The sequence below is a fragment of the Rhizobium sp. ZPR4 genome, from assembly GCF_040215725.1.
GTDB classification, from domain to species: Bacteria; Pseudomonadota; Alphaproteobacteria; order Rhizobiales; family Rhizobiaceae; genus Rhizobium; species Rhizobium rhizogenes_D.
The window spans coordinates 57,672-510,524 of sequence record NZ_CP157968.1 but is presented as its reverse complement, the minus strand read 5'-3'; the positions used below and the strand labels follow the sequence as shown (position 1 = coordinate 510,524).

Below are 452,853 nucleotides of genomic sequence, written 5' to 3'. Positions count from 1 at the left end.
AGATAGACGCCGCGCGTGATGCTGATCGCATATTTCAGCGGATTGATCATCGTCGCATATTGCAGGATCTCAGGCATGTTGTCGGTCGGCGACATAAGGCCGGAGAGCAGCATGAACGGCATCAGGAAGACGAAGCAGAGGATCATCGCCTGCTGCATGTTGGCGGCGATGGATGACAGGAACAGTCCGAAACCGATCGCCGCGGCAAGGAAGAGGCTGAGCCCGAGATAGAGCGTCAGGAACGAGCCGGCAAACGGAATGCGAAACCAGAACAAGGACACCAGCAGGATCGTCGATGCCTGAGTGATGCCGACAATCATCGAGGGAACGGCCTTGCCGATCATGATCTCTGTCGGCGTGAATGGCGCGACGAGCAGCTGATCGAAGGTTCCTTCCTCGCGTTCGCGCGCAACGGACATGGCAGTCAGCATCATCGTCATCAGCATGGTGATCGTCCCGATGAGCGAGGGCACCATGCTCCACCGCGTTTCCAGCTGCGGATTGTACCAGGCGCGGGTCGTGACCTGCACGGCATTGCCCGAGCTGCCCTTCTGTGCAAGCCAATCGGCGGTGAAGTCGCCGACGATCGTATTGGCATAGCCTTGCGCGATACCGCTCGTGTTGGAATTTCGGCCATCCGCGATGACCTGTACGGTGCCGGGGCTACCCGCTTCCAGCTGCCTCTCGAAATCGCGATCTACGACGATGATCAGCACAGCCCGCTTGGTATCGAGCAGCCTGACCGCCTGGCCCGTCTGCGTCAGTGTCGCTACCCTTTCGAAAATGCCCGATCCTTCAAGCTTCGCGACAAGGTTTCTGGACGTCGTCGTCCTGTCCTGATCGACGAGCGCATAGGGAACCGTATTGAGGTCATAGGTGGCGGCGTAGCCGAAGATCAGGCATTGGAGAATGGGCGGGACGACGAGGCTTGCCCGGCTTCGGGGATCCTTCAGGATGACGAGGAGTTCCTTGCGGATCAGCGTCAGGATGCGCAGAAGCGATGCGAACGACATGGTCATGCGATCCTCTTGCGGGTCATGCGCACGGCGAGTGCCAGAAGTGCTGCCGCCATGCCGGCGAGCACGACGGCATTGGGCAGGATGACGCTCCAGATATTGCCGGCGAGAAACAAGGTCTGCAGCAGGGTGACGAAATATCGGCCGGGGAAGATGTAGGTGATGACCTGCACCGCCAAGGGCATGCTTCTCGGGTCGAACATGAAGCCCGAGAGCATCATGGCCGGCAGGAAGGTCACGAGCACGGTGACCTGGCTGGCGATGAACTGGCTCTTCGTGATCGAGGATATGGCGAGCCCGAGGCCGAGCGCGACCAGAAGGTAGAGCATGGAGACGACGGTGAGGATTAGCAGCGACCCTCGAAGCGGCACGCCGAAGAGCAGCCGGCTGCCGACGACGCAAAGGGCAAGGCCCGCGAGCCCCAATAGAAAATAAGGCACCGTTTTGCCGAGCAGGATTTCGCTCGAGCGCACCGGCGTCACGAACAGCGCCTCGAAGGTGCCGCGCTCCCATTCCCTGGCCATGACGAGAGCGGTCAGAAGCGCGCCGATCAGCGTCATGACGAGAACGACAAGACCTGGGACGAGGAAATAGCTGCTGTCATTGGCTTCGTTGAACCACAGCCGGGATTCGATCGTCACGCCGCTGCCGCTGATCGCTCCTTTGCGCGCCGCTTCCTTGGCGGCCCAGACGCCGACTGCCGCTTCGGCATAGCTCAGCGATATTCGCGCCGTGTTTGCATCGCTGCCATTGACGACGACCTGGACTTCGCCATTCCCCTGAGCGACCTTGCGCGCGAAATCCGAGGGGATGCGCAGGATGGCCCTTGCCTGCGATGACAGCATCATGCTTTCGGCTTCCACCATCGTCTTGACAGGCTTTGGAGAAAAATAGCTGGAGAGTTCGAAGGCCGAGGCGAGCCCGCGCGCCTCGGCCGAATTCTCTTCCATGACGATCGCAACGGGAACGTTCTTGACGTCGAGATTGATGCCGTATCCAAACAGGATCAGCAGCGCCACCGGCATGACGATGCCGATCGCGATGCTGCTCGGATCGCGCAGGAGCTGCCAGGTCTCCTTGCGGATGAGCGCGCGGATGCGGCGCAGGGCTGCGCGAAATCCCTGGCCGGATCTGTCGACGGGCTGGTTCATGCCGCCATCTCCGCTTTTTTGTGCCGTTCTTTCTCGACGATGGCGATGAAGGCCTCCTCCATCGTCGCGGCCGCCTCGCCATGCGCGCCGGCATGGGCGCGGATCTCGACCGGTGTTCCCTCCGCCAGGTTTTTGCCGGCATCGAGGATGATGATCCGATCGCAATATTCGGCCTCTTCCATGAAATGCGTCGTCACGATGATTGTCACGCCCTGCTCGGACAGGGCGGTGATCCGGCCCCAGAACTGCCTCCTTGCCAATGGATCGGCGCCGCTCGTGGCTTCATCGAGGAAGAGAATGTCCGGCTCGTGCAGGAGAGCGGCGGCGAGCGCCAGGCGCTGCTTGAACCCGCCCGGAAGCTGCCCGCTCGGCAGTCTTGAAAACTGGTCGAGCTCGAACTGGCTTTTCAGGGCGGCGATCCTGTCCTTCCTGCGCCTGCCGCGCAGCCCGTAGGCGCTTGCGAAGAATTCCAGATTCTCGTCGACGCTGAGCTGGCCGTAGAGCGAAAATTTCTGCGCGACATAGCCGAGCCGTTCTCGCGCCTTGGCCCCTGCCGTCAGCAGATCGGCGCCCGCGACCATTAAGGTGCCGCCGCTGGCGGGAAGCAGGCCGCAGAGCATGCGGAAGGTCGTGCTTTTTCCAGCTCCGTTCGGACCGAGCAGCCCGTAGACCTCACCCTTGCGGACACTGAAGCTGACATGATCGACGGCGGTAAAATCCCCGAACTTGCGGACAAGGTTGCGAACCTCAACGACTGTTCCATCGCCATTACGATTGGCCGATGAAGCGCCGTCATGACCCTTGCGTTCGGCATCATCAACAACGGCAGCAAACAGCATCATGAAAGCATCTTCGAAGCGAGGCGCCACGCTTTCCGTCTCAAGCTTCGTGCCGTCCAGCTGCAGCGGCTCGTCCTTCTGGCCCGGCTTGCGGACGATCCGGACGCGCCCGGCCTCCGGCACGGCATCGACGATACCGGGCTGTGCGAAGAGGCGGGCCTGCAGGGACCGGGCTGGCATACCACCGGGAGTGCTGACCATGAAGCAGCAGCCGTCTGCCTTCGCCGTGATTTCGGCTGGTAGACCCTGATCGAGGATCTTTCCCGCATGCATGAGGACAGCATGTTCACAGCGTTCGGCCTCGTCGAGATAGGAGGTTGCGACGATCACCGAGAGCCCGTCCTCCTTGACGAGCTTGAAGACGATTTCCCAAAGCTCGCGACGCGACAGCGGATCGACACCGACGGTAGGCTCGTCGAGGAGCAGTAGCTCCGGCGCCCGCACCAGCGTGCAGGCAAGGCCAAGCTTCTGCTTCATGCCTCCCGATAACTTCCCTGCCGGACGTCCCTTGAAGCGGCCGAGCTGCGTCATTTCGAAGAGGCGCGGATAGGTTTCGTCGCGCTGGGATTGCGTGACACCGTGCAGATCGGCGTAGAGATCGAGGTTCTCCTGAACGCTCAGATCTTCGTAGAGGCCGAACTTTTGCGGCATATAGCCGATCCGGTCCTGAACATGCTGCGGCTCTTTGGCGATGTCGACGCCGATCACCTGCAGATTGCCGCCATCCGGCGCGATGAGGCCGCATGCCAGCCGCAGCAATGTCGTCTTGCCGGCGCCATCCGGGCCGACCAGCGCTGTCAATGCCCCTTTGCGGACGTCGAGCGAGACATCGGCAAGCGCCTCCACCATCTCGCCAGTGTCGCGCCGAAACGTCTTGCGGACATTCTTTGCTATGACCGAGAGATCGCCGGCGCTCATGGCATCCCCGTTCTATTGCTGTTGCGTGGTTGCGACGTTCGCCTGCTCGTCCGAAAGCGGGCGAACAGTTGCCGGCATGCCAAGCCGGAGCGCATCGTCCGGATCATCGACGAAAACGCGGACTTCATAGACGAGGCTGGTACGCAATTCCTCCGTCTGCACCGACTTCGGCGTGAACTCCGCGACCGAAGAGATGAAGCCGATCCACCCGGGGATCGTACGCCCAGGCAGCGAATCCACCGCGACATTCGCCTTCATGCCGGGGCGGAGCATTCCAAGCTGGGTTTCCGAGACATAGGCACGCACCCATTTCGGGCTGATGGTAGCAAGCGAAAAGGCTGCACGGGTGGGCGAAGCCATCTCGCCGGGCTCGATCAATCTCGATTGCACGATGGCGTCGACCGGCGCTTTCAGCTCGGCATCGGCAAGCTGCTGGTGCAGGAGCGCGACATTGGCCTCCGACGCATGCAGCTGCGCTTCCGCCTCTTGAATGTCCTCGATGCGGGAACCGACGACGAGCAGATCGAGCGCCTTCTGGTTCGCAACGACCTTGGCGTCGGCAACGGCGGCGGCGGAGCGCGCCTCATCCAGTGCCTGCTGGCTGACTGCGGCCTTGGGAGCAAGTGCATTCTGGCGTTCGAACTGCGCCCGGGCATTGACTGCTTCCGCCTTGGCGGATTCAAGATTGGCGCGGGATTGCGCAATCTCTTCGGGACGGTTGCCGTTCCTGAGGCGCTCAAGATTGGCACGTTGACTTGCAGCCTGAGCCTCTGCCTGGGCCACCTGAGGCTGAAGGCGACTGGTATCCAGCCTGGCGACGACCTGGCCTTTCTTGACTTGCGCACCCTCTTCGACAAGGACTTCGGAGACACGTTCGCTGCCGTTGAAGGCGAGGGTGAGCTGCCTGAAGTCGATATTTCCATAAAGGACGAGCTCGTTCGAGCCGTCGTTCCGATGAAAATACCACCAGGCGCCGCCCGCTACGGCAATCAACAGGACCAGAATAATGATGACGCGTTGCATGCTTTATTCGAACTCCAGGCAAGGGGGCGGCTCTAGTGAAACGGATGGTGGCCGAGAACGATCCGGGTTCATTATAGCACTTGTCAAATTCAAATTTCAAATTAATATTTGAGTTAATGAAAGGCAGAGACCATGGCCAGAGGCAATAGACGAACGGCACGATCACGGGATCGGCAGGACGGCGCTGCCACGCGGATGAGCCTGCTCGAGGCGGGCGGTGCCGTTTTCGCCGAATTTGGCTTCGATCGCGCGACCGCAAAGGAAATCGCTCTGCGCGCTGAAACCAACGCTGCGGCAGTCAATTACCACTTCGGCGGCATCGAGGCGTTGTACGAAGATGTCCTTGCCGAGGCGCATCACCGCCTGATGAGCTACGATGTGCTTGCCAGCACCGTCACGGCGGACATCGATCCGAAGGAGAAGCTGCGTCGGCTCATCGGCCTGTTGGTCAAGGTCGTGCGAACCGGGAATGAGAATTCATGGCCGGCCAAGGTAATTGTCCGCGAATTGATCGCGCCGACACCGCATATCGACAAGCTTCGTCGCGAAGAGATCGAGCCCAAGAAAGCGTTGCTGTTTGGCGTTATCGCCCAGATCATCGGCGTGACACCGGACCATCCGTTCGTCGCGCAGGCCGCGCTTTCGACGATGGCGCCGTGCTTCATGCTGCTGGTGGCCGAAAAACGTGTGTCCGAGATCATTCCGGCGCTCGGGCGGGAAACGACCACCGACGAGGAACTGGCAGACCGACTTGCTCGCTTCACGCTTGGCGGACTTGCCCAACTTTCTCTGTCGGTACAGGCGGCAGGATCAGAGGATCAGCCGAACTGACCCTTCGTAAATCACCCATTGGGAGATTGCTTCAGCCTTCGAAGCCGAACCGCTCGACATCGAAGTCGTCGCCATCGTAAGCCCCGGCCTGGGCCTCCGCCATGTCGTCATGCATCGGAATGGGTGCGCTGACGAGGCTCGGAAGCGTCATGTCGACGGCCATGCCCGGCGGCTGCAAGGCCCAGGCGACGATTGCCCCGGTCGACATGGCGCCAACGCCGCCCGATACTTCCTGCGCGGTGGAACTCGGCAGCTGTGCCATTGGCTGCATCTTTGCCATGGCGCTATCGGCCGTATTCTTCGCGTTGTCAGACACGACGAGCTTTCCGGCATCGTTGCGTCCGACCACCAGGCTTGCGAGCACAGCGGGGGGGACGGGTCTTTCGGGAGCAGCCGTCGGGATGACGACGATACTGCTGGTCGGCCGCCATGCCGGCAAGGGGACGGCATAGGCAGCCAGATCGGCAAAGGGCTGAACCCTGTTTTCCTCAGCCACGCGCTTGCCAAGCTGAGCCTCGAGCCCATTCACGGCCCGGCTCCTCGGCGTCGGCAGCATGCTGGTCATGAGGCTGCTGTCGGGTGCACCGCTGCGAGATGCAGCCGATGATCCGGCATCGTCATTGTCGTCATCGACGGCCGCGATCTTGCTTGCCATCTGTGAAGGACGCTTCTTGGATTGCGCGATTGCCACCTGATAGCCGGGCAGCGGTCTGCCATCAGCCGGCACATGCAGCGTCCGCCCGTTCGGGAAAAGCCGTGAAAGTTCCTGGCGCGACATTCTCGGCCATGCGCGCACGTTGCCGACATCGAGATGCACGAAGGGCGAGCCGGAGTTGGGATAGAAGCCCACGCCGCCGATCTGCATCTGCATGGCGATCGCGCGCAGGCTCGCAAGCTTTACGCCCGGAATGTAGAAATCCATCGCCTTGCCGAGCGTGTGCTGGCTGTGTTTGGCAACGCCGGAGCTGCGCGAGCGGTTGCGCAGCATGCTGTTGGTCGAAGGAGAGCGGTAGGCCGAGACGACGTGAATGGCTTCTTTGGCGCCACTGCGGCTATAGACTTCCCAGACGAGATCGAGCAATTCCGGATCGATCTTCGTCGGCTCGTTCTTGCGCCAGTCGCGTAGGAAGCGGTTGATCTGGGCAAGGCCTCTCGGATCGTATCTGCCGCAGCGTTTGAAGACGATAGTCGCCCTTTCCCCAGTATGGGTGAAGAAGAGCTTGAGCGCCCGATCCTCTGCGGCCGCGGTGCCGGCAAAGGCGCCGAACATCACCATTGCGATCAGCGCCACCCGGCAAGCGACGAATGAGAAAGTCGTGGCGAAAACCGTCGCCGGAATGGAAAAGATCACGTGATGCACGGATACGACTTTCGCCCTTGCTAAGAGAAACAGAAATCAGAGGCGCCGCGCCTGCGGCATCGCTATACCCTCCAATTATGGTCAACAAATCCCTAACGGACCGTTTATAGGCGGAAACGGCAAAAATTTGTCCGTTCGAGCGCATTCATGGGCGGCTGAAGCAGCTTCCGCGCCCTGGCGAGCCTTATCTAGGAAAGCTTCAGTCGCGCCGTTGCAATTTTTTGAGGCGTCAACCAGTGCCTGTAAGACGCTTTCTTCCGAAAGACGGGGGAAAACTGGCTTTGCAAACGTTTTCGCGTGGGTTGCAAACTGCCTGCCAAGACATCATCATCCCGTCCCATGAGTGGACAGAATCGATTTGCTCCCCCGTCGAGCGGGCAGCAAACAATCAAACGTAGCGACCTGTTGCGGCAGCTCCGGCGGGCCGGATTGCGCCGTTTGACGACCATTGTCGCACCTGCCGGTTACGGCAAGACCTCCCTTGCCGTCCAATGGTACCAGCTGCTGAAGGAGGATGGTGTCAAGCTTTGCTGGGTGTCGCTCGATGCCGAACATACCAACCAGGAAGCCTTTCTGCTTGCGCTGATCGATGCCTTGCAGACGCTGCTTCATGAGGATGGCGCGGATGCCGGCAACCTGCCTGCGGCAGCACTGCTTTCCGTGCTGGCGACGCGTCTGCGCAAGATCGAAGGGCCACTCGTCGTCTTTCTCGATGACTATCATTTCGCCCAGACGGATGCGACCGAGGCGCTGATGGCGAAGATCATCGCGGATCTTTCGCTCGAACACGTCAAGCTGGTGTTGGTCAGCCGCAGCCCGCCGCGCTTTCCGCTCTCGGCACTGCGGTTGCGTGGCGAGTTCAAGCAGTTCGGCGTTGCCGAGCTCGGCTTTACCGATGCCGAAGCGGGAGAGCTTTTCTCGGGCAAGGGCACCCATCTGACGGAAGAACAGGTCGGCTCTTTCAATCGCCGGACCGAAGGCTGGGCTGTCGCGCTGCAGATGGTGAGCCTGCTCCTATCGGAATCGGAGGAGAGCGACAGTATTCTGGCCTCTTTCGACGGCGGCGGCGCTGATATGGGCTCTTATCTGTCGGAGCAGGTGTTCGAGCATCTGCCCGAAGACATACGCCAGTTTCTCATTGGCACGGCAGCGCTTCCGGCCTTCAATCGTTCGTTGCTCGAGGCCGTGCTGGAAAGCAAAGAGCAGGCGGATCTCAGCGAAAGGCTGGCCGACTACGCGCTTCCGGTCACATTGCTGGCAGGCCCCGGCAACTGGATGCGGTTTCATCCGGTCTTCAACGAGTTTCTCAAGAAGACAGCCAGTCGCAGGGGTGTCGATGCCAATCTTGCGCTCAATCGTGCGGCCCACTGGTTCGAAGCTCACGGCGACATAGATCGGGCTGTACATCATGCACTTTCGGCAGGCGACGCCAATCTTGCGGCGCGCATCGTCGAGACCGCCGGCGGCTGGCGGCGCGTCTATGCCACGACCCGCGGCGGCGCGACGCTCTTTCAGGCCTTGAGCGGACGTGCCTCGGAAATCGATCTTGTCCGCTTTCCGCTTGCCACACTTGGGCTCTCGATCTTCAACGCAAAGGCGGCGCATCTGGCTGCTGCCAACCATTATATTGTCATCGCTGAGCGGGCCACGGCTGCAGATCCGACCTTGGCAAAGGATCTGCGCGTCGTGCGCATCCTTCTGGCGCTTTATACGGATCACTGGGCGACGGCGGCCGATCTTTCCGCGCTTGAAGACGATTTGCGCCAGCCGGATGGAATGGAACTCATTCATCGGGCGCTGGCGCTCAATATGCTTTCCTACAATTTCCTGATCCGCAGCGAGCTTGACCGGGCACTGCACTACGGGCATCTGGCCATTCGCGCTTTTCGCGACGGTGGTGCCGATTTTGGTGCCATGCACCTCTATACCCATATCGGCCAGGCCTTCTTTCTCTCCGGCGATTGTGCGAGCGCGCTGTCGGCCTATGAAGAGCTGATCTGCGAAGCGCAGACGAATATCGGTCCGGGCAGCGATCTCGATGCCGTCGGCCAGGTGTTGAAGGCCGAGGTTCTATCGATGCGCGGCGACGCGGAGACAGCGGCAGAGATGCTCGGATGGGCGCTGCCTCATCTTGAGCTTCACGATACCTGGTTCGACCTTCTGGCCGCTGGCTTCATGGCCGAGCAACGGGTCCTGCGGATGCGTGAGGATTTGCTTGCCGCCCACGCGGCCATGGATCGCATTCGCGCCGTGGCGCGGCGGCGTGGCTTCGATCGGCTCACACGGTTGATCGACGGCGAGCGTGCCATGCTGCTCATGGCATCGGGCGATCTCGATCAGGCAATCCGCCATGCCGAGGCCAATGGTTTCGGCATGCAGGCAATCGTTTCAGATCGCGCCAATACGTTGGCCATCCATCTGCGCGGAACGACGCCGGCGATCTTCTGGACTCGCGCCTACCTGGCCCTTGGCGAGCAGGCCAAGGCGCGCGAGGTCTTTGATCAGTTCAAGATGCGTCAGGCGCAACGCCCGCATGTCCCGCGCGCAATCGAGCTTGCTCTCATCGAAATTGGGATTCTTCTGGCGGAAGGCCGCGCGGATCTCGCTGCCGCCAGCCTTTCCGATCTCGTGTTGACGACGCCCCTCGACGACTACCGGGCGCTGCTTCATCTCGATCACTCCGCAGGACTCGGGGAACTTCGCGCACTCGCCAATCATCCAACGGTTGCAAACGTTCCTCGAAAGCGTCTCCAGTCTCTGCTCATGAGCGGGGAGACGGTGCAGGAACCAGCCGTCGATGATGGTGGCTATGCCTTTACCGGCCGGGAACGCATGGTGCTGGAGTTGCTGAGTTCGGGGCTTTCCAACAAGGAAATCGGCCGGATGCTGGCCTTGTCCGACAATACGATCAAGTTTCACCTGCGCAATATCTTTGCGAAGCTCAACGTCTCGACGCGGACCGCGGCCGTGACGGCAGCACGCCAAAAGGGCATGCTTGATCGGTAACCCACCCGTTCGGGTAGGTTTTGGCGCCGCCGCCCACCCATCGGGAAGGCTATCGATGGACGAAAAAACACCTAATCTGCACTCGTGCGAATATAATAATGAGGGGTAGATTCGTGATCGTCGTCGATCCGGTGACGCAGGAGATTATCGAGGGCAAGCTGGCAGCCACCGTCGATGAGATGGGCGTGGTCATGGCCAGGACCTCGATGAGCCCTGTGATCTATGAGGTGCTTGATTTCGCCTGTGGTCTCCTCACCCGTGAAGGTGAGCTGGTGGCGCAGATGAACGGCATCACCCTGTTTACCGGCACCTTCGGCACTCAGGTCAAGTCGTTGATCGCACTCTACGGTGATGACCTGGAAGATGGTGACATCCTGCTCACCAATGATCCCTATTCCGGCGGCACACATGCCTGCGACTTCGCCATCGTCAAGCCGATCTTCTTCGACGGTCGGATTCTGGCCTATGCCATCAATGTCGCCCATTATCTCGATGTCGGGGGTTCGGTTCCGGGCTCGCTTGCGCCCAATGCCACCTCGGTCTTCCAGGAAGGCCTGAGGCTGCCCGGCGTGAAGGTGGTGCGCAGCGATCGCTTCTCGGGTGAGGTCTTGCGCATCATCCGCGAGAATGTCCGTCTGCCCGAAGTCGCGATCGGCGATCTCACGGCGCAGGTGGCGACCGTCCGTGTCGCTGCTCGCCGCATGGGCGAACTTGCGCGCAAATACGGCATCGATGTCGTCGAAGCCGCATTCTATCACCTCCTGTCGGTCAGCGAGAAGCAGGCCCGCGCCGCCATCGCCGCATTGCCCGACGGCACCTATGAAGCGGAAGATATTATCGATGGGGATGGCGTCACCACCGATCCTATCTCCGTCAAAGTGGCTGTTACGATTGATGGAGATCGCCTGACGGCGGATTTCACCGGTTGTCCACCGGCCGTCGCGGGCCCGATCAATTGTGCGGCGGGTGCTTTGCAGTCGGCTGTGCGCACCATCTTCAAGGCATTGGTCGCGCCGCAGGCACCATCCAACGAGGGTTGGTTCCGGCCGCTCTCCGTCATTGCGCCGAAAGGTTCGGTCTTCACCGCCGAGAAGCCGTCGCCGACAGGCTGGTATTATGAGGGCTCGGTGCATGCTTCCGAACTCGTCTGGAAGGCGCTTGCCAAGCTTATGCCTGAGCGCTTTTCCGCCGGTTCCTATACGAGCCTCTGCGTCGTCTATGTCGCTGGCAAGGATGAGGCGGGACAGCCATTCATCCACATCGAGCCGCAGCACGGCGGCTGGGGTGCGAGCAGGGACGGCGATGGCGCCAATGCGCTGATCGCACTTACCGATGGCGATACCTACAATTACTCGGTCGAAGTGATCGAGGCGCGCTTTCCGTTGCTCGTGCGCCGCTATGCGCTGAACGTCGAAGGAGGATCGGGCGCCGGCCGCCGCCGTGGCGGTTTTGGTGTCATCCGTGACTACGAAGTTCTGGGCGACGGCGCGTCGGCCTATTGCAGCTTCGGACGAACGGACACGCCTCCCTGGGGTATAGAAGGCGGCAAATCCGGCAGTATCAATCTTCTGCAGGTGGAAGAGAACGGCGGAAAAGTCAGTGATTTTGGCCGCGAGCCGCATATCGGGCTGAAGCGCGGCGATCTCGTGCGGATCATCACCGGCGGCGGTGGCGGCTGGGGCGATCCGCGTGCTCGCGAGCCGGAACAGGTCCGCCGCGATGTCGAAGACGGCTACATCACCAGCGAGGTGGCGCGCAGCCTCTATGGATATGAAGAGGGTATGGCGTCATGATCAGACTGGCGACGGATGTAGGCGGTACCTTTACCGACCTCGTCGGTTATGATGAGCGCACGGGCGAGATCTTTACCGCCAAGAGCCTGACGACCGTTCACGATCAGTCCGAGGGCGTGCTGACGGCGATCGAACTTGCCGAGAAGAAGGACGGGCTTTCGACCCGTGACGTGATCTTTTTCGCCCATGGTGGAACGACGGTCATCAATGCGATCACGGAACGAAAGGGCGTCCGCACGGCGCTCGTGACGACTGCAGGCTTTCGCGATGTGCTGGAAATCGGCCGCGGCAATCGCCCCGATCTCTACAATCTCCAGTTCAAGAGCCCGGAAGCCTTCGTGCCCCGAAGCCTGCGCTTCGAGGTACGCGAGCGTATGGACGCCAAGGGGCGGGTGCTGACGCCCATTGAGCTTGGCGACATCGAGCCGATTATCCGCGAATGCCGCGCTCGCAAGGTGGAGGCTGTCGCCGTCATCTTCCTTCACAGCTACGCCAATCCTGAGCATGAGATCGCCTGCGCCAAGGCGATCGCCGAAGCGTTGCCGGATGTCACGGTCTGCGCCAGCCATGAGGTCTCCCGTCAATGGCGGGAATATGAGCGTTCCAATACGGCGGTGCTCAACGCCTATGTCCAGCCGATCATCCGGCGCTACTTTGCGCGGCTTGAAAGCGCGCTGACCGAGCGCGATCTCACATGCCCTTATTACGCCATGCAGTCGAACGGTGGCATCTCCACCTTCGATCAGGCGCAGATGAGTCCGCTGACATTGGTCGAATCCGGTCCGGCCGGCGGCGTGGCGGGTGCGGCTCGCATCGGCACCGTGCTTGGCGAATCCGAAGTGCTGTCGCTCGATGTCGGCGGCACGACGGCGAAATGCTCACTGATCCATGACAGCCGCCCGACGCTCGACAGCGAATACAAGCTCGAGCACACCCGCATCGCTCCCGGCTATCCGGTGCAGGTGCCGGTGGTCGATATCGTTGAGATCGGCGCCGGTGGTGGTTCCATCGCCCGTATCGACGAGCGCGGCGCGCTCTGCGTCGGCCCGGAGAGCGCGGGCTCGACACCGGGACCGGCGTGCTACGGCCGCGGTGGGACCAAGCCGACGCTTTCCGACGCATTGCTGACACTCGGTATTTTCGATCCGGCAAGCTTTGCCGGCGGCCAGATGCAGCTCGACAAGTCCAAGGCGGCCGCGGCAATCGCGACGGTTGCCAAGCCCATGGGGCTATCGGTCGAGGATGCGGCGCTCGCGATCGTCGAGATCGCCCATGCGTCGATGATCAATGCGCTGAAGCTGGTAACCGTCCAGCGCGGGCACGATCCGCGCGACGCTGCCTTCGTCATTTCCGGGGGCGCGGGACCTGCGCTTGCTGCGCGCCTCGGGCGTGATCTCGGCGTGAAGATGACCGTGGTGCCGCCGCATCCCGGTATCTTTTCGGCCTGGGGAATGCTGGCGGCAGAGCCGCGAGCCGATTTTCGCAGCACGTGGTTCTCTCCCCTTGGTTCGGAAGCCATCAGCAATCTGAAGCGTCGTTTTGACGAACTGAAGCGTGAGGCGGTCAAATATTTCTCCAAGGGTGACGCGGCTGAGATCCGCTACGTCTGCCGCGTCGAAGCCCGCTATCGCGGACAGGAGCACGGCGTCTTCGCCCTCTTCGAAATGGAGGATGATGCCGGAAGCTTTGCGGAACGCTTCCATGCCGCCCATGAGCGCGCCTATACCTTCTGCCTGCCCAGTTCGCCGGTCGAAATCACGATGATCCATCTGGAGGCGGTGCTCCACGGTCCGGTCATCGCTATTCCGAAACTCGATCGCGGCGGGCGATCGTTGGATGCCGCCTTCAAGGGGCGGCGTGAAGTCTATTTCGGCAGGGTGACCGGTTGGGTGTCGTGCCCCGTCTATGAACGCACGCGGCTGCCGTCTTCCGAGAAAATTGTTGGCCCTCTCATCATCGAAGAAGCGACCGCAACGTCGCTGGTGGTTGCCGGGCAGGAGCTGGAAGTGAGCGACGAGGGCTTGCTGCTCATCCGCGAATGTGATGGGGGAAGCGTCTAGTATGGCGATAGCGATCGGTCTCGACCATATCGTCAGAAATTACGGGCCGACGCGCGCCGTCGATGACGTGACGCTCGACATTAGGGCAGGGGAGTTCTTTACGCTGCTCGGCTCATCCGGTTGCGGCAAGAGTTCTCTGCTGAAGCTGATCGGCGGCTTCGACAAGCCGACTTCGGGCCGTGTGCTTTTCGACGGGAAGGATATGGCTGATGTCCCGGCCAATCGCCGGCCGGTGAATACCGTCTTCCAGTCGCTCGGGCTCTTTCCGCATATGAATGTGGCCCAGAATGTCGGTTACGGCCTGAAATTGCGCGGGCTTTCGGGCGGCGCGTTGAAGAGCAAAGTCGATGGCGCATTGGACCTTGTCGAGCTGTCGGGCTTTGCGGATCGCGACGTCAATCTTCTCTCTGGTGGCCAGCGCCAGCGCGTTGCGCTGGCACGCGCGCTCGTCATGGAGCCGGGCATCCTTTTGCTCGACGAACCCCTGACCGGGCTTGATGAGCGGCTGCGCCAGCAGATGCGCGACGAATTCGGTCGCCTTCACAAGCGTACCGGAGCGACCTTCATTCTGGTCACCCACAATCAGGACGAGGCGCTCAGCCTTTCCGACCGTATGGCGGTCATGCACAAGGGGCGGATCGAACAGACCGACGTGCCGTCGCGCTTCTTCGAGGCGCCAGCCAATGCCTTCGTTGCCCGTTTCGTCGGCATCGATACGCTCCTGAAGCCCGAAAGCATTTCGATTGTGGGCGGCAAGACTCTCGTTACGATTGCTGGACAGCGCATCGGTGCGAGCTTCTCCGGAGCGGCGCCACCGTCCGATGCGCTCGTCGCAATCCGCCCAGACCGAATTGAACTGGTCCCGGCTGCCGAAGAGGCCACCGAAATAATTGAACTTAAGGTTGTCGAAAGCATCTATCGCGGACTCAGCCATGACGTTACGCTCGCTTTCGCCGACAGCCAGCGCGTGGTGTTAACAACTAGCGCGGACGCAACTCCGCCCTTGCCGGGCGAAAGCGTGCGCGTGTGTTTAAAGCCGGGCGCCGCGCTCCTGATCGATCGTTCCGGAATACCGGCTCTGGCTGGAGGCGATGAGTAAAACCCGAATAGCTGACACAAGCGAAAAATGAGGGAAGGGAATGACACGATGACCAAAAGCAATAATCTCGTCTCCTCCGCCTTGAGGAGTAACATGCAGCGCCGTGACATGCTTAAGCTGATGGGTGCGGGTGCAGCCGCACTCTCCGTCGGTGGGCTTTCCGCCACGCGCGCCATGGCTGATGACGCAACGGTTGCATTCTGGGGCACCGCCACGCTCGATATCGGCGACAAATGGCAGGAATTTACCCGCCAGAGTGGCGTTTCGCCTGAGTTCACCGACAACGGCAACGATGTCGGCCCGGTGGTCGCGCGCCTTGCCGCCGGCAATGCCAATGATCTCTTCGATGTCGGTGGCTTTCAGGGCGGCGCCGAACGCGAGCTCGCCAAGCAGGGGCTTATTGCCCCCTGGGACGTTTCCAAGATCTCGAATTTCGCCGGCATCTGGCAATGGGCCAAGGATATCCCGACCTTGACCTATGAGGGCAAGCAGTACGGCATTCCTACCGTCGTCAACGCAGACTCCATCATCTATCGTCCCGACAAGCTCGGTAAGGTCGACAGCTACGGCGTCATCTTCGATCCGAAGCTGAAAGGCCGGGTGGCGATGGAAGACGCGTGGATCAACAGCGCCATCTTCACCGCCATCTATCTCAAGGAAGCTGAGAACAAGCCGATCAAGGAGCCGGGCAATCTGACGGAGTCCGAGCTCGGCCTCGTCATGGAGTTCCTGATCAAGCACAAGAAGGACGGCCAGTTCCGAACCTTCTGGAATGGCTGGGAACAGGGCGTGCAGCTGGTAGCGAACGAAGAAGTCGACGCCATGACCGGCTGGGAGCCGATCGTCTATGAAGGCCGCAAGCGCGGTCTTCAGGTCGAATATGCGGCTCCCGTCGAAGGCTACGAAGGCTGGGGCAACAACACGGTGCTGCTCAAGGGTGCCACGGAGCGCGGCAAGGCTGATGTCGCCCACAAATTCGTCGATGCGCTGCTTGCCGGCCTCTATGGCTGCGAACTGGGTAAGGCGCGCGGCTATCTCGTGCCGACCGACAACAACCTCGCTTACGCCAAGGCTCATCCAGACGAGTACAAGGCCGACGACGTCGCCAAGCTCGCCGACCATGTGAAGGCCAAATTCTCCGGAAAGGTCTACTGGCAGAATTGCCGCCCGGACAACTTCCAACTCTACGAGGAGTGGTGGCAGAAGCTGCGCAACGCCTGATGTAACGCGATGGACCGGGGCTGGCGCATCTGTCGAAGGACAGGCCGGCCCCGAGCCGATGGGATCAACGCCAAGAGAGGGAGGATTAGACCATGAAGACACCAGTTCTATTGCTGACAGCTCCGCTTGCGGCGATCCTCGCGCTTGGCCTTGCGCCGCTCGTTCTCGTCGTTGTCTGGAGCTTCTGCGCCTGGGACTCTGCCACCTACTGGATCAAGCCGGAGTTCAGCCTCGCTGCCTATGGCGCCATTCTGGAGGCGGGGCGCTGGAGCGTGTTCCTGTCTACCCTCGGCAAGGCGTTTCTGGCATCGGCCATCTGCCTCGTCATCGCCTATCCCACCGCCTATGCGATGTATTTTCTGGCTGGGCGCACCCTGTCTGTCGTGCTCGCGGCCCTTCTTACGATTCCGTTTTTCACCTCCTATCTCATTCGCTCCTTCTCCTGGCGGTTGCTGCTTGGCCGCACGGGCGTCATCAACACGCTTCTCCAGCAGGCCGGCATCACCGATGCGCCGCTCGACTGGCTGCTGTTCAGCGATTTCGCCGTGATCGTCGGGCTGGTCGCTTCCTATCTGCCGTTTGCAACCTTCCCTATCCTGCTTTCCATGCGCCGCGTCGATCCGATCGCGCTGGCGGCATCGCGTGATCTTGGAGCGGGTTTCTGGACGATGGTGCGTACCGTCTTGCTGCCGCTGACCTATTCCGGCGTCTTTGCCGGTTTCCTGTTCGTCTTCGTCATGGTTGCGGGCTCCTCGACGGAGGTACAGATGCTTGGCGGTGCTGGTGCCTCGATCGTTTCAGTGATGATCAACGACGTCATGCGCGTCGCCAATTTTCCGCTCGCCTTTGCGATCTCGACGCTGATGCTCGTCATCGTCTTCGGGCTGGTGCTGATCGGAGATGCCCTGTTCGGCCTCTCTTCGCTGTTCGAGGAGCGTGGCCAATGATCGTCAGGGAAGGAACGACGCCGCGCATCGTCATCTGGACGCTGACCATATTCGGCCTCATCGTGATCTATGCGCCGCCGCTTTATCTACTGGGCGTCTCGTTCAACCCGGCGCTGCAGCCGGGGCTACCGCATTTTTCCGACATCACCCTGAAATGGTACCTCGCTCTCGGTTCGGAAAGCGCGCTCGTCGCCGCGCTCGGCCAGTCGATTGTCATTGCGCTTGCGACGGCTGTCATTGCGACGCTGCTGTCGCTCGGCGCGGCGTTGGCGCATCGCGAGCTTCACCGCGGACGCAGCCTGTGGTTTTTGACCGTCCTGCTGCCGATGTTCGTGCCGGGCGTCATCCAGGGGCTGGCGTTATCGACGGTCATCAGCCGCGCCGGCGTGAAGGCATCGGCTTTGACGGTCATTGCCGGCCATCTTCTATGGGCGATGCCCTTCGCCTTCATCGTCATCCTGACAAGCTTTGCCGCGGTCAAGCGGACCTATTTGATGGCGGCGGACGATCTCGGTGCCGGCCGCTTCCGGCAGTTCTGGGATATTACCCTGCCGTTGATCCGGCCAGGCCTCATCAGCGCTTTCATCTTTTCGTTCCTGCTATCGCTCAACGAGTTTACGCGCGCCTTCTATCTGGCCGGCCGCCAAAACACGTTGCCGGTGGTGCTGTTCGGCAAGATGAATTCCGGCGCCTCGCCGACGATCTATGCGATGTCGGGCGCAATCTTCCTTGTTTCCAGCGTTTGCGTGGTGGCCGTGGCCCTGCGTTCGCTGCTCATGCAACGCCGTGTGGGGTGATCGATATGCAAATTGGACTGACGAGTCGCAAGTTCTGCCCGCCCTTAGACCTCCATCAACGGGAGTATAGAGGATGAAACAGGAGTCGAAACTGATGGCCCTGATCCGCGCTGGAAAGAGGCAAGAGGCGCTTGACATGGTCGAGCGGCTGAAAGCGGCGACGCAATTGCCGCCGACGTCTATCAAGGTGGATCGGACAGGCGCCGTCACCTATTACAAAGGAAACCGCCGTTTCGTGAGAAACATCCAGGGCGGCTGGGATCAGGTGCCGAAGAAAAAGTAGATGTCTGCTGCCGATCTGGGCAGCGAGCAGGTCGGCACCTTCGAATGCGTGGCGCGGGCGAGAGGCAGCGGTTGGAAAGGAAGGATTTCCATCGACTGCAAATAGGAGGTCATGGTGCCAATATTCGGTTTGGCAAGCTTCTCATGCCCGGGATTTCGCCAAGAAAGATATTCCCCAGTGGAATGGTGATTTCGTCAAGTATTCGACATCTTTAAGATATAAATAATATTAGAAAGTATCTTATTTAGAAATATAAAATTAACGCCCGAAGCCTAAGGTCTCCTCGACCGTCATCGCGCAGATGAAGGTCGATTGAAGGAGACAGGACCATGTATCGTGTTTCTCATTTCAACAGGGAGAAAGAGGGCGCCGCCGCAGTCGAATTCGCTCTCATTGCGCCGCTTTTTTTCCTTCTGCTTCTCACACTCGTTGCCTTTGCCATCTATCTCACCGCCGCTCATTCGCTGCAGCAATTGACGGCCGATGCTGCCCGCACGGCAATCGCCGGCCTATCGGCGGACGAGCGAAGCCAGCTGGTTCAGAGCTTCGTCACCAATTCGACGATCAACGACGCTTTCATAGACAAGAGCAAATTGACGATAACCGTCGCCACCGACCCGACCAATGCCAACCAGTTCACGGTCAGCGCCAGCTATGACGCGTCGGCTCTGCCGATCTGGAATCTCTACACGTTCGCGATGCCGGATCAAACCATCCGCCGCTATTCGACCATTCGTCTGGGAGGTCTCTGATGCAGCGGTTTCTCGGTCGTTTCGCCTCTCTGCGAGACCGGCGGGGAAACGTCGCCGTCACGACTGCGCTCGTCTCGCCCCTGATCCTCTATTGTCTTGGCCTCGGCATCGATTACGGCATGATGACACTGCAACAGCGGCGCCTGCAGCAGTTGAGCGACATCGGCGCGATATCGGCTGCCTCCGATATCGCAAATGCACAGACCGCACTTTTGAACAATCTCCAAAGCAATGGCACCACCGCGGCGGTCGCCTCCGGCAGCAGCTATATGACGAGCAACGGGCTCGTCAGCGCAGCCATAGCCAACTCTAGTCAATATGAGACCATGGCCAATCTGGTGCTCGGCACTTACACGGCGGACACATCGGTCCCGCTTACAAACCGCTTCTCCTCGACGGGAACCTCGCCGTATGATTCCGTCAAGGTGACATTGACCCAAAAGGCGGTGATGCCTTTCGCTTCCGCCTTCGCCACACCGCCGACTCTGAGCGCGACGGGCACCGCATCCAGCGAGCGCCTGGCCGCCTTTTCAGTGGGATCGCGGCTTGCGAGCCTCAATGGCGGCATTCTGAACCAGCTCCTCGGCACGTTGCTGGGAACGCAGATCTCCCTGAAGGTCGCCGATTACCAGTCGCTCATCAGTGCGAACGTCAATCTTTTGAGTTACCTCAATCTGCTTGCGACGGATCTCAAGCTTACCGGCGTAAGCTACAACCAGCTTCTGGCGACCGATGTCACCTATGACAAGATTCTTGGTGCACTCGGCAAATCGACCGGTCTTTCGAGCGGCGTCGTCACTATCATCAACAATCTCGGCAAGACGCTCGGCACCACGCAACTGACCGTCAAGTTGCAGGATATCGTCAATCTCGGTCCTCTGGGGAGCAATATCGTCGGCACCTCCCCCAATCTGACGGCCAATATGAACGTGCTGGATCTAATCTCGGCCACCGCAATGGCTGCCAACCAGCAAAAGCAGATCGCGCTCGATCTCGGGGCCGCATTGCCCGGCGTCGCGACGGCAAAGCTGACGCTGGCGATCGGGGAGATGTCCCAGCAGACGCCGGCCCTTGCCGTGGGTGCTCCGGGTACGATCGTTCGCACGCCGCAGGTCCGTGCCGCACTCGAAGTCGCCGTCACCGGCCTGTCCCTGATTGCGGGGCTGAAGCTCAGGGTGCCGCTCTATATCGAGCTTGCTCCCGCGGAAGCCAAGCTTGCCTCGATCACCTGTGTCGGCGGCTCCATGCCGAACGCGGTCGTCGGGATAGACGCGGTGCCCGGTGTTGCCGAGGTGGATCTGGGCGACGTCAACACGTCCGCCTTCGTAAACTTCGGCTCCGAGCCGCGGGTAACGCCGGCTGCGATCATCGATTCCCTTCTTCTCAAGGTGATCGCGAGTGCGCAGGTCGATATCGCCAATATGAGCCCGACGCGATTGAACTTTCAGCCTTCGGAGATTTCGGCAGGCACGATCAAGACGGTTTCAACGAGTACCGTCCTGACATCCACGGTCTCGTCGCTCCTGAAAAACGCAACCATCACCATCCAATTGCTCATCTTGACCATTGGAACGCCGTCGGGGGTGCTGTCAGCCGTTGCCGATACGCTAACGGTCGTGACCGCGCCGCTCGATCAGGTTCTGTACGGCCTTCTCGGCCTCCTCGGTCTCGGAATCGGGCAAGCCGACGTGAGCGTTACCGACGCGAGGTGCACGCAGCCTGTGCTGGTTCAATAAGGTTGATACGGATGCTCCTATCGGATCAGGAATTCGTGCCCGGCAGGCTGTAGGCCTGCTGGAAATAGCGCCTGAAGGCGAGCATAGGCTGGCTGAATTCGACATTGGCGCGCCAGGCAAGCCCCACATCCATAGGCGGAACCGGGTCCTGGATGTTCACAGTCTCGATCCGCCGTCCCTCGAGCGACCAGGGACGGTGCACCATGTCCGACAAAATGGCGACGCCGAGACCGTTCGCCACCATTGATCTCACTGCTTCGATCGAGCTGGTCCGCAAAAGCACCTTCGGTTGATAGGGGCTTCTGCTCCAGTATCTCAGCGAAGAGTGGGCTGCTTCATCAACCGTCAGCATGATGTAGGGCTCCTCGGCGATTTCACGCAGGCCTATGCCGTCGCGCCGCTGCAGGTCGTGGCCGGCCGGAAGCCAGAGGCGTCTGACCGAGCTCAGAAGTGTCTCGGTCGTCAGCATCGGATTGAGAATGTTCGATGTCAGCAACACCGAGATATCATAGCGATTAGTCAGAAGCCCTTCTTCGATCGACTCGCGATTAACCTCGTAGAGCTGGATTTTCAGTTTCGGATAGAGGCGGCGGATGCGCTCGATATGCAGCGGCAGGAAATAGCCGATGACGGTATAAGTGGCGGCAACGACGAGCTCCCCCTCGATATCGCTGCTGACCAGATTGAGATGGGTCGCTTCATCGACCTTTGCCAGAATCTCATAGGCATGGGACAGGAATTGCCGGCCGGCCGTGGTCAGCTCCATGCCCTGTGGCGTGCGGTTGAACAGCGACACGCCGACCGTCAGTTCGAGATCCTTGATTGCCGCCGTGACGGCAGACTGCGAGATCGAAAGGCTGACCGCCGCATGCGAAATCTGTCCATATTCGGCTGTCGCAACGAAATAGCGAAGCTGCCGTAGACTGAGACTCATGAAGCTCTTCCCATCTATTTATCTGAAAACAGCTTCGATGTTTTAGATTTCGTGGATCTAAAACGAGCTGATTTCCGATAAATCTTGCGCAAATTTTGTATGCTATTGATATTAATTAATATTTTCTGGCGCAATTTTGAGCACTGATATCAATTTATCAGATATTGAGACTTTGAAAATTGTATTTTTCAAAGGCCATCTTTGCCTCTAGCGTTTTGACATCGGTCCTGAGCGGGACGCAAGTGCGAGGGAAGGCATTTGAAGGAAGCTGTCGATATCAATTGCGACATGGGGGAGGCCTTCGGCCGATGGCGGATCGGCGATGCGCATGACGAGGAACTTATCTCGCTCGTCAGCTCGGCGAATATCGCCACCGGCTTTCACGCGGGCGATCCCAATCTGATGGATGAAACCGTGCGGATGGCGGCCGCTCATGGCGTCGGCGTCGGTGCCCATCCTGGCTATAACGATCTCCAGGGTTTCGGACGGCGGAAGATTAATGGCACAAGCCGCGAGATCGTCAATGATCTCATCTATCAGGTCGGCGCGCTGCGGGAATTTGCCAGGCGCTACGGTGTGCCCGTGCAGCATGTAAAGCCGCATGGCGCCCTCTACATGGAACTGGCGGCAAACCCCGATCTTTCGCAGATCTTCATCCAATATATGCGCACCGTGGCGCCGAACATGTTTGTTTTCTGCATGGATGGCTCGGCAACCTGCCTTGCCGCGCAGGAAGCCGGCCAGCCTATCGTCCGCGAGTTCTATGCCGATCGCGACTACGGTGACACGGGCTGGATCGTTTTTACCCGGGATGCCGGTCGTCCCGATCCCAAGGCGATCGCCCGCAAGGTCGTAAGAGCCTGTACCGAGGGCGTTGTCCGCACCATCAACGGTGCGGATATACCGATCGCTTTCGATTCCATCTGTTTTCATTCCGATACTTTGGGTGCGCTCGATATCGTGCGTCATATGCGCGAGGCCCTCATTGCTGAGGGCATCAGAATTGCGCCCGTTTCGCAGATTTTGAACAACGACGCAGCGCGGAGGTCCCATGAGCAAGCTTGAGATCAGATCACCCCTTCCGGGAACTTTCTATAGGGCCTCCTCTCCAGACCTGCCGCCGTTCAAGGCTGATGGCGATGCCGTTGCCGCAGACGACACGATCGGCCTCATCGAGGTCATGAAGACCTTTCAGCAAATACCGGCCGGGCTCGATGGCAAGAACATCACCTTCCTCGTCGACAACGAAGAGCCTGTCATGGCCGGTCAGATCATCGCGGAGGTGGACCCATGACGATCCGCTCCGTTCTGGTCGCCAATCGCGGTGAAATCGCCGTCAGGATCATAAAGGCTGCCAAGGCGCTCGGCATTCGCACCGTGCAGGTCCATAGCGCCGCCGACGCCGATATGCTTGCCGTGAAGTTGGCGGACGAGGCGATCAATATCGGCTCGCCGGCTCCGAAGAAATCCTATCTGAACGTTGAAGCCATCGTTTCGGCGGCTCGGTCGGCAGGCGTCGATGCCGTGCATCCGGGATATGGGTTCCTGTCCGAAAACGGAGATTTTGCCGATGCCGTCGAGAAGGCCGGCATGATCTTCATCGGGCCGAGCGGCGAGGCGATCCGGCTGCTTGGCGACAAGGTGGCCGCGCGCGCGATTGCTGCACGCGCTGGCGTGCCGACGGTGCCTGGCAGCGACGGCCGTGTTGCCGATATCGGTGCCGCCGAGGCGATTGCTGAGAGCACTGGCTTTCCGGTCATGATCAAGGCCGCAGCCGGCGGCGGTGGGCGCGGCATCCGCATCGTCCAATCGCTTGCTGAACTCAGGGAACAGTTTCCGCTGGCCTCGGCGGAGGCGGCTGCTGCTTTCGGAGATGGCGGCCTCTACATGGAGAAGGTCATCACCCGCGCTCGCCACATCGAGGTGCAGATCTTTGGCGATGGGCAGAATTTTGTGCATTGCTTCGAGCGCGAATGCTCGTTGCAGCGTCGTCGCCAGAAGGTTTGGGAGGAAGCGCAGGCCTTCCTGCTGCCCGATGATATCAGGCAGCGCCTTTGCGCCAGCGCCGTGGCCCTTGCGGCGGAGGTTGGCTATCGCGGCGCAGGGACGGTCGAATATCTCTACGACGAGCATAGCAGGCAGTTCTATTTTATCGAGGTGAACACGCGCATCCAGGTCGAGCATCCGGTGACGGAGATGATTACCGGCATCGATCTGGTGCAGGAGATGTTCAAGGTCGCGGGCGGCGCTCCTTTGTCACTGTCGCAATCCGATATTCGGGCGCGTGGTCACGCCATCGAGTGCCGGATCAATGCTGAGGACCCGGCCAAAAGCTTTCTGCCGGCACCGGGCACTGTGACGCGGCTTTCGATTCCCGAGGGCGAGGGCATCCGTTTCGATACGATGCTTTATGCCGGCTATACCGTGCCGCCCTTCTACGACTCCCTGCTCGGCAAGCTGATCGTCTGGGCCGAGGATCGCAATACCTGCCTCGACAGGCTGGCGAGCGCCCTTTCCAATCTGACGATCGAAGGCTTGCCGACGACGATCCCTTTGCACCTGGCGCTCGCCCGCGATCCGTCGGTGCGCAAGGGTGCATTCCACACGCGTTTTCTCGAATCCTGGCTGGAGACCGATTTTTCCGCGGTTAACGGCATAGCCGCGGAGGTTGCCTGATGCCAGCTCGCTTTACGTTCGGAGGTGACGAGCATCTTTTCGTCGAATGCAGCGACGAGATGTCGCTCGAAGCCTTCTTCAAGAGCCTGTCGATGGCCAAAGGCGTGCGCGAGAGCGCGATTAGGGGTGTCACCGAAATCTGCCCCGCCAACGCGTCCTTCCAGATCAAGTTCGATCCGGATCTGATCAAGCCGGACGATCTCTTGCGCGAGGTCAAGGCAATCGAGGGCGCGGCCGAGAAGGCGGAGCCGGTCATCACAACCCGTATCGTCGAGATCCCGGTCTTCTACAATGATCCCTGGACGCATGAGACGCTGATGCGCTTCCGCGAGCGGCATCAGGAGCCGACCGGCACCGATCTCGACTATGCCGCCAGGATCAACGGCTATGACGCGGTGAAGGATTTCATCTCGGCGCATGCCGGATCGCCATGGTTCGTCTCCATGGTCGGCTTCGTCGCCGGATTGCCGTTCATGTATCAGATGGTGGAGCGGCAGCGGCAGATCGAGGTGCCGAAATATCTGCGCCCGCGCACCGATACGCCGCGGCTGACTGTGGGACATGGCGGCTGCTTCGGCTGCATCTATTCGGTGCGCGGGGCAGGCGGCTATCAGATGTTCGGCATCACGCCGATGCCGATATTCGACCCCTCGCAATCGACGAGCTACCTGCGCGATTTCATGGTGTTCTTTCGCCCCGGCGACATCGTGAAATTCCGGCCTATCGATCGTGACGGCTATGACCAGGCGGTCGAGGATGTCGACAAGGGTCGCTTCGCTCCGCCGATCCGTGAGGTCAGTTTCGATCTTAGGCAATACCAGGCCGATATCGACGGATACAACGCCAAGCTGGAGGGCGCGCTATATGGCCATTAAGGTTCTTCATCACGGCCTTTCCACCACCATTCAGGATCTCGGACGGCCGGGCTATTTCCATCTCGGCATTCCCGTCGGCGGTGCCATGGATCGCTATGCCATGCGGGCGGCAAATCTTCTTGTCGGCAATGACGAGGGCGCAGCCGGGCTCGAAGCTGTCTTCATGGGTCCGAAGCTCGAATTTCTGGACGATGCCCTGATTGCGGTCACCGGCGCCGACATGCCGGTCAGGATCGATGGCGAGCTGCAGCCGGGATGGACCGCGCTCAAGGTGAAGGCGGGGCAGACGGTAAGCTTCGACTTTCTGAAATCCGGGGCACGGATCTGCATTGCGGTGTCGGGCGGCATCGATGTTCCCGAAGCTTTGGGCAGTCGCTCGACTTATGCGATCGGTGCGCTGGGCGGCCTGAACGGCAGGGCCATTGCTGCCGGAGATGAGCTTCCCGTCGGTCCGGGCTCGATGGCAAGCGCGGGTCGGTCCGTTCCGGAAGAGTTGCGCCGCAAACCCGACACGCCGGCAGAGCTCAGGGTCTTGCCTGGGCTCTATTGGGATCGGCTGACTAAGGAGACAAAGAGCAACTTCTTTGCCGATCAGTGGAAGGTGGCGCCGGAGGCCGATCGCATGGGCTATCGCTTCCGCGGCGGCCGCAAGCTCGAATTCGTGGAGCGCAAGCAGCCATTCGGCGCGGGCTCGGACCCCTCCAATATCGTCGATAGCTGCTATCCCTATGGCTCAATCCAGGTGCCGGGCGGGACAGAGCCGATCATCCTGCATCGCGATGCCGTCTCCGGCGGCGGCTATTTCATGCTGGGAACGGTGATCTCAGCCGATATGGATCTCATCGCGCAATTGCAGCCGCATATGCCGACGCAGTTCGTGGAAGTTACCATGGATCAAGCATTGGCGGCGCGGGCGGACGGGCAGGCGTTGCTTGCGCGCCTTCGCGCCGCTCTGGCTTAGAGGGGTAACGAATGGCCGCCTTCCCGATCCCAGGCTTCCCGAACAGATGCAATGCGATCGGGGTCGACCGTGTCTCACTCGAGAACGCGGGTCAGATAGGCGGCCGTCACGCCGGGGCCGGGGATGATAGCGACGATCTTCATTTGCGCGATCGTCCGGTTAACGGAAGCCTCGAGATGGCTCTCCATCATCGCCGCCGCCGCCTTCACGGCGCCCCGCAGCAGCAGTTCCACGATCAGACGCAGCTCCGTGATGATGGCGGGGTCGCCGGGCAGGCCAAGCCGCCGCAGCAATCGTTCCGTTGCCGTGACAGGAAGCAGGTTGTTGCGTATGGATTCTTTCAGCCGTTCGTTCGGCGTCGCGAGGATGCAGATATCGATGAAGTCGGCATGGATGGTTTCCTGCGCTGCCAGATGATCGGCCGCCTCGCGCCGCTCGAGATCGCTAAGGCGCAGAAACAGGCCGTTCAGCCGTTCCCGGTCGACCCGACCGGCGCCGGCGACCAGGGCCTGCGGTTCCAGCATGCCGCGCAGACCGTAATGATCCTTGATCATCTGCGCCGTCAGCGGGCCGGCGATCCAGTGGGACGACTGGTTTTTGCGCACGAGACCGCGTTCACGCAGACGGGTCAGCACGTCCCGCACGACGGTGCGGCTGACATTGAAGTGGTCGGCAAGTTCGATCTCGATGATGCGATACTGGCCGAAGACGACACAGCCGGCGACGTCTGCCTCGACGGTATTATAGATGCGCTCCCAGGAGGAGCGGCTCTGCAAAGCCTCGTCGGCATGGCGCGGGATGGTCAGGCCGAGCGTCTTGATATCGGTGCGGTTCGGCTCGATGCCCCGGCCGGCGGGGCCGACGAGATAGCCGCGTCCGTCGAAGCGATGCACCAGGCCTTCGCTTTCCAGCGTCTGCAATGCCCGCTGCACGGGCGCGCGCGAGATCTGCAGAATATCGGCGATCGGACCTTCGAGCAGCACCACGCCTTGCGGCAGCGTATGGTCTTCGATGTTGCTGCGCAGAACATCCTCGGCGATCTCGTAGCGCTTTTGCGCATTGGGGCGCGCACGGTCTTCGGTCATCTGATGCAATGGACTCACGTCGTTCTGATGCCTCACTCTTACGCGTTTTGTTGCGCCAACATAGCGCAAAAATAAATGAATATTGAATACAAAATATGTTTTTAAATCGCGATTTTGATTGACTACGTTGCGACATCAGTCGGTGATCATGGTCGCGAGACGTGCTTTTTGCTGAATGACTATCGAGCGTGAGTGCCGCGATCGGTGCTTGCTATAGGCGTTTCTCTGTCGAGTTTACGCAATGGTTGCAGCCTTTATGTCTTTCGCTTTTCTTCAGGTGCAATTTATCAATTTTAAGATCCGGCTTTTAGAAAAAAGTCTATTGAATACAAAAATCATTTATGTAATGCTCTCAACATCAAGGCGCTCGTCAGAAGCGCCGCAGGTGGAACTCTTTGAAACGCCAAGGAACATCTCTTTGACGCGCATGTGATCATGCGCGAGTGCAGACCGACGTTTGGTGTCCGGATCGATGCGATTCCGGCGATGGCGGTGCTTTGCCTGAAGGATGGTCCTTGCCTGGAAACTGGTAGGAAATCGGTGTCGACCGTTCTTCAGCTCAGCCAAGTCACCAAGTCCTATGGCGCGTCAGCCGCGCTGGACAGGGTGGATTTCTCTTTGCCCGACAACGCCTATGTCTCGCTGCTCGGTCCGAGCGGCTCCGGCAAGACGACGCTGCTGCGCGTCATCGCCGGCTTCGAGGAGCCGGATGCCGGTTCGATCCTCTTTCACGGCAAGCGGCTTGATGGCGTGGAGCCGCATGACCGCGGTATCGGCTTCGTCTTTCAGAACTTCGCTCTGTTCCCGCATCTTTCCGTCGCCGAAAACGTCGCTTTCGGCTTGCGCAACCGCAAGGTCGATCCCGTGACCGATCCGCGCGCCTTGGCAAAGCGGGTTCAGGACATGCTGTCGCTGGTCGGTCTCAAGGGATTTGACGATCGTGCGGTCACGCAGATTTCCGGCGGCCAGCGCCAGCGCGTCGCCTTGGCACGCACGCTGGTGACCGAGCCGAAGATGGTGCTGCTGGACGAGCCGTTGGGCGCACTCGATGCCAATCTGCGCGGCCGCATGCGCAACGAACTCAAGACCATCCGCGAGCGCTGCGGTGTGGCCTTCCTCCATGTGACAGGCAGCGAATCCGAGGCCCTGGCGATGGGGGACTTGGTGCTTGTGCTTGATCGCGGCCGCATCGCCCAGGCCGCCGCTTCCGATGTGGTCTATAATCGTCCGGCCACCGCTTCGGTTGCCCGCTTTCTCAACTGCTACAACCTCTTTGCCGGCGATGTCGTCGAGGATGCTTTCGTCGGGCCGGCCGGCCGCTTTCCTTTGAATGGATCGCGCAGAAAAGCGCCGCAGCCGGCCTACGCGATCCGCTACGATCGCGTGTCGATCCGTCTTCGCGGCGCGGCTCTCTCGGATGACGAGGTGGGTATCGAGGCCGATTTCATCGCCAGCGAATATTCCGGGGCGGCGGTCAATTCCTTCTTTGCGCTCGATGGCGGCCACGTCTTCGAAGTCGAATCCCATCTGAGCCACGCCCGTCCGCCGGTCTTTGTCGAGAAGGACCGCTATGCGCTCGTCTGGAAGAAGGAGGATGCCCTTGTCTTCGGTTGATGTGGGGTTTTCGGCTGATGTGAGCCCTTCGAAACCTTCCGGACCCTCCAAGGAGAGCGAGATATGACCATGGTCGCGACAAGCGAGGAAGCCGTGCAGGAAAGCCCAACCGTGCGCCGGAAATCGAAGAAGACGCTCTGGCTCCTGGCCCCGGGCATGATCTGGATGGTCGCCTTCCTCGTGCTGCCCATCCTGATGATGGTCTATGTTTCCTTTTGGACGCAAACGACCTTCAAGATCGAGCCGACGCTGACCTTGCAGAGCTGGATCACCTTCCTGACGAGCGCCACCTATCTCGGCGCGCTTTGGACAACCATCCGCATCTGGCTGCTGGTGCTGGTATCGACACTCGTCGTCGGCTATCCGGCGGCGCTTTTCGTTGGCCTCCTAGTCAAGAACAAGACGTTGCAGACCGTGCTTCTTGTGCTCTGCGTCATCCCGTTCTGGACCTCCTTCCTGATCCGCGTGCTTGCCTGGCGGCCGATGCTCGGGACCGAGGGTGCGATCAACATGATCCTGATGAATCTGGGCGTCATTCGGCAACCGATCGAGGTGCTGTTGTTTTCGGAGCTATCCGTCATCATCGGCATGACGCAGATCTACTGCGTGTTCATGGTCGGGCCGATCGCCTTCATGATGGGCCGTATCGACGCGTCGGTTATCGAAGCGGCCCAGGATCTTGGCGCGGGCTTCTGGCGCATCTTCCGCACCATCATCCTGCCGCTTTCGATGCCCGGCGTGGTGGTCGGCGCGATTTTCGTCTCCGTCATGGTTCTCGGCGAATTCGCAACGTCCGCCGCCCTATCCGGCCGCAAGGTCAATCTGCTCGGCAATATCATCGTCACCCAGGTCGGCTCGTTGAAATGGGCCTTCGCCGCGGTCGCCGGCGTCGTTCTGACAATCATCATGGGTGCTGTCGTCGCAGCCCTGCTCAAGGTCGTCGACCTCAGAAAGGAGCTTTGATCATGAATGCTGGCGGCATCAAGCTCGGCCTGGGCGTCTATACGACCCTCTTTTTGATCTTCCTCTACGGACCCCTAGTGGTTCTGGCGATCCTGTCGTTTCAGACCGGTCCGGAGGGCGGTCCGCAATTTCCGATCATCGAATGGTCGACCTATTGGTATCGGCATCTGTTCGGTCTGACGCCGCCTTCGCGCATCGCGCCCCTGCCGATCGATCAGGCGCTGATCCGCTCGCTTTTACTGGCGCTGATGACCATGATCGTCTCGACCGTGCTCGGCGTCATGTCCGCCCAGGCCTTTCGCCGCAAGTTCCGCGGCTCGGGCGTCGCCTTCTACCTGATCGTTCTCGGCATGATGGTGCCGGGCGTGCTGGTCGGCCTCGGCATGGCGCTCGTCGCCAATGCTTTCGGCATCGACCGGCACTGGTGGAGCACCGCCTTCGTCCTGCATGTCGTCTACACCTTCCCCTTTGCCTTCCTGGTCATGCTCGCGATCTTCAACAGGTTCGATCCGAGCATGGAGGAAGCCTCGTGGTCGCTCGGCGTTACCCCGGTACGCACCTTCCGCAAGGTCACGTTCCCGCTGATCTTCCCGGGCGTGCTCTCGGCCATGCTGTTTGCCTTCACGCTCTCCTATGACGAGTTCTCGCGCACCCTGTTCGCCTCCGGCCGCGAGCTTACCTTGCCGCTTGCCATCTATGGCACCTTCTCCGTCGAGGTGCATCCGAACGTCTTTGCCTTCGGCGTCCTGACCACGCTGTTTTCCTTCGCGCTCCTTGGCACTTACGCGATCCTGATGGGCCTGTCGGTGCGACGCGCCAAGCGTGTCCGCATTCAGGAGGACGCATGATGACGCAGAAGGTTTCCGCGATTGTTACAGGTGCAGGCTCCGGTATCGGCCGCGCCATTGCGCTGCGCCTCGGTGCCGATGGTTATGCCGTTCTGGTCAATGACCTCTCAGTTGAGCGAGCCGAAGCAGTCGCCTCGGAGATCAACAAGGCGGGCGGTGCGGCGACCGCGATCGCCGGCGACGTTGCTAGTCCCGAGGATGTGGCGGCGATCCATGCCGCTGCAAAGGCTTCACATGGCGACGTCGCCCTTCTCGTCAACAATGCCGGCATCGCGCATCAGGCGGCATTCGAAAACCTCGAACTTGCGGATTTCGACCGGATGTTTGCGGTGCATGTGCGAGGCACCTTCCTGATGACCAAGGCCGTCCTACCGTCGATGCTGGCGCGCCGCGAGGGCGTCATCGTCAACATCGCCTCTCAGCTCGGGCAGATCGGCGGCATCGAGCTTGTTCATTATTCAGGCGCCAAGGCCGCGATCATCGGCATGACCAAGGCGCTCGCCCGCGAGGTCTCAAGCCGTGGTGTGCGCGTCAATGCTGTGGCGCCCGGACCGATCAACACGCCGCTGGTGCTCGGTCTTTCCGAAGAATGGCGCGAACGCAAGAAGCGCGAATTGCCGCTCGGCCGCTTTGGCGAGCCGGAAGAAGTGGCCGCGACCGTGGCGTTCCTGGCGTCGCCGGCAGCGAGCCTCTTCGTCGGCCAGACGCTCGGACCGAATTCCGGCGACGTGATGCTCTGAAGGAGAAAAGCAGATGGACTGTGTAGAGAAGCGGGTTGTCATCGTCACGGGCGCGGGCATCGGTATCGGCCAGGCGGCAGCCAAGGCTTTTGCTGCGCTCGGCGACCACGTCGTCGTCACCGACATCCTCGAGAAGGAAGGCGAGCAGACGGTTCGCGACATCCTTACCGCCGGCGGTTCGGCCGAATTCCATCTCTACGACGTCCGCTCGACGGATGCCGCGAACAAGCTCGTTGCCAGTATCGAGGCGCGCTTCGGCAAGATCGACGTCATCGTCGCGAACGCCGGCATCGCTCATCGAACGCCGCTCGGCGAACTTACCGACGACAAATGGGATCTGACCATGGATGTCGACCTGAAGGGTATTTTCAAGCTGGTGCGTGCCGTGGTGCCGGGCATGCGTGCCCGCAGATCCGGAAGCATCGTCGCGCTCTCCTCGATCATGGGCGTCGCCTACGGGTGGGACGAGCATGTCCATTATTCAGCGGCGAAATCCGGGGTCGTCGGGCTGGTTCGCGGGCTTGCCGTTGAACTGGCGAAGGATGGCATCAGGGTCAACGGCATTGCGCCGGGCTACATCCGCACCGCCCAGCTTCTTTCGGAAGAGAATTCGCTCGGCCCCGCAGGCGCGGAGAAGGCAGCCGAGTTCATTCCGATGGGCCGACTCGGCGAGCCGGAAGACATCGCCGACGTGATCGCATTCCTCGCATCGAACGGCGCGAGATACATGACCGGCCAGGTTCTGGTCGTGGATGGTGGCCTCCTCGTGGGGCGGTACTGATCGTCACCGTCCCGGCGATGGCCGGGCAGGGCGATACGGCAATGAAATAGGCCCACCAAGGGCTCAGGGAACAGCAATCAGCACTGGAGAACAAAATGTCCAAAATGGAAATGAACAGACGCTCTCTGTTGAAGCATTCCGCCGGCGTGATGGCGCTGGCGATCGGAGGCGGCACACCGTTCCTGTCGTCACGGGCCGCTTACGCACAGGCAAGCGGTCTTGCCAAGCAACAGCTGCGCACGATCGGGCTTTCCGTCACCGTCCAGGAACGTATCCTTGATGACTTCCGCAAAGCGAGCGGCGTTGGGCAGACCTCCGGTACGGCCGCGACCTTTCCGGACGCGCAGACCAAGATCCTTTCCGGCTCCAAGGATTACGATTGCTGGGAGATCATCGGCGAGCGTTTGCCGTCGATCGTCATGACCAACAATGTCGAGCCGGTTCCGGCAGCCTCCCTGAAGAACTGGGCCAATATCCGCGATACCTTCACCACGCCTTCCGACAAGTGGGGGCCGAAGCAGCAGATCGTCGGCCAGATCTGGGCCGATGACGCCAAGACCACGCTGAACATGGTGCCTGCGGTCTATAACTACGATTCCATCGGCTACAATCCGGACGTTCTCTCGGCCGAAGAAGCCAACACCTGGTCGGCGATCTTCGATCCGAAGTGGAAGGGCAAGTCTGGCCTCAACACCGATCCGCTGATCGCCTTCGGCCAGGCCATCATGGCGATGAACACGCTTGGCCTTCTGAACGTCAAGAACCCCGGCAACCCGAGCACGGCTGAAATCGATGAGGCGGCGAAGTTCCTCGTGTCCAAGAAGAAGGACGGGCAGTTCCGCGCCCTGTGGGGCGATTTCGGCGAGTTGGTCAACCTGATGGCATCCGGCGAAATGGTCGTCTGCGACGCCTGGCAGCCTGCCGTCATGGCGGTCAAGGCCCAAGGCAAGGCGTGCAAATATGCCGTGCCGAAGGAAGGCTATCGCGGCTGGGCGATCGGCCCGTCGATGATCGCAGGCACGCCGAACAAGGAAGCCGTGATCGCCTATGCCGATTACTGGCTCTCGGGCGAACCAGGCATCACCGTTTCCGAGCAGGGCTACTACTCGCCATCGACCAATATCGAGAAGGTCATGGCGCCGGACAAATATGCCTTCTGGTACGAGGGCAAGCCCTGGGTCGGCGCCGCCGAGCGCGGCATCAAGGAAGGCGACCTGCGCGATGGCGGCTCGCTGGCGGAGCGCGCCAAGAACGTCGCCTACTGGCACCAGTGGCCGGGCGAATACGACCATCTCGTTCAGAAGTGGGATGAATTCCTCAATGCGTGATGCGGTGGCGTCCGCCATCCATTCTCAGCTCTGCGAGGAGGCGATGTCCGCCTTCTCGTCCACGCCCGGAGATCGCTCGTGATGTATGATTTGGAACTCATCAATGTCGGCAAGGTCTATGACAATGGCACGCCAGCCGTCATCGACTTCAATCTTTCGATCAAGAAGGGTGAATTCATCGCCTTCCTCGGCCCGTCGGGCTGCGGCAAGACGACGACGCTTCGCATGATCGCCGGCTTCGAAAGCATTTCCTCCGGCAACATGATGATCAAGGGCGAGCGCATGAACGATGTCAGGCCGCAGAACCGGCCGACATCGATGATCTTCCAGAACTATGCGCTTTTTCCGCATATGACGGTTCGCCGGAACGTCGGATACGGCCTGGAGGTCAAGGGTATGGCGAAAGCCGAGCGGGATGCGCGGGTCGACCGTATCCTCGCCACCCTCGGGCTGGAGGATATTGCCGAGCGGAAGCCTGACAAGCTTTCCGGGGGCCAGCGTCAGCGCATCGCGCTTGCGCGCGGCCTCGTGGTCGAGCCGGACGTGCTGCTTCTCGACGAGCCGCTGGGCGCTCTTGATGCCAATCTGCGCAAGGCGATCCAGAACGAACTCAAATTGCTGCAGAAGAGGCTTGGGGTGACCTTCGTCTTCGTGACTCATGCCCAGTCGGAAGCGCTGGCGCTGTCCGACCGCATCGTCGTCATGAACCAGGGCAGGGTGGAGCAGATCAGCCCGCCGCATCAGCTCTATACACGCCCCGACACGCCATTCGTGGCGCAGTTCATCGGCCGCAACACCATCTTCGAAGGCGAGGTTGCCGGCGCCAGGGCCGACAGCACATTCGTCTCGACCTCGTTCGGCACGCTGTCGGGCTTAGCCAATGGCGGCCTCTCCAGCAAGGTCAACATCGTCATCCCTTCGGAGGCGATCGAGGTTCATGCGGCGGGCGGCTCGATGCGCGACGATCTCGCCCGGGCCTTCGGCGGCAATGTGGTCGGGGCGCGTGTCGAGCGTTTCGATGTGGTTGGCCACATCTCGCAGATCGGCATCAGCCTGTCCGATGGCCGCGGGCTCGCGCTCGAGGCGCATGTCGACAAATACCGGCCCGGCGCTTTTCCCGTCGGCGCCGAAGTTATGCTTACCTGGGATGCGGCCGATGCGACCGTCATCCCAGCTCATTGATAATTGAAAACCCGATCGAAGGAGGTACTCCCATGGCAAAGGAAATCTTGTGCAGTTTTGGCGTCGACGTCGATGCTGTGGCTGGCTGGCTCGGCTCTTATGGCGGCGAGGACTCGCCCGATGATATCTCAAGAGGGCTCTTTGCCGGCGAAGTCGGCAGTCTGCGGCTGGTGAAGCTCTTCGAGCGCTTCGGCATCAAGACGACCTGGTTCATTCCCGGCCATTCGATTGAGACCTTTCCGGAGCAGATGCAGGCGGTGGCCGATGCCGGCCATGAAATCGGCATCCATGGCTACAGCCACGAAAATCCGATCGCCATGACGCGCGAGCAGGAGACGGAAATTCTCGACAAGTGTATCGAGCTTGTCACCAAGCTTTCCGGCAAGCGTCCGAGCGGCTACGTCGCCCCCTGGTGGGAATTCTCCAATGTGACCAATGAGCTGCTTTTGGAGCGTGGCATCAAATACGATCACTCGCTGATGCACAATGACTTCACGCCCTATTATGTGCGCGTCGGCGACAGCTGGACGAAGATCGACTATTCGCGCAAGCCGTCGGACTGGATGGTGCCGCTGAAGCGCGGTCAGGAAACCGATCTGATCGAAATTCCGGCATCCTGGTATCTCGATGATCTGCCGCCGATGATGTTCATCAAGAAATCCCCGAACAGCCACGGCTTCGTCAATCCGCATCATATCGAGCAGATGTGGCGCGATCAGTTCGACTGGGTCTATCGCGAGATGGACTATGCCGTCTTCCCGATCACCATACATCCGGATGTCGCCGGGCGTCCGCAGGTGCTGATGATGCTGGAGCGGCTTTACGCGCATATGGTCAAGCACCCCGGCGTGAAGTTCGTGACGATGAATGAGATCGCCGACGATTTCGCAGCCCGCTTTCCGCGCAAGAAATAGCCGGCTATTCTAAAGCAGCGAGAGCATCAATTTTGAAGGAGGCGGATCGCCATGTGTTCACTCTGCGGCGTGCTCGGCGGCAATGAGCACTGGACGGACGCGGCGGCACGGCCGGGCGTCTTCACGCGCAATCACGCCAGCGTCGACCGGCGGCGCGAGCGTGCCGAGCGGGTGCGCGCCGCCAACGAGATGCTCTCGGGCTTCGGCCTTACCCTCACCGACTGGCAGGGCGCATCCTTCGTGCTGTCGACGCGAACGGGCAAGAGCGAGATCATCGAGGATCTCGGTCACCTCTGGCCGGCGGCCGAAAGGCTCGTCGGCCAGCCCTGCGATCCGCTCGACGATGCCTTCATCGTCCGGATGGAGGCACGGCATGTCGGTTGAAGCGAGCGGCTTTCTACCGATCAACCTGCTGACGGGTTTCCTCGGTTCCGGCAAGACGACGCTGCTGAAGCGCATCCTCGCTGATCCGGTTTTCGCCGATACGGCGGTGCTTATCAACGAATTCGGCGAGATCGGGCTTGACCACGATCTTGTCGAAAGCGTCGATGGCGAGATGGTACTGCTGCGTTCCGGATGCGTCTGCTGCACCGTGCGCGGCGAGCTAGCAGCCGCGCTCAAGGAGCTTTATTCCCGCCGCGAACGCGGGTTGCTGCCGCCGTTCCGGCGCGTCATCATCGAAAGCACGGGTCTTGCCGATCCATTCCCGGTTCTGTCGACCATCAAGGCCGACCCGGTGCTGCGGCATCATTTTTGCGCCGGCAACGTGATCACGACGGTCGATGCGGTGAATGGGCTGCGCCAGCTCGACACCTATATCGAATCCAACCGGCAGGCCGCGGTTGCGGATCGGCTGGTCCTCACCAAGACCGATCTTGATACTGACGACGATGGAGAGGCTCTCCATGCTCGTCTTCGCGGGCTCAATCCTGATGCCCGGGTTCTGATCGCGGCCGATCCGGATCTCGATCTCTCCTCGCTGGTCGCCGTCCAAAGCGACGTCTCGTCCAGTAGCAGTCTGTCGCAAAGCGGCTTTTATTGCGAGGAGCCGGTGCAGCTCGTCTCATCGGACGGCGTGGCGCATCAGGCGGCCATTTCCTCGATCTCGCTCAGCATCGACCGGCCCGTCGACTGGACGGCCTTCGGGCTCTGGCTGATCATGTTGCTCAATCGGCATGGGGAGCGTGTGCTGCGGGTGAAGGGTATCCTCAACCTTAGCGGCGAGGAGCGCCCCGTTGCCGTTCACGGCGTCCAGCATCTGGTTCATACACCGGTGCATATGGATGGATGGCCTTCGGAAGATCGCACCTCGCGGCTGGTCTTCATTCTGGACGGGCTTGACGGCGCTCTCTTGAAACGCTCTTTCGAAGCCTTCACACTGGCGCGCATGTCGCAGATGCCACTCGCTGCATCTGGCCCGATCGCCGCGGCGCGATGAGACAACCGGTATCCACATGAACAAGCATCAATCCGTCGCAAAAAACCTGGCTGCTCCCGCCTTGCATCTGGCCGGCCGGCCGCGCTTGCGCGTTCTCGGCACCGCGATCTCGCTGCTGGAGGAGTTGCGTCTGCACGCTGAGGACGATCTCGGCATCGACGTGACGTTCGACAACAATGACTTCCTGACGACGCAGTTCAAGGCCGCGCGAGAACCGGAAACCTACGACATCTACGATCAATGCTTCCACAATCTCGATATCGTCTGGCACTGGCGCGCGATCCAGCCCGTCGACACCCAGCGCATCGTGCTTTGGGACGAGGTCAACGACTTGACGAAAACAGGCCATATCGGCCCCAACCCCAGAATGGGGCTTGGCGATGTGCCGGCGCGCAAGCTCTTCGTTCAGCCCAATCTTGCGCTCGGTGACACACCGTCGCGCTTCATCTCCATGCTGCCGACCACGCATAATTTCGACAGTTTCGCCTATCGGACAGATCTGGCGCCGAACGGCGTCGGCATGCATTCCTGGGGCGCTCTTTTCGATGAGCGCTGGGCGGGCAGGGTGGCGCTGGTGGATGAGCCGGCCATCGGCATTTTCGATGCGGCGCTGGCGGCACAGGCAGCCGGCCTCATGTCGTTCGACGATATCGGCAACATGTCGGTTCAGGAGATCGATCAACTGATCGATCTCCTGGAGGAGCGCAAGAAGGCTGGCTTCTTCCGCGATTTCTGGAAAACCGCCGAGGATGCGGCGCGGCTGATGATTGCCGGCGAGACCAGCGTTCAGAGCATGTGGTCGCCCGGTATCGGCATCCTGAATTCCAAGGGCTCTCCGGTCGAGCAGGCCGTGCCCGCCGAAGGTTACCGCGCCTGGCACGGCGGGCTGTGTCTTTCGAAACAGTTGAGCGGTCGCCTCCTCGATGTCGCCTACGACTATCTGAATTGGTGGATCTCGGGCTGGCCGGGCGCCGTGGTCGCGCGGCAAGGTTATTATATTTCGACGCCGCAGCGCTCCCGCCAGTTCATGACGCAGGCTGAATGGGATTACTGGTACGAAGGTGCCGCTGCGAGCGAAGATCTGCCCGGCCCGGATGGGCAGATGCGGATCAGAAAGGGATCGGTGCGCAGCGGCGGGTCCTATTGGCAGCGCGCCAATTGCATTGCCGTCTGGAATACGACAATGGATGAGCACAATTATCTGGTTCGCCGCTGGATGCAGCTAGTCGGCTGAAGAGGAGAGCAGGGCCAATGACACAGACACATCTCGGCAAATCGATCGCACAGCTCTCGGTCTTGATCCAGTCCGGCAATCTCGATCCGGTCGCGTTGGCCGAAGAGACCCTCGATGCGATCCGGACTTATAAGGATCAGGCGATCTTCACGCGGCTCTTGGAGGCGCGCGCGATGGAAGAGGCGGCAGCTTCGTCCAGACGGCTGCGCGAGGGACGTTCGCGCGGGTTGTTGGACGGTGTTCCCGTCGCGTGGAAGGATCTTTTCGCGATCGCCGGCCTGCCGACGACCGCCGGGTCGATCGTGCTTGCCGATGCCGAGCCCGCACAGGATGATGCTGATGTCGTAAAAGCGCTGAAGGCTGCGGGCATGGTTGCCGTCGGCCAGGTCAATATGAGTGAATTTGCCTTTTCCGGCCTCGGCCTCAACCCGCATTACGGCACCCCACTCAATCCCTTGGCTACGGATGTGCCGCGAATTCCGGGCGGTTCGTCTTCCGGTTCCGCCGCCGCCGTCGCGGCTGGCCTGGTGCCGGCCTCGATCGGTACAGACACGGGCGGCTCCGTGCGCATACCGTCCGCCTTCAATGGCCTTGTGGGTTACAAGGCCAGCCGCGGCCGTTACGGCATGGCCGGCGTCTTTCCGTTGGCGAGCAGCCTCGACTCGCTTGGGCCTTTGTGCCGCAGCGTTCAGGACGCCATATGGGTCGATGCCGCGATGCGCGGCCATTTCAGACCCGAGGTCGAACGTGCCGATCCTGCTGGGGTTTCCATTGTGGTGCCGACGAATGTCGTCATGGACAATGCCGAGGATGGTGTCATTGCGGCCTTCGAGGTGGCACTTGCGCGCTTGAGCGCCGCCGGCGTCAAGATACGACGGGCCGCTTTTCCAGCCTTCGAAAAGCTGTTTGACGTGATGGCCAAGAATGGGCCGCTGGCAACCGCCGAAGCTTTCGCGCTGCATCACCGCCGGCTGGCGGGACCGGAGGCCGAAGCCATGGATCGGCGTGTCGTGGCACGCACGCGCCTGGGCGAGAAGATCACTTTGGTTGATTATCTGGACACACTCAAGGTGCGCGAACAGTTGATCAGGGAGGTTGATGCATCGCTTGGGCCGAACGAATTCATCGCCTATCCGACAGTCGTCCATGTCGCGCCCGCGCTTGCGCCGCTGGAAGCCGACGACGAACTGTTCGCGAAGGTCAATGGCCGGACGCTCCGCAATACTTTGATCGGCAATTTTCTCGATTGGTGCGGCGTATCGCTGCCTTGCGGCACGGGCGATGCAGGCATGCCTGTCGGCTTCCTGCTGTCGGCTCCGAAGGATCAGGATGAACGGCTGCTAGGTGTAGCGATATCGCTCGAGGAGATCGTTGCCGGTTAACGCAATTCCAGCAAAAGCGCATGGCGGCCTCCTGCCCGCGCTTGTATGGAGCGATGCACTTCGCCAGACTTTCTCCCCGCTCACCTCGTTTATGCGGCAAGGAGAGGCGGGGATCGAAAGCGGCTTGTCCGTTCAATGCGTGCGGCTCGCCGGTTCGGCATCGGCGATCCAGCGGCGATGCGAGCCGAGCGCGATCAGCAGCACCACCGACAGGAAGCAGCAGCCGGCGAGGATGTAGAAACCGATATCGCCATTGCCCGTGGCGGCATCGACATAGGCCTTGATCTGCGGTGAGGCGAAGCTGCCGAGATTGCCGAGTGAAACGATGAAGGCAATGCCGCTCGCCGCACCGACGCCGCCGAGATAACGGGTCGGCAGGCTCCAGAAGACCGGCTGGGATGAGGCGAGCCCTGGAACCGCGATGCAGGCGGCAATCACCATCACCCAGGGGTTCATCGTCAGGCCGATCGTTCCAAGCGCAATGGTGCCTGCCGTCAGCATGGCGATGCAGACGATGCGATGGTTGTCGTGTTTGTCGGCATAGACGGTGAAGAAGCGCGTCGCGAAAAGCGCGCAGAGCCAGGGCAGGCCGAGCAGGACGCCGACCCAGGTATTGACGCCGCCGCCGAGCGCCTGCGCAAGCCGCGCCGGCAGGTAGAAGGTGATCGGGCCGACGCCGATCTGGATGAAGAGATAGATGCCGATGAAGGCGAGAACGCGCCAGTCCTTCAAGACGCTGAAGACGGAGTGCTTCACCTCGGAAAGCTTGCTGCGCTCCTCCGCCTCGATCACGGCGTTCAGGGCATTTTTCTCCTCTGCTGTCAGCCATTTGGCTTCGTTGGGACGGCTGGTCAGGAAGAAGAGCGCCAGGATGCCGACGACAGTTGCCGCCAGGCCCTCAACCGCAAACATCCATTGCCAATTGGTAAGGCCGAGGACGTCGTGATGGGTGAGTAGCCAGCCGGAAAGTGGTGCTCCGATTACAAGCGATAGGGGGACGCCGAGATAAAAGAGGCCGGTAGCGCGCGCCCTCTGCTTGGCGGGGAACCAGTAGGTCAGGTAAAGCAAGACGCCCGGATAGAAGCCGGCTTCGCAGACGCCGAGCAGGAAACGAACGATGTAGTAGCTCGTTGGCGTGTGGGCAAAGACCATACAGGCCGAGACGATACCCCAGGTGATCATGATGCGGCTCAGCCACAGGCGGGCGCCGACGCGCTGCATGATCAGGTTGCTCGGCACTTCGAAGGTGGCATAGCCCAGATAAAGGATGCCGGCGCCGAAGGCATAGGCCGCGTCCGAAATGCCGGTATCAGCCTGATAGGCTGTCTTGGCGAAGCCGACATTGGATCGATCGAGAAAGTTCAGGATCAGCATCAAGCCCAGAAAGGGCAAAAGGCGAATGGTCGCCTTGCGCACGGCGCTTTGCAGCGCCGGATTGTCGTTTGTCATATTTCACTCCTCCCAAAGGCAGAATGCCTCGCAGCGAGACCATCGCGGGCAAGGCTGCCTTCATGCTCGAACCGGACCTCGATCCGGCCATTGTCGTCATGGGCACCAAAACAGCGGCCATATATGCATATACGCAGAATATATTTATGTATGAAAAGGTCAATAGGCGCGAAACCGCAGGCACTCGGTCCGCCTGCAGATCGAACGAGCGTTCAAGCGGCTGTGGGTAAGGGTGGTCTTGCCGAATTGGGCGCACAGCAAAAGCTTCGGCCGGCGAGCCGATTAGCGCTTTCCGATCAAACCCTTGCGCGAAACGCAGGGCTATCTTGGTGCATATTCAGGCCAGATAGGGACCGATGCGCTCCGCCACCGATGCGACATCTGTAACCCGCATCCCAGCCACGTTGATCCTGCCGGAATCCGGCATGTAGATGCCGTGTTCTGCTCGAAGCTGCCGGACATTTTCCGGAGAGATTGGCAGGAGGGAGAACATGCCTTCCTGGGAACCGATATGGGCAAGTTCGGGACGGAATTGTGCAAAGGCTTCGGCGGCGGCTTGGCGGATTTCGGCGATGCGGCTGCGCATTTCGCCGAGTTCGTCGACCCAGGCCTGGCGCCGCGACGGGTCCTGCAGGATCGCCGCGACGATCGCAGCCCCGTGCGCCGGCGGCATGGAGTAGCTGGTGCGGGCATGGCTTGCCAGATTGCCGACGCCCTTGTTCAACGGTGCCTGCTGATCCCCGAAAAGATAGACTGCGCCTGTGCGCTCCCGATAGAGCGAGAAGGACTTGGAGCAGGAGACGGCAACCATCGCTTCGCCGACTGTTTCGATGACATCAATCATGCCGGCTGCGTCTTCGACCCGGCCGTGCCCAAGGCCCTGATAGGCATTGTCGAAGAGCGGCAGCAACCCCTTGCTGGCGACGATCTCGGCAATGTCCAGCCAGTTCTGCGATGACAGTCCCGCGCCTGTCGGGTTATGGCAGCTCGTCTGCAGCAGCACTGCATCGCCGGGGGCTGCATTCCGCAAGGTCGTCAGCATCTCGTCGATGAGAACGGTCTGCTTGCCGATATCGAAGAAGCGATAGGTTCCGACCTGAAGGCCGACGGCGGCGAAGATTGCCTGATGGTTGACCCATGTCGGCGTGCCGATCCAGATCTTCCGTCGCTTGTCGAGGGCGAGCAGTTCCGCAGCCAGGCGCAAAGCGCCGGTGCCGCCGGGGGTCTGAATTCCGGCGAGCAGCCTGCCGCCATGGCGTTCACCGAAGGTTTCGAGCGCCAGCGCGCGCAGGAAGGCGGGATCACCCTCTGGGCCGATATAGGATTTGGACTCTTGGGTTTCCCAGAGATAGTGCTCGGCCGCCTTGACGGCTCTCATAACAGGGGTGCGGCCGGTCTCGTCGCGATAGACGCCGACGCCGAGGTCGATCTTTCCGGATCGCGGATCGGCTGCGAACTTGGCAATCAGTTCAAGCAGAGGGTCCGGCTTCTGTTCCGTCAGGCTATCGAAAAACGCTGTCTTGTTCATTTTTTCCTCCCGTCCGCTCCATTGATGCAAGCTGCTGCGCTTGCCTTGCTGACCGCTTTATTGTCCGTGCGGGCGCGCGGCAAGCATCAGGGATGTCTGCAGCTGCCCATTCAATGAGGCCAGTTCTGCAGAACCCGTACGAATTCGGTCAGCCAGGCATTCGTTTGATGCCCGTCCAGGGAGCGATGGTCAATCGTCAAGGACACGTAGGCCATCGGACGAATCTGGATCGTATCGACGCCATCGATCTCCCGCACCACGACACGCTTCTCCAGCTTGCCGATGCCGAGGATGGCGGATTGCGGCTGGTTGATGATGATGGGGGAGGCGAGCAGCGAGCCCGAAACCCCGTGGTTGGAAATCGTGAAGGTTCCGCCCTTCAGCTCGTCGCCCTTGAGGCTATTGGATCGGGCTCTGTTCGTCAGATCCTGGAGCCGGGCGGCAATCGTCTCAAGCGAGAGGCTTTGCGCCTGCCGGATGATCGGCGCGACCAGGCCTTTGTCGCCCAGGGCGATCCCAACGCCGATATTGACGTCTTCGAATATCTCCAGGCCGTCATCGTGCCACTGGCTGTTGACTTCAGGTACGAGTTTCATGGCCGCAACGGATGCCGCCACGAAATAGGCGGTGTAGGAGAGGTTTACGCCTTCGGCCTTCATGCGGTCCTTGTGGCTTTCGCGATGGCGCATGATGGCGGTGAAATCCGCCTCGAAGATTGCCGTGACCTGAGGTGCCGCCGCCAGCGATTGGGCCATATTCCTTGCGATCCAAAGCCGCATCGCCGAATGGGGGACGATCCGCGATTTGCCGTCAACCTGGGTGACTGGCGAGCGCTGCTTGGTTGCGGCCTGCCACGATACCGGCGCCGATGGATGCGTCTTGCCGGCTTCCAGCGCATGATCCATGTCGGCGCGCGTGATCCGTCCGTCCCTGCCGCTGCCCGTCAGGCTGGCCGGGTCGATCCCGTATTCTTCGGCAGCCTTGCGAACGGCCGGCGAATAGTAAGCGGCGGCGGAGGCCGCGACAGGCGAGGCCGGCTCTATCGGCAATGAAGCTTCGGCTGCCAGCGCTGCAATTCCGTTCGCATTCTCGATGCTCATTCGTCCGAGGATCGCGCCGGGCACGGCATCATCGCCATCCGACATGGCGATTTCGCTCAAGATGCCGTCGCATGGTGCCGCTATCTCCTGAGTGACTTTATCGGTTTCCAGTTCGACAAGCGCATCGCCTTCCCGAACATGATCGCCGATCTGTTTCAGCCAGTTGCGGACGACGGCTTTCGTGCCTTCCTGTTCGATCGGAGCTGTGATCTCGATGGTATCAGTCATCCTTAGAACTCCAGGATTTCGGCAATGCGCCTGGCGATCCGTTCGGTGGACGGTACGGCCCAATCGAGAAGAACGGGATTATGCGGGCTCGGAATATCCGGCATTGTCAGGCGAGAGACGGGAGCGTCGAGATCGGTGAATGCCTTGTCCGCGATGACAGCGGCAATCTCGGCGCCGAACCCCGCGGCTTCAAGGTCCTCGTGGACGATGAGGCAGCGATGCGTCTTGGTGACCGAAGCAAGCACGGCCTCCTGATCCCAGGGCATCAGCGTACGGAGATCGATGACGTCGGCGGAGATGCCTGCGGCTGCTTCCTCGCAGCGATGCACCATGGCGCCCCAGGTAACGATGGTGATGTCGCTGCCGGTCCGTGTCAGCTTTGCCTTGCCGAAGGGCAGCGCGAAATCGTCGCCGGGATAAGGGCGGCGCGCCCAAGCATGATCGAGCATCGCCCGGTGTTCGAAGAAGATGACGGGGTCGTTGCCGCGGATCGAGGTGCGCAGCAGGCCGACGGCATCCTCTGCATTCGAGGGAACGGCAACCTTCCAGCCCGGTTGATGGACGAAGGCCACCTCGTTGGTCTGGCTGTGCCAGGGATCGCCACACTTGAAGAAACCGCCAGGCATGCGCACCACGACCGGAGCCGCGAAGCGATTGTTGGTGCGCCAGCGAATGGTGCCGCAATCGTTCAGCTGTTCGGTCGCCGGCTCGGCATATTTCCGAAACTGGATTTCGGGGACGGGCACGAGCCCGGCCAGCGCCATGCCGACGGCGCGGCCGATAATGCCCTCTTCGGACAAAGAGGTGTCGAAAACGCGCTCGTTGCCGAATTTCTCCTGCAGGCCGAGGGTCACGGCATGCACGCCGCCCTTGGGGCCGATATCCTCGCCGAACATGACGACGCGCTCATTGATCGCCATCTCGTGTTCGAGCGTTCTGCGGATCGCTGTGACCATGTTGATGCGCGGGCCGGCGGTTTCGGGCTCGGCCGCTGTCACCGGCGCCACATATCCGGATGGATGCTGGCCGCCCATCGTCTGCATGTCGCCGTCGAAGAACACATGGCGGGTCACGGTGGAGGGATCGGCGACCGGCCGGTCTTCGGCTGCTACGCGGGCGCTTTCGGCCATCTCGTGCGCTTCACTTTCGCAGGCATCCCATTCCTGTATCGTCATCACGGCGGGAACGAGAAAATCCTTCAGGCGCGGCAAGGGATCGCGCTCCCATTCGCGCCTCACGGTTTCCTCGCTCTTGTACGTCTGTGTGTCTTGGAAGCTGTGACCCTCAAGGCGCGGCACCGTCAGCCGCAGGAGAGCGGGCTTGCGCTCCTCGCGAACGAAGGAGACGGCTTCCTGCACCAACCGCGCTGCCTCGGCGGGGTCGCAGCCGTCGCCATCGAAGATTGCGAGGTTTTTCCAGCTGGCGAGATTGGCGGCGATATTGCCACCCGGCGTCTGCGCCGTCGAAGGCACCGAAATACCAAAACCATTGTCCTCGATGTAGAACAGCATCGGCAGTGCCTGCGTCGTTGCGGCGCTCAGAGCCGCCCAGAAGCCATTCGAGGCGACGGACCCGTCGCCGCCAAGCACGACGCCGATATCCCGCGCATACTCCGCGCGTCCAAGCGTAGTGGCATAATATTTCATCGCCTGCGCCCAGCCGGCCGTCGGCGTGTATTGCGCGCCAACGCCGCCGCACATGGGCAAGGCGGAGGCACCCGAGCGGTTCGGATAGTTGAAGACGACGCCGATATCCCTGCCGTCCGAATAGCCGCCGGCGCGGCCCATGGCGGAGCCGAGCGCATCGGCTGGGTCGACGCCGAGCGAGAGCAGCAGAGGCCGCGAGCGATAGTAGCCGCAGGTAGCGTCATGCCGGCCCGTCAACTGCATTCCGAGGAGGATTTGCGCCATGTCGTGGCCGCGCGCCGAAAACTGATAGAGAACCTTCTTTTCCGGGACGAGACGCTTCTCTTCCATCTCGTCGAGGCTTCTGGAAAGGTGGACGAGGTAGGCCACTCGGCGCCAGTCGAGGCGATCGTCGGGCGAGTTTCGCTCATGATTCTTGAAGGCTAGTTGGGCCATGTGATTCTCCTCCATATGGCTCCATGATTCTAATTCGGAACACCCGCGCTATTCCTTTCAATTTGCTAGGTTTCGCTATAGTGTTTGAAACACGTGTTTCACAAATGGCAGATTTTTGAATGGAAAGTTTCGATCTTGATCACGTCGACCGAGCGATCCTTCGGGTGCTGCAGGAAGAGGGCGATATCAGCCAGGCGGCGCTCGCGGAAAAGGTCGGCGCGTCGCCGGCGTCCTGCTGGCGAAGGATCAAGGTACTGGAAAGCGCCGGCGTGCTGGGCAGGACGGTTCGCCTCGTCGATCCCGATAAGATCGGCAAGGGTCTCAACGTCTTCTGCCAGGTCAAGATGAAGACCCACGATCCCGCGACGCGCCGCGACTTCGAGCAGTTCATCGCTAGTTATCGCGAGGTGCTGGAATGCTACTCCATGTCCGGGGAATGGGATTATCTCATCCGCGCCGTCGTCGCCGATGTCAGGGAGTATGAAGGGCTTTTGATGCGCGGTATCCTGACACATGAGGCAGTGCTGAGTTCGTCGTCGCACTTCTCGCTGAAATGCGTGAAATACACGACGGCGTTGCCGACGAATGCCACGCGGTAAAAGCCTCTGGCTGTGCTTGCCTTGAACGGTGCAAGCATCTCACGGTAAGAAACCCTAACGATTGCGGATGCGGAGCAGAGTTGGATTGTCGGCTGATAACGTCAAACTCGGAGATGATTTGAACGAGGCGGTCACGGCGCTCCTTGTCGATTTACCGATCAAGGCGGCGAGCTTCATCGTGACGATCTATGGCGATGTCATCGAGCCGCGAGGCGGCGTCGTCTGGATCGGCAACCTCATCGAGACATGCAAGAGCGTTGGGATCACCGAGACGCTGGTGCGGACCGCAGTGTCGCGACTGGTCGCAGCAGGCCAGCTTGCGGGCGAGCGGGAAGGGCGCCGCAGCTTCTATCGACTGACGGACACGGCTCAAGCCGAATTCGTCGAGGCCGCCAGCCTGTTCTACGGGCCGCAACCCGTGGTCCGTTGGCAATTCGTCCTGATCAACGGACCTGCGCCGGAAGAGATCATGCAGGGCCTCGAGCGAGAGGGTTTTGCCAGGCTGAACCCACGCCTGGCGGTAGGCACGCATCCCGCGCCGCCATTGCCGGGACGTGTCGTCGTCTTCGATGCGCAGTTGGCGACCGAGAATGGTGCCTTGCGGGAGTTTGCCGAAGAGGCCTGGAACTTGCCGCGTTTCGCGGAGGCCTATGGCGAATTCACTGCCCGCTTCGGCGCATTTTCCCAAAAAGCTGGAGATTGTACCGCGCTATCGGCCTTCGATTGCCTGATCGCGCGGCTGTTGCTCGTTCATCAATATCGCCTGATCATGCTGCGCGAGCCGCATCTTCCCAGATCGGCGCTACCGGATAATTGGCCAGGTGAGGAGGCGCGTCGTCTGTTTGCCGACCTTTATCTGTTGTTGTCGGAAAAGGCCGACGGCTATGTCGGGCGCCGTTTCGTCAACGAGGCTGGCACGCTTCGGGAGACGACGCCGGCGAGCCAAAATCGGCTCGACCGCCTCAGGTCCCGCTGAAAACTCAATCCGCTCAATGATTTAGCAAGATGTTTGCCGTGTAGCGCTTCTGCGCATTCTTAAATGTCACAGAAAATTCAAAAAATTCGTTTGTGTTGTGACATATCGCATGCTAATACAGTGACCGATCGGTCGGTTAATGCGTTTGCCGTCGGATCGCTGTTTCGTGGAGGAGAACGAGAAACAGGCCTATACTGATGATGCCGTGAAGCGACGGCCTTGCCGATACGCTTCGAGGCGACCGCAGGCTTGCGATCTTCTCGGGCGCGTCGGACGCGCGTAGACGGAGGAAAGATCAATGTATGTGCAGATGGTGAAAACCGACGGCACCCGCATCCGTTCCCTTGACGAGATGGAGCCGCAGGAACGCGCCTTTCAGGAGCGCGTCGACGCCGGCCAGAAGATCGAGCCGAAGGAATGGATGCCGGAAGGCTATCGCAAGACATTGATCCGCCAGATCAGCCAGCATGCCCATTCCGAAATCGTCGGTCAGCTCCCGGAGGGCAACTGGATTACGCGCGCCCCGACGCTGGAACGCAAGGCGATCCTGCTTGCCAAAGTGCAGGACGAAGCCGGCCACGGCCTCTATCTCTACTGTGCCGCCGAGACGCTCGGCATCAGCCGCGACGAGATGTATGAACAGCTGCATTCCGGCAAGGCCAAATATTCCTCGATCTTCAACTACCCGACGCTGACCTGGGCCGATATCGGCGCCATCGGCTGGCTGGTCGATGGGGCTGCGATCATGAACCAGGTTCCCTTGCAGCGCTGTTCCTACGGCCCGTATTCGCGGGCGATGGTCCGTATCTGCAAGGAAGAGAGCTTCCATCAGCGCCAGGGTTTCGATGTCCTGATGAAGATGGTGAAGGGCATACCGGCGCAGAAGGCCATGGTGCAGGATGCGCTGAACCGCTGGTGGTGGCCGTCGCTGATGATGTTCGGCCCTTCGGACGACGCCTCCGTGCATTCGGCCCAATCGATGGCCTGGAAGATCAAGCAGAATTCCAACGACGAGCTGCGGCAGAAATTCGTCGACCAGACCGTGCCGCAGGCCGAATATCTCGGCCTGACCGTTCCCGATCCCGACCTGAAATGGAACGAGGAAAAGGGTGGCTATGATTTCGGCGAGCCAGACTGGGAAGAATTCTTCAACGTGATCGCTGGCAACGGCCCCTGCAATGCGGAGCGGCTCAATGCCCGCAAGCAGGCATGGGACGATGGCGCGTGGTTCCGCGACGGCCTGACCGCCCATGCCGAGAAAGCGGCCGAGCGCCGCGCTGCCGCAAAGATTGCCGCCGAATAAGACGGCCCGAATAGTCAGGGAGTGAGAAACATGTCCAGCGAATGGCCGCTTTGGGAAGTCTTCATCCGTGGTCAGCATGGCCTCAACCATCGCCATGTCGGCAGCCTGCACGCGCCAGATGCTGAGATGGCCATCAACAATGCGCGCGATGTGTATACCCGCCGCAATGAGGGTGTCAGCATCTGGGTGGTGCGGTCTTCCGAGATCACCGCCAGCGCCCCCTCGGAAAAAGGCCCGCTCTTCGATCCATCCAATTCAAAGGTCTATCGCCACCCGACCTTCTTCGACATTCCGGATGAAGTGGGGCACATGTGATGGCGGCCGCTACCCTTGAGCCGGCGGTCGACCGGGCCGCTCTCGTCGAATTCCTCCTGCGCATTGGTGACAACGCGTTGATCCTCGGCCATCGCGTTTCCGAATGGTGCGGCCGCGGGCCGGCGCTGGAGGAGGACATCGCGCTTGCCAACACGGCGCTCGACCTTATCGGCCAGACGCAGCTCTGGCTCGGTCTGGCGGGCGAGGTGGAAGGAAAGGGCCGCTCGGCCGATAATCTCACTTATCTGCGCGACGGTTACGAGTTCCGCAACATCCTGCTCGTGGAACGCCCGAACGGCGATTTCGGCAAGACGCTGATGCGGCAATTTCTCTTTGATGCATGGCATTATCTCTTGCTGAAGGCGTTGAAAGGCTCAACCGATCGGCGCATCGCCGAGATTTCTGAAAAGGCTTTCAAGGAAGTCTCCTATCACCTCGATCGCAGCCGCGACCTGATCATTCGCCTCGGCGACGGTACAGCCGAAAGCCATCGCCGCATGCAGGAGGCGCTCGACGATCTCTGGGCCTTCACGGGCGAAATGTTCGTCGCTGACTCCGCCGATGAGGCTTTGGCGCAGGCCGGAGTGATCCCGGAGCCACAGAGCCTTAAATCTGGTTGGGACGAAATCGTCTCCGAAACACTCGCGGAAGCGACGTTGAAGCAACCAGCAGACGGCTACATGCACAAGGGCGGCCGGCGTGGCGTTCACACCGAGCATCTCGGCTACATCCTTGCCGAACTGCAATTCCTGCAGCGCGCCTATCCGGGCGCGACCTGGTAGGAGGCTGACATGGCGACCGCCCTTCATCCTTCGGTCGATGAGGTCTGGCACTGGCTGTCCGAGGTGCCGGACCCGGAAATCCCCGTGATTTCGCTGACCGATCTCGGCATCATCCGCGATGTCGGCTGGCAGGAGGATACGCTTGTGGTGACGGTGACGCCGACCTATTCGGGCTGTCCCGCGACGACGGTGATCAATCTCGATATCGAGCGGGCGCTGGCCGAAAAAGGCCTCGACCGTGTGCGTCTCGAGCGCCGGCTGTCGCCGGCCTGGACGACGGATTGGATCAGTGCCGAGGGCCGCGAGAAGCTGCGTGCCTATGGCATTGCCCCGCCAATCGACGGCACGGCTGCCGACGGTATCTTGATGAAGCGTATCGACCGGCTTGCCGGCCGTTCCAATCTTGCCATCGCCTGTCCGCGTTGCGGATCGGCCAATACGGAAAAGATCAGTCAGTTCGGTTCGACGCCGTGCAAGGCGAGCTATCGCTGCACCGACTGTCTGGAACCCTTTGATTATTTCAAGTGCATTTGACCCCAACAGGACGAGACCCGCATCCATGGCACGTTTCCATCCCCTGACAGTCACCGATGTTCGCCGCGAGACGCGCGATGCGGTCGTCGTTACGCTTGCGCCATCTGAGGAGGATCGGGCCGTCTTCGATTTCACGCAGGGCCAGTACCTCACCTTCCGCCGCAAGTTCGATGACGAGGAATTGCGCCGCTCCTACTCGATCTGCGCGGGCAAGGATGAAGGCGTGCTGAAGGTTGGCATCAAGCGCGTCGATGGCGGCTGCTTCTCCACCTGGATCAATGAAAATCTGAAAGCCGGCGACACGCTGGAAGCCATGCCGCCGATGGGCGCCTTCTTCACCGCGATCGAGCCTGACGTCGCAAGGCATTATCTCGGCTTTGCCGGCGGCAGCGGCATTACGCCGGTTCTCTCGATCATCAAGACGGTGCTGGCGCGCGAGCCACGCTCCGCCTTCACCCTCGTCTACGCCAACAGGCAGATCAGCTCGATCATGTTCCGTGAGGAGCTGGAGGACCTGAAGAACCTCTATCTCGGTCGCCTCTCAGTGATCCACGTTCTGGAGAGCGAGGCGCAGGACATCGATCTTTTCACAGGGCGGATCGACGCGGAAAAATGCAAGGCTCTCTTCAAGAGCTGGATCGATCTGACATCGGTCGCGACAGCCTTCATCTGCGGTCCGGAGCCGATGATGCTGGCGATCGCCGCGGCTTTGCGCGAGCACGGCATGCGCGACGACCAGATCAAGTTCGAGCTGTTTGCCTCTTCACAACCGGGCCGCGCCCGCCGCAAGGTGGAGATGGTGGCCGGTGCCGATCATGCCGCGAGCTGCGAGGCGACCGTTACACTCGATGGTACGACACGCACCTTCACATTTTCCAAGCATGGCCAGTGCCTTCTCGATGCCGCTCTCCAGAATGCGATGGACGTGCCCTACGCCTGCAAGGCCGGGGTCTGCTCCACCTGCCGCGCCAAGCTTCTGGAAGGCGAGGTCGAGATGGACGTCAACCACGCGCTCGAGGATTACGAGGTGCGCCAGGGCTATGTGCTGACCTGCCAGTGCCACCCGCTCACAGACCGCATCGTCGTCAGCTACGACCAGTAGGTCGCATCGAAGGGAGGAACAATATGTCCGAGACGATGCCGATCGAGCAATATCTGGAGGAGGGCGGCGTGCTCTCCTCGCCCGACAATGTGCCTCCCCGCTATCGCGGCGAGCTGCTGCGGCTGATGGCGAGCTTCGTCGATAGCGAACTGGCTGGTTCTGCCGGCTTTGCCGATATCATCAACGATGCTCCCGGCATTCAGGAGCGTATTTCAGCGGCACGCATCGTGCTGGAAAAGACCGACCATGCCGGTCAAGTTCTGAAGATCATGGAGACTTTCGGCGTCGATGGCGGGCGCTATGCCGCGCATCACCCCTGGGCGGCGCGGCTTTCCCGCGATGCCGATATCGGCGCCGTCAGGCAGGGCGGCGACATGCGGCTTTCCGTTTTTCATTATCCGCTCGAAGGTTGGGTGGATGCGGTCGTCATGAACGTGCTGATGGGTGCCGCCAGCGTCGTACAGCTGAAGGAGCTCACGCGCGTCTCCTATCAGCCGCTTGCCGAAACCTTCCGCGCCATCCTGCTGCGCGAGAAGCGGCATGCTGAGCTTGGCGTGACCGGCCTTGCCTGCATCGTCGCCGATGACGAGAGGCGGGCGAGGGCGCGGGCATCGGTTGCTTATTGGTATCCCCGCGTCGCCGCGAGCTTCGGCCATGCAGGCTCGGCCCGCTTCGAAACATTGTCGCGTTTCGGCCTGCGCCATACGCCCAACGAGACCTTGCTTGCGGAATGGCAGGCTGATGTCGATGCGCAGCTGTCTGCGCTTGGATTGACTTAAGCGATCCCAGGAAATGTCTCCGGCAGGTTTCCGTTCGAGATCGCTGGGAAAAGATGAAGGAAGGAAATTCGGATGAACATCATGGCAAACCGGCCGCGCCGGCTTGAAAGCTATGTCGGAGGTACTTGGGCTGCCGGTACCAAGGAAGGCGTGCCGCTGCTCGACGCTTCGACCGGCGCGCCCGTCGCATCAATCGATTCCTCTGGCATCGATTTCCAGCAGACCTTGGCTTATGGCCGCGACAAGGGCGGCCCGGCGCTGCGACGCATGTCCTTCCACGAGCGCGCCGCGATGCTGAAGGCGCTCGGGCAGGCGCTGCTCGACAGGAAGGAAGAGTTCTACGCGCTTTCGACGGCAACAGGCGCCACGCGCGCGGACAGCTGGGTCGATATTGAAGGCGGGATCGGAACTCTGCTTTCCTATGCCTCGAAAGGCCGGCGCGAGCTGCCGAATGCGCGTGTGCTGCTCGATGGCGATGTGGAGCAGCTTTCCAAGGATCAAAGCTTTTCCGCGCAGCATATATTGAGCCCGCTGCAGGGCGTTGCCGTTCACATCAACGCCTTCAACTTTCCCTGCTGGGGCATGCTGGAAAAGGTCGCGCCGACCCTGCTGGCCGGTGTTCCGGCCATCGTCAAGCCGGCGAGCCAGACGGCTTATCTCACCGAACTCATGGTCCGCCGGATCATCGAAGCCGGCCTGTTGCCGGAGGGTGCGCTGCAGCTCGTCTGCGGCTCGGTCGGCGATCTCCTCGACCATGTCGAAGGTCAGGATGTGGTGACCTTTACCGGATCTGCCGCAACCGGCCAGCGTCTGAAGACACATAGGGCAATCATCGCGAATTCCGTGCGCTTCACCATGGAGGCCGACAGCCTCAATGCGGCCGTTCTCGGCCTCGATGCCGCCCCCGGCACGGAGGAGTTCGATCTCTTCGTCAAGGAGGTCGCGCGCGAGATGACGGTCAAGGCTGGGCAGAAATGCACGGCCATCCGCCGCGTCATTGCCCCCCGCTCCTATAGCGAAGCGCTCATTGCGGCCTTGAACGATCGTCTCGGCAAGACCGCAATTGGTAATGCGGCCGATGAGACGGTTCGTATGGGGCCGCTCGCGAGCCTCGACCAGCGCGAAGAAGTGCGCGCGCGCATTCGGGACCTTGCCACAGAGGCCGAGATCGTCGGTGGCGATCCCGATAATCCGCGCGTCATGTCCGGCGATGCAAGCGCCGGCGCCTTCCTCAATCCGGTTCTGCTTTATTGCGACAAGCCGGGCTCTGCCCGTGCCATTCACGATGTCGAGGCCTTTGGTCCGGTCAGCACCGTCATGCCCTATGACACGGCAGAGGAGGCCGTCGATCTGGCTCGCCGTGGCAAGGGCAGCCTTGTTGCCTCCGTCTTCACCAATGATCCCCATTTTGCCGAGGAGGTCGTTCTCGGTCTCGCACCGTTCCATGGCCGTGTGATGATCGGCAACCGCGTCAGCGCCAAAAGCTCCACCGGTCATGGGTCACCCTTGCCGGGGCTTGTTCACGGCGGTCCCGGTCGCGCGGGTGGTGGCGAGGAGCTCGGCGGCATTCGCGGCGTGAAGCACTATATGCAGCGGACTGCGGTGCAGGGTACGCCGCGTCTACTTTCCGCCGTGACGGGACGCTGGGTGAACGGTGCGGATGTCCAAACCGGCAGCGAGCATCCGTTCCGCAAATCGCTTGCCGAGCTAAGGGTCGGCGACCAGCTCGTCACCGCCACGCGCACGGTGACGCTCGACGATATCGAGCATTTCGCCCATTTCACCGGCGACACGTTCTACGCCCATATGGACGAGGAGGCCGCCAAGGCTAATCCATTCTTCGAAGGCCGCGTGGCGCACGGCTATCTCATCGTCTCTTTCGCCGCCGGCCTCTTCGTCGATCCGGCTCCAGGCCCTGTTCTTGCAAATTACGGTGTCGACAATCTGCGCTTCCTGACACCGGTCAATCCGGGTGATACGCTTAAGGTGCAGTTGACCTGCAAGGAGATCAATCCCCGCATCAATGCCGAGCATGGCGAGGTGCGCTGGGATTGCAAGGTAACCAACCAGCTGGATGCCGTCGTCGCACAATATGATGTTCTGACGATGGTGGCGAAAACGAGAGAGTGAGTGCATGACGACGATCGAGCAAGACCCGCATCGCCTGGAAATGACCGTGCTGATGACGCCCGATATGGCGAATTTCAGCGGCAAGGTGCATGGCGGCGCCCTTCTGAATCTGCTCGACCGCGTCGCCTTCTCCTGTGCGTCGCGTTATTCCAAGCAATATGCCGTGACGCTGTCGGTCGATCAGGTGCTGTTCAAGGAGCCGATCAATGTCGGCGAACTCGTTACCTTCCGCGCCTCGATCAACGATACCGGCCGCACCTCCATGGAAGTCGGCATCCGGGTCGAGGCGGAGAACATCCGGTCCGGTCAGCGCCGCCACACCAATTCCTGTTATTTTACCATGGTCGCGGTAGATGAAGCCGGCCGCCCGGTTCGCGTGCCGGAACTGGTGCCGGCAACGCCGGTCGATATCCGCCGCCACAAAGCCGCTCTGCTCCGCCGCACCTTGCGCCGCGAATTCGCGCAGCGGCTAGAATCCGTGGCGGAGACCGGGCGCGACGTGGAAGGTTTGGGGGGCGACTGAATGGCGCAGATCTATTCCTATGATGGCGTGGTACCGGTCATCGATGTGGCGGCCTTTGTGCATCCGGCCGCAACCGTCATCGGCGATGTCATCATCGGTCCCGCCTGCTATGTCGGGCCGGGTGCCGTGCTACGCGGCGATTTCGGGCGCATCGTACTGGAGCGCGGCTCGAACGTGCAGGAGACCTGCGTCGTACACAGCTTCCCGAATCTGGAAGTTGTGATTGGCGAGGCGGGGCATATCGGTCACGGCGCGGTGCTGCATGGCTGCAAGATCGGCGCCAATGCCATGGTCGGCATGAATGCCGTCATCATGGATGAGGCCGTCATCGGCGAAAATGCCATCGTGGCCGCCATGGCCTTCGTCAAGGCCGGCGCTGAAATCCCGGCTAACAGCCTTGCTGTTGGCGCGCCGGCGCGTGTCGTGCGCGAGCTTACGGCAGACGAGATTGCCTGGAAGCGCCAGGGCACCGCCATCTATCAACGGTTGGCGCTGGAGGCGAAGGAGAAGCTGGTGGCCGTCGAGCCGCTGACGGTGCTTGAGCCCGATCGCCGTCGTATTCGCGCACCGGAATATGATCCCCTCATTCTCGAAAGGATGAAGCTCGGCGATTGACTGGCTTCAACGGACGGCCTTGACCCCTTCAAGGATGAGGGTTGTGGCAATATCAGCATATTCGTCGCGGGTGATCGGGCCATTGGGCCTGAACCACATATAGACCCAGTTCATCATGCCGAAGAGCGACATGGTGACCGGCATCAGCAATGGCCTGTTCTTGTTGAGGTCCGGGTTAAGGTCTTCGATGACACCGGAGAAGCGCTTGACGATGCGCCGCTCGATCGTCCGCAATTCCGATAGCTGCTCCTGCGATAGAGCATGTGTGCCGTTGAGCTGAACCTTGTGCTCGTTGTCGGCGCCTTCATAGTTTTTCAACACGGCTTTCACGAGCAGGCGCAGCCGCTCCTGCGGTGTGATATCCAAACGGTCTGCTGCTTCGATTGCGCCTTCCAGCTCCGTCAGGTGTGTTTGCACGATGTCGAAGATCAGCGCGTCCTTGCCGGGATAGTAGTGATAGAGCAGGGCCTTCGAGACATTGCTGTGCGAGGCGATCATCGACATGGATGCCTTCTCCATGCCGACCTCGGCAAAGACCGCCGCAGCGCTAGCCAAGATGCCACGCTGCTTTTCCTCGAAATCAACTGCGCGCGTGCGTGCCATGTGATCCTGCTCTGCTTATTCCCTGCTGGTCATGGTCGCTTGGTGCGGCCGACCTTCCCTATATACAGTCAAATCCTTGTCAGGCTATCCCGCTGGATGCCTATCATTCCTTCGGACGATTATCGACGACGCGTTTCGCCTTGCCTTCGGAGCGGGCGACGCCACCCGGCGAATGCACGGTGATTTTCGTCGAGACACCCACCACGCTCTTGATGTGATGGGTAAGTTCCTTTGCCGAAACGCCGCGCGCGATTTCGTCCGCCGCGTCTAGCGTGCACTCCACATGAACGGTCATGTTGTCCATGCGGCCGGAGCGCGTCAGCTCGATCTGGAAGTGTGGCGCAAGCCCGCGACATTTGAGTATCTGTTCCTCGATCTGTGTCGGGAAGACATTGACCCCACGCAGGATCATCATGTCGTCGGAGCGCCCCGTCACCTTTTCCATACGGCGCATCGAGCGTGCTGTGCCGGGCAGCAGCCGCGTCAGGTCGCGCGTGCGGTAGCGAATGATCGGAAGCCCTTCCTTGGTGAGCGTGGTGAACACCAGTTCGCCGAGTTCGCCATCCGGCAAGACCGTGCCGGTGGCGGGATCGATGATCTCCGGATAGAAATGATCTTCCCATATGTGCAGCCCATCCTTGCTCTCGACGCATTCGCTGGCAACGCCTGGGCCTATGACTTCAGACAGGCCATAGATATCGACGGCGTGCATGTCGAAGGCGTGTTCGATTTCCTCGCGCATGGCATTGGTCCATGGCTCGGCGCCGAAGATGCCGACGGCAAGCGAGCTTTCTCGCGGGTCGAGACCCTGGCGGCGGAATTCGTCGAGGATCGACAGCATATAGGAGGGCGTCACCATGATGATGCGCGGCTTGAAATCCTGCATCAGCGTCACTTGCCGTTCCGTCATGCCGCCGGAGATCGGTACGACCGTACAGCCGAGCTTTTCCGCGCCATAATGCGCGCCGAGGCCGCCGGTGAACAAGCCATAGCCATAGGCGACATGCACCAGATCGCCGGCGCGGCCGCCGGCGGCGCGGATCGAACGGGCAACGACGGTCGCCCAGGTGTCGACGTCCCTGGCGGTATAACCGACGACGGTCGGCTTGCCTGTCGTGCCGGAGGACGCGTGGATGCGGGCAAGCTTCTCGCGCGGCACGGCAAACATGCCGAAGGGATAGGTGTCGCGGAGATCCTTCTTTGTGGTGAAGGGGAATTTGGCCAGATCCGATAGGGTCTTCAGATCGGAAGGATGTACGCCAGCTTCGTCAAAGCGCTGCCGGTAAAAGGGCGAATTCTCGTAGGCGTGGGTCAGCGACCATTTCATCCGCTCGAGCTGCAGCACGGAAATCTCGTCGCGCGAGGTTACCTCGATCGCTTCCAGCTCGCCGGCGCGCGGGGAAAGGTTTTCCATGAATGTCTCCTCCAGAAATGCTGGGCGTTGCCGGCGTGAACCCTATTCCGGCAGAAACGTGCCCTTGACCATTCGCGAGTGGCCGCGGAATTCCGCGATCTGCTCGCCCTCCTGATTGGTGATCGCAATGTCGTAGATGCCGCCACGTCCTCTGCGCGATACCTCCCGTGCCGTCGCCGTCAGCCGGTCGCCCTTGAATGCCGGCGCGATGTAGGTCACCGAACAGTGCTGGGCGACGGTGCGCTGGTTGTAGCTATTGCAGGCGAATGCGAATGCCGAGTCGGCAAGTGTGAAGATGTAGCCACCGTGACAGGTGCCATGACCATTCGTCATCGCCTCGGTGATCGCCATCGAGAGCGTAGCCTCCCCGGATGCTACGGAAAGCAACTCCATGCCGAGATGGCGGCTGGCATTGTCTTCGTCCCACATGGCTCTGGCGCAGGCTTCCGCGAGCGCCTGTGGGGAAAGGCTTTGAACTGTGCTCATCGGCCCTTGAACTCCGGCTTGTGCTTTTCGAGGAAGGCCGTGACACCTTCGGCGTAATCGGCGCTGCGGCCGGCCTCGCGCTGAAGGTCGCGCTCGAGATCGAGCTGCTCGTCGAGCGAATTTGTCGCTGCCGCCTGAATGGCGCGCTTCGTCAGGCCGAGGCCCTTGGTCGGACCGGCGGCGAGCCTGATGGCAAGCGCTTTTGCTTCATCCATCAGCTTGTCGTCGTCCACCGCGCGCCAGATCAGGCCCCAACTGGCTGCCGTTTCCGCGTCCAGAGGCTCGGCCGTCAGCGCCAGCGCCTTGGCGCGGGCTTCGCCGATCAACCGTGGCAGGTTCCACGTGCCGCCGGAGTCCGGCACGAGGCCGATTTTTGCAAAGGCTTGTATGAAACGGGCGGAACGGGCGGCAAGGGTGATGTCGCAGGCAAAGGCGATATTGGCGCCGGCGCCGGCCGCCACGCCATTGACTGCGCAGATAATGGGCTTTTCCAAGCTGCGGATGAGGCGGAGCAGGGGATTATAGAAGGTTTCGATCGTCTGACCGAGATCGGGCGTGCCCTTGCGCGGATCGCGATCGCCGAGATCCTGGCCAGCCGAGAAGCCACGACCCGCTCCCGTCAGGAGAACCGCGCGCACGTCAGCATCCTTGTGCGCACGCTCGAAGCCGGAGCGCAGCGCAAGATGCATTTCCTCGTTGAAGGAATTGAGTTTGTCGGGTCGGTTAAGCGTAAGGCTCAAGACGCCATCGGCAAGCGCCGACAGAATGGTGTCGGATTCGGGCATGTTTCCTCCCCGTCGCCCTTCCAGCGGCGACGACAAAACCCTTGCATAAACCGACCGGTCAGTCAATTATAAAAGCAACGATCGGGAGGAAGATCATGACCGTCACCATCACGCATGAAGGCGCAATCGCCGTCGTCACCGTCGACAATCCGCCCGTCAATGCGTTGTCGCACGGATTGCGCCTGGCACTGGTCGAAGCGGTTTCGACAATCCATGCGGATGCGACCGTAAGCGCCGCCGTTCTCGTCTGCGCCGGCCGCACCTTCATTGCCGGGGCCGACGTCAGCGAATTCGACAAGCCGCCGATCCCACCGCATCTTCCCGATGTCGTCGCGGCGATCGAGGATTCAAGAAAGCCCTGGGTGGCGGCGATCCATGGCAATGCGCTTGGCGGCGGCCTCGAAGTGGCACTCGGCTGCGCCTATCGCGTCGCCGTCGCCTCGGCAAGTCTCGGCCTGCCGGAGGTGAAGCTCGGTATCATCCCGGGTGCCGGCGGCACGGTCCGCCTGCCGAGGCTGATCGGTGCCGCAGCCGCCCTCGATCTGGTGACGAGCGGCAATCCCGTCGATGCACGAAAGGCGCTGGCACTCGGTCTCGTCGATATGATCGCCGAAGAGGAATTGTTGTCTGCCGCCGTTGCGTTCGCGCGCGAAGTGGCGGGCAGGCCCAAGCTACAACCAATCTCCGAGCGCAGCGTTTCCGCAGTCGAGGATGGTTTCTGGGAGCGCATAGAAAAGGCGGTTGCCGCCAAGGCGAAACGGGAGATTGCCCCGCTTCGTGCGCTTGCTTGTATCCGCAAGGCAAGCGAGGCAGATTTTGCGACGGCGACGGCCTTCGAGCGAGAGACGTTTCTGGAGCTTCGTGGCTCTGCGCAAGCGGCGGCCTTGCGTCATGTTTTCTTCGCCGAGCGGGCGGCGCCCCGCCCATCCGAGGTTGCTGGCGTGACGCCACGTGATATTCGCTCCGCGGCCGTCATTGGAGGCGGCACCATGGGAGCGGGCATCGCTGCCGCCCTCAGGGATGCTGGCCTGCCGGTCGTTCTGGTCGAGCGCGACCAAGCTGCGATCGACCGGGGCCTTGCCAATATCAAGCAGATGTTCGACGGTTCCGTAAGGCGGGGCCGCATGTCGCCCGAGACTGCGGCAGTGCGGGTGGCTGGCATCCTCGGCACAGACGATTATGGTCAACTCGCCGGTACCGATCTCGTCATCGAGGCGGTTTTCGAGGATCTCGCTGTGAAGCGCACCGTCTTCGGCCGATTGGCTAAGGTTTGTCGAGCCGATACGGTGCTTGCCACCAACACGTCCTATCTTGATCCGGAAGAGATCAGTGCAGGACTTGTGCAGCCGGAGCGTTTCCTGGGGCTGCATTTTTTCAGTCCCGCCCATGTCATGAAGCTTCTGGAGATCGTGCCGACCGGGAAGACGGCCACGGATGTCCTGGCGACCGGCTTTGCACTTGCCCGCCTGCTCGGAAAAATTCCGGTCCGTGCCGGCATTTGCGACGGATTCATCGGCAACCGCATCCTGAAAGTGGCGCGGATGCAGGCGGAGCGCCTGCTTCTTTCCGGCGCCACACCTCTTGCCGTCGATGCGGCCATGCGCGCATTCGGCTTGCCGATGGGGCTTTTCGAGGCGCAGGATTTTGGTGGGCTCGATATTGCAGCCTTCCAGCGTAAGGCCGCGCGCGAACGCGGCGAAGCGTCTTTCGCCCCGGTCGCCGACCGTCTCTGCGCTATGGGGCGCTTCGGCCAGAAATCGAGCGGAGGTTGGTACGATTACCAGCCCGGTGAGCGCGCATCGCGGCCATCGGATACCGTTAACGCCATCATAGCGGAAGAAGCCGCAGGACGGTCGCAAAAGGCCTGGGACGAGGCGGCGATGGCCGACGCCATCGTCCTGCCGATAGTGAACGAGGCGGCGCTGATCCTCGACGAGGGCATTGCGGCCCGCGCCGCCGATATCGATCTCGTCAAGATCCATGGTTATGGCTTCCCGCGCTGGCGCGGCGGGCCGATGCATTATGCGCAAACTCGCGGTCTTGCCGAAATCGTTGCGGCGCTGGATCGGCTTTCCGCCTCCGGTCTTGCCGAACCGCCACACAAGGCCCTGCGTCGTGCGGCGGAAGATGGCAGCTTCAGCTCGCTTGAAAGGCGTTAGCGCACCGAGTGTCCGCAAGTCCCTGCATGTCGACAAGAGAGGCCACGGGAGCGATTGAATCTTTGCTTTGCTCCGTACCCTTCGATTCTAAAGGGTACTCGCGGCCGCGCAATCTGGCGGAATCGATATATTGAAGCCTGGCTCCAAGGTGTTTTGTTAAGGCAAAATTTGGAGAAGCAAATGCTACAGATACTGACACGACGAGACCGCAATGCGGCGTCCTCGTATTTCACTCAGATGTTTCGCGCTCGCGCGCTCGTCTTCCGTGATCGAATGGGATGGGATGTCAACGTTGAGGGTGGTTTGGAGATCGACCGCTTCGACGACGAACATGATCCCATTTACCTGGCTGTGAAGGAAGAGGACGATGAGCTTACGGGCTCGCTGCGGCTGTTGCCGACAACGAGCGAGACGATGCTTTCGAGCGAGTTCCAGCATTTTTTCAACGAGGATCTCGATATCTGCAGCCCGTCTATCTGGGAGTGCACCCGGTTTTGCGTGCACCCTTCGGTCGAGGCTGGGCGCGCGTCGTCGCAAACAGCCGCTGTCGAGCTGCTTTCCGGTCTTTGCCGCCTGAGCTTGAAATCGGGCATCGAGCACATCATGGGTGTTTATGATGCATCGATGATCGGGGTTTACCGGAAGATCGGATGGTCGCCGACGCCGCTTGCCCGCTCTCGGCCGGAGATCGGCAACCTTTATGTTGGTCTTTGGGAGGTAAACGAGGAGTCCGATCAGCGGCTTGAGCAGCGGCTGAAGACGATGCGAGGCAAGGATGACAGGACCCCCACCTTGCAATTCGCATCCTCGTCGCCTGGCAATATTCAGTTCAGCTTTTGATGAGCTCGAGCGAGATTGCTTTCGCAATCGCCTGATTTGTGGTGCTGACATGAAGTTTGCGGCGGCCGGAGCTGAGATACAGGCGCACGGCGCTCTCGGAGATTCCAAGAATAGATGTGATCTGCTTCGGAAGCAGGCCGTGCGCCAGCAGTTCGAGGCACTCGGTCTCCCGCTTCGAAAGCCTGCGAGCGACGCTTTGTTCTCGCAGGCCGGACACGATCAATGACTGCTCATGCAGATAATAGGCGATCACCTGCAGATCGCCTATTATGCTGTTTCGCAATTGCTCCCAGTCGCCGCTTTTCTGATTTGAGGTAACCGTAAAAAGCGACCGTTCGCCGTGAGGCCCTCGAACGACCAGCGTCAAACCGTAGCGTCCGACGTCAAAGGCTTCAGCTTCGCGAAAAAAGGAGATGCTTTGCGGCGACTTCAGATCGAGAGTAGACCAGTCGAAGGGCAGAAATCCGTTGCGCCCAGCCTGAACGACGGGGTCGATCGAGAAATAATCGTGCGTGATATATGTCTCCACCCATTCTGGCGGGTAGGTCAGCAGGAGAAGTGGGTTTTGCTGCGACAGGGCGGCGATTTGCGTCACATGAAAGACTGCGTTTGCCAGGCCGTATAAAGAACAGAACTTGAATAAGAACTGGCGCAATTCATCGATGTCATTTGCCTGAGCTATCTCAGACAAGCAATGAGATTGGCGTGATCCTGTCAACATAGTCTCACCATAGAATCCGAAGTGAAAGTGGTGCTTGAGCCGTGAGCAGCGCGTTTTGGATGTCTTTCAAAGTTTGAAGACTATCCTGGCGCTCCGGCCGCACTCATAATTATTCATAAGCCAAGTTTTCGAGGGCGTGATTGGTTTTTTAAAATTGTCGAAAACATAGTCACTGCCAATCATTTAAGGGTTGTGTTGGTGCGTCTTGGAATACACGCGGAGGATATGGGTCGAAGACCCCTCGCTGTGTGTCTATACGCGCCATATAGCGTTCCGCTATGCGCCCGGTGCTCCTCTCAAGATCATGCCGACGCTGGCATGTTGTATGCGAAATCTGCATCCGGATAGATGGCTTAATCCAGCCAGGCGATCGAAATCTCCACCACATCTGCCAAATCCGCATGGGGCGCTCACGCCGGCTTTAAGGCGGCCGGGCAGGGTGCAAGCCCCACAATATCAGGCTCAAAGAACGGACTCCCTTTACAAATGACCGACGGTCAGTCATATATGTGGGCATTATTGTCAAGTTTTGAGAGGCATCCGGATGATCGTTCGTATTGAGAGGTTGGGAGCCTCAACGCAGAGCGACGCCTGCTTCCGTCTTGCCGCATCGGGGGATATCCAGTCATGATCCGTCACGATCTCAGCCATTGGCCGCTCGTGCTTTCCGCCGCGCGCGGCACGATGTCGCTCGACGAGCAGCTCGCCTTCTTCTCGGATTGGAACGCCTGGCTCGATCGCGGCGAATCCTTTTCGACATTGCGTGTCTTCACGGACGCCGAGGCGCTCAAACGGCCGGAGGGTGGTGCGAAAGATGCAAAGGTCTGGCTTCAGGCCAATGGCGAGCGCGTCAGGCAGTTCGTCATCGGCATGGCGACCGTCGTGCCGTCGGAGGCTCTTGAAGACATGAATCGCATGAATGCCGAAAAGTTGTTCGGAGTTCCCGCGCAGATGTTCGATGATGTCAATGAAGCCGCGATGTGGCTTGCTTCCCTTTCGGCAACGCAAGGAAGACCGCTGGATGTCGGAAGGGCGTTGCGAGGTTTGGCCGCTTTGCGCGGGCTGTCATGAGCGCGCATATGTCGAGGGTGCCCGAGGGTGATGAGACGCATTGGCCGCTCGCGATACTGGTCGCGGAAACGCCGCTTGATGCGGACGGCGTGCGTGCAGGCCTCGATATGGTCGAGTCCTGGCTGAGACGCGAACAACCTTTTGCTCTCCTCCTGGTCGCGGCTTGCGGATTCGCGTTTCAAAGCGATGTAGCTGTGCTACCCATGCTGGCGCGGCGACTGGATGTCGTTCGCGAGACATTTTGCCGATCCCTTCTCGGGGTCGCAGTCGTCGCTCCGGCATCGACGGTCAATGACGCTCGGCGAAGTCTTGCTCGTCTTCCGCTCGATATGCCGTTAGAAGTCTTTGAAAGGGGCTCGCTTGCGGTGGGGTGGTTGTGCGCATCCGCTCTTTCTCCAGCGGGTATCATCATCGACAGCCTATGAACAGCGAGGAGAACCCGTGACCGTTACAGATCGTCCGCGTCCGCGCACCAAGCCGCCGGAAATTCGGCGTGAGGAATTGATGGACGCCGCACAGCGACTGTTTCTGGAGAAGGGGTTTGCCGCGACCAGTGTTGCGGAGATCGTCGATGCCGCGGACGTCGCCAAGGGTACTTTCTACCTTTATTTTCAGACCAAGGACGATGTCCTTAAAGCCCTGCAAGCGCGTTTCATCGAGCTCTTTTGCGAAAGGATCGATGCCATCGCCAGAGCGTCTGCCTCTGACAGTTGGGTGCGGCGGCTCGACGTTTTGATGGAGGCCTGCGTGCTTGGCTATCTAGACGAGGTCGCGCTCCACGATCTGGTGTTTCATGAGTTTCAGCCGACGAAGCGGGACATGAAGCGGGCCAATCCCCTTGTCAGCCGCCTGACGTCCTTCCTCATCGAAGGTCATGCCGCCGGCGCGTTCGTCTTTGTCGATGCCCGGCTCACAGCCGTCATGCTGTTCAATTCCATGCACAGCGCGGTGGATGACTGTCTGGCCGATGGGCCTGATGTCGATCGGCGCAAACTCGTTGCGGCTGTGACCGATTTCTGTCGAAGATCCATAAGCGGTTAGGCCATCGTCGCCTGCGCTACTGGCCTTTATGTTCCCGTCAGCTCTCGTATTTTTGCGGAGCCGGGGCGCCGTGATCATTGGCCGGTTCACATCAATAAATCATCCAAAGCTGGTCTTGATCGCATCGATCAAGAAAGTTCTGTTCCCTTATCAAAATTATAGACAAAAACTATTGTCATATAAATGAAATAGTTTTTAACTATGAATTTGCTCGCGCCGTCTAACGTTAGCCCGTCTCCGAATGCTGGCTGGGGTCAAGTCATTGAGCAAAGGAAAGATCATGAAAACGAAATCCATTTTTGCGCTTGCAGGCCTGCTGGCCTCCGTCGCCCTGCCGGCCATGGCCGCCGACAATGTCGTCACCATCTACAGCGCCGACGGCCTGCATGACGGCACGCCGAGCTGGTACGGAAACGAATTCGACGCCTTCACCAAGGCGACCGGCATCAAGGTTCAGTATGTCGAGGCTGGTTCGAGCGGCGTCGTTGACCGTCTGTCGAAGGAAAAGTCCAACACCCAGGCCGACGTTCTCGTCACCCTGCCACCCTTCGTGCAGAAGGCTGCAAGCGAAGGTCTGCTCGAAACCTATGCGCCGAAGGGCGCCGACAAGATCGAAACACGCGACAAGGATCCGAAGGGGTTCTACGTCGCCATGATCAACAACTATCCGAACTTCATCTACAACGGCTCGGTTCTGAAGACGGCGCCTGCGACCTATCAGGATCTGCTCGATTCCAAGTTCAAGCAGAAGATCCAGTATTCCACGCCCGGCCAGGCCGGTGACGGCACCGCCCTGATGCTGCAGGCATTCCACGCCTTCGGCGGCAAGGTTGCCGGCCTCGATTACCTGAAGAAGCTGCAGGTCAACAATCTCGGCCCGTCCGCTTCCACCGGCAAGCTTACCGCGCTCGTCAACAAGGGCGAACTCTACGTCGCCAACGGCGACCTGCAAATGAACCTGGCGCAGCAGGCCGACAATCCGAACATCAAGATCTTCTTCCCGGCCGGTCCGGATGGCAAGAAGACCGCCTTCTCGCTGCCCTATTACGTCGCTCTCGTATCTGCTGCGCCGCATTCGGAAAACGGCAAGAAGCTGATCGACTTCCTGCTGAGCGAAGATGCGCAGAAGGATGTCAGCGCCGTTGCACAGGGTTTGCCTGTTCGCACCGACATCCATCCGACGGATGAAAACTTCAAGAAGCTGCATGCCATCATGGACGGCATCGAAATCTGGACGCCGGACTGGAACAAGGTGCTCGCTGACCTCAAGCAGGATGTCGACGCCTACGGCAAGGCGATCGCGAGCAACTGATGGCGATGGCGAACACCAAGCCATCCGAGAGCGGGCGGCCGACGGAAACGTCGGCCGCATCAGCCAAGCGGATCGCCTTCGAGAATGTGTCCGTTGCCTATAACGGCCTCACCGTTCTCGACTCGCTGAACCTGACCGTCAATCCGGGCGAGATCGTCGCCCTGATCGGCCCGTCCGGCTCGGGAAAGACGACGGCGCTGCGCGCCGTGGCGGGTTTCGTCCGTCCGTCGGGCGGCCGCATCATGATCGGCGACCGCGATGTCACCAATCTCGCGCCCTATGACCGCGATATCGGCATGGTGGTGCAGAACTACGCGCTCTTTCCGCATATGCGGGTGGAAGAAAATGTTGCCTTCGGGCTGCGGGCTCGCCACACACCGGAGGAGATCATTCGGGTGCGCGTCCCGGAAGCTCTGGCCATGGTCGGCATGGCGGCCTATGCCAAGCGCTATCCGCGCGAGCTTTCCGGCGGCCAGCAGCAACGCGTCGCCATTGCCCGCGCCATCGCCATCCGTCCGCAGGTGCTATTGCTCGACGAGCCGTTGTCGGCGCTCGATGCGCAGATCCGCCGCTCGATGGTCGATGAGCTCGCAAGGCTGCATCGCGAGCTGCCGTCGCTTACCGTGCTCTATGTCACGCACGACCAGTCGGAAGCGCTGACGCTTGCCAATCATATCGGCATCATGCGCGACGGAAAGCTTCGGGCTTTCGGTGATGCTCAGTCGCTGTTTCGCTATCCGCCGAACCGCTTCTCGGCGGAATTTCTCGGCCGGGCCAATCTTCTCGAAGTCAAGGGCGTGCAGCCGCTCGACGACCAACGGGCTCAGGTGAGGTTCGGCGATCAGGTATTGGTTGCCCGTAACCATCATCGTCTATCCGCGGGCAGCGATTGCCTGCTTTGCGCCAGGCCGCATGATTTCCGCCTCGATGCACCGCAGGGCGACAGCAACCGCCTGACCGGCGTCGTGCGCAGCGTGCAATGGCAGGGCGATACCCACAATGTCACCCTCGATATTGCCGGGCAGGAAGTCCGCATGTCCTCGGCGCCGATGAGCGTGCCGCCTGTTCCCGGCGCGATGCTGACGGTTCATTTCAATCCCGCCGACGTCACCCTCGTGCCGGAGGATGGCCGTCATGGCTGATATCGCTGCCGGATCGATTGCGCACCGTCCAGGCTGGGACCGCCTCTGGAGCGTGCCGCCGCTTCTCATCCTGGCGATCTTGTTCTTCTACCCGCTGGGGCTCATTATCAGGCAGTCGCTGGGTGATCCCGGCACTCTGTCGTTTGCAGCATTCGAGGAGGTGTTGTCGTCCCGCGAATTTCATGACGGGTTGCAGCACACGATCGTCATTGCGCTCGGTTCGACGGCGGGATGCATCGTGCTCGGCTTCATCTTCTCGCTTGTCATCGCTTTCGTGCCTTTTCCCGGCGCGAAGTTCTGCGGGCGGTTGATCGATACTTTCATCGCGCTGCCGACCTTTCTGGTGACGCTCGCCTTCACTTTCATTTACGGCTCGGCCGGCCTTCTCAATGAAGGCCTGATGCGGCTGATGCAGGTTGATTTGCCACCTGTCGACTTTCTCTATTCGCAGTGGGGTGTGATCCTGGCGGAAACGACCGTTTATACCCCTTTCGTCATGCGGCCGCTGCTTGCCACCTTCTCGCAGATCGACCAGGCGCAGATCGAGGTCGCGAGCAGCCTCGGTGCCAAGCCCTGGCGCATCGTGCGGCAGGTCATCCTTCCTGCGGCAATGCCGGCTTTGATCGCCGGCGGCAGCCTCTGCTTGCTCTTGACGGTCAACGAGTTCGGCATCGTACTCTTCATCGGCGCCAAGGGCGTCATTACGCTGCCTGTGCTCATCTACGCAAAGGCGATCCAGGAGTTCGATTACACCACGGCCTGCGTCATTGCCGTCGTCAACGTTGTGCTGTCGCTCGGTCTTTATAGCCTCTATCGGGCTGTCATCGCTCATTTCGGAGGCAATCGTGCTGATATGGTCTAAGTCCGGTCGGCTTCTGGTCTGGGCATTCGTCGTGCCACTCTTCGCCGTCGTCTATGGCCTGCCGATCACCGTCATTGCGCTTGCCAGCATCAGCGGGCAGTGGAATGACATACTGCCGAGCAAGCTGACGCTGGTGCATTATGCCAACGCCTTTCGCAGCGACTCCTTCGACAGCCTGAAGGCAAGCATCATCACCGGAGCGATCGCAAGCGTCGCGGCACTCGTCAGCGGCACCTGGGCGGCTCTGGCTCTTCGCAAGATGAAGCCATTGCGCAAGCGTGCGCTCGATCTGATCTTCTTCGTACCGAGCGCCGTCCCATCCGTCTCTATCGGCTTGGGCCTGCTGGTCGCCTTCAGTCAGCCGCCGCTGCTCCTGAATGGCACGCGAACGATCGTGCTGATCGCGCATTTCGTGCTGATCTCGGCCTTCACCTACGGCAATGTCTCGGCCGGCCTGGCGCGTCTGCCGGTCGAATGCGAGCAGATCGCCGAGAGCCTCGGTGCGCGTCCGTTCTATCGGCTGCGCCGCGTTACGTTGCCGCTGCTGATGCCCTATCTGGTCGCAGCCTTCAGCCTCAGCTTCGCAATGTCGATGGGTGAACTGGGGGCGACCGTCATGGTCTATCCGCCGGGCTGGGTTACCTTGCCGGTCAATATTTTCGCGCTCTCCGACCGCGGCGCCATCTTCGATGCCGCAACGCTGACGATGATCCTGGGTGTGGCGACCTTGATCGTGCTCTGGGGCCTGTCGCGGCTTTCCAACCGGTCCGTCCTGCGTTGATGTCATGTCTCGGGGCGCATCCGGCCGAAAGCCGGTTGCGTCACCGGGATACGCGACTTATTGAAACGGGTAGCTATGCGATTTCTGAAGGTGGGGCTGTCCGGAATGCCGTCTGTTACGCTTGCGCAAATGAAAGCCGTCGAAGCATTGGCGCGTACGGGAAAGTTCTCCCGCGCGGCCGAGGACCTTGGCATCAGCCAGCCCTCGGTTTCGACGCAGATCCAGTCGTTTGAGGAGCTTTGCCGCACCCGCGTCTTCATCCGCGATGGTCACAATGTCAGCATCGCGCCGTCGGCAGTCGATCTGATCGCCAAGATCCGGATCACGCTGAAATGCCTGGGCGAGGTCGATCGCGCAATCACCGACACGACGTCGCTGAATACCGGCACGATCTCGATCGGCTTTAGCGCGCACCGCCTGATCATGCCGATCCTGACGGCTTTCGTTCGCGAATATCCCTCCCTGCGTCTGACGACGCGCGGTGGGCCTTCGCTTGATCTGGCCGATGCCGTGCTGCGTGGCGAACTCGATGTCGCGGCCGTCTCGCAGGTCGCGCCGGACAATCGCTTCTCCTCGCTGCGGCTGCATGAATCCCGCGTGGCGATCTATGGCCGCAAGGGCGATCCGATGCTGGCGAAGGGTCGACTGACGCTTGCCGATCTCGACGGTCGCGACATGGTGCTCTGGAACAAGGCGTCCGGCACTCGCACGCTTCTCGAGGATGCTGCCTCAAAGCAGGGCGTGCGGCTGAAGCCGGTGCTCGAAGTCGCGACGCTCGACGTTGCCTATGCCGCCGCCGCCGCTGGCATAGGGCTCGCAATCTCCATCGAGGGTGAAGTGCCGCCCGACGATCATATCGAGGTGGTACCCTTGGTCGAACCGGAGCTGGCGATCGGTCACTACCTCGTCACTTTGCCGGAATGCCGCGACCACGCCGCCATCCAGGCCTTTTTCGACGTGGCGAAAGAGCATGCGCGCGAAGTCGATGGCGGGCTGCCTTCGACGTGAGTCCAAATTATATGTAAATCATATAATTTCTGATAATTTATAATTCTGTAATATCGTTTTGCTAGTCTTTGCCCTATAGACTGACGGCCATGGTTCGATGCTGGCCGAGGAAAGGGTGAAGTGATGGCGAATAGGTATGATCTTGCGGTTGTCGGTGCGGGCATTGTCGGCATCGGCGTTGCGCTGGCTGCTGTGCGCCAAGGCAAGAACGTCGTCGTCATCGAGCGCAATGCCAAGGCTGTCGGTGCATCCATCCGCAATTTCGGCTTCGTCACCATCACCGGACAAAAGGCGGGCGCCCATTGGGAACGGGCCATGCGCACCCGCGATATCTGGGCGGAAATCGCCGATGAGGCTGGTATTCCGCTCATCCATCGCGGTCTGGTCATGCCCGCGCGACGTTCCGAGGCAGCCGTCGTGGTGGATGCGTTCGTGAAGACGCCGATGGGCGAAAAGTGCCGCCTGATAACGAAAGCAGAGGCTGGCGATCTTGTGCCGAGCCTGCGTCTCGATGGCGTCGAGACGGTTCTTTACAGTCCGCACGAGCTGCGCGTGGAATCCTCCGAGGCACTGCCGAAGCTCGCCGCCTGGCTCGAGGCGGGACACAATGTCGACTTCCGTTGGAGCACGGCTGTTCACGCCATCGATGGCACGCGGGTTGAGACCAGCCATGGCACGATCGAGGCGGAAGCCGTCGTCGTCTGCCCCGGCGACGATTTCTCGACGCTCTTCCCCGAGGTCATCGCCAGGCATCCGCTCACGATCTGCACGCTGCAGATGCTGCGCGTCGCACCTGCCCAGCCGAGCCGGTTCGGAGCTGCGGTCATGTCTGATATGAGTCTTGCCCGTTACGAAGGCTTTGCCGACCTGCCGGAGGCGCAAGCGCTCAAAGGCCGGCTCGATTTGGAAGAGGCCGAAAGCCGCGCCGCCGGCGTTCATCTGATCGCCGTCCAATCGGCCGACGGTTCGCTCGTCGTTGGCGATAGCCACGTCTATGGTAACGCGCAGCAACCATTCGCCAGCGAGCGCTTCGACCGGCTGATCCTCGATGAATTCGATCGCGTGTTCGACCTTCCGGGCCGCACCGTCGTCAATCGCTGGATCGGCACCTATGCCTCCTCGAAGGAGCGGACGGTACTGGTCGAGCGTCCCGCCGATCATGTCCGCCTCGTCATGGTGACCGGCGGAACGGGTGCTTCGACCGGCTTTGCACTTGGCGAGCAGGTCATCGACGACCTCTATGCTTCAACGTCTCGTTCTTGGGAGTAAACCAGTGAGCCAGTTAAAAGCCGTTGTCTTCGATTGGGCCGGGACGGTCATCGATTTCGGGTCCTTCGCGCCCATGGGCGTTTTCGTCGAAGCCTTCAGCCGCTTCGGCATCGAGGTCACCATCGCGGAAGCGCGTGAGCCGATGGGTCGGCCGAAGTGGGATCATATCGACGCCATGTTGAAGCAGCCGCGCATCCGCAACCTGTGGTCCGCGCGTCACGGTAAGGCCCCGACCTCAGCCGATGTCGACGCCGTCTACGAGGTTTTCGTGCCGATGAACGAAGAGGTCGTACACAAGTTCGCCGATCTCGTGCCCGGCACGACCGACGTCGTTGGTGCGCTCCGCCAGCGTGGAATGAAGATCGGCTCAACGACGGGCTACACCCGCTCGATCATGGAGCGCGTCTTGCCGCTTGCGAAAGAGCAGGGCTATGAGGTCGACAACCTCGTCTGTGCCGGCGACCTACCGCATGGGCGCCCGACGCCGATGAACATGTACAAATGCTTTCTCGATCTCGATGTCTGGCCGGCACAGGCGGTGGTCAAGGTTGACGATACCGGCGTGGGCATCGACGAAGGTGTTGCGGCCGGCTGCTGGACTGTTGGCGTTGTGCTGAGCGGCAACGAGGCAGGGCTCACCCCACAGGAGATCGCGGCCATGGCGCCGGAGGCGCTTGCCAAGGTTCGCGAGCGTGCCGCCGGTGTGTTGAAGGCACAGGGCGCGCATTACATCATCGACACGGTTGCCGATCTTGTGCCTGTCATCGACGACATCGAGCGTCGCCTGGCGGCCGGTGAGCGGCCGTAATTTGGTCGAGGTTTGACGCTGCTATCAATTGCCTGCCCGGGAAGTTGTGGCTTCGCGCGGAGGTTGATGCTGGATATTCGCGTCTTCCCGCTTGCCCTGCTTTTGATTTCCAACGCAATTTGATAGGTATCGCTCCCGGTCGATGCCCGGAATGGTGGGAAGAGAACAGATGACTGACAGGCCTGAAAGCAATCCCGTCGATTTATCGGTTGATGATGCCTTTTTCGAACTTCTGACCGGCAGTTTTCAACGCATTGTCGGCGTTCCACTCGCCAATCCGCAAGCAGGGCCAGATTGGCTCTATAATGAGGCGCCTTTCGTGGTCCTTGCCCATAACAGGGATGCCGATCCGCGTTTCGTCTATGCCAACAAAGCGGCCCAGAATTGCTTCGAATATCCTTGGGACGAGTTCGTAACGCTGCCCTCGCGGCTTTCGGCGGAGCTTCCCAATCGCGCGGAGCGTCAGCAGCTGCTGGACGCGGTGACTCGCAACGGCTTCATCTCCGACTATCGCGGCCTGAGAATTGCGAAATCCGGACGACGGTTTTGGATCGAGGAGGGCATCGTCTGGCAGCTCGTGGACCGAGACGGCAATTTGCGCGGGCAGGCGGCGACATTTTCCAAATGGGAAGATGCATAGCCGCGGGATAGAGACAGGCAGTCCTTGCTGTCTTTCGGAGACTGACAAGGCGGATATCCGGCCGTCATGTGTGATGAGCTTGCCGAAACGGGCGCGCATTCTTACAGTGCCGGCAACGCTAATCTATTAAGGGCCAGGTCTCGCAGGGTGGTTTGCGGCCGAGCGGCGGCTTGACAATTGCAGCGCGCCGAGGGCTTCGGCATGTTCTTTCAGAACAGCGAGATAATGTGCGCGGTTGCGTATTCCGTCTTCCCTTGGTGCGACAAGGCAGATCGTCGCAGAATGGCGGCCAGTGTCATCCTTGATCGGCACGGCAAAACAGTGGGTGAAGCTGTCGACGATGCTATTGAAGGTGAATTCACCGGCTGCTTCGGCCTCTCGTACTTCGCGAATGAAAACCGCCGGTTCCAGCCACTGAGCATTCGGCAGCAGGAAGTCCTCTTTCGGAATAAAGTCGATGATTTCATTATCGCTCATGTGGGCGACGAGCAGGCGCCCGGACGCGGTCCAGGGTATCGGGACACGGTGACCGACATCAGAAGAAATACGAAACGGTCTGGCGCCCTCGCGCATCCGCACGACGGTATATTTGTTACCGTCTAGCATGCAGAATTGCGCCGTTTCGCGTGTTTCGGTCGCGATACGCTCAAGAACCTTGTCGCATTCGGCCATGAAATCGAACTGATCCTCGTAAGCCGCCCCCAGAAGATACAGCTTGCGTCCGAGATAGACGCGTTTTTCGCTGTCGGTATATTCCAGGATGCCGTTGCGCAGCAGCACATTGACCAACTCGTAGACCGATGATCGCGGTGCACCGATATGAGTAGCGATCTCGTTCGGTTTTAAGGGCGCGCGATGCATGCGAAGGAAGTCGAGGATCTCGAAGGCCCGATCAAGCCCCCGCGCGCGCCTGGCGATCGCATCGTCGTTTATGGCATCCATCCTTGTTTCTCCAGTTCTTTCCGCAGGCGGCTGCGGACGGGCGCATGCAATCCATTGTCGAGGCCGGCCAAGCATCGTCAACCGTAAGGCATGAACGCTCCGATGCCGTGCCGTTACCGTCCTGCAAAATGCTTGTCGTCGCTCTTGTCAACTCAACAAAATACCCTAAGCTGTGCCTTGTCCAGTATTATAGCTTAATGTCTGTTATTTTGGACAAAATATAAAGACCTTTAGTGCAAGACCGAACTGCCAAAAAAGGGGAACACAATGAATTTGAATGTCCTGGAAAATTCGAAACCGCATGTGTCGCTTCTCAGCGGTATCGCCGTTGCCGCGCTGCTGCTCGCAACGACTTCGAGCACAGCATTGGCTGCCTCGAACTGCATCAAGGGTGATCGCAAGGCGCCCTATACGATCGGCTGGGCCAACATCTACTCCGTCCCGACCTGGATGAAACAGACCGAGGGCACCATTACCGACGAAGTTGCCGCTCTGAAGAAAGACGGCCTGGTCAAGGATCTGAAAATTACGGATGCGCAAGGCAATGCGCAAACCCAGATCCAGCAGATCCAGTCGATGATCGATGCCAATGTCGATGCGATCATCGTTGAGGCGGGCTCTTCGACCGCGCTCGATCGTGTCATTTCCGATGCATGCTCGAAGGGGATCGCCGTCGTCAATTTCGACAGTCTGGTTGATACCGACAATCTAACGGCCAAGATCAACACTGATTCCAATGAATGGGGCCAGAAGGCTGCCCAATGGATGGTCGATCAGCTGCATGGCAAGGGCAAGATCATCATCATGAATGGGCCGGCCGGCGTTTCCGTCAGCGATGATCGCCGCAAAGGCGCACAGCCCGTGCTCGATGCCAACAAGGGCCTCCAGGTCATCACCGAGACGAATACCGAATATAACGTCGCGCCTGCCCAGGAGGCGATGACCAGCCTTCTATTCGCCAATCCGGAGATCGACGGCGTTCTTTCCCTGGGTGGCGCGCTTTCCGCCGGCGCCGTGCTTGCTTTCGATCGGCAAGGCCGCGATCCGGTGCCGACGACCGGCGAAAACGCCCGGCAATTCCTGGAGTTGTGGAAACAGAAGGGATTGAAGGGTTGGGCGACAATGCAGCCGAACTGGCTCGGTGCCCTTTCCGTGTACACGGCTGTCCAGGCGCTGCAGGGCAAGACGGTCCCGCACTTCGTCAAGGTACCGCTGCCTGTCATCGATGACAGCAATATCGGTAGTTATCTTGCCCGGGCAGACAAGTTTCCGGCCGACGGCTACATCTATTCCGACTATGATCGGGCTCTCTTCGACAAGCTGCTGGCGCAGTAACATCGCCGGCATACATCGAAGGTTCAAAACATGATCGATCGTCCGCCCCTGCTGCAGGCAAGGCAGGTCTTCAAGGGCTTTTTCGGCAATCCCGTGCTTAAGGGCGTGGATATCATGCTGCGGCCGGGACGCATCCACGCCTTGCTTGGTGAAAACGGGGCAGGCAAGTCGACCCTGATCAATCTTCTGTCCGGCACGCTGGTGCCGGACAGCGGCCAGATATTGCTTGATGGCCGGGAAGTATCCCGGTTCTCCCCGGCCGATGCGCGTGAAGCCGGAATTGCGGTTGTCCAGCAAGAGCTCAGCCTCATGCAGGAATTGTCGATCGCCGAGAATATTGGGCTGGGTGCCTATCCCAGGCGCTTCGGCTTTGTCGACTATCGTGCGCTCCACGAACAGGCGCGTGGTGTTTGTGAGCTCGTCGGGCTGGAGGACGATCTCGATACGCCGGTCGGCGATCTCTCGCTCGGGCGGCGTCAGCTGGTGGAGATCGCCAAGGCGCTGTTTCGCAAGCCGAAGGTGTTGATCCTCGATGAGCCGACATCGTCGCTTTCCGCTCACGAGGCCGGCATCCTATCGTCGCTGATGATGCGACTGCGCGATCAAGGTGTCGCTCTTCTGTTCATATCCCATCGCTTGAACGAAGTGCGTGCACTCTGCTCCCATGTGACGATCCTCAAGGATGGGGTCGTGACTGCGGACCAGCCGCTTGCGGATGTGGATGCGGAGGGCCTTGTGCGGTTGATGGTCGGGCGAGATGCCGGCGATCTTTTTCCGGCATGGGCGCCCACGACATCCGGGAGAGAGCTCATCAATGTCAGCGGCTTTTCAGCGGGAATGGTCCGCGGGGTGAATTTCTCGGCACGGGCCGGGGAAGTGGTCGGTATCGGCGGCCTCGTTGGCCAGGGTCAGGAAGATTTTCTGCTGGGATTATATGGCGCCCTGCCGGCCTCGGCATTGGACGCAAGCATTTGCGGGCACGACAGCCTGTTTGCGGATGTCGGATCTGCCAATGCGGCGGGGTTGGCCTATGTTCCGGCGGATCGAAAGCGGGAAGGACTGATCCTGCCGCATTCGATCGCGTCGAACTTGGTTTTGCCGAACATTGGTCATTTGGCCCGCAGGTTTTTGCGTGACCGTTCGGCCGAACGCAGTCTTGTTTCCGATCTTGCTGCGCGGTTGACCATTCGCGGCGATACGCAGCGACCGGTCCAGGCGTTGTCGGGGGGAAACCAGCAGAAGGTCGCCCTTGCCAAATGGCTGCCGCGATCGCCGTCCGTCCTGTTGCTGAACGACCCCACCCGCGGCGTCGATATCGAGACGAAGCGGGAAATCTATCTCATGCTGCGCGCCTTCGCGGCGGAGGGAAAGCTCGTCATTCTGCTCTCCTCGGACACGCCCGAGCTGGTCCATCTCTGTGACCGGGTCATCGTTTTCAATGAAGGCCGGAATGTCGCCTTGCTGGAGCGGGAGGCGATTTCCGAGGAGGCCATCGTCGGCGCAGCCATGGGCGTATCTGAAAGAGGAGTTGCCGCATGACGGCGGGATTCATATCTTCGCGGCTTTACTGGAGCATTCAGCGCCAGCGGAACCGCGGCATCGGCGGCCTCTACATCGTCGTCGCGGCCTTCCTACTCCTGTATGCCTGGCTGTTTCCCGGCATCTTCGGTGTTGGCGGATTTTCGAAATTCACCCAGAACTGGTTTCCGCTCGCCCTCGTCACGATGGCGCAGACGCTTCTGATGCTGAATGGCGGTATTACCCTGGCGATTGGTCCACTGGTCAGCCTGGGGGCTGTCATCGCGGCAACGATGATGGGCGGCGACGCTATTGGTGCGGTCGGCGGCATTGCGATCGTTGCGGCGGCAGGGCTGCTGATCGGTGCGTTGATCGGCATTATCGTCGCCTATCTTAGGCTTCCGGCAATCATCGTCACCCTGGCGGGCTCTTTCATCATCGGCGGCATCGCCCTGTTGATCCTGCCGCGTCCCGGCGGGTTCATTCCGGATTGGTTTTCGGATCTGCTGGCCGGCGACCGGCCCGTTGCATTCGGCTTGCTCGTCGCCACGCTGATCGGGTGGAAGCTTCTTTTGGCGACGCCGGTCGGGCTCGGCATTTATGCGGCCGGCGAAAATCCGGTCAGCGCCTTCCGATCCGGCGTGCCCGTCGAAGTGATGAAAGTGACGGCTTTTGCGATCTCCGGCCTGCTGGCCACGCTCGCCGGCCTGTTTGTCGCGGCTCAGACAGGTTCGGGAGATCCGGTCATCGGCAATCCCTTCACCCTCAATTCGATCGCCGGTGCCGTCCTGGGCGGTGTCGGCTTTCTCGGCGGCAAGGGCACGATGCGCGGAGCGATCTGCGGCAGCCTGTTATTGTCCGTCATGATCAACGTGATGTTCTTCCTCGGCTTCCCGCCGGTTGCGCAATATGTCGCGCAGGGGCTGATCATCGTCGGAGCGGTCGCCATCCCCGAACTGTCACAGCGCTGGAGGACGAAATGAGTGCTCTCTCCTCTCGTCTGAAGTCGCTGCTACACCATCCGCCGCTGCTGACTCTGATCCTGGTCGCTATCGTCTGGGTGATCGCGAGCCTTACGCTGCGCGGGTTTGGCGCTTATGGGCACCTGCGATATATTCTCGAACTTTCCGCCGTCATCGGCATTGTCGCCGCCGGCCAGACGCTGGTGATCGTCATGGGTGGCATCGACCTGTCGGTCGGTGCGGTCATTACCGTGACGGCGATCATGCTGCCGCTGATTTCGCCGGGCTGGGATCCGACCGGCCTTGTCGGCATCGTCCTGTCATTGATGCTTGCGGTGGCGATCGGCGTGCTCAACGGCGCCGGCGCTGCCTTCCTGCGCGTGCCGCCGATCATCATGACTCTGGCGATGGCGACCTTTCTGCAGGGGCTTCTGGTGATCGTCGCTGGCGGCAGTGCGGTTTCCGTAACGAACGCCGCCGTCATCTGGCTCGGCTCGGCACGCCCCTTCGGCATTCCGGCGGGCATCATCCTCTGGGTGCTCGTCTCTGCTGCCGTTCTGGTGCTTTTGCATCGAACGCCGATGGGCGCGCGCTTTCTGGCGCTTGGCGCCAATGTGGTTGCGGCACGATTGTCCGGTGTCAGCGTGATCCGCAATACCCTCATTCTCTACGGGCTGTCGGGCTTCTTCGCAGGTCTTGCCGGCATGCTGGTCCTGGGCATGAACAGACAGGGTTATGTCGGGATCGGTGACCCCTATCTCCTGACATCCATCGCGGCCGTCGTTCTTGGAGGCACCTCCATTCTCGGCGGACGCGGCACCTATGCCGGTACCGTTCCAGGCGCAATCTTGCTGGTGACGACGACGGCCCTCATCACGGTCGTCAATGCATCGGCCGGATGGCGTTCGATCATGTTCGGATCGCTCATTCTGGCGCTGCTGCTGATTTCCGGCCGGGAAGCGCGACGATGAGCCCGCGTTATGCGGGCCCGGTTATCGATCCTCATCATCACCTATGGGATCTGTCTCTCGATCGTCATCCCTGGCTCCGCCGAAAGAGCGGTGCAGACGATGAAATGGTCTTCGGTAGTATCGAACCCATCCGTCGCAATTATGGTGCTACGGATTACCTAGCCGATGCCAGGGGACAGAATATCGTTGCCACGGTTCATGTCGAGGCCGGCTGGTCGCAGGCACATCTGGCCGAGGAAACGGCCTGGCTCGATACGCTCGACAAGGCAGGTGAAGTTGCCCGCCGCTACATCGCCCGCGTTTCGCTGGATAGCCCCGACGCCGCATCCCGGATCGAGGCCGAGGCGGCAAATGCTCGCGTCGTCGGGTTGCGCGACATCGTCAGCTGGCATCCGGAGCCGGCCAAGAGCTTTGCCAGGACAAAGGGGCTCATGCAGGACGATCGCTGGCGCTTGGGACTGCGACATGCCGGGCGGCTTGGGCTCGTCTTCGATTTGATGTTGTTTCCCTGGCAGTTCGACGAGGCCGTCCGGCTGGTCGCGGATTTTCCCGACATGATGTTCGTCGTCAATCATTGCGGCAGCCCGGCCGATCGCAGTCTCGAGGGGATGGCGGCCTGGCGGGAAGGGTTGCGGGAGCTGTCGCGGGCGGACAATGTCCGGATCAAGATTTCCGATCTCGTCGCCTATGATCCGCAATGGACATTGGAAAGCCTGCAGCCGGTCATCGAGCACTGCCTCGAATGCTTCGGTACCAAGCGGGCGATGTTTGCCAGCGATTTTCCCGTTGCCGGGCTGCATGCCTCCTTTGGCGAGGTCTATGATGTTTTCCGAACCGTGGCGGCGGCGTTGAGCAGCGAGGAACAGGGCGACCTTTTCTTCACCACGGCAAATCTTACCTACCGTCTCGGGCTAGAGCCGGACGGCACAAGCGGAGATTAGAATGTCGGATATGACGCTCCAGCCCAGACATCTCTCCATGTGGACCTATCCCTGGGATGTTCAGGAACAAGGGATCACGGGTCTGTTTGCCGATCTGCGCGATCGCGCAGGTCTGAATACGATCAGTCTTGCGACCTCCTATCATGCCGGCCGTTTCCTGCAGCCGCGCAGCCCTATGAGGAAGGCCTATTTCCCGGAGGATGGCACGGTCTATTGTCAGATGAATGAGGCGCTGTGGCAGGACAAGGAAATCCGTCCTCTGGTGGCACAGCATGTCGTCGAGCATGGCGACATGCTGCAGGCCCTCATCGACGAGCGATCGAGGGGCGGCCTGCGGGTATCATGCTGGACCGTCTGCCTGCACAATACGCGGCTCGGCATGCTGCATCCCGCCCATGTCACCCGCAACGCTTTCGGCAATCCGAACTACTACAATCTCTGCCCTTCGAGCCCGGCGGCGCGCGACTATGCCGTCACCCTCGTCAAGGATGTCACGACGCACTACAAGCCGGATATGCTGGAACTGGAAAGCCCGAATTTCATGGGCTTTGCACATGAATTCCATCACGAAAAGGATGGGGTCGGCCTGAATGCCGAGGATGATTTCTTCCTGTCGCTTTGCTTCTGTGATCATTGCATGGCACGCGCGACAAAGGCGGGGGTGAGCGCCGATGCGGCGCGCCGGACGGTTTCCGGCTTTATCGCCGCGATGTGCGAGCGCGAGACGCCCGAAAAACAGTTCCCGGATTTCCCTTCCGCCGGCATCGATGTCTTCAAGGTCTGGCCCGATCTTCACGCCTATCTGCAATGGCGCACGGAGCCGGTTACCAGCCTCGTCAGGGAGATACGCGCGGAAGCCGATCCCGCAACCAAAATCGTGCTTATCGATCTGAAGGATGGCTGGCTTGGTGGCGTCGACCTCGAGGCCGTCGGCAAGATCTGCGATGGAGCCATCCTTTGCTGCTACGACATGCAGCCTGATGCCGTGGCCGCGGTCATCAAGAGCGGGCGCAAGGCGCTGGGGACGGAGAAATATCTTGGTCTCGGCGGCCGCCTTTTCTATCCTGAGATCACCTCGGGTGCCGATCTTGCCGTCCGTACCAGGGCGGCGATCGACGCAGGTGCCGATGGTATCAATTTCTACAATTATGGCCTCGTTCCAGCCAAGCGACTGGACTGGGTTCGAACGGCGGTAGACGGCCTCTAAACGGCTGCTGGCATTGCATTGACCCCGATCCAAATGCACGTGACCGGCAAGTTGGTCATGGCACAGCGACACCACGGCCATTGCATGTCGTCGTTCGCCACTTGGACGCTGCTTACACGACGCTCCAATATTATAAAGCCTCCCCCTTCGGACGACAACGCTGGCATTTTTGCGCCCAGGAAGACCTCATAGAAAAAACATCGATGCCCTGAAGATTCAAAATGACAACGTTACCATCGAGTGTTACACGGTAGCCAATGATAACGTTACCAAATGGGGATCGAGTTGAAATTCATGTCTCAACAAGTGTCGGGTTCAACGGCTATCGTCGAGGAAGAGGGGGCGCAGTACAAGGGCTTGCGTCCAGCCGGCGGCGAAGTTGCCTTGCCTGCGCTTACGGTCGACGAGGATACCTACCGTCACAATCGCGATACGTTTTTTGCTCTCCTCGGTGCCTATGGCGCGAGGATCGCGCCGCATGCCAAGACACCGATGTGTCCGGAGATCGCGCGTGATCTCATCTCAGCCGGCGCCTGGGGTGCGACGGTTGCCAATCTGCAGCAAGCCGAAATCATGCTGGCCGCCGGCGTCAAAACCATATTGATCGCCAACCAGATCGGCGGGATTGCGTCGGCGCGGCGGCTGCGCCGCTTGGCGGATGCCTATTCCGGTGCGAAGATTTGCTGCTTTGCCGACTCGACTGAAGCGGCCGGCGCATTCGTGGAAGCTTTCAGCGGACGGGATAAAGCGCCTCTCCCGGTTCTTGTGGAAGTCGGAGCAGGTCGAACCGGCGTACGCACCACCTCACAGGCAAAAGAGATCATCGATATCATCATGTCGGCTCCATCCCTCACGCTTGCCGGGGTCGGCACCTATGAGGGCGCCGTTACCGGTGAGACGCCCGAACGACTGGATGCCAATATGGCTGCCCTCTTCGCATTGACGGCGGAGACCTTTGTTCTCGCCCGGCAGGCCAGCCCTGATGAGGCTCTGTTGCTGTCTGCGGGCGGTTCTGCCCATTTCGATCGCGTCATCAATGCCCTGATGCCGATCGCGAAGGCTGATGGTAACGCGACCCTTCTGCTGCGCTCCGGCGCTATCTTCTTTTCCGATCACGGCATATACAGGCGCGGTTTCGAGGCGCTGGATCGCCGCGCCCTGCTGATGCTCGACGGTAAGCCCTTCATTGCCAATGAGCGGTTCAAGCCTGCTATGCGCCTTTGGGCCGAAGTTATTTCCGTACCGGAGCCGGGGCTTGCAATCGTCGGCATGGGAATGCGCGACGTTTCCTTCGACCAGGACCAGCCGCTACCGCTTGTACTTCACAGGGACGGTGCTGCTTTGGACGACGATCTGTCATCAAAGGCGAAAGTGACGAAACTTAACGACCAGCACGCCTTTCTGGCAATCACGGGTGGCTGCGCCATGAAGATCGGGGATATCGTCGAGTTCGGCATTTCGCATCCCTGCACCTGTTTCGACCGCTGGCGCTTCTTCTATGTCACCGATGCCGCCGGCCGGATCGCGCATCGCTACAGTACCTATTTTCACTAGAGCAATTCCAGGAAAAATGCGTAGCGGCTTTCCGTCCGGAATTACGTAGAAACAAAAGGATAGAGCGTTTTCGCGATTCGAAGAAAAGCGGAAAAGCTCTGGGAGCGGGACATGCCGCAACTGAATTTCAGACCCATCTGGCGCTATGAGGCGCAGCTATATGACGGGGTCATGACGACCTTGCTGCTGACCTTTGTTGCAGCTGCTGCCGGCATCGTCATCGGCATTGCCGGGGCAGTGCTTCTGCGCGGTGGACCGAAGCCTGTCCGATATGCGATCAGGACCTATATTGAGGTCATCCGCAATACACCTGTGCTGCTGCAGATCTTCATCATCTTTTTCGTTCTGCCCGGCCTTGGCCTGAAGTTTTCGCCAATCCAGGCGGCAATCGTCGCGCTCTCCGCCTATTTCGGCGCCTATGCGATCGAGATCATTCGATCGGGGCTGGACTCCATCCCCCGCAGCCAGGTTGAAGCCGGATTGTGCCTGGGCCTCACGCGCTGGCAGGTGTTGTCGCGGATCGTGCTGCCACCGGCCCTGCGCAATATCTATCCTTCGGTCACGGCGCAATTTGTGCTGCTGTTGCTCGGTACGTCGATCGCCTCGCAAGTATCCGCCGACGAACTCTTTCATGTCGCCGGCTTCATCGATAGCCGCACCTATCGAAGCTTCGAGGTCTACACGCTTATTTGCGCGATCTATTTCGCGCTCGTCATTCTCTTCAAGATCGCCTTTGCCGTCATCGGCCGGATGGTCTTCCGTTGGCCGACGCGCCGATAGGATCAGACGATGCGTTCGTTCACATTCTCCGATTTCCTCTTCTTTCTGACAGCGCTGGAATGGACCTTCCTGATGGCGGCCATGGCCTTGGCATTTGGCGCGCCGTTGGCCGTGCTGCTGGCCATTGCCCGCAGCGGCAAACCTATTCTGCCGCGTTACGCCGCGAGCGCCTTCATCGATCTTGTCCAGGGTATCCCGCTGCTCGGACTCCTGATGTTCTTTTATTTCGGCGTGCCGGTCCTGCTTGGGACCGACGTGCCGGCACTTGCGGCGGTCGGTGCCGCCTATACCATCTACACGGCCGCCTTTCTCGGCGACGTGTGGCGCGGCGGCATTCAGGCGGTCAAACAGGCTCAATGGGAAGCTGGCGCCTGTCTCGGCCTTTCCTGGCGGCAGCAATTCGTCCACATCATCGGCCCGCAGGCATTCCGCGTCGCGCTCCCGGCAACCGTCGGCTTTCTGGTGCAGCTCATCAAGAACACGTCGCTCGCTTCGGTCGTCGGCATTGTCGAGCTGGCACGAGCGGGGCAGGTGGTCAGTGCCGGAACTTTCCAGCCGCTTTTCGTCTACCTGCTGATCGCCGGCATTTATTTTGCCATTTGTTTTCCCCTGACCACCTGGTCCCGCAAGCTGGAGGCGCGGCTCAATGGCGCTCGTTGAAATCAAGAACGTCCACAAGAACTACGGCCACCTGGAGGTCCTCAAGGGCGTCTCGCTCGACATCGAGAAGGGTGAGATCGTCACCATCATCGGACGCAGCGGCTCCGGCAAAAGCACATTACTTCGTTGCATCAACGCGCTGGAAACCATCCAGGCAGGCGAGATCCTGCTCGAAGGCCAGTCTGTATCGGCGGACATGCGCGATCTGCGCACGATGCGCCAGAAGGTCGGCATCGTCTTTCAGGCCTTCAACCTTTTCCCGCACATGACCATCGAGCGCAATGTCACGCTGGCGCCTGTGCTGACGGGCAAGGTTGAAAAGCCGGCCGCTCGCGCGCTTGCGCTCTCTGTGCTGGAGCGCGTCGGCCTGGCCGACAAACTCCGTGCCTATCCCGAGCAACTTTCAGGCGGCCAACAGCAGCGTGTCGCCATTGCTCGCTGCCTCGCCATGTCGCCACACCTCATGCTGTTCGATGAGGTCACCTCTGCGCTGGACCCCGAACTGGTCGGGGAGGTGTTGAAAGTGATGGAGGAGATGGCGCGGCAGGGCATGACGATGGTGCTGGTCACCCATGAAATGAACTTTGCGCGCAACGTCGCGACCAAGCTCGTGTTCATGCATCAAGGCCGCGTTTGGGAACAGGGAGACCCGAAGAGCCTCTTTGCCAATCCACAAACGCCCGAGCTGAAAAGTTTCATCGGTCATCACAATCATTGACCGACGGAAGGAAGCCATTCGACAAAAGGGGAATGATATGAAGTTTCTGAGCAGCATCTTCGCGGCGGCGTTCACGCTTGCGAGCCTTACCTTGCCGGCCAGTGCCGATACACTGGCCGACGTCATCTCGAACGGCAAACTGCGCGTCGGCGTGCTCCTTGATGCGGCACCCTGGGGATACAAGGGCGCGGATGGCAAGGATACCGGTCTTGACGTCGAGCTCGCCCGCATGATGGCGAAGGATCTGAATGCCGAGCTCGAAATCGTGCCATTGACCGGCCCGAGCCGCGTTCCGAACCTGCTCGCCGACAAGATCGACGTGCTGATCGCCGCAGCCGGCGCCACGCCGGAACGGGCTCAGCAAGTGATGTTTTCCCAGCCCTATGCGGCGGTCAGCCTGGGCGTTTTCGGTGCCCCCGGTGCTCCGATTACGGATGTCGCCGGCCTTGCCGGCAAGCAGATTGCCGTCGCCAAGGGTTCGACTCTCGACACATGGCTGACGGACAATGCGCCGGATGCCAAGCTGATCCGGTTCGAGGATACACCTTCGGCAATCTCGGCATTCCTGGCGGGGCAGGCGCAGTATTTTGCTGAAAACAGCGCGATCGCGGCGAAGGTGACGGAAGACAATCCCGGCAAGCCGGTCTCGCTCGCCTTTCTCATCCGCCAATCGCCGGCTCATGTCGCGGTGAAGCAGGGGGAGCAGAATTTTCTCAACTGGATCAATACATTCCTGTTCTATCACAACATGAACGGTGACCTGGCGAAATTGCAGAAGACCTTCTTCAAGGAAGAGCAGACCCTTCCGCACATGTAAGATCATCGGCAATTCCAGGCCCGCCTTCCGGCGGGCCTTCAAGCCCTTAGACCAATACCGCTCATGCAAATGCCGGGCATCCGGCGCGGAAGGCACCTCATGCATACCGGACTATTCCATTCGATCGACTTTAGCGCAGACGGCAAGCATTCCGCCTGGCTTTCGGCTCCGTTTTCCGTCGACCGATCGCCTTATTTCCATGTTCGCACCCCGATATGCGTCATTCGCAACGGCGAAGGCCCTTCGGTCCTGCTGATGGCCGGCAATCACGGCGACGAATATGAGGGCGAGATCAATCTCGTGCGTCTTATCCGCGCTGTCACGGCGCAGGACATTCATGGCACGTTGACGATCCTGCCTTTCGCCAACATGCCGGCAGTGATGAATGCGCGCCGCTGCTCGCCGCTCGACGGCGGCAACCTGAACCGCGCCTTTCCGGGCAGCCTCGAGGGTACGCCGACAAGCCGCATGGCCCATTTCCTCGAGCATGATCTCTTCCCGCGTCATGATATCGTTTTCGACCTGCATTCCGGCGGAACGTCGATGGCTCACCTGCCGACTGGATTGATCGAAGAGAGCGACGATCCAGAACGTCACAAGCGGGCGACCGAGCTTTTGAAAGCGCTCGGCATGCCCTATGCGTTCATCGCCCGGAACGGCGTGGACGCTCCGACATCGATGGCCGCGGCCGCACGCGCGGGCGCGATCGGCATCAGCGGCGAATTCGGCGGCGGCGGCACGGTGACGCCTGAAACCATGTCGATTTCAGCGCTCGCCATCAACAGTCTTTTGATTGCAGCCGGCATCACCGACAAATCGCTGCTGCCGACTCGGTCGCAACCGCAGGCGACTCGTCTGCTGAAGCTCGACTCGCACGACCAGGCGATCTACGCCAGCCGCACGGGCTGGTTCGAGCCGGCCGTCGATATCGGCGCAGAGGTGAAAGAGGGCGATGTCGCAGGCTGGTACCATGATTTCGAGCGTCTTGGAGAGCCCGAAGAGGAGCTGCGCTTCGCCGCCGCCGGCATCGTCATTTCCCGCCGCCTGCACACGCAATGCCAAGCCGGTGATTGCCTCATTCAGGTCGGACGGATAATCAAGGACTGAGACGGTAGCGTGGGGCCGAACATTCATGGTTGATCATCAAAGGGATGCGCGTGATGATGCCGTCATCTATGACGATGTCGTCCGCATTCCGGCTTCTCCGGCCGAGGACGCGATGCGGATCGGCGGACAGGCATCGGATGGCAACGCCTCCGCCAGTATCGGAGATGTTGCGCGGCTGGCGGACGTTGCGCCGATTACCGTATCGCGCGCCCTGCGCAATCCCGAACAGGTGAGCGCAGAAAAACGTGAGCGCATTTTTCAGGCGGTGAGGCAGACCGGCTATCGCGTCAATCCCTTTGCCCGCGCGCTGAAAAGCGGGCGATCCAATGTCGTCCTCGCTTTTGCATCGAACATGTTCAGCGAACAGTTCGCGCTTGCCCTGCATGCTTGCGCGGAAGTTCTGGAGGCCGCAGGCTACCTGTTTCTCGTTGGCCAGACCTCCTATTCCTACGAACGCGAAACGACTGCCATCCGCTCGCTGCAAGCGCTGAAGCCCGCTGCCGTGATGTTCACAGGGGTTATCGAGCTCGAAGCAAACCGCGAGATCCTCCGGGGGCTCGACATTCCGATCATGGAGACATGGGCGCTGCCCCGGGATCCGATCGACATGTTGGTCGGCTTCTCGAATACCGAGGCCGGCAAGCTGGCAGCCTCAAGTCTTGCCAAGCAGGGACACAAGAAGGTCGCCTATATCGGCCGCAAGGGCGGCCGTGGCGCTTTGCGCCTGAAGGGCTTCCGCGAAGGTTGCTACGAGGCGGGACTCGATTTGGTCGGGGAGCTGCTCGTCGATGATGTGGTTGGCCCGTCCGACGGACGCCGATGCCTGTCGGAACTTCTGGAAAGGGAGACCGGTGCGCAAGCCCTGTTCTGCGGAAACGATCTGCTCGCGCTCGGCTGCATCATGGAAGCGCGCCGTCGCCGCATTTCGGTTCCTGAGGATCTAGCTGTCATCGGTTTCGGCGATAGCGATATCGCTGCCGAAATTCCACCTGGCTTGACCACCATCGGCGTTGATAGTGCCGCGCTTGGGCGTTCCGCCGGCGAGATGCTGCTGGCCCGGCTTTCAGGACGGGAAATAGGGGAGCGCATAAGGCGTCTCCCCCTGGCTTTGATCCTTCGTGGCAGCCTTTGATGCAGCCAGGTTTATTTGCGCTGCACGCCGCTGCCTCATCTACGCCCCTCAATTCGCCGCCGATGAGCCTTGGCCACGCCTGTCCTTACGCTCGCTCAGCGAACAGCGCAGGGGTAGGGGCACGCCATCGGGGCCGTAACGGTCGAGGAAGGAAGCGATCTGCCAGCGGTGACGGATTCAGGATCGATCGCACTCTCGAGTATGACGGTAAGAACAAGCATGTGCTCATCCCGCCAGTTTCGTTGTCATGAGCCCTGCAAAAGCGGCATGGCTATCTTGCAGGCATGTGCATTTTATTTAGGCGGATAAATGCCTATCTCCTCCGCGTCAGCAAAGGAGACCGAAAAATGAGAGTATTTGAAAAGATTAAGCGCTTTAGCGAACAGCGCAGAGCCATCCGCGAGCTTTCCGCCCTCGACGATCATGTTCTTCGTGATCTCGGCATTGCCCGCTCGCATATCCCCTACGCCGTCAGCGGCGCTCGCGGCAACTAAGCTTTGTTTTCGTGCGCATACCCTTAAGGTATGCGCCGCCGCAAGGGGCTTCCCGGGCGAACATCATCGCCGCCATTCTTTGACAAGCAATAGCCAATAAAAGCCGTATATCGTGCCTTGATGCGTCGTCGTAGCATTGAAGGCAATCGCCCGGCTTCCGGGTGGCTGGCACTCCCTCTTGATATGCCATTGGCAAATCATACCGGTCGCCAAGTCCGCAGGCGCTCGTCACCGGCAATCAGAAACTCACCTGGTGGCCAGGTTTTTTCGCTTTTATCATGGCGGATAATATGGCGAAGATTTCAGGCGGCTTGTTCACAGCTGCCTTTCATGTTCTGTTTCGCGCAATATTCAAGTTCGATCTCGAGCAGCCTTGTTGCCTTGGCAAGTTCATCTTCTGCCTCTGCGAATAGCTGTGGCTTATGCCCCATTCTGGCCTCGCCATAGTTTCCGGCACGCAGCAAAACGAGGTCAGCCAAATCGATACATTCCGGCGTTGGCCGTACGAGGTTCAGGCAATACCGCAAATTGATCGCGACCTCGAGAGCGAACTCGGCTGCCGAGAAATCCAATATTGCACCCGGCGGTGCGGAACGGGCTAGAAATATCCTCCAGTGTTGGGTCATCGCAGTCCCCCTTTGTCGGATCGATTGCGCGGGCATCGATATGCATCGATATATTGAGTGCCAACTTTTGCAGAGGCACTATCGGGTTCCCAACCATGGCATTTTGCATTGGCAAGGTGTCGGCGTGTCCGCAGTCATATCGACCAAGCGAAGTCGTTTTCAATAACGCCATCATGCAATTGGGCTTCGGTCCAGCTCCTTCTCGGACGTTAGTCTGACGATATGTCTGCGAAAGGTCTTGGCTGTGATTGCTGAAGTCCAAGTGGAGGTTTCTCCGTCTGATAAGACTTGACCCATCGCGGTGTTGCGGCGATTTGATATGGGATCGGAGATCCATGCCAATCGGCGAAAGATGGCGGCGCGTTCGGGTCGCGGAGCGACGATCACTCATCGCCGGAGCCAATCGGAGCCCTCAGGAGGCTGTACGTGTTATTGCGTCGAAAGCTCGTTGCTGCTTTGCCATGCCTGTTGCTGACCATGATCAGCACAGCACTTCCCTACACCATCAAAATTCACGGCGCTTCCGCGATATTTGCGCAGCAAATAGTCGAGGCCAAAGGGGGTAACGGCAATGGTGGCGGTAATGGTAACGGCGGCGGAAACGGCAATGGGGGAGGCAACGGGAACGGCGGTGGCAATAGCGGCAATGGAGGTGGGAACGGCAATAATGGCAACGGAAATGGCAATAACGGCAATGGGAACGGCAACGCCAATGGCCAATCGTCCGGCACCAAGAGCGCAACGCAAAGCCAGGTCGATTCCGATCAGTCTACCTCTACGGGTGACGGCAGCGGTTCGATCACCGTTCGACACAAGGATGGCATGAGCGAAAATATACAGAGCGGACGTTATGTGATGAAGGATTCAAGAGGCCGCACCATCGTCAACCGCAATGCGACGATTGCCGACGAGCAGCGGCTCAAATCATTCCTTCACTGACGGCGCCTTTCGAGTTCATCCCGGAACGCCATCGCTGCTTCCGTTCTATTGCTTACTTCCAGCTTGGTGAAGATCTGGGTCATGTGATGCTTGATGGTCTTTTCATGCAGATCGAGCTTCAGCCCGATATGCTTGTTGCTCAATCCGGCGGAAGCCAGCTCAAGGACCTCCCGCTCGCGATCCGTTAACGCGCTGAAGGGATTGATCTGGGTATCAGATCCGTTTTCTGAAATCAGACGCGCCGACAGCGTCGGTGCGACATAGCTGTCACCGGCAGCAATGCTGCGAATGATATCGGCGAGGGTCCGTGACCCAACGCCTTTGAGAACATAGCCTTTCGCGCCGCTCTTGAGTGCTGCCATCACATCGTCGCTTGCCTCGGAGACCGTCAGCATCACGATCTTCTGATCGGGTATCTGCTCGAGGATGAGAGAGATGGCATCCAGTCCTCCCCCCGGCATGGAAATGTCTAGCAACAGGATATCCGGACGGTGTTCCGCTGCTATGCGCAGCGCATCCTCCTTGCTGCTGCCCTCACCGACGATACTAAACCCGTCCATTTCGGTCAGGCTCCGGATAACGCCCTCCCTGAAGAGAGGGTGGTCGTCTACGACCGCCAAACTGATTGCAGCTCTCATGCCTGCTCCATTTCCTCGATGTTCAGGGACATGCGAACGATGGTTCCCCGGTTCGACGACAAAAGTTGAAAAGTACCGCCTAGGCTTTCGACCCGATCTCTGAGCCCGGCAAGGCCAAGCTTTTGCGGGCCGACGTCTTTCGGATCAAATCCCGGCCCCTCATCGGCAACCTCGATCACGATCTGGCCGTCTTCCAGGGCCTGCACGACCCTTTGCCCGATGCCGCCGGCATGACGATAGCCATTGTTCAAGGCTTCCTGGACAAAGCGATAGACGCATATCTTTGCGGAGGTCGAAAGATCCGCGGGCGTCGTCCCGACCAGAAGCGTAACGGTGACACCGGTGCGCAGTTCGTGGGCGCGGATTGCGCGCTTCAGGAGATCGGTCAGGTTGTCCGTCTCGATGTGGGGCAGCATCAGTCCGCTGCAAACACTCCTGATTTCGGTCATGGCGTCGTCAAGACTGGACTTGATAGCGTGCAGCGATGCCTCGCGCTCGCCCGGCGAGGCCGTGGGGCTGATGAGGGTCTGGCTGTCCAGCCGCAAAGAGGCATAAGCGACCAATTGAGCGGGGCCGTCATGCAGGTCGGCGCCGATACGGCGCAAATAGCTCTCGTTGAGCGCTGCTGCGCGCTGGGTCGCGCGTTGAACACGGGCTCGCAACGCTTCATTCTGTCGAAGAAGCGTCGACAGTTCACCGATGCGGCCGCTCAGCGCCTTGCGCTGATTGTCGATGGTGCGGCTGCCACGCAGGACGATGATCGACAGAAGAGTGAAGAATGTCAGTGTGAACAAGGCAACGACAAGCCAGCTCAGCAGGCGGGCCTGAGTAAGGCTCCATTCGAAATCGTTGGCAACCTCGTAAAATTCGGAAACGGCGACGACCTTGCCCGACCAGGGTTGGAGCACCGGATTGTAGATTTCCAGGAGCGGTTTGCCGCTATTGCGTTCGGCGACGCTTTCCACATCGTCGATCCGGTTGAATTTGGCGACCATTCGGCCGGAAAAGGCCGTCCTGAGACTGTCCGAGAGCGGAAATCGCTTTCCGGAAAGATCCTTGTTGTTGGAATAGAGGATCGTCCCATCGTTGCGCCACAATCGGAACGAAAACAGCCGAGTGCCAAGCGCGCCCTGACCGAGTGTCTCGTCAAGAGCGCGGGTCACCGTGTCATCGAGAGCCTGGGTGGTTTGCATATCCGGCAGAAGCGGGGCGATGACGCTGTCGACGTAGAGCGCAGTCGTTGCCGCGGAATTGCGCGTCACTGCATTTTCGATCAGGCCGGCAACGAAAGAGCCGACAACGAGCATCGCACAGAGCGCGACGAGGCCGCCGGCGAGCAGGAACTGTCTGGCCAAAGATTGAGAGTTCCAGCGTTCGACAAGACTTGCCAGAGATAGTTTGTATTTATGGTTTGCTCGCAGAACTGGCATAGTCGGCACTGATCTCCCAACCCTGTATAGCTATCCCAGTGGAATGGAGTGTCAACTGTTGCAATGTCGGCATTGGTCGCCTTGTCCCGTGAAGAGGGTATTGCCATCCGGCGCACACAATCTAAGGGACCATCGGGCGGGATCAATCAGACTATGGTCCTAATGCCCAAGGCATAGGTCGGACCGATATAGAAACCTGGGATTTCGGTAATATTCTAGTGCGCAATGATTTGCTGGATACGGCCGCTGCCGCAGGCGGTGGACGTTTTGTGAAGGAAGTGCGCATGAGAATCCATTCCATTATCGGTGCAACAAGCCTCGGCCTGGTGCTTGCCCTCGCTCCCATGGGAGGAGCAGCTGTCGGTTTCACGCAGGCGGCATTCGCCAAGGGCGGAAACGGCGGTGGCAATGGCAATGGCAATGGCGGCGGCCATGGCGAAGGAAATTCCGGTCATGAAAAGTCCGGGAGCGACGATACAAGCAGCACTTCGACGAATGCGGCGACAACGCAGAGTGCTTCATCGTCATTGCTGGAGCATCATGCGGACAAACACTCCAGAGCCCACAGCGCAAGCTCGAAGACGCATGTCTCAAAGCCCGGTGAAGGCAGGCTCAGCTCGCTCAGGAGAGACTACCACGCCTATCTGAACTCGAAAGATCCCAAGATGGCGGCGCTCTCGGCCTATGTGAAGGCATATGCGGAATTCGAAATACAATATGGAACAACGGCTGTGCCGACTGATCCGGCCCTCAGCGACAATGCCTTGCGTTCGGCGCTGGCGCAGCTGTCGAACAAGCCGGTGACGGATCAGACACTTGCTGAAGCAAAGAGCATACTTGGCGCCGGAACGAATAGCGGAAAAATCGCCGAAGTCCGTGATGCATTGGAAAAGAAATCTGAAACCGCGGCGCCGTCCGAGAGCACTACGGCGACGGTCAATTGAAGGCACTGCACTAGCCGCGCTTTGCGGTGAGCATGCCGATCGCGCGGTGCCTGTGATGGCAAGGTTTGTACAGTCACCGGTCGCGAGTTTGAGTTTATTAGTTTGGCGTCAACGCACGCCAACCCCTAGCCGGTCCGCCCACCGGCTCTATCGCCGGGTCGGGCCTTCCGCCCCAGACGCTGCTCGATCCGGCGATAGGCAATTTTCTGCGAGACGCAGGCGACCAACCATAGAATTTGGGGCGCAATAGGGGAAAGCGGTGCGATAGTTGTCCGCAGAAGTCATTGCGAGGAAGCTTTGGGTTTTAAGGCAAGTTGCAGACCGGCTGCCTTCTCGTTTCGATCTGAATGGACACAGCCATGTCCGGTCTGGGAGAGGAATGGAGAGCGGCTTCCCGCTCCCCATGGTGGTTAGTTAAGAATCTGGATAACCTTGCGCGAGGAAGGTTCGACGATCACGCGTTCGTGGTTGACGATCGCATAGGCATATCGCGGATTTTCCGGAACGGCTCGTACAACGATCGCATCCGGCAGCGACCGGCCGACGACGACTCTCTCGCGGACAACCGTTCCTTCTTCAGGCAAGGGCTGTTCGCGGACATAGGTGACCACCTTCTGAGGCGGCGGATCGATGGCCGTGCCGACGATGGCGCCGGCCACGCCGCCCACGGCAGCCCCGATCGGGCCACCGACAACGGCTCCGGTAACTGCGCCACCTGCGGCGCCGGTGACGGTCGACGATTGGGCAAAGGCACATCCGGCGGTCAGGCCAAGCGCGAGTGCCGCAACACTAAGTACTTTCGTTTTCATCAGAATCTCCTTTCACCTTCTATTCGTCCGTCATTGACGGAGCTGTAGGTAAAACAGAGCTTCGTCCCAGTCTGTTCCTTTCCCTGGGCTTCAGTCGGGTGAGTTTGGGCGTGGGTCGCACGATACGTTGGACCAAAGCCTCACGCGAATGGACTTTATCGGGAATTCATCACGCTCAGGCTGATTCCGGTGATGGAACACAGGGATTGCCTTGATGCAGCTCTCGCGTTCGCAACTGTCGGAACCGGCTAGCCGAGTTGGACGGATACAAAAGGCCAATCCGACAAAGGCCTCCGATCACCTCGCATTAGCAGCGGAGCGATCTCAATCCGTCAATGTCCGGCGCGGTTCGAAGAAGCCACCGATACGTTTCGCTCCGCGGTCCATGTGCTAGGCAGATTTGCGCATACGATCCCGACCAGCAGGATTACCGAGACCAAGCCAATCAATGTCTCCCATGACTGCCGACGAAACGGCAGCGGCCAGCGCGACCGTGACATGTTTGGATCATACAGCATTCATCAGCTCCATATCCAAGGGAGAGCCGTCAGTATCGACGTGGCCGTTCCGGTTGAGATCAAGACCGTGATCGCTTTCTTTTTCTGGCGCGCGTTCATCTATCAAGTCTACGTCCGTCGAATCCCGATTGTCTAGTACCTTGATCGACAATATCTGGTAACGGCGTTCGCGGCGATTGCTGGGTTTGCCAATTTAAATGAATTTTTGAGAAAATATTTCCGGAATTGGCCGAGATTGACGCAGCATTGGGCGACGATGCTTCAGTTGTGCGTCATTCTGAAATGGTGTTCCAGATCAAGGCGCCGTTGGCCATAGTGCATAGAAGGCAGGATAGGTGACTGCCGCGAAGAGACGACCTTCGAGGCACTGGTCGAGCTTACCGTGTCGAGGAATCGAGAGGGCTGACGATCGTTGAAAGCCTCAGGTCCTGGAAGAAGCCAATGAGCAGGCCAAGCCAGTGGGGATGACCTTCCTCATGGCCTGCGGAAACGCGTTTTAGGCCACATTTCCCCATGGTTCAGCGCGTGACTGAAGAGAACTACGCGATCGTCAGATCGGGGCTTCTCAATTCTGCGTTAAATTGTCGGGGGCGAAGGAGGGGACGCCGCCGGCTGCGTGGAATGCCCATGCAGTTCGGCCGAGGCCGTTTCGGGCTGGATAAGCCATGCTCCCAAGGCGGCCAGGGCGGTGCAAACAACGATAGTTAAAAGCGCCTTTCGAGCATAGCGCCGCCGTTCAAATTTCGCGTCTTCATCATGTTCCATCATCATCTCCTTCGTCAGAGCCGCGCCTGACGAATGAAAGGCTGATCTATCGTTGGTGTCGGCCTTTCGTACGGATCGCTGAGCTGTGTGTTGTCAGTCTATCCATTTCACATGAATGGAATCCGAACGAACCGCTCGGAGGAGTGCTGGATAATCGAGATTATGCCGGAGATATCCCAAGTGCAGTCTAAAACAGAAGATTCCACACTGCCGGCAACAGGCGCGCTTGAGCAAATTGATCGATGGCGCTCGGGATGCCGAAAGCCACAGGGAAAACTTTTCGCTAAAATCGCGAAAAGCTGGATCGTTTTTGCCTGCATGCTCCAGGGGAGATTGTTAAATGCTTGCCAGTAGTTGGACCCTGCGGGGCACGGCGAATAAATAGACGCTATATGACAAAAGCATTTAAGGGAGTTCACCCCATGTCAATTATTGCCTCTCGTACGCGGTTGTTCGGCACGGCCCTCGGTCTGGCACTCCTGCTGGGCACATCGATCGCCCAGGCCGAGACGCCGCCGAACGTGCTTGTCGTGGCGCAGTCGATCGACGATGCCGTCAGCTTCGATCCGGCCGAGGGCTTCGAGCTCACGACGGTCCAGTCCTTCAACAATCTCTACCAGCGTCTCGTCCAGTCGAACCGCGAAGACGGCACGAAGATCGAACCGGCTCTGGCGGCGGCGTGGACGGCCGGCAGCGATGGCCGCAGCCTGACGTTCGAGCTTGCCGACTCCAAGTTTTCCTCCGGTAATCAGGTTCGTCCCGAAGACGTGATCTTCTCGCTGACGCGTGCCGTCAAGCTGAACAAATCGCCGGCCTTCATTCTGAATGAACTCGGCTGGAAGGCCGACAATGTCGATGCCGCAGTCACCAAGGTGGACGACAAGCACGTCAAGCTCACCTGGTCCGCCGATGTCGGCTCGGGCTTTGCGCTTTCGCTGCTGACGGCACCCATCGCCTCGATCGTCGATGAAAAGACCGTCGAACCGCAGGCGAAGGACGGCGATTTCGGCAATGCGTGGCTGAAGACGAACTCGGCTGGAAGCGGCGTCTATACGATTGCGACCTATACGCCGCATGAGGCACTGGTATTGCAGGCCAATGCCAATTCCGCCGACAAACCGAAGCTCGACAGCGTCATCATCCGCAATGTTCCCGATGTCGGCGCACGCCGCCTGCTTGTCGAACAGGGCGATGCCGATATCGCACGCGGCCTTTCGGCCGATCAGATCGAAGCGCTGAAGAGCAAGAGTGGCCTTAAAGTACTCGCCGTGCCGTCCGCACGCACGGACTATATCCTCCTCAACACCAAGGCCAATCCGACGCTCGGCAATCCTGCTTTCTGGGAAGCCGCCCGCTACCTTGTCGACTATGATGGGATCGCCAAGAACCTGCTTCGCGGCCAGAGCACCGTGCATCAGGCTTTCCTGCCTATCGGCTTCCCCGGCGCGCTGACGGATATGCCCTTCAAGCTCAATGTCGAGAAGGCGAAGAAGATCCTCGCTGATGCCGGCATCAAGACGCCGTTCAAGGTCGAATTCATCGTCTTCAACGACCAGCCGTTCCTATCGATCGCGCAGTCGCTACAATCGACTTTCGCGCAGGCCGGCATTACGCTGGACATCCAGCCGGGTGTTGCGAGCGACATCTATGCCCGCGGCCGTTCCGGCAAGTTCGAGATGACGCTGCGTTACTGGATCCCGGATTATTTCGACCCGCATTCCAACGCCAGCGCCTTTGCCATCAACAAGGACAACTCCGCCAACACGGCAGCGAAATATGCCGGCTGGGTGATCCCCGAACTGACCGATGAGACGCTGTCCGCCGTCAAGGAGCAGGATGCGGCCAAGCGCGTGGCGCTCTATCAGGATCTGCAGAAGAAGATCCAGGCGAGCTCCCCCTTCATCTTTATGCTTCAGGGCAATGATCAGGTCGTGCTAAGCGACAAGGTGAAGAACTATGCTCAAGGCCTGAATGCTGACCAGGTCTATTACGACAAGGTGGAGAAGTAAGTGCCGCAAGCGGCCAGCCAATCCGATGCCGACATGACGAACTCCCGCCAGATGAAAGCCTGGCGGGAGTTGTCTTTCGTGCGGTCCTTTCTTTCGTGGGGATGGTCCTTTGCGCTGACGCTCTTCGGGCTGGCGCTGGTGACTTTTGCGTTGACGCGCCTGTCGCCGATCGACCCAGCGCTGCAGATGGTCGGTGATCACGCCAGCCAGTCGAGTTATGAGCAGGCGCGCGCCGAGCTTGGACTCGATCAGCCGCTGCCGCTGCAGTTCCTTCGTTATGTCGAAGCCGCCGCGTCGGGGAATTTCGGCCAATCGACCTCGACCGGCCAGCCGGTCGCCAAGGATATCGCGCGGACGTTTCCGGCGACGATCGAGCTTGCCACGACGGCGATCATTCTGGGCTCGGCGATCGGCCTGGCGCTTGGCATCACCGCCGCCATGCGGCAGGGAACATGGCTTGACGGCGTGGCGCGGATAATCTCGCTTTTCGGCTATTCGGTGCCGATCTTCTGGCTCGGTCTGCTGATGCTGCTCTTCTTTTATGCACGGCTGCACTGGGCGCCAGGGCCGGGACGCGCGGATGTCGTCTTTCAATACACGGTCAAATCCGTCACCGGGTTTGCTTTGATCGATACCTGGCTCTCTGGCAAGCAGGGCGCCTTCCGAGACGCACTGGCGCATCTGGCGTTACCTGCGACCGTGCTTGCCTTTCACGCGCTTGCCGCGATTTCCCGGCTGACGCGCGCTTCGATCCTGACCGAACTCGGCCAGGAATATGTAACGACCGCCCGCGCCAAGGGAGCAAGCCTTTCCCGCATCGTCTTCAAACATGTCATGCCGAACATCTCCGGGACGCTTCTGATCGTGATCGCCCTTTCCTATGCCAGCCTCTTGGAAGGCGCGGTGCTCACCGAAACCGTCTTTGCCTGGCCCGGCATAGGCCGTTATCTGACGACAGCGATGTTTGCCGGCGACATGCCGGCGATCCTCGGCGTGACCCTTGTGGTCGGCGCGTCCTTCGTGCTCCTGAACGCCCTGACCGATCTCGGCGTTGCGCGGCTTGAGGCGGGGAAGAAACGGTGAGTGCCATCATACAGCATCCGCTTGATGGGCCGTCTTTCCTCAAGCGCCTTCTGCGCTCGCCGTCGGCCGCCGCCGGTAGCATGGTCGTCGTGTTCATTCTGGCTGTGGCGCTGCTTGCGCCGCTGATTGCGCCATACGATCCCAATCTGCAGGAGACCGCCAACCGGCTGATGCCGCCGAGTGCAGCGCATTGGTTCGGCACGGACGGGTTCGGGCGCGATCTCCTGTCGCGCATGATCTATGGTGCGCGGCCGACTTTGCTGCTTCTGCTGTTTGTCGTGCTTCTCATGGCGCCTCTTGGCATTGTCGTCGGCATCCTCGCAGGCTTCTTCGGCGGCATCACGGAGCGCATCCTGATGCGCGTCACCGATGTCGTCATGTCCTTTCCGCGCTTGTTGCTCGCCTTCGCCTTTGTCGCGATCATGGGGCCGGGCCTGGTCAACGGCGCGCTGGCGCTGTCCCTGACGAGTTGGCCGGCCTATGCGCGACAGGCGCGCGTGGAAACGGCAGCCCTGCGCCGGAGCGACTATCTGGCCGCCGCCGAGATGGTCGGCATCAGGGGTATCAGGCTGCTTTACGGCCATGTTCTGCCCCTTGTGCTGCCCTCGGCGATCATTCGCCTGGCGCTGGATCTCTCCGGTATCATTCTCGCGGCAGCGGGCCTTGGCTTCCTGGGTCTCGGCGTTCGTCCGCCGACTGCCGAGTGGGGAGCGATGGTCTCCGAAGGCACGCAGGTCATCTTCGATCAATGGTGGGTGGCGGCCGTGCCCGGCTTCGCCATTCTCATTACCTCGCTCGCCTTCAACCTTCTGGCCGACGGCTTACGCGACATACTGGATCCGCGTCATGGCTGAGCCGCTGCTATCCATTCAAGACCTTTCGGTCTCCTTTCCCTCCGAAACCGGCCTGGTGCCCGTCGTCGATGGCATCAGCTTCGCGGTCGATCGGGAGATCGTCGCACTTGTCGGCGAATCCGGCTCCGGCAAGTCGATGACGGGGCGGGCGATCATGGGCTTGCTGCCGCGCCATGCACAGGTGCGGGCAACGCGCCTGTCGTTCGAAGGACAGAGCCTTCTCTCCCTGCCGTCCTCCGGCTGGAATGCGCTTCGCGGCAACGGCATCGGCCTTGTCCTTCAGGATCCGAAATATTCGCTCAATCCCGCCCATAAGGTCGGGCGGCAGGTCGAGGAGACGTTGCTCTTGCACACGCGCTTTTCGGCGGCAGAGCGGCGCGAACGGGCGCTCGACATGCTTCACACGGTCGGCCTTCCCGACCCGAAGCGGGTCTATTCGAGCTATCCCGCGGCACTGTCGGGCGGCATGGGCCAGCGTGTGATGATCGCGGCGATGCTGATCAACCGGCCGAAGCTCTTGATCGCCGACGAGCCGACCTCCGCGCTCGACCGTGAGCTGCGGGGCCAGATCCTGACGCTGCTGCGCTCCCTGACCGAAAAATTCGGCATGGGGCTGCTGCTCATCAGCCACGATCTGCAGCAGGTCTCGCAATTCGCCGATCGGGCGATCGTCATGCGCGGCGGCCGCATCGAGGAGGAATTGGCATCGGCCGATCTCTCCGGCGCCCGATCCGCCTATACGCGTGCCCTATGGGCGGCTCGGCCATCGGCCGAAACCTATGGCACCCGTCTGCCGGTTTACGGAGCGGGAGCATGAACGCGCTTTCGGTCTCCGATCTCTCCATCTCCTTTCCCGGCACAGGGAAGGCGTTCACGGCCGTGCGCGGGGTCAGCTTCGAGGTCGCAAGCGGCGAGACCTTCGGTCTCATCGGCCCGTCCGGCTGCGGCAAGACGACGGTCCTGCGCGCTATCGCCGGGCTGAATATCCATTGGCAGGGATCGATCTCCGTTTTTGACGAGGCGCTCAAGCCGGGGAGAAAGATTTCCGGCTCTTTGCGGGACAATATTCAGATGGTGTTCCAGGACCCCTATTCGTCACTGCACCCGCGTCACACGATTGCGCGTATTCTCGGCGAACCATTGTCTCTGCGGGGTGTTAGGGACGTCGAGGCACAGGTTTATAGGGCTCTCGATCAGGTGGGTCTACCGGCAATATCGAGCCAGCGCTATCCGCATCAACTGTCCGGTGGTCAGCGGCAGCGCGTAGCGATTGCGCGGGCGCTATTGCTGCGCCCGAAGCTGCTGCTGCTCGACGAGCCGACCTCGGCCCTCGATGTCTCGGTGCAGGCTGGAATTCTCAATCTTCTTAACGATCTGAAAGCGGCACATGGCATGATCTTCGTGCTCGTCAGCCATGATCCGGGTGTGGTTGGCCACATGTGCGATCGCGCCGCCGTCATGCGAGGCGGTGTTATCACTGAGATCATGGATCGCGCCGACCTATCCAAAGCCAGCTAGGTTTGGAATTCACGGCAATTGTCCGCTGAAGGAGGCCGCCTTCTTTGGCATCGGGAAAGCGATGCTATACAGCTACGCGGTCGCGGCCGAAAATGTCGAGTTGCGAAAGGCGGATGGCTTCGCTCGCCGCCGACGTGCTGCCGATGAATTCGTCGATCAGAAACGCCACGTAGCCGCTAGCCATCTTGATGATGGCGATTTCACAGCTCTTTGAGGGCTTGTTGCCCATCTTTGTCGCCAGATCGTAGACCGGCACCAATTCGCCACGATATGAGGTGTGACCGAGCGCCCGGCGCGTATCGTCGCTATTGCAGAGTGGGCGCCAATTGTCCGCCCGAGCGACAATCGTCCCGTCAATGAACGTGCATAGAGTGTCGTGTACGCGGACCGCGATCGCTGCGCGGCGGCGAAGAAATGCTGAAAGAGGCATTGAGCACTTTGTCCCTTCAGGGACTCCCCGTTCAAAAGTGCAACCGTCTGAAGCAGATCCGGCTTGAGGATGCCTTGGCACTGTCATAGTGCCGCCGAACCGTGTTCGGCCAGACACATCGATAATAGCGCCGGGGTCTTGATGACCGCTTTTAGGTTTGCCTAAAATTCTAACGAAGACCTGTTTTTCGACCGGCATGGGGCTGAAAGGCCGGTGAAAATCCGAAAGTTGAAACGACCGGCGTTCTAGCTATGTCTGCCGCGCCGAAAGGGCCGAACGAGAAACTCGGTCAAGTTCTGCGGCTCCCGGATATTGGGTAGGCCGACATCGGGCCACTCCGTGGCCTTCGGATAGTAGGCGGTCCCGAACAGAATGTCCCAGATCGCCGAACCGCTGCCGAAATTCCTGTTGAAGTGTTGTCGTTCGACCGAATGGTGAATGCGGTGAAAGCGGTTGTCGGGAAAGACGTAGCGGACCCAGCCCAAATTCAGACGCGTCGAGCTATGTTCGAAATAACCTTGCCAGCGCACGAAGAACACCCAGATCCAGGGAACATAGTCCTGCTTGAAATCGAAGAGCAGCGAGACGGGAATGATCAGGAACGGAATTCTGAAGATCTCCTCGCTGAAATGGTGGTTGCTGTTGAAGGCGCTCATTTCCTCGAGCGAATGATGCTCGGCATGGAAGCGCCAGAAGAAGCTATTGCTATGCTGTAACCTGTGGAACCAATAGTAGAAGAACTCGCTGACCTGCAGAACGAGAAAGGAAGCAGCTATGGCGCCCAGCAGATGCAGCGGCCATGCATTCGAAAGCTTCGAGAGGAACGTCAGGTCGATCTCGAACAGCGGCTTTATGCCGATGCCTGCCCAAAACCAGTAGAAGAGTGTGAGACTTGCTTTGGTTATGAGGATGTTCGTCACGCAGAAGACGGCACCACGAAGTTTCGATACATAGGTATAGCGAGATTTCGGAAAGACGATCTCTGCGGCGAGCAACAGGAACGCGACCGGAAGAATGCGATCGGTATACTCCTCCATGAAATCAAGCAATTGAAGCAAATTTTCCATTGTCAATTTGCTATCCACGGAACGACGGAGGGCGATACCCCTCCTTTATCCGAGGATGGCTGCTGCTTCAACTTGATGATTAAAAACTGGTTAAAGGCGTGCCGATCGGGTTGGAGAGGCGTTAAATATGTGCCGGATCATCCTCGATTCCGATTCAGTCAACCTTTGGCGCGGCTGTGGACTTGGGGGACCTGCGCGACTTGTCGCGCCATTCGAGCGGCGTCGTATCAGTGACACGCCGGAACTCACGATTGAAGTTCGACTTGGTCTGAAAGCCGACATCGAACATGATCTCCATCACCGGATTCTCGGTTTCGGCCAGCAGTGTGCAAGCCTCCGAGATCCGGTACTCGTTGACATATTGCGAGACGTTCTTGCCGGTGGCGCGGTTGATGGCCGAGGAAATCTGCCGGGCGGGAATCGCGAGCTTGCGCGCCAGCCGGTCGAGATTGAGATCGACATCGCGATAGGCGTGCCTGTCCTCCATCAATGCCTGCACCGCAGCAAGCGTCTGGCCGTCCTGAAGGATTTCCGGTGGCCGGACAGCCTCTACGCGATCGACGGGCGCGTGGCTGCGGCTGGCAGCGGCGGCAGCGGTGGCGAGGATGGCGAGCGCTGCGAGATTTCCGAAGGTGATGACCTTCAATGCATATTCACCGCCGGCCCAGGCAAAATCCAGCCAGATGAAAATATCCACCGCCGCCGACAGGAGAAGAGCGCTGGCGGTAAAGAGAATGGCTCGGTAGGTCGGACCAGCACCTTCGAAAGGTGCGAGGCGAAGCGCGTCCGTGCCCGACCGCATGAGAAGCAGGATTGCAGTGGCATAACCGACGTCGATAAGGACGATGGCGATATCGATCGCGTTGCGCCACAGCGCGATCAGCACGACAATAAGCCCAGCCGGCAGCCCATGCAGGCAGATCTGCTGAATTAAGGAGAAGGAGCTTTTGCGCGCCAGCCGGGAGACGCCGAGATAGGCAAGCGGCGGCACCATCGCGGCGGCGACCGGCATGACATACATGACAGGCTGAACGGCATAGCCCCATCGCAACCCGGACAGCGTTGACTGAAACGCGCTGAGAAGGATCAGCGCCTGGAATGGCAAATTGGGCGGCGCCTCGTCGTCGCGGGTTTTGACGACCGCAAGGAGAACGACGAGCAAAATGGCGATGATGAACGGAAATGGAATGAAGAGCATTGGTCAGGTCATAAGAGATTGGCGGCGATATCTGCCGCCGATCATGCCGGAAGACGTCTCGCGCTGCGACCTCAATCATGTTTGAGGTCGCCAAAATCCTGGGGAGGGATGCTGGCTAGAGCCGATCCGATCAATTTAGGCCGATCCCGCAGACCTAAGCTGTACGTCTCTAAGAGACTGATTCAAAATTATCTGACGTGAATTCATGATCTTGCGATCCTGCGAGTGAATAGCTGGATCGAGGCGATGAACAGCCATGTGGTTGCAGAGGCGATGGTTTGTTCGAAGTCCTTTGCGAGGCGTCGGTTTCGATTGAGCCAAGCCAGTGTGCGTTCGACAACCCAGCGGCGGGGAAGAACAACAAAGCCCTTGGCCGCATCGGAGCGCTTGACGATCTCGACGGCCCATGCGCCGATCCGGCGCAGGGCATCCTTGAGCTTCACGCCGGCATATCCGCCATCGGCAAAGATATGGCGCAACCACGGGAAGCGACCGATGATCTGCGCGAGCACAGTCGGCGCGCCATCGCGATCCTGAATGTCGGCGGTGTGGATGACGGCGTGAACCAGATTGCCCTCGGTGTCGGTCAGGATGTGGCGCTTTCGTCCGTTGACCTTCTTACCTGCGTCATAGCCGCAAGGCCCACCGCTTTCCGTGGTTTTGACGCTCTGGCTGTCGATTATGCCGGCACTAGGTGACGCTTCGCGGCCCGATCCCTCTCGGGCTATCAGCAGCAGGGTGTGGTTCAGCGATTGCCACAGATTGCTGTCCCGCCAAAGATAGAACCAGCGCCGGACCGTCGAGACCGGCGGAAAGCAGGGCGGCAGCATCCGCCACGGCAGGCCACCACGCAGCAGATAGAGGATTGCTTCAACTATCCGCCGCAAGGGCCACTTACGTGGTCGGCCGACATTGGACGGTGGCGGTAAAAACGGTTCCAGAACAGCCCATTCGGCATCGGTCAAGTCGCTTGGCAAATTCAGATCCGCGCGGGCATACTGCGCCCGAGTGGTGTCGGTCCACATCGTTGGTTTCCTGGTGATGTCTCAGTTTGAATTTTGACTTGTTGATTAGCGGCTTGCCCGCTTCTGGCGATTGGACAGGACAAGCCGCCGCCAGAGTTCGCTATTTCAGGGGCAGAAACAGCTCGGCAACCGCCTCATGCTCCGGCACTTCCGGGAAGAAGCTCAGCCGCTGGCAATAGATCGGGAAGTCGCGTGTTTCTTCGCCGCTGGCTGGAAGCCACTCGCGATACAAGTAAAGCGCGGCAGGCTCCAGATTGTCGGTGTTGCCGACGACACGCAGTACTGCGCATCGGCCTCCGGGGATTACGCCAGCCTTGATCGGCCCGTCGTCCGGTTCAATCGACCGGTTAGTGCCAACGCATAAATCCATCCGGTACTCGGACCGGGGCGTGGTATGCGGATCGGAATGGAAGATGTTGAAGGTCGGGCTTGTCTTTGGGGTCAGGCCAGTCGCTTTGCGCCACGCGATGAAACTCTGTATCGTCGCGCCAATCATCGCTGGATCGCCCCGATGCTCCATGATCGCCACAGGGGTCGAGACCACTTCGCGGATGGTCACGTCGTCAGGGGTAAAGGTCCTTTGCATAAGCTTGCTCCGTGCATTGTCGAGAGGGCCAAAAGCGGCAAGCCACGGCTCCCAATCGGGAGATTTCCGAAACGACGAAGGCGATTGCCCAAACCGTTGCCGAAAGGCGCGGGCGAAGGCATCGGGTGCGTCGTAACCGGCATCCATCGCTATGCCCGTGACGCTTTGGGCGCCGCGATAGGCCAACTGGTATGAAGCCCGCTTCATGCGGGCGAGTTGGAAATAGCGATGTACGGACAACCCGAAGGTTGCCACGAACTGCCGATGGAAGTGAAACTTCGAGAAGGCCGCGACACTACTCAGAACATCAAGATTGAGATCGTCATCGAGGTGCCGATCGATATACTCCAGAACTCGTTGCATTCGAGCATGATAGTTTTGAATTGCCGCCTTCATCGTTCTTTACTCCGTAGCGGCACCAGTTAGGCGCTTATATCTTAAGTGTACTCCACCGATCTTGCGTTTTGACGTAGAATAAACCGCTTTTGGATGGAGAAGAACTGAACGAAAAGCGGGAATTCACACTGAGCCGTTACCGATCTCCTCCGGCCTATCGCAAACCCACAAAATCAAGAAAATGGGCATCCGCCAAGGATAAAGTGCTGATACTACGCGCCATAATTTCGGATCAGGCTCTAAGACCTTGCTGGGTTCGGCAACATGCCCGGATTGACGACGTTGATCGGACGTCCGACCGCCGCTCCGCAAGGGCATCCCTGTCTTCTTCTCTTATTCGCCCCAAACCCTTATGACCTCCTTTCTCGGATGGAGTGAGCAGAAGGGTAAAGCAACTTTGGTGCGTTCAAAAATGGACGCAGACAGGAGGGTCGATTCTCCCTAGTGTCAGCTTCGATCGTATATTCGGGGCACTGGTCGGCATCGGCTGCTCCCCGCAGCACGATCCGGCAGGATCAGCTTTGCGCATACCCGGTTGCGGCGTGCGCAGTGGACCGCCCTTAAGGCCGCGCACAAGAAATCCTGAGCGGACCCTGGCGTCATCGCCAGCAGGATGATCTGAAACGTTGCGGCTGATGGGCTGACCAATGCGGCTATGTCGGCATTGAAGCCATAGCGACTGCGGCTCGATGCTCTCGGGCCGCGAATCCGCTATGCTGTTTGGTTTCATGGCGTTTGCATCCTTGCGGCAGTCTCGTGAGCAATACAGGATTCCTCTTCGAGATAGCATCGCCGCCCGGCCGGTCTCAGCTCACGCGGCCGTAGCAAGGCACTGAACGACCCTATCCCGTTATCATTCGACGAGAAGAAGCGGTCACTATGAGATTTTAATTTCTTCGTGCTTTGCGCCGAATGGAACGACTATGCATGTCGGGCCATCTTTGCGTGACAGCCAGTTGTTAAGATTGGAGCGCGAAGATGTATTTCGAATTGAAGGATACCACAGCGGATCTTCTGGCGAAGTGTCGCCGTCATGAGGAGCTTTGCGATCTTCCGCTCGATCTGATCGCCTCGCAACATGAGGCATATGACATCCAGGCCGCTGCACAGGACGCACTCGGCTTTGAGCGCAAGGGCTATGCGATTGTCGGCACGAGCGATCTGTCGTGCCGCACTCTCGGTCTGAAGGGGCCGATCTATTCCGAAATCCCGTCCGCCGCCCTGCAAAAGAAGGCGCAAAACTTCCGCCTGCCGCTGGGAACCATCGGAATACAATGCGAACTCGTTTTCACGATGCTGAGGCCATTTCCGGACGAAGGCGAGCAAATCTCCCTCGATAGCGTGGCTGATGCGGTCATGAGCTGTCGGCCTGCAATCGGGGTCATCGGCCGCCGGACGCGGCAGGCGTTTGCCGGCGCAAATGCCGCGATTGCGGATTTCGGCCTGCACGTTGCGACGCTTTGCGGCGACCATGCCGGAAACGTGGACATCGGCGATCTCGCCGGAATCGAGGTCACGGCTTTTCTGTTTCGGCAGACGATGGTTTCTGGCAACTCGTCGGCGATCATGGGCAATCCGCTAAACGCGGTTGCGTGGCTTGCCGCGGCACTTGCGGCAAACGGCAGGCGGCTCGAGCCGAGCGATATCGTGGCGACCGGTTCCTGCACTGCGGTCCTCCAGGTCTGTGCCGGCCAACATCTGGCCGTCGACTTCGGGCCGCTCGGCCAGGTCGAATGCGTCTTCAATTAAAATGGATCAAGAGTCGAAAGGACGAATAATGCGGCCGCAGCGAAAGCCATTCGTTGTCGAGATCAGGAAGAACAGGCGCCTCCGCTCAAAATCCTCTCCCTTGCGAGCGAGCTGCGAGAGCCCAGGCGCGCAGAAAGGTGCTCGGACGGGTGCGGGGTTGAGCTTGCCGCGTGGGGATCGTGGCTGATGGTAAGCCGGAGCATTCCTCACGAATATTTCCTGCTCTCCGCAACAAGGAAGGAGGGCCCTGTTGTCGGCTATGTTAACGGCAAACCGATTTCACATGCTGTCGTCGACAGAAACGGCAGCCGTTATCGTTTCGTCGGCATTGCCGTTTGGGATCGTCAGGGCAGGCTTGATGTTCTGTCGCTCAGACGCGGCGAATGGATCGTCGCGCCGAATCTGATCTATGAGGAAACGGCGTAGTGACGAGCTTCCAAGATATGCCTGCAAGCCCCGGATGCTCCATACCAAACAGCTCTTTTCGAATATCTTAGCTTCTTCGATGACTTACGTCTGGTGGTCAGGCTCGATCTCTATCAGGATGAGCCGGGAACAACGGAGAGCCAATACATGCCGTCTCGCTACGCTTACACGATAGGACTGCTTGCCGTTCTTGCTTTGGCACCCACCGGTACGGCCCTGGCCCGAGCCTCTCAGACACAGGTCGGCGTCGGCGCGCAATACGATACCTCCCATGTCTATATCGATGCCGACAAGGTGGATGCTTTCGCCAGCAGCTTCCTGGGGACGTTCGGTGGCACCAGCACGAAGCAGGTGGTCGCCACGGTGACGCCGACGCCGAGCAGCGCCACATCGCAACTGCTGCAAACTCCGGTCGGCACCGTCTCGCTTTTCGGCTTCAAGACGCCTATTCCCTATCCGTTCGGCGCGGAGCGAACCGGTTACCTCGTCACCGATATGGATAAGGCCGTTGCCGCGGCCCGAGCCGCAGGCGCAGCCGTCGTCGTCGACGTCTTCCCCGATCCGATCGGCCGTGACGCCGTCATTCAATGGCCAGGTGGCGTCAACATGCAGCTCTACTGGCATACGGCCAAGCCGAATTACACGGCCTTGGAAACCATCCCGGAGAACCGTGTCTACGTGTCCCCGGATACTGCGGACAAGTTCGTCAAGTCCTTCCTGGCTTTCTCGAAGGGCAAGGTCGCCTCCGACGACAAGAAGGCTTCCGGTGTCGAGATCGGCCGTCCCGACGACACGTTTCGACGGATCCGTATCGAGTCCGTCTATGGCAAGATGACCGTACTTGTCACGGACGGGCATCTGCCATTCCCATACGGCCATGAAACGACCGGGTATGAGGTCGTGGATCTCGCCGCGACGCTTGATAAGGCCAAAGCCAATGGCGCAAGCGTGCTTGCCGACCCCTACACTTCGGACAGACGCCGGGCGGCGATGGTGGAATTTCCCGGTGGCTATGTCGCGGAGATCCATGCAGCAGCGAAATAAGCGCTACTGCCATCCAGCATCGTCAACGGCGTGATCTCAGGCGATCATATAACCGCCATCGATCGGCATGGAGATGCCGTTCACCATGGCTGCCGCGTCGGAAAGCAGGAACAGGATCACCTCTGCGACCTCTGCCGGTTCGACAAAGCGGCCGACCGGAATGCGATCGCGCATGGGAGCTGCCTTTTCGGGATCGCTCCATGCCTTGACGGCCATCGGCGTCAGCGTCACCGTCGGATGCACGCCGTTGACGCGAATGCCCTTGGGGGCCAGTTCCCTGGCCATCACCCGCGTCAGGCCGTCCAAGCCACCCTTCGATGAGCAATAGGACGCATGATCCGGTATGCCGATGAAGGCGGCAATGGAGGAGACATTGACGATTGCGCCTGGAAGGCCCCTGTTGATCAATGAGCGTGCGAATTCCTGGGCCACAATCATCGGGGCGCGGGTGTTCACCGCATGCAGGTGATCGAAGGCTTCGACGGTGGTCTCTAGGAACGGCTGCAACTCGGTCGTGCCTGCGCAGTTGACAAGATAATCTGCCGGAAGCGCAGCGATTGCTGCCTCCCGGGTCTTATCGGCATCGGCAAGATCGACCTGAATGGCTTGGCAGCCCAGCTCATCACGCAAGGAAGCGACGTCCGCTGCGCTTCTGGTCAGTGCCACGACATGTGCACCGCGCTTTATCAGCATCTCCGCGGTCACTCGGCCTATGCCCTTGCCTGCGCCGGTGACGATTACTCTCTTGCCTTCGAAACTCATCGGAACTTCCTTTTTCGATCTCCTGCCGGTTCCCCGATCGAAAATGCGAATGCGGCAGGGGTCAACATGAAAATGCAACGTTCTATCCGAAGTGAACCGAATTTCCTTACGGATGAAGGCATCCGCAAGCAGCGCAATTTGCTGGATTTCGCGATGTCCGTGCTGGCGATCCATAATCGCCGCGTCGAAGGGTCGCGCTCGGAAGCCGCTGGAATCATGCTTGAATTCATTACGAATGCTGAAATCACGCGTGAAAAGAAGGGGGAGCCTGGTCGGAGGTTTAAGCCGGCATATATGTTCCACCAGCGCTTCTTTTTGCTGGAAAACAATCAGCCTTGCGATGAGGATGGAGTGTAACGACACGCTGCCGCGGGTTGAGAACAACAGGTATCGAAAGCAGGATTGCAATGAGCTCAGTACTGGCACCCGACCAGCTTGGCCCGACGGTTTGCGTCGGCGAAATCCTCGTGGAAATCGTCGCCACGACGGTCGGCAATGGTTTCATGGAGGCGCAGTCGCTCGTCGGCCCCTTTGCCAGCGGTGCGCCGGCGATCTTCATTTCCCAATGCGGGCGGCTTGGCGGCAGCGCGGCGATGATCGGCGCCGTCGGTTCGGACGATTTCGGCCGTGTGAATCTCGAAAGGCTCAAGGATGACGGCGTCGATATCTCGGCGATAGCCGTCGATCCCGACTATCCGACGGGCAGCGCCTTCGTTCGTTACCGCGAGGACGGCTCCCGTGACTTCGTTTATAATATCGCGACGTCTGCGGCCGCCCGCTTTGGCTGGAGCGAAAGTGTCAGCAATCTCATCGGCCGGGCCGGGCACCTGCATGTGATGGGCTCTGCGCTATCGGTTCGGAGCGCATGTGAGGTGATCGACAAGGCAGTCGATATCGTCAAGGCCCGCGGCGGTACGCTTTCCGTCGATCCGAATATTCGCAAGGAGCTCAAGCTCGACGAGGCCACCGAATGGCGGTTTGCCCAGCTTGTGGCTAAGGCCGATCTGCTGCTGCCCTCGGGAGAGGAGCTTGAGCGTGCGGCCGGCGTCGAGGGTGAAACCAATGCGATCGGCCGCCTGTTCGAAATCGGGGTCAAGGAAATCGTGCTGAAGCGCGGAGCCGATGGCGCGACTTATTACAGCAGGGAAGGCGAGCGCATCGATGCACCGGCCTTCGTCGTCAGAGAAATCGATCCGACCGGCGCCGGCGATTGCTTCGGCGGCGCCTATCTCACCTGCCGCCGTTTGGGCATGTCGGCGACAGACGCCCTGACCTATGCGGCCGCGGCCGGCGCGCGCAATGTCACCGTTGTCGGCCCGATGGAGGGCGCCGGCACCAGAGAACAACTCGACGCGTTCATTGCAGCCACGGAAAGATGTTCCTGATGCAGATCCATCTGGCCGCACCGGCGATGGCGCATGGAGGAAGGCTGTTCGATGCGTGTCGCATCGGTGTGATCTGCAGTGCCGGCAAATCAAAACTGTTTTAACACAAGGAGGAGAAGAGGATGGATGAATTGAAGGGGAAGATCGCCGCGGTGACCGGCGCGGCATCGGGGATCGGGCTGGCCTCGACGGAAGCCATGATTGCAGCTGGGGCGAAGGTCATTCTGGTCGATCGGGATGAGAGAGCGTTGGCATCGGTGTGCGAGCGCCTGGGCGACCGGGCCATCCCGCTTGTGGTCGATCTGCTTGATCCGGAACAATGCGCCTCGCTGTTGGATGGCATCCTCGCCAAGGTCGATCACCTCGATATCCTTCATGCAAATGCCGGCACCTATATCGGCGGCGACTTGGTGGAGGCCAATCTCGACGCCATAGACCGGATGCTCAACCTCAACGTCAATGTCGTCATCAAGAATGTTCGAACCGTCGCGCCGCACATGATCGAGCGCGGGACGGGTGACATCGTCGTCACGAGTTCGGTCGCGGGGCATTCCGCAATCCCTTGGGAGCCCGTCTATTCGCCCTCGAAATGGGCAATGACCTGCTTCGTTCAGACCATGCGGCGCCAGCTTCTGAAGAGTGGTGTCCGCGTCGGCTCTGTTTCCCCGGGTCCGGTCATCAGTGCCTTGCTTGCCGACTGGCCCGAAGAAAACCTGCGCAAGGCCAAGGAAGCTGGCGCCTTGATCGAACCCAAGGAAGTGGCTGATGCCATTATGTTCATGCTGACGCGCCCGCGCAACGTGACCATCCGTGACGTCGTGGTTTTGCCAAGCGCCTTCGATATCTGAGGAGCAAAGCCATGGGCTATCAGAAGAAATTTCAGCTCGTTGGCGAGCGCGCAGTGGTTACGGGCGGCGGCCGCGCCATCGGCCTTTGCTGCGTAGAGGCATTGGCTGAAGCGGGTGCTGCAGTCGTCGTCATCGAGCGTGGCGAGGCCGACGCGCGGGAGGCTCTGGCTTTGAGGGATAAGGGTTACGACATCGATCTGCGGATCGGTGATGTCACGGACTCCGCGCGCATGGAGGCGATCGCAACGGAGCTTGCTGATGGCGGCCGCGCCGCGACGATCCTGGTGAACAATGCCGGGATCGGCCAGAGCGGTATTCCTTCGCAGGACGTCACCGACGCCGATTGGCTTCGCATGATGGATGTCAACGTCAACGGCGTGTTCTGGTGCTCGCGCGCCTTCGGCCGCCACATGGTTGCGGCAAGGCGCGGCGCCATCGTCAATCTCGGCTCGATGTCCGGGATCATCTGCAACCGGCCGCAGCCGCAGACGCCATACAATGTTTCGAAGGCCGCGGTCCATCATCTCACGCGGTCGATGGCAGCCGAATGGGCTCCGCACGGCGTCCGGGTGAATGCCGTCGCCCCGACCTATATCGAGACGCCGATGGTGATGGCGGTCGAGGCCAATCGCGAACGCATTCCGGCCTGGCTTGCCGATACGCCGATGGGGAGGATGGGGACGCCGGAGGAGGTCGCCAGCGCCGTTCTCTTCCTTGTATCGGGCGCCGCGAGCCTGATGACGGGCGCGGTCGTCAACGTGGATGGCGGCTTTACCTGCTGGTAAGACCATCGCGTCCGGGGCGATGCATTCGTTGCACGCGTAGCTGCCCGGCAGAGCGGGTGCTCTCCGGCCCGCATTTGGCCGGGGCGCACTCTTTGCCGCCTGCGGATGTCTCACATTCCCGGAGCCGACCGACTATATAAAGCTTCAGCAGTGATCCTGCAGACGGGTCGCGCGTCTGCGCAATCGCGATTGAGTTTACTCAACCTTGATGTCGCAAATGATCTGGATATTTTACCAGATTAAGTAGTACGCTTTCGATACCAATACCGGTACGGGATTCTTCGCCGCCCTCGGGTCACGGATATTTCCGTAAGGAAACGATAAGCAGGTAGTTGTCATGTTCCTAGAAGCAGCCCTTTCTCGCTTGATCAAAATCGGAACGCTTACGGTCATTTTTCCGGACGGTTCCACGCGCAGTTTCGGTACGGGGTCGGAACCGCGCGCAACGATGAAAATCAATACCGCCCGTGCAAAACGCCGTCTGCTCCTCAATCCGGCCCTGGCGCTGGGTGAGGGCTATATGGATGGCGAAGTCGAGCCGGCATCCGGCGATCTCTTCGAGATGGTTGATTTGCTCGCCCTCAACCTGATGGAAGGCGGAAGCCATCCTTTCGAAAAGCTGATGGAAAAGGTGCGCTGGCTGCGCCGAAATCTCGATCAATTGAATTTCGCAGGCCGTTCGAAGCGCAATGTCGCGCATCATTACGATCTCGACGCGCGGCTCTATTCGCTGATGCTGGATGACGACAGGCAATATTCCTGTGCCTATTTCTCTGTCGGCGATGAGACGCTGGAGGAAGCGCAGCTCAAGAAGAAGCGGCATATCGCATCGAAGCTGATGCTTGATCGTCCGGGTCTCGAGGTTCTGGATATCGGCTGCGGATGGGGCGGCATGGCGCTATATCTGGCCCGAGAGTTCGGAGCGAGGGTGACCGGTCTCACCCTTTCGGAAGAGCAATTGCTGGCTGCGAGAGCTCGCGCGAAGGACGCCGGGCTGGAGCATATGGTCACGTTCGAGCTGCTGGATTATCGCTCCTGGACGCGTCCGGTCGACCGCGTCGTCTCGGTCGGCATGTTCGAGCATGTGGGTATCAACCACTACAAGACCTTCTTCGACAAGATCCGCTCCGTGCTCAAGGAAGATGGCGTCGCGCTGATCCATGCAATCGGCCGGACCGATGGTCCCGGCAGCACGAATCCGTGGATTGCAAAATATATCTTCCCCGGCGGCTATTCGCCGGCGGTCTCTGAAGTCCTGTCCGTGGTTGAGAAATCCGGTCTCTGGACGACCGACATCGAAATCCTGCGGCTGCACTATGCAAAGACGCTTGAGCAATGGCGGGAGCGCTTCACGAAGAACAGAAGCACCCTCGCCAAGCTCTATGACGAGCGGTTCTGTCGGATGTTTGAATTCTACCTCGTCGGGTCCGAACTTGCCTTCCGTCGCATGGGTCACATGAACTGGCAATTGCAGCTGACGAAGAACGTTTCCGCCCTACCGTTGGCACGCGACTATATGGTCGATATCGAGCGGGCACGGGCTGTTATTGCCGAGCAGGGAAAGGCAGGGCCAATCGAAGCCGCGAGCGTGCGGGCAAGGCGAGATCTGACCTTGCATGATGAACGTAAATCTCGTCAGCAAAATCAATCTGGAGCCGAGTCCTCGCGGAACCTCTAGAAACCGCTTGCCGCCTGGCATTAGGGCGTGGCTGGACATGGGGCGCAATGTCTGCCCGGCCACTCCTTCGGTAGTTGGCTAATACATATTGCAGCGCTGCGGCGAGCGGACGCCACTCATGCAGCCAGAGCGTTCGAGCCTCGGTGTGGCTGTAAGCATTTGATGTGCCCCGTGGAAATGCAAGATCCCTGTGGCTTCTGGCCCACACTCGTCGATTGAGTTTGTATGGTCATGGTATTGGTGAACTTGTCATCATAGGTCCCGAATGGCTATGAGGTCATCACCACTTAATGATTAGACATGTCGCCTCTTTTGGCCTCATCGGTCGAAGGTGCGATATCAATTTGCGAGGTTTGTTAGGATCGGAATGCGCTCAACCAAGAATGAAAAGACTCTCTCCCGGCGGGCTTTCATGCTCGGGTCGATCTCCGCGACCGCAGCGCTTGCGGGCTGTGCCACCACGGCCCCGGTTCCAACTCCCATTGCGGCTCCGGTTCGCGTGCCGCCCGTCGTTCCCGTTGCGTCGGAGCCTCAGAGCGTCATTGCGCCTGATCCCGAACTCGAAGCACGCTATGCCTCCGTGGTTGATGGCGGCCATGTCATTCCGGCCGTTCCCTATCGCAAGCTGGACTCCAAATTTTATCGGCAGCGCGTCCCCGATCCGACCGGCGAGGCGCCCGGCACGGTCGTCGTGGATACGGCGTCGAGATTTCTCTATGTCGTGGAGCGCGGCGGCACGGCGATGCGCTATGGCGTCGGCATTGGCCGCGACGGTTTTGCATGGCAGGGTGAAGGGATCATCCATTGGCGCCAGCATTGGCCGCGCTGGAAGCCGCCGGGCGACATGATCGCCCGCAAGCCCGAACTTGCGAAATATTCAGTTGCCAATGGCGGTATGGACCCGGGTATCAAGAACCCGCTGGGTGCCCGCGCGCTCTATATTTTCCAGAACGGCAAGGACACGCTCTACCGTCTTCACGGCTCGCCGGAATGGCGCTCGATCGGCAAGGCAGCGTCGTCTGGCTGCGTTCGCTTGGTCAATCAGGATGTCATCGACCTTTATGAACGCATCCCCTATCACGCGCGGATCGTGGTTCATCAGTCGCCGCTTCAAAGCAAAGCGATTTCTGCCTGAGCGAAATCGGCTCCCTTAGGAAGGGGAGCCGATGCTTCCGTGTGATGGAGTGCCGTATCGGGATAGATATCAGGGCAGGCGGCTGCGCTGCTGGCTCTGACGCTGGGCCTCCTGAGCGGCTTTGAGCTGCGCCTTCGTATACATCAGCGCATGTTCGGCAAGGTCGCGTCCGTCGTCCCAAAGGTTGCGCCAGATGCCGAGAATGCCTTCCAGTGGCTGACCGACGACGCGCGAGGAGAAGGATTCGAAGGTGATCGGTCCCGTGTAGCCCGAGCGAACGAGGGCCCTGAAGACGCCGGTAAGATCGATCGTGCCCGAGCCCATATAGCCGCGATGGGAATCGCCGGTGTGGAAATATCCAAGGTAGTCGCCGGTTTCGAGAATGGCGGCCTGAATATCGGATTCCTCGATATTCATGTGATAGACGTCGAGATGCACCTTCACATTCGGCATGCCGATGCGCTTGCACATTTCCACGGCCTGGGCTGCCGTGTTCAGCACGTTGGATTCATAGCGGTTGACCACTTCCAGGACGAGCGTGATGTTGCTCTTCGCCGCCGTTTCGGCCACCTGGCGCAGAATGTCGACCGATTGCGCAACGCCTGCTGCCGTCGTCGGCTCGGTATATTTACCGAAAGCCGAATGCAGGATACCGCCGATATATTCGCCGCCGCAATCGCGGCAGACGGCGATCGCCTGTTCCAGCTTTTCTTTGCCGCGGCGGCCCTTCTCCTTGTCGCCGCTTGAGATATCGGTTTCAAAATCGAGGCCGAGCGAAAAGTTGATGCCGATGCCGTTCTTTTCCAGCTGCCGGCGCGTGAATTCAGGATCGATCAGGCTGGGGTCGAGCGCCGGTGCCTCGATGAAATCATAGCCAACCTCGGCGCTGTTTGCGATTGCGCGGGCGCATTCGTCGCGACTCCAGCCGGCCTCCCATACCAGCGCGTGAACTCCCAGCTTGTTCATGATCGTCCTCCCGGTTTCGTGGATGCAAAAACATTTGCTGCAATGCGAAAGATATGAATCGTTTTATACTTTAAAACGGTCACGTTGACACCGCATATATGCTGGTATAGCTTACAATAAAACGTTTCACCAGAATTTTCGTAGCATCAATCTAAGATTGTTGAAGGGAGGGTAGAATGTCGAAATCGCGAACCCCTTCCATCAAGATGGTGGCCGACAGGGCTGGGGTTTCAGTGGCAACCGTCTCGAATGTCCTGAATGGCAAGCCTACGGTCTCTCCGGATTTCGCCAGGCGTGTGAACGACGCGGTGCGAGAGCTTGGCTATGTCGTCGATCTCGGCGCGTCGCGGCTGCGTTCGCGCAAGGCGCAGCTTGCTGGCGTCGTCGTGCCGGATCTCACCAATCCGATGTTCGCCTCCTTTGTTTCCACGCTGGAGCATCTGGCGCGTCTCGACGATTACGATCTGGTGGTCGTGTCCGCGCGTAATAATGCTGAGGAAGAGGCCGACCGGTTGCGCAAGATTCGCTCCTGGCGTCCCGCTGGTCTGATCGTCATTCCCTGCGACGGCGCCTTTGCCGAACGCTTGCCGAATGGCTTCTTCGCACCGGTCGTGCTGGCCGACCGCATACCGGATGCGGTCGGCTTCGATCTGATCGCCGTTGACAATGGTCCGGCCGCCGGCGCAATCGCCGCCCATCTCGACAGGCAGGGTTATGGTGATTGCCTGGTTCTTGGCAGCAGCCTGTCGATTACCAATGTTCGCGAACGCTGGGAAGGCGTGCAAGCTGCGGCCGGCCGCATGCATGTCGAGATGCTGGAAATCGGCATCGACGATGCCAATGGCGCGCAGCGCCTCGAGGAGCGGCTGCGCCGCCGCCCATTGCCAGGCGCGCTGTTTTCGCTCGACCATGGCACGACGCTTCTGACCTACCGCACCATGGCGGAGATCGGGCTATCCGTGCCCGGCGACCTCGCTTTTGCGAGCTTCGACGAGATGGAATGGATGCGGCTGGTCGCTCCCGGCATTACAGCCGTGCGTCAGCCCGTCGAGGAAATGGCCGAACAGGCCTGGGCGCTGCTGCTGCGGCGCATGACCGGCTCTGCCGGAAAACCGGTTACGCGGCGCTTGCGCTGCGTCGTCGAGATCCGCGGTTCGACGCCGCGGAGCCCGCTTGAGGAGGCGGGTAACACGAAACTGGGAGGAGAAAAATGGAAGTTACAAGACGAACCATACTCACCGGAATAGGCGGAGCTGTCGTCGCCGGCACTCTCGGCGGCACCATCGGCATCGCGCAGGCGGCCGAGCCGCAGGTCGGCGTCGTAGTCAAGATCGGCGGCATTCCGTGGTTCAACGCCATGGAAGTCGGCATCAAGAAGGCGGCGCCGGAATATAAGACGAATGCCTGGATGGTCGGGCCGACGCAGGCGGACGCCGCCCAGCAGGTACGCGCCATCGAAGACCTGATTGCCCGCAAGGTAGCCGTCATCGGCATCGTGCCGAATGATTCCGCTGCCCTCGATCCTGTCCTCGGCCGTGCGCGGGCCGCAGGCATCAAGGTGCTTGCCCACGAAGGCCCAAGCCAGAAGGAAGCCGATTGGGACTTCGAGCTGACGACCATCGAAGGCTATGGTCAGGCCCATATGGACCTGCTTGCCAAGCAAATGGGCGAGGAAGGCAAATATATCGTCTATGTCGGCTCGCTGACGGTTCCGTTGCACAATGCCTGGGCCGATGCGGCGATTGCCTATCAGAAGCAGAAATACCCGAAGATGCAGATGCTCGGCGACCGTTTCGGCGTGGCCGAGAGCCTGGATGAAAGCATCAAGACGACGCAGGATCAGCTGCGTGCCCATCCGGATCTGAAAGGTATTCTGACATTCGGCTCGCAAGGCCCGATCGGTGCGGCTCGTGTTCTCGACGATCGCGAAAAGGCCAAGTCGATCGTGCTGGTCGGCGGCTTCTCGCCGGGGCAGGGCGTCAAATACGTCAAGTCTGGCACGATCCGCGGCGGCTTCATCTGGAACCCGATGACGGCGGGCGAGATCTTCGTGCAGCTCGCCTCCATCCTGGCGGCCGGCAAGGAGCCGACCGACAATATGGAGCTAACCGGCGTCGGTAAGGTGCGCGTCTATCCGGACAAGAAGCTCATCCAGGCACAGAAGCTGGAGTCGCTCGATAAGGAAAACATCGACCGGCTCGTCGCGCTCGGCCTTTAGAGCATTTCCAGGAAAAGTGCGTAGCGGTTTTCCGTCCGGAATGCGGATGGAACCAAGAGGATAGAGCTTTTCCGCGATTCGGAGAAAAGCGGAAAAGTTCTGGTTGTTCCTCCCGAGGGCCGGCGGCAGGCTTGAATGCCGCCGCCGGCCGACCAAGACAATCGGAGTGGATCGATGGGAGACGACGTTCCGTTTCTGCGTTTGACCGGGCTGTCCAAACGGTTTGGCGGTGTGCGCGCATTGGAAGAGATCGATTGGGATGTGCGGTCCGGGGAGATCCATTGCCTCGTCGGCGAAAACGGCTGCGGCAAGTCGACCCTCATCAAGACCGTGGCCGGCGTGCATCCGCCTTCGGCCGGCATGATCGAGATCGAGGGCAAGCCGGTTCTTCCGCTTGATCCCGCCCGCGCCAAGGCGCTGGGAATTCAGGTGATTTTCCAGGACCTCTCCCTGTTTCCCAACCTATCCGTTGTTGAAAACATCGCTATCGAAAGTCATCTCGACCGACTCGTAAAACCGGTTAACCGGAAGCGGATGCGCGAGAAGGCACGCGCCGTTCTTGCAAGGCTCGGCTTTGTGCTCGACCTCGATCTCGTGGTGTCCGATCTTTCAGTCGCCGAGCGCCAGATTGTCGCCATCGCGCGCGGCCTGGCAGCCGAAGCGCGGCTGATCTTCATGGACGAGCCGACCGCGTCGCTGACGCGAGCGGAGGTCGATCGTCTATTGGGCATCGTCGGACGATTGAAGGCCGATGGTATCGCCGTTGTCTTTGTCTCCCATCGGCTCGATGAAGTGGTCGAGATCGCCGAGCGCGTTACTGTCATGCGCGACGGCCGCAAGGTCGGCACCTGGCCTGCCGATCAAATGAATGAAAAGAAGATCGCTCATCTGATGACGGGACTCGATATCGATCACACCATCGTTGCGCGCGACATGAGTGGAGCCGTGCCTGTTCTGGAAGTTCGAGGTCTGTCGCGCCGAGGCGAGTTTGCCGATATCGATTTTATTCTCCGCCGTGGCGAGGTGCTTGGCATCTCCGGATTGCTGGGATCGGGCCGCACCGAACTCGCGCTGACGCTGTTCGGTATGCATCGCGTCGAGAGCGGCAGCATTGGCCTCGAGGGTAGGGAGCTTGTGCTCCGCTCCAATCGCGATGCCGTGCGCGCCGGCATCGCTTACGTTTCCGAGGATCGCTTGAGCCTCGGCGTGATCCTGCAGCAGTCGATTGGCGACAATATCATGCTCGCCGTCATGAGAGGCATGGCAAACCGGCTGGGGCTCATTCCCGGCAAGACGCGCGGGCAGCTTGCCGATGACTGGATAAAGCGGCTTGCCATCAAGGTTCCCTCGGCCGATCGCGCGGTGCAGACGCTTTCGGGCGGCAATCAGCAGCGTGTCGTGCTCGCGAAATGGCTGGCGACACGGCCGAAGGTGCTGATCCTCGATTCCCCGACGGTCGGCGTCGACATCAAGAACAAACAGGGCATCTACGACGTGGTGGCCGAGCTGGCGCGGCAAGGCGTCGCCATCATTCTCATCTCCGACGAAGTCTCGGAACTGTTTGCGACCTGCGACCGCATCCTGCACATGCGCGCCGGCCGCATCGTCGGCGAAGCGGTGCCGGGCGACGTCAGCGAGGCCAATATGAAGGAGCGCATCTATGCGTGAACACAGCCAAACGGCCGGGCCGTTATTTGTCGCGCGATTGAAACGGCGTCCCGAAGCATGGCTTCTGGCCGTCATTGCTGCGGTCGTGATCGTCTTTTCCCTGACGGCACGAGACTTCCTGACGCTTGGCAACATCATCGACCTGTTTGAAACCTATTCTGTGCAGGCGATCATGGCGATGGGCCTCTTCGTCGTGTTGGTTTCGGGCGGCATCGACATATCCTTCGCGGCAACCGCTTCCGTGGCGCAATATTGCGCGGCGCTGCTTGCAACGCAGTTCGGCTTTTCCGCGCCTGCCGTCATCGTCTCTGGCCTTGCGATCGGCGTCGGGCTTGGCTGCCTCAATGCGCTGCTGGTTCATTATGTGCGCATCACCTCGATCATCGCGACGATCGCCATGATGAGCGTCAGCTTCTCGCTGCTCATGTATTTCTCCGGCGGCAAGTCGATCTATACATTGCCGGACTGGTGGACCAACCGCATCGTCTTCTGGCGCATGGAAACGGCATCGGGCGATATCGTTCGTGTGACGCTGCCGATCGTCGCCATGGTGGTGGTGACGCTGTTCACCTGGGCATGGATGACGCGATCTTCCGTCGGGCGGCAGCTTTATGCGATGGGCGGCAATGCGGAAGCGGCACGGCGCATCGGCATGAACATCGGTCGGCTGCAATTCGTCGCCTACGGCTATCTCGGTCTGATGGCTGCAATCGCCGGCCTGCTGCAGGCGCACCGGGTCGGCGAGAGCGTGCCCAATGCCATGTATAATACGGAGCTTGCGGTGCTGTCAGCCGCTGTCCTCGGTGGCGCCAGCCTGACGGGCGGTATCGGCACCGTACCCGGCGTATTACTCGGCATCGTACTCTTGGCCGTGCTGCAGAATGGGTTAAACCTGCTCGGTGTCTCATCTTACTTCTTCCAGATCGTCATCGGTATCACCATTCTGGTCTCGACCTCGATCACCGTGATCAGCTCGCGGCCGGGCCGCCGGCATCGCATCATCGCGGGAGCGTCATCCAATGGCTGAGCCGCCAGTTCTCTATAACGTCAATAGCAGCCTTACCGATTTGATGGCGCGTATGCGGGCAGGCATTCCCGGCGCCCATACCGGTCTTGTCGTGCTGCTGATCCTTCTGATCGTCGGCTTCTCCCTGTTCATTCCGAATTTTGCCTCTCTCGGCACGTTGCAATCCTTCATGTACCAGCTGCCGTTGCTCGGCCTTCTGTCTCTAGCGATGATGGCGCCGCTGATAACAGGCGGTCTCAATCTGGCGATCATTGCCACGACGAACCAGTGCGCGCTGCTGATGGCCTTCATCATGCAGAGCCTGATCACGCCTGACAGCGGCACCGGGACGGCACTCGCCGTGATCATACTGGCGCTCGTCGCCGGCCTTGCGCTCTGCCTGCTCATCGGCCTTATCACCGGTATGCTCATCGCCTATACCGGCGTGCATCCGATCCTCATCACCCTCGGCACGAAATCGCTGATCGACGGCATCAGCATCTATCTCACCCGCGGCATGGCACTTTCGGGCATACCCGACGGCTTCAGCCGCATCGGCACGACGACCATCTTCGGGGTGCCGCTGATTTTCCTGCTGCTGATCGTCGTCGCCGTTGTCGTCAGCCTCATATTGCGGCGCACCGCCTTCGGCGTCGCCTGCGCCATGATCGGTTCCAATATCGAGGCGGCACGCTATTCGGCGATCGACACGCGCCGGGTGCTGGTCGGCGTCTATGTCATGTCGAGCCTGATCTGCTTCTTCGCAGCCCTGGTCATGCTGGCGACCTTCAACTCCGCAAGCGCGGATTATGCGCAATCCTATCTGCTGGTGACGATCCTCGCGGCCGTGCTTGGCGGTGTCGATCCCTTCGGCGGATTCGGCACGGCCGGCGGGTTGATGCTGGCGCTGGCGATCCTGCAGGTCATCTCCTCGGGCTTCAATCAATTCGGCCTCAGCAATTACCTGACGGTCGCGATTTGGGGCGGCATTCTCATCTTCGTCGCCGCGGTTCAGACGGCGCGACCCTACCTGATGTGGCTGCTGCCAACACGTTTCTTCGGTCCAAAATGAGCATCGTTGCGGTTTTCGACATCGGTAAGACCAACGTGAAGCTGTCGGCGGCAACCGATGACGGCCGCGTGCTGGAAACGCTGTCGACGCCGAATATCGTGAGGGATGGTCCGCCCTATCGTCATCACGATCTTGCCGAACTGGAGGCCTGGCTCATCGATAGTTTGACGGAGCTGGGACGCAGGCACGATATCGGCGCCATCGTCACCTGCGCGCATGGGTCCGGCGGCGTGCTGGTCGACGGACAGGGCGCGGCGATGCCGATGATCGACTATGAGCAGCCGATCCCCGCCGATGTCGATGCACGCTACAGGGTAATCGTCGGTTCCTATCGCGAGAGGGCAAGCGCCATCATGCTGGGTGCCGCGCATCTGGCGCGGCAAATGCTGTGGCAGGAAATGCATTGGCCGGAAACGTTTGCCGCGGCCAGCGCCTATCTCGCCACGCCGCAATATTGGGCTTTCCGCCTGTCCGGTGTGCTGGCCAGCGAGGTGACGAGCCTTGCGGCGCAATCGCATCTGTGGGCATCGGCAGACAGCCGGCCCGCCGCGCTCGTGGCAAGCCGCGGGTGGCAGCGTCTCATGCCGCCGATGCGGCGCGCATGGGAAACGCTTGGCCCGCTAAAACCCGAACTTGCGGGACGTAGCGGCCTGAAAGCTACGACGCGCGTCCTGTGCGGCGTGCATGACTCCTCGGCCAATCTATACCGCTATCAGGCCGCCGATCTCTCTGATTTCACCGTCGTCTCGACGGGCACATGGATTGTTGCGCTCACCGATCGCAACGGCGTCGATTTCAGCATCGAACAGCCCGGCCATTCCTGCAATGCCGATGTCTTCGGCAATCCGACGCCCGGCATGCTGACCATGGGAGGCCGGGAGTTTTCCACCGTCGCCGCAAAGGCTTCGGGGCCTGCCTCGTTGCAGGCACTTCGGATGATTGTCGCGTCCGGCACCTTTGCGCTGCCGTCATTCGGCTCGGATGACGGGCTCTTTCCTGGCACGGCCCATCACGGCCGTCTGGAAGGCCCGCTTGCAGAGGAGGGCAGTCTCCGGTTCACGCTTGCCGTGCTCTATGCGGCGCTGCTGACCGTCGCCTGCATCCGCGATCTTCCGCTAACGAAGACGGTTGTGCTTGACGGCAATTTCGTCGCCGATCCCCTCTATGGTGCCATCGTTGCGGCCTTGCTGCCCGACCGACGCGTGCTCGTCAGCCGCGGCACCACCGGAACGGCGACGGGCGCTGCCATGTTGGCCGCCCATGAAAGGCGCGGTTCACCCGCTCCGCTGGCAGCCGAAGCACCCGATATTTCCGATCTTCCCGATCTCTCATCCTATCAACAACGCTGGCACGACCTGATCAAGACAATGGAGTAATATCGTGACGACTTACGACGACAATGCCCTGCGCGAGGAAATGGTGGCGATCTGCCGCCGGATGAACGCATCCGGCATCAACCAGGGAACGGCCGGCAACATGTCGGTACGCAATCCCAAGGGGTTCCTGATCACGCCGACCTCCTTGCCTTACGACGTGATGCAGCCGCAGGATCTCGTGCAGATGTATTTCGATGGCAGCTACGAGGGCGAGCGCCGGCCGTCGTCCGAATGGCGGTTCCATCGCGATATCCTGGCATCCCGCAAGGATATCGAATGCGTGCTCCATTGCCATTCGGTCTATGCAACCACGCTTGCCGTGCATCACAAGACGATTCCGAGCTTTCACTACATGACCGGCGTCGCGGGCGGCACGACGATCCGCTGCGCGCGCTACGCCACCTTCGGCACGCAGGCCCTTTCGGATGCGGCGATCGAAGCCCTGCAGGACAGGCTTGCCTGCCTGCTCGGTCAGCATGGGCAGATCTCACTCGGCAAGACACCGGCCGCCGCCCTTGCCCTTGCCATCGAGGTCGAAACCCTGTCGCGTCTCTACGTGCAGGCGCTGACGCTCGGCGAGCCGCCTATTCTCGACGACGAGGAAATGGCGCGCGTCATCCAACAGATGAAAAACATGAGCTATGGACAGGCGCCGGATCTAAACGGCGTCAATGATGTCGCGAAGCGTCGGCAGTAATCCTTCTCTGAGTTCTGTTACTCCCGCGCGATGTCTTGACATCTGTGCGACTGAGTAGCATTTTAACGCCAGAAGGAGATCGCCCGGTGAGCGTCAAGTCGTCGATATCGTTGACCGATCAGCAGGATGCGTTTGCCCGCTCGCTTGTCGACACTGGGCGCTATTCCAGCCTGAGTTCGGTTCTCCAGCAGGGTCTGGAGCTGCTGCGGCAGAAAACGGAAACGGAAGCGGCCGAGACGGAAGGCTTACGCAGGCTCATCCAGCGCCGCGTCGATGGGCCGAAGATTTCAGGTCCGGACATGGAAGAGCGTATCGAGAGCGTGATCGAGCGCAAACGGCGAGCTCTTCGTGTGGAATCTTGAATATTCCAGCGATGCGGATCTCGATTTCGAACTGATTTTCGATCATCTGTTTGCGGCCTATCTTGATCTTGGAGACGCGCCGGAGGACGCTCTGGAGCGCGCGGCTAACCGTATTCGCGAACTCCGTCTGGAAATCGATCGGTTGGTCGAGACCCCATATATCGGAACATTGCGGCCGGATATCTATCCCGGCATCCGCTTCCTGCGGCGCGACAAGGCCGCCGTCTGGTTTCTGCCGGTCGAGGAGCGCCGGACGATCGTCGTCGCGGCGATTTTCTTTGGCGGCCAGGATCACATCAGGCGGATGCTGGCGCGCATGCTGCAAGGATCGCCCTGATCGCCGGCCTAAGCCGAGCGTCACTTCATTGGCCGTCACCCATTGGCGCCGCCCTGGTGCCACTTTGGCAATCCGTGTGTAATGTAGCCGCAATCTTTGGCTGTCAGTGGGGGCGAAGGATGGCAATCGCCGTCCTTTGGGGAAAAGTCATTGCGAATTCTGCTGCTTGAGGATGAGCCCGAAATGGCCCGCGCTTTGCTCGAGGCGCTGCGGCGCCGCGATGTGCTAGCCGACCATGTCCGTACGATTGCCGATGCCGATGCCATGGCTCGCGTCGGGACCTATGATGTCCTCGTGCTCGATCGCCGTCTGCCCGACGGCGAAGGGCTGGATCTCGTTGCCGCACTGCGCCAGCGCAAGCATCCCGCGCCGATCCTGGTGCTGACCGCGCTCGGCAGCGTCGACCATCGCGTCGACGGGCTCGACAGCGGTGCCGACGACTATCTGGCCAAGCCCTTTGCGATCGAGGAACTGCTCGCGCGGTTGAGGGCTCTGCAGAGACGAGGGCCGACGGTTTCTGATCGTTATCTGAATTTCGGCAATCTGAGCGTCGATCCCCGAACCAATGAGATCTTTGTCGGAGGCTCCCTTGTCGAGTTTCCCCGCCGTGAATATCTGGTGCTGGAGACGCTGATGCGCCGCCCGAACCGTATCGTGACGAGGCCAAGCCTGATCGAGGCGGTCTATGCCCTTGAGGACGAGATCGGCTCGAATGCCCTGGATGCTCACATCTCCCGCATTCGAAAGAAGCTGTTTCTGGCCGAGGCCACGGTCGAGATAAGGGCAGTGCGCAACATCGGCTACCTGATCCGGGCCAAGGCATGAGCCCGGAGCGCAGCCGATCGTTACGCTGGGGGCTGATAAAGCGCCTGATTGCCTTGCAAGCCTTCCTTCTCGTTCTCTTCTTCGTCCTTCTCGTCGGTTGGATCTGGATCATCAATCCCGAGCTGGAGGATGCCAATGAGGAGGCCGTGCGCGTCGTCGCGCAGCAGGTGACGAGGGATGATGACGGGCAGCTGCAAGTGGCGGAGACGCAGGAGGTGGTGGAGCTGAAGCGACGCTATCCGGAGCTCTGGTTCACGATCCGCGACCATAAGGGGATACTCCTTCAATACGGGCAGATACCGACGGCCGCTCTCACGGAGAGTTTTCCGTGGACGATCGACCGGGCGAGAGTGGAGGCCGGCAATGGGGCACATGCCACGGTCGAGAACCGGGAAACATCAGCCGGAAAGCTGCAGATCATGGCGGCCACCGAGCAAGGCTTTGACAATGACGGCTTGAACGTGTGGATCAATATGCGTGTCGAAGTTCCCAAGGGGCCGCGTGGCGAGATCCATTGGCTCAACGTATTGCCGGCCTTGGCATTCGTCATCTTCATCGGCGTCGCTCCGATACTGGCGCTGACCGGGATTGCGACGCTGCTCGTTACGCCGCGCGCCGTCGGCCGATCGCTGAGCGGGCTTGTGGAAACGGCAACGCAGGCGCAGGCGATCGACTTCGACACCCGCTCGGCCCGTCTCGAGCGTTCGAAGGTGCCGACCGAGATCATTCCTCTGGTGGACGCATTCAATCATGCGCTTTCGAAGCTGGACGAGGGGTATAATAGGCATAACCGCTTCCTTGCCGATGCTGCGCATGAGCTGCGGACGCCGATTGCGATCGCGCGGACGCGGGCGGACCTTCTGCCCGAAGCGGAAGTCAGTCACCAGCTTCGGGACGATATCGACCGATTGTCCCGCGTCGCCCATCAGCTCCTTGAGATGCAGGCGATCGGCGTGGTCGAATTGCGCGCGGAGAAGCAGGATCTGAATGGGCTGGTCGAAAACATCGCTGCCGATCTCGCGCCGATTGCGATGGACGCCGGTTACGATTTCGACTTCGAGCCGAACTCTGAGGAAGCAGTCTTCGTGATCCAGGCATCGACGATCGAAATGGCGGTCGTCAACCTGATCCGAAATGCGATCGATCACGCCGGAGGAAAGGGCGCGATCATCGTTCGCGTCGGCGCGGCCGGTACGATCGATGTCTGCGACGAAGGTCCCGGCATACCACTGGAGGAGCGCGACCGTGTCTTCGAGCCGTTTCGCCGCATCAATGCCAGCTCATCTGGCGCAGGCCTGGGACTGAATCTGGTCAAGAAGGCTGCCGAACTTCACGGCGGGCGGGTTTCGTTCCCGGATACCGGCCACGGTTTTTGCGTGCGGCTGCAGATCGGCTCCATACCGCCGTCGATCGTGGTGGCAGACATGGGCTGGCACCAAAAGCGGTAACTGCCGGTCCGAGATCGTGGATGCCGGCTATTGCAATGCAAAATCCTGAAACTGTTTTCGTTTTCTCAGCGGTCAGGGCTCGGATATTTGATTTTCCGAAGCGTGGTTCCCTGCTAGGTTTGGGCAAAGGCACCACCGGGACAAGGCATGTTGAAACTTCTGTTGTCGGCTTCGTTTTTCCTGGCGGCTGTCTGCACTTCTTCTATGGCCTCCGGCGACACAATGGATCTTCGACTACACAAGGCTGCCGCGACGGGTGATGTCGCCGCCATCCATCAATTGCTTGATAGTGGCGCCGCCATCGAGGTGCGAGATACAAACGGCGCGACGCCGCTTCTTGTCGCGACCCATGGCAACAAGGCGGAGGCCGCACGGGCGCTGATCGAGGCGGGCGCCGACGTCAATGCCAAGGACGATATTCAAGACAGCCCCTATCTTTATGCCGGCGCTCGTGGCCATCTTGATATTCTCAAGCTGACGCTCGCCCATGGGGCGGATCTCAAGAGCACTAACCGATATGGCGGCACGGCGCTTATTCCAGCCTCCGAGCGCGGTCACGTCGAAACCGTCGACACCTTGATCAAGGCGGGCGTCGATGTCGATCACATCAATCGGCTGGGGTGGACGGCCCTGATCGAGGCCGTCATTCTCGGCGACGGCGGTTCGCGTCATGTTCAAATCGTCAAGCTGTTGATAGATGCCGGCGCAAACGTCAATCTGGCCGACAATGACGGCATGACACCGCTGCAGCATGCCCGCAGTCGCGGTTATGCTGGGATCGTGAAATTACTGGAGGGGGCAGGGGCAACGTAACGCTGCATTCCGGCTTCCTATGCAATGACGGGAAGGCAGATGCCTTAACCCCGAAACGATGAGAATGAAGGGCTTAGACAATGGAAAGAAAGTACTACTCCTCTCTTGGCGGCCATCCGCCCCAGAGCGACTTGCTGACGGGGCGTGCCGTATTCACGGAGGCGTACGCGGTCATCCCCAAGGGAGTGATGCAGGACATCGTTACCAGCTATCTGCCCTTCTGGAACGATACGCGCTGCTGGGTGATCGCACGGCCGCTCTCGGGTTTTGCCGAGACCTTTTCGCAATATGTGATGGAAGTGGCGCCGGGCGGCGGCAGTGACAGGCCGGAACAGGATAGCGAGGCCGAGGGTGTGCTCTTCGTCGTCGATGGCGAAGTCGAACTCACCTTGCCCTCCGGCAAGCATGCTCTCCAGCCGGGCGGCTATGCCTTCCTGCCACCGGGCCTGAAATGGTCGCTGCACAACCGCTCGGGCGCTCATGCTCGCTTCCATTGGGTGCGCAAGGCATACGAGGCTGTCGAAGGGCTGGCTCATCCGGAGCCGCTCATCTTGAACGAGAAGGATATTGCGCCGTCCGTCATGCCGGGCACGGAGGGACGCTGGGCAACAACCCGCTTCGTCGATCCGTCCGACCTGCGGCACGACATGCACGTGACGATCGTCACTCTCCAGCCCGGCGCCGTCATTCCTTTCGCGGAAACCCATGTCATGGAGCATGGCCTCTATGTGCTGGAAGGCAAGGCCGTCTATCGCTTGAATCAGGATTGGGTCGAAGTCGAAGCCGGCGACTTCATGTGGTTGCGTGCCTTCTGCCCGCAGGCTTGCTATGCTGGCGGTCCAGGCCCGTTCCGCTACCTGCTTTATAAGGACGTCAATCGCCATATGGCGCTCCGTCCCTTCGGTTCGCGCCGTTAAGCCAACCGGCTTTGCGACAAGCTCGGCGCCAATGGCGCCGGGTTAGGATCAACGACGCAGCCGGTCGTCAGCTTGCCGTCGCATCAGTTCGTGAGGCGCACGGCATCGCCATCGGCCGACGAACATTGCGATGAGATCGTATAGAAAAAGTCCTGTCGATCCCAACCACCGCCATCTTCCCAGGCGTGTTTTTGGGTGGCCTGGCAGCCGAAATAATTCTCGATCGGCAAGGTGACGCCCTTGGGGAGTTGGCTCCCGTCGACGAAGAGATAGTTCGAGGTGTTTGGATCATCGGTCCGTAGCGTCAGATCGTATTTTGTGCCGGCCGAGTTTTTGCTGTTACAGCTCACGGCACTATTGTTGGAGATGGACGCCGTCTTGCCGAGCGGGCAGCCATCGTCCTTGACGTCCATCTGCAGCACGAGCTTGGTGTATTGGCCCAGCGTAATCGGGCCGGACGGGACGGCCGTCATGGTGCCCTGACCATCGTTGTTATGAGTCGTCGGCTGATAGGTCACGGTGCCGACCACGGTTTCAGCTGTCGCATTGGGCCTGACGACGCGGATCGTGATGACTTTATAGTACCATCCCTGCGCCTGTGTCGGCGTGATCGTCACGATGTCGGGCTTTGCCGGAGCCGTGGCTTGGGAGTTCACGCCGATGTTGACGCTGTTGATGTTGACGATGCGCATCAGGTTTGTGGGCACCGCCCCGGTCAAATTGACCGAAAGGATGCGTCCGTTTGCTGTGATGGTATAGCTGAGGTTGGCAGGCGTCGTGTCCGCGTAGGCGGTGATGAAGCGTGTGGCCTCCGCCTGCGCGGCAGCCAAGTTGGTGCCATCGAAAATCTTGCCGCCGGCAAGAGCGGCTCCATCGGCGATTTCCTGCAAATTCGTTCGTTGATGTACCGCGGATGCGTAATCAACTGCCAAGCCGGCAGCCGCGGCCAGCGGGACTGCGATCAGCGCCGTCAGTGTCGCGAAATTGCCAGCGCGATCCTTTGTCAGGCGGCTTAGTTGCCGCAAAAAGGGAGTGCTCATTATTCCTACCAGAAAAAATTTAATCTTTGGTCTGAGAATGGGCAAAACATATAAAGGCGTGGTTTAGACGGCGACTCAACTTCTAGCAATGAGTTGTATTTTTAATAGATGCTGGCCGACTGAATACTTTCCTTGTCAGTTCCCGCCGTCGGACTTTTGCGCCTCGTCCCCGGCCGGTAGCCCGAGCTCGATCAGCGTTTGGCTGATATCCTGGCGCGCTGCGAGGTAGATCGGACTGGTATTACGAGCGGGCAGGGCGATATTCGCGGCTGTCGAGCCTGGTCTCAGTTCCAGCCCCTTCGCCAGAGCTTGTTTGGCTTCGTCGGTTCGGCCCAACCGCTGATAGGCGGTCGCCAAAAGCATATGCGCGCGTCCTGTGCCGGGCGTGATTGCGATAGACCGCTGCAGCCATCCAATGGCATCTTCATTGCGATTGAGAAGTATATCAGCCCATCCCGCGCCCAGCAGCCAGGTCCAGCGAGACACCGCCGGCGTATCGAAGCGGTCGGCCAGCTCGAATGTCGCAAGCGCATCCTCGAAACGCCCGAGCTGAATCTGTGTCAGGCCAAGCTGGAACAGCGCCGCGCCATCCCAAGGATTGAGGCTCAGCGCTCTTGCACAAGCCACAAGGCTTTCGGAAAACTGGTTGGTTGCGGTCAGGAAACGGCAATAGATGTCGAGCACCGGGAGAGAATTCGGTCTTGTTCGCAACGCGCGCTCGATCAGGGATCTTGCCTCGTTCTCCGCTTCCCTGCTCTCGGCCGGATCATACCAGGCGAGCTGAATGCCGCGCAGATGCAGTGCAGCAAGTGCGATCTGCAGATCGGCATTGTCCGGTTGATCGCTCAGATATTTTTCAAGGATCGATCGCGCAGTCGCGAAGCGTTCCTTCGTCGTCTGATTGATGGATGCGGTTGCCTGTTGGATCGCGACATTGGCGGCGCCGGCTTCGGGTGCAAGACTGCCGGCCTCTTCGAGTTTGTTGAGGCGGTTGGCGAGTTCGTAGCCGGCTCCCGCAGCAAGCCGCGAGGCAAGGCGCTGCCTGTCGGGTTCGGTGGCATCCAGCGTCACCTCGGCGACCGATTCGATCTCGCGGCTGCTCACCTTGATGAGCCGCGTTTGAAGGATCCAGGCTTGCGGGCTTCTTTGCAGCTCACTCTGCAAGAGAAAATCGGCTTCGCCGCGAAGTCCGGAAATCGGTTTTGCGGCTGCCGACGGGTTTTGTTCTTTCGGTGCTATCAAGCGGATATTGTCGATCGCGGCGAGGCCGTTGATCATCTCCGCGCCGATGCCCTGCGCCAAAACGGAGCTCTGGGAATCGCCGACGGTATCGACAACAGGCAGAACTTCGATGACCGATTGACCCGAGCCCAGAACATCGCTGCCCCGAGAGGAAAAGACAGTGACGCCAATGATGACGGCGAGCGCGCAAAGCATTGCCAATGCGCCGAAAGCCAAAACCTTGCGCGATCCACGCCGACCGGGTGTCTCAGCACCGTTTGCCATGACACTTGCATCGGAGACCGGCATATCCCGCCCTGCGGGCTGCGGTACTAGGCTCTCCTGCCTTGCGATTACTTCAGCGGTGAATAGATAGCCACGGCCAGACACAAGCTTGATCATGTGCCGCTCAGTGTCAGCGAGCGCCGTGCGGATTTCGCGAATGCATTGAAACAGGCTGTCTTCCCCGACATAGATCCCGGGCCAAACAGCTTCCATCAGTTCCTGTTTACCGACAACACGGCCGCTGTTGGCAACGAGGAAGCTCAGCAGTTCAAAAGCCTTTGGGCGTAGCCGGATCGCGGAACCGTCAGGTCCGTGAAGCTCGGCACGATCTGGATCAAGAACGAATCCAGCAAAACAAAACACCTGCTCCCAATGATCCCCAACTGTACCATTTAAAATATAGTGCAATATAAGGAGAGCCTTGCTCGACAGTCAACGTGCCGACGCCGCTATCGAGAAAAAGATCACATCCCTTTATTGGTCGAGTGGCAAGCTCAAACGGAATTGGCAAGATGCCAATTTTCCCAGCAAAATCACCAATTTCAGAAAAGTATCAGAAAATATCAGAATCTTGCCGGGGCCTTATCAGGACCTCGCCGCGCTGCTCCGACTATTGTTTGAATGGATAATGAGAAATTACGGCGGTTGTTCATGAGCTGATGGGATGTGCTCAATATCGTCAAGAACGGGCGGGATATTCTTGGCCGCTGCCCGCGCTTCTTCGGATTGTGCATTCTTCACCAGCATGATTGTCCCGGAACGGCATAGCGATGACCCGGACGCCAGCCAGTCGACAATCTTGAGAGAGCTTTTCATGGGAAAGGTGCTTGATTTTCGTGTGCATCGGCCGGCAGGCGGCATGCGTGCGAGCGGGGCATTGCCCACCGGCAAGACAGACAGTCTGTTCGAGCCGGTGGCATTCTCCCGCGCAGTCCTCTTATTGGCGCGGAGCTTCGTTGCAGTCCATGAGACTTCGCCGCGAACCGCAGCACTTTTTGCGACCCAGCAACGCTGGCTCCTCTGCCATGCCGCACTAGGTGACTACTTTCGAACAATTCGCGTGTCGGGAGCAGGACTGACCCGGCGTGGCCTTGGAAATCTCGCTCTGCAATATGCGATTGCCAGCCGCAATACGGCCTATGCCTTCTTTGACGAAGCCCTGCAATATGATGTTGTTCGCCCGATCGCCGTCCCAAACGGTCTGCAATCGGAGCAGGTGGCGCCGGCGCCGTTCACACTGCAGATGCTGGCCCACTGGTATAGCGTACATTTTCAAGCTCTCGATCTCATCGGCGGCGGCAACAGGGCGGCGAGATTCCACGCCGAGCCGGAAAACCTGCTGGCACTGGTGCAGCCGATTGCGGCGCACGCACTTTTGACGAGTCCGGCAATTCGAAGCCCTGGCCCGCTCTATACGATCTTCACCTGGGCCGATGCCGGCGGGCTGCTGATGGACCGGCTGATCGCCGGAATAGAGCCCGAGGTGCTGGCGGGACAAGGCAGGCTCCTGACGGATGTGAGTTCGATTTCCTATCTGGCTCAATCATTCGGTCTGTCGCGAGCCCATACCAGTCGCAAGCTTGCCGCGGCGGAATCGATCGGAGGCGTCGGCTGGAGCGGCCGGCGCGGTCGCTCCCAACTGTGGATCTCGCGCGGCTTTTATGAGGAATATGCGCACGCGCATGCCCGCAAGCTGCTCATTCTCGATGAGGCTTTTACCAGTGTCTTGTCGGCTCTGGAGCCACTCTCGGAAAAATCGATGACCACCGCCGATAGAGGACTGGCGGAAGAGTGGGCCTGAAGAAGCCCTTCTGCCAGCCAGGGATAATTTTAAGGCGGCTTTGCCTCCGGCGTGTGGCTGCCGTCGTCAAAGTCCCCAGATCACCGATTCCTCGTGGCGTTTGATCAGATGCCGAAGGTCCTGGAAGCCGGCGCGGACGTATTCGGCAAATTGATCGACGGCGGGTGTGCGTGGGGCGTCGATGCGCTTGAGGATCGAAAGTGCGCGTTCCGGGTGGGGGATGGTGATTGGCAGGGCGGTGATCGTCTTTTCCTTACGTTGGGCGAAAACGACGCTATGCGGCATGACGGTCAGCGCATCGGCCGATTTCAGGTAATTGATCACGCTCATCAAAGAGCCGCCGGTGTAGCGGATCTTGATCTCCGTCGCGCCGAAGGACAACAGCAAAGCGCGTAAGTCTGCTAGCAGCGGGCTTCCTGGTGGCGGCGCAATCCAGGGATAGTCGAGAAGGTGGCTCGGCTGCGGCCGACGCTTCAAAAGTAGCGGATGCGTCACCCGGCAGGCGACAACGTTGCGTCCGGGAAGGATTTGCTGGAATTCGAGCCCGGAACCCTCGTCGAGTATGTCGATCGGGCATATGGCAAGATCGATCTGATCGGCCTTGAGGGCTGCGCGCAGGTCGGGGAAATAGCCGTAACTCTGGTCGATGCGCACATCCGGATGGCTGGCCTGAAACTCGGCGCAGAGCCGGGCAATCAGTGCGTCCATGAAAAAGGGTGTACCGCCGATCCGGACGACCCCGCTCTTGCCGACACGGAAGCTCTCCACAAGATCAGACGCCTTGCGCGAGGCCGCCAGCATGACAAGGCCATGTTCGGCAAGCGACAGGCCAAGCGGCGTTGGCTGCAGCGGCCGGCGCCCTTTGATGAAAAGCGGCTCTCCGACGCGCTTTTCCAGCATCGATAAGGTGCGCGAGACGGCAGGCTGTGCGAGGCCCAGCAGGGCCGCACCTTCGGTGACGCCGCCTGTCTTGACGACGGCGGCAAGCTGGATGAGGTGGCGTTCATCGAACTTCATAACGATCCGTTATATTATCTACGAACAAAATCATCAATCCATGCGCGATCGACTGCTATTCTCCTGGATATGCACGGCAGATCGCGGAGGATGAACATGGCGGAGCGTTCCAAGGCGCTCACATTTAGCGAGGCAACGTCGGCGGAAGCTTTTTCCGAGCGTTTCTCCGCTGGTAACGACGGTAATCTACCGCGTTTGATCGCCGCTGCCGTCACCCATGTTCACGATCTCATCAAGCAGTTTCGCCCGACCCAGGAGGAATGGCGGAAAATCATCGCGTTCCTGACCGAAGTGGGCCATGCCTCGGATGAGCGGCGGCAGGAATGGGTGCTGCTGTCCGATCTCATCGGCGCTTCCGCGCTCGTGGAGGACATTAATTCCCGTAGGCCGCAAGCGGCAACGCCGAACACCATTCGCGGGCCTTTCTATCGCAATGATGCGCCCGAGCGTTCCTCCGGATCCTCGATTTCCTTGGATGGCATCGGCGAACCGCTGATGGTGTCCGTCCGGGTACAGGATCTTGATGGTCTGCCGATTGCTGGCGCCGAGATCGTCACATGGCAGGCCAATGGCGAGGGCTTTTATGAAAACCAGCAACCGGATCTGCAGCCGGAACATAATCTGCGTGGCCTGTTCCGCACGGATACCGATGGACGCTTCCGGTATCGCTCCGTGATGCCATCCGGCTACGGCGTGCCGGATGATGGGCCGGTCGGACGGCTGCTTGCCGAGGCAGGCTATCCGCTGCGTCGCCCGGCGAACCTGCATTTCGTCATACGGGCGAGGGGGTTCGAGACGGTCACCACCCATATCTACGATGCGAGCGACCCGCATCTTGGCGAAGATGCTCTCTTCGGCGTTCGGCCGGAGCTCGTTGCCTGCTTCGAACCGATCGAGATCGAGGGACAGCGCGCCAAGGCGGTGAACCTCACCTTCGTCATGGTCCGGACAAAGCCAGGGAGAGCAGGATGACCCAGAATTTCTCCTATGCGGGCAGCGCTGCCCAGATCGTCTTCGGCGCTGGCAGCCGCAAGAAGGTGACGGAATGGATCGAGAAAGCCAGCCGCAAGCGGGCTTTGGTGCTCGCAACGCTGCAACAGAAGGCGGATGCGGAAGCACTGGCCTCCGAGATCGGCCAGCTCGCCTGCGGTGTCTTCTCAGGCGCCACGATGCATACGCCCGTTGATGTGACGGAGGCGGCGATGAGGGTGGTGGTGGAGACAGGGGCGGATTGCGTCATCTCCCTTGGTGGCGGATCGACCACCGGGCTTGGCAAGGCGATCGCCTACCGCACCGACCTTCTCCAGATTGTCATCCCGACGACCTATGCGGGCTCGGAAGTGACACCAATCCTTGGACAGACGGACGGCGGCCGCAAGACGACGGTGCGCGACGCCAAGATCTTGCCGGAGATCGTGATTTACGATCCCTCGCTGACACTCGGGCTGCCGGTCGCCATGAGCGTGACGAGCGGCCTCAACGCCATGGCCCACGCCATCGAGGGGCTTTATGCGCAAGACCGCAATCCGATTTCGAGCCTGATGGCGCTTGAAGGCCTTCGGGCCTTTGCGCGGAGCATGCCTGTCATCGTCAATGATCCGAAGAACACGCAAGCGCGCAGCGATGCGCTTTACGGTGCCTGGCTCTGCGGCTCGGTGCTCGGCACCGTCGGCATGGCCCTGCATCACAAGATTTGTCACACGCTGGGTGGCTCCTTCGACACACCACATGCTGAAACCCATGCGGTGATGCTGCCGCACACGGCCGCCTTCAACGCGGCTGCGGCAGCGCCGGAGCTGGCGGAAGCAGCCGGCATTTTCGGCGGCTCGATCGGCGGCGGGCTTTGGGATTTCGCCAAGGCGATCGGCTCGCCGCTGTCGCTTAAAGATTTCGGCCTGACGGAGGCTGATCTCGATCGTGCCGCGTCGATCGCCGTCGAGAACCCATACTGGAACCCACGACCGATCGATTGGGAATCGATCCGCGTGCTGCTGCAGGATGCCTGGGAGGGCCGGCGGCCGAGAGACTGAAATCCAAGCGCCGGCTGGCGCTCTCTTTGGGAGGAGAGACGATGAGGGGAGGAAACATGTTTACGAGACGCGATTTTCTGAAGACGACGGCTGCCGGCGGTGTGCTGATTGCGACCTCCGGCTTGGCCATGCCGGCGATTGCCAAGAATGCGGCGATCAAGCTCGGCTATGTCAGCCCGCAGACTGGGCCGCTCGCCGCTTTCGGCGAGGCCGACAAGTTCGTCATCGACGCCTTTCTGACGATCACGAAGGCAAAGGGCCTGAACTACGAGGTCGTGGTCAAGGACAGCCAGTCGAACCCGAACCGCGCCGCCGAAGTGGCAAAGGAACTGATCGTCGACAACCAGATCAACCTGATGCTGGTATCCTCGACGCCGGAGACGACCAACCCGGTCTCGACGACCTGCGAGAGCGAGGAAATGCCCTGCATTTCTACGGTCGCGCCCTGGCAGCCATGGTTCATCGGCCAGCAGGGCAATCCCGGTGATCCCGCCTCGTGGAAGCCGTTCAACTATGCCTATCATTTCTTCTGGGGCCTGGAGGATATCATCGCCGTCTATACCGGCATGTGGAGCCAGATCGAGACCAATAAGAAGGTTGGGGGCCTGTTCCCGAATGATGGAGATGGCAATGCCTGGGGCGACAAGGTGGTCGGCTTCCCGCCGGTTCTGGAAAAGCTCGGCTACGGGCTGACGGATACCGGTCGCTACCAGAACCTCACGGATGATTTTTCGGCTCAAATCAACGCCTTCAAGCAGGCGAATACCGATATTTTGACCGGGGTGATGATCCCGCCCGATCTCACCACCTTCTGGAATCAGGCCAAGCAGCAGGGTTTGAAGCCGAAGGTCGCCTCGATCGGCAAGGCGCTTCTCTTCCCGCAGACGGTCGAGGCGTTGGGCAATGCCGGCCACAATCTTTCGACCGAGGTCTGGTGGACTCCCAGCCATCCCTTCAAGTCGTCGCTGACGGGCGAGACTGCTTCCGCTGTTGCCGATGCCTTCACCAAGGCGACAGGACGTCCGTGGACGCAGCCGATCGGCTTTGCCCATGCGCTTTTCGAACTCGCCGTCGATGTCATGAAGCGGACCGAGGATGCAGGCGATGCCGACGCGGTCGCCAAGGCGATCGGCGAAACGAAGCTCGATACGCTTGTCGGGCCGATTGCCTGGGGCAACGAGAAGCTTCCGCCATTCGCCCAGAAGAATGTCGCCAAGACGCCACTGGTCGGCGGTCAATGGCGGCTGAGATCGGGCGGCGGCTACGATCTCGTCGTCGTCGAAAACGGCCTGGCGCCGAACGTGCCGCTTGGCGGCAAGCTCGAAGCCCTGGCGTGAGAGGAAGGCTGCCCGGCTTGCCGTCGGGCGGCCTCCAACGGAGAACGACAATGCCCATACTGGAATTGAACGGAGTTTCTAAATCCTTCGGCGCCCTCGTGGTTGCCGAGGATATCGGCTTCTCCGTGGAGCCAGGCGAGGCGCTCGGCGTCATCGGGCCGAACGGCGCCGGTAAGTCGACGCTGTTCAACCTCATCAACGGCAATCTCTCCGTTGCCAGAGGATCGATCGAGTTCGATGGTCGCGATGTGACGCATACACCGCCGATGCAGCGGTGCCTTGCCGGCATGGGTCGAACCTTCCAGATCCCGCAGCCGTTCGAACGCCTGACGACATATGAAAACCTGCTCGTTGCCGGTGCTTTCGGTGCCAAGGCGCGGGAAGGTGATGTTGCAGCTCTGTGCGCGGAGATTCTTGTCGAAACCGGCCTGATCGCGAAGGCCAATGTGCCGGCCGGATCGCTGACCCTGCTCGAACGCAAGCGGCTGGAGCTGGCCCGCGCGCTTGCGACCCAGCCGAAGCTGCTGCTTCTCGACGAAATCGCCGGCGGCCTGACGGAAGGCGAATGCCGCCAGCTGGTCGCGACGATCAAGCGGGTTCACCAGCGCGGCGTTGCCATCATCTGGATCGAGCATGTGCTGCACGCTTTGACTGCGGTGGCCGAGCGCATCCTCGTGCTCAATTTCGGCCGGGTGATCGGCATCGGCAAGCCCGACGCGATCATGGCGTCGAGCGAGGTGCGCGAAATCTATCTAGGGATGGACGTCTGATGGCGAGCCTTGTCGAAACCCGCGGCCTCATGGCCGCCTATGGCGATTTCCAGGCGGTGCTCGGTGTCGATCTGCATCTGGAGGCCGGCGAGACGATCGCCGTCATCGGTGCGAACGGCGCCGGCAAATCGACGCTGATGCGCTCGATTGCCGGTGTCATCGCCAACAAGCCCGAGATGGTCCTGCATCGCGGCGAGCCGATCGGTGCCCTGGCCGCCTCCGACGTGGTGCGTCGCGGCATCGCGCTCGTGCCCGAGGGCCGGAAGCTGTTTCCGTCGCTAACAGTCGAGGAAAATCTGCAGATCGGCCGTTATGGCCGGCGGGTCGCCGGGCCGTGGACGCTCAACAGCATCTATTCGCTATTCCCGGTCTTGAAGGAAAGGCGGCGCAATCCGGCGACGGCGCTTTCGGGCGGGCAGCAGCAGATGGTCGCGATCGGCCGGGCGTTGATGTCCAATCCTGAAGTCCTTCTTTGCGACGAGCTGAGCCTCGGCCTGGCCCCCGTGGTCATCAAGGATATCTATGCCGCCTTCTCCCATATCCGCGCCGCGGGTGCGGCCATCGTCATCGTCGAGCAGGATATCGCCCAGGCGCTGAAGGTCGCCGACCGCGTCTATTGCATGATGGAGGGCCGTATCACCCTGACCGGTCGCCCGGCGGAACTCGACCGAACCGACATCCATGCGGCCTATTTCGGAGCGGATACCCATGAACTGGCTTGATACGCTTCTGCAAGGTGTTCTGCTCGGCGGGCTCTATGCGCTGTTTGCAGCGGGGCTCAGCCTCGTCTTCGGCATCATGCGCCTCGTCAATCTCGCCCATGGCGATCTCATCGTGCTGGCGGCTTTCCTGATCCTGGTGCTTGTCTCATTGCTTGGGCTTGATCCTTTCCTGGCTGCGCTGATCGCGGCCCCCCTGATGTTCGCTGTCGGGTGGCTGCTGCAATATCATCTGCTGAACCGGACCCTCGGCAAGGATATCCTGCCGCCGCTGCTCGTCACCTTCGGCCTGTCGATCGTCATCCAGAACGGTCTTCTGGAAGGTTTTACTGCCGATAGCCGGCGGATCTCTGCCGGCGCTTTGGAGACGGCCTCTCTGCAATTGGGCAGCGTCAATGCCGGGCTGATGCCGTTGCTTACCTTTGCCTCGGCCGTTCTCGTCATCGTCGGTCTCAACCAGCTCATCTATCGAACCGAACTCGGCCGCGCCTTCCGCGCCACGTCGGATGATGTGGTGACGGCGAGCCTGATGGGCATTCGGCCGAATTCCATCTTCGCCATCGCGACCGGGCTTGCGATGATGATCGTGACCGTCGCCGCACTTTATCTCGGCATGCGCGCAAATTTCGATCCGACGGCCGGACCGGCACGACTGATCTACGCCTTTGAAGCCGTCATCATCGGCGGTCTCGGCTCGTTGTGGGGCACGCTTGCCGGCGGCGTCATCCTGGGGGTCGCTCAGACGTTCGGCGCGGCGATCAATCCCGAATGGCAGATCCTGGCCGGGCATATCGCCTTCCTACTCGTGCTGCTCTTCCGGCCGCGCGGCCTTTTCCCTCGGGCAGTGGATTGAGGCCGTCATGACCACAGGTTTCGAAACAATGTCGACCGAAATCGCAGTACCGCCGGGCTGGCGGGTGGAAACACGGACGCGGCTTTCCAGCATCTTCACCATCCTCTCGCTTGTCGCGGTGGTCGCGCTTGCCGCTGCACCCTTCATGGTGTCGCGCGGCGTCGTGCAGGATCTGTTCTTCATCCTGACCATGCTGGCGCTGGCGCAGAGCTGGAACCTGCTTGCCGGCTATGCAGGACTGATCTCGGTCGGGCAGCAGCTCTTTGTCGGCTGCGGCGCCTATACGCTGTTCGGCTTCGTCATTCTTGCCGGTGTCGACCCGATCCTTGCCATTCCGCTCGCCGGCCTCTTCGCAATGCTGACCGCCGCGCCGGCCGCCTTCTTTTCCTTCCGGCTTTACGGCCCCTATTTCGCGATCGGCACCTGGGTCATCGCCGAAGTCGGGCGGTTGCTGTTCGCCCAATGGAAGATGCTCGGCGGCGGCACGGGAACCTCGCTGCCGCGCGAAGCCACCAAGGATATGCTCGGTATTTCCTTGTTGCAGAACTGGTTCGGCATGCGCTCCGCGGCCGCGGCTGATGCGCTCACCTATTGGCTGGCGCTGGCGCTCGGCGCGCTGACGATCGGCTTCATCTACCGGCTGCTGCGCAGCAAGCAGGGCCTTGGCCTTGCCGCCGTACGCGACAATGAGACGGCGGCCCGTGCGCTCGGCGTCGATGCGCGCCGGCTGAAGATCGTTGTCTATCTGGCGACGGCCTTCGTGACCGGCATGGTCGGTGCGCTCATCTACCTGCAAAAGGAGCGCATATCGCCGGACGCCGCCTTCTCGCTCACTGACTGGACCGCCTATGTCGTGTTCATTGTCGTCATCGGCGGCATCGGCACCATCGAAGGGCCGCTGGTCGGTGTGCTCGTCTTCTTCCTGCTGCAGAATGCCTTTTCGAGCTACGGCTCCTGGTATCTCCTGGCGCTCGGCGCGCTCGCCATCGTCACGATGCTGTTCGCGCCACGAGGTCTCTGGGGTCTCATATCCAGCCGTACCGGTTGGGAACTCTTTCCGGTCCGTCGCCTGCTGAGAGGCGGATCAACGCTACATGATGAAAAGGGAGGGCCAAATGGCTGACATCACCACCGACGTTCTGATCATCGGTACAGGACCCGCAGGCTCTGCGACCGCTGCGCTACTTGCGACCTACGGCCTCGAGCCGATGGTGATCAACCGTTATCGCTGGCTGGCGAGCACGCCGCGCGCGCACATCACGAACCAGCGGACGATGGAGGTTCTGCGCGATCTCGGTCGTGATGTCGAAGAGGAGGCCTATCTCTTCGCGGTCGAACAGGATCTGATGGGGCAGAATGTCTTCTGCACGGCGGTTGCCGGCGAGGAGATTGGCCGCATGCAGAGCTGGGGCAACCATCCGCTGTCGCGTGCCGAGCACCTTCTTTCATCGCCCGCTCACATGAACGACTTACCGCAGACTTACATGGAGCCGCTGCTGTTCAAGACAGCCTGCTCGCGCGGCGCGCAGGCACGCATGTCGACGGAGTATGTGAGCCATGTTCAGGATGCAGATGGGGTCACGACGACCTGTCTCGACCGTCTGACCGGTAAAGAACTGACCATCCGCTCTAAGTTTCTGATCGGCGCCGACGGCGGCAATTCCAAGGTCGCGGAGCATGCCGGCCTGACCTTCGAAGGCAAGATGGGCGTCGCCGGCTCGATGAACATTCTCTTTGAGGCCGATCTCTCACGCTATGTCGCCCATCGGCCGTCGGTGCTCTATTGGGTGTTGCAGCCCGGCGCCGATGTCGGCGGCATCGGCATGGGCCTCGTGCGCATGGTGCGGCCATGGAACGAGTGGCTGATCGTCTGGGGCTATGACATCAACCAGCCTGCGCCGCAGGTCGACGATGCCTTCGCCACCAAGGTCGTGCGCGAACTGGTCGGCGTTGCCGATCTCAAGCCGAAGATCAAGTCGGTCTCGACCTGGACTGTGAACAACATGTATGCGACGAGCATGTCGAACGGCCGTGTCTTCTGCATGGGCGATGCCGTCCATCGCCATCCGCCTTCGAACGGCCTCGGTTCCAACACCTCGATCCAGGACGGCTTCAATCTTGCGTGGAAGCTTGCATTGGTCCTCAAGGGGCAGGCGGGCATGGGCCTGCTTGAGAGCTACCAAGCCGAACGCGCGCCGGTCGCCAAGCAGATCGTCACCCGCGCCAACAAGTCGATCGAGGAATTCGGCCCGATCTTCAAGTCGCTTGGCCTGCTCGATTCCGTCGATCCGGTGAAGATGCAGCAGAACATGGATGCGCGCTGCGATGACACCGCCGATGCCGAACGCCAGCGCACGGCCATTCGCGAGGCAATTGCCTATAAGGTCTATGAGTTCGACGCGCATGGCGTGGAGATGAACCATCGCTACACTTCGAATGCCGTCGTCAAGGACGGGCAGCCGGAGCCAGCCTACGAGAAGGATGCCGAGCTGCATTTCCAGCCGACGACGTGGCCGGGCGCGCGGCTGCCGCATGCCTGGCTGTTCAACGACAGCGGCAGGAAAGTATCGAGCCTCGATCTCACCGGTCATGGCGTCTTCACCATATTGACCGGTATCGGTGGTGACGGCTGGATTGCTGCGGCGAGGGCTTTGTCGAAGGAGTTGAGTTTGCCGATCGCCGTCCACAAGATCGGTCCGCGCCAGGAGTGGCAGGACCTGACGGGAGACTGGGCACGCGCCCGCGAAATCCACGACGCCGGCGTCTTGCTGGTACGTCCGGACCATCACGTCGCCTGGCGCTCGGATACGGCGGTTGACGAGCCGGAACGCGAGCTTCGCCGCGTGCTGAAGACAATTCTGGATCTGTGAGGCGATCATGAGTGTGGAAGAAAAAGGCTATTTCACCGAGGAAAATTCCGTCGAGGTGGTCACGAGCCGCAACGTCAATGCCAGGGATGCGCGGCTGAAGCAGGTGATGGAGGTCGTCACCCGCAAGCTGCACGAGGCAGTGAAGGAGCTGGAGCCGACGCAGGACGAATGGATGGAGGCGATCTTCTTCCTCACCCGCACCGGCCATACCTGCACCGACTGGCGGCAGGAGTTCATCCTGCTGTCGGATGTGCTCGGCGTGTCAATGCTGGTCGACGCGATCAACAACCGCAAGCCGTCGGGTGCTTCGGAAAGCACGGTCCTCGGGCCTTTCCATGTTGCGGACGCGCCGGAGCTGCCGATGGGCGCAAATATCTGCCTCGACCAGAAGGGCGAGGACATGGTGATCAGCGGCCGCATTCTCGATACTGACGGCAGGCCGATCGAAAACGCGGTACTTGATGTCTGGCAGGCCAATGACGAAGGCTTTTACGATGTCCAGCAGAAGGGCATCCAGCCGGATTTCAATCTGCGTGGCGTCTTCCGCACCGGCAAGGACGGGCACTACTGGTTCCGGGCGGTGAAACCGAAATATTATCCGATCCCGGACGATGGCCCAGTCGGACAATTGCTCGGTGCCCTCAGCCGCCATCCCTATCGGCCGGCCCATCTGCACTACATCATCAAGGCCGACGGCTTCGAGACGCTGACGACCCATATCTTCGATCCGGACGATCCCTATATCCGTTCCGATGCGGTGTTCGGCGTCAAGGAGAGTCTGCTTGCCGAGTTCAGGCTGACGAATGATCCAGCCCGCGCCAAGGATCTCGGTTTCCGCGGCCCGTTCTGGAAGGTCGAGCACGATTTCGTGCTGGCGCCAGAGCGCAAGCGAAATTAGGCGACAAGCGATCGCGGCGCTCCATCATGAACGCTGCGGACGCCCGAACTTGCTTATGGAAATTCTTCATTGCCGGTAGTGATATGCAATTCTTCAATACAACCTTAGAATAACGTGAAAGTAAGCTTTCCCGAATAAATGTAGTTCCCAGGTCTCAGAAGGCTCACCGATGCCGCTGCGGATGGGAAGCGCCATGTCATCGATCGATATCATCGTTCCAAAATCCGCTCCGCGCCGATGGCAGGAGATCGTCGTCGCGCGTCTGCAAGCCGACGGACACGACATCGCCGTCATACATGAATCCGTGTCGAACGCATGGCCGGCAACGGTCAACGCCGCTCTTTCTTTCGAGCGCAGGATCTTTCGCCGACGAGATCCGGCTCTTGCCGCGTCATTGTCGCAAATCCCCGCAAGCCGCCGCAGCAGGCCCGCAGCACTTCGGCTGGATCTTACAGGCAATATCGTGCCATCGGATGTTCCAACCATTGCGTTGAACTTCGACGGCTTCAATTCCGACCTGTCGGTTGCGATGGCGATCGCCGCCGGCACGTTGCCTGTCATCGAAGCTGTTCTGGATGGCAGGACCGTCATAGGCCGAGCCTGGCCGATGACCGACAAACGCGAGTCCGTGGCGCTCGGCATTGAAGATGTCCTGGCGCGCGCCATTACGCTTACCGTTTCCGTGGTTCACGCTTTTTTCGAAAACCGGCTTCTCTTGGATGAGCCAATCTCCGCGGCATCCAAGGGCCCGACAGGTGAAACGGCATCTTTTGCGTCGACTTATTTGACGGCAGCCCTGCCGCGCTTGGGTCAAGAGGCAATGCGGCGTGCGCGTTTTCGCCACGCGCATTGGCGCGTCGGTTATCGCTTTGTTGATGGGCCGGGCGTGGCGAGCACCCATGCGCTTGGATGCGGCTGGTCCGTTCTGCCGGATGCGGGAGATCGCTTCTATGCGGATCCCTTTCCGTTTCAGTGGCGGGATCGCTTCTTCCTGTTCGTCGAGGACTATCCGCACGCGACGGGCAAGGCGGTCATCTCGGTCGTGCCGTTCGACGCTGCCGGTGCTCCCCAAGAGCCGCGATGCGTGCTGGAGGAGCCCTATCATCTCTCCTATCCACAGGTCTTCGAGCGCGACGGTTCGATCTGGATGCTCCCCGAGGCCAGTTCGGGCGGAAAGTTGATCCTCTATCGGGCAACAGAGTTTCCGGATCGCTGGGTTCCTGAAGCCGTGCTCATCGACGGCGAGATTTCCGACGCGACGCTGCTCGATCATGATGGACAGCTATGGCTGTTTGCGACCAGTCGCGATGGCTACGGCAGCACCTCCGATACGCTCGTGGTCTTCCATGCGTCCCGGCTTGCCGGCCCCTGGAGGCCGCACATGTTGAACCCGGTTCTCATCGATCGCCGCATGGCGCGCCCGGGAGGCGCTTTTGTCCGCGAGGGCGGCGGCATCTATCTCCCGGTCCAGGACGGAACGCTCGGCTACGGTGGCGGCCTTGGTATCTCGCAACTGCTGCAGCTGGATGAGAGGACGGTTCGGCTATCGCCGCCCCGATTGATTGCGGCGCACGGCGACTGGCCTTATCCGAAGATCCACACGCTCAACCGGTCAGGCCGATTGGAGGTGATCGACGGGATTGCAGCCGTGCGGAAGTGAGCGGGACAGAAGCAGGGCTTCGTAGCCGGCGCACATGCGCGTCGGTGAATATTGCTCCTTCAGTTGCCGTCCGGCGGCGGCAAGCTTGGCTGCAAGCTCCGGCTTGGTGATGAGTTCGGCAATCCCATCGGCCATTCCCTTGGCATCGGCATCGACGAAGAGTGCTGCGGCTTGCCCCTCATCCGTCGTCAGCACTTCCTTGAGCACGTCAAGCTTGCTCGTGACCACCGGCAGCCCGGAAATGGCAGCCTCGACGACGGCGAGGCCGAAGGTTTCCGTCAATGATGAAAATGCATAGGCGTCTCCCGCCGCAAGGAATTCGAAGATGCGTGAGGGAGGCACTTCACCGACGAGATGCAGCCTGTCGCTGACACCGTTGGCCCTCGCAAAAGCGACGATCGCATCCTGCTCGGGGCCGGTGCCGGCGATGGCGATATGAATGTCGGGCAGATGAGCGAGGGCGCCGACGAGCGCGATCTGGTTTTTCGATGGCGCCATGCGGCCGGAAGAGACGGCCAGCCACGCCTCTCGGGGAAGGCCAAAGGCGGCGCGCGCCGATCCTTTGTCGAAGGCGATCGAGGGTGCAGGAACGCCGTGATCGATGCGTGCCGTCCGGCGCCGATAGGCTTTCGGGAAGATGTCGAACTGCGCTTCCGTCCAGCGCGAGTTGACGACATTGGCGTGATAGGCGCCGAAAGTGCCCATCAGCTTGTCGATCTGCGTCAGGATCCCCCTGACGCCGCTCGTCTGCGGCGCGCCGCTCTGGTTTGCGATGATGGAGTTTGCGCCGGCGAGCCGCGCGCCGATAGTGCCGAAAATATTGCCGTAGTGCTGGAAGGTGATCACCGCCTCCGGTCGAGCTTTGCGCAAGTAGCCCACAAGTCCGACGGCGGCGCGTATCTGGCCGAGCATGCTGCGCGGCGGCTCGGTGAGGATGAAATCCGCATGGGGATCGTGGTCGTAGACGTCGGTTTTCCGATACATGAAGACGGTACGCACGTCATGGCCACGCGCGCGCAGCCCTTCACCGACCATATCCGAAATCCTCTGTGCTCCGCCTGCCTCCGCCTGGGTCTGTACCTGCACGATTTTCATGAGCGGCCTTTCAGGAAGGAGCGGGCGGTGAGGGCGTCTTCGCCGGCAAAGAAGCCGAAGATCGACGGGTTGATGCCGATGGTGCGGCGCGCGATGAACACGGCGGTTACGCACCAAACGATGATCGTCCCGGCAATGGCGAGCGCTGCGCCGATCGGGCCGAGCCAATAGGTCAGCACGGCCGTCGCACAGAGCCCGAACGTGTTGACGATGACCAGCAGCTTGAAAAGCGCGTGCTGGAGGCCTGTCAACTGCATGAGGATTTCGGTAGGGCCGCAGGCGGTGCCGACGGTAGCGCCGATGCCGAAGATGATCAACGTCACCTGCATCGTCGGTGTGGCGTAGGCGTGATTGAAGATCGACAGGATCAGGCCGCCGAAGATCAGGAAGGATACCAGCACGCACAAGGCGATGATGAAGCCGCCGAGCGCTGCAAGGCTGGTGATACGCTGCACATGCACCTTGTCTCCGGTATAGAAGGCAGCCGAGATCTGCGGCGCAAGCGCCTGGTTGATGCCGTTGAGCGCGAGGACGACGAGCCGCATCGTTCGATCCGCGACGAAAATTGCGCCGGCGGCTTCGGGGCCGAGAATGGCCGCGACAAGCAAGGTGCTCGCCTGACTGAGCGCCGGCGGGAGTGCCGTGACGCCCCACAGGCCGAACGTCACAGTTTTGAATTCATCCTTCTGTTCTTTCGTAAGCGGGCCGCGCTGCGCGCGGATCGTGTCACGAAAAAGCACGAATGTTTGCGGAGCGATCATGAGGAGCAGCAACCCGGCAGTCAGGTAGGTTGCGGTCACCGCGCTCATCTTCATGTGCATGAAATGGGCAAGCACGAAGACCGGAATTGCCACTGCCCGCCACAGGACATCGCGCGGTAGCAGCGCAAATATCAGCGCATTCTTGGCACGAAGGGCGCAAGCGACGAATTCCGACCAGCCGAGAGCGAAGGCCAACACCATGGTCGCCACGCAGATCGCGAGCCATTCGGGCGTCTGCGTGCCGGCGAATGGCAAGAAGCCGATGATGAGAATGAGCAGACTGAAGCTTGCAAGCCCGGCAAGCGCAACAAGGATGGAGCGGGCCATCATGCCGTTTGCCGAATTCAGGTCGTTGTTGCCGGCATATTGCGGCCAGAATCTGAGCACCGCACTTTGCTGGCCGATTATTGCGAAGAAGGAGACCAGACTCGCTCCGGCATAGGCGGCGCTATAAAGACCGAACTGCCGCTCATCGGTCGTCATGGCAACCGCAACGAACATCAGGAACGACAGGCCTGCACTGGCGAGCTTGATGGCACCGGCAACGGCGCCGCTCCTGGCAAGCGCGCCGATCGACAAGCGCAGGTTGCTCGCGGGCGGCGACGTTTCGGCTGATAAAGTATCGCTGTTGCCGGCTTTCTCACCCAACGCCCTGATCCTGTATTGATTGCTATCGACCGAATGGCCTGCAGTGCCTGAAATAGAATGTATCTCTAATATCGTAAGTACTCATGCTTGCGCCAGAACGAAGTCGCAACATGGTTACTTGCGATGTCTCAAGTCGATCACACGCTCTGGTGTAAATTCAACGGATGATTAACATTATTCACTAATACTGAATTTAGTGATGTGCGATGAGCCGGAGACCCGCATTCGCGGAGAGGAACAGGATGAAGCCGTTTAACATTGACGAGCGCTCGCTTCCGCCGCTGTTCGATGTCGGTGCCGTGTGGACCATCCTGTGGCAGCGCTGGCTGACCGTATTGACGTGCACCGTTGCCGTGCTTCTCCTGACGCTGGCCTACCTTGCCGTGGCAAAGCCGAGCTATACCGCGACAGCTTCCGTCATGATCGATCCGCGCGATCCGCGCGCGACGAATCTCAACAATGTTCTGCCTGGCATCGGCAGCGACAGCGCGGCCATCGCAAGCCAGGTGTTCGTCATTGAATCGCGTGACCTGCTGATGAAGGTCTTTGAGAGCGAGAACATCGAGAACGATCCGGAATTTGGGGGTGGCGGTCTGCTGTCGCGTATTGGCCTGGCTTCGCATCCCACGAAGGATTCGATCTTCAAGAGCTTTCAGCGCGCCGTGACCGTGGAACGTGCTGGGCTTACCTATGTCATCGATGTCAGTTTCGCTTCTCGATATTCCGACAAGGCGGCGAGGATCGCCAATGCCATTGTCGATCGCTATAAGGCCGGTCTTTCGGGTGAGCGGGAGACTGCAAACAGCGACGTGAATTCGCTGCTTGCGAGCCGGATCGGCAATCTTCAGAAGAACGTCAGCGATGCCGAGCAGGAAGTCGGAGATTTCAAGGTCTCGCATCAGATCCTCGATGCTTCCGCCGGCGGCACGCTGCAGTCCCAGATTGACAAGCTTACGGATCAGTTGATAGGCGCGCGAAGCGATGCCGATCAGGCCAAGGATAAGTATGCTCAGGCGCTTGCCGCAGGCACCTCGCCGGCCGCACTTGCCAAGCTTTCGGAAATCCTTTCCTCCGAAGCCACGGTCAAACTCCGCGAGAACTACAATCAACGGGCCGCCGATCTCGCCAATTACGAGGCCATGTACCAGCCGCGCCATCCGATCATCAAAAGACTGCGATCCGAATTGGACAGGATGCAGGGTCTTATGGCCGTCGAGGCGCAGCGCATCACGCGGGAATTGAAAGCGAAGTCCGATCTGGCCGTGCAAAACGTTGTGGCGTTGCAGGCAAAGCTCGACGATCTCCGCCAAAGGCTGGAAAGCTCGGATACGGCGCAGGTGCAGTTGCGGCAGCTGGAGGCGAAGACGAAGGCGGCGCGCACGGTGCTTGACGATTTCCTGAAGCGCGCCGAGGAGACATCGCAGATGCAGGGCCTGCAGCTGCAGGAGGCGCGGGTGATCAGTGCCGCCGCTCCGCCGGTGCAGCCGACCTGGCCGAAGCCGCTGCTGTTGTTGCCGGTCAGCGCCGCTCTCGGTCTTATCATCGGCTGCGGTCTTGCTCTGGTGCGTGGACCCAGACAGCAGCCGGAACAGGATCCCACAAGCCCCATAAGACGTAGCCTCCTCGACGTCGAGCCTTACAAAGACGCTTCGTCGGAAATCGCAAAGCCGGAGCCGGCGCCCGTCAATCTTGGAGAGTACCGGCTTCCGGGCGTTGCCGGCGTCGGTGCCTATCTCAGCATTCGCGCGATGCGGCGGCGCTTTTTCCAGGCCGGAAACGAAGCCTTTTCGCGCGATGTGCTGCAGCTGATGCGGCGCATCATTCTGTATCTGACGGAGCATCCGAAACCTTATGTGCTGATGGTCTCCTCACTTCACACGCCGCTGGCGGCGAGGCTTGCAGGGGCGATGGTTGGCCTCGGTCTTCAACAGGCCGAACAGAATGTGCTCGTGGTCGAGTTCGGAGACCTGCCCGGCTTGGGAGCGCCAGCCCGCAGCGGTAACGGCGTCTTCATCAGCGGCGCGAGCGGTCTGCGAACGGTTGTGTACAATAGGCCTGTCGCCGAGAATGTAGAGTTGCCGATGCGTCTTAGCCTCGACGATATATTGGCCACGGCCGGCTCATTCGATTTCGTGCTTCTGATGGGGCCTTCCATCGTCGATGGTAACTGGGACCCGACGCTTTTTGCTGAAGCGGATCTCTTGCTTTTTGCGCTCAGCCCTGCGGAAGAGGCGGCGGAAATCGCCAACATGCTTCGCCAACGCCTTGATGCCGATCAGATCGCGCGCAGCGCCACGCTGACGATTGCGCCGGAACACGTCGATACGCGCCGCAGCCAGCCAGTGCGGCCGATCCGGTCGGCTGACGATGGAGGGCGGGGTGATCGAATCTCTGCAAGGGGATGATCGTGGGACGCGGCTTGCGATCGACGATGATATCGCGCCGAAGCGCTCTCAAGCTTGCAGGCGGCTCCATTCTGGCTGCTCTTCCTGCTGTCGGCGCGGCGCGCGCGGCGGGCAAACCCATCGTACCCTCGCGCGGCATCAATCTGCCTGGATGGTTCGATAGCAGCGATGGAGTGGCGCCAAGCGAGCCAGTGCTCGAAAAGCTTCGCCAATCGGGCTTTGAAACCATCCGCTTGCCGATTAATGGCGATCTCCTGTCGGCAGGCGATACGACCGCGCTCCATCGCATCGAGGCAGGCGTGACCGACCTCAATCGGCTGGGTTTTTCCGTCCTTGCGGACATGCATCCCTCTGCAAGTCTGCACACGGCTCTCCGTCAGGATTTCGAGGCCGGTTCGCAAAGGGCGGCCAAGGCATGGATGGCGCTAAGCAGCGTCGTCGCCAATCTCCCAGGTGAATCGGTCTACGCGGAATTGCTGAACGAGCCGCCCATGCGAAGTGACGCATGGCTTCAACTACGGGACCGGCTTGCCGAGGTCGTGCGATCCAAATGCCCGAGCCATACGCTGATTTGGGGGCCGTCGCCCTCTCAGGGCATCTGGGAAATCGGCGAAACGCCGCCTCTTGCCGATGACAACCAGATCGCCGCCATTCATTTCTACGCACCCACGGCCTTTACCCAGCAATGCGAGACCTGGGATGCGTCTCCGCTTGCGCGGATTTCGAGTTTGCCCTTTCCGGCTACTATCGAAACGCCTCTCGTGCAGGAGAGCATCGACAAGCTGCGTGCCGGCGGAGATGAGCAGGCCGCAAGTCTCATCGAAGAGCAATTGGCGACGCCCTGGACAGAAGCGGCGATCGCCACCGAGTTCGGGAGGCTGAGGCGCTGGTCCGAAACACATGACTGTCCGGTGATGATGAATGAGTTTGGCGTACTCAATTTCTGCGTCGATGCCGAAAGCCGCAGGTTCTGGGTTCGGGCCGTACGGCAAGCGGCAGAGGCCAATCAGATCGGTTGGGTCTATTGGGAACTCGATCAGGGCTTCGGCATCATCAAGAGCCGGCGCAGCACTGAGGGTTTCGACAGCGTCATGATCGCCGCACTCCTGGATGGCCGTGGCGGACGCTGAAATGCTGAGGAATATGGCAGTGAGTAACGACAACTGATGCGGACGGACGGAGTTTGACGATGAGCATCACGGAAGGTCGCGCCGGCTTCGGGGCGGGAGGCATGAGCGCGCTGCGCTCGGATGCCATCTTTCACCTTTGCATCGCCATTCTTGCGGTCATTGCCTCCGTTTCGGCGTTCGCCGTCTGGACACCTTTTGGGGTTGCCGCGACATTTGCCTTGACGCTCGTCCTGGCCATTGCTCAGCCCGGCTGCATCCCGATCGTCATTGCCTGTTCCTTTCTCTACCAGAATCTCGTGGTTGCCTGGTTCACACCTTTCGTGCCCGATCACGACACGTTCGATGCGTTGCGTGGCGCCAATTTCGTTATCCTGATGACTGCCTTCGTCGCCTTCGTCATGGCCTCCTTTCAATATCGTGTGCGGGCCCTGGCCGAATTGCGACCCTGGCTGATATTCAGTTTCGTGCTCTGCGGCATAGTTACTTTCTATCTTGCGCTCGGTGCTGTTCACGGCGGACCGAAGGATGCCGTCATCTATTTCCGCAATACGATCACCCCGCTTGCATGTTTCCACATCGCAATTCTGGCTGCCAGTCTCTATCCGGTTGACCTGCGCAAGGGCATCCTCTGGCTCTGCGCCGTTGCCATCATCTATGGCTATCTGGAACAGATCTTCCGGATGGATTTCCTCAGTCTGTTTCATGGCGATCTCTATATTCATCGTGGCCTGAAGGCTCAGATCGAGGCCGGTGTATGGGAAAAGAAGCTGAGAGAAACCGGCTTCGTGCTTCGCGGTATCGAAGATACGATGATGACGACCTTCTTCAACATCAAGCTGTTTAGCGATTTGTTTCCTCCGATCTTCCGCAATGGCGGTCCGAACTTTCATCCGATCAGCTATGCTTACGGCCTGAGCATCATGTCGGCCTGGCTCTTGTTTAGAGGGCGCTGGCTGCTGCCGATTGCCGCCCTGCCGCTGCTGCTCGTCATCGGCTCCAAGGGTGCGACGTTCATGCTGCTGGCGGCGATCGGTGCTCGGTTGATCTATCGTCCCTCCAGTGCGGAACTGACGCTGCTTGCAGTCGTCGTGCTAGCTGCCGTCTGGACGGCCGCCGCCATCCTTTTCGGTGCGACGCATGGAGATTACCATGTTCTCGGCCTGATCGCGGGTGTTCGCGAGTTCCTGCACAATCCGCTCGGGCAGGGCCTGGGGATCGGCGGCAATCTTTCGAGTACAAGTCTCAATCTGGATTGGGACCGGGCACAGGACGAGGGTGTTGCCTCCGTCCCCGTCGAAAGTGCTGTCGGCGTCATGCTCTATCAGATGGGTGTGGGCAGCTTCGTCTTCTTCGGTTTTCTTGCCGCACTGGCGCTATCGGCTCGCAGGCAGCTGATTGCCACTGGCGATCCGGACTTTCTTTTCGCTTTCGTCGCGGTCGTCACGATCGCGTCCAATGCCGTATTGCAGGAAGAGGCGTTCTTTTCACCTCTGGCGCTCGGCTTCTGCCTTCTGCTTGTCGGTGTTTCCTTTGGAGCGCGCTGGCGCTCACTCAGCATCTCGCGCGGCCTGCTCAGCCAGTCGGGAGAACATATGCCGTCGCGGCAACTATGACTCGGTCGATATTCAATCGTGCCCGCATGGAGCCGTTCGTTCAAGGGAACGAATAGCACGATTGGAAGGTGTCTAAGCCTTGCGGAAACTCCAAAAGCCCGGCGTCGGTTCTCTCTCAGGATCAGAAACCGAAGATGACGAGCTCGGTGAATGTCAGGTCTCCGAGTGAGGGCGGCTTCGGGCCTTTGAAATACTTGGTCCCGCTTCCGGCAAAGTAACGTCCGACGAGACCAGGCACCGGCCCGTTCGCGTCGACGACGCAGAGGAATATGCCTTTTCGCAGGAGATGGCGGCCGAGCGCGCCGGCGCACCGTCCGAGTTCCTCGGGCGTGCGACAGTAGATCACCTGGGCACTCGGAACGATGCCATGGAAGATGCGGCGCGTCTTGAACACGAAGGGAAATGCCCTGTCACCGTCGACACAAATCAACGACAGGCATTCGAGTGCCGCATGCTGGAGGAGGATCTCCCTGTCGCCCTGCGAGAGCATCGACATTTCGGGAAGATCGGAGCGGGCTTCGAGCACGTGGTACGGACCTCCCGCAGCACTCAACATCGGCAGGAAAGCAAGCTGCCCATCGGCATAACGGCGGAAGCCTAGCGCCTCATTGACCTTGATGGTTCCCGGGGCCGGCGAAACATTGATAAAGGTCACGTTCTTTCGTCTCAGCGCCGCGATCACCATCTTGCCGGCAAAAGCACGGTATTCCGGATCGACAGACCAGCTCGACAGATTGCAGCGGAGCTCTTCGCCCTCCAGCCCCTCATGCCGAAAATAGAGCGCCAGCAAGACGCCGACGATGCGCCCGGACATATCCAGGACGAAGCCGTATTTTGGCAGGTCGGGCACGAAAGGCCGCTTTTCCATACGCGTGACGGCACGTTCCCAATAGCCTCGGTCGCGTGTCGGAAAGTTTCTGCGGAGGCAATCGATGATGCCTTCCCAGTCACTCTCTTCGATCGGCCGGCAAGTAAGTCCAGGAGGAAATGCGCCTAAAACTGCCATCGTCAACCCCACAATATTACCGATACAGCTATGCATGCTTCACATTTTAGAAACATACTATATTTCCATTAACGAATATTTCCCGAAACATCATTTCCTGCTTGTCAGCTCGGCTATGCCACAGGTTTCGAGTTCAGCGCAGCGGATCGTAGCGCAGACCTGGTGCGTATCGTCTTGAGCTGATGAAGCTTTGCGGCAAGAGCAGGACTTATGTTTTTGATACTGTACAGCACGCGTCGACGCATGAAATGGAACTGACGGCGCAGGCGCCACCCGACATCGGTTTTCGTCGTCAGATGGAAGTGATGATCGGTCATTCGTACCGAGCTGATGTCCATATCAAGCTTTTCCGGGTCGTCGTAATAGGCAGCGATCTTGGTGTAATCGATGGAAGTTTCTGCCATCCATTGCGGGATATGCCCACAGCACAAACGCTCGACATCGGTCAGGAGCCGGCTGACCCCAAGGCCGCTTGCCGGACAGGAGGTCAGATAAGCATCTCCGATCAGCACGACGCCATCCTGCCGGCAATTTTCAGCGGCGGTTATATCGGTGAGCCAGCTATCGATCCGGCTACCGATTTCAAAATCACCAAAGGTGTCGACAAGTGATGGGAAGGCAGCTGTGAGCACCTGCTTCGGATCGTCATATAGCGATTTGACCCACGGATCGCGCGGATCCCGGAACAGAAAGAGGTTGGCTCGTGTCGTTCCCGGGACCGGAAATAGATTGAGATGGTCGATTCCATCGCCGTCACCGTGATAGGTCAGGGCGGTGTGGCGAAATCTATTGGATCGCAGCGGACGAATGTTGAAGCCGAATGCGAGCGGGCGCCGATCGCTGATCTGTCGGTGTAGAATACCAAGATCCCGGCGCAGAGTATCGCCCATACCGGTCGCGATCACCAGCAATCGCGCGGTGATTTCGTCCTGGCCAAGGACCGATATCCGCTGTTGTGCGGCTCCGATCCGCAAGCTGCGGACCTGGCCGACGACGAAATTCACCGTCTCGGGCAGCGCGCTCCGCATCGCCGTGACGAGCCTGTTGTAGAAAAATCCATAGTGCTGGCCGTGTGTCCGATCCACCACGTGTCCCTTGTGCATGTTGATGATCTCATCAAAGGGTACGGCGGCGGCCGATAGAGGTGCAAACAGCTGAAGTCGCTGCAGCTTTTCAACCTCTTCGCTACCGATCTTCTCGACACGGAACTCCTGGGGAAAGACGCGATGACGATCGATCAGCGTCACCCGATAACCAGCTCGCCCGAGCAGGCAGGCCGCAAGCGTGCCGGAAAGCCCGCCGCCGACGATGGCTATGTCGGTGTCCGTTTCGTTCGTCGGTGGCTCTATATGTCGCCCGTACATCATTTCGAATACCTCAGGATCGCGTAGATGGCGTAGGGATTGGTCGTCAGGTAGCGCCAGAACAGGCGGCGAGGCTCCATCAGCATCCGCCAGAACCACTCAAAGCCCACTCTCTGGACCCAGATGGGTGCCCTCTTCGTTCTCTCCGCCAGATGGTCGAAGAGCCCACCGGATGTCTTGATGATGCCGACATTGGCAAGCCGCGCGGCAAAATCATGCACGAAGATCTGCTCGCGCGGAACGCCGAGGCCGATCCACAATATGTCGGGCGCAAGGGCATTGATCTCGTCAAGTTTCTGTTCCAGTGCTTCTCCCGCAAGATAGCCATGGCAATGACCGGCGATATGCAAGCCGGGGTAGCGTGCCTGCACGGCGGCGACCGCTTTTTGATTTGCGGTTTCTGCCGCTCCCAGGAGATAGAAGCTTATGCCCTCCCTTTCGGCCAGTTCGGCAACATCGTGGAAGAGATCCGTTGTCGCCACGCGTTCGGGAAGCTGCACCCTGCAGAGCAAGCGCGAGGCCATGACGAGCGGCTGGCCGTCGGCCAGAATCTGATCCGCTTCCTGGAAGAGTTTGGCGATATTGGCATCCGCATGAACGCGTGCGACGACCTCGCCATTGGCCGACGTAAAGTAATAGGGCCGGCTGTCGCGGCGGCGTCTCCGCGCTACATCGACCATGAAAGAGGCGGCATTCCGTCGATTGACGACAGTGATGGGCAATCCGCCGATCAACACGCTTGGAAGCGTAAGCGGATAGTCTTGAGCAGGAATGGCGGTTCCGTGTTCGGGCGCGTCTGCCGGCTGCATTTGGCTCTCCTGATTTGAAATCTGCTCTTCGGAAACAGGATGCGCACTGGCGGCGTCCGACCCGCTGGAGCTGGATTTTTGGACGCCATTCTTGATTGAGTAAGCTCTTCCTGAATATCTTTGAGAGTCTGTACCAATATCTTGCACAACCATTACCTCCGCTTGCGTAATGGTTAGCTAATATGACTCGGAAAGTTAAGGTGTTTATTAGTATTCAGTTAATATGTAAAATTCTAAAGAAATAATATTCGTATGAGCTTAATTTCATGGAAGGTTGAATTGCCCGCAAGGCGATAAATATTCTGAAATTATTTCAGTAGTTTGAGTTCTTCTTGAGCAGTTCCGGTCGCGCGGAAAAATCGGAAACATCGTAGCGCTCGGCTCTTCTGCGGAGGAATAGATCAGTAGTGCTTCTGCTCGATGCGGCCCTGTCCGCGTTCCAGATTCAAACAGTATACGACCTTAGCGTTAGTTCGCCTTTGGATGGCAGCGATCGGCGAAAGCCGGGGCCGTTTGGCAAATGCAATCATTGAGATTGTATATTCGCATCCTCCAAACGAGCGACGGCGCTTGATCATAGTCGCATAACGTATTATATAACCACTTATATAATTTGAGAATGAGGGGTTCAATTTGACTGAGGATATTGTGAGGGCGATGGGTTTCCTCTGTCTCGGCAGCCGATTTCGCCGTATCGGCGAGCGTCTGCAGGCCGATACGCAGCAGATCATGGAGGAGTTGGACGTCTCTTTGCAGTCTGCCCAGTATCCGTTTCTCGCGGCCATCGATCGCGCTGGTCCGCTGACGATCGGCGAACTTGCCCAGGCTGTCGGTATCACCCAGCCGGGCGCGACGCGCACCGTCTCACAGCTTCTGGAGTTGGGCTATGTCGACATGCAGGCCTCGACCGAAGACCAGCGTCGCCGTCTGATCTCGCTGACTTCCAAGGGACAGGAACTTATTGATTATTCGAAAAAATCCGTCTGGCCGCGCATAGAGCAGGCGGTTCGCGAGCTCTGCGGCGACCTTTCCGGGCCGATATTGCAACAGCTGGCCGCAATCGAGGATGGGTTAGCCCAAGCTCCGCTCAAGCGACGCGGCAACCTCGGCAAGGAGCAGCAATGATGAGCCACATTCTCGACCGCCCGATCTGGAGTGCCCTTGAAACCGCCCACGCCTCACTGGCTGAGGGTGGCCCGCTTGCACGCCGCTATCCGCCTTCCATCGTGCCCTTTGCGGCGTCTGCGGACAATTCGGTCGAAAGTCTCGAAGCCCTGGCAAAGCTGCCTTCGGGAGATGAAGTCATGGCGATCGTCGAAGCCGAACCAATCATCGTTCCCAAGGGGTTGGTGACCCTTTCCGATGCCAGGCTCGTGCAAATGATGGCGGAGCGCCCTTCCGATCGTATCTCGGATCGCCGGATCGAGCCGCTGACGGAGGCCGATGCCGCCGATATGCTGGCGCTTGCCACACTCACCAAGCCTGGCCCCTTCACGCTGCGCGCGCAGAGCCTCGGCTCCTTCTGGGGTGTGAAAATCGAGGGGCGCCTCGTTGCCATGGCAGGCCAGCGCATGCGCCAGACGGGGTTTGCCGAGCTTAGCGGCCTCTGCACTCATCCTGATTTTCAGGGGCGCGGCCTCGGCGGCTTGCTCTTCCGTTTCGTGGCGGGTGAGATCGCGGCTCGGGGCGAAAGAGCTTATCTGCATGCCTACATCACGAACGCGCCGGCCGTTGCGCTCTATGAAGCGATGGGCTTTCGCATCCGCTCCGAGATGAATCTCTGCGTCGTCAAACGGCCGCCGGTTTGATTTTCCCTTTGTCGCCGTAAAGGCGGGTCACTGCTGCTGTAATGCAAGCCTCAGGCCCAATGCCATATAGATCGTGCCGATGACCTTTCCCTGCCATCGGCCGATTGTGCGATTGCGGCGCAGCCAGCCTCCGATCGAGCCTGCACCGACCGCCAGAAGCGAGGTCACGCCGATGCTGAGGGTCACGAAGATGGCTCCCAGAAGCGCGAATTGCGCAATGACGGATCCGCTTTCCGGATGGATGAACTGCGGCAGGAAGGCCAGGTAGAAAAGCGCCGTCTTCGGGTTGAGGATCTCGGTGAAGAAACCCTGTCGGAACGCCCGCATCGGGGTGATAGCCTGCGCAGTCGGCAGATCGATGCTGCCGCTTTTCTCGACAAAAGCTTTGAAACCCAGATAGATCAGATAGATGACGCCGGCATATTTGACGATCTCGAAGGCCAGCGCGGATGTGGCCAGCAATGCCGACAATCCGAAGGTCGCCATCATCGTATGGAAAAGATCGCCGGCGGCGATTCCGGCGCCGGTTGCCAGTCCTACGCGCTTGCCGCCGCTGACCGCTCTGGCGAGTGTGAGCAACGTCGCAGGCCCTGGAATGACCATCAGGCCAAGCACCACCAATATATAAGTCGTCAAAACACCGAGGCTGACCATCGATCTCTCTGAAGTTGGGTGCCGCTGCAAAGTTCCCGCAACATGGAAACTTTGTATCCGCCGTTGTTCACTGGCTTGAAGATTAATCGATTTAGAGATCGTTGCAATAATCATGTTGGGTTCCGGCCGGCAGCTTGCCGAGGTGCGACGAACGGTCACCGACGATCAATAATCCGCGATCCGGTCATCCGTCGGAGCTGAAGACTGCCCATGTCTCACTTGCGGAATTTCCAGGCGCGGCGTGATCGCAGCCGTGCCGTCGCCCATGTCCGCCTGTTCAGGCACTAGTTCGCCATCCCGAAGCGGGCGGCGAAGAGCGATTTCAGGCGCGTGAGATCCTCCGGGGAGATTTGCGCATCGGTCAGCGATACCCAGCAATCGATATAGTGCTGCGGCGCATAGATGTGCCCGTAGCCGATCGGCGATGTCGTTGCTATCATCATATCGAAGAGCAGCTGGAGCATGGTGACGACCGGTATCCAGGTGAATTCAGGCGAGACATCAGGCCCGCGAGGCGCTTTCATCCAATCCGGCTCGCGAAAGGCGGAAGCGGCATCGAAGAACACCACCGGGTCGCTCGCATATTGCAGATAGATCACCCGGAGCGGCCCCCAGGGAGCGGCGAACTGGTCCGGCGCGTGCTCCTGGTTTGCAAAGCGGATCACGGAACCATCGCGAAATCTCGGCAGCCATTCCGGCGTGCCGGGGCTTCGCGCCGCAGTTGCTGCTTTCCATCTGGTGCTGCGGAAGGGAGGGCCGCTCCAGAGTGCGCCGTTCACCGGATCGCCGATAATATTGTAGATATCCAAGGATAGCTGCGAGTTCATCGCGCCAAGACTCAAGCCATGCAGATAGAGTTTTGGCCGCTTGTCTCGCGGCAGTTTCGACCAGTAGTCGTAGACAGTGTCGAATAGGTCGACTGCGGCTTCCTCGCCCTGTTCTGGCTCGAACAGCAGCGACATCCAACTGGTCAGATAGGAATATTGCACAGCGACGCTGGCAACATCGCCATGCTGCAGATATTCGAGCGTGTCCATAGCGGCCGGGTCTATCCAGCCCGTTCCGGTCGGCACGATCACGACCAGCATGGAGCGATCGAAGGCGCCTTGCCGGATCATCTCCTTTAAAGCAAGGGCTGCGCGCTCCTTGCTGGTTTCGGCATTGTTCAAGCCGACATAGATGCGCAGCGGTTGCTTTGCCGGTGCATTCCAGAAGCCTGAGATGTTGCCGGCGCCGGGGCCGGACGTCACGAAATACCGGCCTTGGCGCCCCAGTCCTTGCCATGCGACCAGGGAGGCGGAGCTGCCGGTCTTCATGTCTGCCTGCGGCATGGGCTGGTCGTCTTCGATCAGCGCGTCCGCCTGCTTGAATGAAGCATCGGCGGCGTCGAGTGCGAGCCGCAGCAATATGCCCTGACCGATCGACCAGAACAATGCGACGGCAAGCAAAGCGCCGATCACCTTTGAAAGCCGGCTCGGCACCACGCGCGCCAGCCATTGCGAAAACAGCAGGCTCGCGATGCGAAAAAGGCGCCCGACAATGAGCGCGATGAGAAAGGTCACTGCTGCCACGGCCGCAAGCCAATAGGGGTCGGCGGTAGCGATCGGCGGCATCTTCCACAAAATGCGGATCGAATTCTGCCAGAACGTTGCATGCCAAAGCGCTGCCAGACAAAGAAGCAGGCAGGCAATGCCGATCAACCAGCGCGCCAGTCTTGGTGACCGCTTGGGAACCGGCAGCTGCAAATAGATCCAGAGCCAGGTCAGCGCCGTGCCTATCATGTAGCCGACCCCGGCGCTGATACCGGAAAGCATGCCCTGCACGAGATAGGAGCGGGGCATCAGGCTGGGAGTGAGCGAGGCCGCGAAAAAGATCAGGCCCAGAACCATGCCGAGGAGAGAGAGGGAGCGAAACATCTCCTGGTCCAGACGGCGCATGGCGACCCTTCATCGTAGCTTTGGCACGGGCCAGAATTGCCCGCAGGACGTGTTGCAGCTTCGTGCAATGCTACGCAATGGCGTTCGGAATGCCAAGAAGGCCTCGGGGAACATATTTGTGGGGTTGCGATGATCGGCCCCTTTGCATTTCTCCCGGCTTGTCATCTGGTCTATAGTGTACGGCTGATTGCCGATAGGAATGGAGTTTGAAATTGAGCACTGCGTTCATGAAGGAAGAAAGCGCTGAAACGGCCGCGGAAACCGTGCTGCCCGACCGGCCGATTTCTCCGCATCCGAACCGTGTGACCGAGGCGGGCCTGAAGGCCCTGGAACTGCAGCTTCAGGACGCACGCAAAGCCTACGAAGCAGCGAGCGCAATCGAGGACATCAACGAACGCCGGCGGCAGACGGCAATTCCATTGCGCGATGCACGCTATTTCGCGGAAAGGGTCCGCACCGCCGACGTCATGCCGGCGCCGGCCTCGTTTGAGGTCGTCGCTTTTGGAAGCACGGTGACTTACAGCCGCGAGGATGGCCGCGTGCAGAAATATCGTATCGTCGGAGAGGACGAGGCCGACCCCAAGGAGGGATCGATTTCCTACGTCTCACCCGTTGCAAGATTGCTGATGGGAAAGACGGTTGGCGATGTCTTGATCCTTGGCAAGGAAGAGCTGGAGATCACGGCGATCGAATAGCCGGTTTCCGGCGCGCCTTCTCTTTCTGGGCACGCCTGCAATTTTCGATCAATGCGGCAGTTCGAAAGGCGTTGCGATAGCAACCCGCGACGGCGCCACCTGAAAATCGGCCGGCAGCATCCGGTGATAGGCGAGCATGAGCTGACAGGCGCTGCGGGCGTCATGACGCAGATCGTGGTGAATGACGAAGGTGATGTCGCCGGCCGCGAGCAGCCTGATATTGTCCTGGTCAAGATCATGCGCCGCAAAGACTACGCACTCGCGCCGGGCTTCGGCAAAGGCTTTCAATATGGCGCGATTGCCACCGCCGGCCGAATAAACGGCGCGGATATCCGGCTCACGCTCAAGGGCATCGCGGACAAGCAGTTCCGTCGTGCGGTCGACACCGTAGCCCTCCGAAATTCGGACGGCCGAAAGATGGGGGAAGCGTTCCGCAAGAACATCGCGAAATCCGCGCTCACGTTCGTCTTCGCCGGCAAAGAGGCTGCTCGACAGCGTCACCAGCACCTTGCCAGCCCGCTCCCCGACCATGCGGCCGAGCAGATAGGCGGCCGTCGCTCCCGCCACGCGGTTATCCATCCCGACATAGCCGATGCGGGAACTTATCGGCAGATCGGTCACCAGCGTAACCACGGGGATTTTTGTCGCTATGAGCTGCGCGGCAAAATCAGCAATGGCCGGCGTGGAGGCGGCTTTGAGCACGACGCCATGGCTGCCGCGCCGGCGTATGGCGCGCAGGATGGATAAAAGCTCAGCCTCGCTCATTGTCTCGGCCACATGAAATCGTGCCGAGAATGACGCTGGTCGCATGCCGGGCAATTCGGCTTCAAAGGCTTCGCGGACGGCGGCGGAGAAGCGTTGCGGCGTATCCATGACGACATCGATCACAAGGCGTCGGCCGGCCAAGCCTGATTGCACATATTGCCGCTCCAGTTCGGCAATCGCGGCCGCGACGCGCGCGCGGGTCACAGCGCGAACGCCGTCGCGCTCATGCATCACCCGATCGACGGTCGCGAGACTGAGACCGGCTTGCAGGGCAATGTCCTTCAGCGGAAAGCGCGATTTCAAGACTGCTCTTTCTGAGGTGTTTTTGAGGGGTTTTATATCTTCCTCATAAATCCCACCGAGACTAGGATCAATCCCATAAGTCCAATATCACTTTGGGAGGAGATCACCATGGACACTCAGACTCTCGCCAGCCGGCGCAGCCAGAAGGTTTGGCTTTCGGCCGATTGCGGCAATTTCGACACCTTCAAGTCATTGATCGAAAAGACCGCCAATCCGGGTGATTGGCCCTTGGCGGCAGGCATCGAGAAAAACATCCTCATCTATGATGGCAACAAGGTTCGCGCCGCCGCCGAAAATGAAGAGGATCGCCGCGCGCTGATGGCGGAGTGGGTCGAGGCCTTTACGTCAGGTCCTGGTATTATCGTCATCAAGAACGCCATGCCGGATACGGCAGTTGTCGATCGCGCAACCAGCGTGTTTGAAGCCATCGTCTGCGAGGAAAAGGAAAAGGGCAAGGGTGCCGGCGATCACTTTGCCAAGCCCGGCGCCAATGACCGCATCTGGAATGCGCTCGAGAAACACTGCCTGGCGGATCCGGAGAATTTTGCTAGCTATTATGCCTCGACCGCCGTCGCCCTGGTGTCGGAAGCCTGGCTCGGTGTCGGCTATCAGATGACCGCGCAGATGAACCGGGTTAATCCAGGCGGCACCGCGCAGAAGCCGCATCGCGATTATCACCTCGGCTTCATGTCGCCGCAGCAGATGCAGGCCTATCCCGGCCATATCCATGCCGTGTCGCCGCTGCTGACGCTGCAGGGTGCGGTCGCGCATTGCGATATGCCGCTCGAAAGCGGGCCGACGCTGTTCCAGCCCTATTCGCAGACCTTCTTCGAAGGCTATATCGCCTTCGGTCGGCCGGAGTTCCAAGCCTATTTCGCCGAGCATCATGTGCAATTGGCGCTGAAGAAGGGCGACGCCGTCTTCTTCAATCCGGCGGTCATGCACGGCGCCGGCAACAATGTCTCGAAAGACATCTACCGCATGGCGAACCTCTTGCAGGTGTCGTCAGCCTTTGGGCGGGCGATGGAGAGCGTCAACCGCAGCCGCATGTCGATCACGGTCTATCCGGCTCTTGTCGCGGCCCTCGATACCGGCACGATAAGTCGCGCGGAGGCCGCCAATGTCATCGCGTCGTCGGCAGAGGGCTATGCCTTTCCGACCAATCTCGATAGCGATCCGCCGGTCGGGGGCCTTGCGCCCAAAACTCAAGCCCGGATCATGGCCGAGGCGATCGATGCTGGAATAGATGCGGCGCGGTTTGCCGAGCTCATTGCCGCCCATGCCGCACGCAGGGAGGCATGAGAATCCGATGAGCCGACTGGATGGAAAATTTGCCGTCGTCACCGGCGGCACGCAGGGGCTGGGCGCGGAAGTCGCCCGGCTCTTTGCCGAACGTGGCGCTGCCGGCCTGACGATCTGCGGCCGCAGCACCGCCAAGGGCGAGGCCAAGGCGCGGGAGATTGGTGATCGCTATGGAATCCCGGTCGCCTTCGTCAGCGCCGATCTCGGTGAGGTCGAGGACTGCCGCAAGGTCATCGCGACAGCGGCCGAAAAGTTCGGCCGCATCGATGCGCTCGTCAACGTCGCTGCCATCACCGATCGCGGCACCATTCTCGATACCGAGCCGGATCTGTTCGACCGGATGTTCGCCGTCAATGTACGTGCCCCGTTCTTCCTGATGCAGGACGCGATCAAGAACATGATCGCTAATGGCATCGAGGGCACCATCGTCAACATCTCCTCGATGTCGGCAATGGCCGGTCAGCCTTTCATCAGTGCCTATTGTTCTTCCAAGGGCGCTCTCGACACGCTGACCCGGAATACGGCCTTTTCACTGCTTAGAAACCGGATCAGGGTCAACGCTCTCAATATCGGCTGGATGTCGAGCGACGGCGAAGATCGTATTCAACGCGAATATCATGGAGCCGCGGAAGATTGGCTGGCAAAGGCAGCGGCAGAGCAGCCGTTCGGTCGGCTGGTCGATCCGGCCGAAGTCGCGCGGGCGGTCACGTTCCTGTCGTCCGAAGAGTCCGGCCTGATGACCGGCGCCACGATCAATTTCGATCAGTCGATCTGGGGCGCTTACGAGGGTTCGCCGCATCCGCAGAAGGCCATGTGAGCCATGGAGATTGGCGGGAGGGAAGTTCGTTCCCACCCGCCGGCCGAACAACTCTGCTGACCGGCGCGGTGCGCCAGCCGGCCCTGCGTCGGTGGCTTAAAAGCTCTTGATCGTGCCGTCGGACCAAACCATTTTGCCGCCGCGGATCGTGCTGCGCACGCGCGGCACCCGGCCGCGTTCTGCGATCACGAGATCGGCGCGTAGCCCCTCGGCGATGCGGCCGCGGTCGGTGAGGCCAAGTGCCTTTGCCGGGTTGGCGCTTGCCAATGCAGCCGAGGCGGGAAGGCCGCCCTTGCCGATTTCCGCAAGCGCAACTACTGCAGGCAGAATGGCCGATGGGTGATAGTCACTCGCGAGAATATCCAGCACACCCGCCTCATAGGCCTCGCGTGCGGAAAGATTGCCGGAATAGGAAAGGCCGCGCAGCGCATTCGGAGCGCCCATGGCCGTTGCCAATCCCAGCCGCCTCGCTTCGGTCGCCGTTGCGATGTTGATTGGAAACTCGCTGATCGCAGCGCCGAGGCTGTGCAGAAGCGCCGCCTTCTCGACGGTGTCGTCGTCATGGGAGGCCAGCACAACGCCGTGCTCGCGCGCCAATTCCGACAGGCCGTTGATGATGTCCATGCTGTCGCCGTGTTCACCGCGGGCAGCCATGCGCTGTTTGACCATCTCGGCCGCCTGGGTCTCGCTGATCTTCTTGGCCTTCGCCGTGTTGGCGATGTGCAATTCGATATCGCGATATTGCCCCTGGCCCGGCGTGTGATCCATAAGCGAAATCAGATGGAGCGCACCGGCGTCAATCAGGGTCTTCGCTTCTTTCAACGCAGGCAGAAAGGTCACTTCGAAGCGGCCGTGGACACGGTGGTCGATCAAAAGCTCTTCCCGCATCGACGCGAGCTTTTCGATCATCGCATGGGTATGCTCGATCGAGCGGACATGGCCATAGGTGGCGGGCGTGAAGGCAACCGCCGCATAGGCTGTCGTCACGCCATTGGCGGCAAGCATCTTGTCGAGGTCGTAGACGCCGAGTTCGAGCGGCATGCGAACATTGACGCGGGGCTCGACGCATTTCTCGATCATGTCGCCGTGCATGTCGACGAAACCGGGCAGCAGAAACCGGCCGTGGCCATCAACTTCCGCCCCTTCGACTGGTCGCTCGCTGATATCTGCGATCAACCCATTCTCAATTCTGATGGCTCCGCGCTCGATCACGCGGTCCTGCAATACAATTTCAAAATTACTCAGCCACATCGTCCTGCTCGTCCTCGATCTTGATGGCTTCCAGATGCAATTCCCGGTCGATCAATGCCTTTACATCGTCCGGATGATGAAAAACACCGATCATCGCAACGCCGGACGTCTTGAGCTGCGCCAGTCGCTCGACGAGTGCCCGGCGGGCCGAATAGTCGAGCGAAGCCGTCGGTTCATCAAGCAGCAAAAGGCGCTGCGGCAGGATGAGCGCGCGGGCCAGATTGACCTTCTGCTGCTCGCCGCCGGAGAAAGTCGAAGGGTAGGCCGACCAGAGCTGTTTCTTCACGCCGAAGGCATCGAGCCAGCGCCGCGCTTCGGCGAGAGCTTCGGCATGCGACGTCCCCGCAAGCCTCAGCGGTTCGGCCACGATCTCTTCGGCCGCGACGCGCGGACGGGCGTTGAGGAACTGGGTGACGAAGCCGATTTCCCGGCGGCGCAGTACGGCGATGTCGACGTCGGCTGCTGTCGCCAGATCGATGACACCTTCCTGCGTGTGATAATAGATGTGGCCCGCGCGTGGCAGGTAAGAGCGGTAGAGCGTGCGCAGCAGGGTGGACTTGCCCGCGCCGTTCTCGCCCTTGAGCAGGATGAATTCGCCTGCATTCAGGTCGAACTCGATATTCTCGAAGGCAAACAGCGTGCGCTTGAGGTGGTGCATCTCGAATTGCTTCGCAAGGCCCTGCACGCGCAAAACCGGAGCCGCGTTCGGCCGGGCGGAAACCTGAATATTCATCTCTCTTGTTTCCCTCAAAGCTTGGCGTGAACGAGCTGCTGCGTGTAGGCATGCTGCGGGTCCTGGAAGATCTGGTCGGCGAGACCCTGTTCCACGACCTTGCCGCGACGCATGACCATAACCCGGTCTGCCATCGTGCGGATGACGCCGAGATCGTGCGAAACCAGAACCATCGTGATGGAACGCTCGCGCTGCAGCCGCTTCAGCGTGTCGAGCACCAGCGCCTGAACGCTGACGTCGAGACCCGTGGTCGGCTCGTCGAGCAGCAGGACGGCGGGCTCGAGCGCGATTGCCTTGGCAAGCTGCACCCGCTGCTGCATGCCGCCGGAAAGCTCGTTCGGCCGGGCGTCCATGCGCTCGATCGGAAATTCCGAGGCATCGAGAGACTGGCGCGCGCGTTCGCGCAGCTCGGCGAAATTGCGATTGCCGGCAATCAGCAAGCGTTCGGCGACGTTGCCGCTGCTGGTGTGGTTCATCAGCAGGCCGAGATGCGGGTTCTGGTAGACGATGCCGATATGATGCGCGCGCAGCATGCGCCGCTCGAAGCGGTCGAGCGTGAAGAGGTTGCGGCCCTCGTGCCCGGGAAGCGCAAGACTATAAGTGCCGGTATCCGGCGTATCCTCGAGGTTCATCATGCGAAGGAGCGTCGACTTGCCCGAACCGGATTCGCCGACAATACCAAGGACTTCGCCCGGATAGACCGTCACATCGACGCCACCGAGAGCGGTGACGTCGCCGTAGTTGCGTGCAATGCCGCGCATGGTCAGGATCGGCTCTGCCATCATCAGCCGCGGTGGCTGGCGGGTCAGCTCTGCCGTTTGGGTGGGAGCACGCACGGCCATCAGTCCATCCTTCCGTTATTGTACCAGGTCTCGCCGATGTCGACTGCCTCTGCGTCCGCCTTGCGGATGTGCTTGACGCCGAAATGGCTGTCAGACAGTTCGTATCGTGAGGAGCCATCCTCCTGCGGCAGCTCATTCATGAAGAAACCGGTGACGTTGCTGCGGTAGCAGGTCTTGTCCTGATGATCCTCGACGCGGTAGGGCACATCGTCGAACACGAGCGGTTCGACGCGGGTATAAGGCGGTACGGCGAAGATGCGCTTCTCGCGGCCGGCCGACAGGATCGTCAGGTGATCGGCCTGATTGAGCTTTGGCACATCCCAGCGCGGAATGGGCGACGGTGTCATGACATGCCGCCCGTTGACCATGCTCGGATAGCTCGATCCCTGCATGATCCGTCCCGATTTGACGAGCTGTTCGTAGAGCACGAGCCACAGCTGCCCATAATCGGCATCGCCATGCATTTCACGCGCGACGGACATATCTGGCTGCACCGGGCGGAGCGGCTCGGGGTTCGGAACCTGCAGCACCAGGACCTGGTCCTCTCGCAGTTTTTCCTCCGGAATGCGGTGGCGCGATTGGATGATGGTTGCCGCCATCGTGTCTTCCGTCTCAACAGCACCGCCGACGCGAGCAACGAATTTGCGGATGCTGCTGGCATTGACGGAATCATCCGATCCCTGGTCGATGACTTTGACGACGGACGTGGGCTTGAGCAACGTCAGTGTCACTTGCAAACCGCCTGTTCCCCAGCCGCGCGCAATCGGCACTTCTCGGCTCGCATAGGGCACCTGATAGCCGGGAACGGCGATTGCCTTCAAAATGCGGCGGCGCATTTCGCGCTTGGCGGATTCATCGAGAAAGCCGTAGTTGAAGGCCATCCAGGGCTTGGTCAAATCCTGAAGTTTCATAGCGCGACTTCCTCCTGTTGCGGGACAAGCTGTTCGGCAACGGCCGGCTTTGCTGCGGCAGTGTCCTTGTCCGTCTTGACGCGGCGCAGCGCATCGAGGGTCGATTGGAACGTCACGTAATGCGGAAGCTTGAAGTGGATGCAGAAGCCGGAGCTTTCGACGGGCTCGGTGTGATAAAGAACGAACTCTTCATTGGCGGCGGGATGCGGATCGGGCTGGCTGGAGGCAAGATCGAGCGTTGCAGCCGCGATCACCTTCACCTCGTTCCAGCCGAAGGTCGCCGAAAAGCCCAATTGCAATTCTTTTGCCTTGGAAATGACCTCCGTCTGGCTGATGCGGACGCGACCCGCGCTGAAGATCGTTCCGGAGGGATGGCGCAGGCGAACCGGAGCATGGGCCAAACGCAGCTCGTTGACGGTCGGATGCACGGCGCTATAGCCGCGCATCGTTGCATAGCCGAGTGCCAGCGTGCCACCGGTATCGGCGCGGGCCAAGCTCTGGAGCTTGTGGGCGCGTGCCGCCGGAAAGAGCAGCGGTTCACGCGTGAGATCGGGGATTTCCTCAGGCGGCACCGCCTCAATCGGATGATCCGGAATGAGCCCCTGTGCTTTCTGCCAGCTGGTCAGCGATGGTTGCGTCGCCGGCGCCGGCTCGGCAGCCGGGATGACCGGTTCGGGCACATAATCTTCGCCCTGGAGCACCTCGACCTGGAGCAGGCGGTGGGAGTAATCCAGTGTCGGCCCCAGTATCTGGCCGCCGGGAATATCCTTGAAGGCGGCCGAAATGCGTCGAACCGTCAGAAGATCCGGTTGGTCAACAGATTCGGCAACGGCGATGCGCGGCTGCGTCGTGCGATAGGCGCGCAGCAGCAGGATTGCCTCGTAGAGATCGCCGCCGGCCTGGGCGAGCGCCAGGGCGGCGAGATCCGGCTCGTAAAGCGATGCTTCCCCCATCAGCCGGTCGATGAGATAGGGAAGGCCGGTGCGAACGGCTTCGACACGCTCGTGCGTGATCGGGCCGAGATCGGCACGGAAAAGCCGTTCGGCTTGGTCGATGGCGTATTCGCCACCACGGGTTGCTACATAGGCCATCAGAGCACCTCGATTTTCGTGGAACGGGGGATGCCAAGCAGGCGCTTGCCGTCAACCAGATAGAGATCCCAGCCGAGCGGATAGCGGATTGCCTTGGCACGCATCTGCCAGAAGGCGGGATCGATGCCTTCGACAGAGATCGCCACGCTGTCCTTGATGCCGGGGCCGGTGAGGCGCAGTTGCTGCCCGGAACCAAAGTGCGCGGGAGCAAACAGGGTCGCCGCGTCATCCGGATAAAGCAGGCTGCCGATGCGCAATCTCGACAGGGCTTCGACACTCTCGGCGGAGCCGATGGCCGCAAAGACATAATCCGCATCGGCAAGCGGCATCCGCCGTGCCCCGGTTGCGGCCATTTTCAGATCCAGGGATGGATCATCTGCCACATGGAAGCTGCATTCGCGGTCAAGCAGGCTTTCGGCGAGCGGCCAGAAGCCTTCGACAGGCAGTTCACGCAGCTCTCCGGGGCGGCTTAGCGCCCACATGAGTTCCTCGAACGTGGCGTTGGTGCGGGTGTCGTCCAGGGTAGGCAGGAGATTGTGTGCCATGGTCAGAATGTCTCCATCTGTACGCGGGTGGCTTCGACTTTTTGCAGCAACTGCCGGTCTTCTTCCTCCTGATGGCGCCGTTCGCTGTTCAGGAGCTCAAGGATTAGCTCGGCCTGATGGCGGGCGGCGATCGCTGCATCGATAACAGCCATTCCCATGGCATGTTCAAGATCCCGGCCGACGATTGCGCCATAGCCTTCAACGCTGCGGTCCGGCACGCGGATATGTGCTTCGGACACCAGAACTTCGCCGAGATGGAATGCGGTGCCGCGAACGGTATCGACGAGCGGCAGTATGGCAAGGCCGGTGCGGTTCACGAGCACGTCCACCTCGCCGAGCGTGTCGAGCACCTTCTCGGCCACCGCCTTGATGTTTGCCGGCCGGCCGGCGGCAAGAATTTCAAGCGCCTGCGCATGGGTATAGGATGCGCTGACCGGATTGCCAGTCTTCTCCTCAGTCATCATCTTTTCCTCGGGCATTTGGGGGTCGTCTAACAGCGGCGAGAGCTCGCCAGAAACATTCGAATAATTAATATAATCATCCGAATGAATTGTCTACGACGTTTTGTCTTCCAAAGTGAGATTCCTGAGGCGGTGCGAGACCTTTAGTCGCCGCGCCGGCGTAGCCAATCCGCTGTTATCCGGCTGGCGTCCTGCGCGGCTGCGGCTGGCGCCTTTCCTTCCAGCAAGGCAAAAAGGAAAGAGCCTGCAAAGCGATCGCCGGCGCCGATCGTGTTTGTCGTATCGATCCGGTCCGCCGGTGCGACCTCGACGGTCTGCGAGCCGTCAAACAGCGTGATCGGGCGCGTGCCGTCGGTGAGCACGAGCATCTTCAGGCGCGAACCAGCGATCTGGCCGGCGCGTTGCCAGGCAAGAGCGAGGTCGTCCGGAACATCGTCGCGCGAGGAAATGACGTAGTCCGACGGGCGAGGCGTTGCCGGCCGCAACGGAAATTGCGTGAGGACGAGCGGCTGTGCGCCGATTTGTTCGACGAGGCTTTCGTCGAGGGCGAGTGCATTGATGTAGACGCCGGCTCCTGACACCTTGCCAGCGGCCGTCAGCGGTTGCGATCGTCCGGCAGGCGCGATGATCGTCCGCTCTCCGTTCGGCTCCAGGAAGATTTCGAGCGGTGCCGTCTCCCCGGGCGCCATCGTGATGTGCGCGGTATCGAAGCCGTCCTTGGTGAGCGATTGGAGCGCCGCTTGCCCTTGTTCATCGCGCATCAGCCGCGAGACGATGGCGACATCGGCTCCCAGCTCCAGCAGCTGCCGGCCGGTGTAGAAAGCACCGCCGCCAAGCCGCGTCGTGCGGGACGAAAACTGTATCCGCCCGCCCGGAACCAGCGGGGCATCCAACTGCCAAATACGATCGTGATTGACCGATCCGATTACGATTATGCGGGGCATGCTTTGCCTATCTATCGTCAATACCTGGTGCAAGCGCGTCGACGATGAAACGCTGTGCCAGCAGGAAGATCAAGAGAACGGGGACGACAGACAACAGGCTTGTCGCCATCAGCGGCCCCCACGCCCGTTCGGCGCCTTCGAGATCGGCAAAGACGGCAATGCCTGTTGTCAGCGTCTTCTTGAAGGCGTCATCCAGCACGAGCTGGCCCCAGAGATAGATGTTCCAGGCGCCCATGAAGGAAATCACCGAAAGAGCCGCGATTGCAGGAATGACATTCGGAACTCCGATCTCGAAGAATTGCCGCCATAGGCCGCTTCCGTCCATGCGCGCTGCCTCGAATATCGAAGCGGGAAGCGAACGGAACGCCTGGCGCATATAGAAGACGTAGAAGCCGATGTACGGGATCGATGGGATGATCATCGCGCCATAGGTGTTGAACGCCTGCAGCTTCACGACCGCGATATAGGTCGGAATGATCGCCAGCACGTTCGGAAAGGACATGGTGGCGATGACGAACCAGAAGAGCGCCTGCTTTCCCTTGAACTCCAGCCGCCCAAAGGCAAAGCCCGCCGGGATCGCAAGAACAAGCTTCCCGACCGTGATGAGCGTTGCGGTCAGCATGGAATTCCACAGCCACATCCAGATCGGATGCCGGCTTGCGGCAATCGTGAAATTCGACAGCGTCGGGTTTTCGGGCCAAAGGCGCACGGCCTTGGCCATGATCATGTCATTGGGCGTGAAGGCGGCCGACACCATCCAGACGAGCGGAAATACGGTGACGATGCAGATTGTCATGAGCACGATGTGAAGCAGCAATCTGTGAAGTCTATGGCCAATGTCGCTCATCTGTAGTGCACCCGCTTCTCGCTGACGCGGAACTGCAGCCAGGTGATGGCGAGCACGAGAACGATGATGATGACGGCAACGGCGCTGGCCGGGCCGAACTGGAAGAACAGCAGGCCCTGCTGCCACAGGAAATAGAGGAGGCTCGAGCTTCTGCCGGCAGGTCCGCCATGGGTCAGCACGTCGATGACGCCGACGATGTCGTCAAGCACATGGAAGAAGGTCGTGACGCTGATGAAGAAGGCGGTCGGCGTCATCAGCGGCAGGCTGATGTCGAAGAAATGCCGCGTCGAGCCCGCACCGTCGAGCTGTGATGCCTCGCGCAATTGATGCGGCAGGTTCGCAAGTGCCGCCAGCCAAAGCAGCATATTGAGGCCGAAGGTCTTCCAGAAGGTGACGAGGCTGACGCAGAGCAGCGCAAGGTTCGGATCGGTATGCCAGCGAGAGGGCGGGAAGCCAAAATGGCCGAGCACCTCGTTGAAGAGGCCATTGACCGGATTAAAGAGCCAGGACCATGCGACGCCCGCCACCGAATAGGCGACGATCGTCGGCAGAAACAGGCTGCCGCGATAGAGCCCTTGTAGCGGATTCTTGCGCACCGAATGCAGCATGACGGCGAAGATGAGCGGAATGACGATCTCGGCCGGGATGAGCACGACGCAATAAAGCAGCGTATTCCACGCAGCCATGCGGAAATCGGGATTGTCGAAGATGGATGTGTAGTTATCGACGCCGACGAAGCGGATGTCTGCCGACAGCAGATTCCAATCGACCACCGATAGCAGCATCGAGGCGATTAACGGGCCATACAGGAATATCGCAACGGAAAGAACGGCTGGCCCCACGAAAAGGTAGGGGGCCAGCGATCGAAGACGAAATGGCATGATGCGCAGCCTATGCCGAAATCAGCCCGGCAAGCTCGTCATGAGCACCCTTTATACCGCCTGCAACCGTCGTTTCCTTGAGCAGCATCCGCGAAACCCACTTGCGCCATACGGCCTGACCTTCGAGGCCGCGCTTGCCGGGCCAGATCGTCTCTGCGGTCAGGCCATCGGAAAGCTGGGCCGCCGCCGGCTTCATGAACTCGTTGATCAGCGGAATATCGTGCTTGGAGTTGTTGAGGTAGCCGGTCTCGGACCAGAGCGCCTGGCCCTCCTTCGAAGCGCAGAATTCAAGGAAGGCAAGAGAGGCTTCGGCCTGTTCCTTGTTGCGCGTGTAGACGGCCAGGAAATTGCCGCCGCTGTTCATCTTGCGCGGATGTCCCGCAAGTCCGGGGAACTTGGTCGTGATGGCCTTTGCCGCGCCGAAGGGGAAAGTGACGGCGGAGGTCGAGCTGGTCGTGCAGATGGCAATAGCGCTGGACTGGAATGCGGCCGTCTGCTCCTTGTCGCTGACCGGCAGCCAGAGGCCTTCATGAGCCGGGGCGCAATATTCGCTCATGCCGGCGATAGCTTCGGGGCTGTTGAGCGCCAGCTTGCCATCGGGATCGATGATAAAGCCGCCGGCATTCTGAATGAAGGACTGGCTCGTCCATTCATTGTTGGAAAGCGAGAGCGGCGAGCGGTAGGTCGGGTGCTTGCCCTTGAGCGCTGCATCGAGCTTGCGCGCGGTCTCGTAGAGCCACTTCGTATCCGGCGTTTCCGGCAGCTTAGGATCGAGGCCGGCAGCCTTCCACATCTCGCTGTTGATGTAGGTGATCGGGGTCGACATCGCCCAAGGAAGGCCGATGACTGCGCCGTCGATGGTGACCAGCGGCAGGACCGATGGACGGAAATTGGCGAGGATTGCTTCGGCCTTTGCAGAATTGATTTCGCGCAGGTCGCGGGCGCCGAGCGTACGCTTGGCGAAATAGCCGAACTTCCAGCCGGTGATCATCATGGCCGGCGGACGACCGGCGGCAACGCTCGCGACGGCTTTGGCGGTCACGGCTTCATAGTCGCCGTCGAAACGGTTGGTGACGGTTATGCCGAGCTGCTTGGCGTTGAAAGCGTCGACAACCTTCTGGAAGGGCTTATCAGGTCCCCAGGTGCTTGAAATCTCGATAGCCGCATCGGCAGACCGGGCTTTGCCGGTCATCGCGATTGATGTGCCGATGACTGCGGTCGTACCCGCGATAAATTGACGACGATTAAGTCCTACCATTTTATCCTCAATATCCGAATGATTAATAAAACATTCGGATATTTACCTAACGATAGCGAGTGACACTCATATGAAGGGGAACGTGGCTAAACGCCAAAGCCCGATGGCGAAATTGACTTTGGCTGTTGTTTGTTGGATTTCCGATATCGGGCAGAGATTGAAAATCGATGCTGTAGCCGATATATGACATTCGAATGACATGGTTGAATTCGGAAGGCAGGCATGGAGAAGAAATTGCTGCACGGGCAATGGCAACAGGTCGAAAGCGATATTGCTGAAGATATCCTGACCGGTCGCCTCTCACCAAAGGCGCAGCTTCCGACGGAATCCGACCTGATGGAACGTTTCGGCGTCGGACGGCACACCATACGGCGCGCCATTTCCCGTCTCGAAAGCCGAGGGCTCGTGCTGGTAGAACAGGGGCGTGGAACCTTTGTGCGGGATAGCCGCCTTGATTATCGCTTGTCCGAACGTACGCGTTTCTCCCAGAACCTGCTCGATCAGGGCAGGGAACCCCTCGGCCAAGCCATTCATGAAGAGGTCGTTCCGGCTTCGGAATCGATTGCAGAGGCTTTGCGGCTTCCATATGGCGAGCCCGTCTATCACATCGTCCGCCGCGGTTTTGCCGACGAAGAGCCGATCAACTATTCGCATGCCTATTACCCCGTGCGCCGTTTCCCAGGCTTCGACGAGGCGCGGCGCGGCGGGCGAAGCGTGACCGTCATTCTGGCCGAGTACGGCATTCCCGACTATATCCGCCTGCGCACCGATATCATCGTCCGCCTGCCGACGAGCGAGGAGGCGAAGCAGCTCTGCCAGTCCATGTCTCAGCCGGTGGTTGCCTTGAGGAAGGTGGACGTCGATCTCAAGGGCACGCCGATTTCCTATTCGGAATCCGTCTGGCCGGGCGAGCGCGTGCAGTTCTCGATCGACAATACCAGCCAGCTTCTGGACGTGCTCGCACGCGGCGATGCGGGCTGAATGGATCGGCTTTGCGCGGCTTGCAGCTGTGCGATCTGAATGACGCCCCCGTTGCGATATGCTAATGTAGCGGCCTGTGAGGCGCGCAGGGGATCATGGCAATGTTGGAGACGGACAAGGTATTCGCCGGCTCGATTCCGGAAAATTACGACCGCCATATGGTGCCGTTGATTTTCGAGCCTTACGCAGCAGATATCGCGCAACGAGCCGCGTCCTTGCGGCCTGGCGCAGTGTTGGAAATTGCCGCAGGGACAGGCGTTGTCACTCGCGCATTGGCGCCGAAACTATCCCCCGATGCAAGCTATGTCGTCACCGACCTCAACCAGCCGATGCTCGATTACGCCGCTTCGCGGCAAGCCTCCGACAGCCGCATCACATGGCGGCAGGCTGATGCTCAGTCGCTGTCCTTCGAAAACGCGTCCTTCGATCTCGCCTTTTGCCAGTTTGGCGCCATGTTCTTTCCGGACCGCATCGCAGCCTATCGCGAGGCAAAGCGCGTTCTGAAGCCCGGCGGACATTTCCTGTTCAACGTCTGGGATCGTATCGAGGAGAACATATTCGCGGATGATGTGACGAACGCGCTTGCCAGGATTTTTCCGAACGATCCGCCGCGCTTTCTGGCGCGTACTCCGCATGGCTACCATGATGTGGATCGGATTCGCGGCGATCTCAAGAATGCGGGTTTCTCCGAAATTGTGATTGAAACGAGAGCCGAACAAAGCCAGGCATCCTCACCGCGCCTTCCGGCCGTCGCCTATTGTCAGGGAACTCTGCTTCGCAATGAAATCGAGGCCAGGGAAGCCGGAAAGCTGCAGGCTGCAACCGACTATGCAGCCGCCGCGATCGAAGCCAGGCACGGTAGCGGCGAAGTTGCTGCCAAAATTCAGGCGCATGTCATCCTAGCGACGGCTTATCCTGCCTAACGTCTGAAAGATTAACTGAAGAATAACTATAACCTAAAGCAGGGTTGCCGATTTATGCATGCGGCGACGAGTTGTTATATTGTCTTGGATACCAAATGGAGATCCTGGGCAATATTCGCTGAGCTTTCCGGTGAGGTTTTATAAGGAAATACTTGAGGGTCTGGATGCGGGTAGCGATGCCGGCAAATCAGCTCATATGCTCCTGAACCTTCAGGTACTGCGCGCGCTCGCAGCTTCCTCCGTGGTCATCGCCCACGCGTTGCATGAAACAGAGATGCTGGCTGCAGCGACAGGGCGTGCAGCGGTCGATGGTTCTGCCTGGAATCTCGGTTTCGGCGTCGACATATTCTTTGTTCTTTCCGGCTTCATCATGACCCATACGGCCGCGTCGGAGTTCGGCAAAAGCGGCGCCCCGCTGCGCTTCTTCCTGCGGCGCTGTGCACGCGTAATCCCGCTTTATTGGCTATTGACGAGCATCATGCTGCTTGGCGCGCTCGCAGCACCCTCGCTGCTCGCTGTTCCCATTGGCTCCGTATCCCATGTTCTCGCATCCTATTTCTTCATCCCATCCGGGCGTGGCGTGGGTGAGATCAGGCCGGTGCTCGCGCTTGGCTGGACGCTGAACTACGAGATGCTGTTCTATGTCTTCTTCGCACTGGCGCTCCTTTTGCCGATCAGACTGGGGATCGTCTGGCTGTCGGTGCTTATGGTGGGCATGGCGCTCGTCGGAAATCTCGTCGATCAGAGCCATGTTCAGATAGCCTTCTGGACGAGCCCGATCATTCTGGAATTCCTGTTCGGCGTCTACGTCGCCCTGATCTTCCGCAGCGGTGTAAGGATCAGCAAGGGAATTGCGTGCGGGTTCGCGATCATCGGCTTTCTCGGTTTCATACGCATCTCCACGCCCTGGAACGATGCAGCTTTACCGCAAGTCCTGCGGAGCGGTTTGCCTGCGGCGCTTCTCGTTCTTGCAGCCGCAATCGGTCCTGTCCTGCCCCAGAAGAGGACCGTCCTGTGGGGTGTCGCGCTGGGAGACGCCTCCTATAGCCTCTACCTCGCCCATCCTTTTATCCTGCGACCCATGCGAGCCATCTGGGCGAAAGTGATCGGCGGAGCTCTTCCGCTTGGCCTGTTCGTTGCCTTCTCGACGCTCGCTGCTGCCCTGCTCGCCCTGGCACTCTTCAGAGGTGTCGAGAAACCGCTTACGCGCCGCGTGCAGGGCGTCGTGTTCGGCTCGGCACGACGGAAGCGGATATCGGCGGGGGCACTCCCGACCGCCGATACCGAGAGTGCCTGACGTTTTCAGGCCGTTCGCTTCTCGCGGAGATAATCGGCATGGTTCAATGCGGCTGAGGCGATCGCGTCGAGCTGGGTCGCAGCGCGGATCAGTGTGTGGCGGGTCGAGATGTCGGGCTTGTTGATCCGGTAGGAAAGATGGCGGGCGGCTACGCGCGAGACTTCTGCGAGACGCGCGGGATCACTGCGGCCGAGTTGACGCAGCACGACATTCAGCGGTTTGGCGAGACGAGGATGTTCCCTTGCCAAATCGGACAGCGTGATCGCAGCCTCGCCGATCGTGAGCGCGGCAAGCATTCCCCTTAGGTCGTCTTCCGCCTGTTTCTCGGGAACGCCGGCGTTGGTTGCCGCCTGTCCATCCAGGCGATCGACGGCTTTGCTCAGCCAATGTTCTCTCGTCCAGCGGGCAGGCGTCTCACCGATATCCGCGAGATCGCGCCGTGTTGCGCGCTGCAGGCGCAACCTCTTTGCCTTGGGGTTGGAGGGAAAGAGCAGCGTGAAGACAAGGACGCCCGCGCCGACACCCAGCAGCAGCGCCAAGGCGCCGTTCAGGAAGGATGCGGCATCGACACGGCTAGTATTATCCGGGCTAATCAGATCGAGGAACAGGAAGGCAAAGCTTGTTGCCAGGGCGGCGGTGCGGAGATTGCGCATGGCAAGCCCCGTTGCAAACATGATGATGCCGATGACGGCGGCCAGTTCGGTAAAGTCCGACAGCATCGGCAGGATGGCGAAATTGCAGATTGCTGCTGCAATCACCGCGACGAGCCCGCCTTTGAGGAAACCCATTCCGCCGACCACCGGGTTGGGGCGGGTGGCAAACAGGGCGCAGATGACACCGAGGATGACAATGAAACTCGGACCGGACGGCCAGGCGGTTGCGATCCAGAACCACGATCCGATGACGATGGCGACGAAGGTGCGAATGCCGTTTTGAATGGCGCCGCGATGATCGACGTGGAAAGAGAGCTTGAGCCTTGAGGATGGAGCCTTCTCGTCCGAGAACAGAGCCTGGCGCGTGAGTGCGCCATGAGCGGCATCGAGCAGCCTGTCGAGATGGTCCAGGATCGGAAGCTGGGGCGGGAGCGCATGGCCGGAGCTGATGGTTGTTTCCGACAATGCGGCCCGCACATCTGCCCTCAATGCCGTCATGCGGTCCGGATCGACCAGGGATCCGGTGCCGATGGCGTCGAGCGCCAGAGCTGTTTTCTCAACGAGAGGTTCATCGAGATCCGGTCGTGCTGCGAGATGCTCGCGCAGAGACTGGGCGATCGCCATCTGGGTCAGCATTGCGACTGCGGCACCGCGTAAATGGCCAAAACGGCTGCGCACGGAATGGGAGCTTGCCGCCGCATATTCTGCGGCGACATCCAGTTCGAGCGCGCCCGTCAGCAGCCGCTGAAAACCCGAAGTGTTGGCCTGACCGCGCAATGCGCGCGCGCAGAGATCGGAAACCTGGCGGAGATATGTCGCCAAACGGTTCTGGGTCTCCTGCAGCGGCGCGCCGGGCGCGAAGACGGCGGTAAAAACTGCTTCCGTCATGATTCCGAGGCCGATGTAGATCACGCGTGCGACCGCAATATCGAAGACCTCCAGCGGCGAACTGATGGAATCGAAGGCGATGATTGCAGCCGTGTATCCGGCAAGCACGGCGCCGTAGGAGCGGAAATTGCGCAAGCCCGTGGCAAGCGCCGTGCACAATCCCAGCCATAGGGCGAGTGACAGAATGAACAGTTCCGGCGCTTGAGCGAATAGCGCAACCATCGTCACTGCGGCGACTGCTCCGATGATCGTGCCCAAAATTCGGTACTGGCCCTTCGAAAGGCTCATGCCGCGGCTCGATTGGGCGACGATCCAGACCGTCATCGGCGCCCATTTCGGATCGTCGAGATTGAGCAGGAAGGCGATATAGAGTGCGACCAGCGACGCAGCCGCCGTTCGTAGTGCAAAACCCACTGCCGACCACGTCAACCACGGCGGCAGCGCAAGCCTACGCGCCACCGGGCCGGATAGTCTTGCTGAGTTAAGAGATGCCAGGGTCATGCGCGTAGCGATAACGGTATGGACGAATAAAGATAATGGCGTAAATTCGAGACATATTATTGCTGAAAACGGTAGAATATGATCACGGACCTCGAGAGCATTCAGATTTTTCTGCGGGTCGTGGAACGCGGCAGTTTCACGGCTGCTGCGACCCAACTGCGGCTGCCTTTGACCAGCGTCAGCCGGCGCGTGAAGCAACTAGAAGACGATCTCGGTGTTCAGCTGCTGTACCGCACGACGCGGCGCGTACGGGTCACGGATGCCGGGCGCGATTATTACGAGCGCTGCATCAGGGCGGAAGAGATCCTGGAGGAGGCGGACCAGACTGCCCGGGCGGTTCGTATAGAGCCGCAGGGGATGCTGCGTGTTCTTATGCCTTATACGCTTGGCCTGAGCGTGGTGGAGCCAAGGCTGGGCGAGTTTCGGCAGCGTTATCAAAAGGTGCAACTTGCGCTGACCTACGACAACTATCCCCTCGACCTGATCGAGCATGGCTTCGATGTGGCGCTGCGGACTGGCCCGCTTTCCGATTCCGGCTATTCGGCGCACGCGCTCGGACGGTCTCGCGCCCATCTTGCCGCAAGCCCCGCCTATCTCGACAGGTTCGGTCGACCTGAACGTCCAGAGGATCTGAGAGACCATGCCATCATGATCATGGGCGCTGGGACATCTTTGGCGACGGTGCGTCTGCTTGATGAGGCCAGCAATGTGGCCGAGGTCGTCGTCAAGCCGATCCTGATGTCGAACGAGGTAACCACCATCATCCGCCAGGCCGTCGCCGGTGCAGGCATAGCGCTGATATCGCCCCAACTCGCTGCGCAGCACTTTGCGCACGGCGAGCTCGAGGCGGTTCTCCCGCAATGGCAGCGTGCCGATGATATCGAGCTCAATGCACTCTTTCCAAGACGAGCGACGTCGGATCGCAAGGTACGCAGCTTCGTCGATTTTCTCGCCGAGGTGTTCAAGGATTGGCGGGGGTAGGGGCTACTCAATCGGCCCATTCCGGATCGGTCGTAAAAGCGATCGTCAGCCAACGGTCGGGACCTTGGTCGCCGATCGCTTCGCCGATCTCGTCGCGGATATGGTCCCACTCCTCGAGCTTCTTCGCTGGCCCGTCCGGCGGAACGATGAAGTAAAGCTCGATCTGCTTGCCGCGGCCGACCCGCGCGACATACGAGCGGTAGGACAAGAAATCGTAGCGGCGAACTATGTCGGTCGCGACGCGATCGACATGTTCCCGAAGATCCGCAGGTGTCACGAGCAAGATATCGGCGAATGCCTGCTTGATCGTTCCGATCGGCATGGGAATGACGATGAGGCAGACCAGAGCCAGAGCGACCGGATCGACATAGGGCGATATCCATTGCAGGCTCGTTCCCTGAATGAAAAAGCCGAAGATGAAAGCGAGTAGCAGCGCGCCGCTCAGGCAGCCCGTCATGATCCAGGCCTTGGCGTCCAGTGCGATGAAATTGGATCTGAGCGTCTTGTTCGCGCGATTGCCATAGGCCGCCATCAGGAAGGCGATGATCATGGTCAGCACGGCGTAGGTGATGGCTTGATCGAACGAGAGATGACGGCCGCCGGCCATGATGCTGGCGATGGCGTTGATCAGGGCATAGATCGCGGCTCCCGTCAGGAGGATGCCGTTGAGGCCAAGCACCATGGGCTCGAGGTGCCAGAAGCCCATCGTGAAATGCTTGGCGAATTTGCCGGCGGGTGTCGTGTTCGTCGCCGACGATATGATCAGATTGGAAACGATCAATGCAACGATCGTCATGCTCGTATCGGTGAGCGCGTATACGCCGTCAAAGACGATCGCATAGGAGCCGGACAGAATACCGAAGACGATCCCGGCGACGGCCAGAACGAACGTCACGATGATGGAAATGCGCAGGACGCTTTGTTCGGTCGTCACTTCTTAATCCCCGGCTAGAGGCGCGGTATGCGCTTCGGATCGGCTCGCGTGATGTGCACAACTCTTAACGTGTCATGTACTCCGAGCCAATCGGGAAGGGCTATGTGGGGTGCTCTTCTCCCTTACGCGGAAGCCAAGACGTATTCGATCCGTCAAGCCCCCATTGGCCTTGCGCTCTGTCCCTGCCGCCGGAATTCACTTGGCGTGACACCAACCAGCTTCTTGAAGTCGCGGGCAAAGTGAAAGGGGTCGGGATAGCCGCATCTGGCGGCTATCCGGCCGATCTGCTCTTCCGTTACCACAAGCAATGGTTTAGCGGCATTTACGCGCTCGTGGCGCAGCCAATCGAGAGGCGTCGTTCCCATTCGCTGGCGGAAGCGGCGGAACAATTGCGCCTGGCTCAGATTAGCGGCAACGGCGAGTTCTCCTACCGTCCAGGGGTGTGTCAGGTCGGCTCGGGCCAATTGCATGACCCGCTGTAATCGTTGCACGGAGGCGCTGAGCTCGCCGTTTTCCGCGCGCTCGGATACCAGGGATGAAATCAGCTGTGCTAGCAGGGCAAAGCATCTGTTGTCTGCGAGGAAGCTGCCCGTTTCGACCTCCCGCAAGATGCCTTCGAACAACATCTCCATATCGCGCGGGCTTGCTGTGTCGAAGATCGGGTTTCCGATCACGCCGAGGCTGTCGAACAAGGTATCGAGCCCATATCCGACAAATCCCAGCCATAGATAGGACCAGTGCGAATGGCGCGGCTCGCAGCGATGCGAATAAAGCATTGAGGAATCCAGCCAAGCGATCGTCCCTTCGCGCAGGATGCTCGAAAGCCCGTTGACCTGTAACAGACCCTTTCCGCTGAGGGTCAGGATCAGGGTGTGCTGGTTGAAACGATGGGCGATGGGCGGTTCCGCGGGCGTGCAGACCCGGCGACCGACAGCGAGAAGCGAGTAGGGAAAGGCGCGGGACAACCGGCCGGGAGTCTGGAAGAAGACCTCGTCGAGAGGGCAGATCTCGTGGGGAGTCATGTCGTCGGTCATAGCGGACCGATCCTATTTAAGTATGAGAGTTTTATCCATATGGCTGCGGTTCGCATCCATGTCTTTTCGTCGTTCGGCGCTGTATTCTGCCACTGGTGAACCAGATTGGACGAGGTCCTCATCATGCCGACGGCAGCCCCAGCATTTGATCCGCTCTCGCAAGCGTTCACGGATGATCCCTATGCCTCTTACCGTGAGCTGCGCGCCAGCCCCGGTCCGGTCTATTACGAGCATTTCGACATATGGCTGCTGTCGCGCTATCAGGATGTGGCTGCTGCTGCCGCCGACAAGACGCTGGTGCGCTCGCTCGAATTCTTTCTTTCTCCGGAGGAGATCCAGGAACAGAAGGTTCGGCAGAATTGGCACGACATGCCGAACCATTCGCGTTTCGTGCAATTCAGCCTCCTGGATTCCGATGGCGAAACCCATGACCGGCTGCGCCGCAAGGTGTTCCGTGAGTTTACGCCCGCACTCGTCGCACGCCAGCGCGGCATGATACAGGATTTCGTCGACCGCCTGATCGACCGCCTCCTTCAAGCGGGTACGTTCGATTTTGTTGAAGATCTTGCCTCGCAGGTTCCCGGCCACATCATCGGCTCGGTTCTGGGCGTGCCGGAAGAATATGCCGGGCAGCTGCGCAAGTGGTCGGAAGAGGTCGTGCAATATTTCGATGTCGATCGCAGCGCCGAGCGCAAGGCGATCGCCGAGCGCGCGACGACGGAATTCTATGAACTCCTCAAGGAACTCATCGCCGAGCGCGTGCGCAATCCCCGCGACGATCTTCTCTGTCGGCTGACCGAAGCGCATGTTGCGGGCGAGCTTACCGAAGACGAACTCGTTTCCACCTGTATGCTGATCCTGATGGCCGGGCACGGCTCGACGATCGATGTGCTGGGCAGCGGAATGCATGCGTTGATGCAATATCCTGACGCTCTGAACAAATTGCGCGAAACCTCGGCTGTGATGCCTACGGCCATCCAGGAAATGTTCCGCTTCGAGTCGCCGCTGCCATTCTTCCATCGTTATCTGACGGAGGAAAAGACGATCGCCGGCAAGCCGCTGCCGAAGGGCACGAAGATCGGCCTGCTTTATGGCGCGGCCAATCGCGACCCCGAGCAGTTCGAGGCCCCGGATGATTTCAATGTCGAGCGCACCCCCAACCGCCATCTGGCCTTCGGCGGCGGCGCGCATTTCTGTCTCGGCAATCATCTTGCCCGGCTGGATATGGAGATCATTTTCTCGACGCTCCTGCGGCGCACCCGCGCGATCGAGCTGCTGGACGACAGTCCCGCCTATAAGCGCGGGCTCTCGGTGCGCGGTCCAAAACGTCTGGACATCCGTCTCATTGCCGCGTGAGCGGATTTGCCGAAAATATGGAGAATGCAATGTGTGAAGTCGTGTTCGTCGATTCCGCTGGTCGTGAGACGCGCGTTAAGGCGCAGGAGGGCGAGACTCTGATGGCTGTGGCCGTCAGAAGCGGCATCGACGGCATCGTGGCGCAATGCGGCGGCGCCTTGGCCTGCGGCACCTGTCATTGCTATATCGAGCAACCCCATCTCGACCTGCTCCCGCCGCCCTCCGAGGAGGAGGCGATGATGATCGAATTCGTGATGGAGCCGGCGCCGAACAGCCGTCTCAGCTGTCAGATCCTGGCAAGCAACGTCGTCGACGGCATGCGTGTCGTCGTGCCGGATAGCCAGCACTAGGGACCAGCCTCAAGACGGGGCGACCAATGTAGCGAGCTTGCCTAAATCTTGACGGTATCCGGCCTAAACCGACTGTTCTGATGCCAGGAGATCGGCATGGTGGGCGCGGGCGACATCCGGGTGGGAGCGCAATCGGCTCTTCAGCTGGTTCTGGCCGACTTCGCGGAAGATAGGGTTCAGGGGATCGACCGAGATGCCGCGTTCCGATCGCCTCAGCTCCTCCGGCAGGTCGATGACGGGGATCGTGGCGTCCGGTCGCGAGCCCAGGAAGAAAGCGACGGAGAAGCGCTCGACGCCGGCAGGCGGTGCGATGACGTCATGCACGTCGGCGCGCACGAAACCGTTCGTCGCAAGCTCGAGCAATTCCCCGGTATTGATGACGAAGGTACCTGGAACCGGCGGTGCGTCGATCCAGATGCCGTCTTCGGTGCGCACGCGCAGGCCGGGTGTGGTGTCCTGCAGCAGCACCGTGACGAAGCCGCCGTCCTTGTGGGCGCCGACCCCCTGATCCGTTTCGGCGACGTCGCGGCCGGGATAGCGGATGATCTTCAGAAGCTGCGAGGCCTGCGGTTCGTAAATGTCGGCAAAGACATTCTCCGGCTGGCCGAGGGCTGCGGCGATCGCCTTCAGCACATCGATGCCGATGCGCGTCACTTCTGCCTGATAGGCAAGCAGCAGGGGCTTGAGTTCCGGCAGCGCCTCCGGCCACTGGTTCGGTCCCTGCAGGCGCCGCCAGGCCGGCGTGTCCGGACCGATCTCGAAGGGTGCGCTTTCGGTATTGATGTCGAGTTGCTCGCGCCAATCCTGTTCGCCACGGGTGCGCTCCTGGCCGGCGCGATTGTAGCCGCGGAAATGCGGCGATTTCACCATCTCGATCTTGAGCTTTTCTTCCAGCGGCAGTGCGAAGAAACGCTTCGCCGTCGCCACGACATCGGCAATCAGCTTAGGATCGACGCCGTGTCCCGTGAGATAGAAGAAGCCGTGATCGTAAAGCACCGTGCGAAGCTCGGCGATAAAGGCCTGACGCTCTGCCGGCGAAGCATAGAGGCGCGACAGATCAAGCGTTGGAAGCGATGCGTCGGAGCCGGTCGGCGCGGTATGGGAGGTCAATGAGGTTTCCTCTTTCAAGCTCGTCTTTGTTCTCGGGCCTTGATGCTATCGCTTGGCTGTTCCGAGCCGAGGTGACGCAAATCACCGTTATGGATTGAGGCAAGGCTAGAAGCCCTTCATCACTAAGGCAAAGAAGATAATCTCAAAGATCACTGATCTTTTGGAATGGTTTTTACAGCCGTCGTTCTCGCGAGTGCCGCTTATATGAATAGTCATTGAGCCCGCAGTTCACCTCAATTTCTGCGTAAACGCATCCAGCTCATCGACGCTGCCTATCCGTGTTAGCGTCTTGCCGCCTGCCTGCGCTTCGATGCACAAGTAGCGGATGCCGGGCATCCACTCCTGTTCGATCTCCCATATGGTCCGGAACAGATCTCGCGTCGGCGGCATGGCTGAAAGTCCGCCGGGTGAATGTTCGAGCCTTCCCGACTGCCAGGCGATCTGCCGCTCTGCGGCAAGCCAGAAATGCATCCAGAGCGGCATATCGATGAGGATGATTTCGGTCGCGCGATCTATCCGAGCAGGGATCGAATTTTTGTGCCCCAGGCCATCGATGACCCAATTCTCACTGGATAGGATCCGTTCATGCTGCTCGATATAAGTCTCAAGCGGCGCCGGAACCCAGCCTTCCTGCCAGAGCAGCCTGTCGATCTCGAAATGGGGAATTGCGCGGCGCTCGCCCAATTTGCGGGCGAGGGTGGATTTTCCGCCTCCTGCATTTCCCAAGATGGCGATGCGCGACATTGGATGATGACCTGATAATTCGAGCCTGTCGGAAACCCGGCAAGGATGCCGGAGCGTTTATGAAGCTATTCCATTGCTGTTGCAATTGATGCAAACGGTCGGGGGTCAGGCCGCGTTGTGCTGCACGAAATGCTGAATGCCGGCGGGATTGGTGACGATGAGGTTGCGTATGGGAGTTGGCACCAGACCGAACCGGTCGAGCCCGACCAGCGTGGAAAGTGCCCAGCGAAATTCGAGTTCGGCGCTGCCGTCCTTCACTCGATGCACGATTTCCGTTTCGTGAAATGGAAATGGCTGCAGCAGCTCTGCCTCATAGTAGAAGCCGAGTTCGTGAACGCGTCGGCCGGCAAACTCGAAGAAATTCTCGATGATGAAGCGCAGGGGGCCAACCGTGGCCTTGCAGCCGATTTCCTCTTCGATCTCGCGGGCAAGCGTCTCGGCGCCTGCCTCATGAAACTCCACCCGGCCACCGGGCATAGACCAGAAGGTGTCTGCGAGCGCACGGTGGATGAGGATGTGATCGCCGTGGCGGATCAATGCGCCCGCGCGCAATTGAAAGCGGGAATTTTCAGAATCCATGACGATCATGGTTCGTACGGCTTCAGCCATGAATGGCCCTCCGATTGCGAGACGAGATGGAAATCATTTGCCAGATATCAGCATCCGGGTCTCAGATATAGTGAAGCAGTTTGAAGGTTGTTTTTCTTTTGCTTCGCTTTCCCTAAACAAGCAGGTCCTGGCAATGCGTTTCGTAAATCCAATCCCCTTCGTCAGCAATATCGAGCGCTCGAAGGCGTTTTACGGTGGTCTGTTGGGTCTCAAGATCTTGAATGACTTCGGCAGCTTCGTGCTGTTTGAAACCGGCTTTGCGATTCATGATGGAAAATCGCTGGAGCAAACGGTCTGGAGGAAAAGCAGCGAAGCGTCTGAGCCTTATGGGCGGCGAAACATCCTTCTCTATTTCGAACATGAGGACGTGGATGCGGCGTTCCAGGCGATAGCGCCGCATGTTAATCTCATTCATCCCGTTGAAAAGCAGGAATGGGGGCAGCGTGTATTCCGCTTCTATGACCCCGACGGCCATGCGGTGGAGATCGGCGAGCCGCAGCTGGATATGATGGCCGATTGATCCTTGCTGCTGCTAACTTGAAGCGATTTCATCCCTTAAGGCCGAAATAGACCAGTCCCCAGGTGCCTATAGCACCGTGGCAGCACCTGCGGCCTTGAGGATCAGCGCAACGCTATTGCGTGCGATGCGCTCGAGTTCCGGCCGGGCTGTACCGGCGCGAGCGCGCTGCGCGAGGCTATGCTGCAGAGCGGAAAGCATTTCGGCGACGGCATCGATGTCGGTCTCGGACGGCAACTGGGCGTCATCGCGTGCCGCCGCAATCCGATCGCGGAACCGCGCGTCCGTGCGTCCGAGCGCGGCAAACAATTCGGCGCCGATCACCGGGTCGGCGGTCGCCTCGCCGGTGATGACGCTGAGCATGGGGCAGCCGAGCGGGCGATCGTCACCTTCCGAATAAATGGCGACAAGCTCCAGGAAATAGCCATCGAGCGCCGTTGCGAGCGATGGCTCGTCGAAGAGGGCACCGTCCCGACGTTCAACACTGTCCTCGACATATTGTGCGACCGCCCTGAGATAGATCGCACGCTTGTTGCCGAAAGCGGCATAAAGGCTCGGCCGAGCCATTTTCGTCGCCTCCGACAGGTGGTCGAGCGATGTGCCGGTATAGCCGCGCCGCCGGAATTCGAGCAGTGCTGCGCCAAGTGCAGCCTTGGCATCATATTGGCGCGGGCGCCCGCGGGCGGACTTCTCTTTCATTTTTGTACCGTATCGCAATAAATTCGTTGCGGATTATTTTTGTGCGAAGTAGTCTAAAAATCAGCAACATGGAAAGCAACCCCTCTCCAGACAAAGGGTAAGGATAGGTGTGCACGTCCCGCAGCGCTTTGAGGCGAGCGGAAGCGCGCCTTCTCCCACCTCGATAAAAGGGACAATCGATGACTGACAAAATCCGCGTGGGCATTAACGGCTTCGGCCGCATTGGCCGGACCGTTCTGCGGGCTGCGATGGTGCGCGACGACATCGAAATCGTCGCGATTAACGACCTGTTACCAATCGATCATCTCGCCTATCTCCTCAAGTACGACAGCGTGCATGGCGGCTTCGGGGGCAGCATAGCCGCCGCCGTCAGTGCGCTCGATATCAATGGCGCCAAGGTCAGGGCCTTTAGCGAAAGGGAACCGGGCGCGATCGGTTGGGGCGAGGTGGGCGTCGATGTCGTCATCGAATCGACCGGCCTGTTCCTGACAAGTAAGGTTGCGGAAGGGCATCTTGCCGCCGGCGCCGGCAAGGTACTGCTCTCGGCACCGCCGGAGGACGGCACACCGGTCTTTGTGATGGGTGTCAACGCGAACAATTATGCCGGCGAAAGCATCGTTTCGAACGCCTCCTGCACGACCAATTGTGTCGCGCCGCTCGCCAAGGCGTTGAACGACGCTTTCGGCCTTGAGGAAGCGCTGATGCTGACGGTTCACGCCACGACATCGAGCCAGAATACGGTCGATGGTGTGGCGCGCAAGGACTGGCGTTTCGGGCGCGGCATCCTTGAGAATATCATCCCGGCAACGACGGGTGCCGCACGCATGGTCGGCAAGGTGGTGCCCGAACTGAATGGGCGGATAAACGGCATGGCGGTGCGCGTGCCTGTGTCGGACGTATCGATGATCGATCTCACCTGCCGGCTCAGGGAAAACGCCTCCTACAAGGACATCTGCGCCATGATCCGGGAGCGGGCGACGAGCGCGATGGAGGGCATCCTCGCCTATTGCGACGAGCCCGTCGTCTCGACCGACATGCGCGGCAATCCTCATTCCTCGATCGTCGACGGGCTTGCCGGCATGCAGATCGAAGGCGGGCTGACGAAGCTCGTCGCCTGGTACGACAACGAATGGGGCTACGCCTGCCGTTGTCTTGACCTAGCTGCACATATTTCGCGCGGCAGGTAGACACCGGTCATATCATGCATGCTCCGATGATCTTCGCGCCTGATCCGCCAGACACCGAACCTTTCTGCAGCTGATCTCATCTTCCCCGGCCGTTGCTCCAGTCTATTTCGATAGCGCGGCGGCCGGTTGGCCAAGCGATGCGACGACCTGTTTGGCGGGTCGCAATATTTCTCAACAAAAAAATACATCGCTGAAAACGGAACTGGCCATACTGGCGAGGTCGCTCGCAGGAAGCTTGCATCGCGCTGCGCTTGCGGGGGCGAAGCAAGAGGATCAAGCAATGAAGATCTATTACGCGGCATTGACGATGATGGTGGCAACGGCGGCTACCATTGGCACTGTCAGCTCCGGTTATGCCCAGGTCGTATTCTATGAGGACCAATCGCCAACCTATTCTGCGGGAGAAGGGCAGCCGGAAGCTGATTTTCTTCAGCGCTGGAACCGCCGCCACGAAGAACGTCGCGAATGGGGTCAGAACTCCGACGATTTCGGCCCGTCCGATGTCATTCGCCTGCTGGTGCGTCGGGGATATCGGGTCAAGGACGTGCAAGACGTCGGACCACGCTATCTGGTCCGGGCATGGAGAGACGGGGACGACCTGCTGGTGAGCGTTTCCCGCTCTGGCGAGATCGTCGGCGTGGTTCACGACCGCGGCTGACTATGTCTGCGAAGGGCGAAAGGCAGTGCGGATACATTGCCTTTCGCTCTGATCTCGTGAGGTTTGATCCCGCTCATATTCTATGCGGGTGTGCCACGCGCAATTTGCGAGCAAGTCATGGGGCTGGCGTGCCTGAACTGACGTTGCGGCACCTGCATGGGTGATCTTGCCGACGTCGCGGCCGTGTCCAGCACCATTGCCTTTCGATGTGTTCGGGCACGCAGCCAATCTCCCCATTCGCACCACGCGACCCTGCAGCCATCTACCTTGTTCGGGTCAGAAGATCGGCGGCGCCCTTGTCTATTGCAACATAGGAGGCCTTCAGACTTCCGAACGACGCTCCGAGATTGAGTGCGCCCGGATATTGCTTGGCGACATAGGCAAGCAGGAGGCGGTTGGATGTTGAATCATAGATCTCGACCGCATAGCTCGCCGAGCCGGTCATCGATCCCTGTTTTCCGCGCGCCGCCTGAACGGTATTGTAGACGCCGCCGGCGATGTCGACATGCGAGACCGGACCGAGCACCGGGTTGGTTGTTTCCGCGCCGGCAAGCGTCAAGCGCAGGCGCAGCGTGGTGGGGCCGGGGCTGGCGGCCATCGAGTAGCGTTGGGCGAGCGCACTGCTGAACTTGTCATGCATATAGCGCGCGAGTTTCTGCTTGTCCTCTTCGGACATGTTTGCGAACTGGCTATCCTTGCCTCTGTAGATGCTGACAGGCTCGACGATAATCTTGTCATACTGGCTCCAGTTCACGACCACCTTGTAGCTGAACGGTGCTTGCCCGGAACTGTCGCTCGGATCAGGTCTCAGTTGCGCCGCGGATGCGAGGCCCTGATAGACCATGGGTTCGGAAGTGGCGCAGCCTGCTGCAGCAAGGGAAATGGCCGCCAATGCAAGGCATGCGGGAAGGGACTTCATGGAGAGCTCCTGGAGTGTTTTTGCGATCTCCTTGTAAAGTTTGCCCTTGTTGCGTTGTGTTTGGATTTTTATGAAAATGTTGCGGCATTGCCGATGCCGGAATTGGCGGGTAGGCGTATTACGACCGCCAAGCCGCTCGGCTTGCTGTCACGCAATTCAAAGCTGCCTCGATGGCCGACAGTGATGATTCCATGTGCAATGGAAAGCCCGAGGCCGAAACCACCATTCTTGCTCGGCGAACGCGCCTTGTCGGTCTTGAAGAAAGGCTCCATGACCTTCGGTTTCAATTCGTCGGGGATTCCGGGACCATCATCGGCAACCGTGATAACGACTGAACCGTCTTCTTCCTGGGTAAGCGAGAGATCGATGCGACCGGCATGGCGGGAGGCATTGTCGATCAGGTTCGATATGGCTCTTGATAGCGCCCGCGGGCGGCAAACGTAGGGCAAGCGCCGCGGTCCGGCGAAAGTGACCTCAATGCCGGTATCGGCAAAGTCATCGGTCACGGTTTGCAGAAGGCTGGACAGCTCGACTTTCTTCAACGACTCGACCTCGCCGCCGAGATAGGCGAGGCTTTCGTTGATCATGCCGGAAAGCGCATCAATGTCCCTCAGCATTTGTTGCCGCAACTCCGCCTGCTCGCAACGCTCGGTGCGCATTCTGAGCCGCGTCAAGGGTGTGCGCAGGTCGTGGCTGATGGATGTCAGCATGCGGGTGCGTCCAGCCATCAGCTCGCGGACGCGTTTGCGCATGAGGTTGAGCGATGTTGCGAGGCTCCGCAGCTCGGCCGAGCCGCGAACGTCGAAAGGCTCGTCAAGCTCGTCGTCGGAGCGGACGCATTCGGCTGCCTTTGCCAGGTTGACGATCGGTCTTCCGATCAGCCACGCAGTCAGGATTGCCAGAATAGCAGCGGGTATGACAATCAGGACGAGATTGCCGATGACGGCGGGGAGGACCCATCGTGTCGTGGAAAACTCGGGCAAGGCAAATGCCAGGCTGCTATCTCCGGCCTTGACCATCAAAGTCTTCGGATTGTTCCAGCCCATGAAGCCTTGAGGGTCGAGAAAGAGATTGTAATCGAGCAGCCTGCGCACGGCGGCGGGGACGTCCTGTGTCGTGATCGACGAACCGCCGGCCTGTTCACTGGTCACCCTCCAGACATTGACGCCTTGTGCCCTGAATCTTGAAAGGATTGCGTCTCCTTGAGCGTCATCTGCCGAAAGCGCGAACTCCTTTGCAATGGTTTCGATGCGGCCTGCAAAAAGTCCGACTTCGACGCCTTTGTCGAACCGGCTGCGCACGAATGGTTCGGTGCCGGCCGCTATGGTAGTGACGACGGTGGCGAGCAACGTGGTCAGAATGGCGATCTGGGTGCGGACGGATGATTGGAATAGCCACTTCACGGCAGGTACTCAACATTCGCGGCGAAAAGATAGCCCCCAAGCCGCACGGTCTTGATGAAGATCGGCTCCTTCAGATTTGGTTCTATCTTCTGCCGAAGACGGCTGATTTGTGCGTCAACGCTACGTTCGACCGGCCCGGCGGTTCCGGCATGTGTCATCGACAGCAGCTGTTCACGGGTCAGGATTTGGTTCGGATTGTGACAGAAGGCGAGCAGCAGATCGAATTCGGATGTCGTCATCAGCACCTCGGCGCCTTCCGGATCGACGATCCGCCTGCTTCTTGGATCGAGCACCCAGCCTGCAAAGGTCATCTTCGTGAGCAGCTTTCGCTCCGAAGTCTCCGCACCATACGAAGCTCTGCGAAGAAGCGCCTTGATCCTGGCGACAAGTTCCCGCGGGTTGAACGGTTTGGTGACATAGTCGTCCGCTCCCAGCTCAAGGCCGATGATGCGATCGATATCCTCCGTGAGTGCGGTCAGCATCAGGATCGGGATCGTTCCGGCCGATCTCAGGCGCCGGCAGATGCTGAAACCATCCTCTCCGGGCAGCATGGCGTCGAGGATCACGAGATCGAACGGGTGCCTTTGTAACATCTTGTCCATCTCCGCGCCGTTTCGCACGGGCGAAGCGCGCAGGCCTTGATCCTTGATCAGCTCGACCAGCATGATTGCAATCTCGTCATCGTCCTCGACGACAAGAATATGATGTGAAGGCTCAACCGTCCTCATGCGCGCAACCATGTTTGTAGATCCTGATCATTCGCCCGTTATCCGCGTTCCGGAGCAAACCTTGCGCTGCCTAAAAGGGCTGGGAGATGGGCCGAGAGCAACCAGCGATCGATGACTTTCAAAGGAAAATCTCACAGATCATATCCTCGGCCGTCCATAGCAGAAGGAATTATAGCGACGTGTTAGAAAATATTACAATATGTTGCGGGCGGCTCCCGGGAGCCATCAAGCTGAAGCGAGGGAAAGGCAGCCTTCGTCGTTGCCGCACGGAGCTGCCTCCTAAACCGATCGGCGGCCCATGCGAGCAGCGGCCGCCGGAATGCCATTGCTGACAAACCGAAGGCCGCAGACGTTGGATGAAAGTCGCATATGGTAAAATATGGGCTCCATCACTCCTGTTTTTTTGCATCACGCGCAGCGCCAACCAGGCCATCCAGCCAGTCCTGATGACCGTTGATCATCGGATTGGGCTTGGCGCGAGCGAGCTCGGCAGCTGGCTTACCTTTCTGAGTTTCCTGGGTCAGGATGCGCACCCGGCCTTCGGACAGATCTTCAACCAGCCATGCGTGGTGGACATCCAAACGGTTTTCGCTGCCTTCCTCCCCGGCCCAGCCATGCCAGGCGACGCGGCCGGGCTGACCATTGGCTGGTGGAACATATTCGGTGCACTGCGCTTCGACCGGGAAGCCGAAAGTCTCGAAGTAGAAGCGGACGCCTTCCTGGAGTTCCGGCCCCCTGCCGTCATGGAAACGGATGTTGGCAGAATTGGCATAGTAGCTCGGCCAGCGCGGAGCATAGCCGAGAAGCGGCCAGATTTCTTCTGCGGAAAGGCCCGCCACGATGATTTCGTTCGATACGAAGTTCTCCGTAAAGCCCGGAATATAGCCCTTCGGCCAGATGATTGCGTTCATGATGCTTTCCTGATTATGGGCCGGCATATGCCGGGAAATTGCAGTTTTCAGCTTGCTTGATAATGGGAAATCTGCAGACATAACGCAAATAGCGATACATGATCAGACCTATAACGATGAAAGATATCAGGGCTCTCGACCTCAATCTCCTGCGCACGCTCGATGCCCTGCTCGATGAGCGCAGCGTCACGCGTGCGGCCGAGCGCCTCGGCTTCACGCAGCCTGCGGTGAGCGGCATGCTGACGCGCCTGCGCGAGAGCTTCGACGATCCGCTCTTTGTCCGTACCCGGCGCGGGATCGTGCCCACACTGCGTGCAATGGAGCTCGCGGGACCGCTCAAGCAGATCCTTGCCGATGTCGGGGCGCTTCTGCAGCCTACGGCATTCGACCCTGCCACCGCCAAGTTCACGCTCTCGATTGCAGCGACCGACTATGCTCTCCAAGCCGTTGTCGTGCCGTTCCTGGCGAAGATGAGACTGTCAGCGCCCGGAATTCGCATTGCAATTCGTCCAGTCGAGGACGATCGCGTGCAGACACAGTTCGAAAGCGGTGATCTCGGTCTTGCATTGATGACCCCGGAGACTGCCCTACCGGAGCTTCATGCCCGGCGGTTGTTCGATGAGACCTATGTCTGCGCATTGCGGAGCAATCATCCCGATGCGCGGAAGAAGCAGCTTTCCATCGATCGCTTCTGTGCTCTCGATCATGTGTTGGTCTCTTATTCCGGCGAGCGCTTTTGGGGCGTGACGGATGATGCTCTGGCCAAGATCGGCCGTCGGCGTCACGTTGCGCTGACGGTTACGAGCTTTCTCGTTCTTGCTGAGATTTTACGCACGACCGATCTGGTGGCTGCTGTTCCCAGACGGCTGGCGCAAAGTGCAAAAGGTCTTGTTCTGCGTGAGCCTCCCGTCGATATACCGGGCTTCACCAAGCTCGCCGTCTGGCACGAGCGCACCCATCGCGATCCCGGTCATCGTTGGGTGCGCATGCTGTTGTTCGAAACATGTGGCAATCTGGAGACAGCGAAAATCTGAGTCATCCTCTGCAACGGTGGCGCATTGTTTGCGTCACAAAGAATTGAATCAAAACAATATTCTTTTCAGAACCTCATCCTTGCGGACGAAATGGTGCCAAAGGGCGGCCAGGATATGCAGGCTGACGACGGCATACAGGCAGTAGGCGCCATACTCGTGAATCTCGGCGGCTGTTCTCTCTAGGCCCTTATCGAGCGGTAGCAGATTGGGCCATTGGAAGAGGCCGAACCATGGCAGATCGCGGCCGCCGGCAGCGGATGTTGTGTAGCCTGCAAGCGGCATCAGGATCATCAAGGCATAGAGCAGGATATGCGCGCCGCGGGCGGCAAGGTGATTGAAGACGCCAAGCGGCCGTTGATATGCAGGTTCACTCAGCGAAAGCCTGAGTGGCAGGCGTATGGCGATGAGGAAAAGCGCCGTCATGCCCAAGGACTTGTGTACGTCGAGGAGCGCACGACGCAGCGGTATGCCCGGTGTGAGGTAGGAACAATAGAGGCCGATGACGAGCGCTGAAATGATGACAATGGCCATGAGCCAATGCAGGAGCCGTTGCGACGATCGATAGCGGAAGGTGGGCTGTTCTGCTGTGGTCGCTGTAGTGTCGGACATGGTTTCTCCGGTCGTCTTGGGGCACGGCGCGGATGCGGTAGTCGGCCGGAATATGGCTGAATTGAGGGCCTTTCCGTTCACCTTCTCGCGAGCGGACGTCTATCGGCCGCCGGCGATGTGCTACCGGATGCCGGCCAAAGGCTTCATTCCGGTTCGCAAAAGTGACTTTGTGGTCGGAAGCTGTATCGACCGTGCCCAGCTCTATCCGGCACTATTGCTCTGATTTAGGAGGCGTCCGGTTTCTTTCGTCGACGCTGGAAAGGATCTCGCAGCTTTCTGTATGCGTCGGCGCTGGCGCTTCGGCGACAAGCGCCTTCGTACAAATGCCGATCTCATGTCCTTCGATCCGGAAGAAGGCGATTCCTCCCGCCTCGAGCGCCAGACGCAACTGCGCCTCTGTCGCCCGATGCAGACTATGGCGGTTGCCCTCATAGTCGCGGATCGTGCTGCGCGATACGCCGGAGCGATCGGCAAGGTCCATCTGCGTCCAATCGAGGAAGCCGCGGGCTGCTCGGCAGAGTGCTGGTGTCAAAATCATCGCCATCTTACCTTGACGCAGGGTTCGAAGCTGCCCATATTGGGCGATATCTATCATATAGGACATAATATACCGGATTTCTAGGGGTTTTGCCGTCGTGGCAGTCTGGCGTGATCCGGCTAAACGAAGGAATGACGTTTTGGGATAACTGGCGAGCCTGTTTTCATTCTAGCACTTTTGGCTCTGCCGTTTATCGGAAGTCTTCTTTCCGTATGCCTCTTGCGCACGCAGTCGCGGCGCGGTCCGGCCTGGATCGCCGGGGCTGTCACATTTCTGGCACTGTTGATTTCCGTAAGCTTCTATCCTGCCGTCAAGGACGGTGGCGTCGTCCGTTATAGCATAGAATGGCTGCCACAGCTCGGGCTTGATTTCAGCCTCAGGCTGGATGGTTTTGCTTGGCTGTTTTCGCTCGTCATCACCGCCATCGGCTTTCTCGTCATCGTCTACGCCCGCTACTATATGTCGGAAGAGGACCCCGTTCCTCGCTTCTTTTCCTTCCTGCTTGCCTTCATGGGAGCGATGCTTGGCATCGTGCTGTCGGGCAATGTCATCCTGCTCTCGATATTCTGGGAGCTGACCAGCATCTTCTCCTTCCTGCTAATCAGCTACTGGCACAACACCGCCGCTGCCCGCGACGGCGCCCGCATGGCGCTGACGATCACGGGGATCGGCGGCTTCTGCCTGCTGATCGGGCTGATCCTGCTCGGTCATATCGTCGGGAGCTACGATCTGGACAAGATCCTGGCATCAGGCGACATCATTCGTAATCATCCGCTCTATCTGCCTGCGCTGATACTCATCCTGCTCGGCGCGCTGACGAAGAGTGCGCAGTTTCCCTTCCATTTCTGGCTTCCGAACGCAATGGCGGCGCCGACGCCTGTCTCCGCCTATCTGCATTCCGCCACGCTGGTGAAGGCTGGCGTCTTCCTGCTCGCGCGCTTCTGGCCGGTTCTCGCCGGCACGAACGAATGGTTCTACATCGTCGGCGCGGCCGGCATCATCACGCTGCTGCTCGGCGCCTATTTCGCGATGTTCCAGCAGGATCTCAAAGGGCTGCTCGCTTACTCGACGATCAGCCATCTCGGCCTCATCACCACCTTGCTCAGCCTTGGCAGCCCGCTTGCGACGGTTGCCGCCATCTTCCACATGTTGAACCACGCGACCTTCAAAGCGTCTCTGTTCATGGCGGCCGGTATCATCGATCACGAGACCGGCACGCGCGACATGCGCCGTCTGAGTGGCCTGTTCCGCTATATGCCATTCACCGGGGCGCTGGCGATCGTTGCGAGTGCTGCCATGGCCGGCGTGCCGCTGCTCAATGGCTTCCTGTCGAAGGAAATGTTCTTCGCCGAAGCGATCGAAACCCATGCCGATTCCATTCTCGATCGCATGCTGCCCTATGTGGCGACGCTCGCAAGCGCCTTCAGCGTCGCCTATTCGCTGCGTTTTATTCAGACGGTGTTCTTCGGACCGGCGCCGACCGATCTGCCGATCGCCAAGCCGCATGAGCCACCGCGCTGGATGCGCTTCCCGATCGAGCTCCTCGTTGTCGTGTGCCTGGTCGTCGGCATCGTTCCGGCGCTTTCGGTGGCACCCTTCCTGCATGCGGCCGTTGTCAGCGTTCTCGATGCCGATACGCCGCAATACAGCCTTTCACTTTGGCACGGCTTCAATCTGCCGCTCGTCATGAGCATCATCGCACTGGTCGGCGGGACGGTTTTCTATTTCGTCTTCAAGGATTACCTGTCGCGATGCGACGACGGACCGCCGATTTTCCGGCGCCTCAAGGGGCAGCGTATCTTCGAGCGGGTGCTGGTCGAAGTCTCCTGGCACTGGGCGAGAACCGCCGAAAAGCGGATCGGCACGCGCAAGCTGCAGCCGCAGCTTCGCTGGGTCGTCGTGACAGGGTTTGCTGCCGGCCTGCTGCCGCTTTACTTGTCCGGTTTCGAAGCCAAGCACTTTTCCTTCCTGGGCGCCGATCCGGTCTTCGCTGCGGTCTGGGCGATTGGCATTTGCCTTGCGATCGGCACTGCCTTCTTTGCCAAATATCACCGGCTTGCTTCCTTGGTGATGCTGGGTGGCGTCGGCTTGATCGTCTGCATGACCTTCATCTGGCTGTCGGCGCCGGATCTCGCGATTACTCAGCTTCTCGTCGAGATCGTCACGACGGTTCTCATCCTGCTGGGCTTGCGCTGGCTGCCGAAGCGGACAGAGGGGATCGACGATACGGTCGATCTGCGCGCTCGTTTCCGTCGCTTCCGCGATCTGGCGCTGGCCGTCATCTGCGGCGTCGGCATGATGTTCATTTCCTACGCCGTCATGACCATGCCGGTGCCCGACGCCATTGCGAATTACTTCCTCGAAAACGCCTATTCGAAGGGCGGCGGCCGCAACGTCGTCAACGTCATCCTGGTCGACTTCCGTGGCTTCGACACCCTGGGCGAAATCGCCGTTCTCGGTGTCGTCGCCTTGACCGTCTATGCGCTGCTGCGTCGTTTCCGCCCTGCACCCGACAGCATGGAGATGCCGGAACAGCAGCGAATACAGAACCGTTTCGACGAAGAGCGTCCAGAGCGTTCGGCAGGCGATACCGTGCGCGACTATCTGCTCGTACCGTCTGTCATCATGCAGTGGATGTTCCCCTTTGTGATCGCCTTGTCGGTCTATATCTTCATGCGGGGGCATGATGCGCCGGGCGGCGGCTTCTCGGCCGGCTTGACGCTCTCGATCGCCTTCCTGCTGCAATATCTGGCCGGCGGCACGCGTTGGGCGGAGGATCGCATCCGCATCCTGCCGCTGCGGTGGATGGGCGCCGGGCTCTTGATCGCGACGGCGACGGGTATCGGTGCCTGGTTCTTCGGCTATCCATTCCTCACCTCGCATTTCCAGTATCTGGACCTACCGTTGATCGGCAAGGTGCCGGCGGCAAGCGCGTTGCTCTTCGACCTCGGCGTTTTCCTGCTTGTCGTGGGATCCACGGTTCTGATCCTCGTGGCACTCGCACACCAGTCGATCCGTATCAACCGCCTGCGCGCGCTCGATGCCGACAAGGCAAAGGGGGATTGATGGAACTCATCTTGTCCATTGCCATCGGTGTGATGACGGCTTGCGGCGTCTGGCTGATCCTGCGTCCGCGCACCTATCAGGTCATTGTCGGGTTGTCGTTGCTCTCCTATTCCGTCAACCTCTTCATCTTTGGCGTCGGTGGCGTGAAGACGAATGTGCCGCCATTGCTTGGCGATGGCGCGGCGACGCGTGCTCTGGCAGACCCGGTGCCGCAAGCCCTGGTGCTGACGGCGATCGTTATCGGCTTTGCGACGACGGCCCTGTTCCTCGTCGTGCTGCTTGCCTCGCGCGGCCTGACCGGTACGGATCACGTCGATGGAAGGAGCGACCGGAAATGACAGGCTGGTCGCACCATCTCATCATTGCGCCGATCCTCGTCCCTCTTGTTGCGGGCGCGCTGCTTGTGTTCATCGACGAGCGTTCGCGCACGCTGAAGGCGCTCATCAGCCTCGCTGCAACACTCTTGCTGGTGGGCATTGCACTTGCGCTCTTCCGTGCCGAAGGCTGGTCGCCCAGCCAGGAACGCGCCTATCTGCTTGGAAACTGGAGCGCGCCCTTCGGCATCGTGCTCGTGCTCGATGGGTTGTCTGCACTCATGCTGCTGCTGACATCCATCGTCGCCGTTGCCGCGCTAATATTCTCGCTGGCGCGCTGGCACGCGGTCGGCGCCCATTTCCATACCATGTTCCAGCTGCTCTTGATGGGCGTCAACGGCGCCTTCCTGACGGGTGATCTCTTCAACCTCTTCGTCTTCTTCGAAGTTATGCTGGCCGCGTCCTACGGCCTTCTGCTGCACGGCTCGGGGCCGCTCAGGGTCAAGGCGGGTATGCATTACATTGCCGTCAACCTCGCGGCGGCGCTGCTCTTCCTCATCGGTGTCAGCTTGATCTATGGCACGGCGGGAACGCTGAACATGGCGGATCTGGCGGTCCGCATCCCGGAAATGTCGGCCGATCGCCGCATGCTGATGCAGGCGGGCGCCGGCGTGCTCGGCATTGCATTCCTCATCAAGGCCGGCATGTGGCCGCTCTGCTTCTGGTTGCCGACGGCCTATAGCGCAGCTTCCGCGCCTGTCGCAGGCATATTCGCGATCCTCAGCAAGCTCGGCATCTATGTCATCCTGCGGCTGACCATGCTTCTGTTCAGTACCGGGCCATCCGCCGGCTTCGGTGCGACCGTGCTTCTCTATGGCGGCATGGCAACGCTGATCTTTGGAACGGTCGGTGTGCTGGCATCGCAGGCGCTTGGCCGGCTGGCCGGCTTTTCGGTGCTGGTCTCGTCCGGCACGCTGCTGATGGTGATCGGTATCAATGATGGTTCCATCTCGTCCGGCGCGCTGATGTATCTCGTCAGTTCGACGCTGACGATAAGCGCCTTCTTCATGCTGATCGAGCTCGTCGAGCGCGGACAGGACGCCGGCGCCAGCGTTCTCGCCGTCACCATGGAAGCCTACGGCGATGCCGAGGAGAAGGAGCCGGCCGAAGGCGATGGTGTCACCATGCCCGGCACCATGGCAATGCTCGGCATCTGCTTTGCCGCCTGCGGCATCCTGCTTGCCGGCCTGCCGCCGCTTTCCGGCTTCGTTGCCAAATTCGCCATGCTCTCGGCCATGATGGGGACCGGCGCGATCGGCATTCCGCCGAGTGCCGCCGTCTGGACGTTGATCCTGCTGGTCATTCTCTCCGGCATTGCCGCCCTGATCGCCATGACGCGGGCCGGCATACGCACATTCTGGAGCTCGCTGGAGGGCACGGTTCCCCGCGTCCTTGTCATCGAGATATTTCCGGTCATGGGCCTGCTCGCATTGACGCTGGCATTGACCATCTGGGCCGGTCCGGTCATGCAGTACATGGACGCGACCATCCGCACGCTCAGCGACCCCAATGTCTATGTCGATGCCGTCCGCAATACCGTGGTTGCTCCGGCAAAAGCGGAGGGCTTGTGATGCTGCCTTACCCGCTTCTGGCGCTGAGCCTGATCCTGATGTGGCTGCTGCTGAACGGCTTCACGCTTGGCCAGCTTATCCTCGGCATCATCGTCGCGGTCTTCGCCTCCTGGGGGATGGCATCGTTGCGGCCCGAAAAGCCGCGGCTGCGGAAATGGTATTTGCTGCCCAAGCTCTTCTTCCGGGTCGTTTTCGACGTCTTGAAATCGAATGCCGAGGTAGCCTGGATCATCCTGAGGGGTCGCTCGCGCAAGACGACGCCGGGCTTTGTGGTCCTTGAGCTTAAGGTGCGGGATCAGATTCCGCTGGCGCTGCTTGCCGTTATCCTGACCAGCACGCCGGGCTCTGCCTGGCTGGAATATGATTCCAACGACAATACCGTGCTGCTGCATGTCCTCGATCTCGAAAACGAGGCGCAATGGCGCGACACGGTCGCCAATCGCTATGAAAGCCTGCTGATGGAGATATTCGCATGAGCGCCATGATCATCCAGATATCTGTTGCGGCTGCGCAGCTGATGATCGTCGCGGCCATGGCGATCGCTTCCATTCGCATGTTTCGCGGCCCGCGTGCGCAGGATCGCATCATCGCGCTCGATACGCTCTATGTGAACGCCATGCTGCTTCTGTTGACCTTCGGCATTGGCACCGGTCGCGTCGTTTATTTCGAGGCGGCGCTCGTCATCGGCATGCTGGGCTTCGTCGCAACAGTCGCACTCGCAAAATTCCTGATGCGCGGCGAGGTGATCGAATGAGCACGCCGTTTGAAAACATACCTCTCTGGGCTGCGATCCCCGTTGGCGGACTTCTCGTGGTCGGCGCCTTCCTGACGCTCGTCGGTGCGATCGGGTTTCTGAGGCTTGGAACATTCTACGAGCGCATCCACGCGCCGACGCTCGGAACGAGCGGCGGTATCGGTGCGATCATGATCGCATCGATGATCTTCTTTTCGATCGCAACGCGGACGCTCGTTATTCATGAACTGCTGATCGGCATTTTCGTAACGGTCACGACGCCGGTCACCTTCATGCTGCTCGCTCGTGCGGCGCTGCATCGCGATCGTGCCGAGCAGAACGGCAACGTCCCGCCAAAGCAGGCTTCGAGCCAGCCAGAGGCTGAGCAGTCAATGCCATAGAGCAGTGGTTGCACGGGTGCGGGTTCATTCCGCGCTCAGTCGATTATACCATGGTATCGATTGATCCTGTTACGCAGTGGCGTATAGAGCAACTCATCCTGAACCCTTGCATTTCGGGACGCCTGATTCCGGTCAAGCACGCGGTATCACAGAGGACCACATGAACTCGCGATCCAGTCGCCAGCACACGGAAGCCGACAGTCGACGCTTATCGGATGCGTTCGCCGTGCTCACCCAATGCCCGGGCAGACCATGTGACCGCAAAGGCCAACGCCACATGCGTTGATCCGCGGCCTGGCCTCCCGGTTTCGAACAACCATCGAACCAGGAGGTCTCCATCATGATCACTATCTTCGAATTGGCTGCGATGAACGATGCACCGCGCGCCGTAACGCGGTTATCTCGCTGTCGCAATTGGCATGATACTTTTGCGTGTGGTCGATTGCCTACTGCATGGGTGGAGCCCGGCCATAACGGAAACGTCTCGCGTCGAAAATGACGATCTCCGGCGGCATGAGCCGTCTGCATTCAACTAGCATTGGTTTCATTTTCAACCGGATAGCGTGTCATGACCGGTAGTCTCGTCATCCTGGAACTTATGGGGCATGTCGCACTTCTCCTCTGGGGAATGCGCATGGTGCAAGGCGGCATTGAAAAGGCCTTCGGCTCCGACCTGAGACGCGTTCTTGGCCGTGCGCTGCGCAATCGCCTGGTGGCCGTTGCCGCCGGCGCGGGTGTGACGATGCTGCTCCAGAGCAGCACAGCGACTGTCATGATGGTGACCTCCTTTGCAGCACGTGGCGCGGTCGCCCTCGTGCCGGCTCTGGCGGTCATGCTGGGCGCCAATGTCGGCACGGCACTGATCGTCAAGGCGCTCTCCTTCGATGTCTCCTTCATCTCACCCTTGCTGCTTCTTGCAGGTTATGTCGCCTTCAGGCGTGGTCCGAAAGGGCGCGTGCGCCAGCTCGGGCGTGTCGGCATCGGGCTTGGCTTGATGCTGCTTGCCCTGCATGATCTCGTGCAGACGATCCAGCCGGTCAGCACCGCGCCCGCGCTGCGAAGCATCCTTGACGCGATTACCGGCGATCCCGTACTCGACATATTGCTGGCGGCAGCGCTGACATTCGCAGCGCATTCCAGCGTCGCCGTGATGCTGTTGCTGGTAGGTCTTGCCGCCGGTAACGTCGTGACGCCGACCGCTGGCCTTGCATTGGTTCTTGGTGCCAATCTCGGTGGTGCGCTGCCTCCGGTCTTCGAAACGAATGCGGCCAATCCGGCCAACCGCCGCGTGCCGATGGGTAATCTCCTGTTCCGCGCGATCGGCTGTATCGTCGTCTTGCCCTTTCTGCAGCCTCTTGCGGATATCCTGCAGAAGCACACGGCGGACCCGGCATCGATGCTGACAAACTTCCATCTGGCCTTCAATGCTGCGCTGGCTATTGCCTGCGTCGGCCTGCTCGGTCCGACCCAGGCGCTATTGATCAAATTGTTTCCCGAGAAGATCAAGCCGGTGGGAGATGCGGCACGCCCGCTCTTTCTGGACAAGTCGGTGCTGGAAACGCCTTATCTCGCCCTTGCCAGCGCGGCGCGGGAGATCTTGCGCATGGGCGATCTGGTCGAGGCGCTTCTTCGCCTGGTTCCGGCCGATCTCGCCCGTCCCGACAAGCAGGCGACGTCACAAGCCATTCGGCTAGGCAGGGAACTCGACATGCTGCATGAGGCCGTCAAGGCCTATCTTGCCCGGCTCGAGCCGTCGGAGCTGACCGACCGCGATGCCAGCCGCCTGTCCGATGTCATCGAATTCGCGGTCAATCTCGGGCATGCTGGCGATATCCTTGAGCGTTGCCTTGAGCAGATCACGCGGCGGGCCGAGGGAACGATCAACGCGGCCGACCACGCCGCCCTGCAGACCATGCAAGCCGAGGTCGCGGCAGACCTTCGGTTGGCGCTGTCGACCTTGACGACGGAAGATCTGCGCTCGGCACAGGAGCTCGTCGATGCGAAACGGCACCTCAACGAAGCCGAGCGGAGCGCGACGAGGGAGCATCTCGCCCGTCTTGGTGGCGCCAATCCGGTGCTGCTCGGTTCAAGCGGCCTGTTCCTTGCGACTTTGCGCGATCTCAAGCTCGTCAATTCCCATTTTGCCAGCATCGGCTATGCTGTGCTGGGTGCCGAAGATATCGGTGCCAGCCGCGCCTTGCAGGAGGATGCCGACAAGGCAAGCGTGGTCTGAAACGTCCATAGCCGGTCTCACAGCCAGCCGAGCGCGGTCGCGGCCCGGATCGCTTCGGCGCGGCGATGACAGCCCAGCTTGCGAAACAGATTTCCGAGGTGAAATTTCACAGTCACCTCGGAAACATTGAGGGTATGAGCAATGCGCTTGTTCGACATGCCGCTGGCGATCAGTTGGATCATCTGTACCTCGCGCTGCGAGAGGCCGCCCTGCAAGGCTTTCGCCTGCGGCGAGTTCACGGAGCTTGCAAAGAGCGAAAGCGCGGTGCGGACATCGGACGAGGTTTCGATGAAGCTGCGGATGCGCTGGTTCTTGAGAAGCGGGGAGAGAAAGATCCGCTCTTCAGAGAGTACGCCGTTGCAGCCGAGGCGCGTGGCGCCTTCAAGCGCCGACAGCAGATGCGCGCGCGTCGCAGCATTGTCACGGCGCTGATAGGCGGCATAGCTTTGCCAGAGCTGGAGCGCGACCTTTTCGCGATTGGTGACCTTCGGGTTGGCGATCAGCGCATCGATCTGGCGCGATAGATAGGGACGCGGCGTCGACAGACGCACGCTGTCGCGCAGCCATGTCATGGCATAGGAAATCTCGTCCCGTCTGGTCAGTCGCGTCAGTTCCTCGCTGGCGCTTTCGACCCAGTTGCGGCCGATGCGCATACGGACAGCGGATAGCGTTGCTGCCGCATCGTTCCAGCGATTGGCATTCTGATAGGCGATGGCGGTGCGAATCTCCATCATGGCGTGAAACTGCAGGCCTTCCGACAGATGGATCCAGAGCCCGTCGAGAAAACCGGGCCTGATCACCATCGGAAAGTGGTCCGCCAGCACCTGTGATGCATAGTGAAGAGCGAATTGCATCAGGCTCGGCCAGATTTCTGCAGCAGCAAAATCATCGAACTCGCTCTGAACGAATTGGAGGAGATCGCGCGGATGGCCGGCCTCATAGGCGATACAGGCTTCGGCGAGCCGCAGCATGCGGAATTCCGCCTCCGCCGCGTGCGGCACCTGCTCCAGTTTCTGCCGGGCCTCCTGGACGGCGCGGCGAGCAAAAAGGACATCGCCGCTCATCAGACGCAATACCGTCTGATGCAGATGGATGAAGAATTCCAGCAACGGTTGGCCGCCCATATGGCCGAGATAGATCAAGGCGCGGGCGGCGGCGGCCTCCGCTTCGCGGAAATTCCGGCGGCGAATTTCGAATTCCAGCAGGGCGTTGTAGTAGGCGGCCCATTTGCCGTAATCGCCCATCGGATAATCCGCCATGAACTCGCCGAGGCGGGTGATCATGGCGTCGGTCGGCATCAGGTCTTCGGAGATCATGAGATTGAGCCGGAAGGTTCGTGCCGCGAAGGAAAAGCGCGATCCGCGCAGCAAGACCTTCAGCGGATCGAGATAGTCCGACCCCAGATGTTTGCCGACGAGATGGCGCACGCGTTGCAGTTCTCCGAGCTTTAGAAGCGTGCGGGCCATGGCGAAAAGTACGACCTCGTTGGTTGCGATCATCTCGTGGGAAAAACGCATGATGATGTCGCGAAAGGTCCCAAGGCTGTTTCTATAGATCAGCTCCAGACCTCGGGCACGCTCCAGAATCTGCGCCGCATGGGCCTCGTGCCCGTGCTTGAGGAGCAGCGACATGGCGTCGAGCGCTTGTCCCGCCTGCTCGAAAGCAGAGGCTACTTCGATCACGGCGACCGTGGTTTCGAAGCTTGCCAGGCGTTCGCTGACGGCGCTTGTCAGAAGCTTCAGCAACTCCTCGTGCGCGGCCGGTGTCTGGACCAGAAGCGGCGGTAAAAGCCCTACCCATTCCTCGGAGGAGACAGGCGATCGCGTTTCGAGCCAGATGGAAAGTAGCGCTGTCTGCCCTGGCGAAAGGTGGCCGAGAAAGTTCTCGCGCAGATAATCGATGGACAGGCGAGGGTCTTGCCGGCGTGTCAGCGGCAGGAAAACCGGCCAGCCGGCATAATCCTTGACCAACCGGTTGGCTTCTTCGGCGGGCAGCTCCAGTAATTCCTCATCGGAAAATGTCAGGTCGCCTGCATCGAGCGTCGCCGAACCTCGATGCAGGATGAACCGCGCCAGCCCGCTGATACGCTGATCGGGACGGCAGGCGATGACCATGACGCTGATGGTCTCGATGACCTGAGTGGAAAGACGAGCCGATCGAGCTGAAACCGGTACGTCCCAGAAGAGCCATCCATCCTCGACGTCGCTCATGCGCGGTTGCTGCAGGCTGCAAATCCGCCGGCCCATCGCTTCGGCGGCCATCGACAGGAGCGCGCTCTTTCCGGCTCCCGCGGGGGCACGCAGAAAGATGACGCCGGCGCGCGCTGTAGCGATGCGATGGCAAAGATGAGGTCGGGCAATCAGTCTGTGCATGCGGCGTTTGTAAGCGCACATTGAAAAATAACCTATACCATAAAGCTGGAAAACTATACCTTTGGCCGGTTGTCCAACGTCCGCAGATGAGGATTGTTGTCTGTCAGTTAGCTGACGAACAAGGAAACTCCCGTCGATGCAGCAACATCCGTTGGTCGCGATCCTGACGCGGCTCGGCACCTTCGTGCTGGTCATGATCGCGCTTTCCATCATGATTTTCGCGCTGGCGCGCGTCGTGCCGGGAGATCCCGCGCGCATGGCCCTTGGCCCTGCGGCAACGCAGGAGCAGGTCGATGCGCTGCGCGTGCAGATGGGGTTGGATAAGCCGCTTCTGGTCCAATATGTCGACTATGTCGGCAAGGCGCTGCGGGGCGATCTCGGCATGTCGCTGGTGTCGCAACGTCCCGTCACGACCGATCTGGAGCAGACCGTGCCGGCGACCGTCGAGCTGGTTCTCGTCTCTGTGATCTTCATGTTTGTGGTGGCCATTCCCCTCGGCGTCATCACTGCGCATTTTAGGGATCGCGCGCTGGATCATATCGGCCGCATCCTGTCTTTGACCGGTGTCACCATTCCGAGTTTCCTATTTGCGATCAGCCTGCAATTGCTGGCTGCCCGCTGTCTGCCGAACTGGCCGATCATCGGCCGCCTCGATCATTCCTTAAGCTTTCAGCCCGGGCCGACCGGCTTCCTGTTGATCGATGGCTTGCTGGCGGGACGTCTGGATGTGTTCGTCGATGCGCTTCAACATCTCGTGCTGCCGGCTTTCGCGCTCGCCATGGCCGGCATCGGCCAGATTACGCGCATCACCCGTTCCTCCATGCTGGAGAACCAGCGCAAGGACCACGTGTTGACCCTGCAGAGTTTCGGCGTGCCGGAGAGGGTCATCATCTTCCGCTATCTCCTCAAGCTGTCGTCGATTGCGCCACTGACGATCATGGGGCTGGAATTCGCATCGCTGATCGGCAATGCCTTCGTCATCGAGATGGTGTTCGCCTGGGGTGGCTTCGCGTCCTACGGGCTGAACGCCATCCTGCAAAAGGACCTCAACGCCGTGACCGCCGTCGTGCTGGTCGCCGGCCTGTTTTTCATCGTTGCGAACCTGGTCGTAGACGTCCTGATCTCGATCATTGACCCACGCCTGCGCCGCAAGGAGGCACGCTGATGGCCGATATGAAGATGCTTGATGCGTCCGACCGCGGGCTGAGCACGGGTTACATGATGTGGTATCGCTTCAGCCGCAATCCGGCTGCGGTGATCGGCACGCTGATCCTCATTTCCGTCATCGTACTAGCGGTTTTCGCGCCATGGCTGACGCCCTATCCCAAGCATGTGGGTGCTGTGGTCGATTTCCGGGCACGGCACGTTGCACCTGACGCTGCTCATTGGTTCGGCACCGACAAAGTCGGCCGGGATATCTTCTCCCGCACAATTTTCGGCATGCGCGTCTCCCTGCTTCTGGTCATCGGCGTACTTGGTATTTCCGTGCCGATCGGTACGGTACTTGGCCTGATTGCCGGCTATTTCGGTGGCTGGGTCGAAAAGATCATCACGGGCCTGACGAACGTCATGCTGGCGATGCCGCCGCTCGTCATGGCGCTTGCCGTGTCGAACCTGCTCGAGCCGAACCTGACGAACGCGATGATTGCCATCACGCTGCTGTGGTGGACATGGCATGCGCGGCTGATCTATTCCGTTTCCAAGTCCATCGCGTCCGAAGATTATATCGAGGCAGCCCGCCTTGCCGGTGCCGGGCCGATGCACATCCTCTTCCGCGAAATCCTGCCGAATTGCGTTGCGGTGATTTCCGTCAAGACGACGCTGGATGCGGCCTTCGTCATCCTCTTTGGTGCCACTCTCAGCTTCCTCGGCTTTGGTGTGAAGCCGCCCATTCCTGACCTCGGTTCCATGGTCGCCGACGGCCGCCAGTTCATGCCCGATTATTGGTGGGAAGTCGTGTGCCCGGGAGCCGCGGTCTTCTACGTGACGCTCGGCTTCAATCTTCTAGGCGATGGTTTGCGCGACATGTTTGATGTGGAGAGCTGAGCCATGACCGAGCCGCTTCTCAAGATCGAGGCTTTGAACGTCTCCTTCACCACCTATGGCCGCACCCGGCAAGTGCTGCGAGACATTGCCTTCACCGTCGCAGCTGGCGAGCGCGTCGCGCTGATCGGGGAGACCGGATCGGGCAAATCCGTAACGGCAAAGGCGATTATCGGCACCTTGCCGAAGAATGCGGCGATCAGCTCAGGCACGATCTCGGTCGCAGGACGCGATGTTTTGAAAATGCAGCGAAGAGAACGGGAGGCGCTGAAAGGCACGGCCTTTTCGCTGATCATGCAGGACCCGCTTTCATCCTTCAATCCGGTCTTCAAGATCGGCACGCATCTCGATGACGTCATGCGTTTCGCCGACAAGCGCGACGGAGCCAGTTCGTCCAGGGCGGAGCGTCGGAAGCGCATCGCGGCCGTCTTGCGCCGCGTTCAGCTTGCCGATGCCGAGCGTGTGATGAATGCCTATCCGTCCGAGTTGTCGGGCGGCATGCGCCAACGCGTCCTGATCGGGCTTGCGCTGCTGCACCAGCCGAAACTTCTGATCGCCGACGAGCCCGGTACCGCGCTCGACGTGACGACCCAGGACGAGATCCTGAACCTGATCAACCAGCTGGTGGTCGAGGAGAACATGGCTCTTCTCATGATCACCCACAATCTCGGCGTCGTGCGCAAGGTGGCGGACCGAGTGGTGGTCATGCATCATGGCGATATCGTCGAGACCGGCCCCTGCCACGAGATTCTGACCAGCCCGCAGCAGCCTTATACCAAAGCTCTATTGGAAGCCGTACCGCCGCTTTACGGTGAGCGCGTTATCGATCTGCCGCAGAGCGACCGTGCGCCCATCGTCAAGGTCGAAGGCCTCAACAAGGTCTATGGCAGGAAACCCGGTTTCCATGCCGTTCGCGACGTGAGCCTGACGCTGCGTCAGGGCGAAATCTTCGGATTGGCCGGCGAATCCGGCTCGGGCAAAACCTCGGTCGCACGCATCATCATGGATCTGTCTCGCCCGACCTCAGGTGGCGTCACCATTGATGCGCCGGCTCCCGGTCGCGGCAAGCGGCTGACGCAGATCGTCTATCAGAACCCCGGCACGTCTCTCAATCCCAAGCGCAACGTTCAGCAAACGCTCGCGCTGCCTTTGAAATCCATCGGCATGGATGGACCAGCCCGCGAGGCACGGATGAAGCAGCTCATGCAGCTCGTGCGTCTGCCGCAATCCTATCTGGCAAAATATCCGCATGAGCTTTCGGGCGGCCAGAAGCAGCGCGTGGCGATTGCGCGCGCGCTTGCCGCCGAGCCGAAGATCCTGATCCTGGACGAGCCGACGGCAGCGCTTGACGTGTCGGTGCAGAAAACGGTTATCGAGTTGCTGTTGCAGCTGCGCGAGGAACTTGGTCTCACCTATCTGATGATCTCGCATGACCTATCGCTGATGCGTAATTTCTGTTCGCGTATCGCCATCATGCTGCGCGGCGAGATCGTCGAGGAAGGACCGACGCCGGCGGTCTTTGCCGCACCCAATCACCCCTACACACGCGCGCTGATAGCCGCCATTCCCGTCGTCACCGACGAAGAAGAGCGCCTGAAGCCCAGCGTGAGCGAGGAAGAGCGCACGCGCTTCCTCGTCAAAACCACAGACTGATTGAAGAGGAGCCTGACGTGTATCGCGTTGGAATTGACGTCGGCGGCACCAATACGGATGCTGTCGTCCTTGAGGGAAAGACCGTTCTGGCTGGGGTCAAGGCCTCGACGACCGAAGATGTGACTTCGGGCGTGATCGAGGCATTGGAGAAGGTCATCGAGGCCTCCGGCATCGATCGTATCCGCATTGCCGCCGTGATGATCGGCACCACGCATTTCACCAATGCGGTGATCGAGCGCCGGCACATGGACGAGGTCGCAGCCATCCGTCTGAGCCTGCCGTCGGGTGCAGGTCTGCCGCCCATGGTCGACTGGCCCGACGACCTGCGCGAGATCGTCGGCAATCATGGCTACCAGGTCAAGGGCGGCTACGAGTTCGACGGGCGCGAACTTTCACCGCTCGATGAAGACGCCATCGTGCGCATCGCCGGTGAAATCCGTGCAAAGGGCCTGAAGGCTGCCGCCGTGACCTGCGTTTTCAGCGGTATCAACGATGCGATGGAAGTGCGGGCCAAGGAAATCCTGCGGCAGCATTGCCCTGGCCTACCTGTGGTGATGTCGAAGGATATCGGCCGTCACGGCCTGCTGGCGCGCGAAAGTGCTGCGATCATGAATGCGAGCCTGCTGTCGCTTGCGGATCGTACGGTTGCGGCTTTCGGCAAGGCGCTTGCGGCTGCCGGCATCCCGTGCCCGTTCTACATAACGCAGAACGACGGAACCCTGATGGCCGCCGACGTCGTGCGTGCCTTTCCGGTGCTGACCTTTGCCTCCGGTCCGACCAATTCCATGCGCGGTGCCGCATTCCTGACAGGACTGAAGGACGCCGTCGTCGTCGATGTCGGCGGCACGACCTCGGACGTCGGCGCTCTGTCGCACGGTTTCCCGCGACAGGCCTCCACAACCGTCGATATCGGCGGGGTCCGCACCAATTTCCGCATGCCCGATGTCTTTTCCATCGGCCTTGGTGGCGGTTCGCTTGTTGTCAGGGGTGAAGCGGGCATCACCGTTGGGCCGAAGTCGGTCGGTTATCGCGTGCGCAAGGAAGCGCTCTGCTTCGGAGGGTCGACACTGACCGCTACCGATATTGCGGTTGCTGCCGGCAAGGCCGATATCGGTGATCGCGCGCTGGTCGCCAATCTCGACAAGACGCTTGTCGAGGCTGCTGTGGCAAAGATCGATGCGATGCTCGAGGCCTGCGTCGAGCGCAGCCGGATTTCGTCAACGCCGGTGCCAGTCATTGCGGTGGGCGGCGGCTCGATCCTGATGCCTGATCGCATCGGCGATCTCGAGGTGATCCTGCCGGAAAATTTTGCCGTGGCCAATGCCGTTGGCGCTGCCATCGCCCAGATCAGCGGTGAGACGGATCGCGTCTTCTCGCTTGTCGATGGCCGCACGCGCGAGAGCGCACTTGCCGAAGCTGAAGCCGAGGCCCGGGAAAAGGCGATCGCCGCCGGAGCGCTTGCGGAAACCCTTGAAGTTATCGAGCGCGAAGACACGCCGCTTGCCTATCTGCCGGGCAACGCCACGCGCATTCACGTCAAAGTCGTCGGTGAAATGGGAGGCCATCATGCCTGAGACGCGCAAGCAGAAATATGATGACGCCAATCTGCGCCGGCTGACGCCCGAGGATCTCGATGCGCTCGAAATCGGGGCGGGCATTCTCGGCACCGGCGGCGGCGGCAACCCCTATCAAGGCAAGCTCCTCGTCCTCGAAGCCATGAAGGCCGGCTACGAGATGAAGGTTCTGGCGACTGACGCCATCGAGCCTGACGCCCTTTGCATGTCGATCGGCGGCATCGGCGCACCGGTTGTCGGCGTCGAGCGCATCCGCGAAGGGCGCGAGGGCTTGCGCTGCCTGCGCGCCATGGAAGAGCTGATCCGCACGCCGATCGATGCCATCGTCTGCGAAGAGATCGGTGGCGCGAATTCGATGAACCCGCTCGTCACAGCGGCTCTCGGCGGCCTGCCGATCCTCGATTGCGACGGCATGGGCCGTGCCTTTCCCGAAATGCAGATGACGACCTTTTCGATCTATGGCCACAGCTCCACGCCTTCGGTCATGTGCGACCTGCATGGCAATGCCGTGATCTTCAGCCACGCCGTATCGGAAGTCTGGCACGAGCGGATGGCGCGCGCCTGCGTCGTGGCGCAGGGTGGCGGTGCCATGCTGGCGACGGCGCCGATGCAGGCGCATTACGTCCATCAGTATGGCATTCCGAAGAGCTTCACCAAGGCGATCGCGCTCGGCGAAGCGGTGATCCGCGCGCGCAAGGCGCAGGAGGATCCGATTGCTGCCGTTTGTGCGCTGGAAGGCGGGCGGCGTGTCTTCAATGGCAAGATCACCGATCTGAAACGCCATCTGCGCGGTGGTTTCGTCGTCGGCGACATGGAGCTCGCGGGCTTCGACGATTGCGCCGGCCAGATGGCAAACGTGGCGATCCAGAACGAATTCCTGGTCTTCCGCCGCGATGGCGTGATCGAGGTCTGCGTACCGGATCTGATCGTACTGCTCGATGTCGATACCGGCTATCCGATCACCACCGAAATGCTGCGCTACGGCCAGCGCGTCGCCGTCGTCGCCATTCCCTGTCACGAGCTGTTGCGCAGCGCGCGCGCGCTGGATGTCGTCGGCCCGGCGGCCTTCGGCTACCCGGACATCACCTATTCGCCGCTGCCGGCCCCAGGCCGAAAGGCAGCCTAACCATAAGCGGGGAGTTCCCGCATCAAAGAGGAGAACTAGAATGAAGATGGGTTCCAGAAATCTGCGTCTCTCGACGTTGCTGCTTGCCGGTGTCATGGCATTGCCGCTGACGTCGGTCGCGGCATCGGCGGCCGACAAGGTGTCGATCGCCGTCAACACGATGCAGATCTTCAGCTCGCTCGATCCGGCCAAGGTCACCGACTATACGGGCTACATGGCCATCGTAAACATGTATGATGCCCTGACGACCGTCAGCCCTTCGGGCGAGATCGTGCCCCATCTGGCAAAGTCCTGGGATATTTCCCCGGATGGTCTGACCTACACCTTCCATCTTCGCGACGATGCGAAGTTCCAGGATGGTACGCCCGTCAAGGCCTCCGACTTCGTCTGGTCGATCAGGCGCCTGATCGGCATTAACAAGGGTCCCTCGAACCTCGTCGTCGGCCTCGTAAAGCCCGAAAACGTCACCGCACCGGACGAGAAGACTGTCGTCGTCAAGCTCGATCGCCAGTTCTCGCCGTTCATGGCTGTGACGCCGCTGATGATGGCGCTGAACGAAAAGCTGATCGAAGCCAATTCCAAGCCGGACGACAAATGGGGCGAAGCCTATGTCGGCGAACACTCGGCCGGTTCAGGTCCTTATAAGCTGGTCAGCTACAATCGCTCCGCCGACATGGTGATCGCACGCAATCCCGATTACTTTCTCGGCTGGTCCAAGGGGACGCCGATCGATGAAGTGCGTTTCGTCCAGACGAGCGACGACGCCACCGTCAAGGCGCTCGCCGAAAAGGGTGAGCTCGGCCTCTCCTCGCATGGCCTCGGCAACGACACCTATGAAACGATCGGCAAGATGCCGGGCTACAAGCTGCTCCAGTCGACGACCGCCGGCGGCTTCGTCATCAAGCTGAACAGCAAGGTCTATCCGACCGACGACGTGCATGTTCGGCGCGCGATCGCCTATGCAACCGACTACAAGACCATCCAGGAGGCGATCTATCCGGGCTTCGACATGACCGGCCCGCTTTCTACCGTCTTCAAGGACGCGCATAACGACGATACCCAGCCCGGCGTCTTCGATCTCGAAAAGGCGAAGGAAGAGCTTGCGAAGTCGAAATATGCCGGTCAGAAGATCACGCTGGTCAACAGCTACGTCGCCTCGCTCGCCTTTGAGTCCGAAGTTGCGCTGCTGATGCAGGCCAATCTCGAGCAGATCGGGATCACCCTCGATATCAAGCCCGAACCCTGGAACCGCATCGTCGAGCTCTCGTCGAAGCCGGAAACCACGCCGGCCTCGACGCAGGTCAACATCTCGCCAAATTATCCGTCGCCGGACGCGATATTCTACAACCAGTATCACTCCAAGGCTTCCGGCACCTGGATGTCGATGGAATGGCTGCAGAATCCCGAGGTCGATGCCCTGATCGACAAGGCGAGGGGGACCACCGACATCAAGGCGCAGAACGCGACCTACAAGGAGCTGCAAACGAAGCTTGCCGAGCTGCAGCCCGACGTATGGGCGGTATCGCCGAACAGGCGCTATGCGGCGAACAAATGCCTGCAGGGCTATGAGTTCATTCCCATGCAGAGCTGGGATCTGAACTTCTCGAATTTCCATTGGGACTGCAAGGCGAACTGATCTTCGCCGGCACATGACATAGACCCGGCCCCATTCGGGGTCGGGGCAGCTAGAGCGGTTCAGCTTTTCACGGAATCTCCGAACCGCTCTATCTCCTTATTTTAAGCAATCCCGGACGGAAAACCGCTGCGCACTTTTCCTGGAATTGCTCTATTGCCGAAGGTGAAACATGCTTCAGGAATTTTCCGAAGATAATATCGAGCCGCTCGCAACGGGAGCCTGGATCCTGGGAACCGGAGGCGGTGGCAATCCTTATATTTCGACGCTCAATCTTCGCAGGCTCTATGCCGAAGGCCGTCGCGTCCAGGTGATGGACCCGATGGCGCTCGACGATGACGATATGGTTGCCGTCGTCTCGAAGATGGGAGCGCCGCTGGTGGGGCAGGAACGTCTCAGCGATCCTGTGCATCTGGCGCGCGCGGTCGAGGTCATGGAGGATTACCTCGGAAAACCCTTCCGTGCGATCATGAGCGTCGAGATCGGCGGCTCGAATGCGCTGTCCTCCTTCCTTGCCGCTGCGATGCTGGGCCGGCCTGTTGTCAATGCCGATGCGATGGGACGCGCCTATCCCGAGGCGCAGATGACCTCCTTTGCCATCGGCAACCTACCGATGTATCCGCTTTCCCTCGTCGACGTGCGCGACAACGAGGTCATCGTCACCAAGGCTGCGTCCTGGAAGTGGATGGAGCGGATTTCGCGCAAGGTCTGCACCGAAGTCGGATCGACCGCCGCCACCTGCAAGGCGCCACGCACCGGCCGCGAGGTGAAGGACTGGGGCATTCACTACACCATCACCAAGGCGACCGAACTTGGTCGTGCGGTCATCGAGGCACGTGCACGTCACGACGACCCGGTAAAGGCGGTCCTGGACCACGAGGGCGGCAAGCAATTGTTCCGCGGCAAGGTGATCGATGTGGCGCGCGAAACCACCGGCGGCTTCCTGCGCGGCCGGACCGTGATCGAAGGCATCGATGCCGACAAGGGCTCCCGAATGGAGCTCGCTTTCCAGAACGAATGGGCGGTCGCCTTCCGGGATGGCGAGCCAGTGGCGATGACGCCTGATCTTCTCTGCCTGCTCGACACGATTTCCGGCAGCGCGATCGGCACGGAATCCGTGCGCTACGGCCAGCGCGTCACCGTTGTCGCTCTACCGGCACCCGAGCTTTTGACCTCGCCTGCGGGGATTGCTGCCGTCGGCCCGCGCGCTTTCGGCTATGACATTGATTTCAGATCGGTATTCGCATGAAACGCATCGGTATTGACGTTGGCGGCACCAATACGGATGCCGTTCTGATCGACGGTGAGAAGATCATCGCTTCCATCAAGGTTCCCACGACGCAAGACGTGATGTCAGGCGTGAAGGCGGCTCTCAGCCATGTGGCCGGCCACGCCGGCGCATCCGGCCGGCCGATCGACGCCGTGATGATCGGCACTACCCATTTCACCAATGCGGTCGTCGAGCGGGCGCGGCTGGAAAGGGTGGCTGCGATCCGCATTGCGCTGCCGACTGGCGCCTCCTTACCGCCCATGTGCGACTGGCCCAATGATTTGCGCGCGGCTGTCGATCCGCTCATCTTCATGGTTCATGGTGGCCATGAGTATGACGGCAGCCCGCTCGTGCCGATGATCCCCGACGAGATCCGTGAAGCGGCGATGAAGATCCGCGATGCCGGCGTCACCTCGATCGCGATATCGGCGACCTTCTCGCCGCTGACGACCGAATGCGAGGTCAGGGCCGCAGAGATCGTTCGCTCGGTGATCCCCGATGCAAGGATCACGCTGTCGCATACCCTCGGACGGATCGGATTGCTTGAGCGCGAGAATGTCGCGCTTCTCAATGCGGCACTGCAGTCGCTCGGCAGGACTACGGTGCAGGCATTCTCGGATGCGCTGCGCGAAGCAGGCATTACCGCACCTTTCTATCTGACGCAGAACGACGGTACGGTGGCGCTGGCGGATGTCGCGGCCGCTAACCCGGTTCACAGCTTTGCATCCGGTCCGACCAATTCGATGCGTGGTGCAGCCTTCCTGACGGGTTTAAGCGACGCCATGGTGGTCGATGTCGGCGGCACGACTTCGGACATCGGCTGCCTTGTCGGTGGCTTTCCGCGCGAGGCCAACAACATCGTTCATATCGGTGGTGTGCGCACGCTGTTCCGGATGCCCGATCTCCTGCCGATCGCCCTTGGCGGCGGCACGATCATCGATCCGGAAACGGGCAAGATCGGTCCGCGTTCGGTCGGCTATCGCATCCTGACGGAGGCGCGCGTTTTTGGCGGCAATACGCTGACGACCTCGGACGTCGCCGTCGCCGCCGGCCTGATCGAGATGGGGGATAAGGATCGCGTTCGCGGTCTCGATCCGGCCTTCGTCAAGGCAAGCCTCGACCGCATCCGCGACATGGTCACGGACAGTTTCGACCAGATGAAGACATCGGCCGAGGATGTGCCGCTGATTGCCGTCGGCGGCGGCGCCTTCCTGATCCCGGAAAGGATCGAGGGAGCCTCGGAGATTCTTCGCGTCGAAAACGCCGGCGTCGCCAATGCGCTCGGTGCCGCGATGGCGCAGGTGTCGGGCGAGGTCGATCAGGTATTTTCGGGGCTGAGCCGTGACGAGGCTCTCGCCAAGGCAGAGTCGGAGGCTCAGAATGCCGCCGTCGCTTCCGGCGCGAGCCGCGAGAGCCTAAAGACGCTCGAAGTCGAGGATATTCCGATCGCTTATCTGCCCGGCGGAGCGCGCCGTGTAAGAGTAAGGGTCATCGGTGATATCGCCTTCGGTTGAAATAGCATGCCCGATCATGTCGATCGGGCATCATGCATGGGAGCGGTGATAGGACGCGATACGTGACATCACCGGATCGGAGTGGAAAATGACGAAAATTGCGCTGGCTATTCACGGTGGTTGCGGCGTCATGCCGGAAGACAGCATGACGCCGGAGGAATGGGAGGGTGCGCGCCGTGATCTGGCTGCCGCTTTGCGTGCGGGCTATGCGCGGCTGAGGGCCGGCGACAGCGCCATTGATGCCGTCGAAGCTGCTGTCGTGACCATGGAGGACAGCCCGCATTTCAACGCCGGACATGGCGCTGCGCTTAACGAAAACGGCGTGCACGAGCTTGATGCCTCGATCATGGACGGCGCAACGCTGGAGGCGGGTGCCATCAGTGCCTCGCGCGCGATCCGCAATCCGATCAGGGCCGCCCGTGCGCTGATGGAGGACGGTCGTGCCATCTACATGACTGGCCCAGCCGCCGATCGCTTTGCCGAAGCCAAGGGGCTGCAAGTGGAGCCGCAATCCTATTTTACCACGCAGAAGCGGGTCGAGGCGCTGGAGGCGATGAAGCTCCATGCGGCTGCCGGCACCGAAGGAACGGAAAACGAAAAGCATGGCACGGTTGGGGCCGTGGCGCTCGATGCCGCCGGCCATCTTGCCGCCGCCACCTCGACAGGCGGCTACAACAACAAGCCTGACGGGCGCGTGGGCGATAGCCCGGTCATCGGTGCGGGCACCTATGCGCGCGATGGCGTCTGTGCGGTTTCAGGAACGGGCAAGGGCGAATTTTTTATACGCTACGTTGTCGGACACGAGATCGCGTCTCGCATGGCTTATCTGCGGCAGGATATCGCAACCGCAACGGACGGGCTTATCAACCACGATCTGGCGCCGCATCAGATCGGTGCCGGGCTGGTGGCGATAGATGCTCACGGCATTGCCGTTGCGCCCTACAATACGCCTGGGATGTTTCGTGGCTGGGTGACGCCGGACGGCAAGGGTTTCGTCGCGACGCATGAGCGGGTCTACGAAATCGAGCTCTAACGGGAACTCGGTTGCTGGAAGATGCGGCGCCGCGTCGTGCTATGGATTTACGGCGCCTGGCGCTCAAGCACATAGTAGCACTGGACGATGGTTTCGCGGCGTGCCCTCGAAAAAAGCTCCCTGTTGCCGACTTGGCTGAAGCCCAGTTTGATCAGTACCCGTCCTGAGGCGGGGTTGTCGGATGCGTGGCCGGATTCCAGCCTGGATAGGCCGACCTCGTGGAAGACGAAGCCGATCAGCGCATGGGCTGCCTCGAAGGCATAGCCTTTGCTCCAGGCCGGCTTTTCCAGCCAAAAGCCAAGGCTGCCCTTGCTGCCGACAATGCCATCGACGTCGACGATGCCGATCATTCTCTCTTCTTCCTCGATGGCGAAGCGATAGGCGGAGCCTTCGGCCCATTCGTGCTCGTGGCTGGAAAACCAGTTCTCGACATCCTTCTGGTGAGGCGGATAGGTGGCGTTGCTCAGCATCCGCGTCACCGTCCAATCACTCTGAATTTCGAATGCGCGTTTTGCGTCAGCCGCCGACGTCGGGCGCAGGCGGAGGCGTGCTGTTACGATGGACGAGCGAGGGATCGATCTTGCAGTCATCATAGAGTGCCTTGCGGATTGAAAAATGCCGACAGAAGTGGTGAGGGAGTATATTCGACACCACTATCCAGGCGCGAGGCGGCAATGAAAAGCTAGTATCTCGCGATTTTATTTGCTGCCTATTTTTTAGCGTTAGACAATATATTGCCGCAATGGGCGCGCAAAAGCGCCGCCTCTTGCGGGCTTGGCCTGTAGGAAATAGGGGACCGGCCGTGAGAGCGTTCCGTTTACGAGGGGCGAACCCCCTTTCGCGGTCCGGTCCTTCTCCGTCAATCCATATCCTTACAATCCTTGCTTTGGCGAGCGAGTCCCGACGGCTATGGTCTCGCCTGCTCCCGCGCGTGTCCAAGAAAGCCCGACGTCCGGTCGAGAACGGCCTCCATGGCGTGTCTGGCGGCGATACTGTCGCCAGCGGCGATCGCTTCGGCGACTGCGGCATGGTTTTCGAGATTGGCCGCGAATGCCCCGACCGTATGTGGGAAAACAGCATCGAGAATGGATTCGATCGCCTGACGCAGGCTCTGCAGCACGGGATTATGTGTCGCGGCAAGGATCGACATATGAAAGGCCTTGTCGGCGGCGACGGCTGCGGTCGGATCCTTCTGGTCCCGCTCCATGCGGCGATAGGTATCGAGGATCGCCTGACGTTCCAGGTCGGTTGCCCGCAATGCCGCCAGTGCGGCGGCTCCGGGCTCGATGATCTGGCGGGCTTCGGCAAAAGCCATAAGTTCATCGTGCGAAATCCGGCCGCGCGACAACCATCCGATCAATTCCCCATCGAGCCACTGCCATTGCTCACGCGGCTCGACCCGTGTGCCCGTGCGTTGTCTGACGGTTACGAGACCCTTGGCTGACAATATCTTCGCCGCCTCGCGCACGACCGTGCGACTGACGCCGAATTCCTGCTCCAGTTCGCCTTCCGAGGGAAGATAGGCGCCGGGGAGGATTTGTCCGGACGCGATGCGGATGCCGAGGGCCTCCACGAGAGCTGTCGTCCTGTTCGGCTTTGTCTTCGTCATGCGTCAGTCCTTCACCCCCATCGCCAACGAGACCAATCAGAATGCGGTGACAAAAGCAAATAGCTTGTTGCCTCACAAACATCATATGTTAAAGGTATGATGTTTGTGAGGCGCTGATGAGCGCCGCGGAGGGGGAAATGAATTTCGATACCAATGCGGAGGCGGTCCGGCGCATCAATCTGCGCATCCTGCCGTTCCTGATGCTGCTTTATCTCGTCGCTTACATCGACCGATCCAATATCTCGGTCGCCGCGCTCGGAATGAATGAGGAGCTGGGCCTGACAAGCCAGATGTATGGGCTGGCGGCCGGCATATTTTTCGCGACCTATATCGTCTTCGAAATACCGAGCAACATGCTGCTGGCCCGCTTCGGCGCACGCCGCTGGATTGCACGTATCATGATCAGCTGGGGCATTATTGCTGCCGGCATGGCGTTCATATCCAACGCCTATCAGCTCTATGGAATGCGCCTCCTTCTCGGAGCGGCCGAGGCCGGCTTCACGCCGGGCATCATCTTCTATCTCGCGAAATGGTATCCGTCGCGCGACAGGGCGAACGCCATGTCCTTCTTCTATATCGGCGCAGCGCTTGCCTCGGTCATCGGCTTGCCGCTCTCCGGCCTGCTGCTCAATGCGCACGGCGTTCTCGGCCTGTCGGGGTGGCGCTGGGTGTTTCTGATCGAGGGCATTCCCGCCATCGTCTTGGGCTTCATCGTGTTGAAGTTTCTCCCCGATCGCCCGCGAGACGCGGCCTGGCTCACCGCCGAACTGCAGGATGGCCTCGAGCAGACAATCGCGGCCGAAGAGGAGAGGGCACCTGTCTCGCATCATGCGTCCTGGAGTGCTGCGTTTTCCAACGCACGCGTCTGGATGCTTGCTTTCTTCTGGCTGCTTCAGGCCTTTGGGACGATAGGCATCACGCTTTTCATGCCTCTGATCGTCAAGAACCTGTCCGGCGGCGGCAATCTGGCGGTGAGCCTGCTTTCAGCGGTGCCGTTTCTGGCCGCCTGCATCTTGATGTTCTTCAATAGCAGGCATTCGGATCGAACCGGCGAGCGCGCGCTTCATCTCGGGCTGCCGCTCACTCTTGCCGGCGTCTGCCTTCTCGGTGCGACCTATGCCGGCGATCCACACCTGGCCTATCTGCTGCTCGTTCTTTCGGTGGCACTCAACTGGGCGGTTATTCCGATCTTCTGGGCTGTCACCACCGAATTCGTCTCGGGGATTGCGGCTGCCGTATCGATCGCGCTCATCAACGCGCTTGCAAACGTCGCCGGTCTTGCCCTGCCGCCTGTCATTGGCTGGATCAAGGATTCGACCGGGAGCTATGATATCGCGCTGACATTAGTGGCTGCGGCACTCATCGCGGGTGGTCTTCTCGGCATTGCAATCGTCCGCACCGGCGTACCGGTCCTTCGGCTTTCAAAACGGTAAGGCATTCAAGATGGCATTCGAAGCTGAGAAACTGCATGGCATCCACGCGATCCTCTACGCCCTCTTCGATGGCGATGAGAAGCTCGACAGGATGGCGATGAAGCGGCAGACCGAGATTTGTGTGGCGGCAGGCGTGCATGGGCTTGCGGCGCTCGGCCTTGCCACCGAGGTTTCCAAATTGACGGTTGCGGAGCGCCGGACTGTGATGGACTGGCTGGCCGAGGACAATGCCGGCCGTCTGCCGCTTGCCTTCACGATCTTCGGCACGTCGGTCGCCGAACAGGTCGAGCAGGTGCGTCATGCGGAGAAGGTTGGTGCCGACTGGGTGATACTCCAGCCGCCGCCGGTCGGCTCTTTTGGAGCAAAGGAATATATCGACTTTTTTGGCCGCGTCGCGGACGCGACGAAGCTGCCGGTGGCGATCCAGAACGCCCCTGCTTTTCTCGGGCGCGGACTGACAGGGCCGGATCTCGCGGCGTTGCGGACTGTCCATCCCAATGTAAGGGTGCTGAAGGCAGAGGGCTCTGCCGTCGAGGTCAAGGCGCTGATGGAGGCGATCGGCGACGACGTACCTGTTTTCAACGGCCGAGGTGGCCTGGAATTGCTTGATGGGCTGCGGGCCGGTTGCGCCGGCTATATTCTTGCTCCGGATCTCATCGATTATGCGGTCAAGGCATATAACGCCTTTCGCGCCGGGGATGAGGCTCGCGCCGAGGAAATCTATCGCGCCATGCTCCCGTCCGCCGTTGCCGTCATGCAGGGGATCGAGCACCTGATGTGCTATGGCAAGCGGCTGTTCGCGGAGCGGGCGGGGCTCACGGTTTGGGATCGGGCGCCAGCGATGCGTCCGACGCCGTTCGGCGAGGAACTCGTCGCCTTGCATGCAAGGAGGCTCGGATCTTTCCGAAGCTGATCTGGTTCTAACTCTCGGACTGCGGCAGTTCCAGCTTCTGAACCTCCAGCGCCTCGCGCAGGAGGTTCTTCATCTGCTCGGCCGCGCCGGGGCCGTTGGCGCCGGCAATAGCCTCATAGACATTCTGGTGACGGCGTATCCAGCGTTCGTCTTCCTTTGCCGTCCGTTGCAGTCCCGCCTTGAAGACGTGTTTCAGCCCCGCCGAGATCAGCGACCCCAATGCCAAATAGAAGGCGTTGCCCGTCGCGGCCAAAATGGCGGTGTGAAACGCAAGATCATGCTCGATCTTTTCTTCTGCGGTCGAGGCAAGGGTCATGCCAAGCAGGGCATGTTTCATTTTCTGCAGCGTCTGCGGTGTCGCGCGCGCGGCAGCAAGCTCCGCCGCGGCCGGCTCGAAGGATTGCCGCAGTTCATAGAGGTCGATACGCGCCCGTTCGCTGCCGTTCTCCGCGCCGAGCCTCCATGCGAGAACCTGCGGATCAAGCAGAAGCCATTCCGAATGATCGGTCACTCTGGTGCCGCTTCTCGGGCGGCTTTCGAGAAGGCCCTTGGCCGACAGAATCTTGATGGCTTCCCGGATGACGGTACGCGACGTCCCGAAATGGTCGCAGAGCTCCTGCTCCGTTCCCACAGAAGCTCCCGCCGCAAGCCCGCCGCCGACGATCCGCTCGCCCAAAGCATGCACGATCGCGTCATGGTATCTTTTGTTCGTGCCGAGGCTTGCGTCGTCGGCATCCGAAGTCATCCCGGCCATCTGCTTTTCCCAAAAATCGAGACATGTCTAGCGTCTTCAGCCTGTGGTCACAAGCGCAACCGCGCTTGACCGCCTTTGTCTATTTGTATAACAAAAATATAAATCATAATACAAAAGAGGCAATCATGACCAAGGATTCAAAGCGTCGGTCGCAGGCGTGGTTCGGCGGAGTGGACAAGGATGGCTTCATCCATCGCTCGTGGATGAAGAATGGCGGTCTGCCCGATGATGTATTCGATGGCCGCCCCGTCATCGGCATCTGCAACACGTTTTCGGAATTTACGCCCTGCAACGCCCATTTCCGCGAGCTCGTCACGCATATCAAGGCGGGCGTCCTGGAAGCCGGCGGGTTGCCGCTCGAATTTCCGGTGTTCTCCTGCGGCGAATCCAACCTGCGTCCGACGGCGATGCTCTTCAGGAACCTCGCTTCCATGGATGTCGAAGAAGCGATCCGCGGCAATCCCATGGACGGCGTCATCCTGATGGCCGGCTGCGACAAGACCACGCCGTCGCTGCTGATGGGCGCGGCCAGTTGCGATCTGCCGACGATCGTCATTTCCGGTGGGCCGATGCTGAATGGCAATTTTCGCGGCAAGCCGATCGGCTCCGGCACGGATGTGTGGAAATTCTCCGAGGAGGTGAGGGCAGGCACCATGAGCCGGCAAGAATTCATGGATGCGGAAAGCGCCATGTCGCGCTCGCCCGGCCACTGCATGACGATGGGAACGGCATCGACCATGGCGTCGATGGTGGAAGCTCTTGGCGTTGCCCTGCCGACCAATGCGGCATGGCCCGCCGTTGATGCGAGGCGTGCGCGCCTCGCTCGCATGACCGGGCGCAGCGCCGTCGCCATGGTCAAGGAGGATATGCGGCTTTCGAGGGTTCTCACGCGGCAGGCGTTTGAGAACGCCATCAAGATCAATGGCGCGATCGGTGGGTCGACCAATGCCGTCGTTCATCTGCTCGCCATCGCTGGGCGTATCGGTGTCGACCTGTCGCTGGAGGATTGGGACAGGCTCGGCCGCGATGTCCCGACGATCGTCGACCTCATGCCGTCGGGAAAATACCTCATGGAGGATTTCTGTTATGCCGGCGGCATCCCTGCCGTGATGAAGGAAATCGCCGATCTTCTCCACCTCGACGCGCTCACGGTATCGGGGGGGAGTGTCGGAGAAAATATTGCCGATGTCGTCAATCACAATTCGGATGTCATCCGCAGCCGGTCAAATCCGCTCGTCGACCGCGGGGGAATTGCCGTCCTCAAGGGCAATCTTGCGCCTGATGGAGCCGTGCTCAAACCATCGGCTGCATCGCCGCATCTGATGCGTCATCGCGGCCGTGCCGTCGTCTTCGAAAATATCGAGGATTTCCATGCCAGGATCGACGATCCGAACCTTGATGTCGACGAGAATTCCGTTCTCGTTCTGAAGGGTGCCGGTCCGCGCGGCTATCCCGGCATGGCTGAGGTCGGCAACATGGCTTTGCCAAGCAAACTGCTGGAGAAAGGCGTGCGCGACATGGTGCGCGTTTCCGACGGCCGGATGAGCGGCACCGCCTATGGAACGGTGGTGCTGCATATATCGCCGGAAGCCGCCGCCGGCGGTCCGCTGGCGCTCGTCGAGCAAGGGGATTTTATCGCACTCGATGTCGAGGCCCGCACATTGGTTCTCGACGTGCCGGACGACGAGCTTGCAAGGCGGCGGGCGGCGTGGAAGGAGCCGGTGCCGCAAATGACCTCCGGATATCAGGGCCTTTACGTTCGAACGGTCATGCAGGCCGATACCGGCGCCGATCTCGATTTCCTGGTCGGAGGACGCGGCGCCAAGATCCCGCGCGAGAGCCACTAATTCATTTCGTTCAGAACCATAAAAGGAGGAGATCGATGGTTTCCGAAAAAGACCTCGTCGCCAAGATCACTTGGCGGTTGATGCCCTGGCTGGGCTTCCTGTACTTGATTGCTTACATCGACCGGCAGAATGTCAGTTTCGCAAAATTGCAGATGGTCGATGCGCTCGGCCTCAGCGAATATGCCTATGGGCTGGGAGCATCGCTGTTCTTCATCGGATATTTCATTTTCGAGGTGCCGAGCAATCTTCTGCTGACCAGGTTTGGTGCGAGCAAATGGTTCGCGCGTATCCTGGTATCATGGGGGATCGTAACCATCGCGCTCGCATTCACCGCCAATGCGACGATGTTCTACATTCTTCGCTTCCTGCTTGGTGTGTGCGAGGCAGGGTTCTTTCCCGGTGTGCTCTATCTCCTGACGCTTTGGTATCCGTCCGAACATCGCGGTAAGATGGTCGGCTTGTTCATGATCTTCAGCGCTGTCGCCAACGCCGTCGGCGCGCCACTGGGTGGAACTCTTCTCAGCCTCGATGGCCTGTTCGGGTTTGCAGGGTGGGAATGGGTCTTTCTTGCAACCGGTGTTCCTGCCGTGCTTGCTGGAATTGCCACGCTCTTTCTGCTTCCGGATAGGCCTGAACAGGCGGCTTTTCTCGGTAATTCGGAAAAGGCATGGCTGGCGCAGCGATTGGCATCGGAGGATGCGGGGATCGAGAGCCATGGCCGCAATCCACTTGCCACGCTATTGGATGCCAGGGTGCTGCTCATGTCCATCTGCTTCATCGGCTTTCCGCTATCTGCGTATGGGTTGAGCTATTGGTTGCCGACGATCGTCAAGAGCTTTGGGGTCGATAGCCTGACGAATGGATTTCTCAACATCATTCCATGGGTTCTGGTCGCGATAGGCCTTTATGTCGTACCGGCTGCGGCTGCCCGATCCAGATCGCAAACCCCATATATTGTCGGGCCTGCTGTGGTCGGTATTATCTGCCTCGTCGCATCCGCCGTTCTAGCCAATCATGCGCTGCAATTTGCCTTCCTGTGTCTGGCGGCAGCGGGGATCTTTGCGGGGCAACCTGTCTTCTGGAGCTTGCCGTCGAAATTCCTGAAGGGGGCAGGCGCGGCAGCGGGATTGGCGGTGATAAATTCCGTGGGCAATCTTGGCGGCTTTATCGCACAGAATGTTGTCCCATGGATCCGGGACGCGACAGGCAGCGCCACCGCACCGATGTTCTTCCTGGCTTTCTGCCTGGCGATCACGGCTCTGCTGGTTCTGCTTGTCCAATATTCCATCTCGCGCAAGGACGCATCGCACGTTCCCGGAAGCATGATCGGGAGAGTGTGACGGCACGAAGCCGACAGCGATGGATAGGCGCCGTGATCTCTGCATCTCGCAAGGGCCACGGCGCGGCAAACCCTTGCGGTACGCGCCTCAGAGGACTTTCTTGAAACCGATGTGGCTGGCGACAAATCCCAGCTGTTCATAGAAGCGGAGTGCCGCCGAGCGTGACTTGTCACTCGTCAATTGCACCAGAAAGCAACCTCTCGAACGGCAATAGTCAAATGCCCATTCGAACGTCTGCTTGCCAATCCCCTTGCCCTGATGGGAAGCAGCGATCCTGACGCCCTCGATCTGCCCTCGCAGCGCGCCTAATCTCGATATGTTGGGAATGATCGTGATCTGGAAGGTGCCGATGACGCTGCCACTGTCGGTCACAACAGCCAGAAATTGATTGGGATCGGCATCAATCGCGGCGAAGGCTGTTCGATAGGCATCTGGGACAGGAAGGCTTGTATCTTCTCTGCCTGCGCCGAGATCGTCTTCTGCAAGTAGTGCGATGATCGCCTGAAGGTCGGCGTCGTTCGCTCTTCTAAATTCGACCACTTGGTTTGCGCTCCTTCCATATCGATCGCATCGAAATCCATATTGCCATGCTGCTTGGCTGGCCTATGGATGCTCAAAGATTTAAGGGAGATCAACAGGAATGGCGATTTCGATTTTCCGGCATCGTCCGTCTGCCCATCCATCGAACAGCACCGTGGTCCATCGGAAGGCCACGCAGGGCCCAGCGGATGTCCACGTGCGGACGCAGATTTCAAGCCGCCGATTTGCGCTTTGTTGCGGGAGCCTCGAACAGATGGGCTCGAGCCTCTCTGGCGGCATAATTCGATGATATAATCTATAATTTTAATAGACAAATGAATCGGGCAATGATGTTTCAATCATCGACCGCACAATGAAAGATCGTGCCGTGCGAAGCGGACCATCAATCATGCATGCTCTGCGTGCGAAGCGCTGAGCGGAGTTTACAGAGTGGTCGGCAAGATCGGTGATCCTGACGACCGCCCCCGGGCAGCCTTCAGAACATTGTTTGGAGGCATATGCATGAGCGATATCATCGTCCGGTCGTCATTGCTGGATCCGGCGGCAGAACCGCTGATCGATGGCCTTGCCAGCGAGTATGATGGCAGATATGGCGCCGCCAGCCGTCCGGGCGGCGCACGCGCGGAAATCATGCGCTATCCGAGCGCCCTGTTTGCACCGCCGCTTGGCGATTTTCTCCTGCTGCAGCGTGGCGGCAAAACCATTGCCGGCGGCGCCTTCATGAGCCACGACGATGAAACCGCTGAGTTCAAACGGATATGGGCGCATCCGGATCTCCGGCGTCAGGGATTGGCGCGCCGCATCATGATCGCGCTTGAGGAGAGTGCTGGGCAACTCGGCTATAGCCGGGCCTATCTTAGCACCGGCTTTCGTCAACCGGAGGCCGTAGCCTTCTATCTGTCGCTCGGCTATCGTCCCCTTTTCGACCCGACTGTCGACCCGAGCTTCTATCGCTCTCTGCCTTTCGAAAAGCACATTGGCAAAAGGACGGGCGAACCCGGTTTAACGCCGATCTATCCGCCCGCAGCCTCTTTCGAGGAGGCCACGGCGCGCGTGACTGCGCTGAAGGCTACGCAGGAGCAGCTCATCATTGCCCGTCTGGCGGCTCGCGAAACTTCTGCTGCCTGACGGCATGGCACCTCCGATGGCGATCGGCAAACCCTGGGAAGCAACGGGGGCCGCCTTCGGGGTTCATAATCATCACGAAACAGGATTTCACATGACGCATCCAAATGGCCTCAGGGTCGGCATCGGGTTAGATGTTGCTGCGCAATCCCGCACTCCGCGCGATGTTCAGAAAAATTTCTGGCGGGCGTTTGTCGCGCGTTTCGACACGGTTGTTGATTTCGTGACGCTGGAAGATGGTTTTGCCCGTCCCGACGGTGACGGGCTGGATGCCGTGCTACTCGCCAATTGGCTCGCAGCGGGCAGCAGCAATATCGGAATCATCCCCGGCGCGGCAGCCAATTTCCTCGAGCCGTTTCATGTTTCGACCGCCATCGCGACGCTGGATTTCGTGAGCGAGGGCCGGGCGGGTTTCCTGGTTCAGCAATATGATGGGTTGAGAGCCGTGCATGCCCGGCAAGCCATCGGTGCCCTCAATGGCTTTCCTGTAACGGAGGGTTCGGCCTTGCGTCAGGATGGGCTTGATGTTGTCGATGTCGTTCGTGGCTTATGGGACAGCTGGGAAGATGGAGCGATCATTCGAGACAGGGAAAGCCAGCGTTTTCTGGATGGCTCGAAGCTGCATTACATCAATTTCAAAGGCAGCGGCTTTCAAGTTCTCGGTCCTTCGATCACGCCGCGCCCGCCTCAGGGGCAGCCAGTGGTCGCGGCAGCTTATCGTCACGGGGATGATCCGTCCCTCGCCTCGGCTGCCGATGTCGTCTTCCTCCATCCGGATAGCCCCGACATTGCCACTGTCGTCGCAACTATCCGCTCTGCGGACGAGACTAGGGCGCGGGCATTCATCGCCGACGTCGTCATCGATGCCGCGCCGAAATCGGTCGACGACTATGTGGCGCAACTTGGCGAGTTCGCCGGGTCGGATATCGCCGGTATTCGCCTCGTTCTCAGCGATCCGGCGGCGCAGGCGGCATATGTGATCGACGAGCTTATTCCGGCGCTGAGGAGCCGCTCGTCTGTTGGCCCGGTCGCTACGGGTCCGTTGAGAGGTCGATTTGGCCTGCCGGCAGCCGGCAATCGCTATACCGATGCAGCCTGAATTTCCAAGGAGAGCCCCATGACGAAGAAGCAGGTAATTCTTGGAGCCCAATTTCCCGGCGTCAATAACTTCACAGTCTGGAGCGATCCGGCTGCAGGAAGTCAGATCGAGTTTTCGTCCTTCCGCCATTTTGCCGAAACGGTCGAGCGAGGAAAGTTCGACTTCATATTTCTGGCGGAAGGCTTGCGCATCCGCGAGCAGAAGGGGCGCTTTCACGAGCTGGATGTTGCAGGCCGCCCGAATACGCTTGCCATTCTGACCGCGCTTGCCTCGATTACCGAACATGTCGGCCTGATCGGCACGCTGACGACCACCTTCAATGAGCCGTATGTATTGGCCCGACAATTGGCGACGCTGGATATCCTGTCGGGCGGACGCGCCGGCTGGAATGTCGTCACTTCACCCGACGCTTTTACCGGCGCGAATTTTCGTCGCGCGGACCACCTTCCCCATGAGCAGCGCTACGAACGCGCCCGCGCGTTCATCGAAGCCGCGCAAAGCATATGGGGCGGCGGGGAGTTTTCGATCCGGTCGAGATATTTCGATATCGTCGGGCGGTCCGGACTTGAGCGGTCGCCACAAGGCGCTCCTGTCATTGCTCAGGCTGGAGATTCCGATGAGGGAAGAGAGTTTGCGGCTCGCCATGCCGACCTGATCTACTCCCGCCATGGCTCGCTTGAGGCTGGGCAAGCCTTCTATGCAGATGTAAAGAAGCGTTTGGCGAAATATGATCGCAGCCATGACGCTTTGAAAATCCTGCCTGGGGCCAATTTCGTTATAGGTGACACACAGGAGGATGCAGACGAGAAGCAGAAAGCGATACGCCTGCAACAGGTCAGTCCAAAGAGTGCGATCGTGTTTCTCGAACAGGTTTGGAACAGGGATCTCTCAAGCTACGATCCGGATGGGCCGCTACCGGATATCGATCCGGATGTTTCCGGAGAGAGCCTGGTTCAAGGCCGCGCCAGCAATCAGGATATCAAACGGCGGCTGGATACGGCGCGGTCATGGCGCGAGATTGCCGAGCGGGATCGCCTTAGCATCCGCGAACTTGCCATCCGTGTTACCGCTCGAAAGCAGTTCGTCGGAACGCCGGAAAGCATCGCCGACGAGATCAATCGCTATGTGCAAGCCGACGCTGCGGACGGCTTCGTCTTTGCGCCGCACCTGACGCCCGGCGGTTTTGACGAATTCGTCGATAAGGTCGTGCCGGTTTTGCAGGAGCGCGGTGTCTATCGCAGGGAATATGCCGATGCGGCCCTTCGCTCCAATCTTGGCCTGCCGGATCCGACGGAAGAAAGCCGGTCGCTGCGGCATCTTTCCCAGACCGCGTGATAGGCTCTACCAGCTCAATATTTCGAAATCGGCCGACTGATGTCATTCACCTTTGAGAAAATGCATGCCAATGGAGATGACTTCATCATTGTCGATTGCCGTGGACAAGCGCCGTTCATCGATGAAGAGATCGTCCGGCGTCTCGGCAATCGCAATCGTGGAATAGGATTCAATCAGCTAGCGGTCATGACCGATTGTGCGGATGCGGCCGCCCGCCTTGCCTTCTGGAATCCCGACGGCTCGACGCTGGATGCTTGCGGCAGCGCCACGCGCGGGGCTGCATGGAAGCTGATGCGGGAAGCGCGCTCTTCCAGAGTTGTGTTGAGAACCGAGCGGGGGCTCCTGACCTGTGCTCAGGCGGAAGATGGCTTGATATCGGTCGATATGGGCGAGCCTCTTCTTCATTGGACGGACGTCCCGCTTACAGAGGAGATTGACACCCTCCGGCTGCCGCTGGATGGCAGTCCAGCCGCTTGCAGTATGGGGAATCCACATTGCACCTTCTTTGTTGAAGACGTGGAGGCGGTTCGCATCGAAGAGCGCGGTGCGGCGGTGGAGAGGCATCCTCTCTTTCCGCTAGGAACCAACGTTCACTTCGTGCAGGTGATAGATTCCACACGGATTCGGCTTCGAATATGGGAGCGCGGCGGCGGCATTTCGCCCGGCTCGGGGTCGTGTACCTGCGGTGGCGTGGTCAACGGAATCCGGCGTGGCCTCTTGAGCAATTTCGTGGAGGTCGAATGTGATGGCGGCCTCTTGAAGGTGGCATGGAATGGTGCCGGTGGCGTATTGCTGACAGGGCCTGTTGAACCGGCGTTTCAGGGTACCTGGTTGACGTAACACCGGGCAAAACTGATGCGGCGTGCCCGAGCAGGCCCTCCGGTTTCGCCTCCCGGTTTCGCACGAGATGCTCGACCTCGACATCTGCGTCTCTTCCCGCGGTCGATCGCGAATGATCGGCCGTAGCCGGCTTTTCGCTCACTAAAAGCTCGGCGGCGTGCAAGCGCTGATGACCTCGCAGGGATATGGCCCGACGCAGCGGAAGCGATGCGGGCGACGGCTTTCGAAGTAGTAGGCGTCGCCTGGGCCGAGAATGCGGCGTTCGTCGTCCACTGTCACCTCCAGGCGGCCGGAGAGGACGATGCCGCCTTCCTCTCCCTCATGCACCAGCGGCACCTTGCCGGTATCGGCGCCTGGCTGATAGCACTCCTTCAGGATCTGAAGGCTGCGGCCGAAGAGGTTTTCGCCGATCTGGCGATAGGAAATCGGCCCCTTGCCGATCTCGACCAGTTCCTCGGCCGCATAGAAGGCCTTTTTCGGCGCTTCCGGTTCGAAAGCGAAGAATTCGGCAAGGCCGATCGGGATGCCGTCGAGAATGCGTTTCAGCGCGCCGACGGATGGATTGGCCGAATTGGATTCGATCAGCGAGATCGTCGAATTGGTGACGCCCGCCCGCTTGGCGAGTTCACGTTGGGAGAGGTTGCGTGCCAGGCGCAGATGACGCAGGCGATTGCCGATATCGACGGACATTGCGGTCTCGAGTTTCAGATGTTCGAAATATCGAAAACATCTCATGTGAAATAAGCAAAATCAATGGCTTAAATTCAGGGAGAAAAGGACTTGTTCGGACCAGGAAAATCGCTGATGTCAGAAGCAGCGCAATGGAGGCGATAATGGACAAGATCACCCATCCCAACACCCCTGTTCTCGACAATTTCTGGATGCCGTTCACAGCAAACCGGCAGTTCAAGGCCGCCCCGAGGCTGCTCGCCGCCGCTGATGGCATGTATTATACCGATGTCGACGGCAACAAGGTGCTCGACGGGACGGCGGGCCTCTGGTGCGTCAACGCCGGCCACGGCCGCAAGAAGATCGCACAGGCGGTCGAGCGGCAGTTGTCGACCATGGATTTCGCCCCGACCTTCCAGATGGGACATCCCATTGCCTTCGATTTCGCCGCAAAGCTCGCCGCGCACGCGCCGGGTGGGCCTGAGGCTGGGCTCGACCGTGTGTTCTTCACGGGCTCCGGTTCTGAATCCGTCGACACCGCGCTCAAGATCGCCATCGCTTATCAACGCGCGATCGGGCAGGGCACGCGCACTCGCATCATCGGCCGCGAGAAGGGTTATCATGGCGTCGGTTTCGGCGGAATTTCAGTCGGCGGTCTCGTCAACAACCGCCGCGTTTTTCCGCAGATTCCTGCCGATCACATGCGTCATACGCTTGATATCGAGCGCAACGCCTTCAGCAAGGGCCTTCCGGCCCATGGCATCGAGCTTGCTGAAGATCTGGAACGGCTGGTCGCGCTGCACGGGGCTGAAACGATCGCAGCCGTCATCGTCGAGCCGATGTCCGGTTCCGCCGGCGTCATCCTGCCGCCGAAGGGCTATCTGGAGCGGCTGCGCGCCATCGCCGACAAATATGGCATCCTGCTGATTTTTGATGAAGTGATCACCGGTTTCGGCCGCCTCGGCACCCCGTTTGCGACCGAGTATTTCGGCGTGGTCCCCGATCTCGTCACGACAGCAAAAGGCATCACCAACGGCACGATACCGATGGGCGCCGTCTTTGCCAGCCGCAAGGTCTATGATGGCCTGATGACCGGCCCGGAAAACCAGATCGAGCTCTTCCACGGCTATACCTATTCCGGCCATCCGGTCGCTTGCGCCGCCGGACTCGCGACCATGGAAATCTACGAGGAAGAAGGCCTGCTGACGCGTGCAGCCGAGCTTGCCGAGGACTGGCAGAACGCCCTGCATTCGCTGAAGGGTCTGCCGCATGTGGTCGATATCCGCAATCTCGGTCTCGTCGGCGCCGTCGAACTCGCCTCGCGTGATGGTGCTCCCGGCACGCGCGCCTACGACGTCTTTGTCGATTGCTTCCAGAAGGGCCTGTTGATCCGCGTAACCGGCGATATCATCGCGCTCTCTCCGCCACTCATCATCGAGCGGGCTGAGATCGAAACGATCGTCTCCGTGCTTGGCGATGCGCTGAAGCGGGCAGCTTGATAATCTCTGAGCCTGACCGATGTGGATAGCGTCGGTCAGGCTCGATTCGTGAAGTGCTGTGATCGCTTCTGTCCTTGCCGCGACATGATCGCTGGCAGCGGTTTGTCATTTTGCCATATGGAATGAAAGCGCCTCATGTCGCCCAGCAGAGCGATGATGTCGTTTTTTCATGCGCAACACGGTTCCTCCCGTGATCTTCTGGACATGTTCAAGGTGCCATCGGGAAGCGCCCGACGGATAATTGGGAAACCGGTCAGAAGCCGGTGCTGCCCCCGCAACGGTAGCGGACCGAATATCTCGATCGATGCCACTGGCAGAAGTGCCGGGAAGGTGTCGAGATGTCCGAAAGGACAGGTCCAAGCCCGGAAACCAGCCTTGACGGCAGGCTTGACTGATCGCGGTGGGCGATCGAGAGGTGAATGCGGGTTCCCTGGGATCACCCCGTTCCAATCTCGCGCAGCTTCCTGTCAGTCATGCTTGCGCCGGCCGGGATGCCGCGAAAGCTGCTGCTCCCGAGACCGATTTTGCTGCCGTTCAGCCCGTTGAGGAGCGGGCCGATCCGAAGAGGTCCGACATTCGGGCAATCATCAAGCGTTCAATCAAGGAGGAGATGGCATGACTGGGAACAGAGGCGTCGTCTATATGCGGCCCGGCAAGGTCGACGTGCGCGATATCGACGATCCGAAGCTGGAGGCGCCGGACGGCAGACGCATCGAACATGGTGTGATCCTGAAGGTGATCTCCACGAATATCTGCGGCTCCGATCAGCACATGGTTCGTGGTCGCACGACTGCGATGCCCGGCCTCGTGCTCGGGCATGAGATCACCGGACAGATCATTGAAAAGGGTATCGATGTCGAGATGCTCGATGTCGGCGACATCGTCTCGGTTCCGTTCAACGTTGCCTGCGGCCGTTGCCGTTGCTGCAAGTCGCAGGACACCGGCGTCTGCCTGACGGTCAATCCGTCGCGCGCCGGCGGCGCCTATGGCTACGTCGACATGGGCGGCTGGATTGGCGGCCAGGCGCGCTACGTGATGGTGCCTTATGCGGATTTCAATCTGTTGAAGTTCCCGGATCGAGACAAGGCCATGGCGAAGATCCGTGATCTGACCATGCTTTCCGACATTCTGCCGACGGGCTTTCACGGAGCCGTTCGTGCGGGCGTCGGGGTGGGTTCTACGGTCTATGTCGCAGGTGCAGGGCCGGTCGGTCTGGCTGCTGCTGCTTCCGCTCGTATCCTGGGTGCCGCCGTCGTCATGATCGGTGACTTCAACAAGGATCGTCTTGCACATGCAGCCAAGGTCGGTTTCGAGCCCATCGATCTTTCCAAGAGCGATCGTCTGGGCGATATGATCGCGGAAGTCGTCGGCACCAATGAAGTGGATAGTGCGATCGATGCAGTCGGTTTCGAGGCGCGCGGTCATTCGGGCGGGGAGCAGCCCGCGATCGTGCTCAATCAAATGATGGAGATTACACGAGCCGCTGGTTCGATCGGCATTCCCGGACTGTATGTGACGGAGGATCCTGGTGCCGCAGACAGTGCTGCCAAGCAAGGCAGCCTGTCTCTGCGCTTTGGTCTCGGCTGGGCGAAAGCGCAATCCTTCCATACGGGTCAGACGCCGGTGCTGAAGTACAATCGCCAGCTCATGCAGGCGATCCTGCACGACAGGTTGCCGATTGCCGATATTGTCAACGCCAAGATCATTTCACTCGAAGATGCGGCACAAGGATATGAGAGTTTCGATCAAGGTGCTGCAACGAAGTTCGTGCTCGATCCGCATGGCGAGCTGACAAAGGCAGCGTAGAGAAGAAGAACGCACAGGATCACGGAGTGATCCCGAAGTGAATGCAGACCGAGGGCGGAGATTGGTATCTCCGCCCTCGGTGTCGTAGTGGCGAACGCATATGAGTTTGCCGGACAACAAATGGCGGCAAGAGCCAGAGAAGGCATCAATTGCCCATCCATACACCCGCAGGTTTGTGCACCGCCATAGAGCATTTCAAGCAAGTATGCGCCGCAGCACGTCTTGCCGACGTTTCAGATCATGTTTGAAAATGGCTGGTCGGGTCGGAAAATCCGCGAAATTTGGGCGCCCCTGGTCTCCAGAGGTGGCTGCAGAGGCCAATTATCGATAATAATGACGTATTATGTTGCCATTATACATCTATCCTTTACATATATGCGGGCATCCATGCGGAGGAGCTTCGTCATCGCTTCCCAAGCAACGGCGGCTTGACAAAGAACGCTAACCTGAAGAGATCGGATCAATGGCAAACTTTCTTGAGAAATGGACTTCAAAAAAGGCTGATAAGCCGAAGGCTGGCGCACGCAATGTTGTTGATACATTTCGTGCTCGAGTAGCGGAACAGAAGGCATATCTGGAGGAGTACGAGCGAGACGCGGCAGGTTTCAAGAAGTGGCGCTCCACTTGGTTTCAGCGCGTTCCCGGTGGCTTTGGCGTGACCGTCGGTCGTGACTCCGTCAACGCCGGTCGTGGATTGAGCTATGTTGTTGTCGACGCGATCAAGGACGTGGCCGAGTTTCTCGATGATCTCGCCTATCACGCAGAGCATGATGCCGGCTTCCGGCAGGCCCTCGAGCAGAACCGCCAGCGTCGCGTCGCACTTCTGAATGCGGCAAAGACCGGAGGCAAGGCAGCGACGTCGAAGGCCAAAGCGAAGGCTACCAAGCCCGCCGCAACGGCAAAGTCGGCCGCCGTCAAGCCTGCTGCTACCAAGGCAGCACCGAAGGCTACTCGGGCAAAGGCTGCTTCCGTAGCTGCTCCCGCACCGGCTGCTGCAGAGGCAGCAAAGCCGAAGCGCACGCGTAAGACGAAGGCTGCAGGCGCAGCAGAATAAGATCAGAAAGCCCGCTTCATGCGGGCTTTTTCTTGGCTTGAAACATGCTCATGTCATCGAAGATGTATGGCAGCGCCATCGAACAAGCATTATGGCGGATGTATCCTTGACATTGCCGGTCCCAAGAGTTGGACCGAACTGGAAGAGAGATACGAACCTAATGAGATGACTATGCGGTTATTGGTGCTGATGGATTGGCCGAAACTCTGTACCGCATCAGATCAAACCTGCGGATAGTTGATTGATACGGCCGACAGACTACGCATCATATCGTTGTAACGAGTGCTTCGAGGCGACGGTGTTAGGCTGCGACAGGCAACACGCTGAGCGAACCTCTCTTTGAGCTGACCGATCGTGGGGGCGCAATGACGCTCGGCTCTAAGAAGGTTCATTCCGTACCATGCAGCAGAAGGAGCGGCATATGCCGCCCCTTCCGGTCGATTTCACTTTTTCTCGCTATAGGCCTTGATGGCAGCGGCGACTTCGTTCTTCGCCGCTTCCGCATTGTCGAAGCCACCGACTTCGACGACTTTTCGGGCGTCCGGAAGCTGTTTGTAGACACGGAAGAATGCCTGCAGCCGGTCCTGCTCCAGCTTCGGAAGATCGGAGATCTCCTTGATGCCGTCATAGGTCGGATCGATCTTCGTGGTGGGTACGGCAACGATCTTGTTGTCGACCTCGCCACCGTCGATCATCTTCAGCACGCCGATTGCGCGTACGCGGACGATGGCGCCGGGAACGATCGGTTCGCGCGTATAGACGATGGCGTCGAGCGGATCGCCGTCGCCGCCGAGCGAGCTGGTGATGGAACCATAGTTTGCCGGGTAGGCGACCGGCATGGACTGGAAGCGGTCGACGACGATGTGGCCGGTCTTGGCATCGATTTCATATTTGGTGAAGCTGCCGGCAGGAATTTCGATAGCGGTGTAGAATTCCCGGCTCTCGTCCTTCGGCTGAGGATAGTCGATATAGGACACGTAGTCGGCTGCCGAAGCAATGCTGCTGGACAGGATCGTCATTGCAATGACGGAGATAAGCTTTTTCATATACGCCCCCGCGTTAAGGTTGAACGCTATCGCCCTAATCAGGGGTTGTTACGGGCTTGTGACATAGATCAGCGAATGCACAGCTAAGTGCCCATGGTTCAGCATCTACCCGAATGCGCGAACATTGCGGCGGATCGTCTGCGGTGGTTGGCCGAGCACGCGCAGGAAAGCGCGGCGCATGCGCTCGCGATCGGCAAAGCCGACTTCGATGGCGATTTCGTCCATCGAATGGCGGCCGTCTTCGATCATCAGCCGTGCCGCCTCCACCCGCATGTTCTCGATCGCCTTGGCGGGGGACTGGCCGGTTTCGCTGCGAAAGATGCGGTTGAACTGACGTGGACTGAGGCTTGCCGCTTCCGCCAGCTCCTCGACCGATACGATCTTGCGCAGGTTTCGTCCGGCAAAATCGAGCGCGCGTTGAACACGGTCGGATTTCGGTTCCAGCTCGAGAAGCGTCGAAAATTGCGACTGGCCGCCGGCGCGACGATGATAGACGACGAGCTTTCGGGCTACGGTTCGCGCCAGTTCCTCGCCGTGATCCTTCTCGATCATCGCAAGGGCGAGATCGATGGTGGCGGTCATGCCCGCCGATGTCCAGATGGCCCCGTCGATGATGAAGATCTTGTCTTCATCGACCTTGAGGGCGGGAAAACGATCCCGCAGCTCGCGCGCGAAAACCCAATGTGTCGTTGCGCGGCGGCCATCGAGCAGGCCAGCTTCAGCCAAAGCAAAGGCGCCGGTGCACGGAGCCGCGACGCGACGGGCGGATTTTGCAGCCCGACGGATATAGTCGAGGATCGCGGGAGACGTGGATGAAACTTCTGTCGCGGCGCCGATGAAAAGAGAATCGAATGCAGTCTCGCCAAATGCCTCCGTTTCGACGCTGAACCCTGCCGACGAGCGTACGTGCCCTCCTGTCTCCGATAGCAGCGTCACACGATAGAGCTCCCTCCCGCTCGCCAGATTTGCAACCTCGAAGGCAGTCACCGCGGTAAATCCCATGACCTGAAAGCCGGGGAAGACGAGAAATCCAATGGAATGCATGGCAAAACTCACGGCTGGAAAAGGTGTTTATAGCACTTATCGGTCGCAAACGGCATCAACTTTCTACGGTTCCGGCCATTGGTCAGCATTTTGAATGTCTGAAAACGTGGTGAATATGACATTTGGGTCATCGGCATTCGAGCGTATTGTCATTGTAGGCGGGATAACGACACCGCAGGACAAGGAATGGAAACAATGACAAATTCATCGGGCAAGGCATTGGTAACGGGCGCGTCTTCGGGCATCGGCGCCGTCTACGCGCATCGGCTCGCCCATCGGGGCTTCGATCTCATTCTGGTGGCACGCAATGAAGAGCGGCTTTCGGTGATCGCATCTCGGCTTCGTGCCGAGACGGGCCGCAAAGTCGAAGTGATCGCCGCAGACCTCGGCTCCGCGGGCGGGCTGCGTCGTGTGGAGCATGTGTTGAAAACGGATGAAGCGATCACGCTTCTCATCAATAATGCCGGCTTTGGCGGGGCGGCACCCTTGCTGGAGGCTGATGTCGACAAGATGCAGCAGATGATTGATCTGAATGTCACTGCGCTCATGCGGCTCACTTACGCAGCAGTGCCAGGCCTGGTTCAGCGTGGCGGCGGCTCCATCATCAATATCGCGTCGATCGTTGCAATCGCACCGGAATTGCTGAATGGCGTTTATGGTGGCACGAAAGCCTTCGTCCTCGCCTTCAGCCAGTCCCTGAAGCATGAGCTGGCGGACAAGAATATTCGCATACAGGCCGTTCTGCCAGGCGCGACCGCAACGGAGTTCTGGGCAGTTGCCGGTATCTCCGTCGAGCATCTGCCATCGGAGATCGTCATGTCCACCGAAGACATGGTCGATGCCGCGCTGGTTGGCTTTGATCAGGGAGAATTGGCGACGATCCCCTCGCTCGAAGATGTCGATCTGCAGAAGGCTTATGAAGATGCGCGGCAGACCTTGAAGCCCAACTTGTCGCGGTCTGCTGCAGCTCGACGTTATCAAGTGAAGTAAGAATCTGTCGAATGAACAGGGTGGCCGGCATTCACATCATGCCTGCCGGTCATTCAAAAGCCATAAAACTGGTGAGGTTCGGAAAGGCAAGACGGGTCGACATGATCCAAGCATCGGCTGCATGGCATATCAGGTGATACCACCTATGCGTCAGGATATATCCCAGCCGGCATCGACATCATCCATCAGGACCTGAATGAGAAGGTTCGCCGCGACCAAAGCAGATCTGCGAGGTTCAATGCGATGTACTCCATCCAAGACCACACTCCCGTTTCAATCGTCATTGCGAACTACAACTACGCGCATTTTCTGAGACGCAGCATCGACAGCGCATTGGAGCAGGATTACGACGACGCTGAGGTCATTGTCGTTGATGATGCATCGACTGACGCGACAGCAGAGGTCATTGCCTCCTACGGTTCTAGAATAAAGACATGTCTGCGCGAGATGAACGGTGGGCATGCTGCCGCATTCAACACAGGCTTTGCATCCAGCCACGGTGAGATCGTACTGTTTCTCGATGCGGATGATTACCTCTATCCGAATGCGGTATCAGAGGTTGTCGAAGCGTGGGAAGAGAAGACAGCCCAGGTGCAATTCAGGCTGCATATCGTTGACGAACAGATGCATGTAAAGGACGTATTTCCACCCGTAGAATTACCCTTCGATTCCGGCGACGTCACTCCGGAATTGCTGCGGAAAGGTCGCTATCAGACGACGGTTACCAGCGGTCTGGCATTCAAGCGTTCGGTGCTGGACAAGGTCATGCCGGTCCCGGAGCCGGAGTTTCGCCAGGGCGCCGATGGATATCTTGCCACGGTTGCACCGCTCCATGGCGAGGTGACGTCAATCGAAGATTGCCTCGGTGCCTATCGTATCCATGGCGCCAATCATTCCGTCTTCGCCGAAAGGCTCGGCCAGCGCGCGCGCTGGCGCATAGCGCATGATTTCCGTCGATTGGAGGCCTTGTCGGATCAAGCGACGGAGATCGGATTGGATGTGCCTGATGATGCCGGCCTGCACGATCCCGTCCATCTGGAGGAGCGTCTGGCGTCACTTTGCATCGACAGGGACCAGCATCCTGTCGCGAATGATTCCAGGCTCTCCCTTGCCGCCGCCGGCGCGGTTGCCAGTTTCAAGATGAACGCGTCGCGAAAGCGTCGCCTGATGCTGGCCGGATGGTTTCTTTCCATCGGTGTCCTGCCTCGGGATATGGCAAAGACCATCCTTTCGTGGAAGCTTGTGGCATCGTCCCGGCCCTCGTTTCTCCTGCGTCTCTCGAAGACCATCAGGCATGCAATGGGATAGCCGCATTGCGGGAGACATGGAGTGCCTCGCGCCGACGGATGACAGTGAATCCTATTCGGTCATGCCCGATTTGCGCGAAGGTCCCATCAAAGCGTCGACCACGGCTTGATGATGGATATTCCTGTCATAGCGGCTGTCGGTTGCAAGCTGGATCAGCCCGGCAAAGGCGCTCTTGGCGGAAGGTTTCCTGCCTTCGCCGCGGAGATAGGCAGTCAGGCGGCGATAATTGGCATTGGTCTTGATTTCCAGCGGATTGCCAGCGCCCATTTTCTTCAATGGCCACCACGACCAGCCGATGCCGTTCTTTTCCTGCAATTCTACGGCGCGCGCATACCAGTGATTGTTGTTCTCGCCGGATTCGCCGTTCCAGAGCGGCATGTCATATTGCTCGCGTAGCTTCAAAAAGGGTTCGATCGATTCCTGCGTCGTCGGCGTCCAGTATTTGTGAAAGCTGAGCGCCGTATTGCGGTCGGCAACCGGCAATATTCCGGCATAGTTGTTGCCCCAGCAATTGCCCTCGATAATAAGCATATGGTTGGTATCGATCGCGCGGATGGCGCGGATGGTGCGCTGATAGATGTCGCGCAGCGGCCGATTTTCGGTCTCGCGGCAGCCGCCCTTGTCTTTCTTGTCCTGAAAACCCCAATTCGGTTCGTTGAGGAGATCGTAACCAGCGATCGTCGGCTCGTTCCTGTAGCGACGGGCGATCTCGCTCCACAGCGCGATCATCATCGCCTGGTTCTCATCGCTGTACCAAAGCGACGGCTTGTTCGGATTGCGGTCGGAAATGGCGATGTCGTGACCCTGACCGCCGGGTGCCGCATGCAGGTCGAGAATCAAGTACATGTCGTTGGCTTTCAGCCAGCGGATCAAAACGTCGACCCGGCGAAAGCCCTCTTCGTTCCAGACAATATTCCTGGAGGTGTTCTTGCCGTGCTTGTCCTCGATGAACAGGTTCCAGTGCATCGGCAGCCGTACGCTGTTGAAACCCCATTCGGCCATCGCGTCGATATCGGCTTTCGTTACCGCATTCTCGCGCCAGGACCGATAGAATTGCTCGGTCCTTTTCTCGCCGATGACTTCGGAAATGCGGGCGCGAATGATGTGCTGCGCCTTGAGATTGGCAAGGCCCATCATGTAGCCCTCCTGCACCATCCAGCCGCCGAGGCCGAGACCGCGCAGGATGAGGGGATTGCCCTTGCCGTCGACGATCCGCTGATGATCGGCACGAACGAATCCTTCGGCATATGCCGGTGGGGCAAATGACCCCAGGCAGATAATGGACAGGCTGGCGAACAACAGTAGAAAATGCCTCATGAATCCCAACTCGCGTGAAACTTTGGCGCCATGTGGGCAAGCTACCGCATGGAGGGCCAAAATCTCGTGACATCATCTACGCCGGTCGCTCCAATGGCGCGCCGAAGATGATCTCCTGATAGGCGGCAAGCAGGGCAGGCTCCTCGATGGAGCCGTGATGGTGAAGCTGGCGCCAGACACCGTCGATCCGGGTGAACCAGCGTGTCGTGCGAATGCGAAGCTCGATACTCTTGTCGGCGGTGACGCAACTTCCCTTCTCTCGACCGACGAACAGATGCCAGTCATCGCCGCCCTGGCTGGTAAAATCGTGGAATGTGACCAGGACTTTCGCCTTTCCACCAAACAGCTTCGCATAGCCATCACGGATAGACGGCCATCCGCGCCGGATGCCTCCGATCGGATTGTCCATGCTTGGCCTATCGCCATCGGCCCAGTTGGCGGCCAGTGCATCCAGGTCGCCGGCGTTGAAGGCGCGATAGAAGCCGATGAGTGTATCGAGGGCGCCACCATCGCCTGTCATTTTTTCGCTGCCGGTAATCTCAGTCAAAAGGTTTGCCATGTCTGATCCTCCTATCGTTGTGCGTCATGATCCTGGGCTTGCTGCGGCGGCGTGCGGACGAACACCGCAACGAAGAGATCGATCGCCAGGGCGAGAACCATCGCGCCGGCTCCGATGAAGAAGAGCAGGTAGTAGTTTCCACCGGTTCGGGCGAAGACGAAGGAAAGCCCGTAGGCTGCAACGGCCTGGAACAGCGCAAAGGACACGGTCGCCAGGCTCCAGGCGACTTTCTGTTGGGCCGGGTGGTGCGGCAGTAGTTCTGCGATCCGCCCGAGCATCAGAGGAACCGTGCCGGTCACGAATGCGCCGACGATCAGGCTCGAGGCGATGAGCCAAACCTGCCCGTGGCCAAGGGCGGGAATGGCGACTGCGACAGCCTCGAGAAGAAAGGCGAACCGCAGCGCCGCGGCAAAACCGGTGCGGTCCGCCAAATGACCCGCAAGGATTGGGCCGACTGTGGCGCCGAGGCCGAATAATACCCAATATTCCGCGCCGACCTGTAGCCCTCGTCCCAATCCGCGGGCAACGAAATCCACGAGGAAGATCATATGCGGAACCCAGCCTGCGGCGTTCAGCGCGTATTCGATGTAGAGCGTGCGCAGCGTCCAGCGTTTCGGGACATGGGTAGTACGATGGTTTGTGGTGGTGTGGCCGGCGACATCGTGCGGCCATCCGGCCCAGGCAATGATCGTCAAGAGCAGCGACAGGGCGCCGAGGCTGAGCCAGGTTTCGCGCAAGCCCTGTTGCAGCAACAGGGGAACCAGCGTGCCCGATAGCGCAACGCCGGCGCCGATGCCCATGAAAATCACACCGCTGGCGAGCCCGCGCCGGGAAGGCGCGATCAGCGGCAAGACGGTCGGCGCCGCGAGCACCATCAGGATGCCACCGGCAAGGCCGGCCACGAAACGCCATGCGAAGAACCATGCAAAGCTGATCGGGAAGGCGCAGGCCAAAAATGCTGCGGTGGCGGCAAGCATCATGATCCTGAGCGTGAGGACAGTGGAGATGCGCCCGGCCACCGGTCGCCCGAGCAACGCACCGACGAGATAGCCGGAAAGATTGGCGGCGCCGAGATAGGCGGCTGCCGAGGCCTCGAACCAATGCGCGTCGACGATAACAGGCAGAAGTGGCGTATAGGCGAAGCGGGCAAGGCCGATGCCAATCAGGCAGGCGCAGAATGCCGACAGGATGGCGCGCCATGCCATCCGGGCGCCATGATGGTTTCGATCGATTTCGTGCGTCGTTGCGTCAGTCATGGGAATTCTCTCAGCTATCGGTGCTTGAGAGAATACGCCGCGAGCTATATCATAAAAATTGATTTGTTATGAGAGCGGTTATCTCTCTTTAAGATAGGTGAGGCATGAACGTATCCGACCTCAGAGTTTTCGAAGCGGTATCGCGGCATGGCAGCATGAACCGGGCGGCACAGGAGCTGCATACGGTTCAATCGAACGTAACAGCGCGTATTCGGGCACTGGAAGAGGAGCTGGGTGTCAGCCTGTTCCAGCGGCATGCGCGCGGTGTGTCCACCACACCGGCCGGAGAGCGCGTTCTGCCGTTCGTCGGTCGTATCACCAAGCTGCTCGCCGATGCACGCACCGCCGCGCAGGATGATGGCTCACCGGGTGGGACGCTCTCGATCGGCAGCCTGGAAACGACTACGGCGTTGCGATTGTCACCGCTCCTCGGCCAATTCGCCAAAACCTATCCACAGGTGCGCCTTGTCGTCACGACTGGTACGACCCGCCGGCTGATCGAAGATGTCGTTTCATGCCGGGTCGAGGGTGCCTTCGTGGCAGGTCCCGTCAGCCATCCCGATCTCGACGACGAAGTGATCTTTCGAGAGGAGCTGGTTCTCGTGACATTGCCGGCCATTCAAGCGCTGGAAAACTTGGCCACGATTGCCGATCTGAAGACCATCGTCTTCCAGATCGGATGCTCCTATCGGCAGCGGCTGGAAGCGCTTCTCGCCGATATGGGCATTGTCACGTCGAAGCCGCTGGAATTCGGTTCTCTCGACACGATCATAAGCTGCGTATCGGCAGGCGTCGGCGTCACTCTCCTGCCGAAGGGTGTCGTCGCTGCCGCCGCCCGCGAGGGCAGGGTTGCGATCCACGATCTCCCGCCGGAGCGGTCGCTGGTGGATACGCTCTTCGTACGCCGGAAGGACGCCTATAGGTCCAGTGCCATGACCGCGCTTCTCGATATGCTCCGATCAGCCCGCTCGGTCAGCTCGAAGCCATGATTTCCTGCCAGGCGCCATAGGCCGACAGCACGGTTTCCATCTGGGCCGTATGACCGGCGACGAATGCATCGCCATAGATAGTCTCGTCCGGATATTCGGTAATCAGGGTCATCGGCACCGTGTGGCGATCGTCGATATCGGCGAGGCAGGGGAAGCCGTTGATGATGCGGAAGCCGGTTTCGCCTGCATGGGTTTCGTAAAGTGCGATCTGACGGTCATTGTAGTCCAGCAGGCCGGGGATGACGCCAAGGTGTTTGGTGACCTTGTCGAGAAGCTGCTCGGCCTGGGTCGCCCAGCCGGAGTGATAGCGAGCAATCAGGAAGAAACCTTTCGGCAGCGTCCACATGGCGAAATTGCGCGGGACGTAACCGGAAAGCGGGCGCGTCCATTCATGCGCTGGATAGCCATGCAGATTGACGTGCAGTTGCGCGCCGCTCAGCTTTTCCGCCTGGAAGCGGATCTTCTTCTCGAAGAGATAGGGGCCGGCATTGGCCTCGGTGCGGTATTCGAGGTCGTCGCCGAGCGCGGTATAGCGGGCGGCATGATACATATGGCGCGGGCTGTCCTGACGCAGGCGCTGATGCAGCGCGTAGCCATCGGGATTCTCCAGCGGCGAGATGGTGAAATTAGCCCCTTCGATCTTGGCCAGGCGTTTTGCCGCGCGCAGTGCTCCCGCGCCGCCGGTCGTCTCATTGGCGTGCTGCCCGCCGCTGATCATCACAGCAGCATCGCGGCCCTTGATATAGCGTGCTCGTACAGAGCGTCCGGAGCGAGTGGCAGCCTCAAATGCTTCGCCGCCGATCTGGTTAAGCTCGGCCTCGATCTGCTGTACGGCCAAAGGTTCCGTTGCCGCCTCGATCCGCTGCTCCAGGCCATCCCAGTAGCGAGTGGATAGCGGTTGCGTTTCGACTTTGACAGAGATCTCGCCGGAGGAGAGTAGGACTTGGGGAACGATCTGCCCGGGCTTCAAGCCGCGGTCGCCCAGCGGCCGGCCGGACTTCTTCTGGAAGAATTCGAGCAGCGAGAAATAGAAGTCTTCATGCAGCGCCTCGCGCAGGCTCATCACTTCATCGCCGACAGGCAAGGCCTCATCCGTCGCCGGCAGGGCAACTCGGATATTCAGCTCCTCGAAATAGGGCTCGGTTGCGCCCCAGTCGAAGTGGGTGACTGCTGCGATGGTTTCTTCGAAAAGCTGTTCATAATCCGTGGCGAGGCGTTCACCCGTCGCATTGCCGTCCCGCATGAGCCAGCCGGTCGGAGAAACGCTCGTTTCACCAGCCGCATCGACATGGACGCGATTGGGCACGAGCACCTTCAATCGGCGCTCGCCAGCCGCATTGCTCTTTAAGTGGACATCATAATGGAAATCGCTGTCAGCTCGGGCGATGAAGGCGATCTTGCGATCTCCGACCATCGCCGCAAGTGGATAGGCTTCCAGTCGGAAGCGGTTTTCCGGTGCGTTGGGATGAACCGGGTAGCGGATCTCGATCGCGTCCACATCCCGTAGATCAATCTCCTCGATGAAGGCGGTCACCAGCGGCTTGTAGGCGCTGCGAATGCGCGCCTTGACACCCTTTTCCTTGAGTTCGCGCTCTGCCCGCTGGCGGCTTTCCCGGTCATCGAAGATCCAGGCTTGGAAGTTCTGGTCAGGCTTGGCATCGGCGACGAGGCGCGACAGCGTGCGCTCAAAGCTTCTTTCGAAAATCAGAGTCATGATGTCTTACCTTGTCGTTCTGCCAGTGGGGTCGAGGCTATCGCGCAGCCAGTCGCCGAGAAGATTGAGGCCGAGCACGGTCAAAAGGATCGCTAGGCCAGGAAAGAGGCTCACCCACCACGCGGTCTGCAGATAGGTTCGTCCGTCGGCCAACATGCCGCCCCAGCTTGGAATTGTCGGGTCGACGCCCAGACCGAGGAAGGTCAGGCTGCTTTCCAGGAGAATGTTGTTGGCGATGTTCAGCGTCATCAGCACGATCACCGGCCCGACAAGGTTTGGCAGCAGATGCTGGAAGATGATGCGCCAGTCTTTGACGCCGATCGCCCGTGCCGACAGGATGAACTCGCGTTCGCGCAGGCTGAGTACCGAGCCGCGAACGAGGCGGGCATATTGCACCCATTGCGACACGATCAGCAGGATGATCGTGTTGGTCAGGCTGCCGCCGACGATGGCAATGAAGGTGATGGCCAGGAGAATGAAGGGCATGGCGAGCTGGATGTCGGCAAAGCGCATCAGCAGCATGTCCCAGATGCCACGGTAATAGCCCGCCGCAAGGCCGACCAACACGCCAAGCACCACGCCGCCAATGACCGAAGTCAGGCCGACGGTCAGCGATATCTTGCCGCCTGCGACGACGCGGGCAAGCACATCACGCCCGAGCGGATCGGTGCCGAAGGGATGAGCGAGGCTGGCAAAGGGTCTTGCGAGCCGTGCCATCAGGTCGATCTTTTCCGCACCGCCGGGAAATAGAATGTCGGAGAGCAGCACGGCAAGGCAGATGACGACGGTGATCAGGGCTCCGACGATGAATTCGAAGCTGTAGAAACGCGAACGGCGTGAGATCGTGGCGGCCATCGGCTTACTCCGTGCGAATACGAGGATCGACAAGGCCATAGGCGATGTCGACGAGAAGATTGACGCCGACGATGAACAGCGCCAGCACGGTAATCACGCCTTGCAGCACTGGATAGTCGCGCGCGCCGACGGCATCGAATGCCAGCGTGCCGAGACCCGGCCAATTGAAGACGCGCTCGATGACGACGATGCCGCCGAGCAGGCCGCCGAACTGGATGCCGAAATAGGTGATGAGCGGTATCGCGCAGTTGCGCAGCGCGTGCTTGTAGAGCACCTTGCTTTCGCTGAGGCCCTTGGCCCGCGCGACCATGATATATTGCGATTGCAGCGTTTCCAGCATAGCGGTACGCACCAGGCGCACATTCGTTGCCGTCAGGATCACGCCCATCGTCAGCGCAGGCATGACATAGCTCGAAATGCCGACCATGCCGCTTGGCGGCAGCCAGCCGAGCGTGATGGAGAATAATAGGACCATCATCAGCGCCAGCCAGAAGTTCGGGAAGGAGAGGCCGAGCAGCGAGAGAACGCGGATGATCTGATCCGCCGTCTTGCCGCGCGCCGTCGCCGCCTTGATCCCGAGCGGGATGGAGAGCGCGATCGAAACGACCATGGAGATGAAGGCAAGCAGGAGCGTTGCGGGCAGGGCATTGGCAATCAGCTGGGACACCGGCGTTCCGCCGGTGAAGCTACGGCCGAAGTCCAGCGTCAGCAACCCCTTCAGGAAAGTGAAATATTGCACGAGGAAAGGCTGGTCCGTGCCAAGCGCTACGCGAATGCGCGCGAGATCGTCTTCCGTCATGCTGCCGCCGCCCTGAAACATCATCAGGGCAGGGTCGCCCGTCAGACGGATGGCGAATGAGACGAGAAGAGTAATGGCGATCACGACGAAAATCGCCTGCAGCAATCGCTTGATGAGAAAACCGGCCACGTTCTTACCCCGAGAGCTTTTGGACGACGCCGCCGACCGAGCCGGCGGCGTCCCGCTGGATGATTAGTCGACGGTGACTTCGTTCAGCTTGATGCGGGTATCGGGTGCGGGCACGAAGCCTTTGACCCGCTTGCTGACGCCGTAGATCGCATTGCTGTTGTAGAGCGGCAGTTCGAGCGCCTTGTCGGCAACATACTTGCCGATATCCTTCAGCACCTTCTCGCGCTCGGCGCGATCGGTGAGGGGACGCTGCGATTCCAGGAGCTTGTTCAGCGTGGCATCCTTTTCGTACGGATTCCACTTTTCGCCGGAGTGGTACATCGAATAAGCGGTGTTGTCGTAGTCGAAGGTCCAGCCGCCCCACTTCTGCTGGAACATCGCGCCGGTCTTGCCCTGCGGGATGATGTCGTTCAGCAGAACGTTGGTTTCATAGGGCTTGATGGTGGCGGTGAGGCCGACCATCTGCAGATAGCTTGCGACGACCTGCGCTACTTCGTTCATCGTCGCGTCATTGCCGCGAATGTCGATCTGCAACGCAGCGCCGGGCTTCACGCCGGCTTCGGCGAGCAGCTTCTTTGCGCCTGCCGGATCGTAGGGAAGCGGCTTCAGGTCTGGATCGTAGCCGAAGGACAGAGAATTCTGGAAGCTGACGATTTCTGTTCCCTGGCCCGCGAGAATCGACTTGACGATCGTGTCGCGGTCGACGGCCATGATGATCGCCTTGCGCACGCGCGGATCGGCCGTGATGCCATCGCGGGTGTTGAAGCGCAGCGAGTCCACGGTCGGGCCGGGAACGCTGGCGATTTCGAGCTTGGAGTCGCCCTGGATAACCGGGAGCATGCCGATCGGAATGGTCGGCGGGATAACGATATCGACGCGGCCGGCCTGAAGCTCGGCAACGGCGGTCGCCGGCTCGCTGATGAAGCGGTATTCGAGCTCAGAAAGCTTCGGCGCCCCGCCCCAATAATCCGGATTGGCTTCGAGCTTGATGTTCACCTTCGGCGTATAGGAAACGAACTTGAATGCGCCGGTGCCGACCGGATTGAGGTTGAAATAATCCTCGCCCTTTTCCTTGATGTATTTCGGCGGAACGATCATCGCGCCATAGCCGGCAAGCTTGGTCAAAAGCACCGGATCGGGCGTCTTCAGCTTCATGTCAACCGTATAGTCGTCGATGATATCAACGCTTTCGATCGCGGTGTAGTTCGAGCGCTGCGGCCCCTTGGCACCCTGTTCGCCGAGCAGACGATCGAAGGTGAATTTCACGGCTTCGGCATTGAAGGGCTCGCCGTCATGGAATTTCACGTTGTGGCGCAGCTTGAAGCGGATGCGCTTGCCCTGGTCGAGTTCTTCCCAGGATTCGGCAAGGCCTGGCACCAGCTTGAGATCGGGGCCGCGATAGGTAAGTCCGTCGAAGATATTGGTCGAGACGGCGGCCCATGCCACCAGGAAGGTGTCGATCGGGTCCCAGCTGCCCGGGTCCTGCGATGACGACACCGTGAGCTTGCCTGCCGCGAAAGCGGGGGCGGCGCTGATGGCGACGCTCGACATGACGAGTGCGGTCAGAGCGGTTTTCAATCCCCATTTCATTGTTTTCATTGAACCTGTTTCCTCTTCAGATCGATATTTCGGTTGGCGGTCGCTCAGGCGCTCTTGGCGATGAAGTGGCCTGAAGTGATTTCCTCGTGAGCCAGGATCGGCGGCTCATCGCCGACGCGACGGACGGGATTGGGGATCTCTCCCTCGATGAGGGCGGTTTTGCGCTCCTGTGTCGGATCGGCGATCGGTACGGCCGAGATCAGGCGCTGCGTATAGGCGTGCATCGGCGTTTCGAAGACCTGACGGCGGCTGCCGATCTCCATGATCTGGCCGAGGTAGAGCACGGCGACGCGATGGCTGATCTTTTCGACCACCGCCATGTCATGGCTGATGAACAGATAGGCGAGCTCGCGCTCCGCCTGCAGATCCATCAAGAGATTGATGATCTGGGCCTGGATCGAGACGTCTAGAGCGGAAAGCGCCTCATCGGCAATGATGAGTTTCGGATCGGAGGCAAGCGCGCGGGCAATGCAGACACGCTGGCGCTGGCCGCCGGAAAACTCATGCGGATAGCGATCGGCATGGGCAGACGTCAGACCGACGCGCTCCAGAAGCTCGTCCACCCTTCGGCGCACCTCTTTCGATCCGGAAATAATGCCGTGCGTGTTGATCGGTTCGGCAATCGAGAAGCCGACCGTCTTGCGCGGGTCGAGCGAAGCGAAGGGGTCCTGGAAGATATACTGCACATCGCGGCGCAGGCGGAAACGCTCCAGCGCCGACATGGCGGCAAAGCTCTTACCATTGAAGGTGATTTCGCCGGAGCGTGCCTTCTGCAATTGCTGGATGGTGCGGCCGATGGTCGACTTGCCGGAACCGGATTCGCCGACGAGGGCCAGCGTCTCGCCGGGATGAATATCAAAAGCGACCTTCTGGACGGCACTGCAGCGATGGGTGACCTGGCCGAATATGTTCTTTTTGATATCGAAGCGTACGAAGAGATCGCGTACGGACAGAAGCGGCTGCTGGTCATAGCGGGCGGTATTCTGCACCCGCTCTTCACCGACGACTTTCGGCGTGCCGCCGTCGAGTACGGTCAAGGGCATGCGCTTTGGAAAATCCTGGCCGGTCATGCTGCCAAGCTTCGGAACTGCCGCGAGGAGAGCCTTCGTGTAAGGGTGCTGCGGATTGGCGAATATTTCGCGAACCGGGCCTTCCTCGACTTTCTTGCCTTTCCACATGACCACCACGTCGTCGGCCATTTCGGCAACCACACCCATATCATGGGTGATGAAGATCATGCCCATGCCGAGATCTTTCTGCAGGTCCCGCATGATGTTGAGGATCTGCGCCTGGATCGTCACGTCAAGCGCTGTCGTCGGTTCGTCGGCAATCAGGAGCTTGGGGCGGCAGGCGAGCGCCATGGCGATCATGACGCGCTGGCGCATGCCGCCGGAGAGCTGATGCGGAAAGCGCTTCAAGAGCGCCTCGGTATCCGGCAGGCGCACCATTTCCAGCAGGCGTCGAGCCTCGGCGATGGCGGCGGACTTGCCGATCTTCTCGTGAAGAAGAAGGACTTCGCAGATCTGGTCGCCAATGGTGAAGACGGGGTTGAGCGAGGTCATCGGCTCCTGGAAGATCATGGCGATCTCCTTGCCGCGGACTGCGCGCATGTCCTTCTGCGGAAGCTTCAGCAGGTCTTTGCCGTTGAAGAGGATGCTGCCGGTCTCGAAGCGTGCACCCATCATATCGGCAAGGCGCATGATCGAAAGCGAGGTCACGGATTTGCCGGAGCCGGATTCGCCGACGACCGCGAGGGTTCTGCCTGGTTCGACCGAAAAGGAAAGCCCCTCGACCACGCGGTTTTCGCCAAACCGCACGGTCAGATCCGCTACAGACAGGAGCGGTTTGTTGTCGCCTGCAGCATTCGTCATGCGCTTACCTCGGTATTGGGCAGGTCGTTCATGGCATCCGGGACGATAGCCGTGTCACATTTTGCATCGATCATGCAGGTGCGCTCGCCGAGATTGCCGTCAGGGCCGGATCGTAGCATGCTCATGCCGATACTCGCTGCAGCCCGGCAAAAGCAGGCGATGTTTTTCTACAAAACAGGCGTCTCATGAACATCTGTATCTGCGTTCCCATTATATTTGTTAGGGCATGAGATAGCATCAAACAACAATCTGGTCTATATTGTTCAACAATTTTCGTATTGCCAATCAAAAATGGGAACAAACCTGTACAAAATCGTCCAACGGACTTTTCCGCTGGGCAGCTCGACAGCCGCAGACAAGCATGGGATCGCTACTCGCTTTCCAGTAAATGCTTGATACAGGCAGGCATCGGGGACGATTGAGCGCAGGCGCCGGGAGAGCAAATGAAACAGACAAATCTTGCGAGCATCGAGCCGACAGCCGTCGCAGAGACGGGGCAGACCCTGGCGGAACTGACGGCTGCGCGCATCCGCGAGCGCGTGATCAGCGGTACGCTGTCGCCGGGCAGCCATTTGTCCGAGGCAGCTCTTTGCGAGGAGCTGCAGGTCTCGCGCAATACGCTGCGCGAAGTCTTCCGGCTGCTGACGAAAGAGGGCGTGCTGCGCCACGAAGCCAATCGCGGCGTCTTCGTTTCCACGCCGAGCATCTCGACGATCATGGATATCTTCCATATTCGCCGGCTGATCGAGTGTTCGGCGCTTGCCAATGCACATCACCGTCACCCGAGCGTCGACAAGATGCGCGCCGCCATCGAGGCTGCCGTCCAGCATCGTGATCGCGGCGAATGGCTGGAGGTCGGCAGCGCCGATATCGCCTTTCATGCCGCGATCGTCGAGCTTGCCGACAGTCCCAGGCTCTCTGCCTTCTATGCGCAGATCTCGCTGGAGCTGCGTCTCGTCTTTGGTCTGATCCGTGATCCCGAATATCTGCATGCACCCTATGTCGGTCAGAATGCCACCATTCTTTCGCATCTGGAGGAGGGATCGCCGGCGAGTGCTGCCGACGCTCTGGAGAAATACCTGTTCCAGGCCGAACGCTTCATCCTGGCTGCTTATTCGAGAGCGATGCCTGGCTGAAGTACTGTCGCCGCCATTGATATGATGAATGATGTGGACAATCCGCGCCCGAAGGGTCAAAGCTCGATGCAACCATTTGCGTCTTCAGCAGCTTTGACGGAAGGATAGGCCGCACCCCGGATGAAGGCGTGATTTCGATCGGGCAGCAAACCTCGGCTTGGCTGCAATCGATCAGGGCGATTCTGTGCCGCTCGACCGGGAAAGGCATGTCGACAACCGGTTATGACGGACGATAGGGTTATGGACGCGCAATCCTTGGCGACCCCCAGCAGAGCAACGGCAATCCAGCAGGTTTGGGCTTCTCCGCTTTATCGCGGCGCGACGCTTGCACTGTTTCTCTCCGGCCTTGCGACATCCGCTTCTTTGCCGCAGATCGTCCTCTTTCTTGTAAAGGAACTCGGGGCGTCCTTGCCTGTGGCAGGGCTCTATTATCTGACCGGTCTGACGGCGCCGATCGCCGGCTACCTCGTCGGCAGCTATTCCGACAGAAGCGGCAGGCGTCTAAGCCTTTTCCGGCTTTGCGCTATCGCCGGCGCTCTCGGCTGGGCGGGGATCGCCCTTTCCACCAAGCCATGGATGCCGTTCGTGATCGGCACCGTCATTCTAGGCTTTTCGGGATCGGCCACATCGCAGCTGTTCACTGCCATTCATGACGATCTCAAAGCGAAAGGAACCGGCGCTAACGATAGCGTGGTCGCGATCATCCGAATGGCCTTGACGGCCGGATGGGTCATCGGGCCGTTTCTCGGCGCCTGGTTTGCCGTTGAAATCGGGCTTCGCGCCATGCTTTGGGGAACCGCGATCTGTTTCCTCGCGCAGATCATTCCGCTTGGAGCCCAACAGGCGCTGGCTGGCCCGGGGCGGCGAGCCGATAAAAAGACCGATGCGGTCGCGCCGGTCAGCTGGAGCGAAATGCTGCCGCTCTTGGCCTTCACCGGTCTTTACGTTCTCGTTTATGCCGGCGAGCCGATCAAATACGGATTCCTGCTGCTCTACATGCAGGACCAGCTCAAGCTCGATCCCTCGATTCAAGGATCGGTGATCGGAACGCAGCCATTCATCGAGCTTATTCTGATGCCGTTCAGTGTCATGCTTTCACGACGGATCGGCATTCTATGGATGATGTGCATCGCCGCCATTTGCGGCGTCATGGCCAACCTCTGTTTTGCCGCCTGGCCGACGGCTATGGGCATGTTTGCCGGCCAGATCCTGATGGGCGGTGTCTGGGGGCTCTATATGGTCCTCGGGCTGATCGTTGCCCAAAGGCTGCTTCCGAATGCGGTTGCGACGGCTTCGGCGATCTTCATGAGTTCGTCTGCCCTTGCCAGTGCGCTTGGCGGCGGCGTTGGAGGTATCGGTGTTGCCTATCTCGGGCTTCCGAATGTTTTTTACCTTCCGGCGGCATTTTCTCTGGCAGCAGCGATCGGTCTCGCCGTGATGGCCCGCTCGGGCGCCATCAAATAGGGGTTTCCTACCACAGGAAGGTATCACTTCACTTCGGCAGCTTTCGGGGGTGCGGCAAACCTCCTGCAAGTCCTTCATTCTGATTTCGGATGATTTGACAGATCCTCGACCTGCCAATGATCTGCCTTCTTCCTGATGTTTTCCGCGGCCCGACAATTCGGATGAGCATGCTCGCCATCTTCGCTTTCGGTTTCGCCGGAGCTGCCATATCGCTTGGCTAACCGATTATTCGTCTTGCTGAAAATGTGATTGACGGAAGGCTGTCGATTGACTAAATGATAAAGTCATCTGATGACTTGATGAAATCCTATCATGCGCGCCCTGATCAAAATGACGCTTGCGGAGACGGCCGTTGAGGCAATTCGCAGCGAAATTACAAGCCGTCGCTGGCTCGTCGGCGAAAAGCTGCCGAACGAAGCCTCCCTCTCGTCCATGCTCTCCGTCAGCCGTGGCACGGTTCGCGAAGCAGTGAGGGTCCTTGTGTCTCAGGGCTATCTCGAGACGCGGCAGGGGTCAGGTACTTATGTTCTGTCGAACACGGATGTCAGCCTGCCGCTGGACATGGCGCGCCGTGCCGGATTGAGGGACCAGTTCGAGGCCCGGCTTGCCCTGGAGGTTGAGGCTGCACGGCTTGCAGCTCTTCGCCGCTCGCCGGAGGTCGTTCTGCAATTGCGTGCCCTGCTGGTTGCCCGGGGCAACTATGCCGGCGACAAGGCCATATTCATCGAGCGTGATCTTGCCTTCCACAAGGCTGTCGTCGCGGCTTCGCAGAACAGGGCCATGATCGAAATCTACGAGTTCTTCTCTCTCTCGATTGCCGAAACCATCGAAGCGACGCTCGGCGAGGACATTCCCGAGCCGGATATGCAGGCGCATATCGCCATTGTCGATGCCATCGAAGCCGGCAATCCCGAAGCGGCCGATAGAGCCGTGCGCCGCTTCATGGCCCCCATCGTTGCTACTCTTGATCGGTTGCTTATGTCATGACCATGCCCTCGCAAAATCCCGCTTCCATCGAATTGATCGATGCCGAGGCCGATGAGATTCCGGCACCGCTGCCGCATGGAGGCAAGTCGCCGATCGGCAGGTTTCTGCTGGGTGCAAGCCTTGTGCTCATCGCTTTCAATCTGCGACCGGTTTTTTCAAGCGCATCGGCGCTTTTGCCGGAGATACGGACCGGACTTGGCGTTTCCGCCTTCGGTACCAGTATTCTGACGACCTTGCCCGTCATCTGCATGGGATTGTTCTCGCCGCTCGCCCCAAGGCTCGCGCAGCGCGTGGGAACCGAGCGCGTTCTGCTCGGCGTCATTTTCCTGCTTGCGCTGGGCACGGCATTGCGTGGCTTTTCCTCGATTTCGCTGCTGTTCTTGGGCACCGCATTGGCCGGCGCCTGCATTGCTATCGGCAATGTACTCTTGCCGGGTGTGGTCAAGCGCGATTTTCCCGATAAGGCGGCGCTCATGACGGGTTGCTATACGATGGCGCTATGCGCGGGAGCTGCGAGTGCGGCCGGCTTTACGCTTCCTGTCGAACATGCTCTCGGTGACTCGCTCGGCGGCGCGCTTGCCGTCTGGGCCTTGCCTGCCTTTGCCGTCGGGCTTCTCTGGCTACCGCAGGTAATCGGAGCGCGCAGCCAGGCGCGGCGTACCGGCTTTCGTGTTACCGGTTTGTGGAGAGACCGCATCGCCTGGCAGGTGACGCTTTTCATGGGGCTGCAATCGGCGCTTGCCTATTGCGTCTTTGGCTGGCTGGTACCCATTCTGCGTGAACGTGGTCTCGACGGCGTGACGGCTGGCGTCATCGTATCTGCCTCGGTCATGGTGCAGGCGGCCGCCTGCTTGGTGGCGCCTCATATCGCCGTCAAGGGTAAGGATCAGCGCGCGATCAATGTCATCCTGTGCATAATTGCCGTCGTTGCCTTGCTGGGTCTGCTGTTTGCCCCGCTCTGGACTGTCTGGTTCTGGGCTGTGCTCCAGGGCATCGGGCAGGGCGGATTGATCGCGGTTGCGCTGACCGTCATCGTATTGCGTTCGCCCGATGCGCATGTCGCCGCGCATCTTTCCGGCATGGCGCAATTCGTGGGTTACCTGCTTGCCGCGATCGGCCCGCTCGTCGTCGGCATGATCCACGGTTGGACTGGAAGCTTTGCCTGGAGTTCCGTCCTATTCCTGCTGCTCGGTCTCGGTGCTGCGATCAACGGCTGGTTTGCCGGCCACGCGATCACCGTCAACGCCAGAACAATTGAGACCTCCTGATGGGTGCGATGCCAGCCGCATCCGGGCCGGCAAGCGAAATCCTGAGGCGCCGGCTCGGGTCATATGCTGGCACGCAGGCGGATCGCATGATTATGACGTGTGACGAAACGATCCGGATTAACCGGCTTTCCGTTGGCGCCGTGGTGGTTCGATCGCCGGAGAAATGTCGGCTACGTTTTTCGTATGGCCCAGGAGAGCCTTCTTTGCCAAGGTCGATCTTGTGGCCGCATAAGAGGCCGAAACCATCGGATAATCCGCGGGCAGGCCCCATTTCCTTCGATATTCTTCGGGCGTGAGACCATATTTACTGTTCAGGTGGCGCTTTAGCGACTTGTATTTTCCACCATCTTCGAGGCAGATCAGATAGTCGTCGGTTATGGATTTCTTGATCGGCACGGCCGGCTTCAACAGCTTTTCCACTGCCGCCGTTGACGACGCAGGCTGCTGAGAGCCTGTCAATGCCGAATAAGTCTCCATGATGAGCCTCGGCAAATCTTCCGGCGTGGTCGCATTGCGAAGTACGTAGGCAGACACAATCTTGCTCGTGAGCTCAATATACCTTTCGTGGCTGGTAGTATTTTCCTTCTTCATTTTCGGCCTCACGCAATGTTTTTTATTTATGTATCCAATGTTGTTTTTGCTTTCAATGAAAATTGATGTGACTTTGGATATTCTTTGTCCTTGGTTTATTTTCGTAGTAAACATCAGGCGCTGGAAGTTTAAAACTGTTATTTTCTCATTTTACCACAATATTCGAATTGCGCCTGTGGGAGATGCATGCCGCCGACGTTCGAATATTCATTTGTCGAGGACGGCGCGGGACTTGCCGGCTTTCGCTTCGCCTGGGTTGGTGCCAGTCACATCGCGGATGTGCCCTGTCGCCGGTGGAATGGCAGGACATGATGCTCGGTAAGCGGCGCCATGGTGATATCTCCCGGATCTTGTGGTGATACCCAGCGGATCTCCTCGATCTCTGCCGCTGCCGTGATTGCAATATTACCTACTTGTAGGCGGAATATATCCGCAACGACGGTATGGTCCGGTTCGTTGGCCGCTGCTGCCTGGAAACCGCCGAGGAAAGTCAGATCTTTAGTCTCTGCCGTAAGACCCAGCTCTTCGAAGAGTTCCCTGATGAGTGCCATCTCTGGCGTCTCCTGCGGTTCCAGCTTGCCGCCGGGTTGCATGAAGGCGGTCGTGCCGCGCTTGCGCACGAGCAAAGTCTTCCCATCCGGGCGCAACACCAGAGCCGCCGCAATACGTATCGTTTTCGTCATGCCATGATCTGATCGGATTCGCGGGCGAGTTTCAACGCCGATAATGTCTGCGCATAATTCCACGCCATAGGGGCGTCTCACGCACGGGCATGTTCGCTGGTTACGGCTTCATCAGGTGTTCGCGGAAAAATGCAACGACTGCCGTATTGAATTGCTTATGAAATGCGACGCGATCGAACCCCGGAGCGTCAATGCAGGCATCGGACGATGGCCTTAATTCCGGGCAAGGTGTCAGAAACGACAGATGTACGGCATTGGGGACGATCCGGAAATCAGGCTTCTCTGGCAATAGGCGCGCAAGCGTTGCGACATTTTCGGGAGATGCTCCGCCACCTCCTCCAAGTTCTGAGCCCCAAAGCTGAAGCGGAACCTTGACATCTTTCACGCTGTCCGCGGTCGGGAATACGATGCTCAATGGGTCGGCTACAACGACTGCCTTGATGCGGGGATCATGGGTTAAGGATTGCGGTGGCGGTTGCCGCCGGGGAGGCTGAGCATGGCCTGCTGGCGGGCAGCCGGCTGCCTTCGGATCTGCACATCGTGGCGGCAGTTTGCTGAAATCCGGATTGGCTCCGGCAACGACGAGACCGGTATATCCGCCCTGGGAAAATCCATAGAAGCCAATTTGCTGCGGATTGATCTTTGTGGCATCGGGAAAGGCGTCAAGCATGAAGTCGACGGTACGTGTGATGTCGGCAGGGCGCTCGACCAATACGCCAAGACCGTTTGCCTGGCTCATGTCGGCATGATTGGCATGCGGATGATTGATGGCAACGACAATGAAGCCGGCGTCGGCAAGTGCTTCGGCGGTATCGTGATGGCCTAGATACCAGCCGCCATAGCCATGCGAGACGATGATGAGCGGCAACTTCTCACCCGCGATCGGGCAATCCGGCGTTGCCGGAACTGCCAGGGCTCCGATCCTCACCTCTGTCGGAGGGGTTGCGCAAGGAGACCACATGGCAGCGTCGATTGCCGGGTTATCCGCATCGGCTGAGATGTGAATGAACTTCAAGCCTGCCGCATATCCCGATGACGCGACAAGAAAGAGTGCGGCCGCGAGGGCAAGGCTGAAGCGGATCATTGCAACTGCTCCATTTAACCAGAGATATACGCTGCGCGACAGGCTGCGATAGCAAGGCGCGCCGGTCCGTAGGTCAGCCGACGCGAAGGCGGCATACGCCGGGCTGGGAAAACCGTCTAGCTATCTTGCATAAACAGATAGCTTGTTATATTCGTTCTGTAAAGCTGAGGCGTTCATGACTGACTCGATCCAAGTTCAATTGCGAAAGGGCGTGCTCGATCTTTGCGTCCTGGCCGTGCTCTCGCGGGGCGAAAGCTACGGCTATGAAATTGCGAGCACGCTGGTTGCTGCGGTCGGCATGGGCGAAGGAACGATCTACCCGCTGATGCGCAGGATGCAGAATGACGGACTGGTTGCGACCCGCATCGTCGAGTCGAGCAACGGGCCGCCGCGTAAATATTATCGGCTCACGCCGCTCGGGCGTTCGATTTTCGAAGCGCATCGCCGCGACTGGCGCTCGCTGGCGGGCTCCGTCGACAAGCTACTCGAGGATTTGCCATGACCAGGGAAGCCTTTTTGCGCACGCTGAGATTGGGACTTGCAGGCCTGCCTCCTCACGAGGTCGATGATATCGTGGCCGACTACGCCGCTCACTTCGCCGAATCCGAGGCCTCCGGCCGAAGCGAGGAGGACGTTTCCGCCGCCCTGGGCGATCCTGCCAGGATCGCGCGGGAGCTGCGCGCGGATGTCGGGCTACGCCGCTTCGAGGCGCATTGGAGCGTGCCGAACCTGTTGGCCGCCATGATGGCGCTGGCCGGCCTTGCCATCGTCGATATCTTTTTCCTGCTGCCTCTGTTGTTTGCGGCGATGTTCGTCACGCTCGGCCTTGCGGTCGCTTTGGTGGCCGTCGGCGTCGTTGGCCTGAAGATCATCGTTACGACCGTGCTGTTCCATATCGGCTTGCCTTCCGTCGGCATGCTGGCCCACCTGCTTATCGGTGCCGGGATGGTGAGCTGCTTCGTGGGCGGCGGTGCATTGCTGCTGATGGGGCTGAGTTTGGGCATCCGCATGCTCGGGCAATATGCCCGCCTGCATTTTCGCCTGGCGCAAGTCGACGACAGTCGAGCTTGAGCGCCGGACTGCATATCGTTGGAGGAAATGGACAATGAACGGGAAACTGGCGACTGTCGCGACGACCGGACTGATTTGTGCATTCGTCTTTCTTGCGCTCGGCATCGGGCTTTCCGGGCCGGATTGGGCAAACGCGGGACATTGGTGGGGTGGCATGCAATCCAGTTGCGGATCTGCGGTATCCGGCGGCCGCCAGGTTATCTTGCCTTTCAGCTCCAATGGCAGCCTGGCGATCGATATTCCGGCCTCTGTGCAGTATCAGCCGGGCGGAAAGGCGGAGGCCGTCATCAGCGGTGATCCAGCACTGCTCGATCATGTGCGGCTGCAGGGCGGCAGGCTGAGCCTGGATTGCAATCCAGGCTGGTCTAGCTCCAAATTCGAAGTCAGCCTGTCGGGGCCGCTTGTCACCGATTGGAAAGTACGCGGCAGCGGGGACCTCGCCCTGTCCGAACTCGACCAGTCCGATCTGCGTCTGAGCATATCGGGTAGCGGCAGCGTCGCCGCGACGGGCAGTGTAAAGACCGTCGATCTGGAGGTTTCCGGTTCGGGCGCCGCCCGTCTCAAGGATCTGGCCGCTCAATCCGTGAAGATCAGAATTCGCGGTAGCGGCGACGCGCAAGTTGCCGCCGCGGCGGATGCGGACATCTCGATCAGCGGCAGCGGCAATATCGAATTATACGGGCATCCGGTCCTGCGGCGTTCCGAAATCAGAGGCAGCGGCCGCCTCGTGCAGGTGCCGTAGTTCTGAAGCGTTGGGCACATTTGCCCGGGCGGAGTGGCTTTCGCGGCGCTATTGAGAAAGATTTCGACCTCGCTTGGCGAGTATCCCGCGTAGCTTCTGATGAAGCGCCGCCCCTTTTGCCAAGTACTCAATCAATACAAGAAGGGAGCTGCAGTTATGATTTATGGGATAGCATCCATCATTCGAATTCTAACTCTCAGCTTCAGCGTCGGGCTTGCATTCTCCGCCTATGCTTACGCCGAGACAAATTGCGGCGCCCCAAGTGGAGGGGCTGCGGGTTGGGAAATTGCGGGACCTGGCGATGTCGGGGTCGATCCAAACTTGCTGTGTAGCCTTGTCCAGCACGGCGCGGACCTGAAAGAAAACAATGTGCATGCCATTCTTGTGGCGCGGCACGGCAAACTGATCTTTGAGCAATACTACTCCGGCTCCGACGAGAAGTGGGGGCAGCAGCTCGGTGATGTCACCTTCGGACCCACGGTCCCCCACGATCTCCGCTCGATAAGCAAGAGCGTCGTTTCACTGGTTCTCGGCATAGGGATCGATAAGGGTTGGGTGCATGACATCGATCAACCTGTTTTTGCACTGCTGCCAAACTATGCCGATCTTCGCTCGCCCGAGAAAGATCGCGTTAGGTTGCGCGATTTACTGACAATGTCGAGTGGGCTGACCTGGAACGAGCATCTGCCTTACGGCAACCCCGAGAACAGCGAAACCCGCATGGATCGTGCCGCCGACCCTTGTCGCTTCGTGCTCGAACAGCCTGTCCAGCATTCGCCGGGTTCGGTCTGGAACTATAGCGGTGGCTCCGCTGCCCTGATTGCCTGCGTGCTGCATCAGGCGACCGGGAAAACGATCGACCAACTGGCCGAGGAGAATCTGTTCAAGCCACTCGGCATTTCAAATGCCGAATGGGCTCCCTATCCTAAAATCGGAGCGCCGGTAGCGGCATCCGGGCTTCGGTTGCTGCCTGGCGATACACTCAAGATCGGCCAGCTCGTACTTAACAAAGGCATGTGGCACGGCCAGCAGATCGTGCCGGCAGCGTGGATACAGCAAGCAACGACGCCTCAGATCAACGGTCCCGGCTCATATTTCTATGGTTTTCAGTTCTGGCTGGGGCGTTCCCTGGTGAACCAACGTCAAGTGGATTGGGCGGCGGGTTTCGGTTATGGCGGGCAACATCTGGTGATCATCCCCTCGCTTGACATGGTGGTACTCATTCATGCCGGACTTTATGGAAACCCGGCGGCAGACGGGATCGGCGATGCGATACTCAACAGATTCATTTTGCCGGCGGCTGCTCCCTAGAACACCCTGAAGGTCTCGGTTCAGCTTGAGGCGACCGCTCGCGGTCGGCAGGAGTGCGGGAAGCGAACTCTCGAAATTGAGAACGTTGAGCTGTCGGAGTATCCGGCAATCGCCTTGCGCTGAATGATTCTCATGTTAATCAGTGGGAATCTTAATTCAGGCGAATATGCGCACATGCAAAATAAGACAGACAGTGATGTCAAACAGCGGCCACTGCGGGATCGCCGCCGTTCTCTGGCAATCGGACTTCTGCGCGCCCGCGAAGCGGTCATGAGCCATTTCCGGCCGATCTTGGCGGCGCATGACGTGACCGAGCAGCAATGGCGCGTCATTCGCGTTCTTTATGAGGGCGGCAAGCTCGATGCGACGGAACTTGCGGACAAGGCATCCATTCTGGCGCCAAGCCTGACGCGCATGATCCGCTCTCTTGAGGAGCGCGGCTTCATCACCAAGCACAAGGATGATGCCGACGGACGCAGGGTGCTGCTGCAGATCACCTCGGCGGGGCAGGCGATCGTCGAGGACGTCATGCCGGAGAGCCAGAAAGTCTACGCCGATATCGATGCCCGCTTCGGCGAGGAGCGTGTCGAAAAGCTTCTCGACATGCTGGAGGAGCTTGCTTCGTTGAAATTGGAGAACGGCTCGGGCGGCGAGGAATGAACGCCCCTTGATTTCGTTAATGTGTTAAGTATTTGATTGACGCGTCAGGGGATCTGTAGCAGTCTTCCATAGTGCTGACACTGTTGGGAGGCGGAGTTGGACCTGTTGCAGAACCGCAGCCTGGTTGACCGGACCTGGGCGCCGACACCCTACGACCAGTGGGTTGACGACCTTCAAAGCATTTGCGGCAACTTCAATCCGCACAGTATGCAGCGCGGTGATAGCGTTATCGGCACGGCCAGCCGCATCGACGTCTGCGGCATGGAGTTCGCCCATGTTTCCAACGATCTCGATTATGTCCACCGCGATTGGGAGGACATTCGCCGCGATGCCAACGAGCATCTGTTTTTGATCCTGCAGCTTGAGGGTGTCTGCGGCGTCGAACATTCCGGCCAGCAGAATATTCTCGATGTCGGCGAATGCATTCTTGTCGATTCGACGCGGCCGACAACCTTCTATTTCCGCGGGCACTTCTCCAACCATCTGTCGCTGCATCTGCCCCGGCAGCTGATGTACTCGAACAGCAAGATCGATTTTGATGTTGCGCGCAAGCTGGAAGCCAGCGACCCTATGGCCATGATGCTGCGTGCATTGATTGCCAAGATGATGACCACGCCGGATAACGAAGCAGCCTCCCCCTATCTTCGTCAGCTGATGTTCGACACGACCCGCCAGGCGTTCCTGTCGACCGGCGCTCAGACAACGAGCCTGACTTCTTTGCATGAAAGCGCCAGCAAGCGCATGCAGATGGTCGATATCCTGATCGACAAGCACCTTACGGACAGCGATCTCAGCGCCAAGTGGCTGGCGACGCGGCTCGGCGTTTCGATCCGTACTCTGCAGCAGGATTTCCAAGGCATGGGCATGACCTGCACTACAGTCATTCGCGACAAGCGGTTGCGCTTTGCGCGAGAAAAGATCGAGCAGCTGAAAGAGCAGCGCAATCCGACGACGATAGCCGAGGTCGCTTATTCGGCCGGGTTCAACGACATTTCCTATTTCAATCGCAGCTTCAAGGAATTGTTCGATTGCGCGCCGAGCGAGCTGCTTCGGGCTGTCGAGCCGGCGCATAGATTGGACTGAAGCGCAATCTGCGCTCCAGTCCAAGACGAGGCGCGTTTCTCCCCAAGACGGGTTTTGCGGTAGCAGCCATAGTCCTTCCGAAAGTCACGGGAGGAAAATGTCGTGAAGCAGTATACCCTGCTTATCGGTGGCGAGCCTGTTGCCACGTCCCATCATGCACCGGTTGCCAATCCCTCGAATGGCGACGTGGTCGGCTTCATGCCGCTCGCGAGCGAAGCGGATCTCGATCGTGCCGTTGCCGCGGCGGCGGAAGCCTTCAAAAGCTGGTCGCAGGTATCGAGCGAGGATCGTGCCAATGCCTGCCGCGCCGTTGCCGAAAAAATCAACGAGCATGGCGAGGAGCTGGCCCAACTCCTGACGCGTGAGCAGGGCAAGCCGCTGAATGGTCTCGGCTCACGCTTCGAGATCGGCGGCGCGCTCGCCTGGACCCGCCACACCGCCGAACTCGATCTGCCGGTCGAGATATTACAGGATGACAATGAGGGCCGCGTCGAGCTGCATCGCAAGCCGATCGGCGTCGTCGGTTCGATCACGCCCTGGAACTGGCCCGTGATGATCGCCTGCTGGCATATCGTTCCGGCCGTTCGTGCCGGCAACACTGTCGTCATCAAGCCGTCGCCTCTGACGCCGCTATCGACCATTCGCCTGGTCGAGATCATGAGCGAAGTTCTGCCGCCCGGCGTCGTCAACGTCGTCACTGGCGAAAATAGCATTGGTGCCGCACTTTCCGCTCATCCCGGTATCGCCAAGATGACCTTCACAGGCTCGACGGAAACCGGCAAGAAGATTATGGCCTCGGCGGTTGCCACCCTGAAGCGTCTGACGCTGGAACTCGGCGGCAATGATGCCGGCATCGTTCTGCCTGATGCCGATCCGAAAGCCATAGTCGAAGGCCTCTTCTGGGGCGCCTTCATCAACAACGGCCAGACCTGTGCGGCGCTGAAGCGTCTCTATGTGCATGACAGTATCTATGAAGAGGTGTGCCGCGGTCTTGCGGACTACGCCTCCAGGATCGTCGTCGGTGATGGCCTGGACGATGCGAGCATTCTCGGTCCGGTGCAGAACGAGATGCAGTTCAACAAGGTGCGTGAACTTGTCGAGGATGCGCGCGCCAATGGCGGTCGTATCCTGACCGGTGGGGCGCCGATGGATCGCCCGGGCTATTTCTATCCGATCACGCTCGTTGCCGATGTCGACCATGGCGTGCGGCTGGTCGATGAGGAACAGTTCGGTCCCGCCCTGCCGATCATCCGCTACAGCGACATCGATGAGGTGGTCGCGCGCGCCAATCAAAATCCGGCTGGTCTTGGCGGCTCCGTCTGGTCCTCCGATGCGGAGAAGGCGAAGCGCTATGCCCTGCAGCTCGAATGCGGCTCGGTCTGGATCAACAAGCACGGCACGATCCAGCCGAATGCGCCTTTCGGTGGGGTGAAGCAGTCCGGCATCGGCGTCGAATTCGGCGCGGAAGGGCTGAAGGAATTCACGACCATCCAGACCGTATTGAGCTGAGCCATGACGAGCTACGATTACATCATCGTCGGTGGCGGCTCCTCAGGCTGCGTGCTGGCAAACCGGCTTTCGGAAAATCCGGCGCATAAGGTGCTGCTGATCGAATCCGGGCGCCGAGATTCGGACCCATGGATCCATATCCCCGCGACCTTCTTCAAGGTGCTGGGCAAGGGCATCGACATTCACCCTTATGCCTCGAACCCCGACAAGGGCCTGAACGGGCGGCCGAGCATCGTGCCGCAGGGTAATGTGCTTGGCGGTGGCAGCTCCGTGAACGCGATGATCTATATTCGCGGCCATCGCAACGACTATGACACCTGGTCACAGATGGGCTGCCAGGGCTGGTCCTACGAGGATGTGCTGCCGGCCTTCCGGTCGCTTGAGAACAACGAGCGGCTGAACGGCGAGTACCACGGCAGCAAGGGTAGCCTGCGCGTTTCCGATCCCCGTCATCGTCATCCGCTGAGCGAGGCCTTCATCCAGGCGGCAACCGAAATCGGCATTCCGCATAATGACGATTTCAACGGCGCGGATCAGGCCGGCGTCGGCTTCTATCAGAGCACCACCTATGGCGGTCGGCGCTGGAGTTCGGCACAGGCCTTTTTGCGCGAAGCGGAGAAGCGGGCGAACCTGACCGTGCTCACAGAGCGCAAGGTTGCCCGCATCCTGTTCGAGGGGCAGAAGGCCGTTGGAGTGGAATTGCTCGACGGCACGATCTTCAAGGCATCCCGCGAGATTGCGCTGACTGCCGGCGCCATTGCCACGCCGAAGATCCTGCAACTATCAGGCATTGGCGATGGCGAACATCTTTCCTCGCTCGGCATCAAGGTCGTCGCCGACCTGCCTGGCGTCGGGGCCAATTATCAGGACCACCTGGAAGTGCCGGTGCAGGGCGAGACGCGCGAGCCGATCTCGATCCTCGGCCACGACAAGGGGCTGCGGGCCGCCGGCCACATGCTGCGCTATCTGACCTCGCATCGCGGGCTCCTGTCGTCCAATGTCGTCGAGTGCGGCGGTTTCATCGATACCGCCGGCACCGGGCAGCCGGATGTGCAGTTCCATGTCCTGCCTGTCCTGATCGGCTTTGTCGATCGCGAACCGGAGGCCGGTCATGGCCTGAGCATCGGGCCATGCTACCTGCGGCCGCGTTCGCGCGGCTGGATAAAGCTGAGGGGCAAAAATCCGTCCGAGCAGACGGATTTCAACGCCAATCTGCTTTCCGACCCCGCCGACCTTGAAACTCTGGTGCGCGGCGTCGAAACGGCGATCCGCATCCTCGATGCCCCAGCGCTTGCCAAGCTGGTCAAGCGCCGCGTCCTGCCGAAGCCAGGCGTGGAGAAGGATCCCGAAGCGCTGCGTGATTACATCCGTCAATCCTGCAAGACAGTGTTTCACCCGGCGGGAACTGCGCGCATGGGCCGCGCGGATGATCGCATGGCCGTCGTCGGGCCGGATTTGAAGGTGCGCGGGATCGAGGGGCTGCGCGTCTGCGACGCCTCCGTCATGCCGACCCTGGTATCCGGCAACACCAATGCCCCGACAATGATGATTGCGGCAAAGGCTGCGGCCTTCATGACTGGAAAGGCGATTTCCGGCTGAGCCGGAAATCAGGAAAGCAAAGAGCCCGTGGGGAACGGGACAACACACCGGGAGGAAACAATGCCTATCAATCTGAGAGGGCTGGCGATCAGCCTTTTTCTAATGCTCGCCTCTGCATTCAGTGCGCATGCAGCCGCATCCTGCGGCGACAATAGTGGCAAGGCCGCCACCGGCGAGCCGATCGTCATCGGTGCCATCACCGGCAAGACCGGGCCGGACGACTTTTCAAACTCCACCAAGGCGGCGAAGGCCTATTTCGATTGCCTGAACGCCAATGGTGGCATCAAGGGCCGGCCGGTCAAATATCTGGTCGAGGATGACCAATGGAACCCGGAAATCGCCGCGCAGCTGGCCGCAAAGCTCGTCAACGACGAGAAGGCCGTGCTGATGGTCGGCAATTCCAGCTATGTCGAATGCGGCGCCAATGCCGATTTCTACAAGAAGTCGGGCATTCTTGTTGTTGCCGGCGTCGGTGTGCCGCGTGAGTGCTATTTTGCGGAGAATTATGCGCCGACCAATGCCGGGCCGCGCGTCTCGATGCTCGGCGCCATGGGCTATGCGCTCGACAAGCTGAATGCCAAGTCCGTGGTCTGCATCGGCCCCAATATCCCGAATGTCGGCACCTGGTCCTGCGATGGTGTGATGTTGCTTGCCAAGGAAAAGGGCTTTGCCGCCCAGACGATCCTGATGGACCCCGGCTCTGCTGATGCCACGTCCATCATCCTGCAGGCCGCTGCCAGCAAGCCGGATGTCATCGTTCTTGGTCTTTCCAAAGGCGTGGCCGTGCCGTTGCTGACGGCTGCCGAAGAGCAGGGCCTCAACCAGACGATCACCTTCCTGAGCGCTGCCTCTGCCTATGATCTCTCGGTTCCGTCCACCATCGGCTCCGGCTGGGACGGCAAGTTCTATGTCAACATGGAGTTCAATGATCTCGAGGCAACGACGCCGGACAATCAGAACTGGCTCGCCGTCATGGATCAGTACGGCCAGAAGTCCGACCCGCGCGATACCTTCGCCCAGGCCGGTTATCTGGCGGCTCGTATCGCCGAGAAGGCGCTGATGACGCTCGATCCGGCCAAGATCGATCGCGAGACCGCCTCTGCTGCCGTACGAGGGATCAAGGACTTCAAGAGCGATATCTTCTGCGCTCCCTGGTATTTCGGCGATGGCCAGCCGCGCCATAACGCCAATTCGACGACGCGCATGGCCGTCGCGGAGGGCGGGAAGTGGAAGGTTGTTTCCGGCTGCGCACCGTCGCCGGATCCGGAATTGAAGGACGTCCGCGCTTTCGAAAAGTCCGCCGGCATCAACTGAGGCGGGATGCTTGATATCGGCTCCGCGGCAAATGTGCCGCGGAGCCGAACGACCCGAGAGGATCGATTGATGAACCTTCTACCCTTTGTCATTTCCGGCCTGGGCATCGGCGCCGTCTATGCGCTGTCCGGTGTCGGCCTCGTCGTCCTGTTTCGGGCGACCGGCGTTCTCAATTTCGCATTCGGAGCCTTCGGTGCAATCGGTGCGCATTGCGCCTGGCAACTGCTGGAGTGGAAGATGCCGCTCGCTGTCGCCATCCTTGCTGCCGTTGCCGTCTCGACGGCGATCAGCTTTGTTTATGGCCGGATCTTCGCACCCCTGCTATCGCATCGCGATATCGTCGTGCGCGCTGTCGGCACCCTGGCGCCGGCGCTGATCCTGATCGCGATCATGGGCGTCATCTGGGGTGAGCTGCCGCGCCGTCTGCAGTTTCCGACCGATCAGATGTTCGTCTCGCTCTTTGCCGTTCGCCTCACCTTCACGCGCATCATCGCCATCATTCTGGCCGTCGTCATGGTCGTTGCCATCACGCTGCTTCTGACCCGCACGCGCCTGGGTCTCGACATGCGCGCACTTGCCAATGATCGCGATCTCAGTGCTATCCTCGGCGTGCGCATCCTTTATACCGAAACCGCTGCCTGGATCATGACCGGCATCTTCTCCGGCTTTGCCGGCCTGTTGCTGGCCGATCTCGTCCGGCTTCAGGGCACCTTTCTCACCCTGCTGGTCATCCCGGCAATTGCCGCCGCCATCCTCGGCCAGCTGCAGTCGCTGTGGCAAACCGCCGTTGCCGGCATTCTGATCGGCATCGCCGAAGCCGTGTTGACCCCGATTGCCTGGATCTCGCCCTATCGCGCGGCGGCACCCTTCATCATCGCGCTCGTCGCGGTCACCATTCTCGGAGGCACGGCTAGAGCCGCGTTGAAAGACCGATGACCATTCAGGAGCAAACAATCGCCCCCACAGCCGAAAGCCTATCGATGGTGCGTCTGCCCAAGCAGCTTCTTCATGTGCCTGTGACGATGGTGATCTTCTCGCTCGTCGTCGTCCTCCTTGCCAATTCCTTCTGGCTCTCTGCCGCAACATCCGCCGTCGCCTTGTCGCTGTCGGTTGCCGGGCTCGCCATTCTCTATGGCCAGCTCGGTCTCGTCTCCCTCTGCCAGTTCGCGCTTGTCGGCGTCGGCGGCTGGGTGACGCTTCGTGTGGGCCACGCCTTCCATCCGCCCTTCGAATTGAGCCTACTTGCCGGCGGCGTCGTTGCTTCGGTGGTGGGATTGGCGTTCGGCGTGCCGGCATTGCGCCTGCGCGGTCTCTATCTCGCGCTCGTGACGCTGATGCTCGCCGGCGCCTTCCAGATCGTCATCAGCGCCTGGGGTTTTCCGGATGGCGGTCCCGGGTTCCTGGGGCGGGCCGATGGTTCCGGCCGCGCGATGCTCGCAAGGCCTGTTATCGCCGATGGAGAAGTTTCCTATTTCCTCTATGTCTGCGCGATAGCGGCGATGGGTCTGCTGATTGCACAATGGCATAAGCTTGCCCGTCCCGGCCGGGCGTGGGCGCTGATCCGCAAGGGCGAGACGGTTGCCGTTGCAAGCGGCGTCAATGTACTGATCTACAAGGCATGGGCATTTGCATTAAGCGGCTTTCTCGCCGGTCTTGCCGGCGGATTGCTGGCGGGCAATGTCGGCCAGCTCGACGGACGCGCCTTCGGCGCTTTTGAAAGCCTCAATCTCTTCGCGCTTGCGATCGTCGGCGGTGTCTTCAACTGGTACGGCGCCGTCATCGCCGGCCTGCTGCTGCGCGCAGTGCCGGCGCTGCTCACCGAGCTCGGCATCGATGGCTATGTCACGATCGGGATCTTCGGCGTCGCCCTGTTCCATGCGCTGGCGACTGCGCCGACAGGCATTGCCGGGCAGATATCGGCTCTCATCATCAGGCTGAATGCCGCTCTTTCCCGTGGGAGGGCGAGATGATCAAGATCGACAATCTCATCGTTCAGTTCGGCGGCGTCAGGCCGATCAATGAGCTCAGCGCCGTGCTGACGGCGCCGGTCGCCGGCCTCATCGGCCCGAACGGCGCGGGCAAGACCACATTGCTCAACGTGCTCTCCGGCTTCGTGAAACCCATCCATGGCTCGGTCTCGCTGGGCCAGCAGGCGTTGTTGCCGATGACACCGTTGCAGCGCGTGCGTGCCGGCCTGCGCCGTTCGTTCCAGACGGAACAGGTGGTGGAGGATCTGACGGTTGCCGGCAACATCGCCGCCATCGCCGATCATGTCGTTGGCACCGGGCATCATGCCCGTGCGGTCAACCAGGCTCTTGCTTTTGCTGGTCTGACCGATGTTGCCGAGAGGCTCGGCCAATCCCTCAATCTCTTTCAGCGCCGCCTTGTCGAGCTGGCGAAATGCGTCGTCGGCGAGCCTAAGCTCATTCTGCTGGATGAACCGGCCGCGGGGCTGACCGAAGAGGAAGGCAAGGCCTTTCGCGAGCTGGTGTTGCGCATCCCGGCGGAGTTCCGGGCGCAGGTTCTCATCATCGACCATGATGTCGATCTCATCCGCTCCATGTGCAGCGAAACCATGGTGCTCGACTACGGTAAGCTTCTGGCGCTAGGCCCGACACAGGCCGTGCTCGCCGATCCCAATGTGCGGCGCGCCTATCTGGGAGAATTCTGACATGGACACCACATCCGAAATCCGTGTCGAAAATCTCGTCGTCGAGCGCGGCGGTAAGCGTGTCATTCACGACGTTTCCTTCTCTGTCGCGGCTGGCAAGATCACGACGCTTCTCGGCGCCAACGGGGCGGGCAAGTCGAGCACAGTCATGGCGATTTCGGGCGTACTGCCGCGCGGTGGTTCCGTGCGTCTCGGCAGTGCGGCGTTGGAGGGATTCTCGCCCGACCGCATTCGCCGCGCCGGTCTTGCGCTCGTACCGGAAGGGCATCGCGTGCTCGGGCAGCTTTCCGTCGAGGATAATATCCTCGTGGCGGCACTTGAGGGATCAGCGGCGGCGCGGCGACAGGGCCTGGCACATGCCTATGAGATCTTTCCCGAGCTTTCGGAGCGGAGGCGTCAATCGGCATCGGATCTCTCCGGTGGCCAGAAGCAGATGGTGGCGATGGCACAGGCCTTCATTGCCAAGCCACGCTTCATGATTGTCGATGAACTGTCGCTTGGCCTGGCGCCGGCCGTCGTCAAGCGGCTGGCTGAGGCGCTGAAAATTGCCGCCGCGCGTGGCATCGGTGTCTTGCTGATCGAGCAGTTCGCCAATCTCGCGCTCGATCTCGCCGACCAGGCGCTCGTGCTGGAGCGCGGGCGTCTGGTCTTTTCAGGCTCCGCCGCAACGCTCAAGGCGCAGCCGGACATTCTGCACGGCGCCTATCTGGCAAGCTGAAGCGATGAAAATATCTCGTCTTTTTGAGGACAAAAATCATGGCCGCAGCACTTCATAGGCGTGTCGATAGCGCCAGCGGCCGAGCGTTTGCGGGCTTGGCGCGCAACCTCTTCGGCAATGTCCGACTCGATTTCGGTACGGCGGACGAGGAAAAGAGCTGCATGACGTCTGGCATGCTGGGCGCCTGCCGGCTGACACGGCTGGAAGCGGACCGACATGTCGTCTTCGGCGATCATGTGACGGCCGCGCCGGATGATCCCGACGCCATCAAGCTGATCGTCCAGACGGAGGGCAACGCCTCGCTTGCGCAGGGCGGATTGCATGCGCCCGTCTTGCGGAACGCAGTCGTCATCTACGATCCAAGCTGCCCCTATATGCTGACGAACAGCACGGAAGTCCGCCAACTGCTGCTGCAATTGCCGCGTCACGCACTGCCCGCGACGGCCGTAGAACGCTTGTCTCAACCCTTCACGGCGCATGCCGAGCAAGACGGAATGTGCCGCATACTTCTATCGCTGATGGACTCGACCATTCACGAGATCGACCATCTTGACGAGGCGCGGCGCTCAAGCGTCGGCCAGACCATGATCGAGCTTGTGCGCACAATGATCGGCGCCGATCTGTTGCAAGCAAAGCCTGTTGCCAATCCGCTTGATGTGTTGCGGCGGCGGATCAAGGACTTCATCAACATCAACCTCGAAAGGCCGGATCTGACTGTTACGATGATCGCGCGCCGCATGGGCTGCTCGGTGCGCTATGTCTACCGCGCATTTGAAGCCGACTGCCTGACACCCTCGGAATACATCTGGGATCTGCGCGTGCAGAAGGCCGCGGCGCAGCTGCGGGAGGCTGGCGGTTATGCCGGAGAGATATCCGAGATTGCCTTTGCGCTCGGCTTTTCCTCGAGCGCTCATTTCTCGCGTGCGTTTCGCCACCGCTATGGTGTTTCGCCGTCGCAATGGCGCAAGGCCGGGATGTCCTAGGCGGACCAGGCGGCCCGACCGGAGCCAAGCCGCCTCAATTTCTCATCGCATGGATTCGGCCACTCTCAGCGTATCCGTGAACTGCTCGAAACGGCGGATCTTGTCGCCCGCGACGCCCCACACATGCACGACACGGGCCTTGAATGGCTTTCCGGTCTGCTTGTTCGTGCCGCTGTAATCACCAACGGCCACGACCTCGTCGCCGGCGTCGAGAAGGCGTTCGAGCTTGAAGCTGTATCCGTCGAAGGCTTGGCCGAGTGCCTGGAAGACGTTCTTGAAGATCTCCTGCGGACCGACATAAGTGCCGGCACAGGGAAAGCCGTCCATTTCCGTCCAGCGGCAATCAGGCGCGATGTCGGCGAGCATGCCATCCATGTCGCGGCGGTCGTTGGCGTCGTAATGCGCCTTTACGATATCGAATGCTTTGCGCATGGCGTCCTCACACAGGTTCCTGGCCGGGCAGGTAATAGGTCATCGAAGCCTTGCGGATGAAGGCGCCGGCGGGGCTGTTCTGGATGCGGCCGTCGCCGGTGATGCCGAGGAACTTGCCGGTCGAGCGCATGTCATTGAAATTATAGAAGAAGGTCGATGCAACGGCGATCTTGAATTCGCGGAATGTGAAGATGTAGAGGTTGTCATCGAACTTATAGGTCGTGGTGAGATCGACATCGCCGTGACCGCGCTGCACGCCGACGAGGCATTGCCAGGCATAGCGCTGCGACGAGAGATAGGTGTGCTCGTAGACATGATTGGGGCTGTAGGTGAAGTGCGCCCTGAGCCCGATCAGATCGCGGCTTTCATGCGGCACCGGCCCGCTCGCCAAACCGCCATCGATGACACCGGCGCGGAAGATCTGAGCGACCTGCGGCTCGCCGACGGAGTCCTTGAGATCGCGAACGACCGAGTAGATGGAAAGCACGCGGCGCGTCTCTGTATTGAGGATCAGCGTCTCGGCTTCCTTGGGACGGCCGGCAAAGATGATCTCGACGAAATAGGTCTTCCGCGCGACTTCGATCACCTCCGACAAGTCGGTGCCGCTGTTCTTGCCATCCGACCATTTGACCTCGCCCTTCGCGAAGGCGAGCTCCAGCGTGCGGCCATCGTCGAACGAGATCTTGTGGGACGAGCCGGCAAGGGCCTCCGTCGCGGGCAATCGGTTCGTGTCGATGCCATAGGCGAACTCGTCGTAGGTTTTCCAGTCCTTGGGATTCTGGTTCATCGGTATCTCCTCCCTCTATTCTACAAAAGCCAGCGTCGGCAGGTCGACGGTGCCGGCACCGCCGTCGACGGTCAGGACCGCACCATTGATCATCGAAGCTTCGCCCGAGGCGAGGAAGCAGACGGCATTGGCGACGTCTTCGGCGGTTGCCGGCCGGCCAAGCGGCACGTCCTTGGTGACGAGTGCGTAGGCTTCCTCAATGCTGTTCAGCTTGTATTTCTCGACGATGAATTCCATCTGCTCGTCGGCCATTGCGGTCGTGACCCAGCCTGGGCAGACGGTGTTGGTGCGAACGCCCTTGCGGCCGTAGTCGCGCGCCAGCGATTTCGCAAGCCCGATGCAGCCATGTTTCATCGTGACATAGCCCGCCGCATCCGGCCCAGCAAAGAGCCCGGCGATCGAGGCGAGGACGACGATATTGCCCTGGTTCTTGATGAGATGGGGCAGGGATTCGCGGGCGCTGACGAAGGCAGTGTTGAGGTTGAGGCGCACCGCGAGATCCCATGTCTCGTCCGACATGCTGACCGTCGGCCCGACGCCATGGCCCCCGGCATTGGCGATCAGGATATCGAGGCCGCCATGCGTCTCGACCACTTTTTCCACGGCAGCTTTCATCGCGGCGCCGTCAGCGGCATCTGCTGCGACGATGGTTGCGCCGATCTCCTCGGCAATGGCCCGCAGCGGCTCGGGACGGCGGCCGACGAGCGCGACATTGCCGCCTTCCTGCCGAATGCGGCGCGCAACTGCCGCGCCGATGCCCGTACCGCCGCCGGTAATCAGGGCGGTCTTGTTCTTGAAACGCATGTTTCCTCCTCTTGGCTTTCCGGTTCATGATGACCGATGCGCGCGGAGGCGTCGCGTCCAGCTGTGCAGTCCGTTTTGACTGAGCGTGCACAATGTTTTCTCTATACCGAAACTTGCATGATGAGGCGCAAGGTCAAGCGATGCTGGGGAGGGTAGCGTTTGCGATCAATAGACCTTTACGTCTTGAGCTGGCTTGGCAGCCTCCGCCTTCTTGAAATCGTCGAGGAGTTTGATCGTGGCATTGGCAAGCAGAGTGACATCGTTGCCGATCGCGACAAAGGTGGCACCAAGCTCGAGGTAGCGTTTGGCCAGGGAGAGGTCGCCAATCAGGATGCCGGCGGCCTTGCCGTGCGACTGGATTTTCGCCAGTGCCTTTTCGACCTCCGCCTGCACTTCCGGTGCACCCGGCTTGCCGAGATAGCCCATGTCGGCGGCGAGATCGGACGGTCCAATGAAGACCCCGTCGACGCCCTCGGTCGAGGCGATGTCGTCGAGTGCGGCAAGCCCGGCGCGGCTTTCCACCTGCAGAAGCAGGCAGACCTCGTCATTGGCCGTCGCAAGGTAGTCGGGAATGCGGTTGAAGGCGGAGGCACGGGCAAGGGCCGCGCCGACGCCGCGCACGCCATGCGGCGGGTATCGCACCGCCTTGACCATGATCTCCGCCATTTCCTTGCTGTCGACCATCGGGATCAGCAGGGTCTGAGCGCCGATATCGAGCATCTGCTTGATGATCCAGGTCTCGCCGATCGGCGGACGGATGATTGCGTGGCTCGCCGTGCCTTTCATCGCCTGCAGTTGCGACACGAGAAGCGGCACATCGTTCGGAGCGTGCTCGGCGTCAAGCAGCAGCCAATCGTAACCGGCGCCGGCTGAGATTTCGACGGTGTAGGCATTGGCGAGGGCCTGCCAGAGGCCGATCTGCGCCCGCCCTTCCTTGAGGGCCTGTTTGAAGAGGTTCTTGGGCGCAGGCATGTCTTACTCCTTCATGCAAAGAACAGGCTGACCGATCCGTAGGGACCGAAATCGGCATTGATCGTATCGCCGTGCCGCGCCTCGATCGGGCGGATGAACGACCCGGCAAGCACGATCTGGCCGGCTTCGATGCCGTCGCCATATTGCGAGAGACGATTGGCAAGCCAGGCGATGCCGCGCGCGGGCTGGTTGAGAACGCCCGCGCCAAGCCCGGTTTCCTCGACCTCGGCATTGCGACTGACGATCGCGCCCATCCAGCGCATGTCGATCTCTCCGGGTCGCACCGCGCGGCCGCCCGTGACGATGCCGGCATTGGCGGCATTGTCGGAGATGGTGTCGACGATGGTGCGCGCCTTCTTCGTGTCGGGATCGACCCGGAGGATACGCGTGTCGAGGATTTCAAGAGCAGGGGTCACGTAGTCGGTGGCATTCAGCACATCGAAGATCGAGACATCAGGCCCCTTGAGCGGCGCCTTCATCACAAAGGCGATCTCAGCCTCGATGCGTGGCTGGATGAAGCGGTCGGCCGGCACGGTCGCGCCGTCTTCGAAGACCATATCGTCGAAGAGCACGCCGGAATCGGGAATGTTGATGTTGAGGGCATATTGCATCGCCTTCGATGTCAGTCCGATCTTCCAGCCGATCGGCTTGCGGCCGGCGGCGATCTTCTTCTTCACCCAGGCGCTCTGGACGGCATAGGAATCATCCATCGTCATCTGGGGATGCTTGAGCGAGAGCAGCCCGGTCTGGACGCGCGTCCGCTCGGCCTGATCGAGGCTTTCGGCCGCAGCCTGGATTTCGTCATGCGACAGCATCAGCGCACCTCATCGGCGATGGTGTTTTTCAGGACGCCAAGACCATCGGCCTCGACTTCGACGACATCGCCCGGCTTCAGCCATATCGGCGGATCGAAGCGGGCGCCGGCTCCCGTCGGCGTGCCTGTCACGATGACGTCGCCCGGAACGAGGGTGGTGAAAGTGGAGATGTAGTTGATGATCTTGCGGAAGGAGAAGATCATCCGGCTGGTGCGATCGCTCTGGCGCACTTCGCCGTTGACGCGGGTTTTCAGTTCGATGTCTTCGAGCTGAGCCGCATCGGTGAAGGGGATCAGCCAGGGGCCGATCGAGCCGGTATTGTCGAAGTTCTTGCCTTGAGTAACGTTGAACTTTGCATGGCGAACCCAATCGCGGATCGTGCCTTCGTTGCAAAGCGAGAGAGCCACGATATGCGAGAAGGCATCGGCTTCGGCAATCCGTCGGCCGCCCTTTCCGATGACGATAACGATCTCGCCTTCGTAATCAAGCTGCGGGCTTTCCGGCGGTCGGATCAGCGGCCGGTCATGCCCGGTGAACGAGCGGGGAAAACGGATGAAGAGGGAAGGGTTGGAGGGGGCCGCCTGCCCATCCTTGTATTCCTCATTGCGGTCGGGGAAATTGACCCCGACGCAAATGATCTTTTCCGGCGACGGAATGGGAATCTCGAAGCGGATGTCGCCAAGCGCGAAATCCGGCTTCAATGATTTGGCTTCTTCTGCGAGCTGAGCGAGGCGGCCGGCCTCGATCACTTCGCGCAGCGTCGGCCATGTCGCGCCATGGCGGGCCGAGAGGTCGACGACACCGCCGTCGACCGCAAGCCCGTAGCCATGACGGCCGTTTCTCGAAAAAGACAGGAATCTTGGATGGGTCATGCTTTCATGGCCTTCTCTTGACCTCAGACGACGCCGCCGAGGCAGACATATTTGATTTCGGTGAATTCCTCGATGCCGTAGCGCGATCCCTCGCGGCCGAGGCCGGAGAGCTTAACGCCGCCGAAGGGTGCTTCGGCCGTCGAGATGAGGCCCGTATTGACGCCGACCATGCCGTATTCCAGGGCTTCGGCGACGCGGAAGACGCGGGCGAGGTCCTTGGCATAGAAATAGGAGGCAAGGCCGAACTCGGTGTCGTTGGCCTGGGTGATGACGTCGGCCTCGTCCTTGAAGCGGAAGAGGGGAGCCACCGGCCCAAAGGTCTCTTCCTTCGCCACGGCCATGGCGGGCGTAACATCGGCAAGCACGGTTGCCTCATAGAAGCGTCCGCCGAGCTGATGGCGATGACCGCCGGCAACGACGCGGCCGCCCTTGGACAGCGCATCGGCAACATGCTCCTCGACCTTGGCAAGCGCTGCCTCATCGATCAACGGGCCGAGATTGATGCCTTCGTCGAAACCGTTGCCTGTTTTCAGCGACCCAACGGCCTTGGAGAGCTTTTCGGCAAAGGCATCATAGACGCCATCCTGCACGTAGAGACGATTGGCGCAGACGCAGGTCTGGCCGTTGTTGCGGAATTTGGCGATCATCGCGCCTTCGACCGCCGCATCGAGATCGGCATCATCGAAGACGATGAAGGGTGCGTTGCCGCCCAGTTCGAGGCCGAGTTTCTTGATGGTCGGTGCACTCTGCTTGTAGAGCTCGGCGCCGACTTCGGTCGAGCCGGTGAAGGTGAGCTTGCGCACGACCGGGCTTGAGGTCATTTCGCCGCCAATGGCGCGAGCCGAGCCTGTCAGCACACTGAAGAGCCCCTTGGGCAGGCCGGCGCGTTCGGCCAGGATCGCGATTGCAATTGCCGAAAACGGCGTCTGCGAGGCAGGCTTCAGCACCATGGCGCAACCGGCGGCAAAGGCCGGGCCGGCCTTGCGGGTGATCATGGCATTGGGGAAATTCCAGGGCGTAATCGCCGCGACCACGCCGATCGGCTGCTTCATGACCAGAATGCGCTTGTCCTTCTGGTGGCCGGGAATGATGTCGCCATAGACGCGGCGGGCTTCTTCGGCAAACCATTCGACGAAGCTGGCGCCATAGGCGATCTCGCCCTTGGCTTCCGGCAGCGGTTTGCCCTGCTCTGCCGTCAGGATGCGTCCGAGATCGTCCTGATTTTCCATCATCAGCTCGAACCAGCGTCTCAGGATGCCGGAGCGCTCCTTGGCGGTGCGGCCCGCCCATTCCTTCTGTGCGGCTTCTGCTGCGGCGATCGCCTTCTTGGTCTCGGCAGCCCCCAGATTGGGGATCAGGCCGATGATCTCGCCCGTTGCCGGGTTGTCGACCTTGATCGCATTGGATGGATCGGCTTCGATCCAGTCGCCACCGACCAATGCCGCCTGCCGGAACAATGTTGCGTCTCTCAAATTCATGACAGTCTCCTCGCCTCGCGAACGTTGATGAGAAGCGGGTGTTTTCCCGTTCTCAAGGGTAACGCTTAAGGAGCGATAATCGGCTGCGCCTTCAAGTCAGGCTCGGCCACTTCCGCACCGGCAAACAGGCTACCATGTTCGAACCATGATTTGGGAGCCGGCGCACCCCAAAGTGTCTGACGTTGTGGATCTTTGAGATCCCACTTGATCGGCTCCAGATCGGGATCGACGGTCTGGTAGTCCGAGCAATAGATCTCGATGCGATGGCCATCGGGATCGAGGATATAGAGGAAGAAGGCGTTGGAGATGCCGTGGCGTCCCGGACCGCGTTCGATATTGGCAACCCAGCCGGTTGTCGCCATCAGGTCGAGCAGGTCGATGATGTTGAGTGGCGTCGGCACCCAGAAGGCGGTGTGATGCAGGCGCGGGCCTCGGCCGTTGGTGAAGGCGATGTCGTGGACGCCGCCCTTGCGGTGCGTCCAGGCGGCCCAGAGGCGACCGGTTTCCTCGTCCTCGGTATATTCGGTCACGCGGAAGCCGAGCTCATTATAGAAGGCGACACTTTCGTCGACATTGGTCGAGAAGCAGTTGAAATGGTCGATACGCAGCGGCTTCACGCCCTTGTAGAGCGCGTATTTCTGATGGATCGGCGGCAGTCGGTCCATCTTCGAATAGAATTCAAGCGGGATGCCGTGTGGGTCGCGGGTGCGGAAGGTCCGTGCCTGGTAGGGGCGCTCGACCCATTCGACCGGCAGGTCCTTGCCCTTGAAGAAATGCGCCGCCTTGTCGAGGTCCTCGTCGCTGAAGACCTTGAAGCCGAGATCGCGGGCTTCCGCCTTGTCAGACTTTTTCAGCACGATGCAGTGATGGCCGCGCTCTTCCATCGCACGCAAGTAGATCGTATCGGCGGTCTCGTCCGTTACCTGCAGGCCGAGCGTGTCGACATAGAAGGCACGGGACTTGGCAAGATCGGTGACGCCGAACTCGATGTGGCTGAGGCGCACGATGTTGAACGACGGATAGAGATTGGGTTTCGGCAGGGGCATTTGTTCCTCCTCTTATGCGTACTTATGGATATTGGCGGCTCAGCCGCCGAGTTTCTGGATGGCGTGCGGCTTGGTGGCGAAGGCGACGTTCTTGGTTTCCATGTAGAAATCGAAGGACCAGTCGCCGCCGTCGCGGCCGATGCCGGAGCTCTTGACCCCACCGAAGGGGGTTGGCAGATGGCGCACATTTTCCGAGTTCACCCAGATCATGCCGGCTTCGAGATGATCGGTGAAACGGAAGGCGCGGGTGACGTCCGAGGTCCAGAGATAGCCGGTCAGGCCGTATTGGACGTCGTTGGCAAGCGCCACCGCATCCGCTTCGTCCTTGAAGGGGATGGCTGTCAGCACCGGTCCAAAGATCTCTTCCTGGGCGATGCGCATCCGGTTATTGGCGCCGGTAAACAGGGTTGGGGAGACGTAGCAACCGCCGCCCGGGCCGTTGACCTTCTCGCCGCCGGCGGCAAGGGTCGCTCCTTCCGAACGGCCGATCTGGATGTATTCCAGCACCTTCTTTTCGTGCACGGGATGCACGAGCGGGCCGACGACGGTTTCCGGGTCCAGAGGGTGGCCGACCTTGATGCGCTTGGCCTTCTCGGCCACGATCGCGGTGAACTTGTCGTAGACGCTTTCCTCGACCAGCAGGCGCGAGGACGAGGTGCAGCGCTCGCCATTCAGAGAGTAGATCATGAAGACGGCGGCATCGGCGGCGCGCTCGAGATCGGCATCGGCAAAGACGATGACCGGGTTCTTGCCGCCGAGTTCGAAATGCACGCGCTTCAGCGTGTCGGCGCCCTGCTTCATGATCATCGAACCGGTGCGGCTTTCGCCGACGAAGCCAATCGCCTTGATCAGGGGATGTTCCGTCAGAGCCTTGCCGGCGTCCTCGCCGAAGCCGTTGACGAGATTCCAGACCCCCTTCGGCAAGCCGGCTTCCTCGGAGATCTCCACCAGCAGGCGGGCCGTCAGCGGCGAGAATTCGGCCGGCTTGTGGACGATGGTGCATCCGGCGGCAAGCGCCGGCGCGATCTTCCAGGTCGATAGCATAAAGGGCGTGTTCCAGGGCGTGATGATGCCGACCGGGCCGATCGGCACGCGCGTCGTCAGGTTCACCTGGCCTTCGGCGCGGATCGCCTTGCCGTCACGGGCTTCCGGCGCACGATCGGCGAAGAAGCGGAAGTTTTCCGCGCCGCGCAGGGCGGCCTTGGCCATGAACTTCAGCGATTGCCCGGTGTCCATGCATTCGACGAAAGCGATCTCTTCGGCGCGGGCCACGATCGCATCGGCAATCTTGTGCAGCAGCTTCTTGCGCGCGTCGCCCGGCATGGCAGCCCATTCAGCGAAAGCGGCTTTTGCGGCCTTTGCGGCGCGATCGATATCGGCAGCCTTGCCGCGGGCAACGGTGGCGAGCGGCTTCAGATCGACGGGGGAGATGGTCTCGAAGATGGAACCATCATCGGCACGCACATCCTCGCCGTTGATGCGGTTCAGTACGCCGCTATCCTTGAACCGGGCCAGAAAGCCTTCGGCCTTTGCGATGTTTTCCTGCAGTTTGGACATCGTCTATTCCTTTGGTGTTACGTCGTCCCGCGAAGGGAGGTGTCACTTGCCGCGCAGCCGCGGATGAATGGCGTTCTTCTTCCAGCTCAGCTCCGCATCGATCTCGCGGATTTCCAGCGACAGGGCGAAATGCGGGGTGTCGAAGAGAGGGCCGAGAACGTCGATGGCCGCTGCAAAGATTGCCTCGCCTGTGCGCTTCTTCTCTTCGTCCGTACGGCCCTTGCCGATGCGGAAGTTCAGGTCGACGAAGGCGTTTTCCGGCAGCTTGTCGGCGATTGCATAGTGCTCGGCGCGAAAGGCGCGCACCCGCACAGCGCCGACCTCGAAAAGCCCGGTATCCAGAACCGTCTTCAACAGCCGCTCGCAGAGCGCGCCGATATCGGCGCGGCCCTCCAGGTTGGCCGAATATTCGATGGCGAGATGTGGCATTGAGTCCTCCCGATCTCTCAATTACTTAACACGTTAACAATTATGCGGGAGATGTCAAGCGGCAGCGTTGAGCTTTCTTGCCATCTCCAGGCTTTCATCGACGTAACGCGACAGACGCTCCGCGCTGTCCGGAATTTCCGGGCGTTCGGCGAGCCATCCGATATATGTAAGGCTCCTCAGCACAGTGAATAGAGGCAGGCTCGCGAGAGCCGCGTCGGAGAGTGCTCGCCGGCTGCGGTAGCCTGATATCAGCGCTTTCTCGATAGCTGGATAGGCGGGTTCGTTGCGGTTCTTGAGCAGCGTCGTCGCGAGATCGAACAGACGAAAGCCATGCCCGGCATCGTCGAAATCGATGAAAGCAACATTGCTGTCAGTGCCCGTCAGAAAGATGTTTTCCCGCACGAGATCGGCATGGATCAGCCCGTAGTCGAGGCTGTGGCCGGCTGCATTTGCGAGGGCACGGCGCAGCTCGTGGCGCAATGCCGAGAGGGCGATGGTGTTCTCAGACGAAAGACCTCGACAATCCCAGAAACGTCCCCAGAGCGGTTTCTCTCCTACCAGACCTTCGATGTCCCAAGCCGGTCGGCGAAAGCGCTCCGGCGGTTCCCAGACATCGGCAAGCTCGTGCATGGTGGCCATGTTTTGGCCGATACGGAAAAAGATCGCCTCTTGCATTTCAGCCGATTGGGAAAGGGGCGTGCCGCTCTGGCCAAGCGGAACGCCGTCGATCCAGCTGACCACATCGGCATGTTGGTCAGGAAAATGCCTGTTGGCCTGCAGGCGAACGAGGCTTTGCCTGTTCGTCGTCGGCACCGGGCTCGGCACATCGAGGCCGCCGAGCTTGAGGGCGGCCATGAAATGCAGTTCCGAGCGCAGGCTTGTCTCGTCGTGATAGCCCGGGCGATGCAGCCGGAGCGCCGCGAATTGCCCGCCCTCCAACGTAATGCGGAAGACGGCATTCTCCCGATATTTCATCAGGACCGGTTCGCGAACCTGCACCGGCCAATGGTCGAGCGCCTCCAGCGCGCGTTTCTGCAAGGTATCATGGATGGCCTGAGGCAACGGATCAGCCATATTGCCTCACAGACCGGACAGGACGTCGTCGAAGATCGACAACATGAAGTCGGCATTTCCCTTGGTGAACGGCATGGGCGGGCGGATCTTCGTGGCGCATTGGTGAATGCCGATCTTGCCCATCAGCACGCCGCGTTCACGCATTTCGTTGACGATGCGGGTCGCCTCAGCGGTCGCCGGCTCCTTCGTCTGCTTGTCGAGCACGAATTCGGTGCCCATGAAGAGGCCGCTGCCGCGAACGTCGCCGATGATCGAGTGTTTCTCGGCCAGCCGCTGGAAGGCGCGACGCGTGTATTCGCCGACGTTGCAGGCATTCTCGATAAGATTTTCATCCTCGATGACATCGAGCACAGCCATGGCGGCCGCGCAGGAGACTGGATTTCCGCCGAAGGTGTTGAAATAGCGGAACGCCTTGCGGAATGCGTTTATCGTGTCGAGATTGGCAATGACGCCGCCGACGGGATGGCCGTTCGCCATGGGCTTGCCGAGCGTGACGATATCGGGAACGATGCCGGCGTGCTGGTGACCCCACATATGCGTGCCGGTGCGGCCGAAGCCGGGCTGTACTTCGTCGGTAATCACGAGGCCGCCGGCCTTGCGCACGGCTGCGACCGTCTTGTCGAGAAAGCCCGGCGGCAGGTCCGGAAAGCCTTCGTTGGCAAAGAACGGATCGATGATGATGGCCGAGAAGCCGTGCGGTGTGTCCTGAAGCGAGGCGATCGCCTTCTCGACTTCTGTCGCAAATGCCGTCGCGAAGGCGTCTCCACCCTCGCCACCGAGCGGACGATAGCTGTCCGGCGCCGGCACATGGCGGACATGGCCGCCAAAGCCGCCGACAGGCGGCATCCGGGTCGATAGCTGCGATACGGCCGCCGTGTTGCCGTGATAGGTGTGGTTCGTGGCGATGACGCCGGTCTTGCCGGTCACAGCCTGCGCCATGCGCAGCGCCACGTCGTTTGCCTCGCTGCCGGTGCAGGTCAGGATCGCGGCATTCAGGCTTTCGTCGAAAGTCGCTGTGAGCCGCTCGACATAATCGAGAATGCCTTCATGCAGATAGCGGGTATGCGTATTCAGCGTCGAAGCCTGCCGCGTGATCGCTTCCACCACGCGGGGATGGCAATGGCCGACATGCGGCACATTGTTGTAGCAATCGAGATACTTGCGGCCGTCGGCATCCCAGAGCCAGACACCTTCCCCGCGCACGAGATGCACGGGGTCGTCGTAGAAGAGCGACATGTTCCGGCCTAGAAGCCGTTCGCGCCGCGCGATGAGGGTTGCGTTGTCGGACATGCTCAGCCCCTCGCAGCAGTGAGACCTGCGTCGAGCGCGGTCAGCATGGTCTGGACATTCTCGGCGGTCACGATCAACGGCGGCGACATGATGACATTGGCGCCCGAGGTGCGCACGAGCACGCCGGCATCATAGGTCGCGTCCTGCACCTTTTGGACGACATCCTTGGCGGCACCGCTCTTCTTTGCGCGGTCGCCGACGAGTTCCAGGGCGCACATCAGGCCCTTGCCGCGGACGTCGCCGATCAGCTCATGCTTGTCCTGCAGCTTCTTCAGGCCGGCGAGCAGCTCTTCACCGCGGGCCGCCGCATTGTCGGCGACGTTGAGTCGCTTGGTTTCCTTCAGCGTGGCAAGGGCCGCAGCGGCACCAACCGGATGGCCGGAATAGGTGTAACCATGACCGATGCTTCCGACCGCGCTCTTGTTGCTTTCGAAGACCTGTGCGACTTTGTCGGAAATCATGACGGCACCGAAGGGGAAATAGCCGTTGGTGATCGCCTTGGCCGTCGACATCATGTCCGGCTGAACACCCCAGAGACGCGATCCGGTCCAGGCGCCGGTGCGGCCAAAGGCGGTGATGACCTCATCGGCGATCAAGAGAATGCCGTGGCGGTCGCAGATTTCGCGCATCAACGGCAGGAAGGTCTCATGCGGGACGATGACGCCGCCGGCGCCGAGCACCGGCTCGACGATCAGCGCAGCAATCGTGTCGGCGCCCTGGAAGGCGATCTCATCCTCGAAGAGCCTGCCGATCGCAGCCGCGATTTCGGCGCCATCGGTGGTGTTGAAAGGGTTGCGATAGGGGAAGGGCGCGGGCAGGTGGATGACGCCCGGGAGCAGCGGCTCGTAGTTGCGGCGGAAGTTCTGGTTGCCGTTCACCGAGGCGCCGCCGAAATGGGTGCCGTGATAGCCCTTCTTCAGTGCGACGAACTTGGTGCGCTCGGGCTGGCCATTGACCTTGTGGAACTGACGCGCCAGTCGCAGGCAGGTCTCGACGGAATCCGAGCCGCCCGAGGTGAAGAAGGAACGGCTGAGACCATCTGGCTTGAACCATTCGGCAAGCTCGTAGGAGAGTTCAATCAGCGGCGAGTTGGTCGTGCCGCGGAAGGTCGAGTAATAGGGCAGCTCGTCGAGCTGGTCGCGGATCGCCTTCTTCACCGGCTCGCAGGAATAGCCGAGATTGACGTTCCAGAGGCCGCCGACCGCGTCCAGCACCTTCTGGCCGTGAATATCGACGATTTCGACGCCCTCGCCTGAATTGATGATGCGCGGCGGGTTGGCCTGCATCTCAGCCGGATGGGCCATCGGATGCCACAGGTGGCGGGCATTGTTTTCGATGATGAAATTGGTCTCACGCATATCAGATTCCTCTTGGTTCAGAGTCCCAGCATCGCAAGTGCTTGGGCATAGCTTTCAGCGGGGCGGGTCACGTCGAAGTGCACGTGAGGAAGTTTCACGGCTTCGGCGCCCTCGATGTTTTTCTTCTGATCGTCGACGAAGACGCAGGCCTCGCGCGGCAAGTCGAGCTCGGAAAGAACGAGTTCGTAGGCGCGGGGATCGGGCTTCAGGATCTTCGTGTAGGTGGCATCGACAATGACGTCGAAAAGCTCGATCAGCAGAAAACGCTGGCGGAACTCGACGCCGTAGAAAAGGTCGAGTTCGTTCGACAGGATCGCCAGCTTGAGGCCGGCTTCCTTGGTGCGCAGAATGGCGTCGCGGGCTTCCGGGCGCAGAACCAGTTCCGGTTCCGCGCCGCGCGCGCGGCGCACGAAGGTCTGCATGTCGGTCCAGTCTTCACCGACCAGCTTGCCGACCTCGTTTGTGCGCTTGAGCCAATAATCCCGCTCGGTGATCTCGCGGTTCTGCATCGCGACCCAGAGCGGGTCCGTCGTTGTGTCGAACGGCCCGAGCCAGGTCAGCGATCCCGAGGGAAGGCCGAGTGTGCGCTCGGTGATGTCATGCGTCTCGAACAGGGTGCGGGTGACGACGCCGCCGAAGTCGAGGATAAGCGCGCGATCTTGCCTCATGGCCGTCCCTCCGGAATGACGCCTTCGGCCACCCATTGATCGAAGATGGCAAGAGCGGCAGCGGAGAAGGCTGGCGCGTTGATATGGGCGTCGACCTCCCGCAGGCTAACGGAAGGCGGAACGGCACGGCGCATCTCGTCGATAAAGGCGTCGAGACCTTCGGGATCATGCAGTGGCTCTTCCGGCTTGTCCCATTCCTGCAACCCCTCGGTCGGCAGGAGGAAGGCGACCTTCGCATCCGCGCGCTGCAATTTCTGTCCGATCAGCCGCGCGACTTCGCGCCGGCCTTCCGGCGATGTCGTCACCGATCCGATCAGTCTATTATGGGCGTGATAGGGGCGATCGGCAAAGATTGCGGGCAAGTCCTGCCATGCCTGGAGATCGACCATGTCGACTGCGCCGGGGGCGACAAGCTGCGGAATGCCGGCGCGTCCGGCATTTTCGAGCCGGTCCGGCCCGGAGGTGACGACGCTGCTATAGTGGTGATTGCTGACCTCTTGGATGCAGAAGTCGAAGACGGCGGCAAAGTCTCCCTTCGCGGCGATCGCTTCATAGGCGCGTCCGCCCATGCCGGTGGAATGGAAGACGGCGACGTCATAGCCGCGCTTTTCCAGCTCGGGCCGCAGGTACTTCATATATTTCAGGCAGGACGAGCCGAGAGACGTCATGCCGACGAGGGGCCGTTCGCGATCGGGCTTGGTGCCGTGCTTTGCAGCGCCGACGACCGCGCCGCAAGCCTGCGAGAGCACGGAGCGGCAGATGCTGTTGAGGCCATAAAGACCGCCGGCCCACAGGATCATCATCAGATCGGGGGCGATGCGTTCTGGCGGAATGAGATGGGAGTAGGCTATGGTCGAAACCACGAATTTCGGGACGCCGAGCGGCAGGACGGCGGCGACATCGAGCGCCAGATCCGTGCCCATGGAGCCACCGAGCACGATGACGCCGTCGACTAGCCCATCGTCGTAGAGGCGCCGGGTTAGAGCTGACGCGCCCTTTGCCATCGCAGCCATGGCGCTGTTTTCGTCGCCGCTTTCGGCAATGGCCTCGATCGTCGTTGCGGCGGCCTTGGCTATGTCATGCTTGGAGTAATCGGGGCTATAAGGCGGATCGCCGAGAATGCTGACATCCATCATGAGCGGCTGGCCGCCGGCTTGCCTGATGACGGACGCCATGAATTGCAGTTCGTCGCATTTGGTGTCACCGGTTCCGATGACGAGTATCCTTGGCAGGGGAGCCTCAGGGCTCATCAATCTGTCCTCCTGATTTTTGCAATGGTTCCCATGGGTCTTTCCGACCCGTAATATTTTTCCGAGATCGCATTGGCCGTAGCGACGGCCTGTGCGCCGAATTCCTGGATGGCAGCCTTCGTGGTGCGCGAGAGCGGAGCGGCAATCGCCACGCAGCCGATCGGATGGCCGTTCGGCGCGCGCACCGGCGCGGCCGTGCTGATGACGCCGGCTTCAAGCCCCTGATGGCTGATGGAAAAGCCGCGTGCCGCGGTCTCATCGAGCATGTCGCGCACCAGCTGCGGATCGGTGACGGTGTGGTCGGTAAATTTCTCGAGTGGCGTCTTGAGCGCCAGGTCGATTTCTGCTCGTGGGCAGAAGGCAAGATATGCAACGCCGGATGCGGTGGCGTGAAAGGGCAGAAGGCTGCCGACATCGACGATGATCCGATGCGCGCGCGGCGAATCCTCCACGTGAATGGTCGAGAGCTGTCCGCCGGAAAACTCCGACAGATGGACCGTCTCGGTCGACGATTCGGCGAGCGTCCTGATGAAGGGGATGGCAACCCGCAGGAAGGGAAAGCGGGCTTCCCGGATACGGGCAAGGCGAACAGGCGCCGAGCCGATGCGATAGCGGCGCGTATCTGGATCCTGCTCGACGAAGCCGTGCTTTTCCAGCTCCACCAGAAAGCGTCGCGCCGTCGCCTTATCCAGGTCGCACAGTCGGGCGATGTCGGTCAGACCCGCCTCCTTGTCCAGCCGTGACAGGGTGTCCAGCAATGCCAGCGCCTTTCCGATCGTGCTCATCATTCCTCCTCTTGGGTTGGTCCGGTTCCGATTTTGTGCGTCCAGCCGGGGCTTTCCGTCAAATCAGCTCGCTGATCCTTCGCCGCGGCACGATAGCAGCGACCCAAGATACTTAACATGCGAAATAACTTGACAGAGGCCGGCAATGTTTGCAAGTCTATATTTGAAGCTATGGTTCAAATAATGAACCGTAAGCGCTGGCGGCGGTAAAATCAACAAAAGCATAAGCCCCGCTCGTCAGTCCGGTTTTTGGTGGAGGTCGCACGCGGCAGTCGCGGCGATGATCGGATGTTCTTAACAAGGGGAACGAACGCAGATGAACACGCAAAATTCGCAAGGTGCGGCTGAAAACCAGCTGCGCAAAAACAGTCTCGGCGTCGGCGCCGTGACCTTTCTCGTGGTGTCGGCCGCGGCGCCGCTGACGGCAGTCGCCGGCGGCGTGCCGTTGTCCATGATGCTCGGCAACGGACCGGGCATACCGCTCACTTTTCTATTGGTGACGGGCATTCTGCTGCTGTTTGCGGTCGGTTATGTCGCCATGGCTCGCCATATAAGAAATGCCGGCGCCTTCTATGCCTATACGGCTCAGGGCCTTGGTGGCCTCATGGGCGGTGCCGCCGCGCTGATTGCCATTCTCGCCTATAATGCCATGCAAGTCGGCGTTCTCGGGCTTTTCGGCGCGGCGACCAAGGGTTTCTTCGCCGAACAGCTCGGCCTCGATCTTCCGTGGTGGGTCTGGAGCTTTGTCGGCATCGCCTTCGTCGCCGTTTTCGGCTACCGCCGCGTCGATCTATCGGCGAAAGTGCTGACGGTGCTCGTTATTCTCGAATATCTCGTCGTGCTCGTCATCGATGCGGCGATCTTCGCCAAGGGCGGCGATGCCGGTCTTTCCGCCGCACCGTTCACGCCGACCGCCTTCTGGAGCGGTACACCGGCGATCGGCCTGCTGTTCTGCTTTGCCGCCTTCATCGGTTTCGAAGCGACGACCATTTATAGCGAAGAGGCACGTGAGCCGGAAAAGACCGTGCCGCGCGCGACCTATATCTCCGTTCTCATCATCGGCCTTTTCTATATGCTGACCTCCTGGCTGATGGTGGCTGGCGCCGGCGTCGACAAGCTCGTCCCGACCCTGCAAGGTCTTGCCGATCCCACGACCTTCCTCTTCGGCCTTGCCGAGCGCTATGTCGGTCATTGGATTACCGTCGTGATGAGCGTGCTCTTCATCACCAGCCTGTTTGCCGGCATCCTCGCCTTCCACAATGGCGTCGCGCGCTACATGTATGTCGCCGGCCGTGAGGGCCTGTTGCCGAAGTCGGTCGGCGTCACACATCCGATCTTTCAAAGCCCGCATGTCGGCTCGATCATTCAGACCGTCATTGCCGTGCTCGTCGTTGCGCTCTTTGCGGTGACGGGTCAGGATCCTGTATTGGCGCTCTTCTCCTGGCTTACCAATGTCGCGACGCTCGCAATTATCCTGCTGATGGCCTTCACCGCCTTCTCGATCGTGGTGTTCTTCAGCCGCAATCCGGGGCTTGAACGCAATGTCCTGGCGATCAAGGTGCTGCCGATCGTGACGGGTCTGATCCTTCTGGCACTCGTCTATTATATCTCGGCGAATTTCGGCGCGATTGCCGGTGCCAATGGCGTGCTGGCCGTGTTGTTGCCGGGCCTGGTGCTGATTGCTGGTATCATCGGCCTTATCGCTGCGGCTCGCCTGAAGTCGTCGGATGCGGCAAGCTATGCCCGCCTCGGCGCCGGTCAGGAAGCCTGAGTGAGTTCCAATCGCGGTGGCGGGGAAGACCCGCCACCCTCTTTGTGAGATAATGAGATGCAGGACAAGATCGACCAGCTCCGGACACTGTCCGTTCCCCCGCAGGCGTTTTTCATCGGCGGTGCGTGGCGCCAGCCGGTCAGTGGCGCCGTGATGGATGTCATTTCGCCGATCGATGGCAACCGGCTGACCACGATTGCCGATGCCGGCACTGAAGATGTCGATCTGGCTGTCAAGGCTGCGCGTCGTGCTTTCGAAAAAGGCAGCTGGTCGAAGGCGGCGCCGGCCGAACGCAAGAAGGTACTGCTGAAGATTGCCGAATTGATCGAGAAGAACGCGCTTGAACTCGCCGTGCTCGGCGTGCGCGACAACGGCACGGAAATCTCGATGGCGCTGAAGGCCGAGCCCGGCAGTGCTGCCGGCACGTTCCGTTATTATGCCGAGGCAATCGACAAGGTTTATGGCGAGATTGCGCCGACGGCTCATAATATTCTTGGCCTCGTCCATCGCGAGCCGATCGGCGTCGTTGCCGCCATCGTGCCGTGGAATTTCCCGATGATGATCGGTGCCTGGAAGATTGCTCCGGCGCTTGCCGCCGGCAATTCCGTCGTCCTGAAGCCCGCCGAAGGCGCGTCGCTGACGCTGCTGAAGCTTGCCGAAATTTGTGCCGAAGCCGGCTTGCCCGAAGGCGTCTTCAACGTCGTCACCGGGCGTGGCGCGGTTAGCGGCGAGGCGCTGGGCTTGCACATGGATATCGATGTGCTGGCCTTCACCGGTTCCGGCCCCATCGGGCGGCGGCTTCTCGAATATTCGGCGCGCTCGAACCTGAAGCGCGTCTATCTGGAACTTGGCGGCAAGTCTCCAAACATCGTCTTTGCCGATGCGCCCGATCTCGATCAGGCGGCCAAGGTGTCCGCCTACGGCATCTTCCGCAATTCCGGACAGGTCTGCGTCGCCGGCTCGCGGCTGCTTGTCGAAAAGTCGATCCATGAGGCCTTCTCGGAGAAGGTCGCCCGCATCGCCGAGAGCATGAAGGTCGGCGATCCCCTGCAGCTGACGACCGAAGCGGGGGCCATCTCCAGCGAGATGCAGCTGAAGAAAGACCTCGGTTATGTTTCGCAAGCAGTGTCGGAGGGCGCATCCTTGCGCACCGGCGGCTCGCGCATTCTCGAGGAGACCGGCGGCTATTACATGCGGCCCACCGTCTTCGACGTGACACCATCGATGACGCTGGCACGCGAAGAGGTTTTCGGACCGATCCTGTCGATCATTCCCTTCGAGACGGAAGCAGAAGCACTTGAGATTGCCAATGCCACCGAATATGGCCTTGCCTCGGCTGTCTGGACAGCGAACCTTTCACGTGCCCATCGAATGGTGCGGGGCATCCGCGCCGGCGTGGTGCACGTCAACACCTATGGCGGCGCGGATAACAGCGTGCCACTCGGCGGCGTCAGGCAGTCTGGCAATGGCCATGACAAGTCGCTGCACGCGCTCGACAAATACGTCGATCTGAAGACGGCTTGGATACAGCTCTAAAGGTATTCTTACATGCAAACAGGGTGCCACGTAATCGTTGGCATCCTGTTTCTATTTCCGGCGATGACCCGTCAGACCTTCGACACCTAGCCGCCGAAGCTGCCCGCCTGGGTCGGCACATGCACATAGTTACGGTCGAAATAGAGCAGCGCATGCCCATCCTTGCGGCTGCGGATATCCATCACTTCACCGATGAAGATATGGTGTGTGCCGACAAGGCGCGCTTCGGTCAAGCGGCAATCGAAGGAGACGATCGCATCGGAAAGTGCTTGGCTGCCGGAGCGGAAATTGATCCACTCGGCCGCGGCGTAGCGCTCCTCCATATCGGCACGCTGACCGGCGAAATAGCCGGCCAGTTCCTTATGCTCCTGCGTCAGCACGTTGACGCAGAAGCGACGGTTATCGAGGAAGAGGCTTGTTTGCGCCGAGCGGCTGTTCATGCAGATGAGCAGCGTCGGCGGTTCGTCGGTGACGCTGCACATGGCGGTCGCGGTAAAGCCGCCGCGGCCGGCGGGGCCGTTGGTGGTGATCACGTTGACCGGCGCGCAAACCCTTGCCATGGCGTTGCGGAATTCAGTTTTTGAAAGTTGCTCCTCCATAGCAATGGCCTCACTCGGCGGCATTGCGGACGGGGGAGGTGTCACCGAGCGGCGGAAGCCAGGTGTCTCCAGTCCAGCCGTTTTCGTCGTAATCGCTCATGCACTGATCAACAAGCGCCTCCATCTCCTTCAGCCGACCGCCGCGCTCGGCGCCCTTCAGCACCTGCAGGCGGACTTCCTCCGGCGCGCCGGCATAGTTGAGCTCATAGAGGGCGTGACGTCCGCCGAATTCGGTGCCTGTGGCGTCCCAGAGCAGCTTCATGATCTTGATGCGCTCGATATGACCCATGTCGTTGGACCCGCGCACATATTGCGCGAGATAACGGTCGATCTCCGGATTGCCGAAATCCTTGGCCGAAGACGGCAGGTAGATCAGCCCCGAGGCGATAACCCTGCGCACCGTTTCGATGACGCGCGGATAGGCCTCCGACATGAAAGTGCGGTAGGAAAGCGCGGCTTCCATGTTCGGCAGCACTGCACCATTGGCCCAAGGCTGCGGATTGTAAGCCATGGCATTGGAGAAGGACCAGAACATGTGGCGAAGCGCGATGATTTCGCCGAGAGCCGCCTGATTGCCACGGAAAGCATCGCCGCCGGTGGCGCGCAGCGCCTTTGCCAGCAGCCCGGCGATGAAATCGAGCTTGACGGCGAAGCGCGTGCAGCCCTGGAAGCAATAGCCGTGCATGAAGCCCGAGGCCGGGTGGAAGGAGAGGATTTTTGCGGCGTCGCGCAGGACAAGCACGTCTTCCCAGGGCACGAAGACATTATCGAGCACCAGGATCGCATCGTTCTCGTCGAAGCGTGACGACAGCGGATAATCGAAGGGATGACCCACGGTATTGGCGGTTTGCTCATAGGAAACGCGGCAGAACATCTTGATCCCGGGCGCATTCATCGGAACGATGAACATGACCGACAGCGACGGGTCTTCGGTAACGGTTGCCGAACTCTGGGCAAGGAAGTTGTAGTGGGTCAGCGCCGAAGACGTCGCCACCACCTTGGCGCCGGAGACATAGATGCCCGCATCGGTTTCCTTGGTGATGTGGACGAAGACGTCTTTCACGGCATCGGCCGGTTTGTGGCGGTCGATCGGCGGATTGACGATCGCGTGGTTCATGAAGAGCACGGATTCCTGCGCTCGCTTGTGCCAGGACAGTGCATTGTCCTTGAATGGGCCGTACCAGTCGGCATTGGCGCCGAGCGTGTTCATGAGCGCCGCCTTGTAATCGGCCGTGCGGCCCATCCAGCCATAGGACATGCGCGCCCAATCGGCGATCGCGCCTTGCTGGGCCACAAGTTCGGCGGAGGATTTCGCAACCCGGAAGTATTTGTGGGTATAGCCGCCCGATCCGGTATCGGTCGGCGAGGTCAAGCGATCCTTGGTCTTTTCGTCGTGCAGCGCATCATACATGCGCGCCAGCGAGCGGACGGAATTGCGCATCGAGGGATGCGTGGTCACATCGGCGATGCGCTCGCCATTGATGTAGACTTCTCGCCCGTCGCGCAGGCTTTCCAGATATTCGGCGCCGGTAAAAGGACGGGTCTTGTCGCCGCGGTGATCTTCAGCTCGCATCTCGTATTCCTCCCTTGAGATCATGACGAATGCTACGTCCGACAGGTCGTCGCGGCCATGGACAAAGGGGGCAATTCGCTGGTACTTTTTCCGGCATGTCGCAGAAGAACGAAATCCCGAATTTCTTTGTCTATGGCGTGCCGAGCCGGGCGCTTGATGTCGGATTCCTGCATGTTGAAACGGTTATGGATCGCAAAACGTTGCATTTTGGACATGTCGCGTCTCATAAACATCCGCTGATGGGGCAGATCACCTATTGGTACAAGGGCGGCGGCCGTTATCGGATCGAGGATCGGACTTGGAATTTTTCCGCTCCGACGATCAGCTTCGTGCCGAGCAACATCATCCACGGATTCGAAGTCGACGATCAGTCCGACGCCATCGTCGTCTCGGTATCGGACGACACGCTGAAGGCGCTGGCGCCTCAGGTGGATCTGAGCCTCGATGCGCCGACCTTTCTGATGGCCCGTCCAGACGATCCGTCCTGGCAAAAGGTCGACACATTGCTGCAATTGGTGAGCGCGGAGTACCGCGAGCGTGGCAGCCAGAGCGAAAAGGTCATGCTGGGCTTGATCGGTGTCGTGCTGTCGCTGATGAATCGGCTCGGTGGCAGTGCGGCGCTGCCATCGGCCTCGCCCATGGTCACGCTAGCCCTGGCGCTGCGCAGCGCCGTCGATCGGCATTACAAGAGCGATTGGCCGGTGGGCAATTATGTCGACCTACTCGCCACGACGCCGCATCTGCTCGACAAGGCGGCGCGCGAGGTGTTCGGCCATAGCGTCAAGGAGATGCTTTTGGACCGGCGGCTGCTGGAAGCCAAGCGTCTGCTGATGTTCACTATTCGATCGGTAGAGGATATCGGCCGCGAGGTGGGCTTTGAAGATCCCGCCTATTTCTCGCGCTTTTTCCGCAAGCGGGTCGGCGAGGCGCCGGCTTCCTGGCGGCGCCGGAATTTGGAGCGGGAGCCATCGGGCAATGACACGGCGTAACAGAGGTCGGTGTCAACGGAGTCCGCATCGGTGCGTCCTGGCCGGTCAGCTTCTTCGGTAACGGGCGCGGAATTCGCGTGGTGTACAGTTTTCACGCTCATGAAATAGTCGGGAGAAATAAAACGGATCCTCGAAGCCGATCCTTGAGGCAATGATCTCGATCTTGTCATCCGTCATCGTCAGCAGTTCCTTGGCATGATCCATGCGTACGCGAAGCTGAAAACCCTTCGGCGGCAGCCCGACCTCCGCCGTGATTTTTCGGCGCAGCGTTGCGGGCGACATGCCATATTCAGCGGCAAAGGCCACCATATCGAGGGATTGTGTTGCTCTTTGGCGAAGGGCTTCGATGATTTCGCCGATATCTGAGCCTTGTTGAGGAGGGGGAACGATCTGGCTTGCCTGGCGTGCGATCAGAATGACGATCTGATGAAGAGCGGCCGCGGCCGCGGCTCTCGACAGATTGGTATCTTCCATGAGGTCGCTGTGGATATTACTGAGGAGACGCTGCACGCTGTCGGGATTGCGCAGGATAGTGATTGGGTTCTGTTCGCTGATGAGGCGCAGACGCAGGAAGTCTCGCACGAGCGAGCCTTCGAAGAGCGCCCACCGTTCGCTCCAGCCTTGCACATCGGGACCATAAGAGTGCAGGCGGTTCGGGAAGAGCCAGAAAATCGCCGGCCCCTTCACGCTTCTGCGGCCGGCGGTGTCCGTTTCAAGAAAACCCTGGCCGCTTTCGACGAGAACTACGGCGTAACTCGGCAGCTTCCGTGCCCTGACGGCATGCATGGCATGCTGCCTGCCGCTGCCGGTGACGGCCAGTCCTCCGGCGGCTGCGAGCGGTGATCGATAGATAGCTTCCGTTGGTCGCATGGTGAGCGAAAAGTCCAGTATGATTTTCGTCCATGTAGTGAAACATCACGGCCTGCTAGATTCAATGGGCAATCAACTCAAACCACAGGCGAGTGAAATGTCGATTCCCATGCAAGCCGTGCAATCCGGTAGGAGCGAGCCTAACCTCGTTGCCAATGGAAAGGTTCTTTCCACGGCGTCTCATCGGCTTGGCTTCCTGACGCCGACCGATCCGGGTATCGGTGTTGAGGCAATCCGCCGACTTTACGAAGAGAATGGCTATGTGTGGCTCAAGGGTTTCCTGCCGCGCAAGGATGTGATCGATTTTCGCGGCTGGGTCTTCGGCCATATGGCGAAGACGGGGTTGATTGAGGAGGGAACGGACCCAAGGGATGGCATATCGTCTGCTTCGGCGCCGGAGGGCCGGGACGTCGACCGTTGCCTGATGTCGCTTGTGCGCTCCGTGGCCTATGAAGGCTTTTGCGCGCAGCCGCGTATTTCGCGCTTCATGGACGAATTTCTGTCGGGCATTTCCTATCTGCACAAGCGCAAGATCATGCGCCACGTCCGGCCGGGAACGACGACGGCGACGCCAGCCCATTATGATCTGGTCTATCTTCGTAGCGGCACCAGCCGGATCGTGACGGCATGGATACCGATCGGGGATATTCCCGTCGAAATGGGTGGTCTGACCTACCTGGAGGGATCGCATGCGATCGGCCTCAACATGGAGCGGGAGTTTGGCGAAAAGAACGGGGATCTCAGCCCCGAAGAACGCGTCAGCGCCTTCAACCGCAACATGACGGAGGGTGGCTGGGTTTCGAAGGATCTGCCCGACATGGCGGAACGCTTCGATACGCGCTGGCTGGTCGCCGACTATGAGGCAGGCGACGTCATGCTCCATTCACCCTTCATGATCCACGCCTCGACCACCAACCAGGACGGGCAGCAGCGCCTACGCCTCTCCACCGATATTCGCTATCAGAACGTCGAGGACGAGATCGATGCCAGGTGGAACAACCATTGGACGCTCGGCGACATGCTGTGATTCAGGTTTGATCCTGTTGCAGGCTCGTTCGAAGCGTGCCCCAATTGTCACCGTTTAGGACGCGCTCGATTTCCTCGACCCGATCGCGGCGACGCTTCAGACGTTTGCCGATGCGGCCAAACCAGCGTTTGCGCTTGGTCGCCTCGCGGCTTGCCTGTAGCTGCTCGATGAAGACTTCGTCGACAGCACCATTCTCGACCCGATCGAATATCCAGCAGAATGAGGCAGGCAGCTTGACGACCCGGAATTGCGGTTTCGCGCTTGCGGCGTCTTCGGCGATGATTTCCTCCAGAACGACCTGATCCCACACGTCGGGCTTGGCAAGGCATCCTTCCCGCCAGCGCTCGATCAACTGCACCGCCCCCGGCGTATCGTTGATGAGAATGGTCGCGCTGATGAGACGTGCATCGGCTTCGTAGTAGACCGCAAGGTCGCACTCGAGCTTGCGAAGTTCCGGCCAGGGATTGCGGTGGAAGACGGCATCGACGTCGACATAAAGCATGGGGCCGCGCAGCCTCGCCCTTTCCTGCAGCAGGAAGCCGGGTTTCAGCCCGGCATTCAGTACCCAGCTGCCAGCGCTGGGCACCGCCGTTGCATGTACCTTCAGCCCGATCCGCTCCGCGGAATGGGCCATACGCTCCTTTTCCTGCTCGTAAAAACTGCCTTCGGTAAAAAATGCCACAATCGGGCCATCGCCGGTCGTTGCCCGGGATTTGCGTTCGGGCAGATCCTGTGCCGCCGGGAATGGGACAATCAATGCACGCTGCTGCGGGCTCCAGGGGCGAATTTTATTGAGGATATTCAAGAAGGCACCTTCGGGGTTTGTGAGTTTCAATCCAATATCCGCCACCCCGAAGCGTTGCGAGCAAGATTGAGAGTTTGGATGAATTGGGCATTACGTCTGGCCGATTGCGGAAACGTCGCGTCTCTGACGCTCGCACCGGATTGGCAAACCGTTTGTTCTTCGCTAATCGATTGTCATGTCCGATAATGTCATCAAGTTTGAACGTCGTCCCAAGCCCAAGCCGCCGAGGCAAACGCCTCCCTGGCTCAAGCGTCTTGTTGCGATCCTGGCCGTGATCGCATTTTTCCTAGCAGCCTTTGCTTACTTCACGCTGAAGGGCGGCGCAGCCGGCCCGACATTCTAATCGGCTCGCGATCTACGCGACTTTGAGCCGATTTCCCGATTGCCTGATCGAGATATCGGGACGGCGGGTGCTTTGATTTGCCGGTTTTACGGCCGCATTATGGCCATCGGCGACTGTCCCACTTTTAGCCCCTCAAGCTTCCTTCTCAGGTGAATGTCCTCGTCGAGCGGGGTTCGCAACGCAGCTTTTTCGCAAAACAGCTGAAACTTGGAATGGGTTTGTTCGATAAGCCATAAAATCTATAGAGTATAACCTCGATGGGTTGGGATCTTCATCCTTGTGCTCGGCAGAGGACAATTCAAACCGGGAGATATCAATGAGCGATGCGAACAGAGAAGCTTTGAAATTCGCCTACTGGGTGCCGAACGTGTCAGGCGGGTTGGTCATCTCGAACATCGAGCAGCGCACCAGCTGGACGATCGACTACAACAGAAAGCTCGCGCAGATCGCCGAGGCGAGTGGTTTCGATTATGCGCTGAGCCAGATCCGTTTCACCGCCGGCTATGGTGCCGAATATCAGCATGAATCCGTCTCCTTCAGCCATGCTCTGCTGGAGTCGACAACCAAGCTGAAAGTCATTGCAGCAATTCTGCCCGGCCCTTGGACGCCGGCGCTGGCGGCCAAGCAAATTGCCACGATCAACCACCTGACCAATGGCCGCGTTGCGGTCAATATCGTCAGCGGCTGGTTCCGCGGCGAGTTCCAGGCCATTGGCGAACCCTGGCTCGATCACGACGAACGCTATCGCCGCTCTGAAGAGTTTATCCGTGCACTGCGCGGCATCTGGACGGAAGACAGCTTCACCTTCCGTGGCGATTTCTATCGCTTCACCGATTATTCGCTGAAGCCGAAGCCGATCGATCCGCAGCCGGAAATCTTCCAGGGCGGCTCGTCGCGCGCGGCGCGTGACATGGCCTCGCGCGTGTCGGACTGGTATTTCACCAATGGCAATACGCCCGAGGAGATTGCCAGGCAGGTGGACGATATTCAATCCAAGGCAAAGGCGAACGGCCATCATGTGCGCGTCGGCGTCAATGCCTTCGCGATCGTGCGTGAGACGGAAGAGGAAGCCAGGGCGGTTCTTGCCGAGATCATCGAGAAAGCCAATCCCGATGCGGTCAAGGCCTTCGGCCATGAGGTGAAGAACGCCGGCAAGGCCTCTCCAGAAGGAGAAGGCAACTGGGCGAAATCCTCCTTCGATGACCTCGTGCAGTACAATGACGGCTTCCGCTCGAACCTGATCGGCACGCCGCAGCAGGTGGCCGAACGCGTCGTCGCGCTGAAGCAGGCCGGCGCCGATCTGATCCTGCTTGGCTTCCTGCATTTTCAGGAGGAGGTCGAGTATTTCGGAAAACATGTCATTCCGCTGGTGCGTGCGCTCGAGGAAACTCGGGATGCTGTTGCCGTAGCGGCGGAATAATTCTCCCCAGCCCATTTCGGGCGCTGCTCGATCGACGTTTCCGGAACCGGGCGCCATCTGGGATGGCGCGCGGCGTCAGCCGTTTGCGGGCGCCATACATGAAATTTCGAAAGGTTTTCTCCCGATCACGCTGAACCAAAACAAAAATATATCAACCACTTATGCGGGAAGGGGTGGACGTTCATCCCATCGATGCTGGTGGAAGTCCCGTTGTCACTTTCTATATTCTCAGATGTTCATGGTCTGACGAACAGGAAGAGGAGCAGGATATGATATTGACCTCGCAAGACGTCACCTCCGTACTCGGCCCTGTGGACGAGACGCTGATCGCGGAAATCGTTGCGACGGGCGCCACGCCGACGGAGCTTTCGGAAGCTTGGGCCTGGGTCAACAGCGATGAGGCACTGATCGGCGAGGGGCGCCACCTGCCTGCAGGAACCGTTGCAACCCTGGTGGATCTGCTTTCGGTCGACGACGAAGAATGGGAAGAATAAAAGAGCGATCGGGCATGGCGCTACTTGCCTTATACAGCTGCGCCGGTTCAGCCGGAGCGGTGCCGCACTTCTCATTTACGCTTGAGTTTGTTTTAAAGAACGCAAAGGCCAAGGCACGCCGATAGTGATCGTCGGCAACCTTGGGACTGTGCAGGCATGCCAAGCGAAGGGCGGGGCAATGGAAATAATCACCACGACACTCGTCCTTCTATTGGCGATCGTCGTCAGCGGCGCGATTTCCCGAGCGATACCCATCATCCTGCCGTTGCCCTTGATACAGATAGCGCTGGGGGCCGTTATCGGCCTCTCGGCCGATTTCAGCGTGAGGCTCGATCCCGAGATTTTCTTTCTGCTGTTCCTGCCGCCGCTGCTCTTCCTCGACGGATGGCGTATTGCCGCCGACGAGCTAAAGCGGGACATGAATGTCGTGGTGGAACTGGCCTTGGGGCTTGTCGTCTTCACCGTTCTTGGCGCCGGTCTGCTCATTCACTGGATGATCCCCGCAATGCCGCTTCCCGTCGCCTTCGCGCTGGCAGCCGTCATTTCGCCGACAGATCCGATCGCCGTATCCGCGATCGCGCAGCGGGTGCCGATCCCGCCGCGCATGATGCACATACTCGAAGGCGAGGCCCTGCTGAATGATGCATCCGGTCTCGTCTGCCTGAGGTTTGCAATCGCGGCGGCCCTGACGGGTGGCTTTTCGCTCTATGACGCCACGCTCAGCTTTCTGTGGACCGCATTCGGCGGCCTTGCGATCGGTGTCGGCGTGACCTGGACCATTACATGGCTAAGCTCGCGCGTATCGCTTCGCTATGGCGAGGAGAGCGGTTCGGAAATCCTCGTCAGCATTCTCATTCCCTTCGCCGCCTATCTCATCGCCGAACATCTCCATTGTTCCGGGATTCTGGCTGCGGTTTCGGCTGGAACGACGATGAGTGTGGCGGAGAGTTCGGGGCGCGCCATGGCGGCCACTCGCGTACGCCGCAGCGCCGTATGGGACATGATCCAGTTTGCCGCGAATGGCACGATCTTCGTCCTCCTCGGCGAACAGCTGCCGTCGATAGCGGAAAAAGCCTCCGCCACAGTCCAAGTGACGGGACACCACGAATTCTGGTGGCTTGCTGCCTATGTCGTCGGGCTCACTTTCGGCCTTGCCGCATTGCGGTTTACCTGGGCCTGGGTGTCGCTTCATCTGACGTTGTTTCGTCAAAGGCGGCAGCACCAGACCTCGCCGAACTGGCGCATTCTTGCGGCGTTTTCCTTTGCCGGCGTTCGCGGCGCCATCACGCTCGCCGGTGTGCTGACCCTGCCTTTCACCCTGAATGATGGCGCGCCCTTTCCCGCCCGCGATCTTGCGATCTGCCTGGCGATGGGCGTCATCATCATGTCCTTGATTCTGGCGACGCTTTTCCTGCCGCCGCTTCTGAAAAATCTCGAACTTCCGCAAGATACCAAACATGAGGAGGACGAAGCGGCCGCGCGGGTCGACGCGGCAAGGGCCGCGATCACCGAAATCGCGCGCCTGCAGCACTCGCTCTCCAAGGGACAGGTGGATGCGGATCTTTATGTGGAAGCCGCTTCACGCGTCATGGAGCTTTATCGCGAACGCATCCGCAACCAGACCGGCGGCGACGAGGAGATGGCGCTCTCCAAGCGCACGATGCGCATCGAATTGGAGCTGCGGCTGGCGGCCGTTCGTGCCGAGCGAACGGAAATCTTCCGCAAGCTGCGGGCCAGGCAGCTCGGCAACGAAGTTGCTGCAAAGCTCGTGCGGGAACTGGACTTGCTGGAAGCGCGATATGCGAGCTGATTTTACGATTTCACGGCCAGCGGGTCGGGCAAGAAGGGAACCTTGAACCTGAATTTGCGTCTTCCTAAGTGAGTAGTAGTCGAGGCTTTATGAGCTCGGCTGCAATCACGTCTGTTAGGAGTGACCAAAATGGAAGACAGAACAAAGACTATCGAAGATCTCAGCGTCGAAGAGCGTGAGGAAATTCTCATCGATGTCGCCCGGACGCTGGAAGGCAACGCGCGCGAGGCTCTTGTTGAGGGCAATCAACAGTTTGCGGCGCTTTCCACCAATATGGCGGAAGCAATCCGTATCAACGCCGACGAACTGGCCCGCGACGATCCCGAACAGGCGGAAGAGCTGCTGCAACAGGCTGTCGCAATGATCTCGCAGTTCAATGCTACTCATCCTTACCGGTTGATCAGCACGGCTGTCCACTGACCGGCCCGATGCCCCTACTTCTTGTCTCGACAACACGACCCGGAGGATTTCGATGTCAGAACTCATAGTGCTTGGTTTCGATGATGCCGACAAGGCGGATGCTGTTCTCAATCGTCTTGTTCAGCTCGAGAAGGAATACCTGATCGATCTGGAAGATGCCGTCATCGCCGTTCGCGACGAGTCCGGCAAGGTCCGACTCAAGCAGAGTGTCAATCTGACGGCGGCCGGTGCCGCAAGCGGTGGCCTTTCGGGTGCGCTATGGGGTTCGCTCGTTGGCCTGATCTTCCTCAACCCTCTTGCCGGCCTAGTGGTCGGCGGTGCGATCGGTGCCGGGTCCGGTGCTCTCGCCGGATCGATGTCGGATTACGGCATCGATGACGGCCTCATCGAGAAGCTCGCCGAAACTATTCCGGTACATAGCTCCGCGCTCTTCCTGCTGATCCGCAAGGTTCAGCCCGAGAAGGTGCTTGCCGAGTTCAAGGGCGAGCATGCGCGGCTGTTGCGCACCTCGCTTTCACCGGATCAGGAAGCACGGCTGCGTCAGGTTCTCGTTGAGGAGACCTCGCCGACGTCTGCGGCGTCCGCCACGGTTTGAGCGTAAGATCCGAGCCTTAGCCATCGGTCAAAGCCGTGCTTCCGAAGAGGGAGTACGGCGAGACGCTGGATGACTTGTCGTTATCCGCTCTCCTTCCATATCAGGCCGAATACTGCCATTGTACGTCGCGGGTTCATTCCGCGATCGGCGTTGCAGCAGGGGGAGGGGCAAGACCCTAACGGCCATTGTCAGCATACGTTTTCAGACTAAAAGTTGCGCGATGACCGAGCCCGCATCGTCTCAAAGCCAGCCCCCGTCAAAGCCCAGGATATCGCTGATCCAGACCAAGCGCGCCGCTGTGCAGGCACTGCGGGTCATGATCGCCTGCACGATCACCTATGCCGTCTCCCAGCTTCTGCATCTTCAGCAAGGCTATTGGGCCGTCTTTACCGTGCTGATCGTCATGCAGGCATCTGTCGGCGCCACGGCTGGCATGGCTGTTGACCGTCTGGTGGCGACCGTCGCCGGGGCCGTGCTTGGCGGGGCGGCGGTATTCGTCACACCGCACGAGCCGCTCGCTATCGGGATCGCGCTTATCTGTGTCGTCGGTTTTTCGAGCTTTGTGGCGGCGCGCGTGCCTCGCTTGCGCAATGCCGGGTTGACGGCGGCGATCGTCATGCTGACGCATTCTGCCGCCGTTCCCGTCGAAATTTTCGTGATCGACCGCATCGCCGAGATCACGCTGGGCGGTGTCGTCGGCGTGCTCGCCAGCCTCTTCATCCTGCCGACGCGCTCACGGACCATGGTGCTTGATCGTTTCGGATCGGCTCTCGATGTCATGGCGCAGATATTGCGCACTCTGGCAAGTGCGGTCGAAAAGGGTGAAGCCGTCTCGGCAACGGAAGCCAATATCGCGCTGCGTCAGTCGCTGATGGCAACGGAAACGCTTCTGACCGACGCCCAGCGCGAGCGCGCCTTCTGGCTGACGAAGCATGGGATTTCGGAAGCCATCCCTCGTTCGCTCTGGCGCATTCGCAACGACATGACCTATGTCAGCCATATCATCGAGACGCCGTTTCCAGCGGCAATCGTCGGAGCGATCGGGCCGCAGGCGGCAGGGGTGCTTGAGGCGCAGGCCCGCTTCGCCGAGGTATGCGGCCGGGCGCTGCGCACCGGCGCGGAGATCGACGCCGAGGTACTCTCCACCGGAGACGCGGCTTTCGAAGCCGCTTTCAGTGCTCTGCAGACTTCGACGGAGGCGCAATTGATGGGTTTCAGCGAAACCGGCCGTTTATTCGGCCTTGATTTCACATTGCGCCGGATGCGGCAGAATTTTCTCGATCTTGCCGACCGCATCCGCGAAAGCGACGTCAACTGAAAGGACCAGCCGGCCTGGAAAAGCCGGCTGGTCCGTCATGCAATCACCAGCTCCACATGGTTCCGTCGGAAAGCCGCGCGACATCGAGATAGGCTTGCCGATAGGGGTATTTCTCGGCGGCCTTCTCGTCGATGTCGACGCCATGGCCTGGCTTTTCGCCGCTATAGAGGTGGCCGTCCTTCAGATGCCATTCGTGCGGGAAGACGTTCTTTGCTTCGTCGGGATGGAAGGCATATTCCTGAATGCCGAAATTCGGCACCCATCGGTCGAAATGCAGTGCTGCGCCCATGGTGATCGGCGACATGTCGGCCGCACCATGGCAGGCGGTGCGGATATGATAGAGGCCGGCAAGATCGGCGATGCGCCGCACATGCGTAATGCCGCCGGCATGCAGGGGCGTGGTGCGGATATAGTCGATCAGCTGCTCCTGAATGAGCTGGCGGCAATCATGGATCGAGTTGAAGACCTCGCCGAGCGCCAGCGGCGTGGTCGAATGCTGGCGGATGAGGCGGAAGGATTCCTGGTTTTCGGCTGGAACGGCGTCCTCGAGCCAGAAGAGCCTGTGGCGCTCTACTTCCTTCGCAAGCCCTGCCGCTTCCTGCGGCGTCAGGCGGTGGTGGACGTCATGGAGAAGATGGAGCTCATAGCCGAAGCGATCGCGCAGATGATCGAGGAGCTTTGGCAGAAAACGCAGATAAGTCGGCGTATCCCAGAGCGTTTCCCGCGGCTTGTCTTCCGCCTGCGCCAGCGAGCCGACCTTTTCGACACCGTAGGTGACGGGCAAGCCGGGAACGGCGCTCTGAACTCGGATCGCCTTCCAGCCTTGCTCCTTGAAGGCGGCAACCTTGTCAGCCGTCTCCTCGATCGTCTCGCCGTTGGCATGGGTATAGGTCAGCATGTGGGTGCGGCTGGCGCCGCCAAGCAGCTGATAAAGCGGCATGTTGGCTGCCTTGGCCTTGATGTCCCATAGGGCCACGTCCACGGCGGCGATCGCCGCCATGGTGATCGGGCCGCGACGCCAATAGGCGCCCTTGTAGAAATACTGCCAGATATCCTCGATCTGCGATGCGTCGCGGCCGATCAGGCAGGGAACGAGGTGATCCTGCAGGTACGAGGCGACGGCCAGTTCGCGGCCGTTCACCGTGGCGTCGCCGATGCCATAAATCCCTTCGTCAGTCTCGATCTTGAGCGTGACGAAGTTGCGTCCGGGCGAGCAGACGATGACCTTCGCATTGGTGATTTTCATAGGAAACCTTTCTTGGTCTTTGATCGAAATCAGGCCTTCGGATCGGCGATCGGCTCGATGCGACCGAGGATGAAGACATACGAGACGATGCCGATCGCCAGCATCGCGCCGGCCAGAAGGAAGGCGCGGCTGAAGGACTGCGTGGCGCCGACGATGAAGCCGGTGATGATCGGAGCGGCAATGCCGGTAACACTGTTGAGGAAATTCATGATGCCGCCGACCGTCGCCGCGCCACCCTTCGGCGCGATCAGTGCAGGGATCGACCATCCGGCCGGTGCTGCAGCGGCAAGGCCGCTCAGCGAAATGGTGATCCAGAGGATCGCCCAATAGGGATCGGCGGTGAGCCCTGCGCCGACGACGGCTAGGCCCATCAGCATGCCGAAGACGATGATCGTCTTGCGCACGCGGGATTCGTCATGCCCCTTGCGGATGAGGTGGTCGATCAGCCAACCGCCGATCAAGAGATCCGAGATCGTCGCGAAGATCCAGGGGATCGTCGTGAAGCTTGCCGATTTCAGGATGTCCATGTGCATCTCTGAGACCAGATAATTCGGCAGCCAGAAGATGAAGAGGGCGAAGGCATAGCCATAGGCGGCAAAGCCGATGGAAAGGCCCCAGACCTTGCGATTGCGCAGGAGATAACCAAGCATGCCGACGGCATTGGCCGAGGCTTCGCCTTCCTGGGCAGCGCCGCCGGCCTTAATGTAGGCCCGTTCCTCGTTCGAGAGATTCTTGTCGGCGCTGGGGTCGCGATAGAACAGCCAGAACATCGCGAAGAAGACGAAGCTGATGATCGCTGTCGCCACGAAGCCGCCGCGCCAGCCGAAATGCAGCATCAGGAAGGCGACCAGTGGAATGGCGATGACGTTGGAGAATTTTGCAGCCGCATCGAAGAGCGCGGTCGCCAGCCCCCGCTCATGGCGTGGAAACCAGTAGCCGGTTGCCTTCGAATTAGCGGGAAAGCCCGGAGTTTCCGCGACGCCGAGAAGCATGCGGGACAGAAAGAGCGTCTGCATACCGGTCGAGAAAGCGGTGATGACCGACGCAATGCCCCAGGAGAAGGTGCTCCAACGCATGACGCGCATCACGCCGAAGCGGTCGAGCAGCATGCCCACGGGAATTTGCAGAAAACCGTAGGTCCAGCCGAAGGCGCTGAACAGGATGCCCATCTCTGCCGGGCCGATGTGAAAATCGTCCTGAATGAGCGGCGAGGCGACCGTCAGGTTCACCCGGTCGAAATAATTGACGAGGACGCCGAGCGCGAGAAGTGCGCCGATCCACCAGCGTCTGTTCGTGGATGGCCGGCGCATAGCGCTGACCGTTGATGCGTGTTCGATTGTCATGAAATCCTCCCTATATGAAATATCACGCTACTAATCTGAAATTTCACATAGGGCAATAATTTTGATATATGGAGCCGAAAGTCAATGCCGGCTGCTTGTGAATCGGATGGCGGAGACAGAGGTGAATTCGAGCGGGAAAAGATCGACAGCGCGATGATGAAGAAGGAAAAGCAGCCTCGAAGCCTGTCGGAGGAGGCCTATGATCGCCTGGAAAGCATGATCGTTTCCACCGAGCTTTTGCCGGGCGCGCGCTACACGATCCAGCAGCTACAGCAGCAATCCGGTCTTGGCCGCACGCCGGTGCACGACGCGGTCAAGCGTCTCTCGGCCAACCAACTCATTCATGTCAGTCCGCGCTCGGGCCTGCATATCGCGCCCGTCAATCTGTCGCAGGAGCGAACGTTGCTTCCCTTGCGTACGGAAATGGAAGCGATCGCCTGCGGTCTGGCGAGCGAGCGTGCGACCCCGCAGGATCACAAGATCCTCCGAACCTTCATCACCGATCTCGAAGCTTCCAAAGCGGATCTCAGCCTCGAGCGGTTCAACGTCACCGATAGGCTATTGAACAGGGCGATCCTCACGGCGTCCGGTGAGCCGCTTTTGGCAAACACCCTCATCCCGCTGCAGACGCTCTATCGCCGCACCGGCTGGATATACCATACCTATCTCGGCCCCGGCGCTCCGATGGAGACGACGGTCGAAAGCCATATATCGCTGTTGCGCTTCATTGTTTCGGGAGACCGCGCCCGTACGGAGAAATTCGTTCGCGAGATGATGGAGGATCTCGGGAATATGCTGTTGAAGGTGCGCCAGTCGATCGATCCGGCAACGCTCGACGTCAGCCTTGCCGATATGGCCGTGAGAACTGGTGTGGCAGGCCCGATCGATTGATCGAGCGAGTATTCCGATAAAATTCGACATGGGTACGGGCCAAAGCGCCGCCTTGCGGCGGCGCTTTGGCGTCACGAATGCTGCAGGTTTCGCTCGACGGCCTGGTTCGCCAGCCGGTGCCCGCTAGCATCGAACAGGCAGATACGCTCCGTCCGTGGCTGCAGCCAGATCGTCTCTTCCGGCTCTATATCGAGCCGGTCGTGGAAGACGGTGACGATCGTCTGTTCACCCACGGTCGCGGTGACATGGGTTTCCGAGCCGAGGGGCTCGACCACCACCACGCGCGCCGGAATGCCGACATTTGCCGGTGACAAGGCGAAGTATTCCGGCCTGATACCGTAAACACCCTCCACGCCGACGAGTTTTGGCGCGGCGTCGGGCAGAGGCAATAGGATGCCGTCATTCGTCTTGAAGACCGACCGGCCGCCGTTACTGTCAAAGCGTCCATTCAGCAGGTTCATCGCCGGAGAGCCGATGAAGGCGGCGACGAAGGTGCTCTGCGGATTATCGTAGAGTTCGAGCGGCCGGCCGATCTGCTCGATATGGCCGCCATTCATGACGACGATGCGGTCCGCCATCGTCATCGCCTCGACCTGGTCGTGGGTGACGTAGATGGTGGTCGTTGCAAGGCGCCGGTGCAGGCTTTTGATCTCGGCGCGCATGGCGACGCGGAGTTTCGCATCGAGGTTCGACAGCGGCTCGTCGAAGAGGAAGACCTGTGGATTGCGGACGATCGAGCGGCCCATGGCGACGCGCTGGCGCTGGCCGCCGGAGAGCTGGCGGGGATAACGTCCGAGGAGATCGGTGAGGCCGAGAATCTGCGCGGCATGCGCCACGCGCTTCTGCTTCTCGTCCTTCGAGGCGCCGGCAAGTGTCAGCGAAAAGGCCATGTTTTCGGCAACCGTCATATGCGGATAGAGCGCATAATTCTGAAAGACCATGGAGATGTCGCGTTCCTTGGGCGGCAGATTATTGACGACGCGTCCGCCGATGCCGATCGTGCCGCCGGTGATATCTTCAAGGCCCGCGATCATTCTGAGCAGGGTCGACTTGCCGCAGCCCGACGGCCCTACGAGGACGACGAATTCGCCGTCGGCGATGTCGACCGAGACGCCGTGGAGAACTTCCACGGCACCGTAGGCTTTGCGAGCCTTGTCTATGGTGACTGTCGCCATTATACGCCTCCGATCCGGATCTCGTTTGATGACAAGGCCCCTTCGTGAACGAGAAGGCCGACGCCGCCGTCACGGAAGGCATCTGCGGATGTATCCTCCGTCGTTATCGAAACGCCATCGGCCTCGAAGGTTATGCGTGCGCCGTCAGCCTTGACCTTCATTGAAATGTGCTTGTCGAATTCGGTTCTGAAGGCCGTTTCGGCAAGCACTTTGGTGTCCTCGTCGCGCACCCTGACAATCTGCATCTTGCCGTCGCGTGTCACGCGGGCGCCGTAATAGCGGCGCAGGCCCTGTGCACGGATGGCAAGTCCACCATAATTGCCGAGATGGATCATCACCTGACCCGACGCCTGATAATCAGTCCATTGCCGCGTGCCGTGGATGATGATGCCTTCGCCGCTGTTTTGCGAGATACGGAAGGCGGCCGGGAAGCGCTTGGAGAAGAAGCTAGCGCCATTCACCCAGGCCATGCGCCAGAAATCGCCATCGCCGGCCGGACGCTTGAGCGTAAGCTTTGGCGCTCCGTCCCAGCGGAGATAATCGACGAGCAGCCGACCATCGGCGCGCCGACCGGTGCCGTTCACCGCGATGCCGATTTCGGCGATCGGCTGGCCGTCGGCCTCGGGAAGCGTCCATTCGAGAATGGCTTCCGAGCCGGGCTCGATAACAACTGCAGCAGAGTCGATGTCACTCAACTGGTCGCGTTCATTGTAGACACGGATACGCAGGCGAGCTTCGATCGCGCCACGGTTCTGCTGTTCGGCCTTGATGCGGGCTTTTACGATCTGTCCCGGATAGACGAGTGGTGTCGCCATAAGGTCGTAGGTGCGCATGTCGAGCATTTCGCGCGGCGAGAAGGTGGGCGTCGTCACGACGGCGGTTTGGGCTGGCCCAAGCGCTTCGTAATCGATCGTCAGCGCCCGGCCGCTCTCGAATTCCGTATTGCCGACGCGCACGCCATTTGCCGCATCGAGACCTGTCTGAGGACGGAACCCCTGCTGACTTCCCGGCAGAGAGAAATGAAATTGCGCACCGTTCTTCGGCGTGCCAAGCGACTGATGGCCGGCAAGCTGAAGGCCGAGATTGGTCAGGAAATAAGCCTGCCGCACGGCATCGTTGATGGAGTTGCCGCCATCAGCCGACGAGATCAGCATGCGATCGGCGATAGGGCCTCGGAAGTCCGGGCCTTCGCCAAGCCCATCGAGACCGTTCATGATGCCGAGCAGGCAGCCGACATTGCCGGCGTTGCAATCCGTATCCCAGCCCGACGTATTGACGATCATCTGCGCCTTTTGGAAGTCGTGCGGCGCATAGAGCACGGTCATGATCATCAAGGCATGGTTGGGTATGACATGGCAATTGCCGGGATATTTGTCATAGCCGTAATTGTCCTGGATCTTCTGGCGCGTGTCGCGCCAATCGGGATGAGCCCTGTGCCAGGCCCGGATGTCGGCGATCAGCTTTGCGATCAGGCTGTCGCCGGGGATCAGTTTCAGGCCGGTGTCGATCAGATGGTCGATGTCGGAGGCGACAAACGCTTCCGCTTCCATCGCCGCCCACAGCATGGCGGCGTAAACGGATTCGCCGTCATGACTAACCTTGCCGGCTTGTTCGGCGAGCTTGGCCGCGAGTTCCGGCTGGCCAGGTGCCACCATCGCCCATCCGTCGATGAAGATCTGGGCGCCGATCTGCTCGGCAACGCCCTGGCCATTGGTGGCGATCGAGCCGGAATGCGGTGCCGGGACGCCCTTCTTGAGATTGAGCCAGGCAGTGTGTTCGGTCGAGTTGCCGTTGCCGCCCCACCACAGGATCGAGCGTTCCTCGACGATGTAGTTGAGCCAGGCCTTGCCGATTTCCTCAGCCGAAAGGTTTGGCTTGATACCGTAATCTTCAAGGGCGCGGATAAAGGTGAAGGTGCCGGCGACATCGTCATCGGTAACGACGAGTGGTTGGTTCAGACGCTCATGCACGTAATATTCGATCGGGCCTAGCTCTTCCATGATCTTCTGGTAGGTCCACCCTTCAAAAGGGCGGCCGAGATAGACGCCGATGAGCTTGCCCAGGACGCCGGCATAGACACGTTCGAGATAATCGTTCGGAAGCTGCATTGCTCACTCCATTTAATCGATGAATTCGTTCAGCCTTTGACGGAGCCGCCGGCCATGCCCTCGATGAAGCGCTTCTGCATGAAGACGAAAAGCGCGACGACGGGCACGACGATGATGAGGGCCGCGGCCATGATCTCGCCCCAGTCGGAGCTGTACTGGCCGGACAGCAGGAAGAAGGCGATGACGGCTGTCATGTTCTCCTGCTTCTGCAGGAAGGTCGTGGCGATCAGGAACTCGTTCCACGAATTCAGCCCGATGATGAGCGCCACGGTCAGAATGCCCGGCGAGACGATCGGCAGCATCACCCGCCAGAAGACCTGCCAGTGCGTGGCGCCGTCGACGATCGCCGCCTCCTCGAGCTCTTTCGGGACCGCGAGGAAATAGGTCCTGAGCAGCATTACGGCGAAGGGGCTGTAAAGCGCGGTGTAGATCAGCGCCACGCCGAAGATGTTGTTGATCAACCCGAGCTTCGCGAAGCCGAAATAGAGCGGGAAGATATAAAGCTGGATCGGTGCGGTCGTCGTTGCCAAAAGATAGAAGGTGAAGATCTTCCAGCTCTTGATCTTGCGGCGCGCGATCACATACGCCGTCAGCGACGATGTCGTGCAGACGAGCGCAATCGTCGTGCCGGAGACGATCAACGAGTTGATGAAGGTCTTCGAGAATTTGGCGTGGTTCCAGGCATTGGCGAAATTCTGCCAGCGGATCGGCTGCGGCAGTCCGAGCGGGTTCTGCACGATCTGCGCCGCCGGCTTCAGCGAGTTCAGCACCAGAAGCGCGATCGGGAACAGGGCGATGAAGGCAAAGGTTGCCAGAAGGATATAGCAGACCCAAAGGGTCAGCCGGCTTTCCACGAGCCTCATTGTTCGCCCTCCCTGGTCTGGATGCGCACGTAAAAGAAGGTGCCGATGAGCCCGAAGAGGCTGATGACAAGGGCTGCGGCTGCGGCCTGGCCGACGTTCAGGTCGTAGAACGCCTTGCGATAAGCGAGCGTCGAGAGCAATTCACTGGAGAACGCCGGGCCGCCCTGGGTGAGGATGTAGACGAAATCGAAGGCAAGGAACGACCAGATCACCGTCATGATCATCATCAGCGTGATGGTCGGCCGGATGCCGGGCAGCAGCACATAGCGCATCATCTGGAAATAGGTCGCACCCTCGATGCGGGCCGCCTCGATCTGCTCCTGCGGCACCTGGCGGAGTGCGGCGAAGAAGATGACGCAGAGAAAGCCCCACCAATGCCAGAGGTCGACGGTCGCGACGCCGAAAAGCGCGATCGGCGGCTGCGTCAGCGGATTGGGGATCGGCAGCCCGTATTTCTTGAGAAGCCCGAAGACGCCGGTCACGGGGCTATAGATCATCCCCTGCCAGATGCGGGCCGTGATTGCGGTCGCGATGACGACGGGCAGGAAGTAGACGACCTGAAAGAAATTGCTGCCACGGCGCACGATGAGCAGCATCGACGCGGCGAGCAATCCCATGAGGATCGGCACCGTCAGGAAGACGACGGTCCAGATAATATTGTTGCCGAGCGCTAGCCAGAAGACACGGTCGTCGGCAAGCGCGCGAAAATTGTCGAGGCCCGCAAAGGTGGGCGGGGAAATGCCATCCCAATTGCAGAAGGCGAGCGCCACCGTCAGCAAGGCGGGCACGAGGACGATGGCAATGTTGATGACCATCGTCGGGACGAGATAAAGTCGGTGCATATTGTCCTCCGGGGAGGGCAGCGCCTGGCGCGCCGCCCTGCGGCCAGATCAGGTGCGCGCTGGAACCGCTGGCGCCTTGCCGGCGTCACGTTCCTGCTTGAAGGTCTCATCGAGCTTCTTCAGGAAGTCGGCCGACTTCGTTTTCTTAAGCCAGACTTCTTCCATACCGCTGACCAGATAGGTGTCGGTGGCAGGTGGCAGGAAGGTCCAGGTCGTGTAGCCGTATTTGCCGGCGGCGACAGCGCCGGCTAGCTCTTTCATCGCATCCTCGTAAAGAGGTAGCACCTTGTCGGAAAGCTTGACCTTGGAAAGATCGGCCAGCGGCAGGTTCCATTCGCCCTGCCAGACCGAGTTCATCTTGCTGTAGTAGTCATCCGTGAACATGTAATCGAGAACCGCAGCGGCGCCGTCCGCATTGCCCGACTTGGCATTGATCGACAGTGTCGAGCCGATGCCAAGCGCGAAGATCGGATCACCTTTCTCGCTCGGGAAGCCGACAAAGCCGGGTTCCGCATTGTTTTGTGGGAAATAGGTCTGGACGTTGGTGAAGTTCCATGTGCCGGTCGGCGCCATTCCAGCCTGGCCGCTGGCGATCTGCGCAAAGGCCTGCTCGAGCGTTAGCGAGAAATAATTATCGCCGAAATAGCCCTTGTCCCACCACTCGGCGAGCTTGTCGATCGAGTGAACGAAGGCGGGATCGGTCCAGGGGATTGCGCCCGTCAGCGCCTTGTAGACATTCTCTGGTCCCGCAATCGAGTTGAAGGCGATCGAGACATAATGCTCGTTGGCAGGGCGCCAGTCAGCATTGCCGGCGCCAAACGGGGTCAGGCCCTTGGCCTTCATCTCGTCGGCGAGCGCCTCGAAATCTGATATCGTCGTTGGCACTTTCCATTTGTTCTGGTCGAACAAGGTCTTGTTGTAGAAAAGGCCAAGCGTTTCGTATGTCTTTGCCAGCGCGTAGAGTTTGCCGTTGTAACGGCCGAGATCAAGGAAAAGCGGCAGCAGGCGCTCATTCCAGCCATATTTCTTGGCGTAGTCGTCGAGCGGCATAAGCTGACCGGCCTGGGCCATTGCCGCGACATAGCTCGGGCCGGCCGTGAAGACGACATCGGGGCCGGTGCCGGCAAGCATCGCGACGCGCAGCTGCTTGTCGAGATCCGAGCCGCGGAAGTCGATGCTCAGGAGGTCTTCGGGATGCGCCGCATTGAACGGATCGATCAGGATGTTCTTGAGGTTATCCTGGTTCTCCGGTGAAGCGGATTCGTACCAGAAAGATATAGGCTTCTGATCCGCCGCGAATGCGAAGCGGGACATGAGCGGCAGGGCGGCCAGGCCGAAGCCGGCTTTCAAAACTGTACGTCTGTGCATCGGTTTTCTCCTCCCGATTTGATTTTATTCGTTGCTCGTCGAACCCCTGACGATGAGATCGAAGGGCATTTCAACGGCGGTTCCAGTACCGGTCTTCTCTCCGCGCAGGCGATCCATCAGCGTCTGCGCGGCACGTTCTCCCATCTTCCATTGAAACTGCGCGACCGTCGTCAGCGTCGGGGTGACGAGCTTGGCGGCCGAAATGTCGTCGAAACCGACGACGGCGATATCTTCGGGAATGCGGATGCCGCGTTCGCGCAGCGACTGCATCACGCCGATCGCCATCAGATCATTTGCGGCGAAGATGGCGGTCGGTCTGAAATCACCGCCAAGAATGCTCTCGGCCGCGCGTATGCCGCCCATCTCGGAAAATTCGTCATCGATGACACTGTACGTCTGTGCATCGGTTTTCTCCTCCCGATTTGATTTTATTCGTTGCTCGTCGAACCCCTGACGATGAGATCGAAGGGCATTTCAACGGCGGTTCCAGTACCGGTCTTCTCTCCGCGCAGGCGATCCATCAGCGTCTGCGCGGCACGTTCTCCCATCTTCCATTGAAACTGCGCGACCGTCGTCAGCGTCGGGGTGACGAGCTTGGCGGCCGAAATGTCGTCGAAACCGACGACGGCGATATCTTCGGGAATGCGGATGCCGCGTTCGCGCAGCGACTGCATCACGCCGATCGCCATCAGATCATTTGCGGCGAAGATGGCGGTCGGTCTGAAATCACCGCCAAGAATGCTCTCGGCCGCGCGTATGCCGCCCATCTCGGAAAATTCGTCATCGATGACGACGTGATCGGGATGGCCGCGTCTCGAGAGCGCCGCACGATAGCCCTCGATACGATGGGCCTGCGGACCGCCGCGGCCCGCAACAAGCGCGATACGCGTATGGCCGAGGCCCAGCAGGTATTCGGTCACTGTCTGCGCTGCTGCTTGGCTGTCGACATAGATATCGTCGACCGGGATTTCACCGCCACGTTTCTTCGATGATTCAATTCTCACTATAGGAACGCCGGCCTCGACCAATGGACTGAAATCCCTGGCCTTCAGCGTGAAGAAGACACCAATCACGCCGTCGACGCGTCCCTGCCGTGCCCAATCGAGAAAATGACGTTCGCGTTCCGGAGTGCCGTCCGTATTGACCGTGATGACATCATAGTTCAGGCCATCGGCAATGGACTGTATGCCGCGCACCAGCGACGGATAGAACGGGTTGGTGATATCGGGCACGATGCAGGCGATGGTCATCGAGCGGCTCGTCTTCAGCGCCTGCGCAAAGCGGTTGGGTACGTAGCCGAGGTCCTTTGCCGCCTTTGTGATGCGAGCCCATGTTTCCGCCGGGATGGATGCCCCACCGCCGCTCAGAACCATGGAAACGGTAGCCTGCGAGACCCCAGCAGCCCTCGCGACATCCTTTTGCGTTGCTCGTCCGTTCGTCATTATCCGTCTGCTTATACGTATTAGTTATACGTATCAATAAAAGCCTGCTGATTGAGAGTCAAGCGGCCTCATTGGGCTCTGCTCATCCTTTGGCGGAAAGCCCTCATGTGCCGGAGAATAGCCGTTTGTCGACATAGACATTTGCTTGGGGCGCTCAGGCGGGCTTGGCCACGCTTCTGCGGGGCTCGACCCAAGCGAAATTTTGAGCAGTCCGTTACATACTCAATTAACGGTTGAAATCTAAGGTACGGAAATATGGAGAGACCATCACGCCGACACGATCTGGATTTTGTCAGGGTGGCAGCATTTATGCTGCTGATCGTCTATCACGTTAGCCTGATGTACAATTCAAGAACCTTTCTGCTGAAGGCGCCGGACAGCTCTTCCGCCTTCGATGTGATTCATTTGCTGACGCATCCGTGGCGAATGACGCTGCTGTTTTTCATCTCTGGCGCCGTGACTGGTATGCTGCTTGTGAAGCGTCCTCCCGGCGCATTGAGGAGTGCGCGGACAAGACAATTATTGCTGCCTTTTCTGGTGGGCATGCTTTTTTTGATTCCGCCGCAGATATATGTATTTTTGAACGCGAAGATGGGAGTGCATATTAGTCTCTTGCAGGTCTTCTGGGCCTATGTGACCTTGACTCCGGTTCCCTTGCCAGGCGGTGAGCAGACGCTGCTCGCTGGCATGCAACACCTTTGGTATCTCCTGTATCTATGGAGTTATACCGTGATCGTCACGCTTGCCGTGGCGGTATGGCCGTCGTTGTTGCCCTATATGGGAGATCGGCTAGCTCCTTGGTTTACAGGCAAATGGGTACTGATAATGCCCGCCGTGCTATTCATCTTGCTGCGGTTCGTCTTGAGACCGATTTTCCCCCCATCGCTGGAGTTTTTGACTGATTGGTACAATCATGCCGTTTACATGGCTGCATTCCTGATGGGGGCTGTGATGGCAACGCGTGACGATTGCTGGGATGCTATTGTCAACATGCGGAGGCCGGCATTGATTCTGACGGTCGCTTGTGCGCTGGCCTTGGTGTGCCTGTTTCCCAGCCTGCCCTCCAGCGATCCAGACGTGTGGCGGCTGTCTGTCGGGAGAATGCTTGGTGGTACGTTCCAATGGTGTGCGATCGTCGCCATTCTCGGTTATGCGAGGATTTGGTGCAGATCGGAAAACGCCGTGGTCCGATATCTCAACAGGGCGGTTCTCACCTACTACGTTCTCCACCAAACCGTTATGCTGCTGATCGCCTACGAATTGGACCGTTTGGGGCTCTTGTCCGCTGCGTCGTTTGTCCCGATTGCCATCGCCACTTTAGCGATCTGCGCTGTCGTCTATGAACTGAAGCTTCGTCTGGAAAGTGCCGCGAACGCAATATTTCGTCCGCATGCTGCCTGATATCATGGGCAGGCTTGGCAAATTGGATTTTTATCGATTGTCAATTGTCGGGAGCCGGCCGAGCAACCGGCTCCTGCTGCGATGATCTACGGTTAGCGATTGATGGCATTGCGCCTAAAACATAGCGCTCCAAACAGGCAGCGGTAGTCAGATACTGGTACCAACAAACAACGATCTGAAACAGATCGCAATCTCCACACTTCAGACTATCAGTGTACCGCTCCCGATCCGCCGGCCGCAACGATAGCAAAGGGCTTCCCCTCGACGGGAATGCTGCGGACTTCCTTCAGCGATTGGTTATCGACCATACGAACGAGGCTGTGGCGCGGATCGGTAATGGCGATAAGATTGCCGGCAACGGCCAATCGCGGCCGCGGATCGCGCCAGTGGCCATCCTTGCTGTAGGGTTCGGTGACGGTCTCGGATTTCACGATCATGCCTTTCACGACATCGAGGATATGCAGATTGCCGTCCTCGGTGAGAATGTAGGCGATCTGCGGCTTTGCCGGATCGAGTATGAAGTCGACCCGTCGTGTCGGCAGTTCGATCAGCTTATAGGGTTGGTCAGCATTGTCCGGATCGATCAATACAAGGTTCTGCTCGCCATAATTGCCGAGGAAGAATTGCATGGACGTGCCGCCGAGTAATGCCGAAACCTTGCCCTTCGGCAGGGAGGAGCCATAGGCGAGCATCTCGATCTTCGGGCCGTCGATGCCGCCGGGGCGGGCGATCAGGACGCCTTCCTCGCAGCCGAAGGCGACTAGGCGCGCCGATGTTGCCTCGCCGTGTAAGCCGGTGCAATGCTCGATCTTGCCGACCTGTGTGCCCTTTCGGTCCAGCACGCGCAAGCCGAGGCGTGGCGGCAACTCGCCTTCCTTGACGCGAGCCTCCATGTTCGGCACCGACACAAGAAGATGGTTGCCCATCGGAACGGCAACGCCATGGTGGGCGGCGATCGTTTGGAATGAACGAATATCGGGTTTGCCTTCGGCAAGTCCGCCCTCGGACAGGAGATCGAACTTGTCGTCGCGGTCGTAAAAGATCGCCACATCGTTGCCGTGCGTCACCACATGCCCCGGCTTGTCGCCCTTGATCGGTGTCCGGAGCAGTTTCGGATCGGAAAGTTCGATATCGCGATGTTCGCCGTGGTCGGAGAGGGCGATGCCTGTCGCAATCGCATGGACCACATTCTTTTCACCTTGCACGGCAAAGATAGTGCGGCCGGACTGGCTGAGCGAGAGGGCAGCGTAACCGTCAATGTCGAACCGGGCGATTTCCTTGCCATTCGTGGCGTCGATCGCACGGACGATCGGCAGGCTGTGATCGGCGACGAATAGCCGCCAGCTTTCCGCCTCGTTTTCGTCGTCTGCAAACGACGAAAAGGGAAACAGCAAGGCGCAAGCCAGCGATGAGGCTGCAAGCAGGATACCAGAGCTTGTGTTTGGCATGAAAAATCCTTTATGTAATAACATTACGTCGACAACGTAATAAAGTAACCTTGCGTTTGTCTAGCCCCTCCATGCTCGCGTCGGGCGAGATTGTCGGAGCCTATCAACATCGAAATTGGCTTGAGGCTATCGAAGCAGTTGACGCAATTTTAACTGAAGATACTATATGTAGTGTTCGAGGTTCTTCTGATTCGCAAGAATTGGAGGCTAAGATGGGAATCCGGTCGGTGAACATGATGATCGCCAAGCCGGAGCTGCCCCCGCAACTGTGAGCGGTGAGCATTCGTTTGATGACGTCACTGAGGCTATGAGCCTTGGGAAGGCAGGACGAATGTTATGACCCGCGAGCCAGGAGACCTGCCTTGAGCATTGACGTCCACGGGCGGGGTGTCCGGCTGGCGAGCGATGGTCCATGCGGCATGATAGCCGCCGTCGCTTCCTCGAAAACCCCGCATCAATAACTTCGGGGTGAAGTGCATGTTCCTGAGTATCCATAGTCGCCCGCGCGAATGACGGCCGCTTAATGCGTCCGGCAGCCGCCTAGGTTTGCCCCTTTTTCACTCCGCCGAGCGGGAGTCGTCTGACGCCCGAACGACTTTCTATGCCCATTCATACGAGGATATCTCATGAGCATCACCGTCTACAGCAAGCCCGCCTGCGTCCAGTGCACCGCCACGACCCGCGCCCTCGATCGCCAGGGCATCGATTACACCATCGTCGACGTATCGGCCGATGCCGCAGCCTATGAGCTGGTGCAGGGCCTCGGCTATCGTCAGGTTCCGGTTGTCGTTGCCGGCGAACTGCATTGGGCCGGCTTCCGTCCCGACATGATCAGCGCTCTCGCTTAAGGATCCTGGCGGTGGGCGAGATTGTCTATTTCTCCAGCCGATCGGAAAACACTCATCGCTTCGTTGCCAAGCTTGCATTGCCGGCCACGCGTATCCCGCTTGCCGCGGGGAACGAGCTTCGCGCGACTTCACCCTATGTCCTGATCGTCCCAACCTATTGCGGTGAAGGTGGCAAGGGGGCCGTGCCCAAGCAGGTAATCCGCTTCCTCAACGATACGGGCAACCGTTTAAATATCCGCGGGGTCATCGCCGCGGGCAACAGCAACTTCGGCGCGACCTATGGGATCGCCGGCGACATCATCTCTGTCAAATGCCAGGTGCCGTATCTCTATCGGTTCGAGCTTCTGGGCACGGATGAGGATGTCGCCAATGTCAGACACGGATTGGAACGATTTTGGACACGCTAAGCTCTTCTTTGTCGCGGGATGCGGGCGAAAAACCGCAGAGCACGTTTTCTCATCCCGCGAGCGACCGATCCGCGAAAGTCACGGAAACGGCGCTGGACTATCACGCCCTCAACGCCATGCTGAACCTCTATGACGAGCACGGAAAGATCCAGCTCGACAAGGATCGAATGGCGGCCAAGCAATATTTCCTCCAGCACGTCAACCAGAACACGGTCTTCTTCCATAACCTTAGAGAAAAGCTCGATTATCTGGTAACGGAGGGCTATTACGAGCAGGAGGTGCTCGACCAATATTCCTTCAATTTCGTGCGCGATCTCTTCGATCACGTCTATGCGAAGAAGTTCCGCTTCCCGACCTTCCTCGGCGCCTTCAAGTATTACACTAGCTATACGCTGAAGACCTTCGACGGAAAGCGCTATCTTGAGCGCTACGAAGACCGTATCTGCATGGTGGCGATGACGCTGGCCGGCGGAAACGAGCAGCTCGCCCGCAATCTCGTCGACGAGATCATCTCCGGCCGTTTCCAGCCGGCAACGCCGACTTTCCTCAATGCCGGCAAGAAGCAGCGCGGTGAGCTGGTCTCCTGCTTCCTGCTGCGCGTCGAAGACAATATGGAGTCTATCGGCCGGGCCATCAATTCCGCGCTGCAACTGTCCAAGCGCGGCGGTGGCGTGGCACTGTCTCTCACGAATATTCGCGAGGCCGGTGCGCCGATCAAGCATATCGAGAACCAGTCGTCAGGCATCATTCCTGTCATGAAGCTGCTGGAAGATTCCTTCTCCTACGCCAACCAGCTTGGCGCGCGGCAGGGAGCGGGCGCCGTCTACCTGAACGCCCACCACCCTGACATCATGCGTTTCCTCGATACCAAGCGCGAAAATGCCGACGAGAAGATCCGCATCAAGACCCTGTCGCTCGGTGTCGTCATTCCCGATATCACCTTCGAGCTCGCGAAGAACAACGAGGATATGTATCTCTTCTCGCCGTATGACGTGGAGCGCGTCTATGGCGTGGCGTTTACCGAAATCTCGGTGACGGAAAAATATCGCGAGATGGTCGCTGATAGCCGCATCCGCAAGAAGAAGATCAAGGCGCGCGAATTCTTCCAGGTGATCGCCGAGATCCAGTTCGAGAGCGGCTATCCCTACATTATGTTCGAAGACACGGTGAACCGCGCCAATCCGGTAGCCGGCCGCATCACCATGAGCAATCTGTGCTCTGAAATCCTGCAGGTCAGCGAAGCCAGCGAATATGGCGACGATCTCTCCTACAAGCATATGGGTAAGGACATCTCCTGCAATCTCGGCTCTCTCAATATCGCCGCGGCAATGGACAGCCCCGATTTCGGCAAGACCATCGAAATGTCGATCCGGGCGCTGACTGCGGTTTCCGATATGAGCCACATCTCCTCCGTGCCCTCGATCGAGAAGGGCAACGATGACAGCCATGCGATCGGCCTCGGGCAGATGAACCTGCACGGTTATCTCGCCCGCGAGCGCATCTTCTACGGTTCGGAAGAAGGCGTCGACTTCACCAATATCTATTTCTACACGGTCACCTACCATGCCATCCGCGCCTCGAACCTGCTGGCGGTCGAGCGCGGGCAGAGCTTCAAGGGCTTCGAGAATTCGAAATATGCGTCCGGCGAGTATTTCGACAAATATACCGGCCAGGAATGGAAGCCGGCGACCGAGCGTGTCGCGGAAATCTTTGAAAAGGCTGGTATCGCCATCCCGATGCAGGAGGATTGGCTAGAGCTGAAGAAAGCCGTCATGGAAGGCGGTCTCTATAATCAGAACCTGCAGGCCGTGCCGCCGACCGGTTCGATCTCCTATATCAACCACTCGACCTCTTCGATCCATCCGATCGTCTCCAAGATCGAGATCCGCAAGGAAGGCAAGATCGGCCGTGTCTACTATCCGGCCGCCTTCATGACCAACGACAATCTCGACTACTACCAGGATGCCTATGAGATCGGGCCGGAGAAGATCATCGACACCTATGCGGCAGCAACCCAGCATGTCGACCAGGGCCTGTCGCTGACGCTGTTCTTCCGCGACACAGCGACCACGCGCGATATCAACAAGGCGCAGATCTATGCCTGGAAGAAGGGCATCAAGACCATCTACTACATCCGGCTTCGCCAGATGGCGCTCGAAGGCACGCAGGTTCAGGGCTGCGTTTCCTGCACGCTCTGAACCTTTGAGGGACGATAAAATGAACATGCAATTCAAGCCGGCGAGCCGCGTTCGCGCCATCAACTGGAACCGCATCGAGGACGACAAGGATCTCGAGGTCTGGAATCGCCTGACCGGGAATTTCTGGTTGCCGGAAAAGGTGCCGCTGTCGAACGACAGCCAGTCCTGGGCAACCCTGAAGCCGGAGGAGCAGCAGCTCACCATCCGCGTCTTCACCGGACTGACGCTGCTCGACACGATCCAGAACGGCGTCGGCGCCGTCAAGCTGATGGCCGATGCCGTAACCCCGCATGAAGAAGCGGTGCTGTCGAACATCTCCTTCATGGAAGCCGTGCATGCGCGCTCCTATTCGTCGATCTTCTCGACGCTCTGCCTGACGCCCGATGTCGACGACGCCTATCGCTGGTCCGAAGAGAACGAGTTCCTGCAGAAGAAGTCGACGCTGATCATGGAACAGTATTCGTCCGGCGATCCCCTGCGGAAGAAGGTCGCCAGTGTCTTCCTTGAAAGCTTCCTGTTCTATTCGGGCTTTTATCTGCCGATGTTCTGGTCGAGCCGCGCCAAGCTCACCAATACGGCCGACATGATCCGCCTCATCATCCGCGATGAGGCCGTGCATGGCTATTATATCGGCTACAAGTTCCAGCGCGGTCTGGAGCAGCTTTCGCAAGAGCGGCGGCAGGAGATCAAGGATTTTGCCTTCGATCTGTTGCTGGAGCTTTACGACAACGAAGCCAAATATACCGAAGCGCTCTATGACGGCGTCGGGCTGACGGAAGACGTCAAGAAGTTCCTGCACTACAACGCCAACAAGGCGCTGATGAACCTCGGTTACGAGGCGCTTTTCCCTGCCGAAGCCTGCAAGGTCAATCCGGCGATCCTGTCAGCACTTTCGCCGAATGCCGATGAAAATCACGACTTCTTCTCGGGCTCCGGCTCGTCCTACGTCATCGGCAAGGCGGTCGCGACCGAAGACGAAGACTGGAATTTCTGAGATTGCATCTCCTGCAGCCTGGATAATTTACCTATGATTTCCGATCGTAGCCAATCGGCTGCGATCGCTGTTTTAATTACCGTTTGCGTGACTGGTGCCGCGTTTTGCAGATCTGTCAAAATCCCATGATACGCCCCGGCGAAGACGTCCGGCTTCGGGCGATTCGCGCGCATTCCCGCGAGGTGAGGACCTATCATGGACTATGCCGACTATATCGCCGATCCCGCGCGTGACTGCGCGATCGTGGTTCATCGCGGGATCTGGCGCGCTGCGCCGGAAAACAGCTTGCTTGCGATCGAGCGGTCAATCGCTGCCGGCTATGACGTGGTCGAGATCGACGTGCGGTGCAGCAGCGATGGAGAGTTTTTCCTTCTGCATGACGATACGCTTGAGCGGACGGCTGGTCTCGCGCAAGAGGCAGAAGGGTTGACGCTGCAGCAATTGTCGAGCCTGAACCTGCGCGACTGCGATGGCGGCGAGACGAACCGAATGACGGGAGAAAAGCTGCCGAGCCTAAAGGATGTCTTCGACCTCACGCGCGGCCGCATTTTCCTGCATCTCGATGTCAAGCGCAGAGACATGATCCCTGACGTGATTGCCTGCGCCCGGGCGATGGGCGTCGATCGGCAGGTTGATTTTTGGGGCGATCTGAAAACCTCGGACGATCTCGCCTGGATCCGGGGCAACGTGTCGCCGGAGATGGTTCTGTTCATGGCGAAAACACGCCTCGGTTCCGCTGACGCCGAAAACCAGCTCGATCTTCTGTGCCAGCTCAACCCGCTGCTCTGTGAAATCTACTTCGACAGTCTTGATCAGCTTTCGGCCCGCAAGGCACTTTTTGTGGATGCGGGTGCGCGCCTTTGGGTCAATACGCTCGATTCCGTTTCCTGCGCCGGCTTCACGGATACTGCCGCTCTGCAGGATCCTGCGGCGATTTGGGGCAGGCTTATTGATGCCGGCGTCTCCGCGATCCAGACGGACGAGGCTGAGGCGCTGAAGACCTATCTCAAGACGCGTTAACCGGCCCTTCGATGAGATTAGTCAGCGGTGTTCGCCTTCGTTTGAAAACGCAAACGGCCGGCCCCAACAGATAGAGCCGGCCATTGAACCATCGGATCTTAACGATCCGGATCTGGATTATTTGTTGAGTGCATCCTTCAGCGCCTTGGCGGGCGTGAAGGCGAGCTTCTTCGATGCAGCAACCTTGATGGTTGCGCCCGTTCCCGGATTGCGTGCTTCGCGCGCCGGCGTATCCTTGACTTTGAACTTGCCAAAGCCCGGGATCGAGGTTTCGGTGCCGGATGTTGCGGCCCCGGTAATAGCTGCAAAGACGGCTTCGACAATCGCCTTGCTCTGGACTTTGGTAAGCTTGTGGTCTGCAGCAATCTTGTCTGCGATTTCATTGGTGGTGGTCATGAGGCTTCCCCCGCATTGATGACATCGGAATCATTTCCATTGCCGATGTCCATTGTCACCTGGAGTCCGGCCTGGAAAAGCCGAGAATGCCTGTATTTCCACAGGTTCCGACGCATCAGGCCCGTTTGCGAGGCCTTGCATGGGTGATTCCGGAGGGTAAGCGACCATGAGCGGCGGCATCGAGACGCCAGTTGCATCTCTGATCGGGCTGTCCCGAATCTATCAAAACAACCGATATCGAGCCTAGATCGTGCCTTCGGATGAGGGATGGCGCCTGTGTCTGCGCAATCAGGTCTGGCCTTTCGAGGGGTGGCCGTATAGTGCCTGATCATGATGAAGGATGGAGTAGGCCATGGAAGATGAGATCAAGATAGACAATCGCGGCGATTTCGGGCTCTGGGCCATCGAGGTTGCAAAGCAGATCATCAGCGAGCAGGGCTTCGAGCTGGCCAAGGCGGCGCGCGATGGCACGGACGATGATGTTCGCGTGGCCGGCAATGCGCTTGGGCAGGCGATCACCAATGCGCTGATGGAAGTTTATGACGGGTTGCTCGAAAAGCTCGACGAACGCTGAAGGAACCTCCGTCGACTGGTCGAGAAGACTGGAATCTCGCCGTTTTCTCGATCGTCCAAGCAACGATTTCCTTTGCCCGGCTCATGTCTCGACGTGCTCAGGATTGAGATTTTGACCGGCTGCCAACTTACAATCGCAACCTGGCGTCCCCATATGAGGGCGGAAACGATTTTCTGCCCAATGACAGGAGAGCCAATGTTCCGCGCAGTACCGCGTTTTGCCAAGATCGCAGCCATCGTCGTCCTTGCCGCCGCTTCATCTTTAGCGACCTTTGACGCTGTCGATGCGCGTCGGGCTGGATCCAGCGGGTTCGGAAGCCGTGGGACGCGCACCTTCGATGCCCCGGCTGTAACGCGGACGGCACCCACGCAGGCAGCCCCGATCGATCGGTCGATGACGCAGCGACCGCAGCAGCAGACAACGACCCAGCCGCCGCTCGGCGCACCGCAGCGTCCAGGCCTTTTTGGCGGCTTCGGTGGATCGATGATTGGTGGTCTGATCGCCGGCGGCCTTCTCGGCATGATGCTCGGCCATGGTTTCGGCGGCGGCGTCGGCTTCCTCGGCATGCTGCTGCAGATCGGCCTGATCGTGCTGCTCATCAGCTTCGCCATGCGCTTCTTTGCAAACCGCCAGCGCACGCAATATGCGGCACCCGGATCTGGGCCGTCCTACAACATGAACGCCATGAACAATGCTGGCGCCTCGCCGCGTCCTTCCTTTTCGATCCCGTCCATCGGTGGTGGAACGGCGGGCGGGCCGAAAGCACGCCAAGCCAATGACGAGATCGGGCTGCAACAGGCCGATCTCGATCGCTTCGAGCATCTTCTTACCGAAATCCAAACGGCCTACGGTGCCGAGGACTATGCAACGATCCGCAGACTGACCACGCCGGAAGCGATGTCCTATCTTGCCGAGGAGCTGGGCGAGAACGCCACCCACGGTGTGCGCAACAGCGTTTCAGACGTCCGCCTGCTGCAGGGCGATATCGCCGAAGCCTGGCGCGAGGGCGACAGTGAATATGCAACGCTTGCCATGCGTTATTCCAGCATCGACGCGATGGTCGATCGTGCGACCGGGAAGCTTGTCGACGGCGACGATCGCAATCCTTCGGAAACGACCGAGCTCTGGACCTTCGTGCGCAAGCCGGGTGCTGATTGGACGCTTTCCGCGATTCAGGGAACGGAAACCCACTAGGCGCCGCGGCTTTATCATAGAAGCGCCCTCGCGACGGGTCGGGGGCGGTTGACCATATTCACAAACTGATAACCCTCCGCTCTTCATCGCCGGAAGAGGCCAAGCGGATGTGGAAACGATACCGCATGTGCCATTGACTCGATGGATTCATTCTCTAATGTGCATGTGTGGAAACGTTACCACATTGGGAGGAAATGGATGAAATCCGCGCGGCTCAACCGCCTGTTTGGCGTATCTGGAAATTGCTTCGACGTCGCCATCGATCATGGCATGTTCAATGAACGGACCTTTCTGGCCGGCATCGAGGATATGCGGACGGCGGTCAAGGTGATTGCCGACGCCGCGCCCGATGCCATCCAGCTTCCTCCGGGAACTGCGCCCATTTTGCAGGCGATTCCCGGTAAAAATCGTCCGGCTCTGGTGTTGCGGACCGATATCGCCAATATCTATGGCAATCCACTGCCCTCGGCGCTGTTTTCCGAGATGATCGACCGGGGTGTGGAGCAGGCGGTGGTGCTCGATGCTGCCTGCGTCGTCGTCAATCTTCTGATGCTGCCGAACCAGCCTGAAGTCTACCGCGCCTGCGTGCGCAACGTGAACAGCCTGAAGCGCGAATGCGAGATTTACGGCATGCCGCTTATGGTCGAGCCGCTGGTCATGCAGGATAATTCCAAGGGTGCCTATATGGTCGACGGCACGATCGACAAGATCCTGCCGCTGGTGCGCCAGGCAGCCGAACTCGGCGCCGACATCATCAAGGCCGACCCCTGCGACAACGTGCAGGAGTATCATCGTGTCATCGAGATCGCTCAGGGCCTGCCCGTGCTGGTGCGTGGCGGCGGCCGCGTCTCGGATCAGGAAATACTCTCGCGCACGAAACAGTTGATGGAGCAGGGCACCCGCGGCATCGTTTATGGCCGCAATGTCATCCAGCACAACAATCCAGCCGGCATGACGCGCGCGCTGATGGCGATCGTCCATGAAGAGGCGTCCGTCGAAGACGCCTCGCGGCATCTCGCCTGACGCATCCTGGGAGGAGGAACGATGAAAAGAGTATTCCGCTTCGGCGTCATCGGCTGCGGCTTGATGGGGCGCGAATTCGCAAGCGCTGCGGCGCGTTGGCTGCATCTGGCCGATACAAGAGCCCGACCGGAAATCGTCGCCGTCTGCGACACCAATCCAGCACTTCTCGACTGGTTCAAGGACAATGTGCCATCAGTCCGGCAATCCACCGGCGATTATAAGGAGCTGCTGGCCAATCCGGATGTCGACGCCGTTTATTGCGCCGTGCCGCATGTGCTGCATCAGCAATTCTATATCGACATTCTAAAAGCTGGAAAGCATCTGCTTGGCGAAAAGCCGTTCGGCATGGATGCGGCACAGAACCGCGAGATCATGGCGGTTCTTGCCGAAAACCCGAAGCTTCTGGTTCGCTGCTCGTCGGAAATGCCGTTCTTCCCAGGAGCGCAGAAGGTCATCGCGCTCGCTGAAAGCGGCGAGATGGGCGATATTCTCGAAGTCGAAGCCGGCTTCCTGCACTCCTCCGATATCGACAGGCAGAAGCCGATCAACTGGAAGCGCATGGCCGATATCAACGGTGACTATGGCTGCATGGGCGATCTCGGCATGCATGTCCTGCACGTACCCTTGCGGCTCGGCTGGCGTCCGCAAACCCTGCATGCGCAACTGGTCAAGAAGATCACCGAGCGGCCGGACGGAAAGGGCGGCATGGTGCCGTGCACGACCTGGGACAACGCAACGATCAGCACCCGCGTCAGCGCGGGCGGCCAGGATTTTCCGATGGTGCTGAAGACTTGGCGTATCGCTCCGGGCGAAGCCAATAGCTGGTATATTCGCGTCCTCGGCATGAAGAAGAGCGCTTTCTTTACCACCAAGTCGCCGCGGCAATGGCAATGGATGGATTATACCGGTGGTACGCAGGCCTGGAGCACCGAAGACCTCGGATACGGCTCCCTCTTCCCGGCGATCACCGGCAAGATCTTTGAATTCGGCTTTGCCGATGCCATCCAGCAAATGTGGGCGGCCTTCGTCGATGAATTGGCAGGTGGAAACGCCAATGGTTTTTCCTGCGCCACGCCGGAAGAAGCGCAGGCTCATCACGCGGTACTGACGGCGGCGCTGAAATCCGGCCGTGAGAATATCGTGGTGCCGGTCGACTACGAAGGAGCAACCGCCCGATGAAGCGCTCCGAGATCAACGAAGCGCTGCGGCGCGCAAGCAAAACCCTCGAACATTGGCGTTGGTCGCTGCCGGAATGGGGTTATTGGACTGCGGAGGATTTCGCCGCCAATCCGGAAGCAGCGCGATATCTGCGCAGCCATCAGCTGGGGTGGGACGTCACGGACTTCGGCTCCGGCCGGTTTGCCGAATGTGGTCTCGTGCTGTTTTGCCTGCGCAACGGCATCGTCGGTGTTGAGGGCGAGCGCACCTATGCCGAGAAGCTGCTTTTCGTCGAGGAAGGGCAGGTAACGCCAACCCATCGCCATCAGGCAAAGATGGAGGACATCATCAACAGGGCCGGCGGCGATCTCGTGATCGAATTCGCTGCGACCGACGCCGAGGGCAATGTGCTGCAGGATGACGTGACCGTCCCGGTGGATGGCTTGCCGAGAAAACTTGCCGCATGGGAACCGCTGGTTCTTTCCCCCGGCCAAAGCGTGACGATCCACACCGGGCTCTATCATCGCTTCTACGGCCGAAAGGGCGGCGGGCCGGTCTTCGTCGGTGAGGTCAGTCAGGTCAATGACGACAATAGCGATAACTACTTTCTAGAGCCGATCGGGCGCTTCGCCGCGATCGAGGAGGATGAGCTGCCTCTCAGGCCACTCTGGAATGAGGCAGGTGGCTGATGCGGACCGGGGAGGAGGTTCGCGACAGCGAAAGGAAAGACAAGGGAGGCATCGTCTGCGCGGGAAACTTCATCGTCGACCGCGTGCATACGCTGTCCTACTGGCCCGAACAGGGTAATCTTGCCTATATCCAGCATCAGGATGTGGGCGTTGGCGGCGGGGCCGCCAATGTCGTCACCGATCTCGCCTCGCTCGGCTTTCCCGGAAAGCTCGCGGCGGCAGGCTGCATCGGCACGGATATCGATGGCGGGATTGTCAAGACGCGGCTTCAAGGCGCCGGCATCGATGTCAGCGGTCTGCGGGAGCTTCCCGACCATGCGACGGCGCATACCCATGTCATGAACGTGCCGGGGCAGAACCGTACGTTCTTCTATCATGGTGGTGCCAATGATGCGGTGACGGATGTGCTCATCTCGCCCGCGACCTTTGCCAACGCCGGCTATCGCTTCTTCTATCTTGGCTATCTGATGTTGCTGCCCGGTCTCGATGCCATCGATGCGGATGGTCGATCGGGGGCGTCGCGCTTGCTTCAGGCCGCGCACAATGCCGGCCTGACCACCTGCGTCGATTTCGTCTCCAGCGAGGACCCGGAGTTTGCGGCAAAGGTCGGCGCAGCCCTGCCATATTGTGATTTCCTCGTCATCAACGAAATCGAGGCAGGTAGGGCAACCGGCATGACCGTACGAGATGCGAAGGGGGAGTTGATCGAAGCGGCATTATTGGCAGCGGGTGAGCGTTTGCTGATCGCGGGTGTCGCCAAGGGGGCAATCATTCACGCTCCGGAAATCTGCTTCTGGTTTGCGCCGGGCGCAAAGCCAATTATCTCCCGCTCCCGACCGGTCGATCCGGCCGATATCGTCAGCACCGTCGGCGCGGGCGACGCTTTTTGCGCCGCCGTACTCTACGGCCTGCATGAGGATTGGCCCGTCGAGCGCATCTGCGCCGCTGCCCATGCCGCTGCCGCCCGTTGCCTTGGAGGGGCGACCGCGACCGATGGCATCCCTGACATGGCGGCACTTCTGGCGGATGTGAAGGAGATGCAGTCCGCCTGTGCTTAACGCGGGTAGCAGAGCCGCAATGCACATCATTGGGTGCTATAGTGCCGATGGGAGTGGCACAGTGAGCATCAAAGAATCGAACCTTATGCTTGGAGGAGGCGAATGAGGGCAGTCCGTTTGGAAGCGATCGGCCATATGGCCATGCACATGGTCGAGAAACCGACTGCCGGGCCGGGAGAAGTCGTCGTGCGCGTAATGGCTGCGGGCATCTGCGGATCCGACCGGCACATGTACAAGGGCGAATATCCAACGGCGATCCCGGTGACGCTTGGCCATGAATTCTGCGGCCTCGTGGAGGAGGTGGGTGAGGGCGTTTCGTCGTTCGTCGGCGGAGAACTCGTCACGGTCGACCCGAATATCGCTTGCGGCACATGCCCGGCTTGCAGGCGTGGCCGGCCGAACCTGTGCGCCAACCTGAAGGCCATCGGCGTGACGCGGGATGGTGGCTTTGCCGACTATGTCGCGGTTCCCTGCGGCCAGGCGTTCACGCTGCCTGCGGATCTCGATCCCGTTCATGGCGCCTTTTGCGAGCCGCTGGCCTGCTGCATCCATGCCATCGACAAGGCGAAGATTCGCCCGGGTGACAGCGTCGCCATATTGGGCGGCGGCGTCATCGGACTGCTCATGGTGCAACTGGCCCGTCTCGCAGGCGCGGATCAGATCATCCTGATCACGAGGCAGCTATCGCGGCGCGAAGCGGCTTTACGGCTGGGCGCAACGCAGGCTCTTGATCCGACGGCGACAGATGCGGTTGCCGCCGTTCGGCAGTTGACCCATGGCGGCGTCGATGTGGTTATAGAATGCGCCGGCGTTCCCGAGACGCTCCAGACGGGCGTTCAGATGGTGCGGCGCGGTGGTGCCTTCGTGCTGTTCGGTGTGACGCCGGCGGGGCTGGAAGTGCCCGTGTTGCCGTTCGATCTGCTTGTCAACGAGATCGAGATCAGGCCAGCCTATCTCAATCCCTTCACGCATTCCCGCGCCGCCGGCATGGTGGCAAGCGGGATTCTGGAGCTGGATTCGCTTGTGACGAAGACGATCGGCCTTGAGGATGTTGCGGGTGTGGTCGGCAGCGCGCCGCTGGCAGGCGAAATCAAGGTCATCGTTCGGCCATGAATCTCGTTTTGGGGCTCGGTTCATTCATTTGCGGACGGGACCGGTGGAGTCGCGCTGGATCAATGTGACCGGCACCTTGAGGATGGCGCCGTTCTGGGGCTCTCCATCTGCTTGCTGCACTTCGATCAGCGTCTCCAATCGCCGGACTGCCTGTTCGCCGACACCACGGATCGGCTGCGCTACGGTCGTCAACCGCGGAAAGACATAGGCCGCCTCCGGCAGATCGTCGAAGCCGATGACCGAATAGTCACGAGGCACTGAAAAGCCATGATCCTGAACGGCGTGGATTGCAGCGATCGCCGAAATATCCGTCGCGCCGATGATCGCGGTCATTTCGGGTCGTGAGGCCACCAGTTCTTTCGCCAGCGGATAGGCGGCGGCGAAGCTGTGTTCCTCCGCCATGCGTACGGCAGCGGGGGTAATGCCATTTTCAGCCAATTCAACCGTAATACCTCGAAGGCGAAGTTGGACCGGCTGACTATGGGCGGGGGCGCCGACGATGCCGATCGCGCGATGGCCGAGGCCGATCAGATGGCGGGCCATCAATCGTCCGCCTTCCTCGTGATCGGCCATGATGGCGTCGTCCGTTATACCCGTGAGCTCGCGATCGATCGCGACGATGGGGATATGTGCGTCGCGCAATGCTTCAAAATGCAAGGTACTGCCAAAGGCACTTGCGACGATGACGCCGTCGACGCGCTGGGATAGCAGCATGGAAATGTAGCGCGCTTCGTGGTCCATGTTTTCAGCCGTGCTGCAGATCAGCGTCTGGTAGCCGCGCCGGAACAATTCCTGCTCGATAGCGTGGGCAAGGATGCCGAAGAAGGGCACGTCGATCGATGGCAGCATCAGCCCGATCATCCGGCTTGGAGCCCCGCGCAGCATACGCGCTCCCTTGCTCGGGGTGTAGTTCAGCGTGCGGATGGCGGCCTCGACGCGCTCCCGAAGCTCGGGAGACGCATAGCCGCTATTGTTGAGCACGCGTGAGACTGAAGAGACCGAGGTTCCCGCGAGTTTGGCGATATGTCGGATGCTGGTCGTCACTTGCTCGCGTTTCTTTGGCTTGCTGTCGAATGGTTGGGAAGGGGCGCAACTCACCCCATCATGGACTAAATCACCGCCAGGATACCGCATCAAGCGTTACCCATATCCTTATATTCCGTCACGCCGATTCCATCTATGTTAGACTTATTGCATATGACATTACGCAGTCATTGGAAGTATTCTCGATTGCCGGAGCGTCCTTGAGATTCTGCGCGGATGACCAAGGGATATCAATGAAATAACGGCGACATGGCTGCTAAATGCAGCCGCATTTTTTCGACAGAATTCGCCAATCCGCGCAGGCTTTCGGCTGGCATTCAGGCATCCGCACAAGCCGCCGTCGCCCAGGCCGGCATTTATAAGATTTTTATATCTTCGGCGGTCCGGCCGTCTCGAACGTTAATGCAGTTCAGCCGCATATTGTATGGCGAAGATACACACGAAGTGATCTTCCCCTCGGCAGAGAGAAAAGAGGCGCCTCTTCGTCGGAGCGCGCCTTTCATCGCTTCTGCAGTCAACAATAACAATCAAGGAATCGCGATCGATGATGGACGTTCTTCTTGTCGGGATCGGCGTTTTATTCTTCCTCCTTTGCGTCGCCTATACCAAGGCCTGCGACAGCCTCTAGTCGGAGAGACGGCAATGCTTCTCGATTACATTCTCGGTGGCGGCGTGACGATCTTTCTCACCGTCTACCTGGTCTATGCTCTCATTCGCCCCGAGCGCTTCTAATAGCGCTGGATAGGGAAAGTTATCTCCATGACCTTCAACGGATGGCTTCAGATCCTCATTTACATCGGGATCCTTCTCCTGCTCGTCAAACCGCTCGGCGGTTACATGACGCGTGTTTTTACCGGCGAGCGCACCTTCCTCTCCTTCGTCCTCCGTCCTGTGGAACGGGGGCTTTATCGTTTGGCCGGTACGGATGAGCGCGAAGAGCAGCACTGGACGACCTATTCGGTTTCCATGCTGCTGTTCAGCCTTGCTGGCTTCATCGTTCTTTACGCACTGCAACGACTGCAAGGCAGCCTGCCGTATAATCCGGCCGGCATGACCGCAGTCGGCCCGGAACTGTCCTTCAACACGGCAACGAGCTTCGTCACCAATACCAATTGGCAGAATTACGGCGGCGAAAGCACGATGTCCTATCTCGTGCAGATGGCTGGCCTCACCGTGCAGAACTTCGTTTCCGCGGCAACCGGCATCGCTATCGCCATTGCGCTGATCCGCGCATTCGCGCGTGCCTCGGGCAAGGCGATCGGAAATTTCTGGGTCGATATGATCCGCGCAACGCTCTATGTGCTGCTGCCGATCTGCATCGTTCTGACGATTGTTTTCGTCTATCTCGGCGTGCCGCAGACGCTCGGCCCCTATGTCAACGCCACCACGCTCGAAGGTGCGCAGCAGACGATTGCCGTCGGTCCCGTTGCCTCGCAGCTTGCCATCAAGATGCTCGGCACGAATGGCGGTGGCTTCTTCAATGCCAACTCGGCGCATCCGTTCGAAAACCCCGACGCCATCTCCAACCTCCTGCAGATGCTGGCGATCTTCGCCATCGGCGCGGCGCTCACCAACGTCTTCGGCCGCATGGTCGGCAGCCAGCGTCAGGGCTGGGCGATCCTGGCTGCAATGGGTACATTGTTCATCGCCGGTGTGATCGTCACCTATTGGGCTGAGGCTGCGGGCAATCCGCTGATCCATGCACTCGGTGTCCAGGGCGGCAATATGGAAGGCAAGGAAGTTCGCTTCGGCATTGCCGCCTCCTCGCTCTTTGCAGTCATCACCACGGCGGCATCTTGCGGTGCAGTCAACGGCATGCTCGACAGTTTCACCGCGATCGGTGGTCTGATCCCGCTCATTAACCTGCAGCTCGGCGAGGTCATCGTCGGCGGTGTCGGTGCCGGCTTCTATGGCATCTTGATGTTCGTCGTTATCGCCATCTTCGTTGCAGGCCTGATGGTCGGGCGCACGCCGGAATATCTCGGCAAGAAGATCGAGGCTAAGGAAGTGAAGATGGCAATGCTTGCCGTGCTTTGCCTGCCCGCCGGCATGCTGATCTTCACGGCGATCTCCGTGGTATTGCCCTCCGCCGTTGCCTCGATCGCCAATGCCGGCCCGCACGGCTTCTCGGAAATCCTCTATGCCTATAGCTCGGCGGCGGCAAACAACGGCTCGGCCTTCGGTGGTCTGTCCGGCAATACCCCTTGGTACAACATCACGCTCGGTATCGTCATGTTGATCGGCCGTTTCCTGGTCATCGTTCCGGCACTTGCGATTGCTGGCTCGCTGATCACCAAGAAAACGGTTCCTGCCTCGGCCGGCACCTTCCCGACGGATGGCCCGCTCTTCGTCGGCCTGCTGGTCGGCACGATCCTGATCGTCGGCGGCCTGACCTTCTTCCCGGCGCTGGCGCTCGGACCGATTGTCGAACATCTGTCGATGATTGCAGGCCAGACCTTTTAAGGAATGACGGCCATGAGCCAACCGCTTTTGGGCAAGCTTAGAAAAGTCATCGATCCACGCCCCTTCGACAGGGGGCGTGGCCCGGCCGGAACAACCTGTGCTTCCGACGCCATTTTGCTGGCGATGGCTGCCTTGTTCCTCGGCCTTGTCGTCTTCGGATTTTTAATCGGCTGATCGGCGGCGTTCCGATCTGACGTTTTCCTCTTCACGCTGGAGCCTCTTATGAGCCAGTTAAAATCAGCGAGTATTCTGGATTCTCGCATCCTCGTTCCGGCGATCGGCGCTTCGTTCAAGAAGTTGAACCCGCGCACGCTTGCCAAGAACCCTGTCATGTTCGTGGTCGCCGTCGTTTCGATGCTGACGACCGTCCTCTTCTTGCGCGACCTCGTCACCGGCGGCGGCAATCTTGCCTTCTCGCTGCAGATCAATATCTGGCTCTGGTTCACGGTGCTGTTTGCCAATTTCGCGGAAGCCGTTGCCGAAGGCCGCGGCAAGGCGCAGGCGGATTCGCTGCGCAAGTCGCGCACCGAAACCCAGGCAAAGCTTTTGGTCGGTAACAGCCGCACCGACTACAAGATGGTGCCTGGCACCAGCTTGAAGGTCGGCGACGTCGTTCTCGTCGAAGCCGGCGACATCATCCCCTCCGATGGCGAGGTGATCGAAGGTGTTGCTTCGGTCAACGAAGCCGCGATCACCGGCGAATCCGCACCTGTCATTCGTGAATCAGGCGGCGACCGTTCGGCCGTAACGGGCGGCACACAAGTGCTCTCGGACGAAATCCGCGTACGCATCACTGCCGCCGCCGGTTCGACCTTCATCGACCGCATGATTGCGCTGGTGGAAGGCGCCGAGCGGCAGAAAACGCCGAACGAAATCGCGCTCAACATCCTGCTTGCCGGCATGACGCTGATCTTCGTGCTCGCGACCGTCACCATCCCGAGTTTTGCCGCCTATGCCGGCGGCTCGATCCAGACGGTCGTGCTCGTTGCTCTCTTCGTGACCCTGATCCCGACCACCATCGGCGCTCTGCTTTCGGCAATCGGTATTGCCGGCATGGACCGTCTGGTGCGCTTCAACGTGCTCGCCATGTCCGGCCGTGCCGTCGAGGCTGCCGGCGACGTCGACACGCTGCTTCTCGACAAGACCGGCACGATTACTCTTGGCAATCGCCAGGCGACCGCGTTCCGTCCGGTCCGCGGAATCAGCGAGCAGGATCTCGCCGACGCCGCGCAGCTTGCCTCGCTTGCTGACGAAACGCCTGAGGGACGTTCGATCGTCGTGCTTGCCAAGGAAAAATATGCGATCCGCGGCCGCGACATGACGAGCCTGAAGGCGACCTTCGTGCCCTTTACCGCTCAGACCCGCATGAGCGGCGTCGATCTGGAAGGCTCGTCAATCCGCAAGGGCGCCGTCGATGCCGTGATCGCCTATGTCGAAGGTGCGGCCAATGGTGCGACGGAAGGTACAGCCGTCATGTCCCGCACATCGAGTGAGATGCTGCGGGAGCTGCAAGGGATCGCCGACGAGATCGCCAAGGCTGGCGGCACGCCGCTTGCCGTCGCCCGTGATGGTCGTCTGCTCGGCGTCATCCATCTGAAAGACATCGTCAAGGGCGGCATCCGCGAACGCTTTGCGGAACTGCGCCGCATGGGTATCCGCACCGTCATGATCACGGGCGACAACCCGCTGACGGCTGCTGCCATCGCCGCCGAAGCCGGCGTCGACGACTTCCTCGCCCAGGCGACCCCGGAAATGAAGCTGGCGCTGATGCGCGAGGAACAGTCCAAGGGCAAGCTCGTTGCGATGTGCGGCGACGGCACGAACGACGCGCCCGCACTCGCCCAGGCCGATGTTGGCGTTGCCATGAACACCGGTACGGTCGCCGCCCGTGAGGCCGGCAACATGGTCGATCTCGACAGCGACCCGACAAAGCTGATCGAGATCGTCGAGATCGGCAAGCAATTGCTGATGACGCGCGGCGCCCTGACGACCTTCTCTATCGCCAACGATATCGCCAAGTATTTCGCCATTATCCCGGCGATGTTCATCGCCTTCTATCCGCAGCTGAAGATGCTGAACATCATGGGCCTTGCAACGCCGCAAAGCGCCATTCTCTCGGCGATCATTTTCAATGCGCTCATCATCGTTGCGCTGATCCCGCTATCGCTGAAGGGTGTCCGTTATCGCCCGATCGGCGCAGGCGCGCTGCTCAGCCGCAACCTTTTGATCTACGGCCTTGGCGGTATCGTCGTCCCCTTCATCGGCATCAAGGCCATCGACATGGCGATCACCGCCATTGGCCTCGCCTAAGGAGTTTCTCTCATGTTGAAACAAATCAGACCCGCCATCGTCATGATCGTCGCCACGACCGTCTTGACCGGCCTTGCTTACCCGCTTGCCATGACGGGTGTCGCTCAAGCGCTCTTTCCCCATCAGGCCAATGGCAGCCTGGTCGAGAAGGACGGCAAGGTGATCGGCTCGAGCCTTATCGGCCAGAATTTCACGGCGGATAGGTATTTCCACGGCCGCCCATCGGCCACGACGGGCGCCGATCCGAATGACCCGACCAAATCGGTTTCCGTACCCTATAATGCCGCCAATTCCGGCGGTTCCAATCTCGGTCCGACCAATTCGAGCCTGATGACACGCATCAAGGGCGACGCCGCAACGCTGCAGGCGCAGAATCCCAACGTGCCGGTTCCGATCGACATGGTGACGACATCGGGCAGTGGTCTCGACCCGGACATTTCGCCGGACGATGCCTATTTCCAGGTACCGCGCGTCGCCAAGGCCCGCAACATGGATGAGGCCAAGGTCAAGTCGCTCGTTGACGCAGCCATAGAGCCGCGAGAGCTTGGCGTTCTCGGCGAGCCTGTCGTCAACGTGCTGGCATTGAACCAGGCGCTTGATGCTTCTATGACTCAGTAAGTTGGATAGGTTGAGGCGGTTGCCGCCGTCTCAACCCTATCAGGAAAGACGACCCAGGAATGGCAGACGACAGCCGCGACATGTTGAGCAGGCCTTCGCCCGATGCGCTTCTCGAAAAGGCGCGAGCCGAGACGCGCGGTCGATTGAAGATCTTTCTGGGTGCGGCGCCCGGCGTTGGCAAGACCTATGAGATGCTGATGTCTGGCAGGGCGAAGATTGCCGACGGCGTCGATGTCGTCGTCGGTGTTGTTGAGACCCACGGCCGCCGCGAGACGCAGGCCTTGCTCGAAGGGTTCGAGATCGTTCCGCGCATCAATGTCGACTATAAGGGCAGGGCGCTTGAGGAGATGGATCTCGATGCCATCCTGAAACGCCGTCCCGAACTGGTGCTTGTCGACGAACTTGCCCACACCAACGCGCATGGCAGCCGGCATCCCAAACGCTATTTCGATGTCAAGGAACTTCTCGAACGCGGGATCGACGTCTACACGACGCTGAACATCCAGCATGTCGAAAGCCTGAATGACGTCGTCTCGCAGATTACCCGCATCCGCGTGCGCGAGACGGTGCCGGATTCCATCATCGATATGGCCGATGATGTCGAGATCATCGATCTGACGCCGGACGATCTCATCAAGCGGCTGCATGACGGCAAGGTCTATGTGTCGAAGACGGCAGAGCGGGCGCTGACCAACTATTTCACGCCCGGCAATCTGACGGCGCTGCGCGAACTGGCGCTGAGGCGTACGGCGCAGCGGGTCGACGACCAGCTCCTGACCCATATGCAGGCACATGCGATCCAGGGGCCTTGGGCCGCCGGCGAACGTGTGCTCGTTTCCATCGATCATCACCCGCGCTCGGCCGCGCTTGTCCGCTATGCCGCCCGCATGGCGTCGCGCCTGCGCGCACCATGGGCGGCCGTCTATGTCGAGACCAACCGCTCGATTAGTCTCACGGAAGCGCAGCGTGACACGATCGCCGCAACGCTCCGGCTGGCCGAACAGCTCGGCGGCGAAGCTATTACCCTTCCGGGTCGCGAGGTCGCAGAGGAACTGCTTCGCCATTCGGCCAGCAACAATGTCACCCATATCGTCATCGGTTCGCCAAAAATCGGCTCCTGGCGCGATTGGTCCCGCCGTTCGGTTTCCTATGACCTCATCCGCAGCGCCGGTGATATCAGCGTCCATGTCATTTCCGGTAGCGAAGCAGATGGCGAGGCGGCGCGGCGTGGTGTCAAGGTGGCGCCTTCGCCGCCGCCCTTCCAGCTTCGTGGCTATGTTCTGGCAACGCTCTATGTCGCCATCGCGCTCGGTTTCTGCGTCATCCTCGATCAGGTGCTGGATGTCCGAAACCTCGCGCTCGTCTTCCTGATGGCGGTTTTGGCCAGTGCGGTGACGCAAGGCCTGCGGCCGGCGCTCTATTCCTGTATTCTCGGCGCGCTCGCCTTCAATTTTTTCTTCCTGCCGCCGCGCTATACGCTGACGATCAGCGACCCCGAGAGCGTGCTTGCCTTCTTCTTCTTCCTCGGTGTCGCTGTCATTGCGAGCAATCTGACGGCGACCGTGCAAAGGCAAGCGGCCTCGGCGCGACAGCGCGCGCGAACGACCGAGGATCTCTATCTCTTTTCGAAAAAACTGGCCGGCACCGGCACGCTCGATGACGTATTGTGGGCAACCGCCTTTCAACTGGCCTCGATGCTGAAGCTGCGGGTCGTGCTGCTTTTGCCGGAGCACGGCACCATCGCCGTCAAGGCCGGCTATCCGCCCGACGATACGCTCGATGATGCAGATATCGCGGCGGCCCGCTGGGCCTGGGAGCATAATCACGCGGCTGGCCGGGGTGCCGATACGTTACCCGGCGCCAAGCGCCTTTACGTTCCGTTGCGCACTGGCCGCACTGCCGTCGGTGTCATCGGTCTCGATAGCGATCGTCGCGACGGCCCGCTTTTGACGCCGGAGCAGCAGCGGCTGCTCGATGCCCTTGCCGATCAGGCAGCGCTTGCGATCGAGCGCGTGCAACTGGTGGCCGATGTCGACCGGGCGAAGCTTGCCGTCGAGGCCGACCGGCTACGCTCCGCATTGTTGACCTCTATTTCGCACGATCTGAAGACCCCGCTTGCGGCCATCCTCGGTGCTGCGGGAACGCTGCGCGATTATCTGGAAACATTGCCGTATGAGGATCGCGTCGATCTCCTGTCGACCGTCATCGATGAATCCGAGCGGCTCAATCGCTTCATCGCCAACCTGCTCGATATGACCAAGATCGAGTCCGGTGCGATGGAGCCGAACTATGCCCTGCATTATGCCGGCGATATCGTCGGCAGCGCGCTGCGGCGGGCGGGGAAGATCCTGGCTCATCATCGCGTCGAGGTGCAGATGCCCGTCGATCTGCCGATGGTGAAGGTTGACCCGGTCCTGTTCGAGCAGGTGCTGTTCAACCTGCTCGACAATGCCGCCAAATATGCGCCGGAAGGGTCGGCCATTCGGCTGGAGGCCTGGGCCGATATCGACAATATCGTCTTCCGGGTGATGGACGAGGGACCGGGCATTCCGCCTGCCGATCTCGAACGCGTCTTCGATACGTTCTATCGCGTGCGCAAGGGTGACCAGGTGCGCGCCGGAACCGGTCTTGGCCTTTCCATCTGCCGCGGTTTCATCGAGGCGATGGGTGGGGTGATCGCTGCCGGCAACAGAACGGATCGGCAGGGGGCTGTCTTCACCATCCGCCTGCCGAAACCAACCGATGTCCCGAAGCTGGATGAATTGAAATGAACACCACTGCCGTCAAAATTCTGGTCGTCGATGATGAGCCGCCGATCCGCAAACTGCTGCGTGTTGGTCTCGGCGCCCAGGGCTACGTTGTCAACGAAGCGCAGAGCGCTGCTTCCGCTCAGGCGTCGGTAGACGAGGATAAGCCTGATCTGATCGTGCTCGACCTCGGACTGCCCGACAAATCGGGCCAGGATCTGCTGCTCGAGTGGCGCGAGGACGGAGTGCAGATCCCGGTCGTTATCCTGTCGAGCCGCACGGATGAAGCCGGCATCGTCAAGGCGCTCGAGAGTGGTGCCGACGATTACGTGACCAAGCCTTTCGGCGTCAACGAGCTTGCGGCCCGCATCCGTGTGGCGCTGCGCCACCGCCTGCAGCAGCAGGGCGAGAAGGCGATCTTCCAGACCGGCGGCCTGTCCATCGATCTCGTCAAGCGCATCGTCAAGGTCGATGGCAAGGAGATCAAGCTCTCGCCGAAGGAATACGATATTCTGCGCGTGCTTGCCCAGCATGCCGGCAAGGTCCTGACGCACCAGTTCCTGCTGAAACAGATCTGGGGACCAGCGGCCGATGTGCAATATCTGCGCGTCTATGTGCGCCAGCTTCGGCAGAAGATCGAGGAGGTTCCCGATCAGCCGCAATATATCACCACCGAGACAGGTGTCGGCTACCGACTGCGCGAACCGGATTGAGATCGCAAGGACTTCGAACCATGGGGTCGAGATGCTGCCGGCTCGACCCCATGGTGATGAACATCATTTCAGAACCAATGATTATTCGACGCTGAGCGCAACCATGGATCTTTCCACCATCATTCTTCCCGAACATGTTTTCGTCGGCGTCTCGGCTCCGACCAAGTGGCGGGCGCTGCAGATATTGTCATCGAAGGCTGCCAATTGCTTCGGCCTGGATGAGGGAATGGTTCTGCGGGCACTGGAGACACGCGAAAAGCTGGGTACGACCGGGATCGGCAATGGTGTTGCCGTTCCGCATGCCGCCATTGCCAGCATGACGCGGCCGCGGGGATTGATGGTGCATTTTGCCCATGCCGTGGATTTCGAGGCTATCGACGATGTGCCAACGGAGTGGGCCTTCGTCCTGCTGTTCGGTGAGGGTGGCCGGAGCGACTATCTGAACGTGCTCGCCGCGATCGCCCGGCGCTTGAGGACGGAGGGTGTCCTGACGGCGATGCGGCAGGCAAAGACCGCCGACGAACTCTATTCCGTATTCCTCTCCGACGTCATTCTCTGACGGTACTGCTCATCGCGCGCTGATTGTCATTCGGGAATGTGATTTCACTTTTCCCGATTCTATGGGATGCTGTTCTCCGGAGTTACCCAAAACGGGAACTGTCTTCGTTACTTTATACGACCAAGTTGATAGGGTTTAAGGACAAACGAAGGGGGTGCATCCATGCAGACGATTAAGCTTTCTCGGCTTCTCGCCGCCGCGGTTCTGATCGGCAGTTTCTCGATCGCGGCCGTCGCGCCGACCTGGGCGGCGGACAAGACGCTTCTCAATGTTTCCTACGATCCGACCCGCGAACTCTACAAGGACTTCAACGCGGCCTTTGCTGCCAAGTGGAAGAAGGACACGGGCGAAACCATCAATATCAAGGCTTCGCATGGCGGCTCCGGTGCGCAGGCGCGTTCGGTCATCGATGGCCTCGACGCCGATGTTGTAACGCTTGCCCTCGAAGGTGATATCGACGCCATCGCCAAGGCGACGCACAAGATCCCGGCCGACTGGAAGACCAAATTCCCGAACAATTCGGTTCCCTACACCTCGACCATCGTTTTCCTGGTGCGAAAGGGTAATCCCAAGGGCATCAAGGACTGGTCCGACCTGATCAAGGACGGCGTCGAAGTCATCACGCCGAACCCGAAGACGTCTGGCGGCGCCCGTTGGAACATTTTGGCGGCATGGGCCTGGGCCAAGCAGGCCAATGGTGGCGACGATGCCAAGGCGCAGGAATATCTCACCCAGCTTCTGAAGCATGTGCCGGTTCTCGACACCGGTGCGCGCGGCGCGACGACGACCTTCGTCCAACGCGGCCTCGGCGATGTTCTGCTCGCCTGGGAAAACGAAGCCTATCTCTCGCTCGACGAGCTTGGTCCCGATAAATTCGAAGTCGTGACCCCGTCCTTCTCGATCCGTGCCGACCCGCCGGTTGCCGTCGTCGATGGCAATGTCGACACGAAGGGCACGCGAAAGGTCGCGGAAGCCTATCTGAACTATCTCTACTCGGATGAAGGCCAGAAGATTGCGGCCAAGCACTACTACCGGCCGATCAAGCCGGAAGTGGCTGACCCCAAGGATATCGCCCGCTTTCCGACCTTGAAGCTCGCAACCATTGACGATTTCGGCGGTTGGTCTCAAGCTCAGCCGAAGTTCTTTAACGATGGTGGCATCTTCGATCAGGTCTACAAGCCGGGGCAATAAGACTGAATGCAATCTATAACCCGCAAACGGTGGCGGTTACGGCAACCGAGCGTCATTCCGGGATTCGGATTGGCGCTCGGCGTTACCTTGGCTTGGCTCATCTTCATTGTTCTTATTCCGCTGTCGGGACTGCTGTGGAAAAGCAGCGCTCTCGGCTGGGAGAAATTCTGGGCTTTGGCGCTTGATGTGCGCACGCTCTATGCGCTGCGCATGAGTTTTGGCGGCGCCTTCATCGCCGCGCTCGTCAACGCCGTGCTCGGGCTTATCCTCGCCTGGGTCCTGGTGCGCTATCGCTTCCCGGGCAAGCGCATCCTCGATGCGATGGTCGATCTGCCGTTCGCGCTGCCGACGGCCGTGGCTGGTATCGCGCTGACGACGCTCTATGCGCCGAATGGCTGGATCGGGCAATTCCTGACGCCACTCGGCATCAAGATCGCCTTCACGCCGGTCGGCATCGTCATCGCGCTGATTTTTGTCGGCTTACCTTTCGTGGTGCGCACCGCACAGCCTGTCATGGAAGAGATCGACCGCGAGGTCGAGGAGGCGGCGGCGACCCTCGGAGCGTCGCGCTTCCAGACGATTACCCGCGTGCTGCTGCCGGGCCTTGCTCCGGCAGCCCTGACGGGGTTCGCGCTGGCATTTGCGCGCGCGGCCGGCGAATACGGATCGGTCATCTTCATTGCCGGCAACAAGCCCTATGTTTCGGAAATCGCGCCGCTGCTCATCGTCATTCGTCTGGAGGAATATAACTATTCCGCAGCAACGGCGATCGCGACGGTGATGCTGTTCATTTCCTTCACCATGCTTTTGATCATCAACCTCATCCAGTCCTGGAGCAGAAGGAGATATGGCTATGGCGCATGATCTTTCTGCCGCCGCCGAAACGGGTCATTCGGTCATCACCGAAAGCCGATTTGCACGTATTGTTTTCATCTCCATCTCGCTGGTCTTCCTGACGTTGATGGTGCTTCTGCCGCTGGCTGCCGTTTTCGTCGAGGCTTTCCGCAAGGGTGTCGAAACCTTCTTCGAAGCCCTGGTGGATGAGGAGACTTTCGCGGCAATCCGGCTGACATTGATCGTTGCCGGCATCAGCGTGCCGCTGAACCTTGTCTGCGGCGTTGCTGCCGCATGGGCGATCGCCAAGTTCGAATTCAAGGGCAAGGCGTTCCTGACGACGCTGATCGATCTGCCTTTCTCAGTTTCCCCGGTCATCTCCGGTCTGGTCTTCGTGTTGCTGTTCAGCTCGAATAGTGCGCTTGGTCCCTGGCTGCAGAACAACGGCATACAGATCCTGTTTGCGGTTCCGGGGCTCGTTCTGGCGACGATGTTCGTCACCTTTCCCTTCGTCGCGCGCGAATTGATTCCGCTGATGCAGGAGCAGGGCAGTGCGGACGAGGAGGCGGCACTTTCGCTCGGAGCCAATGGCTGGCAGACTTTCTGGTATGTCACGCTGCCGAACATAAAATGGGGTCTGCTTTACGGCGTGCTGCTCTGCAACGCCCGCGCCATGGGCGAGTTCGGCGCCGTTTCGGTGGTTTCGGGCCATATCCGCGGCGAAACCAACACGATGCCGCTGCAGGTCGAGATTCTCTATAACGAATATAATTTCTCCGGGGCCTTTGCCGTTGCCACGCTGCTGGCTCTGCTTGCCCTGATCACACTGATACTGAAGACGCTGCTGGAAATGCGCTATAGCGAAGAAATCGCAGCCAGCCGGCGTCACTGAAGGAATTCTTGATGGAAGTTCGCGTTCAAAATCTGCGCAAGGAATTCGGTCGATTCCCAGCTCTGCACGATGTTTCCCTGGACATTCGCTCGAGCGAGTTGATTGCGCTTCTCGGTCCGTCCGGCTCCGGCAAGACGACGCTGCTGCGCCTGATTGCCGGCTTGGAAACGCCGACGGAAGGCAAGATCTTCTTCGGTGAGGATGATGCTTCGCTGAAGACCGTGCAGCAGCGCAATATCGGCTTCGTGTTTCAGCATTATGCGCTGTTCCGGCATATGACGGTACTCGACAATATCTCCTTCGGCCTCAAAGTTCGCTCGGCATCGCGACGCCCGCCGCGTGACGAAATTCGCCGGCGTGCCATGGAGCTGCTGGAGCTTGTGCAGCTGAACGGCCTGGAGAAGCGCTATCCGACCCAGCTTTCCGGCGGCCAGCGGCAGCGCGTGGCGCTGGCCCGCGCCATGGCCGTGGAGCCGAATGTCCTGCTTCTCGACGAGCCCTTCGGCGCTCTCGACGCACAGGTGCGCAAGGACTTGCGCAAGTGGCTGCGTGAAATCCACGATCGCACCGGCCATACCACGGTTTTCGTCACCCACGACCAGGAAGAAGCGCTCGAGCTTGCCGACCGCGTCGTCGTGCTCAACAAGGGTGCCATCGAGCAGGTCGGTACGCCCGACGAGATCTACGACACGCCGAACTCGCCCTTCGTCTATGGATTCATTGGCCAGTCAAACCGCGTCAAGGTGCGCATCGCCAGCGGCGAAATCTGGTTCGACGAAAGGCCATTGGGGCTCAGCACGCCGCACGAGCCGGAGGGCGAGGCCTATCTCTATTTCCGGCCGCACGACATCGAGCTGCGTGAAGGCGATGCCGGCGCGATTGCTGGCCTGCTGGTCGCCAGCCGCCGCGTTGCTGGCACCCGCCATCTGGAGATCAATGTCGGTGCCGGGCATGAAGCCATCGAAATCGAGCTGCCGCCGAACAAGGCCGATGCGCTTGATCGCAATCGCATCGCCTTCAGGCCGACCCGCTGGACGCTGTTTCGCAACGGCGTTTGACGATCAATCTTCGGGATGGCCGGACGAGGCGAAGCCGCCGCCCTGATAGATGACGGCCGGATCGTTCGGATCTTCAGGCTGCGTTCTCGACAGGATTTCGGCCCGCCACGGGGCGGCGTTGTCGCGCGGTTTCCAGCCGAGAAATGCGGCGTTGCCGTTGTCCCACCATTGCTCGTCATTGTCGGAGGCACCGTAGACGATGGTGTGGCCGAGCCTCGGTGCATCGAAAGCGCAGCCGCAAAGGGAGAGGAAATCGCGGACGCTGAACCAGGTGGCGAGCATGCGTGTATTGCGCGGCTCGGGGAAGCACGAGCCGATGCGCACTGAAAGCGTTTCCTGGCCGAACTTGTCGAAGTAGAGGCTGGCGACGGCCTCGCCGAACACCTTGGACACGCCATAGAGCGAATCCGGCCGTGTCGGCACCTTGTTGTCGATCCGCTCATCCCGGCGATAAAAGCCGATCGCGTGATTGGAGCTCGCGAAGACGATGCGCGGCTTGCCGGCGGCGCGAGCGGCCTCATAGAGATTATAGAGGCCGAGGATATTGCCCTGCATGATCAGATCGAAAGGCTTTTCCACCGATATGCCGCCGAGATGGATGATGCCGTCCACACCCTTCACCATCGCGTCGACGCCGCTGCGGTCGGCGAGGTCGCAGGCAACGAAACGCTCATTCGGGCGCAGGTCGCTTATCGGCGCGAGGTCGGACAATACGACATTCTCGGCGATCTGCGACAGAAGCGGCCGGATTGCCTGGCCAACACCGCCGGCGGCGCCGGTCAGCAACAGAGTTTTCAGCATGATTGTCTCCCGGATCGGTCATTTCGGCGGGCAGACTATAAGATGGTTCTTTGCCCGTCATCACATATATCGGTGGGATCAACATGAAGCATGTCGATAATGTCTAGGCAGTCTGCGAATGCACCTGGGCGTCAATGTCGAGCGCTTCCAGACTGACCACGGCCTTGATGGGCAGGTGATCCGACGCCACGCGTGCCAGCGGCGAGTCATGCACTTCGACTGCGGAGATCATGCCGCGGCGGTTTGCCATGATGCGATCGAGCGCCAGAAGCGGTAGCGCCGACGGAAAGCTCGGTACGGCAGGCGGAAGCGGTCCGAACGCGTTCTGGATGGTATTGAGGGACGAGCGATCGCCCAGGCGCCATTCGTTGAGATCGCCCAGCAGGATGGTCGGCGTCTCACTGCCGTCGTTCATGAGGTCGACGATCAGACGCGTCTGCTGGGCACGCGAGCGATGCAGCAGGCCGAGATGTGCGGCGATGATCCTGAGGCTTCCGCCACGGGCCAATTCCAGTTCGGCAATCAACGCGCCGCGCGGCTCTAGCCCGGGCAGGTTGATCTGATGGACTTCGCGAACCGTGCCCTGCTTGAAAAGAACGACATTGCCGTGCCAGCCATGCGCCTTGGTGACGCCGGCGATCGGCACCGGGATGAGACCTGTCTCGCGTTCGAGCCGGCGCAGATCGAGGATTCCCGTGCGTTCTCCAAAACGCGTATCGGCTTCCTGCAGGCCAATGACATCGGCATCGATTTCATGGATGACGCGGCTGGTCCGTTCCGGATCGAAGCGACGGTCGGCGCCGACACATTTGTGGACATTGTAGGAGGCGATCAATGTGCCTGCGGGGCGGTCCGGCTTGCTGCCGGTCGGTTTGGAGTGCGATTTCTTTCGGTTCTTCAGGCTTTCCAGAATGCTAGCACGGAGACTTTCTTTCTTTTTTCGCATCTATCCGTCGACCGTTCCTTGATCAGACCATGTCGGGCACATGGGAGAGAGTATAAGAAGCGATCGTTGGCCTTGTCATGTAAAAAGGCTGCGACAAGGGCAGATAGTCTCTCGTTGCGGTCGTCAGAGATAGGGCGAGCCAAGCCAGAGCACCTTTTCGATAAGCCGTACGACAAACGGCCGCGCCCTCAGCTTTTCGAGGTCTACCGGATGTGCCGTTTCCAGGATCGTGCCGATATGGTCGTCGATCGTGCCGGCAAAGCCGCGATCGAGTACCTCGAGATCCACCTCGAAATTGAGCCGCAGGGAGCGTGGATCGAGATTGGAAGAGCCGACATAGGCCCATATACCGTCGATGGACAAAAGCTTGGAATGGTTGAAGGCGCCTTCGGCGCGCCAGATGCGGCAGTAGTTCTTCAGCATCTGGTCGAATTGCGCCGTCATGGCGCGGTCGACAAGTACGAGATTGTTGGCCGTCGGCACGACGATATCGACCTCGACACCGCGCCGTGCTGCCGTCACCAGCGCGCTGATCAGCTCCCGATCCGGCAGGAAATAGGGCGACATGATGCGGATGGACTTATGCGCCACCGAAAGCGCTCCAATGAGCATCTTGTGATTGGTCTCGACGCTGCGATCCGGGCCGGAGGCGACGACCCGCATGAAGACGGGTGCTCCAGGCTCGTTGGAGGGCGCGGCAATCCGCCATTCCTCGCCATTCAGCACCTCGCCCGTGGTGAAGCGCCAATCCTCGGCCGCCGTGTTGAAAAGATCGGCGATTGCCGGACCCGTCACGCAGAAATGCATGTCGCGAGCGCTATGCTCGTGGGCGAATTCGCGCGTGAATCCCTGGCGGATATTCATGCCGCCGGTAAAGGCAACTCGTCCGTCGATGCTGAGGATCTTTCGGTGGGTACGCAGGTTGGCATAGGGCAATCGGAGGCCGATGATGACGTTGCCATTGAAGACGTCGACCTTAACGCCGCCTTCGCTCAGATAACCCATGATGCTGGGCACGGAATAACGGGCGCCGACGGCATCGATGAGTATGCGGACGCTGACACCGCGCTTGGTCGCGGCAATCAGGGAATCGGCGATGCGAAGGCCGATCGGGTCGCGATCGAAGATATAGGTCTCCATCAGGATGCTGCGTTCGGCGCCGTCGATTGCGGCTTTCATCGCGGCATAGGCAACGTCGCCATTCGTCAGCATCTCGATCGTGTTGCCGGTGCTCATCGTATAGCGAACGACACGGTCGCCGAGCGTCTTCATCGAACCGAAGCGATCGCCGAAGAGCCGTCGTACCTCAGCATCATCGGCGTCGAAGCTGGAAAGCTCGCCATTCGCATCCTTGCGGAAGAGCGCGTCGCGCTGCGAGCTGAGGGAGGCCCGGCGGATGCGATTGATGCCGGCAACAGCATAGAGCACGGCGCCGATGATGGGCGACAGGATGACGACGCCGACCCAGCCGATCGCGGCGCGGACATCCTCTTTGGTCATGGCCGCATGGATCGCAGCGGCGGCACCCATCACGATGGACAGGACGGCGAGAATTTGGCCCCAATGGGCAGCCACGAGGTCGATCATGACGCAAGTATATCCTTGCCCGCAAAAGCTGCAATGAGTGGGCCGGCGATCGTCAGGATGTTATCGATAGTGGTGCGAAACCTCATCTTATTAGATAATTTTAATTGAACCCTGTTCTGACCAGCATCATACTTAGGGTGCTTCGGCTGCTTCGCTACCGTCCCCCACGGTAACTTCTGTTTCTTGTTTGAAGCGCCACTGCGGTTCGAGAGTCGAGACCGAGGAACGCTAGCCATAGCGTCTTGGCTGCTCGGGGGAGGCGTGAAAGCCCGCGTTTCAAGAACGGGCGTCGTTCATCAAAACCTTGTTCAATGATGCGAACGGAGAACAGCAGATGTTGGAATCTCGGGACGAATGGATCAAGAAACGCGCATACGCCATATGGGAAGAGGAAGGCCATCCTTCTGGACGCGACGTCGAGCACTGGGCGCGGGCGAACACCGAGCGCATTGCGCTTGAGGAAACCGTAGCAAACGGCGGCACGATCGACGTCAAGCCCAAGGCGAAGCGCAGGACGGCGGTCGCCGCGGCGGCGATTGCCGAGGAAAAGTTGGCCAAGCCAGCAAAGAAGGTATCGAAGAAGACTGCAGCCGCCAAGGTGTAGGATACATCGGTTTCAGGGGCGTGGCGGAGATGAGAGCGGCTCGATGGCAACATCGGGCCGTCTCTCTTTTTCAAGACGGCAGCTGGCGGAATATTCGCAATAATTTCGGTGATTTGGCTCTCATCCGCGAAATAGTTGTCACACATCGATGCTACAGGTTGCGAAGGGAGCTCAGCAATGTGTCGTAGCTATATCGATGATCTGGAAATGACTGTTACGGCGATCGTCGCGGCATGTGGCCTGTTGTGTTTTACCGGCGGTCTGGTGGAGGCCGTGCGATGACATCTCTCCTCGTACTTGCCGCGCTCTATCTTTTGGCGGCTTTGGTCCTCATTCTGATCATCGATCGTTCAGTCGGGGTCTTTTTCCCGCCATCGGCCATGCAACGCGCCACGACGCCGCATGGCCGGCGCTTCTGGATGCTGCCGCTCCATCGCAATACGCCCGGCCAAATCTCGGAACCTTTTCCCTGACGACGGGTTGGTCTTTCTTCGCAGTAAGGAGAAAGATCATGCCCAGAGGAGACAAATCCGCCTATACAGATAAGCAGAAGCGGAAGGCCGAGCATATCGAGGAAGGTTATGAAGACCGTGGCGTTTCCCATGAGGAGGCGGAGCGGCGCGCCTGGGCGACCGTGAACAAGGAAAGCGGTGGCGGCAAGAAGTCCGGCTCGGGTCGCGGCCATTCCGAAAATCATGAATCGTCCGAAAAAGGCGGCAGGATCGGCGGCCGTGCTGCGGCAAGCCGGCCAGCGGCCGAGCGGTCTGCCTCCGCAAAGAAGGCGGCCACGACGCGCAAGCGCCACGAACACAATACACATTCCTAGGCTATTGGTGAGAACCGGACGCGATCGCCGAGATCCATCGGGCCGGCGCGATGAAGCTCATATGGCTTCCGGTGCATATGCCTCGGCCTGTAATCGTCGATTGCCTCTTATCTTCCGCGACGTCGACACTAAATTGCAGACTTGCGGCGATGATTGCTCTCAATTCCGGGGAGGGAAAACCGAATGGCCTATGAACTCTATTATTGGGATGGTATCCAGGGGCGCGGCGAATTCGTCCGGCTGGCACTGGAGGACGCCGGCGCAGACTATGTCGATGTTTGTCGCGGCCCGGCAAGCAAGGGGCAGGGGATGCCCGCCATGTTCGCCATCATGGATGGCAAATCCAAGTTCGACCTCCCGTTTGCCCCGCCGTTTCTGAAGGACGGCGATCTGATTATCCCACATGTCGCGAATATCCTGATGTATCTCGGTCCGAAACTCGGTCTGGCGCCTCTGGACGAAGGGCAGCGCCATGTGCTCAACGGCCTGCAATTGACCATCACCGATCTTGTTGCCGAGGTACACGACACGCACCACCCCATTGCCACATCGAAATATTACGAGGACCAGAGGCAGGAGGCCACGGCGCGCGCCGCGGAATTCATCGAGAACCGCATCCCGAAATTCCTGGGCTATTTCGAGCGGGTGCTGCAGCAGAACTCGAACGGACCGAGCCACATCTTTGGCGGTGAATTGACCTATGTCGATCTCTCGCTCTTTCAGGTCTATGAGGGGCTGCGCTATGCCTTCCCTCGCGCGACCGCGCATCTGGATCGCCGATATCCGCATCTGACTGAGCTGCATGAAGCTGTCATGAAACGGCCCAACATTGCTCGCTATCTTCGGTCCGATCGCCGCATTCCCTTCAATGAGAACGGCATTTTCCGGCACTATCCGGAACTGGATAGAGATATGGCGTGAGCGATGCTCATCTATCAATTCATTCCCGCATGCTGGATCGTCTGGTTGCTGATCTGGCTTTTCGCGTCGTTCGGCATGAAGAGGAGCGTGCGGCAGGAGGACCCGCTGTCGCGGCTCGGCAATACCGTGCCGATCTGGATCGGCGCTTTCCTTCTTGCCGTCAATCCATCCTGGCTGGGTCCCTTGCGGTTTCGCCTCATCCCACAGGATTTCACATCCTATACGATTGGCGCAGTTCTAACCTTCATCGGTCTCGTTTTTGCTGTCTGGGCTCGCTATCACATCGGCCGGAACTGGAGCGGGGTGATCACTCTCAAGGAGGATCACGCGCTCATTCGCTCCGGTCCCTATGCGCTTGTGCGACATCCGATCTATTCCGGACTGATGCTGGCGATCATCGGCTCGGCAATTGCGCGCGGCGACATCGCGGCCGTCCTTGCGATCATCGCGGTGCTCTATGCCGTGCTGCGGCGCGTGCAAATCGAGGAAAGCTGGATGAATGAGACTTTCGGCTCGGCCTATGCCGACTATAAGGCCAGCACGCCGGCGCTGATCCCGTTTCTGGTGTAGCGTCAGACCTTGAGCGGTGATGCCGCCTTGAAAAAATCGGCCCAGGGATCGGCGCTCGATTGGCCGAGGCGCGATACCGCATTCCTGACGGTAAAGGAAGACGGTCCGATCTTGCCGTCCAACTCCTCCCAACTGACCGGCATCGAAATAGCGGCGCCCTTTCTTGCGCGTGTCGAATAGGGCGCCACGGCGGTATTGCCGCGACCGTTGCGAAGGTAATCGATGAAGATGTGGCCGGCCCGTTTCGCCTTGCTGGCAACCGACAAATACGTCTCCGGGCTATCGGCGCTCATGGCATGGGCGATCGCCTCGGCCGCATCTTTGACATGTGGCCAGGTCGCCTGCGGCTTGACGGATGCGACCACATGTAATCCCTTGCCGCCGGAAGTCTTGACGAATGAGGTCAATCCGAGAGTGGAGAAACGTTCCTTGATCTCCTTTGCCGCGGTCACGACCTTATTCCAGACGACATCCTCGCCAGGGTCGAGGTCCATGATGATCATGTCGGGCTTTTCCCAATGATCCGTCGTCGTGCCCCAGGGGTGAATTTCCAGCGCTGCGGATTGGACAAGGGCTGCCAGACCATCGAAATCCCCAATCTTCAGGAGCTTCGCGGCGTCCTTATCTTCCGGGTCGGCAATTTCCTCGATATGCGGATTGATACCCTTCCAGGCATGTTTCTGGAAGAAGCGTGGTCCATCGATACCATCCGGGCAGCGCAGGAGAGCGAGGGGGCGGTTGATGACGAAAGAGGCCATCCGCGGCCAGGCCAAAGCGTAGTAATCAAGAAGGTCTTGCTTGCTGACCTCGTCGCCGGGCCAGTAGATCCGCTCCGGATGGGTCAATTCGACTGACGTCCTGATGCCGTCGGGAATGGGCGTCTTTGCCATCTGCATGCGCTCCATCTTCTGCGACGCGAAGGCGTCGCGCCGGGCAAGACTAGCATTGCCCGGCGCACAAAGCGACCGATGGCCGCATCTCAAGGCATGAGTTGACCGCCATTGACTTCGATGATCTGTCCGGTGATGTAACCAGACAGCGTCGGCGAGGCGAGGAAGAGGTAGGCGCCGACACAATCTTCCGAGGTGCCGACAAAGCCCATGGGGATCGTCTTGCGCTGCAGCTCCATCTGCTCGTCATTGGTATAGCGCTCGTGGAATGGCGTTGCGATGACGCCTGGTGCTACGGCATTGACGCGGATCTTGTCGCTGACGAATTCCTTGGCGTGGCCATGGGTGATGGTCGAGACGAAGCCCTTGGAAGCCGCATAGAGGATCGCGCCGTTGCCGCCGCCATTGCGCGCAGCAATCGAGGTCGTGTTGATGATGAAGCCACCCTGCTTTTTGAGATGAGGATGAGCAGCACGGGTGGCCGCAAGCACCGAACGGGCATTGAGGTTCATCACCCGCTCATAATGCGCATCCGTCATATCGGCGGTGGGAAGCCGCCCCAGCATGCCGCCGGCATTGTTGACCAGGCCGTCGAGGCCATCCAAGGCTTCGGCCGCGTCCTTGACCACACGTTCGGTCTCGCCATCCTGCGAGACGTCACCCTGGATGAGGTGCACTGTTCCACCGCCAGCCCTGATTTCCTCGGCCAGCTTTTCCGCCGGCTCGCGGCTCGCATTGAAGTGCAGGCCGATCTTCATGCCCTGTGCGGCAAAGGCGCGCGCCACGGCAGCGCCGATGCCAGTCGAAGCGCCCGTTATCAATACTCTTTTGCCGGCAAGATCGGGAATGCGAATGGACGCAAGCGATTGCGCAAGTTCTGCCATGACGACTCCTCCTGAACGTCAACCAATCATACGACGAAATGTGTCCTGTCTTATCAGGCGCTGGCTCGACAAGGCAATGCGATGATGTCGATAAATGAACGTAGACACCTTCATTCTTGTTCAATTGCCCGCGTGTGGATCGTGCGGACACGGCGCCGGCTATCGCCGGTCGCCAAGATGCTCCGTCGTTGTGAGCAAGGACAGTATTCCCTCGTCTGCCCCGTCGTGCTTGCGTTTCGCTGCAGCGATACGGGCGTGCACAAGGAGGCGCGATAACCGTAAGAGCCGAAAGGAGAGGCGGCAGGTTTCGAGAAACAGCCGATAGGGCATCACGGTCAGATAGTGCACGGATGATCGGTGATAGTGGCGGCGATTCAGACTGCCTTGAATCTGTGAGGGCAATCCGAGCTGCTGGTTGATGGGAATGGGCGTGACGAAAGCCGACCTCAGCCCCTGAAAGAATTCGAGGTCGAAGGCCAGATCGAACGGCAGCCGCATTGGGAGCAATTTCCTAACGAACCACTGGGCTGCACGCCGATTGATGAGATAGGCACCCGACCCTTTTTCCCGTGTCAACGCGATCGCCAGACGACGGCTTTCGGTTAGTCGAGAGAAATCGAATTTCCTGCCCGCACTGACCGTGGACAGGCGCAGAATGTCCCATTGCTCTGCCTGTCTGATCGCTGCCTCGACGATGTCATTGAAATCGGGAGGGAATTCGAGGTCGTCTTCCAATATGAGAGCAAACTCGCAATCCGATGCAAGCAGACGCCTGGCGCATTCAACATGGCTCAAATAGCAGCCGACTTCCCCTGGATTGCGTCGGCGGCCGTGCATGAAGCGAAAGGAGATCTCGCTGAATTGCTTGGTCGGAAAATCGATCGAGTTACCATCGATCGCCGGCACACGCTCGAATCCGAGGCCGCTATGTTCCAGCTTCGAGCGCATCGCGGCCAGGCGATCGATGGCTCGGTCCAAGTTGATCAGAAATATCTTCAGCGAAGCTTTATCAAGCTTTGCGTCCTGCATGTTCTCGTCCACTCCGAACCTAACGCATTGAGCGTCGAAGGGAGAGAAGATGTCCAGTTCAGCTGACAGGAGCCTTACAGACGATGTTGGCAAGATGGGCGGAGATGTTATTCGAAGTTGCCGAGGCCGATTCCATGCCTGCCATTGACGGTGATGTGGCGTGGCGGGACGCGAGCTTCTACCCGCCGAACGGCGCCAGACCATGAGGGAGAGCCGCAAACATGTCGAAGTTGATGCGGCGGATGATAGCCTGTGATTGATGATGGTGTGGGTGAGATTTTGTATATAACTAACTGAAATTGCATTTATTTTAATATATCTGGCGTTGAAGTATTGGTTGAGGTTGCGGCTGCATGGTCTGCCGCCGATCGCTGAATGATGCGAAACGATCTGGCGTGCTGGTGCTGTGGCGGTTAAGGAAGGTGCCAGCAGAGTCGGGCGCTTGGGCCTCTTCACGACAAGCGATTGCTGCCGCGGCTTCGACAATAGAGAGAGACCGAACATATCATGAGCAAGAGCAAGCTGATCCGTTTTGATGTCGCCGACAACCAGGCCGGTGGCCAGCGTCGCCCCTTCGCAAAGGCCGTCAGGGCAGGTGATTTCGTCTATGTCTCGGGCCAGGTTCCGACCATCAACGGCGAAATCGTCACCGGCAATATCGTCAAGCAGACCGAGCAGGTCATTGCCAATATCAAGGATGTGCTTGCCCTTGCCGATTGCACGCTCGAGCATGTGGTGAAGGTCAATGTCTGGCTGGATGATGCGCGCGATTTCTCGAGCTTCAACGCCGTCTTCGAAAAGCATTTTATCGATCATCCGCCCGCACGCTCGACCGTGCAATCGCCGATGATGGTCGACGTGAAGGTCGAGATGGACGTGATCGCCTACAAGCCGCTCGACTGAGCGAACGCGGTTTTACAGTTTGGATTGCGATGGCGCTGTTGCCGCATCGCAATCCCGATTTCCCTTGATGCCGGCGCGATCTGCCGCGAGGTGAATGGGGTGATTGCTCTCCCGAGCATCTAAATCACAAACCCCAATGCTGCCAGTGCGCCTATTTTGGCATCGTGGCGCCCATCCCTTTTTCTCGACTTTTGCGATGCCGTGGATCCGCGTGATCCGCGGCCCGCTTTGGGCTGCCACCAGTCCGTAACCTCAAGATCTCCGTGCAATTAGCGGTGGCGCCGAGCAGCTCGCCTGCCGCGCGGGACATTCCTTTGAATGCCGAAATCAGTGCCTGTTGATTTCCAATCAGCGATTGACGAGTCTCAAAACACGAGATTAAATCAATTTGATTGACTACTCCAAAACAGCAAGAGGGGCTGAAAATGGAAATGAGGAAAAAGTCATTGCGCAATCTATTTCAACGGACATCATTGGCAGCAGTGGCGCTTGGCGCTTCGCTGGCGTTCGGTGCAGGCACCGCATCCGCGGAATCCGTGCTGACGATGCACATCGAGGAGCAGACCAGCTGGGTCAGCAACTTCAATCCTTTCGATCTTGCCGGCCGTCGCCAGAGCACGATGGATTTCATCTACGAGCCGCTCGTCATCTTCAACGCCAATGACGGCGGCAAGCCGGTCTGGCGCCTGGCGACGAGCTACAAGTTCTCCGACGATCTCAAGTCGATCACCTATGAGCTGCGTCCCGGCGTGAAATGGTCGGACGGCCAGCCGCTGACCTCGGCCGACGTGAAATACACGATCGATCTGATGCTGAAGAACCCGGCTGTCGACACCGTTGGTGTCGGCCAGACCGTCGCGTCCGTCGAAGCGCCGTCGCCGACAGAGGTGAAGATCAACCTCAAGGCCGTGAATTCCGAATTCCCGGAATCGCTCGCCGATCTCGCGGTCGTGCCCGAGCATATCTGGAAGGACGTTGCCGATCCGGTCGCCTTCAAGAACGAGAAGCCGGTCGGCTCCGGTCCGATGACTGAAGTTCGCCGCTTTACGCCGCAGGTCTACGAGCAGTGCCGCAATCCGAACTACTGGGATGCCGCATCGCTGCATGTCGATTGCCTGCGTCTGCCGCAGATCTCTGGCAACGACCAGATGCTGGCGCTGCTGCCCGAAGGCACGGTCGACTGGATCGGCTCGTTCCTGCCGCAGATCGACAAGACCTTCGTCGCGCTCGACCCACAGCATAATGGCTACTGGCAGCCACCGGCGGAAACCGTTGCTTTCGAGATGAACTTCAAATCCACGAATGCCGGCAATCTCGAGGCCTTCAAGGATCTCAATTTCCGCCACGCCTTCAGCATGGCGATGGACCGTAAGTCGATGGTCGATATTGCCGGCTTCGGCTATCCGGTCGTCAACCTGCACGCCAGCGGCCTGCCGCCACGCTTCGAAAGCTGGCGCAACAAGGCTGCCGAAGGCGAGAAGGACGCCTTCATGGGCTTCGACACCGACAAGGCCAACAAGATCCTCGACGACGCCGGCTACAAGAAGGGCGCCGACGGCTTCCGCACCACGCCGAGCGGCAAGCCGATCACCTTTGCGGTCATCGTGCCGAACGGCTGGACCGACTGGATCGATGCCGTGCAGATCGCTGTCGAAGGCCTGCGCGCCGCTGGCATCAACGCCTCCGTCGCCACGCCGGAATACGAGCAGTGGCGCAAGCAGCTTCTCGACGGCAGCTTCGATGTCGTCATGAATTCGCGCGCCGATAGCGCAACCCCGTTCCAGGGCTATTATCAGAGCCTGTCGACGGCCTATGCCGGCAAGCTCACCGTCTCCGCGCCGCGCTACTCCAACCCGAAACTCGATGCGCTCTTCGATCAATATCTGAAGTCCTCTTCCGATGGTGATCACAAGAAGATCTTCAACGATATTCAGGTTCTGATCGCCGATGATTTCCCAGTCGTTCCCGTCTTCAATGGCCCGACCTGGTATCAGTATTCCAGCAAGCGTTTCACCGGTTGGGTCACGGACAAGGATCCGGTGATGAACCCGGAAAACCACGATAATAACCGCATGCGTCTCATGCATCTGCTGCGTCTGAAGCCGGTCCAATAAGGCCACAGCGAAGGAAGCAGACATGCGTGTTTCGAGCCGGCGCCTTGGCGTCTACGCGGTGGCGTTGGCCTTCGCGATCGTCGTGAATTTCATTCTTCCCCGGCTTATGCCGGGGAGCCCCGTCGATGCCATGGTTGCCCAGCTCGGGCCGCGGGCCACACCCGCGGCCGTCGAGGCGATCAAGGCCCGCTTTGGCGAGATCGATCAACCGATCATCATGCAGTTCCTCGACTACCTTAAAGGCCTTGCCACCTTCGATCTTGGCGTTTCGGTCAAATATTATCCGCAGACGGTGGTCCAGGTGCTGAGCCGGGCCACGCTGTGGACCATCTTCCTTGTGGTAACCGCGATCATCTTTTCACTATGCGTCGGTGTCATCCTCGGCGCGATCGCGGCCTGGAGGCGCGGCGGGCGGTTCGATACGGTCGTATCGCCCTTCGCCGTCATCCTGTTTTCGATACCGCCCGTCATCGTGGCGCTTACGACCCTGTTTGTCTTCGCGGTATCGCTGCGCTGGTTCCCCGTGGGATATGCCTATGATCCCAACCTCGATCCAGGTTTCAATTTCACCTTCTTTGGCAGCGTCTTCGTGCATGCTATCCTGCCGGTGCTGACGCTGTCGCCATTCCTTATCGGCGAGTTCCAGACGACGATGCGCTCGTCCATGATCGTCGTGCTCGGCGAGGATTACGTGACGATGGGCCGGGCTAAGGGCCTCAGCAATCTCGCCGTCATGTTCGGCTATGGTGCGCGCAACGCGCTGCTGCCCGTGCTCACCAATCTTGCGCTGATACTCGGCGCCGTCTTCGGCGGCTCGATCGTCACCGAGATCGTCTTCAACTATCCCGGCCTTGGCCTGACGCTGTTTACCGCCAGCGTGGCGCGCGACTATCCCGTCATCCAGGGGCAATTGCTGCTGATGACGCTTGCGACCCTCGGCGCCAATTTCCTCGTCGACATCCTCTATGGCCTTGTCGATCCACGATTGAGGGAGGGCAGCCGATGAGCTTCTCCTTCCGAACCATCTTCAGCCAGAAGAAGGCGCTTGTCGGCTTCGTCATCGTTGCAGCACTATGCCTGATGGCGATCTTCGCCCCGATCATCGCGCCTGGCGAGCCCGGCGCCCGCGTCGGCCGCTCGCACCAGCCGCCATCGGTCGAACATGTTTTCGGCACGACGAAGATGGGCCGCGACGTCTACAAGCAATTCGTCTGGGGCGCGAGAAGCTCGCTGTCCGTTGGCTTCGCCACAGGCATTGCGATCACCGTGCTCGGCACGGCCATCGGCCTCATCGCCGGCTATATCGGCGGTAAGACCGACGCAGCGCTCGACCTCGCCACCAATGCCGTACTGGTCATTCCGAACATGCCGCTCCTGATCCTGCTTGCTTCCTTTGCGGGTACGGTCGGGCCGATGACGATCATGACCATCATCGCCTTGACGTCATGGCCATGGGGCGCGCGCATGACGCGTTCCCAGACGATGGCACTGCGCAACCGCGATTTCGTCACCGCCGCCAAGATGATCGGCGAGCCGGCCTGGCGCATCATTTTCGTCGAGATCCTGCCGAACCTCACGCCGCTCATCGGCATCAACCTGGTCGGCAGCATCATCTATGCGATCGTCGCCCAGACCACGCTCGAATATCTCGGCTTCGGCGATCCGCTGAAGGTCACGTGGGGCACCATGCTCTACAACGCCCAGAATGCATCGGCCATCATGGTCGGCGCCTGGTGGGATATCGGCATACCGGCCATCGGCATTGCACTGACGGGGCTCGGTCTCGCGCTGATCAACTTCACCTTCGATGAAATTGCCAATCCGCAATTGCGTTCCGGCCCGGCCTTGACCCGCTGGTTCCGCCTGACGCGCGCGCGCAATCGCATGATGAGGTCAGGCCAATGAGCGACAATCTGCTTGAGATCGAACACCTCAACATCGATTACCTGCTCGACAAGGGCGATTTCCGTGCCGTGAAGGACGTATCTTTCAATATCGGTCGCGGCGAGATCTTCGGCCTTGCCGGCGAATCCGGCTGCGGTAAGAGCACGATCGCCTATGCGATCACAAGGCTATCGAAGGCGCCGGCCTGGATCAGCGGCGGTAGCATCAGGCTTGATGGGCAGGATCTGCTCAAGATGCCGGAAAGCGATCTCCAGAAAATTCGCTGGAAGCGCATCGGCATGGTGTTCCAGAGCGCCATGAATTCGCTCAATCCGCTGATGCGGGTCGAGGCGCAGTTCCACGACGTGCTGCATCGCCACACCGGATGTTCGCGTCAGGAATCGCGTGCCCGCGCCGAAGAGATGTTCAAGCTGGTCGGTATTCCTTCGCATCGCGTCGGCGATTATCCGCATCAGTTTTCCGGCGGCATGCGACAGCGCATCGTTATCGCCATCTGCCTGGCGCTACGTCCTGAACTCATCATCATGGACGAACCGACGACGGCGCTCGATGTCGTCGTGCAGCGAGAGATCCTGGAGCAGGTGCTCGACCTGCAGCAGACCTATGGCTTCTCGGTGCTGTTCATCACCCACGACCTGCATCTGATGGCCCAGCTTTGCCATCGTATCGGCGTCATGCTGAAGGGCGAGCTGGTCGAGGTCGGCGATGTCGCTCAGGTCAGCCAATCGCCCGTTCACGAGTACACGCGCAAGCTCTGGAATGCCATCCCGCAGCTTCCGGCCAGCGCCCATTCTCTCGGAGTTTTCGCATGAAACCGCAGATACAGGCTGTGACTGCAGAACCCATCATCCGGCTTGATGATATCCAACGCCACTTTGGCTCCGTGCATGCGTTGAAGAGCGTTTCCTTCTCGCTGTTTGCGGGAAAGGCATTGGCGTTGGTCGGCGAATCCGGCTGCGGCAAGACCACCTGCGCCCGCATCATCGCCCGGCTCGACAAGCCGACTGCCGGCCGGCTGCTGTTCCGTGGTCAGGACCGCACGGCGCGCGGTTCGGGCAAGGACGAGCGGATGTACCGCAAGGACGTCCAGATGGTCTTTCAGGACCCGTTCTCGTCGCTCAACCCGGCCTTCACGATCAACCATCACATCGCAAGGCCGCTGCAGCTGCATGGTCGGGACAAGCCAAAGGCCGAGCGGGATGAGGATATAGCGAAGCTGCTTGAAAGCGTCGGTCTCGATCCCTTGGTGACCCGCCAGAAGTTTCCGCACGAACTCTCCGGCGGTCAGCGTCAGCGCGTCAATATCGCCCGCGCGCTTGCGGTTTCTCCGAGCGTGTTGGTGGCGGATGAGCCGACCTCGATGCTCGACGTCTCGATCCGCAAGGATATTCTCGACCTGCTGGCACAGGTGAAGCGGGAAAACGATCTCGCCATGCTCTACATCACCCACGATATCGCAACGGCAGCTCATGTCGCAGAGGAGATCGTGGTCATGTTCGCCGGCCAGATGGTCGAGTGGGGCGAGAGCAATGCCGTGCTCGCCAGTCCGAAACATCCCTACACGCAGCTTCTGCTTTCGGCGGTGCCGGATGGCGGCCGCAGGTTCGTGACCGGCGGCAGCGCTCGCTTTCTCGAGCAGGCGGAGAAGATCCGCGCGCTCAGCCGACCGATCTCGACCGAGGTCGAGCAGATCGGTCCCAATCATTTCATGCGTGCGCTCGTCGCAACGAATTAGAAGGATTTTTCCCTTGGATTACCTGGTCAATCTATCGACGCTCCCGATCGACACGCAGTCGCCCGAGCGCATGGCGAAGGCTGATGTCACCATCCGGCGTGCGCTGCCGCCGGAACTGCGTGTTATCACCGGCTGGGTGGCTGAGCATTTCAGCCAGGGCTGGGCAAGCGAGACGACGGTGGCGATGAGCCGCCAGCCGCCGACATGCTTCATCGCCACGCGCAATCAGGAGCTTGTCGGCTTTGCCTGCCACGAGGCGACGGCGCGCGGCTTCTTCGGCCCGACCGGTGTCGACGAAAGCGTTCGCGGCCTCGGCATCGGCCGTGCGCTGCTCTTTGCCTGCCTCAACGATCAGAAGGCCATGGGCTACGCCTATACCGTCATCGGTGATGTCGGCCCGTCGGAATTCTACGAGAAGACGGTCGGCGCAATGCAGATCCCCAATTCCGAGCCCGGCATCTATGCCGGCATGCTCAAGCTTTGAACGACCCATTCAGGAAGAGAGAATGCTGATGTCCACACCGCGATCCCTGGCTCTGCGGCTTGAAACAACCTGGAATCCGCCAGCCGACGGCAAGGAATTTTCCTATGTCCTGCGGCTGAAGAACCTTTCCTCGGAGCCGCTTTCGGGCTTCGCGCTCTGCGTCAGTGGTCCCGGCCGCGTCGACCCGGCCGGCGTCGTCGAAGGCGCGACGGTGACCAGGCGGCTTTCCAACTTTACCGAATTCCAGCCGCCGGAAGGCTTCGTGCTGGCTGGCGGCGAGACCTGGACCATCACGGTCCATGCTCTCAGCTGGCCATTCCGCCACTGGACGGATGGCGCCACCAGCGCCTATCTCGCGCTGCCCGATGGCACCGCCGTATCGCTCGCCGCCGAACCGACGCGCACCTCGTCGAGCAATGCGCCATTGAAGCGCGGTGCCGAAATCTATCCCGTTCCGGCCAGTCCCCCGGTTCCGCTGGCAATCATTCCCTGGCCGAACCATGTTGCCGTTTCCTCCCGCCGTCCGCTGCCGGCAGGCTTTGTGCTTAAGGCGGATACGCCGGCAGCGCAGGCAGCCGCCGCAAGCTTCACGGCGCTCGTCGAGCATCTTTTCGCCGCTGAAGGCCTTGTGCGTCCAGAGGCCGAAGGGGCCATGCCTGTAGAGCTGCGGGTTGTCGAGGGCCTTGGCCCGGAGGCCTATAAGGTGACGTTCTCGCCGCAGGCGATCACAGTCGAGGCAAGCGCCCAGACCGGCTTCGTCTATGGCCTAGTGACTATTGGCCAGATCTGGCGCGGCGCGCGCCTGCATCCACAGGCTTTCCATTTCCCGGCCACAGGCGAGATTGTCGACGAACCATCCATGAGCTGGCGCGGCCTGCATCTCGACGTCTCCCGACAGTTCTACGCGACTGCGGAAATCAAGAAGCTGATGGCGGTCCTCGCCTGGAACAAGCTCAACCGCTTCCATTGGCACCTGTCGGACGACGAATCCTGGCGCGTGGAGATCGATGCCTATCCGGCATTGACCGAGACTGGTGCATGGCGCGGTCATGGCCTGCCTTTGCCGCCGCTTCTTGGCTCCAGCCCCGCCCGCACCGGTGGCTATTACACCAAGGTGGCTGTGCGCGAGATCGTCGCTTATGCCAAGGGCTTCGGCATCGAGATCCTGCCCGAGATCGATATGCCCGGCCATTGCTATGCCATGCAGCAGGCGATCCCCGAGCTTCGCGACCCGAACGAGGTCGGCAGCTATTATTCGGTTCAGGGTTTCCCGGACAATTGCATCAATCCCGCGCGCGAGAAGACCTATGAGGTCATCGAGACGATCCTCTCCGAACTGATTGAGCTCTTTCCGTTCAAGACCATTCATATCGGTGCCGATGAAGTGCCGCTCGGCGCCTGGTCCGGATCGCCGGAGGCCTTGGCGCAGCTGCGCGAACTCGCCGGCGACGAGATTGCTGATGCCCATGCCAGGCGCCTGAACGTCATCACCAATACGCACGGGGCCGATGATATTCATGGTTCCGGCGCGGCGGTCCTTCAGGCCGAATTCCTGGAACGCATCCAGGCGTTTCTCGCCTCGAAGGGTTGCGTGACCGGCGGTTGGGAAGAGGCGGCGCATGGCGACAGGATCGACAAGGACAAGAGCTATCTTTGCAGCTGGCGCAATGTCGAAGTGGCTGCCGAGCTCGCTGGACGTGGCTACGAGATCGTCGTTTGCCCGGGTCAGGTCTACTATCTCGACATGGCGATGCGCCCCGATTGGGACGAGCCGGGCGGCAGCTGGGCCGGCTATTCCGACGCGGAGAAGATCTACACCTTCGACCCCGTAGGCGGCTGGACGGATGTGCAGAAGGAAAAACTTCGCGGCATCCAGGCCTGCATCTGGTCGGAGCCGATGACGGACCGCGCCGTTTTCGACCGGCTCGTTTTCCCGCGCCTCTCGGCACTTGCCGAAACGGGCTGGACCAAGCCCTCGGCCAAATCCTGGGAGCGGTTCAAGGCGCTGGCAGGCACGATGCCGCTGCTTTACGGCCTGTATCAATTTTGACAGCTTGATACATGGCGCTCAGGCGCGCCCCATGGGGGCGCGCCTGAGCGAAGTTGACGGGATGCAGGTCGGCCGTTTGCCTAACCCATGACGGCGCGATGAGTCAGCGGTTTCTGCAGGACATCGAATTGAGGGTTGGTCTCTGAGAAGATCGGCAAGGCAGCCGCGCCCAGAATGGCGGTATCCTTGCCGGTCGCGCCGATCATCAGGCGAGGAATGGTTCGCTTTTCCGTCGGATTCACCGGAATGTGCAGCGGCTCCATGCGTTCGGCCAGTCCGATCATGAGGGATGTCGGCGCACTGCCGCCAAGCACGATCGTTTGCGGATCGAAGGCCAGTTCGAGGAAATCGATCGTCTGGCGCAGCGGCTGCACCGCCTGTTCCAGCCAGATCTGCAGGCCGTGGCTGTTGGCTGCGATCATCGTATCCAGCTCATCCGGGTTCAGCTCCTGCGCATCTTCGATGCCAAGACATTCATAGGCGACGGACGGCGAGACATAGCGATCGAGGCAACCACGCTTGCCGCAGGTGCAGAGCCTGCCATGCGGCTCGACGATGATGTGGCCGATTTCGCCGGCATTGGCGCGGCTGCCCTTGTAGAGATGGCCGTCGAGGAACATACCGGCCCCGATGCCGCCGTCACCCGCAAGAAAGAGATAGACGAAGCTGCCAAGGCCACGGGCAACGCCATAGAGCCGCTCACCGATCGCTGCTGCCGTGGCATCGTTTTCGACGAGCACGGGCAGATCGATAAGCCGTTCGAGTTTACTCGCAACAGGGAAATCCTGCCAGCCCGGCAGGTTGAGCGGGCTCAGCGACGTCACGCCGCCATCGGCATAGCGTCCGGGCAAGGCGATACCGACGCCGAGCAGCCGATCGCGATCAAAGGAGAAGGCTTCCTGCAGATCCTTGACGATCTGAGCAAGGATCGGCATCGCCTCGGTCGGTCCCGGCCTGTCGACATGGCATTCGATGCGGGCGCAGACCGTTCCGGACAGATCGGTGAGCACGCCGGCTGCCCGCTGACGACCAAGTTCCAAGCCGATCGAGTAGGCGCCGGCCGGATTGATCATGTAGGGAGTAATTGGCTGACCGCGGGCGATTTTCTGCGCCTCCATTGCGATCAGGAGATGTGAACGCGCGAGTTCCTCGACGATGTTCGAAACTGTCTGCGTGGTCAGCGCCGTCATGCGGGCAATGGCTGCGCGCGACATCGGACCATTGGTGCGGATAGCTTCGATCACGACGCGCCGGTTGTGAGATTTGGCCTGTTCGAGATTCGTGCCTGAGATGGTCTTCATGAGAGGATAATGGAGCACTCAGTTCGTGTTGCTGCTTGTCGCGCTTTGCCATTGCGTGAGGTGAGGGTGGCCGCATGACATTGCTTGCCCCTATGCTGGTAGTTTCTATTCTTTTGCCGATCGATTCAAGACGCGATCGGCCAGGTCCGTGCCGTTTGAGGGATAATATACGAGGCTTTTTCTTTTCCGTGGATGATTGGCGCATATCTTTACTCCGGCGGACATTCCGTTAGACTCCGCTAACCCGGTCTTTTGCCGGGATAGCGCGGAGGAATTCGATGATCAGACTGCTCGGAATCGTCATCATCTCGACCTGCATCGCCGGCGGTGCGATGGCAGCGGATGCCACATGCAAAGCTCAGGCCGCCGACAAGAAGCTGGCCGGCGCCGCTTTGACGAGTTTCACCAAGAAATGCGAGAAGGATGCCGCAAGCGCCTGCGATACTCAGGCAGCATCGAAGAAGCTTGCCGGTGCCGCCAAGACGAGCTTCGTCAAGAAGTGCACCTCCGACGCAGTCGGCGGCTGATCGCCCGATTTCTCAAAGGACTCCGGCCGTCGCTGGCGGCCGGATCGAATAGCCTGGTCATCCCTGCGGTGACCTGGCGTGCAAGTGTGTTGCGATGCCGCGAAGCTCGCCTTTCTGTCATTTGCATGCCGAGATCGATCGGCTGATTTCTCTCGATCGTCATCCCGAACTTACATTTCGGTAAGCCTGCAGCGCCTTTGGTCGCAACCAAGGGATAAGTAAAGCCTGGTTAACCATCGTTGATCTTTCCAGTACCGGCAAGGCTGCGATGAGGAGACGGGCTTTGATCTATTTCTCTTCAAAATCAACCGGAAAGCTCAAGTTTTCAAAGTCATTCTGCCGAATTTTGATTCATACTATGTATGGGATTCTTCATGTAGGCATGTATACTGAGGGTGGAATCGGCGCTCTGCCGATCCTGCACCCCTGCCGGACGCCCCGCGCTGGATGATCGCGATGGCGACCGGTGGCGTTTCCGATATTCGACCGAAGATAGCCTGCACCATCTTGCCAATCGGGGGCCCCCAGTGTCTGAAATCTGTCCCAAGCGCCTGTCGCGGCGCCATTTCCTTTCCTCTGTTGCGTTGACTGTCCTTGCCGGAAGCGCCGGCCCGGTATTGGCGCGATCATATCAGGGCGGCAATCTTCCCTGGACCTCCTATGCGGCCGATCCGCCAAGGCAGGTGATGCCGGGTGGCTGGAAATTCTTCACCGAGCGGGAGGCGCGTACCATCGAGGCGATCGCGGATCGGATGATCCCGGCAGACAGCCTCAGCATTGGCGGCAAGGAAGCGGGTTGTGCCGTTTATCTCGACCGTCAGCTGGCGGGGGCTTACGGCAATTCCAGTCGGCTCTATACGCAGGGACCGTTCCTGCCCGGCTTGCCGACGCAAGGCTATCAGGGTGCAGATAATCCCGCGCAGATTTACCGCAAGGGTCTGGCGGCGGTCGATGCCTATCTGAAGCAGAACAAGAGTGGCAAGGCCTTCGCCGACCTTTCCCCGGAAGAGCAGGACGGCTTCCTGACGGATCTGGAGGCAGGCAAGATCAAGCTCGACGGCAATGTCGACGGCAAGGCCTTGTTCAATGTCATCCTCGGCAATGTCATGGAGGGATTTTTCGCCGATCCAGTCTATGGCGGCAACAAGGACATGGCCTCATGGAAGATGCTGGGTTTCCCCGGCGCTCGATACGATTATCGCGACCATGTCAGCAAGTTCAACGAGCCCTATCCGCATCCGCCGATTTCCATTGCAAGCCAGCCGTTCTGGGCGGAAAAATAGGAGGCCAGCCATGACAAAGATACTTCCCCGTAAAGACGTCGTCATCGTTGGTCTCGGTTGGACCGGCGCCATACTGGCTCATGAGCTCACCGAACAGGGATTGGATGTTCTTGCGATCGAGCGCGGACCCTGGCGCGACACAGCGACCGATTTCAACATCGGCTATGTCCGGGACGAGCTGCGCTACAGCATCCGCCGCGATCTTTTCCTGCAGCCGCGCGTCGAGGCCATGACGATGCGCAACAATCTCTCGCAGACGGCCCTGCCGATGCGCGACTACGGTTCCTTCCTGCCGGGCAATGGCGTCGGCGGCGCGGGCGTTCACTGGAACGGCCACACCTGGCGCTTCTGGGACAGCGACTTCCGCATCAAAAGCAACCTGACGCAGCGCTATGGTGCAGCCAGGGTTGACGGCCTGCAGCTTCAGGATTGGGGCGTGACGGGTGAGGAGCTGGAGCCTTTCTACGACAGGTTCGAATATCTGGCCGGCATTTCCGGAAAAGCTGGAAACATCAAGGGGCAGATTCAGGAGGGTGGCAATCCCTTCGAGGATCCGCGTGCACGGGATTATCCGTTGCCGCCGATGCAGATGAGCTATGCGCCAAGCCTTTTTGCCGACGCAGCGCGCAAGCTCGGTTACCACCCGTTCCCGACTCCGTCGGCGAACTTGTCGGAGGCCTACATCAATCCGCTTGGGATCGCGATGGGCGAATGTACCCTTTGCGGCTTCTGCGAACGCTTCGGCTGCGCCAACTATTCCAAGGCCAGCGCGCAGACGACGATCCTGCCCGTCCTGATGAAAAAGAAGAATTTCGAGCTGCGCACGGACAGCGAAGTGCTGCGCATCGATCTCGACGGTTCCGGCAAGATGGCCAAGGGTGTCACCTATGTCGACACGTCGGGCGAGGAGTTTTTCCAGCCGGCCGATATGGTGCTGTTATGCGCCTACGGCCTTCACAATGTGCGCCTGATGCTATTGTCCGGCATCGGCAAGCCCTATGATCCGAATAGCGGTGAGGGCGTGGTCGGGCGCAACTATTGCTATCAGACCAACGCCGGCATGCAGGTCTTCTTCGACGACAAGAATTTCAATCCGTTCATCGCCGCCGGCGCGCTCGGCCAGACGGTTGACGATTTCAATGGCGATGCCTTCGATCATGGTTCCGTCGATTTTGTCGGCGGTGCCGGCATCAACTGTATCCCGACCCATGGCCGGCCGATCGCCATGCGTCCTGTGCCCCCCGGCACGCCGCGTTGGGGATCGAAATGGAAGGCAGCGACCGTCCAGGGCTACAAGAGCACCATGACCTATAGTTCGCAGGGTTCGAGCTATCCGACGCAGGGCAATTATCTCGATCTCGATCCGACCTACAAGGATCGTTTCGGACGGCCATTGCTGCGCATCACCTTCGATTTTCCGGTCAATGATCTGAAGATGTCCAATTATGTTTCCGATCGCATGGAGGATATCGCCAAGGCGCTCGGAGGACGACAATACAACAGTGCCCGCCGCAAGAAGGGCTGGGATTCGGTGCCCTATCAGAGCACGCATAATACCGGCGGCGCGATCATGGGGGCCGATCCGAAAACCAGTGCGGTCAACCGTTACCTGCAGAACTGGGATGTGCCGAACCTGTTCGTCATCGGTGCCTCCGCCTTTGCGCATAATGCAGGCAAGAACCCGACGGGAACGGTCGGCGCCTTGGCCTTTGTCGCAGCCGACGCAATTCGTAACACATATCTGCGCAACCCCGGTGCTCCCCTGGTGTCGGCATGATGAAGAAACTCTCCATTCTGATCGCATTCGGCGCCCTCTCGGTATCGGCGAACGCCGCTTTTGCAGACTCCACCGATCTTGCGGATCGAGTCATCAATGGCCGCTACCAGGCGGTTCTCGGCGACTGTTCCGCCTGCCACACGAAGCAGGGCGGTCAGCCTTTTGCCGGCGGCGAAGCCCTGCAGACGCCCTTCGGCGCTCTGGTGCCGCCAAACATCACGCCGGACAGGGAAACCGGCATCGGCAACTGGAGCGAAGCCGATTTCATCCGCATGATGAAGACCGGCACCGGTCACAATGGCATCAGGCTTTATCCGGCCATGCCCTATCCGGCCTATAGCAAGATGTCGGATAGAGATCTCTCCGACATGTGGGCCTATCTGACGACATTGCAGCCGGTGAAGAACAAGGTCCTCGCAAACCAGCTGCCCTTTCCGCTCAATATCCGGCTATCCATGTGGGGGTGGAACCTCCTCAATTTCGATCCGGCACCTTTCGTGCCGGACGAAAAGCAGACGGCCGAGTGGAACCGTGGCGCCTATCTCGTCCAGGGGCCGGGACATTGCGCGACATGCCATTCGCCGAAATCCTTCCTCGGGGCGGATAAGGATTCTCAGTTCCTGCAGGGGGCCTCACTGCAGGGCTGGTATGCGCCGAACATCACCGGCGATCCGCATATCGGCATCGGCGCCTGGAGCGAGGATGAGATCGTCACCTATCTGAAAACGGGCTCGACGGATAAGACGATCGCCTCCGGACCTATGGCAGAGGCCGTCGCACAGTCGACCTCGCAGATGAAGGATGCCGACCTGAAGGCGATTGCGGTCTATCTGAAGAGCCTTTCAGCGGGTTCGTCGGATAAGCCGGCGCCGCTGAAGGCGGATGACGGGCGTATGGTGGCAGGCGCCGCAATCTATCACGACACCTGTTCCGCGTGCCATGGCATGAATGGAAAGGGTGCCATGCCGCTGTTTCCGGCGTTGGCTGGCAACAGCCTTGTCCAGCAGCCAAGTGCGGAAACGCTTGCCCATGTCGTTCTGGCGGGAAGCCAGGGCGCTTATACCTCGTCCAAGCAAACGACCCCGGCCATGCCGTCCTTTGCCTGGAGGCTCAATGATCAACAGGTCAGCGACGTGCTGACTTATGTCCGCAACAGCTGGGGCAATGCGGCTGCCCCCGTCAGCGCGGGCGATGTCAGCAATATAAGAGGAAATGCTCAGGACTAGCCGAGCCTATGGTTGCGGGCAGGGATTGCGCCAGGGAGCGCAATCCTCGCTTCGCATCAACGATCTCATTGTTTGTGGTAGGTGCCCTGCAAGGTCACCCCGGCGGCGAAATCGCACACGCCGGCCTGTGATACGCGCCAGGTCTTTGCGTTGAGGCGATCGAGGTCGATCTTGCACGCGTCCTTGGAAAGCTCAGCGTGTTCCTTCGCCAGCGGAATGACGCCCTCGACACCATCGGCATTGACATCGCCGGCTTCTGCTCCGCCCGGGCCGACATAGGTCGAGGCGAGTGAAACTGCGAGGAGACCATCGACCGGCCCGTAGATTGCAAGGTGGCCCTCGTTGCCGTCGGTGCTGTTCGACTGGAAATCCGTCGATGCGCCTTGTCCGCCCTTGGTCAGCAGGAGGGACGCAATCTGGTCATCATAGGCCTGCCGGGCGCATGTCGCATCGCTGCAGGACCGCACTTTGGTAATCCAGCGCCGTTGTCGCTCCCGGATCTTGTCGGCATCATCGTGCTTCAGCGCGGCAGCATAGAGATCCCTCACTATCGCGTCGCGGGCAAGCAGCGATTTGTCCTGACAGATCATATGGTCGCTTGGCGAGCCCGGCTTTGCGCAATCGATCCCCGCAGCTTCGACGGGTATGGCAAAAAGGCTTATGATAATCATCGTCGAGACGGATCTCGAAATTCTCATGGGATACCTCCTTCTCCGATATTCCAGCTAACTATGCCTGGGCGCGCCTTCGTAAAGGCCATCTCGGCACCTAAGGCCAAACTCGGCAAATATTGCGCCGGCGTTTGAAGATCGTAGACATCTCCCTAGTTTCGACGGTCTGAACATGGGGAGCCGATGGGAGGTCACATGGAAGGCGAAGCGCAACTGTCCGGCAGGATCACATTTCTGATCGTTGGTTCTATGTTTCTTGCCGTCTGCGTCGGAATGGGAGTTGTGGCGGCTCACCTCTATCAGACTTATGCAAATGCGACGGCCATGGCGGCATGCACGGTCTTTTCCTGGGCATCCGGCAGTATGGTCATATCGATGGCACTTGTGCTTTTGACCGCGAGAAACACGACCAAAGGCAAGGTCCGCACGAGGAGGGGGCAGGTGACCATCAATCTCGGCAACAAATTGCCGGGTTCCAACAGCCACATTACCGGCGATGGCATCGAGGCCGAAGGCGAGACGAGAACACGCATCACAAGCGTCGTTCCTTCACTTTTCCTGATCCTATCCTCGATCGGGCTGGCACTTCTGGGCCTCTTCCTCTTTGGGCGCCACCGGCTCGATCTCGTTGGATCGGGAATGTTTATCGCGGTGGTATTCTACATTGCGAACTGGAGCAGGCTGGCTTGGCCGCGTCGATAGTTCCCGCGGCAGCGCCGGCGGGACGTCGATCCGCTCTCAAATCACGCCATTTACTACCCGGCATGCTTTAAGGCAGTCCGTAAAGCTCCATGCCAATGCGGTTGCGGGCGTCGCCAAGATAAGCCGAATTCATTTTTTTATTCAACTTTTTCGTTCATTTTTCTCGAATCTACTGAATTTTAGTATCATCAAAAATGGACGCAGACTGAGTGAGGAAACTTCTCTAGTCTCCATCTCGCCCGGTTTCGCGATGATCGTGCATTGCCAATCTCGAACTATAGCGAGATTGCACATAAGCATCTGAGATTATTTAACTATGGCTCAAGCTTGTTTGAGCCATCCAGGAAGATTTTGAAAAAATCCGGCAAACCTGAAAGGATGCAAACATGAACGCGCCTATTGGTTCAGACAATTGGGGCATCGATGCCCTGGTTCCCGATTCATCGAATGCTTTCGGCCTCTCGGCCTCGCCTGCAGTGGCAGTTTACAGGAATAAGTTGTATTGCGTGCGCCAGGGACGAGGCGGCAGCGGCTGGGTCTGGTGTGCCACTTTCGATGGCAATTCGTGGTCGGCGGATCAGCTCATCAAGAATGACGACAATGCCTATGGAATCTCCGGCTCGCCGGCCCTGGCGGTCTTCAATGACAAGCTTTACTGCGTCCGGCAGGGGCGCGGGAATAGCGGTTGGATCTGGTGCGCCACTTTCGATGGCAATTCATGGTCGGATGATCAGCTCATTCCGAACAAGGACGATGCCTATGGGATCTCCGGCTCGCCGGCCTTGGCGGTCTTCAATGACAAGCTCTATTGCGTTCATCAAGGACGCAGTGACAGCGGTTGGCTGTGGTGCGCCACTTTCGACGGAAACTCCTGGTCGTCGGATCAATTGATCCCGAACAGCAACAATGCCTATGGCCTTTCCGCCTCTCCGGCGCTCGCGGTATACAACGGCAAGCTTTATTGCGCGCGTCAGGGCAGGGAAGACAGCGGCTGGGTCTGGTGCTCGACGTTTGACGGCAGCAACTGGTCGGATGACAAGCTCATTCCAACGCCGGGCAACGCCTATGGAGTTTCCGATTCCCCGGCTCTGGTAAGCTTCCAGAACAAACTCTACTGCGCCCGCCAGGGCCGTGGTAACAGCGGCTGGATCTGGTGCGCCACTTTCGACGGGCAATCCTGGACGAACGACCGGCTGATCCCAAGCTCCAACAATGCCTATGGCATATCGGGCTCTCCGGCACTGGTGGAGTTTAACGGCCAGCTCTATTGCTTCCATCAGGGTCGGAATGACGATGGTTGGCTCTGGTGTGGGTCGCTCCCCTCGGCTTAAATTGAGCCAGCCGACTACCACAAGGCTTCGTCGCATACTGTCGCTTCAGGTAATAGCGTCCTGCGCTGGTATGGACTTTGGATAACAGGCGTCTACGGCCATGGCCGCTGCGCATTGGCGACGGGATGCTGCATGTGTCTCGTCGCCAAGCGAGTCTTGGATATGAAGAAGTTTTTCGTACCGTCTTGGCCCCGCTTGGACCAAAATGCCCTGTCAGTTCGACGGCCCAAGTAGCTCAAGGGTTCTCCAGATTGCTATTCAGGCCGCGTCCTGCCGGTTTTGTTTGGCGTACTCCGCGCCGTCTTTCGTGCCCAACGGTTCGAGGTCCACGCGATAGGCAAATAGTTTGCGACCGGCCCTGACGCTTATCGGAATGAACAGGGGCAAAAGCAGGTCCCTTAGAAACAGGCTGAGCCGACTGTCTTTCCGCTTCCTCGACGCATTTTGCCGGGTGAGCTTCACCACGCGCGCAATACGCGGGCGTCGCAGGGCTTCGTAACGGGCAAAGGCAGCGCCATAGTCGAGCGTGTCTGCCAGGCAGGCGGACAGAACAACAGCATCTTCAATGGCCATCGATGCGCCTTGGCCGGCATGTGGGCCGATCGCATGTGCGGCGTCGCCGAGCATCACTATGCGACCGCTTGACCAGGCGGGCAGTTGCGGCATGTCGAAGATGGGATAGCTGCGTTCGATCTTACCGACCGCCTGAAGGATCGATCTGTTGGGTTCGGGATCGTCGGCATGCATCTGGCGAACGTGAGCGGCGAGTGCCGTTGGTTCCAGGAAGCGGACCGCATCAGGCGTGTCGGCTGGGAAGGAATCGAACCAGTACACGGGATGCGATGCCGTTTTGATATAACCGAAGAAGGCCTTCTCTCCGAAGGTCATGCGCATTATGCCATCCGTATCCGGGATGTCCGCATCGACGATGCCGCCGGTGCCGATCAGGCCGGTAAATTGTGGTAGGGGATAGTCCGGAAACGCTTGTGTGCGGACGAAGGATCGCAGTCCGTCGGCGGCGACAAGCAGGTCAACGGCAAGACCGGTCCCTTCGAAAAAGTTGAGCGTCACGGCATGCGCATGATTTTCCACCTTGGTCACACGCCGGCCAAATTGCATGGCAATGCCGTCGGCCTGGCATTTCTCGATCAGGATGCCGGTCAGAACGCCGCGCTTGATGGTGACGGCGGGTGTGCCGAATGTCGCCAAATGGTCGCTCTGGTCGACGAGGGCGAGCCTCTTGCCGCGCGCATTGCAGAGCTCGATGGCGCGGGTCTCCAATCCCTGGCCCAATACTTCTTCGTAGCAGTCCACCGCCCGCAGCCCGTTCATGCCGTTGGATGCGAGCGTCAGAAACTCCCCTTCGGACAAGGCGGCCTCTCTGGAGCGAGCTTCGAACAGTATCGGACGAAAGCCGAGCCTTGCCAGCCGCAGCGCAAGCACAAGCCCGCCAATGCCGGCACCGCATATGCCGATCGTCGCCTCCGGGCTTGCTGCTCGATTGATGGTTGCAGCGCGGTCTTCAATGGGGCACATTGGTTTTTCCTTCTAATAGTTTGATAAATGAATTATTCGATGATCGAACAAAAGTCAAATGAAGATGAACGCCACCTCGTGGAAGCCATCAGCCTCGCCTGCATGCGCTGGCAGGAGGCGACGGAGAGCTTCGACGAAACCTTCGGTAAGCTGCATGGGCTGAACAGCGCCGAGCGGCGCTGTCTCAGCGTGATCATGCGCGCGCCGCAGCCTGCGAACGCCGTCGCCAAGGCTATCGGCCTGGCGCCTCCCTCGGTTACGGCGCTGATCGATCGCCTTTCAGCGCGGGGCCTTCTTCATCGCGTTCCCGATCCGAACGACCGGCGTCGTGTGCTGGTTGCGCCGTCCGAGAAGGCGATCAGGCTGGGACGGGAAGCCTATGGCCCCATCGAAGAGGCCGGCACGCAGATGCTCAAACAGTTTTCCGATACGGAAAAACAGGTGGTCTTGCGGTTCATCACGCAAGCCATCGAGATGCAGGAGCGGGAACTCGAGCGGCTGTTACGGCAAGACAAAAGCTGATTCCGGTCACCGAAAGGTGGGTTGAATGCGTGTCTTCAGTCGGCCCTTGAACTCGATAGGGTGACATCTCATTTGAATAGTCACTACTTCAATCTGTCGAACTGACAGCCTCCTGCCTCCCAACAGTTGCTGCCGGTCCTCATAGCGACGCGTCCGCGTCGGAGGAGTTTTCATGGGCTTCATTGATCGTGACATCCAGCCGTCATCCGATGCCGGGCTGCTGGACGCCTATTCCCAATCGGTATCGCGTGCCGTCGATCTCGTCGGGCCGGCTGTCAGCCGGATCGAGCGATTGGGCGGCCGTGCCGGACATGGTTCCGGCTTTGCCATTTCGCCTGACGGTCTGGTCGTGACAAACAATCATGTCGTCGACGACGCCAAGGCCGTGCGCATCAAGACCCCGGAAGGGGCGACCGTCGAGGGAAGGGTGCTCGGGCACGATCCGGATACCGACCTTGCGCTCATTCGTGCCAATGACTGGCCGGGCAATTGGGCAAGGCTCGGCGATTCCAAGTCGCTGAAACGCGGCCATATCGCGATTGCCATCGGCAATCCGCTGGGTTTCGAATGGACCGTGACCGCCGGCATCGTTTCGGCGCTTGGCAGGTCGATGCGCGCGGCAAGCGGGCGCTTGATGGAAGACATCATCCAGACGGATGCAGCCCTCAACCCCGGCAATTCGGGCGGTCCGCTGGTCTCTTCCGCGGGTGAGGTGATCGGCGTCAACACGGCTGTCATCCAGGGCGCGCAGAGTATCGCTTTCTCGGTCGCCTCGAACACCGCCAAGCATGTGGTGTCCGAAATCCTGCGCTTCGGTCATGTCCGGCGCGCCTATATCGGCATCGCCGCCGATACCGTGGAGCTGCATCGGCGCATTGCGCTGGAGGCCGGCATTACGCATTCGACGGCGGTGCGCCTGCGCCGCGTCGAGAAGGACAGTCCGGCCGAAAAGGGCGGGTTGCAGGAGGGCGACTACCTGCTTGCCATCGACGGCCATCCGGTATCAGGCATAGACGACGTCGTCCGGCTGCTTGATGGCGACAAGATCGATACGGAGATCGAGGTCTTGATCTTCAGCGTCGGCGGTTTGATCGAGCGCAGGCAGGTGAAGCCTTCGGCGCGGCCCGCCATCTAGGCCGATAAGCCATATAGCTGGTCCGCAGCGCCCGACCAACGCTGCGGACGAGACCTCATCCTCTGCCGACGAGCGGCATTTTTGTCGCCATGACAGTCATCGACAGAACGTTGGCATCAAGCGGCAGGGTTGCCATGTAGACGACTGCGCGGGCGACATGCTCTGCCGAGATCGTCGGTTCGGTTGCGGTTTCGCCACTTGCCTGCAATACGCCGGCACTCATTCTCGCCGTCATGTCGGTGGCGGCGTTGCCGATATCGATCTGGCCACAGGCAATGTCGAAGGGACGGCCGTCGAGTGCCGTCGATTTTGTCAGGCCGGTGATTGCGTGTTTCGTGGCCGTATAGGGTGCCGAATGCGGCCGCGGCGTGGTTGCCGAGATCGAGCCGTTGTTGATGATGCGGCCGCCTTGCGGCACCTGGGCTTTCATCAGGCGGAAGGCCTGCTGCGTGCACAGGAATGCACCGGTCAGGTTCGCGCCGAGAATGGCGTTCCATTGCTCGAAGCTCAGCTCTTCCATGGGCACGGCCGGCAGGCCCATGCCGGCATTGTTGACCAGAAGGTCGAGGCGGCCATAACGGTCGGAGATCGCATCGAAGAGGCCGCGAACTGACGTGGGGTCGCTAACATCGGCCGCAACCGCAAGAAATTCCGCCCCGGTTTCTTCGGAGAGCTCGCGCGCGGCTTTTTCGAGAATGTCCGAACGCCGCCCCGAGATGACGACCTTGAAGCCCGCGGAGCCGAGTGCCTTGGCGATGGCCCGGCCAATGCCTGTGCCGCCGCCGGTCACCAATGCGGTTGTGGTCTGTGTGTGCGCTGACACCTCCGTCATGCAACTCTTCCTTCCAGTTCGTCTTCGATATGTGCCTGCACGATCTCGTCAAAGCTCTGCTCAGCCTTGAAGCCGAGATCGCTCGCGCGTCTGGCGTCGAATTGCGTCGCCCAGCCGGAAACGATGCGCTCGATCACCGGGTCCGGTTCCCGGCGGATAAGCGCAACAGCCTTGTCGCCGCCGACACGGCGCAAGGCATCGATCTCATCGGAAACGAGCGCCGAGAGCCCGGGCATGGTGAGATTGCGCCGCGGCCCCACCTTCGCCGTATCGAGCGTTGCGGCATGCACGAAGAAACCGACCGCCGAACGCGGGCTCGCAAACCAGTGTCGTACCGTGTCGCTGACCGGCAGAATGGCTTGCCTGCCGACAAGTGGTTCGCGCAGGATGTTGGAAAAGAAGCCGGAGGCCGCCTTGTTCGGGGCGCCGGGCCGAACACAGATGGTCGGCAATCTGATGCCTAAGCCATCGAAAATGCCGCGGCGTGAATAGTCGGCGAGCAGGAGTTCGGCAATCGCCTTCTGGGTGCCGTAGCTCGTTAGTGGCGCGGTCAGGAATTCGTCGCCGATAACCTCAGGGAAGGGGGTGCCGAACACGGCGATGGAGGAGGCGAAGATGACGCGTGGGGTATAGGCGGATTTCAGGCCCTGCTGGCGAATAGCTTCGAAGAGGGCCCGCGTGCCGTCAAGATTGACGGCATAGCCCTTGTCAAAGTCGGCCTCGGCTTCGCCGGAGACGATGGCAGCAAGATGGAAGATCATATCCGGGCGATCTTCGATGAGCTTTTCTGCAACGCCTGAAGTCGCGAGGTCGACCGTCAGGGCCTTCGATACGGAGGCAAGCGCTTCCGGCACCGGCGGCTGGAAGGCATCGACCAGCGTCAGGCGATCGATGGTCTTGCCGAAAACTTTCGGCTCGGCGGCAATGCGGTTGACAAGCTTGCGGCCAACCATGCCCGCAGCGCCCAAGATCAAAACATGCATATCGGCTTTTCCTCCCAATAGGCTGATATCAGTGTTCGGGAGAATTCCCGAGTGAATCTCTTTAAAGGCCCTTAGGCATCGGGGATGCCGGCCGTTCTCTCACCTGAATGCTTGCAGCCAGGCAAGCCCTGCGTCCGTCGTGGTCGCCGGCCGATATTCCGCGCCGATCGGCCTATCATAACCAAGCTTTTCCAAGAGCTGCAGAATGTGACGATAGTCGATCTCCCCGTGGTCCGGTTCGCGCCGGTCCGGAACGGAAGCGATCTGGACATGACCGATGGCCGCCATGTGCGTTTGCAGCCTGTGTGTCAGATCGCCTTGCATGATCTGGAGGTGATAGCAGTCGAACATCAGTTTGAGGTTGTCCGCGCCGACCGCAGCGATGATGTCCAGCGCCTGATCGGCCGTCCGCAGGAAGTAGCCTGGCGCGTCGCGATGGTTGAGCGGCTCGATCAGCACCGTTGCTCCCACCTTGCCGGCGCGTTGGCAGGCATAGCGGAGATTGGCGATGAAGGTGGACCGTGCCTCGTCGCCGGCTGCCTTGCCCGCCATCACATGCACGTTTCGTGTGCCGATGGCGGCCGCATAATCGATCGCCTGATCGATGAGCAGGCGGGCCTCATCTTCGCGCCCGGGAATGGCGGCAAGCCCGTTGTCGCCAGCCGCCACATTGCCGCGAGCCGTATTGAGGCCGAGCATGGCAAGGCCCGTTTCCTGCAATGCCTGAAGGACGGCTTCAGCGGGCGTGTCATAGGGATAGTGGCATTCGACGGCATCGAAGCCGGCAGCCTTGGCGGCACGGATCGCGCCGGGGAGGGAAAGCTCCTGCCACAGGAACCCCAGATTGGCCGAAAAGCGCATCATGCTCAGTCCCACTCCACGTCATAGGTGCGAACGAGATCGGCGATTTGCGCGTCCGTCAGCAGCGAAGGACTGGCCCCGCGCGTCAGCATGGCAAGTTTTGCCGTCTCTTCCAGTTCCTCTATCGCATAGACAGCCGCTTCCAGATCCTTGGCCGAGACGACAGGTCCATGTGCTGCCAGCATCACGGCACTGCGCTTGCCGGCAAGGCCGCGGATGGCGTCGCCCATGGCCGGGTCGCCCGGCATGAAATAGGGCAGCAGCTTCACTTTGCCGAGCTTCATGATCGAATAGGCTGTCAGGGGCGGCAGCATGTTGTCGGCATCGACATCAGGCAAAATCGAGAGCGCCACCGAATGACTGGAGTGGAGATGCACGACGGCGCCGGTCTTTTTCGGCCGCGTCTCGTAGAAGGCCGCATGCAGCGGCATTTCCTTCGTCGGCTTGTCGCCACCAATCAGGCGTCCGTGGCTGTCGAACAGGGACAGGCGTGCGGGATCGAGGCGTCCGAAGGAACTGCCCGTCGGCGTCACCAGCAGGCGCCCGTCGGTAAGGCGCGCTGAAATATTGCCGGAGGAGCCGGCCGTCAGGCCACGATCGTAGAGCGACTTGGCCATCACACATATCTGTTCGCGCAATGCGGCTTCTTCGCTCATGCGGCCTCCAATCGATCAAAGGCATCAGTAAAGAAGCCTTCGCCGCCGAAGTTGCCTGATTTCAGGGCGAGTGCAATTTGTTCTCCGTCCACCGTCGCAAATGTCCAGGGAACGCCAGGCGCTATCTCCGGGCCGATCGCCAGATGTGTTACGCCGAGCGCCTGTGTAATCGCACCGGAAGTTTCTCCACCGGCAACGACGAAACGGCGCGTGCCGCGATCGAAGGCGGCGCGGGCAATCTCGGACAAGGCGTCCTCGACGACCTGCCCAGCCTTGTCCCTACCCAGTTGCTCCTGAGCTTGCCGTACTTCGTCGGGCTCGGCGGTGGCATAGATGAGCTTTGGCGCGTCGGGAGATTGCCGACGCAGCCACTCCAGTGCAGTGTCGGGGCCTTCCTGTGCAAGCGTGATCGGATCGAGCCGCAGGCTGACGACTTCGTCGGCATAATTGGCAACCTGCCGACGTGTCATGGCAGAGCAGCTGCCGGATAGGACGATCGAGCCGCCGGCGACCTTTGGCAGTGCCTGTCGATGTTCGGAGAGGCTGACGAGACCCTGCTCCATGTAGAATCGCGGAAGCTGGCCGGCAATCGCGCTGCCGCCCGTCAGCAGCGGCATATCAAAGGATGCCGCGGCGATTGTACGGAGATCATCGTCACAAACGGCATCGACGATCACATGCCGGATGCCCTCGCTGCCTAATTGCTCCAGCCGTGCTTTCAGCGCTGCCGCACCCTTTGAGACGACGTTGCGGTTGGCAAGGCCGACTGTGCCGGCCACCTGCGGCGTCAAGAGCCGCGCAAGGCTGGAATCGCGCATCGGCGTCAGCGGATGGTCCTTCATCGGGCTTTCCGACAGAAGGTGCTCGCCGACGAAGAGATGACCCATGAAGACGCTGCGGCCGTTTTCCGGAAAGGCTGGGCAATAAATCGTCTGGGTCGCACCGGTCTCGGCGATCAGCATATCCGCGATCGGACCGATATTGCCTTCGGCCGTGCTGTCGAATGTCGAGCAGTACTTCCAGAAGAAGCGGTTCGCACCGGCTTCTTTCAGCCAGTCAAGCGCTTGCCGGGCTTGTTTGACGGCGATATCGACCGGCGACGTCCGGCATTTGAGGGCGATGACCTCGAAGGCCGCCGTTTCGCTTCGATCGCGTTTTTCCTGCGGTATGCCGATCCGCAACGAAACGGGCAATCCGCTGCGCGCGAGCAGCGCGGCAAGATCGGTCGCCCCGGTAAAGTCATCCGCGATGCAGCCAAGCAGAAGTGCCATTGTCTAGTCCTTCACACCCGGCAGGCTGGCGCCGCTCTTGGCGGCCAGAATCTTTGCAACGGCGGCGTCGTCTTCAAGACCGAGACCCGCTTGCGATGCTTCACCGAAGAGCTCGAGCGCTGTTGCGGCGAGGGGGGTAACGGCTCCGGCTCTGCCGGCCTCCGAGGTCACGATGCCAAGGTCCTTGACGAAGATGTTGACCGCCGAACGCGGCGTATAATCGCCGGATACGATGTGCTCGCCGCGATTCTCGAACATCCAGGACGAGCCGGCGGATACGCAGATCACGTCATAGAGCGTTTTCAGATCGATCCCGGCCTTGGCGGCAAGCGTCATGGCCTCGGCCGTTGCGGCGATGTGCACGCCGGCCAGCAGCTGGTTGATCATCTTGACTTGCGAGCCGGCGCCGGGGCGATCCCCCAGCCGGAATACCTTGGCCGAGATGGCGTCGAGCACCGCCGATGCCTTATCGAAGGCTTCGGGCATGCCGGATGCCATGACGGTGATCTCGCCCGCAAGCGCGCGGACATGGCCGCCGGAAACGGGGGCATCGATGACGAACATGCCTGCTGCCTCAAGCCTTTCGGCAATGGCTGTCGTCGCACTCGGCGCCATGGTTGTGCAGAGCAGGAATGTGGTCGCGGGACGAGCGGTTTCTAGCGCACCGTTCTGCCCGAAAAGCACGTCTTCGACCTGTTTGCTGTTGACGACATAGACAAGGATCACGTCAGCGTCCTTGGCGGCGGATGCCGGCGTCGTGCAGGGCGTGCCGCCGCTTTCGGCGAAGCGGGCGAGGACCTCGCTGCGAACATCGCAGCCGCAGACGGCAAAATCCGCTTTCAGAAGGGATAGGGCAGCGCCCCAACCCATGGACCCCAGACCGATGACGGCGGCCTTCTTCGTGTTCTGCACGGCGTTACCTCTGTGATTTTTGGCTATGTTACCGATACCGGTATCGGTAACATAGCCTCATTTTCCCGGTAATTGTCAAGAGGTGGATGTTTGCCTTTTCAAGGAAACATTCTATGAAGAACAGCGGCAATGTGCCAGCCGCCATGGTTCATCGAGGGTTGCTTGGGGATGCGCAAACCCACTCTGGAAGAAGTCGCGATCGAAGCGGGCGTCAGCAAGATGACGGCATCGCGCGCCCTGCGTGGCGTTGCCGACGTCTCCAGCGAGACGCGCGACAGGGTGATCGAGGCGGCGACGCGGATGAACTATGTCGGCAACAGGCTGGCGCTCTCCTTGTCCTCGCAGCGTACCAACCTGGTCGCTGTCGTCGTTCCCAGCATGTCGAACATCGTCTTTCCGGAAGTGCTTGCCGGCATTTCCGCCGGACTTGACGGTTCCGGCATGCAGGCCGTCTTTGGCATATCCGATTATGATGTCGCCAAGGAGCGCGAGATCATCCGTGACATGCTCTCCTGGCAGCCCTGCGCCATCATCGTCACCGGGCTCGATCAGCCGGAAGAGACGGTGGAGCTGCTCCGCCACGCCAATATTCCGGTCATCCAGCTCATGGATCTCGACGGCACGCCGATCGATTTCAATGTCGGATTGTCCCATGGTGCGGCGGGAGAGGATATGGCCGAAGCGCTAATTGCGGCTGGGCGAAGGCGGTTCGGCTATGTCGGCAGTGCTTTGGCGCAGGATCTGCGCGCGGGCAAGCGCAAGGCCGGCTTCGAACGCGTCCTGCATGCCCATGGTCTGGGGTTTGCCGAGCAGCGGATCGATGATGCCTTTTCCTCGATTGCGCTTGGAAAACAGCTGACGATGGCCATGCTCGCGACGGTGCCGGATCTCGATTGCATCTATTACTCCAATGACGACATGGCGAGTGGCGGGCTATTTTCCTGCATGGAATTGGGCGTTGCAGTTCCTGAGAAGATCCTGATTGCCGGCTTCAACGGACTGGATCTGGTCAGCTCGTTGCCCGCGCCGATCGCAACGTCGCGCTCGCCCAGGCGCGCCATCGGTGAGGTTGCGGCGCAATTGGTGCGCGATGCGGTCGTGACCAACCGGGATGCGATGCGGAAAACCATAGCGTTCAAGCCGACAATCGTGGGAATTGATGGCTATGAGGTGGCTGGCGGCGCTTCTTGATATCTCTATCATAATTCCTCTCTTCCGACGGCGCGATGAAAGTCCAAACCTTGCCAGCGCGCGGTGGAGGCCAATATCCCTTTCGTTGATTGCTTGAACTCGGAAACAGCGGCCCGCTGTGACCGTCTCTTTCGTTCGGCACGATGTGCCCTTCTCAAGCAAAGGATTTTCGAGAATGCGATTCCCCCAGGCTGTGATTTTCGCTTGTGCCGTCAGTGCCATATCCGCGATTTCCTCGGGTGTATGGGCTGCCGGCTTCAAAGATATCGTCGTTTCGACCAAGGAGGGTTCGGATGTTGCGCAAAACAGCTTTGCTCCCGATACGCCGAAGATCTTTGTTTCAGCTCACCTTACGAAGGACGTACCGTTGTGGAGTGATGTCAATATCGCATGGATTGCCGTCGACACCGGCGGAGCGGCGCCGCCGAATTACAAGATCGACAGTGTCGATCTGCATATTGGATATATGATCAACAGCGTAAAATCCGCGATGACGAAACCGAACAATGGTTGGCCCGTCGGGAGCTACGAGATCGTTTTTTCCGTCAACGGCAAAGTGATGGAAACGACCGATTTCACCATCAAATAGACCGGCGATTGCCGGCGATGAATTTGACGGCATTTCAGCCTTGGTCAGTTGGGCCTCGATGTCTGCATGATGGCGTCGGACAACTGTAAGCCTAAGCTTGGCAATAAGATTTCCCGAAAAATTCACGGTCTGGAAACATTCGGAAACCGGCAGAGCAAAACGATCGGATAGACCGGCCGACAGTTTTCTTATCGCGGAGTCCGATTATCGATGTTCCTTACCAATCCGTGGCGACGGGAAGAGTTGAGCCATATCGTTGTCACCACCTTCAATGAAAAAGGTTATCGCGACTACGGAAAGAAATGCATCGAGACCTTCCTTGCTTGCTGGCCGAAAGATGTTTCTCTGGTCGTCTATGCCGAGGATGTCGAAATCGAGGAGAAGGACCGCCGTCTTCTGGTGTTCGACCATTGCAAGGCTCTGTCTCGACTGCGCGACTTTCGCGAGGCCCATGGTGACAATCCGCAGGCAAATGGATGTATTCCGTCACGCAATGGATTGGTGCGTGATTTTCGCTGGGACGCCGTGCGCTTTTCCAACAAGGTCTTTGCTGTTGCCGATGCCGTCAGACGCTATCACAACATGGTCGACCAGCTGATATGGCTCGATGCGGATACTGTGACCCATAGAGCCATTCCGAAGAGTTTTCTCGACAGGATCGCGCCGCGTGGAAATCAGCTTGCCACCTATCTGAACAGGAGAATCTATCCTGAGTGCGGATGGGTGGGGTACAACCTGCGTCATCCCGCGATATTGACCTTTATCGACCGTTTCGAAGGGGCTTATTCCTCCGGCTATTTCCTGACGATGAAGGAAAGTCATGACAGCTTCGTTTTCTGGAAAGTGCTCCAGCAGATGGAGCGAGACAAGGAAGCCAGATTCAGGCGGCTCGGCTCGCGTCTGACGAAAACCCATGTCTTCATCAACAGCGTCTTGGGCGCTTATCTGGATCATCTGAAAGGCGATAGGAAGGCTGCCGGAAGGAGCCGCCGGCGCGATCTCAAATGGCATCGCCGCGAGCCGTGGTGGCAATGATTTCCGACCATTTGCGGCAGTGAAAATCCCGTGTCTGTGGGGTGGCAGCACAGACGATCAAGTTGTCTTTTAGGGTGCGTGGTACTAATCTGAGTAGCATTGAGGGATTGGGAATTCATGCACGACGATTCGATCCTGCCGACAGAGATCGCTGTTTCACTTGGCTTGATCTGCAATATAGGCGCTCCGCTTCTGGCCTTTTGGGTGGCGGGGAAATTACCTCGGTTTCGCCTCTGGATTCATGGTGTCGCTTTCGTCGCTATCCTTGCCTCGCCGGTGATGGCGATGATCCTCGGCTTGCCCGATCTGCTTCCTGAAGAGGAAGAAAGCTCAGGCGCTCGCTTTGCATTTTTGCCTCTGATCGTCGAGGCAGCCATCATCGTGCTGCTCTATTGTCTGGCGGGGGCGATGCTCCTATCCCAATCCGTCCATTCGGCAATCACAGACTGGCACGGCGGAGGCCGGCTCTCGCAGGCGATGCCGCGTCCTCGCCGCGCAGCCGGGGGCAGAACTTACATCTCCAAAGGTTCCAAATCACGATAGATTCGTTCAGGCGAACGCACGGGGTTCTTGATCGCCACCGATGCTGCGGAATCGTGATCGATAGGCCGTCGGTGACAATCCGACGCTTGCGCGAAAATGATGACGAAAGTTTGCGGCGCTTCCCAGACCGACATGCATCGCGATGACCGAAATGGGAAGGCTTGTTTCTTCCAAAAGTTCGCGCGCTCGGGCGAGACGTTCGTTCTGAAGCCATTCCCCCGGTGCGATCCCCATCGCTTCGTGAATGTGGCGATGCAGGCTTCGCACGCTTACGCAGGCTTCTTCCGCCATGCGCTGGACGCTCCATTGTTGTGCGAGATCTCCCCGGATCACATCCAGCAGCGTAGAGAGCCGCGTGGCACCACGCCCTGCGACAGGCCGCTCGATGAACTGCATTTGACCGCCTTCGCGATGGGCGGCGGCGACTAGGCGCCGGGCCACGCTGTTGGCTGCCTTGGCGCCAAAATCCTTGCGCACGACATGAATGCAAAGGTCGAGCCCGGCAGCGCTGCCGGCCGATGTCAATATGTCGCCTTCGTCGACATAGAGGGAATGCGGCTCGACATCGATTTCCGGATAGGCGGCAGCAAGGTTCCCGGCATGATGCCAGTGGGTGGTGGCGCGTCTGCCCGACAGCAGGCCGGTTTGAGCCAGCACAAAGGCGCCTCCGCAGATCGACACCAGCCTGCTCCCGTTGGCGTGAGCTTTCCGCAGTGCTTTTAGAAGCGGCTCGGGAGCAGTGGCATCCGGCCCGCGCCAACCCGGTATGACGATCGTATCGGCCTGATCGAACAGCTCAAGGCCGCCGTCAGAATTGACCGTAAGGCCGCCGGCGCCCCGAATGGGTCCGGGTTCCACTGCCGCGGTCATGCAGCGATACCAGCCCGAACCCATTTCCGGCCGCGACAATCCGAACACTTCGAAGGCGCATCCGAATTCGAACGTGCAGAGCTGGTCATAGGCGGCGATGACGACAAGCGGATTGGCATTCTTTGGCATGATCCTTGCGGTAATGGCTTTTTCGGCCACTGGCAACAGCCGTTCGCCCACGACTACTATTCCTCATCGGATCGCGGCGCGCTTCATGCGCCTGTACAAAGAAAGAGACGGTGGTGGAGATGAGACTGATCGGAATGCTGGATTCGCCTTTTGTCAGGCGCGTGGCGATCTCGCTACGCGCGCTCGATATAGCATTCGTGCATGAGCCGCTTTCTGTTTTCAGCGCCTTCGATGCTTTTGCTGATATCAATCCCGTCGTGAAAGCCCCGTCACTCGTCACCGATGATGGAATCGTCTTGATGGATTCGAGCCTTATGCTTGAGCATGCCGAACGCATTGCTGTGCCCGGACATAGCCTCATGCCCCTCGATCCGCGGGCTCATGCTCGGTCTCTGCGGATCATCGGTCTTGCACTGGCGGCGTGTGAAAAGACGGTTCAGATCGTCTATGAGCATAATCTGCGCCCCATGGAAAAGCAGCATCAGCCTTGGCTCGATCGGGTTCATAGCCAGCTTGCCGCGGCATATCGCCTGCTGGAGGTGGAGATGCCGCAGGCCGATTCCTGGCTTTTCGGTACACGGCCGCTCCAGGCGGATATCACCAGTGCCGTCGCGCTTCGCTTCACGCGCGAGATGCTACCCGATGCCCTCGATGTCAGGGCTTGTCCGCGCCTTCATGCGCTGTCGGCCCGCGCCGAGGAGAGTGATGAGTTTCGTGCCTTTCCCTTCAGCTGAGGCATGTCGTGCAGAAGCGCTGCGATCTTGCCGCAGCGCGGCGCTCAATCTGGCTCCGGCCGCGTTCAGGCAGAGTTCATGCGAATCGGCGTATCTCTATCCTCGTCTACAGGACAGGAAATGGGGGTAAGGGAAATGCTTCAAGGTTTGGTACGGATTTCGCGTGTTGCCGTAGTCGGATTGGCCGCGTTGCAACTGATGACGTCTGTCGCTTCGGCGCAGTATTACGGCGGCGATGATGGTGATGCACCGCCACCCTGGCAGCGTGACCAGGGTCGGGACTGGAGAGGTCCGCCGCGTGGCTGGGACCGTGACAGAGGCTGGGATCGTGATCGTGATCGGGGCTGCGACAGACGCGATCTCATGCGCGCCGCACGGGCGGAAGGCTTCCGTCGCATCGATTCGATCGACAGCAACGGACGGCGCATCGTCGTTCGCGGCTGGAACGATGGCGGCCCCGACCGCATGGTCTTCGGCAATCGACGCGGCTGCCCGGTTATCGGCTGACGCTCAAAATGGCGCATAAGCGGAAGCCGAGTGTGGTTCGGCCTCCGCCTGCATCACGGCAGCGCATGCTTTCGACTGGCTGAAAGGGACGCGTTTGCCGCTACTGTCAGACTTTATGATGATCCGGCGCCGCTCGCCCTTTCAGGCTGCGGCGGGTTGCGATTTTGCGGCAACGACGCCGCGTTCAGATTGAGATTTGGCAGATGTTCCGACGTCGGTATTCCGTGACTTGACCCGGAATTGCCAATATATGCCCCAAGGATCTCTCACTCCGCCGCGATCATCCGGGCAATCCTTTCCCAGTGCATGACGCAAACGGTTCGCCTCGTCTTCCGTTGCACACTCGATGGTGATGGAAGAACTATGCTCCAAGCGATCGAATGGTCCGGCCTCGAATCCCATATAGGAGCGGTTTCCGAGTTTGAAGCCAGCAAACTTTACGCTGCCCGCCGGCCCATTCGGTTGGTCGGTTAGTATGTTCGAGATCCATCCGGATGCCGAACCAGGGATGAGCGTCGTATAGAGTTCGATCGCTTTTTCCATGTCATGCCGAAACCAGAGATGCTGCCTGACCTTCATGGTGTCTCGCTTTCTTCAAATCTTAGCTGGACGGCGTGCGACATGAAGGAGGCATGCTTACCGTTCGCCGAATAAAATTCATGCCGCCGATGACCCGCTTCTTATTGAGCGGTGCCATCGACGGCATGCTGAAGAGTTGCTTCTAACCGTTCGTGCTCACCCCTGCGGAGCACGGACGGACACGCAACACTATTTCTCCGCAACTCTACCAGCGAGGGCCATTACGTAGTCGTCTGCAATATCGGCCAAGGTCAAAGCGACTTCCGGCTCGTTCCAGCCTGCAGCAAGCACCATTTGAACGAAATCGCGGAAGGCCACTTCAAGGACCTCTTCGCGCTCGACGGCGCGGTATGAATCATTGACGGGATGCTGAGGCTTGCTGATCTCTATTGTTTGGCGAGTAGATACCATTGCTGTTTTCCCTAAGAGTTGCCCCGGTGGACGCAGAGTACATTCACCAAACACCAGAGCTTTGGTGCCCAAACGATTATTGTTCTTCTTTTTTAATGGGTTACGCACCATATGTCGTTAGACGTGCATCCTGAAACTTGCAGCAGCGTCCATTTTCGCAATTGCTGAAGTGCGGTTTCGGACCGGCATGGGGACCCGGTGGGAAGATGCGCTTCCGCTTGCACGGGCCTTCCGGTCCCGCGCCTGCCTCAAGGCATCAAAATCCGCTGTCTAGTGATAGTAGCCGAGGGTTTTCAGCCATTCGTCGAAGGAGTGGCTGCTGCCGGACGATGCTGGCGAGACGATCTGCCCGAGATAGCGCGGAATGGTAAGGTTTCTGGCTTCGCGGGGACTGTAGCCGAACTCCTTGCCGAAGGCGCGGCTGAAGTGCGCTGCCGAGGAAAAGCCGACGGCAAAGGCGATGTCGACGATCTGCTCCCGATTGGCTGGATCGCTGAGGGCGGCATGAGCTGACAGGAGGCGGCGGCGCTGAATATAGTGATGCACGCCGCCATATTGTTCGAATATCTGATAGAGCCTGGTACGGGATATGCCGAGCTCGCGACATATGTGCTCGACCGTCAACTCACCCGAAGTGAGATTGCCTTCCACGAACCGCCGCACACGCTCGGTCACCGCGAGGGTGCTGTGTTGCTCCATGCCGGTCGATTGCGCCGCTGAAGTCGAAACGGAAGCCACAATCATATTGCGTACCGTCTGGACGACGTGCGGCAGATCGGTGGCTGCAAAGCGTGGAAGATTGTCTTCGACGCTATCGAGAAATTCGATCAGCATATTGGTGAATATGCCGGAGAGAGCGGCGTTGTTCTCGATCTCCACCGGTGTTGGGACATCAAACAGCAGCGCTCTCGGCAAAAACAGCGAAAGGCTTTTCGCCTCGGTGGACCGCCCTCGAAAAGGGTGTCCCAAAGAGCGCAGTTCCACCTTGCCCGGCTTGCCCTCCAGAACACGGCCATCGACTTCCGTCCAGGTCCGGCCGCTGCTCAGCAAGGAAATATGCCAGTGATCGATGTGGTTGGTTTTCGCCTTCGCCTGCGACCGCATGTAGCTATGGGGCGGTGTGTCCTGTTGAACGATGAGCATGCCGCCAAGATTCCATGCGATGTGGTCGGCAGCGAAGCCGGCTTCCGGCAAGACATTATCCGGCAGCCGGACGTCGGCCACGGGAGCGACATAGGCTTGCCAGGCGGCAAATTGCTCGGCCGGCTCCATGTCGCGCGTTGAGAACTTTAAAGGCTGCAAGGCTGGCGGAGGCAGGGCTTCCTCGGTGGTCGCTTCCTCCGATCGCGGAAAACGCCGCCTGTCAGATTGCGAGGACTTCCTGTCCTTGCGCCATGGCTGGCCCTTCGTCTCGTCTGACGCAGATTCAGATCGTTCTTCGCGTCGGAAATCAGACAACCCGGTCTCCTCGAACACCATCAGCACAGGACATGAGCATCACCGTCAACTCTTCATCCGTGATCAAGCCGCAACTGCTCCTTGCTTCGATCGAATAAGGTTTGAACCCTGCCTTGAGCTGTCTTCTCCAGCTAGTCGGTATGCCGCAATCCCTGCCGTATCCCTAGCTCTTCTATCATACTAAGGCTTTCATTTGCTGCGCCTTTTTGAAAAGGCAAGCCTTACGGGTCACCAAACCCATATTCCCGCTGCAATTGTCCTAAAATATGACCGCTCGTGGGGCGGGCCTGCGTCATGCCGGTGCGTTTTGCAAGCCGCATATTGCATGACCATCGAAGTCCTGCATCCGAGCGCGTCCAAGCGAAAGCACGAGCTCTTTCGATGCGACTGATTTGGCAAACCGGTCCGAAACTGTTCCATTTTTGTCGCCGCTGGCTTGGCACCCCCCGATCACTAGCGTATTTTCCGGCGATTCTCTCAAAATGCGTCTTGCAAACGACCAATTCCGGTTTCACAGACCCTATGCGTAGTTTGCAGTTGCCCATCCCGCCAAGCTTGCCTAGGCAGATATCAACTGCAATTTTGGAATGAGACATGACCGAATCCTCGATAATCCCCGTCTTCGATGGCCATAACGACGTGCTGCTTCGGCTGCGTCGCGGTGGCTTGAATTCCGTCAACGCTTTCCTGAATGGCGAAGCTGCCGGACATATCGATCTGCCTCGCGCCCGCCGTGGCGGTCTCGCGGGCGGCCTCTGCGCCATATTCATCCCGTCACCGGATCAGCCAAAGGCTGAAAATGCCGATTTCGCAACACCTGCCCAACCGGATGCCCTGAATGAAACCCTGGCGATGGCACGGCTTCTGCTTGCGATCGAAGCCCGGTCCGAGGGAGCTGTGAAGGTTTGCCGCTCAGCCGGTGATATCAGGCGGTCGATTGCCGAAGGCCAGTTCGCTGCGGTGTTCCACATCGAAGGTGCGGAAGCGGTCGCGGCCGATCTCGATGCTCTCTACGTCCTGCACCAGGCCGGCCTGCGCACGCTTGGACCTGTCTGGAGTCGCCCCAATGTCTTTGCCTATGGTGTGCCTTTCCGATTTCCTTCGACGCCTGATATCGGCCCAGGCCTGACCGATGCGGGCAAGGATCTGATCCGCGCCTGCAACGAGCTCAGGATCATGATCGATCTCTCGCATATGAACGAGCAGGGATTCTGGGATATCGCCAAACTGTCGAATGCGCCGCTGGTCGCCTCGCATTCCAACGCGCATGCCATCAGCCCACATAGCCGCAATCTGACCAACAGGCAGCTCGACGCGATCCGCGATACCGGCGGCCTGGTCGGCATCAATTTCGGCGTGCTCTTCCTGCGGGATGATGGTGTCAGGAACACCGATACGCCGCTCGAAGTCCTCGTTCGCCACGTTGCTTACATTGCCGAGCGCATCGGCATCGAGCATGTCGCGCTCGGCTCCGATTTCGACGGCACGACCATTCCAGCGGCACTCGGCGATGCCAGCGGCCTGCCGAAGCTGATCGACGCCCTGCGTGCGCATGGGTTTGACGACCAGGCGCTTGCCAAGATCGCCCATCAAAACTGGGTTCGCGTCCTCGAACAGACATGGGGCGGCTGAGGCGAGGCGCTTCTCGCTTCTGTCTGCGTTAAGGCAACTGGGCGGCTCGCCTATCGTTCGACGAGGTTGATCGACAGTGGGTGCATTGGCCGCAATGTCACCTTCATGACCGGCTTGGGCGAGGGCTCGTTCGAGCCGGTTACGCGGAATTTTTGCAGGAGCACGGCGAGGATCGCAACAGCCTCCATCATCGCAAAGCCGTTGCCGATGCAGACGCGCGGACCGGCGCCGAAAGGCATGAAGGCATAGCGATGGCGGTTTCTTGCCACCTCCGGCTCAAAGCGGTCGGGATCGAAAACCTGCGGATCTTCCCAAAGGTCCGCATGATGATGCACGGCGTAGATTGGTACATAGATGATGGTGCCGGCCGGTATGGTGTGCGTACCGATGGTACATTCGCGGATCACTGCGCGCGAAACGATCGGCGCCGGCGGATAAAGCCGCATGGCTTCGGAAAAGACCTGTCGGGCATAGGTGAGCTTGCCGAGATGTTCGGCCGTCAAGGGGCCGCCCTTGGTCACGGCGGCGATCTCTTCGAAGAGCCTCGCCTGGCAGTCTTGATGGCCGGCAAGAAGATGGAAGGTCCAGGCAAGACCGAGGGCCGTCGTCTCGTGACCGGCGGTGATGAAGGTCATCAGATTGTCGATAACCTCCTCATCGGTCATCATGCGACCGGTTTCGGGGTCGGCTGCGTCAAGCAGCATGGAAACCAGATCGTTCCTTTCCTTGCCGCTGCGGCGTCGTTCGGCAATCACCGCGCCAAGGGTCTTTCGCAGGAAGGTGACGGCTGATCGCGCCTTTTCCTTGCCGGGATGTGGCATCCAGTCGGGTAGGCCAAGCAAGCCGAGCGCGAATTTCCAGCCGGTCGGCTTGAGGTAGTTGGTGATATTGCGCTCGACCTTGTCGACATCGATGCCATCGCCGCCCGACATCATCGTATCGACGATAATATCGAAGGTGGTGCGCATCATTTCCTGACATAGGTCGATGGAGCTGTTCTTATGAGTGCGCCAGAGATCGCGCCTGCGTCCGGCAGCCGCAATCATGGCCGGCTGGAGCTCCAGCAGCTTTTCGTGGCGAAAAGCGCCGGCAACCGATTGACGCTGCCATTTCCAATGGGCGCCGTCGGAGGTGAGAATGCCGTTGCCGAGTGCCGGGCCTAGCACGCGGCGGACATCCTCGCCCTTGCCGAGCGCATCGGAATTGCGGACCAGCGCCTGATAGATGAGCTCCGGATCCGTGAGATAGACCCGCAACTTGCCGCCCAATTGCGTGAAGACAACGGGCTCGGTGAAGACTTCCGGCGGCAGCGCGTCAAGTGGGTTGCGGATCAGCGAAAGCAGGACATGCGGCATGGAGCGCGGGGTAAGGGGAAATGTCGCTTGCGAGAGATCGGCAGCGTTCACGCTTGCATTCATCCTTCTATCTCCTTGTTCGCTCCGGCGGATACCTGTAGATCAGGATTAAGGTATTTGCCTTACAGAGAATAAGGTGGATACCTTAGGGCTTCAAGAGGGAAACAGGATGTCGGGCAACAAAGGCAAGGGAGCAGAAGCTGGAGCGCGGCCAGATACGCGCGAGCGGATCCTCATCTCGACCTTGTCGCTCTTCAACCGGAAAGGGCCTGAGGCCGTGACCACGGCGGAAATCGCCAAGTCCGTGCACATCAATCAGGGCAATCTCTATTATCATTTCCGCACCAAGGAATCGCTTGTGCTGGCTCTGTTTTCCCGTTTCGAGGCCGATGCCTTGGCGCTCGTCAGGCAAGCCGATTCCGTAGAAGGGGCGGATTCGAAAGCCTATGCCGGCTTTTTGCGCAAATGGTTCTCGCTCGTCTGGACCCATCGTTTTCTGTTTCGCGACATTCCGGGTCTGTTGGCAATCGCCCCCGGCTTGAAAGCGCCGATCCTGATGGTCAGCGCCGGCATGCGTGTTTCCGTCGATGCCATCTTTCAGCGTATGGAGGATGCCGGCCTGATCAGCGCCGCCGCGGATGATCGCAATGCACTAATGACCAATATGCGGATCGTCGCGACCTATTGGGCCGTCTATCTCGGGCTTCAGGAAGGCGTGGGCGAGCTGACACCCCAGCATGTGCATTGGGGGCTCGGTCAGGTCGCCAGCCTGTTGCGGCCCTATCTTTCGCCCCAGGCAAAAGCGGATCTCGAAGAGATGCTCGCGGAGCCCTTCGTCTGAGGCCTTTCCGCCGGGTAAGTCCTTGCCGCCATTCCCTTGGCAAACGAACAAAGAATCTCCGAAGTCGGCCAAAATCGGATGATTTAATCTACTAAAAACATAGGGTTTATATCTAATAATTGCATGCGTCGCAGGGTCACGGTTCCGTCAGACGACGCTTCCGATGGATCGTAAGGATCGCGACCATGAGATTTTTCACACGGCTTGCCCTGTCGGCCGTTGCCCCGTTTGTGCTGACACAGGCTGCGCTCGCAGCTGGCGTTCATGGCGCGCCAGCCCCTTTTGACAAGGGAGGCGTGAAGATTGCTTTGGTCAGCTACATCTCCGCCGGCGATTTCTTCCAGGCCTATCAGGCGGGCGCCGAAGCCCAGGCCAAGGCGCTCGATATCGATTTGCGCGTCTTCCCTGGCCGTCAGGACGCAGCCGCGCAGCGCGAACAGATCCTCCAGGCGATCAACCTCGGTGTCTCTGCCATCGTCATCGACCACGGCCTGCCGGAATCGCTTGGTGACGTCGTTCAGCAGGCGCTCGACAAGGGCATCAAGGTGGTTGCCTTCGACGTCAATCTCAACAATCCTAGGATTCCGCAGGTCGAACAGAGCGATCACGAGCTCGCCGACCTTGCCCTGAAGCAGGTCGTCAAGGACAATGGCAATAGCTTCAAGGCAGGCTATGTCTATGTCGCTGGCTTTGCGCCGCTCGACCGCCGCAACGAGGTCTGGGATACTTTCAAGAAGCAGAATGCTGGCGTCGTCGAAAAGGCCCGCTTCGGCAATGTCAGCGATACGACGGCAACCTCGACGGCCGATCAGGCCAAGGCGGCACTCGCGGCCAATCCCGACATCACCGTCATCTTCGCGCCTTACGATGAGTTCGCCCGCGGCGTGAAGCTCGCGGCTACGGATTTAGGCATTGCCGGCAAGCTGAAGATCTATTCGGCCGACGTATCGACGGCCGACATTCAGGAAATTACCGAGCCGGGCAGCCCATGGGTTGCGACCGTTGCGACCAATCCTGCCGTTGTCGGTGCCGTCTCCATTCGCGCCGCCGCCTTGCAGGTGGCAGGGCAGGAAGTTCCGCACCAGATCACCGTCAAGCCGACCCTGCTGACGCAGGAAGGGCTTCGCGCTGCCAAGGTCCAGACGATCGAGGAACTGGCCAAGAAAGTTCCGGCCTTCAGCGCCAGCGATGCGGTGACCGCCAGCTGGATACCGGACAAGCTTTTCTAAGCAGTCATCCTCGATATGCCGGCGGGACTTTCCGATCCCGCCGGATTACGTCCATGAACCGGAGTTCATATCATGAGCCAGTCCAACGTCGTCTTTGCGAGCAATCGAAACGCCACGCGCGAGGACCTCTTTACCAGAGCCGAAGAGATTTCCGTTGACCTTTCCAAGCGCGCAGCGGAGCTTGATCGCGAAGGTCGGCCGCCGCTCGGTGAAATCGTCAAACTGAAAAATGCCGGATTGTTGAACGCGCTGCATGAACCACAGATTGGCGGCGGCGGCCTCGATTGGGTGGATGGCTTGCGGCTGGTGCGCATTCTTGCGCGCGGCGAAAGCTCCATCGGCCAGCTTCTCGGCTATCACTATGTCAACAGCCAATATATCTATTGGGCCTTCGACGAGGCGCGCGCCCAGGAACTCGGCGGCAAGACGGTTGCCAACAGCCTTTACTGGGGTGCAGCGGTCAACCCTCGCGATCCGGGCCTCGTTCTGACCCGCCGCGGCAACGGCTATGTTCTGAACGGCCGCAAATCCTTTTCCACGGCCGCTCACGTATCCGACTACATCAACGCCAATGCCGCGCTTGATGACCGGATCGTCGGCTTTGCCGTTCCGACCAATCGGTCAGGCTACAAGGCCAATGACGACTGGGACAATTTCGGCCAGCGTCTCTCCGACAGCGGCAGCGTCGAGTTCCATGATTTCCCCGTCTATGAAGAGGATCTGGACAGAGTGGCATCGGCTGGCGGCGAAGCGCCGGTGCTCGCGACCTTCAACACGCCCCTCATTCAGCTTGTCTTCGTGAACTTCTATCTCGGCACCGCCGAAGGGGCGTTGCGAGAGGCCGTCGAGTATGTCCGCACCACAACGCGGCCATGGATCACCTCTGGCGTCGATCGGGCATCGGACGATCCCTATATTCTGGAGCGCGTCGGTGAATTCACAGCAGCCCTCAAGGCATCAGCCGCGCTGGCAGACAGCGCTGCGGCGGTGGTTCAGGAAGCTCTGGCGAGAGGAAGCAAGGCGACCGCACGGGAGCGTGGCGAGGCGGCAGCCGAGGCCTATGCTGCGAAGGTGCACGCGACCCATGTTGCCCTCGATATCACCTCACGCGTCTTCGAGCTGACTGGCGCCCGTTCGACCGCCGAGAAATACCGCTTTGATCGCTTCTGGCGCAATGTGCGGACCCATACCTTGCACGATCCGGTCTTCTACAAGGCCAAGGAAGTCGGCGAGTTCGTTCTGAACGACCGGATTCCCGAGGTCAGCCTCTACAGCTGACCACCAGGGCGAGAGCGCGGCACGGTGGTGGAACATGCCACAGCTTTAAGCTGCGCTCGCCCGATTATAGCCTTCGCGCAATATGCCGGACGATTGATATTCTAATATCCGGCTCACAAATCCTGTGCTCAACTGATTATTCTGTGGAGGGTTGCCGGCGCATGCCGCAATGCGCACATGTTCCCCGCTAGGATCTCGTCACTCACGAATCGCTCCAACGTCCGTTTCCACAAGGACAGGCGATCGCGATTGAGAATGAAATTGATCCAATGGAGTCCTTCATGGCTGACACGCGCGCACCACTTTCCGGGGTGATACCGAAGATTTCCGTCGTCGGTGTCGGGGGTGGCGGCGGCAACGCGATCAACAATATGATCGCGCAAAAACTTCAGGGCGTTGAATTTATAGCGGCAAATACGGATGCGCAGGCGCTTGCGACGTCCAAAGCGACCAGGCGCATTCAACTTGGCACACAGGTGACGGAAGGTCTCGGTGCAGGCTCCCTGCCGGAAATCGGACGAGCCGCCGCTGAGGAATCCATTGATGAGATCATGGATCATCTCCAGGGCACGCACATGTGCTTCGTGACGGCGGGAATGGGTGGCGGCACCGGCACGGGCGCCGCCCCGATCATCGCTCAGGTCGCGCGGCAGGCGGGCATCCTCACGGTCGGAGTCGTCACCAAGCCCTTTACGTTCGAAGGCAACCGGCGCATGCGCACAGCCGACGAGGGCATCGAGCGACTTCGCGAAAGTGCGGACACCGTCATCGTCATTCCCAATCAGAATTTGTTTCGCATTGCGGATGCCACGACAACCTTCGAAAATGCCTTTGTGACTGCGGACAGGGTCCTGTACGCGGGCGTTAGCTGCATCACGGATCTGATCATTAAGGAGGGTCTCATCAACCTTGACTTCGCCGATGTTAAATCCGTGATGCGAGGAATGGGACGCGCGATGATGGGAACGGGCGAGTCCTCAGGACCGGGCCGCGCGTTGAAAGCAGCCGATGCCGCCGTCTCCAATCCGCTTCTGGACGATATGAGCATGAAGGGCGCGCGGGGCGTGCTGATCTCCATTTCTGGCGGGACGGACATGACGCTGTTCGAGGTCGATGAGGCCGCCAGCCGCATCCGCGACGAAGTCTTTGCTGATGCCGATATCGTCGTCGGCGCGATTTTTGACAGGAATCTCGATGGGGTGTTCAGGGTATCGGTTGTTGCAACCGGTCTCGAGAGTCTGGTGGCATCGGCTGGCCAGCCTATGGAAATCAATAGGGATCGATACTAACCGGCTTTAGCTCGCCGGCCCTGGTTTATTCCACTGATTGTATGAAAGCCCCGGCGCCTGCGACGGGGCTTTTGTCTATCCGTCAAAGCGCGCCGTTCTTCGGCGGGATGACATCATTCAGGTGATAATTGCCGACGACGTGATATTTCCAGCGAACGGGGTCGTGCAGCGTGTGCGTACGTGCATTGCGCCAGTGCCGGTCGAGATTGAGGTCGAGCTTGACCGAGGCGGTTCCGGCAAGCTCGAACAGCGTGTTCGTCGCCTCGATGGCAATTTCCGTCGTCAGAACCTTTGCCGCTGCGACTGCGAGCGTGGCTTCGATCACCCGCTTTTCCGTCGTCTCGACCTGCGCGGCATCGACCTTGCGGCCAGCGCGCTCGATGGTTGCAGCCGCCGCTTCCAGCCGGATGGCAATCTGGCCGATCTTGGCAATGGTCAAAGGATCGTCGCTGGCACGCTCGACGCCGCTGTCCATCCAGGGACGCGATCTGGTCTTCACGAAGTCAAGCGTTTCCGCGAAGGCGGCTCGGGCAATGCCGAGATCGACGCCGGCATGGATGATCTGGCCGACCGAGCCGATCGTCGTCGGCCGCTCGAAGCCTTTGTGATGGAGGACGACATGATCGGCATTGACATAGACATTGTTGAGAGCCGTGGTGCCGCTGCCGGTCGTGCGTTGCCCGAAGCCATCCCAATCGTCGATGATTTCGACGCCTTCAGTGCCTTTTGGAACGAAAGCCATGACCAGCTTGTCGGCCTCATCCAGCGCAAAGATGGTGATCCAATCGGCAAAGAGAACGCCCGTCGAATAGAACTTGCGACCATTGATACGATAGCCGGGGCCATCGCGGGTGATGCGGGTATTGTAGTGCCCGACTGTCTTCGTGCCACGCTCGGACAAGGCATTGCCAAAACGATCGCCCGCCAATGCGCGGCCGAAGAAGTACCGTTTTTGATCCTCGGAACCATCGACGCGCAAAGCCTCGAGGATATAGAAATGGTTTTGCGGGATCTGTCCGATCGAGCCATCGGCTTCGGCAAGGATTGCCGTGATCTCGGCCAGCGTTGTATTCGAAACATCCAGGCCGCCATATTCCTCGGGGACGGTAATCGCCAGCAGTCCGGATTGTGCCAGGGCATCCATCTCGGCAAAGGGGAGCAGCCTTTCGCTATCGCGCTCCGAAGCGGTGGCGGCAAAGCGCTCGGCAAGCGCCTGCGCGACTGCCAGCGCCTGTTGTTCGGTTTCCAGTACCGTGGCCTCCGGGTGCGTGGCGTTGATATGGTGCAGTTGCGCGTTCATGGGCAGGCTCCGATTTCATTCGGCGCCACGATGCCGCATTCAAAGCCAGGCTTCGAGAAAAGGCATTTCATTTTTGGGGATGCGGTCGCGTCTTCATTCCTTTATCTATAGAATTAATGGTTAATTACTGCCTGAGGCTGTGTCGGCGCTCACAACATCGATCCTACGAGCGGCTATCGGCGGCCGGCTCGCCAATCTTCAAAGCGCGCATGTGCCAGCGCAAGCGAAGCGACGATCGGGGTGAAGCCATGAAATGGCAGGGCGCGACTGGATTGGATCGGGATCGGCAGGGAATCCACCGCCTCGCCGAGCGCCAGTCTCGCCAGTATCCGGCCGAGTTGCGCAGTCATGGCGATGCCGCGGCCGTTGCAGCCGATCCCTCCGAAGAAGCCGTCGCCGAAACGGTAAAGACGCGGCAGGAAATCCGGCGTCATGATCGCCGTTCCGGTCCAGACGATCTCCATGCCGGGATGGTGCGGCAGGCGGAGTTCGGAGGTCAGCCGGTCGACGACGGCGCGGCCGACACGCTCGAAGGCGCCGATCGGATTGATCGCCATGCCGCCGCTGATCAGCCTGTTGTCACGATCGAGCCGATAGGTGAACAGGTTGGAGCGCGTGTCGCCGACTGGGCGGCGATGCGGGGCGATCCGTGCAACGGTTTCGGCATCGATCGGCCTCGTTGCCACCTGATAGACTTTCAGCGGTACACCGGTTCGGCCCATGCGCGCGGCTATCCCGTCGGTAAAGGCATTGGTGGCGAGGATGACGACATCCGTTTCGATTTCGTGACCGGCGAGGCTGACGCGCCAGGTACCGCCATGTCGTTCGACACGCTCGACCCTGCTGCTCTCACGGATCACGCCGCCGCGCTTGGTCACCGCGCGCGCAAGCCCGTAGAGATAATTCAATGGATGGAGGGTGCCGCCGGAATGATCGAGCAGTCCGCCGGAATAGATATCCATGCCGGTTTCGCTTCGGATGGCGCTGGCATCGAGAAACCCGACCGGACGGCCAAGCTCCGTCCAATCCTTTGCCCGTTGGCGCAAGATCGCAGCCATATCGTCGCCATAGGCCGGCTGCAGCCAGCCGGTCTGCGCTGCGTCGCAGGAAATCTCCTCGTCTGCGATCGTCGCAAAGACCTCGTCGGCACCCGCGCCGACCAGCGATAACAGCGCATCCGCCTTGCCGTGTGGCAGCTTCTGGCGGACGGTTGCCGGATCCGCCTTGGCGAAATTCGGCACGACGAAGCCGGCATTCATGCCGCTCGCACCGGCACCCAATCGCCCGGCCTCGAGGACGATGACGGATCGGCCGGCGCGAGCAATGTGAAGCGCTGCGGTCAGGCCGGTGAAGCCGCCGCCGATCACGATGACGTCTGAGCGGGAAGGCATAGCGCACGAAAGTTCGGGAGTTGGCCCTGCCGTCAGTGTCCATAAGGTCGGATTGGCAACGTTGCTGGGCATCAGCGGATGATCTCTCAATAACTATGCCGGATGGCGTTCTCGACCGATCAGCCGCTGAGGGGTGCGCGCCAGGATGTTTTCACGCGAGGCGCACCGTACAGTGCGCCTCGCCGTTTGCGGAAAGGCTGACCTACTTGAGCTTGTCCTTGACGGCGGCGATGTCCTCCATCGACAGCTGGCCATCGGTCGCGACCTTGCCGTCGGCAATCTTCCAGAGGCGGAAGGGACCGGTTATGTCGCCATACTGATCGAAGGAGACCGGGCCGATGACGCCTTCATAGCGGATCGGCTTGCCTTCCTTGATGAGGCCAAGTGCCTTGGCGAACTCATCCTTGCCGGCATAGATCGGCGTGCCCTTGGGGTCGACGACTTTGTAGATATCGTCTTTCAGCTTCGAGGTGTCATCGCCGGCGATAGCAAGCGCGAGGCCAACGATCGCACCGGCATCATAGGCGCGGTCAGCGGCCGGATTGGTCGGCTCGATGCCCGAAAAATCCTTGTAGTTCTTGTTGAAGTAATCGGTCGACGGGGTCGGGTTCGTGCCCGAGGAGGTGCCGTAGGCTTCCTTCAGATAATCTGCGCCAACGGAATCGATGAAGTCAGGGCTGTTCATGCCGTCATTGAGCAGGAATTTCTGCGGGCCGCCCTGCGAGATCCAGGTGCGGGCAATGGTCGCGCCGTCGACGGGCGTGCTGACGAGGTAAAGACCGTCCGGATCGCCGCCCATGCCGGCGGTCACTTCCGAGGCATAGCTCGACTGCTTCTCGTTGTAGGGGGTGGTCGAGACGATGGTGCCGCCGAGCGCCTTGTAGGCCTTGGAGAATTCGGCGACCATGTTCACGCCGAAATCGTTGTTGACGTGGATGATCGCAAGCTTCTTGAAGCCCTTGTCGATCGCATATTTGGCGGCAGCGATACCCTGCAGCGAATCCGATGTGATGGTGCGGAAGAAGATGCCGTTGGTCTTGCCGTCGCGGCCAAGCGCCGTCAGCGTCGGCGAGGAGGCGGCGGGTGATACCTGCACGATCTTGGCCGGTGCTGTCACAGAGGTCAGGATCGGGATCGTCACCGACGAAATGATGCCACCGATGATGGCCGGGACCTTCTTGACTTGCACGAGCTGTGTGGCCGCGTCGACCGCGACATTGCCCTGGCTCTGGCTATCGCGCGTATCCGTTACCAGATCGCAGCCATGAGCGCCGCCGGCAGCATTGATGTCGCGGAAAGCCATCTCGACAGACTTCGCGCCCGCCTGGCCGTATTCGCCGGCCGGGCCGGTCAGTTCCATCACCAGGCCGACCGTGACCTTGCAGTCCGCGGCATTGGCGACGCCGGCTGCGGTTAAGAGGGCCAGAGCCGTGGTGATTTGAAATATCGTCTTCTTCATCTTTGTTCCCCTTGTTCGGTCAACGATTTTCATGTCTGTTTTTTCAGAACCTGTCAGGTCTCCGGCATCTGCAGCCAGGTTTCATGCAGATGCTGCCATTCGACGCCGTTGGGTGCCGATGAACTTGCGGTGAAAAGAGCGCTTGCTTGACGCCGGCTATATTTGCCGGCGCGCATCTGCGCCTCGACATAGGTGAGAACGATCGTGTCCTCGGTTTCGAAGCTCGAGCGGATATCCGAAATCTCGATACTGAAATCCCCGCGAAAGCTCGCGCGATTTGTACGGATCAGCTCGATGGTTTCAGCGCGGTCGAAGAGGCGGCCGGTCGGCGGGATCATGTGAAAAGCTTGGCCGAAGGTGCGCTCGCAGCGGTCAAAATCCGTATTGTCAGCCGTTGCGGCATTATACCAGGCTTCGAAGAAACGGTGGAAATCGATGACCTCGGCGCTGGCCTTTCGGAAAAGAGACGATTCCTGGCTCATACCTTCCCCGCATTGAGGTTGTAATGCATGATCGAGCCGTGCCTGCCGGTGCGATCGCGCTCCAATGTATAGACATCGCCTTCGAGGCCGGGGCTCTGGGCGATGATGCCGGCGATCTGCTGGCGGTCGTCGTCCGAAAGGGCGATATCCATGATCTTGGCATTGGCAAGCGCATGTGCCTGATTGCGGGCGCCGACGATGACGGCGGCCACCTGCGGCTGTTCCAGCACCCAGGCACTGGCGATCGTGGCGATATCGACGCCATGGCGGTCGCCGATCGCCTTCAGCGTAGCAAGCAGTGATTGGAACAGCTCCCAGCCGCCGAAATCATCGATGATCAGCTTGTATTTGACGAGCGAGCGGTTCTCGAGCGGCATCTCGGGCTCCGGCTGCCCGAGCCATTTGTCACTCAGGAAGCCGCCCGCCACCGAGCCGTAGCAGAGAAATCTCACGTCATTCTCAGCAGCTAGCTTGGCGAGGCTGTGCGACGGCCGCTGATCGAGAACCGAATATTGCAGCTGTTGGCTGACCAGCGGAATGCCGGCTTTCAGGATCTCGGCAATGTGCGGCGTGTCGAAATTCGTCGTGCCGACATTGCGGACCTTTCCTTCCCGGTGCATCTCGTCCAGCCAGCTTAGCGCTTCGAGATAGCCGGGCAGGGCGTAATCCCACCAGTGAAACTGCACCAGATCGAGCTGCTCGGTCTTCAGCTTGCTCAGCGACTTGTCGACGATCCCTCGGATATAGTCGCGGCTGATCGTTGCCAGTTTCTCGAGATCGGGCACCAGCTTCGTGTGCACCTTCATGGCACCTGCAGCTTCCGCGCCGCGCTCGTTTCGGAGCCGCTGTCGTGCTTCGCCAATCAGTTCCTCGACGCCGGTATAGATGTCGGCGCAGTCATAGGTGCGGATGCCGACATCGAAGGCGGCAATCAAGTCGGTTACGGCCTGGGCGCGGTCGATGGCACCGTGTCCTCCGGCAAGCTGCCAGCCGCCTCGGATGACGCGCGAGATTGAATATCCGGGGCTGAGCTCAAAAGTCTTGGCGGTCATGCGGTTCATTCTCCTTCCGGCAACGGCACGGCCGTCGTTTCGGCATGGCTGAACCGCCGCTTGCCCGTTCTGACGATCCGCAGCCGGCTCGCGCAGTTGGGGTCGGGGCAGGCGATGTCCGCATCCGAGGTCATCCAGTCATTCTTGTGAGTGGGCCGTTGCTTGGCTGCAAGCAGCGGCAGGACGGCCGATATCGAGTAAATCGAAAAGCCCTGGCCTAGCGGCAGGGACAGCATTTCGCCCTTGAGCTCGAAATAGTCGCCCGGCTTGGCGCCGCAATAGATCGGCTTGCCCTCAGGGATAATGGCCTCGACTCTGAGGTCGAACAGCTCGAAACTGTCGTCGTTTGCGGCGGTCATGTCAGATCTCCGCGCGTTCGAAGGTGACGTCACAGGCACCGTTGCGACGGATGACGCCGCAGGCGGCGGCGAACTGCTCGCGTTCTTCCGTCCGCACCTGCGCGACGACGCTGCCGGCAAGCCAGCCGATCGGGAAGAGCAGGCGTGCGCCCGGTCCATAGAAAAGTCCGATATCGAAGATCGCATCGGGATTGCCGCCCCACATGCGCGGCGGCACATAGCTGAGCACGATATCGCCGGGCTGCGGCGTCAGCGTTGCATTCTCGGCCGGCAGGGCGTTCGCATAGGATGCATCCTTGAGCTGAGCCGGCGGGATCGGGCAGGAAATTTCCGGCCCGGTCCACATGGCATGAATACCGCCGACGACACGCGGTTCGCTGAGGTAATGCCAGAAAAAGGTGGCATTGTCGGGCGCCTTCGCCTCGAGCAGCGGCGCAAAAACGCTGAGACCAGAGCGTGGTTCTGTGATTTTGATGGCGCGTTGGCTCATGCGGATTGGCCCTTTTTGGCTTCGGCTTCCAGTTTATTGCGCAGGAAGGTGAATGGCCGGCTGATGTCTGCGACCAGCGCATCGCGGGCTTCTTTTGCATCCTGCGCGGCGATCGCCTTGACAATCGTGCGGTGATAATGGGCGGTGTCGATTTCGCCGGCGTCCGAGAAGGCATAGATGGCGACGCGGATACAGGGACCGGACTGCAGCCAAAGGCTTTCGATCATCGGGATGAGAACGGCGGAGCCGCAGGCGCGATAGATCTCGAAGTGAAAGGCCTGGTTGAGCGTCACCTCGCGGTCGACATCCTTCTTGTGTTTCAGCGCGCGCATCTCGTCCCACTCGCCGAGCATGCTTTCGATGGTCGTAATCTGGCGCGAGGTCATGCGAGTGGCGGCAAGCGCGATTGCCTCGCCCTCGATGAGGATACGGGCGCGCAGAAGATCGTCCATGCGCTCCAGCGTGATCGGCGGTACGCGAACGGATCGGTTGGGGAGGGCTTCCAGCGCTTTTTCGGTAATCAACCGACCGAGAGCCTCGCGCACCGGCATGGTGCTGGTCATCAATGCATCGGCCAAGCCACGGATCGTCAGCACCTGGCTCGGCTCGAAAAGCCCGCCGATCAGCGCGCGGCGCAGTTCCAGATAGACTCTGTCCTGAACCGTTTCTCGCCCCACTGGCGCAAGCTGTGCGGCAATCGGATCGCTCTTTTCGGCGGTGGCCTTTTGCATTCGAAATCCCTTTTTCGGCTTGCGAAGAGGATTAAAGCTGATTAGCGTGATCAATGCAAGTGTGATCACAAATCAAATAATCAGGTAAGCGGCAGCGATCGCTTTCCGGCCAGAGGGATCTCATGAGTACGACAGTTGAACAGCATGGGGAGGAAGCCCGGCCTGTTCTGACGGCAAGAAACGTGGTGCGGCGTTTCGGCGGCCTGGTGGCCGTCAACGACGTTTCCTTCCATGTGCGCCAGGGCGAGATCCTCGGCTTGATCGGCCCGAACGGCGCCGGGAAGACGACGATGTTCGACCTTCTGGCTGGCAGTGTTGCGCCGAGCAGCGGTGACATCGTCCTGAACGGTGCCGAAGTTGCAGGCGAGGCGGCTCATCGCCGCATTGGTCGCGGTCTTGGCCGGACCTTTCAGATACCGCGGCCTTTTCCCAATCTGACACTTCTCGACAATGTCATGCTGTCTGCCCAGGACCAGGCCGGAGAGCGGCTGCTGTCGAATTTCCTGCAGCCTTGGAAAGTCGCCGCTGAGGAGAAGGCAGCCCATGCCAAGGCGATGGACCTTCTCGAACTCGTTCACCTGACGCGTCTGGCGCATGAACCGGCACGCGTTTTGTCGGGCGGTCAGCGCAAGCTTCTCGAGCTTGCCCGCGTCATGATGGCCGATCCGGCCCTGATTTTGCTCGATGAGCCGGCGGCCGGCGTCAACGCGACTCTTCTGGAAACGATCATCGACCGCATTCGCGATATCAACCAGCGCGGCGTCACCTTTCTCCTCATTGAGCACAATATCGATATGGTGACGCGCCTGTGTCACCGCGTGCTTGTGATGGCGAGCGGCCAGCTGCTTTGCGAGGGAACGCCGGAGGAGGTTGCTCGCGATCCGCGCGTCATCGAAGCCTATCTGGGAGGCGCGGCATGAGCGAACCGGTGTTGAGCGTCCGCAATCTTGTCGCGGGTTATGAGCCTGGCGTCCCGATTGTTCGCGGGGCTTCGATTACGGTGGCGGAGAAGGAAATCGTCGTCGTTCTCGGTCCCAATGGTGCCGGAAAATCGAGCTTTATCAAGGCCGTTGCCGGTCTGGTTCCGGTCGAAAGCGGCACGGTGGAACTGGCCGGCAGGGATATCACGAGTGCGCCCGCACACACCATGGTGCGGCTAGGCCTAGCCTTCGTGCCGCAGACGGAAAATGTCTTTCCGCTGATGTCTGTTGAAGACAATCTGAAGGTGGCTGGCGGCATTCTGAAGCCGAAGGACGTGCCGGGCCGCATCGAAGAAATGTACGCAACCTTTCCGGATCTCGCTCGCCATCGCCGCATCGCGGCCGGCAATCTCTCCGGAGGGCAGCGCCAGATGCTGGCCGTTGCGCGTGCGCTCATCGTGCATCCGAAGCTTCTCGTTCTCGATGAACCTTCAGCGGGCCTCTCGCCGAAATTTGTTTCGATGGTTTTCGATATGCTGACCGAGATCCGCAAATCTGGTGTCACTACTCTGCTCGTCGAGCAAAATGCCAAGGCGGCGCTAGCCATCGGCGACCGCGCCTATGTGCTCGTCGAGGGCAAGGACAGGCATGAAGGCGTTGCAGCGGAGCTTTGGAACGACCCTGTCGTTGCCGAACTCTACCTCGGCCAGCGGCCCGCGGCTTCGGCAAATGGAGGTGCGGCATGAACCTGCAATTTATCGTTGACGGATTGCTGACAGGCTCGATGATCGGCCTTGGCGCCATCGGCGTGACGCTGACCTATTCGATCCTGCGCTTTTCGAACTTCGCCCATGGCGACTTCATGGCTTGGGGCACCTACGCGACCCTTGCCGTTGTCGGCGCGATTGGCGCAATCTTTGGCAAGGTCGCCCCGATCGGTCCGCTCTCCTTTGGCTGGCCGCTGATTGTCGCGGTCATCGCCGCAATGGGCTTCACCGGCGTTCTTGCCCTTGCGCTTGATAAGGTGCTCTTTGCCCGGCTGCGAGCCAAGGGCCAGTCGATCATCGTCGTCATGGCGAGTTTCGGCGCCTCCATGGCGCTGCGCAGTCTGCTCGAATTCCTTTTCACTTCGCGCCCGACCTATTTCAGCCGCGCCATCCAGATCGCCATGCCTATCGGCTTCGGCATCCGCATCACGCCCGATCAGATTGCGCTTCTGATCGTCACGGCGCTGCTTGTATTTGGCGTTCACATGCTGATGACGAGAACGCAGACGGGCCGCTCCATGCAGGCGCTCAGTCAGAACCCGGCGCTTGCCCGCGTCGTCGGCATCGATGTCGCCAAGGTCGTGCGCGTCACCTGGCTGATCGGCGGAGGGCTGGCATGCGTCGCTGGCGTGATGATCGGCATTCTCGTGCAGATCCGCCCGTTGATGGGCTTCGACATGCTGCTGCCGATGTTTGCCGCCGCCATTCTCGGCGGCATCGGCAGCGTGCCGGGTGCGGTTCTCGGCGGCCTGATCATCGGCCTTGCCGAGGCGGCTGCAGTTCAGCTGATCGGAGCGGAATGGCGTGCCGCCATCTCCTTCATCATCCTGATGGCAGTCCTGTTCGTCCGGCCGATCGGCCTTTTCGGAGTAAGAGAGCGATGATGGACATTGTTGGCTACGGCGCTTTCTTTCTGACCACGGCGCTGATTTTTTCCTTCATCACGCTCGGGCTGAACCTGCAATGGGGGCTGACCGGTCTCTTCAATGTCGGTCTCGCCGGCTTCGTTGCCATCGGTGCCTATACCTCGGCCCTGCTGACGACACCCGATACCGCCGGGCGGCTCGGCGGCTTCGATCTGCCGATCCTCGTCGGTTGGCTGGGCGCGATGATCGTTGCGGGGCTTGCTGCGGCCATCATCGGCGTGGCGACGCTACGGTTGAAATCCGATTATCTGGCGATCACCACCTTCGGCGTCGCTGTCGTCGTCCAGCTTGTGGCCTTGAATGCGCAGAAGCTGACCGGCGGCCCCTTTGGCATCGGTTTCATTCCGCGGCCATTTTCCAGCCTTGCCGAAACCCCGTTGCTTTTCAATCTCGCCAATCTCGGCGTCGTCGTTGTCGTGATGCTGATCGTTTACTTCGCGCTCGAGCATCTGGCGAAAAGCCCCTGGGGGCGTGTCCTTAAGGCGTTGCGCGAAGACGAGCGTGCCGCCATTTCGCTTGGAAAGAGCGCCCGCTTCTACCGCGTACAGGCCTTTGCCGTTGGCGGCGCGATCATGGGGCTTGCCGGCGCCATACAGGCGCATTTCATCGGCTTTATCGCACCGGACAACTACCTTCCGATCCTGACCTTTCAAGTCTGGGTCATGCTGATCGTCGGCGGCTCCGGCAGCAACAAAGGTGCCATCGTCGGCAGCGTTCTGGTTTGGGCGATCTGGGCCGGTTCCGGTGCGCTGACGAGTATTCTCTTTTCGCCGGAACAGCAGGCTCGCGCGGCCTCGCTGCAGATCGTCGCGATCGGCGTCATGCTCTGCATCATCCTGCTCGTGCGTCCCGGCGGTCTTTTCGGCGATATGCCGCGACGGCGATCGGCGGTCGTGCCGCAACGAAAACCGACCGCGGATGAGAGCAACGTCGCTTCATAGCGTAGCGCCTGAACAAGCTGGAGCATTGCTCCAGCTTTCGACCACGTTCCGGGTCGCGAGACCCGTCGACGCTAACCTTTGACCGCACCTGCAGTCATCGAGCCGGAAAGCTGGCGATACATCACGAGGCCGAGTAGAGCCGGCGGCAGGGCGCCGAGGATCATGACCGCGGATGCCAGCCCCCATTGCACGCCACCGCCGCTGGCCGCGAAGAAAAACGAGGCGCCGACCGTCATCGGCACTGCATGGTTGGTCGTCAGCATCAGCCCGAAGAGGAATTCGTTCCAGGCGGTGATGAAGCCGAAGATGAAGGTGGTGACGAGCGCGGGGCGGATCACCGGCCGAATGATCCTGATCATGATCTGGAAGACGCTGGCTCCATCGACCGTCGCGGCTTCGTCGAGCTCCACCGGTATGTCGGATATGGCGTTGACCAGCATGACCAGCGCCAGCGGGATGTTGACGATCGTCAGGATAAGTCCGAGGCCGATCCTTGTGTCGAGCAGCCCTAACCACTGATACATCATGTAAAGCGGGATCGCGAAGACGACCAGCGGCACGGCGCGCAGGTTGATGACGAGCGGAAGCAGGAGCTTTTGTCCGGTCTCGCTGCGGGCGATCACGTAAGCCGCGGGGAAGGTAAGCAGAATCGCCAGCAGCGTGCCGATCAGCGCCGCCGCCACGCTGTTTGCGAGATAGAGGAAAATGTTGAAGCGCTCGGTATCCGTCAGTACCTTCAGATAGTTGTCGAAGGTGGGCTGCTCGATCCACAGGCCGGGATTGCTGGAGATTTCGCGCGTCGTCTTGAACGAGGTGATGAGGGTAACGAGGATCGGAAAGTTCATAGCGGAGACCACGATGGCGTAGACGATCCAGCGCAAGGGTTTCAACATCTCATTTCTTCCTTCGCGCGCCGAGCCAGTTCAGGCCATGGAGAACCAGCAGCGACGTGATGAACAGCACGACGGAGGCGGCAACCGCCTTGCCGATGGCGCCCTCCTTGAAAAAGGCCTGGTAGATGTAGATCGACAGCGACGTCGTCGATCCACCGGCGCCGCTGCCGGTCAGGGCGTAGACATTGTCGAACACGCGGAAGCCGTCGATGAAGCGGATGAAGAAGGCGACGATCAGCGTTGGCAGCATCAGGGGCAGGTCGACGCGCCAAAGCCGCTGCAGGCCCGTCGCGCCGTCCAGGGCTGCCGCCTCGCGCACATCTTCCGGGATGGCGATATAGGCGACGTAGAACAAGAGGAAGGCGAAGGGCGTCCATTGCAGCACTTCGACGACGACGAGCGTGCGGAAGGCGTTCTGATAGTCGAGAAAGGCAGGGCTGTCTCCGAACCACTCGAAGAGATAATAGGGCACGGGGCCGGCAAATTCATGCAGCACCAGGCGGTACATCAGGCCGACCATGGCGGGTGCCACCATCAAAGGCAGCATCAGCGGCGCCATCAGGACGGGCCGTGCCGACAAAAGCGGCTTGAGGAAAATTGCCAGGAAGAGGCCAAGCAGGCATTCCGCGATAGCGGTGATGATGCCGAAGCGGAAGGAGAACCAGACGGATTGCCAGAATGCGGCTTCCGTCAGCACCGTGACGTAATTGCTAAAGCCACTGATCCGGGGGCTGCGCAACGTCTCGAACGAAACAGTCGAAACGGAATAGAGAAGATTGAGAAGAGCCGGAAAGCCGAGGAACAGCAGCAGAAACCCGACAAGCGGTGCCAGGTAGAGCCTGCCTTCGGCGCGTTTTACAAGAGCCATGGGTTTCAGCCGCAGTGGCCGGATGCCGCCAGAGCCTTTTCGCTTTTCGTCGAATCGCAAAAAGGCTCTATTCTTCTGTTTTTACGCAATTCCGGACGGAAAACCGCAATACACTTTTCCTGGAATTGCTCCAAAGCCGGCACTCGGCCCTTGTCCTTATTTCTTCAAGAGATCCTGCATGCCCGCCTTGGTATGGGCAAGCGCATCCTCAAGGCTCTGCTGGCCGGACCAGTAGCCGGTGAATTCCTTGGCCTGCAGTTCGTAGACTGAAAGCGCCTTGGCCGAGGTTGCTCCTGTCATGACGTAGCCATACTTGCTGGCAAACTCGCCGAGCTTCACGAGATCGGGACGCTCCTTGGCTACCTTGGCAACGACATCCGGCGTCAAGGCAGGAGAGCCGCCGGCCCGCGCATAGGCTAGGGCCGCATCCTCGGAAGACAGCCACTTGAGGAACTTGATCGCGCCTTCCTTGTTCTGCGCGTTCTTGTTCAGGCCAAGGCCGAGGCCATGGATATGGTCGACACGCCCATTCGGCCCGGCTGGCGGCGCAACGATGCCGGTGACATCGGCGACGGCGGGCGATTTCTTCGCATCGGTGAGCTCGGCCGCTGCGGCATTCCATTGCAGGGCAGTCGCTGCCTGCCCGGAGCTGAAGGCGGCATTGGTTTCGGCATATTCGTAGCTCAGCGAATCCTTCGGCGATGCGCCGGCGTCGTAAAGTGTCTTGTAGAGCTTCAGCGCCGTTTTATAGGCATCCGAGTCGATCGTGACATTGCCGCTCGTGTCCATCCAGTCTCCGCCATAGGAGCGCGGCAGGGACTGGAACACCATCATGTTGAAGAGAAGGTTCTTCATCTGCAGCACGGTGCCATAGCGGACCGGGCTCTGGCGGTTTACCTGCTTGCTGAAATAGAGCGAAGTCGCAGCCCAGTCATCCCAGGTCCAGTCGTCAGGTTGCTTGGGCGCAAGTTCTTTGCCGAGATATTTCTTGGAGATCTCGGCATATTTGGCCTTGGCATCGGGATCGGCGATGAGGGCGTCGACGAGATCCTTGCGGTAGTACATGAAATGCAGCGACAGGTCTGTCGGCACGCCATATTGCTTGCCGTCGAACTGCATGGTCTTCAGCACCGTATCGCCGAACACTTTGGAGGCGTCGGCATTAAGCTCGATCGGCTCCATGTAAGGTGCATAGCGGCCGATCGAATAGGTCGCGACCAGATTGACGTCGAAGGCATTCGAGCCGGCTGCCATGTCGGCCTGCAGCTTGTCGAAGAAGCCGTCGCGATTGAAGAAGAGGAGCTCGACCTTGTCGGCATCCGATGCCGTCTTGTTATAGAGATCGGCGGTCGCCCGCAGCGCCGTTTCCTCCGAGCCGCCGGGCCAACCGAGCACGACGACTTTGGCGTTGGCGAGGCCCGGCAGGGCCGTTGCCGACAGTATCAGGGCAAGTAGTGCGGACGATATGTGCTTGAGTTTCATTCTTGTTCCCTTTCCTTATCGTTGTTTGTTGAATTGGGCAGGTCTGCTTATCGATGGCGTCCGGCAAGATCCGCCGCGCCGATGATGCCGGCATTGGAGCCGAGGCTTGCGGCGACCAGGCGCGGCGCCAGATGCGGAGGCAATTCCTCGAATTGCGCACCGACAGCGTTGAGATAACCTGGCGCCAGACCGATGCCGCCGCCGATGACGATGCGTTTCGGCGCGAACATCATCTGGATATCACGGCATAGAAGTGCGACGCGTGCCGCCGACTGCGTGATGATTGCTTCGGCCCAGTCGGCACCTTCGCGCGCCTTTCGAAAGATCTCGGGGGCCTCGGCCGGATACCCGGCGCGGGCGGCTTCGGCCGCCATCCAGCGACCCGAAACGACATCCTCCAATGGTGACTGGCCGTTCGTCGGCCCGCGAAGCAGGCCGAAATGACCTGCCAGACCCAATAGCGGCCGCCCATTGACCACGATGCCGCCGCCGATACCGGTCGATATGGTCAAAAAGACCGTGTCCTCGTTGGCGCCGGCGCCGAACCTGTGTTCGCCCCAGGCTGCTGCCTGAGCATCGTTGACGGCGAAAGCCGGTTTGCCAAAGAGTTTGCTGGCTTGTGCCGCCAGCGGGTAGCCATCCGGAATTGCCAGGGTCGCGGGATTGAGGGCCGACCAGCGTCCGTCGCTTATCAAGCCGGTTGCGGCGATGCCGACGCGCTCATATCGACCCGCCCAGGAGTGTGCGTGTTCGGCTATGGCCGCCAGCCAGGCGTCGGGGCCGGCTTGCCGGCTGGTTGCGATGGTCGTCTTGCCAAGCACTTGCGCTCCCCGAACCAGCGCCGCCAGGGTTTTCGTGCCGCCGATATCGATCGCCAGTGTTGCCCCGTCGCGCTCGGAAAAGGCAGATGAAATCGCGACGTCGAACCAGGATGTTACATGTTCGGTGCGCGTGATCGCCGAGCCGACGACGACGGCGCAGGCGCCGGCCCGCACGGCATCTGCCGCCTGTTCGGGCGTGCGGATGCGGCCCTCTGCGATCACATAGGGCGTGAGCTCCCGCATGGCGGCGATCAGTGCGATATCCGGCTCGACCGGTTCGGGACCGCCGACATAGCCCGACATGGTCGTGCCGACGAAATCGACGCCGGCATCAAGCGCGCGTTCCGCATCCTCCAGACAAGAGCAATCCGCCATGGACAGCAGACCTCGCGCCTTGATGACGGCAATCAGCGCCTTAATCGTTGCCGGGCGGGGCCGATCGGTCGCATCGAAGGCGATGATATCGGCGCCGGCATCGGCCAGCACCGCGACATCCGCGATAAAGGGGGTGATGCGCACCGGGCTGTCATCGAGGTCACGCTTGACGATGCCGATGATCGGCGCGTCGACGGCTGCCCTGACGGCTGCGACATAGGCTACCGATTCGATGCGCAATGCGCGGGCGCCAGCGGCCAGCGCCGCACGCGCGAAGCCGGCGACGAAAACGGCCTCATCCATCGCCCCGCCCGGTACGGGCTGGCATGAGACGATGAGGCTCAGATTGAGATCTTCCTTGCGCATTCGGCACCCCTTTTGGAGCGCAACGATAGAGAATGATCACCAGAAAGCAACCGGTTTTAAACTGGTATTATCTCTGCAGTTCGAAGACGAAATCATAGACCTCGCCCTTGTAGCGCGTCTCGCAATATTCGACGATTTCTCCGTCGGCGAGAAAGCACCGCCGCTCGGTCGTCAGAATTGGCGCGCCGGGCTCGCAGCGCAGATGCTGCGCATCCTCCGGTGTCGCGGCGCGCGCCCGCATCCGCTGAACGGCACGCCTTGGGAGGAAGCCGCGTTCGGCCAGCGCTTCGTAGAGGGAATCGCCGACCAGCGAAGGCGAGGGGAGGAAGCGCACGGGTACGGCGGCATGTTCGACGGCGATCGGCGCGCCATCGGCCGTCCGCACGCGGCGCATTCGCAGGACCTGTGCATTGGCCGAAATGCCGAGTGCCATCATTTCGGTCGGCGAGGGTCGGCTTAATTGCTTGGAAATCCAGACGCAACCCGGCTCCATTCCACGAGCGCGCAGGTCTTCGGAGAAACTGGTCAGTGTCGAGAGCGATTTTTCGACGCGCGAGCCGATCTCGCTGCGTGCGCCCTGCCGTCGGCTCAGCATGCCTTCCTCCTCCAGCATGGCGAGCGCTTTTCGAACTGTGACGCGCGACAGGGAGAGGGTTTCGGCAAGCGATCGCTCGCCCGGCAATACCGAGCCAGATTTGAAGGCGTGGCTGCGGATGGCGGCTTCGATCGCGCTCTTCAGCTGCTTATAGAGCGGCATCCCTTGAGTGCCGGAAGCAAGCTCTTTCCTGACCAGCTCGATAATATCAGTTGCCAAGGCAGATTTCCCCTTGATGGCACGGCGACGAAAATGTCGTCTCGCTCACTACTGGTATTATACTGTACAGGTTTTTGCGATCTGTCGAGGCAGGTAAAGGGCATATCGGTCTGCTGGCGCGGACCGATATGCAGTTCGTATTAGGAGGCCAGAGCGCGGCGCTCGGTCTGTGTTGACATGGCTTTGCCGGGAACCCGCAAAGGGGTCTTCGCGACGACGGGGGAGATGGCAGGCGAAATGCGGGCCGTATTGGTCTTGGCGGCTCCCAGCCAGCGAAGAATCGCGTCGAAGCCGGGCTGGGCAGCCCGCTTGAATTCCGGGCTCATCTCCTCGTCCATGCCACAGAGCGAGGCAATTTCCTGAAAGTCGACACGTCCCGCCCGAAGAGGGGGGCGCGACTGGAAAACGATCAGGCCGATCATGAAGCTTTTGATATTCTCGAAGCTACGCGGCTGAAGCAGCGGCTTGAGCCGCATATCGCAAAAATCCGAAATCTTGCGCTGGAAAACGTCAGAGGCAGAGCTTTTCTTTATGGGCATTATTCATTCCTTGCAGGCGACATCATCCAAAGGTCGGGGTGTGGCCCGCTAAAGCACGCAGGTTAACGAAACGCAAACAACCGACCGATTGGCCGCTTTCAATTCTACGATACGCCGCCATTTGGCAAGTGAAAGATCGATCACGCTTCGGTCAGCACCGTCTCCGGCATGAGGTGACGGTAAAAGGCCAGAAGTCTTGTCGTCCGGCCATCAAGACCATGAAAAAACTGTAACTTGCCTGCCGCGCCATTGAGAGCGACATTTGCCTTGCGCCGGAATTACGAGGTGAAAGACATGTCAGTCTTGGAAATGCTAGTCAGACGCCGGATGCAGGAAGAATATGCCAAGGGTACATCGCCAGAGCGCATAACGCGTCTCCTGCAGGAATTCCTCAACGGAGCAGAAGCCTCCCAAGCCGATGCTATACGTTCAGTCGATAATACCAACGAATTCAAGATTGCAGATGGTTAGACTTTGATCTTTGCACGAAACAAAGCGCTGTTTCACAGGAAGTTTTACAACGCTTTGTTCATTTTCGTGCTCTTCTGATCTGGCCCGCCTATGACGGCGGGCCTCATCCAGCTGGCGAATGGCTTCGCGCGTGGCGGAGCTGCGGTGGACATAGTGCCGAATGATCTTGTCATCTGCTCCTCTCCCAACGGCATCACTTCCGCTACGACTCAAATTGAGAGACCAGCGCCTTTAGGCCTTTAATTTTACGCATGTCGTTGCCCAAAACCACTGCACATTTTTGCGCGACCCACCTCGGGATCGCGGCAATGGAGACCGTGCTGAGCGGGTAAGGCGGCTTTCCTACGCGCTTTCATTCCCGTCGAACAACGACTGCTTCCGGCCCTGCCCGGCGGGGCCTGGCTCCTTTGGGAGGGATCAGAGCACGACGACCTTCGTTCCCACGCCGACCCGGCCATAGAGATCCATGACATCGGGATTTGCCATGCGAATGCAGCCGGAAGACACCGCCTTGCCGATCGAGTTCGGCTCATTGGTGCCGTGGATGCGGTAGAGGGTGGAACCGAGATAAAGCGCTCTTGCTCCGAGGGGATTGTTGAGGCCACCCTCCATATGGTCAGGCAATTCGGGGCGGCGGGCGATCATTTCCTTGGGTGGTGTCCAACCGGGCCACTCCGCCTTGCGGCTGATCGTCTCCGTGCCCTTCCAGGCGAAGCCCTGCTTGCCGACGCCGATGCCGTATTTGAGGGCAGTTCCGTCGTCGAGCACGAGATAGAGGCGCTTTTCCTTGGTCGAGATGACGATCGTGCCGGGGTCGTAGCCGGAGAAGCGCACAACCGCGCGCGGGATCGGCGATTGCGCCAGACTGGCCCGCTTGTCGTCCTTCAGGCCCGGACTGAATTGGGGAGATACCGCATTCCGATCGATCGAAGCCTGTTGCCGTGGACGAGGGCGTGGCGGGTAATCGCCGTCCTCATCGTCATCGTCGTTATAGGGGTCGCCCCGATAGTAATAGCCATCGTCGAGACGCGGATCGTCGCGATAGCGCGGCGGCGCTTCCCGCAGATAGCGCGGAGCGACATAGCCGCCGTCCGGCTCGTCGCCATAGTCCGGCAGATATCTCCATTCCTGCGCATGCGCGGCAGTGCTTGCCATCAGTAAAGCCAGAGCGGGCAAAAGAACAAATTTTGTAGTCTTCATGTGATAACCATACTTCCCGAAGAACGCATCGGATTGCGCCCCGCGTCGACGGGGTATGCGTGCCGCAGACAATTCCGGAAACGGCGGGCGTAATTGTGGCAGCGGCGATCGAAAGTCGTGATTTTCCGACCTGTTTTTGAGGTGCTGCTACCGATACGCGATGCGCAAACGGGAGGCCGCACGGAGTATTTCTGTCATCGGCCCGAAAATATCCTCGTCGCTGGCGTCTACCGAAGACGGCCTGACCGGTTGCCGAGCGGGACACCGCGCGTTGTGGAATAGCCTCCTCAACCAGTTTGCCGAACTCGCCCGGCTCTGGCCGGATGACGCGGCACCCGATGACTATTTGGTGGATACTGCCAGTTTCGACCAAGCGGGATCACTGGAAGGATCAGTCGACCAGAACTGGATATCCGCAAAATCAATGGATTGCACGATATCGGGCAAAGTGTCCCTATAGATCCCAAAGCGCGGTTGAACATCAATGAATGGGCGGCCGTCTTGATGCCGCATACCGTGATCGAGAAAGCCGAGGCGCCCCGTGTAGGAGGTGTCGCAGGCGCGTCCGTTGAGATAGACCTGCAGCGAGCTTGCTCCCTCCTGTAAGCTCGGCTTCAGCATCACATTCACATCATTCCAGTCACCGATATTGAGGTGCCAGGGACCACAGATGATCTTGGACTCACCGGCGTTGCAGTCGGCGCTTCCCCGCACCTTGGCAACGAAGTTCGCCCCTGTTTCCGATGGTATGGCTTCGATTTTGAACAATGGGTTTGCCGCTTGGCAGGCTCCAAGTGGCTTCGTCTCTTCCGTTGGAATGTTTTGCTTTACCTGATGGATGACGGTGCGGTTGCCGAGCCCTTGCCACGGGGCTTCGAGCCGAAAGGCAAAATGGTACCACGTCGGCTCATCGAATTTGATAACCTCTTTCTTGATTTGGATTTCCACTCGTTCGGTCGGCGCGTCACCGACACTCTGGTCGGGTGCATCACCGGGATGCACCGTGATACGCAAGATCGGCCTGGAAGGAGATGAGAGATCGCAAGCGATACGCGATCTCCATGAGGCAGAGTCCAGCCTGCTGCTGATCTTCCAGAGCTTCGATGGATGCTCGCTGTCGACGGCGCATAAGTCAGCAAAGCCACCCAAAAGCGGCGGCGCTGCTTCCTGTGCTATGGCGCGCGATTCATCGAAAGCGCCTAGGCCTAATAAAATGAAGGCAAGCTGCAGGGTTCTCGAGGTCATCATCGTCGGTCTTTTCCGGAAGACAGGATAGGGTCTGAGAAGTGGCGGCTCCAGCCAGCTTTCTTGACCAACGATATTGGTTGCAAAGCCTCAATTCATTTCTATCGACCGAAAACTGCGGGTCAAGAGTGTTTCGATCGGCAATGTCACGCTGGGCACGGCAGGCATGGATGTCAGTCAATCATCCCGTTTACCATCAGCGGACAGTTCCCAACCTTCCTCATCGATACGCCGAATATTGAGCTTGTCACCGTTGAACGACAGGACGTATTTGATCTGCGTGCCGTATCCTATGTCTTGCATGTCGATCACGAATGTCTGCCCATCCAGCCACCTCCCTTTGGTGGCGGGGATGTGACCCGGATAGTGGCCGGAAAGCGCCGGCAGGCCCTTGCGATAGAGCCCGTCAAGTCCGATCGGTACGTCTTGCCTGAATGAAGAGCCGGCTGGATAATGCAAATACTGCTCATATTCGACATACGGATGGGGATCGGTCAGAAACAGAGTAAGCGATCTTAACTCCAGGTCGTTGTCAGGAAATTTATAAGTCTTTCCGGAACTGATGGAGGCCATCTCCGGGGTTGGGCCAATGGCTGTTGGTTTCTCGACCGCGGCATCTTTGACCGTATTGGCAAGCTGTTCGGCCGCGTTCGGGTTTGGGGGAAGCGCCGACCCGGACTTGACCGCCGAAGCAACGCTATCGGCCAGACGGCGGAGTGGGACATATTTCCTGGCGGTGGTCACCACTACGATATCCAGATCAGGAAACACCGCTATATTCTGACCATCCTTGCCGTTCGCCATGTAAACGTGCCGTTCGGGCAATATCCAGAAGAAGTTGGAGTAGCTCTGGCTGGGATCGTATGATGCATGAGTGTTCACGATCCTGTGGTTCAAAACATCCGCCCAGCCGGCTGGAAGAAGTTGCCTTCCCTCCCATTCACCGTGATGCAAATACAGATAGCCGAACTTTGCCATGTCGCGCGGCAGCAAGAACAGCATCCCGTCTCCGATTGTCAGACCTTGGGGATCGCGGTCCCAGTGCAAATCGGCAATGCCCAAGGGGGCAAAGAGCCTTTCCCGCGCATAATCCTCTTCGGGCTTGCCGGTAAGCCGGGTGATGATCGCCGAAACGAGATCCGGGTTGCCGTTGCTATAGTTGAAAACCTCTCCTGGCGGATGCGCCATGGGTCGATCAAGAATGAATTGGGTCAAATTGGAAGCTCGGTACATATCCTGCATTGTTCGCTGTGTACCTCCCTCAAACCCCTGATCCCAATCGAGGCCGGACGTCATATCCAGAAGGTTTTGAACCGTGATCGCCTTCTTGCGATCATCCACATTCGCGACATGCCGGTCAGCGAAGAAGTCGAGTACGGGATGATCGAGACGGTCGAGCAGGCCGTCCTTGTAGACCATGCCGAGAAGCGTGCCGGTAATCGCCTTTGTGGAGGAAAATATCTCGTGCGGGATACCCCCAGAGTAGGGCGCATAATAGGCTTCAGTGACAATGCGCCCATGACGCACGACGAGCAGGCTGTCAAAACTATGACTTTCCCCATAGGCGACAAGCTTGGCAAGTGCGGCGGAATCCATGCCCTGTTCTTCCGGCGTGGAGGTCAGCCATTCTTTGGTCGGCCACACCGAATTATCTGTGTCCTGCGCCTGAGCAGGCCTGAGGTAAGCGGAAGCGACCAGAGCGCATAGGCTCAACATCGCACTCAAGACGAAGCGGTCTTTGATTGGCACGTTCATGGTGGTCTCCTATCTCGCGGAGACTATGCCGCGCGGAACCCACGCATTCTCGCCGAAAATTGGAAAACGACTTGCCGATTTCTCATCGCGGCTTGCCGATTGTAAAATTCCTTGCTTCGTTGTGTGGCCCAGCAAGCCCCCGAAGAAGAGCCTGCCGACGAAATTCGGTCGGCGTCAGGCCTGTTTCTGCCTTGAAGGCTCGGTTGAACGGGCCGAGCGACTGGAAGCCGGCATCCATGGCGATCGTCAGGATCGACACGTCCTTTTGGCTGGGATCAGCCAGAGCCATCTTGGCTTCATCGATCCGATACCGGTTGAGGAAGGCGTTGAAATTGCGGTAGCCAAGACCTTCGTTGATGATTTGACGCAAGCGATATTCCGGCAGACTCATCAGCGCGGCGAGAGAGCCGATAGTCAGTCCTTCACGGCGATATATGCGCTCGCTCGTCATCAAGCGTTCCAGGCGACCGAGAAGTGCCGGTTCAATTCCCGGACCGCCGTCCGTTCCGATCGGGGCAGAAGAGAGCCTGCTGGCGGATGTAGCGGCCCGTTCAGGGGTAACTGTCTGATCGAGCGAGGCCGTGCGGAACACGCTCCAGCCAGCAAGCGCCGCCAGCAAGCAAAGACCAAGCCCGTTGGCGAGGTTTCGCGCCGCGGCAGACCATGTCAGGATGGCCACGGACGAGAGATTGGCGATCGCATTGACCGCGATATAAGCAAGCGTCCCCATCAGTACGGCGACGCGCAATCGCCGCCGCCCGGCAACCAGATCCATTCGCCAACTCGCAATCGTCTGCATCACTGCGAGCAGCCCGAAGCTGAGATTGGCGAGCGTAAGAATCCGATTGATCGCCGAGGCAGCGGAGCCTGCTACGATGCCATAGGAAGCTATCAGCGTCAGGCTTACCAGAGCGATCCAGACATCGCGATGCCAGGGCCGAAAGACAAAATCGTCGTCGAAAACCACCCGTGCCCAGAGCCAGAAGGCGACCGAGCCGCTCGATGAGAGTGCAATGAGTGGTAGCCTTGCCCAGTGCCACTCCGACGGTAAACCCGGCGCGTCGATAATCGCGGAGGCGGCACCCGCCGCAGTCAAGGCGGCGCGAATGAATTCCACGGGGCGATGGCGCAGAAAAACGGCAGCCATCATCAGCAGCAAACCTGCGGCCGCGCCGCGACAGCCGTTATCGAGAGCGATGAGACCCGCGCTGCTCATGCCCAAAGGATCTCCACCGCGACACAGGTCAGGAGCGCTCGATGGTGAGCGGCCTGAGCACGTTTGCACCAAGCCGGATGTTTGAGGGTTGCCGCGTCGTCGTCAGCCGATAAGGTTGCCAGCCAATGGCGCTTCCCGAATTCATCAACGAGATCGGCACTTCGTGGCAAGTTGGAAGGCATGTGGGGACCGCCTAAACAGTTACAATCCGTCCAAGGAGATGTCCGGCAACCATTTTCTGCCCCAAGGGATAGGACGACGTCGCGCGATCGTCAATTCAGCTTGGCGAGCGATTTTCCCTCATCGTCGAAGAGATGACACATGCCCGGATCGATATGGAGTGAGATCGGTGTATGGAGTGGGGTGTTGTCGGCGCCTTCTGTCTGGACGACAAGCGAATGACCCGATGCGGTAGCGACGTGAAAGATCGTCAGACCCCCAAGCCGCTCTGCAAGCACGACCTGTCCTGTAAACTGATCGCCTTGGCCGATACGGATATGTTCGGGGCGGATTCCAAGTGTCAGTTTTGACCCTACCTTCACCTTTTCGGAAAAGACCGGAACGGTCATGGTGCTCCCGCCACCCAATGCCACGGATATGCCATCTGGGCCGATGGTCTCAGCCGTTGCCGGCAGCAGGTTCATTTTCGGTGAACCGATGAAGCCGGCTACGAAGATGTTTGCAGGATTATTGTAAAGAGCAAGTGGCGAGCCGACCTGCTCGATGCGGCCACTGTTCAAGACGACGATCTTGTCGGCCATGGTCATCGCCTCGATCTGGTCGTGGGTGACATAGATCATCGTTGCGGCCAGCTCATCGTGCAAGCGCATCAGCTCCAGCCGCATGTTGACGCGTAGGGCCGCGTCGAGATTGGAAAGCGGTTCATCGAACAGAAAGATCTTCGGATTGCGAACGATCGCGCGGCCGATGGCTACGCGCTGGCGCTGGCCGCCCGACAGATCCTTCGGCCGGCGGTCGAGCAGATGGGTCAATTCCAGAATCTTTGCGGCTTCCCTGACCTTCTGATCGCGCTCGCCTGTCGAAACACCGGCAATTCTCAACGCAAAGCCCATATTTTCCGCGACTGTCATGTGTGGGTAGAGCGCGTAGGATTGGAACACCATCGCCAGACCACGTTGCGACGGATCGATATCGTTCGAACGGGTGCCATCGATCATCAGATCGCCGCCGGTTATTTTTTCCAGACCGGCAATCATGCGCAGAAGTGTCGATTTTCCGCAGCCGGAAGGGCCGACGAAAACGACGAACTCACGGTCGTCCACATCCAGATCGATGCCCTTGATGACCTCGAGGGCGCCGTAGGATTTGTGAGCGCTGCGGAGCTTGAGATTAGCCATTGCTGGCCTCCTTTTTACCGGCGGACATATCTGTGCCAGGATTGTCCGCGCTTTCTAAACGCATCTGCCTAAGGCCGGTCTCTCCGTAGCCGTCGAAGATGAGACTGGCTGCGCCGATGAGCCCGGCATGCCGTCCGAGCTGTGCGGCAACAATCGGTACATTGCGATAGGCGGGCATGGCGCGCTCGCGAACCGTTGCCACCAGTTGATCGTGCAGAAGATCGAAGCCGTGCGATATTCCACCGCCCATGACCAGCACGTCGGGGGAATAGAGGTGAAGCAGGTTGGTAAAGCCTATCCCCAGCCACCGCGCCTCTGCATTCAGCAGCTTCACGGCCAGCGCGTCGCCTTTTCGCGCAGCGTCCACGACATGTCGCCCGGTTACGTCTGTATCGGCGGCAAGGCTGCGCAGCATCGATCCGTCGAACGCCCTGGTGCGGGCAGTTGCCCGCCTGCCGAGCGCGGTGCCGGAGGCAATGGCTTCAAAACAGCCGACGGCACCACAAAAGCATCGCTCACCTTCGCTCGTGATCGTCATATGGCCGATCTCTGCGGCCAGGCCTCGTCGGCCGTGCAAAATCCGGCCGTTGGCAATCACGCCGCCGCCGATGCCGGTCGATACCGTGACGAACACCATCGACCCCGTACCACGACCGGCGCCGTATCGCCATTCGCCGAGCGCTGCGGCGTTCGCGTCGTTTTCAAGCCGCACGGGCAGCTGGAAGTGGTGGTGGAGAATGTCCGCCAGCGGAACCTCATGCCATCCAGCCAGCGTCGGGGCGGCAATGACGACACCGGCGTCCGGATCGAGCGGGCCGGGCGCGCCGATCCCGATCCCGATCGGAGAAAGATCGGGCGTTTCCGCCAGTACGGTTTCCGCCAGCAGTTCGATCTGCCGGATGACGGCGGCGGGACCTCCGGCGGCATCCGTCGACAGGGACGCGAACGATAGAAGAGATCCCATGTCATCGACAAGCGCGGCGCGAAGCTCCGTTCCACCCAGATCGAATGCAAGAGCGACCTTTTTCACGAAACCCGGCTCTCCAATCCATGCAGCCAGGCGATCCGGGCGCCGAGGTCCTTGTCGCCGAATGCCAGCGATCCGAGAACCACGGTCTGAGCTCCGGCTTGGCGCAGGAGTGGCACCGTTTGTTCCCGAATGCCGCCATCGGCCGCCAGGATCACCTGCTCCTCGCGACCTGCCTTCCTCAGGAGGGAACGAGCCTCGATCAACCGGTCGCAGGCCTTTTCGGAAAGGCTTTGTCCCTTGACGCCGATCGAGGTTCCGAGCAGCGTCACGAAGGCTACGTGATCGATGAAAGGTTCGATTGCCGAAACGGGTGTTTCCAGCCGCAGCACCACGCCGGCTTCGGCACCCAGCTCTTTGGCAAGCGCAATTGCGCGCAAGCCGGCATCGCCGTTTTCAGCATGGACGCTGATCAAATCCGCGCCCGCCTCAATGAATTGGCGCGTCTGCTCCTCGACGATTTCAGCCTCGACCATGAGATGCACATGGATCGGCTTGGCGGTCGACTTGGCGATGCGTGCGACAAAATCCGGGAAAAACAGAAAGCCGGGCGTAAAGCGTGCATCGGCGACATCGATATGATGCAGATCGACATAGGCTTCGATGCGTTTGAGATCGGCTTCCATATTGGCAAGATCGGCAGACCAGAGCGAGAATTCGCCGAGAAGTCTGTTGCGGGGAAGCGCCGCGATGGCCGCCGGGCCGGAAAGGGGTCTGGACGTCATGTTGGAACGAAGCTCCGGATTGTTTTGGGTGCTAGAAAATGCGCAATGGCGTCTTGGACTTCGGCAAAGTGCCTGTTTTTATCGATAGCCTTGGCCGTGACTTCGACAAAGCCTGCGCGGGGAATGACATTGGCGAGCGCTTGTGCACGGGAGAGCGGATGGATTGCGTCGTGCTGGTTGCCGATGATCAGGGTGGGCACGGCGAGAGCGGCGGCAGCGGCCTGCGGCACATCCGGTCCGTCTGCAGCGATATCAGCCAGTACCGATGCAAAGGCGGCAGCATCCGGCCTGTCGAAGTAGCCAAGCAGGGAGGAGAAATTGTCCGGCGCCTCGGAGGCAATTCGTCGCCCTATTTCGGAGGAGACAAAACGCCTTTTGGCCTCCTCGATCTGGTTGGAGAGGATCAGGGCAGCTACCATGCGGATCGGCGCGAGATTGTCCGGCGATGCCTCGAAGGTCCAGGCGGGGCGCACGAGAACGAGCCCGGCGACCCGGTGGGGGTGATGATGGGCAAAATGCAGGGCAATGGCCGCGCCCATCGAAATACCGCCGACGATGAAGCGGTCAAATCCGTATGCGGTGGTCGCGGCCAAAACGTCCTCGGCAAACATACGGATCGAAAAGGGCCGGGCATTGCCGAGCGCGGATGCACCATGTCCACGGCACTCCAGCGTCAGTCGGTGAATAGCCGCTGCGGGGACATTCTGCGCCACCTGCATCTCATCGCCGCCAAGACCATGCTGGAAGACGACCGGAAGCCCCCGTCCATCCTCATAGACGGCAAGTTCCGCATCGTCGCGCTTGAACAATTTCTTTGCCATCAGATCAATGCCTTGAGGAAGCCTGCGACGCCGGGTGCTTCGGAAGCCGAAAGACCATGCGTCACGAGCGGGCCGTCGAAATTCACGGAGCGCAGCCGCGCGATGAAATCGGCGAAATCCACCACCCCTTGCCCCGCGGTTGCGAAGCGGCCATCGCCGTGGCGATCCTTGGCATGCGCCAGCGCGATGTAACCGGCTGAGGTTTCGATCGCCTCTGCGACGATTGCCCGCGCCTGTGCCGGCGTCGCCTGTTCGAAGAGATTGGCGGGATCGAGCACGATGCGCAGCCGCCGCGATCCCATCTCGTCGATCAGCCGCCGCGCATCGCCTGCCGATGTGACGATATTGGCCTGCTCCGGCTCGATGCCGAGATCGACGCCATGCCGTTCCGCCAGCTCCAGAGCCTTCGACATTTCGGCCGCCATGTCGGCCCAGGCGGAAGGATCGCCATTGTCGGGATGATGAGCCCATTGGTCGTTCGGGTCGCGTGTTCCGGTGCAAAGCGTCACCAGCGGAATGGAAAGTGCCGCCGCCGTTTCGATGACGACGGCGAGCTGGGTAAGGCCGGTCCGGCGTACTGCAATATCGGGGTGAGCCATGTTGTAGGTGCCCGATAGGGCGGCAAGCGAGATGCCTGTCGCGCCGACGGCCGAGCGAACCGCTGCGATCGTCGTTTCCGAAACGGCGTCGGGCATGGACGGGAGACCGCAGCAGGCGAGATTGAACTGCGCGCATGCGTAACCGCCGTCGCGCACTGCCGAGAGAACGCCGAGCGGCTCCGTTCCGGGAAAGGTCTTGGCGAAGATCCCGATCTGCATCAGACCGCTCCCGAGACCGATGCGAGTTCGACGCGCTCGCCCCGTTCCACCGATCGGGCGATCGCCACCATTGCGCGGATGGATGCCAGGCCGTCCTCGACATTGGCGCCGCGCATCGGCGTACCCTTCAACGCCGTCTCGGCAAGCCCTTCCAGCTGTCGGCGGAAGAAATGGCCGTCCGCGCCAAGCGGCTTTCGGCTCGTCGCATCCTTCTCGTGGAAGATTTCGACTTCGCTTGAGCGGAAATACCAGGGATTGAAGGTCTTTGCGAGGACTGAGCCGTTCTCGCCGTAAAGCTGGAAGCCCTCATGCCAATCCATACGCACGGCAACCGTCAGGTCCAGATGGCCGAGGGCGCCATTGGCAAACTCGGTCTCCACGAACCAGCAATAGGCACCGGCACGTTCCAGAAGCCGGGCGCGAACGGCGACGATCTCTCCGCAGAAGAAGCGCGCGGTGTCGACCAGATGCGAGCCATGCGCCAGCATGAAATATTGCCTGAGGTCAGCCTTGGGATTGCCTGATGGCTTGCGCGCAAGCTTACTGGTGACGGGCAGGGGCTGGACTGCATCCGTATTGGTATAGCGGTGGGTGGAATCGCAATACCACGCCTTCATCGCAAAGATCTGGCCTATATCGTCGCGCACGAAATCGCGCGCCGCCTCAAGAGCCGGATCGAAGCGTTTCATGTGCCCGACCTGCAGGATCTTGCCTGATCCGCGCACGGCATCGGCAAGTTGCTGCCCTTCCTCGACGGACACGCCGATCGGCTTTTCGCAGAGCACATGTTTCCCGGCCTCGAGCGCCTTTATGGACATCGGCACATGATAGGCGTCAGACGTCGCGACGATCACGGCTTCCAGATCGGGATCGGCCAGCATGGCATCATAATTGTCGTACATCTTCTGCGGCTCATAGGTCGCGCCCATGCGGGCCAGAAGATCGGGGGCCGCGTCGCAGATCGCGTAGAGATCGGCGTTTCTCGCCTTAACGCAGGATTCCAGATGCGCGAATTGCGCGATCGGCCCGCAGCCGAGCACTCCGACGCGAAGACGACGACGTTCCTTTTCGATCATGGTTCTCTTCCTTATGCGCCGTAGACGCGCATGGTTTGGCGATTGGCTTTGACCGCGGCGGCGGGATCGGCGCCGGCCGTCTCGGATTCTTCCTCCAGCACCAGCCAGCCATTGAAGTGTGGGGCTGCCGAGACGAGGTCGATCACGGCCGGCGTATCGAGAACCCCCTTGCCGAGCATCGCCCATCGGCCCTGCGCATCGACATCCTTCAGATGCAGGTAGCGGATACGGTCCTGATAGGTGCGCATTGTGTCAAGCATGTCGGCATGTCCTCGCAGGATATGGCCCGTATCGGGCACCCAGCCGACCAGGCTCGGGTCGAGCAAGGCGAAGATGCGGTCGTAATCGGCGCGGTCGAACAGCAGCGTATTGTGATGCGAGCTCGGATGCACGGCGATCTCGATGCCGGCTGCCTTGCCCAGCTCTCCGGCGCGATTGTAGAACTCGCCGGCAATGGCGAACTTGTCGTCGCGCGGGCCGTCGGAAACGACGGTCGCCGAGCCGATGGAAACGAGTGCGCCCGGGAAATGCGCGGCATAATCGATCCAGCGCTTTGCGGTCGCCAGATCGTCCTTCATCGCGTCGGCCAGCGTAAAGCCGCTCTTCGAGCCGAAGGCAAAGGAGACGAGTGTCAGGCCGCAGTCTTTCAACGCATTTGCAAACGCATGCGGGTCTGCGGCATAGCGGCCGATCATGGTGTCGGTGATTTCGATGCCGGAATAGCCGCCGGCGGAAATCGCCGAGAGCAGATCGTCTGCCGTTCCCGTCCAGGCATTGCCGAGCATTTCCCATGTAAACGTCTGGCAGCCGACTTTTATGTCCTCGCGCATTGCCTTTATTCCTTGATTCCGCCTTGGGTCAGGCCTTCGATGATGTGTCGTTGGAAGAAGAGCACCAAAATGATGAGCGGCACGGTCACGACGGCCGATGCGGCGGCGATGTCTCCCCATGGCACATAATATTGGTTGGTGAAGTTAGCGATGCCGACCGGGATCGTCTGGCTGTCGCTGTCCGAGGTAAAGGCCAGCGCAAACAGGAACTCGTTCCAGGCGGTGATGAAGGCAAGCAGACCCGTCGTGACCAGGCTCGGCAATGACATCGGCAGGATGATATGCCAGAGCAGGCCGATCGGACCGACGCCGTCCATGCGGGCTGCCTCGTCGATCTCGCGCGGCAGCGTTTCGAAATAGCCGAACAGTACCCAGGTTACGAGCGGCAATCCGAGGGCGAGATAGGTGATGATCAGCGCCGTATAGGTGTCGAGCAGTCCGAGATCGGAAGCGATGAGATAGAGCGGCCCGACAAGTGCGATCTGCGGAAACATCGATACCGACAGGATGACCGTCAGAATGCCGAAGCGTCCCTTCACATCGAGGCGCGACAGCGAAAAGGCCGCCAGCGAACCGACGATCAGGCATAGAGCGGTGGTCGCAAGCGAAACGACGAGCGAATTCAGCACATAGTGATGCAGGCCCTTTTCGACGAAGGCGTTGTAGTAATGCTCCAGCGTGAACGGGTTCGGTATGAGCGAGGGCGTGCCTTCGGTCAGCGCCTTGTCGAGCTGGAGCGATGTCGAAAACTGCCAGATGAACGGACCGGCAGACCAGATGAGGATAAATAGGGCGCCGAGATAGATGAGGATGTTTTGGAAGACTGAGCGGCCTTCGTTCATGTCGTCCTCCTGATCTGGCGCACGAGGAAGACGCAGAAGCCGATGGCAATCAGCCCTTCCGTGATGAACATGGCTGTTGAGACCGCCGAGCCGTAGCCGAACTGAAGCGTCGAAAAGAGCACCTTGTAGGATAGCGTCGAAAGGGTTTCGGTCGAGTCGGCCGGGCCGCCGCCCGTCAGCACATAGACCAGGTCGAAGACGCGGAACGCATCGAGCGCACGGAAGAGGCCAGCAATCAGTAGTGTCGGCATCAGGAGCGGCAGGCGGATATGCCAGAAGATCGTCCAGGCTCTCGCGCCATCCATGCGGGCGGCCTCGATCAGCGATTTCGGAACGGTTTGCAGCCCCGTCAGCAACAGAAGCGCCATGAATGGCGTGGTCTTCCACACATCGGCAAGGATGATCGTCGTCAGCGCCGTATCGGGCGAGCCGTACCAGTTGACGTTCTGGTCGATCAAACCTGCATGCAGAAGGATGAAATTGATGATGCCGTGCTGACCATCGAAGAGCCAGCCGAACATTTTGGACGTGACGACAGTCGGCATGGCCCAGGGCACGAGCATCGCGGCGCGGATCATGCCCCGGCCGGCGAAGGCCTCGCAAAGGATCAGCGCCATCGCCAGGCCGATGAACGTCTCGAGCAAAGTCGAGATGAGGGTGAACCAGATCGTGTGCCACCAGGCATTCCAGAACGGCGGATCGGCCAGCAACTGCACATAATTGGCGATGCCGACGAAATCATTGTCCTGGGTGATCAGCGAGCGGTTGGTGAAGGACAGATAGATGCCGTTGACGATCGGATAGAAGGACACCGATGCCAGCGAGAGAAATGCCGGTAACAGCAATAGCCACGGCCAGAGGGCGCTTGACAGCGCCCTCGATTTGCCTGGGGTTTGCTCGGAAACGGCAACCGTCATCGTCATGGCCATTTCAGCCGACGATCTTGTTGATCTGGGCTGCGGCTGCCTGAAGCTCCGCCTTGACGTTGCCGCTGACCAGTGCCTTCGAAATGCTGGACTGCAATGCCAGCGTCACCTTGGCATATTGCGGCGTAATCGGCCGCGGCGTGGCCCCGGTGAAGACATTCTGGAGACTTGCCATGAACGGCTGCTCGGCCTTCAGCTTCGCATCCTGGAAGATGGCGGGCCGCGAAGGCGCGAGGCCGAAATTAAGCGCAAGCCGGGTCTGGGTTTCCGGCGAGGACATCCAGGTCAGGAATTCGATCGCCGCTTCCCGCTTCTTGGAGTTGGCATTGACGCCCAGCTGGTAGCCGCCAAGGCATGCGGAGCTCTTGCCGCCAGCAAAATGCGGCAGCGGCGCGACGGCGACCTTGTCGACGACATGCGAGGCCTTCGGATCCTGCGCGATCGGATAGACATAGGACCAGTTGCGCATGAACATCGCCTCACCCGACGTAAACGGCTGGCGAGAGGGCTCTTCGTCCCAGGAGAGCACGTTCTGAGGGCTGATCTTCGTCTTGTTGATGGTGTCATACAGGAACTGGATCGCGGCAACGGCGGCATCATCGCCGATGACGGATGATTTTCCGTCGGCAGAAAGGATCGAGCCGCCGTTCGATGCGATGATTTCCACCGCATCGCAGACCAGAACTTCGGCTTGCTTGCCCTGCCAGAGATAACCGAACTTGGCATCGCCGGCCTTCTGCGCTTCTGCGGCCATCGTCGCCATATCGGTCCAGGTTTCCGGCACCTTGCCGCCGTGCTTTTCCACCAGATCCTTGCGGTAGTAGAACATGCCGGAATCGACGAACCATGGCAGCGCGGTCAGCTTGCCGCCATAGGTGCAGGCTGCAACCGTGCCCGGGAAATAATCGGTGCGCTTGTCTTTCGGGAAATATTCGTCAAGCGGCAGCGCCCAGCCAGCAGAGGCAAAACCCGCGATCCAGATCACGTCCTGGCTGAAAACGTCAGGTGTTCCGTTGCGGCGGGCGAGCTGCTGGACGAGGCCCTGATAGACCTCCGTCGATGAACTTGGCGGCGGCAGTTCGATGAACTTGACGGTGATGCGGCTTTGCGACTCGTTGAAAGCCTTGACGAGATCGCCGAGACCTTCCTTGCCGAAGAAGCTGGCGCTGGCAAAGCTGATTTCAGTTCGATCGGCAGCGCGCGCCGGGCGGATGCCCAGGCCTGAGGCAACTCCAAGCGTTGCCGTACCGATGGCAGCGCCGGCAGCGCCCAACAGCAGCTGACGACGATCAAGCATTATCGATTGTCCGGCAATCTTGGAACCAGCCGGTGCCTTCTTGAAATCTGTCATGTTTCCCTCCCAGGAAGACTGGCGACCTCCAAACCTCCGCGCCAGTATTCGCATATGTTTTATAAAAATTTGTCGCGCGTCAAGAAATAAGATGCTTTAAATCAACCCGAGAGTCATCGTTCGGATGCGCCGAGGCGTGACGGACAGATGCGGCGGATCAGGGAGGATTGGGTAATATGGCTGGTAATTCAAAAGCTAAACTCGGCATCGGCGTTATCGGTTGCGGCAACATCTCGATGACTTATTTGCGGAATGCGGTGCTGTTTGCCGGTGTCGAATTGCGGGCCTGCGCCGATATATCGGCCGATGCGGCCGCGCTGCGTGCCCGCGAATACGGCATTCGTGCGCTCAGCGTCGACCAATTGCTGGCCGATCCCGAAGTCGACCTTGTGCTGAACCTCACCGTTCCCGCCGTCCATTTCGACGTTACGATGTCGGCCTTGTCGGCCGGCAAGCACGTCTTTACGGAAAAGCCGCTTGCAACATCGGCGGCCGATGGCCGTATCCTCGTGGCGGAAGCCAAGCGGCGCGGATTGCGGCTGGGGTCTGCGCCCGATACGTTCCTCGGCGCGGCAGGTCGCCGGGCGCGACGTCTGATGGATGAGGGCGCGATCGGCCGCCCGGTCAGCGGCACCGCCTTCATGATGGGGCGTGGAATGGAGCATTGGCACCCCAATCCGCAATTCTACTATCAGCCAGGCGGCGGCCCGGTCTTCGACATGGGGCCTTATTATCTGACGATGATGGTAAATCTGCTCGGCCCGGTCGTCCGGGTCATGGCAATGGCGACAAAAGGTCAGGAGGAGCGCCTGATCACCGCCGACGGCCCGTTCAAGAACACGCGCTTCAACGTCGGCACGCCCACAAACATCCTGTCGCTTCTGGAATTCCAATCCGGTGCGACCGTGAATTTCGGCGCCTCCTGGGACGTCTTTCGGCACTCCAATCATCCAATCGAGTTACACGGCACCGAAGGTTCACTGCGTTTGCCCGATCCGGACACATTCGGCGGAACGGTCTCACTGTCCGAGCGTGGCGCGGATTGGCACGATTTCGAAAGCGATAGCGAACTTTACGGTGCGAGGAACTGGCCCTTCGCCGCACCGGACCGGGCAAATTACCGCATGCTCGGTGTCGCCGACCTTGCGCGAGGGCTTCAGGAGGATAGGCCCCCCCGGGCATCGGGGGATCTCGCACTTCATGTCCTCGAAATCATGGAGGCTATCCTCCAGTCCGGTGAAAGCCGGCAGTCGATCAGCGTCGGCGTGCAATTCACTCCGCCACCGCGCCTCGACGAAGATGAAGCACGCAGCCTTCTCGCCTGATCGCCGCAGAGGAGGGCAATCCAATGGAAAAGCTGGATGAAAGCGCGCGGCGCGTTCTCGCTCTGAGCAGCGGGTCGAAAGGCCGGCCATTTGAAACCGGTACACCTCAACAGGCGCGTAGCGACTATGATGCGAATTGCCCGACCATCCAGGGTGGAAAGGAGGCTGTGGCTTCGGTGGAAGATCGGCAAATCGCCGGCCCGAATGGCCCGATCACCTTGCGCATCTATCGCGGTATCGGCGCGCCTTCGAAGGATGGTCCGGGTCTCATCTACCTTCACGGCGGCGGCTGGGTGATCGGCAATCTCGAATCGCACGACGAAATCTGCCGATGGTTCGCCAATATCGCCAAATGCACCGTAGTCTGTCCCGACTACCGGCTGGCGCCGGAACACAAGTTCCCCGCCGGATTGACCGATTGCACTGCGACTTTGGCATTTGTGGCTAAATCGGCTGCGGATCTCGGCATCGATCCCAGCAGGATCGCCGTTGCCGGCGATAGCGCCGGCGGCAATCTTGCCGCCGTGTTGGCATTGACGTCTCGCCCCGGCGATGCTCCGCCGCTTGCGGCGCAATTGCTCATCTATCCGAACACGGACGCTGCGCAGACGGCCGACAGCTACCGCCGCTATGCCGAAGGCTTCGGTTTGACTGCCTCGACGATGAGATGGTTTCGCGATCACTATATTCGCACCGCAGCCGATATCGCTGACTGGAGGACCTCGCCGCTACAAGCCAAGTCCGTTGCCGGATCGGCGCCGGCTTTTGTCGCCACTGCCGGACACGACATTCTGGTCGACGAAGGCATAGCCTATGCCAGGCGACTGCAGGAAGAAGGGGTACGCATGGTGCATCGCCATCGGCCGGGACAGATCCACGGCTTCGTGTCGATGGGGAGATATATGGCGGAGTCTCGGCACACAGTGGAGGAGGCCGTCGCGGCGTGGCAAAGCTTCGAAGGCGGCCTGATTTAGATGAATAGCGGGCGCCGCTTCAGGCCGATTGCCGCATGACCAGCGTTCCATCCAGGCTGACCTTGCGCGCGATCGGCTGAGTGGGCGCGCCCGTGTCTCCCAGCAGCGTCAGCAGCGTGTTGACGCTGCTTGCCGTCATCGCGGCGAAGTCCTGGGCCATCGTCGTCAACGGCGGGCAGGTATAGCGGCTCAAGGGATGGTCGTCATGGGCCGCGATACGCAGATTGTCGCCCTTCTTGCGCCCGATTTTCAGCCCGTGCGCGAAGGCGGCCGACATCACGCCGAAGGCGAGGCGATCATTCGCACAAAGGATGGTCCTGCGCGGGAGAGACTTTGCACGGAGCAGGCCATCCATCTGCTCGTATCCGATGCGCTCGAACTCCCATGTGTAGGCGGCATTGGTGCTGATCACCAACGGTTCGCAGCCCGCAGCTTCCATGGTGGCGATATAGCTTGCCAGCCTCTCCGGTGAATTGTGATTGACATGCGGAATGTCGAGATAGGCTGGCGCTTCCCCGGATCGGCAGAGATATTCGACGATCGTTGCGACGCTCTGATAATTGTCGTTGCCGATGAAGGGCGTTTTGCCTTCGATGTAGGTGTCGAAATAGACAATGGGCAGGTTCTGCGTGAGTTTTTCAAAGGCGCGTGGGTCGGATTTCTGTCCCAATGGTGCGACAAGCGCACCGGCTACCTTCAACGACAACATCGTGTTGACCGCTTCGGCTTCCAGCTCCGGCAATCCATGCGACGAGAAGACGATCGGCCAATAGCCCTCGTTGCGCAAGCGCAATTCCAGGCGATTGACCATTTCGGCATAAAAGGGGTCGGTAAGGGCGGGAACCAGTATGCCAATATTGCGTGTTCTCTTGCGATTGAGGTTCCGAGCATAAAGATTCGGTTGATAATCCGACGAACGAAGTGCGGCTTCGATCAGCGCTCGGGTCGCCGGTTTCACGCTGGTCGGATCGTCAAAATACTTGGAAAGGGTGGGGCGGGAGACGCCGCAGGACTTTGCGAAATCCTCCATCGTCTTATGCGTCAGTTTTTCCATCGAAAGTCGACCATTTTTCCAGCTGCCGCCTCAAATAGTGGTCTTATGCGTCTACACGGATGGGAGCGCAACCAGAGACGTAAATTCCAGGCAAGTTCTTTTGTGCTTCATGTTGTTATAAAAGATAACGCGCGAAAATTTATTATTTAGCACATTAAAATTCAAGCCGCGGTATGAGTAACCCAATCGAGATCCGTCGCCGAAGCCCATGTGAATGGTGGTGAGCCTTGTCGATGAACGGCTACGACGACAACCGAAGCCGGGTCCAATATTCCTATCTCGAGGAATGTGAAGCGGGAATGGGGACGCCGAGGGTGCAAGAACGGCCCGGGTGCCGTCGGCATGCGTATCCTTGGGCAAATGGCAATTTCGGGCCGGTCTTCGCGATTGCCACGAACCGAGCCTGAGGTTTGGCGCTTTGCTATCGGCGTCGCCTTAAATGATGTCGCCCGTTTCTGCTGGCGCAAATTTGTTATCGAATCCGCGCGAAAAGCCGACGCAGGCTCTTAAATCCCCGACCCGTCGAGTTGCTGGGCGTTGTCGCCTTCCCAGGGTGAGGGCATCGAGGTGCGATTGAGATTGGCCGATGGCATCGGCATCCAGCACTTTAGTTCCGGCTCGGCATATTCGATGATGTGTCCGGGCGAGGAATCGGAGGCACGCCAGCCTTCCGTGCCGAATTGATCGCCATTTGACCAATATGCGAGGTCAACTTCTGCCGGCCCCTGTTCTGACGAGCGGATCGTGACAAGGATCCGACTGCCGTCTTTCGGTGCGCTTGCCATGTGCCGCCAGCGGTCTGGCTCGTCCATCGCGTTTCCTCCTGCCTTGCTTTTGGGTGCAAGTGTCGCCTCACCATCGACAACGGTCAACTCAAACTTTGCGCGACCCGTCCTCCATCGTCTCAGATGTTTGCCGCGGTATATATTTCAAAAGGAAGCATGTGCTGGGAGACGGTCGGGGTTCTGTGGGTATCCAGCGCTTCCGCCATTGCCCGCACCAGCGTATCGGCAAGCAGCCGCGCCGGGTGTGAAAGAACAACCTTGATCACGCCTTCGGCCAGACCGGCGCGGGTCTCGTTGGTCAACTCGTGAGCCACAACCACCAGACGTTTGGCGGCCGGGCCGCCATCCTCGCGAAGCGCGCGCATGACGCCCGTTACACCACCGCCGGCCACATACAAGCCTACCCAGTTTTCTTCCTTCTTCAGCAGGTCGCGCGTGAGTTGGTAAGCGATATCAGGCTCTTCCTGAGTTCCGAGCGTCTCCATCATCTGAAACTCGGAAGCGCTTTCCCGGAAATATGACCGAAAGCCCATTTCGCAGAGTTCCTGCGATAGGTAGCGGTGGCTTCCAACGAAAACGGCAACCTTGCCGGGAACTGGATTGACATTGTCGATGAACCAGGCGGCGGTCCGCCCCTTCTTGACGCAATCATTGCCGACATAGCCGGCCCGGCCGGGCGCCGTCAGGTCGGAGATCATCGTGAAGACCGGGATACCTTCAGCCTCGAGGCCGTCAACCGCATGATTTATCTGCGGGTGATCCGACGTGATGACGCTGATGACATCGACTTCCCGGCTGAGGGCAAGCATCGCGTCCGCGGTATTTTCAGGCGCGAGTTCATCGTCAAACCGGACGATGGCCCTGCCATGTGCCTCCGGATAGGTTTCGACCGCCTTCGTCAGCACCTCTCCCCACATCCGGTAAAGCTTCCGGTGGGATTGCTTCAAGAGGAAGCCGAACTTGATGACCGGCTTTTCCTTCTCAAGCCTGCGCTTGATAGCCGTCACGCCGTGAAAGCCGATGCGCTCGGCTGCTTCCAGCACGCGCGCAGCGGTCTGATGGCGAACCGGGTCGCGGCCGTTCAAGACCCGGTCAACTGTGGAAACCCCCACGTTCGCAGCCTTGGCGAGATCGGCGATGGTCGGTCTTGACATGAAGGTCTCCCAGGAAATGGGAGTAATTATGGTAGCTTTTGGGAGATTCGTCCAGTCTGAAATTGACAGAAATGGGGAAAGTGTGGTGGTTTTGGCGCCGCTGGAGGAAGCATTCAGTCATCGAAAAGAAACGCCGGAAGGGCGGAATTTGGGAGGAGGCAGACATGTCTGCGGCCATGGGATCGGCGCGTCTTAATGACAGCGCCAGCGGACATTCTTCGCGGGGCGACGACGTCGTTCTCGAGATGCGCGACATCGTCAAGGCATTTCCCGGCGTGCTCGCTCTCGATGGCATGAACCTCAAGGTTCGAGCCGGCACCGTCCACGTGCTGGTCGGCGAAAACGGCGCCGGCAAATCAACGCTCATGAAGATCCTGAGCGGCACCTATGCGATCGACGGCGGAGAAATCCTCTTCAAGGGAGAGGCGCTGAGCGGACAGGACACGTCGGCCGCGCTTGAGCGCGGGATCTCGATGATCCATCAAGAACTCAGTCCAGTTCTCGACATGACGATCGCCGAGAATATCTTCCTCGGCCGCGAACCAGCCATGTCGGAAAAGGGCTTCCTGTCGCGCTTCGTCGATTTCGCCAGGATGAACGCCGACACCAAGGCGCTGCTCGACAGGGTCGGGCTCAAATATGATCCCGAGACGAAGATGCGCGATCTTTCGATCGCTGCCATGCAGTTGATCGAGATCGTCAAGGCCATCTCCCGCCAAGCGTCTCTTGTCATCATGGACGAGCCGACCTCCGCGATCAGCGACACCGAAGTCGCCATGCTGTTCCGGCAGATCGCCGACCTGAAAGCAAGCGGTGTCGCCATCATCTACATCACCCACAAGATGGATGAGATCTTCCAGATCGCCGACGACATCACCGTCATGCGCGACGGCCAGTTCATCGCCGCAGCGCCTGCGAGCGACTATGATCCTTCCAAGTTGATCTCCCAGATGGTCGGCCGCACGATCTCCAGCATCTTTCCAAAGGAAGAGGTTCCGATCGGCGATGTCGTGCTCTCGGTCGAGAAGCTCACACGAACCGGTGCCTTCGAGGATATCAGTTTCACTGTTCGCGCCGGCGAAATCGTCGGCTTGTCCGGTCTGATCGGCGCCGGTCGCACCGAAGTTGCCCGCGTCATCTTCGGCCTCGATGAGGCAGATGGCGGCATGATCCGGCTGAATGGCGCCGTGCTGAAGCCGAAATCGCCGAAGGATGCGATCTCCAAAGGCATCGCCATGGTGTCCGAGGACAGGAAGGCGGAAGGGCTCGTGCTCTGCCGATCGGTCGGGGAAAACATCTCGCTTGCCAATCTCAAGAAGTTTGCCGGTGGCCTCTTCATCAGCGAAAGGCAGGAGGAAACCGCCGCACAGCGCATGATCAAGATGCTGCAGATCAAGACGCCGGACACTGCGATGATCGTCGAGAACCTGAGCGGCGGCAATCAGCAGAAGATCGTGCTCGCCAAGTGGCTGCTCGGCGACCTCAAGCTCCTGATCCTTGATGAGCCGACCCGCGGCATCGACGTCGGATCGAAATCCGAGATTCATAGGCTGATGAGCGAATTCGCCCGGCAGGGCCTGGCGATCATCATGATCTCGTCCGAACTGCCGGAGATCTTGGGAATGAGCGACCGCGTCGTCGTGATGAGCGAGGGCCGGGTTGCCGGCGAGTTGACAAGAAGCGAGGCCAATCAGGAAAGCATCATGCGCCTCGCAACGGGAGGACATTGATGAGTACCGAACCGATGGCTGCGGCTGCGAAGGGCGCGACGCCCAAATCCAAGACGAAATCTCATGGAATCGACTTCGCCCTGATCTACCGCAAATACGGCACCATTCTGATCTTCGCCGGCATCTGCATCCTGGCCTCGCTGCTGAGCCCGACCTTTCTGACGGAGGCGAACCTCACGAACGTCCTGCGCCAGGTCGTCGTCGTCAGCCTTCTTGCCTGTGGCGTCACCTTTATCATCATTCTCGGCCAGATCGACGTCTCGCTTGGATCGGTGCTGGCGCTGTGCGGGGTGATCGCGACCAGTGTGATGGCAACGACCGGAAGCATTGCACTTGCCGTATTGGCGGGTATTGCGACAGGCGTCGTCACAGGTTTCATCAACGGCTTCGTGATCACGTTCTTCCGCATCCCGTCTTTCATCATGACGCTGGCGATGACGACGGTCGCAAGAGGTGCCGTGCTGCTTTATACCGGCGGCGCACCGGTTTCCGGTCTCGGCGAGTTCAAGGTCATCGGTCAGGGCTCCGTCGGACCGGTGCCGATCTCGGTCCTGATCCTCGTGGCCTTCGTCGTGATCTCCTGGATCTTGCTCAACAAGACCAAGTTCGGCCGCTACGTCTATGCCGTCGGCGGCAACGACCGCGCAGCAAGGGCATCCGGCATCAATCCCGACAGCATTGTCGTCAAGGCCTTCATCTACAACGGAATCCTGTGTGCGATCGCCGGTATAGTTTTGATGTCCCGCATCAATTCGGGGCAGCCGGCCGGCGGTGTCGGCTACGAGTTCGACGCCATCACCGCAGTCGTCGTCGGCGGCACCAGCCTGATGGGCGGCACGGGAACGATCACCGGCACCATCATCGGCTCGATGATCATCGGCGTCATCAACAACATACTCAATCTGATGAATGTCAGCTCGTACTGGCAGCAGATCATCAAGGGCCTGATCATCGCGATCGCGGTCATCCTTGATGTTTGGACGAAATCGGCCCGCAGCAAGAAGAAGGCCTGATCGGAAAGTTCCCGCAAAGCAGAAAACCGCACAAGCGGAGGACCACCTGTGTGTCGGCGCGAAAGGGCGCGCCGAAAACCACCTGAGTTTTGTAACGCCCAATGGGAGGAGAAGAACCAATGAAATTCATGACCAAACTCGCACTGGCGGCAGCCGTTTCGATCGCCGCGCTATCCGCCAACAGCACGTTCGCCGCCGACAAATTCGTCGTCGGCTATGCCAACATGGCAGACACCGACGTCTTCGTCATGGCGCGCAAGACGGCCTTCGTCGATGCCGCCAAGACCGATCCGAACGTCGACATCAAGTTCGCCGATGCCAACAACGACGCCAGCAAGCAACTCGACCAGATCGATAATTTCATCGCTCAGAAGGTCAATGCGATCGTCGTCGTTCCCGTCGACTATCAGGGCATCGTTCCGGGTGTCGAGAAGGCCAATGCTGCCGGCATCCCGGTCGTTGCCCTCGGCATCCAGTCGGCCGGCGGCAAATATACCTTCGTCGGCTCCAAAAACATCGATGCCGGCAAGATGCAGGCCGAATACATGAAGGCCAAGCTGCCGAAGGACGCGCAGATCCTTTATCTAGAAGGCACGCCGGGTCTCTATCATTCGCAGGAACGAAAGAAGGGCTTCGAAGAGGCGCTCGGACGTCCGGACGTGAAGATCCTCGCGAGCCTGACGGGCAACTACGATCGTGCCGAGGGCATGAAGGTCACCGAAGACTGGATCCAGAGCTTCCCGAAGTTCGACGCCATCGTCGCTGCGAACGACCAGATGGCGTTAGGCGCCCTGGAAGCCTTGAAGGGGTCGGACCGCCTCAAGGGCGTGATGATCGCCGGCGTCGATGGCGTGCCGGATGCGCTGAAGGCGATCAAGGCCGGCGAGATGTCCCAGACGATCTTCCAGAATGCAGCCGGTCAGGCAAAGGCCGCCTTCGAAGTGGTCGAAGGCATCAAGAAGGGCGAGCAGCCGCCGGCCGAGAAGCTCGTGCCGTTCGAGTCCATCACCAAGGACAATGTCGACCAATACATGAAGAAGTAATTCCTCCCGAAGAGGCGTGTCGGGACGACAAGCGTCCCGGCACGCAAATCCACCATGAAATGACGTCAGCGGAGCCAATGAAATGATGCGTCTTAGTCTGGTAACCGACATTCTCGGCTACCTCCCATTCGAGGATATGCTCGACACGGTTTCCAAGCTCGGGTTCGAAGCTGTCGAACTCGGCTGCGGCAACTGGTCGAAGGCGCCGCATCTGAAGCTCGATGAACTCTTGTCGAGCGAGCTTGCGCGCAAGGACTTCTTGGCCGCACTTGATCGTCGTGGCCTGTCGATTGCCGCTCTCAATTGTTCCGGCAACCAGCTTCATCCGGGGCCAAGCGGCGAGGCGCATCGCGCCGTGGTCGACAAGACCTTCCGGCTTGCCGAGAAGCTCGGCGTCAAGACGGTCGTCATGATGTCCGGCTGCCCTGGTGGCACGCCGACGGATGAGCTGCCAAACTGGATTACCCATGTCATCCTGCCCGAACACGAGAAGGCGCTGGACTATCAGTGGAATGAGGTCCTCATCCCGTATTTCCAGAGAGCAGGCCATCTTGCCAGGGAGTGCGGCATCCGCATCGCCATTGAGAACCTCGGCGCGACCATGATCCACAATCCCGCGAACATGCTGCGGCTGCGCGGGCATGTCGATCCCGTGATCGGCATGAATTTCGACCCGAGCCATCACATGTGGATGGGTGGCGACCCGATTGCGGCCGTGCGCCTGCTTGGCGAGGCGATTCACTACATGCATGCAAAGGACGTGCGCCTCGAGCGGACGCTTGCCGAGGCCAATGGCCTGATCGACACCTACTGGATCAACGACATTGCAAAGCGGTCCTGGAACTACGTGGCGCTTGGCCATGGCCACGACGTTCAGTGGTGGAAGGAGTTCTTCGCCGTCGCCCGGCTTGCCGGCTATGACGGCCCCGTCAGCCTTGAGATGGAGGATGCCGGGATGGAACCGCTCACCGGCGTCAAGAAATCACTCACCACGTTAAAGCTCGCTTTGCCGCGCGACTTCGACTGATCCCATTTTAAGGAAACAAACATGCTCAAGATCGGTGTTATCGGAACCGGCGCAATCGGCCAGGAACATATAGAACGGCTTCACAACAAGCTTGTCGGTTCGACTGTTGTCGCCGTCAACGACATCAACAAGGCGCAGGCCGACGAGGTCGCAAGACGCCTGACGCCCGCCGCCCGCGTCTTCGAAAACGGGCATGATCTTGTGGTCGACGCCAATGTCGAGGCTATCGTCGTCACATCCTGGGGGCCGACGCATGAGGAATTCGTGCTTGCCTCGATCGCGGCCGGCAAGCCCGTCTTCTGCGAGAAGCCGCTCGCAACGACCGCAGCGGCCTGCCTCAACATCGTCAATGCGGAAATCGCAAGCGGCCGCCATCTCGTCCAGGTCGGCTTCATGCGCCGTTACGACAAAAGCTATCGCCTGCTGAAACAGCAGATTGAGAGCGGCAATCTCGGCGAACCCCTGATGGTTCATTGCGCCCACCGCAATCCGAATGTTCCGGACGTCTACGGTGGCGACATGGCGATTACCGACAGCTTCCCGCACGAGATCGACGTGCTGCGCTGGCTGCTCGACGACGACTATGTCTCCGCGCAGGTCATCATGCCCCGGAAGACGAAGCACGCCCGCAAGGATCTCGACGACCCCCACATGATCCTCCTCGAAACCAGCAAGGGCATCCGGATCGACGTCGAGGTCTTCGTCAATTGCCCCTATGGCTATGACATCCAATGCCAGGTGGTCGGCGAGGACGGCATCGGCTACCTGCCGGAACCCATGAGCGTGCTTCTACGCAAAGACGCGAAGCTCAGCCACGAAATCCTCCAGGACTGGAAGCTGCGTTTCATCGACAGCTACGACGTCGAACTCCAGGAGTGGATCGATTCCGTCAAGATGGGTGTGGTGCGTGGCCCGACGGCCTGGGACGGTTACTTCGCAGCCATTACTGCCGACGCCTGTGTCGAGGCCAAGCACTCCGGTCGGATCGTTCCAATCGAGATTGGCGAGCGACCGGCATTTTACGCAGCGCACGTCCTCGAGCCCGCCGCCTGACGACATCCAAAAGGAGAAAACGATGAAGATCGCACTCGATCCGCACATGCATCGGCATCTGCCGCTCAACGAACTTTGCCGCAAGGCCGCCGAGCTCGGCTACGATTATATCGAGGTCTCCCCGCGAGATGACCTCCTTCCATGGTGGGTGCGGCCGCGCGCCCACAAGGAGCGCATCAGGGAGTTCAAGAAGGCGCTCCAGGATCATGGCGTAAAAGTCGCATCGCTACTGCCGATGTATCGCTGGGCAAGCCCGCACGAAGACGAGCGGCAGGCTGCGGTTTCCTATTGGAAAGAAGCTATTCATCTTGCCGTCGAGCTCGGCGTCGATACCATGAATTCCGAGTTCGGGCGCGGCCCTTCGCCGGATCGCGGTCATCGCTCCAACTGCTGCGGCGGTCACTACACGCACGAACACAGCGAAGCAGCCTGGTGGCGTTCCATCGAGGAGCTCGTGCCGGTTTTCGAGAAAGAGGGCGTGACCCTCAACATGGAACCGCACCCGGAGGACTGGTGCGAGACCCTGCATCCGGCGATCGACATGTTGAGGACGATCGGCTCGGACAACGTCAAGTTCCTCTATTGCGCCCCGCATACCTTCTATTTTGGCGACGACATGGCGAAGATGATCCGCGATGCCGGGCCGCTGATCGCCCACGTGCATGTGGCCGACACTTATAATCACAAAGCGTCGTCGGGCCTTCGCTACATCATCAATCCGCCGGGTGCCAAGGTCACGATCCACCAGCACATGGACATGCATCAGGGTGAGATCAACTGGGACGTCTTCTTCTCCTCGCTGGCAGAAGTCGGCTTCGATGGGATCGTCACGGCCTGCGTCTTCGGCTGGGAGGACCGGGCCGATGCGTCCGGCCGCTTCATGCGGACCGAGATTCAGAAATATGTCGACAAATACTGGAAGAAGTAGGCCGGCGTGATGTGCAGGAGAAATGGGATGCGTATTGGACGCAGCGCGGGCCAATACGCATGAAGGACGAATGGTCAATGTCTGATCCAACCCACACGCGAGGCCGAAGCGGCTCCTGCGTTCGGACGACAGGACCTCGCCTGCGCGCATGCAAACGATTGACGGTAATAGCTGTTCGAACGGGAGGATAGAATGGCGCAGGACGGCGCCCTGGTAGCGCCCAAAGACATTGCCGAGCTGAAGATGTTTGTCGTCTCCCGGACCAAAGAGTTTCCGGAGTCGCTCAAATACATGCTGGAGCTCAGTTTCAGGCGGCCGGAAGCGGTCGCCTTCAGCAACGCATCGTCGCTGGCAGCAGACTGCCGGATTGCGCCGTCTTCCATCTCGCGCATGGTCAAGGCACTTGGCTACAGATCCTTCCGCGAGTTCAGGCAGGTTTATCGCGACCATGTTTTGGCGTTGTCGCGCCGATCTTCTTTTGCATCCCATGGTGATGCCATTTTAGATGTGCTGGTACCCCATAGCGGGGAAAAGGCTGTCATTTGTTTCCGAGGTGATCGCATGTCTCGGGCGAGCGGAAAGATTTCCAGCGACCTCATTCCGCCATGGCGCAGGCTATCCCTTTATTCCGGCCGAAAGCATGATGGCGCGCGTGATCTGCTTCTGAAAGACAAGGTAGAGAATGGCGACGGGAAGGCCGGCAAGGACAGCGGCGGCCATATCCTTGGCAAAACGCACGCCGAAGACATCCTTCACCTGGGTGATCCCGACGGGAATGGTGATCGTGCTGTCCGATGTTGCGACCAGGAATGGCCACAGGAAATTGTTCCATGCCGCGATAAAGGTGGTTATGCCGAGCGCAGTGATCACCCCCCAGTTCATCGGCACATATATCTTCCAGAGCGTTCTCAGGTGGCCGGCATTGTCGAGCATCGCCGCCTCGCGGAACTCTTTTGGAATCTGATCGAAGAATTGTTTGAGGATGATGATGACCGATGGCACCACGAGCTGCGGCAGCACGATGCCGCCCCAGCTGTTGATGAGCCCGAAGGTGTTCATCAGCACGAAATGGTTGATGATGAGCGCCTCCGCCGGCACCATCACCGAGGCGATAAGCGCCCCATAGATCACACGGTGGCCGGGAAACTGGATTTGACTGAGCGCATAGGCGCAGCCGACGCTCATCGCAAGCACCAGAACCGCAATGATCGCCGAGGTGCCGACTGAGTTCATATACCATTGCACGATGCTCGAGTGCTCGATCACGTAGCGATAAGGCTCGAGCGTCGGTGCCTTCGGGAAAAGCCCGGGCGCCCGGCTTACCACCTCCGTGTCGGATTTGAGCGATGTCATGACCGCCCAGTAGAGCGGAAAGAACCAGATAAGAGCCCCGAACGCCGTCAGTGCGGTCAATGCGTGCCCACTCCAGCTTCTTGAAGCAACATGACTCTTTACCGTGCTCGGCTCCACCTGCGTACTTGTTGTCAGAATGCTCATTTTTCGCCTCGCGCGCGCAGGAACTGGTATTGGAGGACGGAGGCAATGAGAATGATGACGAACAGGATGGTGGCGACGGCTGCACCCTCGCCACCCTTGTTCTGCTTGAAGGCCAGATCGTAGATGACGGTCATGACAACGGTCTGCGCGTCCGCCGGCGTGTGGGCGAAATAGCCGAGTAGATAGGGCTGCGCGAAGATCTTGAACTGCGCAATCAGCTGCAGTGTCAGAACCAGCGCCGTGACCGGCCAGATCAGCGGCCAGGTTATTCTCGAAAATACTCGCCAGCGGTTGGCATTGTCGAGCGCGGCCGCCTCGTAGACGTCAGGCGAGATGCTGCGCAGCGCCGCAAGGAACAGCAGGATGTTGAAGCCGATGGTCCACCAGATTGTGATCACTGCAACTGATGGCATGAAATAGGTTGGCGAACGCAAGACCGGGAGCGGCCGCCCGCCGGTAAACAGTCCGACGACATTCTGGATGACACCGTATTGCATGTTTGCAATCCAGGTCCAGATCTGGGTCACCACCGACACCGGCAGGATCGAGGGCAGGAAAAAGCAGGCGAGAACCAGCATCTGTATGCGCCCGCTCAGGCGATTGATGCCCATGGCAATGAACAGCGCGAGAAACGTGCCGGGGACGACGGTCAGGGCGATGAAGTAGAGCGTGTTTAAAAGCGCCTTTTGAAATTGGGGTGAGGAGAGCTGGCGTGCATAATTGTCGAGGCCAACCCATTCGCCCGGTCCGATCAGCGGCGCATTGGTCAGGCTCATCGCCACCATCCGCCATGTCGGGTAGGCAAATATCACCAGAAACGCGATGACCGCCGGTGCGACCAGCAGCGCCGCAACCGCATTATCCTGTTTCCTGTTGCTGACGGCGGCCATCCATCACCTCTCTCGTTAATGCAGCTCCGGGGCAGGGAGGAGCCCCGGAGCTGTTGAAGAAAACATCACTGAGAGTTCATGTGATCGCGAAACTTCTCGAGCGTTTCCTTCACATCGCCGTCGCCATTGAGCGGCCCGGACGTCATGTTCTGCCAATCGTCGTCGAACTTCGAGGCCGCGCCCGTCAGTGGCGTCTTCGGCATGTAGAAGGCGTTGAGCGCCATGGCTGCGTAGTCCGCCTGCGGCTTGAGTGCCTTGTAGGCGGCCGAGGTGCTGACCGGCAGATAGGCCGGGATGTGGCCGGCAGCAGCCCATTCCAGCGAATTCACGTTCATCCACCGGATGACCTCGAGAACCGCAGCGCGTTTTTCCGGCGTCATGGTGACGCCGACATTGTTGGGGATCACGAAGGAGTGCGAGTCCGACCAGTTGGCGGGCTTGCCCATCCAGGCCGGAATGTTGACCATGCCATAATCGAAACCGTTACCCTTGGCGACTTCGGTTTCCATGGTCGGCAGTTCCCAATTGCCGTTCAGGAAGAACGCGGATTGTCCGGCGAGAAAAGTGGGGGTGATGGTCTCGGTGTCGATATAAGGCTGCGCCCAGCCTTGCTTCACCCAATCGGCGACTTCGTTGTAGGCTTTTTCCATCTTGTCGAAATTGTCGCCCTGCAGGAACTTGCCGTCGGCGGTCAGTTGGCCGCCCTCCTGGCCGAACAGGGTGTAGATATCGCGCAGATCGCCGTTGGACGAAGAGATGACGACGCCGTTCTTGCCCGCATCCTTGGCTTTGGTCAGAACTGCGCGCCAGCCTTCCAGCGTGTCGATGCCGGTCGGCTTGCCATCCTTGCCCAGCACGCCGAGCTCCTTCAGCACATTCTTGTTGTAGTAGAGCACTTCACCATGGACGTCGAAGGGCACGGCATAACGCACATTATCGACCGTCGAGGCGGCGATTGCGTTCGGTGGATAATCGCTGTCTTTCAGTCCGACAGCATCGAGCTCTTTCGGATCGATCGGCGAGACGGTCTTGGCCGCAACTGCGGCGGCTAGGCGTGACAGATGATAGGTGGCGATATCAGGCCCCTGGCCGACGGCGGCGGATGTCTGCAGCTTGGTGTAATAGGGGATACCCCATTCGAGCGTCGTGCCCGTGATCTGGATCTTGTCCTTATGCTCGTCGTTGAAGCGCTGGATCAGCGCCTTCATTCGCACGCCATCGCCCCCGGACAAAAAATCCCACCAGACGACATTTTCGACTGCGAATGCCGGAAAGGCAGTCATGAGGGCTAACGCAGCAATTGATGTTCTCAACAGGTTACGCATTCTTTCTCCTCCAGGCTGTTCTGTTTTCCTCCCGGGCCGCCCTTTGCGGGTGGTCCCTATGCCCTGTGCCGCAGCTGGCGAGCCGCGTGATATCCGTTGCCGCCAGTACTCGTCGCTATCGCGCCGCTGCCTATGCCGAGCGAGGTGTTGCTGAGCACATCAATTTCTCCAAAGCTCTTGGAGACATTGCGGATGCTCAAAGCTGCATCTGTCTGGGCCACTTCAACCTCCTCCCGGTCATATGCGGCGGTGAGATTTTGGGGCCGGCTATCCGGCTGCCGTCTCGATGATGCAATCAAGCAAGGTTGCCGCTACCGGATCGACACCAGCTGTTTCGCGCATCAGGCCGAAGGTCGTGGCGACGATATGACCGGCGCCGACCTGCCTCTCGGCAATGGTTGCGCATGGCTTGTGGATCCAGCCCACCATCGTACCTGCGTGGACCAGGCCGTCGAAATGGACCGGCCGGAAACCGGTGATGACGCGGTTCGGATTGACGCCAACGAAGGAGAGATCGGTCAGCGGGCCGCCCGGCAGGCGTTCGAATTTCCCCGAACGCTTCACCCAGCTGAAGCCGGTGACCCAATTGCCCTTCCAGATGGTGCCGTTGCGTTCGGTGACGCGCATCTGCGGCATGGATTGCCCGCGATCGCCCCCGGTCGGGTAATTCCAGTTCGGCTGGTCGTTGCGCAGATTGCCGAACGGCAGCGGCGCCACATCGGCGAGCGATACATAATGGGCACCATGCTCCATGGCGTCGATATCGGCCTGGCTGAGGGAAGACGCAACCCGTACATCCGCCTTGCCGGCCTCGACAAGCGTGTAGCCGAGCGCAGTGAGATATTGCGCGATTTCTGGTTCGGCCGAGAATACGGAAAGGACCGGCTTGGAGCGGCGGCGATAGACACTGACCTCGAGGCTGTTGCGTGCAATCTCCTTGCCGCCGGCGGTGATCGTAAACTGGATGCTGATCTGTCTGCCGGCCATGGCCGGCTCAAAGGACAGAGAAAGTGCCGGCAGATGATGTACCGATGTCGCGTTCACCGCCGGGATCGCCATCCTTCCGGCAATCGTACCATCGACGTTCCAGCTCAGCTCGGCCGCGGGGAGCGCCTTGCCGCCGGTCGAGATTTCGAGCTCGACATTGGCGGTATCGCCTGCCCACACAGCATAATGCTGCATGCGCGGGATGATGACGACATCGGTATTAATCTCGTGAAAGCGGTTGTGATAGGCACGCGTATTGCGCTGCATGTCCATCAGGCCGTTGGCTTCCCAATGCAAATCGGTCAGCTCGGTGATGACATAGCCCTGGATCGAGGCATGGCGGCGCATCTCTTCGATTTCGAATTTGAGGGCATTGAACTGATGCCACTGCGTGTCCTCGATGAAGGAGCCGAAGGACGGAAAGACCTTATCGAACTGATAGGTGCGGAAGCGCTGTTCGACGCCGTGCGGATAGGTCGCGCCGTCGCTCTCCCACTCCAGGCCATTGATGAACCAGAACGGTTCCTTGCCGTCCTGCTTGAGCTTTTCCGGATGCGGCAGACCCCAGACGCCGAACTCGGAGACGACGAGCGGCTCGTCGCCGCGCCGTTTCGCATCGCCGTTCGGCGAATAGGACCACTCAGGCCTCCCCGCGAAAGCCGATACCCAGTCGGTCCACTCGCGCGCCATTTCCGGGACTGAGGCGTAGTAGTGGAAGTCGTCTATGTCGGAGACGACATGGAAGTTCGGAATGCAGGCGGAATTGTCCACGACCAGTCGCGTCGGGTCCTTCTCCTTCAGCCAGTGATAGGCGTTTTCCAACCAGGCTCGCTGATCGGCGCTTTCGACGAGGCGCGTTCCCCAATCCTCGTTGATGATGGTCCAGATCACGATGGAGGGATGGTTGCCGTCGCGGCGCAGGATTCCTTCCATCGTATCGAGCAGGCGCTTCGCCGATTTTTCGGTGAAGGTCTGAATGTTCGGGATTTCCGTCCAGACCAGCAGGCCGAACCGGTCCGCCACATCGTAATAGCGCGGATCGGGAACCTTGATATGGCAGCGCAGGAGATTGAGGCCGAGCTCCTTTGCCTTGCGTGCCTGATCCTCCAGGAACTCCAGCGACGGCGGCGTATAGATGCCCTCGGGATAATAATCCTGATCCAGCGCGCCGCGCATGTAGAAGGGCTCGCCGTTCAGGAAGAACCTTCCATCCCTTGCCTCGAAGGTGCGAAAGCCGAAATTCTGCTCGGCGGCATCGAGAACGGTGCCGCTCTCGGATAGCTCGGCAACAGCCCGATAGAGCGCGGGATCATCAAGCGACCACGCCTCCACTTTGGCGACTTTGAGCGTGGCCGAAGCCCGTGCCTCGTCATCGAGCGCAACTTCGGCCGAAGCTGTGACCGCACCGTTGCGATCGAGAAGCGTGATCTTCAAGGCGCCGGTAAAAGCTGCTGCCAGCTCGACATCGATGACGACATCCCCCGTTGCGAGATCGGCGCGGATGGCCTGGTGGGTGATATGCGCCTCGCAGCGGCATTCCAGCCAGACCGATTGCCAGATGCCACCCAGCATTCCGTACCAGCTCTGCTTGCCGTGCGGGATCTCGTCGAACGGAAAATCCGGGAAAGCCCGGGCATCGGCGCTCGGCAGCGTAACCTTCACATCCAGACGCAATTCGCCCGCAAGCAGATCGCCGGGGATGACAAATTCAAACGGCAGATAGCCGCCTTCGTGAGAACCGAGAGCGCGGCCGTTGACCGCGACTTCGGCGAAATAGTTCACCGCACCAAAATGCAAGATGACCTGACGACCGAGCCACTCCTGCGGCACGGTGAAGCCGCGGGAATAGGTTGCCACGCCAGCCGCGGCCCGCAGATCCGGAAAATGGGCCTGCCAGGGGGCGGGCACGGCAATCGTCGTTGGCGTTTGGCCTTCCAGCTGGAAGTCCCAGGCTCCGTCGAGAGACAGGCGCGTACGCGGCGCGCAATGAGTGTCGGCGAAACGGCCGGAGGCGATGGTCATAGCCGCGAGCTTTCTGGTTGGATTAAGTCACAAAATAAGTTACAGATAAGTTTCGTAACTTATAAACTTAACTTCCGCAAGGGCCGCAGCTTCACATTGTCCGTCAGATTTTCTAACGTGCGTGCAGACTGCCCTTGAGTCCGAGAAAGAAACTGAGTGAACGACAAAACGACGAAACGACCGACCATGTCCGATATCGCCTCGCAGGTCGGCGTTTCGCATGCGACGGTTTCGCTGGTGCTGAACGAGGCACCCGGCAAGAGGGTTTCGGAGAAGGTGCGCGAGCGTGTGCTGGCGGTCGCCGAGGAACTTGGCTACCAGAAGACCGTGCCGGCCAATGACCCGATCAGCGGCATCATCGTTCTCCTGATCGACGATCTCATGGCCTCGCAGCATGCCGCGCCGCTGATCGAAGGTGTTCGAAGCGCAGCGGAAGAGCAGGGCCTGGCGGCGCTCACCGTCGTTACGGGCGGACAGGTCGAATTCGCGGAATCCATTCTCGACTATCTCGGACGGCGCCAGATCGTTGGCGTAATCTATGCCACGCTGATCACCCAGCTGGCGCCGGTGCTGCCCTCCAAGCTCGGCAACTACCCAGCCGTCCTTCTGAACTGCCACCAGCAGCGAGCCGAGTTCTCCTCGATCATTCCCGGCGATCATGCCGGCGGTTACGCGGCAACGGAAGCCTTGATCAAGGCCGGCCATCGTCGCATCGCGATGATCGACGCCGGCAGGCAACGGCTTGAAGCGGCGCGCGATCGTCTAAGCGGTTATCGCCAGGCGCTGACGACCTATGATATTGCCGTCGATCCGGAGCTGATCCTTTCGGAAGCCTGGTCGCTCGATCTCGGGCGGGAAAAGATGCTGCAGCTCCTCGATCTGCCATTGCCACCGACGGCGGTTTTCTGCTTTTCCGACCGTGTGGCAATGGGCGCTTATGATGCGATTAGGTTGCGCGGATTGAGGATTCCCGACGATATTTCCGTCATCGGTTTTGACGATGAAAGCCTCGCCCGAAAAATCCTGCCGCCGCTCACAACATTGAAGCTGCCGCACGAGGATATGGGCCGTTGGGCGGTCGCCGAGCTTCTGGAAAAGGTGATGCAGCCGAAGAAGCCGCCAGTAAGGCTGAAGATGGAGTGCCAGCTGATCCTTCGCGCTTCCATCGCGCCGCCGCCTTAAATGCGATGAAGGGACAGCCTGCCAAATATAAGGCGTGCGGCGCGGACACATCGCTTGGAAGGAGGCCTTAGGAAAGACTGGATACGTCTACGATGATCCGTCTGTGATTGTCGGGATCGACCAGAACTGGCAGCGTAGTTCCCGCTGCGGTGCGCTTCAGGCGGCGTTCGGAACTGCTGAATGACATACGCGTGACTGCATCCCAGTCCACGCCGCCATTCGGGTGAGTTACCCGGACGGTAATGTCCCACGTGCCGCCTGGCGCACTGCTTGGCCTCACCTCATCGGCGGTCAATACCCTTGCAATGGTGGGTTCAAGCCCGACCGCAGCGGCTGCGCCGGCAAGCGCGAGTTCTGTTTGCTGTGCGGTGAGACCATTGAGCAGCTCTGGCGACGTCTCCCCATCCGGTGCCTCGCGCCAAACGCGGGGAAAGTCTGGATGGTCAGTCTCGTCGATCCGCTGCTCGTCCTGTTTCTGGGTGCGCAATCTCGCGGCGAGGTTTTCTGCTGCCTGCTGCCCCCTCGGAACTTTTTCCCATTCGATCCTGTAATGTCTGGGATCGGCGAGATCCACGACGACCGGCAGCATCATGCCTGGATGAGGCCATTTCGACTTCGGCACATCGCGGCCGCTGAAATGGACTGCGGTTGGCGCTACGCGCTCGGCGATGATCACGCCGTCTATGTCGCATTTCGGAAAGAGCGTCACCTCGCCGGCAATGTCGGGCGGCGGCGAGCAGGCCACTACTTTCAGCCAGCCGCTCACCGGGTTCATGATCTCGGTTCGTCTGACTTTGCTGAACAAGCTCATGCAGGCCACCTGCTCAATCCGCTTCCGTCACGATGATATTGAATCACGCCGAGGTCGAGCATTCAAGACCTGTCGGTGCCGCACGCGGAAACGTGCCGGCTGCTGATGGACGAGATGACTGGATATTCTCCCGAGAAAAGTCTGAGTCCGTCCTTGAAACACAACATTATATATTATATTATAATGTATAATGATACCTAACACGGAGCGAGCCATGCCTGTCACCGCAATATCCGAGAAGCTGTCGATCTCGCCACAGCCGAGCATCGAGGACATCCAGTTGCTGGGCGAACGGGGGTTCAAGACGCTCATCAACAACCGGCCGGAAAACGAAGATTCTGACCAGCCTGGAACGCAGGGCGAAAGCCAGGCAGCCAAGCGTTGCGACCTGTCCTACGCATTCATTCCGATCACGCTCGGTACGATCACCGAGGCGGATGTCCGTGCGTTTCAGCGCGCCGTCGAAGAATCCAAAGGGCCGGTGCTTGCCCACTGCAAGACTGGCACTCGCTCGCTGAGTCTCTATTTGATCGGCGAGGTCCTTGATGGTCGCATGTCTATCGACGGGGTCGTCGAGTTTGGAAGCCGCTGCGGCTTCGACACCAGCGCGGCCGCGGCCTGGCTCAAGCAGCATGCTGCTCGCCGGCCGCAGGTAAAAGGCTTCTTCGACAAGCGTACCTGGAGTGTCCAGTACGTGGTGTCTGATCCCGAAACCCGCAAGTGCGCGATCGTCGATCCGGTGCTCGACTTCGATGAAAAGGCCGGAGCGACGGCGACCGTCAACGCGGACGCAATTCTCGATTATGTTCGCAGCGAGGGGCTGATGGTCGAGTGGATCCTCGACACGCATCCGCATGCCGACCACTTCTCCGCCGCCCAGTATCTGAAAGAGAAGACCGGCGCGCGGACTGCCATCGGCGAGCGCGTGGTCGACGTCCAGAAGCTGTGGAAGGACATCTACAACTGGCCCGAGCTTGCCACCGACGGCTCTCAGTGGGATCGGCTGTTCGCCCATGGCGAGACCTTCAAGGTCGGTTCCATCGATGCGAAGGTGCTGTTCTCGCCCGGCCATACACTTGCCTCCATCACCTATGTGATCGGCGACGCGGCCTTCGTGCACGACACGCTCTTCATGCCCGACAGCGGTACGGCGCGCGCCGATTTCCCGGGTGGGGACGCACGCGTCCTATGGAAGTCTATCCAGGACATCATCGCCCTCCCGGACGGGACGCGGATCTTCACGGGCCATGACTACCAGCCGGCGGGACGCGCCCCTCGCTGGGAGAGCACCGTAGGCGAGCAGAAGAAGTCCAACCCGCATCTTGCCGGCGTGACGGAAGAAGAGTTCGTAGCGCTCAGGACGAAGCGAGACAAAACACTGCCGATGCCCAAGCTCATCCTGCACGCCTTGCAGGTGAACATCCGCGGTGGGCGCCTGCCGGAGCCGGAAGCCAACGGCAAGTGCTATCTGAAGTTTCCGCTCGATGCATTGCAGGGAGCTGTATGGGAATGACCACCGATTTGAAGGCGATGATGAAGGCGGGGCTTTCTCCCGCCGAAATGGCCAGCCGGGCCGGAGAGGTGGCGAACCTTCTCAAGACGCTGTCACACCAGGCGCGCCTGATGATCGTCTGCACGCTGGTCGAAGGAGAGTACTCGGTCGGCGAGCTTGAAGAGAAGGTCGACATCCATCAGCCGCATCTTTCGCAGCACCTCACCGTGCTCCGGAGTTCCGGCATCGTCGAAACGCGGCGAGAGGGAAAGCAGATCTTCTATCGCCTGACGGAGGCGAAGGCCGCCCAACTGGTCGCCGCCCTCTATGACATCTTCTGCGTGAAGGAGGAGAAATGAGCGCCTATCTACCCTCTCTGGCCGGAGGCATGCTGATCGGCGCCTCCGCTGTCATGCTTTTGCTGCTAAACGGTCGGATCGCCGGGATCAGCGGGATCGTCGGACATCTCGCTCAAGGCGTCGGCCTGGCTACCAACCTCGCTTTCGTCCTCGGGCTGCTGCTCGGGCCGCTTGCCTACCTGCTTTTCTTTGGCGGCTGGCCACAGGTCGAAATCACTGCGGGCTGGCCGCTGATTATCACCGCGGGCCTGCTCGTCGGCTTTGGCTCCCGGATGGGCTCCGGCTGTACGAGCGGTCACGGCGTGCTCGGTCTTGCTCGTCTGTCGCCGCGCTCCATGGTGGCCGTCGCCACCTTCTTGATGGCCGGCGTGGTCGCCGTCGCAGTTCTGCGGAGTCCTGGAGTATGAAGAGGAACATCTACCAGTTCGGGGCCGCTCTCATCTCCGGCGTGGTGTTTGGTTTGGGCCTGTCGCTCTCCGGCATGCTGAACCCGGCTCGCGTCCAGGGCTTCCTCGACGTCTTCGGCGCATGGGATCCAAGCCTTGCCTTCGTTCTAGGCGGCGCCGTGGTCGTGGCGTTCATCGGCGTCCAGGCAATGAAGCGGATGCGGCATCCGGCTTTCGACGACGGCTTCCACATGCCGACCAACCGGCAGATCGACGTGTCGCTGGTCATTGGCTCGGCCTTGTTCGGCCTGGGCTGGGGCATCGGTGGTTTCTGTCCCGGCCCGGCCGTCGCCTCCCTGTCGGTCGGCATCCCGCAAACCGCCCTGTTCGTCGTAACCATGCTGGCCGGCATGACCTTGTACGAGAGAATATGGAGCAGACGGCCATGAGCCCCTCCACCCTCGCGGATGTCGCCGAACGGCTGCCGGCGATCGTCGGCAGCCTGATATCCAGAACGCGGTGAGAGCGCCACGCGGCCCGGCGTGCATTGTCCGCCCAGCGCTTGAAGATGCGGGGAAGCTCGCAGCATCTTCAGTCCTATTGTGCTTGCTTCTCAAACCAGAAACAAAGATCAACTGCGAGGCTGAGTCAGCGCCAGGGCGACCGTCGATGCAGCCAGGGCGGCGGTGAGGGTCAACGGCCCAACAGCGCCGTAGCGGTCGACGATATAGCCCCCAAACACCGCGCCGATACTGATGGCGACCTGAAACGACACGACCATCAGGCTGCCCGCCGCCTCCAGAGCGTCGGGTGCTCCGCGGGAAAGATTGGTCGGCAGTACCACCGGTGCCATGCCGAAGGCGAAGCCCCAAAGCGTGACGAAGCCGAACGCAATCCCGGTTTGAGCGCCCCAAAGCACCAAGGCAAATGCAGCAAACGCCGTTAACGCTGCCGTGACGACGAGTGCCAGGCGGATACTGGCGTCGGCCATACGACCGCCGGCAACGTTGCCGATCACGGAGGCGACGCCAAATCCAAGCAGCGCCAGGGCGATCGATCCGGTGCCTAGAAGCGTCACTTGTTCGAGGAAGGGACGCACATAAACCGAGCCGGCAAAATGGCCCGTCATCAGCAAGAAGATAGCAAGCATCCCCAGTTGAATGCCACGCCGCCGTGTCAGCCGGAAGACATCGGCGAGGCTATTGCTCGTGCTTGCAGGTAGTGTCGGCAAGCTGAGTACCTGCAGCAACATGGCAAGCGTGGCAAGCCCGGCGGTCATCGCCATAGCGATGCGCCATCCGAGCCA

431 protein-coding genes, 1 pseudogene and 2 riboswitches (2 of these 434 running past the window's edge) are annotated in these 452,853 nt (G+C 59.9%); of the genes and pseudogenes, 257 read left to right on the top strand and 175 right to left on the bottom strand.

The genetic code is table 11. The annotated features are described in order from the left end of the window. The 4 genes in view from ABOK31_RS21915 to ABOK31_RS21900 are tightly spaced (at most 12 nt apart) and all read right to left on the bottom strand, a layout consistent with a single transcriptional unit that may run on beyond the window. Nucleotides 1-1,019 carry the 5' portion of an ABC transporter permease gene (locus ABOK31_RS21915; RefSeq protein WP_350019300.1) on the bottom strand. Its footprint begins 109 nt before the window's first position, so only the first 1,019 of its 1,128 coding nucleotides appear in the window; its start codon is at nt 1,017-1,019; its stop codon lies off the left edge, out of view. Then, the gene (locus ABOK31_RS21910; protein WP_349960784.1) at nt 1,016-2,167 is read right to left on the bottom strand and encodes an ABC transporter permease; all 1,152 of its coding nucleotides are present in this window, start codon (nt 2,165-2,167) and stop codon (nt 1,016-1,018) included. The genes ABOK31_RS21915 and ABOK31_RS21910 overlap by 4 nt, the downstream gene beginning before the upstream one ends. Next, on the bottom strand, nt 2,164-3,924 hold the full coding sequence (locus ABOK31_RS21905; protein WP_349960782.1) for an ATP-binding cassette domain-containing protein: 1,761 nt from the start codon (nt 3,922-3,924) through the stop codon (nt 2,164-2,166). The genes ABOK31_RS21910 and ABOK31_RS21905 overlap by 4 nt, the downstream gene beginning before the upstream one ends. Before the next feature lie 12 nt (nt 3,925-3,936). Then, a complete protein-coding gene (locus ABOK31_RS21900) occupies nt 3,937-4,947 on the bottom strand; it encodes an efflux RND transporter periplasmic adaptor subunit (protein ID WP_349960780.1) in 1,011 nt (336 codons plus the stop codon). 132 nt (nt 4,948-5,079) lie between these two features. Between ABOK31_RS21900 and ABOK31_RS21895 the strand changes: the two genes are divergently transcribed. Then, the gene (locus ABOK31_RS21895; protein ID WP_349960778.1) at nt 5,080-5,778 is read left to right on the top strand and encodes a CerR family C-terminal domain-containing protein; all 699 of its coding nucleotides are present in this window, start codon (nt 5,080-5,082) and stop codon (nt 5,776-5,778) included. A 31-nt stretch (nt 5,779-5,809) separates the two neighbouring features. Here the strand turns inward: ABOK31_RS21895 and ABOK31_RS21890 are convergent, their stop codons facing one another. Then, complete coding sequence (locus ABOK31_RS21890) at nt 5,810-7,138, bottom strand: DUF882 domain-containing protein (protein WP_349960776.1); 1,329 nt, start codon at nt 7,136-7,138, stop codon at nt 5,810-5,812. A gap of 438 nt (nt 7,139-7,576) precedes the next feature. Between ABOK31_RS21890 and ABOK31_RS21885 the strand changes: the two genes are divergently transcribed. From ABOK31_RS21885 to ABOK31_RS21840, 10 genes are all read left to right on the top strand, one after another. Beyond that, nucleotides 7,577-10,144, top strand: a complete 2,568-nt coding sequence (locus ABOK31_RS21885) for a LuxR C-terminal-related transcriptional regulator (RefSeq protein WP_349960774.1) — start codon at nt 7,577-7,579, stop codon at nt 10,142-10,144. Nucleotides 10,145-10,242: 98 nt separating this feature from the next. Continuing rightward, on the top strand, nt 10,243-11,937 hold the full coding sequence (locus ABOK31_RS21880) for a hydantoinase B/oxoprolinase family protein (RefSeq protein WP_349960773.1): 1,695 nt from the start codon (nt 10,243-10,245) through the stop codon (nt 11,935-11,937). Further along, nucleotides 11,934-13,997, top strand: coding sequence for a hydantoinase/oxoprolinase family protein (locus ABOK31_RS21875; protein WP_174181526.1), 2,064 nt, complete (start codon nt 11,934-11,936; stop codon nt 13,995-13,997). Before ABOK31_RS21880 ends, ABOK31_RS21875 begins: the two co-directional genes overlap by 4 nt. Nucleotide 13,998: 1 nt before the next feature. Next, nucleotides 13,999-15,096: an ABC transporter ATP-binding protein gene (locus ABOK31_RS21870; protein WP_174181524.1), complete on the top strand. Its 1,098-nt coding sequence runs from the start codon at nt 13,999-14,001 to the stop codon at nt 15,094-15,096. 48 nt (nt 15,097-15,144) lie between these two features. Then, complete coding sequence (locus ABOK31_RS21865) at nt 15,145-16,317, top strand: substrate-binding domain-containing protein (protein WP_174181522.1); 1,173 nt, start codon at nt 15,145-15,147, stop codon at nt 16,315-16,317. Between the two features lie 92 nt (nt 16,318-16,409). Then, complete coding sequence (locus ABOK31_RS21860; RefSeq protein WP_174181520.1) at nt 16,410-17,264, top strand: ABC transporter permease; 855 nt, start codon at nt 16,410-16,412, stop codon at nt 17,262-17,264. After that, on the top strand, nt 17,261-18,061 hold the full coding sequence (locus ABOK31_RS21855; RefSeq protein ID WP_174181518.1) for an ABC transporter permease: 801 nt from the start codon (nt 17,261-17,263) through the stop codon (nt 18,059-18,061). The genes ABOK31_RS21860 and ABOK31_RS21855 overlap by 4 nt, the downstream gene beginning before the upstream one ends. 73 nt (nt 18,062-18,134) lie before the next feature. Continuing rightward, a complete protein-coding gene (locus tag ABOK31_RS21850) occupies nt 18,135-18,344 on the top strand; it encodes a hypothetical protein (protein ID WP_174181516.1) in 210 nt (69 codons plus the stop codon). A gap of 329 nt (nt 18,345-18,673) precedes the next feature. Further along, a complete protein-coding gene (locus tag ABOK31_RS21845; RefSeq protein WP_174181514.1) occupies nt 18,674-19,096 on the top strand; it encodes a TadE/TadG family type IV pilus assembly protein in 423 nt (140 codons plus the stop codon). Next, complete coding sequence (locus ABOK31_RS21840) at nt 19,096-20,832, top strand: pilus assembly protein TadG-related protein (RefSeq protein ID WP_174181512.1); 1,737 nt, start codon at nt 19,096-19,098, stop codon at nt 20,830-20,832. Before ABOK31_RS21845 ends, ABOK31_RS21840 begins: the two co-directional genes overlap by 1 nt. A 25-nt stretch (nt 20,833-20,857) precedes the next feature. Here ABOK31_RS21840 and ABOK31_RS21835 read toward each other — a convergent pair whose 3' ends face one another. Continuing rightward, on the bottom strand, nt 20,858-21,766 hold the full coding sequence (locus ABOK31_RS21835) for a LysR family transcriptional regulator (protein ID WP_174181509.1): 909 nt from the start codon (nt 21,764-21,766) through the stop codon (nt 20,858-20,860). A gap of 258 nt (nt 21,767-22,024) precedes the next feature. Between ABOK31_RS21835 and ABOK31_RS21830 the strand changes: the two genes are divergently transcribed. From ABOK31_RS21830 to ABOK31_RS21810, 5 genes are read left to right on the top strand one after another with little or no spacing between them, the layout of a single operon-like run. Further along, entirely contained in the window at nt 22,025-22,831 is an 807-nt protein-coding gene (locus ABOK31_RS21830; protein ID WP_174181507.1) for a 5-oxoprolinase subunit PxpA, read from the top strand. Then, the gene (locus ABOK31_RS21825) at nt 22,818-23,060 is read left to right on the top strand and encodes an acetyl-CoA carboxylase (protein ID WP_174181505.1); all 243 of its coding nucleotides are present in this window, start codon (nt 22,818-22,820) and stop codon (nt 23,058-23,060) included. Before ABOK31_RS21830 ends, ABOK31_RS21825 begins: the two co-directional genes overlap by 14 nt. Further along, nucleotides 23,057-24,442 carry an acetyl-CoA carboxylase biotin carboxylase subunit gene (locus ABOK31_RS21820; protein WP_349960768.1) on the top strand — a complete coding sequence of 462 codons (1,386 nt, stop codon included), beginning with the start codon at nt 23,057-23,059 and terminating at the stop codon, nt 24,440-24,442. The genes ABOK31_RS21825 and ABOK31_RS21820 overlap by 4 nt, the downstream gene beginning before the upstream one ends. After that, the gene (locus ABOK31_RS21815) at nt 24,442-25,317 is read left to right on the top strand and encodes a carboxyltransferase domain-containing protein (RefSeq protein WP_349960767.1); all 876 of its coding nucleotides are present in this window, start codon (nt 24,442-24,444) and stop codon (nt 25,315-25,317) included. Before ABOK31_RS21820 ends, ABOK31_RS21815 begins: the two co-directional genes overlap by 1 nt. Next, the gene (locus tag ABOK31_RS21810) at nt 25,307-26,278 is read left to right on the top strand and encodes a biotin-dependent carboxyltransferase family protein (RefSeq protein WP_349960765.1); all 972 of its coding nucleotides are present in this window, start codon (nt 25,307-25,309) and stop codon (nt 26,276-26,278) included. Before ABOK31_RS21815 ends, ABOK31_RS21810 begins: the two co-directional genes overlap by 11 nt. Before the next feature lie 74 nt (nt 26,279-26,352). Here the strand turns inward: ABOK31_RS21810 and ABOK31_RS21805 are convergent, their stop codons facing one another. Next, on the bottom strand, nt 26,353-27,363 hold the full coding sequence (locus ABOK31_RS21805) for a GntR family transcriptional regulator (protein WP_349960763.1): 1,011 nt from the start codon (nt 27,361-27,363) through the stop codon (nt 26,353-26,355). A gap of 540 nt (nt 27,364-27,903) precedes the next feature. Here ABOK31_RS21805 and ABOK31_RS21800 point away from each other — a divergent pair. From ABOK31_RS21800 to ABOK31_RS21745, 12 genes are all read left to right on the top strand, one after another. Then, nucleotides 27,904-28,977, top strand: a complete 1,074-nt coding sequence (locus ABOK31_RS21800; protein WP_349960761.1) for an ABC transporter ATP-binding protein — start codon at nt 27,904-27,906, stop codon at nt 28,975-28,977. Nucleotides 28,978-29,040: 63 nt separating this feature from the next. Beyond that, nucleotides 29,041-29,940 (top strand): ABC transporter permease, encoded by a 900-nt coding sequence (locus ABOK31_RS21795; protein WP_349960759.1) that lies wholly within the window; start codon nt 29,041-29,043, stop codon nt 29,938-29,940. Between the two features lie 2 nt (nt 29,941-29,942). Continuing rightward, nucleotides 29,943-30,788 carry an ABC transporter permease gene (locus tag ABOK31_RS21790; RefSeq protein ID WP_349960757.1) on the top strand — a complete coding sequence of 282 codons (846 nt, stop codon included), beginning with the start codon at nt 29,943-29,945 and terminating at the stop codon, nt 30,786-30,788. Next, on the top strand, nt 30,788-31,528 hold the full coding sequence (locus ABOK31_RS21785) for a glucose 1-dehydrogenase (protein ID WP_349961257.1): 741 nt from the start codon (nt 30,788-30,790) through the stop codon (nt 31,526-31,528). The genes ABOK31_RS21790 and ABOK31_RS21785 overlap by 1 nt, the downstream gene beginning before the upstream one ends. A gap of 13 nt (nt 31,529-31,541) precedes the next feature. Further along, nucleotides 31,542-32,309 carry an SDR family NAD(P)-dependent oxidoreductase gene (locus ABOK31_RS21780; RefSeq protein ID WP_174181490.1) on the top strand — a complete coding sequence of 256 codons (768 nt, stop codon included), beginning with the start codon at nt 31,542-31,544 and terminating at the stop codon, nt 32,307-32,309. Between the two features lie 95 nt (nt 32,310-32,404). Continuing rightward, a complete protein-coding gene (locus ABOK31_RS21775) occupies nt 32,405-33,637 on the top strand; it encodes an extracellular solute-binding protein (protein WP_349960755.1) in 1,233 nt (410 codons plus the stop codon). A gap of 78 nt (nt 33,638-33,715) precedes the next feature. Then, complete coding sequence (locus ABOK31_RS21770; protein ID WP_349960753.1) at nt 33,716-34,819, top strand: ABC transporter ATP-binding protein; 1,104 nt, start codon at nt 33,716-33,718, stop codon at nt 34,817-34,819. 32 nt (nt 34,820-34,851) lie between these two features. Continuing rightward, complete coding sequence (locus ABOK31_RS21765) at nt 34,852-35,733, top strand: polysaccharide deacetylase (RefSeq protein WP_349960751.1); 882 nt, start codon at nt 34,852-34,854, stop codon at nt 35,731-35,733. A gap of 51 nt (nt 35,734-35,784) precedes the next feature. Next, a complete protein-coding gene (locus ABOK31_RS21760) occupies nt 35,785-36,117 on the top strand; it encodes a hypothetical protein (protein WP_349960749.1) in 333 nt (110 codons plus the stop codon). Then, the gene (locus ABOK31_RS21755; protein WP_349960748.1) at nt 36,107-37,171 is read left to right on the top strand and encodes a GTP-binding protein; all 1,065 of its coding nucleotides are present in this window, start codon (nt 36,107-36,109) and stop codon (nt 37,169-37,171) included. Before ABOK31_RS21760 ends, ABOK31_RS21755 begins: the two co-directional genes overlap by 11 nt. A gap of 16 nt (nt 37,172-37,187) precedes the next feature. After that, nucleotides 37,188-38,405, top strand: coding sequence for an extracellular solute-binding protein (locus ABOK31_RS21750; RefSeq protein ID WP_349960746.1), 1,218 nt, complete (start codon nt 37,188-37,190; stop codon nt 38,403-38,405). Between the two features lie 17 nt (nt 38,406-38,422). Further along, nucleotides 38,423-39,787: an amidase gene (locus tag ABOK31_RS21745; protein ID WP_349960744.1), complete on the top strand. Its 1,365-nt coding sequence runs from the start codon at nt 38,423-38,425 to the stop codon at nt 39,785-39,787. A gap of 132 nt (nt 39,788-39,919) precedes the next feature. On the opposite strand, the gene ABOK31_RS21740 is transcribed toward ABOK31_RS21745, so the two are convergent. From ABOK31_RS21740 to ABOK31_RS21725, 4 genes are all read right to left on the bottom strand, one after another. Then, nucleotides 39,920-41,236, bottom strand: a complete 1,317-nt coding sequence (locus ABOK31_RS21740; protein WP_349960742.1) for an MFS transporter — start codon at nt 41,234-41,236, stop codon at nt 39,920-39,922. A 337-nt stretch (nt 41,237-41,573) separates the two neighbouring features. Then, the gene (locus ABOK31_RS21735) at nt 41,574-42,764 is read right to left on the bottom strand and encodes an aromatic amino acid transaminase (RefSeq protein WP_174181475.1); all 1,191 of its coding nucleotides are present in this window, start codon (nt 42,762-42,764) and stop codon (nt 41,574-41,576) included. Nucleotides 42,765-42,874: 110 nt separating this feature from the next. Continuing rightward, nucleotides 42,875-44,092, bottom strand: coding sequence for a 2-oxo acid dehydrogenase subunit E2 (locus ABOK31_RS21730; RefSeq protein WP_349960740.1), 1,218 nt, complete (start codon nt 44,090-44,092; stop codon nt 42,875-42,877). Between the two features lie 2 nt (nt 44,093-44,094). Then, the gene (locus ABOK31_RS21725) at nt 44,095-46,173 is read right to left on the bottom strand and encodes a transketolase C-terminal domain-containing protein (RefSeq protein WP_349960738.1); all 2,079 of its coding nucleotides are present in this window, start codon (nt 46,171-46,173) and stop codon (nt 44,095-44,097) included. 119 nt (nt 46,174-46,292) lie between these two features. Between ABOK31_RS21725 and ABOK31_RS21720 the strand changes: the two genes are divergently transcribed. From ABOK31_RS21720 to ABOK31_RS21670, 11 genes are all read left to right on the top strand, one after another. After that, nucleotides 46,293-46,772: an Lrp/AsnC family transcriptional regulator gene (locus ABOK31_RS21720; protein ID WP_349960736.1), complete on the top strand. Its 480-nt coding sequence runs from the start codon at nt 46,293-46,295 to the stop codon at nt 46,770-46,772. Nucleotides 46,773-46,857: 85 nt separating this feature from the next. Continuing rightward, the gene (locus tag ABOK31_RS21715; RefSeq protein ID WP_349960734.1) at nt 46,858-47,748 is read left to right on the top strand and encodes a PaaX family transcriptional regulator C-terminal domain-containing protein; all 891 of its coding nucleotides are present in this window, start codon (nt 46,858-46,860) and stop codon (nt 47,746-47,748) included. Nucleotides 47,749-48,046: 298 nt separating this feature from the next. Beyond that, nucleotides 48,047-49,051 carry a 1,2-phenylacetyl-CoA epoxidase subunit PaaA gene (gene paaA / locus ABOK31_RS21710; protein WP_349960732.1) on the top strand — a complete coding sequence of 335 codons (1,005 nt, stop codon included), beginning with the start codon at nt 48,047-48,049 and terminating at the stop codon, nt 49,049-49,051. A gap of 30 nt (nt 49,052-49,081) precedes the next feature. Further along, the gene (gene paaB, locus ABOK31_RS21705) at nt 49,082-49,366 is read left to right on the top strand and encodes a 1,2-phenylacetyl-CoA epoxidase subunit PaaB (RefSeq protein WP_069061017.1); all 285 of its coding nucleotides are present in this window, start codon (nt 49,082-49,084) and stop codon (nt 49,364-49,366) included. Beyond that, nucleotides 49,366-50,148: a 1,2-phenylacetyl-CoA epoxidase subunit PaaC gene (gene paaC / locus ABOK31_RS21700; protein ID WP_349960729.1), complete on the top strand. Its 783-nt coding sequence runs from the start codon at nt 49,366-49,368 to the stop codon at nt 50,146-50,148. The genes paaB and paaC overlap by 1 nt, the downstream gene beginning before the upstream one ends. Before the next feature lie 9 nt (nt 50,149-50,157). Further along, nucleotides 50,158-50,682, top strand: a complete 525-nt coding sequence (gene paaD, locus ABOK31_RS21695; RefSeq protein ID WP_174181461.1) for a 1,2-phenylacetyl-CoA epoxidase subunit PaaD — start codon at nt 50,158-50,160, stop codon at nt 50,680-50,682. Nucleotides 50,683-50,707: 25 nt separating this feature from the next. After that, the gene (gene paaE / locus ABOK31_RS21690; RefSeq protein WP_349960725.1) at nt 50,708-51,784 is read left to right on the top strand and encodes a 1,2-phenylacetyl-CoA epoxidase subunit PaaE; all 1,077 of its coding nucleotides are present in this window, start codon (nt 50,708-50,710) and stop codon (nt 51,782-51,784) included. 23 nt (nt 51,785-51,807) lie between these two features. Then, nucleotides 51,808-52,563: a Phenylacetic acid catabolic protein gene (locus ABOK31_RS21685; RefSeq protein ID WP_349960723.1), complete on the top strand. Its 756-nt coding sequence runs from the start codon at nt 51,808-51,810 to the stop codon at nt 52,561-52,563. A 72-nt stretch (nt 52,564-52,635) separates the two neighbouring features. Next, entirely contained in the window at nt 52,636-54,693 is a 2,058-nt protein-coding gene (paaZ, locus tag ABOK31_RS21680) for a phenylacetic acid degradation bifunctional protein PaaZ (protein WP_349960721.1), read from the top strand. 4 nt (nt 54,694-54,697) lie between these two features. Continuing rightward, a complete protein-coding gene (locus tag ABOK31_RS21675; protein ID WP_349960719.1) occupies nt 54,698-55,216 on the top strand; it encodes an acyl-CoA thioesterase in 519 nt (172 codons plus the stop codon). Next, nucleotides 55,217-55,831, top strand: a complete 615-nt coding sequence (locus ABOK31_RS21670; RefSeq protein ID WP_349960717.1) for a phenylacetic acid degradation protein PaaY — start codon at nt 55,217-55,219, stop codon at nt 55,829-55,831. A 6-nt stretch (nt 55,832-55,837) separates the two neighbouring features. On the opposite strand, the gene ABOK31_RS21665 is transcribed toward ABOK31_RS21670, so the two are convergent. The 4 genes from ABOK31_RS21665 to paaG form a co-directional block, all read right to left on the bottom strand. Beyond that, the gene (locus ABOK31_RS21665; RefSeq protein WP_349960715.1) at nt 55,838-56,434 is read right to left on the bottom strand and encodes a TetR/AcrR family transcriptional regulator; all 597 of its coding nucleotides are present in this window, start codon (nt 56,432-56,434) and stop codon (nt 55,838-55,840) included. Between the two features lie 103 nt (nt 56,435-56,537). After that, the gene (gene paaK, locus ABOK31_RS21660; protein WP_349960712.1) at nt 56,538-57,848 is read right to left on the bottom strand and encodes a phenylacetate--CoA ligase PaaK; all 1,311 of its coding nucleotides are present in this window, start codon (nt 57,846-57,848) and stop codon (nt 56,538-56,540) included. A gap of 42 nt (nt 57,849-57,890) precedes the next feature. After that, a complete protein-coding gene (paaI, locus tag ABOK31_RS21655) occupies nt 57,891-58,334 on the bottom strand; it encodes a hydroxyphenylacetyl-CoA thioesterase PaaI (protein ID WP_349960710.1) in 444 nt (147 codons plus the stop codon). Further along, nucleotides 58,331-59,119: a 2-(1,2-epoxy-1,2-dihydrophenyl)acetyl-CoA isomerase PaaG gene (paaG, locus tag ABOK31_RS21650; RefSeq protein WP_349960707.1), complete on the bottom strand. Its 789-nt coding sequence runs from the start codon at nt 59,117-59,119 to the stop codon at nt 58,331-58,333. Before paaG ends, paaI begins: the two co-directional genes overlap by 4 nt. A gap of 95 nt (nt 59,120-59,214) precedes the next feature. On the opposite strand from paaG, the gene ABOK31_RS21645 reads away from it, so the two are divergent. Continuing rightward, nucleotides 59,215-61,278, top strand: a complete 2,064-nt coding sequence (locus ABOK31_RS21645) for a 3-hydroxyacyl-CoA dehydrogenase NAD-binding domain-containing protein (protein ID WP_349960704.1) — start codon at nt 59,215-59,217, stop codon at nt 61,276-61,278. Between the two features lie 54 nt (nt 61,279-61,332). Further along, a complete protein-coding gene (locus ABOK31_RS21640; RefSeq protein ID WP_349960701.1) occupies nt 61,333-62,118 on the top strand; it encodes an acyl-homoserine-lactone synthase in 786 nt (261 codons plus the stop codon). On the opposite strand, the gene ABOK31_RS21635 is transcribed toward ABOK31_RS21640, so the two are convergent. After that, the gene (locus ABOK31_RS21635) at nt 62,108-62,839 is read right to left on the bottom strand and encodes a LuxR family transcriptional regulator (protein WP_174181437.1); all 732 of its coding nucleotides are present in this window, start codon (nt 62,837-62,839) and stop codon (nt 62,108-62,110) included. The two genes, ABOK31_RS21640 and ABOK31_RS21635, sit on opposite strands and share 11 nt — an antisense overlap. A 627-nt stretch (nt 62,840-63,466) precedes the next feature. Here ABOK31_RS21635 and ABOK31_RS21630 point away from each other — a divergent pair. The 11 genes from ABOK31_RS21630 to ABOK31_RS21580 all read left to right on the top strand — a co-directional run bounded on the left by ABOK31_RS21630 (nt 63,467) and on the right by ABOK31_RS21580 (nt 72,773). Next, a complete protein-coding gene (locus tag ABOK31_RS21630; RefSeq protein ID WP_349960698.1) occupies nt 63,467-63,910 on the top strand; it encodes a hypothetical protein in 444 nt (147 codons plus the stop codon). Beyond that, nucleotides 63,907-64,335 carry a hypothetical protein gene (locus ABOK31_RS21625; protein WP_349960697.1) on the top strand — a complete coding sequence of 143 codons (429 nt, stop codon included), beginning with the start codon at nt 63,907-63,909 and terminating at the stop codon, nt 64,333-64,335. Before ABOK31_RS21630 ends, ABOK31_RS21625 begins: the two co-directional genes overlap by 4 nt. Nucleotides 64,336-64,351: 16 nt before the next feature. Next, nucleotides 64,352-64,951, top strand: a complete 600-nt coding sequence (locus tag ABOK31_RS21620; RefSeq protein WP_349960695.1) for a TetR/AcrR family transcriptional regulator — start codon at nt 64,352-64,354, stop codon at nt 64,949-64,951. A 280-nt stretch (nt 64,952-65,231) separates the two neighbouring features. Beyond that, on the top strand, nt 65,232-66,263 hold the full coding sequence (locus ABOK31_RS21615) for a 2-aminoethylphosphonate ABC transporter substrate-binding protein (RefSeq protein ID WP_350019299.1): 1,032 nt from the start codon (nt 65,232-65,234) through the stop codon (nt 66,261-66,263). Then, complete coding sequence (locus ABOK31_RS21610; protein WP_349960693.1) at nt 66,263-67,405, top strand: ABC transporter ATP-binding protein; 1,143 nt, start codon at nt 66,263-66,265, stop codon at nt 67,403-67,405. Before ABOK31_RS21615 ends, ABOK31_RS21610 begins: the two co-directional genes overlap by 1 nt. Continuing rightward, nucleotides 67,398-68,267, top strand: a complete 870-nt coding sequence (locus ABOK31_RS21605) for a 2-aminoethylphosphonate ABC transporter permease subunit (RefSeq protein WP_350019298.1) — start codon at nt 67,398-67,400, stop codon at nt 68,265-68,267. Before ABOK31_RS21610 ends, ABOK31_RS21605 begins: the two co-directional genes overlap by 8 nt. Further along, complete coding sequence (locus ABOK31_RS21600) at nt 68,251-69,048, top strand: ABC transporter permease subunit (RefSeq protein WP_349960690.1); 798 nt, start codon at nt 68,251-68,253, stop codon at nt 69,046-69,048. Before ABOK31_RS21605 ends, ABOK31_RS21600 begins: the two co-directional genes overlap by 17 nt. Before the next feature lie 105 nt (nt 69,049-69,153). Beyond that, a complete protein-coding gene (locus ABOK31_RS21595; protein ID WP_174181426.1) occupies nt 69,154-70,056 on the top strand; it encodes a LysR family transcriptional regulator in 903 nt (300 codons plus the stop codon). 123 nt (nt 70,057-70,179) lie between these two features. Next, nucleotides 70,180-71,325: a TIGR03364 family FAD-dependent oxidoreductase gene (locus ABOK31_RS21590; RefSeq protein WP_349960688.1), complete on the top strand. Its 1,146-nt coding sequence runs from the start codon at nt 70,180-70,182 to the stop codon at nt 71,323-71,325. A 4-nt stretch (nt 71,326-71,329) separates the two neighbouring features. Next, nucleotides 71,330-72,133, top strand: coding sequence for a phosphonoacetaldehyde hydrolase (gene phnX / locus ABOK31_RS21585; protein WP_349960686.1), 804 nt, complete (start codon nt 71,330-71,332; stop codon nt 72,131-72,133). A gap of 169 nt (nt 72,134-72,302) precedes the next feature. Continuing rightward, on the top strand, nt 72,303-72,773 hold the full coding sequence (locus ABOK31_RS21580) for an MEKHLA domain-containing protein (protein WP_174181421.1): 471 nt from the start codon (nt 72,303-72,305) through the stop codon (nt 72,771-72,773). A gap of 126 nt (nt 72,774-72,899) precedes the next feature. Here the strand turns inward: ABOK31_RS21580 and ABOK31_RS21575 are convergent, their stop codons facing one another. Next, nucleotides 72,900-73,715 (bottom strand): IclR family transcriptional regulator, encoded by an 816-nt coding sequence (locus tag ABOK31_RS21575; RefSeq protein ID WP_349960684.1) that lies wholly within the window; start codon nt 73,713-73,715, stop codon nt 72,900-72,902. A gap of 267 nt (nt 73,716-73,982) precedes the next feature. Between ABOK31_RS21575 and ABOK31_RS21570 the strand changes: the two genes are divergently transcribed. From ABOK31_RS21570 to ABOK31_RS21505, 14 genes are all read left to right on the top strand, one after another. After that, nucleotides 73,983-75,050, top strand: coding sequence for an ABC transporter substrate-binding protein (locus tag ABOK31_RS21570; protein ID WP_349960682.1), 1,068 nt, complete (start codon nt 73,983-73,985; stop codon nt 75,048-75,050). Between the two features lie 30 nt (nt 75,051-75,080). Next, nucleotides 75,081-76,589 (top strand): sugar ABC transporter ATP-binding protein, encoded by a 1,509-nt coding sequence (locus ABOK31_RS21565; RefSeq protein ID WP_349960681.1) that lies wholly within the window; start codon nt 75,081-75,083, stop codon nt 76,587-76,589. Then, nucleotides 76,586-77,551: an ABC transporter permease gene (locus tag ABOK31_RS21560; RefSeq protein ID WP_349960680.1), complete on the top strand. Its 966-nt coding sequence runs from the start codon at nt 76,586-76,588 to the stop codon at nt 77,549-77,551. The genes ABOK31_RS21565 and ABOK31_RS21560 overlap by 4 nt, the downstream gene beginning before the upstream one ends. Further along, entirely contained in the window at nt 77,548-78,501 is a 954-nt protein-coding gene (locus ABOK31_RS21555; protein ID WP_349960679.1) for an ABC transporter permease, read from the top strand. The genes ABOK31_RS21560 and ABOK31_RS21555 overlap by 4 nt, the downstream gene beginning before the upstream one ends. Further along, nucleotides 78,498-79,442 carry an amidohydrolase family protein gene (locus ABOK31_RS21550; protein WP_349960678.1) on the top strand — a complete coding sequence of 315 codons (945 nt, stop codon included), beginning with the start codon at nt 78,498-78,500 and terminating at the stop codon, nt 79,440-79,442. Before ABOK31_RS21555 ends, ABOK31_RS21550 begins: the two co-directional genes overlap by 4 nt. 10 nt (nt 79,443-79,452) lie before the next feature. Beyond that, a complete protein-coding gene (locus ABOK31_RS21545) occupies nt 79,453-80,649 on the top strand; it encodes a hypothetical protein (RefSeq protein ID WP_349961254.1) in 1,197 nt (398 codons plus the stop codon). A 294-nt stretch (nt 80,650-80,943) separates the two neighbouring features. Continuing rightward, complete coding sequence (locus tag ABOK31_RS21540) at nt 80,944-82,203, top strand: alanine racemase (protein ID WP_349960677.1); 1,260 nt, start codon at nt 80,944-80,946, stop codon at nt 82,201-82,203. Nucleotides 82,204-82,314: 111 nt separating this feature from the next. Continuing rightward, the gene (locus ABOK31_RS21535) at nt 82,315-82,983 is read left to right on the top strand and encodes an amino acid ABC transporter permease (protein WP_349960675.1); all 669 of its coding nucleotides are present in this window, start codon (nt 82,315-82,317) and stop codon (nt 82,981-82,983) included. A gap of 9 nt (nt 82,984-82,992) precedes the next feature. Then, entirely contained in the window at nt 82,993-83,643 is a 651-nt protein-coding gene (locus tag ABOK31_RS21530; protein WP_349960674.1) for an amino acid ABC transporter permease, read from the top strand. Further along, on the top strand, nt 83,630-84,361 hold the full coding sequence (locus ABOK31_RS21525) for an amino acid ABC transporter ATP-binding protein (protein ID WP_349960672.1): 732 nt from the start codon (nt 83,630-83,632) through the stop codon (nt 84,359-84,361). Before ABOK31_RS21530 ends, ABOK31_RS21525 begins: the two co-directional genes overlap by 14 nt. A gap of 37 nt (nt 84,362-84,398) precedes the next feature. Next, nucleotides 84,399-85,178, top strand: coding sequence for a transporter substrate-binding domain-containing protein (locus ABOK31_RS21520; RefSeq protein WP_349960671.1), 780 nt, complete (start codon nt 84,399-84,401; stop codon nt 85,176-85,178). 99 nt (nt 85,179-85,277) lie between these two features. Then, complete coding sequence (locus ABOK31_RS21515; protein WP_174181399.1) at nt 85,278-86,285, top strand: succinylglutamate desuccinylase/aspartoacylase family protein; 1,008 nt, start codon at nt 85,278-85,280, stop codon at nt 86,283-86,285. A gap of 25 nt (nt 86,286-86,310) precedes the next feature. Further along, nucleotides 86,311-87,417 (top strand): LacI family DNA-binding transcriptional regulator, encoded by a 1,107-nt coding sequence (locus tag ABOK31_RS21510; RefSeq protein ID WP_349960670.1) that lies wholly within the window; start codon nt 86,311-86,313, stop codon nt 87,415-87,417. A 347-nt stretch (nt 87,418-87,764) separates the two neighbouring features. Continuing rightward, complete coding sequence (locus ABOK31_RS21505; protein WP_083258017.1) at nt 87,765-87,911, top strand: DUF1127 domain-containing protein; 147 nt, start codon at nt 87,765-87,767, stop codon at nt 87,909-87,911. A gap of 302 nt (nt 87,912-88,213) precedes the next feature. Here ABOK31_RS21505 and ABOK31_RS21500 read toward each other — a convergent pair whose 3' ends face one another. Then, the gene (locus tag ABOK31_RS21500) at nt 88,214-88,537 is read right to left on the bottom strand and encodes a hypothetical protein (RefSeq protein ID WP_174182427.1); all 324 of its coding nucleotides are present in this window, start codon (nt 88,535-88,537) and stop codon (nt 88,214-88,216) included. Nucleotides 88,538-89,014: 477 nt separating this feature from the next. On the opposite strand from ABOK31_RS21500, the gene ABOK31_RS21495 reads away from it, so the two are divergent. Continuing rightward, complete coding sequence (locus ABOK31_RS21495; protein ID WP_349961252.1) at nt 89,015-89,476, top strand: hypothetical protein; 462 nt, start codon at nt 89,015-89,017, stop codon at nt 89,474-89,476. Here ABOK31_RS21495 and ABOK31_RS21490 read toward each other — a convergent pair. Together ABOK31_RS21490 and ABOK31_RS21485 are read right to left on the bottom strand one after the other, a co-directional pair. Continuing rightward, the gene (locus tag ABOK31_RS21490; protein ID WP_174181395.1) at nt 89,470-90,114 is read right to left on the bottom strand and encodes a response regulator transcription factor; all 645 of its coding nucleotides are present in this window, start codon (nt 90,112-90,114) and stop codon (nt 89,470-89,472) included. The genes ABOK31_RS21495 and ABOK31_RS21490 overlap by 7 nt on opposite strands. Next, the gene (locus tag ABOK31_RS21485; RefSeq protein ID WP_349960667.1) at nt 90,111-91,544 is read right to left on the bottom strand and encodes a sensor histidine kinase; all 1,434 of its coding nucleotides are present in this window, start codon (nt 91,542-91,544) and stop codon (nt 90,111-90,113) included. Before ABOK31_RS21485 ends, ABOK31_RS21490 begins: the two co-directional genes overlap by 4 nt. A 284-nt stretch (nt 91,545-91,828) precedes the next feature. Between ABOK31_RS21485 and ABOK31_RS21480 the strand changes: the two genes are divergently transcribed. After that, on the top strand, nt 91,829-92,488 hold the full coding sequence (locus ABOK31_RS21480) for a hypothetical protein (RefSeq protein WP_349960665.1): 660 nt from the start codon (nt 91,829-91,831) through the stop codon (nt 92,486-92,488). A gap of 410 nt (nt 92,489-92,898) precedes the next feature. On the opposite strand, the gene ABOK31_RS21475 is transcribed toward ABOK31_RS21480, so the two are convergent. Both ABOK31_RS21475 and ABOK31_RS21470 read right to left on the bottom strand, forming a co-directional pair. Beyond that, nucleotides 92,899-93,297, bottom strand: coding sequence for a DUF1236 domain-containing protein (locus tag ABOK31_RS21475; RefSeq protein WP_174181389.1), 399 nt, complete (start codon nt 93,295-93,297; stop codon nt 92,899-92,901). Nucleotides 93,298-94,391: 1,094 nt separating this feature from the next. Next, nucleotides 94,392-94,580, bottom strand: a complete 189-nt coding sequence (locus ABOK31_RS21470) for a hypothetical protein (protein ID WP_350019297.1) — start codon at nt 94,578-94,580, stop codon at nt 94,392-94,394. Between the two features lie 422 nt (nt 94,581-95,002). On the opposite strand from ABOK31_RS21470, the gene ABOK31_RS21465 reads away from it, so the two are divergent. Genes ABOK31_RS21465 through ABOK31_RS21445 form a run of 5 tightly spaced genes read left to right on the top strand, consistent with a single transcriptional unit; the run spans nt 95,003 to nt 100,044 of the window. Then, complete coding sequence (locus ABOK31_RS21465) at nt 95,003-96,589, top strand: ABC transporter substrate-binding protein (RefSeq protein WP_349960663.1); 1,587 nt, start codon at nt 95,003-95,005, stop codon at nt 96,587-96,589. Further along, nucleotides 96,590-97,672 (top strand): ABC transporter permease, encoded by a 1,083-nt coding sequence (locus tag ABOK31_RS21460; RefSeq protein WP_350019296.1) that lies wholly within the window; start codon nt 96,590-96,592, stop codon nt 97,670-97,672. Further along, nucleotides 97,669-98,526, top strand: coding sequence for an ABC transporter permease (locus tag ABOK31_RS21455; RefSeq protein ID WP_349960662.1), 858 nt, complete (start codon nt 97,669-97,671; stop codon nt 98,524-98,526). Before ABOK31_RS21460 ends, ABOK31_RS21455 begins: the two co-directional genes overlap by 4 nt. Next, on the top strand, nt 98,519-99,343 hold the full coding sequence (locus ABOK31_RS21450; RefSeq protein WP_349960660.1) for an ABC transporter ATP-binding protein: 825 nt from the start codon (nt 98,519-98,521) through the stop codon (nt 99,341-99,343). The genes ABOK31_RS21455 and ABOK31_RS21450 overlap by 8 nt, the downstream gene beginning before the upstream one ends. After that, complete coding sequence (locus ABOK31_RS21445; RefSeq protein WP_349960659.1) at nt 99,340-100,044, top strand: ABC transporter ATP-binding protein; 705 nt, start codon at nt 99,340-99,342, stop codon at nt 100,042-100,044. Before ABOK31_RS21450 ends, ABOK31_RS21445 begins: the two co-directional genes overlap by 4 nt. Nucleotides 100,045-100,108: 64 nt before the next feature. Here ABOK31_RS21445 and ABOK31_RS21440 read toward each other — a convergent pair whose 3' ends face one another. From ABOK31_RS21440 to ABOK31_RS21420, 5 genes are all read right to left on the bottom strand, one after another. After that, the gene (locus ABOK31_RS21440; protein ID WP_174181382.1) at nt 100,109-100,474 is read right to left on the bottom strand and encodes a chemotaxis protein CheW; all 366 of its coding nucleotides are present in this window, start codon (nt 100,472-100,474) and stop codon (nt 100,109-100,111) included. Nucleotides 100,475-100,719: 245 nt separating this feature from the next. Further along, nucleotides 100,720-101,541 (bottom strand): sterol desaturase family protein, encoded by an 822-nt coding sequence (locus ABOK31_RS21435; RefSeq protein WP_349960657.1) that lies wholly within the window; start codon nt 101,539-101,541, stop codon nt 100,720-100,722. 154 nt (nt 101,542-101,695) lie between these two features. Beyond that, nucleotides 101,696-102,739, bottom strand: coding sequence for an AraC family transcriptional regulator (locus tag ABOK31_RS21430; protein ID WP_174181378.1), 1,044 nt, complete (start codon nt 102,737-102,739; stop codon nt 101,696-101,698). Between the two features lie 203 nt (nt 102,740-102,942). Beyond that, entirely contained in the window at nt 102,943-103,764 is an 822-nt protein-coding gene (locus ABOK31_RS21425) for an IS5 family transposase (protein WP_174181377.1), read from the bottom strand. A gap of 100 nt (nt 103,765-103,864) precedes the next feature. After that, the gene (locus ABOK31_RS21420) at nt 103,865-104,746 is read right to left on the bottom strand and encodes an AraC family transcriptional regulator (RefSeq protein WP_174181375.1); all 882 of its coding nucleotides are present in this window, start codon (nt 104,744-104,746) and stop codon (nt 103,865-103,867) included. A gap of 978 nt (nt 104,747-105,724) precedes the next feature. On the opposite strand from ABOK31_RS21420, the gene ABOK31_RS21415 reads away from it, so the two are divergent. The 3 genes from ABOK31_RS21415 to ABOK31_RS21405 all read left to right on the top strand — a co-directional run bounded on the left by ABOK31_RS21415 (nt 105,725) and on the right by ABOK31_RS21405 (nt 107,965). Beyond that, nucleotides 105,725-106,495 (top strand): hydratase, encoded by a 771-nt coding sequence (locus tag ABOK31_RS21415; protein WP_174181373.1) that lies wholly within the window; start codon nt 105,725-105,727, stop codon nt 106,493-106,495. A gap of 186 nt (nt 106,496-106,681) precedes the next feature. After that, nucleotides 106,682-106,921, top strand: a complete 240-nt coding sequence (locus tag ABOK31_RS21410; protein WP_349960654.1) for a hypothetical protein — start codon at nt 106,682-106,684, stop codon at nt 106,919-106,921. A gap of 147 nt (nt 106,922-107,068) precedes the next feature. Next, nucleotides 107,069-107,965 carry a glyoxalase gene (locus ABOK31_RS21405; protein ID WP_349960652.1) on the top strand — a complete coding sequence of 299 codons (897 nt, stop codon included), beginning with the start codon at nt 107,069-107,071 and terminating at the stop codon, nt 107,963-107,965. Nucleotides 107,966-108,001: 36 nt separating this feature from the next. Here ABOK31_RS21405 and ABOK31_RS21400 read toward each other — a convergent pair whose 3' ends face one another. Beyond that, entirely contained in the window at nt 108,002-108,727 is a 726-nt protein-coding gene (locus tag ABOK31_RS21400; protein WP_349960651.1) for an SDR family oxidoreductase, read from the bottom strand. Nucleotides 108,728-108,793: 66 nt separating this feature from the next. Here ABOK31_RS21400 and ABOK31_RS21395 point away from each other — a divergent pair, with 66 nt between their 5' ends. From ABOK31_RS21395 to ABOK31_RS21370, 6 genes are all read left to right on the top strand, one after another. Further along, complete coding sequence (locus ABOK31_RS21395) at nt 108,794-109,084, top strand: hypothetical protein (RefSeq protein WP_349960650.1); 291 nt, start codon at nt 108,794-108,796, stop codon at nt 109,082-109,084. A gap of 50 nt (nt 109,085-109,134) precedes the next feature. Continuing rightward, nucleotides 109,135-110,112 (top strand): sugar kinase, encoded by a 978-nt coding sequence (locus ABOK31_RS21390; protein WP_349960649.1) that lies wholly within the window; start codon nt 109,135-109,137, stop codon nt 110,110-110,112. Nucleotides 110,113-110,234: 122 nt separating this feature from the next. Further along, nucleotides 110,235-110,960: an SDR family oxidoreductase gene (locus ABOK31_RS21385; RefSeq protein ID WP_349960647.1), complete on the top strand. Its 726-nt coding sequence runs from the start codon at nt 110,235-110,237 to the stop codon at nt 110,958-110,960. Between the two features lie 11 nt (nt 110,961-110,971). After that, nucleotides 110,972-111,745 (top strand): SDR family oxidoreductase, encoded by a 774-nt coding sequence (locus tag ABOK31_RS21380; RefSeq protein WP_349960644.1) that lies wholly within the window; start codon nt 110,972-110,974, stop codon nt 111,743-111,745. A 448-nt stretch (nt 111,746-112,193) separates the two neighbouring features. After that, complete coding sequence (locus ABOK31_RS21375) at nt 112,194-113,423, top strand: cyclopropane-fatty-acyl-phospholipid synthase family protein (RefSeq protein ID WP_350019295.1); 1,230 nt, start codon at nt 112,194-112,196, stop codon at nt 113,421-113,423. Nucleotides 113,424-113,790: 367 nt separating this feature from the next. Further along, nucleotides 113,791-114,558, top strand: coding sequence for a L,D-transpeptidase (locus ABOK31_RS21370; protein ID WP_349960642.1), 768 nt, complete (start codon nt 113,791-113,793; stop codon nt 114,556-114,558). A gap of 69 nt (nt 114,559-114,627) precedes the next feature. Here the strand turns inward: ABOK31_RS21370 and ABOK31_RS21365 are convergent, their stop codons facing one another. Beyond that, entirely contained in the window at nt 114,628-115,524 is an 897-nt protein-coding gene (locus tag ABOK31_RS21365) for a sugar phosphate isomerase/epimerase family protein (protein ID WP_349960641.1), read from the bottom strand. A 176-nt stretch (nt 115,525-115,700) separates the two neighbouring features. Between ABOK31_RS21365 and ABOK31_RS21360 the strand changes: the two genes are divergently transcribed. From ABOK31_RS21360 to ABOK31_RS21300, 13 genes are all read left to right on the top strand, one after another. Next, nucleotides 115,701-116,771, top strand: coding sequence for a LacI family DNA-binding transcriptional regulator (locus ABOK31_RS21360; RefSeq protein ID WP_174181358.1), 1,071 nt, complete (start codon nt 115,701-115,703; stop codon nt 116,769-116,771). Beyond that, nucleotides 116,735-117,742: a substrate-binding domain-containing protein gene (locus ABOK31_RS21355; RefSeq protein WP_349960640.1), complete on the top strand. Its 1,008-nt coding sequence runs from the start codon at nt 116,735-116,737 to the stop codon at nt 117,740-117,742. The genes ABOK31_RS21360 and ABOK31_RS21355 overlap by 37 nt, the downstream gene beginning before the upstream one ends. A gap of 174 nt (nt 117,743-117,916) precedes the next feature. Beyond that, on the top strand, nt 117,917-119,410 hold the full coding sequence (locus ABOK31_RS21350; protein WP_349960639.1) for a sugar ABC transporter ATP-binding protein: 1,494 nt from the start codon (nt 117,917-117,919) through the stop codon (nt 119,408-119,410). Further along, on the top strand, nt 119,403-120,437 hold the full coding sequence (locus ABOK31_RS21345; RefSeq protein ID WP_349960638.1) for an ABC transporter permease: 1,035 nt from the start codon (nt 119,403-119,405) through the stop codon (nt 120,435-120,437). The genes ABOK31_RS21350 and ABOK31_RS21345 overlap by 8 nt, the downstream gene beginning before the upstream one ends. Continuing rightward, a complete protein-coding gene (locus ABOK31_RS21340) occupies nt 120,430-121,488 on the top strand; it encodes an ABC transporter permease (RefSeq protein ID WP_349960637.1) in 1,059 nt (352 codons plus the stop codon). The genes ABOK31_RS21345 and ABOK31_RS21340 overlap by 8 nt, the downstream gene beginning before the upstream one ends. After that, nucleotides 121,485-122,864, top strand: a complete 1,380-nt coding sequence (locus ABOK31_RS21335) for an FGGY family carbohydrate kinase (protein ID WP_349960636.1) — start codon at nt 121,485-121,487, stop codon at nt 122,862-122,864. The genes ABOK31_RS21340 and ABOK31_RS21335 overlap by 4 nt, the downstream gene beginning before the upstream one ends. A 40-nt stretch (nt 122,865-122,904) precedes the next feature. Beyond that, on the top strand, nt 122,905-123,561 hold the full coding sequence (locus ABOK31_RS21330; protein WP_349961248.1) for a class II aldolase/adducin family protein: 657 nt from the start codon (nt 122,905-122,907) through the stop codon (nt 123,559-123,561). Nucleotides 123,562-123,647: 86 nt separating this feature from the next. Then, entirely contained in the window at nt 123,648-123,923 is a 276-nt protein-coding gene (locus tag ABOK31_RS21325) for a type II toxin-antitoxin system ParD family antitoxin (RefSeq protein ID WP_349960634.1), read from the top strand. Next, entirely contained in the window at nt 123,910-124,260 is a 351-nt protein-coding gene (locus ABOK31_RS21320; RefSeq protein ID WP_349960633.1) for a type II toxin-antitoxin system RelE/ParE family toxin, read from the top strand. The genes ABOK31_RS21325 and ABOK31_RS21320 overlap by 14 nt, the downstream gene beginning before the upstream one ends. Before the next feature lie 150 nt (nt 124,261-124,410). Then, nucleotides 124,411-125,085, top strand: a complete 675-nt coding sequence (locus ABOK31_RS21315) for a response regulator transcription factor (RefSeq protein ID WP_349960631.1) — start codon at nt 124,411-124,413, stop codon at nt 125,083-125,085. Further along, nucleotides 125,082-126,533, top strand: coding sequence for a HAMP domain-containing sensor histidine kinase (locus ABOK31_RS21310; protein ID WP_349960629.1), 1,452 nt, complete (start codon nt 125,082-125,084; stop codon nt 126,531-126,533). The genes ABOK31_RS21315 and ABOK31_RS21310 overlap by 4 nt, the downstream gene beginning before the upstream one ends. Nucleotides 126,534-126,755: 222 nt before the next feature. Next, nucleotides 126,756-127,346, top strand: a complete 591-nt coding sequence (locus ABOK31_RS21305; RefSeq protein ID WP_349960626.1) for an ankyrin repeat domain-containing protein — start codon at nt 126,756-126,758, stop codon at nt 127,344-127,346. A gap of 80 nt (nt 127,347-127,426) precedes the next feature. Next, nucleotides 127,427-128,263: a bifunctional allantoicase/(S)-ureidoglycine aminohydrolase gene (locus ABOK31_RS21300; protein ID WP_174181340.1), complete on the top strand. Its 837-nt coding sequence runs from the start codon at nt 127,427-127,429 to the stop codon at nt 128,261-128,263. Nucleotides 128,264-128,346: 83 nt separating this feature from the next. Here ABOK31_RS21300 and ABOK31_RS21295 read toward each other — a convergent pair whose 3' ends face one another. Together ABOK31_RS21295 and ABOK31_RS21290 are read right to left on the bottom strand one after the other, a co-directional pair. Beyond that, on the bottom strand, nt 128,347-129,303 hold the full coding sequence (locus ABOK31_RS21295; protein WP_174181338.1) for a TadE/TadG family type IV pilus assembly protein: 957 nt from the start codon (nt 129,301-129,303) through the stop codon (nt 128,347-128,349). Nucleotides 129,304-129,438: 135 nt separating this feature from the next. Further along, nucleotides 129,439-131,172: a tetratricopeptide repeat protein gene (locus tag ABOK31_RS21290; protein ID WP_349960624.1), complete on the bottom strand. Its 1,734-nt coding sequence runs from the start codon at nt 131,170-131,172 to the stop codon at nt 129,439-129,441. 451 nt (nt 131,173-131,623) lie between these two features. On the opposite strand from ABOK31_RS21290, the gene ABOK31_RS21285 reads away from it, so the two are divergent. After that, nucleotides 131,624-132,610 (top strand): hypothetical protein, encoded by a 987-nt coding sequence (locus ABOK31_RS21285; RefSeq protein ID WP_349960620.1) that lies wholly within the window; start codon nt 131,624-131,626, stop codon nt 132,608-132,610. A 66-nt stretch (nt 132,611-132,676) separates the two neighbouring features. On the opposite strand, the gene ABOK31_RS21280 is transcribed toward ABOK31_RS21285, so the two are convergent. Then, nucleotides 132,677-133,627, bottom strand: a complete 951-nt coding sequence (locus tag ABOK31_RS21280; protein WP_174181331.1) for a LysR family transcriptional regulator — start codon at nt 133,625-133,627, stop codon at nt 132,677-132,679. 96 nt (nt 133,628-133,723) lie between these two features. Here ABOK31_RS21280 and ABOK31_RS21275 point away from each other — a divergent pair, with 96 nt between their 5' ends. The 10 genes from ABOK31_RS21275 to ABOK31_RS21230 all read left to right on the top strand — a co-directional run bounded on the left by ABOK31_RS21275 (nt 133,724) and on the right by ABOK31_RS21230 (nt 144,764). Continuing rightward, nucleotides 133,724-134,599 carry a dioxygenase gene (locus ABOK31_RS21275; protein ID WP_174181330.1) on the top strand — a complete coding sequence of 292 codons (876 nt, stop codon included), beginning with the start codon at nt 133,724-133,726 and terminating at the stop codon, nt 134,597-134,599. Continuing rightward, on the top strand, nt 134,596-135,657 hold the full coding sequence (locus ABOK31_RS21270) for a maleylacetate reductase (RefSeq protein WP_349960617.1): 1,062 nt from the start codon (nt 134,596-134,598) through the stop codon (nt 135,655-135,657). Before ABOK31_RS21275 ends, ABOK31_RS21270 begins: the two co-directional genes overlap by 4 nt. A 56-nt stretch (nt 135,658-135,713) precedes the next feature. Then, nucleotides 135,714-136,994, top strand: a complete 1,281-nt coding sequence (locus ABOK31_RS21265; RefSeq protein WP_349960614.1) for an ABC transporter substrate-binding protein — start codon at nt 135,714-135,716, stop codon at nt 136,992-136,994. Nucleotides 136,995-137,044: 50 nt separating this feature from the next. Continuing rightward, nucleotides 137,045-137,764, top strand: coding sequence for an ABC transporter ATP-binding protein (locus ABOK31_RS21260; protein ID WP_349960612.1), 720 nt, complete (start codon nt 137,045-137,047; stop codon nt 137,762-137,764). Then, nucleotides 137,764-138,486 carry an ABC transporter ATP-binding protein gene (locus ABOK31_RS21255; RefSeq protein ID WP_349960610.1) on the top strand — a complete coding sequence of 241 codons (723 nt, stop codon included), beginning with the start codon at nt 137,764-137,766 and terminating at the stop codon, nt 138,484-138,486. The genes ABOK31_RS21260 and ABOK31_RS21255 overlap by 1 nt, the downstream gene beginning before the upstream one ends. Further along, nucleotides 138,473-139,336 (top strand): branched-chain amino acid ABC transporter permease, encoded by an 864-nt coding sequence (locus ABOK31_RS21250; RefSeq protein WP_174181323.1) that lies wholly within the window; start codon nt 138,473-138,475, stop codon nt 139,334-139,336. The genes ABOK31_RS21255 and ABOK31_RS21250 overlap by 14 nt, the downstream gene beginning before the upstream one ends. A 7-nt stretch (nt 139,337-139,343) precedes the next feature. After that, nucleotides 139,344-140,459: a branched-chain amino acid ABC transporter permease gene (locus ABOK31_RS21245; RefSeq protein WP_349960606.1), complete on the top strand. Its 1,116-nt coding sequence runs from the start codon at nt 139,344-139,346 to the stop codon at nt 140,457-140,459. Beyond that, nucleotides 140,452-142,206 (top strand): FAD-dependent monooxygenase, encoded by a 1,755-nt coding sequence (locus tag ABOK31_RS21240; RefSeq protein ID WP_349960603.1) that lies wholly within the window; start codon nt 140,452-140,454, stop codon nt 142,204-142,206. Before ABOK31_RS21245 ends, ABOK31_RS21240 begins: the two co-directional genes overlap by 8 nt. 7 nt (nt 142,207-142,213) lie before the next feature. Next, complete coding sequence (locus tag ABOK31_RS21235; protein ID WP_349960601.1) at nt 142,214-143,104, top strand: intradiol ring-cleavage dioxygenase; 891 nt, start codon at nt 142,214-142,216, stop codon at nt 143,102-143,104. A gap of 193 nt (nt 143,105-143,297) precedes the next feature. Next, nucleotides 143,298-144,764: a hypothetical protein gene (locus tag ABOK31_RS21230; protein WP_349960599.1), complete on the top strand. Its 1,467-nt coding sequence runs from the start codon at nt 143,298-143,300 to the stop codon at nt 144,762-144,764. Here ABOK31_RS21230 and ABOK31_RS21225 read toward each other — a convergent pair. Both ABOK31_RS21225 and ABOK31_RS21220 read right to left on the bottom strand, forming a co-directional pair. Beyond that, nucleotides 144,717-145,859 (bottom strand): glycosyltransferase family 4 protein, encoded by a 1,143-nt coding sequence (locus ABOK31_RS21225; protein ID WP_349960597.1) that lies wholly within the window; start codon nt 145,857-145,859, stop codon nt 144,717-144,719. The genes ABOK31_RS21230 and ABOK31_RS21225 overlap by 48 nt on opposite strands. After that, nucleotides 145,856-147,268, bottom strand: coding sequence for a lipopolysaccharide biosynthesis protein (locus ABOK31_RS21220; RefSeq protein ID WP_349960595.1), 1,413 nt, complete (start codon nt 147,266-147,268; stop codon nt 145,856-145,858). The genes ABOK31_RS21225 and ABOK31_RS21220 overlap by 4 nt, the downstream gene beginning before the upstream one ends. Before the next feature lie 242 nt (nt 147,269-147,510). On the opposite strand from ABOK31_RS21220, the gene ABOK31_RS21215 reads away from it, so the two are divergent. From ABOK31_RS21215 to ABOK31_RS21205, 3 genes are read left to right on the top strand one after another with little or no spacing between them, the layout of a single operon-like run. Then, nucleotides 147,511-149,673, top strand: a complete 2,163-nt coding sequence (locus ABOK31_RS21215) for a GumC family protein (RefSeq protein WP_349960594.1) — start codon at nt 147,511-147,513, stop codon at nt 149,671-149,673. 2 nt (nt 149,674-149,675) lie between these two features. Beyond that, nucleotides 149,676-150,803 (top strand): cellulase family glycosylhydrolase, encoded by a 1,128-nt coding sequence (locus ABOK31_RS21210; protein ID WP_349960592.1) that lies wholly within the window; start codon nt 149,676-149,678, stop codon nt 150,801-150,803. Nucleotides 150,804-150,862: 59 nt separating this feature from the next. Beyond that, nucleotides 150,863-152,416: a hypothetical protein gene (locus ABOK31_RS21205; RefSeq protein ID WP_349960590.1), complete on the top strand. Its 1,554-nt coding sequence runs from the start codon at nt 150,863-150,865 to the stop codon at nt 152,414-152,416. 121 nt (nt 152,417-152,537) lie between these two features. On the opposite strand, the gene ABOK31_RS21200 is transcribed toward ABOK31_RS21205, so the two are convergent. From ABOK31_RS21200 to ABOK31_RS21190, 3 genes are all read right to left on the bottom strand, one after another. Further along, nucleotides 152,538-153,422 (bottom strand): hypothetical protein, encoded by an 885-nt coding sequence (locus ABOK31_RS21200; protein WP_349960589.1) that lies wholly within the window; start codon nt 153,420-153,422, stop codon nt 152,538-152,540. Between the two features lie 113 nt (nt 153,423-153,535). Next, nucleotides 153,536-154,885 carry an NAD(P)/FAD-dependent oxidoreductase gene (locus ABOK31_RS21195; RefSeq protein ID WP_349960587.1) on the bottom strand — a complete coding sequence of 450 codons (1,350 nt, stop codon included), beginning with the start codon at nt 154,883-154,885 and terminating at the stop codon, nt 153,536-153,538. Continuing rightward, nucleotides 154,786-155,595: a WecB/TagA/CpsF family glycosyltransferase gene (locus ABOK31_RS21190; protein WP_349960585.1), complete on the bottom strand. Its 810-nt coding sequence runs from the start codon at nt 155,593-155,595 to the stop codon at nt 154,786-154,788. The genes ABOK31_RS21195 and ABOK31_RS21190 overlap by 100 nt, the downstream gene beginning before the upstream one ends. Before the next feature lie 633 nt (nt 155,596-156,228). Here ABOK31_RS21190 and ABOK31_RS21185 point away from each other — a divergent pair. After that, nucleotides 156,229-156,720 carry a MarR family transcriptional regulator gene (locus tag ABOK31_RS21185; protein ID WP_349960583.1) on the top strand — a complete coding sequence of 164 codons (492 nt, stop codon included), beginning with the start codon at nt 156,229-156,231 and terminating at the stop codon, nt 156,718-156,720. Further along, nucleotides 156,720-157,403 carry a GNAT family N-acetyltransferase gene (locus ABOK31_RS21180; protein WP_349961246.1) on the top strand — a complete coding sequence of 228 codons (684 nt, stop codon included), beginning with the start codon at nt 156,720-156,722 and terminating at the stop codon, nt 157,401-157,403. The genes ABOK31_RS21185 and ABOK31_RS21180 overlap by 1 nt, the downstream gene beginning before the upstream one ends. Before the next feature lie 27 nt (nt 157,404-157,430). Here ABOK31_RS21180 and ABOK31_RS21175 read toward each other — a convergent pair whose 3' ends face one another. Next, nucleotides 157,431-158,057 (bottom strand): LysE family translocator, encoded by a 627-nt coding sequence (locus ABOK31_RS21175; RefSeq protein ID WP_349960580.1) that lies wholly within the window; start codon nt 158,055-158,057, stop codon nt 157,431-157,433. 284 nt (nt 158,058-158,341) lie between these two features. After that, nucleotides 158,342-159,994 (bottom strand): alpha/beta-hydrolase family protein, encoded by a 1,653-nt coding sequence (locus ABOK31_RS21170; protein ID WP_349960578.1) that lies wholly within the window; start codon nt 159,992-159,994, stop codon nt 158,342-158,344. A gap of 212 nt (nt 159,995-160,206) precedes the next feature. On the opposite strand from ABOK31_RS21170, the gene greA reads away from it, so the two are divergent. Continuing rightward, nucleotides 160,207-160,689: a transcription elongation factor GreA gene (gene greA, locus ABOK31_RS21165; protein WP_174181301.1), complete on the top strand. Its 483-nt coding sequence runs from the start codon at nt 160,207-160,209 to the stop codon at nt 160,687-160,689. A 48-nt stretch (nt 160,690-160,737) separates the two neighbouring features. On the opposite strand, the gene ABOK31_RS21160 is transcribed toward greA, so the two are convergent. Further along, nucleotides 160,738-161,757 carry a substrate-binding domain-containing protein gene (locus ABOK31_RS21160; protein ID WP_349960575.1) on the bottom strand — a complete coding sequence of 340 codons (1,020 nt, stop codon included), beginning with the start codon at nt 161,755-161,757 and terminating at the stop codon, nt 160,738-160,740. A gap of 108 nt (nt 161,758-161,865) precedes the next feature. Between ABOK31_RS21160 and ABOK31_RS21155 the strand changes: the two genes are divergently transcribed. Together ABOK31_RS21155 and ABOK31_RS21150 are read left to right on the top strand one after the other, a co-directional pair. Further along, nucleotides 161,866-163,059, top strand: coding sequence for a phytanoyl-CoA dioxygenase family protein (locus tag ABOK31_RS21155; RefSeq protein ID WP_349960573.1), 1,194 nt, complete (start codon nt 161,866-161,868; stop codon nt 163,057-163,059). Between the two features lie 7 nt (nt 163,060-163,066). Next, the gene (locus ABOK31_RS21150; RefSeq protein ID WP_349960571.1) at nt 163,067-163,876 is read left to right on the top strand and encodes an SDR family oxidoreductase; all 810 of its coding nucleotides are present in this window, start codon (nt 163,067-163,069) and stop codon (nt 163,874-163,876) included. Nucleotides 163,877-163,972: 96 nt separating this feature from the next. On the opposite strand, the gene ABOK31_RS21145 is transcribed toward ABOK31_RS21150, so the two are convergent. The 11 genes from ABOK31_RS21145 to ABOK31_RS21095 form a co-directional block, all read right to left on the bottom strand. Then, nucleotides 163,973-165,127, bottom strand: coding sequence for an alpha-D-ribose 1-methylphosphonate 5-triphosphate diphosphatase (locus tag ABOK31_RS21145; RefSeq protein WP_349960569.1), 1,155 nt, complete (start codon nt 165,125-165,127; stop codon nt 163,973-163,975). After that, nucleotides 165,114-165,860, bottom strand: coding sequence for an ATP-binding cassette domain-containing protein (locus ABOK31_RS21140; RefSeq protein WP_349960568.1), 747 nt, complete (start codon nt 165,858-165,860; stop codon nt 165,114-165,116). Before ABOK31_RS21140 ends, ABOK31_RS21145 begins: the two co-directional genes overlap by 14 nt. A 14-nt stretch (nt 165,861-165,874) precedes the next feature. Beyond that, nucleotides 165,875-166,702: an ATP-binding cassette domain-containing protein gene (locus ABOK31_RS21135; RefSeq protein ID WP_349960565.1), complete on the bottom strand. Its 828-nt coding sequence runs from the start codon at nt 166,700-166,702 to the stop codon at nt 165,875-165,877. Beyond that, a complete protein-coding gene (locus ABOK31_RS21130) occupies nt 166,702-167,613 on the bottom strand; it encodes an alpha-D-ribose 1-methylphosphonate 5-phosphate C-P-lyase PhnJ (RefSeq protein ID WP_349960562.1) in 912 nt (303 codons plus the stop codon). Before ABOK31_RS21130 ends, ABOK31_RS21135 begins: the two co-directional genes overlap by 1 nt. Then, nucleotides 167,610-168,704: a carbon-phosphorus lyase complex subunit PhnI gene (locus tag ABOK31_RS21125; protein ID WP_349960559.1), complete on the bottom strand. Its 1,095-nt coding sequence runs from the start codon at nt 168,702-168,704 to the stop codon at nt 167,610-167,612. The genes ABOK31_RS21130 and ABOK31_RS21125 overlap by 4 nt, the downstream gene beginning before the upstream one ends. Next, nucleotides 168,704-169,249 carry a phosphonate C-P lyase system protein PhnH gene (gene phnH, locus ABOK31_RS21120; protein ID WP_349960556.1) on the bottom strand — a complete coding sequence of 182 codons (546 nt, stop codon included), beginning with the start codon at nt 169,247-169,249 and terminating at the stop codon, nt 168,704-168,706. Before phnH ends, ABOK31_RS21125 begins: the two co-directional genes overlap by 1 nt. Nucleotides 169,250-169,251: 2 nt before the next feature. Next, nucleotides 169,252-169,710: a phosphonate C-P lyase system protein PhnG gene (locus ABOK31_RS21115; protein ID WP_350019294.1), complete on the bottom strand. Its 459-nt coding sequence runs from the start codon at nt 169,708-169,710 to the stop codon at nt 169,252-169,254. A gap of 143 nt (nt 169,711-169,853) precedes the next feature. Further along, the gene (locus ABOK31_RS21110) at nt 169,854-170,654 is read right to left on the bottom strand and encodes a PfkB family carbohydrate kinase (RefSeq protein WP_349960551.1); all 801 of its coding nucleotides are present in this window, start codon (nt 170,652-170,654) and stop codon (nt 169,854-169,856) included. A 7-nt stretch (nt 170,655-170,661) separates the two neighbouring features. Then, nucleotides 170,662-171,501 carry a carbohydrate ABC transporter permease gene (locus ABOK31_RS21105; protein WP_349960548.1) on the bottom strand — a complete coding sequence of 280 codons (840 nt, stop codon included), beginning with the start codon at nt 171,499-171,501 and terminating at the stop codon, nt 170,662-170,664. Then, nucleotides 171,498-172,382: a sugar ABC transporter permease gene (locus ABOK31_RS21100; RefSeq protein WP_349960545.1), complete on the bottom strand. Its 885-nt coding sequence runs from the start codon at nt 172,380-172,382 to the stop codon at nt 171,498-171,500. The genes ABOK31_RS21105 and ABOK31_RS21100 overlap by 4 nt, the downstream gene beginning before the upstream one ends. A gap of 10 nt (nt 172,383-172,392) precedes the next feature. Beyond that, complete coding sequence (locus ABOK31_RS21095; protein ID WP_349960542.1) at nt 172,393-173,640, bottom strand: extracellular solute-binding protein; 1,248 nt, start codon at nt 173,638-173,640, stop codon at nt 172,393-172,395. Nucleotides 173,641-173,862: 222 nt separating this feature from the next. On the opposite strand from ABOK31_RS21095, the gene phnF reads away from it, so the two are divergent. From phnF to ABOK31_RS21080, 3 genes are all read left to right on the top strand, one after another. Then, nucleotides 173,863-174,621 (top strand): phosphonate metabolism transcriptional regulator PhnF, encoded by a 759-nt coding sequence (gene phnF, locus ABOK31_RS21090; RefSeq protein ID WP_349960539.1) that lies wholly within the window; start codon nt 173,863-173,865, stop codon nt 174,619-174,621. A gap of 101 nt (nt 174,622-174,722) precedes the next feature. Next, the gene (locus ABOK31_RS21085) at nt 174,723-175,544 is read left to right on the top strand and encodes a methyltransferase domain-containing protein (protein WP_349961244.1); all 822 of its coding nucleotides are present in this window, start codon (nt 174,723-174,725) and stop codon (nt 175,542-175,544) included. Nucleotides 175,545-175,674: 130 nt separating this feature from the next. Beyond that, nucleotides 175,675-176,841: an acyltransferase gene (locus ABOK31_RS21080; protein ID WP_349960536.1), complete on the top strand. Its 1,167-nt coding sequence runs from the start codon at nt 175,675-175,677 to the stop codon at nt 176,839-176,841. A 5-nt stretch (nt 176,842-176,846) separates the two neighbouring features. Here the strand turns inward: ABOK31_RS21080 and ABOK31_RS21075 are convergent, their stop codons facing one another. Beyond that, entirely contained in the window at nt 176,847-178,796 is a 1,950-nt protein-coding gene (locus ABOK31_RS21075; protein ID WP_349960533.1) for an FUSC family protein, read from the bottom strand. A gap of 165 nt (nt 178,797-178,961) precedes the next feature. Here ABOK31_RS21075 and ABOK31_RS21070 point away from each other — a divergent pair, with 165 nt between their 5' ends. Then, a complete protein-coding gene (locus ABOK31_RS21070; RefSeq protein ID WP_349960530.1) occupies nt 178,962-179,864 on the top strand; it encodes a LysR family transcriptional regulator in 903 nt (300 codons plus the stop codon). 7 nt (nt 179,865-179,871) lie between these two features. Here the strand turns inward: ABOK31_RS21070 and ABOK31_RS21065 are convergent, their stop codons facing one another. Together ABOK31_RS21065 and ABOK31_RS21060 are read right to left on the bottom strand one after the other, a co-directional pair. Further along, nucleotides 179,872-180,798 carry a cation transporter gene (locus tag ABOK31_RS21065; protein ID WP_349960527.1) on the bottom strand — a complete coding sequence of 309 codons (927 nt, stop codon included), beginning with the start codon at nt 180,796-180,798 and terminating at the stop codon, nt 179,872-179,874. Between the two features lie 152 nt (nt 180,799-180,950). Then, entirely contained in the window at nt 180,951-181,832 is an 882-nt protein-coding gene (locus ABOK31_RS21060) for an AraC family transcriptional regulator (RefSeq protein WP_349960525.1), read from the bottom strand. A gap of 123 nt (nt 181,833-181,955) precedes the next feature. Here ABOK31_RS21060 and ABOK31_RS21055 point away from each other — a divergent pair, with 123 nt between their 5' ends. Together ABOK31_RS21055 and ABOK31_RS21050 are read left to right on the top strand one after the other, a co-directional pair. After that, nucleotides 181,956-183,188: a cytochrome P450 gene (locus ABOK31_RS21055; RefSeq protein ID WP_349960522.1), complete on the top strand. Its 1,233-nt coding sequence runs from the start codon at nt 181,956-181,958 to the stop codon at nt 183,186-183,188. Between the two features lie 29 nt (nt 183,189-183,217). Then, nucleotides 183,218-183,538: a 2Fe-2S iron-sulfur cluster-binding protein gene (locus ABOK31_RS21050; protein WP_349960519.1), complete on the top strand. Its 321-nt coding sequence runs from the start codon at nt 183,218-183,220 to the stop codon at nt 183,536-183,538. 63 nt (nt 183,539-183,601) lie between these two features. Here ABOK31_RS21050 and ABOK31_RS21045 read toward each other — a convergent pair whose 3' ends face one another. From ABOK31_RS21045 to ABOK31_RS21035, 3 genes are all read right to left on the bottom strand, one after another. After that, nucleotides 183,602-184,648: a 2-oxoglutarate and iron-dependent oxygenase domain-containing protein gene (locus tag ABOK31_RS21045; protein ID WP_349960516.1), complete on the bottom strand. Its 1,047-nt coding sequence runs from the start codon at nt 184,646-184,648 to the stop codon at nt 183,602-183,604. Nucleotides 184,649-184,876: 228 nt separating this feature from the next. Further along, entirely contained in the window at nt 184,877-185,392 is a 516-nt protein-coding gene (locus ABOK31_RS21040) for an adenylate kinase (RefSeq protein WP_349960514.1), read from the bottom strand. Between the two features lie 105 nt (nt 185,393-185,497). Further along, nucleotides 185,498-186,001, bottom strand: coding sequence for an NUDIX domain-containing protein (locus ABOK31_RS21035; protein WP_349960512.1), 504 nt, complete (start codon nt 185,999-186,001; stop codon nt 185,498-185,500). Between the two features lie 133 nt (nt 186,002-186,134). Between ABOK31_RS21035 and ABOK31_RS21030 the strand changes: the two genes are divergently transcribed. Next, nucleotides 186,135-186,521, top strand: coding sequence for a VOC family protein (locus ABOK31_RS21030; RefSeq protein ID WP_174182415.1), 387 nt, complete (start codon nt 186,135-186,137; stop codon nt 186,519-186,521). 66 nt (nt 186,522-186,587) lie between these two features. Here ABOK31_RS21030 and ABOK31_RS21025 read toward each other — a convergent pair whose 3' ends face one another. Further along, nucleotides 186,588-187,217 carry a TetR/AcrR family transcriptional regulator gene (locus ABOK31_RS21025; protein ID WP_349960510.1) on the bottom strand — a complete coding sequence of 210 codons (630 nt, stop codon included), beginning with the start codon at nt 187,215-187,217 and terminating at the stop codon, nt 186,588-186,590. A 179-nt stretch (nt 187,218-187,396) separates the two neighbouring features. Here ABOK31_RS21025 and gap point away from each other — a divergent pair, with 179 nt between their 5' ends. Both gap and ABOK31_RS21015 read left to right on the top strand, forming a co-directional pair. Beyond that, nucleotides 187,397-188,404: a type I glyceraldehyde-3-phosphate dehydrogenase gene (gap, locus tag ABOK31_RS21020; protein ID WP_349960507.1), complete on the top strand. Its 1,008-nt coding sequence runs from the start codon at nt 187,397-187,399 to the stop codon at nt 188,402-188,404. Nucleotides 188,405-188,684: 280 nt separating this feature from the next. Beyond that, nucleotides 188,685-189,062, top strand: a complete 378-nt coding sequence (locus ABOK31_RS21015) for a hypothetical protein (protein ID WP_349960505.1) — start codon at nt 188,685-188,687, stop codon at nt 189,060-189,062. A 262-nt stretch (nt 189,063-189,324) separates the two neighbouring features. On the opposite strand, the gene ABOK31_RS21010 is transcribed toward ABOK31_RS21015, so the two are convergent. The 4 genes from ABOK31_RS21010 to ABOK31_RS20995 all read right to left on the bottom strand — a co-directional run bounded on the left by ABOK31_RS21010 (nt 189,325) and on the right by ABOK31_RS20995 (nt 193,023). Then, nucleotides 189,325-189,981 carry a DUF3313 domain-containing protein gene (locus ABOK31_RS21010; protein WP_174181252.1) on the bottom strand — a complete coding sequence of 219 codons (657 nt, stop codon included), beginning with the start codon at nt 189,979-189,981 and terminating at the stop codon, nt 189,325-189,327. Nucleotides 189,982-190,049: 68 nt separating this feature from the next. Beyond that, entirely contained in the window at nt 190,050-191,384 is a 1,335-nt protein-coding gene (locus tag ABOK31_RS21005; RefSeq protein ID WP_349960501.1) for an ATP-binding protein, read from the bottom strand. Continuing rightward, nucleotides 191,381-192,124 (bottom strand): response regulator, encoded by a 744-nt coding sequence (locus ABOK31_RS21000; protein WP_174181248.1) that lies wholly within the window; start codon nt 192,122-192,124, stop codon nt 191,381-191,383. Before ABOK31_RS21000 ends, ABOK31_RS21005 begins: the two co-directional genes overlap by 4 nt. Nucleotides 192,125-192,501: 377 nt before the next feature. Beyond that, nucleotides 192,502-193,023: an SRPBCC domain-containing protein gene (locus ABOK31_RS20995; protein WP_174181246.1), complete on the bottom strand. Its 522-nt coding sequence runs from the start codon at nt 193,021-193,023 to the stop codon at nt 192,502-192,504. Nucleotides 193,024-193,139: 116 nt separating this feature from the next. On the opposite strand from ABOK31_RS20995, the gene ABOK31_RS20990 reads away from it, so the two are divergent. Continuing rightward, the gene (locus ABOK31_RS20990; RefSeq protein WP_349960497.1) at nt 193,140-194,057 is read left to right on the top strand and encodes a LysR family transcriptional regulator; all 918 of its coding nucleotides are present in this window, start codon (nt 193,140-193,142) and stop codon (nt 194,055-194,057) included. Between the two features lie 48 nt (nt 194,058-194,105). Here ABOK31_RS20990 and ABOK31_RS20985 read toward each other — a convergent pair whose 3' ends face one another. Both ABOK31_RS20985 and ABOK31_RS20980 read right to left on the bottom strand, forming a co-directional pair. Next, nucleotides 194,106-194,666: a cytochrome b gene (locus ABOK31_RS20985; protein WP_349960494.1), complete on the bottom strand. Its 561-nt coding sequence runs from the start codon at nt 194,664-194,666 to the stop codon at nt 194,106-194,108. A 319-nt stretch (nt 194,667-194,985) separates the two neighbouring features. After that, nucleotides 194,986-195,270: pseudogene (locus tag ABOK31_RS20980) on the bottom strand (helix-turn-helix domain-containing protein); the annotation flags it as partial. Between the two features lie 78 nt (nt 195,271-195,348). On the opposite strand from ABOK31_RS20980, the gene ABOK31_RS20975 reads away from it, so the two are divergent. From ABOK31_RS20975 to ABOK31_RS20945, 7 genes are all read left to right on the top strand, one after another. Beyond that, nucleotides 195,349-198,270: a monovalent cation/H+ antiporter subunit A gene (locus ABOK31_RS20975; RefSeq protein WP_349961242.1), complete on the top strand. Its 2,922-nt coding sequence runs from the start codon at nt 195,349-195,351 to the stop codon at nt 198,268-198,270. After that, entirely contained in the window at nt 198,270-198,608 is a 339-nt protein-coding gene (locus ABOK31_RS20970; protein WP_174181238.1) for a Na+/H+ antiporter subunit C, read from the top strand. Before ABOK31_RS20975 ends, ABOK31_RS20970 begins: the two co-directional genes overlap by 1 nt. Beyond that, nucleotides 198,605-200,215 (top strand): monovalent cation/H+ antiporter subunit D, encoded by a 1,611-nt coding sequence (locus ABOK31_RS20965; protein WP_349960490.1) that lies wholly within the window; start codon nt 198,605-198,607, stop codon nt 200,213-200,215. The genes ABOK31_RS20970 and ABOK31_RS20965 overlap by 4 nt, the downstream gene beginning before the upstream one ends. Further along, nucleotides 200,215-200,691, top strand: coding sequence for a Na+/H+ antiporter subunit E (locus ABOK31_RS20960; protein ID WP_174181234.1), 477 nt, complete (start codon nt 200,215-200,217; stop codon nt 200,689-200,691). The genes ABOK31_RS20965 and ABOK31_RS20960 overlap by 1 nt, the downstream gene beginning before the upstream one ends. Next, a complete protein-coding gene (locus tag ABOK31_RS20955; protein WP_068393522.1) occupies nt 200,688-200,969 on the top strand; it encodes a K+/H+ antiporter subunit F in 282 nt (93 codons plus the stop codon). The genes ABOK31_RS20960 and ABOK31_RS20955 overlap by 4 nt, the downstream gene beginning before the upstream one ends. Then, on the top strand, nt 200,966-201,349 hold the full coding sequence (gene mnhG, locus ABOK31_RS20950) for a monovalent cation/H(+) antiporter subunit G (protein ID WP_349960485.1): 384 nt from the start codon (nt 200,966-200,968) through the stop codon (nt 201,347-201,349). Before ABOK31_RS20955 ends, mnhG begins: the two co-directional genes overlap by 4 nt. Nucleotides 201,350-201,917: 568 nt before the next feature. Continuing rightward, nucleotides 201,918-203,582: a Na/Pi cotransporter family protein gene (locus ABOK31_RS20945; RefSeq protein ID WP_349960482.1), complete on the top strand. Its 1,665-nt coding sequence runs from the start codon at nt 201,918-201,920 to the stop codon at nt 203,580-203,582. A gap of 17 nt (nt 203,583-203,599) precedes the next feature. Here the strand turns inward: ABOK31_RS20945 and ABOK31_RS20940 are convergent, their stop codons facing one another. Next, a complete protein-coding gene (locus ABOK31_RS20940) occupies nt 203,600-205,954 on the bottom strand; it encodes a response regulator transcription factor (RefSeq protein ID WP_349960481.1) in 2,355 nt (784 codons plus the stop codon). A 136-nt stretch (nt 205,955-206,090) separates the two neighbouring features. Between ABOK31_RS20940 and ABOK31_RS20935 the strand changes: the two genes are divergently transcribed. The 9 genes from ABOK31_RS20935 (at nt 206,091) to ABOK31_RS20895 (ending at nt 217,800) form a co-directional block, all read left to right on the top strand. Continuing rightward, a complete protein-coding gene (locus ABOK31_RS20935) occupies nt 206,091-207,119 on the top strand; it encodes an ABC transporter permease (RefSeq protein WP_349960479.1) in 1,029 nt (342 codons plus the stop codon). Continuing rightward, complete coding sequence (locus ABOK31_RS20930) at nt 207,119-208,000, top strand: ABC transporter permease (RefSeq protein WP_349960476.1); 882 nt, start codon at nt 207,119-207,121, stop codon at nt 207,998-208,000. Before ABOK31_RS20935 ends, ABOK31_RS20930 begins: the two co-directional genes overlap by 1 nt. Nucleotides 208,001-208,003: 3 nt before the next feature. Further along, entirely contained in the window at nt 208,004-209,650 is a 1,647-nt protein-coding gene (locus ABOK31_RS20925; protein WP_349960473.1) for an ABC transporter ATP-binding protein, read from the top strand. 17 nt (nt 209,651-209,667) lie between these two features. Further along, complete coding sequence (locus tag ABOK31_RS20920; protein WP_174181224.1) at nt 209,668-211,224, top strand: hydantoinase/oxoprolinase family protein; 1,557 nt, start codon at nt 209,668-209,670, stop codon at nt 211,222-211,224. Beyond that, nucleotides 211,217-212,350: a DUF917 domain-containing protein gene (locus ABOK31_RS20915; protein ID WP_174181222.1), complete on the top strand. Its 1,134-nt coding sequence runs from the start codon at nt 211,217-211,219 to the stop codon at nt 212,348-212,350. The genes ABOK31_RS20920 and ABOK31_RS20915 overlap by 8 nt, the downstream gene beginning before the upstream one ends. A gap of 40 nt (nt 212,351-212,390) precedes the next feature. Continuing rightward, complete coding sequence (locus ABOK31_RS20910; protein WP_174181220.1) at nt 212,391-213,986, top strand: ABC transporter substrate-binding protein; 1,596 nt, start codon at nt 212,391-212,393, stop codon at nt 213,984-213,986. 169 nt (nt 213,987-214,155) lie between these two features. Continuing rightward, nucleotides 214,156-215,232 carry a DUF917 domain-containing protein gene (locus ABOK31_RS20905; protein WP_349960468.1) on the top strand — a complete coding sequence of 359 codons (1,077 nt, stop codon included), beginning with the start codon at nt 214,156-214,158 and terminating at the stop codon, nt 215,230-215,232. Further along, complete coding sequence (locus tag ABOK31_RS20900; RefSeq protein WP_349960465.1) at nt 215,229-216,767, top strand: hydantoinase/oxoprolinase family protein; 1,539 nt, start codon at nt 215,229-215,231, stop codon at nt 216,765-216,767. Before ABOK31_RS20905 ends, ABOK31_RS20900 begins: the two co-directional genes overlap by 4 nt. Nucleotides 216,768-216,855: 88 nt before the next feature. Then, the gene (locus tag ABOK31_RS20895; protein ID WP_349960463.1) at nt 216,856-217,800 is read left to right on the top strand and encodes an isoaspartyl peptidase/L-asparaginase; all 945 of its coding nucleotides are present in this window, start codon (nt 216,856-216,858) and stop codon (nt 217,798-217,800) included. Between the two features lie 47 nt (nt 217,801-217,847). On the opposite strand, the gene ABOK31_RS20890 is transcribed toward ABOK31_RS20895, so the two are convergent. After that, nucleotides 217,848-218,390, bottom strand: coding sequence for a GNAT family N-acetyltransferase (locus ABOK31_RS20890; RefSeq protein WP_349961240.1), 543 nt, complete (start codon nt 218,388-218,390; stop codon nt 217,848-217,850). Nucleotides 218,391-218,707: 317 nt separating this feature from the next. Beyond that, nucleotides 218,708-219,409 carry an FCD domain-containing protein gene (locus ABOK31_RS20885; protein ID WP_349960461.1) on the bottom strand — a complete coding sequence of 234 codons (702 nt, stop codon included), beginning with the start codon at nt 219,407-219,409 and terminating at the stop codon, nt 218,708-218,710. Nucleotides 219,410-219,546: 137 nt separating this feature from the next. Between ABOK31_RS20885 and ABOK31_RS20880 the strand changes: the two genes are divergently transcribed. Both ABOK31_RS20880 and ABOK31_RS20875 read left to right on the top strand, forming a co-directional pair. After that, complete coding sequence (locus ABOK31_RS20880; protein WP_349960458.1) at nt 219,547-220,842, top strand: MFS transporter; 1,296 nt, start codon at nt 219,547-219,549, stop codon at nt 220,840-220,842. Between the two features lie 10 nt (nt 220,843-220,852). Next, nucleotides 220,853-221,755 carry a dihydrodipicolinate synthase family protein gene (locus ABOK31_RS20875; protein ID WP_174181211.1) on the top strand — a complete coding sequence of 301 codons (903 nt, stop codon included), beginning with the start codon at nt 220,853-220,855 and terminating at the stop codon, nt 221,753-221,755. A 7-nt stretch (nt 221,756-221,762) separates the two neighbouring features. On the opposite strand, the gene ABOK31_RS20870 is transcribed toward ABOK31_RS20875, so the two are convergent. Next, nucleotides 221,763-222,509, bottom strand: coding sequence for a FadR/GntR family transcriptional regulator (locus tag ABOK31_RS20870; protein ID WP_174181210.1), 747 nt, complete (start codon nt 222,507-222,509; stop codon nt 221,763-221,765). A 125-nt stretch (nt 222,510-222,634) separates the two neighbouring features. Here ABOK31_RS20870 and ABOK31_RS20865 point away from each other — a divergent pair, with 125 nt between their 5' ends. Both ABOK31_RS20865 and ABOK31_RS20860 read left to right on the top strand, forming a co-directional pair. After that, nucleotides 222,635-224,356 carry an IlvD/Edd family dehydratase gene (locus tag ABOK31_RS20865; protein ID WP_349960455.1) on the top strand — a complete coding sequence of 574 codons (1,722 nt, stop codon included), beginning with the start codon at nt 222,635-222,637 and terminating at the stop codon, nt 224,354-224,356. Nucleotides 224,357-224,391: 35 nt separating this feature from the next. After that, nucleotides 224,392-225,696 carry an MFS transporter gene (locus ABOK31_RS20860; RefSeq protein WP_349960453.1) on the top strand — a complete coding sequence of 435 codons (1,305 nt, stop codon included), beginning with the start codon at nt 224,392-224,394 and terminating at the stop codon, nt 225,694-225,696. Between the two features lie 87 nt (nt 225,697-225,783). Here the strand turns inward: ABOK31_RS20860 and ABOK31_RS20855 are convergent, their stop codons facing one another. Continuing rightward, entirely contained in the window at nt 225,784-226,236 is a 453-nt protein-coding gene (locus tag ABOK31_RS20855; protein ID WP_349960451.1) for a GNAT family N-acetyltransferase, read from the bottom strand. A gap of 501 nt (nt 226,237-226,737) precedes the next feature. Here ABOK31_RS20855 and ABOK31_RS20850 point away from each other — a divergent pair. The 4 genes from ABOK31_RS20850 (at nt 226,738) to dapF (ending at nt 230,635) form a co-directional block, all read left to right on the top strand. Next, the gene (locus ABOK31_RS20850) at nt 226,738-227,364 is read left to right on the top strand and encodes a GNAT family N-acetyltransferase (RefSeq protein WP_174181204.1); all 627 of its coding nucleotides are present in this window, start codon (nt 226,738-226,740) and stop codon (nt 227,362-227,364) included. A 91-nt stretch (nt 227,365-227,455) separates the two neighbouring features. Continuing rightward, nucleotides 227,456-228,460, top strand: a complete 1,005-nt coding sequence (locus ABOK31_RS20845; RefSeq protein WP_349960449.1) for an LLM class flavin-dependent oxidoreductase — start codon at nt 227,456-227,458, stop codon at nt 228,458-228,460. An 18-nt stretch (nt 228,461-228,478) separates the two neighbouring features. After that, nucleotides 228,479-229,795: an LLM class flavin-dependent oxidoreductase gene (locus tag ABOK31_RS20840; protein ID WP_349960447.1), complete on the top strand. Its 1,317-nt coding sequence runs from the start codon at nt 228,479-228,481 to the stop codon at nt 229,793-229,795. Nucleotides 229,796-229,834: 39 nt separating this feature from the next. Further along, nucleotides 229,835-230,635 (top strand): diaminopimelate epimerase, encoded by an 801-nt coding sequence (dapF, locus tag ABOK31_RS20835; RefSeq protein WP_349960444.1) that lies wholly within the window; start codon nt 229,835-229,837, stop codon nt 230,633-230,635. Nucleotides 230,636-230,776: 141 nt separating this feature from the next. Here the strand turns inward: dapF and ABOK31_RS20830 are convergent, their stop codons facing one another. After that, nucleotides 230,777-231,325: a cupin domain-containing protein gene (locus ABOK31_RS20830; RefSeq protein WP_174181198.1), complete on the bottom strand. Its 549-nt coding sequence runs from the start codon at nt 231,323-231,325 to the stop codon at nt 230,777-230,779. A gap of 143 nt (nt 231,326-231,468) precedes the next feature. Here ABOK31_RS20830 and ABOK31_RS20825 point away from each other — a divergent pair, with 143 nt between their 5' ends. The 3 genes from ABOK31_RS20825 (at nt 231,469) to ABOK31_RS20815 (ending at nt 235,663) form a co-directional block, all read left to right on the top strand. Beyond that, nucleotides 231,469-232,803 (top strand): aspartate aminotransferase family protein, encoded by a 1,335-nt coding sequence (locus tag ABOK31_RS20825; protein WP_349960442.1) that lies wholly within the window; start codon nt 231,469-231,471, stop codon nt 232,801-232,803. A 194-nt stretch (nt 232,804-232,997) separates the two neighbouring features. Next, a riboswitch (cobalamin riboswitch) is annotated at nt 232,998-233,196 on the top strand. 222 nt (nt 233,197-233,418) lie between these two features. Further along, on the top strand, nt 233,419-234,609 hold the full coding sequence (gene fdhA / locus ABOK31_RS20820) for a formaldehyde dehydrogenase, glutathione-independent (RefSeq protein WP_349960440.1): 1,191 nt from the start codon (nt 233,419-233,421) through the stop codon (nt 234,607-234,609). A gap of 463 nt (nt 234,610-235,072) precedes the next feature. After that, nucleotides 235,073-235,663: a hypothetical protein gene (locus ABOK31_RS20815; RefSeq protein ID WP_174181191.1), complete on the top strand. Its 591-nt coding sequence runs from the start codon at nt 235,073-235,075 to the stop codon at nt 235,661-235,663. Nucleotides 235,664-236,106: 443 nt separating this feature from the next. On the opposite strand, the gene ABOK31_RS20810 is transcribed toward ABOK31_RS20815, so the two are convergent. Then, nucleotides 236,107-236,709, bottom strand: a complete 603-nt coding sequence (locus tag ABOK31_RS20810) for an inorganic diphosphatase (protein ID WP_349960437.1) — start codon at nt 236,707-236,709, stop codon at nt 236,107-236,109. Between the two features lie 105 nt (nt 236,710-236,814). Then, on the bottom strand, nt 236,815-237,753 hold the full coding sequence (locus tag ABOK31_RS20805; protein ID WP_349960435.1) for a GlxA family transcriptional regulator: 939 nt from the start codon (nt 237,751-237,753) through the stop codon (nt 236,815-236,817). Nucleotides 237,754-237,948: 195 nt separating this feature from the next. Here ABOK31_RS20805 and ABOK31_RS20800 point away from each other — a divergent pair, with 195 nt between their 5' ends. Next, nucleotides 237,949-238,743 carry an SDR family oxidoreductase gene (locus tag ABOK31_RS20800; RefSeq protein WP_349960433.1) on the top strand — a complete coding sequence of 265 codons (795 nt, stop codon included), beginning with the start codon at nt 237,949-237,951 and terminating at the stop codon, nt 238,741-238,743. Nucleotides 238,744-238,986: 243 nt separating this feature from the next. After that, on the top strand, nt 238,987-240,051 hold the full coding sequence (locus ABOK31_RS20795; protein ID WP_174181187.1) for a glycosyltransferase: 1,065 nt from the start codon (nt 238,987-238,989) through the stop codon (nt 240,049-240,051). Nucleotides 240,052-240,102: 51 nt separating this feature from the next. Here the strand turns inward: ABOK31_RS20795 and ABOK31_RS20790 are convergent, their stop codons facing one another. The 3 genes from ABOK31_RS20790 to ABOK31_RS20780 all read right to left on the bottom strand — a co-directional run bounded on the left by ABOK31_RS20790 (nt 240,103) and on the right by ABOK31_RS20780 (nt 243,183). Continuing rightward, nucleotides 240,103-241,368 carry a glycoside hydrolase family 5 protein gene (locus tag ABOK31_RS20790; protein WP_349960432.1) on the bottom strand — a complete coding sequence of 422 codons (1,266 nt, stop codon included), beginning with the start codon at nt 241,366-241,368 and terminating at the stop codon, nt 240,103-240,105. Nucleotides 241,369-241,444: 76 nt separating this feature from the next. Continuing rightward, nucleotides 241,445-241,927 carry a nuclear transport factor 2 family protein gene (locus ABOK31_RS20785; protein WP_349960430.1) on the bottom strand — a complete coding sequence of 161 codons (483 nt, stop codon included), beginning with the start codon at nt 241,925-241,927 and terminating at the stop codon, nt 241,445-241,447. An 11-nt stretch (nt 241,928-241,938) separates the two neighbouring features. Then, the gene (locus ABOK31_RS20780; protein ID WP_349960428.1) at nt 241,939-243,183 is read right to left on the bottom strand and encodes a YbfB/YjiJ family MFS transporter; all 1,245 of its coding nucleotides are present in this window, start codon (nt 243,181-243,183) and stop codon (nt 241,939-241,941) included. Nucleotides 243,184-243,287: 104 nt separating this feature from the next. Between ABOK31_RS20780 and ABOK31_RS20775 the strand changes: the two genes are divergently transcribed. Then, nucleotides 243,288-244,172: a LysR family transcriptional regulator gene (locus tag ABOK31_RS20775; protein ID WP_349960427.1), complete on the top strand. Its 885-nt coding sequence runs from the start codon at nt 243,288-243,290 to the stop codon at nt 244,170-244,172. On the opposite strand, the gene ABOK31_RS20770 is transcribed toward ABOK31_RS20775, so the two are convergent. The 6 genes from ABOK31_RS20770 to ABOK31_RS20745 all read right to left on the bottom strand — a co-directional run bounded on the left by ABOK31_RS20770 (nt 244,156) and on the right by ABOK31_RS20745 (nt 251,264). Further along, complete coding sequence (locus tag ABOK31_RS20770) at nt 244,156-245,886, bottom strand: M14 family metallopeptidase (protein ID WP_349960426.1); 1,731 nt, start codon at nt 245,884-245,886, stop codon at nt 244,156-244,158. The genes ABOK31_RS20775 and ABOK31_RS20770 overlap by 17 nt on opposite strands. Nucleotides 245,887-245,892: 6 nt before the next feature. Then, a complete protein-coding gene (locus tag ABOK31_RS20765) occupies nt 245,893-246,741 on the bottom strand; it encodes an ABC transporter permease (RefSeq protein ID WP_349960425.1) in 849 nt (282 codons plus the stop codon). Between the two features lie 4 nt (nt 246,742-246,745). After that, nucleotides 246,746-247,669 (bottom strand): ABC transporter permease, encoded by a 924-nt coding sequence (locus tag ABOK31_RS20760; RefSeq protein ID WP_349960423.1) that lies wholly within the window; start codon nt 247,667-247,669, stop codon nt 246,746-246,748. Between the two features lie 63 nt (nt 247,670-247,732). Further along, a complete protein-coding gene (locus ABOK31_RS20755; protein WP_349960421.1) occupies nt 247,733-249,268 on the bottom strand; it encodes an ABC transporter substrate-binding protein in 1,536 nt (511 codons plus the stop codon). A 44-nt stretch (nt 249,269-249,312) separates the two neighbouring features. Beyond that, a complete protein-coding gene (locus ABOK31_RS20750; RefSeq protein WP_349960419.1) occupies nt 249,313-251,139 on the bottom strand; it encodes an ABC transporter ATP-binding protein in 1,827 nt (608 codons plus the stop codon). Next, on the bottom strand, nt 251,136-251,264 hold the full coding sequence (locus ABOK31_RS20745) for a hypothetical protein (RefSeq protein ID WP_349960418.1): 129 nt from the start codon (nt 251,262-251,264) through the stop codon (nt 251,136-251,138). Before ABOK31_RS20745 ends, ABOK31_RS20750 begins: the two co-directional genes overlap by 4 nt. 318 nt (nt 251,265-251,582) lie before the next feature. Between ABOK31_RS20745 and ABOK31_RS20740 the strand changes: the two genes are divergently transcribed. From ABOK31_RS20740 to ABOK31_RS20725, 4 genes are all read left to right on the top strand, one after another. Next, entirely contained in the window at nt 251,583-252,275 is a 693-nt protein-coding gene (locus ABOK31_RS20740; protein WP_349960417.1) for a GntR family transcriptional regulator, read from the top strand. 240 nt (nt 252,276-252,515) lie between these two features. Further along, a complete protein-coding gene (locus ABOK31_RS20735) occupies nt 252,516-253,739 on the top strand; it encodes an MFS transporter (protein ID WP_349960415.1) in 1,224 nt (407 codons plus the stop codon). Between the two features lie 312 nt (nt 253,740-254,051). After that, nucleotides 254,052-254,726, top strand: coding sequence for a FadR/GntR family transcriptional regulator (locus ABOK31_RS20730; RefSeq protein WP_174181173.1), 675 nt, complete (start codon nt 254,052-254,054; stop codon nt 254,724-254,726). Beyond that, the gene (locus ABOK31_RS20725; RefSeq protein WP_174181172.1) at nt 254,723-255,994 is read left to right on the top strand and encodes an MFS transporter; all 1,272 of its coding nucleotides are present in this window, start codon (nt 254,723-254,725) and stop codon (nt 255,992-255,994) included. Before ABOK31_RS20730 ends, ABOK31_RS20725 begins: the two co-directional genes overlap by 4 nt. Before the next feature lie 117 nt (nt 255,995-256,111). Here the strand turns inward: ABOK31_RS20725 and ABOK31_RS20720 are convergent, their stop codons facing one another. The 3 genes from ABOK31_RS20720 to ABOK31_RS20710 all read right to left on the bottom strand — a co-directional run bounded on the left by ABOK31_RS20720 (nt 256,112) and on the right by ABOK31_RS20710 (nt 258,352). Beyond that, entirely contained in the window at nt 256,112-256,585 is a 474-nt protein-coding gene (locus ABOK31_RS20720; protein ID WP_174181171.1) for a MucR family transcriptional regulator, read from the bottom strand. Nucleotides 256,586-256,851: 266 nt separating this feature from the next. Next, nucleotides 256,852-257,268, bottom strand: a complete 417-nt coding sequence (locus ABOK31_RS20715; RefSeq protein ID WP_349960412.1) for an NUDIX domain-containing protein — start codon at nt 257,266-257,268, stop codon at nt 256,852-256,854. A gap of 100 nt (nt 257,269-257,368) precedes the next feature. Next, nucleotides 257,369-258,352, bottom strand: coding sequence for a dienelactone hydrolase (locus ABOK31_RS20710; protein ID WP_349960411.1), 984 nt, complete (start codon nt 258,350-258,352; stop codon nt 257,369-257,371). Between the two features lie 175 nt (nt 258,353-258,527). Between ABOK31_RS20710 and ABOK31_RS20705 the strand changes: the two genes are divergently transcribed. The 14 genes from ABOK31_RS20705 (at nt 258,528) to ABOK31_RS20640 (ending at nt 272,013) form a co-directional block, all read left to right on the top strand. Further along, nucleotides 258,528-258,854 (top strand): PadR family transcriptional regulator, encoded by a 327-nt coding sequence (locus ABOK31_RS20705; RefSeq protein WP_092707768.1) that lies wholly within the window; start codon nt 258,528-258,530, stop codon nt 258,852-258,854. Further along, nucleotides 258,851-259,423, top strand: coding sequence for a DUF1700 domain-containing protein (locus ABOK31_RS20700; RefSeq protein ID WP_174181168.1), 573 nt, complete (start codon nt 258,851-258,853; stop codon nt 259,421-259,423). The genes ABOK31_RS20705 and ABOK31_RS20700 overlap by 4 nt, the downstream gene beginning before the upstream one ends. A gap of 34 nt (nt 259,424-259,457) precedes the next feature. Then, nucleotides 259,458-260,165, top strand: a complete 708-nt coding sequence (locus ABOK31_RS20695) for a DUF2807 domain-containing protein (RefSeq protein WP_174181167.1) — start codon at nt 259,458-259,460, stop codon at nt 260,163-260,165. A gap of 99 nt (nt 260,166-260,264) precedes the next feature. Next, nucleotides 260,265-261,476: a serine hydrolase gene (locus ABOK31_RS20690; protein WP_174198182.1), complete on the top strand. Its 1,212-nt coding sequence runs from the start codon at nt 260,265-260,267 to the stop codon at nt 261,474-261,476. A 174-nt stretch (nt 261,477-261,650) separates the two neighbouring features. Then, complete coding sequence (gene hpaR, locus ABOK31_RS20685) at nt 261,651-262,136, top strand: homoprotocatechuate degradation operon regulator HpaR (protein WP_349960408.1); 486 nt, start codon at nt 261,651-261,653, stop codon at nt 262,134-262,136. A gap of 96 nt (nt 262,137-262,232) precedes the next feature. Continuing rightward, nucleotides 262,233-263,219: a helix-turn-helix domain-containing protein gene (locus ABOK31_RS20680; protein ID WP_349960406.1), complete on the top strand. Its 987-nt coding sequence runs from the start codon at nt 262,233-262,235 to the stop codon at nt 263,217-263,219. A gap of 102 nt (nt 263,220-263,321) precedes the next feature. Next, nucleotides 263,322-264,728: an aldehyde dehydrogenase family protein gene (locus tag ABOK31_RS20675; protein ID WP_349960404.1), complete on the top strand. Its 1,407-nt coding sequence runs from the start codon at nt 263,322-263,324 to the stop codon at nt 264,726-264,728. 3 nt (nt 264,729-264,731) lie between these two features. Next, complete coding sequence (locus ABOK31_RS20670) at nt 264,732-266,327, top strand: GMC family oxidoreductase N-terminal domain-containing protein (RefSeq protein WP_349960402.1); 1,596 nt, start codon at nt 264,732-264,734, stop codon at nt 266,325-266,327. Between the two features lie 60 nt (nt 266,328-266,387). Further along, nucleotides 266,388-267,641 (top strand): ABC transporter substrate-binding protein, encoded by a 1,254-nt coding sequence (locus ABOK31_RS20665; protein WP_349960401.1) that lies wholly within the window; start codon nt 266,388-266,390, stop codon nt 267,639-267,641. A 69-nt stretch (nt 267,642-267,710) separates the two neighbouring features. Continuing rightward, complete coding sequence (locus ABOK31_RS20660) at nt 267,711-268,577, top strand: branched-chain amino acid ABC transporter permease (RefSeq protein WP_349960400.1); 867 nt, start codon at nt 267,711-267,713, stop codon at nt 268,575-268,577. Then, on the top strand, nt 268,574-269,611 hold the full coding sequence (locus ABOK31_RS20655) for a branched-chain amino acid ABC transporter permease (RefSeq protein WP_349960399.1): 1,038 nt from the start codon (nt 268,574-268,576) through the stop codon (nt 269,609-269,611). The genes ABOK31_RS20660 and ABOK31_RS20655 overlap by 4 nt, the downstream gene beginning before the upstream one ends. Beyond that, entirely contained in the window at nt 269,608-270,312 is a 705-nt protein-coding gene (locus ABOK31_RS20650; protein WP_349960397.1) for an ATP-binding cassette domain-containing protein, read from the top strand. Before ABOK31_RS20655 ends, ABOK31_RS20650 begins: the two co-directional genes overlap by 4 nt. 1 nt (nt 270,313) lies before the next feature. Next, nucleotides 270,314-271,030, top strand: coding sequence for an ABC transporter ATP-binding protein (locus ABOK31_RS20645; RefSeq protein ID WP_174181148.1), 717 nt, complete (start codon nt 270,314-270,316; stop codon nt 271,028-271,030). Between the two features lie 38 nt (nt 271,031-271,068). Then, nucleotides 271,069-272,013, top strand: a complete 945-nt coding sequence (locus tag ABOK31_RS20640; RefSeq protein WP_349960395.1) for a helix-turn-helix domain-containing protein — start codon at nt 271,069-271,071, stop codon at nt 272,011-272,013. A 42-nt stretch (nt 272,014-272,055) separates the two neighbouring features. Here ABOK31_RS20640 and ABOK31_RS20635 read toward each other — a convergent pair whose 3' ends face one another. The 16 genes from ABOK31_RS20635 to ABOK31_RS20560 form a co-directional block, all read right to left on the bottom strand. Beyond that, nucleotides 272,056-272,445: a nuclear transport factor 2 family protein gene (locus ABOK31_RS20635; protein WP_349960393.1), complete on the bottom strand. Its 390-nt coding sequence runs from the start codon at nt 272,443-272,445 to the stop codon at nt 272,056-272,058. A 7-nt stretch (nt 272,446-272,452) separates the two neighbouring features. Then, nucleotides 272,453-273,232: a MoaF C-terminal domain-containing protein gene (locus ABOK31_RS20630; protein WP_349960391.1), complete on the bottom strand. Its 780-nt coding sequence runs from the start codon at nt 273,230-273,232 to the stop codon at nt 272,453-272,455. 15 nt (nt 273,233-273,247) lie between these two features. Then, nucleotides 273,248-274,036 (bottom strand): SDR family oxidoreductase, encoded by a 789-nt coding sequence (locus ABOK31_RS20625; RefSeq protein WP_349960390.1) that lies wholly within the window; start codon nt 274,034-274,036, stop codon nt 273,248-273,250. Between the two features lie 165 nt (nt 274,037-274,201). After that, entirely contained in the window at nt 274,202-275,008 is an 807-nt protein-coding gene (gene hpaI, locus ABOK31_RS20620; RefSeq protein WP_349960388.1) for a 4-hydroxy-2-oxoheptanedioate aldolase, read from the bottom strand. Between the two features lie 11 nt (nt 275,009-275,019). Further along, nucleotides 275,020-275,823 carry a 2-oxo-hept-4-ene-1,7-dioate hydratase gene (hpaH, locus tag ABOK31_RS20615; RefSeq protein ID WP_349960386.1) on the bottom strand — a complete coding sequence of 268 codons (804 nt, stop codon included), beginning with the start codon at nt 275,821-275,823 and terminating at the stop codon, nt 275,020-275,022. Then, a complete protein-coding gene (locus tag ABOK31_RS20610) occupies nt 275,823-276,695 on the bottom strand; it encodes a fumarylacetoacetate hydrolase family protein (RefSeq protein WP_349960384.1) in 873 nt (290 codons plus the stop codon). Before ABOK31_RS20610 ends, hpaH begins: the two co-directional genes overlap by 1 nt. Nucleotides 276,696-276,718: 23 nt before the next feature. After that, nucleotides 276,719-278,173: an NADP-dependent succinate-semialdehyde dehydrogenase gene (gabD, locus tag ABOK31_RS20605; RefSeq protein ID WP_349960382.1), complete on the bottom strand. Its 1,455-nt coding sequence runs from the start codon at nt 278,171-278,173 to the stop codon at nt 276,719-276,721. Nucleotides 278,174-278,238: 65 nt separating this feature from the next. Continuing rightward, nucleotides 278,239-279,219: a 3,4-dihydroxyphenylacetate 2,3-dioxygenase gene (gene hpaD / locus ABOK31_RS20600; RefSeq protein WP_349960380.1), complete on the bottom strand. Its 981-nt coding sequence runs from the start codon at nt 279,217-279,219 to the stop codon at nt 278,239-278,241. A 39-nt stretch (nt 279,220-279,258) separates the two neighbouring features. Then, nucleotides 279,259-280,776: a 5-carboxymethyl-2-hydroxymuconate semialdehyde dehydrogenase gene (gene hpaE, locus ABOK31_RS20595; protein WP_349960378.1), complete on the bottom strand. Its 1,518-nt coding sequence runs from the start codon at nt 280,774-280,776 to the stop codon at nt 279,259-279,261. A 42-nt stretch (nt 280,777-280,818) separates the two neighbouring features. After that, entirely contained in the window at nt 280,819-281,205 is a 387-nt protein-coding gene (locus tag ABOK31_RS20590; protein ID WP_112415101.1) for a 5-carboxymethyl-2-hydroxymuconate Delta-isomerase, read from the bottom strand. A gap of 54 nt (nt 281,206-281,259) precedes the next feature. Further along, nucleotides 281,260-282,279 (bottom strand): homoserine kinase, encoded by a 1,020-nt coding sequence (locus tag ABOK31_RS20585; protein ID WP_349960376.1) that lies wholly within the window; start codon nt 282,277-282,279, stop codon nt 281,260-281,262. Nucleotides 282,280-282,285: 6 nt separating this feature from the next. Next, on the bottom strand, nt 282,286-283,569 hold the full coding sequence (locus ABOK31_RS20580) for an aspartate aminotransferase family protein (protein WP_349960375.1): 1,284 nt from the start codon (nt 283,567-283,569) through the stop codon (nt 282,286-282,288). Between the two features lie 2 nt (nt 283,570-283,571). After that, nucleotides 283,572-284,927 carry an aspartate aminotransferase family protein gene (locus tag ABOK31_RS20575; protein ID WP_349960373.1) on the bottom strand — a complete coding sequence of 452 codons (1,356 nt, stop codon included), beginning with the start codon at nt 284,925-284,927 and terminating at the stop codon, nt 283,572-283,574. A 17-nt stretch (nt 284,928-284,944) separates the two neighbouring features. Then, on the bottom strand, nt 284,945-285,595 hold the full coding sequence (locus ABOK31_RS20570; RefSeq protein WP_349960372.1) for an HAD-IA family hydrolase: 651 nt from the start codon (nt 285,593-285,595) through the stop codon (nt 284,945-284,947). Continuing rightward, on the bottom strand, nt 285,592-286,845 hold the full coding sequence (locus ABOK31_RS20565) for a Tm-1-like ATP-binding domain-containing protein (RefSeq protein WP_349960371.1): 1,254 nt from the start codon (nt 286,843-286,845) through the stop codon (nt 285,592-285,594). The genes ABOK31_RS20570 and ABOK31_RS20565 overlap by 4 nt, the downstream gene beginning before the upstream one ends. Then, on the bottom strand, nt 286,845-287,630 hold the full coding sequence (locus tag ABOK31_RS20560) for an IclR family transcriptional regulator (protein ID WP_174181117.1): 786 nt from the start codon (nt 287,628-287,630) through the stop codon (nt 286,845-286,847). Before ABOK31_RS20560 ends, ABOK31_RS20565 begins: the two co-directional genes overlap by 1 nt. A gap of 316 nt (nt 287,631-287,946) precedes the next feature. On the opposite strand from ABOK31_RS20560, the gene ABOK31_RS20555 reads away from it, so the two are divergent. Both ABOK31_RS20555 and ABOK31_RS20550 read left to right on the top strand, forming a co-directional pair. Beyond that, nucleotides 287,947-289,401, top strand: a complete 1,455-nt coding sequence (locus ABOK31_RS20555) for an APC family permease (RefSeq protein ID WP_349960370.1) — start codon at nt 287,947-287,949, stop codon at nt 289,399-289,401. A gap of 57 nt (nt 289,402-289,458) precedes the next feature. After that, nucleotides 289,459-290,937, top strand: coding sequence for an aldehyde dehydrogenase (locus ABOK31_RS20550; RefSeq protein WP_349960369.1), 1,479 nt, complete (start codon nt 289,459-289,461; stop codon nt 290,935-290,937). A gap of 86 nt (nt 290,938-291,023) precedes the next feature. Here the strand turns inward: ABOK31_RS20550 and ABOK31_RS20545 are convergent, their stop codons facing one another. Next, nucleotides 291,024-291,536 carry a flavin reductase gene (locus ABOK31_RS20545; RefSeq protein WP_174181111.1) on the bottom strand — a complete coding sequence of 171 codons (513 nt, stop codon included), beginning with the start codon at nt 291,534-291,536 and terminating at the stop codon, nt 291,024-291,026. 10 nt (nt 291,537-291,546) lie between these two features. Further along, entirely contained in the window at nt 291,547-293,109 is a 1,563-nt protein-coding gene (locus tag ABOK31_RS20540; RefSeq protein ID WP_349960368.1) for a 4-hydroxyphenylacetate 3-hydroxylase N-terminal domain-containing protein, read from the bottom strand. A 95-nt stretch (nt 293,110-293,204) separates the two neighbouring features. On the opposite strand from ABOK31_RS20540, the gene ABOK31_RS20535 reads away from it, so the two are divergent. Further along, the gene (locus tag ABOK31_RS20535; protein WP_349960366.1) at nt 293,205-294,098 is read left to right on the top strand and encodes a helix-turn-helix domain-containing protein; all 894 of its coding nucleotides are present in this window, start codon (nt 293,205-293,207) and stop codon (nt 294,096-294,098) included. 45 nt (nt 294,099-294,143) lie between these two features. Here the strand turns inward: ABOK31_RS20535 and ABOK31_RS20530 are convergent, their stop codons facing one another. Further along, entirely contained in the window at nt 294,144-294,968 is an 825-nt protein-coding gene (locus ABOK31_RS20530) for an AraC family transcriptional regulator (RefSeq protein WP_349960365.1), read from the bottom strand. Nucleotides 294,969-295,065: 97 nt separating this feature from the next. Between ABOK31_RS20530 and ABOK31_RS20525 the strand changes: the two genes are divergently transcribed. Further along, the gene (locus ABOK31_RS20525; RefSeq protein WP_349960364.1) at nt 295,066-295,995 is read left to right on the top strand and encodes a phytanoyl-CoA dioxygenase family protein; all 930 of its coding nucleotides are present in this window, start codon (nt 295,066-295,068) and stop codon (nt 295,993-295,995) included. Between the two features lies 1 nt (nt 295,996). Here ABOK31_RS20525 and ABOK31_RS20520 read toward each other — a convergent pair whose 3' ends face one another. Beyond that, on the bottom strand, nt 295,997-296,830 hold the full coding sequence (locus ABOK31_RS20520) for a putative nucleotide-diphospho-sugar transferase (RefSeq protein WP_349960362.1): 834 nt from the start codon (nt 296,828-296,830) through the stop codon (nt 295,997-295,999). 629 nt (nt 296,831-297,459) lie between these two features. On the opposite strand from ABOK31_RS20520, the gene sfnG reads away from it, so the two are divergent. The 6 genes from sfnG (at nt 297,460) to ABOK31_RS20490 (ending at nt 303,200) form a co-directional block, all read left to right on the top strand. After that, nucleotides 297,460-298,563 carry a dimethylsulfone monooxygenase SfnG gene (sfnG, locus tag ABOK31_RS20515; protein WP_174181101.1) on the top strand — a complete coding sequence of 368 codons (1,104 nt, stop codon included), beginning with the start codon at nt 297,460-297,462 and terminating at the stop codon, nt 298,561-298,563. 269 nt (nt 298,564-298,832) lie between these two features. After that, nucleotides 298,833-299,057 (top strand): hypothetical protein, encoded by a 225-nt coding sequence (locus ABOK31_RS20510; protein WP_349960360.1) that lies wholly within the window; start codon nt 298,833-298,835, stop codon nt 299,055-299,057. Between the two features lie 178 nt (nt 299,058-299,235). Further along, the gene (locus ABOK31_RS20505; protein WP_349960358.1) at nt 299,236-300,867 is read left to right on the top strand and encodes a Na+/H+ antiporter; all 1,632 of its coding nucleotides are present in this window, start codon (nt 299,236-299,238) and stop codon (nt 300,865-300,867) included. 129 nt (nt 300,868-300,996) lie between these two features. Next, nucleotides 300,997-301,287 carry a hypothetical protein gene (locus ABOK31_RS20500; protein WP_349960356.1) on the top strand — a complete coding sequence of 97 codons (291 nt, stop codon included), beginning with the start codon at nt 300,997-300,999 and terminating at the stop codon, nt 301,285-301,287. A 52-nt stretch (nt 301,288-301,339) separates the two neighbouring features. Further along, entirely contained in the window at nt 301,340-301,882 is a 543-nt protein-coding gene (locus ABOK31_RS20495; RefSeq protein WP_174181093.1) for a DUF1269 domain-containing protein, read from the top strand. 220 nt (nt 301,883-302,102) lie between these two features. After that, nucleotides 302,103-303,200, top strand: coding sequence for an FUSC family protein (locus tag ABOK31_RS20490; protein ID WP_349960354.1), 1,098 nt, complete (start codon nt 302,103-302,105; stop codon nt 303,198-303,200). A gap of 43 nt (nt 303,201-303,243) precedes the next feature. On the opposite strand, the gene manD is transcribed toward ABOK31_RS20490, so the two are convergent. Both manD and ABOK31_RS20480 read right to left on the bottom strand, forming a co-directional pair. Further along, complete coding sequence (gene manD / locus ABOK31_RS20485; protein ID WP_174181089.1) at nt 303,244-304,446, bottom strand: D-mannonate dehydratase ManD; 1,203 nt, start codon at nt 304,444-304,446, stop codon at nt 303,244-303,246. A 29-nt stretch (nt 304,447-304,475) separates the two neighbouring features. Continuing rightward, entirely contained in the window at nt 304,476-305,789 is a 1,314-nt protein-coding gene (locus ABOK31_RS20480) for an MFS transporter (protein WP_349960353.1), read from the bottom strand. Between the two features lie 84 nt (nt 305,790-305,873). On the opposite strand from ABOK31_RS20480, the gene ABOK31_RS20475 reads away from it, so the two are divergent. Further along, complete coding sequence (locus tag ABOK31_RS20475; protein WP_174181087.1) at nt 305,874-306,680, top strand: GntR family transcriptional regulator; 807 nt, start codon at nt 305,874-305,876, stop codon at nt 306,678-306,680. A 71-nt stretch (nt 306,681-306,751) separates the two neighbouring features. Here ABOK31_RS20475 and ugpC (ABOK31_RS20470) read toward each other — a convergent pair whose 3' ends face one another. From ugpC (ABOK31_RS20470) to ABOK31_RS20440, 7 genes are read right to left on the bottom strand one after another with little or no spacing between them, the layout of a single operon-like run. Beyond that, on the bottom strand, nt 306,752-307,855 hold the full coding sequence (ugpC, locus tag ABOK31_RS20470) for a sn-glycerol-3-phosphate ABC transporter ATP-binding protein UgpC (protein WP_349960350.1): 1,104 nt from the start codon (nt 307,853-307,855) through the stop codon (nt 306,752-306,754). Further along, nucleotides 307,855-309,963: an ADP-ribosylglycohydrolase family protein gene (locus ABOK31_RS20465; RefSeq protein WP_349960349.1), complete on the bottom strand. Its 2,109-nt coding sequence runs from the start codon at nt 309,961-309,963 to the stop codon at nt 307,855-307,857. The genes ugpC (ABOK31_RS20470) and ABOK31_RS20465 overlap by 1 nt, the downstream gene beginning before the upstream one ends. 29 nt (nt 309,964-309,992) lie before the next feature. Next, nucleotides 309,993-310,826, bottom strand: coding sequence for a carbohydrate ABC transporter permease (locus tag ABOK31_RS20460; RefSeq protein WP_174181081.1), 834 nt, complete (start codon nt 310,824-310,826; stop codon nt 309,993-309,995). Continuing rightward, nucleotides 310,823-311,668 (bottom strand): sugar ABC transporter permease, encoded by an 846-nt coding sequence (locus ABOK31_RS20455; RefSeq protein ID WP_349960347.1) that lies wholly within the window; start codon nt 311,666-311,668, stop codon nt 310,823-310,825. The genes ABOK31_RS20460 and ABOK31_RS20455 overlap by 4 nt, the downstream gene beginning before the upstream one ends. 48 nt (nt 311,669-311,716) lie before the next feature. Beyond that, nucleotides 311,717-313,036 carry an extracellular solute-binding protein gene (locus tag ABOK31_RS20450; protein ID WP_349960345.1) on the bottom strand — a complete coding sequence of 440 codons (1,320 nt, stop codon included), beginning with the start codon at nt 313,034-313,036 and terminating at the stop codon, nt 311,717-311,719. Nucleotides 313,037-313,060: 24 nt separating this feature from the next. Beyond that, nucleotides 313,061-313,468: a substrate-binding domain-containing protein gene (locus tag ABOK31_RS20445; RefSeq protein WP_349961238.1), complete on the bottom strand. Its 408-nt coding sequence runs from the start codon at nt 313,466-313,468 to the stop codon at nt 313,061-313,063. Then, complete coding sequence (locus tag ABOK31_RS20440; RefSeq protein WP_349960343.1) at nt 313,465-314,478, bottom strand: LacI family DNA-binding transcriptional regulator; 1,014 nt, start codon at nt 314,476-314,478, stop codon at nt 313,465-313,467. Before ABOK31_RS20440 ends, ABOK31_RS20445 begins: the two co-directional genes overlap by 4 nt. Before the next feature lie 309 nt (nt 314,479-314,787). On the opposite strand from ABOK31_RS20440, the gene ABOK31_RS20435 reads away from it, so the two are divergent. Further along, on the top strand, nt 314,788-315,879 hold the full coding sequence (locus ABOK31_RS20435; RefSeq protein WP_349960341.1) for an acyltransferase family protein: 1,092 nt from the start codon (nt 314,788-314,790) through the stop codon (nt 315,877-315,879). A 209-nt stretch (nt 315,880-316,088) separates the two neighbouring features. Here the strand turns inward: ABOK31_RS20435 and ABOK31_RS20430 are convergent, their stop codons facing one another. Continuing rightward, complete coding sequence (locus ABOK31_RS20430; RefSeq protein WP_349960340.1) at nt 316,089-317,327, bottom strand: hypothetical protein; 1,239 nt, start codon at nt 317,325-317,327, stop codon at nt 316,089-316,091. Nucleotides 317,328-317,488: 161 nt separating this feature from the next. After that, nucleotides 317,489-317,707, top strand: a riboswitch (cobalamin riboswitch). Between the two features lie 246 nt (nt 317,708-317,953). Here ABOK31_RS20430 and nrdH point away from each other — a divergent pair. The 5 genes from nrdH to ABOK31_RS20405 all read left to right on the top strand — a co-directional run bounded on the left by nrdH (nt 317,954) and on the right by ABOK31_RS20405 (nt 322,794). Further along, on the top strand, nt 317,954-318,175 hold the full coding sequence (gene nrdH / locus ABOK31_RS20425; RefSeq protein ID WP_174181069.1) for a glutaredoxin-like protein NrdH: 222 nt from the start codon (nt 317,954-317,956) through the stop codon (nt 318,173-318,175). 11 nt (nt 318,176-318,186) lie between these two features. Further along, nucleotides 318,187-318,582 (top strand): class Ib ribonucleoside-diphosphate reductase assembly flavoprotein NrdI, encoded by a 396-nt coding sequence (gene nrdI, locus ABOK31_RS20420; protein WP_349960338.1) that lies wholly within the window; start codon nt 318,187-318,189, stop codon nt 318,580-318,582. Nucleotides 318,583-318,698: 116 nt separating this feature from the next. After that, nucleotides 318,699-320,780: a class 1b ribonucleoside-diphosphate reductase subunit alpha gene (gene nrdE / locus ABOK31_RS20415; RefSeq protein ID WP_349961354.1), complete on the top strand. Its 2,082-nt coding sequence runs from the start codon at nt 318,699-318,701 to the stop codon at nt 320,778-320,780. A gap of 19 nt (nt 320,781-320,799) precedes the next feature. After that, entirely contained in the window at nt 320,800-321,774 is a 975-nt protein-coding gene (gene nrdF / locus ABOK31_RS20410) for a class 1b ribonucleoside-diphosphate reductase subunit beta (RefSeq protein WP_349960336.1), read from the top strand. A 195-nt stretch (nt 321,775-321,969) separates the two neighbouring features. Then, complete coding sequence (locus ABOK31_RS20405) at nt 321,970-322,794, top strand: glycerophosphodiester phosphodiesterase family protein (protein WP_349960334.1); 825 nt, start codon at nt 321,970-321,972, stop codon at nt 322,792-322,794. A gap of 117 nt (nt 322,795-322,911) precedes the next feature. Here ABOK31_RS20405 and ABOK31_RS20400 read toward each other — a convergent pair whose 3' ends face one another. Continuing rightward, the gene (locus ABOK31_RS20400) at nt 322,912-323,190 is read right to left on the bottom strand and encodes an HU family DNA-binding protein (protein ID WP_174181059.1); all 279 of its coding nucleotides are present in this window, start codon (nt 323,188-323,190) and stop codon (nt 322,912-322,914) included. A 352-nt stretch (nt 323,191-323,542) separates the two neighbouring features. Here ABOK31_RS20400 and ABOK31_RS20395 point away from each other — a divergent pair, with 352 nt between their 5' ends. From ABOK31_RS20395 to ABOK31_RS20365, 7 genes are all read left to right on the top strand, one after another. Next, nucleotides 323,543-323,764, top strand: a complete 222-nt coding sequence (locus ABOK31_RS20395) for a hypothetical protein (RefSeq protein ID WP_174181057.1) — start codon at nt 323,543-323,545, stop codon at nt 323,762-323,764. Between the two features lie 195 nt (nt 323,765-323,959). Next, nucleotides 323,960-324,958, top strand: coding sequence for a Tim44 domain-containing protein (locus ABOK31_RS20390; protein ID WP_349960330.1), 999 nt, complete (start codon nt 323,960-323,962; stop codon nt 324,956-324,958). Nucleotides 324,959-325,156: 198 nt separating this feature from the next. Next, a complete protein-coding gene (locus ABOK31_RS20385) occupies nt 325,157-325,981 on the top strand; it encodes an aldolase (protein ID WP_174181053.1) in 825 nt (274 codons plus the stop codon). Between the two features lie 21 nt (nt 325,982-326,002). Beyond that, entirely contained in the window at nt 326,003-327,160 is a 1,158-nt protein-coding gene (locus ABOK31_RS20380) for a Gfo/Idh/MocA family oxidoreductase (RefSeq protein ID WP_174181051.1), read from the top strand. Continuing rightward, nucleotides 327,157-327,828, top strand: a complete 672-nt coding sequence (locus ABOK31_RS20375) for a D-lyxose/D-mannose family sugar isomerase (RefSeq protein WP_174181049.1) — start codon at nt 327,157-327,159, stop codon at nt 327,826-327,828. Before ABOK31_RS20380 ends, ABOK31_RS20375 begins: the two co-directional genes overlap by 4 nt. After that, complete coding sequence (locus ABOK31_RS20370; protein WP_349960326.1) at nt 327,828-328,886, top strand: carbohydrate kinase family protein; 1,059 nt, start codon at nt 327,828-327,830, stop codon at nt 328,884-328,886. Before ABOK31_RS20375 ends, ABOK31_RS20370 begins: the two co-directional genes overlap by 1 nt. Nucleotides 328,887-328,988: 102 nt before the next feature. Further along, nucleotides 328,989-329,999 carry a zinc-dependent alcohol dehydrogenase family protein gene (locus tag ABOK31_RS20365; protein WP_349960325.1) on the top strand — a complete coding sequence of 337 codons (1,011 nt, stop codon included), beginning with the start codon at nt 328,989-328,991 and terminating at the stop codon, nt 329,997-329,999. Nucleotides 330,000-330,023: 24 nt separating this feature from the next. Here ABOK31_RS20365 and ABOK31_RS20360 read toward each other — a convergent pair whose 3' ends face one another. Further along, nucleotides 330,024-331,043 (bottom strand): substrate-binding domain-containing protein, encoded by a 1,020-nt coding sequence (locus tag ABOK31_RS20360; protein WP_174181043.1) that lies wholly within the window; start codon nt 331,041-331,043, stop codon nt 330,024-330,026. 249 nt (nt 331,044-331,292) lie between these two features. Between ABOK31_RS20360 and kdpF the strand changes: the two genes are divergently transcribed. The 12 genes from kdpF (at nt 331,293) to ABOK31_RS20300 (ending at nt 344,428) form a co-directional block, all read left to right on the top strand. Then, the gene (gene kdpF / locus ABOK31_RS20355) at nt 331,293-331,775 is read left to right on the top strand and encodes a K(+)-transporting ATPase subunit F (RefSeq protein ID WP_234910339.1); all 483 of its coding nucleotides are present in this window, start codon (nt 331,293-331,295) and stop codon (nt 331,773-331,775) included. Nucleotides 331,776-331,802: 27 nt separating this feature from the next. Beyond that, a complete protein-coding gene (gene kdpA / locus ABOK31_RS20350; protein ID WP_174181041.1) occupies nt 331,803-333,506 on the top strand; it encodes a potassium-transporting ATPase subunit KdpA in 1,704 nt (567 codons plus the stop codon). Nucleotides 333,507-333,518: 12 nt separating this feature from the next. Then, nucleotides 333,519-333,680, top strand: coding sequence for a hypothetical protein (locus ABOK31_RS20345; protein WP_174181040.1), 162 nt, complete (start codon nt 333,519-333,521; stop codon nt 333,678-333,680). 48 nt (nt 333,681-333,728) lie between these two features. Further along, nucleotides 333,729-335,816, top strand: a complete 2,088-nt coding sequence (kdpB, locus tag ABOK31_RS20340) for a potassium-transporting ATPase subunit KdpB (protein ID WP_349960321.1) — start codon at nt 333,729-333,731, stop codon at nt 335,814-335,816. Nucleotides 335,817-335,828: 12 nt separating this feature from the next. Further along, on the top strand, nt 335,829-336,434 hold the full coding sequence (locus ABOK31_RS20335) for a K(+)-transporting ATPase subunit C (RefSeq protein ID WP_349960320.1): 606 nt from the start codon (nt 335,829-335,831) through the stop codon (nt 336,432-336,434). A gap of 59 nt (nt 336,435-336,493) precedes the next feature. Then, nucleotides 336,494-339,205, top strand: a complete 2,712-nt coding sequence (locus tag ABOK31_RS20330) for a sensor histidine kinase KdpD (protein WP_349960319.1) — start codon at nt 336,494-336,496, stop codon at nt 339,203-339,205. Next, a complete protein-coding gene (locus ABOK31_RS20325) occupies nt 339,202-339,894 on the top strand; it encodes a response regulator transcription factor (RefSeq protein WP_174181036.1) in 693 nt (230 codons plus the stop codon). Before ABOK31_RS20330 ends, ABOK31_RS20325 begins: the two co-directional genes overlap by 4 nt. A 103-nt stretch (nt 339,895-339,997) precedes the next feature. Further along, the gene (locus ABOK31_RS20320) at nt 339,998-340,453 is read left to right on the top strand and encodes a PTS sugar transporter subunit IIA (RefSeq protein ID WP_349960318.1); all 456 of its coding nucleotides are present in this window, start codon (nt 339,998-340,000) and stop codon (nt 340,451-340,453) included. Nucleotides 340,454-340,615: 162 nt separating this feature from the next. Further along, on the top strand, nt 340,616-341,644 hold the full coding sequence (locus tag ABOK31_RS20315; RefSeq protein WP_349960317.1) for a sulfate ABC transporter substrate-binding protein: 1,029 nt from the start codon (nt 340,616-340,618) through the stop codon (nt 341,642-341,644). A 6-nt stretch (nt 341,645-341,650) separates the two neighbouring features. Next, nucleotides 341,651-342,508, top strand: a complete 858-nt coding sequence (gene cysT / locus ABOK31_RS20310) for a sulfate ABC transporter permease subunit CysT (protein ID WP_349960315.1) — start codon at nt 341,651-341,653, stop codon at nt 342,506-342,508. Then, the gene (gene cysW / locus ABOK31_RS20305; protein ID WP_174181029.1) at nt 342,498-343,370 is read left to right on the top strand and encodes a sulfate ABC transporter permease subunit CysW; all 873 of its coding nucleotides are present in this window, start codon (nt 342,498-342,500) and stop codon (nt 343,368-343,370) included. The genes cysT and cysW overlap by 11 nt, the downstream gene beginning before the upstream one ends. Before the next feature lie 11 nt (nt 343,371-343,381). Beyond that, nucleotides 343,382-344,428, top strand: a complete 1,047-nt coding sequence (locus ABOK31_RS20300) for a sulfate/molybdate ABC transporter ATP-binding protein (RefSeq protein ID WP_349960312.1) — start codon at nt 343,382-343,384, stop codon at nt 344,426-344,428. 3 nt (nt 344,429-344,431) lie between these two features. On the opposite strand, the gene ABOK31_RS20295 is transcribed toward ABOK31_RS20300, so the two are convergent. From ABOK31_RS20295 to ABOK31_RS20285, 3 genes are all read right to left on the bottom strand, one after another. Further along, nucleotides 344,432-345,229, bottom strand: coding sequence for an NAD(P)-dependent oxidoreductase (locus ABOK31_RS20295; RefSeq protein WP_349960310.1), 798 nt, complete (start codon nt 345,227-345,229; stop codon nt 344,432-344,434). Between the two features lie 103 nt (nt 345,230-345,332). Next, nucleotides 345,333-346,175: an endonuclease/exonuclease/phosphatase family protein gene (locus tag ABOK31_RS20290; protein ID WP_349960308.1), complete on the bottom strand. Its 843-nt coding sequence runs from the start codon at nt 346,173-346,175 to the stop codon at nt 345,333-345,335. Between the two features lie 123 nt (nt 346,176-346,298). Further along, nucleotides 346,299-347,762 carry a phosphatidylserine/phosphatidylglycerophosphate/cardiolipin synthase family protein gene (locus tag ABOK31_RS20285; RefSeq protein ID WP_174181024.1) on the bottom strand — a complete coding sequence of 488 codons (1,464 nt, stop codon included), beginning with the start codon at nt 347,760-347,762 and terminating at the stop codon, nt 346,299-346,301. Nucleotides 347,763-348,096: 334 nt separating this feature from the next. Here ABOK31_RS20285 and ABOK31_RS20280 point away from each other — a divergent pair, with 334 nt between their 5' ends. The 5 genes from ABOK31_RS20280 (at nt 348,097) to ABOK31_RS20260 (ending at nt 350,683) form a co-directional block, all read left to right on the top strand. After that, nucleotides 348,097-348,366 carry a DUF2934 domain-containing protein gene (locus ABOK31_RS20280; RefSeq protein WP_349960306.1) on the top strand — a complete coding sequence of 90 codons (270 nt, stop codon included), beginning with the start codon at nt 348,097-348,099 and terminating at the stop codon, nt 348,364-348,366. Between the two features lie 278 nt (nt 348,367-348,644). Beyond that, nucleotides 348,645-348,839 carry a hypothetical protein gene (locus ABOK31_RS20275; RefSeq protein ID WP_349960304.1) on the top strand — a complete coding sequence of 65 codons (195 nt, stop codon included), beginning with the start codon at nt 348,645-348,647 and terminating at the stop codon, nt 348,837-348,839. Between the two features lie 38 nt (nt 348,840-348,877). Further along, nucleotides 348,878-349,192, top strand: coding sequence for a plasmid stabilization protein (locus tag ABOK31_RS20270; protein ID WP_349960303.1), 315 nt, complete (start codon nt 348,878-348,880; stop codon nt 349,190-349,192). Between the two features lie 183 nt (nt 349,193-349,375). After that, the gene (locus ABOK31_RS20265) at nt 349,376-350,113 is read left to right on the top strand and encodes a glutathione S-transferase family protein (protein ID WP_349960301.1); all 738 of its coding nucleotides are present in this window, start codon (nt 349,376-349,378) and stop codon (nt 350,111-350,113) included. A 3-nt stretch (nt 350,114-350,116) separates the two neighbouring features. Then, entirely contained in the window at nt 350,117-350,683 is a 567-nt protein-coding gene (locus ABOK31_RS20260) for an isoprenylcysteine carboxylmethyltransferase family protein (RefSeq protein ID WP_174181017.1), read from the top strand. A 2-nt stretch (nt 350,684-350,685) separates the two neighbouring features. Here the strand turns inward: ABOK31_RS20260 and ligD are convergent, their stop codons facing one another. The 3 genes from ligD to ABOK31_RS20245 form a co-directional block, all read right to left on the bottom strand. Beyond that, a complete protein-coding gene (ligD, locus tag ABOK31_RS20255) occupies nt 350,686-351,573 on the bottom strand; it encodes a non-homologous end-joining DNA ligase (RefSeq protein WP_349960299.1) in 888 nt (295 codons plus the stop codon). An 89-nt stretch (nt 351,574-351,662) separates the two neighbouring features. After that, the gene (locus tag ABOK31_RS20250; RefSeq protein WP_349960297.1) at nt 351,663-352,457 is read right to left on the bottom strand and encodes an SDR family NAD(P)-dependent oxidoreductase; all 795 of its coding nucleotides are present in this window, start codon (nt 352,455-352,457) and stop codon (nt 351,663-351,665) included. 159 nt (nt 352,458-352,616) lie between these two features. Next, a complete protein-coding gene (locus ABOK31_RS20245) occupies nt 352,617-353,942 on the bottom strand; it encodes a glycosyltransferase family 25 protein (protein WP_349960295.1) in 1,326 nt (441 codons plus the stop codon). 51 nt (nt 353,943-353,993) lie between these two features. Between ABOK31_RS20245 and ABOK31_RS20240 the strand changes: the two genes are divergently transcribed. The 8 genes from ABOK31_RS20240 to ABOK31_RS20205 all read left to right on the top strand — a co-directional run bounded on the left by ABOK31_RS20240 (nt 353,994) and on the right by ABOK31_RS20205 (nt 362,677). Continuing rightward, on the top strand, nt 353,994-354,389 hold the full coding sequence (locus ABOK31_RS20240; protein ID WP_174181012.1) for a RidA family protein: 396 nt from the start codon (nt 353,994-353,996) through the stop codon (nt 354,387-354,389). Between the two features lie 425 nt (nt 354,390-354,814). Next, the gene (locus ABOK31_RS20235; protein WP_349960294.1) at nt 354,815-356,503 is read left to right on the top strand and encodes an ABC transporter substrate-binding protein; all 1,689 of its coding nucleotides are present in this window, start codon (nt 354,815-354,817) and stop codon (nt 356,501-356,503) included. Between the two features lie 22 nt (nt 356,504-356,525). Further along, on the top strand, nt 356,526-357,509 hold the full coding sequence (locus ABOK31_RS20230) for an ABC transporter permease (RefSeq protein WP_174181008.1): 984 nt from the start codon (nt 356,526-356,528) through the stop codon (nt 357,507-357,509). Continuing rightward, a complete protein-coding gene (locus ABOK31_RS20225) occupies nt 357,506-358,408 on the top strand; it encodes an ABC transporter permease (RefSeq protein ID WP_349960292.1) in 903 nt (300 codons plus the stop codon). Before ABOK31_RS20230 ends, ABOK31_RS20225 begins: the two co-directional genes overlap by 4 nt. Beyond that, nucleotides 358,405-359,220 carry an ABC transporter ATP-binding protein gene (locus tag ABOK31_RS20220; protein ID WP_349960290.1) on the top strand — a complete coding sequence of 272 codons (816 nt, stop codon included), beginning with the start codon at nt 358,405-358,407 and terminating at the stop codon, nt 359,218-359,220. Before ABOK31_RS20225 ends, ABOK31_RS20220 begins: the two co-directional genes overlap by 4 nt. Next, the gene (locus ABOK31_RS20215; RefSeq protein WP_349960289.1) at nt 359,217-360,143 is read left to right on the top strand and encodes an ABC transporter ATP-binding protein; all 927 of its coding nucleotides are present in this window, start codon (nt 359,217-359,219) and stop codon (nt 360,141-360,143) included. Before ABOK31_RS20220 ends, ABOK31_RS20215 begins: the two co-directional genes overlap by 4 nt. 13 nt (nt 360,144-360,156) lie before the next feature. Beyond that, nucleotides 360,157-360,627, top strand: coding sequence for a GNAT family N-acetyltransferase (locus ABOK31_RS20210; protein WP_349960287.1), 471 nt, complete (start codon nt 360,157-360,159; stop codon nt 360,625-360,627). A gap of 22 nt (nt 360,628-360,649) precedes the next feature. Then, on the top strand, nt 360,650-362,677 hold the full coding sequence (locus tag ABOK31_RS20205) for a beta-N-acetylhexosaminidase (protein ID WP_349960285.1): 2,028 nt from the start codon (nt 360,650-360,652) through the stop codon (nt 362,675-362,677). Nucleotides 362,678-362,757: 80 nt separating this feature from the next. On the opposite strand, the gene ABOK31_RS20200 is transcribed toward ABOK31_RS20205, so the two are convergent. Next, complete coding sequence (locus tag ABOK31_RS20200) at nt 362,758-363,978, bottom strand: ROK family transcriptional regulator (RefSeq protein ID WP_349960283.1); 1,221 nt, start codon at nt 363,976-363,978, stop codon at nt 362,758-362,760. A 278-nt stretch (nt 363,979-364,256) separates the two neighbouring features. On the opposite strand from ABOK31_RS20200, the gene ABOK31_RS20195 reads away from it, so the two are divergent. The 4 genes from ABOK31_RS20195 (at nt 364,257) to ABOK31_RS20180 (ending at nt 368,791) form a co-directional block, all read left to right on the top strand. Continuing rightward, the gene (locus ABOK31_RS20195) at nt 364,257-364,505 is read left to right on the top strand and encodes a hypothetical protein (RefSeq protein WP_174180994.1); all 249 of its coding nucleotides are present in this window, start codon (nt 364,257-364,259) and stop codon (nt 364,503-364,505) included. Nucleotides 364,506-365,032: 527 nt separating this feature from the next. Next, the gene (locus ABOK31_RS20190) at nt 365,033-365,788 is read left to right on the top strand and encodes a gluconate 2-dehydrogenase subunit 3 family protein (protein WP_349960280.1); all 756 of its coding nucleotides are present in this window, start codon (nt 365,033-365,035) and stop codon (nt 365,786-365,788) included. A 10-nt stretch (nt 365,789-365,798) separates the two neighbouring features. After that, nucleotides 365,799-367,565 carry a GMC family oxidoreductase gene (locus ABOK31_RS20185; RefSeq protein WP_349960279.1) on the top strand — a complete coding sequence of 589 codons (1,767 nt, stop codon included), beginning with the start codon at nt 365,799-365,801 and terminating at the stop codon, nt 367,563-367,565. Then, nucleotides 367,562-368,791 carry a cytochrome c gene (locus tag ABOK31_RS20180; RefSeq protein WP_349960277.1) on the top strand — a complete coding sequence of 410 codons (1,230 nt, stop codon included), beginning with the start codon at nt 367,562-367,564 and terminating at the stop codon, nt 368,789-368,791. Before ABOK31_RS20185 ends, ABOK31_RS20180 begins: the two co-directional genes overlap by 4 nt. Nucleotides 368,792-368,856: 65 nt before the next feature. On the opposite strand, the gene ABOK31_RS20175 is transcribed toward ABOK31_RS20180, so the two are convergent. Beyond that, nucleotides 368,857-369,489, bottom strand: coding sequence for a hypothetical protein (locus ABOK31_RS20175; protein ID WP_174180990.1), 633 nt, complete (start codon nt 369,487-369,489; stop codon nt 368,857-368,859). A 168-nt stretch (nt 369,490-369,657) separates the two neighbouring features. Between ABOK31_RS20175 and ABOK31_RS20170 the strand changes: the two genes are divergently transcribed. Together ABOK31_RS20170 and ABOK31_RS20165 are read left to right on the top strand one after the other, a co-directional pair. Further along, nucleotides 369,658-370,164 carry a hypothetical protein gene (locus ABOK31_RS20170; protein ID WP_174180988.1) on the top strand — a complete coding sequence of 169 codons (507 nt, stop codon included), beginning with the start codon at nt 369,658-369,660 and terminating at the stop codon, nt 370,162-370,164. Between the two features lie 386 nt (nt 370,165-370,550). Then, nucleotides 370,551-371,495, top strand: coding sequence for a hypothetical protein (locus ABOK31_RS20165; protein WP_349960274.1), 945 nt, complete (start codon nt 370,551-370,553; stop codon nt 371,493-371,495). 258 nt (nt 371,496-371,753) lie between these two features. Here ABOK31_RS20165 and ABOK31_RS20160 read toward each other — a convergent pair whose 3' ends face one another. After that, a complete protein-coding gene (locus ABOK31_RS20160; protein ID WP_349960272.1) occupies nt 371,754-373,031 on the bottom strand; it encodes an FAD-dependent monooxygenase in 1,278 nt (425 codons plus the stop codon). Nucleotides 373,032-373,070: 39 nt separating this feature from the next. Between ABOK31_RS20160 and ABOK31_RS20155 the strand changes: the two genes are divergently transcribed. Both ABOK31_RS20155 and ABOK31_RS20150 read left to right on the top strand, forming a co-directional pair. Then, complete coding sequence (locus ABOK31_RS20155; protein ID WP_234910338.1) at nt 373,071-373,553, top strand: MarR family transcriptional regulator; 483 nt, start codon at nt 373,071-373,073, stop codon at nt 373,551-373,553. A gap of 172 nt (nt 373,554-373,725) precedes the next feature. After that, nucleotides 373,726-374,688 carry a trypsin-like peptidase domain-containing protein gene (locus ABOK31_RS20150; protein WP_349960270.1) on the top strand — a complete coding sequence of 321 codons (963 nt, stop codon included), beginning with the start codon at nt 373,726-373,728 and terminating at the stop codon, nt 374,686-374,688. Between the two features lie 55 nt (nt 374,689-374,743). Here ABOK31_RS20150 and ABOK31_RS20145 read toward each other — a convergent pair whose 3' ends face one another. The 6 genes from ABOK31_RS20145 to ltnD form a co-directional block, all read right to left on the bottom strand. Then, nucleotides 374,744-375,520, bottom strand: a complete 777-nt coding sequence (locus ABOK31_RS20145; protein ID WP_349960269.1) for an SDR family oxidoreductase — start codon at nt 375,518-375,520, stop codon at nt 374,744-374,746. Beyond that, complete coding sequence (gene denD / locus ABOK31_RS20140) at nt 375,517-376,503, bottom strand: D-erythronate dehydrogenase (RefSeq protein ID WP_349960267.1); 987 nt, start codon at nt 376,501-376,503, stop codon at nt 375,517-375,519. Before denD ends, ABOK31_RS20145 begins: the two co-directional genes overlap by 4 nt. Nucleotides 376,504-376,602: 99 nt before the next feature. Continuing rightward, nucleotides 376,603-377,367, bottom strand: a complete 765-nt coding sequence (locus tag ABOK31_RS20135) for a TIM barrel protein (protein ID WP_349960265.1) — start codon at nt 377,365-377,367, stop codon at nt 376,603-376,605. 2 nt (nt 377,368-377,369) lie between these two features. Continuing rightward, a complete protein-coding gene (gene otnC / locus ABOK31_RS20130; RefSeq protein ID WP_349960263.1) occupies nt 377,370-378,020 on the bottom strand; it encodes a 3-oxo-tetronate 4-phosphate decarboxylase in 651 nt (216 codons plus the stop codon). Then, entirely contained in the window at nt 378,017-379,291 is a 1,275-nt protein-coding gene (otnK, locus tag ABOK31_RS20125) for a 3-oxo-tetronate kinase (RefSeq protein ID WP_349960261.1), read from the bottom strand. Before otnK ends, otnC begins: the two co-directional genes overlap by 4 nt. Nucleotides 379,292-379,294: 3 nt before the next feature. Further along, nucleotides 379,295-380,203, bottom strand: coding sequence for an L-threonate dehydrogenase (ltnD, locus tag ABOK31_RS20120; protein ID WP_349960260.1), 909 nt, complete (start codon nt 380,201-380,203; stop codon nt 379,295-379,297). A gap of 168 nt (nt 380,204-380,371) precedes the next feature. Between ltnD and ABOK31_RS20115 the strand changes: the two genes are divergently transcribed. From ABOK31_RS20115 to ABOK31_RS20100, 4 genes are all read left to right on the top strand, one after another. Further along, complete coding sequence (locus ABOK31_RS20115) at nt 380,372-381,394, top strand: LacI family DNA-binding transcriptional regulator (protein WP_349960258.1); 1,023 nt, start codon at nt 380,372-380,374, stop codon at nt 381,392-381,394. 175 nt (nt 381,395-381,569) lie between these two features. Then, nucleotides 381,570-381,983: a hypothetical protein gene (locus ABOK31_RS20110; RefSeq protein WP_349960256.1), complete on the top strand. Its 414-nt coding sequence runs from the start codon at nt 381,570-381,572 to the stop codon at nt 381,981-381,983. A 210-nt stretch (nt 381,984-382,193) separates the two neighbouring features. Next, nucleotides 382,194-383,018, top strand: coding sequence for a hypothetical protein (locus tag ABOK31_RS20105; RefSeq protein WP_174180963.1), 825 nt, complete (start codon nt 382,194-382,196; stop codon nt 383,016-383,018). A 117-nt stretch (nt 383,019-383,135) separates the two neighbouring features. After that, a complete protein-coding gene (locus ABOK31_RS20100; protein WP_234910337.1) occupies nt 383,136-383,561 on the top strand; it encodes a hypothetical protein in 426 nt (141 codons plus the stop codon). A 6-nt stretch (nt 383,562-383,567) separates the two neighbouring features. Here ABOK31_RS20100 and ftrA read toward each other — a convergent pair whose 3' ends face one another. Beyond that, a complete protein-coding gene (gene ftrA / locus ABOK31_RS20095; protein ID WP_349960254.1) occupies nt 383,568-384,611 on the bottom strand; it encodes a transcriptional regulator FtrA in 1,044 nt (347 codons plus the stop codon). A gap of 68 nt (nt 384,612-384,679) precedes the next feature. Here ftrA and ABOK31_RS20090 point away from each other — a divergent pair, with 68 nt between their 5' ends. Beyond that, nucleotides 384,680-385,294 (top strand): glutathione S-transferase, encoded by a 615-nt coding sequence (locus ABOK31_RS20090; protein ID WP_349960252.1) that lies wholly within the window; start codon nt 384,680-384,682, stop codon nt 385,292-385,294. A gap of 135 nt (nt 385,295-385,429) precedes the next feature. Continuing rightward, entirely contained in the window at nt 385,430-385,801 is a 372-nt protein-coding gene (locus tag ABOK31_RS20085; RefSeq protein ID WP_349960250.1) for a hypothetical protein, read from the top strand. A 141-nt stretch (nt 385,802-385,942) separates the two neighbouring features. On the opposite strand, the gene ABOK31_RS20080 is transcribed toward ABOK31_RS20085, so the two are convergent. The 4 genes from ABOK31_RS20080 to ABOK31_RS20065 form a co-directional block, all read right to left on the bottom strand. Next, nucleotides 385,943-386,380: a VOC family protein gene (locus ABOK31_RS20080; protein ID WP_349960248.1), complete on the bottom strand. Its 438-nt coding sequence runs from the start codon at nt 386,378-386,380 to the stop codon at nt 385,943-385,945. Nucleotides 386,381-386,569: 189 nt separating this feature from the next. Continuing rightward, nucleotides 386,570-386,791 (bottom strand): hypothetical protein, encoded by a 222-nt coding sequence (locus tag ABOK31_RS20075; protein WP_174182405.1) that lies wholly within the window; start codon nt 386,789-386,791, stop codon nt 386,570-386,572. A gap of 270 nt (nt 386,792-387,061) precedes the next feature. After that, a complete protein-coding gene (locus ABOK31_RS20070) occupies nt 387,062-388,249 on the bottom strand; it encodes a helix-turn-helix domain-containing protein (RefSeq protein WP_349960247.1) in 1,188 nt (395 codons plus the stop codon). 221 nt (nt 388,250-388,470) lie between these two features. Next, entirely contained in the window at nt 388,471-388,845 is a 375-nt protein-coding gene (locus tag ABOK31_RS20065) for a hypothetical protein (RefSeq protein WP_349960245.1), read from the bottom strand. Here ABOK31_RS20065 and ABOK31_RS20060 point away from each other — a divergent pair. Continuing rightward, complete coding sequence (locus tag ABOK31_RS20060; protein WP_349960243.1) at nt 388,844-389,881, top strand: dipeptidase; 1,038 nt, start codon at nt 388,844-388,846, stop codon at nt 389,879-389,881. The genes ABOK31_RS20065 and ABOK31_RS20060 overlap by 2 nt on opposite strands. Before the next feature lie 50 nt (nt 389,882-389,931). Here ABOK31_RS20060 and ABOK31_RS20055 read toward each other — a convergent pair whose 3' ends face one another. Next, entirely contained in the window at nt 389,932-391,299 is a 1,368-nt protein-coding gene (locus tag ABOK31_RS20055) for a cytochrome P450 (RefSeq protein ID WP_349960241.1), read from the bottom strand. Between the two features lie 106 nt (nt 391,300-391,405). Between ABOK31_RS20055 and ABOK31_RS20050 the strand changes: the two genes are divergently transcribed. The 4 genes from ABOK31_RS20050 (at nt 391,406) to ftsZ (ending at nt 395,873) form a co-directional block, all read left to right on the top strand. Beyond that, on the top strand, nt 391,406-392,077 hold the full coding sequence (locus tag ABOK31_RS20050) for a TetR/AcrR family transcriptional regulator (RefSeq protein ID WP_349960239.1): 672 nt from the start codon (nt 391,406-391,408) through the stop codon (nt 392,075-392,077). A gap of 185 nt (nt 392,078-392,262) precedes the next feature. After that, nucleotides 392,263-393,306, top strand: coding sequence for a substrate-binding domain-containing protein (locus ABOK31_RS20045; protein ID WP_349960237.1), 1,044 nt, complete (start codon nt 392,263-392,265; stop codon nt 393,304-393,306). A 72-nt stretch (nt 393,307-393,378) separates the two neighbouring features. Further along, nucleotides 393,379-394,584, top strand: a complete 1,206-nt coding sequence (locus ABOK31_RS20040) for an acyl-CoA dehydrogenase family protein (RefSeq protein ID WP_174180944.1) — start codon at nt 393,379-393,381, stop codon at nt 394,582-394,584. 281 nt (nt 394,585-394,865) lie between these two features. After that, a complete protein-coding gene (ftsZ, locus tag ABOK31_RS20035; RefSeq protein ID WP_349960233.1) occupies nt 394,866-395,873 on the top strand; it encodes a cell division protein FtsZ in 1,008 nt (335 codons plus the stop codon). Nucleotides 395,874-395,955: 82 nt separating this feature from the next. Here ftsZ and ABOK31_RS20030 read toward each other — a convergent pair whose 3' ends face one another. The 8 genes from ABOK31_RS20030 to ABOK31_RS19995 all read right to left on the bottom strand — a co-directional run bounded on the left by ABOK31_RS20030 (nt 395,956) and on the right by ABOK31_RS19995 (nt 403,137). Beyond that, entirely contained in the window at nt 395,956-397,173 is a 1,218-nt protein-coding gene (locus ABOK31_RS20030) for an SfnB family sulfur acquisition oxidoreductase (protein WP_349960231.1), read from the bottom strand. 173 nt (nt 397,174-397,346) lie between these two features. Next, nucleotides 397,347-398,636 (bottom strand): FAD-dependent oxidoreductase, encoded by a 1,290-nt coding sequence (locus ABOK31_RS20025; protein ID WP_349960228.1) that lies wholly within the window; start codon nt 398,634-398,636, stop codon nt 397,347-397,349. Nucleotides 398,637-398,766: 130 nt separating this feature from the next. Next, nucleotides 398,767-400,023, bottom strand: a complete 1,257-nt coding sequence (locus ABOK31_RS20020; protein ID WP_349960226.1) for an ABC transporter substrate-binding protein — start codon at nt 400,021-400,023, stop codon at nt 398,767-398,769. A 53-nt stretch (nt 400,024-400,076) separates the two neighbouring features. Then, on the bottom strand, nt 400,077-400,505 hold the full coding sequence (locus ABOK31_RS20015) for a hypothetical protein (protein WP_349960223.1): 429 nt from the start codon (nt 400,503-400,505) through the stop codon (nt 400,077-400,079). Next, nucleotides 400,502-401,557 (bottom strand): aldo/keto reductase, encoded by a 1,056-nt coding sequence (locus ABOK31_RS20010; RefSeq protein WP_349960221.1) that lies wholly within the window; start codon nt 401,555-401,557, stop codon nt 400,502-400,504. Before ABOK31_RS20010 ends, ABOK31_RS20015 begins: the two co-directional genes overlap by 4 nt. A 5-nt stretch (nt 401,558-401,562) precedes the next feature. Next, entirely contained in the window at nt 401,563-401,916 is a 354-nt protein-coding gene (locus ABOK31_RS20005; RefSeq protein ID WP_349960218.1) for a TIGR04076 family protein, read from the bottom strand. Nucleotide 401,917: 1 nt separating this feature from the next. Continuing rightward, entirely contained in the window at nt 401,918-402,406 is a 489-nt protein-coding gene (locus ABOK31_RS20000) for a DUF3830 family protein (protein ID WP_349960215.1), read from the bottom strand. Then, nucleotides 402,403-403,137 carry a GntR family transcriptional regulator gene (locus ABOK31_RS19995; RefSeq protein WP_174180926.1) on the bottom strand — a complete coding sequence of 245 codons (735 nt, stop codon included), beginning with the start codon at nt 403,135-403,137 and terminating at the stop codon, nt 402,403-402,405. Before ABOK31_RS19995 ends, ABOK31_RS20000 begins: the two co-directional genes overlap by 4 nt. 122 nt (nt 403,138-403,259) lie before the next feature. Between ABOK31_RS19995 and ABOK31_RS19990 the strand changes: the two genes are divergently transcribed. From ABOK31_RS19990 to ABOK31_RS19975, 4 genes are read left to right on the top strand one after another with little or no spacing between them, the layout of a single operon-like run. After that, complete coding sequence (locus tag ABOK31_RS19990) at nt 403,260-404,057, top strand: ABC transporter ATP-binding protein (protein WP_349960212.1); 798 nt, start codon at nt 403,260-403,262, stop codon at nt 404,055-404,057. Then, the gene (locus ABOK31_RS19985) at nt 404,054-404,803 is read left to right on the top strand and encodes an ABC transporter ATP-binding protein (RefSeq protein WP_349960209.1); all 750 of its coding nucleotides are present in this window, start codon (nt 404,054-404,056) and stop codon (nt 404,801-404,803) included. The genes ABOK31_RS19990 and ABOK31_RS19985 overlap by 4 nt, the downstream gene beginning before the upstream one ends. Beyond that, entirely contained in the window at nt 404,800-405,708 is a 909-nt protein-coding gene (locus tag ABOK31_RS19980; RefSeq protein ID WP_349960207.1) for a branched-chain amino acid ABC transporter permease, read from the top strand. Before ABOK31_RS19985 ends, ABOK31_RS19980 begins: the two co-directional genes overlap by 4 nt. Beyond that, nucleotides 405,705-406,691, top strand: a complete 987-nt coding sequence (locus tag ABOK31_RS19975; protein ID WP_349960205.1) for a branched-chain amino acid ABC transporter permease — start codon at nt 405,705-405,707, stop codon at nt 406,689-406,691. The genes ABOK31_RS19980 and ABOK31_RS19975 overlap by 4 nt, the downstream gene beginning before the upstream one ends. Before the next feature lie 71 nt (nt 406,692-406,762). Here ABOK31_RS19975 and ABOK31_RS19970 read toward each other — a convergent pair whose 3' ends face one another. The 20 genes from ABOK31_RS19970 to ABOK31_RS19875 form a co-directional block, all read right to left on the bottom strand. Next, entirely contained in the window at nt 406,763-407,584 is an 822-nt protein-coding gene (locus tag ABOK31_RS19970) for a carbohydrate ABC transporter permease (protein WP_174180920.1), read from the bottom strand. A 1-nt stretch (nt 407,585) separates the two neighbouring features. Further along, entirely contained in the window at nt 407,586-408,452 is an 867-nt protein-coding gene (locus ABOK31_RS19965; RefSeq protein WP_349960203.1) for a sugar ABC transporter permease, read from the bottom strand. A 156-nt stretch (nt 408,453-408,608) separates the two neighbouring features. Next, nucleotides 408,609-409,934 carry an extracellular solute-binding protein gene (locus ABOK31_RS19960; RefSeq protein WP_174180918.1) on the bottom strand — a complete coding sequence of 442 codons (1,326 nt, stop codon included), beginning with the start codon at nt 409,932-409,934 and terminating at the stop codon, nt 408,609-408,611. A gap of 47 nt (nt 409,935-409,981) precedes the next feature. Further along, on the bottom strand, nt 409,982-411,496 hold the full coding sequence (locus tag ABOK31_RS19955; RefSeq protein WP_349960199.1) for a putative N-acetylmannosamine-6-phosphate 2-epimerase: 1,515 nt from the start codon (nt 411,494-411,496) through the stop codon (nt 409,982-409,984). 67 nt (nt 411,497-411,563) lie between these two features. Beyond that, the gene (locus ABOK31_RS19950; protein WP_174182403.1) at nt 411,564-412,253 is read right to left on the bottom strand and encodes a GntR family transcriptional regulator; all 690 of its coding nucleotides are present in this window, start codon (nt 412,251-412,253) and stop codon (nt 411,564-411,566) included. A gap of 197 nt (nt 412,254-412,450) precedes the next feature. After that, a complete protein-coding gene (locus ABOK31_RS19945) occupies nt 412,451-412,849 on the bottom strand; it encodes a hypothetical protein (RefSeq protein WP_349960197.1) in 399 nt (132 codons plus the stop codon). An 888-nt stretch (nt 412,850-413,737) separates the two neighbouring features. Continuing rightward, nucleotides 413,738-414,475, bottom strand: coding sequence for a L,D-transpeptidase (locus tag ABOK31_RS19940; RefSeq protein WP_349960195.1), 738 nt, complete (start codon nt 414,473-414,475; stop codon nt 413,738-413,740). Between the two features lie 387 nt (nt 414,476-414,862). Beyond that, nucleotides 414,863-415,768 carry a heparin lyase I family protein gene (locus tag ABOK31_RS19935; protein WP_349960193.1) on the bottom strand — a complete coding sequence of 302 codons (906 nt, stop codon included), beginning with the start codon at nt 415,766-415,768 and terminating at the stop codon, nt 414,863-414,865. Nucleotides 415,769-415,942: 174 nt separating this feature from the next. Beyond that, on the bottom strand, nt 415,943-417,520 hold the full coding sequence (locus ABOK31_RS19930) for a serine hydrolase (RefSeq protein WP_349960191.1): 1,578 nt from the start codon (nt 417,518-417,520) through the stop codon (nt 415,943-415,945). A gap of 82 nt (nt 417,521-417,602) precedes the next feature. Beyond that, nucleotides 417,603-418,736 (bottom strand): helix-turn-helix domain-containing protein, encoded by a 1,134-nt coding sequence (locus ABOK31_RS19925; RefSeq protein WP_349960189.1) that lies wholly within the window; start codon nt 418,734-418,736, stop codon nt 417,603-417,605. 272 nt (nt 418,737-419,008) lie between these two features. Next, nucleotides 419,009-420,094: a sn-glycerol-3-phosphate ABC transporter ATP-binding protein UgpC gene (gene ugpC / locus ABOK31_RS19920; RefSeq protein WP_349960187.1), complete on the bottom strand. Its 1,086-nt coding sequence runs from the start codon at nt 420,092-420,094 to the stop codon at nt 419,009-419,011. Continuing rightward, complete coding sequence (locus tag ABOK31_RS19915) at nt 420,087-421,124, bottom strand: ROK family protein (RefSeq protein ID WP_349960185.1); 1,038 nt, start codon at nt 421,122-421,124, stop codon at nt 420,087-420,089. Before ABOK31_RS19915 ends, ugpC (ABOK31_RS19920) begins: the two co-directional genes overlap by 8 nt. Further along, nucleotides 421,121-421,846, bottom strand: a complete 726-nt coding sequence (locus ABOK31_RS19910) for a ribulose-phosphate 3-epimerase (RefSeq protein ID WP_174180905.1) — start codon at nt 421,844-421,846, stop codon at nt 421,121-421,123. Before ABOK31_RS19910 ends, ABOK31_RS19915 begins: the two co-directional genes overlap by 4 nt. After that, nucleotides 421,843-422,667 carry an alpha/beta hydrolase gene (locus ABOK31_RS19905; RefSeq protein WP_349960182.1) on the bottom strand — a complete coding sequence of 275 codons (825 nt, stop codon included), beginning with the start codon at nt 422,665-422,667 and terminating at the stop codon, nt 421,843-421,845. The genes ABOK31_RS19910 and ABOK31_RS19905 overlap by 4 nt, the downstream gene beginning before the upstream one ends. Next, complete coding sequence (locus ABOK31_RS19900) at nt 422,667-423,485, bottom strand: sugar phosphate isomerase/epimerase (RefSeq protein WP_349960180.1); 819 nt, start codon at nt 423,483-423,485, stop codon at nt 422,667-422,669. The genes ABOK31_RS19905 and ABOK31_RS19900 overlap by 1 nt, the downstream gene beginning before the upstream one ends. Next, nucleotides 423,485-424,561, bottom strand: coding sequence for a Gfo/Idh/MocA family oxidoreductase (locus tag ABOK31_RS19895; RefSeq protein ID WP_349960178.1), 1,077 nt, complete (start codon nt 424,559-424,561; stop codon nt 423,485-423,487). The genes ABOK31_RS19900 and ABOK31_RS19895 overlap by 1 nt, the downstream gene beginning before the upstream one ends. A gap of 11 nt (nt 424,562-424,572) precedes the next feature. After that, nucleotides 424,573-425,391, bottom strand: a complete 819-nt coding sequence (locus tag ABOK31_RS19890; RefSeq protein ID WP_349960176.1) for a sugar phosphate isomerase/epimerase — start codon at nt 425,389-425,391, stop codon at nt 424,573-424,575. 5 nt (nt 425,392-425,396) lie between these two features. Continuing rightward, on the bottom strand, nt 425,397-426,233 hold the full coding sequence (locus ABOK31_RS19885; RefSeq protein WP_349960174.1) for a carbohydrate ABC transporter permease: 837 nt from the start codon (nt 426,231-426,233) through the stop codon (nt 425,397-425,399). Further along, nucleotides 426,230-427,156, bottom strand: a complete 927-nt coding sequence (locus ABOK31_RS19880) for an ABC transporter permease subunit (RefSeq protein WP_234910333.1) — start codon at nt 427,154-427,156, stop codon at nt 426,230-426,232. Before ABOK31_RS19880 ends, ABOK31_RS19885 begins: the two co-directional genes overlap by 4 nt. A 7-nt stretch (nt 427,157-427,163) precedes the next feature. Beyond that, nucleotides 427,164-428,510 carry an ABC transporter substrate-binding protein gene (locus ABOK31_RS19875; protein WP_349960171.1) on the bottom strand — a complete coding sequence of 449 codons (1,347 nt, stop codon included), beginning with the start codon at nt 428,508-428,510 and terminating at the stop codon, nt 427,164-427,166. A 176-nt stretch (nt 428,511-428,686) separates the two neighbouring features. Between ABOK31_RS19875 and ABOK31_RS19870 the strand changes: the two genes are divergently transcribed. Both ABOK31_RS19870 and ABOK31_RS19865 read left to right on the top strand, forming a co-directional pair. Continuing rightward, nucleotides 428,687-429,835, top strand: coding sequence for a Gfo/Idh/MocA family oxidoreductase (locus ABOK31_RS19870; RefSeq protein ID WP_349960169.1), 1,149 nt, complete (start codon nt 428,687-428,689; stop codon nt 429,833-429,835). Between the two features lie 23 nt (nt 429,836-429,858). Further along, nucleotides 429,859-430,809, top strand: a complete 951-nt coding sequence (locus tag ABOK31_RS19865; protein ID WP_349960167.1) for an alpha/beta hydrolase — start codon at nt 429,859-429,861, stop codon at nt 430,807-430,809. A 19-nt stretch (nt 430,810-430,828) separates the two neighbouring features. Here the strand turns inward: ABOK31_RS19865 and ABOK31_RS19860 are convergent, their stop codons facing one another. From ABOK31_RS19860 to ABOK31_RS19850, 3 genes are all read right to left on the bottom strand, one after another. Then, nucleotides 430,829-431,863: a LacI family DNA-binding transcriptional regulator gene (locus ABOK31_RS19860; RefSeq protein ID WP_349960165.1), complete on the bottom strand. Its 1,035-nt coding sequence runs from the start codon at nt 431,861-431,863 to the stop codon at nt 430,829-430,831. 506 nt (nt 431,864-432,369) lie between these two features. Beyond that, nucleotides 432,370-432,675, bottom strand: coding sequence for a hypothetical protein (locus ABOK31_RS19855; RefSeq protein ID WP_113348673.1), 306 nt, complete (start codon nt 432,673-432,675; stop codon nt 432,370-432,372). A 92-nt stretch (nt 432,676-432,767) separates the two neighbouring features. Then, nucleotides 432,768-433,802, bottom strand: coding sequence for a LacI family DNA-binding transcriptional regulator (locus tag ABOK31_RS19850; protein ID WP_174180883.1), 1,035 nt, complete (start codon nt 433,800-433,802; stop codon nt 432,768-432,770). Nucleotides 433,803-433,978: 176 nt separating this feature from the next. On the opposite strand from ABOK31_RS19850, the gene ABOK31_RS19845 reads away from it, so the two are divergent. The 6 genes from ABOK31_RS19845 (at nt 433,979) to ABOK31_RS19820 (ending at nt 440,596) form a co-directional block, all read left to right on the top strand. After that, on the top strand, nt 433,979-435,532 hold the full coding sequence (locus ABOK31_RS19845) for a sugar ABC transporter ATP-binding protein (RefSeq protein WP_349961352.1): 1,554 nt from the start codon (nt 433,979-433,981) through the stop codon (nt 435,530-435,532). Nucleotides 435,533-435,546: 14 nt separating this feature from the next. Beyond that, complete coding sequence (locus ABOK31_RS19840) at nt 435,547-436,545, top strand: ABC transporter permease (RefSeq protein WP_349961350.1); 999 nt, start codon at nt 435,547-435,549, stop codon at nt 436,543-436,545. Between the two features lie 119 nt (nt 436,546-436,664). Beyond that, complete coding sequence (locus ABOK31_RS19835) at nt 436,665-437,588, top strand: sugar ABC transporter substrate-binding protein (protein ID WP_174180879.1); 924 nt, start codon at nt 436,665-436,667, stop codon at nt 437,586-437,588. Between the two features lie 82 nt (nt 437,589-437,670). Then, nucleotides 437,671-438,615 carry a sugar phosphate isomerase/epimerase gene (locus tag ABOK31_RS19830; protein ID WP_350019293.1) on the top strand — a complete coding sequence of 315 codons (945 nt, stop codon included), beginning with the start codon at nt 437,671-437,673 and terminating at the stop codon, nt 438,613-438,615. Between the two features lie 21 nt (nt 438,616-438,636). Continuing rightward, nucleotides 438,637-439,668, top strand: coding sequence for a Gfo/Idh/MocA family oxidoreductase (locus ABOK31_RS19825; RefSeq protein ID WP_349960161.1), 1,032 nt, complete (start codon nt 438,637-438,639; stop codon nt 439,666-439,668). Between the two features lie 22 nt (nt 439,669-439,690). Further along, entirely contained in the window at nt 439,691-440,596 is a 906-nt protein-coding gene (locus ABOK31_RS19820) for a sugar phosphate isomerase/epimerase (RefSeq protein WP_349960159.1), read from the top strand. Between the two features lie 615 nt (nt 440,597-441,211). Here the strand turns inward: ABOK31_RS19820 and ABOK31_RS19815 are convergent. The 5 genes from ABOK31_RS19815 to ABOK31_RS19795 form a co-directional block, all read right to left on the bottom strand. After that, nucleotides 441,212-441,949, bottom strand: a complete 738-nt coding sequence (locus ABOK31_RS19815; RefSeq protein ID WP_349961346.1) for a carbohydrate ABC transporter permease — start codon at nt 441,947-441,949, stop codon at nt 441,212-441,214. A 140-nt stretch (nt 441,950-442,089) separates the two neighbouring features. Next, nucleotides 442,090-442,983, bottom strand: a complete 894-nt coding sequence (locus ABOK31_RS19810; RefSeq protein WP_349960157.1) for a sugar ABC transporter permease — start codon at nt 442,981-442,983, stop codon at nt 442,090-442,092. A 65-nt stretch (nt 442,984-443,048) separates the two neighbouring features. Next, nucleotides 443,049-444,308: a hypothetical protein gene (locus ABOK31_RS19805; RefSeq protein ID WP_349960155.1), complete on the bottom strand. Its 1,260-nt coding sequence runs from the start codon at nt 444,306-444,308 to the stop codon at nt 443,049-443,051. 56 nt (nt 444,309-444,364) lie between these two features. After that, nucleotides 444,365-444,529 carry a hypothetical protein gene (locus ABOK31_RS19800; RefSeq protein ID WP_349960153.1) on the bottom strand — a complete coding sequence of 55 codons (165 nt, stop codon included), beginning with the start codon at nt 444,527-444,529 and terminating at the stop codon, nt 444,365-444,367. Between the two features lie 46 nt (nt 444,530-444,575). Further along, nucleotides 444,576-447,317 carry a sugar-binding domain-containing protein gene (locus tag ABOK31_RS19795; protein ID WP_349960151.1) on the bottom strand — a complete coding sequence of 914 codons (2,742 nt, stop codon included), beginning with the start codon at nt 447,315-447,317 and terminating at the stop codon, nt 444,576-444,578. Nucleotides 447,318-447,473: 156 nt separating this feature from the next. Between ABOK31_RS19795 and ABOK31_RS19790 the strand changes: the two genes are divergently transcribed. Then, nucleotides 447,474-448,499, top strand: a complete 1,026-nt coding sequence (locus ABOK31_RS19790) for a LacI family DNA-binding transcriptional regulator (protein ID WP_349960149.1) — start codon at nt 447,474-447,476, stop codon at nt 448,497-448,499. A 67-nt stretch (nt 448,500-448,566) separates the two neighbouring features. Here the strand turns inward: ABOK31_RS19790 and ABOK31_RS19785 are convergent, their stop codons facing one another. After that, nucleotides 448,567-449,310, bottom strand: coding sequence for a hypothetical protein (locus ABOK31_RS19785; RefSeq protein ID WP_349960147.1), 744 nt, complete (start codon nt 449,308-449,310; stop codon nt 448,567-448,569). Between the two features lie 214 nt (nt 449,311-449,524). Here ABOK31_RS19785 and blh point away from each other — a divergent pair, with 214 nt between their 5' ends. From blh to ABOK31_RS19765, 4 genes are read left to right on the top strand one after another with little or no spacing between them, the layout of a single operon-like run. Continuing rightward, a complete protein-coding gene (gene blh, locus ABOK31_RS19780) occupies nt 449,525-450,823 on the top strand; it encodes a bifunctional sulfur transferase/dioxygenase Blh (protein ID WP_349960145.1) in 1,299 nt (432 codons plus the stop codon). Then, nucleotides 450,814-451,161: a sulfite-sensing transcriptional repressor BigR gene (gene bigR / locus ABOK31_RS19775; protein WP_349960143.1), complete on the top strand. Its 348-nt coding sequence runs from the start codon at nt 450,814-450,816 to the stop codon at nt 451,159-451,161. The genes blh and bigR overlap by 10 nt, the downstream gene beginning before the upstream one ends. Further along, nucleotides 451,158-451,568 (top strand): YeeE/YedE family protein, encoded by a 411-nt coding sequence (locus ABOK31_RS19770; protein ID WP_349960141.1) that lies wholly within the window; start codon nt 451,158-451,160, stop codon nt 451,566-451,568. Before bigR ends, ABOK31_RS19770 begins: the two co-directional genes overlap by 4 nt. Continuing rightward, entirely contained in the window at nt 451,565-451,996 is a 432-nt protein-coding gene (locus tag ABOK31_RS19765) for a YeeE/YedE family protein (protein WP_349960139.1), read from the top strand. The genes ABOK31_RS19770 and ABOK31_RS19765 overlap by 4 nt, the downstream gene beginning before the upstream one ends. Before the next feature lie 182 nt (nt 451,997-452,178). Here ABOK31_RS19765 and ABOK31_RS19760 read toward each other — a convergent pair whose 3' ends face one another. Further along, a protein-coding gene (locus tag ABOK31_RS19760; protein WP_349960137.1) for an MFS transporter crosses the window boundary here: on the bottom strand, nt 452,179-452,853 show its 3' portion. 534 nt of this gene lie beyond the right edge of the window; 675 of the gene's 1,209 nt are visible here — the last part of the coding sequence; its start codon lies off the right edge, out of view; it ends in the stop codon at nt 452,179-452,181.

What these genes read in the sequence shown, in the direction of transcription:
- ABOK31_RS20655 (WP_349960399.1), top strand. Translation starts at nt 268,574, where the DNA reads ATGACCATTCAGGAGCAAACAATCGCCCCCACAGCCGAAAGCCTATCG.
- ABOK31_RS21625 (WP_349960697.1), top strand. Translation starts at nt 63,907, where the DNA reads ATGAGCGCGCATATGTCGAGGGTGCCCGAGGGTGATGAGACGCATTGG.
- ABOK31_RS21480 (WP_349960665.1), top strand. Translation starts at nt 91,829, where the DNA reads ATGAGAATCCATTCCATTATCGGTGCAACAAGCCTCGGCCTGGTGCTT.
- ABOK31_RS20195 (WP_174180994.1), top strand. Translation starts at nt 364,257, where the DNA reads ATGATCAGACTGCTCGGAATCGTCATCATCTCGACCTGCATCGCCGGC.
- ABOK31_RS19820 (WP_349960159.1), top strand. Translation starts at nt 439,691, where the DNA reads ATGAAGATCGCACTCGATCCGCACATGCATCGGCATCTGCCGCTCAAC.
- ABOK31_RS20995 (WP_174181246.1), bottom strand. Translation starts at nt 193,023, where the DNA reads ATGAACGCAATCATCTGGCCGAAGGGCTATATTCCGGGCTTTACGGAG.
- ABOK31_RS19825 (WP_349960161.1), top strand. Translation starts at nt 438,637, where the DNA reads ATGCTCAAGATCGGTGTTATCGGAACCGGCGCAATCGGCCAGGAACAT.
- kdpA (WP_174181041.1), top strand. Translation starts at nt 331,803, where the DNA reads ATGACCTTCAACGGATGGCTTCAGATCCTCATTTACATCGGGATCCTT.
- ABOK31_RS20240 (WP_174181012.1), top strand. Translation starts at nt 353,994, where the DNA reads ATGAGCAAGAGCAAGCTGATCCGTTTTGATGTCGCCGACAACCAGGCC.
- ABOK31_RS21040 (WP_349960514.1), bottom strand. Translation starts at nt 185,392, where the DNA reads ATGTCGCGCATCGCCATCTTGGGAAATGCAGGAGGCGGAAAATCCACC.
- ABOK31_RS21675 (WP_349960719.1), top strand. Translation starts at nt 54,698, where the DNA reads ATGACGACGATCGAGCAAGACCCGCATCGCCTGGAAATGACCGTGCTG.
- ABOK31_RS20040 (WP_174180944.1), top strand. Translation starts at nt 393,379, where the DNA reads ATGAGCCAGTCCAACGTCGTCTTTGCGAGCAATCGAAACGCCACGCGC.
- ABOK31_RS20215 (WP_349960289.1), top strand. Translation starts at nt 359,217, where the DNA reads ATGAAACCGCAGATACAGGCTGTGACTGCAGAACCCATCATCCGGCTT.
- ABOK31_RS21855 (WP_174181518.1), top strand. Translation starts at nt 17,261, where the DNA reads ATGATCGTCAGGGAAGGAACGACGCCGCGCATCGTCATCTGGACGCTG.
- ABOK31_RS20030 (WP_349960231.1), bottom strand. Translation starts at nt 397,173, where the DNA reads ATGAACGCGCAACTGCACCATATCAACGCCACGCACCCGGAGGCCACG.
- ABOK31_RS19880 (WP_234910333.1), bottom strand. Translation starts at nt 427,156, where the DNA reads ATGACGATGACGGTTGCCGTTTCCGAGCAAACCCCAGGCAAATCGAGG.
- ABOK31_RS21150 (WP_349960571.1), top strand. Translation starts at nt 163,067, where the DNA reads ATGAGCCGACTGGATGGAAAATTTGCCGTCGTCACCGGCGGCACGCAG.
- ABOK31_RS20015 (WP_349960223.1), bottom strand. Translation starts at nt 400,505, where the DNA reads ATGAGCCAGGAATCGTCTCTTTTCCGAAAGGCCAGCGCCGAGGTCATC.
- ABOK31_RS21415 (WP_174181373.1), top strand. Translation starts at nt 105,725, where the DNA reads ATGTATTTCGAATTGAAGGATACCACAGCGGATCTTCTGGCGAAGTGT.
- ABOK31_RS21910 (WP_349960784.1), bottom strand. Translation starts at nt 2,167, where the DNA reads ATGAACCAGCCCGTCGACAGATCCGGCCAGGGATTTCGCGCAGCCCTG.
- ABOK31_RS20670 (WP_349960402.1), top strand. Translation starts at nt 264,732, where the DNA reads ATGACGAGCTACGATTACATCATCGTCGGTGGCGGCTCCTCAGGCTGC.
- ABOK31_RS21155 (WP_349960573.1), top strand. Translation starts at nt 161,866, where the DNA reads ATGGACACTCAGACTCTCGCCAGCCGGCGCAGCCAGAAGGTTTGGCTT.
- ABOK31_RS19770 (WP_349960141.1), top strand. Translation starts at nt 451,158, where the DNA reads ATGAGCGCCTATCTACCCTCTCTGGCCGGAGGCATGCTGATCGGCGCC.
- ABOK31_RS19895 (WP_349960178.1), bottom strand. Translation starts at nt 424,561, where the DNA reads ATGATCGAAAAGGAACGTCGTCGTCTTCGCGTCGGAGTGCTCGGCTGC.
- ftsZ (WP_349960233.1), top strand. Translation starts at nt 394,866, where the DNA reads ATGGCTGACACGCGCGCACCACTTTCCGGGGTGATACCGAAGATTTCC.
- ABOK31_RS20460 (WP_174181081.1), bottom strand. Translation starts at nt 310,826, where the DNA reads ATGAGGCTCGTGGAAAGCCGGCTGACCCTTTGGGTCTGCTATATCCTT.
- ABOK31_RS19875 (WP_349960171.1), bottom strand. Translation starts at nt 428,510, where the DNA reads ATGACAGATTTCAAGAAGGCACCGGCTGGTTCCAAGATTGCCGGACAA.
- ABOK31_RS19975 (WP_349960205.1), top strand. Translation starts at nt 405,705, where the DNA reads ATGATGGACATTGTTGGCTACGGCGCTTTCTTTCTGACCACGGCGCTG.
- ABOK31_RS20450 (WP_349960345.1), bottom strand. Translation starts at nt 313,036, where the DNA reads ATGCACAGACGTACAGTTTTGAAAGCCGGCTTCGGCCTGGCCGCCCTG.
- kdpB (WP_349960321.1), top strand. Translation starts at nt 333,729, where the DNA reads ATGAGCCAGTTAAAATCAGCGAGTATTCTGGATTCTCGCATCCTCGTT.
- ABOK31_RS21450 (WP_349960660.1), top strand. Translation starts at nt 98,519, where the DNA reads ATGGCTGAGCCGCTGCTATCCATTCAAGACCTTTCGGTCTCCTTTCCC.
- ABOK31_RS20775 (WP_349960427.1), top strand. Translation starts at nt 243,288, where the DNA reads ATGAACGTATCCGACCTCAGAGTTTTCGAAGCGGTATCGCGGCATGGC.
- ABOK31_RS19945 (WP_349960197.1), bottom strand. Translation starts at nt 412,849, where the DNA reads ATGCCCATAAAGAAAAGCTCTGCCTCTGACGTTTTCCAGCGCAAGATT.
- ABOK31_RS20645 (WP_174181148.1), top strand. Translation starts at nt 270,314, where the DNA reads ATGGACACCACATCCGAAATCCGTGTCGAAAATCTCGTCGTCGAGCGC.
- ABOK31_RS21805 (WP_349960763.1), bottom strand. Translation starts at nt 27,363, where the DNA reads ATGACCGAAGACCGTGCGCGCCCCAATGCGCAAAAGCGCTACGAGATC.
- ABOK31_RS20970 (WP_174181238.1), top strand. Translation starts at nt 198,270, where the DNA reads ATGGAACTCATCTTGTCCATTGCCATCGGTGTGATGACGGCTTGCGGC.
- nrdF (WP_349960336.1), top strand. Translation starts at nt 320,800, where the DNA reads ATGAACATGCAATTCAAGCCGGCGAGCCGCGTTCGCGCCATCAACTGG.
- ABOK31_RS20435 (WP_349960341.1), top strand. Translation starts at nt 314,788, where the DNA reads ATGCTGCTGATCGTCTATCACGTTAGCCTGATGTACAATTCAAGAACC.
- paaE (WP_349960725.1), top strand. Translation starts at nt 50,708, where the DNA reads ATGGCACGTTTCCATCCCCTGACAGTCACCGATGTTCGCCGCGAGACG.
- ABOK31_RS21070 (WP_349960530.1), top strand. Translation starts at nt 178,962, where the DNA reads ATGATCACGGACCTCGAGAGCATTCAGATTTTTCTGCGGGTCGTGGAA.
- ABOK31_RS21790 (WP_349960757.1), top strand. Translation starts at nt 29,943, where the DNA reads ATGAATGCTGGCGGCATCAAGCTCGGCCTGGGCGTCTATACGACCCTC.
- gap (WP_349960507.1), top strand. Translation starts at nt 187,397, where the DNA reads ATGACTGACAAAATCCGCGTGGGCATTAACGGCTTCGGCCGCATTGGC.
- ABOK31_RS20730 (WP_174181173.1), top strand. Translation starts at nt 254,052, where the DNA reads ATGCGCGCCCTGATCAAAATGACGCTTGCGGAGACGGCCGTTGAGGCA.
- ABOK31_RS21330 (WP_349961248.1), top strand. Translation starts at nt 122,905, where the DNA reads ATGGTGGCGATCTGCCGCCGGATGAACGCATCCGGCATCAACCAGGGA.
- ABOK31_RS20505 (WP_349960358.1), top strand. Translation starts at nt 299,236, where the DNA reads ATGGAAATAATCACCACGACACTCGTCCTTCTATTGGCGATCGTCGTC.
- ABOK31_RS20300 (WP_349960312.1), top strand. Translation starts at nt 343,382, where the DNA reads ATGGAAGTTCGCGTTCAAAATCTGCGCAAGGAATTCGGTCGATTCCCA.
- ABOK31_RS20510 (WP_349960360.1), top strand. Translation starts at nt 298,833, where the DNA reads ATGATATTGACCTCGCAAGACGTCACCTCCGTACTCGGCCCTGTGGAC.
- ABOK31_RS20990 (WP_349960497.1), top strand. Translation starts at nt 193,140, where the DNA reads ATGAAAGATATCAGGGCTCTCGACCTCAATCTCCTGCGCACGCTCGAT.
- ABOK31_RS20165 (WP_349960274.1), top strand. Translation starts at nt 370,551, where the DNA reads ATGAACGCGCCTATTGGTTCAGACAATTGGGGCATCGATGCCCTGGTT.
- bigR (WP_349960143.1), top strand. Translation starts at nt 450,814, where the DNA reads ATGGGAATGACCACCGATTTGAAGGCGATGATGAAGGCGGGGCTTTCT.
- ABOK31_RS20175 (WP_174180990.1), bottom strand. Translation starts at nt 369,489, where the DNA reads ATGAGAATTTCGAGATCCGTCTCGACGATGATTATCATAAGCCTTTTT.
- ABOK31_RS20265 (WP_349960301.1), top strand. Translation starts at nt 349,376, where the DNA reads ATGGCCTATGAACTCTATTATTGGGATGGTATCCAGGGGCGCGGCGAA.
- ABOK31_RS20865 (WP_349960455.1), top strand. Translation starts at nt 222,635, where the DNA reads ATGACCAAGGATTCAAAGCGTCGGTCGCAGGCGTGGTTCGGCGGAGTG.
- paaZ (WP_349960721.1), top strand. Translation starts at nt 52,636, where the DNA reads ATGAACATCATGGCAAACCGGCCGCGCCGGCTTGAAAGCTATGTCGGA.
- ABOK31_RS21605 (WP_350019298.1), top strand. Translation starts at nt 67,398, where the DNA reads ATGGCTGATATCGCTGCCGGATCGATTGCGCACCGTCCAGGCTGGGAC.
- ABOK31_RS21645 (WP_349960704.1), top strand. Translation starts at nt 59,215, where the DNA reads ATGACCGTCACCATCACGCATGAAGGCGCAATCGCCGTCGTCACCGTC.
- ABOK31_RS21525 (WP_349960672.1), top strand. Translation starts at nt 83,630, where the DNA reads ATGGCGCTCGTTGAAATCAAGAACGTCCACAAGAACTACGGCCACCTG.
- ABOK31_RS19815 (WP_349961346.1), bottom strand. Translation starts at nt 441,949, where the DNA reads ATGACATCGCTCAAATCCGACACGGAGGTGGTAAGCCGGGCGCCCGGG.
- ABOK31_RS20285 (WP_174181024.1), bottom strand. Translation starts at nt 347,762, where the DNA reads ATGATCGACCTCGTGGCTGCCCATTGGGGCCAAATTCTCGCCGTCCTG.
- ABOK31_RS20275 (WP_349960304.1), top strand. Translation starts at nt 348,645, where the DNA reads ATGACATCTCTCCTCGTACTTGCCGCGCTCTATCTTTTGGCGGCTTTG.
- ABOK31_RS20295 (WP_349960310.1), bottom strand. Translation starts at nt 345,229, where the DNA reads ATGCTGAAAACTCTGTTGCTGACCGGCGCCGCCGGCGGTGTTGGCCAG.
- ABOK31_RS20735 (WP_349960415.1), top strand. Translation starts at nt 252,516, where the DNA reads ATGGACGCGCAATCCTTGGCGACCCCCAGCAGAGCAACGGCAATCCAG.
- ABOK31_RS21285 (WP_349960620.1), top strand. Translation starts at nt 131,624, where the DNA reads ATGGGAAAGGTGCTTGATTTTCGTGTGCATCGGCCGGCAGGCGGCATG.
- ABOK31_RS21180 (WP_349961246.1), top strand. Translation starts at nt 156,720, where the DNA reads ATGAGCCACATTCTCGACCGCCCGATCTGGAGTGCCCTTGAAACCGCC.
- ABOK31_RS20870 (WP_174181210.1), bottom strand. Translation starts at nt 222,509, where the DNA reads ATGGCCGGGATGACTTCGGATGCCGACGACGCAAGCCTCGGCACGAAC.
- ABOK31_RS21380 (WP_349960644.1), top strand. Translation starts at nt 110,972, where the DNA reads ATGGGCTATCAGAAGAAATTTCAGCTCGTTGGCGAGCGCGCAGTGGTT.
- ABOK31_RS21130 (WP_349960562.1), bottom strand. Translation starts at nt 167,613, where the DNA reads ATGAAACTTCAGGATTTGACCAAGCCCTGGATGGCCTTCAACTACGGC.
- cysW (WP_174181029.1), top strand. Translation starts at nt 342,498, where the DNA reads ATGGCGCATGATCTTTCTGCCGCCGCCGAAACGGGTCATTCGGTCATC.
- paaB (WP_069061017.1), top strand. Translation starts at nt 49,082, where the DNA reads ATGTCCAGCGAATGGCCGCTTTGGGAAGTCTTCATCCGTGGTCAGCAT.
- ABOK31_RS20220 (WP_349960290.1), top strand. Translation starts at nt 358,405, where the DNA reads ATGAGCGACAATCTGCTTGAGATCGAACACCTCAACATCGATTACCTG.
- ABOK31_RS20555 (WP_349960370.1), top strand. Translation starts at nt 287,947, where the DNA reads ATGAACACGCAAAATTCGCAAGGTGCGGCTGAAAACCAGCTGCGCAAA.
- ABOK31_RS20720 (WP_174181171.1), bottom strand. Translation starts at nt 256,585, where the DNA reads ATGAAGAAGGAAAATACTACCAGCCACGAAAGGTATATTGAGCTCACG.
- ABOK31_RS20850 (WP_174181204.1), top strand. Translation starts at nt 226,738, where the DNA reads ATGAGCGATATCATCGTCCGGTCGTCATTGCTGGATCCGGCGGCAGAA.
- ABOK31_RS20020 (WP_349960226.1), bottom strand. Translation starts at nt 400,023, where the DNA reads ATGAAGAAGACGATATTTCAAATCACCACGGCTCTGGCCCTCTTAACC.
- ABOK31_RS21405 (WP_349960652.1), top strand. Translation starts at nt 107,069, where the DNA reads ATGCCGTCTCGCTACGCTTACACGATAGGACTGCTTGCCGTTCTTGCT.
- ABOK31_RS21590 (WP_349960688.1), top strand. Translation starts at nt 70,180, where the DNA reads ATGGCGAATAGGTATGATCTTGCGGTTGTCGGTGCGGGCATTGTCGGC.
- ABOK31_RS19835 (WP_174180879.1), top strand. Translation starts at nt 436,665, where the DNA reads ATGAAATTCATGACCAAACTCGCACTGGCGGCAGCCGTTTCGATCGCC.
- otnK (WP_349960261.1), bottom strand. Translation starts at nt 379,291, where the DNA reads ATGGCACTTCTGCTTGGCTGCATCGCGGATGACTTTACCGGGGCGACC.
- ABOK31_RS20110 (WP_349960256.1), top strand. Translation starts at nt 381,570, where the DNA reads ATGCGATTCCCCCAGGCTGTGATTTTCGCTTGTGCCGTCAGTGCCATA.
- ABOK31_RS20490 (WP_349960354.1), top strand. Translation starts at nt 302,103, where the DNA reads ATGACCGAGCCCGCATCGTCTCAAAGCCAGCCCCCGTCAAAGCCCAGG.
- ABOK31_RS19765 (WP_349960139.1), top strand. Translation starts at nt 451,565, where the DNA reads ATGAAGAGGAACATCTACCAGTTCGGGGCCGCTCTCATCTCCGGCGTG.
- ABOK31_RS20795 (WP_174181187.1), top strand. Translation starts at nt 238,987, where the DNA reads ATGTACTCCATCCAAGACCACACTCCCGTTTCAATCGTCATTGCGAAC.
- hpaH (WP_349960386.1), bottom strand. Translation starts at nt 275,823, where the DNA reads ATGCTGTCGCATGACGAAATCCAGGCTGCGGCCGAAAGCCTCGATCAG.
- ABOK31_RS20365 (WP_349960325.1), top strand. Translation starts at nt 328,989, where the DNA reads ATGAGGGCAGTCCGTTTGGAAGCGATCGGCCATATGGCCATGCACATG.
- ABOK31_RS21355 (WP_349960640.1), top strand. Translation starts at nt 116,735, where the DNA reads ATGGAAGTTACAAGACGAACCATACTCACCGGAATAGGCGGAGCTGTC.
- ABOK31_RS21630 (WP_349960698.1), top strand. Translation starts at nt 63,467, where the DNA reads ATGATCCGTCACGATCTCAGCCATTGGCCGCTCGTGCTTTCCGCCGCG.
- ABOK31_RS20560 (WP_174181117.1), bottom strand. Translation starts at nt 287,630, where the DNA reads ATGAGCACGATCGGAAAGGCGCTGGCATTGCTGGACACCCTGTCACGG.
- ABOK31_RS21365 (WP_349960641.1), bottom strand. Translation starts at nt 115,524, where the DNA reads ATGAACAAGCTGGGAGTTCACGCGCTGGTATGGGAGGCCGGCTGGAGT.
- ABOK31_RS20055 (WP_349960241.1), bottom strand. Translation starts at nt 391,299, where the DNA reads ATGAATGCAAGCGTGAACGCTGCCGATCTCTCGCAAGCGACATTTCCC.
- ABOK31_RS20235 (WP_349960294.1), top strand. Translation starts at nt 354,815, where the DNA reads ATGGAAATGAGGAAAAAGTCATTGCGCAATCTATTTCAACGGACATCA.
- ABOK31_RS20925 (WP_349960473.1), top strand. Translation starts at nt 208,004, where the DNA reads ATGACCGAGCCGCTTCTCAAGATCGAGGCTTTGAACGTCTCCTTCACC.
- ABOK31_RS21140 (WP_349960568.1), bottom strand. Translation starts at nt 165,860, where the DNA reads ATGAATATTCAGGTTTCCGCCCGGCCGAACGCGGCTCCGGTTTTGCGC.
- ABOK31_RS21565 (WP_349960681.1), top strand. Translation starts at nt 75,081, where the DNA reads ATGATCGATCGTCCGCCCCTGCTGCAGGCAAGGCAGGTCTTCAAGGGC.
- ABOK31_RS21475 (WP_174181389.1), bottom strand. Translation starts at nt 93,297, where the DNA reads ATGAAAACGAAAGTACTTAGTGTTGCGGCACTCGCGCTTGGCCTGACC.
- ABOK31_RS20290 (WP_349960308.1), bottom strand. Translation starts at nt 346,175, where the DNA reads ATGCGAAAAAAGAAAGAAAGTCTCCGTGCTAGCATTCTGGAAAGCCTG.
- ABOK31_RS20590 (WP_112415101.1), bottom strand. Translation starts at nt 281,205, where the DNA reads ATGCCACATCTCGCCATCGAATATTCGGCCAACCTGGAGGGCCGCGCC.
- ABOK31_RS19955 (WP_349960199.1), bottom strand. Translation starts at nt 411,496, where the DNA reads ATGCGCAAGGAAGATCTCAATCTGAGCCTCATCGTCTCATGCCAGCCC.
- ABOK31_RS20465 (WP_349960349.1), bottom strand. Translation starts at nt 309,963, where the DNA reads ATGCAGCTTCCGAACGATTATCTCGAACGTGTCTATGCCGGCGTCCTG.
- ABOK31_RS20230 (WP_174181008.1), top strand. Translation starts at nt 356,526, where the DNA reads ATGCGTGTTTCGAGCCGGCGCCTTGGCGTCTACGCGGTGGCGTTGGCC.
- ABOK31_RS20150 (WP_349960270.1), top strand. Translation starts at nt 373,726, where the DNA reads ATGGGCTTCATTGATCGTGACATCCAGCCGTCATCCGATGCCGGGCTG.
- ABOK31_RS20725 (WP_174181172.1), top strand. Translation starts at nt 254,723, where the DNA reads ATGACCATGCCCTCGCAAAATCCCGCTTCCATCGAATTGATCGATGCC.
- ABOK31_RS21215 (WP_349960594.1), top strand. Translation starts at nt 147,511, where the DNA reads ATGAAGCCGTTTAACATTGACGAGCGCTCGCTTCCGCCGCTGTTCGAT.
- ABOK31_RS21740 (WP_349960742.1), bottom strand. Translation starts at nt 41,236, where the DNA reads ATGACAAACGACAATCCGGCGCTGCAAAGCGCCGTGCGCAAGGCGACC.
- ABOK31_RS21780 (WP_174181490.1), top strand. Translation starts at nt 31,542, where the DNA reads ATGGACTGTGTAGAGAAGCGGGTTGTCATCGTCACGGGCGCGGGCATC.
- ABOK31_RS21340 (WP_349960637.1), top strand. Translation starts at nt 120,430, where the DNA reads ATGGCTGAGCCGCCAGTTCTCTATAACGTCAATAGCAGCCTTACCGAT.
- ABOK31_RS21305 (WP_349960626.1), top strand. Translation starts at nt 126,756, where the DNA reads ATGGATCTTCGACTACACAAGGCTGCCGCGACGGGTGATGTCGCCGCC.
- ABOK31_RS20375 (WP_174181049.1), top strand. Translation starts at nt 327,157, where the DNA reads ATGAAGCGCTCCGAGATCAACGAAGCGCTGCGGCGCGCAAGCAAAACC.
- ABOK31_RS20745 (WP_349960418.1), bottom strand. Translation starts at nt 251,264, where the DNA reads ATGAGCATGCTACGATCCGGCCCTGACGGCAATCTCGGCGAGCGCACC.
- ABOK31_RS21515 (WP_174181399.1), top strand. Translation starts at nt 85,278, where the DNA reads ATGCATACCGGACTATTCCATTCGATCGACTTTAGCGCAGACGGCAAG.
- ABOK31_RS20335 (WP_349960320.1), top strand. Translation starts at nt 335,829, where the DNA reads ATGTTGAAACAAATCAGACCCGCCATCGTCATGATCGTCGCCACGACC.
- ABOK31_RS20905 (WP_349960468.1), top strand. Translation starts at nt 214,156, where the DNA reads ATGCTTCAGGAATTTTCCGAAGATAATATCGAGCCGCTCGCAACGGGA.
- ligD (WP_349960299.1), bottom strand. Translation starts at nt 351,573, where the DNA reads ATGGCAAAGACGCCCATTCCCGACGGCATCAGGACGTCAGTCGAATTG.
- ABOK31_RS19840 (WP_349961350.1), top strand. Translation starts at nt 435,547, where the DNA reads ATGGCTGCGGCTGCGAAGGGCGCGACGCCCAAATCCAAGACGAAATCT.
- ABOK31_RS20200 (WP_349960283.1), bottom strand. Translation starts at nt 363,978, where the DNA reads ATGAAGACCATCTCAGGCACGAATCTCGAACAGGCCAAATCTCACAAC.
- ABOK31_RS21190 (WP_349960585.1), bottom strand. Translation starts at nt 155,595, where the DNA reads ATGCAGCCGGCAGACGCGCCCGAACACGGAACCGCCATTCCTGCTCAA.
- ABOK31_RS21535 (WP_349960675.1), top strand. Translation starts at nt 82,315, where the DNA reads ATGCCGCAACTGAATTTCAGACCCATCTGGCGCTATGAGGCGCAGCTA.
- ABOK31_RS20805 (WP_349960435.1), bottom strand. Translation starts at nt 237,753, where the DNA reads ATGCATTCCATTGGATTTCTCGTCTTCCCCGGCTTTCAGGTCATGGGA.
- ABOK31_RS21275 (WP_174181330.1), top strand. Translation starts at nt 133,724, where the DNA reads ATGGCGGAGCGTTCCAAGGCGCTCACATTTAGCGAGGCAACGTCGGCG.
- ABOK31_RS20895 (WP_349960463.1), top strand. Translation starts at nt 216,856, where the DNA reads ATGACGAAAATTGCGCTGGCTATTCACGGTGGTTGCGGCGTCATGCCG.
- nrdH (WP_174181069.1), top strand. Translation starts at nt 317,954, where the DNA reads ATGAGCATCACCGTCTACAGCAAGCCCGCCTGCGTCCAGTGCACCGCC.
- ABOK31_RS19870 (WP_349960169.1), top strand. Translation starts at nt 428,687, where the DNA reads ATGGCTGGTAATTCAAAAGCTAAACTCGGCATCGGCGTTATCGGTTGC.
- ABOK31_RS21610 (WP_349960693.1), top strand. Translation starts at nt 66,263, where the DNA reads ATGGCGATGGCGAACACCAAGCCATCCGAGAGCGGGCGGCCGACGGAA.
- ABOK31_RS20480 (WP_349960353.1), bottom strand. Translation starts at nt 305,789, where the DNA reads ATGACAATCGAACACGCATCAACGGTCAGCGCTATGCGCCGGCCATCC.
- ABOK31_RS21635 (WP_174181437.1), bottom strand. Translation starts at nt 62,839, where the DNA reads ATGTTGACAGGATCACGCCAATCTCATTGCTTGTCTGAGATAGCTCAG.
- ABOK31_RS21260 (WP_349960612.1), top strand. Translation starts at nt 137,045, where the DNA reads ATGCCCATACTGGAATTGAACGGAGTTTCTAAATCCTTCGGCGCCCTC.
- ABOK31_RS20740 (WP_349960417.1), top strand. Translation starts at nt 251,583, where the DNA reads ATGAAACAGACAAATCTTGCGAGCATCGAGCCGACAGCCGTCGCAGAG.
- ABOK31_RS21875 (WP_174181526.1), top strand. Translation starts at nt 11,934, where the DNA reads ATGATCAGACTGGCGACGGATGTAGGCGGTACCTTTACCGACCTCGTC.
- ABOK31_RS20585 (WP_349960376.1), bottom strand. Translation starts at nt 282,279, where the DNA reads ATGGCTGATCCGTTGCCTCAGGCCATCCATGATACCTTGCAGAAACGC.
- ABOK31_RS21240 (WP_349960603.1), top strand. Translation starts at nt 140,452, where the DNA reads ATGGCTGACATCACCACCGACGTTCTGATCATCGGTACAGGACCCGCA.
- ABOK31_RS20860 (WP_349960453.1), top strand. Translation starts at nt 224,392, where the DNA reads ATGGTTTCCGAAAAAGACCTCGTCGCCAAGATCACTTGGCGGTTGATG.
- paaK (WP_349960712.1), bottom strand. Translation starts at nt 57,848, where the DNA reads ATGGAAAACCTTTCCCCGCGCGCCGGCGAGCTGGAAGCGATCGAGGTA.
- ABOK31_RS20570 (WP_349960372.1), bottom strand. Translation starts at nt 285,595, where the DNA reads ATGAGGCAAGATCGCGCGCTTATCCTCGACTTCGGCGGCGTCGTCACC.
- ABOK31_RS21335 (WP_349960636.1), top strand. Translation starts at nt 121,485, where the DNA reads ATGAGCATCGTTGCGGTTTTCGACATCGGTAAGACCAACGTGAAGCTG.
- ABOK31_RS19805 (WP_349960155.1), bottom strand. Translation starts at nt 444,308, where the DNA reads ATGCGTAACCTGTTGAGAACATCAATTGCTGCGTTAGCCCTCATGACT.
- ABOK31_RS19985 (WP_349960209.1), top strand. Translation starts at nt 404,054, where the DNA reads ATGAGCGAACCGGTGTTGAGCGTCCGCAATCTTGTCGCGGGTTATGAG.
- ABOK31_RS21545 (WP_349961254.1), top strand. Translation starts at nt 79,453, where the DNA reads ATGACGCTCCAGCCCAGACATCTCTCCATGTGGACCTATCCCTGGGAT.
- ABOK31_RS19860 (WP_349960165.1), bottom strand. Translation starts at nt 431,863, where the DNA reads ATGGAAAAACTGACGCATAAGACGATGGAGGATTTCGCAAAGTCCTGC.
- ABOK31_RS20455 (WP_349960347.1), bottom strand. Translation starts at nt 311,668, where the DNA reads ATGCACCGACTTTATCTCGTCCCGACGATGGTCATCAACATTGCCATC.
- gabD (WP_349960382.1), bottom strand. Translation starts at nt 278,173, where the DNA reads ATGAATTTGAGAGACGCAACATTGTTCCGGCAGGCGGCATTGGTCGGT.
- ABOK31_RS21755 (WP_349960748.1), top strand. Translation starts at nt 36,107, where the DNA reads ATGTCGGTTGAAGCGAGCGGCTTTCTACCGATCAACCTGCTGACGGGT.
- ABOK31_RS20780 (WP_349960428.1), bottom strand. Translation starts at nt 243,183, where the DNA reads ATGACTGACGCAACGACGCACGAAATCGATCGAAACCATCATGGCGCC.
- ABOK31_RS21505 (WP_083258017.1), top strand. Translation starts at nt 87,765, where the DNA reads ATGAGAGTATTTGAAAAGATTAAGCGCTTTAGCGAACAGCGCAGAGCC.
- ABOK31_RS21775 (WP_349960755.1), top strand. Translation starts at nt 32,405, where the DNA reads ATGTCCAAAATGGAAATGAACAGACGCTCTCTGTTGAAGCATTCCGCC.
- denD (WP_349960267.1), bottom strand. Translation starts at nt 376,503, where the DNA reads ATGCATGTTTTGATCTTGGGCGCTGCGGGCATGGTTGGCCGCAAGCTT.
- ABOK31_RS21580 (WP_174181421.1), top strand. Translation starts at nt 72,303, where the DNA reads ATGACTGACAGGCCTGAAAGCAATCCCGTCGATTTATCGGTTGATGAT.
- ABOK31_RS21135 (WP_349960565.1), bottom strand. Translation starts at nt 166,702, where the DNA reads ATGGCCGTGCGTGCTCCCACCCAAACGGCAGAGCTGACCCGCCAGCCA.
- ABOK31_RS21905 (WP_349960782.1), bottom strand. Translation starts at nt 3,924, where the DNA reads ATGAGCGCCGGCGATCTCTCGGTCATAGCAAAGAATGTCCGCAAGACG.
- hpaE (WP_349960378.1), bottom strand. Translation starts at nt 280,776, where the DNA reads ATGTCCAAACTGCAGGAAAACATCGCAAAGGCCGAAGGCTTTCTGGCC.
- ABOK31_RS20930 (WP_349960476.1), top strand. Translation starts at nt 207,119, where the DNA reads ATGGCCGATATGAAGATGCTTGATGCGTCCGACCGCGGGCTGAGCACG.
- ABOK31_RS21685 (WP_349960723.1), top strand. Translation starts at nt 51,808, where the DNA reads ATGTCCGAGACGATGCCGATCGAGCAATATCTGGAGGAGGGCGGCGTG.
- ABOK31_RS21485 (WP_349960667.1), bottom strand. Translation starts at nt 91,544, where the DNA reads ATGCCAGTTCTGCGAGCAAACCATAAATACAAACTATCTCTGGCAAGT.
- ABOK31_RS21085 (WP_349961244.1), top strand. Translation starts at nt 174,723, where the DNA reads ATGTTGGAGACGGACAAGGTATTCGCCGGCTCGATTCCGGAAAATTAC.
- ABOK31_RS21225 (WP_349960597.1), bottom strand. Translation starts at nt 145,859, where the DNA reads ATGAAAATCGTGCAGGTACAGACCCAGGCGGAGGCAGGCGGAGCACAG.
- ABOK31_RS21410 (WP_349960654.1), top strand. Translation starts at nt 106,682, where the DNA reads ATGGTAAGCCGGAGCATTCCTCACGAATATTTCCTGCTCTCCGCAACA.
- ABOK31_RS21865 (WP_174181522.1), top strand. Translation starts at nt 15,145, where the DNA reads ATGACCAAAAGCAATAATCTCGTCTCCTCCGCCTTGAGGAGTAACATG.
- ABOK31_RS20115 (WP_349960258.1), top strand. Translation starts at nt 380,372, where the DNA reads ATGCGCAAACCCACTCTGGAAGAAGTCGCGATCGAAGCGGGCGTCAGC.
- ABOK31_RS20695 (WP_174181167.1), top strand. Translation starts at nt 259,458, where the DNA reads ATGAACGGGAAACTGGCGACTGTCGCGACGACCGGACTGATTTGTGCA.
- ugpC (WP_349960350.1), bottom strand. Translation starts at nt 307,855, where the DNA reads ATGGCGACAGTCACCATAGACAAGGCTCGCAAAGCCTACGGTGCCGTG.
- ABOK31_RS21500 (WP_174182427.1), bottom strand. Translation starts at nt 88,537, where the DNA reads ATGACCCAACACTGGAGGATATTTCTAGCCCGTTCCGCACCGCCGGGT.
- ABOK31_RS21255 (WP_349960610.1), top strand. Translation starts at nt 137,764, where the DNA reads ATGGCGAGCCTTGTCGAAACCCGCGGCCTCATGGCCGCCTATGGCGAT.
- ABOK31_RS21295 (WP_174181338.1), bottom strand. Translation starts at nt 129,303, where the DNA reads ATGAGCACTCCCTTTTTGCGGCAACTAAGCCGCCTGACAAAGGATCGC.
- ABOK31_RS21370 (WP_349960642.1), top strand. Translation starts at nt 113,791, where the DNA reads ATGCGCTCAACCAAGAATGAAAAGACTCTCTCCCGGCGGGCTTTCATG.
- ABOK31_RS20960 (WP_174181234.1), top strand. Translation starts at nt 200,215, where the DNA reads ATGCTGCCTTACCCGCTTCTGGCGCTGAGCCTGATCCTGATGTGGCTG.
- ABOK31_RS21750 (WP_349960746.1), top strand. Translation starts at nt 37,188, where the DNA reads ATGAACAAGCATCAATCCGTCGCAAAAAACCTGGCTGCTCCCGCCTTG.
- ABOK31_RS20840 (WP_349960447.1), top strand. Translation starts at nt 228,479, where the DNA reads ATGACGAAGAAGCAGGTAATTCTTGGAGCCCAATTTCCCGGCGTCAAT.
- ABOK31_RS21555 (WP_349960679.1), top strand. Translation starts at nt 77,548, where the DNA reads ATGAGTGCTCTCTCCTCTCGTCTGAAGTCGCTGCTACACCATCCGCCG.
- ABOK31_RS21280 (WP_174181331.1), bottom strand. Translation starts at nt 133,627, where the DNA reads ATGAAGTTCGATGAACGCCACCTCATCCAGCTTGCCGCCGTCGTCAAG.
- ABOK31_RS19850 (WP_174180883.1), bottom strand. Translation starts at nt 433,802, where the DNA reads ATGTCAAGACCGACCATCGCCGATCTCGCCAAGGCTGCGAACGTGGGG.
- ABOK31_RS21430 (WP_174181378.1), bottom strand. Translation starts at nt 102,739, where the DNA reads ATGCTCTTCATTCCATTTCCGTTCATCATCGCCATTTTGCTCGTCGTT.
- ABOK31_RS19885 (WP_349960174.1), bottom strand. Translation starts at nt 426,233, where the DNA reads ATGAACGAAGGCCGCTCAGTCTTCCAAAACATCCTCATCTATCTCGGC.
- paaI (WP_349960710.1), bottom strand. Translation starts at nt 58,334, where the DNA reads ATGAGCACAGTTCAAAGCCTTTCCCCACAGGCGCTCGCGGAAGCCTGC.
- ABOK31_RS20385 (WP_174181053.1), top strand. Translation starts at nt 325,157, where the DNA reads ATGAAATCCGCGCGGCTCAACCGCCTGTTTGGCGTATCTGGAAATTGC.
- ABOK31_RS21665 (WP_349960715.1), bottom strand. Translation starts at nt 56,434, where the DNA reads ATGGCACGCACGCGCGCAGTTGATTTCGAGGAAAAGCAGCGTGGCATC.
- ABOK31_RS20710 (WP_349960411.1), bottom strand. Translation starts at nt 258,352, where the DNA reads ATGATCCGCTTCAGCCTTGCCCTCGCGGCCGCACTCTTTCTTGTCGCG.
- ABOK31_RS20060 (WP_349960243.1), top strand. Translation starts at nt 388,844, where the DNA reads ATGACCGAATCCTCGATAATCCCCGTCTTCGATGGCCATAACGACGTG.
- ABOK31_RS21880 (WP_349960773.1), top strand. Translation starts at nt 10,243, where the DNA reads ATGAGGGGTAGATTCGTGATCGTCGTCGATCCGGTGACGCAGGAGATT.
- ABOK31_RS20610 (WP_349960384.1), bottom strand. Translation starts at nt 276,695, where the DNA reads ATGACCCATCCAAGATTCCTGTCTTTTTCGAGAAACGGCCGTCATGGC.
- ABOK31_RS20825 (WP_349960442.1), top strand. Translation starts at nt 231,469, where the DNA reads ATGGACAAGATCACCCATCCCAACACCCCTGTTCTCGACAATTTCTGG.
- ABOK31_RS21300 (WP_174181340.1), top strand. Translation starts at nt 127,427, where the DNA reads ATGGAAAGAAAGTACTACTCCTCTCTTGGCGGCCATCCGCCCCAGAGC.
- ABOK31_RS21760 (WP_349960749.1), top strand. Translation starts at nt 35,785, where the DNA reads ATGTGTTCACTCTGCGGCGTGCTCGGCGGCAATGAGCACTGGACGGAC.
- blh (WP_349960145.1), top strand. Translation starts at nt 449,525, where the DNA reads ATGCCTGTCACCGCAATATCCGAGAAGCTGTCGATCTCGCCACAGCCG.
- ABOK31_RS21345 (WP_349960638.1), top strand. Translation starts at nt 119,403, where the DNA reads ATGCGTGAACACAGCCAAACGGCCGGGCCGTTATTTGTCGCGCGATTG.
- ABOK31_RS21175 (WP_349960580.1), bottom strand. Translation starts at nt 158,057, where the DNA reads ATGGTCAGCCTCGGTGTTTTGACGACTTATATATTGGTGGTGCTTGGC.
- ABOK31_RS19905 (WP_349960182.1), bottom strand. Translation starts at nt 422,667, where the DNA reads ATGGCAAAGAAATTGTTCAAGCGCGACGATGCGGAACTTGCCGTCTAT.
- ABOK31_RS20765 (WP_349960425.1), bottom strand. Translation starts at nt 246,741, where the DNA reads ATGGCCGCCACGATCTCACGCCGTTCGCGTTTCTACAGCTTCGAATTC.
- ABOK31_RS20330 (WP_349960319.1), top strand. Translation starts at nt 336,494, where the DNA reads ATGGCAGACGACAGCCGCGACATGTTGAGCAGGCCTTCGCCCGATGCG.
- ABOK31_RS20430 (WP_349960340.1), bottom strand. Translation starts at nt 317,327, where the DNA reads ATGCCAAACACAAGCTCTGGTATCCTGCTTGCAGCCTCATCGCTGGCT.
- nrdE (WP_349961354.1), top strand. Translation starts at nt 318,699, where the DNA reads ATGCTGAACCTCTATGACGAGCACGGAAAGATCCAGCTCGACAAGGAT.
- ABOK31_RS20315 (WP_349960317.1), top strand. Translation starts at nt 340,616, where the DNA reads ATGCAGACGATTAAGCTTTCTCGGCTTCTCGCCGCCGCGGTTCTGATC.
- ABOK31_RS20530 (WP_349960365.1), bottom strand. Translation starts at nt 294,968, where the DNA reads ATGCGACCAACGGAAGCTATCTATCGATCACCGCTCGCAGCCGCCGGA.
- ABOK31_RS21810 (WP_349960765.1), top strand. Translation starts at nt 25,307, where the DNA reads ATGGCCATTAAGGTTCTTCATCACGGCCTTTCCACCACCATTCAGGAT.
- ABOK31_RS21615 (WP_350019299.1), top strand. Translation starts at nt 65,232, where the DNA reads ATGAAAACGAAATCCATTTTTGCGCTTGCAGGCCTGCTGGCCTCCGTC.
- ABOK31_RS21105 (WP_349960548.1), bottom strand. Translation starts at nt 171,501, where the DNA reads ATGAGCGACATTGGCCATAGACTTCACAGATTGCTGCTTCACATCGTG.
- ABOK31_RS21445 (WP_349960659.1), top strand. Translation starts at nt 99,340, where the DNA reads ATGAACGCGCTTTCGGTCTCCGATCTCTCCATCTCCTTTCCCGGCACA.
- ABOK31_RS20815 (WP_174181191.1), top strand. Translation starts at nt 235,073, where the DNA reads ATGGCAAACTTTCTTGAGAAATGGACTTCAAAAAAGGCTGATAAGCCG.
- phnH (WP_349960556.1), bottom strand. Translation starts at nt 169,249, where the DNA reads ATGGCACACAATCTCCTGCCTACCCTGGACGACACCCGCACCAACGCC.
- ABOK31_RS21245 (WP_349960606.1), top strand. Translation starts at nt 139,344, where the DNA reads ATGACCACAGGTTTCGAAACAATGTCGACCGAAATCGCAGTACCGCCG.
- ABOK31_RS21725 (WP_349960738.1), bottom strand. Translation starts at nt 46,173, where the DNA reads ATGGCCCAACTAGCCTTCAAGAATCATGAGCGAAACTCGCCCGACGAT.
- ABOK31_RS20845 (WP_349960449.1), top strand. Translation starts at nt 227,456, where the DNA reads ATGACGCATCCAAATGGCCTCAGGGTCGGCATCGGGTTAGATGTTGCT.
- ABOK31_RS20320 (WP_349960318.1), top strand. Translation starts at nt 339,998, where the DNA reads ATGGATCTTTCCACCATCATTCTTCCCGAACATGTTTTCGTCGGCGTC.
- ABOK31_RS20475 (WP_174181087.1), top strand. Translation starts at nt 305,874, where the DNA reads ATGCCGGCTGCTTGTGAATCGGATGGCGGAGACAGAGGTGAATTCGAG.
- ABOK31_RS20665 (WP_349960401.1), top strand. Translation starts at nt 266,388, where the DNA reads ATGCCTATCAATCTGAGAGGGCTGGCGATCAGCCTTTTTCTAATGCTC.
- ABOK31_RS21835 (WP_174181509.1), bottom strand. Translation starts at nt 21,766, where the DNA reads ATGAGTCTCAGTCTACGGCAGCTTCGCTATTTCGTTGCGACAGCCGAA.
- fdhA (WP_349960440.1), top strand. Translation starts at nt 233,419, where the DNA reads ATGACTGGGAACAGAGGCGTCGTCTATATGCGGCCCGGCAAGGTCGAC.
- ABOK31_RS20260 (WP_174181017.1), top strand. Translation starts at nt 350,117, where the DNA reads ATGCTCATCTATCAATTCATTCCCGCATGCTGGATCGTCTGGTTGCTG.
- ABOK31_RS20080 (WP_349960248.1), bottom strand. Translation starts at nt 386,380, where the DNA reads ATGAAGGTCAGGCAGCATCTCTGGTTTCGGCATGACATGGAAAAAGCG.
- ABOK31_RS21310 (WP_349960629.1), top strand. Translation starts at nt 125,082, where the DNA reads ATGAGCCCGGAGCGCAGCCGATCGTTACGCTGGGGGCTGATAAAGCGC.
- ABOK31_RS20500 (WP_349960356.1), top strand. Translation starts at nt 300,997, where the DNA reads ATGGAAGACAGAACAAAGACTATCGAAGATCTCAGCGTCGAAGAGCGT.
- cysT (WP_349960315.1), top strand. Translation starts at nt 341,651, where the DNA reads ATGCAATCTATAACCCGCAAACGGTGGCGGTTACGGCAACCGAGCGTC.
- ABOK31_RS21820 (WP_349960768.1), top strand. Translation starts at nt 23,057, where the DNA reads ATGACGATCCGCTCCGTTCTGGTCGCCAATCGCGGTGAAATCGCCGTC.
- ABOK31_RS20280 (WP_349960306.1), top strand. Translation starts at nt 348,097, where the DNA reads ATGTTGGAATCTCGGGACGAATGGATCAAGAAACGCGCATACGCCATA.
- ABOK31_RS20705 (WP_092707768.1), top strand. Translation starts at nt 258,528, where the DNA reads ATGACTGACTCGATCCAAGTTCAATTGCGAAAGGGCGTGCTCGATCTT.
- ABOK31_RS20225 (WP_349960292.1), top strand. Translation starts at nt 357,506, where the DNA reads ATGAGCTTCTCCTTCCGAACCATCTTCAGCCAGAAGAAGGCGCTTGTC.
- ABOK31_RS21400 (WP_349960651.1), bottom strand. Translation starts at nt 108,727, where the DNA reads ATGAGTTTCGAAGGCAAGAGAGTAATCGTCACCGGCGCAGGCAAGGGC.
- ABOK31_RS20790 (WP_349960432.1), bottom strand. Translation starts at nt 241,368, where the DNA reads ATGAGGCATTTTCTACTGTTGTTCGCCAGCCTGTCCATTATCTGCCTG.
- ABOK31_RS20270 (WP_349960303.1), top strand. Translation starts at nt 348,878, where the DNA reads ATGCCCAGAGGAGACAAATCCGCCTATACAGATAAGCAGAAGCGGAAG.
- ABOK31_RS20065 (WP_349960245.1), bottom strand. Translation starts at nt 388,845, where the DNA reads ATGTCTCATTCCAAAATTGCAGTTGATATCTGCCTAGGCAAGCTTGGC.
- ABOK31_RS20885 (WP_349960461.1), bottom strand. Translation starts at nt 219,409, where the DNA reads ATGACGAAGACAAAGCCGAACAGGACGACAGCTCTCGTGGAGGCCCTC.
- mnhG (WP_349960485.1), top strand. Translation starts at nt 200,966, where the DNA reads ATGAGCACGCCGTTTGAAAACATACCTCTCTGGGCTGCGATCCCCGTT.
- ABOK31_RS21795 (WP_349960759.1), top strand. Translation starts at nt 29,041, where the DNA reads ATGACCATGGTCGCGACAAGCGAGGAAGCCGTGCAGGAAAGCCCAACC.
- ABOK31_RS20075 (WP_174182405.1), bottom strand. Translation starts at nt 386,791, where the DNA reads ATGGTATCTACTCGCCAAACAATAGAGATCAGCAAGCCTCAGCATCCC.
- ABOK31_RS20955 (WP_068393522.1), top strand. Translation starts at nt 200,688, where the DNA reads ATGAGCGCCATGATCATCCAGATATCTGTTGCGGCTGCGCAGCTGATG.
- ABOK31_RS21030 (WP_174182415.1), top strand. Translation starts at nt 186,135, where the DNA reads ATGCGTTTCGTAAATCCAATCCCCTTCGTCAGCAATATCGAGCGCTCG.
- ABOK31_RS20640 (WP_349960395.1), top strand. Translation starts at nt 271,069, where the DNA reads ATGGCCGCAGCACTTCATAGGCGTGTCGATAGCGCCAGCGGCCGAGCG.
- ABOK31_RS20025 (WP_349960228.1), bottom strand. Translation starts at nt 398,636, where the DNA reads ATGCCCAGCAACGTTGCCAATCCGACCTTATGGACACTGACGGCAGGG.
- manD (WP_174181089.1), bottom strand. Translation starts at nt 304,446, where the DNA reads ATGAAAATCACCAATGCGAAGGTCATCGTCTGCTCGCCCGGACGCAAC.
- ABOK31_RS20160 (WP_349960272.1), bottom strand. Translation starts at nt 373,031, where the DNA reads ATGTGCCCCATTGAAGACCGCGCTGCAACCATCAATCGAGCAGCAAGC.
- ABOK31_RS19890 (WP_349960176.1), bottom strand. Translation starts at nt 425,391, where the DNA reads ATGCGCGAGGACATAAAAGTCGGCTGCCAGACGTTTACATGGGAAATG.
- ABOK31_RS21265 (WP_349960614.1), top strand. Translation starts at nt 135,714, where the DNA reads ATGTTTACGAGACGCGATTTTCTGAAGACGACGGCTGCCGGCGGTGTG.
- ABOK31_RS20180 (WP_349960277.1), top strand. Translation starts at nt 367,562, where the DNA reads ATGATGAAGAAACTCTCCATTCTGATCGCATTCGGCGCCCTCTCGGTA.
- ABOK31_RS19810 (WP_349960157.1), bottom strand. Translation starts at nt 442,983, where the DNA reads ATGGCCGCCGTCAGCAACAGGAAACAGGATAATGCGGTTGCGGCGCTG.
- ABOK31_RS20770 (WP_349960426.1), bottom strand. Translation starts at nt 245,886, where the DNA reads ATGACTCTGATTTTCGAAAGAAGCTTTGAGCGCACGCTGTCGCGCCTC.
- ABOK31_RS19935 (WP_349960193.1), bottom strand. Translation starts at nt 415,768, where the DNA reads ATGATGACCTCGAGAACCCTGCAGCTTGCCTTCATTTTATTAGGCCTA.
- ABOK31_RS20810 (WP_349960437.1), bottom strand. Translation starts at nt 236,709, where the DNA reads ATGAAAAAGCTTATCTCCGTCATTGCAATGACGATCCTGTCCAGCAGC.
- ABOK31_RS20370 (WP_349960326.1), top strand. Translation starts at nt 327,828, where the DNA reads ATGCGGACCGGGGAGGAGGTTCGCGACAGCGAAAGGAAAGACAAGGGA.
- ABOK31_RS21095 (WP_349960542.1), bottom strand. Translation starts at nt 173,640, where the DNA reads ATGGTAGGACTTAATCGTCGTCAATTTATCGCGGGTACGACCGCAGTC.
- ABOK31_RS21510 (WP_349960670.1), top strand. Translation starts at nt 86,311, where the DNA reads ATGGTTGATCATCAAAGGGATGCGCGTGATGATGCCGTCATCTATGAC.
- ABOK31_RS20135 (WP_349960265.1), bottom strand. Translation starts at nt 377,367, where the DNA reads ATGATGCGCTTTTCGGCCAATCTGGGGTTCCTGTGGCAGGAGCTTTCC.
- ABOK31_RS20090 (WP_349960252.1), top strand. Translation starts at nt 384,680, where the DNA reads ATGAGACTGATCGGAATGCTGGATTCGCCTTTTGTCAGGCGCGTGGCG.
- ABOK31_RS19785 (WP_349960147.1), bottom strand. Translation starts at nt 449,310, where the DNA reads ATGAGCTTGTTCAGCAAAGTCAGACGAACCGAGATCATGAACCCGGTG.
- ABOK31_RS20045 (WP_349960237.1), top strand. Translation starts at nt 392,263, where the DNA reads ATGAGATTTTTCACACGGCTTGCCCTGTCGGCCGTTGCCCCGTTTGTG.
- phnF (WP_349960539.1), top strand. Translation starts at nt 173,863, where the DNA reads ATGGAGAAGAAATTGCTGCACGGGCAATGGCAACAGGTCGAAAGCGAT.
- ABOK31_RS21870 (WP_174181524.1), top strand. Translation starts at nt 13,999, where the DNA reads ATGGCGATAGCGATCGGTCTCGACCATATCGTCAGAAATTACGGGCCG.
- ABOK31_RS21495 (WP_349961252.1), top strand. Translation starts at nt 89,015, where the DNA reads ATGATCAGCACAGCACTTCCCTACACCATCAAAATTCACGGCGCTTCC.
- ABOK31_RS21200 (WP_349960589.1), bottom strand. Translation starts at nt 153,422, where the DNA reads ATGGCAGTTTTAGGCGCATTTCCTCCTGGACTTACTTGCCGGCCGATC.
- ABOK31_RS21860 (WP_174181520.1), top strand. Translation starts at nt 16,410, where the DNA reads ATGAAGACACCAGTTCTATTGCTGACAGCTCCGCTTGCGGCGATCCTC.
- sfnG (WP_174181101.1), top strand. Translation starts at nt 297,460, where the DNA reads ATGAGCGATGCGAACAGAGAAGCTTTGAAATTCGCCTACTGGGTGCCG.
- ABOK31_RS20800 (WP_349960433.1), top strand. Translation starts at nt 237,949, where the DNA reads ATGACAAATTCATCGGGCAAGGCATTGGTAACGGGCGCGTCTTCGGGC.
- ABOK31_RS21840 (WP_174181512.1), top strand. Translation starts at nt 19,096, where the DNA reads ATGCAGCGGTTTCTCGGTCGTTTCGCCTCTCTGCGAGACCGGCGGGGA.
- kdpF (WP_234910339.1), top strand. Translation starts at nt 331,293, where the DNA reads ATGGCTGCTAAATGCAGCCGCATTTTTTCGACAGAATTCGCCAATCCG.
- ABOK31_RS21060 (WP_349960525.1), bottom strand. Translation starts at nt 181,832, where the DNA reads ATGACCGACGACATGACTCCCCACGAGATCTGCCCTCTCGACGAGGTC.
- ABOK31_RS21170 (WP_349960578.1), bottom strand. Translation starts at nt 159,994, where the DNA reads ATGCGCCGTCTGGACCAGGAGATGTTTCGCTCCCTCTCTCTCCTCGGC.
- ABOK31_RS21470 (WP_350019297.1), bottom strand. Translation starts at nt 94,580, where the DNA reads ATGGAACATGATGAAGACGCGAAATTTGAACGGCGGCGCTATGCTCGA.
- ABOK31_RS19960 (WP_174180918.1), bottom strand. Translation starts at nt 409,934, where the DNA reads ATGAAACTCAAGCACATATCGTCCGCACTACTTGCCCTGATACTGTCG.
- ABOK31_RS20185 (WP_349960279.1), top strand. Translation starts at nt 365,799, where the DNA reads ATGACAAAGATACTTCCCCGTAAAGACGTCGTCATCGTTGGTCTCGGT.
- ABOK31_RS21100 (WP_349960545.1), bottom strand. Translation starts at nt 172,382, where the DNA reads ATGCCATTTCGTCTTCGATCGCTGGCCCCCTACCTTTTCGTGGGGCCA.
- ABOK31_RS20000 (WP_349960215.1), bottom strand. Translation starts at nt 402,406, where the DNA reads ATGAGCCAACGCGCCATCAAAATCACAGAACCACGCTCTGGTCTCAGC.
- ABOK31_RS21465 (WP_349960663.1), top strand. Translation starts at nt 95,003, where the DNA reads ATGTCAATTATTGCCTCTCGTACGCGGTTGTTCGGCACGGCCCTCGGT.
- ABOK31_RS21435 (WP_349960657.1), bottom strand. Translation starts at nt 101,541, where the DNA reads ATGGAAAATTTGCTTCAATTGCTTGATTTCATGGAGGAGTATACCGAT.
- paaD (WP_174181461.1), top strand. Translation starts at nt 50,158, where the DNA reads ATGGCGACCGCCCTTCATCCTTCGGTCGATGAGGTCTGGCACTGGCTG.
- ABOK31_RS20540 (WP_349960368.1), bottom strand. Translation starts at nt 293,109, where the DNA reads ATGCGAGCTGAAGATCACCGCGGCGACAAGACCCGTCCTTTTACCGGC.
- ABOK31_RS20525 (WP_349960364.1), top strand. Translation starts at nt 295,066, where the DNA reads ATGTCGATTCCCATGCAAGCCGTGCAATCCGGTAGGAGCGAGCCTAAC.
- ABOK31_RS20085 (WP_349960250.1), top strand. Translation starts at nt 385,430, where the DNA reads ATGCTTCAAGGTTTGGTACGGATTTCGCGTGTTGCCGTAGTCGGATTG.
- ABOK31_RS21850 (WP_174181516.1), top strand. Translation starts at nt 18,135, where the DNA reads ATGAAACAGGAGTCGAAACTGATGGCCCTGATCCGCGCTGGAAAGAGG.
- ABOK31_RS19910 (WP_174180905.1), bottom strand. Translation starts at nt 421,846, where the DNA reads ATGACGTCCAGACCCCTTTCCGGCCCGGCGGCCATCGCGGCGCTTCCC.
- ABOK31_RS21825 (WP_174181505.1), top strand. Translation starts at nt 22,818, where the DNA reads ATGAGCAAGCTTGAGATCAGATCACCCCTTCCGGGAACTTTCTATAGG.
- ABOK31_RS21575 (WP_349960684.1), bottom strand. Translation starts at nt 73,715, where the DNA reads ATGGATGCCATAAACGACGATGCGATCGCCAGGCGCGCGCGGGGGCTT.
- ABOK31_RS21560 (WP_349960680.1), top strand. Translation starts at nt 76,586, where the DNA reads ATGACGGCGGGATTCATATCTTCGCGGCTTTACTGGAGCATTCAGCGC.
- ABOK31_RS21000 (WP_174181248.1), bottom strand. Translation starts at nt 192,124, where the DNA reads ATGGTTGCGCGCATGAGGACGGTTGAGCCTTCACATCATATTCTTGTC.
- ABOK31_RS20900 (WP_349960465.1), top strand. Translation starts at nt 215,229, where the DNA reads ATGAAACGCATCGGTATTGACGTTGGCGGCACCAATACGGATGCCGTT.
- ABOK31_RS20400 (WP_174181059.1), bottom strand. Translation starts at nt 323,190, where the DNA reads ATGACCACCACCAATGAAATCGCAGACAAGATTGCTGCAGACCACAAG.
- ABOK31_RS21385 (WP_349960647.1), top strand. Translation starts at nt 110,235, where the DNA reads ATGGATGAATTGAAGGGGAAGATCGCCGCGGTGACCGGCGCGGCATCG.
- ABOK31_RS20625 (WP_349960390.1), bottom strand. Translation starts at nt 274,036, where the DNA reads ATGCGTTTCAAGAACAAGACCGCCCTGATTACCGGCGGCGGTACGGGC.
- ABOK31_RS21440 (WP_174181382.1), bottom strand. Translation starts at nt 100,474, where the DNA reads ATGCCTCTTTCAGCATTTCTTCGCCGCCGCGCAGCGATCGCGGTCCGC.
- ABOK31_RS20155 (WP_234910338.1), top strand. Translation starts at nt 373,071, where the DNA reads ATGATCGAACAAAAGTCAAATGAAGATGAACGCCACCTCGTGGAAGCC.
- ABOK31_RS20890 (WP_349961240.1), bottom strand. Translation starts at nt 218,390, where the DNA reads ATGACTGCAAGATCGATCCCTCGCTCGTCCATCGTAACAGCACGCCTC.
- ABOK31_RS20875 (WP_174181211.1), top strand. Translation starts at nt 220,853, where the DNA reads ATGGCATTCGAAGCTGAGAAACTGCATGGCATCCACGCGATCCTCTAC.
- ABOK31_RS20495 (WP_174181093.1), top strand. Translation starts at nt 301,340, where the DNA reads ATGTCAGAACTCATAGTGCTTGGTTTCGATGATGCCGACAAGGCGGAT.
- paaG (WP_349960707.1), bottom strand. Translation starts at nt 59,119, where the DNA reads ATGCCCGAATCCGACACCATTCTGTCGGCGCTTGCCGATGGCGTCTTG.
- ABOK31_RS19925 (WP_349960189.1), bottom strand. Translation starts at nt 418,736, where the DNA reads ATGAGCAGCGCGGGTCTCATCGCTCTCGATAACGGCTGTCGCGGCGCG.
- ABOK31_RS20630 (WP_349960391.1), bottom strand. Translation starts at nt 273,232, where the DNA reads ATGAACCAGAATCCCAAGGACTGGAAAACCTACGACGAGTTCGCCTAT.
- ABOK31_RS21670 (WP_349960717.1), top strand. Translation starts at nt 55,217, where the DNA reads ATGGCGCAGATCTATTCCTATGATGGCGTGGTACCGGTCATCGATGTG.
- ABOK31_RS21540 (WP_349960677.1), top strand. Translation starts at nt 80,944, where the DNA reads ATGTCTCAACAAGTGTCGGGTTCAACGGCTATCGTCGAGGAAGAGGGG.
- ABOK31_RS21110 (WP_349960551.1), bottom strand. Translation starts at nt 170,654, where the DNA reads ATGCCCCGCATAATCGTAATCGGATCGGTCAATCACGATCGTATTTGG.
- ABOK31_RS19990 (WP_349960212.1), top strand. Translation starts at nt 403,260, where the DNA reads ATGAGTACGACAGTTGAACAGCATGGGGAGGAAGCCCGGCCTGTTCTG.
- hpaD (WP_349960380.1), bottom strand. Translation starts at nt 279,219, where the DNA reads ATGCCCCTGCCGAAACCCAATCTCTATCCGTCGTTCAACATCGTGCGC.
- ABOK31_RS21520 (WP_349960671.1), top strand. Translation starts at nt 84,399, where the DNA reads ATGAAGTTTCTGAGCAGCATCTTCGCGGCGGCGTTCACGCTTGCGAGC.
- ugpC (WP_349960187.1), bottom strand. Translation starts at nt 420,094, where the DNA reads ATGGCTAATCTCAAGCTCCGCAGCGCTCACAAATCCTACGGCGCCCTC.
- ABOK31_RS21055 (WP_349960522.1), top strand. Translation starts at nt 181,956, where the DNA reads ATGCCGACGGCAGCCCCAGCATTTGATCCGCTCTCGCAAGCGTTCACG.
- ABOK31_RS20915 (WP_174181222.1), top strand. Translation starts at nt 211,217, where the DNA reads ATGCCTGAGACGCGCAAGCAGAAATATGATGACGCCAATCTGCGCCGG.
- ABOK31_RS19940 (WP_349960195.1), bottom strand. Translation starts at nt 414,475, where the DNA reads ATGGCAAGCACTGCCGCGCATGCGCAGGAATGGAGATATCTGCCGGAC.
- ABOK31_RS21595 (WP_174181426.1), top strand. Translation starts at nt 69,154, where the DNA reads ATGCCGTCTGTTACGCTTGCGCAAATGAAAGCCGTCGAAGCATTGGCG.
- ABOK31_RS21025 (WP_349960510.1), bottom strand. Translation starts at nt 187,217, where the DNA reads ATGAAAGAGAAGTCCGCCCGCGGGCGCCCGCGCCAATATGATGCCAAG.
- ABOK31_RS20145 (WP_349960269.1), bottom strand. Translation starts at nt 375,520, where the DNA reads ATGACGGAGGTGTCAGCGCACACACAGACCACAACCGCATTGGTGACC.
- ABOK31_RS20535 (WP_349960366.1), top strand. Translation starts at nt 293,205, where the DNA reads ATGTCGCAGAAGAACGAAATCCCGAATTTCTTTGTCTATGGCGTGCCG.
- ABOK31_RS20880 (WP_349960458.1), top strand. Translation starts at nt 219,547, where the DNA reads ATGAATTTCGATACCAATGCGGAGGCGGTCCGGCGCATCAATCTGCGC.
- paaA (WP_349960732.1), top strand. Translation starts at nt 48,047, where the DNA reads ATGTATGTGCAGATGGTGAAAACCGACGGCACCCGCATCCGTTCCCTT.
- ABOK31_RS19950 (WP_174182403.1), bottom strand. Translation starts at nt 412,253, where the DNA reads ATGCCGCTCTATAAGCAGCTGAAGAGCGCGATCGAAGCCGCCATCCGC.
- ABOK31_RS20650 (WP_349960397.1), top strand. Translation starts at nt 269,608, where the DNA reads ATGATCAAGATCGACAATCTCATCGTTCAGTTCGGCGGCGTCAGGCCG.
- ABOK31_RS21050 (WP_349960519.1), top strand. Translation starts at nt 183,218, where the DNA reads ATGTGTGAAGTCGTGTTCGTCGATTCCGCTGGTCGTGAGACGCGCGTT.
- ABOK31_RS20580 (WP_349960375.1), bottom strand. Translation starts at nt 283,569, where the DNA reads ATGTCCGACAACGCAACCCTCATCGCGCGGCGCGAACGGCTTCTAGGC.
- ABOK31_RS19965 (WP_349960203.1), bottom strand. Translation starts at nt 408,452, where the DNA reads ATGGCTCTTGTAAAACGCGCCGAAGGCAGGCTCTACCTGGCACCGCTT.
- ABOK31_RS20635 (WP_349960393.1), bottom strand. Translation starts at nt 272,445, where the DNA reads ATGCGCAAAGCATTCGATATCGTAAAGGCGCATTACGACGCCAACGAC.
- ABOK31_RS20405 (WP_349960334.1), top strand. Translation starts at nt 321,970, where the DNA reads ATGGACTATGCCGACTATATCGCCGATCCCGCGCGTGACTGCGCGATC.
- ABOK31_RS21035 (WP_349960512.1), bottom strand. Translation starts at nt 186,001, where the DNA reads ATGGCTGAAGCCGTACGAACCATGATCGTCATGGATTCTGAAAATTCC.
- ABOK31_RS19845 (WP_349961352.1), top strand. Translation starts at nt 433,979, where the DNA reads ATGGGATCGGCGCGTCTTAATGACAGCGCCAGCGGACATTCTTCGCGG.
- ABOK31_RS21720 (WP_349960736.1), top strand. Translation starts at nt 46,293, where the DNA reads ATGGAAAGTTTCGATCTTGATCACGTCGACCGAGCGATCCTTCGGGTG.
- ABOK31_RS21010 (WP_174181252.1), bottom strand. Translation starts at nt 189,981, where the DNA reads ATGAAGTCCCTTCCCGCATGCCTTGCATTGGCGGCCATTTCCCTTGCT.
- ABOK31_RS19830 (WP_350019293.1), top strand. Translation starts at nt 437,671, where the DNA reads ATGATGCGTCTTAGTCTGGTAACCGACATTCTCGGCTACCTCCCATTC.
- ABOK31_RS20690 (WP_174198182.1), top strand. Translation starts at nt 260,265, where the DNA reads ATGAAGCGCCGCCCCTTTTGCCAAGTACTCAATCAATACAAGAAGGGA.
- ABOK31_RS20050 (WP_349960239.1), top strand. Translation starts at nt 391,406, where the DNA reads ATGTCGGGCAACAAAGGCAAGGGAGCAGAAGCTGGAGCGCGGCCAGAT.
- ABOK31_RS21205 (WP_349960590.1), top strand. Translation starts at nt 150,863, where the DNA reads ATGAGCATCACGGAAGGTCGCGCCGGCTTCGGGGCGGGAGGCATGAGC.
- ABOK31_RS20755 (WP_349960421.1), bottom strand. Translation starts at nt 249,268, where the DNA reads ATGAAAACAATGAAATGGGGATTGAAAACCGCTCTGACCGCACTCGTC.
- ABOK31_RS21420 (WP_174181375.1), bottom strand. Translation starts at nt 104,746, where the DNA reads ATGAAGGCGGCAATTCAAAACTATCATGCTCGAATGCAACGAGTTCTG.
- ABOK31_RS20440 (WP_349960343.1), bottom strand. Translation starts at nt 314,478, where the DNA reads ATGACGAACGGACGAGCAACGCAAAAGGATGTCGCGAGGGCTGCTGGG.
- ABOK31_RS21425 (WP_174181377.1), bottom strand. Translation starts at nt 103,764, where the DNA reads ATGTGGACCGACACCACTCGGGCGCAGTATGCCCGCGCGGATCTGAAT.
- ABOK31_RS21360 (WP_174181358.1), top strand. Translation starts at nt 115,701, where the DNA reads ATGTCGAAATCGCGAACCCCTTCCATCAAGATGGTGGCCGACAGGGCT.
- ABOK31_RS21125 (WP_349960559.1), bottom strand. Translation starts at nt 168,704, where the DNA reads ATGGCCTATGTAGCAACCCGTGGTGGCGAATACGCCATCGACCAAGCC.
- ABOK31_RS21530 (WP_349960674.1), top strand. Translation starts at nt 82,993, where the DNA reads ATGCGTTCGTTCACATTCTCCGATTTCCTCTTCTTTCTGACAGCGCTG.
- ABOK31_RS21550 (WP_349960678.1), top strand. Translation starts at nt 78,498, where the DNA reads ATGAGCCCGCGTTATGCGGGCCCGGTTATCGATCCTCATCATCACCTA.
- ABOK31_RS20935 (WP_349960479.1), top strand. Translation starts at nt 206,091, where the DNA reads ATGCAGCAACATCCGTTGGTCGCGATCCTGACGCGGCTCGGCACCTTC.
- ABOK31_RS21350 (WP_349960639.1), top strand. Translation starts at nt 117,917, where the DNA reads ATGGGAGACGACGTTCCGTTTCTGCGTTTGACCGGGCTGTCCAAACGG.
- ABOK31_RS21235 (WP_349960601.1), top strand. Translation starts at nt 142,214, where the DNA reads ATGAGTGTGGAAGAAAAAGGCTATTTCACCGAGGAAAATTCCGTCGAG.
- ABOK31_RS21115 (WP_350019294.1), bottom strand. Translation starts at nt 169,710, where the DNA reads ATGACTGAGGAGAAGACTGGCAATCCGGTCAGCGCATCCTATACCCAT.
- hpaR (WP_349960408.1), top strand. Translation starts at nt 261,651, where the DNA reads ATGCAAAATAAGACAGACAGTGATGTCAAACAGCGGCCACTGCGGGAT.
- ABOK31_RS20395 (WP_174181057.1), top strand. Translation starts at nt 323,543, where the DNA reads ATGGAAGATGAGATCAAGATAGACAATCGCGGCGATTTCGGGCTCTGG.
- ABOK31_RS20985 (WP_349960494.1), bottom strand. Translation starts at nt 194,666, where the DNA reads ATGTCCGACACTACAGCGACCACAGCAGAACAGCCCACCTTCCGCTAT.
- ABOK31_RS20945 (WP_349960482.1), top strand. Translation starts at nt 201,918, where the DNA reads ATGACCGGTAGTCTCGTCATCCTGGAACTTATGGGGCATGTCGCACTT.
- ABOK31_RS20380 (WP_174181051.1), top strand. Translation starts at nt 326,003, where the DNA reads ATGAAAAGAGTATTCCGCTTCGGCGTCATCGGCTGCGGCTTGATGGGG.
- ABOK31_RS20910 (WP_174181220.1), top strand. Translation starts at nt 212,391, where the DNA reads ATGAAGATGGGTTCCAGAAATCTGCGTCTCTCGACGTTGCTGCTTGCC.
- ABOK31_RS20545 (WP_174181111.1), bottom strand. Translation starts at nt 291,536, where the DNA reads ATGGAGGAGCAACTTTCAAAAACTGAATTCCGCAACGCCATGGCAAGG.
- ABOK31_RS19855 (WP_113348673.1), bottom strand. Translation starts at nt 432,675, where the DNA reads ATGGACGAGCCAGACCGCTGGCGGCACATGGCAAGCGCACCGAAAGAC.
- ABOK31_RS20940 (WP_349960481.1), bottom strand. Translation starts at nt 205,954, where the DNA reads ATGCACAGACTGATTGCCCGACCTCATCTTTGCCATCGCATCGCTACA.
- ABOK31_RS20390 (WP_349960330.1), top strand. Translation starts at nt 323,960, where the DNA reads ATGTTCCGCGCAGTACCGCGTTTTGCCAAGATCGCAGCCATCGTCGTC.
- ABOK31_RS21250 (WP_174181323.1), top strand. Translation starts at nt 138,473, where the DNA reads ATGAACTGGCTTGATACGCTTCTGCAAGGTGTTCTGCTCGGCGGGCTC.
- ABOK31_RS21745 (WP_349960744.1), top strand. Translation starts at nt 38,423, where the DNA reads ATGACACAGACACATCTCGGCAAATCGATCGCACAGCTCTCGGTCTTG.
- ABOK31_RS21015 (WP_349960505.1), top strand. Translation starts at nt 188,685, where the DNA reads ATGAAGATCTATTACGCGGCATTGACGATGATGGTGGCAACGGCGGCT.
- ABOK31_RS21730 (WP_349960740.1), bottom strand. Translation starts at nt 44,092, where the DNA reads ATGACTGATACCATCGAGATCACAGCTCCGATCGAACAGGAAGGCACG.
- ABOK31_RS20550 (WP_349960369.1), top strand. Translation starts at nt 289,459, where the DNA reads ATGCAGGACAAGATCGACCAGCTCCGGACACTGTCCGTTCCCCCGCAG.
- ABOK31_RS19865 (WP_349960167.1), top strand. Translation starts at nt 429,859, where the DNA reads ATGGAAAAGCTGGATGAAAGCGCGCGGCGCGTTCTCGCTCTGAGCAGC.
- ABOK31_RS21785 (WP_349961257.1), top strand. Translation starts at nt 30,788, where the DNA reads ATGACGCAGAAGGTTTCCGCGATTGTTACAGGTGCAGGCTCCGGTATC.
- ABOK31_RS20010 (WP_349960221.1), bottom strand. Translation starts at nt 401,557, where the DNA reads ATGACCGCCAAGACTTTTGAGCTCAGCCCCGGATATTCAATCTCGCGC.
- ABOK31_RS19995 (WP_174180926.1), bottom strand. Translation starts at nt 403,137, where the DNA reads ATGCAAAAGGCCACCGCCGAAAAGAGCGATCCGATTGCCGCACAGCTT.
- ABOK31_RS20575 (WP_349960373.1), bottom strand. Translation starts at nt 284,927, where the DNA reads ATGCGTGAGACCAATTTCATCATCGAAAACAATGCCCGCCACCTGTGG.
- ABOK31_RS21895 (WP_349960778.1), top strand. Translation starts at nt 5,080, where the DNA reads ATGGCCAGAGGCAATAGACGAACGGCACGATCACGGGATCGGCAGGAC.
- ABOK31_RS20660 (WP_349960400.1), top strand. Translation starts at nt 267,711, where the DNA reads ATGAACCTTCTACCCTTTGTCATTTCCGGCCTGGGCATCGGCGCCGTC.
- ABOK31_RS19970 (WP_174180920.1), bottom strand. Translation starts at nt 407,584, where the DNA reads ATGTTGAAACCCTTGCGCTGGATCGTCTACGCCATCGTGGTCTCCGCT.
- ABOK31_RS20750 (WP_349960419.1), bottom strand. Translation starts at nt 251,139, where the DNA reads ATGACGAATGCTGCAGGCGACAACAAACCGCTCCTGTCTGTAGCGGAT.
- ABOK31_RS20005 (WP_349960218.1), bottom strand. Translation starts at nt 401,916, where the DNA reads ATGACCGCCGCAAACGACGACAGTTTCGAGCTGTTCGACCTCAGAGTC.
- ABOK31_RS20565 (WP_349960371.1), bottom strand. Translation starts at nt 286,845, where the DNA reads ATGAGCCCTGAGGCTCCCCTGCCAAGGATACTCGTCATCGGAACCGGT.
- ABOK31_RS21900 (WP_349960780.1), bottom strand. Translation starts at nt 4,947, where the DNA reads ATGCAACGCGTCATCATTATTCTGGTCCTGTTGATTGCCGTAGCGGGC.
- dapF (WP_349960444.1), top strand. Translation starts at nt 229,835, where the DNA reads ATGTCATTCACCTTTGAGAAAATGCATGCCAATGGAGATGACTTCATC.
- ABOK31_RS20830 (WP_174181198.1), bottom strand. Translation starts at nt 231,325, where the DNA reads ATGTCCGTCGATATCGGCAATCGCCTGCGTCATCTGCGCCTGGCACGC.
- ABOK31_RS20100 (WP_234910337.1), top strand. Translation starts at nt 383,136, where the DNA reads ATGCACGACGATTCGATCCTGCCGACAGAGATCGCTGTTTCACTTGGC.
- ABOK31_RS21270 (WP_349960617.1), top strand. Translation starts at nt 134,596, where the DNA reads ATGACCCAGAATTTCTCCTATGCGGGCAGCGCTGCCCAGATCGTCTTC.
- ABOK31_RS21490 (WP_174181395.1), bottom strand. Translation starts at nt 90,114, where the DNA reads ATGAGAGCTGCAATCAGTTTGGCGGTCGTAGACGACCACCCTCTCTTC.
- ABOK31_RS19980 (WP_349960207.1), top strand. Translation starts at nt 404,800, where the DNA reads ATGAACCTGCAATTTATCGTTGACGGATTGCTGACAGGCTCGATGATC.
- ABOK31_RS21145 (WP_349960569.1), bottom strand. Translation starts at nt 165,127, where the DNA reads ATGTGGCTGAGTAATTTTGAAATTGTATTGCAGGACCGCGTGATCGAG.
- hpaI (WP_349960388.1), bottom strand. Translation starts at nt 275,008, where the DNA reads ATGCCTGCGCCCAAGAACCTCTTCAAACAGGCCCTCAAGGAAGGGCGG.
- ABOK31_RS21390 (WP_349960649.1), top strand. Translation starts at nt 109,135, where the DNA reads ATGAGCTCAGTACTGGCACCCGACCAGCTTGGCCCGACGGTTTGCGTC.
- ABOK31_RS21845 (WP_174181514.1), top strand. Translation starts at nt 18,674, where the DNA reads ATGTATCGTGTTTCTCATTTCAACAGGGAGAAAGAGGGCGCCGCCGCA.
- ABOK31_RS19930 (WP_349960191.1), bottom strand. Translation starts at nt 417,520, where the DNA reads ATGAACGTGCCAATCAAAGACCGCTTCGTCTTGAGTGCGATGTTGAGC.
- otnC (WP_349960263.1), bottom strand. Translation starts at nt 378,020, where the DNA reads ATGAGCGAAGAAGCCGCATTGCGCGAACAGATATGTGTGATGGCCAAG.
- paaC (WP_349960729.1), top strand. Translation starts at nt 49,366, where the DNA reads ATGGCGGCCGCTACCCTTGAGCCGGCGGTCGACCGGGCCGCTCTCGTC.
- ABOK31_RS20785 (WP_349960430.1), bottom strand. Translation starts at nt 241,927, where the DNA reads ATGGCAAACCTTTTGACTGAGATTACCGGCAGCGAAAAAATGACAGGC.
- ABOK31_RS20345 (WP_174181040.1), top strand. Translation starts at nt 333,519, where the DNA reads ATGAGCCAACCGCTTTTGGGCAAGCTTAGAAAAGTCATCGATCCACGC.
- ABOK31_RS19795 (WP_349960151.1), bottom strand. Translation starts at nt 447,317, where the DNA reads ATGACCATCGCCTCCGGCCGTTTCGCCGACACTCATTGCGCGCCGCGT.
- ABOK31_RS21230 (WP_349960599.1), top strand. Translation starts at nt 143,298, where the DNA reads ATGTCATCGATCGATATCATCGTTCCAAAATCCGCTCCGCGCCGATGG.
- ABOK31_RS21765 (WP_349960751.1), top strand. Translation starts at nt 34,852, where the DNA reads ATGGCAAAGGAAATCTTGTGCAGTTTTGGCGTCGACGTCGATGCTGTG.
- ABOK31_RS21375 (WP_350019295.1), top strand. Translation starts at nt 112,194, where the DNA reads ATGAAAATCAATACCGCCCGTGCAAAACGCCGTCTGCTCCTCAATCCG.
- ABOK31_RS21735 (WP_174181475.1), bottom strand. Translation starts at nt 42,764, where the DNA reads ATGAACAAGACAGCGTTTTTCGATAGCCTGACGGAACAGAAGCCGGAC.
- ABOK31_RS20250 (WP_349960297.1), bottom strand. Translation starts at nt 352,457, where the DNA reads ATGGCAGAACTTGCGCAATCGCTTGCGTCCATTCGCATTCCCGATCTT.
- ABOK31_RS21570 (WP_349960682.1), top strand. Translation starts at nt 73,983, where the DNA reads ATGAATTTGAATGTCCTGGAAAATTCGAAACCGCATGTGTCGCTTCTC.
- ABOK31_RS20325 (WP_174181036.1), top strand. Translation starts at nt 339,202, where the DNA reads ATGAACACCACTGCCGTCAAAATTCTGGTCGTCGATGATGAGCCGCCG.
- ABOK31_RS20105 (WP_174180963.1), top strand. Translation starts at nt 382,194, where the DNA reads ATGTTCCTTACCAATCCGTGGCGACGGGAAGAGTTGAGCCATATCGTT.
- ABOK31_RS21815 (WP_349960767.1), top strand. Translation starts at nt 24,442, where the DNA reads ATGCCAGCTCGCTTTACGTTCGGAGGTGACGAGCATCTTTTCGTCGAA.
- ABOK31_RS21395 (WP_349960650.1), top strand. Translation starts at nt 108,794, where the DNA reads ATGAAAATGCAACGTTCTATCCGAAGTGAACCGAATTTCCTTACGGAT.
- ABOK31_RS20715 (WP_349960412.1), bottom strand. Translation starts at nt 257,268, where the DNA reads ATGACGAAAACGATACGTATTGCGGCGGCTCTGGTGTTGCGCCCGGAT.
- ABOK31_RS20700 (WP_174181168.1), top strand. Translation starts at nt 258,851, where the DNA reads ATGACCAGGGAAGCCTTTTTGCGCACGCTGAGATTGGGACTTGCAGGC.
- ABOK31_RS19900 (WP_349960180.1), bottom strand. Translation starts at nt 423,485, where the DNA reads ATGCAGATCGGGATCTTCGCCAAGACCTTTCCCGGAACGGAGCCGCTC.
- ABOK31_RS20170 (WP_174180988.1), top strand. Translation starts at nt 369,658, where the DNA reads ATGGAAGGCGAAGCGCAACTGTCCGGCAGGATCACATTTCTGATCGTT.
- ABOK31_RS20965 (WP_349960490.1), top strand. Translation starts at nt 198,605, where the DNA reads ATGACAGGCTGGTCGCACCATCTCATCATTGCGCCGATCCTCGTCCCT.
- ABOK31_RS20205 (WP_349960285.1), top strand. Translation starts at nt 360,650, where the DNA reads ATGCTGATGTCCACACCGCGATCCCTGGCTCTGCGGCTTGAAACAACC.